Source organism: Bacillus thuringiensis (assembly GCF_001182785.1).
Classification (GTDB): domain Bacteria; phylum Bacillota; class Bacilli; order Bacillales; family Bacillaceae_G; genus Bacillus_A; species Bacillus_A thuringiensis_S.
On sequence record NZ_CP012099.1, the window covers coordinates 302,501 to 740,000 of the forward strand.

Here is a 437,500-nt window from a genome sequence, read left to right on the forward strand (position 1 = left end):
ATCAGCATGCCGCGGTGAATACGTTCCCGGGCCTTGTACACACCGCCCGTCACACCACGAGAGTTTGTAACACCCGAAGTCGGTGGGGTAACCTTTATGGAGCCAGCCGCCTAAGGTGGGACAGATGATTGGGGTGAAGTCGTAACAAGGTAGCCGTATCGGAAGGTGCGGCTGGATCACCTCCTTTCTATGGAGAATTGATGAACGCTGTTCATCAATATAAGTTTCCGTGTTTCGTTTTGTTCAGTTTTGAGAGAACTATCTCTCATATATAAATGTATGTTCTTTGAAAACTAGATAACAGTGTAGCTCATATTTTTTAATTTTTAGTTTGGTTAAGTTAGAAAGGGCGCACGGTGGATGCCTTGACACTAGGAGTCGATGAAGGACGGGACTAACGCCGATATGCTTCGGGGAGCTGTAAGTAAGCTTTGATCCGAAGATTTCCGAATGGGGAAACCCACTATACGTAATGGTATGGTATCCTTACCTGAATACATAGGGTATGGAAGACAGACCCAGGGAACTGAAACATCTAAGTACCTGGAGGAAGAGAAAGCAAATGCGATTTCCTGAGTAGCGGCGAGCGAAACGGAACATAGCCCAAACCAAGAGGCTTGCCTCTTGGGGTTGTAGGACATTCTATACGGAGTTACAAAGGAACGAGGTAGACGAAGCGACCTGGAAAGGTCCGTCGTAGAGGGTAACAACCCCGTAGTCGAAACTTCGTTCTCTCTTGAATGTATCCTGAGTACGGCGGAACACGTGAAATTCCGTCGGAATCTGGGAGGACCATCTCCCAAGGCTAAATACTCCCTAGTGATCGATAGTGAACCAGTACCGTGAGGGAAAGGTGAAAAGCACCCCGGAAGGGGAGTGAAAGAGATCCTGAAACCGTGTGCCTACAAATAGTCAGAGCCCGTTAATGGGTGATGGCGTGCCTTTTGTAGAATGAACCGGCGAGTTACGATCCCGTGCAAGGTTAAGCTGAAGAGGCGGAGCCGCAGCGAAAGCGAGTCTGAATAGGGCGTTTAGTACGTGGTCGTAGACCCGAAACCAGGTGATCTACCCATGTCCAGGGTGAAGTTCAGGTAACACTGAATGGAGGCCCGAACCCACGCACGTTGAAAAGTGCGGGGATGAGGTGTGGGTAGCGGAGAAATTCCAATCGAACCTGGAGATAGCTGGTTCTCCCCGAAATAGCTTTAGGGCTAGCCTTAAGTGTAAGAGTCTTGGAGGTAGAGCACTGATTGAACTAGGGGTCCTCATCGGATTACCGAATTCAGTCAAACTCCGAATGCCAATGACTTATCCTTAGGAGTCAGACTGCGAGTGATAAGATCCGTAGTCAAGAGGGAAACAGCCCAGATCGCCAGCTAAGGTCCCAAAGTGTGTATTAAGTGGAAAAGGATGTGGAGTTGCTTAGACAACTAGGATGTTGGCTTAGAAGCAGCCACCATTTAAAGAGTGCGTAATAGCTCACTAGTCGAGTGACTCTGCGCCGAAAATGTACCGGGGCTAAATACACCACCGAAGCTGCGAATTGATACCAATGGTATCAGTGGTAGGGGAGCGTTCTAAGTGCAGTGAAGTCAGACCGGAAGGACTGGTGGAGCGCTTAGAAGTGAGAATGCCGGTATGAGTAGCGAAAGACGGGTGAGAATCCCGTCCACCGAATGCCTAAGGTTTCCTGAGGAAGGCTCGTCCGCTCAGGGTTAGTCAGGACCTAAGCCGAGGCCGACAGGCGTAGGCGATGGACAACAGGTTGATATTCCTGTACCACCTCTTTATCGTTTGAGCAATGGAGGGACGCAGAAGGATAGAAGAAGCGTGCGATTGGTTGTGCACGTCCAAGCAGTTAGGCTGATAAGTAGGCAAATCCGCTTATCGTGAAGGCTGAGCTGTGATGGGGAAGCTCCTTATGGAGCGAAGTCTTTGATTCCCCGCTGCCAAGAAAAGCTTCTAGCGAGATAAAAGGTGCCTGTACCGCAAACCGACACAGGTAGGCGAGGAGAGAATCCTAAGGTGTGCGAGAGAACTCTGGTTAAGGAACTCGGCAAAATGACCCCGTAACTTCGGGAGAAGGGGTGCTTTCTTAACGGAAAGCCGCAGTGAATAGGCCCAAGCGACTGTTTAGCAAAAACACAGCTCTCTGCGAAGCCGTAAGGCGAAGTATAGGGGGTGACACCTGCCCGGTGCTGGAAGGTTAAGGAGAGGGGTTAGCGTAAGCGAAGCTCTGAACTGAAGCCCCAGTAAACGGCGGCCGTAACTATAACGGTCCTAAGGTAGCGAAATTCCTTGTCGGGTAAGTTCCGACCCGCACGAAAGGTGTAACGATTTGGGCACTGTCTCAACCAGAGACTCGGTGAAATTATAGTACCTGTGAAGATGCAGGTTACCCGCGACAGGACGGAAAGACCCCGTGGAGCTTTACTGTAGCCTGATATTGAATTTTGGTACAGTTTGTACAGGATAGGCGGGAGCCATTGAAACCGGAGCGCTAGCTTCGGTGGAGGCGCTGGTGGGATACCGCCCTGACTGTATTGAAATTCTAACCTACGGGTCTTATCGACCCGGGAGACAGTGTCAGGTGGGCAGTTTGACTGGGGCGGTCGCCTCCTAAAGTGTAACGGAGGCGCCCAAAGGTTCCCTCAGAATGGTTGGAAATCATTCGTAGAGTGCAAAGGCATAAGGGAGCTTGACTGCGAGACCTACAAGTCGAGCAGGGACGAAAGTCGGGCTTAGTGATCCGGTGGTTCCGCATGGAAGGGCCATCGCTCAACGGATAAAAGCTACCCCGGGGATAACAGGCTTATCTCCCCCAAGAGTCCACATCGACGGGGAGGTTTGGCACCTCGATGTCGGCTCATCGCATCCTGGGGCTGTAGTCGGTCCCAAGGGTTGGGCTGTTCGCCCATTAAAGCGGTACGCGAGCTGGGTTCAGAACGTCGTGAGACAGTTCGGTCCCTATCCGTCGTGGGCGTAGGAAATTTGAGAGGAGCTGTCCTTAGTACGAGAGGACCGGGATGGACGCACCGCTGGTGTACCAGTTGTTCTGCCAAGGGCATAGCTGGGTAGCTATGTGCGGAAGGGATAAGTGCTGAAAGCATCTAAGCATGAAGCCCCCCTCAAGATGAGATTTCCCATAGCGTAAGCTAGTAAGATCCCTGAAAGATGATCAGGTTGATAGGTTCGAGGTGGAAGCATGGTGACATGTGGAGCTGACGAATACTAATAGATCGAGGACTTAACCATATAATATGTAGCAATGTTATCTAGTTTTGAAGGAATATGCCTTCATAGTTTGGTGATGATGGCAGAGAGGTCACACCCGTTCCCATACCGAACACGGAAGTTAAGCTCTCTAGCGCCGATGGTAGTTGGGACCTTGTCCCTGTGAGAGTAGGACGTCGCCAAGCAAAAACCTAAGTCGTTTCGACTTAGGTTTTTTTGTGTTTATTTTTATTTACCGAATGTTATAATCCATAAATTTAATAACGCTAAAGACGAAAAAAGAATGAAATAGAGACTGTTTAAAATAATAGCAATGATTTTTTGTGTTCCTGATTTTCCTAATGCCGCTAAAGTAATACTTAAAATAGAACACATTATTTCTATCATAAGTATATATTTTAAATAATGAGATGCTATAAATAAGTATTCAATAATTACAACAATTACTGCGATAGAAAAAATAAATAGGATAATAGCGTAGTTCTTTCTCTCACGTTTATCCTCCTTAGAAATTAAATCGTTATAATAAAAGTTCTATTGATGTGTAGAATACAAGAGTGTACATATTTTGATTTAAAACATACTGAAGTACTATATAAACGATTATAAGTAAATAGATCTCTAGAAATATATATTCTAATTCCCTTTTCTTCTTGCATATAGTTGCAATTCTTCTTTTGAATATAACTAAAACACGAACGTTATTGACTACTAATAAAAAAACATTCGATTATTTATTGACATCGTTTATGAAATATTGTTAATATAGCCATAGAAACAATAATATAAGACCTCATATAATCGCGGGGATATGGCCTGCAAGTCTCTACCTAACGACCGTTATTCGTTAGACTATGAGGGAAAGTCACTCGGTATTTTTCTATTCACAAGGGATACGTATGCCTGAGTAGAGCGCTTTCTCTCATAGTAAAAGAGAAACTGTTCTATTTCAGGCTTTTTTTATTTGAATCGGGGGGATTCTAATATGAAATCACTAGTTGGAGTCATAATGGGAAGTACGTCAGACTGGGAAACAATGAAATATGCTTGTGACATTTTAGATGAATTAAATATACCGTATGAGAAAAAGGTTGTATCCGCTCATCGGACTCCGGATTATATGTTTGAATATGCAGAGACGGCTCGTGAACGTGGATTGAAGGTTATTATTGCTGGAGCTGGTGGAGCAGCACATTTACCAGGAATGGTTGCAGCGAAGACAAATCTTCCTGTAATTGGAGTTCCAGTTCAATCAAAAGCATTAAACGGCTTAGATTCATTATTATCCATCGTCCAAATGCCAGGGGGTGTTCCAGTTGCAACTGTTGCAATTGGTAAAGCCGGTTCAACGAATGCTGGATTACTTGCTGCACAAATACTTGGATCATTCTATGATGATATACATGATGCATTAGAATTGAGACGAGAAGCGATTGAAAAAGATGTGCGTGAAGGTAGTGAGCTAGTATGACGAGAATCATTTTACCTGGAAAAACAATCGGCATTATTGGAGGCGGCCAGCTAGGAAGAATGATGGCATTGGCAGCCAAGGAGATGGGATATAAAATTGCTGTTTTAGATCCTACAAAGCATTCACCATGTGCACAAGTTGCTGATATTGAAATTGTTGCACCGTATGACGATTTAAAGGCAATTCAGCATTTAGCAGAGATAAGTGATGTTGTCACATATGAATTTGAGAATATTGATTATAGATGTTTACAATGGCTTGAAAAACATGCTTACTTGCCACAAGGTAGTCAGTTGTTAAATACAACGCAAAATCGTTTTACAGAAAAGAATGCGATTGAGAAAGCTGGGTTACCAGTAGCAACGTATAGATTAGTTCAAAATCAAGATCAGCTTACAGAAGCAATTGCTGAGTTATCATTCCCTTCCGTCTTAAAAACGACGACAGGTGGATATGATGGGAAAGGGCAAGTTGTTTTAAGAAGTGAGGCTGATGTTGAGACAGCAAGAAATCTTGTGGATAAAGCAGAGTGTATTTTAGAGAAATGGGTGCCTTTTGAAAAAGAAGTATCTGTTATTGTGATTCGTAGTGTAAGTGGTGAAACGAAAGTGTTTCCAGTAGCAGAAAATATTCATGTAAATAACATTTTACATGAATCTATCGTTCCAGCTCGCATTACAGAAGAGCTTTCTCAAAAAGCAATTGCTTATGCAAAGGTACTTGCGGATGAATTAAAACTTGTGGGAACACTAGCAGTAGAGATGTTTGCTACAACTAATGGTGAGATTTACATTAATGAATTAGCACCAAGACCTCACAATTCAGGACACTACACACAGGATGCATGTGAAACGAGTCAATTTGGTCAACATATTCGAGCAATCTGTAATTTACCTCTAGGAGAAACAAATTTGTTAAAACCAGTTGTCATGGTAAACATTTTAGGCGAACATATAGAAGGGGTCCTAAGACAAGTGAATAGACTAACCGGGTGCTATTTACACTTGTATGGAAAAGAAGAAGCAAAAGCACAGCGAAAAATGGGGCATGTTAATATTTTAAATGATAATATTGAAGTTGCTCTAGAAAAAGCGAAGAGTTTGCATATTTGGGACCATCAAGAACAACTGTTGGAGGGAAAAAGATGATTAGTCGTTATACACGCCCTGAAATGGGTGCGATTTGGACGGAAGAGAACAAATTTAAAGCGTGGTTAGAAGTTGAGATTTTAGCTTGTGAAGCATGGGCTGAGCTTGGCGACATTCCAAAAGAAGATGTTAAAAAAATTCGTGAACATGCATCATTTGATATTGATCGTATTTATGAAATTGAAAAAGAAACACGTCATGACGTAGTTGCATTCACTCGTGCTGTATCAGAAACGCCGACATTAGGCGAAGAACGTAAATGGGTTCATTACGGTTTAACATCTACAGACGTAGTAGATACAGCATTATCTTACATCTTAAAACAAGCGAATGAAATCATATTAAAAGACTTAGAGAACTTTGTAAGCATTTTAGCTAACAAAGCGAAAGAGCATAAATACACAATCATGATGGGAAGAACACACGGTGTTCATGCAGAACCAACGACATTTGGTTTAAAACTTGGTCTTTGGTATGAAGAGATGAAACGTAACGTAGAGCGTTTCAAACAAGCTGCTGATACAGTTCGTGTTGGTAAACTATCTGGTGCAGTTGGTACATATGCAAATATCGATCCATTCGTAGAAAAATATGTTTGTGAAAACTTAGGATTAGAAGCAGCACCAATTTCAACACAAACATTGCAACGTGATCGTCACGCACACTACATGTCGACACTTGCATTAATCGCAACATCTATCGAAAAGATGGCAGTTGAGATTCGTGGTTTACAAAAGAGTGAAACACGTGAAGTTGAAGAGGCTTTCGCAAAAGGTCAAAAAGGTTCTTCTGCAATGCCGCATAAACGTAATCCAATTGGTTCTGAAAATATGACTGGTTTAGCTCGTGTTATCCGCGGTTATATGATGACAGCTTATGAGAATGTTCCATTATGGCATGAGCGTGACATTTCTCACTCTTCAGCAGAACGTGTAATTTTACCAGATGCTACAATCGCATTAAATTACATGTTAAATCGCTTTGGTAATATCGTTAAAAACTTAACTGTATACCCAGAGAATATGAAACGCAATATGACAAGAACATACGGCTTAATTTATTCTCAGCGCGTAATGCTTACACTAATCGACAAAGGTATGGTACGTGAAGAAGCTTATGATATCGTACAGCCTAAAGCGATGGAAGCTTGGGAAACACAAGTACAATTTAAAGAGCTTGTTGAAGCTGATGAGCGTATTACAAGTAAGTTAACACAAGAAGAAATTAATGAATGCTTCAACTATGAGCATCATATGCAACATGTTGATACAATCTTTGAACGCCTTGGATTAAACGAAGCGTAAAATTTCATATGGCACAGAATAGAGTCATTCTGTGCCATTCTTTATAAAAACATTATTCACATTTTTCAAACTACAGGGGGCTTGCGAAATGCAAAAGCTAGAATTGCTGTATGAAGGTAAGGCAAAAAGAATTTATCGTACAGAATCAGCAGATATGGTTTGGGTAGAGTACAAAGATAGTGCGACTGCTTTCAATGGGGAGAAAAAAGAGACGATTACAGGAAAAGGTCGTTTGAACAATGAGATTACAACTTTATTGTTCAGAAAGTTACAAGAAGTAGGAATTAAAACACATTTTGTTGAGAAGTTATCTGAAACAGAACAACTTGTTAAAAAAGTGAGTATTATTCCTTTAGAAGTTGTCACAAGAAATGTAATTGCAGGAAGTCTTTCAAAACGATTAGGAATGGAAGAGGGAACTGTACTTGCAGAACCAATCGTAGAATTTTACTTCAAAGATGATGATTTAGGAGATCCACTTGTAACGGAAGATCATATTCGTGTATTAAACGTTGCATCGCCAGAGCAAGTAAGTGTATTACGAAATATGGCTCTACAAATCAATCAAGTGTTGATTGATCATTTCGCAAGCTGTCGCGTAAGATTAGTAGATTTCAAATTAGAGTTTGGTGTAACGGAAGAAGGAGAAATCATTTTAGCGGATGAAATTTCACCAGATACTTGTCGTTTATGGGATGAAACGAGCAATGAAAAGTTTGATAAAGACGTATTCCGTCGCGATCTTGGAAATTTAACAGATGCTTATGAAGAGATTTTAAAACGTTTAGGGGGAATTTCACATGTATAAAGTTAAGGTATATGTAACATTAAGAGAAAGCGTATTAGATCCACAAGGAACAGCGGTAAAAGGAGCACTTCATAGTCTTTCATTCACAGAAGTACAAGACGTTCGAATCGGAAAGTACATGGAATTAACGATTGATAAATCTGTATCTGATTTAGATAGCAAGGTAAAAGAAATGTGTGAAAAACTATTAGCGAACGTTGTAATGGAAGACTTCCGTTATGAAGTTGAGGAGGTTGTCGCACAGTGAAATTTGCCGTAATAGTATTTCCGGGTTCGAACTGTGATGTCGATATGTTCCATGCAATTAAAGATGAGCTTGGCGAAGAAGTAGATTACGTTTGGCACGATACAGAGAATTTAGATGAATATGATGCAATTTTATTACCAGGTGGATTCTCTTACGGTGACTACTTACGCTGCGGTGCTATTTCTCGCTTTGCTAATGCAATGAAAGCAGTGCAAAAAGCTGCTGAGCAAGGAAAGCCGATTTTAGGTGTATGTAATGGATTCCAGATTCTTGTTGAATCAGGATTACTACCAGGAGCGTTAATGAGAAACGAAAACTTAAAGTTTATGTGTCGCACTGTTCAGTTGCGTGTTGAAAATAATGAAACGATGTTTACATCACAATATGAAAAAGATGAAGTAATCAATATTCCAATCGCTCATGGTGAGGGGAATTACTATTGTGACGAAGCGACTCTTAAAAGATTAGAAGAGAATAATCAAATTGCATTCCGTTACATAGAAAACCCTAACGGTAGCGTTTCAGATATTGCTGGTATTGTAAACGAAAAAGGAAATGTACTTGGTATGATGCCACACCCAGAGCGTGCTGTAGATGAATTACTTGGCGGTGCTGAAGGGTTAAAAGTCTTTCAATCTATCTTAAAACAGTGGAGGGAAACATATGTCGTTAATGCTTGAACCAAATCCAACACAAATTAAAGAAGAGCGTATATATGCGGAAATGGGGCTAACAGACGAAGAGTTTGCCATGGTTGAAAAGATTTTAGGTCGTCTGCCAAATTATACAGAAACAGGGTTATTCTCTGTAATGTGGTCTGAACATTGTAGTTATAAAAATTCAAAACCAGTTCTTCGTAAGTTTCCAACGACAGGCGAGCGCGTTCTGCAAGGACCTGGAGAAGGTGCTGGAATTGTAGATATCGGTGATAATCAAGCTGTTGTATTTAAAATGGAAAGTCATAACCATCCTTCAGCTATTGAACCATATCAAGGAGCAGCAACAGGTGTTGGTGGTATTATTCGTGACGTATTCTCTATGGGAGCACGTCCGGTAGCTCTATTAAACTCACTTCGTTTCGGTGAATTACAGTCACCACGTGTGAAATATTTATTCGAAGAAGTAGTAGCGGGAATTGCAGGATACGGTAACTGCATCGGTATTCCGACTGTTGGCGGCGAAGTACAATTTGATCCATGTTATGAAGGAAATCCACTTGTAAATGCAATGTGCGTAGGTTTGATTAACCACGAAGATATTAAAAAAGGGCAAGCGCACGGTGCTGGTAACACAGTAATGTACGTAGGAGCATCAACTGGTCGTGACGGTATTCACGGTGCAACATTCGCGTCGGAAGAACTATCTGAAAGCTCAGAAGCGAAACGTCCAGCGGTTCAAGTAGGGGATCCATTTATGGAAAAACTTCTTATTGAAGCGTGTTTAGAATTGATTCAATCTGATGCACTTGTTGGAATTCAAGATATGGGTGCGGCTGGTTTAACATCATCATCTGCAGAAATGGCAAGTAAAGCAGGAATGGGTATTGAAATGTACTTAGATGATGTACCACAACGTGAAACAGGAATGACACCATATGAAATGATGCTATCTGAATCACAAGAGCGTATGTTAATTGTTGTGAAAAAAGGTAGAGAGCAAGAAATAGTAGATTTATTTGAGAAGTATGGTCTTGCAGCGGTTACGATGGGGAAAGTAACGGAAGATAAAATGCTTCGTTTATTCCATAAAGGTGAAAAGGTAGCTGAAGTTCCAGCAGATGCGTTAGCAGAAGAAGCACCAATTTATCATAAGCCTTCAAAAGAAGCGGCATACTTTGCTGAATTCCAAGCAATGAAAATGGAAACACCAAAAGTAGAAAATTATAAAGAAGCGTTATTCGCTCTATTACAACAACCAACAATTGCAAGTAAAGAGTGGGTATACGATCAATACGATTACCAAGTTCGCACAAGCACAGTGGTTACACCAGGTTCGGATGCAGCAGTTGTACGTGTACGCGGTACAGAAAAAGGATTAGCAATGACGACAGATTGTAACTCTCGCTACATTTATCTAGATCCAGAAATGGGCGGTAAAATTGCAGTAGCAGAGGCAGCGCGTAATATCGTATGTTCTGGCGGGGAGCCACTTGCAATTACAGATTGCTTAAACTTCGGTAACCCAGAAAAACCAGAAATCTTCTGGCAGATTGAGAAATCAGTAGACGGTATGAGTGAAGCTTGTCGCACATTACAAACACCAGTTATCGGCGGAAACGTATCGATGTATAACGAGCGTAGTGGCGAAGCTGTATATCCAACACCAACTGTTGGGATGGTCGGACTTGTACATGACTTAAAACATGTAACAACACAAGAGTTTAAGCAAGCTGGTGATTTAGTTTATGTAATCGGTGAGACGAAAGCTGAGTTTGGCGGAAGTGAATTACAGAAAATGATTCACGGCAAAATTTTCGGTCAATCACCAAGTATTGATTTAGATGTAGAATTAAAACGCCAAAAACAAGTATTAGAAGCAATTCAAGCTGGTCTTGTTCAATCTGCACATGATGTTGCTGAAGGTGGCTTAGCAGTTGCAATTTCAGAAAGTGCGATTGGTGCTAAAGGCTTAGGTGCTACTGTGAAATTAGATGGAGAAGCAACAGCAGCATTATTCGCTGAATCACAGTCTCGCTTCGTGCTAACTGTAAAACGTGAAAATAAAGAGGCGTTTGAGAAAGTGGTAGAAGCAATCCAAGTTGGAGAAGTAACAAGTACAAATGAAGTAACAATTCATAATGAAGAAAATGAAGTATTACTTACAGCAAATGTAGATGAAATGAGAAAGGCTTGGAAAGGGGCAATCCCATGCTTGCTGAAATAAAGGGGTTAAACGAAGAATGTGGCGTTTTCGGAATTTGGGGGCATGAAAATGCGGCACAAGTTTCATACTACGGATTGCACAGTTTACAGCACCGTGGGCAAGAAGGCGCAGGCATTGTCGTAAATAATGGGGAAAAAATCGTCGGTCACAAGGGGTTAGGTTTAATATCAGAAGTGTTTTCAAGAGGTGAGCTAGAAGGATTAAATGGAAAATCAGCAATCGGACATGTACGATATGCAACAGCTGGTGGAAGTGAAGTTGCTAACGTTCAACCATTGTTGTTCCGTTTTTCCGATCATAGTATGGCGTTAGCTCATAACGGAAATTTAATTAATGCAAAAATGCTTCGCCGTGAATTAGAAGCAGAGGGCAGTATTTTTCAAACTAGTTCAGATACAGAAGTACTTTTACATCTTATTAAACGTAGCACGAAAGATTCTTTAATTGAAAGTGTAAAAGAGGCTTTAAATAAAGTGAAAGGTGCGTTTGCGTATCTTTTACTAACTGGAAATGAAATGATCGTTGCATTAGATCCGAATGGGTTCCGTCCGCTTTCAATTGGAAAGATGGGGGATGCTTACGTTGTAGCATCTGAAACATGTGCTTTTGATGTGGTAGGTGCAACATACATTCGTGATGTAGAACCGGGTGAATTACTTATCATTAATGATGAAGGAATTCACGTAGATCGTTTCACAAACGATGTAGAACATGCAATTTGTAGTATGGAATACATTTACTTTGCACGACCAGATTCTAATATTGCAGGCGTTAACGTTCATGCAGCACGTAAAAACATGGGGAAACGTTTAGCGGCAGAAGCTCCTATTGAAGCAGATGTTGTTACTGGTGTACCAGATTCTAGTATTTCAGCTGCGATTGGCTATGCGGAGGCGACAGGTATTCCGTATGAGTTAGGATTAATTAAAAATCGTTACGTTGGACGTACGTTTATCCAACCTTCTCAAGAACTGCGCGAGCAAGGGGTAAAGATGAAGCTTTCCGCAGTAAGAGGTGTGGTTGAGGGGAAACGAGTTGTTATGATTGACGACTCTATCGTAAGAGGAACGACAAGTAAACGAATTGTTCGTATGCTTCGTGAAGCTGGAGCGACAGAAGTTCATGTAAGAATCGCTTCACCACCTCTGAAATATCCATGTTTCTATGGCATTGATATTCAAACGAGAAAAGAATTAATTGCAGCAAATAATACAGTAGAAGAAATCCGTGAAATGATCGGAGCAGATTCTTTAACATTTTTAAGCGAAGATGGATTAGTAGATGCAATTGGACGTCCATATGAAGGGAAATATGGCGGCTTATGTATGGCTTACTTTAATGGGGACTATCCAACAGCTCTTTATGATTATGAGCAAGAGCTTTTAGAAAGTATGAAATAAGAAAAGTGAAAAAAGCTTCTACTTCTTTTGATGTAGAAGCTAGCTTCTTTCTTAAAACGGCCCGCCCTGGATGGGGAGAAATTAAAAGACGAGGTGTAAATAACGATGGCGAATGCATATAAGCAAGCAGGAGTAGATATTGAAGCTGGATATGAAGCGGTATCTCGCATGAAAAAACACGTACAAACAACTATGAGAAAAGAAGTACTAGGCGGTTTAGGCGGTTTTGGAGGTATGTTTGATCTATCAAAATTTGCATTAGAAGAACCTGTATTAGTATCTGGAACAGATGGCGTGGGAACAAAATTGATGCTCGCTTTTATGGCAGATAAACATGACACAATTGGTATTGATGCAGTAGCAATGTGTGTAAATGATATTGTTGTCCAAGGAGCAGAGCCGCTTTTCTTCCTTGATTATATTGCTTGTGGTAAAGCTGAACCTAGTAAAATTGAAAACATCGTCAAAGGTATATCAGAGGGCTGTCGCCAAGCTGGTTGTGCATTAATCGGTGGAGAAACAGCTGAAATGCCAGGAATGTATTCTACGGAAGAATATGATTTAGCTGGTTTTACAGTTGGGATTGTTGATAAAAAGAAAATTGTAACAGGTGAAAAGATTGAAGCTGGTCACGTGCTAATTGGCTTAGCATCTAGCGGTATTCATAGCAATGGTTACTCTTTAGTACGAAAAGTGTTACTAGAAGATGGAGAACTATCTTTAGAGCGTATTTATGGACGCTTAGAACTACCTCTTGGTGAAGAACTATTAAAACCAACGAAAATTTATGTCAAACCTATTTTAGAACTATTGAAGAAGCATGAAGTATACGGTATGGCGCATATTACAGGGGGCGGATTTATTGAAAATATCCCACGTATGTTGCCAGAAGGAATTGGTGCTGAGATTGAACTAGGATCTTGGAAAATTCAGCCGATCTTCCATTTACTTCAAGAAGTTGGAAAGCTGGAAGAGAAAGAAATGTTCAATATTTTTAACATGGGTATTGGTATGGTAGTAGCAGTGAAGGAAGAAGATGCAAAAGATGTTGTTCGTCTTCTTGAAGAGCAAGGAGAAACGGCTCGTATTATTGGACGTACTGTACAAGGAGCTGGCGTTACTTTTAATGGGGGCACAGCACTATGAGTAGATTAGCAGTTTTTGCTTCTGGAAGTGGATCTAACTTTCAATCTCTCGTTAATGCGGTAGAAGAAAAAAGATTGGATGCAGAAATTAGTTTATTAGTATGTGATAAACCAGAAGCACGTGCTGTTGGGCGAGCGCATTATCATCATATTCCGTGTTTCGCTTTTTCAGCGAAAGCATATGAGTCAAAAGAAGCGTTTGAAAAAGAGATATTAAAGAAGCTAGAAGAATATGAAATTGATTATGTTATTTTAGCTGGATATATGCGTTTAATCGGGCCGACGTTACTAGAAACATACGGCGGAAAGATTATTAATATTCATCCATCATTACTACCGAGCTTTCCGGGTAAAGATGCTGTCGGTCAAGCGTTAGAAGCAGGTGTGAAAGTAACTGGAGTAACAATTCATTATGTAGATGCAGGTATGGATACAGGGCCAATTATTGCGCAAGAAGCAGTGGTTGTTTCTGAAGGGGATACGAGAGAAAGCTTACAAAAGAAAATTCAGCAAGTTGAACATAAATTATACGTAAATACAGTGAATCAAATTGTTCAGTCTGTGAAAGAAGCAACTGTTAACTAACATACAACCAGGGGTGAAGGATAAATGAAAAAGCGTGCATTAGTAAGTGTTTCAGATAAAACAGGAGTAGTAGAATTTGTTAAAGGGTTACTAGAGCAAGGGATTGAAGTTATTTCAACAGGTGGTACGAAAAAATTACTAGAAGAAAACGGCTTACAAGTAATTGGTATTTCTGAAGTAACTGGTTTCCCTGAAATTATGGATGGTCGTGTGAAAACTTTACATCCAAATATTCATGGTGGTCTATTAGCAGTTCGTGATAATGAAACACATGTAGCGCAAATGAATGAACTAGGCATTCAAGCAATTGATTTTGTTGTTGTAAACCTATATCCATTTAAAGAAACAATCGCTAAGCCTGATGTAACATTTGCTGATGCAATTGAAAATATTGATATCGGTGGCCCAACAATGATTCGCTCTGCTGCGAAAAATCATAAATTCGTATCTGTAATTGTAGACCCAGTAGATTATGATATTGTGTTAGCAGAACTAAAAGAGAACGGTGAAGTGGCAGAGGAAACAAAACGTAAACTAGCAGCGAAAGTATTCCGTCATACAGCAGCGTATGATGCGTTAATTTCTAACTACTTAACAGAGCAAATGGGTGAAGAAAGTCCAGAAACATTAACTGTGACATTTGAGAAAAAGCAAGACTTACGTTATGGCGAGAACCCACATCAAAAAGCAACTTTCTATAAAGCGCCATTCGCAGCAACTTCTTCTGTTGCATACGCAGAACAATTACACGGTAAAGAATTATCGTATAACAATATTAATGATGCAGACGCAGCGCTTAGCATCGTAAAAGAATTTACAGAACCAGCAGTAGTAGCAGTAAAACATATGAATCCATGTGGTGTTGGAGTAGGAACTGATATTCACGAAGCATATACTCGTGCTTATGAAGCGGATCCAGTATCAATCTTCGGCGGTATTATTGCAGCAAATCGTGAAATTGATAAAGCTACAGCAGAAAAGTTACATGAAATTTTCTTAGAAATTGTTATCGCACCTTCGTTCTCGCAAGAAGCTTTAGAAGTGTTGCAAAGTAAGAAGAACTTACGCTTACTAACTGTAAATATTGAAAAAGCGACAAGTGCAAGTAAAAAACTAACTTCTGTACAAGGTGGACTTCTCGTTCAAGAGGAAGATACGTTATCATTAGATGAAAGTACAATTTCAATTCCAACGAAACGTGAACCTTCAGAGCAAGAATGGAAAGATTTAAAACTAGCTTGGAAAGTTGTAAAACATGTGAAATCAAACGCAATTGTTTTAGCGAAAGATGACATGACAATTGGTGTCGGTGCGGGACAGATGAACCGTGTAGGTTCTGCAAAAATCGCAATTACACAAGCTGGTGAAAAAGCACAAGGTAGCGCGCTTGCATCTGATGCTTTCTTCCCAATGCCAGATACATTAGAAGAAGCAGCAAAAGCAGGAATTACAGCAATCATTCAACCGGGCGGATCAATCCGTGATGAAGATTCTATTAAAGTGGCAGATACGTATGGGATTGCTATGGTGTTCACTGGCGTACGTCATTTCAAACACTAATAGAGGATTTTTAAAAAGTCCGGTCAAGATAACCTTCGCATGTCGTCGTTGCAATGCCAGTGCGGTACTCATGTAGGAAAGCTACACTCCGTGTCCTCCTGGCAAATGCGCCTAGACCTGCTCGGTTCTCTTAATCCTCCTTTTTAAACCTTTATTGATATGGATGTTTAAAAAGTCTGGTCGAGATAACCTTTTATTGATATGAAAAAGCAAACTAGGAGCATAGCTTCTAGTTTGTACTTATTTAATTATTGGGGGATGAAATATGAATGTTTTAGTAATCGGCCGCGGTGGGCGTGAGCACGCTTTAGCTTGGAAGTTTGCACAATCTGCAAAAGTGAAAAAGGTATATGTAGCACCAGGTAATGAAGGTATGCGAGATGTTGCAATACCAGTTGATATTGATGAAAATGATTTTGATGCATTAGTTTTATTTGCCAAAGAGAATAATGTGGAATTAACTTTCGTTGGACCAGAAATTCCACTTATGAATGGAATTGTTGATCGTTTTAAAGAAGAGGGACTTCGCGTATTTGGTCCGAATAAAGCGGCTGCTGTTATTGAAGGTAGTAAAGCTTTTACAAAAGAGCTTATGAAAAAGTATGATATTCCAACTGCGGCGTACGAAACTTTTACAGATTATGAAGAGGCAGTACAGTACATTCAAAAAGTTGGTGCACCAATTGTTATTAAAGCTGACGGATTAGCTGCTGGTAAAGGGGTAACGGTAGCAATGACGCTTGAAGAGGCATTACAAGCTGTGAAAGAAATGCTACAAGATGTGAAGTTCGGCGCGGCAAGTAAGAAGGTTGTTATTGAAGAGTTTTTAGATGGACAAGAATTTTCATTAATGGCATTTGTAAATGGAACAACTGTACATCCGATGGTAATCGCTCAGGACCATAAACGAGCTTTTGATGCTGATAAAGGCCCAAATACAGGCGGAATGGGTGCATATTCTCCAGTACCACAAATTCCAGAATCAGCAGTTCAAGAAGCGATTCAAACCGTATTACATCCAACTGCTCAAGCAATGATCCAAGAAAATCGATTGTTTACAGGGATTTTATATGCAGGGCTTATTTTAACAAATGACGGTCCAAAGGTAATTGAATTTAATGCACGCTTTGGTGATCCTGAAACAGAAGTTGTATTACCTCGCTTAGAAAATGATTTAGTTGATGTATGTAACGCTGTATTAGATGAAAGTGAGTTAGTGTTAGAGTGGTCAGAGGAAGCAGTAATTGGTGTTGTACTTGCTTCAAAAGGATATCCAGAAGTGTATAAAAAAGGTGAAATTATTACAGGATTAGATCGTTTAGAAGATGCTATTGTCTTTCATTCAGGTACAGCGATGAAGCATGGGGATTTTGTAACAAATGGTGGCCGTGTACTATTTATTGCTTATAAAGCGAAAGACTTACAAGAAGCGAAAGATAGAGTGTATAAAGAAATCGCAAAGATTGAAAGCGATGGCTTATTTTATCGTAGTGATATAGGATATCGTGCGATTGGGCATGAGATTACGCGAAGCTAACATATGTTAGCTTCTTTTTTTATAGGAAATAGAGTATAGTACGTTGAATCTTTTCAAGAGATTATAAACTATTTGTATCTATATACACTTTTTCTCTACCTGCTTACATCTTATTTCTCCAATTAATAATAGCAGTATTGAGATAATTAACGTAAGAGCAGCGACAAGGAGTGGGAGGGAAAAACTTTGCATTTGCTCTGCAATAATACCTGTAAAGATTGGACCGATAATTTGGCCAATCCCATAAACACCTGTCGTATAACCAATGATTTTATTACTTTCATTCGGTCTTATTCGTTTTGCTTCTGTAGTTGTTAAAATTGTAATTCCGACGAATGTAGCACCTAGAAGGAATGCACTTAGAAATGCCCCAAAAAGGTTTGGAATAAGGAGTGGAGAAAGTACACTTATAATTTGTAACATATAGGCGGATGTAAGAGCTCGTGTTGGTCCGTACTTCCGAGCAACAGTGGACCAAATGTAACTAGATGGGATGACAGCAATACCGACAATAATCCAGCTACAAGATGCATAGAAGGGTGATAGTGTAATTCTTTCTACAATGGTGACAAGGAAGGTCCCTGTAATGATATAGCCAAACCCTTCGAATCCGTAAGCTAAAATAAGCCAAAATAAATAGTTTTTTCTATGAGATGTAGCTTGTATAGTACTTTTTGGTTGCTGTATAGTACGTCTACTGTCCTCTCTTAACCATTTCCATACAAGGATAGCTAAACTAAAACTAATAAGTCCTAACCCAATCCATGCACCTTGCCAATTCCAAATTGAGTTGAATAAAGGTGCGAAACTTCCAGAGAAAATAATGCCAATTCCAACACCGCTATAAATCATGCCACCTAGCATGACTTTATTACTTTGAAATAAATAATCTAAAACAATACTAGAGGCAAGAACAAATACAATTGCACTTGTGAAACCACCGATAAAGCGAAGGGGAAACCATAAAAAGATATAAGAGGTTAAGCCCATACAAAGAGTTGAAAGAACATTGAAGAATAAGCAGAGGTGTAATATTTTTTCACGATTTTTTATCGTAATGAATCCAATAAAGAATGCCCCAAGTAAATAACCAAGATAATTACTGGATGCTAAATATCCAGCGAGGTCATCTTCTATATGGGCTTGCTTTTCCATAAAAGAAATAATCGGTGTGTAGGCGAACCGACTAATACCCATGACAGCTATTAAAGAACATATCCCAGCTATAATCATTTTCCATGTTTTTGTCTCGTTCATATAATCTCCCTTCTTGAAATATCTTCTAATATATATGATAGAGGAATATATATGGGGCGTAAAATACTGATTTTTTATATGTAATATCAAAATTAATGATATGAACGAAGGGATATGAACGAATGAACTTACAAGATTTTGTAGCTTTTTATATGGTCGCGCAGGAGAAAAGTATTTCAAGAGCAGCTATTCGGTTGAATTTTGTTCAATCAAACATAACAGCAAAAATAAAACGGCTAGAAGCTGAATATGAAACACAATTATTTTATAGGCATCGAGATGGAGTTACATTAACACCAGCCGGAGAAAAGTTGTTAACATACGCTGAAAAAATGATTCAATTATTAAATGAATCAAAAAGGCAAGTGAAACATACAGCGGAGCCTGGAGGAGTATTGAAAATTGGAGCGATGGAAACAGCAGCAGCTGTTAGATTGCCCACGATTTTAGCTAATTATCATATGCGCTATCCAGAAGTGGAAATTATGTTGCAAACGCACAATACGGAAGAATTAACGAAGAAGGTACTTTTATATGAAATAGAGGGGGCATTTGTAGCTGATTGTATAGATGATCCAGCTTTAGAAAAGATAGAAGTATTCCAAGAGGAAATGATGTTACTTTCAAAGCGGAATGTTTTGTGGGATAACGGATGTTCGGAATCGCAGTCTTTTATCGTTTTTCAATCAGGTTGTTTTTATAGAAAAGTTTTAGAAGAATGGTTACTATCTGAAGGGATTGTTCCAAAAAAAATAATGGAATTAAATTCTTTAGACGGTATTATTGGATGCGTAAAAGCTGGACTTGGGGTGTCTATGTTACCACGTGAAGTAGCAGAGCAATTTGATAGCCATAAAGAACTTATTCATACACCGTTAGTACATGAAAACAGGTTTATTCCGACTTATTTTATTTATCGGAAAGATAGTGTGAGAACAGCAGCGTTAAGCAAGTTTATTGATGACTTGCTTTGTATAAAAACAGCCCGCTGAAAATTCAGTGGGCTGTTTGTTCATGCATCTTTATCTTTCTTCAATTTTCCTTTTTGCTTTGCCATTTCTCGAAGTAAATACTCGATGTGTGCATTGACGCTACGAAACTCATCATTCGCCCATTTTTCGATGACTGCGTGTAATTCAGGATCAATACGTAATGGAAAGCTTTTCTTTTTAGCCATAATTACTTATAGCCCTTAGTATAGGCTTCCTGTATTAATAACTGGTTGCGCACCTTTATCTGAAACGATGGCAACTAATAGGTTGTTTACCATATTCGCTTTACGCTCGTCATCTAATTCAAGTACGCCTTCCTCATCTAACATATGGATTGAATCCTTCGCCATCTTCACAGCACCTTCAACAATCTCTTTTCTAGCAGCTAATACCGCTTTTGCTTGTTGACGTTGTAGCATCGCATGGGCAATTTCTGTTGCATAAGCTAAATGTGTTAAACGAGTTTCTAATACTTCTACGCCAGCGATTTCAAGGCGCGCTTCTAACTCACGCTTTAATTCTTCAGAGATTTCTTCAGTATTCCCGCGTAACGTAATGCAAGTTTCATCTTGGAAATTGTCATAAGGATATTTTGTTGCGACGTGGCGGATTGCTGTTTCACTTTGAATTTCTACAAATCGATCGTAATGTTCAACACCGAACATTGCTTTTGCAGAATCAACTACTTTATATACAATAACAGCTGCAATTTCAATTGGATTTCCCTCAACATCGTTTACTTTTAATTTCTTACTATTAAAGTTTTCAACACGTAACGATACAGTTTGACGGAATGCGAATGGAATTGTTAAAAATAAACCGTTTTGACGAATTGTTCCTAAATAATTACCAAAGAACGTAATAACTTTCGCTTGATTCGGTTGAACAATACCGATACCTGTAGCGAGAATTGCCGCTAATATAATAGTTAGTGCTGCTCCTACGAAAATTTCTTGTGCAAGGAAAAATACACCGATAGCAGCTAAAATCAAAATTCCAATAATACCGAGAAAACCATTTACATAAAATACTTGTTTTTCTTTCATATGATCGCCTCCTGATATAAAAATGATATCACTTTTATATCATTTTAAGCAAGAGATATGCACCTGATTTTCTGAAATTTATTGATTGATATCTTTTATGTACATTTTAATTTTAAAAAGGGAATGTACGTTCTGTTTTTATGGTAAAATAAAGAAGACTTAACCGCCCACTGCAGCAGCTAAGTCCCTTTGAGAGCATCTTGCATCGTGACAAATGATTCAAAGCGGTTTTGCCAGGATTATTTCTTCAATCGCTGACTCAATCTCTTTGTCAGAAGCGTCATAACTTCCCTTTGACTTTGGCTTGTCATGAGCGGAAGTTTGATTCACTTCTTCTTTAGCATGTCCTTGTTCAGCAAAATTCATGCCAGGCATTTTAAATGCGCCCATATTCATGTATTTTCCAAATTTCCACGCTTCAACAATAGGGCAGAAGCGAACAATTCCCTCTGCAACTTTCATTGCACCAATCCATAGAAAAATGTTAGCCCAAGTGCACCACGGCTTGCGTACAAGTTTAGTTGCACTACATCCGAAGAGGACAAGCCCAAGTGTAATTCGAATTAGAGCGTTTATTGTCCCGATGTTTTGCTTCATTAGAAAAACACTCCTTTTTATGAAAATTGAAATAGTAAATACTACTTCTCTTATTAGTATCCCGTGTGATTTTTGGGATATGTAATCCAACATTTGACGTTGAAAAAGATGTTGGAATCGGCGTGTGTGTCAGTAGCTTTTTTTGTTATAATGAAAGAATGCATAAAAAGAAGGTGAAATTAAATCCTTCTTTTTGAAAAATATTTAATAGCTATTTTAAAAAAACAAGATAAAAACTAACTGTTATTTTAAACAGAACTATAGATATAACTAGAGAAAAGGAAGGGTGTTTTCATGTACGATATTTCCGGATGGAAACATGTATTTAAGCTTGATCCAAATAAGGAGTTAAGCGATGAATATTTAGAAATGATTTGTGAGTCTGGAACGGATGCTGTTATTGTAGGCGGAAGTGATGGAGTTACAATTGATAACGTATTACACATGCTAGTTAGCATTCGTAGATATGCAGTTCCTTGTGTATTAGAGGTTTCTGATGTAGAAGCAATTACACCAGGATTTGATTTTTATTACATCCCAAGTGTTTTAAATAGCCGAAAAGTAGAATGGGTAACAGGTGTTCATCATGAGGCATTGAAAGAATTTGGGGATATTATGGACTGGGACGAAATTTTTATGGAAGGGTATTGTGTTTTAAATCCCGAAGCGAAAGTAGCCCAGCTTACAGATGCAAAATGTGATTTAACAGAAGATGACGTTATTGCATATGCGCGTTTAGCGGACAAGTTATTACATTTACCGATATTTTATTTAGAATATAGCGGTACGTATGGAGATGTTGAACTTGTTAAAAATGTAAAAGCAGAATTGAAACAAGCCAAGTTATATTATGGCGGTGGTATTTCTAATGCAGAACAGGCGAAAGAAATGGCACAGTATGCTGATACAGTAGTCGTTGGAAATATTATTTATGATGATATAAAATCCGCATTAAAAACAGTTAAAGCAGTAAAAGGAGAGTAGGTGCAGGCGTATATGGGTATGACAGATAAGTTATTAAACGGTTTAAATCCACAGCAACAAAAAGCAGTACAAACAACGAATGGACCACTTCTACTAATGGCAGGTGCAGGTAGTGGTAAGACACGCGTGTTAACACACCGTATTGCGTATTTGCTTGGTGAAAAAGGTGTAGCACCATGGAATGTACTAGCTATTACCTTCACAAATAAAGCAGCTCGTGAAATGCGCGAGCGTATTGATAAACTTGTGGGACCAGAAGCAGAAGATATTTGGATTTCGACGTTCCACTCTATGTGTGTACGTATTTTACGACGCGATATCGATCGTATTGGTATTAATCGTAACTTTACAATCTTAGATTCAGGTGATCAGCTAACTGTAGTCAAAAAAATTATGAAAGAGCGCAATATTGATCCGAAGAAATTTGAGCCGCGCTCTATTTTAGCGGGTATTAGTAATGCGAAAAATGAACTGTTATCTGCGGATAAATATGCAAAAAAAATTACAATGGCTGATCCATATGAAAAATTAACGAGCGATGTATACACAGAGTATCAAAAACGTCTTTTGAAAAATAATTCATTAGACTTTGATGATTTAATTATGACGACGATTCAGCTATTTGAACGTGTTCCAGAAGTATTAGAGTTTTATCAGCGTAAGTTCCAATATATTCATGTTGATGAGTATCAAGATACGAACAAAGCGCAATATCTTCTTGTTAAACATTTGGCAGCACGTTTTAAAAATCTTTGCGTTGTAGGTGACTCTGACCAGTCTATTTATCGCTGGCGTGGTGCAGATATTTCTAACATTTTGTCATTTGAAAAAGACTATGAGAATGCACAGGTAATTTTGTTAGAACAAAACTATCGTTCATCACAAAATATTTTAAATGCAGCGAATGCTGTTATTGAAAAAAATACGAATCGTAAACCGAAGAAATTATGGACAGACAATCAAGTTGGAAGTAAAATCTCGTATTATCGTGCTGCAACTGAAAAGGACGAAGCATATTTTGTTGCGAAAAAAATTCGTGACGATCTTCAAATGGGGAAACGAAAATACACTGATTTTGCAGTGCTATATCGTACGAATGCTCAGTCTCGTATGGTCGAGGAGATTTTCCTTAAATCTAACATTCCGTACAAAATTGTTGGGGGAACTAAGTTCTACGACCGTAAAGAGATTAAAGATATTTTGGCGTACTTACGTTTAATCGGTAATCCAGATGATGAAATTAGTTTTGCACGTATTATTAACATGCCAAAGCGTGGTATTGGTGCGACGTCTATCGATAAAATTATTAATTACGGTGTGCAAAACGGAATTTCATTAACTGCTGTATTTGATGAGATAGAGCATGTTGGAGTAAGTGCAAAAATTACAAAGGCAGTAAAAGAATTCGCAAGTTTATTACACAACTGGGTAAATATGCAAGAGTATTTATCTGTTACAGAATTAGTAGAAGAAGTTATTGAAAAAACAGGCTATCGCGATATGTTGAAAAATGAGCGTTCTTTAGAAGCGGAAGGTCGTTTAGAAAACTTAGACGAGTTCTTATCTGTTACGCAAACATTTGAATCTCAAAGTGAAGATAAGAGCCTTGTTGCATTCTTAACAGATTTAGCACTTGTTGCTGATATTGATCGTGTAGATGAAGACCCAACTGCTGGTGAAGAAGTTATTTTAATGACGATGCACTCAGCGAAAGGATTAGAGTTCCCGGTTGTCTTTATTGTTGGTTTAGAGGAAGGGATATTCCCTCATACTCGTTCTCTAATGGAAGAGGATGAAATGCAAGAAGAACGTCGTCTTGCTTATGTAGGTATTACTCGTGCAGAAGAAGAGCTATATTTATCTAATGCGCAAATGCGTACTTTATTTGGTAGAACAAGTATGAACGCTGCGTCTCGCTTCATTACAGAAATCCCGGCAGAACTAGTGGAATCATTAAATGAAACAGCGCCGAAGCGTGAAAATTCGTTTGGTGCAAAAGGCAGAACAGCAAGTAGTAGTAAAATGACAATGACAACGACAACCGCAACACGCTCTCGTTCAGCTTTCGCGCGTCCTGCAGCTAAGACGACAGGCGGTGAGCAAATTGGCTGGGCAGTAGGCGATAAAGCTTCCCACCAAAAATGGGGAATCGGTACAGTTGTAAGTGTAAAAGGTGAAGGTGATGCAAAAGAATTAGATATTGCGTTCCCAAGCCCGATTGGTGTTAAACGTTTGTTAGCAAAATTTGCACCTGTGACGAAACAATAGAAAGGAATGAGGATATGTCAAAAGAGATAGCAAAAAAACGTATAGAAGAACTGCGTGATTTGTTAAATACATTTAATTATCAATATCACGTATTAGACAATCCTTCTGTTTCTGATGCGGAATATGACCGTGATATGCAGGAGCTTATAAAATTAGAAGCAGAGAACCAAGAGTTTATGAGTGAAGATTCTCCCTCCGTTCGCGTTGGGGGAACTATTCTTGATATATTTGAAAAAGTAACACATAAGTCACCGATGTTAAGTTTAGGAAATGCATTTAACGAAGGTGATTTACGTGATTTCGACAGAAGAGTACGTCAAGGAATTGATGATGCGAATGTAAGATATATATGTGAATTAAAAATTGACGGGCTTGCCGTTTCGCTTCATTATGAAAAAGGACGCTTCATTCAAGGGGCGACACGTGGTGATGGTGTAACGGGTGAAGATATTACTCAAAATTTAAAAACGATTAAAGCTATCCCACTTCGTTTAAATGAAGAAGTAACGTTAGAAGCACGAGGCGAAGCTTATATGCCGAAGCGTTCATTCGTTAAACTAAATGAAGAAAAAGAGCAAAATGGAGAAGATGTATTTGCGAATCCGCGTAATGCAGCAGCAGGTTCAATACGTCAACTTGATCCAAAAATTGCAGCAAAGCGTAACTTATCTATGTTTGTGTATGGTCTTGCGAATGTAGAAGAAAAAACAATTCCATCGCACAGTGAATCGCTTGATTTCTTAGGTGAACTCGGATTTAAGACAAATCCAAATCGCCGTACATGTGAAACAATCGAAGAGGTTATAGCTTATGTAGAAGAATGGCAAGAAAAACGTCCGCATCTTGATTATGAGATTGATGGAATCGTTATAAAAGTAGATGATGTTGCTCTTCAAGAAAGTCTAGGAACTACAGCGAAGAGTCCAAGATGGGCGATTGCTTATAAATTCCCAGCTGAAGAAGTTGTAACGAGATTAACAGGCATTGAATTAAGTGTTGGCCGAACAGGGGTTGTAACACCGACTGCAGAGCTAGAGCCAGTGAGAGTTGCTGGTACGATTGTTCGCCGTGCTTCTCTACATAACGAAGATTTAATTCGTGAAAAAGACATTCGAATTGGTGACTACGTTGTTGTGAAGAAGGCTGGAGATATTATTCCTGAAGTTGTGAACGTTATTTTTGATAAGCGTACTGGTGAAGAAGAAGAATACCGCATGCCAACGCATTGTCCAGCATGTGAGAGTGAACTTGTTCGTTTAGAAGAAGAAGTAGCACTTCGATGTATAAATCCGACTTGTCCGGCTCAAATTCGAGAGGGATTAATCCATTTCGTTTCAAGAAATGCGATGAATATTGATGGACTTGGAGAACGTGTCATTACACAACTCTTTGATGCAGATTATATTCGTACATTTGCTGATTTATATGCATTGACGAAAGAGCAATTATTACAGTTAGAACGTTTTGGTGAAAAATCAGCAACAAACTTAATACAAGCAATTGAAAATTCTAAAGAAAACTCGCTAGAGCGATTATTATTTGGTCTTGGAATTCGCCACGTTGGAGCGAAAGCAGCACGTACATTTGCAGAGCACTTTGAAACGATGGATGAGCTTGTAAAAGCAACAGAAGAAGAACTAAAAGCAATTAATGAAATTGGCGAAAAAATGGCTCAATCTGTTGTGACATATTTTGATAATGAAGATGTATTAGAGTTATTACAGCAGTTTAAAGAGTATGGCGTGAATATGACATACAAAGGTATAAAAATTGCAGATTTACAAAATGTTGAATCTTACTTCGCAGGAAAAACGGTTGTTTTAACAGGTAAGCTAGAAGTTATGGGACGAAGTGAAGCGAAGAAGAAGATTGAGGCATTAGGTGGAAAAGTAACAGGAAGTGTTAGTAAGAGTACGGATTTGGTTGTTGCAGGTGAAGCAGCTGGTTCGAAATTAGCACAAGCGGAGAAACATAATGTTGAGGTTTGGAATGAAGAGAGGTTCTTACAAGAGCTAAATAAGTAAGAGGTGCAAACTTACCATGAAAAAAATAGCATTAGCGATATTAAGCCTGGGCCTACTTGTAAGTGGGTGTAGTGCAGGTGCCGACAAAGATGAAAAAGTGGCTGAGAAATCGGGGAAAGCAAAGGAACAATCAGTTGTTCCAAAATACGCTATTTCGGATGAATATTATAAGACGACTATTCCATTTGATGGTGGAAATGCACGTGGTTTAGTGGTACAAGGGCTAAATAGTCGTCTTGATATAGATGAATTTGAAACAGGATTAATGCGAATTGCAAAAGAATCATTTAATACGAAAGATAATTTTTTAAAAGGCGGAAGTGCTCTAGATACTCAAGTGATACAGATGCTTGTTAAAAGAAAACGTACAGATGCTGAACAAAAGGAACTAGAAGACAAATTAAAAAAAGATGCAGTTAAATTTCCTAATATAGGATTAAACCCTGCATTAGGAACGGGATCCGAATCACTAGAAGTGAAAAATAAAAAAAATCCAATATATATTTCAAATATTTTAGAGCATGATTATTATGTGAAAAAAGGCGATAATGGTGAGGAACGTGTTGGTATGGTAGTTGGATTAGCGATGAATTCTGTTCAATATTTTAACGAAGAGCATGGTTATCCACGTGAAGCTGCAATCCCGGATGAAAAGATGTTAGCTGAAGGGAAAAAAATGGCGCAAGAAATTTTGAAAGTCATACATCAAAAACAACCTGATACAAAAAATATTCCGATAACATTTGCGATTTATCGTCAAACTCCAAAGTCTTCGCTCGTGCCAGGTAATTTTGTTTCTTATGCAAATGTAGAAAAAGGTAGTGAAACGGTTGAAGATTGGAAACAAATTAATGAGAAATATTATTTGTTCCCATCAGAGCAAGCGAAAACAGATAATAAACGTGAAGATCTTGCAAGAGTATCCAACTTTAAGGCAAAACTAAGCGATTATTTCCAAGGTGACTATACAGCTGTTATTGGTACTGGTATGTATAGAGATGATGAATTAAGAGAAATGAAGCTTGATATTCCTGTCCAGTTTAATGGAAAAGCTGAAATAATTGGTTTTACACAATATGTGGCAGGGCTTGTTATGGAATACTTCCCGAATTATATGAAAGTACAAGTAACGATTAAATCTGTAGAACGCCCAGAAGCTATTATTATACGTGAAGCAAAACAAGATGAACCACTTGTGAAAATTTTAGATTAAATATGAAGGCTGTTCCTCTATGGAACAGCTTTTTTTCTTATGTAATTTTGTTATAATTTAAAATGTTGTAAATAATAGGGGTAAGGGGTAAAGTTCATGGAAGAATTAAGTTTTCAAGTCATTATTTTATTAATTGCATTTGGTTTTTTAGCAGCTTTTATTGATTCCGTTGTTGGAGGAGGAGGGTTAATTTCGCTTCCTGCGCTTATGTTTGTTGGCTTATCGCCGGCTTCGGCAATTGCAACGAATAAATTAGCGGCAACAATGGGGACGTTTACGAGTGCGATGTATTTCATTCGATCAGGAAAAGTTGATTTTAAAATTGTAGGAAAGTTAATCCCGTTAACTATTGTTGGAGCTGTTGCAGGTGCTTTAGTAGTAAAATTTATTCCATCGGATATTTTACGCCCATTAGTACTTGTAATGTTGGTATTTATTGCTATTTATATTATTGCAAAAAAGAATTGGGGAAGTGTGTCTACCTATAAGAAGATGACGCAAAGAAAAACATTAATATTTTTCTTTGTTATTTTAATGATAGGATTTTATGATGGATTTTTTGGACCAGGGACAGGGTCATTTTTAATTTTTGCATTTTTATTAATTGGTTTGGATTTTATTCAAGCGGCAGCATCTGGAAAACTTTTGAACTTTGTTAGTAATATTGTATCTTTAATTACTTTTTTATTTTTAGACATAATTCATTTTGAATACGGTATTATCATGGGATTATCAATGATCTTAGGTGCTTATTTGGGATCGAAGTTTGCGGTTCAAAAAGGCGTTGGATATGTAAGGACTTTATTTTTATTAGTTACTATATTATTGATCGGGAAAAATGTTTTGGAATATACTCATATTTTGTAGATTCATACGCATGTATGAATCTCTTTTTTTTATTATATTTTAAAAATTTATTAATTTTTAAAATATAAGTCTAGGAATATTTGAATAAATCTAAATTATCGTGTAGAATAATGTTGTAAAATGTAAACGTTTTTCTAAGGGGAGGCTAAAAAAAATGGTAGTAGCATACAAACATGAGCCATTTACAGATTTTTCAGTGGAGGCTAACAAATTAGCGTTTGAAGAAGGTTTAAAGAAAGTAGAATCTTATCTTGGACAAGACTATCCATTAATTATTGGGGGAGAAAAAATCACTACAGAAGACAAAATTGTTTCTGTAAACCCTGCAAATAAAGAGGAACTTGTTGGTCGTGTTTCAAAAGCAAGCCGTGAGTTAGCTGAAAAAGCAATGCAAGTAGCGGATGAAACATTCCAAACTTGGAGAAAATCAAAGCCAGAAATGCGTGCAGACATTTTATTCCGTGCTGCAGCAATCGTTCGTCGCAGAAAACATGAATTCTCTGCTATTCTTGTAAAAGAAGCAGGTAAGCCATGGAATGAGGCAGATGCTGATACAGCAGAAGCAATCGACTTTATGGAATATTATGGTCGTCAAATGTTAAAATTAAAAGACGGTATTCCAGTAGAAAGCCGTCCAATTGAATATAATCGTTTCTCTTACATTCCATTAGGAGTAGGTGTTATCATTTCTCCTTGGAACTTCCCATTCGCAATTATGGCAGGTATGACAACAGCTGCTTTAGTTTCTGGTAACACAGTATTACTAAAACCAGCTAGTACAACTCCTGTAGTAGCAGCGAAATTTATGGAAGTATTAGAAGAAGCTGGCTTACCAGCTGGCGTAGTAAACTTCGTTCCAGGTAACGGTTCTGAAGTTGGTGACTACTTAGTAGATCATCCTCGTACACGTTTCGTAAGCTTCACGGGATCTCGTGATGTAGGTATCCGTATCTATGAGCGTGCAGCGAAAGTAAACCCAGGCCAAATTTGGTTAAAACGCGTTATCGCTGAAATGGGCGGTAAAGATACAATCGTTGTTGATAAAGAAGCAGATCTTGAATTAGCAGCTAAGTCTATCGTTGCATCAGCATTCGGATTCTCAGGACAAAAATGTTCTGCATGTTCTCGTGCAGTAATCCATGAAGATGTATATGATCATGTATTAAATCGTGCTGTTGAATTAACAAAAGAATTAACAGTTGCTAACCCAGCAGTATTAGGTACAAACATGGGGCCTGTTAATGACCAAGCTGCATTCGATAAAGTAATGAGCTATGTTGCAATTGGTAAAGAAGAAGGTAGAATTCTAGCAGGTGGCGAAGGGGACGATTCTAAAGGCTGGTTCATCCAACCGACAATCGTTGCTGACGTTGCAGAAGATGCTCGCTTAATGAAAGAAGAAATCTTCGGACCAGTAGTAGCATTCTGTAAAGCAAAAGACTTTGATCATGCGCTTGCAATTGCAAACAATACAGAATACGGTTTAACAGGTGCTGTTGTTACTAACAACCGTGACCATATTGAAAAAGCACGTGAAGAATTCCACGTTGGTAACTTATACTTCAACCGTGGATGTACTGGTGCAATCGTAGGTTACCAACCATTCGGTGGCTTTAACATGTCTGGTACAGACTCTAAAGCTGGTGGACCTGACTACTTAGCACTTCACATGCAAGCAAAAACTACTTCTGAAACTTTATAAGAAATAGTAGAGGAGCTCTTCACAAAATGTGAAGAGCTCCTTTTAAAATTGAAATCCCACATATTACCTTCGTTTGAAGGGGATGAGCTAAAACCTATTAATAGCGGGATAAACATGTGAACAGAAATGAAATGATGAGAAAAGTTGACTTATTAGTCATATTTTTTAGTATTCATTTTGAGAATTTCCTGTATAATACAATTTGAAAGAAAATCTATGGTTCGACAAGGAACACTCTTTTCGGTTTTGCTCACTGAAAGGAGTGTTTTTTTATGTAGCTAAAAATTCTTTCGTGCTTATTACATTTGCATATACGCCATTTAAACTAGCTAAAATTGTATTGTGAATATAAACAGCTGGTATAGTAGCGTTCTTAAAAGAAAGGTCTTTTGTAGCACAAGCATCGTGTATAACGGTACATTGAAATCCAAAATCAAATGCAGCCCTTACTGTAGCATCAATACACATATGAGTCATCATCCCGCATACGACGACATGTTCAATGTCTAAACGCTGTAATTGCTCTAGAAGATTAGTTTCTCGGAAGCTATTTGGATAATGTTTGAGTATAACTGTTTCTTCTCTAAGTGGACGTACCTTCTCATGAATATGTACACCTTCTGTATTAGGTAGGAAAAAAGTAGCGTCATCTTTTATAGCTACGTGTTGGATATGAAAAATAGGTTCGCTGTTTGTTCTAAAGTGTTGTAATAACTGATTAGCATATTCGCTTGCTTCTACTGGATTACGCAATTCCATCTTTCCATTTGGAAAATAATCGTTTTGAATATCGACGAGTAAAAGAGCTGTTTTCATATATTTATCTTCCTCCGAGTTTCATATTCAAATAAATTTATTCAATTCGTAGAGAGGATTCTCCTGTTTAAAAATATGAGGAAGAAGAATTTTACATAACTTTGAAAGTTACTATTTTCTTATGAATTTTCATCTGAAAATTTTAATAAAGGAATAATTAATATTTTTCTAAAAAATGTATTGACTCTTATTATTCTGAGTTCTATAATGAGAATTAATTAAACGACAATTAAATCGATACATTCTTATCCAGAGAGGTGGAGGGACTGGCCCTACGATACCTCAGCAACGGGTTTTTTAATACCGTGCTAACTCCAGCAAGCCATATAAAGGCTTGGAAGATGAGAAGATGTGAACGAGTACATATAAGTGCTCTCCTTCTTATCTTTATGGTTGATAAGAAGGAGGGCACTTTTTATTTTACCTCGAAAGCTCTACTTTAAGTTTTTACAGCATATAGGAGGGGGAAAAATGATTTCTTTTAACAATGTAAGTAAAGTGTATGAATCAGCTGGGCAATCTGTTCATGCGGTGGAGGATGTAACATTATCAGTTGAGAAAGGCGAAATTTTTGGCATTATCGGTTTTAGTGGCGCTGGAAAGAGTACATTATTACGCTTAGTAAATATGTTAGAGAGACCAACGGCAGGAACGATTTCAATAGATGATAAAGATATTACATCATTATCGACGAAAGAATTACGCAAACTAAGACAAAGAATCGGAATGATTTTTCAAAGCTTTAATTTATTTAATTCAAGAACAGTGTTTGGGAATATTGCTTATCCATTAAAGTTAGCGAAATTGCCAAAGAACGAGATAAAAGAACGAGTGAATGAACTGCTGAAGTTTGTAGGGTTAGAAGATAAAGCAAACTATTATCCAGAGCAGTTATCAGGGGGACAAAAGCAGCGAGTTGGCATTGCTAGAGCACTTGCGACATCGCCAGATATTCTTATATGTGATGAGGCAACATCAGCTTTAGATCCAGAAACAACGACAGAAATTCTAAACTTATTAAAGAAAGTAAATCGAGAATACAATTTAACGATTCTTCTTATTACACACGAAATGCATGTTGTGAAAGAAATTTGCCACCGTGTAGCTGTAATGGAGAAGGGAAAAGTTATTGAAGAAGGAAAACTGTTTGACGTTTTCACACAACCAAAAACAAAGACGACTCAAAACTTTGTACGTTCTGTTATTAATGATCATTTACCAGAAAGTGTTCTAGCGAAAATTCAAAATGGTGGTCAAATTTATCGTCTAACATTTACTGGTGAGGAGACAGGACAGCCGGTACTATCATATATCGCAAAAAACTATAACGTTGATGTAAATGTACTGTACGGAAATATTATTGAACTTCAAAATGTGCTATTTGGAAATCTGCTTGTAGAATTGCAAGGTGAGCAGAGGGAAATTCAAAAAGCATTACAACATCTAAGACTGCAAGTGCAGCTGAAGGAGGTAGAAGCTCATGCGAGTTGATTGGAGTATATTTTGGCCGCGCATACTAGATGCGACGGGGGATACCCTCTTAATGGTAATTGTAACCCTTATATTCGCTACAATTCTGGGTATACCTCTAGGTTTACTTTTATATGTAACGAGAAAAGGAAACTTTTTAGAAAATAAATGGGTCTTTTCTATTCTTAACATCATAATTAATACAATTCGTCCGGTACCATTCATTATCTTTTTAGTAGCTTTAAGCCCACTAACAAGAAGCGTTATTGGAACGACGATTGGAACAGCAGCAGCAATTTTCCCGATGACGTTAGTCGCATCAATTGGTATTGCTAGAATGGTTGAAACAAATCTTGTTTCCGTTCCGAAAGGAGTAATTGAAGCAGCGCAAGCAATGGGCGCCTCGCCAATTAGAATCGTTTTTGAAATCCTTGTACCAGAAGCGTTAGCACCATTAATCTTAGGTGTCACATTTATGACAGTTGGTTTAATTGAATTTTCTGCAGTTGCTGGGCTTGTCGGTGGTGGCGGTCTTGGTGACTTGGCAATGACATATGGTTATCAACGTTTTGATACATCAGTTATGTTCGTAACGGTTGTTTTACTTATTATTCTCGTGCAGATAGCTCAAAATTTAGGAAACTACTTTGCGAAAGTCTTGTTACGCAGATCATAAAAAGGAAAAGAGGAAAAGAAAATGAAGAAAATTTTAGCATTTGCATTATCAGCAATTGTAGGAGTCTCAGCATTAAGTGGCTGCTCAAGTGGAGACACGGGTGCAGGAGCGAAAGAAAAAGTAATTCGCGTCGGTGTAACTGGAACGGATGGAGACGCTTGGGAAATTTTGAAGAAAAAAGCTGAAAAAGAAGGGATTAAGATTAAACTGGTGGAGTTCTCTGATTATACAACTCCAAATAAAGCTTTAGCTGATGGAGATATTGAATTAAACTCATTTCAGCATATTGCTTTCTTAGAGCAATTTAAAAAAGAGCATAAGTTAGATATTACAGCTGTTGGTACAACGCAAATTGCGCCAATGGGTTTATACTCTGAAAAATATAAGAAGGCAAATGAAATTCCAGATGGTTCAGAAATTGCAATTCCAAACGATCCAACGAACCAAGCACGTGCATTAAAACTTCTTGATGCAGCTGGAGTATTAAAGCTTAAAAAAGATTTTGGCTTATTTGGAGATCCAAGCGGCATTGCTGAAAATCCGAAGAAGTTAAAAATCACGCCGGTTATCGCACAGCAAACACCTCGTGTGTTAAAAGATGTAGCGGCATCAGTTATTAATAACGGTGTTGCTGGTCAAGCTGGATTAGATCCAGCGAAGGATCCTATTTTCTTAGAAGATCCAAAGAATGAAAATGCGAAGCCTTATATTAATATTTTCGCAGCTCGTACGAAAGATAAAGATGATCCAACACTGAAAAAAGTAATTGAATTGTATCATTCAAAAGAAGTAACAGATGCAATTAAGAAAGAAACGAATGATGGTTCAATTTCAGTTGATCTTTCACTTGAGGAGCTTGAAAAAATCGTAAAATAATGATTGGGTTTAATGGACTAACAGAAGGAACCCCTCCGCTGTTAGTTCGTTCAACATATAATCTACTTAACAAACGAACCCTAATTCTGTACCTTCCAATTTTGTATAACGTAGAATCCAATGTTTGTTAAGTAGAGTAATGGACCAGGAGTTTTCCTGGTCTTTTTTTATGAATGAAAGTAGCTAGCGAACAGTAAGGTAATCCAAATTATAATGGGATAAGAAAATAAGCTGAAAAGGAGTGTAATTACGAATTGCTTTTGATGAATTAAGTGTTTTTTTGATAAAACAAAGAAAATAGAAAAGAGAGTAATGAAAAATGCTGATATTACGCCGGGGTTATAGGAGCGATAAATGAAAAACAAAATAATATGTTGAACAGAGTTAAAGAAGATGGCCCCTTGTATAAAAATAATCCAGCATATAGAAGACAAGAAGTTAAGTTGATATAGAAAGACGATAAGTAATACAAAGATTGTTAATACGGAAATGGCAATGAAAAATTGTTGGCTAGTTATAAGGCGGATTGAAAATTGATTAGCAAGGTATTGTGGCATTTGGAAAGCTTCTTCAAGGTTATGAATGAAAAATAATAAGGGAATGATCCAGAGTATAGTAGTGGAATGCTTTTTCATCAACTTACATCACTCCAATAAAGTATAGAAAGCCTAAAAAAGGCCCTCTATACAGATAGTTATTCAATTATGATATTTTTTAAATTATTTTCATGATGCTCTCGTTCTTTCGGATAAGCAGCTAGCTCCTCTTGCAAAATATTTAATATTTGCTTAGCTGATTGCTGGATTGGATTAGGTAGCTCTTCTAATATATGCATCCCGACTTTTACTTTTGTACGAATTACCCTTCGTAGTAGTTCCTCATGCATGCACTACACCTCCAAACCGAATGTTTAGTATATCTTCTTCAAATTTTGCTCCTTGAATAGAAAGGTGTGTTAACGTTTTTGGCAATGTAATATTTCGTTTCACAGAGCCAGCTCGAATAATTAGCTCATCACCTTTTTGATTTAATGAAAGTTCACTTTTGTTTGAGAAGGGAATAGAAAGAATGAAAATATAATCATCGCCATCTTTTCTTACATATTGTGTGCGGCCGTTAAATTTCACTTCAGTAGGACAATGATCAGTTTTAAATAAAGCATCTCCTACACGCTCTAACATGGGTAAACCAACAACTTCTTGTTCAAACATTGGAGCTTCGTAAATAGGAAGTGGATCAAAACTATTTTGAATTAATGTTTTATATTTCTTTTGCGTATCTTTCCATGCTTGAAAATAAGGATCGGTGACGGTGTTAGGGATGACGCGATTAATCATAATGGCATCTACGTTATAATCGTATAAATTTAAATAAGTAAAGCTACGCTGAGCTTCTTTAATGACCATTTTTTCAGGATTTACAACGATGCGGATACTTGTTACTTCTCGGTTTGATAAAATATCTCTCATTTCTCCGAGCTGTTCAAGTGTATTTGTTAATTCGTCCATAATATCGTCGGTTGGAAGAGGGACACCAAGGAGTGGTTGAGCTACAGGACGAACGACTTTTAAAACTTTTCTTTTAATAGGAAACAATTTTTCCATCCACCAGCCGAGCATGTCTGGAAAGCTTAGCATTGCTAATGTTTCTCCTGTTGGAGCACAATCAATAATGATAACATCATATGTGTTTTGTTTATAATAATCGAGTACGCGAAGTAAGCTAATTAAATCTTCCATACCAGGAAACATCGTTAATTCTTCTGTTGTAATATCATCGGCTGCTTTGGAAGTGAAGAGTAGTGTAATATATTTCTGTAATTTTCCCCATCCTTTTTCCATCTCATAAATCGTATTAATTTCTTGTGCCCACAAATTTTCACGAATTTCTAATGGCTCAGAAGATAGCTTTATACCAAATGAATCTCCTAAACTATGAGCAGGATCTGTACTCATGACTAAAGTTTTTAATCCTTGTTTTGCGCTTTGAATTGCTGTTGCTGCTGAAATGCTAGTTTTTCCTACGCCGCCTTTACCTGTATACAAAATAATTCTCATCATTCATATCTCCTTTGTTTCGAATGTCGAATATTACGAGTGTCGAAGTAAATGATTGAATAAAAACCCAGATAGGGTTTTATTCAATCGGAATGTTTTTCATTTTAGGTGTAGAAACTTTTTCTTCTGTTTTTTGCTGTGACGTAGCAATGTGATTCATAATCTTTTGGAAGATTTGTAGTAAGAATGCTTTTTCTTCTTCTGACAATGCTTCTGTCACTAAGCTAAAGTAATGGGCTGCATTTTGTTTTACTTCTTGAACGAGCATTACGCCGTTGTCTGTTAATCGAATTAATACAATACGTCGGTCGTTTTCATCACGGTAGCGCTCAATATATCCCTTTTTTACAAGGCGATTTACAACGCCCGTCGTTGTACTCATCGGTATATCAAGAAGATCAGCAATTTTCGTCATTGTAATATCTGTATTTCGTTCCATCCAAAGTAAACAAAATACTTCTGTTTTAGAAAGTGTTAAATCTAGGCTTACCCATTCTTCAGGATAGAAAAGTTTCTTGGCGTTATCTAGCAGTAAGTCTAAAAAATGTTCATATTGCAACAATTAGTTCCACTCCCGTATATTTCGAGGTTCGTAATATTTGTTTTTATTTTATGTGGAATAGAAATAATTGTCAATATTTTTTGTTTGTTTTTTCAGATTAGACAGAAAACTATCTTTAAAATAGTATTCTTTTATGATAGATTTATAAATATAAAACTAGAATTTACATAAAAATCCATCATGGTAAATATACTTATCTATAATGGGTGTACAGCTAACGAGGAGGAGAACGATGAGAAGACGTAATACGCAAGCGTTCACATTTTTAGCATGGACTTCATTTGTTTGTGCGCTTTCAGGTATGCTAATTGGGATTTATACGTTAGATGAAACGCTTAGTGTAAAAGGATACTATTTAATTGGAACATTATTTTTAACGATGTCTTGTTTTGTGTTGCAAAAAACAATTCGTGATAACGAAGAAGATAACGAGAGATTCCCAAAAAATAAACCGTTAGATAAAGAGTAAATTGTAAAGAAAGGCATTTGCCTTTCTTTTTTTATGTAAAAATGGCGTAAGTACTCTGTGTTGACTTGCTTGAAGTACTGAAAATTTGGTATCATCAATAGTATTGTAGATTGAACGATATATTATGGAGGTGGCCTAGCCGTGTCAAGAATTTCCGTTGAGAATGTAAAGCACGTAGCACATTTAGCACGTCTTGCAATTACTGATCAAGAAGCAGAAAAATTTCAAAAACAACTAGATGCAATTGTTACATTTGCAGAACAGTTAAATGAATTAGATACAACAGATGTAAAACCAACAACTCATGTATTAACGATGAAAAATGTTATGCGTGAAGATGTAGCAGAAAAAGGTTTACCAGTCGAAGAAGTATTAAAAAATGCACCGGATCACAAAGATAATCAAATCCGTGTTCCAGCAGTATTAGAATAGAGGAGGGGAATTTCGATGTCATTATTTGATCATTCGGTATCAGAGTTACATAAGAAATTAAACAACAAAGAAATTTCCGTTACGGATTTAGTAGAAGAATCTTACAAACGTATTGCGGATGTTGAAGATAACGTAAAAGCTTTTCTTACATTAGATGAAGAAAATGCACGCGCGAAAGCGAAAGAATTAGATGCAAAGATTGGTGCTGAAGATAATGGTTTATTATTCGGTATGCCAATTGGTGTAAAAGATAACATTGTAACTAACGGTCTTCGTACAACTTGTGCGAGCAAAATGTTAGCAAACTTCGATCCAATTTATGATGCGACAGTTGTGCAAAAGCTAAAAGCTGCTGACACAATTACAATCGGTAAATTAAACATGGACGAGTTCGCAATGGGTTCTTCAAATGAAAACTCAGGATTCTACGCTACGAAAAATCCATGGAACTTAGATTACGTTCCGGGCGGATCTAGTGGTGGTTCTGCAGCAGCTGTAGCAGCAGGAGAAGTACTATTCTCTCTAGGTTCTGATACGGGTGGTTCTATCCGTCAGCCAGCTGCATATTGCGGTGTTGTAGGTTTAAAACCAACTTACGGACGCGTATCTCGTTACGGATTAGTAGCATTCGCATCTTCACTTGACCAAATCGGACCGATTACACGTACAGTAGAAGACAATGCATACTTATTACAAGCTATTTCAGGTATTGACCGCATGGATGCAACTTCTGCAAATGTTGAAGTTGGAAACTATTTAGCTGGTTTAACAGGCGATGTTAAAGGTTTACGCATTGCTGTACCGAAAGAATACTTAGGCGAAGGTGTTGGCGAAGAAGCTCGTGAGTCAGTACTAGCTGCTTTAAAAGTATTAGAAGGTATGGGCGCAACTTGGGAGGAAGTATCTCTTCCGCACTCTAAATACGCTCTAGCAACGTATTACTTACTATCTTCTTCTGAAGCATCTGCTAACCTTTCACGCTTTGATGGCGTGCGTTACGGTGTTCGTTCTGATAATGTAAATAACTTATTAGATCTTTACAAAAACACACGTAGTGAAGGTTTCGGTGATGAAGTTAAACGTCGTATTATGCTTGGTACATTTGCTCTTAGCTCTGGTTACTATGATGCATATTACAAAAAAGCACAACAAGTACGTACATTAATTAAGAACGACTTTGAAAATGTATTTGCTAACTATGATGTTATTATTGGACCAACAACACCAACTCCGGCATTTAAAGTGGGAGAAAAAGTTGACGATCCAATGACAATGTATGCAAATGACATTTTAACAATCCCAGTAAACTTAGCGGGTGTTCCAGCGATTTCAGTTCCATGTGGATTTGGTGCTAACAACATGCCACTTGGTCTACAAATCATTGGTAAACACTTCGATGAAGCGACAATTTACCGCGTTGCACATGCGTTTGAGCAAGCAACAGACTATCATACAAAAAAAGCAAGTCTGTAAGGAGGCGAGCATAGATGAATTTAGAAACAATTATTGGTTTAGAGGTTCACGTTGAGTTAAAAACAAATTCGAAAATTTTCTCTGCGAGTCCAACAGAATTCGGAGCGGAGCCAAATACACAAACAAGTGTAATTGACTTAGGATACCCAGGGGTGCTTCCTACTTTAAATAAAGAAGCAGTTAACTTTGCAATGAAAGCTGCAATGGCATTAAACTGTGAAATCGCAACGGAAACAAAGTTTGACCGTAAAAACTATTTCTATCCAGATAACCCGAAAGCTTACCAAATCTCTCAATTTGATAAGCCAATTGGTGAAAATGGTTGGATTGAAATCGAAGTAGACGGTAAAAAGAAACGTATCGGTATTACACGTCTTCATTTAGAAGAAGATGCTGGTAAATCAACGCATACAGCTGATGGTTCATTAGTAGACTACAACCGTCAAGGTATGCCTTTAATCGAGATCGTATCTGAGCCAGATATGCGTACGCCAGAAGAAGCATATGCATACTTAGAGAAGTTAAAATCAATCATTCAATACACTGGTGTATCTGATTGTAAGATGGAAGAAGGTTCCTTGCGTTGTGATGCGAACATTTCTCTTCGTCCAGTTGGACAAGAGAAGTTCGGTACAAAAGCGGAACTGAAAAACTTAAACTCATTCACTTACGTACAAAAAGGTCTTGAGCATGAGCAAGTGCGCCAAGAAAAAGAACTGTTATCTGGTGGTATCATCCAACAAGAAACACGTCGTTATGATGAAGCAACGAAGAAAACAATCTTAATGCGTGTGAAAGAAGGATCTGACGATTACCGTTATTTCCCGGAGCCAGACTTAGTTGAACTTTACATCGACGATGAGTGGAAAGAAGCAGTTCGTGCCTCTATTCCAGAACTTCCAGATGCGCGTAAAGCTCGCTACGTTGCAGAAATTGGCTTACCAGCTTATGATGCACACGTATTAACATTAACGAAAGAAATGTCTGATTTCTTTGAAGCAACTGTTGCAGGCGGTGCTGATGCGAAATTAACATCGAACTGGTTAATGGGTGAAGTACTTGCATACTTAAACAAACAACAAAAAGAATTAAAAGACGTTGCATTAACGCCTGCTGGTTTATCTAAAATGGTTCAATTAATTGAAAAAGGTACAATTTCTTCTAAAATCGCGAAGAAAGTATTTAATGAATTAATTGAAAAAGGTGGAGACCCAGAAGAAATCGTTAAAGCGAAAGGTCTTGTTCAAATTTCTGACGAGGGTACACTTCGTAAAGTTGTAACAGAAATTCTTGATAATAATGAGCAATCTATCGAAGACTTTAAAAACGGTAAAGACCGTGCAATTGGCTTCTTAGTTGGTCAAATTATGAAAGCTACAAAAGGACAAGCCAATCCACCGCTTGTTAACAAAATCTTACTTGAAGAGATTAATAAGCGATAATAGTAGTGACTTTTAAAGATTAAGCAGAAAAACACCCGTACATGGGTGTTTTTCTAGGTTAATCAAACGTTTGTTTAAATGAGACAAAATCGTTTAAACAAACGTTTGATTAACTGTCAAAAGTGGAAAAATGTTTGTATAGCAACTATGGTATGATAGTTGCAAAAAGGTGGGAATAATGATAAATCTAAACATAGAGGTTTTTTTCATCTCATGAAATAATAGATAGTTATTATTCGTTATATGTAAATTTTTATGGAAGAATGGATAGAAATAAAGTGAAACTTTAATCAGTAGGAGGTTCATCCAAAGCTGATTATTAGCCCACACCAATCGGGCATTTACTGCCCGCAAATAGCGGGATAAATTTTTTGGTTAAATAAAACAAAACCATTGAAATGAATATTTACTTTTGATGGACTACACGAATCGGGTTCTTACTGCCTGTTTGAGCGGGATAAAAGAAGGATAGCAAGATGAGAGGAGGTAGGCATGGGAATACTGAATAGAAGTTCGGTATGTTCTTTTTCGATACATAAAGAAATTTCCTGTGCTAATAAATGATGAAGCGAGCAAGAATTATTTATAATCCTACTTCTGGGCGTGAGCTATTTAAGAAGAGCTTACCAGAAGTATTACAAAAATTAGAACAAGCTGGCTATGAGACATCTTGTCATGCGACAACGGGCCCTGGAGACGCTACTGTGGCGGCGAGGCAAGCTGCGGATCGTAAGTTTGATGTTGTTATTGCCGCTGGTGGCGACGGTACATTAAATGAAGTAGTAAACGGTTTAGTTGGACATGAATTCCGTCCGAAATTTGGAATTATTCCAGTTGGAACGACAAATGACTTTGCACGTGCGATTGGTGTACCTCGTTCTATTGAAGAGGCAGCAGATATTATTTGCGAAGGAAAAACAGTGCCATTAGACCTTGGTAGAGCGAACGATACATACTTTATTAACATCGCTGGTGGCGGTCGTATTACAGAATTAACATACGAAGTACCGAGTAAGTTAAAGACAGTATTAGGACAACTTGCTTATTACCTAAAAGGTATTGAGATGTTACCATCATTACATCCAACATATGTTGAAATTGAGTATGATGGAAAATTACTACAAGAAGAAATTACGATGTTTTTAATTACGAATACTCGTTCAGTAGGTGGATTTGAAAAGGTAGCACCGTATGCATCTATTAACGATGGGTTATTCGACCTGTTAGTACTGAAAAAAGGTTCTATCGCTGATTTGATTAAAGCAGCAACACAAGCACAACGTGGTGAACATATTAACAACCCAAAAGTGTTATATACACAAGCGAACCGAATTAAAGTACATTCACCAGATAAACTAATGATTAATTTAGATGGTGAGTACGGTGGAGATGCACCGATGGAATTCGAAAATATATATCATTGTTTAGAACTATTTGTTCCTGAACATCAAGAGGATGCCCTGTAAAGGCATCCTTTTTTACTTTGTTAAAACGAATTGTAAATTGGGAGTTAGTTTGATTTTTATGGTATTTTTACAATTCTTTTATTTTACATCCATATTTTATTGATACACTGGAGGAGATAAGAAACGAGAGGTAGGGTGCTATGGAGAAGGTAAAAGCAATACTATTTGATAAAGATGGGACATTAATGGATTTTCATTCAATCTGGATAAAAGTAGCTGAAGAACTTGTAGCTGAATGTATAAGTTTATATCATTTACCAAGTACAATAGGGCAGACCTTATTAGAAGAGATTGGTGTAGAGGGAGCATTTGTTAATCCGAGGAGTGCAATAGCTGCTGGAACAAGCCTTGATGTAGCGAAGGGGCTTTGTAATTATATTGAGTCTGCTAGAGAAGAAGAGATGCATCAGTGGGTAAGTGAGAAGTTATTTTCCCTTATGTATGAGTATCGTTCGCATATGAAAATGACAGCGGATTTACCGAAAGTGTTACAGGCATTAAAAGATAAAGGATTTATATTAGGGGTTGTCACGGCGGACGATTTTGCACCGACAGAATTATTTTTAAAACAATATAAGTTGGAAAACTTTTTTGATTATATTATAGCCTCGGATACATTCCCGGCGCAAAAACCAGATAAAAAGATTATAGAAGTGTTTTGTGAGAAATTTAATTTAGAATCATGTGAGGTTGCGGTTGTTGGAGATACGCCAACTGATTTACATTTAGCCAAAAATGGCGATTGCTATGCAATTGGGGTGCTATCTGGTACGGGAGACCGTCCAACATTAGAACCACTTGCTGATTTAGTGTTAGATTCTGTTGGGGAGTTTATTTCTCAATCGGGTGAGTTTTTCTGGGAGAAAGAAAAGTCTAATGTGTAAGGAAAATAAGTCTATAAAGACTCTTAATGAGTCTTTATAGACTTATTTTTGTGCCTGGATACAAAGAATATAGGATAAATGCTAGAAAAGAAAGTTGGCATACATTTTGCAATAAAAAGAGAAAACAATGTAAAGAAAAGGATGGGGTACGCAATGAACACGAAAAAATTTGCTAAAGTAAATGAACAAATTCCAGGACCGAAAGCGGCATCTTTATTAGAACGCCGTCAAAATATAGTACCAAAAGGAGTAAGTAACGGCATCCCAACGTTTGTACAATCTGCAAATGGTGCTCTTGTAACAGATGTTGATGGCAATCAGTACATTGATTTTGCAGGAGCAATCGGGACAATTAACGTAGGACATTGTCATCCAACGGTTAAAGAAGCGCTCCATAAACAAGTCGATCAATACATTCATACTGGATTTAATGTCATGATGTATGAGCCATATATTGAATTAGCGGAAAAGCTTGCGGCATTGGCACCAGGAAGTTTCGATAAGCAAGTCCTCTTTTTAAATAGTGGTGCAGAAGCAGTTGAGAACGCGGTGAAAATTGCTCGTAAATATACGAAGAGACCTGGTATTATCGCATTTTCTAAGGGTTTCCACGGGCGTACATTAATGACAATGACGATGACAAGTAAAGTGAAGCCATATAAATTTGGGTTTGGTCCCTTTGCTCCAGAAGTATATAAAGCGCCATTCCCATACGAATACCGTCGCCCAGAGGGATTAACGGAAGAGCAGTATGATGATTTTATTATTGAAGAGTTTAAGAACTTCTTCATATCGGAAGTAGCGCCAGAAACAATTGCAGCTGTTGTAATGGAACCTGTTCAAGGGGAAGGTGGATTTATCGTCCCAAGTAAGAAATTTGTTCAAGAAGTACGCCGCATTTGTTCAGAGAATGGCATCTTATTTGTAGCGGATGAAATACAAACAGGCTTTAGTCGTACAGGAAAATATTTTGCAATTGATCATTATGATGTCGTTCCAGATTTAATTACAGTGTCTAAATCATTAGGGGCTGGTGTACCGATAAGTGGTGTCATTGGACGTAAAGAAATTATGAATGAGTCTGCACCCGGTGAACTGGGTGGAACGTATGCAGGAAGTCCATTAGGATGTGCGGCTGCATTAGCTGTTCTCGATGTAATAGAAAATGAGAAATTAAATGATAGAGCGATAGAATTAGGGAAAGTCGTAATGAACCGATTCGAAGAGATGAAAAATAAATATCATTGCATCGGTGATGTGCGTGGGTTAGGAGCAATGTGTGCATTTGAGGTCGTTCAAGATCGTAAGACGAAAGCACCTGACAAAACGTTAACGGCTAATCTATGTGCAGAAGCAAATAAGCGTGGGTTACTTTTATTATCAGCAGGAACATATGGAAATGTTATCCGTGTGTTAATGCCTTTAGTTATTACAGATGAGCAACTTGAAGAAGGTTTAACAATAATTGAAGAATCATTGCAAGCTTGTTATGAGCAAACAAACATCGCTCGCGTTTAAAAACTGAAGTATAAATAGCAAACATTCTAGCTGACTCTATATTAAATGCAGAAAATTCACTTTATAATAAAGGTAGTGAAGTGGATCGATGGATTTGAAGTTAGGGGGGGCTAGGATGGTTGCAGAAAAGGAACGAGTGTTAATGGATTTAAAAGATGTATTTGAATATGCGTTTGACGAAATTTTTGTTACAGATGAGCAAGGGATCGTTGTACGTGTAAATAGTACATGTGAAAGGCACTATCAACTAGCTGCAGAAGAGTTAGTTGGTAAGCATGTAAAAGAACTACAAAAGGATGGAATCTTTTATCCATCAGCGACATTAGAAGTGATTGAAAAAAAGAGGCCAATTGAACTCGTTCAAACTACAAAATCAGGAGAGTATTTACACGTTCGTACAAGGCCTGTTTTTGATGATGAGGGAAATTTAAGAAGAGTGATTAGTTATTCTCGGGACCTTACTGAACTCTATCAATTACGTCAAAAGGTAGAGGAAATGGATAATCAGCTAAAAACATATAAAAAAGAATTAAGAGAAACATATGAGCATGAAGGACTTATTTTTAAAAGTCTAGCTATGCAAAAAATAGTCGATACAATCAAAAAAGTATCTGTAGTGGATAGTACTGTTCTCGTTTTAGGCGAGACTGGAGTAGGAAAAAGTCGATTAGTACGCCATTTACATGAAGTGAGTCACCGTAAGAATGAAAGTTTCTATGAAATTAATTGTGCGGCATTGCCAACTAATTTAATTGAATCGGAGCTTTTTGGATATTCAGGTGGATCTTTTACAGGTGCGAATCGTGAAGGGAAAAAGGGACTATTAGAATCCGCGCATAAAGGAACTCTTTTTTTAGATGAAATCGGTGAAATGCCGATTGAAATTCAAGCGAAGCTTTTGCAAGTATTGCAAGAAAAAACATTTCGTCCTATAGGCGGAAGAGAATTAAAAAAAGTGGATGTTCGAATTGTGGCGGCAACAAATAGAGATTTAAGCGAGATGGTGAAACAAGGAACATTTCGGAAAGATTTATACTATCGTCTGAATGTCATTCCAATTGCAATTCCCCCGCTTAGGGAGAGAACAGAAGATATTTTGCCGCTTATTTATCATTACTTGCAGCACTTTAATAAAAAGTACGGACGTGATGTGAAACTAGCGCCGAGTACGTTACAAATGTTTGTTGGATATCCGTGGGAAGGAAACAATAGAGAAATAGAGAATGTAATTGAGAGAATTGTTATTACTGTCGATGATGTTGTAACGGTACAGGATTTGCCACTCTCTATGCAAGAGGCTGCAGTTGAACAATCGGGGCAAAGCCTTTATAAAATGCTGGAAGAGGTAGAGAGAAATATTATTCTTAAAGCGTATAAAACGTATGGATCAAGTTATAAAGTGGCTGAGTTTTTGCAAATTAGTCAATCTGCTGCTACTAGGAAAATTAAGAAGTTCATAGAGGAGGAAGAAAACATTGGATAAAAAGGCGACTTTCGTAAGTATAGATAAAAAGGCGATGTATATAAATGGTGAGTGGATTACACTACAAGAACAAATTGAAGTAAATAATCCTGCGACGAAGGAAATATTTGCAACTGTACCAAAAGGCGGAGTAACAGAGGCAAAGCAAGCTGTTGATGCTGCACATGAAGCTTTTAAAACGTGGTCTAAGTTAACGGCAGCAGATCGTGCCACGAAGTTAAAAAAGTGGTTTACGCTTATTGATGAAAATAAAGAAGAGATCGCAGCGATTATGACGAAGGAACAAGGAAAGCCGTTTGCAGAAGCGCTTGGTGAAGTAAATTATGCAAACAGTTTTGTTGAATGGTATGCAGAAGAGGGGAAACGCGTATATGGTGAAATGATTCCTGCTTCTCATCCGAATAAGCGCATTTTAGTTATGAAGCAACCAGTTGGCGTTATGGCAGCTATTACACCTTGGAACTTCCCAGCTGCTATGATTACGAGAAAGGTAGCCCCAGCGCTTGCAGCAGGCTGTACAACCGTTGTGAAACCGGCAAGTCAAACGCCATTAACTGCATTGAAATTAGCTGAATTAGCTCATGAAGCAGATATTCCAAAGGGCGTAATCAATATCGTAACAGGTAGTGCAAAAGCAATTGCTGATACATGGATGGAAGATGGTCGCGTTCGAAAAGTGTCCTTTACAGGGTCAACGGAAATCGGGAAAGAGTTAATGGCTAGTGCGGCGCAAACGATGAAAAAAGTTTCGCTTGAGTTAGGGGGACACGCTCCGTTTATCGTAATGAATGATGCAGATTTAGATAAAGCAGTAGAAGCGGTGATTGGTTCGAAATTCCGTAATGCAGGACAAACGTGTATATGTACAAACCGAGTATTCGTTCAAGAAGAAGTATACGAAGTATTTGTAGAGAAGTTCCAAAAGGCAGTAGGGCAGTTGAAAGTAGGAGACGGTTTCGGTGACGGAACGACTGTCGGGCCACTTATTGATGAGAATGCAGTTTCAAAAGTACAAGAACATATTGAAGATGCTATTCAAAAAGGTGGAACAGTTTTATATGGTGGTCAAAAGGTCGCAGAGTTAGAGGGACATTTCATTCAACCGACTGTAATTGGGTTGGCAAATGATACGATGCTTTGTATGAATGAAGAAACATTTGGGCCAGTGGCACCAGTTGCGAAATTTAAAACAGTTGATGAAGTAATTGAACGTGCAAATAATACACCATATGGTTTAGCTGCGTATATTTTCACGAAAGACATTAGCCAAGCATTCCAAATTAGTGAAGCGCTAGAGTACGGTATTATTGGTCTAAACGATGGTCTTCCATCAGTTGCACAAGCACCATTCGGTGGATTTAAAGAAAGTGGTATCGGCCGTGAAGGAGGCCATTTCGGCATCGAGGAATATTTAGAAATTAAATATATTTCATTAGGACTATAAGTAGTATACTAGAATCTCTATAAGGTAACAGAGAAGGAGATTCTAGTATGGTATATTGGCTATTATTACTTGTTACAATTATTTTTGAAGTAGCTGGAACAATCGCAATGAAACTATCAAATGGTTTAACAAAGCTCGTTCCAAGTGTACTTATTTTCGTATTTTATGGAATTTGTTTCAGCGTGTTTGCTATCGTCGTTAAAAAGATTCATTTAAGTATTGCTTATGCCATTTGGTCTGGCGTTGGAACGTTACTTATTACAATCATTAGTGTGTATTTTTTTAAAGAGCATATTAGCTTATTCCAAGCATTTTGTATTCTCTTTATCGTATTAGGAGTAATTGGGCTTAAAGTATCATCAGCATCATAAAAGGCTATCTTCCTGTGTGGAAGATAGCCTTTTACTTTTATCCCGCTATTTTCCGGGCAGTAAGACCCTCACCTCAAAATTCAGCGAAAGCAAAGAAGTTAGGTGGGGGATCGGGCTGCCCGTAAAAGCCCAATTGGTGAGGGCTAATTAAAGTTTCACTTTATTAAAACGCCCAGTTACCTTTACGGAAGATAGGCTCATGTCTGCCGTCAGCTGTAATACCGTCAATATCAAGCTCAGCTGATCCAATCATGAAGTCGTTGTGTGTGATACTAGCGTTTGCGCCGTTTTCAGCAAGTTCTTCTTTAGACATTGTTTTTCCGCCAACTAAGTTAAATGCATAAGCATTTCCGATTGCAAGGTGGCAAGATGCATTTTCGTCAAATAGTGTATTGTAGAATAAAACATTTGTGTTTGAAATTGGTGAGTCATGAGGTACTAAAGCTACTTCTCCTAAGAAGTGAGAACCTTCATCTGTTTCTACTAAATGTTTTAAAGCTTCTTCACCAGCTTCAGCTTTATAGTCTACGATACGTCCGTTTTCAAATGTTAACGTGAAATTATCGATAATATTACCTGCAAATGCTAACGGTTTTGTACTAGAAACTTGGCCGTTTACACCTGTTTTAAGTGGCATTGTAAATACTTCTTCAGTTGGAATATTAGCCATAAATGGTACGTTCTTTTCATTTAAGCTACCAGCACCAGCCCATACATGTTTTTCTGGAAGTTCGATTGTTAAATCTGTTCCAGGACCTGTATAGTGAAGAGCTTTATAATGCTTTTCGTTTAAGTAATCCACTTTTGTATGTAATGTTTCATCATGTTCTTTCCATGCTTCTACAGGATTTTCTAAATCAGCACGAGTAGCTTTGAAAATAGCATCCCATAACTTTGCTTCTTGTTCTTCTGGCGCTACGTCAGGGAATACTTTCGCAGCCCATTCTTTCGTAGGAACAGAAATTACACACCAGCTTACTTTATCGGCTTGTACGTAATCACGGTATACTTTCATCGCTTCTCCAGCTACTTTATGAGCTGTTGCGATACGTGTTGCTTCTACACCTTTTAATAAATCAGGGTTTTCTGCATAGATAGACATAAATGCAGCGCCTTCTTTTGCTAATTCTTCACGAGCATGTGCTTTCCAAGAAGGGAATTCAGAGAAAGCTTCTTCAGGAGCTAGATCGAACTTTAAGCGTGTTAACGTCTCATCATTCCAATCCACATATACGTGTTTTGCACCAGATTTATATGCTTTCTCTGTAACGAGGCGTACAAATTGTACAGCTTCAAGAGGTGCACTAATTGATAAAGTTTGTCCAGGTTGAATATTAACACCAACATTAACTGCAAGAGCAGCATATTTCTCTAACGTTTGTTCAAATGACATATGTATAATCTCCTTTAATTTGAAAGATTTCTTACTATATATAATACAAGAAAATTCTAAAAATATATATAAATATAAAGTAAAAAGAGAGCTCAAAATGTATTGAGCTCTTACATTTACTTAATTGAAGAAGCAAACTGCTCTACAGTCGTTGTATGGTGTATACGAACGCGCTTCATCTTTAACAATTCATCAGGTTCACCCTTCGTAATGAATTGCCCAGGTTTTGTCGTTGTCGCAAATTGATAATACTTCTTCGTTTCTGCAACAACCTTATCATCTACATGACCGAATGGATAAGCAATCGCGATAACAGGCTTACCTGTTATTTTTTCTAGCTTTTCTTTTGAACCTTTTAACTCTTCCTCATAGTTTGTAATTTTCGGTAAGTCTGCATGTGTTGCAGTATGAGATTGTACTGAGAAAATGCCGGAATCAACCATTTCTTTTATTTCAGAAGTAGAAAGGGCACCTTCTACATCAACGTTATCAACAATCATATATTCTGTTGCTGCCGGTTTAAAAGTATCATCTTTTAGCTTTTGTAAAACGCGAAATGCATTCATATTATTTTTCATACCGTCATCAAATGTAACGAAAATCGGTTTATTTACTTTATTTATATCGCCCCAGCGTTCAAACGTTAACAGCGTATAACCATTGTCCTTTAAATGTTTCATTTGTGCTTCAAAGTTAGCTGGTGAGACGAATAAGTCTTTAATACCTTGACCATGATAATCATCAATTGCGTGATACATAAGAACAGGAACCTTTTGTTCGAAAGTAATAGTAGATTTCGTAAGCGGGATTGTTTTCCCATCTTCTTTCATTCCTGTTGCTTCAATTTGGAACTCACCGCGTTTTCCTTCAAATTCCTTTATATCAAAAGGAAGTGTGAATTGTTTCTCTTTTTCTTTAGAAGAAAAAGATTTAGCACGTTCCTTGCCATCAGCTGTGCGCCAAATTTTATATTGTACTTCATTTAAAGAATCTTTTATGTCTGTAATATGAATACTTGTGTTTGTAGATTCGTGTGTAACTGCATTATATGAGATTTTACCTTGTTTTTGCACAGTCTCTTCTTGTTTCTTAATCCCTTGAGCCGTTTTCTCTTTTTTAGGTTCTGGACTTACATTGTTAGTATTACAGCCTGTTAGAATGGCAGACGTACATAAAGCAATTGCTGCGTATTTTCTCATGAAAATCACCTTCTATTGTGTAGTATGTTGCATATTGACATTAAAATCCCCACCGCTATAAGAGTGGTGGGGATATACCCTTGTTCATCATATCATTTGAAGAAAATGAGGGGAATATGATTTTTAGGAGGCTATTAAGGTAATAGATTAGTGATTTTGAATAGATGTATTTTTTTGTTTCTTATTAGAATTAATAATAATATAACCGACTACAAAGATAAGAGGAATAATGAAGACATAGATAGGCATTCCCCATACATAATAGCTTTTCAGCGTTAAGACTAGTAAATGTAAGAAATCGAAAATTGCGTGGGCTTTCATAATATCCTCCAATGGTTTTTTTGAAAATTATAACATTTTAAACTTGTTATTTGTATAATTTGGAAAGTGATTTAAGCTAATTTTAAAGTAAGAAGAAGACTTATTAATATGCAATTTTGCATACAGATATGGATTTTATTAAAATATAAAGATTTTATACTATAATAAAAACCGCTATAAAACTAAGTAAGAATAATGTATGGAGTGGAGAATAGAAATGAAATATAAAAAAATAATATATATCTTTTTCATATCGCTATTTATAGTTGGTTGTCAAAGTGAAGTGAGTAAAGCGAATAGTGTGGAAGAGTATATTCCATCGCATCTTATGAATGCGGAAGTGACGGCGGATATTATGACACTAGAATTTCCTTATGAGATAAAAGAGAAATTAGAGAAAATAGGAAATAAAATGAGCGATAGTATTACAAATAATTTAGATTGGTATTTGAAGTATGCCGAAGAAGAAATTATACCGAAAAAAACGTTTCCTTATCATCAAAACTTAGGTATTACAAAAGAAGAATATGATTTTATGATAGATAAAATGAATAATGCAGAATATGTAAATACCAAAGACGGAAAACTCTTTTTTAAACAGAAAGATCATGAAATTCAAATTCTCTCTGATGAAAATTTGAAGCTAATTAAAAATATTCGAATTGATACAGAGAAGAATATAATTAAAACTCCTTTAGGAGAATGCGAATATGAAGGTGAAATAAAGGCGTCGGATGAACAAAAAGCTACTGGTCCATGGAGTGGGAAGATGTGGACTTTAAAAAGCGATGGATTACTTTATCATTTTTCATTAGGAAAGTTAAAAAACATAAACAAATCTATCATTTACATTTCAATAAAAGGTATATATAAAGATAGGATTATCAATACAGAAGAAGCAGTTGAATTTCACTCGATTTCATAAAGAATCAAAAAAATCACCTTACTCGTTAAAGTAAGGTGATTTTTTATTAAATAAACAATCCAGCGATTGTCGCAGATAAAATAGAAGCAAGTGTTGATGCAAATAGCATTTTCCAACCAAATTTAGAAACAACGCTTCCTTGTTTTTCAGAAAGGGCACGGATTGTACCAACGATTGCACCAATTTGGCTAATACTTGCGAAGCTAATTAAGAATACTGTAACGATTCCAACTGTACGTGGAGCTAATGTTGTAGCTGTGTCTTTTAAATCAAGGATTGCTACAAACTCATTTAAAACAATCTTTGTACCCATAATACCACCGGCTGGGATAATATCTTGAGTTGGAATACCCATTAAGAATGCGAATGGAGAAAGTATATAACCGAAGATTTGTTGTAAAGTAACAGCATGTCCCATTGCGCCTGAAGCTGCACTAATTACGTAGTTTACAACTTCCATTACACCGATAAAGGCGATCATTAATGCGGCAACGATACCAGCTACTTTTAAACCATCAAGCGCACCGTTAATCATTGCGCCGATAAAGCTGTCTCCGAATAGAGTTCTATCAAATTTTTGAATCACTTCATCTTCTTTTTTCGTATCAACTGGTGTTAATAACGAACAAACGATTAAGCTTGAGAATAAGTTTAGCGGAAGAGCTGCTAGTACGTATTTTGCATCTAACATCATTACGTATGATGCTGTAACAGAAGCAGAAACGGAGCTCATCGCAGAACAACAAATGATAAACATACGATTTTTATTGAAATGCTGTAAATCGTTTTTAATAACGATTAACGCTTCACTTGAACCGAAGAATACAGAGTTTACTGCGTGGAATGATTCAACGCGTGGTAAACCAGTAATTTTTGAAATAGCACCGCCGACAACGCGAACGATGAATGGTAAAACACCTAAATAACTAAAGATTGAAAGTAGTGCTGAGAAAAATACGATAATTAATAATACGTTTAAGAAAAAGACAAAATCTCTGTGAATTCCATTAAAGAGAAAATCGACACCTGTCGTACCAAGTTTAATTAGTTTGTTGAAAACTTTACTAATGAAAATAATGATTTGTTGACCAACCTTTGTAGCAAACATAAACCAACCGATTAAAATTTGGAAACCAATCATAATTGCAATTGCACGGAAGTTGATTTTACTTTTGTTGTTTGACAAAGCAAAACATAAACCTAACACGGCAAGAATACCGATAATGCTCATTACATATTGCATGTAGTTGCCCCTTTCAGAAGTTCGTATAAAGTTTGTACATAAAACGCTCGTTATATTACTAAAAATAAAAGAACGAGGTTTTATGTCATACGTAAGATGTCTGACCTTTTAGAAAAATAAAAATAAAAAAAGACCCATATGGATTCACTTTCATCTATGAGAGAAAGCTAATCAATATGAGTCCTTTTTTGCGCATAGGCTAATATTCATTAGTTTTCCCCATAGTCCAGCAATTTAAGGTTGCCGGGTAGAAACTCTCGATCCATATTATCAAGTATATATGAGGTAACATCGTCCGTATTAAATTAGTAGTAGCGTAACATTAACAGAGAAGTATCGTCAATAGCTTTTTTTCTTCCAATAGAAAAAGACCATATAAGTATGATAAAATGTAACGCAGTGTTATGAAAAAGAGAGGTCGGAAAATGAGTACTAAAATGACGCCACCAGTTGAGAAAAACGAGTTTATAGATGTAGTATTTGAAGATTTAACACATGATGGTGCCGGTGTTGCGAAAGTAAAGGGCTATCCTATTTTCGTTAAAAACGGATTACCAGGTGAAGAAGCGCAAATTAAAATTATTAAAGTGAAGAAAAACTTTGCATTTGGTCGTTTAATGAAGCTTCATACAGAAAGTCCATATCGTAAAGATGCTGAATGCCCAGTATATAATCAGTGCGGCGGTTGTCAGCTTCAGCACTTAACTTATGAAGGACAATTACAAGCGAAAGAAAAACAAGTACGTGACGTTATGCAGCGTATCGGAGGACTAGGTGATGTTCCTGTTCATCCTGTACTTGGCATGAAGAACCCGTGGGTATACCGCAATAAAGCACAAGTACCAATCGGAGAACGTGAAGGTGGACTTGTAGCTGGTTTCTATCGCCAAGGAACGCATGACATCATTAATATGGAATCATGCTTAATTCAGGCAGAAGAAAACGATACATTAATCCAAGAAGTAAAACGTATTTGTGAAAAGCACGGTATTACTGCGTACAACGAAGAGCGTAACAAAGGAACACTTCGTCACGTAATGGCTCGTTACGGACAAGTAACAGGGGAAATTATGCTTGTCTTCATTACACGTACAGCAGAATTGCCGAACAAAAAAGCAATCATTGAAGAAATTGCAGCGAAATTCCCAGAAGTAAAATCAATTGTTCAAAACGTAAATACGAAGCGTACAAACGTAATTTTCGGAGACAAAACGACAGTACTGTACGGATCAGAATATATTTATGACTTTATCGGTGACATTAAATTTGCGATTTCAGCACGTTCATTCTATCAAGTAAACCCAGAACAAACGAAAGTGCTATACGATAAAACGTTAGAATACGCAAAATTAAATGGTAACGAAACAGTAATCGATGCCTATTGCGGAATCGGATCAATCTCGTTATTCCTAGCGCAAAAAGCGAAAAAAGTGTACGGCGTTGAAATCGTCCCAGAAGCAATCGAAGACGCAAACCGAAACGCAGCACTAAACAACATGACAAACGCTGAATTTGGCGTAGGAGAAGCAGAAGTAGTCATTCCAAAATGGTACAAAGAAGGCGTAATCGCCGACACAATGGTCGTAGACCCACCGCGTAAAGGCTGTGACGAAGCATTACTAAACACAATCATCGACATGAAGCCAAACCGCGTCGTATACGTATCGTGTAACCCAGCAACATTAGCACGTGATTTAAAAGTACTAGAAGAAGGCGGATATAAAACACAGGAAGTACAACCTGTTGATATGTTCCCGCATACGACGCATGTGGAGTGTGTGGCTTGGCTTAAGTTAGTATAATAGGAAAGCAGTTGATATAGGAAAAATCTATACCACCTGCTTTTTGGTTTACAAAAATACCATTCATAAGCGATTTTAGTTAAAATAAATATTGCTGATTTTCACAAATTATAAATTGAGATTTTGAAATTGTATTCATAGTGAGAGGATTTGAATTTGAAATGATAGATAATTTTTGGCGTGAATTACCACGACCATTTTTCGTACTTGCACCAATGGAAGATGTGACAGACGTTGTTTTCCGTCACGTAGTAAGTGAAGCAGGTCGTCCGGACGTATTCTTCACAGAGTTTACAAACTCGGATAGCTATTGTCATCCAGAAGGTATGAAAAGTGTACGTGGCCGTTTAATTTTTACAGAAGACGAACAACCGATGGTAGCACATATTTGGGGAGATAATCCTGAATACTTCCGTCAAATGAGTATCGGTATGGCAGAGCTAGGATTTAAAGGTATCGATATTAACATGGGTTGCCCAGTTCCGAACGTTGCATCAAGAGGAAAAGGTAGTGGCCTTATTCTACGTCCAGACGTTGCAGCAGAACTTATCCAAGCAGCAAAAGCGGGCGGACTACCTGTCAGCGTAAAAACAAGACTTGGCTTTAAAGAGTTAAGCGAGTGGGAAGATTGGTTAACGCACATTTTCAAACAAGATATTGCAAACCTTTCTATTCATTTACGCACAAGAGAAGAAATGAGCCAAGTAGATGCGCATTGGGAACTAATTCCGGAAATAAAAAAATTACGTGACCGCATTGCACCAAATACGTTAATAACAATCAATGGAGACATCCTTGATCGTAAAATGGGGCTGGAACTTGCTGAAAAATACGGCATTGATGGCGTAATGATCGGACGAGGAATCTTCAAAAATCCATTTGCTTTTGAAAAAGAGCCAAGAGAGCATAGCAGTAAAGAACATCTAGATCTTTTAAGACTACAGCTGGATTTACAAGATCAATATGCAGAAGTACTGCCACGCTCAATCACAGGGCTTCATCGCTTCTTCAAAATTTATGTAAAAGGCTTCCCTGGAGCTGCTGAATTGAGAAATCAATTGATGAGTACGAAATCTACTGATGAGGTGCGTGCTTTGTTGGATAGGTTTGAGGATAGTGTTGGTGTGGCTCAGGATAGTGAGACGGTTTAACTTTTAAGCAGTTAAATCATTTCATATGTAGTGTATGACATGAGTGAGTTGAAAATAAGCGTAGAGCTGGAAAAGAACAGTGTATTTGAGAAATCAAAGCACTGTTTTTTCTTTTAGTTAATGTTAAGAGAGAAATCTTTTTAAAGGCATATAAAAAACACGTAAGAGCTCTGTAGATACAATGATAGAGAAAAGTTCGGGTAAGACTATAAAACATATCTTTAAAATGTTAAAGTATTAATTTAGCGGACAATAACTAAAAGGTTAGATTTAAACATGATAATTTAAAGCACGTTATAGGATAAACTTTAACTGCTGAATAAATAATCAACATTTCAGGAGGAAACCCAATGGCAATGAGCAACAACGATATATTAAAAAGAGTAAGATATGCTTTAGATATAAGAGATATAGATATGGTAGAAATCTTTAAACTAGGTGGCGTAGAAGTAACGAAAGAAGACGTAGTTGATATGCTTACAAAAATAAAGAGAGCTCCTCAGCATGAAGCTGAAGATGCGGATGTAATCGAAGATGAGTACGTAAAAACATGCGATATGATGATGTTAGAGGCATTTTTAAATGGATTTATTACTTTAAAAAGAGGAAAGCAAGATCCGAAACCAGGGCAGCCGGCACCTGTACAGAGTAAGGAGAGTGCCAATAACCTTCTTCTAAAGAAAATGAAAATCGCACTATCTTTAACGAGTGAGGATGTACTTGATATATTAGATAGCGTAGGCGTTACGGTAACAAAAGGAGAGTTAGGCGCTCTATTAAGAAAAAAAGGTCATAAAAATTACAAAGAGTGCGGCGATAGATACGCAAGGAATTTCATTAAGGGATTAGGTGTAAAGTATAGAGGATAATGAGTTCGTTAAAGCAGTAAATGATATAATAGGTAGAGTAGGACGTTCGTATCCTACTCTTTTTTATTTGTAAAAATACTATGCTAGGTGATGAAATGGTACATACATATTTAGGTGAGACAATTAATTTTCATATAACTTATAAGAAGAAAAAGTCCGTGCGTCTTTTTGTGGATTCGTATGGAAATGTGGAAGTGCAGGCTCCGAAAGGGACACCTGTTGAATACTTAGTCCAGTTGCTAGAGGAAAAGTGGGATTGGATTCAGACAACTCGTAAGGAAATGGCGGAGCGAGCGCGTGGACCACAGGAAAAGGATTACGATCAAGGAGAAGGCTTTTTGTATTTAGGGAATACGTATCCGATACAGATTTCCCAAGATGTAAGTATTGAGCAAGACAATGCGATTTTTGAAGGGGATAAGTTACATATTTATGTAAAAGAGCTAAAGGATGAGAAAATACAGCAAGCTTTAAAACGATTTTATTATAAGCAGTGTAAAACTTTAGTAGAGAAGAGTATTAAAGCGCATCAAAGTAACTTTAAAACAAAACCACGTTCTATTCGTATTACAGATAGTAGTCGTACTTGGGGTACTTGCGATTCGAATTTACAACTAACATTCAATTGGAAGCTAGCAATGGCACCACAGCGAGTAATTGACTATGTAGTCGTTCATGAAATGTGTCATATGGTTCATTTAAATCATGATCGATCTTTTTGGCGTCTTGTCGGGAAGATAATGCCTGATTATAAGGAGATGGAGAATTGGTTAGCGTTATCTAGTTGGAAGATGACGGTTTAGGAAGGGATATCGATTTTTGTCTGTAAATCGATATTTCTTGTCGAATCGTTGATATATTGTGAGTTTTGATAGATATATTTTAAAAATCGTTGATATATTGTAAGTTATGATAGATATATTCGAAAAATCGTTGATATAATTTCATTTACCACAGGATTGTTCAACAAATCGAAAAGAGAAGAGGTCATAGCAGACATCTCCTCTTTTCGAGTATATAGATTAGCGTCCAAACATCACAACAAAATCCCCATCCACTTTCTCCATCTCATACCCACGATACCCCTCCGAAAGCAAAGCCTGCTGTCCATTAGCATCATTCATTAGAATACTTTGAACATCCGTCCAATCTCTTTCTTTATCTCCGCGCAATTTCTTCACAAAAACATACCGCATACTCCCGCCATATTTCTCCTTCAATGCAGCAATCTCCATCCCTTGCGCAAACTTATCCTTCAAGCTCGGAATGTTAAAAGGAGCAACAGTGCAGCATACATAATCATATTTGCTATCTTCTTTTTGTAATTCTTCCATGATGACGTTTGCTAATATTTTTTGCATACCATTTCCTCGACAGTTCGGATGAACGTTTGAGATTTCTTGATAGATGACGCGATGTAGTTCGCTTTCTGCTATGCCAATATCAAGCCCTAAATGTTCATCATCGATAGGCGGGACGAGTAGAGCGCGAAATGCGATGAGTTCGTTTTCGATAAAAGCACCGATCATCATGCCGTTTCCTTCTAGAATGTATTGAAATTCTTCTTGTGAGAGTGGTTGTAAACGACTTTTATCTTCTAGTGCTTCAACTACAATGTTTTGTAGTGATAAAATTTGTTCGATGTGCTCTAGTGATAGTAATGTAACGTGAAATGATTCGTTATTTTGTTTTAATGTTCCTTCGTATAGAGCCGTCATATGATAGTCCTCCTTTAGCGTACAACGTCTTGAAAGACGGTTAGTTCTTGTAGTGTATCTTCGTCTATTTCAATGCCGAGTCCGGGCTTTTCGTTTAAGCGAATGAATGGTACATCGTAATGTAAGTTTCCGATGTCTTTTGTGAATTTTAATGGTCCTGTTAGCTCTACGCTCGTAATGATTTTTTTTGAGAAAGCGACATGGAATCCTGCTGAAGAGGCAACAGATGATTCGACCATTGATCCCACTTGGCATTCAATGCCGGCCATTTCAGCTTGATGAGCGAGCTTTACAGCTGGATATATGCCGCCGCATTTCATTAATTTTATATTCACTTTATCAGCAGCTTCTAATTTAATAATTTGGCGCATTTCACGAGAACTTTTTAGTCCTTCATCAATCATAAGCGGGAGGTCTGTCTTAGAACGGATATGAGCCATGGCATCAATATCGTCCGCGATAACAGGTTGTTCAATCCAGTCAATGTTTAAATGTCCTAATGAACGAAGTGCTGTTAATGTGTTTGCGCTATTTTTCCAGCCTTGGTTTACATCAACGCGAATAGCGATGTCATTTCCTACACGTTCTCGTACAGCTTCAATACGTTTTACATCTTCTTTTACATTTGTACCAACTTTCATTTTGAAAGATTGGTAATCTTTTTGAATCATAGAAGCAGCTTCTTCAGCCATGTTTTCTGGATCGGCAATACTTAAAACGTGAGTGACAGGGAATTCTTCATGGTAGCGCCCGCCAATTAATTGATATACAGGTTGATTTAGTTTTTTGCCCATTATATCAAAACAAGCAATATCAATTGCGGCTTTCGCTGTTGGAACACCGTAAATTGTATTGTCCATCATGTCGTGTATTTTTTCGATATTCATTGGATTTTTCCCAATTAGAGCAGGGGCTAGCGTATGTTTTAAAGTATGGAAAGTACTTTCCCATGATTCACCTGTGACGTGATCATCAGCAACGCCTTCACCGTAACCGATAATACCTTCATCTGTTTCCATTTTGACGATAATAGAGGGCATATCAGAATAAGAACCATAACTAATAACAAACGGATTGCGAAGCGGTAAACGAATTGCGTAAAGATGAATAGCTGTAATTTTCATTGAATAGAAACCCCTTCCTGTTTACAATAGTTTTATACATTTGATATAGTTGACGTTAAATAGTCGTTAATTAATGATAAGGAGTTAGAGAAAATGATGATAAAAATTGCAGTTGTCGGTTCAAAGGAGTTTATGGAGAACCTTTTTCCTATTGCTCAAAAATTAGAGGGAATAGAAATTGATCCATATATTTACCTTCATCCGACGGAATCTTCTGAACTATTAAAGTGTCTAAAGCCTTGTGATGTCATCTTTTTCTCAGGTGCTTTACCTTATTATATGGCAAAAGAAATAAGAGAACAATTACGAATTCCAAGTACATACTTACAGCAAGACGAGACAACTGTCGCATCTTCAATTCTTTCTATCATGTATCATCAAAGTATTCAACCACATAACATTTCCATCGATTTAGTAGACCGCTCGTTTATTACAAATGTGTTCCATGATATCGGTATAAAAGAAAGTCCGCAAGTGTTGGATTATGAAAATATGCTGTGGAGTAAAGATGAGATAAATAGAGTTATTGATTTTCATGTAGCTAAATATCAATCTGGAGAGGCTCATTTAGCTTTAACTAGTATTCACGCTGTTTACGATGAGCTTCAAAAAATAGGTGTTCCTTCAGAGCGTATGATTGATCCAACACAGTCCATTATACATGGGCTAAAAGATGCGAAAATAAAAGCTGAGTTAGCAAAAAGCTATTCAGCTACTGTTGGTGCTTGTATTATTTCTTCCTTAGAATTACGAACGAGTTTGCTTGAAAAACTAGATGTCATTTCAAAAGAACTACGTGGTTCATTTAAACAAGTGGATGAAATGACATGCATTTTGTATACAACTCGTGGTGATATCGAATCAATTATTAAAACAAATGCGATAAATAACTTGTTTGCGAGCGTAGAAGGAACGATAGCAATTGGATTTGGTTATGGAAAAAACGTGAAAGAAGCGGAGCAAAATGCAAAAATCGCTCAAAGTTTTGCAAAGAATAATCCAATAGATCGTTGTTTTTATATACTAACAAGTGATAAAGATTTGTTTGGTCCGTTCCCGAAAGAACAGAGAGTACAAAGTTTGAAAAATGATAATCCGGAACTAATGAAAATAGCGAAGGAAACAAAGCTTAGTCCGGCCAACTTGTCAAAAATCATTCAATTTAGTCAATCGCACTCGTCATTGAAGTTTACAGCAGCTGACCTTTCTGAGTACTTACAAGTAACTCGAAGATCGACAGAAAGGTTGTTAAAGAAATTAGTTGATTACGGGTATGCTCATATTTGCGGCGAGGAAATGCCCTATCAACAAGGGCGACCTCGCGCACTATATGAACTGAATTTACCGCTATTTTTAAGCTTCTAGTTGAGCTTTTTGTTTCTTTAGTAGTTCTGCTTTTTCAATGTCTGATAGTTTTACAATTGTGAAGCCTGTTATACCATAAATGATTGAGATAATAGGTACGATGAAATTCAAAATAGCATAAGGAGCATATTCAAATGCACCTACGCCAAGTGTTGCGAGAATAAATACACCGCACGTATTCCAAGGAACGAAGACAGAAGTTAATGTTCCACCATCTTCTAATGCTCTGGATAAGTTTTTTGAATGTAGTCCTTTTTCCGTGTATGCATTTGCGTACATTCTTGAAGGGACAACAATTGAAATATATTGTTCAGAGCAAGTAAGGTTTGTTGCAAAACAAGATGCGATAGTAGAAGCGATAAGCCCTTTTGCTGATTTCGCTAACTTTAAAATTTGATTTACAATTGAGCGAAGAATACCTGTATGTTCTAATACTCCTCCGAAAGTCATAGCGACAATTGTCATAGAGACTGTATTCATCATCGAATCTAAGCCACCGCGGTTAAATAGTTCGTCTACTAGCTTGTTTCCAGTGTCTATAACAAATCCAGCTTGGAGTGCACCGACAGATGCTGAGACAGAACCACCTTGAATAAAGACTTGTGATAAGAATCCTAAAATAATACCGACGAGAATCGCTGGTATAGCAGGGACTTTTTTAGCGACCAATACCATAACGACTACGGGTATAATGAGTAGGAAAGGCGAGATAACAAAATTTTGTTGCAATACTTGTAACGTTTGATCGATGCTTTTCGCATCAATATTGTTAGCGCCGAAGCTTCTTCCTAAGACCGCGTAGACGATAAGAGTAATAATTAAACCTGGAACTGTAGTAAATAACATATGACGAATGTGTGCGAATAAATCTGTATTTGTTAATCCTGCGGCTAAGTTAGTTGTATCTGAAAGCGGTGACATTTTATCGCCAAAATAAGAGCCTGAAATAATGGCACCAGCAACCATTGGAGCTGGAATTCCCATACTTAGGCCAATTCCCATTCCAGCAACACCAATTGTTCCCATTGTAGACCAGGAACTACCAATTGCTAATGCAACGATAGAACAAATGACGGTAATGGAAACTAAAAATAGTGATGGAGTTAAAAGTTTTAAACCGTAATAAATCATCGTTGCGACGATTCCACCGCCAATCCAAGCACCAATTGTTAAGCCAACAAGAATAATAATGACGATAGCAGGTAATGCAAGACGAATCCCTTTATACATTGCTTCTTCAAGATCATTCCATTTGTAACCATAACGCCAAGCGACAATAGAAGCAACGGTTGTACCGATAATAAGTGGAACGTGAGGGGTTTGTTTTAATACAACAATTGTAACCATCATAACTGCAACGGTAATGATAATAGGGATAATCGCTATTCCAAAAGGTATTTCTTTTTTCATAAAGTTCCTCCTTGTTACGTATGTTTGTTTGTATTTTTGGAATTGTCGTAAAATAGACGTTTATTAGGTTATGATAACTAAAAGTTTATGTAAGCGTCAACATAAAAAACAGAAAATAAGGAATGTTCTAGTTGTTTGTTTAGTTTGTAATATAGGTGAGTAGTAAGCTTTTTAAGTATTTAAAAATAAACAATTGACTTTTTTCTTAAAATTCAATATGTTCATAAAAACATCTGTTTTTCATAAGTATAATTAACCCGAATCGTTTGTAATGTGGGAAGGAGACTGGAACGTTGAAAACATTAGAACTACAAGAGCGCTTAACGGAGATTTTTCAGCATTTACACGAAAACCCTGAAGTAAGTTGGAAAGAATATGAAACGACAGCGTATATTACTGACTTTTTAAAAGAAGAAGGAATTTCATATAGAACATTTGATGATTGTCCAGGTGTAATTGCTGAGATTGGAGGCGGGAATCCAGTTATTGCGATTCGTGCTGATATGGATGCACTTTGGCAAGAAGTAGATGGAGAATTTAAAGCGAACCATTCATGTGGTCATGATGCTCATATGACTATTGTAATGGGACTTATTTTACAATTGAAAAATATGAGATGGAAAAATGGTACGGTTAGATTTATTTTTCAGCCGGCAGAAGAGAAGGGTAATGGTGCTTTGAAGATGGTGGAGAAAGGTGCTGTAGATGATGCTGATTTCTTATTTGGTGTCCATCTAAGACCGATTGAAGAACTATCTTTGAAACAAGCAGCCTCATCTATTCGCCATGGAGCAGCAGGATTTTTAGAGGGTATGATTCATGGGGAGGATGCACACGGGGCAAGACCACACCAAGGTGTGAATGCAATTGATGTCATTTCCATGATTAATATCGGTTTGAAAAATATTTGGCTGCCACCGCAAAGTTCTTATTCAGTAAAAATGACGAGATGCCAAGCTGGTGGTGATAATTTAAATATTATTCCGGGAAATGGTCATTTCAGTTTAGATGTAAGAGCAGAGAGTAATATACTATTAGAAGAATTAAAGAAAAAGATTGAGCATGTCATAGAATCAGCAGCATCGATGGGATCAAAAACTTCATACGAATGGATGGATCTTGCACCAGGAGCGGAGGTTTCTGAAGAAGCAGAGCGCTTTATGCGTAAAGGTATTCTCGAAGCGTATGGGGAAGAGAGATGTACGGGACCGCTCTATACGACGGGAAGCGATGATTTCCATTACTATACAGTCAAAAGACCACATTTAAAAGCTGTCATGCTTGGACTAGGAGCAAACCTACAACCTGGATTACACCATCCGTATATGAGGTTTGATCATAGTTGTATTATGGATGGGGTAGAAATATTGAAACAAACTGTATTGAAAGTGTTAGAAGACAGGGGCTAGAGAGCTCCTGTTTTTTTGTCGTGAATTGTCGGCAAATCGATATATTTGAAAAACCGTTGATATATTTTGAGTTATGATAGATATATTGAGAAAATCGTTGATATATTTGAAGTTACGATAGATATATTAAGAAAATCGTTAATATAATTTCACGTACCTGTTAATTTGATAAAAAATGAGCCTCCAGTATATGGTGTATAATAATAAGTACCATTTTTTAATAGGAGAAAACGAATGAACGAACAATATTACGATGCAGTTTTACATATAAAAACAGTCGGTGAGCAAAAAGGATTTAACAAGTCTATGCATTATCACCGTTATGAACCGACGCCATATAGCGGATTAGATGAGTTACTGAATCAATATAAAATACGAAGTAGCGACCGAATTGTAGACTTTGGGTGCGGAAAAGGGCGATTAAACTTTTATATGCACCATAAGTGTGGTGCATCAGCAGTTGGAATTGAAATGAATGAAGAGTTTTATAAAGAAGCAATGGATAATCGAGATCGTTATGCACGAAAGGCACGAAACAGTAAGGGGAAAATTCAATTCCAATGTTGTTTAGCGCAGGAATATGAGATTGATCCGCATGATAATAGGTTTTACTTCTTTAATCCGTTTTCTGTACAAGTGTTTATGAATGTAGTAAATAACATTTTACTTTCGGTAGAAGAATTGGAGAGAGAAGTGGATATTATTTTATATTATCCTTCTGAGGACTATATTTTCTTCTTAGAAAATCAGACTGCGTTTGAGCTGAAGAAAGAAGTTAGATTGCCAGGTGCTTATGAGAAGAATGGGAATGAGAGGTTTTTAGTGTATAGATTGGAGTGTTAATGTATGGGTGCTTGGGGAGTAGCAATATTATCAGACGATATTGCTGAAGATATTAAGTTACTGTATAAGGATTTGTTAGCAAATGAATATTCAAATGAGGAAGCAAGTAGGATTGTAATTGAGGAATACAAGAATGAATTAGATGATGAAGAAACTATTGTTTTTTGGTTAGTATTTGCGTCCATACAATGGAAGTTAGGGAGACTTCAAGAGAATGTTAAGCAGGAGGCATTGCAAATAATAGAGAGTGGTGCAGATTTACCTCGCTGGGAAGAAGAACCTAAATTACAGAAGAAACGTGAAGTAGTTTTAAATAAACTAAGAGAACAGTTACATTCTCCGCAGCCAGAAGCTAAAAAAGTGCCGAAGAGATTTATAGCTAATACTTCTTTAAAAGCAGGTGATGCTGTTAGTTATGAATTAGCATCAGGGAGTTATATTATTCTTAAAGTCATTGAGATTATTGAGGAATGGCACGGAGATCGGTATCCTCTATTTGAAATATGTGACTGGGAAGGCAAAGAAGTTCCTTCAAAGGAACAAATTAACCAATTCGGTTTAAAGAAAAGGATTTATGAAGATGGAAAGCAAGAAATGATGAAACTTGCTATTTATCCTTCAGGAAAAAGAGATCATCCAACTAAGAGAATGCAAGTAGTAGCAGAAAATGTAAAAGTAGTATTGAATGTAGGAACACATTATACAGTAATGAGTTGGAAGGAACTTGATAACTATTTACATGAAATATAATAAAAAAGACGCGCTACCTATTGGTAGCGCGTCTTTTTTATTAGTTACGGATTAAGTAATCAAATGCACCTAAAGCTGCGTTTGCACCTGAACCCATAGAGATGATGATTTGTTTGTACGGATTATTTGTACAGTCACCTGCAGCAAACACTCCTGGTACGTTTGTAGCGCCGTGCTTGTCTGTTACGATTTCACCGCGAGCGCGTTCAACTGTTTCGCCTAACCAGTCTGTGTTTGGCACAAGACCGATTTGTACGAATACACCTTGTAATTCAACGTGATGAACTTCTTCAGTTTCACGATCGATGTAAGAAATACCGTTTACTTTATCAGTACCAGTGATTTCTTTCGTTTGAACGTTTTTCAGAACAGTTACGTTTGGTAAGCTGTTAAGACGCTCTTGTAATACAGCATCAGCTTTTAATTCTGGCATGAATTCAAGAACAGTTACGTGCTTAACGATACCTGCTAAGTCGATAGCTGCTTCAATACCAGAGTTACCTCCGCCGATAACTGCTACATCTTTTCCAATGAATAATGGACCGTCACAGTGTGGGCAGTATGCTACACCTTTATTTTTGAACTCAGCTTCACCTGGTACGCCAACATTACGCCAGCGAGCACCTGTAGAAACGATTACGCTCTTACTTTTCAGAATAGCGCCGTTTTCAAGTTCCACTTCAATAAGTTCTTTTTTCTCTAAACGTTTCGCACGTTGTAGATTCATTACATCGATGTCGTATTCTTTTACGTGCTCTTCAAGGCTTGCTACTAGCTTAGGACCTTCAGTCTTTTTCACGCTGATGAAGTTCTCAATACCCATAGTATCCATTACTTGACCACCGAAGCGCTCAGCAACGATACCAGTGCGGATGCCTTTACGTGCTGCGTAAATTGCTGCACTTGCACCAGCAGGACCGCCACCAACAACAAGAACATCGTATGGATCTTTATCAGAAAGCTCTGATGCATCTGGACCGTTACCCATTTTAGCTAAAATTTCTTCAAGTGTCATACGACCGCTTCCGAAAGATTCGCCGTTTAGGTAAACAGTTGGTACTGCCATGATGTCTTTGCTTTCTACTTCCTCTTTGAATGCAGCGCCATCAATCATAGTATGTGTAATACTAGAGTTAAGAACGCTCATTACATTAAGAGCTTGTACAACATCAGGACAGTTATGACAACTTAGGCTGATATAAGATTCAAAATGATATTCGCCTTGAATGTTTTTAATTTGATCGATTAATTTTTGTTCAACTTTTGGAGCGCGTCCACTAACTTGTAGTAAAGCTAAAACTAATGAAGTAAATTCGTGTCCTAATGGAATACCAGCGAATACGACACCAGTGTCTTCACCAGGGCGATTTACGCTAAAGCTTGGTGTTCTCTCTAATTCAACTTTTTCTACTGTAATCTTAGATGACATAGTAGCTAATTCGTCTACTAGAGCTAACATATCTTTAGATACGTTATCGTCTCCTGCGCTTACTTTAAGTAAAATATCGTTCTCCATTAACTGAAGGTATTGGGATAGTTGTGTTTTTATATCTGCATCTAGTATCATTTTGATCGAACTCCTTAGATTTTGCCTACAAGGTCAAGGCTTGGTTTAAGTGTTGCAGAACCCTCTTGCCATTTAGCTGGGCAAACTTCACCTGGGTTGTTACGTACGTATTGAGCAGCTTTAATTTTGTTAACAAGAATGCTTGCGTCACGGCCGATACCGTCAGCATTGATTTCCATAGATTGGATAACGCCGTCTGGATCGATGATGAATGTACCACGAGCAGCAAGACCTTCTTCTTCCATTAAAACGTTGAAGTTTGTAGTGATTGTGCGAGTTGGGTCACCAATCATGATGTACTCGATTTTGCCGATAGTTTCTGAGCTATCATGCCATGCTTTGTGAGTGAAGTGAGTGTCTGTAGATACAGAGTATACTTCAACGCCTAAGTCTTTTAGAGTTGCATATTGGTTTTGTAAGTCTTCAAGTTCAGTTGGGCAAACGAATGTGAAGTCAGCTGGGTAGAAACAAACTACACTCCATTTTCCTTTTAAACTTTCGTCAGTAACTTGGATAAATTCTCCATTATGGTAAGCATTAGCTTTAAACGGTTTTACTTCTGTGCCGATTAATAACATGTTAAAATTCCTCCTAAATGTTGGTTTTGAGCATCAAAAAATAGTGTGCTCATAAAATATATTTTTTAATTAACTATAATAATTCTAATTCGATATTAATTATCATATAGAAGTGGTTATTTTGTCAAGAGAATAAACCAACTTTATACCAATTTAATTAATATTTATTCTCAATTAAGGATATCAGGGAATGGAAAGGTAATTTTAAGTCTATAAATTTTAGATGAGTGTTTGAAAAGTTTAGTGTGTAAGTTTAATTTCTTAGGAAGGAAATATTTCTTAGAAGTTGTAGTTTTGAAAAGGAACTGCTTACTTCTATTTTACAAAGAATTTTGTGATAAATAAAATAAAATGAATCGGAAATTTTTTGAACAATTTTTGTCATCTCAAATATATAATTAGGAAGTATATTATGATGATAGTTAGAAACATTGACTCAAAGTGCTAACAAGATATAATAAAACCTAGATATACCTTTCAAAAAGAAGAATACATATTTATAGGATGAAAAAATTCAACCTATTATTTTTTATAGCTTTTAGAAAACGCTTACAATTAGTGTGGAGGGGAAACCATGTCTAAGTTCACGAAGTATTTTTTAATGGAAGCTAAAGATGTGATTGCATATGTGAAAGAGAAATTATCTAAGTTTGAACATGCAAAGGGGTTACAGTGTGAAGAAATAGGTGATGGCAATTTAAATTATGTGTTCCGCGTTTGGGATGAAAAAGAGAACATGTCTGTTATCGTAAAGCAAGCTGGGGATACAGCTCGCATTTCAGATGAGTTTAAGTTGTCGACGAATCGTATTCGTATAGAATCAGATGTTTTGCAGTTAGAGGATGAGTTAGCACCTGGACTTGTTCCTAAGGTGTATTTATTTGATAGTGTGATGAATTGTTGCGTAATGGAAGATTTATCGGATCACACAATATTACGTACAGCACTTATAAATCATCAAATATTTCCGAGGCTTGCGGATGATTTAACTACTTTTATGGTAAATACACTTTTATTAACATCGGATGTTGTAATGAATCATAAAGAGAAGAAGGAACTTGTGAAGAATTATATAAATCCTGAATTATGTGAGATTACAGAGGACCTCGTATATTCAGAACCATTTACCAATCATAATAAGCGTAATGAGTTATTTACGTTAAATGAGGGATGGATTAGGGAACATATTTATAGTGATAAAGAGCTTCGTACGGAAGTAGCGAAACGTAAATTTTCTTTTATGACGAATGCACAGGCATTACTTCATGGTGATTTACATACTGGTTCTGTTTTTGTAAGAGATGATTCTACAAAGGTTATTGATCCTGAGTTTGCTTTTTATGGACCTATGGGATATGACGTTGGGAATGTAATGGCGAATTTAATGTTTGCTTGGGTGAATGCGGATGCAACGATGCCACCTGGAGCTGAGAAAGATACGTATATGGATTGGTTACAAGCTACGATGGTAGAGGTAATTGATTTATTTAAGAAGAAGTTTTTAGATGCTTGGGATATTCATGTGACCGAGATTATGGCGAAGGAAGAAGGCTTTAGCGAAGTCTATTTGCAATCTGTATTAGAGGATACGGCTGCAGTGACAGGTCTGGAATTAATTCGCCGTATTGTTGGATTAGCGAAAGTAAAAGATATTACTTGTATTGAGAATGAGGAAGCACGTGCTAGAGCGGAGCGAATTTGTCTTCAAGTAGCGAAGAGTTTTATTTTACGAGCGAATCAATATAGAACGGGTACAAGTTTTGTAGAAACGTTAAAAGAACAGTCAATGCACTACGCGAAGTAAGGGGAGAATATGATGGAAGAGCAATTAGTACCAATTCAGTGGAAAGATGATGCTTTAGTTTTGTTAGATCAAACGTTATTACCAAATGAAATTGTCTATGAATCTTTTAAAACAGCTGAAAGTGTGTGGGATGCGATTCAAGTAATGAAAGTACGAGGTGCACCAGCGATTGGTGTTTCAGCAGCTTATGGTGTGTATTTAGGGATAAAGGAATTTGCTGAAAGTACGGAAGAAGGATTTATGGATGAAGTAAGAAAGGTATGTACATACTTGGCGACATCAAGACCGACTGCAGTAAATTTATTTTGGGCGCTTGAAAGAATGGAAAGTGTAGCGACAGATAATGCTCACTTATCAATCTCACAGTTGAAAAATAGATTATTAGAAGAGGCAAAAGAAATTCATAGAGAAGATGAAGAAATTAACCGTCAAATCGGAGTGCATGCATTAACATTATTCCATGATGAAATGGGAGTATTAACGCATTGTAATGCAGGTGCTTTAGCGACGACTAAGTATGGTACTGCGACGGCTCCAATGTATTTAGCGAAAGAAAAAGGATGGAATTTAAAAATTTATTCGGATGAAACGCGTCCTAGATTACAAGGTTCAACGTTAACAGCATTAGAACTGCAGCGAGCGGGTATTGATGTTACTGTTATTACGGATAATATGGCAGCTATGGTCATGTCACAAGGGAAGATTGATGCAGTAATCGTTGGATGCGACCGTGTGGCAGCAAATGGTGATGTAGCAAATAAAATTGGCACATTAGGCGTATCTATTTTAGCTAAATACTACAACATTCCGTTTTATGTAGCAGCGCCAACACCGACAATTGATTTAAAGACATCGACAGGAAAAGAAATTCCGATTGAAGAAAGAGATGCTTCTGAAGTGATTAATCGCTTCGGACAATATTCAGCTCCGAAAGAAAGTAAAGTATATAATCCAGCATTTGATGTTACTCCACATGAAAATGTAACAGCGATTATTACAGAAAAAGGGATTGTAAAGGCACCGTTTACGGAGAATTTAAAAAAGCTATTTCAATAAGTAGATAAATATAAAAGTCAGTCATCATAAGCTTCATACTTAGGGGGATGTATATGTTATTACAAAAAGAAAGAGAAGAAATTGTAGCGTATGGAAAGAAAATGATTTCTAGTGGTTTAACAAAGGGGACGGGTGGTAATATTAGTATCTTTAATCGTGAACAAGGTCTTGTTGCGATTAGCCCAAGTGGTTTAGAGTATTATGAAACAAAGCCTGAAGATGTAGTTATATTAAACTTAGATGGTGAAGTAGTAGAAGGAGAGAGAAAACCATCAAGTGAATTAGATATGCACCTTATTTACTATAGGAAGCGTGAAGATATAAATGCGCTTGTGCATACACATTCTCCTTACGCGAAGACGATTGCATCATTAGGATGGGAGCTTCCTGCTGTGTCATATTTAATTGCTTTTGCAGGCCCGAATGTCCGTTGTGCGCCGTATGAAACATTTGGTACGAAGCAATTAGCGGATGCTGCTTTTGAAGGCATGATTGATCGTCGTGCTGTGCTACTTGCAAATCATGGTTTAATTGCTGGTGCAAATAATATAAAAATGGCGTTTACTGTTGCAGAAGAGATTGAGTTTTGTGCTCAAATTTATTATCAAACGAAAAGCGTCGGAGAACCGAAGCTTTTGCCAGAAGATGAGATGGAGAATTTGGCGAAGAAGTTTGAAGGGTATGGGCAGCAGTAAAATGAAGCAAAAACACCCTCAAGAAAAGATCTTGAGGGTGTTTGTTACGCTTTTTTTAGTAACAAATACATAAAGTAAGGAGCCCCAATTAAAGCAACGACAATACCTGCTGGGATGCCATTAGGATCAACGATATTTCGTCCAATTGTATCTGCTAGTAGTAATAACCATCCGCCAATTAAAACGGCGATAGGCATGAATATTTGATGCCTTGGACCTACTAAAGATTTTGCGATGTGAGGAGCCATTAATCCAATAAAGCTAATTCCTCCTGTTACGGAAACAGCAGCGGCAGCAAGTGCAACGGCTGCGATTAATAAGTATCTTCGTTCTTTTTCAATTTCAATTCCAACACCGATTGCGACCGGTTCGTTTAATGCTAGAATGTTTAATCGATTTGCTTTATAGAAGACAAATGGGATTAATACAATTAGCCATGGAAGCATTGCTAAAACAAATGTCCAGTCATCTCCCCAAATGTTTCCGGCAATCCATTTTGAGATAAAGTCCACTTTCATACGATCAGCGGATGAAATAAGGACAATCATCGCTCCAGATAGTGCAAATGCAAAACCGATACCGGTTAATGTTAATCGGATTGGTTGAAGTCCAGTTGATTTACTATATGAAAATACGTAAATTAGAACAGCTGTCAGAAATGCTCCGATAAATCCAACTACAGGTAGTAAGTAAAGAAATGAACCTACGTCTATTGGAAAGTATAAAAAGAAAATAGCAACAGCAACACCGGCCCCAGAGTTGATACCAAGAATACCAGGTTCAGCTAAATCATTTCGGGTAATTCCTTGCAGAATAGCCCCTGATAAAGCGAGAGCCATACCAGCTAATAATGTAATGACAATTCTAGGTAGTCTTAAAGAGTATAAAACGAACTCCTCTTTAAAAGTCCCTTGCCCCATTAATGTTGGGAGTAGTCGATCATAAGATAAAGATGCTGAACCAAGTCCCATTCCAACTACAATGGTTGTGATGATTACTATAAGTAAAGCGAGTATAATGAGACGCTGTTTTCTTAAAATAGATTGCATCATGAGAATGTTTTTCCTCCTTTACGTACAATGAATAGGAAGAATGGTAATCCTACAATCGCGACAATTGCCGCAACTGGTGTTTCGTACGGAGCGTTAATAGTACGTCCGATTGTATCTGCAAGTAGCATAAAGGAAGCTCCAGCAATTGCTGACACCGGTATAACAAATCGGTAATCTGGACCGACAATTGGGCGTACCATGTGAGGTACCATTAAACCGATAAATGCCATATTTCCAACAAGCGCTACAGATGCACCTGCAAGTAAGATAATAATGATAAATAAAATAGTTTTAATAACAATAATTTTTTGACCTAGTCCAATAGCCACTTCCTCACTGAAACTAAGAACTGTCAATTTTTTTGCTAGTAAGATAGCGATAAAGATACTAATTGAAATGACTGGAATAATAATTTTTAATTGGCTCCAAGTTGTTCCAATTACGCCCCCAGCAGTCCAAAGTGATACATCTTGTGAAATTTTAAAGTAAATGCCGATTCCTTCTGAAATTGCGAGTAGAAATGCTGAAACTGCAGCGCCCGCTAATACAATTCGAAGAGGAGAAAGGCCGCCTTTTTTCACCATACCAATTCCAAATACCATAATTGCGCCAATTGCAGCACCGATAAAGCAAGCTAATGTTAAGTAAAGATAGCTGATGGAAGGATTGAAAGCAAGTGTTAGTGCAAGCGCAGCATTTGCTCCACCAGAAAGCCCTAACAATCCAGGATCCGCAAGTGGATTCCGTGTTAATCCTTGCATAATTGCTCCGGAAACGGCTAATCCAGCTCCTACAAAAATAGCAGCAACTTCACGTGGTAAACGTATTTCTCGAATAATAGATATTTTGTCTCCTTTAGCGGAGGAAGTGAGTGCTAACCATACATCTTTTATCGAAGTATCTGCAGCACCTAATACCATTGCAACCATAAAAATAAGAAAGAATGCAATTAAGCTTAAAATTAGTTTGTATGTAAAAGCTATAGAACGTGGATTGTCATGATCTTTTGTCATTCGTTTCACATCTTTTCTGTTCATAGAATAAAGGAAGAGGAATTCTTAAATTAAGAATTCCTCATGTTTGTATTATTTACCAAGAAAGCTCTTCTTGAAGAAGTCTAGTTGGAAATCTAATGTAAGTGGGTCATTGAAATAGAATTCCATCATGTTTGCTTCATATACACGATTATTTTTTACTGCTGGGATGTTTTTATATGATTCTGTCTCTTGGAATGAGTTATCAGTATCTTTATTTTTACTTACGATTAAGTAATCACCAGCAAATTCAGGTAATACCTCAGTAGATAATGCGTAGTAACCTTCTTTTAATGCTTTTTCTTTTACTTTTTCAGGCATTTTTAATTTCATTTCTTGGTACAGAATTTCTGTTCCGCGGCCCCAGTTTTCGCCGTATACATAAAGCTGTTTGTTGAAGTTTTCTACAACAGAAACTGTTGCATCTTCACCGATTTTTGCTTTAATTTCTTTACCAGCTTCTTGTGCACGTTTCTTGAAGTCATCAACCCAAGTTTTTGCTTCTTTTTCTTTGTTTAATAACTTACCAATTTCTAAATGCTGTGTTAAGTAATCAACTTTTCCGTAAGTGTATGTTACAGTGGGAGCAATTTTCTTTAACTTATCGACATTTTTAACATTTGATAAACCAATGATTAAATCTGGATTTAGTTCAGCGATTTTTTCAACATTTTCATCTGATACTTCAGCAACATCTTTAAGTTTACTATCAAAACGTGGGTTTTGTTTAGACCATGAATCTACCCCAACAAGATTTACACCTAATGACATTACGTTACCAGCGAATGATGATAATACAACAACGCGTTTTGGATTTGCAGGAACTTCTACTTTACCATTTTCAGATTGGTATGTAATTGTTTCTGATTTACTATCTTTTGCATCGTTCTTTTTGTCTGTAGAGCCATTGCTACAAGCACTCATAACAAGAACGAAAAGAACTGTTAGTGAAATAAATAACTTTTTCATCGTCTTTCTCCTTTAACATAGATGATATGTGTATACAATAATTTGTTTAACTGTAATCTTTTTGAAAGAGTAGTGGTAAAGCAAAATAATTTATTAAAAATCTTGAATATGAGATTTTATAATATAGTATTAACCATATTAATGAAAGAAGATGTAATCTCAAATTTGCTAATTATTAACAAAATGATAATGATTATCACTATTGATTCTTTAAATAATATAATTTTATATAGGTGTATTGTCAATAGTAATTTTGATTGTAAATTTTGCGGAAACAGGTTATATTTTATTGAGAATGATAATCAATGATTAATAGCTGAGGAGTGAGCACGAATGAATCGAGAAGAATTGTTTGATGTAACCGTGATAGGCGGAGGACCTGCAGGGCTTTATTCAGCTTTTTATAGTGGACTCAGAGAAATGAAAACGAAAATAATAGAATTTCAACCACATTTAGGTGGAAAAATACATGTGTATCCGGAAAAAATGATTTGGGATGTAGGAGGACTATTGCCAGTTACAGGTGATAAGTTAATTGAACAACTTGTACAGCAAGGGTTAACATTTAAGCCGGAAGTTGTATTAGATACAAAAGTAGAATCGATTATTCGTAATCAAGATGGTACTTTTACATTAAAAACAAGTACTGGCGAAGAACACTTTTCAAAAACAGTTATCGTCGCAACAGGAAGTGGTATATTGAAACCGCAAAAGTTATCTATTGAAGGTGCTGAGCGATTTGAAGTATCGAATTTAAATTATACAGTTAAATCTTTAAAGCGTTTCAAAGGTAAAACAGTTATTATTTCCGGTGGAGGCAATTCTGCTGTTGATTGGGCAAATGAATTGGAACCAATTGCGAAAAAAGTGTATGTAACCTATAGAAAAGAAGAATTATCTGGTCATGAAGCACAAGTAAAACAACTTATGAACAGCTCAGCGGAGTGTTTCTTTAATACATCGATTACAAAATTAATTGCTGGTGATAATCATGAAGCGATCGAATATGTAGAATTAACAAATCATGAAACAGGTGAGGTTTCTCATTTGCCTATTGATGAAGTTATCATTAATCATGGATATGAACGCGACATTACATTATTAGAAAATAGTGAGTTAGACGTTGCAATTATAGATAATTATTATATTGCAGGTAATGCAAATAGTGAGTCTTCAGTAGATGGATTATATGCTGCTGGAGATATTTTAAAGCATGAAGGGAAACTACACTTAATTGCAGGTGCATTCCAAGATGCTGGAAATGCTGTGAATAAAGCAAAGCAATTTATCCAACCAGATGCAAGTGAGTACGGAATGGTTTCTTCTCATAATGAAGTATTTAAGAAGAGAAATCGCGAACTGATTAAGCAGATGATGAAATAATAAGGAACAAGTATACCCCCACATACTTCTCTATTCAAATGGATGAGAGATGTACGTGGGGGTTTTCCTGTTTACTATATTTTCAATCATTATAATGACACCGGTTTCATCAGTTCATATGATATGAACATTTTTATTGGTAAAGCATCTTAGAAAACAATTTAGCTATGTTTTGCTTACGCAGAACATGGCTAAATTACGCTGTCCCTTTAGCGCGTTCATTAGGAAATGGCATATTTAGTATAGAAGCAATATATTGTTTTCCATGTTTTCGAGCCAATGATTCTAATATTTGACGGACGCGTTTTGTAAGATGGCCTTGTTTTTTGATGGCTTCACAATATGCGTCATAGAAAGCATATTTAGCCCAAAGGAAATCATCTTGTTGGAATAAGAAATGATTTTTGTACCATTCACCAATTGTATGATAACAATTGTTTTCATGTATTGCTGTGCTTTGAGAAAGAAAACGATCAGATAAAGATACATTCAAATGAGAAATTGTGTTTTCTGTTTCAACTTGTAGTGTTTTTTCTAACATTGTAATGATGTGACGAGTAGCCATATGTTAACTCTCCTTTGTGTAAATGGGTAATACCATTCTATATTTAAAAAATTCTTACTATATAATACTATACAATATATGGAATGCATCTACCTGCTTTTTGAACTGCATTTACAAAATCTTTTTTATTTGTTTACAAAAATAAAGTAAAGTAAGATACAGTATAGATGAAAAAATAATAAAGGAATGAACGCATTGTATATAACAGTAGAAGAGACCGCGGAGTATTTGAATTTACCAAAATCGTATATTGAAGAGTTAATTCAGCAAAAGAAAATTCGTGCGCTATTCGATGGAGAGCAATATTTAGTAAATAAAGAACAATTCAATACGCATTTAGAACAAATGGAGAAATATAAGCAGTTAGTGGAAGAAATATTAAACGAACCAATTCCAGAAGATATGGATGTTAAAGACGAAGACTAAACTTTGGGAAATCCCGTATGAAGATATGCAGAAATGTATCTTCATACGGGATTTTTTGTCTAAAGGTATCGAAAGCCTAATGGGCATGCAGAATTCCTTATGTTTTTGATAGGTAGTAGTCTACCATGTTAAAAGCATATTTTTTTCTAGCTAGGACAAACATAGAGAACGTAACCTGTACAGATACATATACTATCAGTGCAAAAGCTTATAAATTAATGGAAGGGGTTTTCTCGTGAGTTTATTTCATTGTGATTTTCTGAAAGACTTAATTGGATCTTTTGTGAGAGTAAACAGGGGTGGTCCAGAATCTCAAAAAGGGACAATAGTCGCAGTATGTTCGGATTACTTTGTATTAAAGAATGAAAAAGGAGAGCTCTATTACTATCAGATTCGTCATCTGAAAAGTGTTACAAAAAATGCGAAAGATTGTAAAGCAGATGATTGCAGATGGTTGGAATGTGAAGATGACTTTGAAAAGTTACTTCAAAGCTTCAAATATTGCTGGGTAAAAATTAATCGTGGTGGCCCAGAGAAAGTTGAAGGTATTTTACAAGATGTTTCTTGTGAATTTGTGACATTGATTGTAAAAGAAGAAGTTATATTAGTTGCAGTATCTCATATTAAGAGTGTCACAGTAGCTTGTAGAGATAGTGAAGAAAGCGACAGTGAAAGCAATAGTGAAAGTGATAATTCGAGTCGAGCTCGCGCACAAAGACAGTCAAGTAGAGGCAGATAATAAGAAAGGAGGATACAAATTTGGAAAGTATATTATGCTGTGAGCAAATTAAATGCTTAGTCGGTGAGACTGTAAAAGTAAATCTTCGTGGACCAGAGAGTCGAGTGGGGGTACTTGTATCGTTAGGGAGAGATTACCTTACATTACAACTTCCTCTTGGTGAATTAGTATATTACCAATTGAAACATGTGAAGAGTCTAGCTAAGAAAGTGAAAGAAAGTAAATGTGGCGATTGCTATGTTTCATGTTTCTGCTCTGATGATGATAATTTCGTCGATGTATTACGTGACTTGAAGTATAAGTGGATAAAGATTAATCGTGGCGGCCCAGAGTGTGTGGAAGGATTATTAAGTGAAGTGCATGAAGAATGTATTACACTAGTAAACGGCGATGAAGTCATTTATATCATTAATTATCATATTAAGAGTGTGAGTCAAGTAGTGAAATGTAAAAAGAATGAAGATGAATAATGTTTAATAAATAAGAGGGGCATTATGAGGGAAAGAGAAGAACAATTCCTTATTTCGATAGTATGAAAAGGAATTACTTACTATTAATACAAAACATTGCCCTGATTATTTTTTTTGAAACGGAAGATAGGAAAGCTGATATTTATAGGAAGGAGGATATAGATGAATGAGTTGAATAAAAGTATTGGAGAAAATATATATGTTAAATTAATCGGTGAAAAAAGATTTAAAGGCGTATTAATTGATGTAGGAAATGATATTGTTGTTCTTTACAATGGACAAGATTACGTATATATATCGTTATATCATGTACAATACTATAAATTTTTAAGACCATATGACGAAGAAATATCAAAACCAGATGTTGATTCTGTAATTAAGAGGGAATCCCCTTCAATTTCTTTGAGAAAAGTATTAAGTACTTCTAAAGGGATTTTTACAGAAGTTTATGTAGCAGGAAATGCTCCAATACATGGTTATGTTACAAGTGTGATGAACGATTATATTGTTTTTTATAGTCCGGTTTATAAAACGGTATATATATCTTTAAAGCATTTAAAATGGTTAATTCCGTATAAAGAGAACCAAGTACCGTATGCCCTCAATAAAAATGAACTCCCCGTAAATCCGTTAAATATTACGTTAGCTAGAACGTTTGAAGAACAGCTTATTAAAATGACAGGGAAAATTATGGTGTTCGATTTAGGTGAGGAGTCCAATAAAATTGGAAAAATGGCGAAAATTGATGAAGGTCATATTGAAATATCAAAAGCACGTGATGCAAAAATGTATGTGAATATTCAACATGTAAAATCCGTCCATTGTCCGTAGATTAGTTGGAAGGGCTGGCTTTTTCTTTTATATGCAGAAGAAAAGGTCGAGCCTATTTATTTAGTTTAATTTGGATATGAGGGGAAAAATGAATTGAATATAAATATATTATAGTGGAATCTTGTTTTGAAGAATTTGCACTAATTTATAAAGAAATGTGTACGAGCTATCTTTTATGTATTCAATTTATTTTTTGAGGAGGAGCTGCTCAATTAATTTATTAAAGGGGTTTTGTTTGTGGAGCAGTTTCCGAATTCGTTATCAATTACATTGCTTGGTAGTGCTGGTGGAGCAGCAAAAGCAGTTTTAGCAATTTTAAATCAAGCGATAGCAAATGAAAAAGATCCAATTTATGAAGTATTAAAGAATGCCAAATTTCATTTGGTGGATATAAAGCAAAAAGATAGGACTTATTATGATGAGTTGTTTTCGAATTTGAAAAGTCAATTATATTTATATGAAATAAACCTTCATAATGTAGTGGAATTTAAACAACATTTAAAAGAAAAAAGAACGAGTGTTGTGATTGATGTTTCAGGGGCAGATACAATTAGAGTATTAAGCTGCTGTAATGAACTAGGAATTTGTTATATTAACTCAGCCTTGGAAAATGAGGCAGTAGATCAGGACGATAGCTTAATCGGCTTTCAGCTTACGGAAAGATATACAAGGTTTGAGAAGGAGAAAGAGAAATTTACAAATACAAAAGCAATTATAGGTTCAGGTATGAATCCAGGTGTTGTTCAATGGATGGTTGTTGAGCTTATGAAGGAACGACCAAATGAAAGGCCAAGAGCATGTTATATTGTAGAACATGACACGTCGTTTTTGAATGATACAGCACTTATAAAGCCACATACACTTTATGCTTCATGGGCAGTAGAGCGATTTTTAGATGAAGCAATCTGGAGTTATCCGATGTATATGAGTCATCATCGTCCTCTTTACTTTTATGAAGATGTATATGCTTCAGAGTATAAAGTGAAGTTAGGAGAAAAAGAATTCTATGGTTGTTTAATGCCACATGAGGAAGTATTAATTTTAGGGAAAAACTTTAATATGGAAGTTGGTTTTCTTTACCGAATTAATGAGTATACAACAAATATAATTAGACAGAACTTAGATCAAGTAGAAGATTTATGGAACTGGAATCGTAAAGTATTTAATCCAGCGGAAGAAGAGGTTGCTGGAGAAGACCTGGTCGGTGTGTTACTCGTTTATGAAAATAGTGAGACATATATGTATAATGTGATGAATAGTAGCCAAGTTTTTCGTAAATATAAAACGAATGCAACGTATTTTCAGGTAGGGTGCGGGATTTATGCAGGCTTGTGCAGTATATTTTTAGATCAATTTGAACAAGGTGCTTATTACGTCGAGGAGTTGTTATTAAATACAGAAAGTAAGTACGGTGAATATTTAAATTTATATATGAGGGATTTTGTAGTAGGGCATAATAATTTTACGGATGGATTGTTACATGATAGGGTAAGGTGGATGTAAGTTGTTACTAAAAGGAAGGAGAGCTCTCCTTCCTTTTAGTATTATAAGGTTAAATATTGCCCTGAAAGCAATTTCATACTTATAATTTAAGGAGATAACATATAAAACGTTATTTTTTGTATTGATCATGAGGAGTATTCATATGAACAAATTGAAAAGCTTAATTTATGAAGAAAGAGAAGCTTTAAAAGTATTTTTATTGTTATTCTATATTATATTTTTTTTATATGACGTTATTTATTACTTTGTGTATCCGGCTATGGACATTAATGGTGCAAGGATAGGATGGCCAGAAGGTGGTATGGGGATAGGGGTTTATATATTAGTAATATCTTTATTTCCTATTTCAGTATATCTTCAAAAAAAAGGTTATGTATATTTTGTGAAATATTTGTTTTTAATTGGGTATATGTTTATTGATATCATAAATAATTTAATGATTTATTTAAACAGTAATCGTGTTTTTGAAAATGGAAATATGGTTGAAATATTGTTAATTTTATTTGCGCCGATATTTGTGAATAGAAAGTATTTTTACTTAGTTTCTTTTAGTGTAATTGGAAAGTATGTATTTTTCACTTTGATATTACAAGATATTAAAGTTGTGATTCCACTTGTTTTATGTATATTCTTTTTTATTATTTCACATTCTTTATTAAAACGATTTCAATCTTATGTAAGAACAGTGGTTGAAATGATGAACAATATGAAAGAGACGGAAAATTTAGCAGTGATTGGGACTATGTCTACAACGATTGCCCATGAAATTCGAAATCCGCTAACAGCGTTAAAAGGGTTTACGCAAATGCAAAAAGAAAGAAACCCAACTGATACGATGAGCTACAACATTATGCTACAAGAAATTGAAAGGATTAATGGATTTGTTAGTGAATTGATGTTGTTAGGAAAGCCAAAGCCAACAAATTATGAAAGATGTAATATACGAGCCATTCTTCTATATGTTGTGCAGCTAATGGAAAGTTATGCAACGCAATATAGAGTTAAATGCCATTTACAAGTAGATGGGAATTTACCGGCTATAAACGGTGATGATAAGCAATTAAAACAAGTGTTATTAAATATCATTAAAAATGGAATAGAATCAATGCCAGAGGGTGGAGAAATTCATATCCGTGCATATCAAAAAACGCAAGGACATTTGTGTATTTCTGTCGAAGACCAAGGATTTGGTATAGAGAATGAGAAATTAGGAAAAATCGGCAAGGCTTTTTACACAACAAAGGAGAATGGTACAGGACTTGGATTAATGATTACATATAAAATTATTAAGGAACATCAAGGAAGTATCACAATTCAAAGTAGTGTAGGAGTAGGAACGAAAGTAGAAATTTTTCTGCCGACCGTTTAATGTATTGGGAGAAAAGATTTTTCAGAAAAGTGTTCTTGTTGTGTAAATATAAACATTTTATAAAATGTTTCAAGAAGGGTTTTTTTTATAAAATACTTCGTTTATAATGGAGGAAAATATCGACATGAGATTGGTTGCTCATGTAACGGTTCAGTAGTGTTACGAAAAGATAAGAAGGGGTGCACGCGCATCCTTTTTTCTATGCAGATATTATGAAAGAGGTGGTATGATGGAATTAACATTAAATTCGACTGTATGTTTACATACAATTCAATTTCGAAAAGAGCAAAAGAATTATATTGTAAAAGATACAATTACAGGAGAAAAATATGAAATGCCGCCACTTTGGATTGATGCACTAGCAATGATGCGTGACGGTTTTTTATTGGGTGAAATTGAGGAGAAATTAAAAGAAGAGTATCCAGCTGAAGAAGTAAATATGTTAGCGTTCACGAGGCAATTGTTAGAGTTGGAACTTGTTGAAATGGTAGATGGTGAAGAGATAGCTTGCACAAAGAAGAAAGAGATTGATTGTTTAGCTTGGGTACGTCCTCGTGTGGAACAATTCTTTCTTAATTTAAATAGAAAATATAGAAGCAAAGGTCAGTAATGACCTTTGCTTTTTTTGTAGCTCCATTTAAAAAATAACAGCAAATGCTCTTGCGAAAGCACCGTCACTATTTTTAATTTTTAAAGGTGCTGCTGAGAAAAAGAAACGTTTTGCTTCGATAGCATCTAGATTTGTTAAGTTTTCAATTAAATAAATATTATTCCCTAATAATATGTGATGAATCGGTGATGTTTCTGTTGTAACTTCATCAGGAGAAATGAAATCTAAACCGATAGATTTTACTTTTAATTGAACTAGTTCTTCAGCTAATTCTTCAGAAAGATAAAATGCTTCTTTCTCATAAGCTTCTGTATTCCATTTAGTGGATAGATTGGAATGAAAAATAACAATATCACCTTCTTTTATGTCAGTATTATGCAATACTGCCTTAGGTAATTTTCGCTCTTGAATATGTGTTACATCTATAAGAACAGCTTCGCCTACAAATTGATCTAGCGGTAATTGATCAATAGTTGTTGCTCCTGAAATAAAATGCGCAGGAGCATCACAATGCGTGCCAACATGAACGACAGAATGAAAATCTGTAACTTGATAGCCTGCTTCTTCAACGCTTGTAACAGCTTCTAGTTGTATTTTAGGTGTTCCAGGAAATTGAGACATATTATTTTCAAATGTTTGCGATAGATCAATTACTTTCATTTTACATACCTCCAATATATGTTTTTCAAATAATAAAAAGCTCATCCTTCAGTATCAAGAAAGATGAGCTTTACATGCTAGTTGAGTTTTATCTTCCAAAATGCAATGCATTTTGCAGGAATTAGCACCTATTCAGTTTGTATAAACTGAGGTTGCTGGGCTTCAAAGGGCCGGTCCCTCTGCCTCTCTTGATAAAGAAGTATTCAGTTTTTAAAATCGGAATTTTCCGATAGTTAAATTGTAATTCATTTCCTTTTTGCGTGCAATATAAAATAGGTATTCACCCAAATAAAGCTGCTCGCATATTGTAGCTTATGTAAATAGAATGCTGCGAAGGAGTGAGTGCAGTGACAGGAAATGTACTGAATTACTATGCTGGTGGTAATACAGCTAGGGGATTTCACAATTTATACGAAGAGAATTTAAAAGGATTAGACAGATTATTTATCTTAAAGGGTGGCCCAGGAACGGGAAAATCTTCTTTAATAAAGGCAATAGGTCGTGAATGGGTTGGAAAAGGATACGATATTGAATTTTTACATTGTTCTTCTGACAATAAATCGGTTGATGGTGTAATTATCCCAAAATTAAAAGCAGGAATTGTTGATGGGACATCGCCGCATGTTATTGAGCCAAAAATGCCAGGAGTTGTTGAAGAGTATATAAATTTAGGAATTGCTTGGGACTCAGATAAGCTAAGGAAGCAGAAGTTAGAAATTGAAAGATTTGTTTCAGAAGCAAGCAAAGCTTTTCAGTCTGCTTACGCACGTTTTAAAGAGGCATTGGTTATACATGATGAGTGGGAGAAGATATATATTGATAATATAGATTTTAATAAAGCAAATGAACTAACCGATCAGCTAATCCAGAAATTATTTGCAGATAAAGGCGGGAGACAATCGCTTGTAAAACATCGTTTTTTAGGAGCTGCTACACCGAAAGGGGCAGTTGATTTTGTTCCTAATTTAACAGAAGGGTTACCACATCGTTATTTTATAAAAGGGCGCCCAGGCTCTGGAAAATCAACGATGCTCAAAAAGTTAGCTAAGGCAGCTGAAGAAAAAGGGTTTGAAGTTGAAGTATATCATTGCGGATTTGACCCGAATAGTCTTGATATGGTTATCGTAAGAGAATTAGGCTTTGCAATTTTTGATAGCACCGCACCACATGAATATTTTCCAAGTCGCGAGGGTGATGAAATTATTGATATGTATGCCCTTATTGTTACGCCAGGGACGGATGAGAAATATGCGAAGGAAATTCGTGATGTTTCCATTCAATATAAAGCAAAAATGAATGAGGCGATGTCTTTCTTAGCGAAAGCAAAATCGGTTCGTGATAAATTAGAACGAATTTATATTGCTGCTATGGATTTTTCAATAGTAGATGCATATAAAGATGAGATTCAAAAAGAGTTTGAACGAATTGCTACTACTGTAATCGAAAAGCAACAATAGATGTTCCGTTTTGCTGTCAGTAATTTCTGACAGTTTTTTTAGTATGTAGTAAAATTAGTAGTGTATTTGTCGAATTTCCAAGGAAATAATCAAAAAATAGAGGTGTTATGAAATGAGAGAGAAAATCGAGTTGGAGTTAGAAAGAATTGAAAAAGAGAATGATGTGAAAATTTTATTTGCGGTAGAATCAGGGAGTCGTGCTTGGGGGTTTCCATCGAAAGATAGCGATTATGATGTTAGGTTTGTTTATATACATCCGGTAGAATGGTATTTATCAATTCATGATAAACGAGATGTAATTGAATATCCAATTAGTGATGATTTAGATATAAGTGGTTGGGATATTAGAAAGGCATTGCAACTATTCGCGAAGTCGAACCCAGCTTTACTTGAGTGGATTCGATCACCAATTTTTTATTCGAAAAACTCTAATTTTCCAGAACTACTTCAACAGATGAGTGAGAAGAATTTTGATCCAAAAGCAACGATATATCATTATTTACATATGGCGTCGAAAAATTATCGTGAATTTTTGCAAGGTGAGAATGTAAAGCTGAAAAAGTACTTTTATGTATTACGTCCCATTTTAGCTTGTAAGTGGCTAGAAGAGAAAGCAACTTTACCTCCTGTAGAATTTGACCGATTGATTACAGAATTATCATTAGAACGTAGTGTATTAGATGAAATTGAAAAGTTGTTAATAAAGAAAAAAGCAGGTACTGAATTAGATGTTGGATTGAAAATTAAGGTGCTAAATCAATTTTTAGAAGAACAAATTCATTACTATCAGCAGTATGTAAAAGGAATTGAAAAGGGATCAGGGATCGATATTGAGAGTTTAAATACATTGTTTCGAGATACGTTGTTTGAAGCATATGAAAAAGAGCACAAGTAAGTTGAACTGCACCCCAATTGTTAGACACAGTCTAACAATTGGAGGTGCAGTTTTTCTATGGCTAAATTTACAGCTGATGAAAAAATACAAATCGTTCTACGTTATTTGAACGGAAATGAAAGTTATCGAGAACTGGGTAGATCGCTCGGTATAAGTGACACAATCATTTTGAATTGGGTAAACCAATATAAACAGAATGGTCTGGAAGCTTTTCTAAAACGATGTACAAATTACACACAACAATTTAAACTAGACGTACTAAACTTTATGATTGAAAACGGTATGTCCTTATTTGAGACGGCAGCTATCTTTAATATTCCTGCCCCTTCAACGATTTCTGTTTGGAAAAAACAGCTCGAAACACAAGGAATTGATGCCCTTCAATCTAAGAAAAAGGGGCGTCCATCCATGAAAAAAGATTCAAATAAACAATTAAAACAACCTTTAGCTGAAGGGTCAGTCGAAGCACTTGAAGCACGCATTAAACAGCTTGAGATGGAAAATGAGTACTTAAAAAAGTTAAATGCCTTAGTTCAAAACAAGGAAAAATCACAAAACAAGACAAAGCGCAAGTAGTCTATGAATTAAGGCATAAATATTCGGTCAAGGCACTCGTGGAGCTAGCTACTATTCCTCGAAGCACGTATTATGATTTAGTAAAGAAAATGAATCGTCCAGATGTAGATGCCGATTTGAAAGCTGAGATTAAAGCGATTTATGAGGAAAATGAAGGTCGTTATGGTTACCGTCGCATTCGTGATGAATTAACGAATCGTGGCCAGAAAGTGAACCACAAGAAGGTTCAGCGCATTATGAAAGAGCTTGGGTTAAAGTGTGTTGTGCGTATGAAGAAATATAAATCCTATAAAGGAAAAGTCGGTAGAATTGCACCTAATATTTTAGAGCGTAATTTTCATACAGATGCACCGAATCAAAAGTGGGTAACAGACATCACAGAGTTTAAATTGTTTGGAGAAAAACTGTATGTATCACCTGTATTAGATTTGTATAATGGTGAAATTATTACCTATACAATTGGTTCTAGACCGACGTATTCGCTTGTTTCAGACATGTTAGAGAAAGCATTGGAACGTTTACCCGAAACCCACCAGCTACTGATGCATTCGGATCAAGGATGGCATTATCAAATGAGACAGTACGTCCGGACACTTGAATCAAGAGCTATCGTCCAGAGTATGTCTCGAAAAGGAAACTGTTACGACAACGCAGTAATAGAAAATTTCTTTGGGATTATGAAGTCGGAGTTCCTCTACATAAAAGAATTTGAAAATGTAGAGCACTTTAAAATAGAATTAGAAAAATATATAGATTATTATAATACGAAACGGATTAAGGCAAAATTAAAAATGAGCCCGGTACAATACCGGACTCACTTTTATCAAGCTGCCTAATGAAATAACCGTGTCTAACTTTTAGGGGTCACTTCAAAGTTTGTGCTCTTTTTATTTTGTAGGAATGAAGAAAACAGATATAGCTGCGATAAGACCTGCAAAGGAGAATAAGTAAAAATTCCATGCTAAGTCATATTGCATTGTCATAATAATACCGACGAGAATAGGGCCAGAAATTGCACCAACTCGGCCAAGTCCCAGTCCCCAGCCTAAGGAGGTAGCTCGGATATGTGATGGGAAGTATTGTGTTACATATGCATTTAATATTTGAGTAATACCGACTGATCCAATACCAGCAAGGCCAATTAAAAGATAAATGATTGTAACAGATGGTTTAATTGTTAATAGTCCGATACATATGGCTGCCATAAGATAAGAGATGCTAATAACAATTTTTGCTCCTATACAATCAGCAATTGCTCCAGCGAATAATGCGCCGATAGCTGCGGTAATATTTAGTATAAGTAGGAATGACAGACTAGATCCAAGAGGATATCCCGCCTGACGCATCATCTGTGGTAACCAAGTGTTTAAACCGTATATTAGAAACATTCCCATTATATAAGTGATCCAAAAAAGTAGCGTTGCTTTTATGTATTCTTTTGAGAATAAAGTGAAAAATCCATTTTCCTTTTGTATAGTAGATGGGGCTTGATGAGTTTTATTTTTTACATGAAATTCAATTTGAAAACGATTAAGAATTTGGTTCACTTCTTCTTGGCGATTACGTGATAATAAAAATTGAATGGACTCAGGTAAATAGCGAATAATGAAAGGAATAAGGAGTAGTGGAATCATTCCGATACCAAACATAATTCTCCATCCGAAATCTTCTAACATAAACATAGACAAAATAGCACCTAACACGATACCTAAAGGATAGCCCGTAAACATAAGAGCATAAATAAAAGATTGCCTTTTTTGGGGGGAATATTCAACAGTGAGTGCTGAAGCCGTAGGGATAACACCGCCTAATCCGATTCCTCCTATAAATCGAGATAATCCAAATAACTCAGGAGAAGGAGCGATAGCCGCTAAACCCATTGTGATAGAAAAAAGTGCTAAACAGCATATAAGCGTCCATTTACGCCCAATTAGATCTGTAATCGTTCCAACTAGAATAGCCCCAATAAACATCCCAAATAAAGCATAGCTTGCAATTGTACCAGCATGCGCTGGTGATAGCGCCCAGCTTTTGTCTTCTAGGAGCTTTGGTAGAACGGCACCGTAAATACCTAAATCATATCCATCAGCTAAAATGGCTAGCCAACAAATAAAAACAACAAGTTTTGTAATAGAGCTTGAAAAGATAGTTTCTGTAGATTCTAGATGAGGTGGAGCTGAAGGTTGCATAATATTCACCCCTTTTAATTTGTAGATGAATATATTATTTTATTTAATGTTAATATTTTCCTTCTTGGTGTCGAAATTTATCTGAAAAAGTTTTATTACAAATAAAGAAGTTCAACAGTAATTCTGTTGAACTTCTTTATTTGTTTACTCATTATCAACTCGTTTTAACGGTTGATCTGCTGGACCTTCAAGAACGTCTCCCTCAATTGAAAAACGAGAACCATGGCAAGGGCAATCCCAAGTACAATCACCATTATTCCATTCAACTTCACAGCCGAGATGTGTACAAGTTGTATCGACGATATGTAATTTACCTTCTTTGTCCTTATAAGCACCTGCTCGTTTACCGTTAACATGTACGACAGATCCTTCACCAACTTCGAGATCTTCTGGCTTACGTAATGCGGTTTCAATCTTTCCTTCAATTAAATGTTTCGCAACATCAATGTTCTGGGAGAGGAACATTTTTATATCTGGATTTGCATGGAAGCGTGATGGTGCATATAGTTCTTCATAGGGACTGTGGACTTTTAGGATGGAGTCCTTCAGTAGGTGAGCGGCAGCAGTTCCAGTTGTCATTCCCCATTTGCGATATCCAGTTGCAACAAATATATTTGGATTTCTTTCGTTAATATGTCCGATATAAGGGAGTTTGTCTAGAGTAATTAAATCTTGTGCTGACCATCTATAAGGAACTTCATCTACTCCAAAAGTTGCTTCAGCAAAAGAGTAGAGTGCTTCATAATGAAGCATCGTATTTATTCCTTGTCCTGTTTTATGACTTTCCCCACCAATCAAAATCAATTTTTCTCCATTATCTGTTATATAGCGTAAGGAGCGTTTTGGATCATCAATACTTAAATACATGCCACCTGGATAATCCGTTTTTGCTTTTATTGCAAGAGCGTAGGAGCGTTCTGCATACATTCTCGTAAAGAAAAAGCTATTCGCATCATAAAAAGGAAAATGTGAACAAGAGACGACATATTCACAAGTGATATGATGGCCATCCTTTGTAATTATTTGTGGATAATCCCCTTTTTCGACATCCATAGCTGTTGTTTGTTCATAAACTTTGCCGCCCATCTCCACAAACTTTTCTAAAAGTGTTTTCAAATAAAGGAGGGGATGGAATTGTGCTTGATTTTTCATGACAAGTGCAGATTGTACTGGAATAGGAATTGATAGAGATTGAACGTAGTCACAAGGTATATTTAATTTTTGATAAGCTTCATATTCTTTCGATAAATTTCTTAATCCATTATCAGTAGTTGTATATAAATATGAATCTTCATTTGAGAAATTACAGTCGATTTTATATGTTTGAACAGTTTCATTTATGAATTGTAGAGCCTGATTATTTGATTCATAGTAAAGCCCGGCCTTTTCTACACCGAAATGAGTTATTAATTCATCATAAATAAGATCATGTTGTGCTGTTACTTTCGCTGTTGTATGTCCAGTCGTCCCGTGTAAAATACGACCAGAATCAATTAAAACAACATCGATGCCTTCTTTTGCAAGTAAATAGGCAGTAGTAATACCTGTAATACCAGCACCGATAATAGCAACTTTCGTCTTTATATTTTCGGATAAACGAGGGAAAGTAGGAAACTGAGTAGATTCAATCCAATAAGATAGCGGCAGTTGTGGAAATGTATCACTTGTCATTGCGGAAACCTCCTGATTTTAGAACAATTTTCCTTTTAATATTTCCATATTATATGAAATTCATGTGTGTTGTTTTAGAAGTAGTCTATTTTTATTAAAAGAGGTTATAAATTATTTTAATATAATTAATTAGGTGGGGCATTATGAAGAAGTAGGATTTATATAAAACTAAATTTAAGTGATTCTGTTTGTTGATTACATAGAGAGTTATTGAATGAGATAGAGTCTATGGCGTTTAAGGAAATGTCTATATATAGTGGGTAAATCCTTATGAAATCTATACATTTTCTTTAGTGAAATAAAGTATGATTATAAAAGTATAACCAACTTTTATTACTAGGTCATAAAAGTTGTTGACAATATAGAAATTCTATTGTTATGATTCATCATGTGGAAAGGTTGATAGAGAGTAAAAAGAGAAATGTTTTTCATTGATAATAAAAGCGAAAAATAAGTGACGATAGAGTGAGTATATTTTCCTTATAATAGATGCTTTTTGGATCATCTAGTAAAATCAATCTGGAAGCAAGAATTGATATATGTAAGTTGCGCAAGGCGCGGCATAAGAAAGGGGCAAAAGGATGAAGGAGCTTCATACGTTTGGGTGGTATGCAGCACGTGTATCACCACATTTGCCGAAAAAAGCATTTAAACCAGTGCCTACTCGTTTATTTGGTGGACTGGCTTATTTGATTGTGGCATTGGCGGGGTTAATATCGATTGGTGTATTTGAATTGAATGTGTGGGCGAATCTAGGAATTGCGATTGTTCTTGGATTATGTTTTGCTTCACTTGGATTTTTAGGGCATGAAATTTTACATGGAACTGTTGTAAGAAAGGCATGGCTTCGTGACTTCTTAGGCGCGATTGCATTTATGCCATTATCAACAGGGCCAAAGCTTTGGAGAAAGTGGCATAATGCAACGCATCATGTTCATACACAGCATGAAGAGAATGATCCGGATGCATGGCCGACACTTGAGAAACTTAAGAAGAGTAAGTTTTTGAGTTGGGTATATCGTATGCCTCTACATGTACGTTCATTCTTTAGTTTTCTGTCACTAACAATTCAATTTACATTGCATTCGACTCGAATGTTCTTTCATTTTATAAAAGAGTTCAAGTCATCCAATCAAAAATCTGTATGGCTTCAACTTCTTTTGCCTTGGACAGTTTGGATTAGTTTATTGTTTATTATGGGACCTGGAAAATGGTTATTTGCATATGTTATTCCGTTGTTGATTGCTAACTTTATTGTAATGGCATATATCGCAACAAATCACCGCTTAAATCCAATTGTTCCAGTAAATGATCCGTTAGCAAACTGTTTATCAGTAACAGTGCCGCGCTGGGTAGACGTTTTACATTTCAATTTCTCATATCATACAGAACACCATCTGTTTCCTGCTATGAGCTCTAAATACTATCCGTTAGTAAAAGAGAAGATTAAAGAAATGTGGCCGGAACGTTATCACGAAATGCCGATGACAAAAGCATTGGCAGCACTTTGGAATACACCACGTGTGTATTATCACGGAAGTGAATTAGTGGATCCGCATAGAGAGCATTTCTATGGTTCTTTAGGAAATGGACTAGATCCTCATAATATTTCATATCGTGAGGAACATATAGAGGAAGACGAGAGTATTAAAAAAGTAAATCAGTAAAAATTAATATATTTTTGCAGTGAAAAAGCAAGCCATCTCAGGCTTGCTTTTTCTTATAAAGAAACTTCCTTTTTGTTCTTTTTATGGACTTGGAAGGAGTTAGTTTCTTTTCGTTGTAATCGTTTTTCTAAAAGATTAACAAAATAAGTAAATAGAAGAACAAGTACGAGATAGTATGCACCAACGATTATGTAAGTATCTAATTGTTGGAAGTTACCTGCTGCAATTGATAAACCTGATCCCCATAATTCGGACAGTCCTACGTAAGCGACAAGTGAAGAGTCTTTTAATCCGATAATAAATTGGTTTCCTAGAGGAGGAAGAGACAGACGAAATGCTTGTGGTAATATAATCCGGCGCATAGCTAAAGGGTAAGGCATACCTAAAGAGCGAGCTGCTTCTAATTGTCCCCGGTCAACGGATTGAATAGATCCACGGAAAATTTCCGTAATATATGCACCGTTATGAATTGCTAAAGCGATTGCTCCTGCCCAAAAAGGGGTAAAAACAACAACGGATGTAATCCCAAAATAGAGAATAGCGATTTGAACAATTAAAGGTGTACCACGAATAATAGCAATATAGATATGAGCAATGCTATTTAAAACTTTGTTATTCGAAATTCGAAAGAAAGCGAATAATAATCCAATTAATGAACCGAGTACTAGGGAAGTTAATGTTAATTGTAATGTGACAATAGTAGCTTTTAAGAGTGTGGGATAGGAAGAGATAAAAATTTCAAACATGCGTTTCACCTCATATTGTATAGATTTTAGTAGAGAATGAAATGCCCCACATAAAATGAACACTTAATCAGTGGGGCACTGTTTATGAATCTTTTGAATGGCTAACTTACTTACTTCGTTTTTTCCTCTTCACCAAGAATATTACGCCCGAACCATTTTTTACTGATCTTTTCATACGTACCATCTTTAATGATTTCATCTAACGCTTTATTTACTTTCTCAACCATTTCTTTATCATCTTTGCGAATAGCAATTCCCATTTCATCAAGATTTAATGGTTTTCCGGCTTCTTTTATATTCGATTTTCCTTCTTTTATCATACGTAGACCAACCATTTGATCCGTAATTACTGCGTCAACACGCCCAGGCTCTAAATCCATAAGAGCAGTAATATCGCTGTCATATTCTGTGATTTGATCTGTATATTTTGCAACAAGATTTTTAAAGGTACTAGCTTTTACAACACCAATTTTCTTACCTTTTAAATCTTCTGGAGAAGAGATAGCGGTATTCTTTTTAGCCACAAAAATTTGGGCGCCAGAGCGATAGTACGGATTTGAGAAACTAACAGCTTTTAAGCGCTCCTCTGTAATTGCCATACTACCCAGTATTACATCATATTTCTTCGCTTGAAGACCTTGAATTAGCGTTTCCCATGGGTTTGTAACTGGCGTAGCCTTCATGTTCATCTTTTTAGCAAGAGCTTCACCGATTTCTACATCAAAGCCGACAAGTTTGCCGTCATTTTCTTTATAGTTAAAAGGTTTGTATAATCCACTCATCGCATAGCGAAATTCTTTTTCACCATTTGATGAAGTAGTAGAGCTTTCTTTGCTACAAGCTCCTAGTATGAAGGATGTACATAGTGTAATGCTCGCAACAATGGTTAATAGTTTTCTTTTCATAAAACCCCTCCTATATATTGATCATACGGATGGTTTTAAGTATGTTATTGAAATATTTTATTTGGATGATTAGTTGTGCACCGTATGAATGTATTCCTTTTCGTTTGAAACAGAAGTTACATTATAAAACGTTGCGTAAAAATTGTTTTGCCCGTTCATGTGATGGAGCTGAAAAGAATTGTGCTGGCGGAGCATCTTCTACAATCTTTCCATCGTCCATAAAGATGACGCGATCAGCTACATCTCTTGCGAAATTCATTTCATGAGTAACAATAACCATTGTCATCCCTTCTCCAGCAAGTTCTTTCATAACTTGCAATACTTCTCCAACAAGTTCAGGGTCTAAAGCTGAGGTAGGCTCATCAAATAGCATAATCTTAGGGCTCATTGCAAGAGCTCGTGCAATGGCAATACGCTGTTTTTGACCACCTGAAAGAAGATGAGGAGTTACATCCGCTTTATCTTGAAGGCCGACTTTTTGGAGAAGTTGATTTCCAATATCTTTTGCATTTGCTTTCTCTAATTTTTTTACGTGAATAGGTGCTTCTATGATGTTTTCTAGTGAGGTCATATGAGGAAAGAGGTTAAAGTGCTGAAAAACCATACCGACATTTTCACGGACTTTATTTAAATTTGAATGCTTTGGATCAATCCGCTCACCTTGTAAGTGAATTTCGCCTTCATCGTACATTTCTAAAAAGTTAAGACAGCGAAGTAATGTACTTTTACCAGAACCACTGGCACCAATTAAAACAACAACTTCTTTTTCTTTTACTTCTAAATCAATTCCTTTTAACACATCAAGTGAACCGAATGATTTTACTAGATTTCGAACTTGAATCATACAAAACCCCCAGTTAAAAATATATTTTACAAATGTTGCCCCTTATTTCTGTTATTAGTCATAAATTGTCAGAATCCTTTATTTTTTCGTGCAATTTGATATTCAAAGAAATAATAATTTTTAAAATCTCTATATCCTTCTATAATGAAAATATGGATAATAATATATAGGTAGTATTTATATTGCTTATAAAAAGGGGGAAAGAGAAGATGGAAAAAGAAAGGAAAACATTTTCTTTTGGATTACGTACACAACTTATGCTATTCACTACAGTTTTAGCTTTCATTACATATTCAACAAGTATATTTTTTATTTACGTGATATACGATTATTTTCAAAGTTATGTAAGTCAAACTGTATATAATATTATCGTTATGCTATTAGGGGTAGTATGGTCTGGAATTTTAGCATATGGAGCAGCTGTATTTTTAATTAAACCGCTTCGAAAGTTAGAGGAGGCGGCAAGAAAAGCAGCTGAGGGTGATATTCGTGAAGATGTTCCATTACCGAAGACAGATGATGAAATTAAATCTTTAAGTGTTGCATTTAATATGATGTTAGGAAACTTAAGGGGCATGGTAAAAAATATTGATACAACATTTTCGTATACAAATAATCAAGTACAGCAGATTAGAAAACAAACAGGCGAAGCAACGAAACAAGCACAGGGTGTATCTGAGACACTTGCAGAGATTTCTTCAGGCGCTGAGCAATCAGCGGCATCAATTCAAGCGATTGTTTCTGCTGTTGATACAACGACGTCTATTGCAAGTGAAGTAGAAGAAAAAGCGAAGCAGTCTGATACGTTGTCTTCAGAAATGGTTCAAGCTTTAGGGCATAGTACTCGTGTCTTTACGTCTTTAATTCACGGTATTCAAACATTGGCAAAAGAAAATGAAGATTCAATGCAAAATGTACAGAAGTTAGAAGAACGAATGAAACAAGTAGAACATATTGTGTCTGTTGTGAGTGCGATTGCTAGCCAAACGAATTTATTAGCACTAAATGCTTCTATTGAGGCAGCTCGCGCAGGAGAGCATGGAAGAGGCTTTGCGGTTGTTGCGGAAGAAGTAAGGAAACTTGCTGATGAAAGTGATCATTCTGCAAGAAACATATCGCAGTTATTACGGAATATGCAAGATGAAGTACAACAAGTTGCAATGAAAATGACAGAACAAGTGAAAATAGCTAAAGAAGAGGCGAAGCGTGGGGAAGCTACGGAATTAATTTTAAAAGAAATGTCATCAAGTGTTATGGAAGTAGCCGATGCAACTCAGCAAATTAGTAGTTATATGAATGAACAAGTGAGCCACATTCATCAAACAGGAGCACAAACAAAAGCTGTAGCAGCAATTGCTGAAGAAACTTCAGCTGGTTCACAAGAAGTGGCGCGTGTGACGCTACAACAGTCTAAAAATATGATAGTAATCGATCAATTATTAAAGGATTTAGAGAAGCAAGCAACCGATTTGAAACAAACAATTGAACGATTTTCAATGTAAAAGGAAGAACAAAATGCTGTTCTTCTCTTTTTTATTTAGTTTGATTTAATATTTACAGTTAAACTATGAACGTTTCCGCAACATTCTTTTCTCTCCCTTTCGGATGAAAATTATAGCGAGCTATAATATTAAAAGGGGTGTCTTTTATGAAAAAAGAAAAAAGACAACGGTTAATTAAACAATTTGTAAAGGAGTATGAAATAGATAAGCAAGAAAGATTAGTAGAATTGTTAGCAAAAAAAGATGTATTAGTAACACAAGCTACGGTTTCTCGCGATATTCGTGAGTTAAACTTAACGAAGGTACCTTCTCAAGAAGGATTAATGATATATAAAGTTTTCTCAGAAGAGCATTTACAAACTGATATAAAGTTAAAGAAAAAATTACGAGAGGTTGTTGTAAAAATTGATTGTGTAGATCAATTAATGGTTATTAAAACATTACCTGGTAATGCACATGTTATTGGTGTTTTATTTGATGAATTAGATTGGAAAGAAAAAATAGGATGTATATGTGGAAATGATACATGCCTTATAATTTCACAGTCGAAATCAGATAGGGAGATTATAGAAGAAAGGTTAAATTTAATTATTTAGATGCAAAAATCCTGTTTTTAATTTTATTAAAAACAGGATTTTTGTTTAAATACGGAAGTTAAATATTCAACATATATGCGTAATATATGTATTTTTTATTGAAAAATCGAGATAGTTTGTTATAAAAATACATATTCGTATGATTTTAAAAAAATAACTTGTTTAATATTTCACAATGATAATGTGGATGATTTCACAAAGATGAAAGTGCAGAGCATTTATTATGTACTTGTAAGACATCAAACATATTTAAAAGGAGGTACAACAAATGAAACATCCGATACATGTTACTTCAGAAATTGGGGAATTACAAACGGTTTTATTAAAACGACCGGGTAAAGAAGTGGAAAACTTGACGCCAGATTATTTGCAGCAATTATTATTTGACGATATTCCATACTTACCAATTATTCAAAAAGAGCATGATTATTTTGCACAAACGTTACGCAATCGGGGTGTTGAAGTTCTTTATTTAGAAAAACTAGCCGCTGAGGCGTTAGTAGACAAAAAACTTCGAGAAGAATTTGTTGATCGTATTTTAAAAGAAGGACAGGCCGACGTAAATGTTGCACATCAAACTTTAAAAGAATATTTACTTTCCTTTTCAAATGAAGAATTAATTCAAAAAATTATGGGCGGTGTACGGAAAAGCGAAATTGAAACAAGTAAGAAGACACATTTATATGAATTAATGGAAGATCATTATCCGTTTTACTTAGATCCAATGCCTAATTTATATTTTACTCGTGATCCAGCAGCTAGCGTGGGCGATGGCTTAACGATAAATAAGATGAGAGAACCAGCGCGTAGACGTGAATCATTATTCATGGAGTACATCATTAAATATCATCCAAGATTTGCAAAACATAATGTACCAATCTGGTTAGATCGTGATTATAAATTTCCAATTGAAGGTGGCGACGAGCTAATTTTAAATGAAGAAACAATTGCAATTGGAGTATCTGCTCGTACTTCAGCTAAAGCAATTGAACGTTTGGCTAAAAATCTCTTTAGCCGACAAAATAAAATTAAGAAAGTGTTAGCAATAGAAATTCCAAAATGCCGAGCATTTATGCATTTAGATACAGTATTTACAATGGTTGATTATGACAAGTTTACAATTCACCCAGCCATTCAAGGGCCAAAAGGGAATATGAATATTTATATTTTAGAAAAAGGATCAGATGAGGAGACTCTTAAAATTACACATCGTACTTCTTTAATGGAAGCATTAAAAGAGGTATTAGGCTTAAGTGAATTAGTTCTTATTCCATGTGGAGGAGGAGATGTAATTGCTTCTGCTCGTGAACAATGGAATGATGGCTCGAACACATTAGCAATCGCACCAGGTGTAGTTGTTACATATGATCGCAACTATGTATCCAATACGTTATTACGGGAACACGGTATAGAAGTGATTGAGGTGCTAAGTTCAGAATTATCTCGTGGTCGTGGGGGTCCACGTTGCATGAGTATGCCAATTGTTCGTAAAGATATTTAGTATAAATAACGGAGAAAGTAGGGATGAAGCATGTTAATGACTAGACCAAATTTAAAAGGAAGAAGCTTTCTAGCAGAAAAAGATTTTACACAAGAAGAATTGTTATATTTTCTAGATTTAGCAGCAGAATTAAAAGAGAAAAAGAAAAATGGTATCCCGCATCATTATTTAGAACATAAGAATGTAGCGCTCTTATTTGAAAAAACCTCCACTCGTACGCGCTGTGCATTTACGGTAGCATGTACAGATTTAGGGGCGAATCCTGAATATTTAGGGAAAGGTGATATTCAGCTTGGGAAAAAAGAATCCGTAGAGGATACTGCAAAAGTGTTAGGGCGTATGTTTGACGGAATTGAGTTTCGTGGATTTAATCATGAGACTGTAGAATCTTTAGCACAAAATTCTGGTGTGCCAGTTTGGAATGGATTAACAGACATGTGGCATCCAACACAAACACTAGCAGATTTATTAACAATTAGAGAACATGTAGGGAAATTGAAAAATGTGAAGCTCGTTTACGTTGGAGATGGACGAAATAATGTTGCTAATAGCTTACTAGTTGGTGGAGCAATCGTTGGAATGGATGTACGTATTTGTACACCGGAATCTTTATGGCCTGCACAAGAAGTAATTGATTTAGCAAAAAAATATAATGAACAGGTAATGATAACAAGTAATGTGGAAGAAGCTGTTGCGAATGCAGATGTAATTTATACAGATGTATGGGTGTCTATGGGAGAAGAAGAAAAATTTGCTGAACGTGTCGAGTTATTGAAACCTTATCAAGTAAATATGAAAATGATTAAAGAAACAGGGAATGAAAACGTGATTTTCTTACATTGTTTACCTGCATTTCATGATGTTGAAACGATGTATGGCGAAGAAGTTTATGAGAAATATGGGTTGAAAGAAATGGAGGTAACTGACGAAGTATTCCGCAGTAAACATTCAAAAGTATTTGATCAAGCTGAAAATAGAATGCATACAATTAAAGCGGTTATGGCAGCTACTTTAGGAAACATGGAGTAAAGAAGAAAGGGAGTCTTCCTTTCTTCTTTCTCCTCCTTTAGACACTATCATTCACTATTGCTTTTGTATTGTTATTGCAATTAAAGAGAGGTGAGTGGAATGGGTGAAGATAAGAAATTAGGGTTGTTTACACTAACGGCTCTTGTAGTTGGGTCTATGATTGGCGGTGGAGCCTTTAATTTAGCGAGTGATATGGCAAAAGGTGCTGGTGCTGGAGCCATTATTATTGGCTGGGTTATAACAGGAATTGGGATGATTGCACTTGGATTATCTTTTCAAAATCTAACTGTAAAACGGCCAGATTTAGATGGTGGTATTTTTAGCTATGCAAAAGCAGGGTTTGGTAATTTTATGGGATTTAATAGTGCGTGGGGATACTGGCTATCTGCTTGGCTTGGGAATGTAGCTTACGGTACATTATTATTTTCTTCATTAGGATATTTCTTCCCGATCTTTGAAGGCGGTCAAAATGTAGAATCCATTATTGGTGCAAGCGTATTATTGTGGTGTGTTCACATGTTAATTTTACGTGGAGTTCAATCAGCAGCACTTGTGAATTTAGTAACTACAATCGCAAAATTAGTACCTGTATTTGTATTTATTGTCATAGGAATCTTTGCGTTTCATATTGATACGTTCTTAGATGGATTTTGGGGGCAAACTGGTTCTTTTTCATGGGGAGCAGTTGGCAGCCAAGTTAAAAGTACAATGCTTGTAACTCTATGGGTATTTATTGGGGTAGAAGGGGCTGTTGTTTTATCCAGTCGAGCAAAAAATAGAAGTGATGTAGGGAAAGCAACGGTTATTGGCTTAATTGGTACACTTATCATTTACATTTTAATCACATTATTGTCTCTTGGACTTATGCAGCAAGCAGATATTGCTGGTTTGAAAAATCCAGCTATGGCTTATTTATTTGAAAGTGTTGTTGGAAAATGGGGTGCTATTTTTATTAATCTAGGTTTGGTTATCTCTGTATTAGGTGCTTGGTTAGGTTGGACTTTGCTCGCTTCTGAAATTCCATATTTAGCGGCTAAAGATGGAGTATTTCCAAAATGGTTCGCAAAAGAAAATAAAAATAAGGCTCCAGTAAATTCATTATGGATAACAAATGGTTTAATTCAAATATTCTTGTTAACATTCGTCGTTTCTGATCAGGCGTATAACTTTGCATTCTCTTTAGCATCTTCAGCCATTTTAATCCCATATGCTTTTTCAGCATTTTATCAACTGAAGCATAGCTTAAAATCTGAAGAAGTAGATCGAAATAAAAATATAATAATTGGTTTGATAGCAAGTATTTATGGCGTGTGGTTAGTTTATGCAGCTGGTTTAGAGTATTTATTATTAACAATGACTTTATATGCGCCAGGTATTTTTATTTTTTACAATGTTCAAAAGCAAAAGAGTTCGAAGCAAATATTTACTCGAGTGGAATTAGCATCATCCGTAGCAATTGGTGCTTTAGCATTCTTTGCGATTTATGGATTAATTACAGGCAGTATTACTTTATAAAGCGCTGTGAAAGCGAAATCAATTGGAGGGCTGGAATATGGCACGAAGAAAAATTGTAGTGGCACTAGGAGGAAATGCGATACAGTCTGGAGAAGCTACTGCGGGAGCGCAGCAAGAAGCGTTGGAAAAAACGGCAGAACAACTTGTGAAAATAATGGAAAATGATGTGGATATAGTAATTGCGCATGGAAATGGCCCACAAGTGGGGAATATTTTATTACAGCAAAAAGCTGCAGAAACGGAAAAGACACCTGCAATGCCATTAGATACTTGTGGGGCAATGAGCCAAGGGATGATTGGATATTGGATGGAAAATGCGATTGAAAAGGCATTGAAAAAACGGAATATACAAAAAGATGTAGCAACGGTTATAACACGCGTTGTTGTGGATAAAAAAGATGAGGCATTTAAAAATCCAACTAAACCAATTGGTCCTTTTTATACAGAAGAAGAGGCCAGAAGATTAATGGATGAAACGAAAGCAGTGTTTAAAGAAGATGCTGGTAGAGGATGGAGACGTGTTGTTCCATCACCGAAGCCTGTAAGTATTCATGAACATAAAGTTATTAATTCTTTGGTCGAAGATGGAAACATAGTGATAGCTGTTGGCGGAGGGGGAATTCCAGTAATTGATTCCGAAGAAGGGTTAAAAGGAACTGAAGCGGTTATCGATAAAGATTTCGCTGCACAGAAATTAGCAGAATTAGTAGATGCCGATACGCTCGTTATTTTAACTGCAGTTGATCATGTGTATGTAAATTATAATCAACCGAATCAAAAAAAATTAGAGCATGTCAGAGTGAATCAACTAGAAGAATATATGGAAGAACAACAATTTGCCGCGGGAAGCATGCTTCCAAAAATTGAAGCTGCGATTAATTTTGTTAATACAAATCCAAAAAGAAAAACAATTATTACGTCTTTAGAAAAAGTATATGAAGCACTAGAAGAAAAAGCTGGTACTATTATTTCAAAACAGAATGTATGCATGTATGTTTAAATTATTATGTACGCTACTTAGTAGTAAAAAAAGAATGAGGTTAATAACTTCATTCTTTTTATTTATTAATATTTTTTGTACTCATTGTTCATAAAGTTTTCATGATGAAATCTGAATATATAAGTTAATTATGATAAAATTCAAATTGAATACGCTTTCTTGATTTTTCGCTCCAACATACAGCAAGAGAGAGGGAATTTTATGAATAGACGGAACGTAGTGAAAGACTTAAAGCAGTTCGAATTATTTGCTCATTTAACAGAAAAAAAATTGAAAGGCTTAACAGAGTTTGTTTATTGGCGAACTTATAAGAAAGGTCAATTTTTATTTTTAGAAGGGGATTCAAGGGAAAGAATCTACTTCATGTTAGATGGTTTTGTAAAGTTAGAGCGGGTTAATCAAAATGGGAACTTATTATACGATGACTATGTAAAGCGGTATTCTATTTTTCCTTATGGTGGTATGTTTACAGACAGAGGATATAACTATACAGCAGAAGCAATGACGGATGTGGAAGTATATTATATTCCAACGGTAATCTTTGAAGATATGGTGAAATCCAGCAGAACGCAATTGATGTACGTTGTTCAGCAATTATCATCTATATTAAAATTGAACGAAAATCGGGTGCAAAATATTACAATTCCTAATGCACAAGATCGTGTTATCCAAACGTTAAATTATTTAATGCAGGATTTAGGAGAACAGAGTGGGGAAAAGATTGTAATTTCATGTCCACTTACAACAATTGAAATATCCAAAATATCTGGAACATCTCGAGAGACAGTTAGCAGCGTATTAAAACAATTAAAAAATGATAGCATTGTTACAATTTTAGATAAAAAAATTACAATACATGATCCAACATATTTTGAAGAAATCTCTATGTGAAAATGGTATATTGATTTTTTAATTCATAATGTATATTAATAAGGTTCTTTATATATTTATAAGGAACTTTTTTACGTTATCCTCTATAAAAAGATTGTATAGTATGGTAATAATAGCTAAAATCGATAATAAAAAACAAAGTGAAGGGGAGAAAGAATGATTCGTATTGAGTATGATCGATTAGTAGCTATTTGTTACAGTATAGGGGTTTTGTTATTATTAAAAATTCCAAATGATAATGAATTAATTGGGGAAAAATTATTCAATGTCTATAAGGTTCCGATACATACGTATGTTTATATGGATTATAAAGTCTCAAATATATTGATTGTTTCTTTCACACTACATGTAATTGCATTTATATTATTTTTAAAATGGCTAGGAAAAAAGGAGTCTAGTACATTTAGAAAAATGAATAAGATAAAAGTAGTAGGCATTAGTATATTGATTTTAATGATGCCGTTTATTTTAAATAACATCATCCAAACATTGAATAAAACATGGTACTACGCAGGAAAAACAGGGGTAGAAGCAATAGAATATAAAAAAGAAGATAGCCAGTGTAGGATGGAGAAAAATGGAGAGGGTATCGAACCAAAGTGCATTGTTACTTTAAAAAATTATCGTAATCATTCACAAGCATTAAAAGTTGTTTTATATGATAATGCAAACGAGAATTCAAAAAGTTATTCAGTACCGAAACCAGTCTATTTACAAAAACACGAGACAAAGCAATTCGAATTTCAAGTTCCTGTTTCTTATAATAGAGGTATTGAAAAAGATACAGTACCAAATATTAAATTACATTCATTGCATGAAAATGATACGAAGTACAATTAATCTGTAAGTAAAAGTTTATGAGTAGGAGCAATAATTTGAAACGATATAGAAAATCAACTTGAATCATCCAACATACTGCAAGGTAACGGTATATTGGATGATTTTTTTATGTTATCCCCTTGTTTCACGTATGAAAAGGAGGAATACTTTGTTGGAAATGAAAAATATCACAAGGATCATACATAGTTTTCACCTTACGCAATCTGTGAAAGTTAGAGCCATAATAACTAGTTTGCCAATTTTTAATGTCGATATCGGGCCAGTTCACATAGTCACCTAATGTATAAGGATCTAAGCTTTCTCGTAAATCTTTAACCCAGCGTATATTTCGATTTTCTTCATCATCGCATTTCCAAGAGGTAATGTATTCTTGAGCAATAATTGCTTTACGATGAAAATAAGCCGTTTCATTCGGCGAAATATTTTCAACAGCACCTATGAGTGATTGATGCCAAATACTAGCATCTTTATTTGGGGCATGAGAAAGAAAGTATTGCATGAGTTGAATGCCTTTAAGGGGAATAGGTTTATAGACATAGGAACCAGAGCGCTTGAAATTTTCAGGGATGTTACCGCCATTAAAAAATTCAACAGCCTTTATATAAGGAACTTCTTCTATAAAGAGAGAGGGGCTACCAGTTTCAAGAAGAGGGGATAATAAGGAATGGAGTTCAGAGGGAGAACCGACAAACTCGCCTTGTGCTTCGATTTTATTTTGTTGCTTGGCGAATAATTCGATCGATGAAGTGAGACGTTCATCTATATAAGGTGCCCAGTTTTGCCACGCTTGAAATGCAGCAATAAAGTCTTCCCATTCCCATGTAATTGAGAAAATTGATACATTTTTTATCGGGTGGACTCGAAAAGTTAAGGAAGTGACAATTCCGAAGTTTCCACCACCGCCACCACGGCATGCCCAAAAAAGGTTAGAATTTTCTTGTTCATTTGCACGAATGAGTTTTGCACCAAATTTTCCACACGCTTGTACCATTTCCACTTCCATTAGTTGATCACATGTTAATCCAAATAAGCGCGAAAGCATACCAATACCACCGCCAAGTGCTAATCCAACAATTCCGACGCTTGCACTTGTACCAGCAGGAATTGTAACACCGTAATTCCAAAGCTCTTTATAAACAGTGCCAAGATTTGCACCAGCCTCAATTGTTGCTGTTAATTTATCTGTATTAACAGTAATGCGATGCATTTCACTCACATCAATAATAAGTCCTCTATTTAAAAGAGAAAAATTTTCATAGCTATGACGTCCGCTTCTTAACCGAAATGGTATATGACGTTCACGTGCCCATTTTAAGGCGTTACAGACATCCTTGTTATTTTGACAAAAAACAATAATACAAGGGAGTTTTGGAATACTTAAATTTAAATTCATTCGGGCTACGTCGTAGTCAGGATCTGTGGGAACAACGATACGACCTGTTAATTTTGTTTGCTTCAATTTATTACTCCTTTCTAAAATAATCAGAGCTTTTTATTAATATATGAAAAATATCTGTAATACGCGTGGACAAGGAGAGGTGAAGAATGAGATTTACCTTTGTGAGAAATAAATAAAGCATAAGAATAAAGAATCTACATAGAGTTCAATGAAAACAGTTGCAAACTGTTCATATTTTGTTATGATAGTGTTACGAAAACGTTTGCATAAAATTTCCGATGGGATGCAAAAGGAGAGAAGGACTATGAATAAGACATGGTGGAAAGAAGCGGTTGCTTATCAAATTTATCCACGAAGCTTTATGGATTCAAATGGTGATGGTATTGGAGATTTACAAGGTATTATTGCAAAACTGGATTATTTAAAAGATTTAGGTATAGATGTAATTTGGATTTGTCCAATGTATAAGTCACCTAATGATGATAATGGTTATGATATTAGTGATTATCAAGATATTATGGATGAGTTTGGTACAATGGCAGACTTTGATGCTTTACTAGATGAAGTTCATAAGCGTGATATGAAGCTTATTATTGATTTAGTTATTAATCATACGAGTGATGAACATCCATGGTTTATTGAATCACGTTCATCTAAAGATAATCCGAAGCGTGATTGGTATATTTGGCATGATGGTAAAGATGGTGCGGAGCCAAACAACTGGGAAAGTATTTTTAATGGTTCGGCATGGGAATATGATGAAGAAACAGAACAATATTATTTACATTTATTCTCACGTAAACAACCAGATTTGAACTGGGAGAATAAAGAAGTTCGCGAAGTACTATATGATACGGTTAATTGGTGGCTTGATAAAGGTATTGATGGTTTCCGCGTTGATGCGATCAGTCATATTAAAAAAGAAGAAGGCCTCAAGGATATGCCAAATCCAAAAGAGTTAAAATATGTGCCATCTTTTGATAAACATATGAATGTGAAAGGTATTCAACCTTTATTAGAAGAGCTAAAAGAAAGTACATTCTCTAAGTACGATATTATGACTGTTGGTGAAGCAAATGGCGTTAAGATTGAAGATGCTGAGCTTTGGGTTGGAGAAGAGCAAGGTAAGTTCAATATGGTATTCCAGTTTGAACATTTAAGTTTATGGGATGCAGAGAAGAAGAAAGACCTTGATGTTGTAGGATTGAAAAAAGTATTAACGAAATGGCAAAAAGGATTAGAGAATAAAGGATGGAACGCTTTATATATTGAAAATCACGATAAACCACGTATCGTTTCAACATGGGGAGATGATAAACAATATTGGCGTGAAAGTGCAACAGCTCTAGGAGCGATGTATTTCTTTATGCACGGTACACCGTTTATTTATCAAGGACAAGAAATTGGTATGACAAATGTTCAGTTACCAAATATTGAAGATTACGATGATGTAGCAATTAAAAATTTATATCGCGAGAAAATTGCAGAGGGCGTACCACATCAAGATATGATGGAGATTATATGGGCTTCTTGCCGCGATAATTCACGTACACCTATGCAATGGAATGATGAGGTGAATGCTGGTTTCACAACAAGTACACCTTGGTTTAGCATGAATCCAAATTACAAAGAAATTAATGTTGAAAAGCAAAAAAATGAAGAAAAGTCTATTTTCAATTTCTATAAGAAAATGATTGCCCTGAAAAAAGAGCACGATGTACTGAACTATGGTACGTACGATTTACTTTTAGAAGACGACCCACAAATTTATGCATATACACGTACATTACAGGATGAAAAAGTCATTGTAATTAGTAATATCTCAAAAGAGGAAGCTGTGTATAATGAGGGTTCATTTGCACTAGAACGCAAACGTTTGCTTTTAAATAACTATGAAGTTGCGGAACATGAAGAAGTAACAACAATTGCTTTAAAACCTTATGAAACAAGGGTTTATCGCATTTCATAATAAAAAAGGATGCTCTTTGAGCATCTTTTTTTATGAAAAAAAATAAATTTCTATTGCAAAGTGAAAACGCTTTTATTAAAATAGATTTATGAAAACGGTTGCGTAAAGATAAAAATAAAGTAACATAAGGAATCGTTTTCATAAAGGGAACAGAAATTATAATTTAAATCATTATGTTGTTATAAATAAAGGGGAGGAAGAACAGATGAAAATTACGTCTTTTGATTTTTGGCAAAAGTTCGGGAAAGCGTTATTAGTTGTTGTAGCCGTAATGCCAGCAGCTGGTTTAATGATTTCCATCGGTAAGTTAATTGGTATGTCTGCTGGGGATATTAACGCAGTTCACACAATCGCTCGCGTAATGGAAGACATCGGTTGGGCAATCATTACAAATCTACACATTTTATTCGCAGTAGCAATTGGGGGATCTTGGGCGAAGGATCGTGCAGGTGGTGCATTTGCAGCACTATTAGCATTCGTCTTAACAAACCGAATTACAGGAGCTATATTTGGCGTAAACGCTCAAATGTTAGCGGATTCAAAAGCGACAGTTTCTTCAGTAATAGCAGGAGATTTACTTGTAAAAGATTACTTTACTTCTGTACTTGGTGCACCAGCATTAAACATGGGAGTTTTCGTGGGGATTATCACAGGTTTCTTAGGAGCTAATCTATATAACAAATATTATAACTATAATAAACTGCCACAGGCATTAGCATTCTTTAATGGAAAACGATTTGTACCATTCGTTGTAATTCTTTGGTCTACAGTTACTGCGATTGTATTATCACTTCTATGGCCATTCATCCAAAGTGGGTTAAATGAATTTGGTCGCTGGATTGCAGCTTCAAAAGATAGTGCACCAGTTGTTGCACCGTTTGTATATGGAACGTTAGAGCGTTTATTATTACCATTTGGTTTACACCATATGTTAACGATTCCGATGAACTATACAGAGCTAGGCGGAACATATACGATGCTAACTGGTTCAAAAGTTGGACAAGTTGTAGCAGGACAAGATCCATTATGGCTTGCATGGATTACAGATTTAAATAATTTATTAGCAAATGGAGATACGAAGGCATATAACGATTTATTAAATAACGTTGTACCAGCTCGTTTCAAAGCTGGACAAGTTATCGGCTCAACAGCAGCGTTAATGGGGATTGCATTTGCGATGTTCCGTAACGTTGATAAAGAAAAGCGTGCAAAATATAAACCAATGTTTTTATCAGCAGCATTAGCAGTATTCTTAACAGGTGTAACAGAACCAATTGAATTCATGTTCATGTTTATTGCTCCAGTATTATATGTTGTATATGCTATTACAACAGGACTTGCATTCGCGCTAGCTGATTTAATTAACTTACGTGTTCATGCATTTGGATTTATTGAGTTAATTACTCGTACACCAATGATGGTTAACGCAGGTTTAACAAGAGACTTAATCAACTTTGTTATTGTTTCATTAGTGTTCTTCGGTCTTAACTTTACACTATTTAATTTCTTAATTAAAAAATTCAATTTACCAACACCAGGGCGTGCAGGTAACTATATTGATAATGAAGATGAGGCATCAGAAGGAACAGGAAATGTACAAGACGGTTCATTAGCAACAAAAGTTATCGATTTATTAGGTGGAAAAGAAAATATTGCTGACGTAGATGCTTGTATGACACGCTTACGTGTAACAGTAAAAGACTTAGATGTTGTTGCACCAGAAGCACAGTGGAAACAAAATGGTGCTTTAGGGCTTATTGTAAAAGATAAAGGTGTACAAGCGGTATATGGTCCGAAAGCTGACGTATTAAAGTCAGACATTCAAGATATGTTAGGTGCGTAATAATATGAAATTGCTAACTTTAAACTGTCATTCTTGGCAAGAAGAGAATCAAATAGAAAAGATACAATACCTTGCTAAAGTAATTCAAGAAGAAGAGTACGATGTCATCGCATTGCAAGAAGTAAGTCAGTCCATACAAGCTGAAAATGTATGCGGTAACAAGAAAGAAGATAATTTTGGACTTTTACTATTAGAAGAGTTAAAAGCGCTACATGTAAAAGATTACAATATTACTTGGGATTTCTCTCATATTGGTTATGACGTGTATGAAGAAGGATTAGCGATTATAACGAAGCATAATATTATAAAAGAAGATACGTTCTTCATTTCAGAAAACGAGGATACAACGTATTGGAAAACGCGTAAAATTGTAAGTACAACAATTGCTTATAATGGTAAGAATATAACGTTTTACTCTTGCCATCTCGGTTGGTGGAATGATGAAGAAGAGTCATTCGAAGGTCAAGTCGATCGTTTGATGGAGCGTGTAGATAGCAATAAGCTCGCCTTCTTAATGGGGGATTTTAATAACAATGCTCGCTTGGAAGGCGAAGGTTATGAGTATATGATGCAAAAAGGGTTGTATGACACATATGAATTAGCAATAGAGAAGGATGAAGGAACGACTGTCCAAGGCGAGATTGCTGGTTGGGATGAAAATAAACATAATTTGCGAATCGATCTAATATTGTGTAACCAAAGTAAAAAAGTTCATTCTTCAAAAGTTATTTTTAATGGTACAAACAGAAATGTAATTTCAGATCATTTCGGTGTAGAGGTTCAATTGGATATATAATAGAAGAAATCCTCACAGAGAATAAAAGCTGTGAGGATTTTTTTTAGGAATACAAGTATTTCCAAGAGAAAATACTTGTATTTTTTATGACATTTCATATATATTTGTTATTATTGAATGTAAAACCGATTTGGTCATTTTGTATTCATACTTTGACTCACTTCGTTATATAATAAAGTAAGTGAAAGTTAATGGGAAAAAATAGTACGTTTTTGGTTAATACACGATGTAGAAAGTGATATAATTGCAAAATGCATGTATCATTTTCTAAAGAAGGAAAAATATATAATTAGGTGATAACTTCTATGAAACAGATTTGGCGTATTTATAAGACAGATTTACGGAATGTAGCCAAACATTGGGCTGCAATTGTTATTGTTTTAGGATTAATGATTTTACCATCGTTATATGCATGGTTTAACATTAAAGCTTCTTGGGATCCGTATGGAAATACAAAAGAGGTTCCCATTGCAGTTTCTAACCAAGATGCAGGTTCTAATTTAAGAGGGAAAGATATTAATATCGGGAAAGAGATTGTAGACTCCCTTAAGAAAAACAAAAATCTTGGCTGGAAATTTGTAGATGAAAAACAAGCAATTTACGGAGTTGAGCGTGGGGATTATTATGCAAGTATTACGATTCCAAAAGACTTCTCTGAAAAAATTGCAACTGTTCTGGATGAAAATCCTAAAAAACCAGAACTGGATTACTATGTGAATGAAAAAGTAAACGCGATTGCACCGAAGATTACAGCAAAAGGTGCATCAGGTATTACAGAAGAAATTAGTAAAAACTTTGTAAAAACAGCAAACGGTGAGATTTTTAAAATTTTCAATGACCTTGGAATCGATTTAGAAACAAACTTACCAAGTATCGAAAAAGTAAAAGATCTTGTATTTAAGTTAGAAGCGCAGTTCCCAGAAATGAATACACTTATGGATAAGGCATTAGATGATGCAACTCGAGCAGAAGATGTTGTGAAAGTAGCGCAAAAAGAGTTGCCGGTTGTAGAAAGTGTTATGAATGATGGGCAAGAAGCGTTAGGGAATTTAGATAAATTCTTTGCGAGAAATGATGAAACATTGCAACGTGCCCCAGGAACTATTAAGAATAATTTAATGGTAATGCAAAAAGGTTTAGATGGTGCGGCGGCAATTACGGATTTCTTAAAAAATCCATCATTTGATTCTAATCTGACACTTCCAGATCCAGCTAAATTCCCAGTGTTGCCTAATATAACTATTCCGCAAGTACCACAAATCCCAGAAATTCCAGCTTTACCGCAAGTGAATGGTGAGGGGTATAAAAATATTGCTAAAAATATTAATCAAACTGTAAATAATGTTTTTAGTTCGATACGTGTCGGAACAACTTATGCACAAGGTGTTATAAACGGGTTGCAAAATGGTAATTTTGATCCAGAAAAAGCGAAGCAAGATCTTAATAAGGTTTCTGAGACGCTGCAAGGTCGTGCAGATAGTGTTTCATATTTAATTGATGTCTTTACTAAATTTAAAGAGTCTGCATCAACTGATTTTGGAAAAGAATTCTTCCAAAAGAGAATAGAAAAATTAACAAACCTTAAATCAGCTATTGAAAATGCAAATGGTGGCGTTAAAGATATTGCCAATATTATTGGTACAGGACAAGAAGTGAAACAAGATGTAAGAGACGCTGCTAATAAAAAGTTAGATGCAATAAATAACTTGGTAAATCAAGCAGAAGCAGATTATAACGCTACGTTTGTAGCAGATTTCGAAAAAGCAGTAAGCACAGCTGAGCAATTGAAAAACACAGCTGAAAATGTAAAAGAAGATGCTCAGCAACTAAGAGGTAATTTAAATCAAGATATCAAAAAAGCAAATGAGTTAGTAAACCAAACAAATGAAGCATTAGACAGTGGTAGAGAAAAATATGATAAAGCTGTAAATGATTACAGTAGATTAAAAACGGAGCTTGAAAAAGCAAGAGAAGACTTAAGTAACAAAGGTGTTAATGGATTAGATTCTACAAAAGTAGCCTTAAATGATGTGAATGGACAGTTCAAAGCAGGATGGAATTTAGTTAATGACATGATTCCAGTTCTGGAAAGTACAAATAAAGTGTTAGCTGATGTGAATAGTGATAAAAATCTTAATGGCACAATCGCTAAGTTAAATAAAGTAAAAGATGGTTTCCAAAAAGGAATCGATTTAACTGATAAAGGAATTGACGCTATTAATAAAGGTCAAAAACCAGCAGCAGATGTTATTGAAAGTATTAATCAAGTGTCTAAAAGTGTTTCGGGCCAAATTGGTGACATTTTAGCTAAATATGACTCAGAAATCACTCCAAATTTCAATGCAGCAATTGCTCGCACAAAAGAGATGTCTAAAAACACATCTCAAATTTTAAAAGAGGCAGACAAAAAGCTTCCAGATGTTAAAAAATTACTAGAAGATTCATCAAAAGGTTTAGTAGATGGTAAAAAGAAATTAGCAGACATTAAAGCTGAAATGCCAGCTACTGAGAAAAAGATTAAAGAATTAGCAGATAAAATTCGTGATTTTGAATCTGAAGAGGATTTAAAAGACATCATACGCTTATTGAAAAACGATGTTGAGAAGCAAAGTGATTACTTTGCGAATCCAGTCAATTTAAAAGAGAATAAATTATTTGCGATGCCAAACTACGGTTCAGCGATGTCACCATTCTATACAGTGCTTGCATTATGGGTAGGCGCATTATTAATGGTTTCATTATTAACGGTAGAAGTACACGAAGAGGGCGCAAATTATAAGAGCCATGAAATTTACTTCGGACGTTTATTAACATTCTTAACGATAGGTCTTTCACAAGCGTTTATCGTATCGATGGGAGATATATTCTTACTCGGTACGTACGTAGTCGATAAGTTCTGGTTTGTATTATTTAGTTTATTTATTGGTGGAGTCTTCGTTTGCATCGTATACTCACTCGTTTCTATTTTCGGAAACGTTGGGAAATCGATGGCGATCATTTTACTTGTATTGCAAGTAGCAGGGTCGGGCGGAACATTCCCAATTCAAATGACACCGAAATTCTTCCAAGCAATTTATCCGTTCTTACCGTTCACATACGCAATTAGTGCAATTCGTGAAACGGTTGGCGGAATGCTTTGGGATATCGTAATAAGAGATTTACTTGTGTTAAGTGTTTTCGTAGTAGTTATGATCGTTGCTGCGTTATTACTGAAAACACCAATTAACAAATCAAGTGAAAAATTTGTTGAGAATGCAAAAGGAAGTAAAATTATTCATTAAGAAAAAGGTTCCTACCGAGAGCGGTAGGAACCTTTTTGTTTAATCGAACTTTAATTTTTTTAATGCGTCTGCGAACGGGTTGTTTAATGGTTCTTCTTCTTTTTTCTGTTGTTTCATATATTTTTGAACGTCACGTTTATCAGCTTTGTTTCCAGATTCTTTTTTACGTCGCTCTTGGAATGTTGATAATTTCTCGCGATAGCCACATTTACATGCAAAGATTTGACCTGCACCTTCACCACGTAATTCTAATTTCTTCTTACATTGCGGACAGCGAGCGTTTGTTGTACGAGATACATTTTTACGATGACCACATTCACGATCTTGGCATACGAGCATTTTTCCCTTTTTGCCGTTTACTTCTAGCATTGGTTTGCCGCAGTCTGGACAAGACTTCGTTGAAATGTTGTCATGTTTATATTTTTTATCACTCGATTTAATTTCAGAAACAATTTCTTTCGTATAGTTCTTCATTTCCGAAATGAATACTTCTTTCTTGAGTTTTCCTTTTGCAATTGCCTCAAGTTTTTGTTCCCACTCACCAGTTAGTGTAGGTGATTTTAATTCTTCTGGTACTAAATCAAGTAATTGACGACCTTTTGATGTAATGTGAATATCTTTACCACGTTTTTCAATTAAGAAAGAGTTGAAAAGTTTGTCGATAATATCTGCACGTGTCGCTACAGTACCTAATCCACCAGTTGACTTTAACGTATCAGCAAGTTGTTTATTTTGAGTATCCATATATTTTGTAGGATTCTCCATTGCTGAAAGTAAAGTTGCTTCATTAAAGCGTGCAGGTGCTTTCGTTTGACCTGATGTTTGCATAATTAACTTTACAGTTAATGTATCGCCTTTTTCAATGCGAGGTAGAAGCTGCTCCTTTACGTCATCAGTTACATCATCGTCTTCAAATCGATTTTCGTATACTTCCTTCCAACCAGCATGTAAAATTGTTTTTCCGCGTGCAATGAACGTTTCACTACCAACTTTAGTACGTAATGTTAGTTGCTCGTATTCGAATGCTGGGAATAAAACAGCTAAGAAACGTTTTACAACTAAATCATAAATTTTGCGTTCTTTATCTGTGAATGCTGAGAAGTTAACGTATCCTTCTGTTGGAATAATCGCATGATGATCGCTTACTTTACTATCATCAACAAATGATTTGTTAGGTTTGATAGGCTTTTGTAATACTTTATGTGCGAAGGGACGGTATTCTCCAACACCACATGCTTTTAGACGTTCTGGAAGTGTTCCAACGATATCAGATGAAATGTAGCGTGAATCTGTACGAGGGTACGTTAGCACTTTATGCTGTTCATACAATTTCTGCATAATATTTAATGTTTCTTTGGCAGAGTAACCGAACTTTTTATTTGCATCACGTTGCAATTCAGTTAAATCGTAAAGACCAGGAGAGAATGATTTCTTCTGTTTCTTATCAATTTCCACAACAGTAGCATTTTGTTTATCTAAACTTTTTACAATACCATCAATTTTTTCTTTATTAAAACTACGGCTATTGCCATTTGTATCTTGCCAAGTAAGTTTGAGTTTCTCCATTGTTTGAGCTTCGATGCCGTAGTAAGTTTGTGCTTTGAAGTTTTTTATTTCATCCTCACGACTAGCGATCATAGCAACAGTAGGAGTTTGCACACGGCCGCAATTTAACTGGGCATTAAAGCGAGTTGTTAAAGCGCGAGTTGCATTAAGACCGATATACCAGTCAGCTTCTGAACGTGCAACTGCTGAAGCGTATAAATTGTCATAGGCTTTACCTGGTTTTAAATTTGCAAAACCATCTTTAATTGCTTTATCGGTTACAGAAGAAATCCATAAACGTTTGATTGGTTTATTTAGCTTAACTTTATCGATAATCCAGCGTGCGACTAATTCCCCTTCACGTCCAGCGTCTGTTGCTACAATAATTTCATTTACATCTTTTCTAAGTAGCTGACTTTTTACAGCATTAAATTGTTTACCAGTTTGTTTAATAACCGTTAATTTCAAACGCTCCGGTAGCATCGGTAAATCTTCTAAATTCCACTGTTTATATTTCACATCATAGCTTTCTGGATCTGCTAATGTAACGAGATGACCTAAAGCCCAAGTTACAATATATTTACTACCCTCAAGATAGCCGTTTCCTTTTTTATCACACTTCAGTACACGAGCAATATCTCGTGCAACGGAAGGTTTTTCAGCGATTACAACGCTTTTTGACATATTAAAAACATCCTTTCAAATTTCCATAAGTTAAATATAGCATACATCTTCTTGAGATTCAGTTTCGCTCCATATTTGAGCTGTTTTTAATGGAATGAACAAAACCCCCACTGATTAAAGTTTCACTTTATCCCGCATTAACGGGCAGTAAGATCCCCACCTCAAAATTCAACGAAAGCAAATAAGTTAGGTGGGGGAACAACTGCCCGTAAAAGCCTTCACTTTATCAGTTGCTCCTATATTAAATAGAAAAGTAAAGAACTTGTTATTTTACTAGAATAAGAGTAGACTTTGAAGTAGATGAATAAGAAACACATGGGAGTTTGTGGATACAAACTGAGAGGATGACTACTAGTCCGTCATTGACCATTTGAACCTGTTGGATAATGCCAGCGTAGGGAGAGTGTAAAAGCACATGTTCAGGCACTTTGCGTACGCGCAAAGTGTCTTTTTGTGTATCTCCCATCATTATAGTTAGGAGATGAAAAGGATGAATATGAAAGAAATTAGTAAAGTAGTGGATTTGGTGAGAGAATCTAATCCGTTAGTTCATAATATTACAAATGTTGTTGTAACAAATTTTACTGCTAACGGTTTGTTGGCACTTGGGGCATCGCCTGTAATGGCGTATGCAAAAGAGGAAGTAGCAGAAATGGCTAGCATTGCTGGAGCGTTAGTATTAAATATGGGGACACTTCGTCCTGAGGAAGTAGAAGCGATGTTACTCGCTGGTAAATCAGCAAATGTGAACAATGTGCCAGTACTATTTGATCCAGTTGGTGCAGGAGCAACTTCGTATCGAACAGAAGTTGCGAGACATATTCCGGCTGAAATTGATTTAGCAATTATCCGCGGAAATGCGGCTGAAATAGCAAACGTTATTAATGAGAAATGGGAAATTAAAGGGGTAGACGCTGGTACTGGAAATGGAAATGTTGTAAGTATTGCAAGGCAGGCAGCAGATGAACTAAATACAGTTGCGGTCATTACTGGAAAAGAAGATGTTGTTACAGATGGAGAGCGAACTGTTCTTATTCGAAATGGTCATCCTATTTTAACAAAAGTTACGGGAACAGGGTGTTTACTAACTTCGGTAATAGGAGCATTTGTAGCAGTTGAAAAAGATTATGTAAAAGCAGCAGTAGCCGCATTAACGTTTTATGGTGTAGCTGCAGAACTGGCAGCTGCTAAAACAGTAGAAAAAGGGCCAGGTAGTTTCCAAATTGAATTTTTAAATCAATTAGCGAATACAACTTCAGCTGATATGGAGAAGTATGGGAAGATTGAGGAGTTAGAGTAAGGGGGATGAAACACATGATGCGCATTGAAACAAAGAAAATGTCTAACCTATTACAAGTGTATTTTATTATGGGAAGCAATAACTGCACGAAGGATCCTTTAACTGTATTGAAAGAAGCGTTAGATGGTGGAGTGACACTTTTTCAATTTCGTGAAAAGGGGGAAGGTTCTTTAATTGGAGAGGATAGAGTGCGTTTTGCAAAAGAATTGCAGACTCTTTGTAAGGAATATAGTGTTCCTTTCATTGTAAATGATGATGTAGAATTAGCCATTGAATTAGATGCAGATGGTGTTCATGTAGGACAAGATGATGAAGGAATTACATCTGTTCGTGAAAAAATGGGAGATAAAATTATCGGTGTATCTGCTCATACAATTGAAGAAGCACGCTTTGCAATCGAACATGGAGCAGATTATTTAGGCGTTGGACCTATTTTCCCAACGAGTACGAAAAAAGATACGAAAGCGGTTCAAGGAACGAAAGGATTAGCTTATTTTAGAGAACAAGGAATTACAGTGCCAATCGTTGGTATTGGCGGGATTACAATTGAAAATACAGCGGCAGTTATAGAGGCGGGTGCGGAAGGTGTTTCAGTTATTTCAGCAATTAGTTTAGCTGAATCGGCGTATGAAAGTACGAGAAAATTAGCTGAAGAAGTAAAGAGAAGTTTGTAAGGAAGGACGTGTAGTATTTTAAGTGCTACATGGAGAAATGGACTGCCCAAAATTTTAAACAAACGTTTGATTAAAAAAGCACAAACCTTTTAAAATAAAGGTTTGTGCTTTTTCTTTAAAACATAATAGAAATTAAAAGCATTCCAATGCCGATAGAAGTAAATGTTGCGATTAAACCTGGAATCATAAAGCTATGATTTAATACGTATTTACCGATACCTGTTGTACCAGTACGGTCAAAGTTAATGGCAGCAACGATTGTTCCATAGTTTGGAATGAAGAAATATCCATTTACTGCAGGGAACATCGCAATCAGTAGTGCTGGTGGAATACCAAGGGATAGTCCAAGTGGCATTAAGGCACGTACTGTTGCTGCTTGGCTGTACAGTAAAATAGATAGAATGAATAGCGCGATGGCAAATAGCCAAGGTGCACTTGTTACTAAATGCTGAATGGATCCTTGAATCATATTTAAGTTTCCATTAAAGAAAGTATCTCCCATCCAAGCGATACCGAAAATAGCAACAACTGCTGTTGCTCCTGCTTTAAAGACGTTACCAGATACAATGCTTTCTACATTTGGTTTACAGAAAATAATAATAAGAGCCGCGATAGTTAACATAACCATCTCAATTGTGTTCGGCATGGAAAGACGAGCTAACTTCCCATCAACTATCCATCCTGGACGAAGTGCTTCAAATGAACCAAGAAGTACAACAAGGAAGGTTCCAACTAGGAAAAGGATAACTGATAATTTGGCGCCTTTTACACCTACAAATTCTTTTTTCTCTTCAAGTTTAGGAATCATTCCTTCGTTTAATCGTTTTAAGTATTCAGGGTCTTCATTTAATTCTTTTCCCATCTTACTAGCAACGAATGCTGCTAACATACAAGCAATGAAAGTAGAAGGGATACTTACTTTTAAAATATCTAATAAGGTAATTTTATAGTCAGCGAACATTGCTAAAAGAGCAACTGTGGCAGCTGAAATCGGACTAGCTGTAATTGCTTGCTGAGAAGCGATTACGGCAATCGACATTGGGCGTTCTGGTCTAATCCCTGATTCACGAGAGACTTCTGCAATAACAGGAAGTACAGAATAGGCAACGTGACCAGTACCTGCACATAGTGTGAATAAATAAGTAACAATTGGAGCAAAAAAAGTAATACGCTTTGGATTTTTTCGCAATGCTTTTTCAGCTAGATGAACAAGATAGTCCATTCCTCCAGCAGCTTGCAAAGCACCAGCAGCTGTAATTACTGCCAAAATCATGAGCATTACATCAATAGGAGGCGCGGTCGGTTGTAAGTGGAAGACAAAAACGAGTATTGCCATACCAACTCCACCCATTACTCCTAAACCAACTCCGCCTAGGCGTGCACCAATAAAAATACAGAGTAACAAGGTAAGAAATTGTAGCCAAAACATGATAAACTACCTCCGAAATTCATTAATTAAGATATATTCGAATAGTTTAATTTGAATGAAAATTAAATGAATACCCGAAGAAATCCTTGTTATTTATACATTTTTTATTATATAACACAAAAAAAGTAACATTCACGTACTTTTTGAAATTATTTCGAAAAAGCAATGCATTAAAAATTTGTATTTATATCTCTAAATAAGTAGACATTTTGATTTATATGTTGTAATCTTTGAAAGAGAATAAATTAATTCTCATAGAACTCCCATATCGTTCAACTCGTTCAGCGAGAAAGGCAAACTGATGGAAACATGAGGACGCAAAACTACAGGAGCTAAGGTCGAAAGGCTATGCTAGCCAGTTACCGGACGGATAGGGTTGGTCTTGGCCAATGCTTTTACATTGGCTTTTTTTTATTCTCGAATATATTGAGAAACATTTTCAAACAAAATATTCGTATATTTTGTTTTTTTGTTATGTTAATTAAGGAAGGTGGATATTAATGAAAAAGTATTGGCATAAGTTAACGTTTCTTCAAAAGAACGTCTTATTAACCGTACTAGTTATTTTGACGCTTGTTGGAAGTATGGGCGCGTTAAGTTTCAACATGTTTCAAAATAGTATGATGTCTTTATTTGAAAGACAGTCTATTGAAACAGGAGATACTGTAATAAATCAATTAGACGCAGAATTAGTGAAAGATCTTGCGAAAGATCCTACAGCCCAAAAGGAGAAGAAGGAAAAGTTAAAAGAGCAATTAGATGAAGTGACAAAAGATTTAAAAAGTGTTGGACAAACGTATATTACGGGAGCAAAACCCAATGACAAACGAGAATTACAAATCGTTGGTTTGACTACAGAGTTAACAAATGCAGTACCTGTAAAGCCGGGTGACTATTATGAACAACCAGCTCATTGGATGAAGGCATACGATAAAGTGATAGATACGAAAAAGGCACAAATGACAGAAGTATATGAAGATGAACTAGGCTCATGGGTGACAATATTAGAGCCCATTACGGATGGAGAAAAAAATATTGTCGCAATTGTTGCGGCAGATGTAGATGCTTCTGTTATTCCAGATACAAAGAAGAAATTTATGATGCAAGGTTTACTATTCATTTGTATTTCATTAGCTATTGCGACTGTTATTCAATTCTTTATTGTTCGTAATTCGTTAGCCCCATTAAAAGACCTAAGAGAGGGATTACGTAAAGTTGGTGAGGGTGATTTAAGTATTAAATTAAAAGAAAGACCAGATGACATTGGTATTATTAATACTTATTTCAATGCAACGATTGAGAAATTTAAAGGAATTATAGATAAAGTAAAACAAACTGCAGAGCAAGTTTCTTCTTCATCACAAGAATTATCGGCAAGTACTGAGGAAAACAGTATGGCAGTTCAAGAAATTGCAGGTTCCATGGAAGGTTTAAGAGTAGGAGCACAGTCTCAAGAAACTTCAGTACAACAATGCTTAGGAATTGTGCACGGAATGGAAAATAAGGTGGAAGAGATAACTGGGGCTGCGAAACTGGTTGCGGTTGCCTCAGAAGGTATGGAGCAACATTCAATTGAAGGTAATGAAGTAATTGGACAAATTATTAATCAAATGAATTTAATCCAAAATGCAGTAAAAGATTTATCTTCGATTATTTATTCATTGGAAACAAGATCGAAGGAAATTAGTGATATCGTAACCGTAATTACAGGTATTTCAAATCAAACCAATTTACTTGCGTTAAATGCTTCTATTGAAGCTTCACGTGCTGGAGCTGCTGGAAGAGGATTTGCAGTGGTCGCTGATGAAGTACGTAAATTAGCTGAGCAAACTGAAACGTCAGCGAAAGATATAGCTAAATTAATTGGGGAAACACAAGCTGAAGCAGAAGAGGCTGTAGTTTCAATGCAAAAAGGTTCAAAAGAAGTAGAATCTGGAATTACTCTTGTTCAAAGTAGTGGTGCGTTCTTCGAGAAAATTTCAAAATCAGCACATTCTGTTACGGACCAAGTTAAGGCGGTTTCTAGCAACTCAGGTGATATTTTGCAAAATAGCCAAAATATCGTTCAAGTTGTAAATGAACTATCACATATTGCAAATACGTATGCGAATAGTAGTGGTAATATTGAAGAGAGTATGAAAGAACAGGAAATGTCAGTACAAGATATTGCAGAATTAGCTACTTCTTTAAGCTGGCTTGCACAGGAGCTGCAAGAGTTAATTGGGGAATTTAAAAGTTAATAGAATAATATAAGGTGTAGATTTAATCTACACCTTAATCTTTTTTTAAAATGAATAATTATATATTTATATCTAATGGTATACGGTTGTGATTTTAATCATTGGTGGAACATGTCCTCCAATGATCAAAGTTTCATTTTTATATTATGGAGAGTGAGAGGATTCAGTATGAGTATTTTCTTAAAACGTTCATATGTGGAGAGATATGAACAATTTTCGCAACAAAATTATGAACCGTTTATGATACCAAAGGATATTCAAGTAAATGAATATACTCAAATGAAAATTAAGGATATACAAGCGTTTGAACGAAATAAATTAGATTTAATCGCAGCTACTTTTGTATGGCTATATCATGTTAGTAATGAAAAACGTATAGTGATACCTTATTACATGAGACAGAGTAGTTATCCGTTATGTATTACAATTGAACAAGAACTTTCTTATGAAGAGCTAAGGATAGAAATTAATGATCAAATCATGCAGTTAGAAAGTATGGAAGAAGAACGGAAGATATTGTTACAATATGATGAAGAAAAATGGGGGAAACCTGCAGTTACAGTAGGAAAAGAAAATAGAAATAGTCAATTAAACTTTATTGAATTAAAGGATAGTTGTTTTGAAGTTTCTTATAATGAAAAGCAATTGAAAGAAGAAACAGCACTTCGCTATATAAAGCAAATTCAGTATGTAATTCAGCAAGGTATAAAAAAAGAGACGCAATGTGTTGTAGATATGAATATTATTACAGAAGAAGAATTAGTGATATATAAAGAAATAAATGACACAGAAGTGCTATACCCGAATAAAAGTATTGCGGATATGTTTTGTGAAACAGTAAGGAAATTTTCAAAGCGTATAGCTTTATCTTCGGTGGAGGGAACATTAACATATGAACAACTAAATAAAAAAAGTAATAAAATTGCTCACATGTTATTACATCATGGGGTGAAACAAGGTGATTATGTCGGTATCTTTATGAAGCGAAGTATTGATACGGTAGTCAGTATATTAGCAGTTTTAAAAACAGGTGCAGCTTATATTCCGATTGACCCAGATTATCCAGCAAATCGAGTGCAATATATTATCGAGGATAGCCAATCAAAATTAGTTTTAACGAAAGAAGCGAAAGTACCGTTTGAGGATATTCGAGAATTATCTCTTTACGATATTGAACAATTTTCAGAAATAGATGTGAACGTGGCAATTGATCTTGATGATATCGCATATATGATCTATACATCCGGTTCTACGGGAAATCCGAAAGGAACAATGCTTGCGCACCGCGGAGTAGTGAATTTATGTACATGGATGCAAAGGCATTATGAATTAAGTGAAGAAGATATTTTCGCGCAGTTCCCTTCATTTAGTTTTGACGCATCTATTTGGGAGTTATTCGCGTCATTATTCTGCGGTGGAAATATATATGTGTTATTGGATGAACAAAGGCTTTCGGTAGAAGCTTTTGCAAATGCAATTTATAAAGCAAAGGCAACATCTATTTTAGGCTTAGCTACAATTTTCCTACAACAAGTAGCAACATATCTTCCAGATGAAAGTAAGTATAAGCTCGATTCATTAAAGAGGATTGCAGTTGGTGGAGAAATGCTTACTGCTGAAGTAGTAAAACTATGGCGAGAGAGAATTGGTACTCACGTTCAGTTAAATAACGCGTATGGCCCGACAGAATGTACAATTACAACAACGACATATCCAATTCCAGCGGAGTTAAACGATCAACTTGCTAGTATCCCAATCGGGAAGCCAGCGGATAATTATAAAGTTTGGATATTAAATGACAATATGAAAGTTTGTCCAATTGGTATTCCAGGAGAATTATATATAGAGTCAGTAGGTTTAGCAAAAGGTTACTTTAATAAGCCGGAAAAAACAGAGGAAGTATTTATTCCACATCATGAAAAACATGATAGTAAGATATATAAAACAGGTGATATTGTTAAAATATTGGAAGACGGAAATATTGAGTTTTTACATCGTAAAGACAATCAAGTGAAAATTAGAGGACATCGAATTGAATTGGGTGAAATCCAAAACACAATTGCAAAATATGAAATGGTAAAAGATGCAGCTGTATTTACGAAGAAAGGTGAAGAAGGTAGTCATTACTTAGTTGCTTTCTATACAACTAGTAATGAAGTTGCTATGGAAACTTTAATACATGATTTAAGAGAACGATTACCAGATTATATGGTACCGTCTAAATTAATTTATATTAATGAACTGCCACTTACACCGAATAAAAAGGTTGATTTGAAGCGATTAGCACAACTAGAAGCAGACTATGAACCACTTCGTTTACAAGAATATATTGCACCATCTACCGAAGCGGAAGAAAAAATAGCGAAAGCTTGGATTGATGTATTAGGAATCTCAAAAATTGGTGTTCATGATGATTTCTTTACAATCGGTGGGCATTCATTGAAAGTATTGCGAGTTTTAACTTTGTTGAAAGAAGACTTTCCGTATTTAACAATTCAAGACTTCTTCCAGGAACGAACGATATATGGGTTAGCACAAATTCAAAGAGAATTAAAAGTTGAGGAAGAAGAAGTATTCCATGAATATAAAGTTATACATGAGCCAGATCCAATTTCCCGTATAAATGAAGTGACAGACAGCAAAGTTTCAAATATCTTTTTAACGGGAGCTACAGGTTATTTAGGTTCACATATATTGTATGAATTATTAAAAGATACAACAGCACATATTTATTGCTTAGTAAGACCGACGCAAGATATACAACAAAGAATTGTTAATACATTAACAAATTACTTTAAAGATATAAGTCAAGAATGGTTGCAACGCATAACAGCAGTACCTGGTGATCTTGGGGCAGAGTATCTTGGTATGGATGAGGATAAATTTATTCACTCCAAAGTTGATACGGTGATTCATTGCGGTGCAGATGTAAGACATTTTGGAGATGTAGCCCAGTTTGAAAATGTGAATGTGCAAGGAACGAGTCGTATGTTAGCCCTAGCGGAAGAAGGAGCATCATTCCACTTTATTTCAACAATTGGTATTCCGATAGAATTAGCAATAGAGCAATGGGACACATATGTGGAAACAGGTGATTTTAATTACGATGTAGAGTTAGAGAATGTGTATTCTGATAGCAAATTACAGGCAGAAAACCTTGTTCGTAAAGCGATACAAGAGGGTGTCCGTGGAAATATTTATCGTGCAGGTAACTTAGCGTGTCATTCAGAGACAGGTGTATTCCAACAAAATATCGAAGGAAACGCATTCTATCGTCTTATTAAAGCGATGCTACTTATTGGACAAGCTCCTAATGTGAAATGGGGAATCGATTTCACACCAATTGATTTTGCTAGTAAATCAATTGTAACGTATGTACAAGATTCACAAATAGATGGAGAAACGTTGCACATCTGTCATCCACATCAAATTGAGTTTGAACAATTTATACAGCTAATTGGAGAGTGTGGATACAATCTTGAAATGGTTCCACTTTCAGAATATGTAAATACCGGACTTGAATTAGCGAAGGGAAATGAAGTAGTAGCTGAGTTAATTGCTTCTCAAGTTGCAGGAGATGGAGCGCAGCAATCTGAAATTGTAATGGGTACACGTAGAACGAATGAATGGATTAAGAAAAAAGAATTGATAGTACCAGCAATCAATAAAGAATTTATACAGCAGTTATTAGCTCATGGTGAAAAAGTTGGATATTTTCCAAAAATAATGAAATGATTATGCATGCTTTTGTTTGTTCAATAAAATAAATCATGCTACAATGAAAACGAATTAAGGACCGGGGAGCCAATTGGCTGAGAGGATGTAAGTAAACATCGACCCTCAACCTGATCTGGATAATGCCAGCGTAGGGAGTTACTTAAAGTGATGTAGCATATGTTATTCTATAATAACTTGCATACAAGGCTTTCCTACGCAGTAGGAAAGCCTTTTCTTATTTTTGAAATTTAATTTTATAAGGGGGATTTTATTATGTCACAACAAGTTACAATGTCATTTTCAGTAGTACCACAAGCGAAAACGAAAGATGTATATTCTGTTGTCGATAAAGCAATTGAAGTTGTGCAACAATCGGGAGTTCGTTATGAAGTAGGGGCAATGGAAACAACTTTGGAAGGAGAATTAGATGTACTTCTTGATGTCGTTAAACGTGCGCAACAAGCTTGCGTCGATGCTGGAGCAGAAGAAGTGATTACTTCTATTAAAATCCATTATCGTCCAAGCACTGGTGTAACAATAGATGAAAAGGTTTGGAAGTACCGTGATGAATATGAAAAACCAGAAGCAATCTAAACTTATTACAACTATTTGGCTTATCCTTCTCATTGCAATATGGGAAGGATCTGTTTCATTATTTAAAATCGAACCGTGGATTTTACCAAAGCCTTCTGCCATTGTTCAAGAATTAATTGGGATGAAAGATTTACTATTACCAAATACGATGCAAACACTGCAGGAAGTTATAATTGGACTATTCTTTGCAATTTTATTGGGGACGAGCATCGCAATTATTATGGACGTTATACCGTTATTTCGTATTTTAATAAATCCATTGCTCGTTATTTCGCAAACAATTCCAATCGTTGTACTTGCACCGCTATTTATTATTTGGTTTGGATATGGGATGTTGCCAAAAGTAATGGTCGTAATACTCGTTTGTTTCTTCCCAATTGCGCTTAGTATTTTAGAAGGTTTTCAAACAGTAGATAAAAACATGTTGAAGCTGTTACAAACAATGAAGGCGACAAAGTGGCAAGTTTACCAGAAAGTAAAATTTCCAGCAGTGCTCCCATACTTTTTCTCAGGTTTAAAAATTGCAGTTACATATAGCGTAATGGGGGCAATTATCGGAGAATGGCTCGGTGCAAGTGAAGGATTAGGGGTTATGCTTACGAGGGCTACAAAATCCTTTTTGACTGCCCGAGTATTTGGTGTTGCAGCAATCATCGTTATGGTGACATTATGCCTGTATTTTATCGTAGAGTTTATGGCAAGAATAACAGCACCATGGATATATAGAAAGGACGGCAGAAAATGAAAAAAGGTTTAAAAGTTATGTTAGCTGCCTTATTAGCAGTAGGTGTGGCTGGATGTAATCCGGCGAAGAAAGAAGAAAGCGCAAGTAAAGATCAAAAAGTAAAAGTAGTATTAGATTGGTTTCCAAATACGAATCATACTGGCTTATATGTAGCGCAAGCGAAAGATTATTACAAAAAGCAAGGATTAGATGTAGAAATTATTCAACCAGGTGACAATGTAACAGCAGAGCAAATGATAGCATCAGGAAAAGCTGACTTCGCAATAAGCGCACAAGAAAATGTAACGTTAGCTCGTGTGGAAGGGATCCCTGTTGTGTCTGTAGGCGCGATTATTCAGCATAACACTTCAGCTTTTGCATCGCTTAAGAAAGATAATATGACGTCACCGAAAGCTTTTGAAGGTAAACGTTATGGCGGCTGGGGAGGACCAGCGGAAGAAGCGACATTAAAGACGATTATGGATAAGCATCAAGCTGATTTTAATAAAGTTGAAAAAATTATCTTAGGACAAACAGATTTCTTTAAATCAATCGGCCGTGATGCAGATTTCGAATGGATTTATTACGGTTGGGATGGTATTGAAGCGAAGCGTCAAGGAAAAGAGTTAAATACGATTATGGTGAAGGACTTAGATCCAGCGCTTGATTTCTATAGTCCTGTTATTATTACGAGTGAAAAACATACGAAGCAAGATAAAGACTTTGTGAAAAAGTTTATGAGTGCAACGACAGAAGGTTATAATTTTGCAATTAAGGAACCGAAAGAAGCTGCTGATCTTCTAATTAAAGCTGTTCCAGATGTAAATAAAGATTTAGTTCAAGAAAGCCAGAAATGGTTAAGTACGAAGTATCAAGATGATGCTAAAGCATGGGGAGTACAGAAGGAAGAAATTTGGACGAATTACATGAATTTCTTATATGATAACAAAGTTATTAAAAAGAAAATCGATGTAAAAGATGCTTTTACAAATGAATTCCTTCCAAGTGAAAAATGAGCGGATTACAAATAAAAAATATAGTGAAATCTTTCGATGGAAAGAATGTATTAGAGAATATTAGTGCCTCTATACAAGAGGGAGAGTTTGTTTCTTTTGTAGGCCCGAGTGGTTGCGGGAAAAGCACATTATTAAATATGATTGCAAATGTTGAAAATCCAACAAGTGGGAACGTAACATATAACGATAAGCAAGTACAAGAGCAAGATGTTGTTAGTTATATGCCACAACAAGATTTATTACTACCGTGGAGATCGGCTTTGCAAAATATCGTTCTACCATTGGAAATCGAAGGGAAACCGAAAAAACAAAGACTAACAGAAGGAATGGAAGCATTAAAGCAGTTTGAGTTAGATGAATATGCAAATCATTATCCAGACGAATTGTCTGGTGGTATGCGCCAAAGAATTAGTTTTCTTCGCACATATTTATGTGAAAAGCCAATTATGCTACTTGATGAGCCTTTTGGAAAGTTAGATGCATTTACAAAAATGGAAGTACACAGTTGGCTTTTAAACTCTTGGCACCAAGAGAAGCAAACAATCGTTATGGTTACACATGACTTGGATGAGGCAATCTTGCTTTCGGATCGCGTATTTATTTTATCTCAAAGACCAGCATCAATAGTTGGCGAGGTACAAGTGAAATTACCTAGGCCGAGAACGATGGATATGTTAACATCACTCGAGTTAAAAAAGGATAAGGAAGAGATTTTAAGTGTGTTAGCTCCTTATATGAAAAAATAGAAAAAGCCTTTTAACAGTTTTTGATATAATTACTGTTAAGGGGCTTTTTTTTAGAATATGAAAAAATGGAGAAGGAACAAAAGGAAAAATAGAGAATAGAATATAACAGAGTAGTTTATACTCTTAATATAACAAATGTTAAAGGAGTGAAAGGATAAAATGACTTTATCAACTGTTCTTCAAATGGTTTTAGCTTGATATGGGAGAAGTCTGCCTATTTTTTAAGATTAAGCTAAATTGAAGACAGCAGGTAAAGAACCTTAATCCTTTTTTACGATAATATGTAATGGGTAAGGTGTATTCACCTTACCCATTTTTATATGCATAATTAAATAAGGCTTCATACTGTTGGTCTCTCTATTTAGCTTATGGACGATAAGTAAAGGAGAGAAAAAATGAGTATATTAACAGTAGAAAATTTAAATCATTCGTATGGTGAGAAAACCATCTTATATAATGCATGCTTTCGATTATTAAAGGGGGAGCATGTTGGGTTAGTAGGGAAAAATGGGATTGGAAAATCAACACTGTTAAGAATTTTAACAGGAGAACTTATACATGATGATGGGAACATTGAATGGTTTCCACATGTGAAGGTTGGATTTTTGCAGCAGCATATAGATTTACAAGAAGGGACAACAATTGAAGGATACTTTCAAAGTGCATTTTCTAACTTGTATGCGATTGAATACGAAATGTTAAAAATTGCAGAAGAGATGGCTGGAGCAGTAGAAGTAGAAGTAGAAAAATTGTTAGTAAGGTATGGAGAGTTACAAACTATATTGGAAAACTCTAATTTCTATCAAATTCATACAGAAATTGAAGAAGTAGCAATTGGTTTAGGATTGTTTGAAATAGGATTGGAAAAGGATGTTTCAAAGTTAAGTGGAGGACAGCGGACAAAGCTATTACTAGGAAAGCTTCTTCTAGAAAAAGCTGATGTTTTATTGCTAGATGAACCAACAAACTATTTAGATACAGCACATATAGAATGGTTGCAATCGTACTTGAAACTGTACGAAAAAGCTTATATTATCATTTCGCATGACGAAGTATTTTTGAACAATATTACGAATGTCATTTACCATCTAGAAGAACGAAAAGTTAAGCGGTATGTAGGGGATTATGAAAAGTTTTTACAAAGTTATCAATTGCAAAGGAAACAATTACAATCGGCGTATGTGAAACAACAAAAAGAAATTGCTCAGTTAGAAACATTTATTCAAAAAAATAAAATTCGAAAAGCAAAACAGGCAAAAAGTCGAGAGAAAGTATTAGAGAAAATGCAAAGGGTTGAAAAGGTAAATAATGTGCCTCAGTCCCGTTTTGCTTTTACTGTTTATAATGAACCAGTAAGTCGTATATTACAGGCTGAGAAACTAAGAGTGGGTTATAGTGAGCCGTTATTTCCAGACTTGAATTTACAAGTGAAGAAAGGAGACAAGATAGCTATTGTTGGTCATAATGGTATTGGAAAAACGACAATATTAAAAACGTTATTAGGTCAAATAAAGCCGCTAAGCGGCTCAATTTTTGTTGGGGACCGAGTGAGTCCAGCTTATTTTGCACAGGAAGAGTTTGCTTCAGAAATAACACCATTAGAGAAAGTTTGGGCAGAACGACCAGATATGACAAAGAAAGAAGTGCGCCAAGCATTAGCGAAGTGTGGATTGAAAGAAGAACACGTATTAAAACCTATTCGTTTATTAAGCGGTGGAGAGCAAACGAAAGTGCGTTTATGTGAACTTATCGTAACGAAAAGCAATGTTTTAATTTTAGACGAACCGACTAATCATTTGGATGTAGAAACTAAGATGGCTTTACAGGAAGCGTTACAACAATACACAGGAACAGTTTTAATTGTCTCACATGAACCTTCTTTCTATGAATCGTGGATAACAAAAGTATGGAATATAGAAGATTGGAATGCTGAACAATATGAATAAAGAAAAGGCATTAGCTTTTATGAGCTAATGCCTTTTCTTTGTGATTAACATGATTTTCGAGAACTCTTACATGAGAATTGTATGAAGAAGCACTCTTATGGTGCGCTTATAAGCGTGCTTTTTCTTTTGTTATATTTATAATAATACGAAAGCCTTTCCCTAACAGGTGACTATCTTTCTTTGTATATATAGATAGCTCGAAATAGAATGAAAATAATTCCTATATGTAAAGGATAATGTGGATATTATAGGAAGACAATAGAAATTAAAGGAAATTCATGTAAAATTCAAATGAACTTCATATAAACTTCATATTAGAAACTAGATATAATTATAATAGGTTAATATGATATTTTGATTTTTCATAAAATTAAAAGTTTGAATTTAGGAGGTATTGCTCAAACCTAAATTCAAACTTTAGTGAAATAATTAATGGATATTACGTCTAGTTTTCGCTAATGACGGCATTTAAAAGTTCGGCAGGATTACCCGTTCCTGCACCACCAATTGTAATAGATCCACCAGGAGGAATTTCGCCATTCCATCCTGCGTTCGTAATTACATAATGATTATTTGTTTTACTACTAATTTTAGAATCCCAAACTTGTGTTAAATTGCCGCTATAATCAAATTCTAATTTCCAATTTTTAATAGGAGTCGTTCCGTTATTTTTAATTATAATCGAGAAGTTATAACCGCTTCCCCAATTCGAAGTGACTGAAAATGTAGCAGTGCCATTTCCATCAGGAGGTGTTGTATTAGCTTCATCCGTTTTGACGGTAAGAGTGGTAGGGTGTGATTTATTTCCAGCAGCATCTTTAGCAATTACTGAAAATGCGTATTCAGTATTAGGTTTTAAGTTTTTAATTGTAATGCTATTGGTTGTTGTACTCCATTTCTCTTCTCCAGCAGTAATTTCATATTCCGTAACTGCTACGTTATCAGTAGATGCAGTCCAGTTTAATTGAACTGAGTTTGAATTTTTATTCGTAACTACAATGTTTTTAACATTCGTTGGTGGCTCAGTATCTTTTTGACTAATAGGTCCACCAAGTAATTCTTTTACTAGCGTATCAAGTAATTTTGGACCACTACAACTATATTTTGGACTTGTACGGCAATCCCCGCTTAGTTCCCAAAACATTGCTCCACTTAAACCTTTCGTCTTTATATAGTCTGTTTTATATTTCATAGATTCATTGTCATCGTAGCTAATAAATGTGCCTGTAGTCGCATTATATAAGTAAGGGACTTTAGCTGTGTCATTCCAGTAGCGTACAAAACCATTTTTATTAACGTAATTGGCTGCTAAATCACCGTAATCATACACACCTGTGTCACCGGTAGAATAATCATCCCAAGTACCTTTAGAAGCAAGTTTCCCATCACTACCTGGTTTGCAAGGTTGATATTGTCCGTTATTTTCTTTTCCACAACTTTTCCAGCCACGTCCGTAAAAGGGTACGCCTAATACTAGTTTATCGACTGGAACACCTTCATTTGTATAAACATTTATAGCACCATCTACGTAAAAATTCGTATTTGCTGCTGGGTCATTTGGATCCTTATATAGAGCTGCATTATGATTAGAAGTAGCTTCCCATCCGCCGTGGAAATCATATGTCATAATATTAATCCAATCGAGTATTTGAGAAATTTTCTTTAGCTCTGTATGATCAGCGTAGCGTTGGCTTGCACCTGAAGCGATTGTTAGTAAATATTGTTTGCCATCTTCAGTACCTGCTTTATTCAAAGCATTTCGGACGTCTTGAAGAAGAAGAGTGAAATTTTGTTTATCTTCAGGACGATAACTACCACCAGGAATCGTTTCAACGCCCGGATATTCCCAGTCTAAATCTACGCCATCAAACCCATATGCGCGAAGAAAAGCTACTGTAGATTCAGCAAATACTTTTCTTGTTTTTTCATCAGCGGCCATATCAGAAAAGCGGTTAGACCAAGTCCAGCCACCAACGGAAATAATTGTTTTTAAGTGAGGATATTTAGCTTTTAATCGTTTTAGTTCTCCGAAATTTCCGCAACGGGCATATTTATCGCAATCTTCCCAAGTTGTCCCTGAGCCAGGATACGATTTGGTAACATCAGCCCATGGTTCCCCGAGTACGAGAGTACCATTAGGAACCTCTTTATTTTGCAATGGTACACCAGATTCTTTACAGTTCCACGTTTGTTTATTTGGATTATCAGGATGAGTAGAAGGGTTTCCATGTTTTCCATTCCAACAAATATCCGCGAAAGCATAGTTAAGGTGAGTAAGTTTTGATGCATCAATATCAGCAACTTGATAATTACGTCCGTAAACGCCCCACGAAGGAAAGTACCCAACAATTTTTTGACTTTGCTTTGGTGAATCTGCTAATGCGAGATTTGGAGTAATAAAATTTGTGAGAAAAAGAGGTAAGAAAAGTAGTAGAGATAGTAATAGCAGTGTAAATTTTTGAGACCTCATAGCCATTTCTCCTTTCAAAATAAAAGATATATTTAAAGGCATACGCCAATAAATCAAAATGAATCTAGACGTATGAAACGTCTAGATAAAATGATCAGACATCACGAAGTCTATACAAGGGAACTGGGGGTGATTAAATCGTAACAAATGTAAGATTTAGTGTAAACGCTTTATTCAGTTGTAAAAGACTTTCTCAATACAAAAAGGCTTGAATACAAACTATATATGAAAACGAAAGATTGGTATGGGAGGAAATAGCTCATTATAAATAAATTTGAGAAAAAATTGTATGGAGCCAATTATTAAAGACGTAGAAAGATAAGGAAATATCATGTAAAATAATAGTAAAAATATGTAAAGGAGGGAATGGTGTGGATGTGTTTTTGAACATTGCTGAAGAAAAAATTCGAAAAGCAATACGGAATGGTGATCTTGATTATCTTCCGGGAAAAGGAAAACCACTACAATTAGAAGATTTTTCAATGGTACCTCCAGAACTTAGAATGAGCTATAAAATTTTAAAAAATGCGGGAATGATTCCACCAGAAATGGAACTACAAAAAGATATATTAAAAATAGAGGATCTAATTGCTTGCTGTTATGATGAAGAAGAGAGAAAGAAATTAAGAGAAGAGTTAACAGTAAAAACGCTTCGTTTTCAGCAGGTAATGGAAAAGAGAAAGATTAAAGATAGTTCAGCTTTTCGTATGTATCAAGACAAAGTATTTCGTAAATTACGCTAAGAGGGATAAGATGACTACATTTAAAACGATAGAAGAATTAGCGACCTATATCGAAGAACAACAATTGGTACTTCTGTTTATTAAAACGGAAAATTGTGGTGTTTGTGATGTTATGGTAAGAAAAGTAAATTGCGTATTAGAGAATTATGATTACGTAGAGAAAATAGAGATATTACTACAAGACATGCAAGAGATTGCGGGGCGATATGCCGTATTTACAGGACCGACAATTTTATTATTTTATAATGGAAAAGAGATCCTTCGAGAATCGCGCTTCATTTCACTTGAAAATCTAGAGAGAACCATTCAATTATTCGAGGAATAAGGGAGGCTTTTATATGGAATTTATTATTGTCATACTATTATTTGTTGTAGTTGGAATAATCGTAACAGCAGTTCGATCGAACAAAAAGAAGGTAAATCTTACAAAACAAAATAACATTCATAATTCATCTAACAGCTCATCACCATTATTTTTCTTTGCTGGATCTGATAATGATAGCTCGCATGATGGTGGTTCACATGATTGTGGAGGGTCTTTTGGGGGAGATAGCGGAGGAAGCTGCGGTGGCGGCGGTGGTGATTGATGAAAATGCGCCTTATATAGGCGTATTTCTTTTTAAACAAACGTTTGATTAGTCGGCTTACATATGCATAAACACAGTTAAACAAACGTTTGATTAATATTTTTAACATACTAAGGGGAATGGAAATGAAAAGGGAACCGAAAGTGAAAAATAAGGGGAAAGTAGTGTTGTTTTTATTAGCTGCGGGAGGTGTAATTCTTGTTAAATTAGCATTTAAATTTGGAACAATACATATGATTCGAACTTGGTTTGAAAGTACGTTTTCTTAAATAAGGAATATAGCCTCTTGCGATAGAGGTTTTTGATTTGTTATCATTAGACTGAACGGTCGGTTTAAAGAGGTGTGAATATGAGAAGAAGCGCAGAAGAGATAAAGAAAGAAATTGCATATAAAGCAGAAAGTCTATTTTCACAGAAGGGCTATGCAGCTACATCTATGGAAGAGATTTGTGAAATTACAGAGCGAAGTAAAGGAAGCATTTATTATCACTTTAAAAGTAAAGAAGAATTATTTTTATTTGTAGTGAAACAGCATACGTATGATTGGGTTGAAAAATGGAATGAAAAAGAGAAGTTGTATAGCACTAGTACTGAAAAACTATATGGTATCGCGGAATATCATGTAGAGGACATACAGCAACCAATTTCAAATGCAATAGAGGAATTCTCTATGAGCCAAGTTGTAAGTAAAGAGATTCTGGATGAACTGTTAGCTTTAACTAGAGAATCATATGTTATGTTTGAGAAATTAATTGAAGCAGGTATACAGTCTGGAGAGTTCCGTGAAGATAATGCTCGTGATCTTATGTATATTGTGAACGGATTATTATCAGGGCTTGGAGTACTTTACTACGAGTTAGATTATAAAGAGCTGAAACGTATTTATAAAAAGGCAATAGATGTATTGTTAAAAGGAATGGCAGCTGAATAATAAGTCAGTTGCTTTTCTTACAAAATAAATTAGACCGAACGGTCGGTTTATGGAAGGAGAATGAAAGTGAAAGCTTTATTTAAAAACCGAGCATTTATGCTCGTTATGGCATCTGATATTTTACAACAATTTGCAATTTGGATTAGAAATATGGCTCTTTTATATTTCATAATGGAGCGGACAAATAATGATCCAGTTTCAGTGTCTCTATTATCTGTCATGGAGTATGCACCTATCTTTATTTTCTCGTTCATTGGTGGTGCATTAGCAGATCGTTGGAATCCGAAAAGAACAATGGTTGCTGGAGATGTGTTAAGTGTACTGTCTATTATAGGAATTGTCGTATTGTTAAAATTTGATTATTGGCAGGCTATATTTTTTGCAACACTCATTTCCGCGATTGTAGGGCAGTTTTCTCAGCCGTCATCGTCGCGTATATTTAAGCGCTATGTAAAGGAAGAAGAGGTAGCAAATGCGATTGCATTTAATCAAACATTACAGTCCTTATTTATGATTTTTGGGCCAGTTGTAGGATCAATTGTGTATACACAACTTGGCTTATTTACATCACTATATAGCTTAATCATTCTATTTTTGTTATCGGCTATCATCCTTTCATTTTTACCAAAATGGGTTGAACAAGAGCAAGTGGCAAGAGATTCATTAAAAAATGATATAAAAGAAGGATGGAAATACGTTCTTCACACGAAAAATTTACGTATGATTACGATCACTTTTACAATTATGGGTTTAGCTGTTGGATTAACGAATCCATTAGAAGTATTCCTTGTAATTGAACGTTTAGGCATGGAAAAAGAAGCTGTTCAATATTTAGCGGCAGCTGACGGAATAGGTATGTTAATCGGTGGTATTGTTGCTGCAGTTTTCGCTTCAAAAGTGAATCCGAAAAAGATGTTTGTATTCGGTATGAGTATATTAGCGATGTCATTTTTAGTAGAAGGGCTATCTACATCATTTTGGATTACTAGTTTCATGAGATTTGGAACAGGTATTTGTTTAGCTTGTGTTAATATCGTTGTCGGTACGCTTATGATTCAACTTGTACCAGAAAATATGGTTGGAAGAGTAAATGGGACGATTTTACCACTGTTTATGGGGGCAATGTTAATTGGAACTTCACTAGCTGGAGGATTAAAGGAACTAACTTCACTAGTTACTGTGTTTTGTATAGCGATGGCACTTATTTTATTAGCGATAGGGCCAGTTCTACGTATGCAAATAAAGAAAGAAGCTGTCGCTAATAAAGAGGAACTAACAAATTCGTTAGCTTCGAAATAACTATTTTAAGGGAGCAAAATTGCTCTTTTTTTTTTGAGGAACTTTTGACAACTATATGAGCCAATTATATACTGATGTTGTAAAAACGATTTTACAAGTTAGGAGCAATGGTGTGAAAAATCAAATCTATGAATTACGCACTGGAAATAATATTTCACAAGGCGCATTAGCTGATAAATGCAAGGTTTCTAGACAAACGATAAATGCAATTGAGAATAATAAATATGATCCAAGCTTAGCGTTAGCATTCCGTTTAGCTGAAGTATTAGGAACAACTGTTGATAAATTATTTTTGTACAAGCAGTAGAGTCGTTCATTATAAGGCGCACCGTTAAAAATAAAAAAGATCCTCTTCTTATGAGAAGAGGATCTTTTCTTATAGCGTTTTAGTCTTTGGACTAGGTGGTGTAACGGATGTATTATTTTCTGGAACTCTAGTGAGTAAGAATCCACCGATAATAAACAATACAATAATACTAAGAACACCAGCGTTTGTTTTTCCTGTTAATTGCGTTGTAACACCGACTAATACCGGGCCCATAATTGCGGCGAACTTACCAAAGATATTATAAAATCCGAAGAACTCATTAGCAGATTCTTTTGGTACTAGTTTTGCAAAGTATGAACGACTTAGTGCTTGAATACCACCTTGAGATGTAGCAACTAACATTGCTAAAATCCAAAAATCAAGTGTCGTTTTTAAGAAATAAGCATATGTGCAAATAATGATATAAATAATGATACCGACATATAACATTTTTTTACCAGTAAATGTTTCAGATAGTTTTCCATATAGTAACGCAAATGGACAAGCGACAATTTGTGTTACAAATAATATGATTAATAGATTCGTTGCACTAATACCGAGATCGGTTCCGTAAGCTGTAGACATAGTAATAATTGTATCGACTCCGTCAATATAGAAAAAGTAAGCAATTAGAAACATAAATACAGTTTTATATTCTTTAATATTTTTAAAAGTATCAGCAAGACGTTTGAAGCTCATTTTAATAGGTCTTGGATGACGCTCAATATAGTGTGTTTGCTCTACGTTTTTAAGCATTGGAATTGTAAATAACCCCCACCAAAGAGCAGTTATCGCGAATGAAATTTGACTAGCAATGCCAACTGATAAAGGGATAGTTCCTTTTTGAGCAAGAATAATAAGAGCGATACAACCGATAAAAGGAATAGTACTCCCAATATAGCCTAAAGCGAAACCTCTTGTAGAAATTCGATCCATTCTATCTTCAGAAGTGACATCTACTAAAAATGCATCATAAAAAATGTTTGCCCCAGCAAAACCAACTAATGCGAGCATATAGCATCCTAATAATAAGTACCATTGAGATGTTGGAACGACTGCTAACATACTTGTAAATACGATACCAAGTCCAAAGAAGAATGTGAAAAATCGTTTTTTAAATCCTTTATAATCAGCAACTGTGCCGAGAATAGGAGCAAGTATAGAAATTAAAAGTGTAGCGAACGAGTTTGCATATCCCCAATATGCTGTTGAAGTTGCACCAGATAGCCCGGCTTCTTTTGCAGCTGCTTTAAAGTAAATTGGAAATAATGCAGTTGTAATGACGAGCGAATATACCGAGTTCGCCCAATCGTATAATATCCAGCTTTTTTCTTGTCTGGACATTTTTTTCATATAGTGTTCCCCCTTAAATTTGTTCTACTAACAGTGTACAAAAATAAAAATTATAAAAAGAGAAACAGTGATGATTTTTACAGAACTTTTACATATATACACAGTTCTTTACAATTGGAGTAAATCCTCTACAATTGATCCGTCTGTTTCGCCTAAGTGTAAACCGAGTAGTCTAGCGATAGTTGGACCTTCATCAATAAGTCTCATATACGGGACGGTAACGCCGGTTTTTATTCCTTTTCCAGCAGCGATAAAAATTGTTTCATAGTTAGGTTTTGTTGGAGAATATCCATGCGTACCAAATGTATATTTTTTACTAGGCGTAACATCTTTTTCAGTAATTTCTTTTATAAAATCTCCTGTATAGTTTTCAGTGAAATAATACCCCTCTTGCGCTTCTAACATAAATAAACAATTACCATCTGCACCGCAGTCTTTCGCAGCTTCATCATGAAGTATAAATTCAATTCCATTCTGTTTATTTTGCAGCAGTTCTTCAAGGAGTAGTTGTACTTCTCGAATTGTATCCGTATCATTTTTGTCTTTCACATATACATAGGCAGACCCGTCGCAACTTTGACAATAGGCCTTCCAATCTACTAATAGCCCTTTTTTATTTATAGATACGAGGCCTTTTTGTTGGAATAGCACATTTAATTGAATTGCTTTGTTTTCACTTAAAGCGCTATGGTCACCAAGAGCGATAATTGTACTCTCTTCGTATAGGTCACTGTCTTTTAAAGTTTGAATAATTTTCCCTAGCCGCTCATCATGTCTATGAATTGCAGCTATTGTTTCGTTAGATTCAAAGCCATGATAATGTCTTTGCGTGTCTAAATCAGTGAAATGTACGAACATAACATTAGGCTTTTTCGTCTGAATGGTGTGTACAGCAGAGGCGAGGACGAAATCATCCAGCTCTGGTTGTGATAAACCATTTCTTATATGGCCGAAACGACGATTTAAATCTAATTGGTATAGTGGGCTACCGCTAAATAAGGAAACTAACACTTGATTTTGCCACGGTCTATTGGGGAAAATTTCTGGTAAATTGTAATCAATGTTTGCTCTCCCAGTAACAGGCCATAGAAGGGCAGCTGTCGTTAAATTTGCTTTACGCGCTTCATCATACAATGTTGTTCCTTTTATCGATTTTCGGTACCAATGCCAATCAGGTGATTCACGTCCTGGTTGAAGTAACGTATTACTAACAACACCGTGCTTGTTAGGGTAATTACCGGTTACGATTGTTGAGTGGCTTGGATATGTTACAGAAGGATAAATTGGTTCTACTTTTTCGACAACCGTGCCCTTTTTTATTAGAGATTGGAAATGAGGTAGTTTTTGTAGTATAGGAAAATCTAAAGCTGATAAACAGTCGAATGATAAAATAATGACACGATTCGTTAATGCTTTATCCATAAAGTAATCCTCCTAATTATATAAAACCTATTCTTATATATTACTATTAATACCTAGTAATAAAAATATGTTTTCGAATAAAATTTATTGTTTATTTTCAGAAAAATTAAACATATAATAAGTATAAGGGAATCTACGGACGGAGGGAATAGTATGGACTGGTTAGATGGATTCGGTATATTTTACATCATTGGTGGCATCACAATTCTCCTTGTATTTGCTATTTCATATTTACTAAAGAAACGTTTTCCAGACAAACAGTTTGATATTATATTTGCACTGATTGTAATACTTCTTTGCTTAGCATCATTTCCTGTTACCATGATGGTTATTGGTGGGTGGGAAGGAATGGGATATGGATTTATTGGTTTCTTCGTTCTACTAGGTACACTTATTGGTATGATTGCACATCAACTTGTAAAAATCTCTCGAAAAAGCTACGTATAAAACTGTAAAAAATGAAAAGAATATATAATAATAAGAAAATTAGCTATTGTTTTAAAAAAGAATTTGTATTATGATAATCAACAAATTTATTTCGTTATAACGATGAAAAAGGACTAGTACATATTCAACCTTTTTAGTAGAGAGAGAATCCGCCAGGCTGAAAGATTCTTAAAAAGGCAATATAGAACCTGCCTTTGAGTTCTGCATATGCAGCGGGAATTTCCCGTTATCAAAAAGAGAGCATGCGCAATTTTTGTGCATGAATCAGGGTGGTAACGCCGGCAAAGCTCGGTCCCTATTTAGGGACGCGGGCTTTTTTGTATTTTCTAGAAGGAGGAAGACTGACTATGGCAAAAGAACAAGTGCAAGCCATTACGAAGATGGAAGAGGACTTTGCGCAGTGGTATACCGATATTGTAAAAAAAGCCGAACTTGTTGATTATTCAAGTGTAAAAGGGTGCATGATTTTACGTCCGTATGGTTATGCCTTATGGGAGAATATGCAGAAGGTGATGGATGAGAAGTTAAAAGAAACTGGCCATGAAAATGTATATATGCCAATGTTTATCCCAGAGAGTTTATTGCAAAAAGAGAAGGATCATGTTGAAGGATTTGCTCCTGAAGTAGCATGGGTTACGCATGGCGGGGATGAAAAGTTAGCGGAAAGACTTTGTGTACGTCCTACATCTGAAACTTTATTCTGTGAGCACTTTTCAAAAATTGTGCAATCCTATAATGATTTGCCAAAGTTATATAATCAGTGGTGTTCAGTAGTTCGTTGGGAGAAGACAACTAGACCATTCCTTCGTACGACTGAATTTTTATGGCAAGAGGGTCATACAATCCATGAAACGGCAGAAGAATCGCAGGCTGAAACATTAAATATTTTAAACTTATATGCTTCTTTCTGTGAGGATTATTTAGCGATACCAGTTATTAAAGGACAAAAAACAGAAAAAGAGAAGTTTGCTGGAGCAAAGGAAACTTATACAATTGAAAGTTTAATGCATGATGGAAAAGCGCTTCAAACAGGAACCTCTCATAACTTTGGGACGAATTTCTCAGAAGCATTTGATATTAAGTTTTTAGATCGTAACGGTAAATGGCAATATGTGCACCAAACATCTTGGGGTGTATCAACAAGAATGATAGGCGGGCTAATAATGGTTCATAGCGATAATAATGGACTTGTAATGCCACCAAAAGTCGCTCCAGTGCAAGTTGTTATTGTACCAATTGCTCAGCATAAAGAAGGAGTTTTAGCAAAAGCAACAGAGTTACAAGGACATATTCAAAAGGTTGCACGAGTAAAAATAGATGCTAGTAATAAAACGCCTGGTTGGAAATTTAATGAGTATGAAATGAAGGGTATTCCAATTCGATTAGAAGTTGGCCCTAAAGATATTGAAAAGAATCAAGTTGTACTTGTAAGAAGAGATACGAAGGAAAAAGAGTTTGTACCGATGGATCAATTAGAAGAACGTATTCCAGCATTACTTGAAGAAATTCATAGTTCTTTATTTAATAAAGCAAAAGCATTTCGCGATGAGAATACGTATGCTGTGACAAATTTCGAAGAGATGAAAAAAGTAGCTGACGAAAAGCAAGGCTTTATTAAAGCAATGTGGTGCGGGGAATTGGCTTGTGAAGAGAAACTAAAAGAAGAAGTGGGAGTATCATCACGTTGTATGCCTTTTGAGCAAGAGCATTTAGCTGAAGAATGTATTTGTTGTGGTAAAGAAGCTAAACAAATGGTGTATTGGGGAAAAGCGTATTAATACTCTTTTGATAGGTGATAAAAAGGACTTTAGGCTGCATAATAAAATGCAATCCAAAGCCCTTTTTAGTTTTATACAGTATTTCATGTATTCTTTAGATGGAAGGATGTTGTTCTTATTTTACGTTTTTACGACGAATAAACAGTAACATACCAATTAGGAATGTTGAAAGACCCATTAAAATAGATATAGGGTAATGCGTTGCAGTATTAGGTAATTTATCACCTTGTTTTTTTGTATTATCTTTTACATTACCACCTTGAGAACCGTTGTCCTTCTGAGAATTGCTATCGCCTTTAACACGATTGCCACCTTGAGAGCCGTTGCCACCTTGAGAGCCGTTGCCACCTTGAGAGCCGTTGCCACCTTGAGAGCCGTTGCCACCTTGAGAGCCGTTGCCACCTTGAGAGCCGTTGCCACCTTGAGAGCCGTTGCCACCTTGAGAGCCGTTGCCACCTTGAGAGCCGTTGCCACCTTGAGAGCCGTTGCCACCTTGAGAGCCGTTGCCACCTTGAGAGCCGTTGCCACCTTGAGAGCCGTTGCCACCTTGAGAGCCGTTGCCACCTTGAGAGCCGTTGCCACCAGAGCCACTGCCACCAGAGCCATTGCCACCTTGAGAGCCGTTGCCACCAGAGCCACTGCCACCAGAGCCATTGCCACCTTGAGAGCCGTTGCCACCAGAGCCACTGCCACCAGAGCCATTGCCACCTTGAGAGCCGTTGCCACCAGAGCCACTGCCACCAGAGCCATTGCCACCAGAGCCGCTGCCACCAGAACCGTTGCCACCGGAACCACTGCCACCAGAGCCGTTGCCACCAGAGCCGTTGCCACCAGAACCACTGCCACCAGAACCGTTGCCACCGGAACCACTGCCGTCAGAGCCATTGCCGCCAGAGCCATTACCGCCGGAACCACTGCCACCAGAGCCGTTGCCACCGGAACCACTGCCACCAGAGCCGTTGCCACCGGAACCACTGCCGTCAGAGCCATTGCCGCCAGAGCCATTACCGCCGGAACCACTGCCACCAGAGCCGTTGCCACCAGAGCCGTTGCCACCGGAACCACTGCCGTCAGAGCCATTGCCGCCAGAGCCATTACCGCCGGAACCACTGCCACCAGAGCCGTTGCCACCAGAGCCGTTGCCACCGGAACCACTGCCGTCAGAGCCATTGCCGCCAGAGCCATTACCGCCGGAACCACTGCCACCAGAACCGTTACCGCCGGAACCGTTACCACCAGAGCCATTACCGCCGGAACCACTGCCGTCAGAGCCACTGCCACCAGAACCACTATCGTCCTGAGAACCGTTATTTCCTGGAGGTTTATTATTATCCTTTAAATTTCCTTCTGCAAAATGATCGCTATTTTGTACAATAGCGTTTGTTAATGGTTGGAAGTTTTCAGTTGCAGCATTACCGATATTTAAACCGCTAAAAAAAGATAAAGAGAGTGTTGATGCTAAAATGAAGATTTTCGTCATGGTTTTCCTCCTAAGAAATTAATATTCCATCTAAAATACATCCCTTTGTAATATTTCTTAGGAAAAAGAGTTTTATGCAAAAAAAACTATATATAGAAAAAGGTGGTGTATTTGTCAAAGCAGAAAAGAGTTAATGTAGATTTCCTACAAATAGTAGAGGCGGAGAATTTACATTCATAACGGTAGAGGAAGTGGCAGTAGATGAAAGAGTACATAGCGTTTGATATTGGCGGTACGCAAATTAAGTATGGCATTGTTTCAGAAATAGGGAGAGTATTAAAGTGTAAAACAGTTGCAACAGAAATTCATTTAGGCGGAGAACAAATTATTCAAAAACTTATATATGTATCCAAAAAAATAATGAATGAACATACTATTGCAGGAATTGGTATTAGCACTGCGGGAATTGTTGATATTAATAAAGGAATTGTGACGGGAGGTGCGGATCATATTCCGGGATATAGTACTATTCCTATTATTGATAGGTTGCAAGAGATATTAAAAGTTCCAGTATCGATTGACAATGATGTGAATTGTGCAGCGTTTGGAGAAAAGTGGAATGGTAGTGGAAGAGAGAAAGCGAACTTTATTATGCTCACCCTTGGAACAGGGATTGGGGGAGCGATTTTTATAGATGGAGAATTGTACCGAGGCCATTCATTTAGTGCTGGTGAATGGGGGAATATGTTAATAGAAGGAAAACCGTTTGAAGAGGTTTCCTCGATTTCAGGATTAATTCGTCTTGTCAGAAAATATAAAGGCAAAGGCGAGTGGAATGGGAAAAGAATTTTCGAGTTGTATGATAAAGGAGATCGGGAAGTTGCTCAAGCAGTTGGGATCTTCTTTAAACATTTGGCAATCGGAATTAGTAATCTTGCTTATATTTTCAATCCAGAAACGATTATTATTGGTGGAGGAATTACTGATAGAGGAAATGAGTTTTTAAAAGAAGTAAAAGAAGAGATCAGTAAATACTTAAATCAAGAGATTTATAATAATTGTGAGATTGAACTTGCACAAAACGGTAATTGTGCAGGAATGATTGGTGCTATTTACCACTTCTTACATCATCATAAGTAAATTATATGAATGTTTTCATATAACTGAGAATTTATCCTTTTTATCGCTAGGTAAATAATGCTACAATATAAGAGAAGAATACAATATTTTCCGATTTGGAAAATGCTTTGTAGAAAGGGAGAAACTTCATGCCTATTATTTTAGAAAAAGGTCAAAAGATCGATTTAACGAAAGGACAACCAAAAGTAGCAAAACTACAGGTTGGCTTAGGCTGGGATCCAATTGGGCAATCAGGTGGATTTCTGTCTTCATTATTTGGAAGTAAACCAAATGTAGATTGTGATGCATCTGTTGTTATGTTAGAAGGAGATCGTTTTTTAAACAAAAATGATTTAGTTTACTTCGGAAATAAACTTTCTACTTGTGGTAGTATTATTCATTCAGGAGATAATTTAACAGGCGAAGGCGCTGGTGATGACGAAACAATTTTCGTAGAATTACATAAAGTTCCAAGCCGTATTAATCGTTTAGTATTCGTTGTAAATATTTATGACTGTGTAAATCGTCGTCAAGATTTCGGGATGATTCGTAATGCATATATTCGTATTCAAAACCCGCAAACTGGTGAAGAATTAGCACGCTATAATTTATCGGATAATTATGCTGGCAAAACGACTCTAATTGCAGGTGAAATGTATCGTTACGGAAGTGAATGGAAGTTTTCAGCAGTTGGAGAAGGAACACAAGATAAAAACTTAAGTGAGATTGTATCACGTTATCAATAAAATAACCGAGGAGGAATTGTATATGGCATCAATTTCATTGAAAAAAGGACAAAAGGTAGACTTAACAAAAACGAATCCAGGTCTTTCGAAAGTTCTTGTAGGACTTGGTTGGGATACGAATCGTTATGACGGACAAAACGATTTCGACTTAGATGTTAGTATTTTCTTAGTAGGTGCGAATGGTAAAGTTTCAGGAGCTGAAGATTTCGTCTTCTATAATAATCCAAAAGGTGCGAATGGTTCTGTAGAGCATTTAGGAGATAACCGCACTGGCGAAGGTGAAGGCGATGACGAAGCGATTAAAGTAGATTTGAAAAATGTTCCTGCTCACATCGAACGTATTTGTTTTACAATTACAATTTATGATGGAGAAGGCCGTAGCCAAAACTTCGGACAAGTTTCTAATTCTTTCGTACGTATTCTTGATGAAGAAAAGAATGCAGAATTAATTCGTTACGATTTAGGAGAAGATTTCTCTATTGAAACAGCCGTAGTAGTAGGTGAATTATACCGTCATGCAGGTGACTGGAAATTCAATGCAATCGGAAGTGGATTCCAAGGTGGATTAGCGTCTCTATGTAATAACTTTGGTTTAGATGTAGAGTAATAGATTTGATTTATATATCCATCGGTGAAATGCGTGTTTACCGATGGATATATTTTTAAAGATAAAAATATAGAGGTGAATATAGATGGTTATTCAATTACAAAAAGGACAGAAAATCGATTTAGGCAAGACAAGCCCTGGTTTAACAAAAGCAGTAATTGGTCTTGGATGGGATATTAAATCTTATGACGGTGGATCAGATTTCGATTTAGATGCATCTGCCTTTTTATTAGATGCAAACGGAAAATGTACGAAGGAAACTGATTTTATTTTCTATAATAATTTACAGTCTCCTTGTGGATCTGTTTTACATACAGGAGATAACCGTACAGGCGAAGGCGAAGGCGACGATGAGCAACTTGTTGTAGATTTGAAGAAGGTTCCAGCAGACGTTCATAAAATTGCTATTACAGTTACGATTTATGATGCAGAAGGCCGTAGTCAAAACTTTGGGCAAGTAGGAAATGCATTTGTTCGTTTAGCAAATGAAGAGACGAATGAAGAAGTTCTTCGTTTTGATTTAGGGGAAGATTTCTCCATCGAAACAGCAGTTGTCTTTTGTGAATTATACCGTCATAATGGACAGTGGAAGTTTAATGCAGTAGGAAGTGGATTCCAAGGTGGTTTAGGTGCGCTTGTAAGAGCGTATGGCTTGGATGCATAGAAAGGAAACGATATTCGTTTCCTTTTTTTGACCTTTCTATAAATCTAGCAAAGAATAGGGGATAAAGGTAAGATGAGTATTTTGCAAGGAATCCTTGATACGTATGCTCAGTTTTTCGACTTGGACATGTGGATTAAAGTGTTGCAAGATCCAGTATCTTGGGGATTAATAGGTACACTTGTTGTACTTGAAGGGTTGTTATCTGCTGATAACGCACTTGTGTTAGCGGTAATGGTAAAACACCTTCCGGAAGAAAAACGTAAAAAAGCATTATTCTATGGACTTATTGGAGCTTATGTGTTCCGCTTTATTGCGATTGGAATCGGGATGTTCTTAATTAAATTAGCATGGGTAAAAGTGTTAGGTGCACTTTACTTAGCGTGGCTTTCAGTTAAATACTTCATTGATAAAAGAAAAGGTAATGCAGAAGAAGAGGAATCTCATGGTATGAACCAAAATAGTATTCTCTTCAGAATGTTCGGTGTCTTCTGGGGAACAGTTGCGATGGTTGAATTAATGGATATCGCATTCTCTGTAGATAGCGTACTTGCTGCATTTGGTGTATCTAATGAAGTTTGGATTTTACTATTAGGCGGAATGCTAGGTATTTTAATGATGCGTGGTATCGCTGGTGTATTCTTAAAATTGTTAGAGCGTATTCCAGAACTTGAAACGACAGCATATATTTTAATTTTAATTATTGCAGCAAAAATGTTATTGTCTGTTATTCATATTGAAATAAGCCATACAGTGTTCTTCATTATTTTAGTTGTAGCATTTGGAGCAACATTTATACTTCACTACATGAAGAATTCTGGACAAGCTAAAGAAGAAGTTGCAGTTACTAAAGAAGACAATAAATAATTGAAATGGGTTTGCTCGTTTTGCGAGCGCCCATTTTTTATAACCAAAAATAGTTTATAATAGAAGAAGGACTTAGAAAAAACGTAAATGTTTTTGGAGGTGAACTGTTGTGTTTTCACGTTTTACACTTCAACCATATGCATTAAAAGATGAATCAGATTTAAAGCAATTTGAAGCGCTTTTAGAAAAACGCCCACAATATGAGCTGACAGAGAATGAGATGAAATTTAGTTATATAGCATGTCGAATCCTTGGCGTTCCTAATGATGTAGATGAATATTTTAATGAACTGTTTGATTATAGTGAAGCGAAAGGAATCGAAGTTTTACACGAACAAAATTTAAACAAAGTGATTGATTCAGAAAAGCTTCGTCATATTCAAGAAGTGTTCGTATTACATCAAGAAGCACCAAATGGTCTGACAGTAAATAGGTTAGTTGCACACTTATCTGGGAAACAACTTTTACCGAAAGTAGACAATCCTGATTTACAGCATTACATACATACGACGTTTATTTCAGTATTGAAATTATATGAGAAACAACATAATCAGTCGTTAAAGACAGAAGGCTTCCGTCGTTTCTTAATCGACATAATTAAACTAAGCGAAAATTACGTAGCGAAGTGGTTTTCTACGATTAATTATAAGAAACAGATGCCGCGTATCGTTTGGTATGGTGATGCACAGGAAAGCCGTATATATTTCTTATATTTTCTTATTATGCTCGGTTGTGATGTGCTTTATTATCACCCCGAAGGAAAAGATGGATTTGAAAATATTGATGAAGAGGGAAGAACTTTTATTGTGTCTCATCCGGGTCGCATTTCTCTTGAACCATTCCCTGATCGCCGCCGCGAGCGTGTTGCAACAGTAGCGTATCAAGCTTCGAAAGAAATTGAACAAGTACTTCACCACGATAATTCACTATTATATAAACCGTGGCAATTCCGTTCGTATACACCTGTAGCACGTACGTTAAAAACGACATATGATGAACTCTTTTTAATTACGAAAGAAAAGGCATTTGTACGTCCAACATTCTTTGTTGAAAATAAACATATTTATATTCCTTCTTTATTTGCGAAAATATCAGGCGTTTCAAAGAATGATAAAGAATATTTTCAACGATTAAAGGCTGTTACATCATTTGATAATAGTTTATTAATTAATACATTCCCGTTTACGAAAGAGCAGAAAGCAAATTTCCAATATCATTATCGAGATGCATTGGACCGAGCTGGGAAATTACATCCTGATCTAATTATGAATAGCCATTGGTGGCCGCATAAGCGTTTACCGGAAGGTTTACAACATGGGATTGCAGAGGCGATTATCCATACGTGCGAAAGTGAAATGTGCAAACCAATTGCGAAAGAAACGAAACAAGAGGTAGCGCTGTATGTTTTTGCACAACTTTCTCAAATACCACCCAATATTTTAGAACAGCTTGAGAAATTTGATTATTCACAAGATGTACCGAAAATTGTTATATTTAATAATGAGAAGAGCGGAGAATTAACTCGTTCTGACGCTGTTTTATTACTATTTTTGAATCAAATTGGAGTAGATGTATTCCATTTCAATCCTACGGGCAGAAACGATATTGAACCGTATGTTGAAGCAGGAGCATTTGATTCCCATTGGCTTGAAGAAGTTAATTTCGATCTTGAGTTTCATGGTTCATCAGCCTATAAAAATTTATCACAAACAATAAAAGGACTATTTCGTCCATTTTTATAAGGAAAGGGAGAATATCATATGAATAACCCAGTCGTACTAGATTCGAAAACTGAATTGAATGAGCAAACCGCACAAGATGTTCGCTTGCAACTTAGACAAGATGCAGATGTGCAACGTATTTATAACGCAGTAGATATTAAAGATCAACTGGAATTAATTGAACTTGGAAAAGAACCTTCTATGGAAATTTCACGTTTCGCTGATCAAATTTTACATACAATGTCTCTATCAAAGATAGAAGATTCTGGTGAATTGTTAAAGCAACTTGGTAAAATTATGGACAGATTTGATAGTAAAGACTTTGCGGAAGAGAAAAGTGGTTTCTTCTCGCGCATGTTCAAAAAAGCGGATAAAATGATAGAACAAATCTTTAGTAAATATCAAACGATGGGCCGCGAAATTGATAAAGTTTATGTGGAAATTACGAAGTACCAAGATGAGATGAAAAAATCAATTGGTACGTTAGATGGCTTATATGAGCAAAACTTAAAATATTATTTAGACTTAGAGAAGTACGTAGTAGCAGGAGAAATGTTATTAGAGCGTTTAAATACAGAATTAGTTCCGATGTATGAAGAACGCGTGCGTAATAATGATCAATTAGCAGGTATTGAATTAGAGTCGCTTAAAAACTCGGTTGAAATTTTAGAGCAACGTATTGATGATTTAGAAAAAGCACGTATGGTTGCGCTACTTACAGCGCCGCAAATTCGCATGATTCAACGTGGAAATAATAAATTAATTGGTAAAATCAATACAGCATTTATTACGACGATTCCTATCTTTAAAAATGGTATCATTCAAGCAGTAAATGCGAAACGTCAAAAGCTTGTTGCAGATTCTATGGCTGAACTTGATCGCCGTACAAATGAATTACTTAAGAAAAATGCACAAAATATCGCAACGCAAAGTGTAGAAGTAGCGAGATTATCAGGTTCTTCTAGTATTAAAATGGAAACACTTGAGGAAACTTGGAACATTATTTCAAGAGGTATGCAAGAAACACAACAAATTGAAGAACAAAATAAACGTGAGCGTGAAGAAAGCCGCAAGCGTATGGCTACATTAACAGAGAATATCAAAAAAGAATTACAAGGATAAATGAAAAGGCAATGAGGAATAGTCCTCATTGCCTTTTAGTTTCTCTTCACTAATTTAATAATCTCATTCACAACAAGTGGAATGATACTTAATAAGAGAACGAATCCCCAATCTCGCATTGTTAATGCATGTACACCGAATATATTTGCAAGGGGCGGGATGGAGATGATACAAACTTGCATAAGAACACCGATAAGAAGGGAGAAGACTAAATATTTATTTGTAAAGATCCCAATTGAAAAAATCGATTTCGTTCTTGAACGCAAGTTAAATGAATGAACGAGCTGAGAAAAACTAAGAACGACAAATGCCATCGTTTGGGCATGTAATAGAGCATCGTCATCAATTCGTTCAGGGAAAAGAGGGAATAAATTTGTATCTCCAGTATAGAATTTTGCTCCGGCGATAAAAGCTATTAGCGTTAAAAGTCCAATGACAAGTCCATTGAAAACAAGAAAAGGAACGCTACCACTAAATAAGCTTTCTTTCGCATGTCGTGGTTTTTCCTTCATCACATCTGGATCTTCAGGATCAACCCCAAGTGATAATGCAGGCAGTGTATCTGTAATTAAATTCACCCACAAAATATGAATAGGTCGTAGTGGTGTTGCCCAGCCGAGTAAAATGGCTAAAAATAAAGCGATAATTTCTCCGAAGTTACAAGAGAGTAGGAAGAGAATTGATTTTTTTATGTTACGATAAATATTTCTACCTTCCTCAACAGCTTTCACGATAGATGAGAAATTATCATCTGTTAACACAACATCTGCTGCCCCTTTTGCAACGTCTGTTCCTGTAATGCCCATCGCTACGCCGACATCGGCTTGCTTTAAAGATGGTGCATCATTGACGCCATCACCAGTCATAGAAACGATATTTCCTTTCGCGCGTAATGCCTTTACAATTTTCACTTTATGCTCTGGAGAGACTCTAGCGAATACATTTAAATGATTAATTTTGCTAGCTAGTTCTGTATCAGCAATGTTATCTAATTCAGTTCCAATCATAATTTCAGATATTTCTTCAGCAATGCCGAGTTCTTTAGCAATTGCAAAGGCGGTATCTTTATGGTCACCAGTAATCATAACTGTGCGAATGCCGGCTTTTTTACATTCTGTAATTGAATCTTTCACTTCAGTTCTTGGCGGATCAATCATACCGACAAGACCGATAAAGATGAGATTTTCTTCAAGATGATTTATATCCACATCGTTTGAATTGAATTGTTTAAAGGCGAATGAAAGTACTCTTAAAGCTTCTTGAGACATTGCCCTGGCAGCTTCTAATATTTGATTTTTATCAACCTCTGTTAGACCCTCGATTTTACCGTTTTTAAATATGTGGGTACATCGAGGTAAGAGCTTATCAATAGCGCCTTTCGTCATGCTATAGTAGTTTTCATCGTATGTATGCACGGTTGACATCATTTTACGATCTGAGTCGAAAGGCAGCTCGTTAACACGTTCATGTATCGTTTCTAAATGATCTTTTTGCATATTAAAAGTGCTTCCGGCCACGAGAAGAGCAATTTCAGTCGGGTCTCCGGTTTGTGATTCGTTATTGTAAGACGCATCATTACATAGCACCATATTTTCTAACAATAGACGTTGTGCATCATTATTTACATTTAAATTTTCTAAGTGATCGTATGTGTTATCACTATAAAAGTGAGTAACAGTCATTTTATTTTGCGTTAACGTACCTGTTTTATCTGAACAAATAATTGTGACAGAACCGAGAGCTTCAACAGCTGGTAGTTTTCGAATGATAACGTTTTGTTTAATCATACGTTGTACACCAATTGCAAGAACGATGGAAACGATAGCTGGCAAGCCTTCTGGAATAGCTGCAACAGCTAAACTAATAGCAGTCATAAACATTTCTAACGTATCCCGGCCTTGTAAAAATCCGATGAGGAACATAACGATACAAATAGCTACAGCGACAAAGCCTAAATATTTTCCGACTTGTGCTAAGCTTTTTTGAAGTGGTGTCATATCATCGTCTGCTTCATGTAAAAGGGTAGCAATCTTACCAATTTGTGAGTTCATTCCAGTTTCAACAGCAACACCGACGCCTCTTCCATATGTCACAAGAGTAGACATAAAGGCCATGTTTTTTTGATCGCCAAGTGGTACTTGCTCATCACTTTGCATAGAAGCGTGGTAGATTGCATCTTTATCAACAGGGACAGATTCACCAGTTAGAGCAGATTCTTCAACTTTTAAATTTGCGGTTTCGATAAGGCGTAAATCGCATGGGATATATCGTCCGGCGTCGAGCATAACAATATCCCCTGGAACGACGTGCTCAGATGGAATTTCTTTTAGTTCACCATTTCTCTTGACGATAGCTTTTGGTGTTGCCATTTTTTTCAATGCCTCTAAAGCTTGTTCTGCTTTCGATTCTTGAACAACACCGATAACAGCATTTAAAACTACAACGAGCGCGATAATACTGGCATCCGCCCATTCACCTACAAAGGCAGAAATAAGGGCAGCTATAATAAGGACATATACGAGGACGTCATTAATTTGGGCGAAAATACGCTGCCATAAAGTGCGTTTTTGTTTTGTAGCTAATTCATTAGAACCGTATTGCTTTAAACGTTCACTTACAATCTCATCTGTTAAACCGTGTTGTTCGTTTGTTTCTAGGTCAATTAATGTTTGATCTTTCGTCTTACTGTACCAATTGCTCATAAGTAAGCACCTCCAGTAAAAACAGTTAGCAATGGTAGTGTTGCTATTATTTGTGAGTAGTATGTATGGAGAAAAAATCTAGGGTGAGGTTCTACTTCTATTGTACAATATTTTACAGTTGGTTGAGGGAAAGAGAAGAGTTGTCATGAATTTGTTGGAAATAAAAAAGAGCCTCATATAAGTGAGGCTTTTTTACTTTTTAATTAATGTACCTAATTCTTCTGTAATAGCTTGCATTTCACTAATGCTGAATGTTTCACGTTTCATAACATGATCATAAATGTCACGTAAATCTTCGTACATTTCTTCGTTAAAACTAGCAGCTCTCATCGCTCCAGCATTAACCATACGTAATTTTTCTTTAATAGCTTCGACCATGTATTCAACGTTTTCTTCTGACTTTACGGATAAATCCACCGAAGTGTCCCCCTTTAAAATAACATAAGGCTATCTTAACATTTTTTATCATTTTCGTTAATGAATCTTTTCAATCCTATTAAATTAGTAGGGATTTCCTTTATATTTCATAATTGGTTGTTTATACTATAAGTATATATGAAGAAATGCACCAAGAAGGGAAGAAACAAAGACATGGTTCAAGTATTGTTTGTTTGTCTTGGGAACATTTGCCGTTCTCCGATGGCAGAAGCAATTTTTCGAAATCTTGTCGTAAAAGAGGGACTTGAAGAGAAAATTGTCATTGATTCTGCAGGAACAGGAGATTGGCATGTTGGTCATCCGCCACATAAAGGAACACAAAAAATTTTAAAAGAAAATGCAGTCACTTTTGAAGGAATTAAAGCAAGGCAAGTAGAAAAAGAAGACTTAACAAAGTTTGATTATATTATTGCCATGGACAACAAGAATATAGCAGATTTAAAAAGTTTAGGTAAAACTGGAGGCTATATTGGTAGGCTGTCCGACTTTGTTCCAGACGGTGGCTGGACAGACGTTCCTGACCCTTACTATACAGGGAATTTCCAAGAAGTATATGACCTTGTAACAGAAGGGTGTGCAAAGCTATTAGCTTTCATTCGAAATGAACAAGGAATATGAGGAAGCTTAGAAAGAAATACTTTCTAACATAAGAAATGAAAGGGTGAAGGAATATGGCAAAGAAAAATAATATTGCTCGAAACATTGCGATTGGTGTAGCTGCAGGTGTAGCGGTATCCATGTTAAAGAAAGAAAACCGTGAAAAAGTAAAAAATACAGCAGAAAAAGCAAAAACAAAGATGATTGAAATTGGTGAAAATGCAAAGATCAAAGAAAAAGTGCAAACTGTTACAGATAAAGGACGCGAACTTGCTGATTTCAATGTGGTAAAAGCGAAAGTAGCAGAAATTAAAAAATTAACGCCATCTGTTGTAGAGACGTTAAAAGAAACGAAAGAAATTTTTAGTAAGAAAAAAGTTGAGCCAGAAGAAAAGCCAGAAACGATTGAAATTCAAGCTGTATCTCCAAAGGTAGATGAGCTGAAAGCAGAAGAAGAGCCAGTAGTTGCTGAAGATGGTGGTATGAAAGAAGCGCGTGAATTATTTATGAAAGACTCAAATGCAGTGGAAAAAAAAACTGAAGCGTACATTGAGTTAAAGCAAGATAAAGAAGAGAAGAAAAGCGTTTAAACATATATGAAAAAAATTTTAGAAAAGGTGAGAAGAAATCGTACTTATTCGTTTGGTAAAGATTTATATGACCGGACGATGCGCGATGATGTAGCGGGCTTGGCAGCACAGCTCGCTTATTTCTTCTTGCTTGCAATTTTTCCTGGGCTCGTTTTCTTAATTACGCTTCTTGGATTTATTCCCATTCAAACAGAGGATGTGCTTAGTTTATTAGAGGTTTATGTACCAGATGATGCAATGAACTTAATTGAGGTAAATGTAGATAAAGTTGTAAACCAGCAAAATGGTGGTTTATTATCATTTGGTTTATTATCCATGTTATGGTTTGCCTCAAATGGTGTTAATGCGGTTATGAATGCTTTTAACCGCGCTTATGACGTGAAGGAAACACGTTCTTTTATTACAACAAGAGCGTTATCAATTGTGTTTACATTAGCTATTATTTTTATGATTGTCTTTGCGTTAATTGTTCCGGTATTCGGACAAGTTATTGGAGCAGCAGTGTTTAAAGCACTCGGTTTATCAGATAGTTTTTCTTTCGTATGGAGCATTACACGATTAGTAGCGAGTTTCTTCGTACTATTTGCTTTGTTTAGTTTCTTATATACATTTGCACCAGATCGAAAGTTAAAAAGAAGAGAAGTTATTTCAGGGGCGTTATTTGCTACTGTAGGATGGATTGTGGTATCTTACTCATTTGCTTATTATGTAGATAAGTTTGCGAATTACGCCAATACATATGGTGGTCTCGGTGGTATCATTATTTTAATGTTATGGTTTTATTTAACTGGATGGGTAATTTTACTTGGCGGTGAAATTAATGGTTTACTCCACCATTATAGAACCGGTGACAATAATTCCCGTAATGAATAATGAGCTCTTGTTCCATAATAAAAAGGAACAGGGGGGATATTTCATGAGTAATAATAAAAAGAACCATAATAATAAAAGTAATAATAAACAAAAGAGCAGTTCGCATCCAAAGCATAAAACGAGTAGCAGTGCGAACGGTCATAATAGCTATCATTAAAAAAAACGGGTCCTCTATGAGGGACCCGTTTTATTTGCTTCCTTTTAATAATCGTAAGCCATTTAAAATGACAAGAATCGTACTTCCTTCGTGGCCAATAACACCGAATGGAAGAGCTAAAAATTGCAAGAAGTTTGAACAAATTAGCATCGCAATAACAGCTAGCGAAAAGATTACGTTTTGCTTCACAATACGGTTCATTCGTTTTGATAGACGGATCGCTTGAGAAAGACGAGATAGTTCGTTCTTCATCAGTACAACATCCGCCGTTTCTAAAGCTACATCTGTTCCTTCTCCCATTGCGACACCAATGCTAGCAGTAGCGAGTGCAGGTGCATCATTTATGCCGTCTCCGACCATTGCTACTGTACCGTATTTTTCTTTTAACTTTTTAATCGTTTCAACTTTTGTTTCTGGTAAACATGATGCGTAATATTCCTTTATATTACTTTCAGAGGCAATTGCTTTTGCCGTTTCTTCATTATCTCCAGTAATCATAATTGCTTCGACACCAATGTTTTGTAAATCGCGAATGGCAGCTATTGTTTCTTGGCGAAGCGTATCTTTTAAAGCGATAAGTCCAAGAATGCCTCCTTCATCACTAATATAAACGACAGTTTTACCTTCCTTTTCAAGTGAGGCAGAAATACCATTATGAAATGTCTTTGTTTCTTCACCGATAAAATCAGCTTTACCTATTTTATAAGCGTTGTTTTCGAATACTCCTTTTAGCCCAAAACCAGTTACATCTTCAACCTTTTCTGGTTTTATTAATGTAATGTCGTACGCATGTTGTGCATATTTAACAATGGATTCAGCTAAAGGATGTGTAGAGTGACTTTCAATTGATGCTGTAATGGAAAGCACTTCTTTTTCTGTCATATTTTCTCGAACATATACATCTGTTACGGTAGGTTTTCCTTCTGTTAATGTTCCTGTTTTATCAAAGGCGATTGCTTTTACTGAAGCGAGGCGTTCTAAATGAATGCCACCTTTAAAGAGAATTCCATTTCTCGCTCCGTTAGAAATTGCAGATAACGTTGCTGGTGTAATGGCAGCAACGAGTGCACAAGGAGATGCGACTACAAGTAAGATCATAGCGCGATAAAACGTTTCATTCCAGCTCCAGTCAAGTAAGAAATGAGGAACGAACATCATAAGCGCAACAACGAGTAGTACACCTTTTACGTATGTTCCTTCAAACTTTTCGATGAATAGTTGTGATGGTGATTTTTCACTTTGTGCACTTTGGACGAGACGGATAATCTTTTGGAATAAGGTTTGATCGCTCGGCTTCGTAATTTTAACTTCGATAGCACCACGTAAATTTACAGTACCTGCAAATACTTCATCGCCATGTCTTTTCTCATTTGGAATAGGTTCTCCTGTGATTGCTGCCTCATCGATATTTGTTTCACCGTTATGAATCGTACCGTCAGCAGGAACACGTTCACCTGGTTTAATTAAAATAATGTCGTTAATTTGTAACTCTCCAACAGGAACACGTTCCTCAGTTCCGGTGGAAATACGTAATGCTTCTTCAGGTTGTAAGTCCAGAAGAGCAGAAATTTCTTTTTGGCTCTTACTTAACGTATAAGATTCCATAGCACCGCTGAGTGCAAAGATGAAGATTAAAATAGCCCCTTCTGCCCAGTAGCCAATAATTGCAGCACCAATAGCTGCAAAGAGCATTAGCATTTCAACATTTAGCTCTTTTTCTTCAATCGTATCTTCAATTCCTTCTTTTGCTTTTGCATATCCACCAACTATATAAGCAAGGATATAGCAAGTAATACCTACATTCATTGCATCGTTCTTTGTGAATAACCAACCAACTAAAATAAAAATACCAGATGCTACTGCAAATACAAGTTCATAATGTTTTTTTAATGTGTCCCATAGAGAGGGATGAGAAATTGTTTCTTTTGCGTGTAACGTTTTTACTTCTGAGTTCATTACTACTCGCTCCTTCCGAATTCTTATTGAGAAAAATAATCAAAATCGAAACCCCTATAAAACGACGAAAGCTGCCATCCATAATGGATAGCAGCATTTCTGTTGAATCTGTTTTTAATAGTTATTATGTTGTAATTATTCTATAGTATATCATAGGTTTTTATGAGATGGTACGGTTTTGTTTTAAGTATAAACGGAAAACTTGTGTTTTCGCAATTCCTCTGGTATATATGAATATTGTTCATAAAAAGGTCGGAAAGGAAGACAACAAGTGAAGACAGAGAAATTTTTTACCCATCCGATTGGCGTATTTATTGCTGCAATAGTAGCAACTTTTTTATGGGGAAGCGCATTTCCTTTTATTAAATTAAGTTATGTTGAACTTGGAATTCAACCACAAGAAGTTGGAGAGCAAATATTATTTGCTGGTTATCGTTTCTTGTTATCTGGGGTAATGCTTGTATTCTTTTTTAAAGTGTTAGGGAAAGATATGAGTTTCAAAAAAGGAACGGGGAAACAGTTAATACAAATTGGTTTATTCCAAACGTTTCTTCAATATATCTGTTTTTATATTGGAATGAGTTATAGTTCAGGAATTGAAGGAGCTATCATTTCAGGGACATCATCATTCTTTCAAATTTTACTCGCCCATTTTTTATATAAAGATGATGCTCTCAATATGAGAAAAATAATTGGGGTATTGATTGGTTTTTGTGGTGTCATTTTAGTGAATGTGCCGAGTGATGGTAGCTTATCATTTCATTTTGGAATCGGAAGTTTATTACTTCTTAGTGCAGCAATGCTGTATTCATATGGAAACATATTAGCGAAAGAAGGTAGTAAAATATTAGATGTTGGTTATATGACAGCATACCAAATGATTTTTGGTTCTATAGGATTATTATTTATAGGGGCTTTGCAAGTTGGAGTAATGCCATTTACATTTAGTCTAGATGCACTACTTATGCTGATTTATTTATCTTTCTTATCTGCAGCTGGTTTTTGCATTTGGAATACAATTATGAAGTACAATAAGGTTGGAAAAGTATCTATGTATATGTTCTTTATACCCGTATTTGGTGTGTTATTATCAAGCATGATTTTAGGTGAAGCAATTCATTCATTTGTGTTACTCGGTTTAGCATGTGTAGCCGCAGGAATTATTGTGGTAAATCGGACGCCAGCTAAGCAAAAAATAGAGCAAGAAAAACAAGTAGCATAGAATGCAGAAAAGCGATTACAATGGAAGAACAGTACTGTTCTTCTTTTTTTATAGAAAAAGGATAATAGACTAAGTGTAACGAAAAAAGATACAAAAAGCATTTATTGAGGAGAACATATTATGAATCTACTTTATGTGGTGTTAATTGGGCAAATACTTCTTTTTTTTATTGGTGCAATTTATGCAATGCGACAGACAAAAAGAACGAAAGATAATATGCCGTTACCTTTAGCAATCCGTCTTATTCTTAGTTTTTCTTTAACAGGTAGTGCAATTTGGATATGGTTACAAGATCCATCTGTAGAGTATAGTACGTGGGTTGCACTTGGTATGACTTTATCGACTGTGGGAGATTTGTTTATGGCTGGGCTGATTCCAATTGGTCATCGATTAATTGGTGGGATGGTTACTTTCGCCCTTGCTCATTGTTTTTATGTAAAAGCATTTTTGCAAACAGGAATTTCATGGAATGGTTTTTGGATTGGCTTACTCGTATATGGGCTCTTTCTAATTGTAGGATGGTTCTTCTTTATCCGAAATGATAAACAGGATAAATTGTTTACGATAGGAGCTCTAATTTATGGATTGTGGGTTGGAGGAATGGCTTGCTTTGCATTCGCCTTATATTATGAAAATACAGGAATATGGTGGATACCAGCGTTTGGTGGCTTACTGTTTGTAATTTCTGATTTCATTATTGGCGTGACAGATATCGGAGGGCGTAAATTGAAGTATGAGCCACTTTGGATTTGGTTTACATATGTAGCCGCTCAAATGTGTATTGTATATGTGGGATTATAAAAAGATACTCTCAAAAATAGTGGATAGACTATTTTGAGAGTATCTTTTTTGCTTGTTTAATTTAATCAGTATTTCTATTTTGGAATTTCTAATATTATAATTTTATAATTCAGAATTTTGTAGAAAAATATCAGTCGTATTATTTATAATAAAAGTAAAAAGATGATGAGATGGTGAAATGATGCAAAAGAAAAAACGTTGGCGTGAATTCTTTGGAACTATTGCAATTGCATGTTTATTGGTGTTTTTGGCGAAAATTTTTGTGTTCTTTCCTACGACTGTAAAAGGAGCATCCATGAGACCAACGTTGCAAGATGGAGATAAGGTGATTGTTAACAAGTTAGCAAAACAATTTGAAAGCTATGGGAGAGAAGACATTATTGTTGTGAAAACAGATAATTTTTATGTCAAAAGAGTGATTGGATTGCCAGGGGATATTATTGAGATGAGAAATGATCAACTATATGTGAATTCTGAAGAGAAAGATGAAGAGTATTTGGATAGTAATAAAAAACAAGCAGAAAAAAAACTTCTGAATTTAACAGAGGACTTTGGACCGATTACAGTTCCTAAAAATAAGATTTTTGTTATGGGAGATAATCGCTTAATAAGTAAAGATAGTAGAAATGGTTTAGGTTTTATTGATAGAGAAGATGTGTTAGGAAAGTTAGCAGGCATTTATTATCCGTTTGAACATATGAAAATAATAAAGTGAAAAAACCAAGCAAATTTTAGTTTGCTTGGTTTTTTTGTTAAACAGTAGGAGATTCGTTAGATACAAAGATATCTTCATGTTTCTTTGTAGTACTTAAAACGAATTTATGTTGTAGCAATTGTAGTTTAAATAACGCTAAAGGATCATGATATGTTTCTGGATTGCTTCTTAGCGTTGCTAATGTTTGTTCATCTTCCTGTATCTCAAGTTGAGCTGCATCCACATTTTGTTTCAATATGCTAAGTGGATCTTTAAAGAACATCATGATATCACGTTCTAATGCCCCTTCAAATACTTCAAATTGTAGGAAGAATTGTTTTGAAATTGTGTGAGCAATTTCTGTATAGTCTTCTGTTTCAATGTATTGTTTATATTTGTTGGCGAGCATAGATTGGTTTTTTTGCATATTACCAAATAATTTCCCGGCACTTTTTAAGAAAAACTGTGTCGGTGTAAAGCGCAATAAAATATTGATGTTCGTTACTGTAATTCGATTTGTCATTCGTACAACATCTCGATTCCAATCATCTAATAATTTGAAATCGCAAGGAAGTTTCATACGTTCTTCTTTATATAATTTATTAAATGTTTCACTCATTTCATCTAAATAAGCTTGAGCTTGAATAAATTCATTATGTGCTGTTTCAATCCATTCTTGAATAGACCCAGTAAATTTAGGAAGAAGTACCTGTTGTACATGCTTTTGAACTCGTTCATTCATTGCAGCATTTAATTCTTCATGAACTAGTTTGAAATCACTATCTTCTTGAACAAGATCAGAGCAACTCTGTAATAATTCAGGAATTTGAGAATGTATATCTCGTGTAATTTCTTCTTTCGTTAAAAGATAGGATTCGGTAATAGAGCGAATTTTATCTTTTTCAAGAGCAGTAAGGTTATTAATAAATCCAGTAAGTTTCACTGAGATGTGTTTATTCCAGCGTACGGATTTTACTAATGTATTTTCTAATTCCACACGTTCATTTATTAGATAAGCAATTGTTTTTTGCGTAAACCATATTAGCTTTTCTATACGTTCTTTTTCTATGTCGCGTTTTGCAAGATTAGAGAGAATAGATTCTGTTACATCTCCAAGTTGCTGGCTACTCTCTTGCGAAGGAGAGTATGGGAAGAATTGTGCATCTGGAAAATGTACTTTAAGCTTACTAATTAGTTTTTCATTAGTAGTCGTATTATTTGTATGTAATACGAAGTGAATTTGTAAGTTTGGTACTTGTTCACGTAAATAAATTAACGTATCAATTTCTTCACTATGCAATGGTGAAGAAGAATTTAATACGTAAACAAGGCTATCTGCTGTTTGTAAGTATTCAAAGTATGCATTGTTTTTATCCAATTGTCCTTGAATGGCTGGTGTAATAAGAAATGTAAACTTATTTTTTCTTAAAAATCTACTTGGTAGCTTAATTTCTATACATTTTTTCTCAAGTTCTGACTGAGCAGATGTAGCCGTTATTTGATGGGATTCATCAAGGTTAGGGATATTACGTATATCTAACTCGGTAAATTCTGTTATTTCAGTTTGACTAGCGTCTTTAAATAGAATAGGAGTTGTTAAAGTTTCAGTTAAGATGTTCTCTCCTAATATTGAATTGACAAATGACGTTTTATCATAGTCACTAGTTCCAGCTATTAGTAGTGGTGTGACATTTAAATCACATAGTTCATGGACGAGTAGCGTAAATTGATGACTTAAATCTACATCATTTTTCTCAGCCCACACAGCGATTGTTTCGAATAAATGAGAAACTGTTTCCATATTTACATCTGCTTCAGCTGATGTATTAGAAAGTAAGGATCCAGCACTTTTTACGAGTAATGATTCTAAAGTTGTAGGTGAGACTTCATTCCATGCTAACACTGCTGCAGAGACAACTAGAGAATCTTTTGCTTTCGTTAAACTGAACCAATTTGTTAATAGATTTGGTACAAGTCCGTTTAATTCATGCATAAAATGATTTCCGGTAATTAATGCAAAGTATGTTTCTTGATAGCGAGTAGAAATTTCATTCCAATCGTCATTATTGTCTGTTTCAATATGCAAGAATAAATGATTAATACTTTGAATCCAAGGAAGGTATAAGGATTCATGTTGGTAGCTATTCCAAAGAGCAATAACAAGTTCTTTAAACTGAGCTTGATCAACAGCATATAGAGCTTTTAAAGACTCATAGAAATATTCAGGCTTAATATTTCTAGTAAATCCTTTGTTTATGTAATTTATTAACGTATCAAACCAGTGTAAAGATTGTGTTCGAATACCTTCTTGAACAGCTAGTTCGATAGCATTGTTCCAATCTTCTTGTTTTTCATAGAAAGAACGTGCAATTGCAGTAATATTTGGGTAATCCGGTTGGAATGCAACAGCTTCACTAATCGTCTTAAAAGCAAGTCCTAAACGATCTTGTTCGATATAAAGAGAAAGAAGTTGTAATGAAACCTCCATCGTAAGAGTTGTATCTTCTGTTTGAATAGATTGATAAATTTCTTCTGCCTTTGGTAAGAATCCTAGTTCAAAATAAGCATCTGCAATATTTTTTGTTGCCCAAAGTGCAAGAGCATTATTAACTTTTTCCCATTTAAATATAGCTGCTTCAAAATCTTTATTTTGATAATAAAATTCACCTTGAGCAAATCGAATATTAGAAATGTTGGAGAATTCATTTTTAGATTCATTTATATATGCTTCACCGAGTACTTCCGATGCAGGAGTAGAAGTTTCTTCTGTTAAAAATGTTTTATAGTAAACTTTTTGAATAAATTGATTTTCAATGGTCATGTTCGTTCCCCCCTGTATAATTTAGAAAAATGATGTTGTATGTAAAAGGGTTCATGTTCTTTTAATAGGTAGAAGTTGTATTATATAGACCAAACTATGTTTTTGCTAGATATATCATTTTTCTTGAGAGTTAAACCGTTGCGAAAAGTAACTTTCCTTTATTGTAACAAAAAAACACGCATGTGAATTTTTATTTTTTATCAGGACATTTGCAGGCAGTAAGAATCTAATCTCAAAATTAGTGAATGTAAGTGAATTATGTTGGAGGCGAGATACCTGTAGAAGCCTGATTGAAGTAAGCTAATAATCAGTAGAGGATGAAGAAAACCCACGCGGATTGAAGTTTAATTTTATCTCTGTTAAAGGAACGAATAGAAGTAGAGTTCATTATAAAAACAATGTATAGTGAATATGTATACCATGTTTGCCTTAAAGATAGAACGGGTACAATGTGGAATAACGATCGTGCATAGGATGTGTCTTCCGAATGGAACAACATATTGGCGAGTTAATCGCGCATTATGGGTATTTTGGAATTGTTATAGCCTTGGCTGGTGGGATTGTCGGATTACCGATACCAGACGAGTTTTTATTGACCTTTGTTGGTTATAATGTTTCAAAAGGAGTTATGTCAGGAACCGCTGCTTTTTTAAGTGGGATGGCTGGTGCGATGTTAGGGATTACGTTAAGCTACATATTAGGTTTAAAACTTGGGCTCCCTGTTTTAAAGAAATATGGGCCGAAAATTAGAATTAAAGAACATCACATTGAAAAAACACATATTTTATTTGAAAAATATGGGCCATTTCTTTTAATGATTGGTTATTTTATACCGGGAGTACGTCATTTAACAGCATATTTTGCTGGGGTATCAAATTTGACACTTTGGCGTTTTTGTTTGTACGCTTACGGTGGTGCGCTCATTTGGATAAGTGTTTTTATTGGGCTTGGCTGGAAGTTAGGCGAGAAGTGGCGCTTCGTTGAGTATAGTTTACATCATTATGGAATATGGATTTTATTAATTTCAGCAGTTGTTACATGTGTTGTATGGTTTTATATAAAGAAAAAGAAAAACCGCTAATAGCGGTTTTTTTAGCTGAAAGCAATAAATAATACACCAGCTGTAATAAAGACTACACCAACGCCGGTCATAAAGTTTAACTTTTCACCGAGTATAATCATAGCGAGAATGATAGAAAATACGACGCTTAATTTATCGACAGGAGCTACTTGTGAAACCTTTCCTGTTTTGAGGGCAAGAAAATAAAATAGCCATGACGAAGCACCTGCAATCCCACTTAATGTGATAAATAGCAGTGCTTTTTTATTTAGCAGTACGTCGCCGATATTTTGAAATTTACCTTGTATGATAATAACGCCTATCATAAATAATGCCATAATAATAGATCGAATTGTTGTTGCAACGTTTGCATCGATTCCGTCTAAACCAAACTTTCCAAAAATCGATACAAGGGCAGCAGCAATTGCTGATAATAGTGCAAATAAGAGCCACGAACTCATAGTAAAATTCCTCCAATCTTACAGTATTATACATGAAAATGATTCTCATGTATAAAGTTGAAGCAATTGAGATTTATAGGAAGCACGACTTCAACTTAACTTCTTGCTCCACCTGAATTTTAAGGTGGGAGTTTTAACGTCCGCAAATAGTGGGCTAAATAACGAAATAATCCCCACCTTATATTTTTTATAAGGTGGGGATTATTATACTACTCTGCAATTTCCTCATATAAAAAGTACGTTACATTATAAATATGTTCTACTTCATCGTCTGTCATAAACAGTAATTCGTCACGCTCAATCCCTTTTTTCTTTTCAATAAACTCAATCATGTTTTTGCGTTCTTCTCTCTTCATCAATTTTATTTCTCCTCTCAATCTGTTTTAATACAGTTTATTTAAGTTACTGCTATTATATAACAGAATCTTTAGAAAGTTCCACCTATTTTATTGTTTTTTTCAAAAGAACTTTTCGACAAAACAAGCCCACCTAAAGGGGGGCTTGTTTTATTTTATAGTCGTAAAAACTCAGGCTCCGTCGTACCGGCACCATCGATGTAATAAATTGTGTCGGGATTGATTTTTATCAATACGTAATTAGGGTCTTCAGGACCGAGTAACCAACGTTTTAAGCTATTATTCCAAAACTTATTTTTTAATGTCGAGTCTTCCTCGATTGAAGCTAACCCTTCAACTTCAATATAATCTTCATCTAATTTTTTACCTTCTCGTCCGAGTAATACATGGACATTAGGATTGTTTTCAATATCTGTTATCTTTTTTGATTTCCGATCTGTTGCAATATATAACACAAAATCTTCGTGGAAAAACATCATAAAGGCACTATGAGGTTTGTTTTCACGTACAGTAGATAATACACCAGTTCGTTGACCGCATATAATAGTTTCAATTTTTTCTTTTAAATGCATGCTTTTAGCCTCTTTTCATACTTTGTAGTTTTCTTCGTCTAAATAAGAATGAAGTATCTTTCATACTCTTTTCATCAACATGATTTTTTAAACGTAATTGTGATGAAATCGGACAAGTTAGGAGAAGAATAATAATAATATTGAGGAGAAATACATACGATGGAAGGATGAAAAGCATGTTTAATAAAATATTTCTTATAGTAGCGCTTATAGGTGTACCACTGTCTGTACTTGGAAAAACACTTCATTGGCCAGAAACAATTATGTTCGCTGTGTATTGTATTACGATTATCGCATTGGCTGGTTTTATGGGGAGAGCAACAGAGAGTTTAGCAATTGTTTCTGGTCCTAGAATAGGTGGATTATTAAATGCTACTTTCGGTAATGCTGTTGAACTTATCATTTCAATTTTTGCACTTCAAGCAGGGTTAATTGAAGTGGTGTTAGCTTCTTTAACGGGTTCGGTACTTGGAAATTTATTATTAGTAGGAGGACTATCCTTCTTTGTAGGAGGACTTAAATATAAAAGGCAAAGCTTTAACGTTTACGATGCAAGGCATAATTCAGCTTTATTAATATTTGCTGTTGTCGTGGCCTTTGTTATTCCAGAGATTTTTTCAATGAAGATGGACGCTGGCAAGACGTATCAATTAAGTATAGGTGTTTCTATTATTATGATTATCATGTACATTGCTGCATTACTATTTAAGTTAGTTACACACCGTGGTGTATATCAACACAAAAGTGACGAAGTAGCGCATGAAGAAGAGCCAGAGTGGTCGAAAGGGAAGGCACTCCTTATTTTAGCGATAGCAACACTGGCGGTAGCTTATGTATCAGAGGCGCTCGTGCATACTTTTGAAACTGTTGCAAAATCATTTGGTTGGTCAGAGTTATTTATAGGGGTTATTATCGTTGCAATTGTTGGAAATGCAGCGGAACATGCATCTGCAATTATTATGGCTTATAAAAATAAAGTAAATATTGCAGTCGAAATTGCAATAGGGTCTACATTACAAATCGCCATGTTTGTTGCTCCTGTATTAGTATTGCTATCTATGTTCTTCGCGCAGAGGATGCCTTTAGTATTTACCATACCAGAACTTGTGTCTATGATTACAGCCGTTTTCTTAACGATTGCGATTTCCAATGATGGAGATACAAACTGGTTTGAAGGCGGCACTTTACTAGCGGCGTATGTCATTATGGGAATTGGTTTTTATTTATTATGAAAAATAGGCATAACAATTGTGCTCAGAGAAAACAATAAATGAAGTAGTATATATACCTTTACATAGGAAGGAGCCAGACAGGTGAAACGAGTATACAGCATATGTCTTTCAACTATGGTCTCGTTTATTTTATTATTTCCTAACATGAGTTTTGCAAAGACAACAGTAGGAACAAAAATGCCTTCATCTGTTTTAAATATTTCAAAAGACAATACATTCCCAAATGATGCGCAAGATTTGCCACGTTTACAGCCGAGTAAGTTTGCTCAAGAACTATTGAAAACAGCTAATATTAAAATTGAAAATCCAGACTTAATTCGGATGTTTAATGAAACGACAATTTCAAATGCGCCGCTTGCAGTAGGGTATCGGGCAAAAATTTATTTAGGTCAATGGGCTTTACATTATGAATCAGTAGACACATCGATTAATTGGGAATATAAACAAGTGAATCGAAATGTGTATGATAATCGCGGAGGAGACCGTTTGTATCCACTTCGCTATAAGCAAGAAACACAAAAGACGGTTGAAGGCGATTTAACAGCAGATATGAAAGATGCTGCAGATGTGAAAAAAATGATGCTTCTCAAAGCGCTTGAAAAAGTACAATTGCCCCTTTCGTTTAAAACAACTATTGGTTATGGTACTGGACATGAGCGTGTGTATAATATTAGTCCGAGTCAACTCGGATATTTATACGCTTATACACCAGCAGTAAATGAAAAGGGAAAAGTAACATTTGGAGAAGTGTATCTTGTATTAAAGGGAAATCAAAAAAGACTTGTTGTGAAAAATATTACTTCTCAAGGAATTGGAGCGGCGATTCCAATTCATGATCATTTATTTTTTAAATTCATTTCTTCTTCCCACTCGCAATAACATAAAAAAACGTCAGCTTATAAGCTGACGTTTTTTTATAATGTAATGTTTGCTGTTTTTGATAAGAAATCTTCTGTCGGATAGTAGCTGTTTTTTACAAGAACATTTGGTCCAAGACATTTTACTGCAGGACAGTGACAGCTTAATGATTTTGCTGTTTTTGAAGCACTCCATTTGTCATATGCTTCTTGTAATGTGTTTGTTTGTATGTTTCCTAGAAGTGGAACATCACCAAAGTCCGTCACAATAATATTTCCATCGAAAATATTTACATTTAAACGAGAACGGCCATCTGGATCATTACGAACAGTGACATTTTTGCTCTCTTGTAATTTTTTAAATGTGGCAATGTCTCGCTCGTCATCGCTACAAGCATAGAAAGGTAACGTTCCAAATAACATCCATACATTTTCATCGCGAATTTCTAGTAAATGCTCAATTGCATTACGAATTTCAGCTTTTGTTAAAATCTCTAGATTACTCGCGAAGTCACTTGGATACATTGGGTGAACTTCATGACGTTTACAGCCCATCTCTTCGACGATTTGACGGTGAATATGTTCAATATGTGGTAGAGTTCTTTTGTTTAACATTGTTTCGGCCGATACAAGTACACCTGCATCTGATAGAGCCTTACTATTTGTAATCATTCTTTCGAATAATTTTGCACGTTGTTCGTAAGTAGGTTTACGCTCCATCATTGCAAATCCGCCTTCAACGAAGTCATCAATTGTTCCCCAGTTATGAGAGATATGCAACACGTCTAAATAAGGAATAATTTGTTCGTAACGTGCTAAATCTATAGTTAAGTTAGAGTTGATTTGAGTGCGAACGCCTCGTTCATGGGCGTATTTTAAGAGTGGTGTTACATAGTTGTCGACGGATTTCTTTGAAAGCATAGGTTCTCCGCCAGTAATACTTAAAGAACGTAAATGAGGAATCTCATCTAATCGTTTTAATAAAAGATCCATCGGAAGCGGATTTGGGTCTTTCGGCTGTAACGTGTAACCAACAGCGCAATGCTCACAGCGCATATTGCATAACGTCGTCGTTGTAAATTCAACATTTGTTAATAGTAGTTTGCCGTACTCTTCAAGGTCCATATACGCTTCCCATGGATCGTAAGAAGGAGTAATCGGCTTCATTTTTTGTGATATCGTCATATGAAATACTCCTTTGACTATTGAAATAACAATTTGTCCATTCTCTATAATAGAAGAATATGTGCTTTTTATAAAGTGAAACTTTTTAGCGTGAAAAGAGAGAGGGCTTACATTATAGTGGAGGACTGTGACAAAATTGATGAAATTTCATGCCCATAGCAATCATTTTTGCGGTATAATAAAAGCAACTCGAATTAAAAGGAGAGTGCCTTCATGGGAAAAGCAATTCAAGATAAAGATACACAATTAGTATATTTAAAAGAGCGTTTAAATATGTTCATTGAAGTAATTGATACAATTGAACCTGAAGAAGTAGAATTAGAAGATGTAGATCGTCTTCTTGCAATGTTAGATGAATTAGAATTAAAATGTGAGCAATTTAAAAAAGACGAATAATATATTAAAAAGGCTGCCAATTCCAATTTGGTAGCCTTTTTCTGTGCGGATAATAGAAGGACGATAGAAAAAGAGGTATAATCAAGTTGTGAAAAATTTCATTTATGCTTTAATAGCGTGAAACAAATAAAAAGCTAAAGAGCATAACAATGGAATTTTCAGCTCATAACGTTTTGGTAGCGTTCACAATTGAGGGGGAAGTAACAATGGAAAAGCTTCAAGAAAGCATGTATCAACTAATTGTTGAAACGTCAACGAACTTACCGAAAGATGTTCGTCGTGCGATTCAACAAGCGAAAGAGCGAGAAAATGCAGGGACTCGTTCTGCGATGGCACTTGGCACAATTACAAATAATATTAAAATGGCTGATGATAACATCTCACCGATTTGCCAAGATACAGGGATGCCAACGTTTAAAATTTATACACCAGTTGGTGTGAATCAATTAAAGTTGAAGGAAGCTATCTATAATGCGCTTGAGCGGGCGACAAAAGATGGTAAACTTCGTCCAAATTCTGTTGACTCTCTTTTTGGAGACAATAGTGGAAATAATTTAGGACCAGGTACACCGGTTATTAAGTTTGAACAATGGGAAAAAGATTATATTGATGCACGTTTAATCCTAAAAGGTGGTGGCTGTGAGAATAAAAATATTCAATATAGCTTACCGTGTGAACTAGAAGGACTTGGACGAGCTGGCCGTGATTTAGAAGGAATTCGTAAATGCCTTCTTCATGCAGTATACCAAGCACAAGGTCAAGGATGTAGTGCTGGTGTAATTGGTGTTGGTATCGGGGGAGACCGCACATCAGGTTATGAATTAGCCAAAAATCAATTATTCCGTACATTAGATGATGTCAATCCAGTACCAGAGTTACAACAACTTGAAGAGTACGTATTAGAAAATGCGAATAAGCTTGGCATTGGTACAATGGGATTTGGTGGAGAAACAACTTTACTGGGCTGTAAAATTGGCGTGTATAACCGCCTGCCGGCTAGCTTCTACGTATCTGTGGCGTATAATTGCTGGGCATATCGCCGCCTAGGTGTAACAATCCATCCTGAAACAGGTGAAATTATGGATTGGTTATATCAAGAAGGTGAAGATACACTTCAGCATGAAGCACAAGAAAAAACAGAGCAACGTGAGATTGTATTACAAGCACCAATTACAGAAGAGCAAATTCGTGGACTTCGCGTTGGTGATGTTGTAACAATTAATGGCATGATGTATACAGGTCGTGACGCAATCCATAAGCATTTAATGGATAATGATTGTCCAGTAGATTTAAATGGACAAATTATTTACCACTGTGGTCCAGTTGTTGTGAAAGATGACAATGACAATTGGCAAATTAAAGCGGCAGGTCCAACGACAAGTATTCGTGAAGAACCGTACCAAGGCGATATTATGAAGAAATTTGGTATTCGCGCTGTTATTGGAAAAGGCGGTATGGGTGCGAAAACATTAGCGGCTTTAGAAGAACACGGCGGCGTGTACTTAAACGCAATTGGCGGTGCGGCGCAATATTATGCTGAATGTATTAAAGAAGTGAAAGATGTTGATTTCTTACAATTTGGTATTCCAGAAGCAATGTGGCATTTACGCATTGAAGGTTTTAAAGCAGTTGTAACGATGGACTCTCATGGTAATAGTTTACATGCAGATGTTGATAAAACATCACTTGAAAAATTAGCGAGCTTTAAAGAGCCGGTATTTAAATAAACAAAAATGCATCTCGAATCTTTCGAGATGCATTTTTTGGTATATATAGAAAAACATGCACAGCATGAAAGTAAGTAAGTAAACAGAAACTACAGGTACGATTATATATGGAAAGGAGACTATTTATGAAATATAAATGGTTGTATATCGGTCTCATTTTTTCAATTATGATGGCACTTGTTCCAGTTTCGGCATTGGCTTATACAAATACTCCACATAACTGGGGAATCCCGCGTCCTAAAAATGAAACAGTACCAGATGCAGGAAAGTTATATACGGATTTACTGCAAAAAAATGGTGGGTTTTATTTAGGAGATACGAAGAAAAAAGATATTTATTTAACATTTGATAATGGATATGAGAATGGATACACAGGCAAAATCTTAGATGTATTAAAAGAGAAAAAAGTACCAGCAACTTTCTTTGTAACGGGGCATTACATTAAAACACAAAAAGATTTATTGTTAAGAATGAAGGATGAAGGACACATTATTGGAAATCATTCTTGGAGTCATCCTGATTTTACAGCGGTAAATGATGAGAAGCTTCGTGAAGAATTAACGAGTGTAACGGAAGAAATTAAAAAAGTAACTGGGCAAAAAGAAGTGAAATATGTACGTCCTCCGCGCGGCGTATTTAGTGAAAGAACGTTAGCTCTTACGAAAGAAATGGGCTACTATAATGTATTTTGGTCACTTGCATTTTTGGATTGGAAAGTGGATCAGCAAAGAGGATGGCAATATGCACATAATAATGTTATGACGATGATTCATCCAGGATCTGTTTTATTACTTCATGCAATATCAAAAGATAATGCAGAAGCACTTGCGAAAATCATTGATGATTTGCGCGAGAAAGGGTATCATTTTAAAAGTCTAGATGACTTAGTAAAAAGCAATCAACCGTAAGCATGTATGCTTACGGTTTTCTCATGCTATAATGATGTGTAAAAAGGATGGGGAAACGTATGTGGAGCGAACATGTTACGTTAGAGTATCCGTATCATTTTGAAGAAGTATTAAAACGTTTATCTTTTGATCCTCTTAACGTCATTCAATTAGATGAGAAAGTCATTTATATCCCGCTTTGTATAGACGAGGAACAGGTTATTGTTCGCTTACAAGGGATTGGTACTGTTCAAAATCCACAGTTTTGGATTTCTAGTCAGACAGGAAATCCGGAGAAAGTCATGAAACGAATGAGGGACATTTTTCATTGGAATGAACCGTTTCAAGATATACAAAATCATTTTTTAAACACATCATTACGTCCACTATTTGAAACATATGCTTATACTCCAATTATTTTAGAATTTGATTATTTTGCTTGTCTTCTTCGCTGTATCATTCATCAACAAATAAATTTGAAATTTGCTACTGTGTTAACAGAACAATTTGTGAAACGGTATGGAACAGAAAAGAACGGTGTATTCTTTTTCCCGACTCCGGAAATAGTAGCAAATATTTCAATTGAAGAATTGAGAGAGCAGAAGTTTAGTCAGCGAAAGGCTGAATATATAGTAGGATTAGGTCGAAGTATTGTCAGTGGTACATTAAATTTAGCGAGTATAGAAAATGGGACGGAAGAAGAGGTTGGGGCACAATTGTTGCCAATTAGGGGAATTGGTGCATGGACAGTGCAAAACTTTTTAATGTTTGGGCTTGGACGGAAAAATATGTTCCCGAAAGTGGATATTGGGATTCAGCGTGCAGTGCAAGGTATATTTCAATTAGATGATAAACCTGATGATGCATTTTTAGAAAAAGTGAAACAAGAGTGTGAACCATACTGCAGTTATGCAGCGTTATATTTATGGAAAAGTATAGAGTAGAGGTGTAATAATGATACAAAAGCAACACGAGAGTAAGTTGGAAGTTGGTCAAACGTTTCCTGTGACAATTAAACGTCTTGGGATTAACGGAGAAGGCGTTGGTTATTTTAAGAGACAAGTTGTTTTCATTCCAGGGGCATTACCAGGAGAAGAAGTTGTTGCAGAAACAACGAAAATTCAGCGTGGCTTCGCTGAAGCGAAAGTGAAAAAAGTTCGTAAAGCTTCACCGCATCGTGTGAAAGCACCGTGTCCAGTATATGAGGAGTGTGGCGGTTGTCAGCTGCAACATTTAGATTATAAAGAACAATTGAATCAAAAGCGTGATATCGTTGTACAAGCATTTGAGAAGTACATGAAAAACAGTATGGAAGAGAAAATTCGTCCAACGCTTGGCATGGAAAATCCATGGCATTATCGTAATAAGAGTCAATTACAAGTGGGGCGTAAAGACGAAAAGGTTATTACAGGGCTATATAAACAAAACTCACATCAGTTAATTGATATTGCTCACTGTATGATTCAACATAAAGCAACGAATGAAGCGACAAAAGTTGTAAGACGTATTTTAGAAAAATTAAATGTTTCTATTTACAATGAGAAAAAACAAAAAGGTTTAGTACGCACAATTGTAACACGTACTGCAGTTCAAACAGGGGAAGTACAAGTTACACTTATTACAACAAAAGAAGAATTACCAAATAAAGAACAATTTATTGCAGAAGTACAAAAACAGATGCCAGCGGTTAAATCAATTATGCAAAATGTAAACTGGCGTAAAACATCTGTTATTTTTGGCGACAAAACATTTAAATTAGCTGGAAAAGAAGTAATTCAAGAAACACTTGGTGATTTATCATTCGAATTATCAGCACGTGCATTCTTCCAGTTGAATCCAGAACAAACTGTTGTTTTATATGATGAAGCGAAAAAAGCAGCTGCGTTAACAGGAAACGAGAAGATTGTGGATGCGTACTGTGGTGTTGGTACAATCGGTCTTTGGCTTGCAAATGATGCAGCGGAAGTACGTGGTATGGATGTAATTCCAGAAGCGATTGCAGATGCAAGAAAAAATGCGAAGCGTCACGGATTTACAAATACGAAATATGAAGCAGGTAAAGCTGAACAATGGTTACCGAAATGGGTAAAAGAAGGATGGCGTCCAGATGTAATTGTTGTCGATCCACCACGTACAGGTTGCGATGATAAATTACTGGAAACAATTTTAAAGGTGAAGCCGAAACAAGTTGTGTATGTGTCTTGTAATCCTTCTTCATTAGCACGTGATGTACAAGCATTAATGAAGAGCTATGAAGTGGAGTATGTGCAACCAGTTGATATGTTCCCGCATACTGCGCATGTTGAGAATGTAGTTAGATTAAAGTTGAAATAAGAAGGATTAGAAATGTTGATGTAGTTAACTACATCAACATTTTTTTGTTATGTTAGCAGCTAAATCACCTTACGTAATCAACATACACACTTTCTGTATGGAGTATATGAAATGTCTTTCTGCATTCGAAAAGAATTTGTAAAAATATACAGTATTCAGATTGTATAGACCACTTTGTATTAATAAATTACAATATGGATGTAACATAGCAATTTTGCTATAGAAAATAAGCTAAAAGGGAGAAGATGTATGAAAAAATGGTTGGCATTATTTGTTTTTGGGATGGTTTCTTTATTTGCAACTTCTGCACATGCGGAATCATATGAAATAACAAAAACATTAAAAGTATATGAAAGCCGCAGTTTTAATTCGCCTGTGAAAAAAGAACTGCAGCCAGGAGAAAGGGTTTATGTTACAAATCAACATCCTAGTGGATGGTGGAAGATAAGTGGCGGATTTATTGCACCAGAGGGCGCGAAAGTAGAAATTAATCGAAATTTTGAAGCTTTTGATTGGATTAATATGGACAGTGCGAAGTACGTATTTGGTCCTCAAACTGTTATTGCACGTGATGGTACACTAAGAGGTGAAATTTTGATTGATACATATTTGGGGCAGAAGTGGACAAGTGTAAATGGAATGCCACAAATAATGAAGCAGAATTTTGCAGCATACAGTAGCCCTGAAGCTAAAAATCCAGATGCTTGGTTCGCTCCACAAACGGTTAATATTTTGCAGACAAAAGAAAACGGTTGGTCTTTAATTAACACGTATTTAGGGCCAAAGTGGATTGTTCGTTATCCACACGTGGAACATATTAATCGTGATTTTTATGCATACAATGAACCTAAGTACATGCATCACGGTGTGAAATTCTCAGCCCAATCTGTAAGAGTACTTCAACAAGGAGAAAATGGTTGGAAGAAAATTAAGGCTGGAGTTGGAGAAAAATGGATTGCGCCACAAGGATCTTATTACCATGTCCCAAATGTATTTACGGCATTTGATCAACCTTTCGGTAGAGCAATCGGCACTTTTGCACCACAAACGGTATTTGTAGTTGAAGAATCTACAACGTCATTTGGTTGGTTGAAAATTAGAACATACTTAGGAGATTCCTGGATTCGAACGAATCGTAATTAGTAAATAGATTACTTTATTCCTTTTAGAATGAAGTAACAATATGTTATAGTTCCCTCATATGGAAAAGCTGTATGAGGGATTATATTTTTAGTCCATTAAGACAAGGAGAATACGATGAATAATTATAAATTAACGATTCAGTACGACGGCGCACGTTTTAAAGGATGGCAACGTCTCGGTAATAACGATAATACGATTCAAGGAAAAATCGAAAGTGTCATATCTGAAATGGTCGGAAAAGAAATTGAAATTATCGGTTGTAGTAGAACAGACGCTGGTGTACATGCTTTGAATCAAGTTGCTAACTTTCAAAGTGATGAGAAGTTAGTGGAACATAAAGTGAAAAAATATTTAAATCAATATTTACCCAATGATATTAGCATTACGGATGTGGAAGAAGTACATGATCGCTTCCATGCTCGTTACAACTCTAAAGCAAAAACATATCTGTATAAAATTTGGAATGAAGAGCATACAAATCCATTTATGCGTAAATACAGCATGCATGTGAATAAAAAATTAAATGTGAAAAGCATGAAAGCAGCTGCAAAACATTTAGTTGGTTCACATGACTTTACTGCTTTTTCAAATGCGAAATCAAAGAAAAAATCTATGGTTCGAGAAGTATATACACTTGATGTGATGGAAGAGGCAGGGTTTGTACAAATTAGAGTAAGTGGTAACGGCTTCCTTCATAATATGGTAAGAAAAATTGTTGGGGCATTAATTGAAGTTGGATTAGGACAATTAGATGCTGAAGCAATTCCAAACATTTTAGAAGAAAAGCAGCGCAATCAAATTAATTGTCTTGCTGAGGCAAGTGGATTGTATTTAGAGAATGTTGAGTTTTAATGGCAAATAAAAAAATCGGGCTAAGTAGCTCGATTTTTTTAGTATTACGAAGATTTATCGTTTTTTATACGTAGCTTCAAATTCCAAAAAGCAGCAAGCATAATAGCTGCAAAGGAGCCAAAAATTGTTCCTAATAGCTTTGCATAAGGAGAGCTGCTTACATCGGCATTAATGAATAACATCATACAGAGCATGGCAGGGAAAAAGTATAAGTATTGTAATAACTTTAATTTTTTATCATTACCCATATATATAGCCCCTTTCTAGCATGTTATATGTTTATTATAACATATTTTACCAAGTTGTTTTTATACTTGGAGACATGTTTATTTCATATGTGTAAATGCAGTTTTTTAATTCGATATTGTAAGTTTTGCCTACTTAATCCTAAAAATTTTGCAGCTTGTGAGATGTTGCCATGATTCTCTTTAAGAATTTGGTTAATGTAGTTCTTTTCCATTTTTTCTATTGTGTGTTTTAAAGTTTTAGGTGCATCAGTATTGTGATTAGTTAGTGCATGTTGCATATTGAATTCTGTTTTTATTCGTTCACGAAAGCGAGTAGGCATATGAAACGCTGTAATGATGGTTTCATCTTCTATCAAGTTCATGGAACCTTCAATTATATGTTCCAACTCCCGTACGTTTCCAGGCCAATCGTATGCATAGAAAAATTCTCTTACATTTACATCTACATCGGTTACGTTGAGCCCGAATTGAGTATTATATTTTTCAATAAAGTGCTGAACAAGAGCTGGAATATCTTCTTTTCTTTCACGTAAAGGCGGAAGACATAAAGTAACGACGCTTAATCGGTAATATAAGTCTTCTCTTAATCGATTATGTGCGATGGCTTCGAAAGGATCTTCATTGATAGTTGCTATAATACGAACATCAATTTCTTTTTCGTGTGTGCCTCCGATTCTTCGTATTGTTTTTTCTTGTATAGCTCGTAGTAACTTCGCTTGAAGTGCTGGACTTAATGAGTTGATTTCATCTAATAACAAAGTTCCTCCGTTCGCTTCTTCAAATAAACCAGCTTTATCGATAGCTCCTGTAAATGCACCTCGGTTTGTACCGAATAATAAGCTTTCCATGAGTGTATCAGGTATAGCGGCACAGTTCTGTGAAATAAAGGGTTTTGTTGAACGCTGACTTTCATTATGGATGCTTTGTGCAAATAGCTCTTTCCCAGTTCCTGTTTCTCCTACTAGAAGTATGGAGGAAGATGTACGAATTACTCTTTTTCCTTCAGTAATGATTGATTGAATAGCTTCAGAATCACCAATTATGTGATCAAAGGTAAATTTAGTGCTTTGTTTTCGAGAAGGGCCCATTCTTATTGTTTGCTTTAAGTTACTAATTTCTTTTGATATTTCAATAGCGCCTTTAATTTTTCCATTTTCTATTATAGGGAAAGTATCGTTAATCGTTGTAATTTCTTGTCCTTTATTGTTAAAATACGTTTGTTTTATATTTTTGTTTGTTTTTCCTAATTTTAATGCCTCTATAAGAGTACTATTTTTATTTTCTTCAAATGCAAATATTTCTAAAGGACTTTTATATAATACATCTGAGCGTTCCATTGATTCAATTTCCATCATTTTGCGGTTATAGATAATCGTTTTACTTTCCTCATTAATAATATGAATCCCGATATCGAGTTCATTGAGTAAAGTTTCATATAGCATATTCATTTCAATGATCTGTTTAAAATTAATGTCTTCTGTACGCATAGATTATCTTCTCCTCATTTCACCCTATGAAGACTGACTTTTTATAATTTTATTAAAATTCTTATAAAATCGCAAAATTTTTTTGCTATTTTCCTTTTAAAACTTTTCAAATGATAGAAAAATTTTGCGGTTGTGCACGCTTTTTTGTGTAAAACGCTCATTTAATATATGAATTAGAGACTTGGTACGCATTTTGCATAAATAATATTCGAAATCTCTAGAGGGGAGAATATGAATTTTTATAGGATATACAACGTTTCAGTGTCAATTAATAAGAGGGAGGAATTTATAAAGTGAAGACAGTTATAGAAGGTGTGTATAGTCCTTGTTATGGAAAAGTAGAGAAGTTATTTGTTACGGAAAGTTCTTACGTATACGAGTGGGAGAAATTAGCGTTAATTGAAACGATAGATAAACAGAAAGTAGAAATTAAGATAGGAATCAGTGGTTATATTGAATCATTAGAAGTAGTAGAAGGACAAGCTATTGCTGATCAAAAGTTATTAATAACAGTAAGGGATGATCTTTTAGTAACAGGCAGTGATTAATGTAAGTGATGTGTATTTTTGCTCTTTTAAATCATTATTTTTACGGTGAATAATTTTAAAAGCGCTTACATTAAATGGATTGGCAAAGTGAAAAGGGGGGATTTATATGATGGATCAAAACCAAGGATTAAAAAGAGAATTGAAAAGCAGGCACATATTTATGATTGCACTCGGTGGAGTTATTGGTACAGGACTTTTTTTAGGATCAGGTTATACGATTCATGAAGCTGGACCTGGAGGAGCAATTGTAGCGTATCTTGTCGGTGGATTTGTAATGTATTTAACGATGCTCTGTCTGGGAGAGTTAGCGGTTGCGATGCCTGACGCAGGGTCTTATCAAACGTATGCGACAAAGCATATTTCTCCTGCAGCAGGTTATGTAGTGGGATGGATGTCTTGGTTAAACTGGTCTGCTACGATAGGTATTGAATTAATTGCAGTTAGTATTTTGATGAAACGTTGGTTTCCTGATGTACCGTCATGGATTTGGTGTGTAGTTTTCGCGGTACTGCTCTTTGCTATTAATGCGTTATCTTCAAGAAGTTTTGCGGAAGTGGAATTTTGGTTTGCAAGTATTAAAGTAATTACAATTATTGCATTTATTATTTTGGGCGGGGCAGCAATGTTTGGTTTTCTAGATATGAAAGGAAATGAACCAGCGCCAATGTTCTCTAGCTTTACTGATTATGGTGGATTGTTTCCAAATGGATTATCAGCCATTTTAATTACAATGATTGCAGTTAATTTTTCTTTCCAAGGAACAGAATTAGTTGGTATTGCAGCAGGTGAGAGTGAAAATCCAGAGAAAACGATCCCGAAGGCAATTAACAATACAGTTTGGCGTATACTTGTTTTCTTTGTACTATCTATTTTTATTCTTGCTGGACTATTCCCTTGGCAGCAAGCGGGAGTAATAGAAAGTCCATTCGTAGTTGTATTTGATAAAATTGGTATTCCTTATGCAGCAGATATTATAAATTTCGTTATTATTACAGCAGTACTATCCGTTGCGAATTCAGGATTATATGCAACTTCGCGTATGCTATGGTCTATGTCTAATCAAGGAATGATTAGTCCGATTTTTGGCAAGTTATCTAAAAACGGTGTTCCCATTTATGCATTGATTGTAAGCACAATTGTAGGTTGTCTCTCACTACTATCAGGTATTTATGCGGAAGATACAGTTTATTTATGGCTGCTTTCTATCGCTGGATTCGGAGCGATACTAGTTTGGGCATCTATTGCTTTATCAAATTTATTAGCTAGAAGGTCATACATGAAGCGGGGCGGGGATGTTAAGGACTTGAAATTTAAAACACCGCTGTATCCATTTGTACCACTTCTTGCGTTAGTATTAAATTTAACAGTAATCGTTGGCATGGCCTTTATTCCAGAACAAAGAATGGCATTGTATTGTGGTATTCCATTTATGATTGTTTGTTTACTGTTTTATCGTGCTACAAGAAATAAGGGAAATAATGTGGAGCATATTGAAAAGACAAATACAACGGAAGTAGAGAGTTTATAATAGTGATTAATTAGGAGACTGTAAAATTGTAAACAGTCTCTTTTTTTGTGAAAATAAAGCTGGAAACATACTATGTATGCAAAGGGGAGTTAGCGATGAAGCCAGAAGTTTCGCAGTTGTTAAAACAAATAGATTCAAGGAAAGAGGAATTGTTGGAACTTACAAAAACATTAATTCGTTTTGAAACACCAGCACCGCCAGCGAGAAATACAAATGAAGCGCAAGAATTTGTTGCAGAGTTTTTAAGCAAACGAAATTTTAGTATTGATAAATGGGATGTATATCCGAATGATCCGAATGTTGTTGGGGTAAAAAAAGGGATAAAAAGTGACTCATATAAAAGTCTTATTATTAATGGACATATGGATGTAGCCGAAGTGTCATCAGATGAGGCGTGGGAAACAAATCCATTTGATCCATTTATAAAAGATGGCTGGTTAGTTGGACGTGGCGCAGCAGATATGAAAGGTGGGCTGGCTGGAGCGCTATTTGCCATTCAACTTTTACAAGAAGCTGGTATTGAATTACCTGGAGATTTAACTTTTCAATCGGTAATTGGAGAAGAAGTTGGAGAAGCAGGTACACTTCAATGCTGCAAAAGGGGTTACGATGCTGATTTTGCAGTAGTAGTGGATACGAGCGATTTACATATGCAAGGACAAGGCGGTGTCATTACTGGATGGATTACAGTGAAAAGTCCGCAAACGTTTCATGATGCAACGCGCAGACAAATGATCCATGCTGGAGGACGTCTATTTGGAGCGAGTGCGATTGAAAAAATGATGAAAATTGTACAAAGCTTACAAGAATTAGAGCGCCACTGGGCAGTTATGAAAACATATGAAGGCTATCCATCTGGAACAACAACAATTAATCCAGCTGTTATTGAGGGAGGAAGGCATGCGGCGTTTATTGCGGATGAGTGCCGATTGTGGATAACAGTGCACTTCTATCCGAATGAAACACATGAACAAATAATAAACGAAATTGAAGAGTATATTGGAAAGGTGGCAGCTGCCGATCCATGGTTAAGTGAAAATCCGCCACAATTTAAGTGGGGCGGAGAATCAATGATTGTAGATCGTGGTGAAATTTTCCCTTCATTAGAAGTAGATAGTGAACATAAAGCTGTAAAAAAACTTAGCTCAGTACACGAGTCTATTCTATCAAAAAATGCAATTTTAGATATGTCTGCAACGGTAACTGATGGCGGTTGGTTTAGTGAGTTTCATATTCCAGCGATTATATATGGACCAGGTACATTAGAAGAAGCACATTCTGTAAATGAGAAAGTTGAAGTTGAACAGTTAATTGAATTTACAAAAGTGATAACAGCATTTATATATGAATGGTGCCACACGAAAAAATAGAGTTGTATAGTAAAATCGTACGAGTATGTATACTTGTACGATTTTCTAGTGAACTATTTCAGAGTTGAATACAAACAACTGAAATAGTTCTTTATTTTGCTATGTCTTTCGTTTCATTTCAAGTAATTTCTCTTTTGCTAATTCAACGGCAATCGCATCATCTAAATAGCCAATTGGAAAGAGATAGTCGGGAATAATATCTGTCGATAAAATGAAATAAAGTAATGCGCTCCCAAGAACTGCACGTTCTTCCTTTGAAATGGTTTCATTGCAAAATTGTTGATACATATCTGTTAATTGTTCAATAAAAGGACCAGCACTATCAATTTGCTCTAATTTGCTTGCGAAACTGTCACGAATACGTTTTTCGCCTTCTGTTGTCTGGGCATAGCGTTCGTAATTTTCGAGTTCTTGTTTTACGCGAGTTGTAGTGTAATCGAAATCGAATAAGTTAGAGGATTGTAAAGTTTGCTGAATGGTATCAAGAGATGTGTACATATCCGTTTTTTCTTTATTTATGTGAGGAGAATCAGGGTACATTTCATCAAATAACAATTGGGGTGGAACTTGAAGACATTCTGCAAATTTTTGTAGATGTTTTTGTTTTGGCGGTTGTTTGCCATTAATAATTCTTGAGACTGTTGCAGGATCAATATTTGTAAGTATTCCTAGTTGGCGCATAGATAGGGCGCGTTCTTTTAAAAGTTTTTTTATTAATTTACCAAGCCGATCATTCGGGTTTTCATTAGCCATAGTGTAGGCACTCCTTTTTTCGTGTTGAAAAAATGTTGAGCATTTATTACAAGTATATGAAACAGACAGGCACAGTTGCTCAACATTTTCATAATATGCATTGAAAAGTGAGAAAAAGGGGTGACTATTTATGAGTACGGCAGGCTTATTTTCAATTTTTTTAATCGGGATCGCTTCTAATTTAGATAATGCAGGTGTTGGAATTGCGTATGGCATTCGTAAAATTCGTATTTCGTGGTTTAACAATTTTATCATCGCATTCTTTGGGTTTTTATTTACTTTACTAGCTGGATTTTTTGGGAACTGGATTGCGTTATTTATTTCAGAGTTTACAGCAAACCTGATTGGAGCAATCGTTTTAGGGATAATCGGGGTGTTTATTTTATGTCAGCCTTTTTTGAGTCAAAAAAATACTGCAGGTTCTAAAGATGATAATGTACTTATGGGAATTTTACGTGATCCAGAAAAAGCAGATTTTGATGGCTCTAAAACAATTAGTTTTTCTGAAGCACTTGTTTTAGGAGTTGCATTATCTATTAATAATATTGCAGGTGGGTTTGATGCAGGGGTAACAAATTTAAATCTTTGGCTTACAGCGACTATTTCTGGGGTGTTTAGTTTTATTTGCATAAGCGGTTTTGCGTATGTAGGAAAACGATATTTAGCAGCATACTTAGGGAAATGGGCTACGGTTATTGCAGGAGTGTTATTAATACTTATTGGGATTGATCAGTTGTTGTGAAAATAGAAAAGCAATGTTCGAGCATTTCCTCGGAAATACTTGAATAAGTTGCATATATCGACATCGGATATTTACTTCTTAATAAATAAAAAGCACCTACATACTACATAGGTGCTTTTTAGCGTATGTCTTCAATTAATTGTTCTGATTCTTCATGCATACTGTATTCACTTAACACTTGGATGCAAAGCCACTTTAATTCCTCAATCGTGTGCTCAAGTTCTTCAGGAAGCACATGATGAATGTCTTCAAGTCCCATCCCGAAATGAATAAGTTCAAGTACTTGATCATCGATGTTCCGATCCATTAATAATTCAAGTACTTCTAAATTGAATATGTATCGGTGAGCTTCGTCGAGTGAAACAACTTTTAACTTCAAGCTTTCTACAATACTCAATATAAAAAGAAGGATTGTTTTTTCAAGAACAGGTTGTTTTCCCATTTGAAATATTAGTTTCATCTTTCACACCTCCACATATAGCGCTAGGTTGTACTATATTATTCAGGAGGGGGGAACAAATATGCATGATATAGAGAAACTTTCAGCACTGTTTTTGTAAGAGGATTGATAACTGACAAAAGTGAGGTTTTGGTGAAATAAAAAATCCTGCTAGTATAGCAGGATAACTCGCGATTAAAAAATACTCCAGCCTTCTTGAGCAGAAAGAAGTTCAAGAATTTTAAAACCAGCAATACTATTTCCGTTTGCATCTAAAGCCGGTCCGAAAATGCCGATTCCCATATCGCCTTTTACGCAGCCGAAAATACCACCCGCTACACCACTTTTTGCAGGGATACCAACACGGATTGCAAATTCACCAGATTCGTTATACATACCACATGTGACCATAAATGTTTTGCAAATTTTTGTAATATGTTTAGGGATAATTTGTTTTTTCTTATATGGATCATATCCATCCATTGCAAAAATTAAGCCGATACGTGCTAAATCGATGCAGTTTATTTCAACTGCGCATTGACGAGTATATAAATCCATAAGTTCTTCAATATCACAATCGATAATACCGTTTTGTTTCATATAATAGCAAAGCGAACGATTTAGATAAGCTGTCTCTAATTCTGAATCGGCAACTTTAGAGGAATAATTAATAGTAGGGTTATCTGTTATTTCACGTACAAAATGAAGAATACGTTCCATTTTTTCCTCGTTATCTTTTCCTGCTAACATGCTTGTAATAGCTAATGCTCCTGCATTAATCATTGGATTAAGGGGTTTGGACGGACTTGTCGTTTCTAATTTAATAATAGAATTAAATGGGTCACCCGTTGGTTCCATTCCAACTTTAGAAAATACATATTCTTCACCACGGTCTAAAAGAGCAAGGGCAAGTGTAATTACTTTAGAAATACTTTGAAGAGTAAATAGTGTTTGTGAGTTGCCAGCATGGATATATTCTGTTTCTTTATGGAAAATGGCAATCCCTAAATCGTCTGGATTTGCATTTCCTAGTTCGGGGATATAAGTAGCAAGTTTTCCTTTTTTCGTATATGGTTTTACTTGTTCTAACAACTGTTGTAAGTTGTTTGTTTCAATGCACTGCATAGTACCAACGCTCCTATTTTGAATTAACTAAGTTTACTTTTCCCGATATGCTCGGAAATAAATAATAACATGAAAAAGTGGAATGATAAAACGAAAGTTCAATGTGCTATAATAGGTCTTTCGTTTCGAGTATTCTGTATTTTAAAAAGGAGAATTTTCCTTTTATATAACAGTTTGGAAATAGGAGATTTATCCATAAAAAATTCAAAAATAAAAACTACACATCTATACAACTATATGTTATTATGGTTATGTAAATAGAAAGCGTTTTCTAAGGCGTACTTATAATGATAACGATTTCATAAATTTGATAGGGGGAATTAAAATGTTGCAGTTTTTACAACGTATTGGTAAAGCGTTAATGCTTCCAATCGCCGTACTACCAGCAGCAGGATTATTGCTTCGTTTAGGGCAACCAGATGTATTTGATATTCCTGTTATGGCACAGGCCGGTGCAGCAGTTTTTGATAATTTAGCACTCATTTTTGCAATTGGTATTGCAATCGGTCTTTCAGTTGATGGTAGTGGTGCAGCAGGTCTTGCAGGTGCAATTGGTTATCTAGTTATGAAAAACAGTATTGATGCACTTAGTAAGGGATATTCTACTGTAGAATTACAAGATAAATTAGGCAAAGTCCAAGATTTAATAGGTAATAGCGCTAATGTAGATCCATCTAAGCTTGCAGATACAATGACACAAGTATCTAAGGCAGCCGAATTATCGACTAAAGTGGATATGAAAGTTTTAGGTGGTATCATTGTCGGTGTTATAGCGGGACTTCTTTATAATAAATTCCATAAGATTAAACTTCCAGAATGGTTAGGGTTCTTTGCTGGAAAACGTTTCGTCCCAATTGTTACATCGGTTGTGATGTTACTATTAGGAATTCTATTCGCACAAATTTGGCCAGCAATTCAAAATGCTATCGATGCATTAGCTCATGGAATTGTTAATCTAGGGGCAGTTGGTTCAGGTCTATTTGGTTTATTAAACCGTCTATTAATTCCAATCGGTTTACATCACGTAATGAACACATACTTCTGGTTCGTACTTGGTGACTTTACAAATGCAGCAGGTAATGTTGTAAATGGTGATATTGCTCGCTTCCTTGCAGGAGATAAAACAGCGGGTATGTTTATGACTGGTTTCTTCCCAGTTATGATGTTCGGTTTACCAGCAGCATGTTTCGCAATGATTGCGGCTGCTAAACCAGAAAAACGTAAAATGGTTACAGGTATGTTAGGTGGTCTAGCATTAACTTCATTCTTAACTGGTATTACAGAACCAATTGAATTCTCATTCATGTTCTTATCACCAGTATTATATGGTATTCATGCTGTATTAACAGGTCTGTCTCTATTCATTACAACAACACTTGGCATTCACGATGGTTTCACATTTAGTGCCGGTGCAATCGATTACTTCTTAAACTTCGGTATTGCAACAAAACCAGTATTACTTGCGGGAGTCGGTTTAATTTACGCAGTAATTTATTTCGTTGTATTCTACTTCTTAATTAAGAAGTTCGATTTAAAAACTCCTGGTCGTGAAGACGAAGAGGAAGTAGCTGAAGGTGAAGAAGCTCCAGTTGCAGGTTCAATTGGTGAAACTTACGTAGCGGCTTTAGGTGGAAAAGAAAACTTAACAGTTATTGATAACTGTGCAACACGTCTACGCTTACAAGTAAAAGATGCTGGTCAAGTAAATGAAGCAGCATTAAAACGTGCTGGTGCAAAAGGTGTTATGAAATTAAGTAATACAAGTGTACAAGTTATCGTAGGTACAAATGTTGAATCTGTTGCCGATGATATGAAAAAACACGTATAAATAATGAGATAAGAGGATGTCCAAAAAGATTGATAACATCAATTTTTTAGAGGATATCCTCTTTTTTTTGTTAACAATTTAACGGGAATCTTACTTTTGTAAATTTTCTTTTTCTTTTTTGTATATATAGGTTGGTAATATGTGCAGTGCGTGATAAAGTAGGGATGATATAGAATGGTTTATCCATAATCTACTAAAAAAAATCTTTAGTAGAGGAATTAAATTATTGGTGAGTAAGGGGAAAAAAGCAATTATGGATCAGGAAAAAAATAATGCGAATGGGAAAGCACGTCGGCCGATTGTATACATAAAAAGAACAATCATTCTCGTCTTACTATTATCACTTGTATATTTCATGTATACAAAAATTGTTGCGCATAATAAGAAAGAAGAAACTTTAAAAGCGGCAGCAGAAATGAAGAAACAAGAAGAGCTAAAAAAGAAAGAAGAAAAAAAGAAACAAGAAGTACAGAAGCAAAAACAAAAAGAGCAGGAAGAACAAGTGAAGCAAGCGCAAGCTGCGGAACAGCCTGCTGAAGGACCACCTCAAGAAATTAATGAAAACGCTCAATTGGACCAGTATTTACAAAACACAGGATTTAGCGGGACAGCTGTTATTGTGAAGAACGGAAAAGTTCTTCTGAATAAAGGGTACGGTATGGCAAATAAAGAGCAGCAAGTACCGAATAATTCAGAGACGACTTTTTATATTGGTTCTATTTCAAAGGCGTTTGTAGCAACTGCTATTATGCAATTGAAAGATCAAAATAAATTACAAGTAGAAGATACTGTTGCAAAGTATATTCCAGATTTTCCACAAGGTAATAGTATTCAGCTAAAACATCTATTAACACATACATCAGGGATTCCAGAATATGAGCAAGGAAAAGAAGATATTTCTCATGAAGAACTGATCAAAAGGATAGGAAATCAAAAGCGTATTGGTGGTCCAGGAGAGAAGTGGAAGTATTCCGATTCGAACTACTCTATACTTGCATACATTGCCGAGAAGGTAAGTGGACAGTCGCTTGAAGAATATATTAAACAACATATTTTTGCTACTGCCGGTATGAAACATTCTGGTTTTGGCACAGCGTTAGAACAAACAAGATTCCCATCAACGGGTTATAAAATAGTAAATAATAATATGACAACACCTAATATTCCGAGCATGTCACAACTATATGGTTGTGGTGATATATATACGAGTGCACATGATTTATATTTATTTAACGAAGCGTTATACTCTGGAAAGTTAATTTCAAAAGCGAGTTACGATCAAATGTTTACAGCTGTGAAAAAGGATTACGGATTTGGCTGGTACGTAGACCCAGGAAGCTATTCGAATCACGGTGTAATGCCAGGTTGGAATTGTTTAAATGGATTTAGTAAAAATGGTAGTGTGTATGTTGTTTTATTATCTAACATTCAAAACAACATTAAATCATTTGGTAAAGTGAATAATGACATTTATACGATGTTGCGAAATATTGAAGTGTAAAAAACTATCCTTTTGGATAGTTTTTTTTTGCCCTGAAACAAATATTTCTTTTAGAAAATGTATGCCTTACCTATCACAAAAATATCTATTTTGTATACATTAAGATGTATGGATGTAAAATTTTATAATCTAAAAATAATAGGAGGAGAAGTGTATGTGTCTGTTCAGAAAATATTGGCATAAATTATCAAGATTGTTTAATAGACAATTAGGCTATTTTTTAGATGATAAATTATTGCCCGCTGTGGAACGACTTTTATTTTCGCAAAACTTTGCAAGGTTTATTCAAAGAAACTCTAAGCAAGCTACGGAAGAATTTATAAAATCAAGTCAATTTCAATCTATTATTTGTAACATTTTAAAAGAATGCAATACATCACCTTTTAAAGAAATTGCAAAGCAGTATTTAGGTAAAAACGTAGAAATTACGGTGACTGTTGGACAATTAACAGGCGTTATTGTAGCAGTCGGTGATGATTTCTTAACATTGCAAGAAGGAATAGGAACTGAAGTTTTATTACCATTTACAAGCATTATATCAATTAAAGAAGTGTAAGAAAGGAGAGTTATATATGTTATTTACTGATGAATTACGTAACCATGTTGGTGAATTAGTGCAAGTTGTGACAGCTGTAGAAATTGTTACAGGCATTCTTTTATCTGTGACAGATGGGGCGGTAAGTGTTCGTACTTCTCCTTCTTATGGACCACCGGAAGATGTAATTGTGCGTACTCCTATTATTGCTTATGTTCGCTTGGAAGGGTAAGCGTGATACAAGTATGAGAGTATCAGTTGTTATTCCAGCGCACAATGAAGCGAGTACTTTATCACAAGTTTTAGTAGAAGTGGAGAAGCTCAAGCCTTACGAAATTATTGTAGTAGATAATGGCTCGACAGATGGAACGAAAGACATAGCGTTACAACATCATTGTCACGTGATTTATTATAAACATTCTCTTGGCAATGATGTTGGACGGGCTATTGGAGCTAGAGAAGCAAAAGGTGAAATTGTTTTGTTTTTAGATGGTGATATTGTTATTGATAGTAAAGAGTTACAACGTTTCGTGAAAGGAATTCGACAAGGGCATCAAATTGTTGTGAATAATTTAACATGGTCGGTTTATTTAAAGATGAGACCACATTATACGACAGTTGGAAAGTTCATGTTGAATCGCTATTTGAATAAAAAAGAGCTTGTTGTTGGATCTTTAATCGCAATTCCACACGCAATGAGTAGGGAAGTTATTCAGAAATTTGGTTGGTGGAATTTAGCAGATCCAGCACTATTTCAAGCGATAGCGATGTCTAGAGGAGTAGATATTGTTGATACGGCTTCGGTCGATGTAATTCACACAAATAAGGTTCGTCCTGTGCATACAGGAACATCACCTGGTTCTCCTTATCCGAAAGCGACTAGCCGTATTATGGGTGATCATTTACGTGCTTTGCAATATGTAATCGAAACATATGGTAAACGCGGCGGTTTTTCGGAGGGAAACAGGGATAGGGAGTTTATAGGGAACTATAAACCAGTTGTATTAAAGAAGGAAAAAGCGAAATATAGTGCGATTATACCAGTGTCAGAAGAAAAAATGACGATAAGATCTGTTATACAAGAAGTGAAAAAAGCAGGGGTAGATGAAATTATTGTTGTCGCGAATGGAGCAGATTTTGAGACTGTTAAACAGGCAAAGCTAGAGAATGTTATTGTTGTTGAATTCGGGGAGGCGCTTGGACATAATGTAGCACGAGCGATAGGTGCCATGCATGCTACGGCAGATATTTGTTTATTCGTTGATGGTGATTTTGTTATTCCAGCAAAAAAACTCACTCCATTTTTGCAAGCTGTTGAAGATGGAAGTGACGTGGTTTTAAATGATTTACAATGCTTATTAGATATGTTTCATCCTGCAGATCCAATTAGTATGGGGAAATATTTTGTGAATTTAGTAGCGAAAAGACCGGATTTATGGAATAACTCATTAACGGCAGTACCACATGCTATGCATAAAAGGGTAATAGAGAAAATAGGATATGACTCGCTTGTTATTCCGCCATTAGCTCAAATGAAAGCTATTTTGGAGGTTTTTTCTATTACAGCAGTAGAATTTGTAGATGTTATAAAAACCAATCGGGTACGCCCGGAGCAACATGGATTTGTAAATGGACGTATTCCGGCATTTGACCGTATTTTCGGTGATCAACTTGAGGCGATTGCTTATCTATTACAATATACAGACGAACGTGGGAGTTTTACAGATGGAGATCGCGATAGAGACACTATTCAACAATTGAGAAAGGAAGAAAAGAATACAGATGAATGCTAGTAGTAAAGTAGCTATTATTGGATTAGGGTATGTTGGTCTTCCTTTAGCAGTCCATTTTGCAGAAAGAGGACATACCGTACTTGGATTAGATAAAGATACTAGAAAAATAGAATCGATTAAAAAAGGAGAAAGTTATATTCCAGATGTTTCTTCTAAAGTGTTGCAAAGTTTATTGACTAAAAATAAATTAATAGTAAATACACCAGATAAAGGTATTACTGATTTCCAAAATAATGATTATGTTATTGTTACTGTTCCAACTCCAATTAATGAACGAAGAGAACCAGATTTAAGTGCCCTCATTTCAGCTTCGCATTATATACAACAAAATCTCCAAAAAGGACAAACCTTCATTTTTGAAAGTTCCACATATCCAGGCACACTTGAGGAAGTTATTATTCCTATTATTTCTCAAGCTGGCCAAAAGGTAGGAGAAGATTTCTATATCGGATATTCTCCTGAGAGAATTGATCCAGCAAATAGCCAATATTCAGTTCAATCTATTCCAAAAGTTATTAGTGGACAAACAGAAAAGTGTAAACAAAAAGTACAGGATTTATATAGTACCATTTTTGACGTAGTTGTACCTGTTAGTTCGCCGAAAGTAGCAGAGATGTGTAAGCTATTTGAAAATATTCAGCGCTTAGTTAACATCTCTTTAGTAAATGAGTTAAACACATTATGTGAAAGTTTAGGGATTGATTTTTATGAGGCCATTGAAGCGGCATCTACAAAACCGTTTGGATTTACTCCGTATTGGCCAGGACCAGGGATAGGGGGGCACTGTATTCCCGTAGACCCTTTATATTTTCAATGGAGAATAAAAAAGAATGGGGCAATTAGTCAATTAATTGAGGCGGCACATGTAATTAATGAAGAAATGCCAGAGAAAATAGTCCGGAAAGTAAAGGGCATGGTACAATCACCCGGACTAGTTTTAATTGTAGGAATCGCATATAAGAAAGATGTAAATGATTTGAGAGAATCACCGGCTTTGCCAATTATTCAATTACTAATAAAAGAAGGATACGAGATAAAATACCATGATTCATATATTTCTTCCGCGGAAATTGGAGATAAGGTGTATCAATCTGTTGCTTTGGATGAACAAACATTTAAAGAGGCAGGTTGTATTTTAATTTTAACTGACCACTCTAATATCGATTGGAAGCTTTTTAAAGGAATGAACCGAGTAATAGATACACGGGGAATTATAAAGAAGGTGAGTGTATGAGTAAGAAATGTTTAATTACAGGTGGGGCCGGATTTATTGGATCTCATTTAGCTGAAGAGTTGGTGAGAAGGGGTTATGAAGTCACGATTGTGGATAACTTCTATAAAGGGAAAAATAAGTATCATAATGAGCTAATGAAAGAGATTCGGGTTATTCCAATAAGTGTTTTAGACAAAAACTCTATTTATGAATTAGTAAATCAACATGATGTAGTGTTTCATTTAGCAGCAATTTTAGGTGTTAAAACGACAATGGAAAAAAGTATAGAGCTCATTGAAACGAATTTTGATGGAACGAGAAACATTTTACAAGCAGCATTAAAAGGAAAGAAGAAAGTAGTTTTTGCATCTACTTCAGAAGTATATGGTAAAGGCAAACCGCCTTTCTCTGAAGAAGGAGATCGATTGTACGGGGCAACTTCTAAAATTCGCTGGAGTTATGCAGTTTGTAAAACGTTAGAAGAAACATTATGTTTAGGATACGCATTAGAAGGCTTACCTGTAACGATTGTTCGTTATTTTAATATTTATGGTCCAAGAGCGAAAGATGGTCCATATGCAGGGGTAATCCCACGATTTATCCGTGCAGCTTTGCAAGGAGAAGACATTCTCGTATATGGAGATGGAAAGCAGACACGTTGCTTTACGTATGTGAGTGATGCGGTAGAAGCAACAATTCGGGCAATGGATGAGAAGGTAAATGGTGAGATTATTAATATAGGTTCTGAGAATGAACAGAGTATAAAAGAAGTAGCAGAAACAATTAAAAAACTAACGAAATCTTCTTCGAAAATTGTACAAGTTCCTTTTGAGGAAGTATATCCACATGGCTTTGAAGAAATTCCAAATAGAAGGCCGAACGTAACGAAGTTAAGAGAACTTGTTCAATTTCAAGCGACAGTAACGTGGGAACAAGGATTGAAAGAAACTATTAAATGGTTTCGTGAAGAAAACAATGGCTAAGTCGCTATCAGTTATTATTCCTGCAAGTAATGAAGTAGATACGATTTCAGACGTTATTCAATCGATAAAACCGTTAAATCCAGTAGAGATTATTGTAATAGCAAATGGTTGTAACGATGGTACAGAAGAGGTTGCTGATCGGTTAGGATGTAAAATAATTAGGCATAAAGAACTATTAGGAAACGATGTTGGGCGTGCAGTTGGCGCAAAAGATGCAATAGGTGATGTATTACTATTTATAGATGGGGACTTTGCTATTCCAACTTCAAAATTACAATTATTTCTTAATCCAATTTTACATGATCAGACTGACATCGTTTTAAATAATTTGGACGCATTATTTTTAAAGAATCAAAAACCACATTCTATTACAGTATGGCGCCAAATATTAAATGCAATGTTAGAGCGCGAAGAATTAAAAATAGATTCTTTATTATCTGTACCTCATGCGTTGACGAAAGAAGTCGTCCAAAGTATTGGATATGAATGTTTAGTTAATCCTATTGTAGCTCATTTACGTATAGCACAAAGTAAATGGAGAATTAGCCGTCATTGTGCTATTGATGTTATCACGCCAAATAAATTTCGACCGATTGAACATGCTGCATATGGCACGAGCCTTTCTCAATCTGAAAAACGAATGATAGGTGATCATATAGAAGCAGTTGCAGAACGAATAGTAAGTAGTGATACACGCGGGGGATATTATGATGGAAATAGGAAAAGGAATAGCGTCTATCATACTTTAAGTTTTGAAGATTTTTATCAAGGCTGGGGCGTTACATCCAATTTGTATAAAGGAAAGCAACTATCGGTTGTTATTCCTGTACAAAATGAAGAGAAAACAATTGGAAACGTTATAGAAGAGCTTCGTAAAATTGAACCTTTTGAAATCATCGTAGTCGTAAATGGTTCGTCAGATAAAACAGCAACGATTGCAAAAGACAAAGGCGCAACAACAATTATATATAAAGAAGCCCTTGGAAACGATGTAGGGCGTTCACTTGGAACTTATTTTGCAAAAGGAGAAATTGTGTTATTTATAGATGGTGATTTTGTTATTCCAGCTAGTGAGTTATATCCTTTTACAAAAGCTATAGCAGATGGAAAGGACGTCGCATTAAATGATTTAAATCATTATTTAGATTTAAGAGTACCACTTCATCTTGTAACTGCATTTAAGTATGCACTAAATTTAGCTTGTGATAGAAAGGATTTAGGGGTAGGCTCACTTATTGCGGTACCTAATGCATTTAGCCACAAGTGTTTGAAAGCAATTGGATATAAATCTTTATTGTCACCTTGTGTAGCACAAGTGAAGGCTCTTCTTTCTGGATTTGAAATTGCATGTGTATGTCGTGTTGAGGTTGATAAGATGAACCGTATTCGTCCCAGTGAACATTTTGCAAAAATAGGTCATCCTCCAGCTGTACTTCGAATTATAGGTGATCATATAGAAGGACTAGAGCAAATAATTGCATTAACAGACAATCGTGGCGGATTCTATGATGGCAATAGAAAAAGAGATGTTTTATAGAAGTAACAAAAAAAGTGTACAACATGTGTACACTTTTTTGTTCTGTTATAAAAACTATAACAGATTAGGAGATAAGAGTATTACAGCTCTACAATGGGTATTGTTCTTATATTACAAAATAGGACTCGTATATAAGGATACCAAAAAAATACAATTAAGGAAAGGGTTAATTTTAAAGACTTTTAAATGAAGTTAACACTATATATATAGTAGTTTGCTCAACATTTCACAAACATGTCACAACTAATTCGTTCACTTTCGTAAAAAAGTAGTATTCTAAGTGTGTAAGCTGTTATATAAAAAATCTTAGTCCTGTACTAATCAAAAATGGAGGAGATTAGGATGACTCAAGTATTAGAAAATGTTAAAAACGCATGGGAAAACTTTAAAGGTGAAAAATGGAAAGCAGAGATTGATGTTCGCGATTTCATTTTAAATAATGTAAACGTTTTCGAAGGAGACGAATCTTTCTTAGCAGAAGCAACTGAAGCAACGAAACAACTTTGGGATCAAGTAATGGATTTAACAACAAAAGAACGTGAAAACGGTGGCGTTCTTGATATGGATACAAAAATTGTTTCTTCTATTACATCACATGACCCAGGATACTTAAATAAAGATATTGAAAAAGTAGTCGGTTTCCAGACTGATAAACCATTTAAACGTTCTTTACAACCATATGGTGGTATTCGTATGGCAGAACAAGCTTGTGAATCTTATGGATACGAAATGGATAAAGAACTTAGTCGTATTTTTAGAGATTGGAGAAAAACTCATAACCAAGGTGTATTTGATGCTTATACACCAGAAATGAGAAATGCACGTAAATCAGGTGTTATTACTGGTCTTCCAGATGCATACGGTCGTGGACGCATTATCGGTGACTATCGACGCGTAGCATTATATGGTATTGATCATTTAATTGAAGCGAAAAAAGCTGATTTGAATTTAACTGGTGGTGTAATGAGCGAAGATACAATGCGTTTACGCGAAGAGTTATCTGAGCAAATGCGTGCACTTCAAGAACTAAAACAAATGGCTGCTTCTCATGGTTTCGATATTTCTAAACCAGCAACAAATGCAAAAGAAGCATTCCAGTGGTTATACTTCGCATATCTTGCAGCGATTAAAGAGCAAAACGGAGCTGCAATGAGTCTTGGACGTACTTCTACATTCTTAGATATTTACATTGAAAGAGATTTAGCAAATGGTACTTTAACAGAAGAAGAAGTACAAGAAATTGTAGATCACTTCATTATGAAATTACGTCTTGTGAAATTCGCAAGAACACCTGATTATAATGAATTATTCTCTGGTGACCCAACTTGGGTAACTGAATCTATCGGTGGTATGGCATTAGATGGTCGTCCATTAGTAACAAAGAACTCATTCCGTTTCTTGCATACATTAGATAATTTAGGACCAGCTCCAGAACCGAATTTAACAGTTCTTTGGTCTAAACAATTACCAGAGAACTTTAAAAACTACTGTGCGAAAATGTCCATCAAAACATCAGCAATTCAATATGAAAATGATGACATTATGCGTGCTGATTACGGCGATGATTACGGAATTGCTTGTTGTGTATCTGCAATGAGAATCGGTAAACAAATGCAGTTCTTTGGAGCTCGTGCAAACTTAGCGAAAGCATTATTATATGCGATTAACGGTGGTAAAGATGAAAAATCAAAAGCACAAGTTGGTCCTGAGTACGCACCAATTACTTCTGAAGTATTAAATTATGAAGAAGTTATGCATAAGTTTGATATGACAATGGAATGGTTAGCGGGTCTATATTTAAATACATTAAATGTTATCCATTACATGCATGATAAATATAGCTATGAACGTATTGAAATGGCACTTCATGATACAAATGTTCTTCGTACAATGGCAACAGGTATCGCGGGTCTATCTGTAGTAGCAGACTCATTAAGTGCAATTAAATACGCACAAGTAAAACCAATCCGTGATGAAAATGGTATTGCGGTGGACTTCGAAATTGAAGGAGACTTCCCTAAATACGGTAACAATGATGATCGTGTAGATGAGATCGCTGTAAATCTCGTGAAAACATTTATGAATAAACTTCGTAAACATAAAACATATCGTAATTCCGTTCATACAATGTCAATTTTAACTATTACATCTAACGTTGTATATGGTAAGAAAACAGGTAACACTCCAGATGGACGCCGTACTGGAGAACCATTTGCACCAGGTGCAAATCCAATGCATGGACGTGATACAAAAGGTGCATTAGCTTCATTATTATCTGTAGCTAAATTACCATATGAAGATGCACAAGATGGTATTTCTAATACATTCTCTATCATTCCAAAAGCACTTGGTAAAGAAGATGATGTACAAGTACGTAACTTAGTATCTATGCTTGATGGCTATGCAGTAAAAGAAGGCCATCACTTAAATATTAACGTATTTAATCGTGAAACATTAATGGATGCAATGGAACATCCTGAGAAATATCCACAATTAACAATTCGCGTATCTGGTTACGCTGTAAACTTTATTAAATTAACTCGTGAACAACAAATTGATGTAATTAACCGTACAATGCATGAAAGCATGTAAATGAAAAAAGTATCCCTTCGCTTTTAATATATAGCGAAGGGAGGCTGTTTCAATAAAGGAGGAAGTAACATGGTAAAAGGAAGAATACATTCTGTAGAGTCTTGTGGTACTGTTGATGGCCCAGGGATTCGTTATGTCATATTTACACAAGGGTGTTTATTACGTTGTCAATATTGTCATAATGCGGATACGTGGGAAATCGGTAAAGGTAAAGAAATAACAGTTGAAGAAGTGATGCAGGATGTGACATGTTACCTTCCATTTATTGAAGCCTCCGGAGGCGGTATAACAGTTAGCGGTGGAGAACCATTATTACAGCTAGACTTTTTAATTGAGTTGTTTAAAAAGTGTAAAGAGGCTGGTATCCATACAACAATCGACTCTTCTGGTGGTTGTTATTCTGAGGAACCAGAATTCCAAAATAAGCTAGATATTTTAATGGATTATACAGATTTAGTTTTATTGGATTTGAAACATATTGATTCCAAAAAGCATCGTAAATTAACAGGGAAACCAAATGAACATATTTTACAATTTGCTCGTTATTTATCGGATAAGAATAAACCGATTTGGGTACGACACGTATTAGTTCCCGGTGTTACGGATAATGAAGAGGATCTACAAAAACTATCTAGCTTTATTCAAAGTCTGTCTAATGTTCAAAAAGTTGAAGTGTTACCATATCATAAGCTTGGTGTATATAAATGGGAGGCGCTTGGACACAAGTACCCACTCGCAAATGTAGAACCACCTACTGAGAAAAATGTAGAACATGCTAAACATATTTTACAAGCGGTCTAATCCAAATATTGGATTAGGCTTTTTGCTTTCTTTACAATAAAATCTAGAGTATATATTGATAAAAGAGTATACTGAAAGTAGAATATCCATAATTTTGTACGGAATAAGTGGAGAAATTTACATAATTGTAAAGGGAAATCAAAATAGTAAAAAGAATTAAGAAGTAAAAGAGTGAGTATCATGGAATAGAGAACATTTGTAAGTTATTGCGAAAGCTCTTATAGGAAAGTATAATGTAAAGATATGAGCACAGATAGGATTAAGGGGTCAATCTTATATGCTTTGCATATCCACGACAGGTACATAGCTGAAAAGGGAATTATTAGAATCTGTTTATGTAATTTTTAAGGAAAATGTTTTTCCTATTGTCGTATATGCAATATGGAGAAACAAAAAGCTAGGAGTGGATTTGTTTGATAAAAAACCCCAAGGTTTTAATATTAACTGCACATTACGGTAATGGTCATGTGCAAGTAGCAAAAACATTAGAACAAACATTTCGCCAAAAAGGAATTGAAGATGTTATTGTATGCGACTTGTTTGGAGAATCACATCCATTTATAACTGACATTACAAAATATCTATATTTAAAAAGTTATACAATAGGAAAAGAATTATATCGTTTGTTTTATTACGGGGTAGAAAAAATTTATGATAAGAAAATAGCATCTTGGTATGCGAACTTTGGAAGAAAACGTTTGAAAACACTGTTACAGGTGGAGAAACCAGATATTGTAATTAATACATTTCCAATTATCGCGGTACCAGAATTGAAGAAACAAACAGGGATTTCAATTCCTGTCTATAACGTATTAACGGATTTTTGCGTGCACAAAATATGGATTCATCGAGAAGTAGATCGTTATTTTGTTGCAACGGATCACGTGAAAGAATTGATGGTTGATATCGGTGTACCTGCGGAACAAATTGTTGAAACAGGAATTCCAATTCGGAGTAGTTTTGAGTTAAAGGTAAATTCAGACATCATATATAATAAATATCAGTTATGTAAGAATAAAAAGATTTTACTAATTGTAGCAGGTGCTCATGGGGTATTAGGAAATGTAAAAGAACTATGCCAATCATTTATGTCAGTGCCCAATTTACAAGTAGTTGTCGTTTGTGGAAAAAATGAAGCTTTAAAACAGGATTTATTAAGTTTACAGAAGCAAAATTCCGATGCATTAAAAGTGTTTGGGTATGTTGAAAATATTGATGAATTATTCCGTGTTACTTCTTGTATGATTACGAAGCCAGGCGGAATAACATTAAGTGAAGCAGCAGCGTTGCAAGTACCTGTCATTTTATATAAGCCTGTTCCAGGACAAGAAAATGAAAATGCGATGTACTTTGAAAAAAAAGGAGCAGCAGTTGTCATTCGCGATGATAGTGAGGTTTTTGCAAAAACAGAGGCATTATTACAAGATGATGTGAAGCTTCTTCAAATGAAAGAAGCAATGAAAAGCATCTATCTTCCAGAGCCAGCTGGTCATATTGTAGATGCAATTTTGGCAGAAAATCATGCAGAACCGCGCCATATACCAATTAAATCACCTGCTCTTGCACAATCTTTTACTTAATATGAAACCCTCTTTGTATATATAAAGAGGGTTCTTTATTATTTTCAAAGAAAATTTAGCCACTTATCCACAAAAGGATTGCGCTTTCATTAAACAGTAAAGTCGGAATATTAACAACTATATCCACATTGTCCACAATTTTTAGAAAAATATCCACAATTAAAACAGTCGATATATGCTTGAATATAGAAAGATATTAAATGTTTTCGAAAATTATTAACAATTCCATCAGTTTTGTGGATAAAGTTGTCCACAGCAAAAAGTACCCTAATGCATAAGGGTACTTTTTGCTTACTTCTATCAGTCGAGAAAATTATGTAATGAAAATGAATAATTAGGGGGGAAACTTCAAATTATTCATTTTCACTTTAAATGCTTTTCGAGCGATATCCTGCTGCACGATCAGCTTTTTGAAATTCGCGTTGATAGAGAACTTCTTGTGTACTAGATAATGTATTTTTTGCTTTATCACGTTTCTTTTTATCCATTACAAATCACCTCGTGTCTTAAAGTTACTATTTATCGTTTCCAAAGACATGAGGGGATATACGCATATGGAAAAATGTTAATGATTGATTATCATTTCAGAAAATTTAGATTACGCTTCTTTTAATTGATGAGCATCTTGGAAGGTTGTATCTCGCATTGTAGCAAGTGTGTATTGATCTTTTGGAATTTCATATAAGTTATAGACTTCTTCGTTTGCGTTAATTTCATCATATACGGCTTTTCTTGTTTCATTTGCTAGATTTACATATTGCAGTTTTTCTGCAGCTTTAATAGAACGAATATTTATTTTACGAATACGCATGAAGATTGTTTCAATATCTAATTCATAGAAAAGTTCACTAAAAAATGAATCTTTCGCTAATTTATTATAGCCTTTTCCATGATATGGTTTGCCAAGCCATGTCCCGAGAAATCCAGCTTTTTCTTGCACATCAAATAAAGTAATTGTTCCGATAGGGTTACCCCATTCATCTAAAATTGTGCGTGAAATTAATTCACCACGCTCTTCAGCTTCAATCGTTTGTTTCGTTAAGAATAAATATTCTTCATAAGAATAAGCCTTTTGACGCACAAAAGGGAAGACAGCTGGGTCCACCATTAACTCGTATAGAACGTGGCTGTCGTGTAAGTCGCGTTTTTTCAACATACTAACTCCTCCTCACACGAGGGTAGCATGACGAAAAAACACCCCACCCTCGAAATTTTTATATCAATCTTTAAAAAATTTCGGGGTGGGAATCGAACCCACTAGAACCAGTTTCTAACGCTGGTGGCGCACCATTTGCCTTCCCCATTCATCAATTTGAAAATGATAATCACGACACAAATTGATTATGGTTTCATTCAGTTTATAATCGTATAATACTTTATCTAGTCAAAAAAATAAACTAGTTTTTTTTATTTTTTTTGTAAATTATTTTTCCATCAATCATAGTTAGTACAGGCTTGGCTAAATAATGGAAAGGATGATGAGTCCATAACACGAGATCGGCGTCTTTTCCAACCTCGATGCTTCCAATTCTATCCTCTAAACGCAAATTTCGCGCTGGGAATATGGTGATTCCTTCTAGTGCTGTTTTCTCGTCTAACCCTTCTCTTACTGCGACAGCAGCACAAATATTTAAATATTGAATGGGTGTATAAGGATGGTCTGTTGTTATAGAAACTTCCACACCATTTTTGGATAATATATGATAAGTATCCCATGTCTTGTTTTTTAGTTCGATTTTAGAACGGCGTGTCAGAGTGGGACCAACTGAAACCTTCAAATTGTGTTTCGAAAGCTCTTCAACAAGAAAGTGTCCTTCTGTACAATGTTCAATACGTAGATCGAGGTTGAATTCCGTTGCAAAGCGTAGCGCAGAACTAATATCATCTGCTCTGTGAGCGTGGATACGTACGGGTATTTCACGACGTAATGCTTTTAAAATAGGAAGCATTCGAAAATCAGCTTCGTGCCCGTAGTGTTGTGCTTCATAGAATGATTCCCGAAGTAACCCCATAATCCCCATACGTGTTATGGATTCTTTTGTTCCATTACTATGGACTTTTTTAGGGTTTTCTCCAAAGGCAATCTTTAAACCAGCAGGTTCTTGAATAATCATATGATCAATACAAGTTCCAGCTGTTTTTATTACACAAGTAGTACCCCCGATAATATTTTGACTGCCAGGCATAACGTGAACGGTTGTAATTCCATTTTGTACAGCGTCTTGAAAGGCGATATCGAGAGGATGGATTCCATCTAAAGAACGAATATGTGGTGTTGAAACTTCAGATGTTTCATTGGCATCATTTCCAGCCCAACCAGTACCTTCATCATAGAGACCAAGGTGAGTATGGACATCAATAAAGCCAGGTAAGAGATGGAGTGCTCGTGCATCTATAACGGTCATATCTTGAGTAGGTTGAATAAAAGGTTTGACCTCGGTAATTCGCTCTCCTGTAACGAGTACATCGCCTTGAAACTTTGGAGATGTAATAGGGTATACAATGGCTTGTTTGAGCAATATTTTCATAGGTACCTCATTTCTGTTACTTTATAATGCTAATGGAAGTTAAGGGAAAGTAACTGAAAGGTTATTTGTATGGTAATGCTTCGGATCCTAGAAAATGAAAGTTTTAAAAGGGCCCATGTAAAATTGTGTTTTAGAAGTACTACATTGTATGCGAAAGTATATTTTGTAATGCATGGTCTATTGCCGGAAATGTGTATTGGTATCCATGTTTAATTGCTTTACTAGGTAATACGTGTTGCCCTTCTAGTACAAGTATGCTCATCTCACCTAATAAGGCGTGAAGCATAAATGAAGGGACAGGTAGCCAATGTGGTTTTCTCGTTGCAGTAGCGATGTTTTTCCCAAATTCCTTCATTCTTATAGGTGTTGGTGCTGTCATATTAAGAGGGCCATCAATTTCTTTTTTGTGTATGATGAAATCCATCATACGAACGACATCGTCTATATGAATCCATGATAACCATTGCTTCCCAGAACCAATGGTGCCGCCGATATAGAATTGATAGGGAAGTAACATTTTTGGCAAGGCTCCGCCATCTGCACCTAATACAACGCCAAATCTTGTGTAAATTGTTCTTATTCCGAGAGAAAATGCTTTAGCTGCTTCTTGCTCCCATAAAAATACTGTTTCTGCTAAAAAGTCATTTCCGGGAGTTTCTTGTTGCTCAGTAAAAGACTCTATTTCAGATGTTCCGTAGTATCCAATAGCACTTGCATTAATAAATGTATGTGGTTTTGTATGGAGTGCCTGTAATTGTTTAATGATTCCTTTTGTTGTTTGAATTCTACTGTTTAAAATGGCTTTCTTTTGTTTCTTTGTCCATCTACTATTAATAGACTCTCCGGCTAGATTAATAACGACATCAATAGAAGAGAGGGGGAAGGTTTGTAAATCTGGTGTCCATTGAACATACTGAAGGTTAGGGGCGGAAGTTTTAGTAGTTTTTTTTCGTGTGAGGATGTAAACAGTATATCCTTTTTGAACAAAAAAAGTAGAAAGATATTTACCGATAAAGCCTGTACCACCAGAAATTGCGATTTTCACAAGTATTTCCTCCTCATTATATATATTCTTGAAAAGAAAAAATGTTCCTCGACTATGTTAAAATAATAGTGAGGTGAGAGTATGGCTGTCATTACAAAAATAGAAGTACAAAAACGATCGAAAGAACGATTTAATATTTATATTGATAAAGGTCAAGGCGAAGAGTACGGGTTTAGTGTGGATCAAGTAATCTTAATGAAACATGGATTACAAAAAGGCTTAGAAATTGATGAAATAGAGTTAGGAAATATTTTGTACAATGAAGAGGTACAAAAAGCATATTTACAAGCAATCTCCTATTTATCCTATCAAATGAGAACAAAACAAGAAATAGAAGATTTTTTACGAAAAAAAGAAGTGGGACAGGCCATCATCTCTGAAGTCGTTTCGAAATTATTACATGACCGATATATTAATGATAAAGAGTACGCTGTTTTATATACGCGAACGCAAAGTAATGTGAATCGAAAAGGTCCAACTGTTATTAAAAGAGAGTTGTTAAATAAAGGTGTTCAAGATTTAATTATTATGCACAGTTTACAAGAATATCCGAAGGAAAAGCAAATTGAGAATGCCTTGTTTCTCATAGAAAAGAAGAAAAAATCTTATCAAAAGCATTCTTTTTTACAAATGAAGCTAAAGTTAGATGAGATGCTTGTTCGAAAAGGATATTCTAGAGAAGTAATTCAAATTTGTTTGGAAGAATTGAAAGACGAAAGAGATGACGAAAAGCAACAAGAAGCGTTACACTATCATGGGAATAAATATTATGAGAAATATAAGAAGCATGATGGCTGGACATTTGAAAACAAGATGAAACAAGCGTTATATCGAAAAGGATTCTCTATTGATGAGATAGAGGTATTTTTACAAATGAAACGTGAAGAGGGATGAGGGGAATAATGAGATGAATATGCCAAAACGCTATAGTGAAATGACACCACATGAGCTTAGAGAAGAAATTGGAGATTTGAAGGAGCAAGCAATAAAGGCTGAGCAGCTTGGAATTGTAAATGAGTTCGATGTATTAATGAGAAAGATGGCAATGGCTCGCGCCTATATGACGGATATAAACAAATTTCATATTGGTGAAACATATGAATTAATAGAAGAACCTGGTGTATTATTTAAAATTACGTACTTCAATGGGGTATTTGCTTGGGGTTATAAGCAAAATGATAATGAAGAGATTGGCATACCAATTTCCTTATTGCAAGAAAAATAAAAACCAGAGAGTAAATATCTCTCTGGTTTTCATCTTTGGTAGGCGTTAAAGGAGATAGGAGATTCTAAAATTGGCGTTTTTTACATTCGTTGGCCAATATAATGAGAGACTGGGTTTGTTGCGTCTGTCCGTTAACTTGCGCTTTCGCATGTTTCGGACGAGTCCACGTATGGTTAAATAATTCAGAACGACTATCTAAACGATCACGGTAGCTCATCTTTATCACCTCGTGTAGGAAGTTAATTTTTTAGGTTGTATCTGTATTACTCTTCCTGCTGATTTGCAGCACGCATACGTTCTTGTGGGTGCGTGTTAATTGTGCCGTTAGGTCGCTTCGAAGCGAAGCGTGATTTCGCTTTCGGCTGACCGTCGATTTTGCTGTTGTTTATTGACTCAGACCAAAATTCGGCTTGTTTACCCATTGCGAACGCCCTCCTCCTCATCAGTTGATACCTCTTTAAGAACCTCTTTAAGAAGTATCACTTATAGAATGTGCAAAACAGAAGAAACTATCCTTTAGAAATGAAGGGATAAATAGGTAAAAGGAGATTAGAACATGAATGATATTTATGAAGCATTAACGAAAGAATTATTAGACAAGAATGACAAGCTCTCTTACGGACAAGCTCGTGCGTGGGTTGAATTACTTTGGGAAGATTTTCAAACAACTTATGCAAAATCAGGGCGTTATCACGGTGAGGAAATGACTGAGCAAGTGGTACGATCATGGATTAATAATCATGGTGTACGCCTTCATGAAATGCGTACAAACAATCCGAAGTATAGCCATTTAATTAATCAAGAAGATCATTTGAAACATTAAAAAAAGCGACTTAAGTCGCTTTTTTTAATGTGGAAGTAATTCCAGTTTTTTTCGAAGTTTTTCTTCACTAAAAATCCATCCTGTATAGGAATTAATAATATTTAAATTATGGTCGAGCTGAACAATCGCGACAAATGGATAATAATCTTTACTTCGATACCGTAAATCAATGAATCGTACTTCGTAATAATGATCATGATCAAAAATATCCCAGCGATATACAGGAGAGAAAGATAGGAAGGCCGAGATGTTTTCATCTTGTTTAGCTGCTCGCATAATATCATTGTCTGGGAACGGTACCCGATCGAACTTGTCATATATCATGATATTACCACGGTGCCATCTCGCAACGTAGTAATAATCAGCTGTAACGACTGCTAAATGATAATGATAAAATCGGTAAGAAGGAGAAATGATAATCTTTTCGACATTTTTGAAACGTTTGTGTACAACGCTTCTTATATTTCTGTGCATCATAATTCGTCCGATATAGTAAACAATCATTAATATATATGCTGCTAAGGCAGTGTATCCTTTATGAGAACCGACGAGCATGCAAGCAATTGCAAGTATATGGATAAAGAAAATTACGGTATCGAATGTATTTATCACGCCGAGTGCGACCCATTTTTTTGTGAAAGGCCGTAATGCTTGTGTACCATAGGCGTTGAAAATATCTACAAAGACGTGAAGGAAGACTGCAATAAATGACCAAAGTAGTAGATGAAGATATGGAGCGTCTGAAAAGAAGGCGAAAGAGATGCCACTTATAAGGAATGACCAAAGAATTACCGCGGGAATGGAATGAGTAACTCCGCGATGATTTCTTATATATTTAGCGTTATTACGCAATTTTAAAACTGTGTCAATGTCAGGAATGTTGGAACCAGCAATTGTAGCAAGCATAACAGCTTGTGGGCCAATATCACTTTGTGCTATGGCTGGATCTAATGTTGCTAAGCTACCTAAAGTGATACCCATAACAAGGTGAGTGGCTGTGTCCATAGAAATCCACCTCCGTTTTTTATTAATGTAACTCTTTTTATTAGATACCTCAAGTCCTTTGCCTTCAATTTCCTATGTCATCTTACTTAAATTTTTTCCTAAAATCTTTATAATAGTACTTATATGCAAAAAAATGAGGGGGATCAAGTTTGACACTTGAAATACTAAAAAATTTTAATATAGAGCAGTTTCAAAATGATTTAATTGGTTGGTTTGAAGAGGAGCAGCGCGACTTACCATGGAGAAAAAATAAAGATCCATACCGCGTTTGGGTTTCTGAGATTATGTTACAGCAAACAAGAGTAGAAGCTGTAAAACCATATTACGCAAATTTTATGGGGAAGTTTCCTACACTTGAAGCGTTAGCGAACGCAGATGATGAAGAAGTATTAAAAGCATGGGAAGGTTTAGGATATTATTCTAGAGCGCGTAATTTACATGCGGCAGTAAAAGAGGTAAAAGAAGTATACGGCGGGGTTGTACCGAGTGATGTAAAGAAAATTGAAAAGTTAAAAGGTGTCGGACCATATACAAAAGGCGCTATTTTAAGTATCGCATATGGTATACCAGAGCCGGCAGTTGATGGAAATGTTATGCGTGTATTATCTCGCATTTTATCAGTATGGGATGATATTGCAAAACCAAAGACTCGAAAAGTTTTTGAAGAGATTGTGCGTGAAATTATTTCAGTAGAAAACCCATCTTATTTTAATCAAGGATTGATGGAATTAGGTGCACTGATTTGCATTCCTAAAAATCCATCTTGCTTACTTTGTCCTGTACGTGAGCATTGCAGGGGATATGCTGAAGGTGTTCAAAAAGAACTACCAGTAAAAAGTAAAGCGAAAGCTCCTACAATGGTACCGCTTGTTGCAGGAGTACTTCAAACTGAAGATGGTCGTTACGTTATTAATAAACGTCCAAGTAGCGGATTATTAGCTAATATGTGGGAGTTTCCGAATATTGAACTTGGCGAAGGGATTCGAAGTCAGAAAGAACAGCTTATAGATTATATGAAGGAAAAGTTTGAGCTTTCGATTTCTATTGATGAGTACGCAATGAATGTACAACATACATTTACTCATCGTACTTGGGATATATTTGTATTTTACGGAAAAGTAACCGGTGATATTGTTGAAACAGATACATTGAAACTTGTATCGAAAGAAGCATTTGAGCAGTTACCTTTCTCTAAATCGCATCGTACGATTTATGAGAGTTGTGTTGAGAAAATTACAATGCAATAAACAAAAAAGTGTTCCCTAAATTGGGAACACTTTTTTAATCGTAAGAAATTTTTGTCCCATGAGTCCAACTGGCATCACCTTCTTGTAAGCCGCCCCTTGATTCGATCTCTATTACAATTTCTTTATAAATACTTTGCCCTTCCGCATTTAAATAGGGCAAAATCTGTTGTAATGAATGATGAAAATAAGCTAATTCATCTTCTTTCCATTCGTTTTTTGAAATCATCGTTAGTTCAGTCATATCGCGTCCTATATACATATTTCCACCTCCATTTTCTATAGTTTGAATGAGTAACAAGAGATATATGCGGAATTTTTTCAAAAGAAAATTACGGATAGCTTCTAGTTGAATTGGTTACATTATTGATTGTGGAGGTGAGAAAGATGAGTAAAAAACAACAAGGTTATAACAAGGCAACTTCTGGTGCTAGTATTCAAAGTACAAATGCTAGTTATGGTACAGAGTTTGCAACTGAAACAAATGTACAAGCAGTAAAACAAGCAAACGCACAATCAGAAGCAAAGAAAGCACAAGCTTCTGGTGCACAAAGTGCAAACGCTAGTTATGGTACAGAATTTGCAACTGAAACAGACGTGCATGCTGTGAAAAAACAAAATGCTAAGTCAGCTGCAAAACAATCACAATCTTCTAGCTCAAACGAGTAATGAAAGAAAAACACTTCTCCAATTCGAGAGAAGTGTTTTCTTTGTGTGCGGGTCATTGTAATGAAAAGAAAGTGAACGACATAACTTCTAATAAGTCAACAAATGTTGTCAAAGGAGAAGGAAGTTAAAGATTAGAAATATGTAATTAGGAATAATAACTGATGAAGAAATCCAAAAGGGGGTAAGTAATGAACGATTTTGATAAGTTGGTGGGAGAACAATTGGAAACGATGGATGAGCTGTTAAAATTGCAATCACACTTAGAGAAGTATCAGCAAATTGAAATGAGTGAAAAGGATACGTGCGATAAAAAAGACTTACATTTTATTCGCCAAGAAATATATAGAACAGAAGTAGCGTTGAAGCTATTACATGAAAAATTCGAAAAGCAAACGAATAGTGTGATAAAATCTTTTGAAACTGAAAAAATGATTTCAAATTTAGGATAAGATATATTATTGCCTTCAGGTGAAAAGTCCTTCAAATAGAGAGGGGCTTTTTCTATTACATGTCCTCGTTTATAAATAATACAGTACAATCCTTGTTTTCTGAGAAGATTGGGTATTATTGTATTCAACGATAAACCTCCTGCATATTCAGTGTGGAAAATAGAGTCTTATCCCTTTAGTTTTAAAATTTTGACAAAAAAGTTATAATAGAAGAAAAGTGAATGCCGTTCAAAGGGCATTTGCAGTTGAAAGAAGGGAGCATATATGGGATTTCCCAAAGAAGGAGAAAAAGTACAAATACATAGTTATAAACATAATGGCTCCATTCATAGAATGTGGGAAGAAACAACAATTTTAAAAGGGACACAGAGTCTTGTGATCGGAGCGAATGATCGTACAGTAGTTACAGAATCGGATGGCCGAACATGGATTACGCGTGAACCAGCAATTTGTTATTTTCATGCCAACTATTGGTTTAATGTGATTGGGATGCTTAGGGAAGAGGGCGTATATTATTATTGTAATTTAAGCTCCCCTTTTGCGTATGATTCTGAAGCATTAAAGTATATTGATTATGATTTAGATATTAAAGTGTATCCAGATATGACATATACGCTTCTAGATGAAGATGAGTATGAAAAACATAGTCAAATTATGCAGTATCCACCTGTTATCGATACAATTTTAAAACGAAATGTAGCACATTTAACACAGTGGATTCATCAAAGAAAAGGTCCGTTCGCACCAGACTTCGTAGATATGTGGTATGAACGATATTTAATGTACAGAAATTAAAACAAACCTGCAGGGGGCTTCCCGGCAGGTTTGTCCTATTAGAGGGGGGATTATGTGCAGGGCATAAAAAGATATTTACAATTTGTTAAACCATATCGATGGCTTATCGCTATTACAATTATTATTGGACTAGTTAAGTTCGGTATCCCACTTATTATGCCGTGGTTATTAAAGTATATTATCGATGATGTAATTCAAGGCGGAGGTTCACTTCAAGATAAAACATCTCAATTAATAACAGCGATTGGAATTGCTTTTTTTATTTTTGCAATCTTAAGGCCACCGATTGAATATTATCGTCAATATTTCGCGCAGCGTATCGCAAATACAATACTGTATGATTTACGGAAGTATATTTTCGGTCACTTACAAAAGTTAAGTTTACGTTATTACTCCAATACAAAAACAGGAGAGGTTATTTCGCGCGTCATCCATGATGTAGAACAAACGAAAGATTTTGTAATTACTGGTTTGATGAACGTCTGGTTAGATACTGCAACAATTGCTATTGCCATCATTGTTATGTTTTCTATGAATATAAAATTAACATTTGTTGCGTTATTGATTTTACCTATTTATGTAATTGCAGTGAAATATTTTTTCGGACGTCTTCGGAAATTGACGAAAGAGCGTTCACAAGCGTTAGCGACGATGCAAGGGTATTTGCATGAACGTATTCAAGGGATGCAAGTGACACGTAGCTTTGCGTTAGAAGAGTATGAGGGGAAGCAGTTTGAAAAAAGAAATAATGAATTTTTAACGAAAGCATTAACCCATACAAGTTGGACGGCGAGAACATTTTCGGCAGTAAATACGTTAACAGATTTAGGTCCGTTACTTGTGATTGGTTTTGCAGCATATGAAGTAATTCAGGGGCAGTTAACGCTAGGAACGATGGTAGCTTTTGTTGGATATATGGATAGTTTATATAGTCCGCTTCGCCGCCTTGTTAATTCATCTACAACATTAACACAATCTTTTGCATCGATGGACCGAGTGTTTGAACTGTTAGATGAAAAATACGATATTGTTAATGTGCCAAATGCGGTACAAACGAAAAAATTAAATGGAGAAATTGTATTTGATAATGTTTCTTTTCGTTATAATGCAGATGAAAAAGAGATATTACACAACCTGTCATTAACTATGCAGCCTGGGGAGAAAGTAGCGCTCGTAGGAGCGAGTGGGGGAGGAAAGTCATCTCTTGCTAGTTTGATCCCGCGTTTCTATGATGTTTCTGAAGGTGCGGTTTATGTAGATGGGATAGATGTAAGAAAGTATAATATGAGAAATTTACGTAGTAATATTGGAATTGTACTGCAAGATAATTTATTGTTTAGCGATACAATTGGAGCTAATATTTTATATGGAAATCCGAAAGCTACAGAGCAAGAAGTGATTGCAGCTGCCAAAGCTGCGCAAATTCATGATTTTATTATAGACTTACCAGATGGTTATAATACTGTTGTTGGAGAACGTGGTGTGAAGCTATCGGGCGGGCAAAGACAACGCGTGGCAATTGCACGAGTGTTTCTAAAGAATCCGTCGGTCCTTATATTAGATGAAGCAACTTCGGCATTAGATTTAGAAAATGAAAGGTATATTCAAGAGGCGCTTCAGACGTTAGCTGCTGACCGGACGACGATTATAATCGCACATCGATTAGCGACGATTACGCATGTTGATACGATTATTTACATTGAAGACGGTGAGATTAAAGAGACTGGTTCTCATGCAGAGTTAATGCGAAAAAGAGGATTTTATTACAATTTATATCAACTTCAACATATAACAGAAACAGCTCCTTTAGCATAAAAGGAGCTGTTTTTTATTCGTCTTCTTTTTTATCATCGATTTGGAGTTCTTTTTCTGGTTTATGGTATGTGTAGAAGCTATCTACAAGTAAATCTAAATGCTCTACTTCTTCACTATAGTTAATGATAGAAGAAATAAGAGGGAAGAGATGTAACCATGTTTTATATGCTTCTTCATCGTCCTTATTTTGATATTCCATAAAGATATCAATTAATTCTTGTTTACCTGTTTCAACTTCATCAAGCATTTCAACTGATTGTTGTTTTTTTGCTTTACCAATAAATTTTAATAAAACTTGTTCATGATAATGCGTTAATGAGTCAAGTTCGTTTTGGATAGATTCCTGAAACTCTTCCGGCATATAGCGCAGTTCATTTTCAGTACGGTGTAATGATTTTAACGTACTTAAAGCACGGCTTGTTGTCGCTAACATTTGTCTGAATAAAACGAGCTTACGAATTTTTGCGAACTTTACTTTTTTCGTGTAGCTTCTTTCTTCTTTATACAGCAAATAGTAATGGTTTAGTTTGATCATTTTTTCTTTCATACGATCAATATCAGTTTTTAGCGTTGTAAAATCAGAAGCTTGCCTGCTATTCATTCGAATCCATTTTACAATTTCTTCTGTATTATCAACGATACGATGATAAAGTTTTGTTTCATATTTGGGCGGCATAAATACTAAATTTACAAGTGAAGCCGCAACAATACCAATCATAATCGTTGCAAAGCGAAGTAAGGCAAAACTAAAGAAATCTTCGCCTTGATACTCCATAATGGCGATAACTGTTACTAAAGCAATTGATATTGTGTTTTCTAATCGTAATTGCAGTGTAAGAGCAATTACTAATATACATGTTAATCCAATAATAAAAGGATTATGTCCAAAAGCAGTAGCAAATGCGATAGCAAATATCGCACCAATTACATTTGCTTGAATTTGTTCAAGTGCTGTTAAATAAGAACGGTATACAGACGGTTGAACAGCAAAGATAGCTGAAATTCCCGCAAATACCGGACTCGGTAATTGAAGTAAAATACAAGCAAATAAAGCTAACGTGATGGCAATACCCGTTTTTAAAATGCGAGCACCAAGTTTCATACCCTAAATAAGATCCTTTCTCTTGTCATAATGAATGTACAACATGATACTATACATTCATTACAATATGTTAGCAAGTGATATTTTAGTGACGTTAAAAGAAATTAGTATTTATTTTATCGCGCTAATTGTGAACAGTAAGATTCCCGCCTCTAAATTCAGTAGCTGGATGCCGGTAAACGTTCAATTGCTGTAGGCTAATTAAAGTTTCACTTTATAATTTTTCCTAATTTCTTTTAAACATCAGTTTTTAGTAAAAAGACCTGCTGAATTTCAGCAGGTCTCAAATTGTTACTATAGATTACTATGAGAAGTGTACTTCGTCAATTTTTTCTTAATAATGAAAATTACTCATGTTACTCTGTTGAGATAGATGGATCTGCCTGTTCTTTTTTCGGGATAATTTCAAAAAACTGGTTTTGTATATCATCTAATAACGGGGTTAACAAAGCAACTTCCTCATATTGCTCATGCTCGTTTAGTACACGAATATAGTCTAGCAATAATTCAGTTACATCTTTCGAACCATTTTTACTAATTGGTTGTAATGTAACATTTGCCCCTTTTGCGATTCTTCTTTTTAAGGCCTGTTCTGTTAAGCCTAAGTTTGAATCATGACGCAAATAAACAACACCGCCAGTCATGCCGGCGCAAATCCATGGACCAGGGTCACCTAAAACAAGCGCTCGCCCATTTGTCATATATTCAAAAGCAAACCCTTTAATATTGGAGTATGCCCCTATATTTCCGTGCTCTTTTTCACGGAGTGGTTTTGTTATTCTACCTCCAATTATCATGTCTGCCCCAGAAAGGCGAATGCCAGCGCGAGCATCAGCGTTACCTTGCACGTATAGTGCCCCTTTTTGTGCACCATATCCAAATCCTTTTCCGACAGAACCGTTATAATATACTCCGTCTTTTCCTTTTGATTTCGTGATATAAATACCACCACCAAAGGAAGTTTTACCAATGCCATCTTGTGCGCCGCCATTTACGTGTATAAATAAATTTTCACTATTGTAAGCACCTAACCCATTTCCGGGAATAGAACCATTCGTATACTTTAATGTAAGTGGTTCAAGTTGAGTAGCTTCATATAGTTTACTGCGAACGCGATAACATGATTCTAGACCACCCATAACGCGTTGCTCTACACCAACGCCTACTAATTCTTTTGAGTCAGCGGAATGAACGGTTTTAAATTGTTTTTCCGGTACGTCTTCTGTTGTTGTAACAGATGGATGTTCTATTATTTGTAGTAAATTACATAAGTTTAATAAATTTTCGCCTCGAACTTGCTCTAATAAATCAGAACGCCCGACAATTGCTTGTAAATTTGTATATCCAAGCTGTCCTGTTAATCGTTTTAGTTCTACACCGAAAGAGGTGAATAAATTTAACAGGCCGGCAACTGCGCTTTCTAATTCGCGCGGGACGAAGCGGCGTAATCCATGTTCTTTTGCTTGTGCTTCAGACTCAATTTGTGTCGCAATTCCAACATGGCAAGTATCTAGATGGCACCCACGGCAAGTAGTACAACCAATTGCAATCATTGATAGTGTGCCAAATCCAATACGGTTTGCTCCGAGGAGCATGATTTTCAAGGCATCATTTACACTTCGAATACCACCATCTGCCCAAATCTCTACTTTATGTCTCATACTTGCTTCTAATAAAGCGTTGTGAGCGGCTTTAACACCAATTTCTACAGGAAGACCTACATGCTGCAATGCGTGAATACGTGCAGCACCTGTTCCGCCATCGAATCCGCTAATGTTAATAAAATCAGCACCAGCTTTGGCGATACCGACAGCAATTGTTCCGATATTAGGAACGACAGGGACTTTCACGGCTACTTTGGCAAGTTGATTAGCTGTTTTAATTTCTGTAATCATTTGAGCTAAATCTTCAATTGAATAAATATCATGGTTATTAGAAGGTGAAATTAAATCTGAGCCGATTGTCGCATTACGTGCTTCAGCTATTTTGGCTGTCACTTTTGAACCAGGTAAATGTCCACCTTCCCCAGGCTTTGCGCCTTGACCGATCTTGATTTCAATTAAGTTTGATGAGTTTAGTAGTTCGGCATTTACTCCAAATCGTCCAGATGCCACTTGTTGTCCACGTGTATGTGGGTATTTCCCAATCATATCTTTAATTTCGCCGCCTTCACCGTTCAAGCTAATCATATTTAGCTGATCGGCCGCTTCTGCATATGCGCGAAAGGCGATTTCGTTTTGAGAACCAAATGACATAGAACTAATAATAAATGGTAAATTATGATTTTGAATGCCGATAGATACTTCTTCAGTTGGAACGACATGTTTTGTTTGTTTCGTTTGAACAAGGTGTCTGATTGCGATTGGATTATTCTCTTCTAGTTCACTTAACTTGTCACGGTAATCATCATAAGAATTTCCTTTTGCAACATCGCCAATTGCTTTCCAAATTCGCGGGAATATATGAAATGATTTTCGCATTCTAATTTTAGGATTGTTATAATCCTCTGCTCGTATTTTTGCATCTTCAGCAAGTGATTCAAGTGAAAAAGCTAAATCATTTGAACCGAAGAAATTTGTAATTTGTAATATATTTGCGATTTCCTCATGTAACCCAATAGATGAATAGAGACGTCCGTAACCACGTAACTCATGAATTCCAATTGTTGAAATGACTTTTTCTAATCCTTTATTAAGTGCATTATACAGATTCGTAATTGGTGTTTTTGTTCCATCATTTACAGTCGCGAATAATAAATATGGATTAATACTATCTGCTCCTAATCCATATAGCGTGACAATGTCATGTAAGGAGCGAAGGGCACCAGAACGTATAACGAGAGAACAATTGCGGCGTAATTTATTTTCACTTAATGCTTGATGTACTTTAGCGGTAACTAAATGTGGATCAATCCACAAGCGTTCATTTAGATGGGCTTTTGCGTCATCTAATACTAGTAGAGAAGCACCATTGTTAACAGCAGCTATCGCTTCAGAACTAATGCGGCTTAATGCACATTGCAGGGTTTCTGACAAACTGAATGTAGCAGAGATTGTGGCGATAGAGTTATGAGTCATAAATAGCTCTATGAGTTGTTCGTACGTAATTGTGTGTAATTCCTCTGCAATAGGTTGTGCCACACTGCCTTCTAAAATAATCGGTGAAAGCATTTCAACTACAAATGGCCGTTTTGCACCGATTAATAAACTTGGACGCTCTCCAAGTACAGTACGTGTAGAGAAGTGTTCAATTTCACGGTCGCGGTCAATTGCAGGGTTTGTAACAACAGCTACACTTTCTTTAATAAAGTCAGCGATATTTCGTCTATCAGTATCAAGTGCGGCAAGTGGTGAGTCATGCCCAAGTGAGCGTATTGGCTCAACGCCTTTTGTTGCCATCTGTTCAAGGAGCTGAATATGTTCTCGGTCCCATCCGAAAGCGACGTATTGTTTCGTTTCAACTTGAACAGAATCACATAGCCCTTGGATTTTTTTCGTTTCAGGGATAGATAAATTTAAATGGTAATTGGTAGTATCAATTCGCTTTTTAAAACGGTTATATACTTGGATTTGATATTTGTCATATTCATAAAGAACAAGTTCATCTTGTTCATTCCATTTTAATCCGACTTTTTCTCCAGGAGCGAGTGGTTTTGGTTCTGCTACATATTTAGTTGGTGATACAACTCCAGGTTCAGAAGAGAAAATAAAAGAGCTCTCTGTCTCTACTTTCCATACGGGGCGTAATCCAAGGGAATCAACACTGAAAACAGCTTCATCTTTAAAACGGGAAATGATTCCAGCTGGTCCTTGTGCAAAATGTCCCCATGCTTCACGTATATACGTATATAAATCTTGTAAAGGTGTTTCATAAAGTTTAATTTCATTAATAATTGGTGGGAATAGAATTTCCATTGCTTCAAATAAGCTGTAGTCGTATTGAACAAGTAGGGTTTCTAAGGTGCGGTTTAAATCTTGAGAGTCACTGCCTCCAGCAGTAAGTGGTACATCAATCATTTCAGCCTGATCGCGTAATTTTGCAATTGTGTTAATTTCACCATTATGTCCGAGAATGCTAAATGGTTGTACACGAAAAAAATTAGATAATGTATTAGTAGAGTAGCGGTTATGTCCTAATGTCATAGTTGAAGCGATAAGTGGATGTTGTAAATCATTATAGTAGGCAACAAGTGTATCACCAGCACCTAGAACTTTATATACAACATGATCACGACTTAATGAAGCAACATGAATTGCTTCGTTTTCCTCTATTTTTATTGTGACAGCAAATAATGTTTGCTCAATATTTGTAATTTCGTTTTCTGCGATAAGGGCAACTTGCCAAAATAAAGGTTCTTCTTGTTTACCAAGTGGACCGAGTGCATCCGAGTTTGTTACATCATCACTTTCGAAAATGATTGTAAAGTTTTTGTTGTTTAATTGCGTACGAATATAATCTTTTAAGATAGTAATGTTTTCTTTTTTATTTAGAAAAAAATGTCCAACGATAAAGTGGGGATGATCCACAATCGTTGGATTATATCCGCTACTTTTTAGTTTTTCATTCCAAAGCGCTTTTGGTATATCAATGTGAATGCCGATCCCATCGCCCTCGCCATTAATGAAACCAGCTCTATGATTCATTTTGACGAGTGATTGTATACAAAGGTCAATGTTTTCTTTTGTAGCAATTTTTCGTTTCTCCATAACGGAAACGATTCCACACGCATCGTGTTCTGCATTTCTATAATCTCGAAATAAAGACGGTGTCCATGTATTTTTTGTATTGAGCATCCGTCAATCCCCCCTCTTGTAAAAGTTAGAATAATCTTACTATTTAAGGTGCAAATCACCTTGTACACAGAGATAGTAATGCTGTAAAAGAATATAAAACAGATAATTATGAATAATTATACTATTAATACGGAATTTATGAAATAGAAAAAAGGAAAAAAGAAAGGTGAGCTTTCTTTTTTCCTTTTAATGACGGGATTATTTATTGTCTGCTAGGGCAGCAAATGCTCTGCCGACAGCTTCGATTGTATATTCAATATCTTCTTTTGTATGTTCTGTCGTTAAGAACCATGCCTCGTATTTAGAAGGTGCTAAGTTAACTCCTTCTTGAAGCATAAGCTTGAAGAATTTACCGAACATTTCACCGTCTGTATCTTGTGCGGCATCGTAATCTTCAATTGTATTTGTTGTGAAGTATACAGTTAAAGCTCCTTTTAGACGGTTTAATGTAATGTCGATATTATGTTTCGTTGCTTGCTCTAAAATTCCTTTTTCAAGCATTGCACCAAGTTCATCTAATTTCTCGTAAAGTCCTTCTTGTTGAAGCACTTCTAGACAAGCGATACCTGACGCCATAGAAGCAGGATTTCCTGCCATTGTACCAGCTTGGTATGCAGGTCCTAGCGGAGCAACTTGTTCCATAATTTCTTTCTTACCACCGTAAGCACCGATCGGTAAACCGCCGCCAATAACTTTACCAAGCGCTGTTAAGTCAGGTGTCACACCAAGTAAGTCTTGAGCACCACCGTACATAAAGCGGAAAGCAGTAATAACTTCATCGTAAATTACTAGTGCGCCAGCTTCGTGAACAAGTTCATTCACTTTTTCAAGGAATCCTGGTTTAGGCTCTACAATACCGAAGTTTCCAACGATTGGTTCTACAAGGATAGCTGCTACTTCATGACCCCATTTATCTAACGCTTCTTTTAAAGTTTCTACATTATTAAATGGAACGGTAATAACTTCTTGTGCGATACTTTGTGGTACGCCAGCTGAGTCAGGAGTTCCTAAAGTAGAAGGACCAGATCCAGCTGCCACAAGTACTAAATCAGAATGACCGTGGTAACAACCAGCAAATTTCATGATTTTTGTGCGACCTGTATAAGCACGAGCAACACGAATCGTTGTCATCACTGCTTCTGTACCAGAGTTTACAAAACGGACTTTATCTAATGCAGGCATTGCTTCTTTTAACATTTTTGCGAATTTTACCTCTAGCGCTGTTGGTGTTCCATAAAGTACCCCATTTTCAGCAGCTGTTGTAATTGCTTTTGTTATATGCGGATGAGCATGTCCAGTAATAATAGGACCGTATGCTGCTAAATAATCGATATATTTATTTCCGTCTACATCCCAGAAATAAGCGCCTTTCCCGCGTTCCATAGCAACAGGAGCGCCGCCGCCAACTGCTTTAAAAGAACGAGAAGGACTGTTAACACCGCCAACGATATGCTCTAAAGCTTCTTTATGTAATGCTTCTGACTTTGTGAATTTCACTACAATTCATCTCCTTACAAAAATCTATGTATTATTCTAACATGTTTTTCGAAAAGACGTATTGTTTGTGATAGCGAAGGCAGTTGGGTAAACTATTCGTTGTGACATTTAGGAGGGGGGTCCGATTATGAAATCGGTAATTGAGGTACAAGGGTTACGTAAAGAGTTTACAGCCTATTCAAGTCGTCCGGGCTTAAAGGGTGCATTTCGCGATTTATTAAATCGTAATTATAAAATAGTACCAGCAGTAAATGATGTATCTTTTACTGTAAAGCAAGGTGAAATGGTTGGTTATATCGGTGAGAACGGTGCTGGTAAATCAACAACAATTAAAATGCTTACGGGGATTTTGACTCCGACATCAGGGCAAATCATAGTAAATGGAATGAATCCACATAAACAAAGAGAAGAATTTGTAAGAACAATTGGTGTTGTCTTTGGACAGCGCTCGCAACTTTGGTGGGATATTGCAGTCCAAGAATCGTTTCGTTTATTAAAGAAGGTGTATGGTGTATCAGACGCTCAGTATAAGGAGCATATGGAGCACGTAATTGAAACGTTAGATATAGGACCTTTATTAGATAAACCAGTTCGAAAATTATCTCTTGGTCAAAGGATGCGTTGTGAATTAGCAGCAGCCTTAATTCATAATCCACCGTTATTATTTTTAGATGAGCCAACAATTGGGTTAGATGTACTTGTGAAATTGAAAATACGTGAATTTTTAAAAGAAATGAATGAACGTTATAAAACAACAATTTTATTAACAACACACGATATTACTGATATTGAAGCTTTATGTGAGCGTGTTATCATGCTGGATGAAGGAAATATTATGTATGACGGTTCTTTAAATAATCTTCGTACGCAGTGGGGAGCAGAGAAGGAAATACACTTTCAGTTTGTTGCACCAGTTTCCTATCAGGCTTTATCAATGGTTATGCCAGATAATCATGTCGTTTGGTCGAAAGCGAAAGAGGAAAACGCGTGGGTTGCAAAAATTCCGAATGAAGAAGTTATTATTTCAATGCTTATTTCTAAAGTAGTACAAGCGTTTCAAATTAAAGATTTAAAAATTAACGAAGTGTCTACAGAGGAAATTATTCGTAACATTTATGAAGAAGGTATTACGCATGGGTAAGTATATTGAAATGATTCGAATTCGCTTTTTAATGATGCTTGCGTATCGTACAAATTACTATAGCGGGATTTTAATTTATACAATTAATATCGGTGCTTACTATTTCTTATGGCAAGCAATTTATAGCGGAAAAGAGAATATTGAAAGTTTATCTATTTCGCAAATGACCACGTATATCGCAATCGCTTGGATGGCACGTGCCTTCTATTTTAATAATATAGATAGGGAAATTGCGATGGAGATTCAAGAAGGACGTGTGGCTGTAGAATTAATTCGTCCGTATAACTATTTGGGAATGAAAGTTATGCAAGGTCTTGGCGAGGGAATATTCCGTTTTGCCTTCTTTTCTATTCCAGGCATGGTTATCGTTACGTTATTATTTTCGTTGCAAATTACAACGAATTTTCAAACTTGGTTATATTTCTTCTTATCTTTAATATTTAGTTTTATTATTAATACACAAATTAATTTAATGACGGGAATGCTTACGTTTTTCCTATTTAATAATAGTGGAATTATGTATGCAAAACGCGTTGTTATTGATTTATTTTCAGGTCTATTATTACCAATTAGTTTTTATCCGTTATGGGCCCAAAAAGCAATGATGTTTTTACCGTTTCAGGCGATTAGTTATATTCCAAGTATGATTTTTTCTGAAGGTATACAGGGGAGTAAGTTGTATGAGGCTTTAGTATTTCAAGTGATTTGGGCAATTGTACTTATTATTCCAATTGTACTCATGTGGAGAACGGCGAGAAAACGTCTAATTGTACAAGGGGGATGATGAGATGCTATATATAAACTTATTTTTACAATATGCAAGTCAATATATAAAAACGAAATTGGAGTATCGAGGCGATTTTATCGTTGGTTTACTTTCTGATTTATCGCTTCAAGCAGTTAATTTAATATTTATTCTCGTTGTATTTGGGCATACACAAGCATTGAAGGGATGGAGTCGAGAAGAGGTAATCTTTATTTATGGGTTCTTTTTAGTACCATTTGCCATCTTTTCAGCTTTCTTTAATATATGGGATTTTAATGATCGATACATTATTAAAGGGGAGATGGATCGTGTATTAACGCGACCGATTCATAGCTTATTTCAAATTATATTAGAAAGAATGGAACTTGAATCTTTAATTGGAGCCGTTACAGGGATTGTTGTAATGGGATATGCAGCTGTGGAGTTACAATTATCTTTTTACTGGTATGATTTCTTCTTATTTATATTGATGGTAGGAGGAGGAGCGCTTGTATATGGAGGGATATTTGTTACGCTTGCGAGCCTTGGTTTTTGGTCGGATGCGAAAAGTTCAATTATGCCCCTTATGTATAACATAGGTAATTACGGGCGCTATCCTGTTAATATTTATAATCGTGTAATTCGTTTCATTTTAACGTTTGTTTTACCGTTTGCGTTTGTTGGAGTATATCCAGCAGCATACTTTTTAAGAAAAACAGAATGGAATAGTTATGCATTCGCGACGCCAATTGTTGGTGTTATCTGTTTTACGATTGCAATCAACCTCTGGAACCAAGGAGTAAAAAGGTACCGTGGCGCGGGTAATTAATTATAGAAGCTTGTTCGTTTCTAAGGGATAAATCAGTCCTCCACCTCATACATATAAAATGAGGTGGAGGACATGTTATGGGGATTTATTCTATTAATTGCAGCAATCGCTATTTTGAAAAGTATCCAATTATTATGGAGTTCATATTCAGATTCAACGCGTTTTTTTTCGCTGTATAATTTGGCCACATTATTTTTGATCTATACAACAGTACTGATCGCGTTTGGATTAAGTTACGTTGTATTAGAGGAAATGGGTTTCTCAGTTTTGAAAGAGGACGGAGAAAGTTTGAATGCTCATTCTTTTCAACTCGTTGAAGTTTGTTTATATTTTAGCGCAGTTACTTTATTGTCTGTTGGATATGGTGACATATCTCCGATTGGAATTGGGCGATGGATTGCAATCGCAGAAGCGCTAATTGGATATACACTCCCTTTCGCTTTTGTGATGAGGTCTGTAATAGGCAATGAAAAATAAGGAAGCATTTGTTATAGTAAAGGAAAAGAGTAGGAGTGATAACTATGATTACAGTAGGAGAAATGGCACCAGAATTCACATTAGAGGGAAGTAACGGAGAAGAAGTTAGCCTAGCTGATTTCCGCGGTAAAAATGTAGTTCTCTATTTTTACCCGAAAGATATGACGCCAGGATGTACAACTGAAGCATGTGATTTTCGTGATGCGTATGGAGTATTTCAAGAGAAGGATACGGTTATTCTTGGAGTAAGTCCTGATTCAGCGAATAGACATTTGAAATTCATTGAGAAACATGAATTGCCATTTACACTTTTAGTAGATGAAGATCATAAAGTAGCAGAGTTGTATGATGTTTGGAAGTTGAAAAAGAACTTTGGGAAAGAGTATATGGGAATCGAGCGTTCTACATTCCTTATTAATAAAGACGGTGAACTTGTAAAAGAGTGGCGTAAAGTGAAAGTGAAAGGACATATTGAGGATGTTCTTTCTTATATAAGATAAATCTATAGTGGAGATAAAATATGCAGAAACAAGGCAAGTGTCTATACATATTTTACTGCCTTACATAAAGTGGAAGTGTAGGGCATACCTCCTCAGATGATAGTATTCCAAGTGCGATTATGTCGCACTTTTTTCTATGTAATATTATGAGGGAAAAGGGAAAGATACATAAAAACAAGCCCTGAATATAAAAATAAACCACATACTTATAGTAGAAATATTGACGATTTATAAGAAAAGGAGTACACTCTTTATAAGAATTATAAAATAATAATCCGTATAGAATCGGGGTGCATGACGGTGGTCAAAGAAGAATTAAAAGAAGCGCTAGAAATGCTGAAAAATACGGGTGTACGCATTACTCCACAGCGTCATGCTATTTTAGAGTACCTTGTGGAATCAATGACGCACCCAACAGCGGATGATATTTATAAAGCATTAGAAGGTAAGTTTCCAAATATGAGTGTTGCAACTGTCTATAATAACTTACGTGTGTTTAAAGAGGTTGGACTTGTAAAGGAATTAACTTATGGAGACGCTTCAAGTAGATTTGATTATGTTACAAGTCAACATTATCATGTAATTTGCGAAAAATGTGGTAAGATTGTTGATTTTCCTTATGGAGGCTTGGAAAAGCTGGAAGAGGAAGCTGCGAAAACGACAGGCTTCGTTATCAATAGTCATCGCTTAGAAATTTATGGCGTTTGTCCAGAGTGTCATAAGGCGTAATATATAATAAAGAAAGAGGCTGACGGCTATACGTCAGCCTCTTTCTTTATTATATAAGGATTAGCGTGAGGTTAATCAGGATTTACAGTGCTAAGTTAGTAAGAAGGGATAGATAAAAGTTTGTCGAATTTACTTTGTATTGGTGGAAATGAATTCTTGGAGGGGACATTTTGAAGAAATATGAGATTAAAAGTGACATTCCAACATTGGAAGAATATAAATATTTATGTGATTCTGTGGGATGGACTAATTATATGAACTTTGAGGTGGCGGAAATATCACTTCAAAATTCGATTTACTGTATAACAGTCAAGGATAATAATCAAATCATCGGCATGGGGAGAATTGTTGGTGATGGGGCTATCTATTTCTATATTCAAGATATAGTGGTTCATCCAGAGTATCAAAAGAATGGTATTGGAAAGAAAATAATGAATACTTTAGTAGAATACTTAAATCAGAATGCTCCAGATAAAGCATTCATTGGTTTGTTTGCGTCGCAAGGTAAAACGTCATTCTACGAAAAATATGATTTTAAAGATTATTCGCCTAACATGACAGGGATGTTTACTGTTATCTCGAAAAAATAGGTGTAATAAATTTAATAAAACAATTAAAAAGTTGATTTCTTAATAAATCAACTTTTTAATGAGTTGAAACGTTTGTAGTGTTGCAAACTCGTATTTCCCTTGATACTTATGATTTATAACTCTTCTTATTATACTTTTCATCAAATTCTTTTCCTTCTAGATCTCGATCTAGTGTTAAAGGTTGATTGCAGTGCATACATGCATCGACACGGCCGAGCATTTTTGTTGGCTTATCACAGCTTGGACAAATAATTTGGATAGTCTTAGTAGATAACATACCAATCCAAAAGTAAACGACAGTGCTAGCGATAACAGCTAAAAAGCCAACCATCATAAACGTTGTCATAACAATAATGTTTTCGCGGAAAAAGACACCTAAGTATGCAATGAAGAGGCCGATAAATACTAAACTTAATGCAAAGGTCCGGATTTTATTGATTTTGTTTGAATACTTAATGCTCATTCTCACCACACTCCTATAATAATAATATAACATAAAATTTAGAATTTTCACTCTCGTGTAAATTGATAAAGGGATAAGATATGAAATGGATAGGAGGGGAGCCATGAAGAATGAATGGGTGCTATAATGATTTTTACAGCGATTTTTAAGTTTTTAACGGGATGTGAAATTTTTTTGTAAAAAGTATTGACCCTGTATATACTGCATGATATATTAATAACCGTCGCTGATGCGGAAACGCAGAAAACGACAAAAAAGAAATTAAAAAACTTAGTTGACATTGAAAAATGAAGATGTTAACATAAGGAAGTCGCAAATGAGCGACCAAGTAGTTCTTTGAAAACTGAACGAAACAAACAACGTGAAACGTCAATTTTTATTTTTAGATGCTAGACAAACTAACTTTATTGGAGAGTTTGATCCTGGCTCAGGATGAACGCTGGCGGCGTGCCTAATACATGCAAGTCGAGCGAATGGATTGAGAGCTTGCTCTCAAGAAGTTAGCGGCGGACGGGTGAGTAACACGTGGGTAACCTGCCCATAAGACTGGGATAACTCCGGGAAACCGGGGCTAATACCGGATAACATTTTGAACTGCATGGTTCGAAATTGAAAGGCGGCTTCGGCTGTCACTTATGGATGGACCCGCGTCGCATTAGCTAGTTGGTGAGGTAACGGCTCACCAAGGCAACGATGCGTAGCCGACCTGAGAGGGTGATCGGCCACACTGGGACTGAGACACGGCCCAGACTCCTACGGGAGGCAGCAGTAGGGAATCTTCCGCAATGGACGAAAGTCTGACGGAGCAACGCCGCGTGAGTGATGAAGGCTTTCGGGTCGTAAAACTCTGTTGTTAGGGAAGAACAAGTGCTAGTTGAATAAGCTGGCACCTTGACGGTACCTAACCAGAAAGCCACGGCTAACTACGTGCCAGCAGCCGCGGTAATACGTAGGTGGCAAGCGTTATCCGGAATTATTGGGCGTAAAGCGCGCGCAGGTGGTTTCTTAAGTCTGATGTGAAAGCCCACGGCTCAACCGTGGAGGGTCATTGGAAACTGGGAGACTTGAGTGCAGAAGAGGAAAGTGGAATTCCATGTGTAGCGGTGAAATGCGTAGAGATATGGAGGAACACCAGTGGCGAAGGCGACTTTCTGGTCTGTAACTGACACTGAGGCGCGAAAGCGTGGGGAGCAAACAGGATTAGATACCCTGGTAGTCCACGCCGTAAACGATGAGTGCTAAGTGTTAGAGGGTTTCCGCCCTTTAGTGCTGAAGTTAACGCATTAAGCACTCCGCCTGGGGAGTACGGCCGCAAGGCTGAAACTCAAAGGAATTGACGGGGGCCCGCACAAGCGGTGGAGCATGTGGTTTAATTCGAAGCAACGCGAAGAACCTTACCAGGTCTTGACATCCTCTGAAAACCCTAGAGATAGGGCTTCTCCTTCGGGAGCAGAGTGACAGGTGGTGCATGGTTGTCGTCAGCTCGTGTCGTGAGATGTTGGGTTAAGTCCCGCAACGAGCGCAACCCTTGATCTTAGTTGCCATCATTAAGTTGGGCACTCTAAGGTGACTGCCGGTGACAAACCGGAGGAAGGTGGGGATGACGTCAAATCATCATGCCCCTTATGACCTGGGCTACACACGTGCTACAATGGACGGTACAAAGAGCTGCAAGACCGCGAGGTGGAGCTAATCTCATAAAACCGTTCTCAGTTCGGATTGTAGGCTGCAACTCGCCTACATGAAGCTGGAATCGCTAGTAATCGCGGATCAGCATGCCGCGGTGAATACGTTCCCGGGCCTTGTACACACCGCCCGTCACACCACGAGAGTTTGTAACACCCGAAGTCGGTGGGGTAACCTTTATGGAGCCAGCCGCCTAAGGTGGGACAGATGATTGGGGTGAAGTCGTAACAAGGTAGCCGTATCGGAAGGTGCGGCTGGATCACCTCCTTTCTATGGAGAATTGATGAACGCTGTTCATCAATATAAGTTTCCGTGTTTCGTTTTGTTCAGTTTTGAGAGAACTATCTCTCATATATAAATGTATGTTCTTTGAAAACTAGATAACAGTGTAGCTCATATTTTTTTAATTTTAGTTTGGTTAAGTTAGAAAGGGCGCACGGTGGATGCCTTGACACTAGGAGTCGATGAAGGACGGGACTAACGCCGATATGCTTCGGGGAGCTGTAAGTAAGCTTTGATCCGAAGATTTCCGAATGGGGAAACCCACTATACGTAATGGTATGGTATCCTTACCTGAATACATAGGGTATGGAAGACAGACCCAGGGAACTGAAACATCTAAGTACCTGGAGGAAGAGAAAGCAAATGCGATTTCCTGAGTAGCGGCGAGCGAAACGGAACATAGCCCAAACCAAGAGGCTTGCCTCTTGGGGTTGTAGGACATTCTATACGGAGTTACAAAGGAACGAGGTAGACGAAGCGACCTGGAAAGGTCCGTCGTAGAGGGTAACAACCCCGTAGTCGAAACTTCGTTCTCTCTTGAATGTATCCTGAGTACGGCGGAACACGTGAAATTCCGTCGGAATCTGGGAGGACCATCTCCCAAGGCTAAATACTCCCTAGTGATCGATAGTGAACCAGTACCGTGAGGGAAAGGTGAAAAGCACCCCGGAAGGGGAGTGAAAGAGATCCTGAAACCGTGTGCCTACAAATAGTCAGAGCCCGTTAATGGGTGATGGCGTGCCTTTTGTAGAATGAACCGGCGAGTTACGATCCCGTGCGAGGTTAAGCTGAAGAGGCGGAGCCGCAGCGAAAGCGAGTCTGAATAGGGCGTTTAGTACGTGGTCGTAGACCCGAAACCAGGTGATCTACCCATGTCCAGGGTGAAGTTCAGGTAACACTGAATGGAGGCCCGAACCCACGCACGTTGAAAAGTGCGGGGATGAGGTGTGGGTAGCGGAGAAATTCCAATCGAACCTGGAGATAGCTGGTTCTCCCCGAAATAGCTTTAGGGCTAGCCTTAAGTGTAAGAGTCTTGGAAGTAGAGCACTGATTGAACTAGGGGTCCTCATCGGATTACCGAATTCAGTCAAACTCCGAATGCCAATGACTTATCCTTAGGAGTCAGACTGCGAGTGATAAGATCCGTAGTCAAGAGGGAAACAGCCCAGATCGCCAGCTAAGGTCCCAAAGTGTGTATTAAGTGGAAAAGGATGTGGAGTTGCTTAGACAACTAGGATGTTGGCTTAGAAGCAGCCACCATTTAAAGAGTGCGTAATAGCTCACTAGTCGAGTGACTCTGCGCCGAAAATGTACCGGGGCTAAATACACCACCGAAGCTGCGAATTGATACCAATGGTATCAGTGGTAGGGGAGCGTTCTAAGTGCAGTGAAGTCAGACCGGAAGGACTGGTGGAGCGCTTAGAAGTGAGAATGCCGGTATGAGTAGCGAAAGACGGGTGAGAATCCCGTCCACCGAATGCCTAAGGTTTCCTGAGGAAGGCTCGTCCGCTCAGGGTTAGTCAGGACCTAAGCCGAGGCCGACAGGCGTAGGCGATGGACAACAGGTTGATATTCCTGTACCACCTCTTTATCGTTTGAGCAATGGAGGGACGCAGAAGGATAGAAGAAGCGTGCGATTGGTTGTGCACGTCCAAGCAGTTAGGCTGATAAGTAGGCAAATCCGCTTATCGTGAAGGCTGAGCTGTGATGGGGAAGCTCCTTATGGAGCGAAGTCTTTGATTCCCCGCTGCCAAGAAAAGCTTCTAGCGAGATAAAAGGTGCCTGTACCGCAAACCGACACAGGTAGGCGAGGAGAGAATCCTAAGGTGTGCGAGAGAACTCTGGTTAAGGAACTCGGCAAAATGACCCCGTAACTTCGGGAGAAGGGGTGCTTTCTTAACGGAAAGCCGCAGTGAATAGGCCCAAGCGACTGTTTAGCAAAAACACAGCTCTCTGCGAAGCCGTAAGGCGAAGTATAGGGGGTGACACCTGCCCGGTGCTGGAAGGTTAAGGAGAGGGGTTAGCGTAAGCGAAGCTCTGAACTGAAGCCCCAGTAAACGGCGGCCGTAACTATAACGGTCCTAAGGTAGCGAAATTCCTTGTCGGGTAAGTTCCGACCCGCACGAAAGGTGTAACGATTTGGGCACTGTCTCAACCAGAGACTCGGTGAAATTATAGTACCTGTGAAGATGCAGGTTACCCGCGACAGGACGGAAAGACCCCGTGGAGCTTTACTGTAGCCTGATATTGAATTTTGGTACAGTTTGTACAGGATAGGCGGGAGCCATTGAAACCGGAGCGCTAGCTTCGGTGGAGGCGCTGGTGGGATACCGCCCTGACTGTATTGAAATTCTAACCTACGGGTCTTATCGACCCGGGAGACAGTGTCAGGTGGGCAGTTTGACTGGGGCGGTCGCCTCCTAAAGTGTAACGGAGGCGCCCAAAGGTTCCCTCAGAATGGTTGGAAATCATTCGTAGAGTGCAAAGGCATAAGGGAGCTTGACTGCGAGACCTACAAGTCGAGCAGGGACGAAAGTCGGGCTTAGTGATCCGGTGGTTCCGCATGGAAGGGCCATCGCTCAACGGATAAAAGCTACCCCGGGGATAACAGGCTTATCTCCCCCAAGAGTCCACATCGACGGGGAGGTTTGGCACCTCGATGTCGGCTCATCGCATCCTGGGGCTGTAGTCGGTCCCAAGGGTTGGGCTGTTCGCCCATTAAAGCGGTACGCGAGCTGGGTTCAGAACGTCGTGAGACAGTTCGGTCCCTATCCGTCGTGGGCGTAGGAAATTTGAGAGGAGCTGTCCTTAGTACGAGAGGACCGGGATGGACGCACCGCTGGTGTACCAGTTGTTCTGCCAAGGGCATAGCTGGGTAGCTATGTGCGGAAGGGATAAGTGCTGAAAGCATCTAAGCATGAAGCCCCCCTCAAGATGAGATTTCCCATAGCGTAAGCTAGTAAGATCCCTGAAAGATGATCAGGTTGATAGGTTCGAGGTGGAAGCATGGTGACATGTGGAGCTGACGAATACTAATAGATCGAGGACTTAACCATATAATATGAAGCAAATGTTATCTAGTTTTGAGAGAACATAAAAAACTTGTTGACTTTTAAAGTAAATAAGTTATAATAATGATTGTCTCAAAAGAATAATGTCTGGTAATGATGGCAGAGAGGTCACACCCGTTCCCATACCGAACACGGAAGTTAAGCTCTCTAGCGCCGATGGTAGTTGGGACCTTGTCCCTGTGAGAGTAGGACGTTGCCAGGCAATATTATTCCGCAGTAGCTCAGCGGTAGAGCTATCGGCTGTTAACCGATCGGTCGTAGGTTCGATTCCTACCTGCGGAGCCATTGGAGAGCTGTCCGAGTTGGCCGAAGGAGCACGATTGGAAATCGTGTATACGTCACAAGCGTATCAAGGGTTCGAATCCCTTGCTCTCCGCCATAGGATTTATAATATTTGGCCCGTTGGTCAAGTGGTTAAGACACCGCCCTTTCACGGCGGTAACACGGGTTCGAATCCCGTACGGGTCACCACTTTGGAGGATTAGCTCAGCTGGGAGAGCACCTGCCTTACAAGCAGGGGGTCGGCGGTTCGATCCCGTCATCCTCCACCATATAAATTTTATATGAATAGTATTATCGCGGGGTGGAGCAGCACGGTAGCTCGTCGGGCTCATAACCCGAAGGTCGCAGGTTCAAATCCTGTCCCCGCAACCAAATGGTCCCGTGGTGTAGTGGTTAACATGCCTGCCTGTCACGCAGGAGATCGCCGGTTCGACCCCGGTCGGGACCGCCATTTTAATAAGGCTCGGTAGCTCAGTCGGTAGAGCAGAGGACTGAAAATCCTCGTGTCGGCGGTTCGATTCCGTCCCGAGCCACCATTTATTTTAATAAAATACGCCGGCTTAGCTCAATTGGTAGAGCAACTGACTTGTAATCAGTAGGTTGGGGGTTCAAGTCCTCTAGCCGGCACCATGTAAGTTTCGGAGGGGTAGCGAAGTGGCTAAACGCGGCGGACTGTAAATCCGCTCCTTCGGGTTCGGCAGTTCGAATCTGCCCCCCTCCACCATTTACATAGGGGCATAGTTTAAAGGTAGAACTGAGGTCTCCAAAACCTCCAGTGTGGGTTCGATTCCTACTGCCCCTGCCAAATATATTTACACAACATGGCGGTTGTGGCGAAGTGGTTAACGCACCGGATTGTGGCTCCGGCATTCGTGGGTTCGATTCCCATCAGTCGCCCCATTTTTATTTTAAAAATTACAAATAATTTAATTGATACTTACATATAATTAAGTAAGAATTCGATGGGCTATAGCCAAGCGGTAAGGCAACGGACTTTGACTCCGTCATGCGCTGGTTCGAATCCAGCTAGCCCAGCCATTTTTGCGGAAGTAGTTCAGTGGTAGAATACAACCTTGCCAAGGTTGGGGTCGCGGGTTCGAATCCCGTCTTCCGCTCCAATAAAATTTAATATGGCGGCATAGCCAAGTGGTAAGGCAGAGGTCTGCAAAACCTTTATCACCGGTTCAAATCCGGTTGCCGCCTTTTCTTTTGTGCCGATGTGGCGGAATTGGCAGACGCGCACGACTCAAAATCGTGTTCCTTCGGGAGTGTCGGTTCGACCCCGACCATCGGTATCATGAACGTCGTAAAAAAACTCTATACAATTAGTATAGAGTTTTTTTGTGTTTTCTTTTCATTACATGACAAAATAAGCGCAAAAAGTGTACGGTGAGTAAACTGTGAAACATTAAAAGGATAAAAACAAACATTCAATTTTATCTTTTTAATTGCGGTATTCTAAAATATTCCCTTCGAGCACTCTAGAGAGAATTTCTCCACCCCGGTGACATGAAGTTAAATCCGACACCACCAGTAGATATTAGTACATTATCAACGGTTAAGTTTGTAATTTCTAAAAACTTCTTTTTAAACTCTTCTCTGTTGTACTTATACATTGTTGAGTGGCACGCCCACATTTGCATTGAAGTACTTAACCAATCCCCTAATTCCTTCAATTCAGGAAACGCCTCAAATTGGATTGGTTCATCTAATTTCATGAATCTTACTTGATAGATAGTTGGGTTTAACTTTTCTCCTATTCCTTTAAGAGTATGTGTGTTTTTTTCGTTTGAATGTGTCATAATTCTCCCCCATTTCCCCTTCGAATTTTTTCCTATTTTAATTATACAACAATAGAAAGTAATTGTAGGGGTATTATGGAAATTGTTATCAGCAATATAAAAAGACTCTAACAGAAATGTTAGAGTCTTTTTTGTTAAATTATATTATGTGATGCTAAAATTCGTAATAAACTTAGGAATTCATGTATAATATAACTTGTCGAAAGAACAAAATGATAGTGATTTATATTATGTCTGTAATATGAATCAAAAATGAACTTTTTATATTTCTTTTAAAAATGTGTTGAACACACATTATATTTCATATTAATATTTTTATGTAGATTTAAAACGAGAAAGAGAGTGGAAAGTATGGGCCGTAAATGGAACAATATTAAAGACAAAAAAGCATCAAAAGATGCAAATACAAGCCGTATATACGCGAAATTTGGACGTGAAATTTATGTGGCGGCAAAACAAGGCGAGCCAGATCCAGAATCAAACCAAGCGCTTAGAGTCGTATTAGAACGTGCGAAAACATACAATGTACCAAGAACAATTATTGATCGTGCAGTTGAAAAAGCAAAAGGCGGTTCAGAGGAAAATTATGACGAGCTTCGTTATGAAGGATTTGGACCAAATGGAGCTATGGTTATTGTAGATACACTTACAAATAACGTAAACCGTACTGCAGCAGATGTACGAGCTGCATTTAGCAAAAACAGTGGTAACATGGGTGTAAACGGTTCTGTAGCTTACATGTTTGATGCGACAGCTGTTATCGGCCTTGAAGGTAAAACATCAGATGAAGTTCTTGAAATTTTAATGGAGGCAGATGTAGATGCACGTGACATTCTAGAAGAAGAAGATGCTGTTATCGTGTATGCTGAACCAGATCAATTCCATTCAGTACAATCTGCACTTAAAGGTGCTGGCGTTGAAGAATTTACAGTTGCAGAATTAACAATGCTTGCACAAAGTGATGTTACACTTCCTGAAGATGCTCAAGTACAATTTGAGAAAATGGTTGATGCATTAGAAGATTTAGAAGATGTACAACAAGTTTACCACAACGTAGACTTAGGAGAGTAATACGATGAAAGCCCCTATTCGTTTAACGAATAGGGGCTTTTTTTATGAAGTTAATTAAGGTGATGAATTATTAAAGGTATTTTGTTGTAGATAGGGAATATGCTTATAGGGATATATGAAATAACCATTATTTCTAGGAGGCTTAGTATGGAACATAAGACACCAAAGCATATAGTTGCCGTAGCAGGTTATTTAACAAATGAAAAAAATGAAGTGTTATTAACAAAGGTACACTGGCGAGCTGATACGTGGGAAATGCCAGGAGGACAGGTAGAAGAAGGAGAAGCACTCGATCAAGCTGTCTGTAGGGAAATAAAAGAGGAAACAGGGTTAACGGTGAAGCCTATCGGAATTACCGGGGTTTATTATAATGCCTCTATGCACATTCTGGCTGTTGTTTTCAAAGTAGCATATGTGAGTGGCGAAATAACAATTCAACCTGAAGAAATACAAGAGGCTAAATTTGTTGCTTTAAATGAAGAGAACATAGATGAGTATATAACGCGTCCTCATATGAAATCTAGAACACTTGATGCAATGAGAGCAACACATTGTATTCCATATGAAACGTGGGAAGTGCAGCCATATAATTTAATAGGAAGATTGTAAAGAAAAGAGTGGCTGATTTGAGATACATTCAAATCACTACTCTTTTTTGTATATTGTTTAAGAAAAAGGTCAAAATAATAATAGTGTTAGTATTGATTTCAAGAACGTTTGTTCTGTATAATGTATATGTTATATACATTAAGATTACTAGATACTCAAAAGTACATATATTTGTAGATGATATAATTAAAGTATAAAGTGAAAATATAATAGCCTTAAGGCTTACTCTGTGATTGGTTATTCGTGCATTAACATAATCTATATTCAATATTTCAGATGAATAGTAGATAAAAAAGGACTGTGATACAATACTTTTTTACCCCGCTATTTGCCGGGAACGTGATTGGTGAGGGCTGAGTAAAGTTTCACTTTATACCTTACAATGATGTAAGGTACGTGTAAGAGAAATCGATGGGATATTTTTTTACAACAAGGTATTCTTAAAGTAAGAGTTATACGCTGTGTGGAAAAGAGGTGTTCAAGATGAAAGAACGAGTATTATCTAGGGTGAACTATCATCAAAAAGTTGCATTAAATCCAATGACTAAACTTTTTTATAAAGCCATTATATTATTATTATTGTTAAGTTGTACGTTATTATTCATTGGAAATGTAATGATCGAGCAAAGTGATATTAGTAAATTACATGTACCGGCTAAGTTAGAGGTGCCAGAATCATTAACACATGCATTTATTGCGACAGAAGATAAAAGATTTTATCATCATAACGGTTTAGATTATATAGCAATTATTAGGGCCTCTGTTGAGAATATAAAGGCTGGTGGTGTCGTGCAAGGAGGAAGCACGATTACACAACAGCTATCTAAAAATGCTTTTTTAACGAATGAACGTACATTTTCTCGTAAGTGGAAAGAGATTTTTTATACGAAAAAAATTGAACGCACATTTACGAAGGATGAAATTTTAAAATTATATGTAAGTAACATTTATTATGGTGAAGGAGCATGGGGAATTGAAAAAGCAGCAAACCTTTACTTCGGTAAAAAGGTGAACCAATTAACGTTGGCTGAAAGTGCGATGATGGCTGCTGTAGTAAAAGCACCTGCTTATTACTCACCTGCCCAAAATTATGATAAAGCAGTAGAGAGACGAAATGTCGTTTTGAGATTAATGGAGAAAGAAGGCTATATAAGCCATGATGAGTATGTTCAAGCAGTTAGTGAGAAATTAGTAATTCGTCATGATATAAAAATAGAGCAGTCGATGTTAAATAGTGCGCGTAAAAAAGCAGTAAGTTAAGAGAAGTTCCTACAGAGGAGCTTCTTTTTTTGAATAATTTGTGACAATTTGTGACACAATATCGTCACAAATATTGTATTTTTGTAATTTATGTGAGCGTGTTCATTGCGTGACGTATATAAGTGTTGATATTATGTGTATTGTGTACAATGCTGTATACAGAATATGAATTTAAAGAGGAATGTATATGAAATCAAATAAACTCATGGCTCTTGGGGTAGTTTTTTCTATCGCAGTATTGATTGTAATCGGAACAATTGCGTATAGCATCATAAATGACAAAAAAGATAAAGGAAATGAGATGTTTGCTTATTCTACGCAACAATCTTTAGGGAAAGATGATGCTCCGGTTAAGGTAGTTGAATTTGGAGATTTCAAATGTCCTGCTTGCCGTACTTGGGATGTAACCGTATTACCTCGATTAAAGGAAGAGTATATTGATAAAGGTAAAGTGCAGTTATATTTTATTAACTTCCCATTTATCGGAAAAGACTCGGATTTAGGTGCAGCAGCTGGTGAAGCAATTTACAAACAAGATAAAGATTCATTCTGGATCTTCTATGATGAGATTTATCAAAATCAAAAGAAAGATACGGAAGAATGGATTACAGAAGATTTGCTTCTTAGCATTGTGAAAGAGAAACTTCCAAAAGTTGATGTAGCGCAATTTAAGAAAGATTTACACAGTAAAGAAATTACAGAAAAAGTACGTAAAGACTCAGATCGTGCTCAAAAATTAAAAGTTCAAGGTGCTCCTTCAGTATATGTAAACGGAAATCTTGCAAACCCTGATTTCGATAGTATGAAGAAGGCAATTGATAAGGAATTGAAAAAGTGATGAGGTCTCTCATCACTTTTTCGACTTTTTTCGATAAAATTCTTGCCTCTATTTTTTTAACATGCTATACTACTTTACATAAGTTATTCTAATATCTTATATATAATTCATATTTGCGGGTGTAGTTTAGTGGTAAAACAAGAGCCTTCCAAGCTCTGGTCGAGAGTTCGATTCTCTTCACCCGCTCCAAATTTTATTAAATGTTTTTCTATAAATTGTGATCAACGCAGTGTTTCGTTTCCGAGATAAACGAGGCATTGCGTTTTTTAATGTTTGAAAAATATAATTACATGCGAAAATAGAAGTAAATAATAGTATTCCAAAATTGAATTACTAACCAATAGAGTCGTTACATAAGGGATGGATTCATCTGAGGAGGCGATTAAGAGTGGATTTTGAACAATTAAAGCAAGATGTAATTGCGTATAGTAAAACAATTGGTATAGATAAAATAGGCTTTGCAAGTGCTTCTCCTTTTGAGGAATTAAAGCAGCGCTTAATCCAGCAACAACAATTAAATTATCAATCTGGATTTGAAGAGCCTGATATAGAGAAGAGAACGAATCCGCAACTTTTATTACCGGGTGCTAAATCAATTATTGCGATTGCTTTAGCATATCCTTCAAAATTAAAAAATGCACCATTAAGTAAGCGTGGAGAACGCCGTGGAATTTTTTGCCGTGCTTCTTGGGGACAAGATTATCATCTTGTTTTACGAGATCGTTTGCAAAAATTAGAAGCATATTTAATTGAAAAGCTTCCAGATATAGAAGTGAAGTCCATGGTTGATACAGGTGAATTAAGTGATCGAGCTGTCTCAGAGCGTGCAGGCATTGGCTGGAGTGGGAAAAACTGTGCTATTATTACACCTGAATTTGGTTCTTACGTATACTTAGGGGAAATGATTACAAATGTTCCATTCCCGCCAGATAAGCCGATAGAAGATCAATGCGGGGGCTGTACGAAATGTATCGATATTTGTCCTACAGGTGCTTTAATACAGGGGGGACAGTTAGATTCGAAGAAGTGCATTGCGTTTTTAACACAGACGAAAGGATTCCTACCTGAAGAATATCGCGATAAAATAGGAAATCGTATATATGGATGTGATACGTGTCAGACTGTTTGTCCGAAAAATAAAGGAATGGATTTTCATAATCATCCTGAGATGGAGCCGGATCCTGAGCTAGTTAAACCATTATTAACGCCACTTTTAACAATTAGTAATCGTGATTTTAAAGAGAAATATGGGATTATGTCAGGGTCATGGAGAGGGAAAAAGCCACTGCAAAGAAATGCGATTTTAGCATTAGCACATTTTAAAGAAGCATCGGCAATTCCTGATTTAATTGGTGTTATGAAAGATGACCCAAGACCGGTATTGCGTGGAACGGCAGCATGGGCACTTGGGAAAATTGGCGGAGATGGAGTAGGCGAAGCGATTGAGAAAGCGATGGAACGTGAGAAAGATGAAGAAGTGCTTCATGAAATGGATCGCGGGCTTGAATTGTTAGCACAGAAAAAAGAGTAGATAATATTTCCCTTTTTCATATTGTAATATGGGAGGGAAACGAAATGGCTGTAAAAATGAATATTGAAAAGCAAGTACAACAGTTTTTAGCATATATCACAGAGAAACGAACAGACGTGGATGGTATTGCTGAGGATTTACTACAAATGGCACAGAGAAAGAAACAATTGTTTCAAAGGCGTAGTGCACATATAGTGAAAGCAACTGCGGATGTTTCTTTCATTAGGCAATTAAATAGTAATGACCATCAAGAAATTGATTATCAAATACATTTTAAATATTTAATTAAGCATAAAGAATTATTTTATATTGAAGAGGAACAATTAAAACGAAGAGTTTGTTTAAATAATAGTCGGATTATAGGCGATTATGATATTGAAGTGTCAGAAGAAATTAGAATGGTTGAGACATTAGAAAGGGAAATTACGAAAGAGAAGTACGGTTCTTATCAATATAATCGTTTAGAGGCAGTGAAATATGCAGAGCGTTGGTGGGATGACCGAAATCCTATGTATCGTAATTTCCCTGATAATTGCACGAATTTCATTTCTCAATGTCTTCATACTGGAGAAGTACCTATGAACGGATATCCTAATATTCGTAAAGGATGGTGGCAAAGGGAGAATCGGTGGAGTTGGAGCTGGGCTGTTGCACATTCTTTTTATTGGTATTTGTCAGGTGCTACAACAGGACTTCGAGCAGAGGCGGTAGAGAGGCCAGAAGAACTTATTCTTGGAGATGTTATTGCTTATGATTTCGAGGATGACGGAAGATGGAATCATACGACGATTGTAGTAGCAAAAGATGCAGAAGGTATGCCGCTTGTAAATGCACATTCAGCGAATAGCCGTCGACGTTATTGGAACTATGAAGACTCTAGTAAATATACACCACAAATGAAATATAAATTCTTTCATATTATTAATGGGTAGAGATTTTTCGCTCAAGTGGTATAATACGTAGTAGACAAAAAACAGAGGTGAATATCGCGTGGGAGTACATGTTGTTTTATATCAGCCAGAAATTCCAGCAAATACAGGGAATATTGCTCGTACTTGTGCAGCAACTGGAACAGAATTACATTTGATTAGACCGCTTGGATTTTCAACGGATGATAAAATGTTAAAGCGTGCCGGATTAGATTATTGGCAGCACGTGAAAATTACGTATTATGATTCAATTGAAGAATTTTATGAAAAAAATAAAGATGGTGAATTCTTCTATTTAACGAAGTATGGCGAGAAAGCTCATACAGCGTTTGACTATAGCAAGCGCGAGAAGGATTACTATTTTGTATTTGGAAGAGAAACAAACGGCTTACCAGCTAATGTAATCGAAGAAAACTTTGATCATTGTTTACGTATTCCAATGACAGATAAAGTACGTTCATTAAATTTATCTAATACAGCAGCAATTTTAATTTATGAAGCATTCCGTCAACAAAATTACCCTGGATTAGATTTAGAAATCGTTTATTAAAAGTCGCCATATGGCGACTTTTTTTTATAAAATAAAAATAATATGTAATCATACATTTAAAAGAGAGGACATAATCATATAGAATGGGATATATGATTAAAAATAGATAAGACGGGTTGAGATAAGTATGAAGGAAGAATATAGTAATCAAAATACCTTTTTAAGTATGATAGATATGGATTTAATTAGACAAGGGTTATTACATGCTATTCAAGATTTAGTATTTATATTGAAAGTTATTGATGATGAAACGTTTAAATATATGTATGTGAATAAAATAGGAATGGATTATGCTAGGTTAAGCGAAGAGTGCTATGGAAAAACTTTTGCAGAAGTATTACCAAAAGATATAGCGGGGATATTGCAAAGGCAATATGAAAAAGTAGTGAGAGAAACGAAAGCACACACCTTTTGTGATGTAGTCAAATTACCAAAAGGTGAGATACATTATGAATCTTCACTTAATCCTGTCTGCGATGAAGAAGGAATATGTCAATTTGTTATTTGTATTACAAGAGATATTACAGCTCAAATTGAGGAGAAGAAAGAGATAGAGGAAAAACAAATGTTATTTAAGTCGTTACTGGAATATAATAATGACTCAATTATATCTATAGATTCTATAGGGAGAGTTACATATGCAAATCCGGCAACGTATGAAATATTTGGATACCGGTATGAGGAATTAAATAATAAATTTATTTTTGAATTTATTAATAAAGAATATGAAAAAGATTTTCAAATTATATTTAAGGGATCGATGCAAGGAAAAGCAAAACAAATTGTTTCAAAGAAATATATTCATAAAGAAGGGTACGAGCTATATATTTCTTTGAGAACTATCCCGATTATTGTGAACGGTGAAATTGTTGGAGTTTATATTGTTACGAGAGATGTTACAAGGCAAGTATTAAACGAAATGCGAACAGAATATTTAGCTTACTATGACCAGTTAACGGGATTAATGAATAGAATTTCATGTGCAAATAAGTTAAATACTTTTTTAAATGAGAGTATAAATTTTGCGCTTGTATTTATAGATTTAGATGAGTTTCATCGTATTAATGATACATTTGGTCATAAAGAGGGAGATAAAGTATTACAAAAAGTTACAGAATGTTTAAGCAATCTAAAAATAGAAGGTATGCACTTATTTAGAGAACACGATGATCAATTTGTTATGTTAATAGAAAATATAACGAAAGAATGTGTAGAGGAAGTTGCAAAAAGCATACTGAAAAATATTAGTGAATATTTTGTAATCGAAGAAGATGATGTATATTTAAGTGCGTCAATTGGAATTGTAATGGCTCCAGCAGATGGAGAAGATGAAAAAATACTATTTCAGAGGGTCGATGCTGCTTTAGAAAAAGCAAAAGAAAAAGGAAAAGGACATTATCATTTTTATTGTAGTGGATTAGACTGTGAGCGTGAACAAAGGTTTATAATAGAAAACCAGTTACATCGTGCTATAGAAAAAAATGAGTTTTTCTTATATTATCAGCCACAAATTAATATTGAAACGAAAAAAATAGCTAGTATGGAAGCTTTAATAAGGTGGGAGAATAAGGAATTAGGATTTGTTTCTCCAAACCAATTTATTCCGTTGGCAGAAAGAACAGGATTTATTATTAAGCTCGATGAATGGGTAGTAAATCAAGTGTGTCAGCAACTGCGCGAATGGTTAAATAAAGGATATGAAGTGGTCCCAATTGCAGTTAATATTTCAGCTAGACACTTTCGCTCTATTACATTAATAGAGATGATTACACGGGCTTTAAATAAGTACAATGTACCAGCTCATTTATTAGCGATAGAGGTTACAGAAGGAGCTCTTATACATAAAGATATATCGAAGAGAGTGTTACTACAATTAAAAGAACAAAATTTAAAGATTCATTTAGATGATTTTGGAACAGGCTATTCATCTTTAAGTTACTTAAAAACATATCCAATTGATACTTTAAAAATTGATCGTTCTTTTATGGAAGGTATACATATAGATGAACGTGATACGAATATTACAGCTGCAATTATTCATTTAGCTCATACTTTAGAATTGAATGTAATTGCAGAGGGAGTAGAAAAAAAGGAGCAAATACAGTTTTTGAAAGAAAAGAATGTGAAGCTTGTACAAGGTTATTATTATAGCCGACCACTATCCAAATATGATATAGAAAATATGTATTATAAATAATGCATAAAAAAATGATGTGCTAAAAGCACATCATTTTTTATGTGTACCTGGTTTGTCATTGTAACCGGATGTAAAAATAGCGGTAAGAAATGTGAGTGATACACCTAAAATTAATAATAATTTCATACTAATATCCTCCTTACTTTTTCGGTTCACGAGTTTTATTTATTACCCAAAATGTATGTAAGGTTCTTAGAAGAAAAGAATTTATTTATAATGAATAGCAGTGTAAAAACGTTAATACCTATATTATACAGAATTTTCTTTGAATTTTGGAGAGAATTTTAGCGTGCTATTATATATTTCGTTTTGATTTAAAGAATGTTTAAGGACATCCTAGCATACCTTTTATAATAATCCGATTGAACAAGGAGATGGGGGAGGAGCTATAATGGATATTCTAAAAAAGATTGAACAGCATCGAGCAGCAGAAGAACGTTTACAATGGGAAGGTACGTTTGCGGAGTATTTGGAGCTTGTGAAAGAAAGACCATGGGTGGCTCAAACAGCACACTCTCGCATTTACAATATGATAAAAGATGCCGGAATTGAAGAAGTTGATGGTAGAAGAAAGTATAACTTCTTTAGTAATCAGCTCTTTGGATTAGAGGATGCTCTAGAACGTCTTGTAGAAGAATATTTTCATCCATCTGCAAAACGATTAGATGTTAGAAAAAGAATTTTATTATTAATGGGTCCTGTTAGTGGAGGGAAATCAACGTTAGTTACGATGTTGAAACGAGGATTAGAAACATATTCAAGAACAGATCGCGGAGCAATTTTTGCAATTAAAGGATGCCCAATGCATGAGGATCCACTGCATTTAATTCCACATCATTTACGAGATGATTTCTTTGATGAGTATGGAGTTAGAATTGAAGGGAATTTATCACCACTAAATGTCATGCGTTTAGAGCAAGAATACGGATCAAGAATTGAGGATGTAGTTGTAGAGCGTATTTTCTTCTCTGAAGATCGCCGTACAGGGATTGGTACATTTAGCCCGTCTGATCCAAAATCACAGGATATTGCAGATTTAACAGGTAGTCTGGACTTTTCTACGATTGCAGAATATGGTTCAGAATCAGATCCGCGTGCGTATCGATTTGATGGAGAATTAAATAAGGCAAACCGAGGAATGATGGAGTTCCAAGAGATGTTAAAATGCGATGAGAAGTTTTTATGGCACTTATTATCGCTTACGCAAGAAGGGAATTTCAAAGCGGGAAGATTTGCGCTTATTTCAGCAGATGAATTAATTGTAGCGCATACAAATGAAACAGAGTATCGCTCATTTATAGCAAATAAGAAAAATGAAGCATTGCACTCAAGAATTATTGTAATGCCAGTTCCTTATAATTTACGAGTAAGTGAAGAAGAACATATTTATGAAAAAATGATTCGTGAAAGTGATGTGTCGAATGTTCACATTGCACCACACACACTTCGCGTTGCAGCAATGTTCACTATTTTAACTCGTTTAAAAGATCCGAAGCGTCCGGATATTGATTTAATTAAAAAGATGCGTTTGTATGATGGAGAAACTGTAGAAGGTTATAATGCGATTGATGTAGAAGAATTACAACGCGAATATCAAGATGAAGGTATGAAGGGTATTGATCCTCGTTATGTCATTAACCGAATTTCGTCTACAATCATTCGAAAAGAGGTACCATCTATTAACGCTTTAGATGTACTGAGATCTTTAAAAGATGGGCTGGATCAGCATCCGTCGATTAGTAATGAAGACCGTGAACGTTATATGAATTTCATCTCATTAGCGAGAAAAGAATACGATGAAATTGCGAAGAAAGAAGTACAAAAAGCGTTTGTTTATTCATATGAAGAATCAGCTAAGACGCTTATGGATAATTACTTAGATAACGTCGAGGCGTACTGCAATAAATCGAAATTACGTGATCCGTTAACAGGGGAAGAAATGAGTCCAGATGAAAAATTAATGCGCTCAATTGAAGAGCAAATTGGAATTTCAGAAAATGCTAAGAAAGCATTCCGTGAAGAGATTTTAATTCGCATTTCTGCTTATGCCCGTAAAGGAAAACGCTTTGATTATAATTCACATGAACGTCTTCGTGAAGCGATTCAGAAAAAACTATTTGCTGATTTAAAAGATATAGTAAAAATTACAACATCAACGAAAACACCGGACGAAAATCAGCTTAAGAAAATCAATGATGTTGTTGCGCGTTTAATTGATGAGCATGGCTATAATTCTTCTTCAGCAAATGAATTACTACGCTATGTAGGTAGCTTGTTAAACCGATAGTTTGATAACAAAACGCTGTCTCTTGTATTTTGCGGGACAGCGTTTTATTATCCGTTCATATGTGTGTGTAAAGTGTCATACCTTGTCCAAATGTAATAAATTAAGATGCAATTTCATGAATTTATTGTCAATTATTTTTACAATATGCATATGATAGAGTAACCAACCATTCATACGAAAAAAGCCAACACAATACAATATGTTGCAAAGTAAAAATGTGTGCAACAATGCATTGTGTTTCTTTCTTATCAGTGGCTGAATATTTCTTTCTATTATGTGAGTGGCAAAATTTTGTTTAGGATGCTCGGGGTATTGTATGAAAAACGTTATAAATGTTTATGGGATGATTTTCTATGGGCAGTTACCTTTCAAATATTCTAGCTTGCACATTACAGAACAAAATTTGTAGCTTGCTGTTCATACAGGAAGACAATTACAGTAAGGAGGGAAAGGAATGGGCGAAGAAAATCAACCAAATTATACGATTTCACAGGAAAACTGGTCCCTCCATCGCAAAGGATATGACGACCAACAGCGCCATCAAGAAAAAGTACAAGAGGCAATTAAGAATAATTTACCCGATCTTGTAACAGAAGAAAGTATAGTTATGTCTAATGGCAAGGATGTTGTAAAAATACCAATTCGTTCTCTAGATGAATATAAGATTAGATACAATTATGATAAAAATAAACATGTTGGGCAAGGAAACGGTGACAGCAAAGTTGGTGATGTCGTTGCGAGAGATGGATCAGGTGGTCAAAAACAAAAAGGGCCAGGAAAAGGGCAAGGAGCAGGAGATGCAGCTGGGGAAGATTACTATGAAGCTGAAGTCTCTATTTTAGAATTAGAGCAGGCGTTTTTCAGAGAGTTAGAGCTGCCTAATTTAAAGAGAAAAGAAATAGATGAAAACCGGATTGAACATGTTGAATTTAATGACATTAGAAAAACAGGATTGTGGGGAAATATCGATAAGAAACGAACAATGATATCTGCATATAAACGAAATGCGATGCGTGGTAAAGCATCTTTCCATCCAATTCATCAAGAAGATTTAAAGTTCCGCACTTGGAATGAAGTATTAAAGCCAGATTCAAAGGCTGTTGTGTTAGCGATGATGGATACGAGTGGATCGATGGGAATGTGGGAGAAGTATATGGCACGTAGCTTCTTTTTCTGGATGACAAGATTTTTACGCACAAAGTATGAAACAGTTGATATTGAATTTATTGCTCATCATACAGAAGCGAAAGTCGTTACAGAAGAAGAATTCTTTTCAAAAGGAGAAAGTGGTGGAACAATCTGCTCCTCCGTATACAAAAAAGCACTCGAGCTAATCGATAATAAATATTCACCAGACCGCTATAATATTTATCCATTCCATTTTTCAGATGGTGATAATTTAACATCAGATAATGCTAGATGTGTAAAGCTTGTGGAAGAATTAATGAAGAAGTGTAATATGTTTGGGTATGGGGAAGTGAACCAGTATAATCGCCATAGTACACTTATGTCAGCCTATAAAAATATTAAAGATGAAAACTTTAGATACTATATTTTAAAGCAAAAAGCAGACGTATTTCATGCGATGAAAAGCTTTTTTAGAGAAGAATCAGGTGAGAAAATGGCATAACCTCTTTTAAAGAGGTTCTTTTTTTGTAAACTTTTTATTTTTTTAGTTGACAATGATAATGAAAATCATTATCATTTATTCGAGAAATGATTACATTTCGAATTATATATTTCAGAGGAGATGTAAAGTTGAAACAAAATAAAAGAAAACGTATAAATGCAATGATTATAGTGGCGACGTTATCACTTCCGTTTGCTGTTTATTCAACACCTGCGTTAGCGGCAGTAGCAATTGAGACGAATAAAACGGGACAAGGTTTAGAAGATGGTACATATGACGCTGTTATTAAAGCGTATAAAGATAAAACCAATGAAGAGTCTATGGCAGCTGTTTATATAAAGGATCCGAAATTAACAATTGAGAATGGAAAGAAAATTGTAACAGCAACATTAAGTGATAGTGATTTCTTTCAATACTTGAAAACAGAGGATATTCATACTCCAGGTGTGTTTCATGATTTGAAAGTAATATCAGAAGATAAAAAGAAAAATGGAACGAAAGTGATTCAGTTTGAAGTAGGGGAATTAGGAAAAAGGTATAATATGCGAATGCATATTTATATTCCAACAATGGCCTATGACAATAAGTACCAAGTACAGTTTGAAGTAAATACATTGAATTTAGAGAATAATGTTCCTGAAAAACAAAAGGAAAATAAAGAGGAGAAACAAGATGAAAACGGAAATGTAATATTAGATAAGCAATTACAAAAATATATTAATAAATACAACTTAGATAGAGATAATGTAGATGCGCCAATCACAAAGAAAGATTTATTACAAATTAAAACATTATCCATTTATTCAGGTAAAGGAATAAATGAAATAACTGGTTTAGAGTATATGACAAATTTAGAGAAGTTGACGTTACGAGAGTCTAATGTAAAAGACATATCAGCCATCTCGAAATTGAGAGGTTTGAAGTACGTTGATTTAACGTCTAATTCAATTGAAAGTATTCACCCAATTGAGCAGTTAGAGAATATTAATATGCTTTTTTTAAGAGATAATAAAATTTCTGATCTTACACCATTAAGTAAAATGAAAAAAATTAAAACATTAGATTTAATCGGTAATAACATTAAAGATATCCAGCCATTATTTACATTATCAACTATGAAACAATTATACTTAGCAAATAATCAAATCAGTGATCTTACGGGAATTGATCGATTAAATAATGTGGAACTATTATGGATAGGGAACAATAAAATTAATAATGTTGAATCTATTAGTAAAATGAGTAATCTTATTGAACTAGAAATTTCTGATAGTGAAATAAAAGATATATCATCACTATCTCAATTAGGAAATTTACAAGTGCTGAATTTAGAAGAGAATTATATCTCTGATATATCGCCGTTGAGCACTTTAACAAATTTACATGAGATAAATCTTGGAGCAAATGAAATTTCTGACGTAAGGCCTGTTGAGGAATTAGGTAAGCGAATTTCAATTGACATTCAAAGACAAAAAATCTTTTTAAATGAAGCAAGCTTAGATGAAGAAATAAAAATCCCAGTATACAACCTTAAAGGAGAGCCACTTCAAAATATTAATTTACAAAGTGAGGGGGCTACTCTGAATAACGGATTTATAAAATGGAATAGTCCTGGAGAAAAAATATATGAATTTAAACTAGATACTAATTCTACTGAAAGTAAAATAAGATTTAATGGTACGGTTATACAGAATATAGTTGAAAAACAAAAAGAAAGTCAAAATGTAATTCTCGATAAAACTTTACAACAGCATATTAATAAAGAGAATTTAGGTAGAGAGAATGTAAACGCTCCTATCACAAAAGAAGATTTATTACAGATTAAAAAATTAGAGATACTTAAAGAAAAAGGAAAAGAGATAAAAGATATAACAGGTTTACAGTACATGACTAACTTAGAAGACCTCACTTTAGAAGGCGTAGGCTTGAAAAATATTGAGTTCATCTCAAACTTGAAACAATTGAATAATGTGAATGTATCTCATAATCAAATTGAAGATATAACACCACTATCTTCATTGGAAAATTTACAGTGGTTAAATCTTGCGGACAATCATATTAAAGATGTAACGGTTATTGGTTCCATGCTAAACTTATTTAGCTTAAATTTAGCTGGAAATGAGATTCGTGATGTAAGGCCGTTAATACAATTAGGTCAGTGGTTTACAATTGACGTGGGAAGACAAAATATCATTTTAAATGATGTAAAAATAAACGAAGAAATTCAAGTTCCTGTATATGATTTAGAGGGAGAAAGTATTGAAAATATTCAATTGGCAAGTGAGGGAGGGACGTTTAATAACGGAGTAATAAAATGGAGTACCCCAGGTGAAAAGGTGTATAAATTTGATTTAGATTCTGATGAAATTAGCATAAGGTTTAACGGAACAGTTATACAGAATATAGTGGAAAAAGAAGAAGAAAAAGAGCCGGTAAAAGAAATTGAAGAAACAAAAGAAGAAGTGAAAGAGCCGGTAAAAGAAGTTGAAGAAACAAAAGAAGAAGTGAAAGAGCCAGTAAAAGAAGTTGAAGAAACAAAAGAAGAAGAAAAAGAACCAACAAAAGAAGTTGAAGAAACAAAAGAAGAAGTGAAAGAACCAACAAAAGAAGTTGAAGAAATAAAAGAAGAAGTGAAAGAACCGGTAAAAGAAGTTGAAGAAACAAAAGAAGAAGTGAAAGAACCGGTAAAAGAAGTGAAAGAGGAAGTAAAAGAGCCAACGAAAGAAGTTGAAGAAGCGAAAGAGGAAGTGGACGAGCCAACAACAGGAGTTGAAGGATTGAAAGCGGAGGTAAAAGAAACAGGAAAAGAAATTGAAGGTTCAAAAGACGCGGTAAATCAATCAGCAGTAGTCCAAGAACAAAACGTGAATAATCAAGTTGTGAAAGAAAATAAACCAGCTGTTAATAAGCAAGAAGAAAGTAAGAAATCATTAGGAGCAACAGGTGGACAAGAGAATACATCAACATTACTTTCAGGCATAGCGTTAGTTCTTTCAGCACTGAGTATGTTTGTATTTAGAAAGAGATTATTTAAGAAATAAAAAAACGTTTTATCTTATTATAACGTAAGATGATTATACGAGTTTTTGAGAAGACATTATCATGGCGATTTCATTTTGAAATATGCTTATGGTGATGTCTTTTTTAGAAGGAGATAAATGTAAAAGGTGTGAATATATTAGTGAAGGAGGAGAGGTTATGTATGTCAGTTCTATTTTGAAAATTGAAGAGGTGGCAGCATTTATTGCGAATATGAATAAAGATGCTACTCATCATGTTGGCTATTGTGGAGATGAGAAAGAGGAGTTGTTACAGACAATTATTCATGATTTTTCAGATATAGGCTGGGAACAATCTTTTGTTGCTACTTATGAGAATAATAATTTAATAGGTTTATTAGGATTTGATGTGGATGAAGTAAAGAAATGTGCAGAGATATGGGGACCGTTTATTATCGCAGAGAATTGGGAAGAAGTTGCTTTACATATGTGGAAGGAACTTATAGAAAAGGTGCCTTTTCATATTGAGAGATTTTATGGTTTTTATCATGTGGAAAATAATAATTGTGCCCGTTTAATGAGGAATTTACATGCAAAAGAACAAGGTCGACATAGTATTCTCGTTTTAAATAATATTGTGGAGCACCGTATTATATGTAATGTAGAAGAGGCTTTACCACAAGTGTTTGAGCAGTTTATCGCTTTACACAATCATGTGTTTTCTAATACGTATTATGACGGAAACGAAATTATTGAACGTTTAAGTAAGACGAATAAATTATTTGTAAGTATGAAGAATGATAAGTTAGAAGGTTATGTATATGTGGAAGTAAATCCAGAGTTTCAAGAAGCGAATATCGAATTTATTGCAACCGCTGAAAATAGTAGAAGAAAAGGTGTCGGAGAGCGGTTATTACAAAAGGCAATTCAGTATATTATTTCCTTCCAAGGAATGAAGGAGATAGAATTATGTTTGAATACGAATAATGATCGTGCGATGAAATTGTACAAGAAAGTAGGATTTGAGGAGAAGGCATGTTTACAACACTATATAATAGAGTGAAAACCCATTCGTATGAAAATTATATTTCATACGAATGGGTTTTATTAATCTACTTTTCCCTCAGTTGTTACGGATTCAGAAGTAATTTGAGGTGCTAATCGTTACATAACTTTTTTTATTTTTTGAGATACTTCTTTCGTTTGCGAATTAACATCTTCTTTTCGCAGCTCTTTAAAGAGCGAAGTAACCATAAGAACGACTACGATAGAAAATGGTAGTGCTGCGATTATAGCTGCAATTTGTAGTGCATTTAATCCTCCAGCTTGTAATAAAAGAGCTGCAATGATTGCGATTGTTAATCCCCATATAAGTTTTAAACTATTTTTCGGTGATAAGCTTCCGTTACTCGTTTGCATGGAAACAACAAATGTTGCTGAATCAGCAGAAGTAACGAAAAATGTGGCTACTAAAATTAACCCGATAATCGTTAAAAATGTAGAGAATGGTAGATGTGAAATAACAGCAAATAATCCAATCTCTGTACCATTTTTTGCAATTTCATCAGCTATTCCAAGCGATTGGAACATTTCCATATGAATTGCGGTACCACCAAATACTGCAAACCAAAATGTACAGATAAGAGTTGGGACTAATACAACTCCAAAAATAAATTCTTTTATTGTACGCCCTTTAGAAATACGTGCGATAAATGTGCCGACGAATGGAGACCAAGAGATCCACCATCCCCAATAGAAAATAGTCCAGTTTTCAATCCAAGAAGAAGATTTTTCACTAAATGCTCCTAAATTTAATCCCATACTAGGTAAACCGCCGATATAAGAACCGAGTGTAGATGTGAAATATTTCATAATAAATACAGTTGGTCCTAAAAGTAAGAAAGAGATGAGTAAAATACCTGCAAGAGAGAAATTCAAGTTACTCAAATATTTAATCCCACGATCTAAGCCAGTTTGTGCACTTGTTAAATATAAAACAGCGAAGATAGCTATAAGTACGAGCTGGGTAAGTAAAGTGTTATGAATGGAAGGGAATAAATAGCTTAATCCTCCAGCAATTTGTTGAGCACCAATCCCAACAGATGGTACAATGCCAAACACTGTGGCTAAAACAGCTAAAATATCAACTGTTTTTCCGATACGAGAATTTTTCGATCGATTAAATAATGGAGTAACTGTAGCCCCGATAGTGCTACCTTTTTGTTTGCGGAATGTGAAATATGCAATTGTTAAAGCGACCATTGCGTATAGTGACCACGGAAAGAGTCCCCAGTGGAAAAATGAATATTGCATAGCGAGTTTGGCGCTTTCTTCTGTACCTGCTTTTCCTGTTAATGGATCTGTAAAATGTGAAATCGGTTCAGCGATTCCATAAAAGAGGAGTCCAATTCCCATTCCTGCCCCAAACAACATGGATAGCCAAGATGGATAATTATATTTTGGCTTTTCTCCATCTTTACCAAGACGAATAGAACCGTACTTAGAAAATGCTAAATAAGCAGCCAAAATAATCATTGTAGTCATAAGTAGAGAGTAAAACCACCCAAATTTATTGAGGATAAATGAGTTTAAAGAAGATGTAACACTTTGTAAATCGTAGCCTTGTATCCAACTTGCTGGGGTAATTCCCCATATAATGAATAATGTTGTTAGCAAGAAGGAGATATAAAATACACTGTTTTCTTTTTTTATCATAGAATCCCACCCTTATTTAATAAAGTTAACAATTATAATAATCATAACAATTAAGTTTTTAATTGTCAAAAAATTCCCTTTTTATAACGTGAAAGGATGTAATTTGTTTTAGGGAGGTAAAGAGCAATGCGTTCACGATATGTACAAATTATAGGAAGAAATAATATGAAATATTGCATTTTATATTGTTACATCCAGATTTTATGTTAAATTCTTGAATGGAATATTAAAATAGGGGGCAAGGATATGAACAAGAAATCAAAGATCAATAAAGTGATGCTTAGCATTAGTACAATGGCTTTATCGTTAGGGGCACTTCAAACTCATGCAGCAGCGGAAGAAAAAGTACCATATAACGTGTTGAAAACGAAACCGGTTGGAATTGAAAAGCCGGTAGATGAAGTTGGACATATTTCAAAAGTGGATGAAACTTTATCATTTCAAGAACGTTTAAAAGTAGGAGATTTTTCACAGCGACCAGCATCTATTACGAAGAAAGCTGCAGTAAAGCAAGTTAAAGACAGCTATTCAATGGCTGATTTAAACAAAATGAATGATCAAGAATTAGTTGAAACGTTAGGCAGTATTAAGTGGCACCAAATTACAGACTTATTCCAGTTTAATGAAGATGCAAAGGCTTTTTATAAAGATAAAGGAAAAATGCAAGTCATTATAGATGAATTAGCTCATAGAGGTAATTCATTTACGAAAGATGATTCAAAAGGAATTCAAACGTTTACTGAAGTGTTGCGTTCAGCTTTTTATCTTGCATTTTATAATAGTGAATTAAGCGACTTAAATGAAAGAAGCTTCCAGGATAAATGTTTACCTGCTTTAAAAGCAATCGCAAAAAATCCAAACTTTAAGCTTGGTACAGTTGAACAAGATACAGTCGTATCTGCATACGGTAAATTAATTAGTAATGCTTCAAGCGATGTTGAAACGGTTCAATACGCATCGAATATTTTAAAGCAATACAATGATAATTATACTACTTATGTAAATGATCGAATGAAGGGACAAGCAATATACGATATTATGCAAGGTATTGACTATGATATACAGTCGTACTTAACTGAGGCTCGTAAAGAAGCGAATGAAACGATGTGGTATGGAAAAGTAGATGGGTTTATTAATGAAATAAATCGTATTGCTCTTCTAAATGAAGTAACGCCAGAAAATAAATGGCTCGTTAATAATGGCATTTATTTTGCTAGCCGTTTAGGGAAATTTCATAGCAATCCGAATAAAGGATTAGAGGTTGTTACACAAGCAATGCATATGTACCCGCGCTTAAGTGAACCGTATTTTGTTGCGGTAGAACAAATTACAACAAATTATAATGGCAAAGATTATAGCGGGAATACAGTAGATTTAGAGAAAATACGTAAAGAAGGAAAAGAGCAATACTTACCAAAAACGTACACATTCGACGATGGATCAATTGTGTTCAAAACAGGAGATAAAGTATCAGAAGAAAAAATTAAGAGACTATATTGGGCTGCGAAGGAAGTAAAGGCGCAGTATCACCGCGTAATTGGAAATGACAAAGCGTTAGAGCCAGGAAATGCGGATGATGTATTAACGATCGTAATTTATAATAGTCCAGATGAATATCAGTTAAATAGACAATTGTATGGATATGAAACAAACAACGGTGGAATTTATATAGAAGAAACAGGAACATTCTTTACATATGAGCGTACACCAGAGCAAAGTATTTATAGTTTAGAAGAGTTATTCCGTCATGAATTTACTCATTATCTGCAAGGGAGATATGAAGTTCCTGGTTTATTTGGAAGAGGAGATATGTATCAAAATGAAAGGCTAACTTGGTTCCAAGAAGGAAATGCAGAGTTTTTCGCAGGATCTACTCGTACGAATAACGTTGTACCAAGAAAGAGTATAATTAGCGGATTATCATCTGATCCTGCAAGCCGTTATACAGCAGAGCGTACACTATTTGCTAAATACGGTTCTTGGGATTTCTATAATTACTCGTTCGCATTGCAGTCTTACTTATATACGCATCAGTTTGAAACATTTGATAAAATTCAAGATTTGATTCGTGCGAATGACGTGAAAAATTATGATGCATATCGTGAAAATCTAAGTAAAGATCCTAAGTTAAATAAAGAGTATCAAGAGTATATGCAGCAGTTAATTGATAATCAAGATACATACACTGTACCAGAAGTAGCTGATGATTATTTAGCTGAACATGCAACGAAGTCATTAGCAGCGGTGAAGAAAGAAATTAGTGATACGTTGCCTATGAAAGATACAAAAATGACAAAACATAATTCTCAATTCTTTAATACATTTACATTAGAAGGTACGTATACAGGAAGTGTCACAAAAGGTGAATCAGAAGATTGGAAAGCGATGAGTAAAAGAGTAAATGAATCTTTAGAACAATTGGCGCAAAAAGAATGGAGTGGCTACAAAACTGTTACAGCTTACTTCGTTAATTATCGTGTGAATAGTTCAAATGAATTTGAATATGATGTAGTCTTCCATGGAATTGCGAAAGATGATGGAGAAAATAAAGCTCCAACAGTTAATATAAATGGCCCTTATAATGGGCTTGTAAAAGAGGGAATTCAATTTAACAGTGATGGTTCAAACGATGAAGATGGAAAAATTGTTTCTTATTTATGGGAATTTGGAGATGGAAGCACAAGTGCAGAAGTGAATCCAGTACATGTATATGAAAGAGAAGGTTCTTATAAAGTATCGTTAAGAGTAAAAGATGATAAGGGAAAAGAGAGCAGAAGCGAAACAACTGTTACGATTAAAGATGGAAGTTTAACAGAATCAGAACCAAATAATCGTCCAGAGGAAGCAAATCGTATCGGGCTAAATAGTACTATAAAAGGTAGTCTTATTGGCGGGGACCACACTGATGTTTATACATTTAATGTAGCATCAGCGAAAGATATCGACATTTCTGTTTTAAATGAGTATGGAATTGGGATGACATGGGTACTTCACCATGAATCGGATATGCAAAATTATGCGGCTTACGGTCAAGCTAATGGGAACCATATAGAAGCAAAATTTAATGCAAAACCAGGTAAGTATTACTTGTATGTATATAAATATGATAATGGCGATGGAACATACGAATTGTCGGTAAAATAAGTTCTTTTCCAATGTATGTTTAACTTTACTTTTTGTGGAAAATAGTATATTATATAGATATATAATATATCGGTTATTTTCTAGGAGGAGCCTGTCACAATAGGTTTCTCCTGTTCTTTTTTAGAGGCCTGTCTTACAGGCTTTTCTTTAAAGGGTAAATAACTGAAAATTAAGAACGATGATCTTTGAAAGAGGTGGGGCATACACATAACAAAAAAGGGATTGTTTAAGAAAGGGGGATAAGAAATGGTCTTGTTTGGTTATCCACTTGAAACAATTTATTTATATGGATTTATTATTGCTACTATACTCACTGTTATTTATATCTTCTTTGGAGATATATTTGAATCGATATTTAGTTTTGGGGGCGGATCTGTATCCGTTGTTACTTTATTACTTAGTTTTTTCGCCATGTTATGTGGACTTAGTTATATAGGAGAATATTTATTTTCCTTTAATAGCATTCTTATTTTCGGGGCTGCATGTGCTATATCCTTTATTGGTGTATTTATAATGAAAATATTAATTTTAAAGCCGATTGCAGAAGCAGAACAAAATACCGTACAACGTATGGATGAATTTATCGGTTGCAAAGGAGAAGTCATTACGACAATTCCTACAGAAGGATTTGGTGAAGTATTAATTTCATCCCAATTTGGAAGTAATGCAATCCCAGCTAAAACAGTTGGAAAAAAAGACATTTCGCAAGGAACAGAGGTTATTATCGAGGGAGTCCAAGATGGTGTTTTACTTGTACAAAACATCGCTTATTCTTTAAAGAAACCAAAATTATAAGGGGGAATTTACATGACGATTCCATTAATTATCGGTGGAGTTTTACTCGCAATTTTAATTCTACTCATTTTAGTATTTATTACGAAGTATCGTACGGTTGGTCCGGATGAAGCGTTAATTGTTACAGGGAACTGGCTTGGTGGAGGAAAGAATGTAGTTACCACTGATGATGGAAAGAAGATTAAGATTATTCGTGGGGGCGGTACTTTCGTAGTTCCAATTATGCAAAGAGCAGAGCCTTTAAGCTTATTAAACTATAAATTAGAAGTTGGTACACGTGATACGTATACGAAACAAGGTGTACCGATCACAGTAAACGGTGTTTCTATTATTAAAGTGGGATCAACAATTGAAGAAGTTTCCACGGCAGCTGAACAATATTTAGGAAAAGAAACAGAAGAGTTAAAAATAGAAGCAAAAGAAGTTTTAGAAGGGCATCTCCGTGCTATCTTATCTTCTATGACAGTAGAAGATGCGTATAGTAATAGAGAGCAATTTGCTCAAAAGGTACATGAAGTAGCTTCTACAGATTTAAAGAAGATGGGACTTCGCATTGTTTCCTTCACAATTAAAGAAATAATGGATAAAAACGGATACTTGGATGCGCTTGGTCAGCCACAAATTGCGACAGTTAAGCGTGATGCAACAATTGCGAACGCAGAGCGTGAAAAAGAAGCACGTATTGAAAAAGCACGTGCAGAAAAAGAAGCAAAAGAAGCAGAATATCAACGTGATGCACAGATCGCTGAAGCTGAAAAACATAAAGAATTAAAAGTACAGTCCTATAAGAGGGAACAAGAGCAAGCACGTGCAGATGCGGATCTTTCTTACGAATTACAACAAGCGAAAGCACAACAAGGTGTTACAGAAGAGCAAATGCGCGTTAAAATCATTGAGCGTGAGAAACAAATTGAATTAGAAGAAAAAGAGATTGCGCGTCGTGAAAAGCAATATGATGCAGAAGTTAAGAAAAAAGCCGATGCAGATCGCTATGCTGTTGAGCAATCAGCGGAAGCAGAGAAAGTAAAACAAATTAAAAAAGCCGATGCGGATCAATATAAGATTGAAGCAGAAGCGAGAGCACGTGCAGAAGAAGTACGTGTAGAAGGTTTAGCGAAGGCGGAAATTGAAAAAGCACAAGGTCAAGCGAAAGCGGAAGTACAAAAAGCGCAAGGTACAGCAGAGGCTGATGTTATTAGGTTAAAAGGTTTAGCAGAGGCAGAAGCGAAACAAAAAATCGCAGAAGCATTTGAATTATATGGTCAAGCGGCAATTATGGATATGGTTCTTAAAATGCTTCCAAGTTATGCGAAGGAACTTGCAAGTCCGCTTAGTAATATTGATAAAATCACAGTTGTCGATACAGGCGGCGGTGGTAAAAATAGCGGGGCCGGAAAAGTTGCGGGTTATGCGACTGATTTAATGGCAACGATGCAAGAAACGTTAAAAGCTTCTTCTGGCATTGACTTAAAAGAGCTATTAGAAGGATTTGCAGGAAAAGGAGCGGTACAACAATTATCAAGCGATAAACCTGTTGTATCTGTAGTAGAAGATGGGAAAAAAGAAGTAGAAAAAGATAAAGATAAAGAATAATAAGGTGGAAAGAACCTCTAGTAATTGAAATACTAGAGGTTCTCCTATGAATTATAATATTTCGAATAATATACATTTTTATACATTGTTTTAATTATTTAATTTATATAGAATGAAAAAGATATGTATCAATTCTTTAGATCTATAAAAAGATAGAGAGTCTCATCGATACATTTAAATCGTATTATTTTTATAGAAAGATTAAATGTTAATTAATTACATTTAAAACGGTATGGAGGGGTAGAAGTATGTTTCAAGGGAAATTAAGGAGTAGTAGTTTAAAAACAAAGTTACTTGTATCATTTATTATTATTTTAATTCTTCCAAGTATTGTAATTGGTTGGACGTCTTATCAACAAGCGAAGAAGAATTTTAATGAAACAATTTTAAACTCGGCGAAAGATAATATAAAAATTTTGGATAATGTAATTAATAAGGAATTGGATAGTAAAAAAATAGATGCAACTTATTTTACGAAATTATTCACACAATCAAGTTACCAAGCAGATCAAATTCAAAACATACAAAATAAACTAGAAGAATACAACAAACTACATCCAGAAATGGAAGCAATCTATACAGGATCTAGTAATGGACAGTTCATTCAATCACCAGCTATTCAGATGCCAGATGGATATAATCCTACAGAAAGAGATTGGTATAAAGAGGCAGTGAAGAAAAGCGGAGAAGTAATTGTAACTGCTCCATATAAGTCAAAAACGACAGGGAATATTGTTATTACACTAGCAAAACAAAACGAGGATAAAAGTGGAGTTCTTGGGATTGACTTAATCATTAATGATATTGTTACTACTTCCAAGATGGTTAATATCGGTAAGGAAGGATATGTAGCGATATTTGATCAAGATAAAAATGTAGTAGCGCACCCGAAAATGAAGCCAGGAGAGAAATTAGAAGAGAAACTTAGTAAAGAATTGTATAAACAGGAAGCTGGGGATTTTCATTATTCATTAGATGGTGAAGATCGCAATATCACTTTTAAAACGAATAAGAAAACTGGATGGAAAATAGCAGGAATTATGCCTTCCAAAGAAATTATCGAAGCGGCTGAACCTATTTTCTATAAAACAATAACTGTTCTTGGAATTTCACTAATAATCGGTGGGATTGTAATTTACTTCATAATTGCGTCTATTATTAAACCGTTAAAACAACTTGTCATATCATCGAAGAAGATTAGTGAAGGTGATTTAACAGAATCAATTACAGTTCATTCTAAAGATGAAATTGGACAGCTAGGAGAAAGTTTTAACGAGATGGCTGCATCGTTACAAAGTGTCATTTCCAATATAAACACTTCAGCAAGTCATGTAGCGGCATCTTCAGAAGAATTAACAGCTAGTATGAAGCAGACAAGCGAAGCAACGGAACAAATTACACAGGCTATAGAGCAAGTATCAAGTGGTGCAGAAATACAAACGAAAGAAGTTGAAGAAGGAGCAACATTGTTAGAAGAAGTTACAGAAGGAATTCAGCGTGTTGCAGATAGTTCTTCATTAGTATCTACAGCCTCTATGTATACGAAGAAAAAAGCTGAAAATGGTGGGAAGTTAGTTGAACAAACTGTGAATCAAATGCAATTAATTCATGAGTCTGTTTCACAGTCAGACAAAATCATTGGTTTGTTAGATGATAAGTCGAAACAAATTGGAGCAATCCTTGAAGTAATTCAACATATTGCAGAACAGACAAATTTATTAGCGTTAAATGCGGCAATTGAGGCTGCAAGAGCTGGAGAGCAAGGTAGAGGATTTGCAATTGTAGCAGATGAAGTGCGAAAGCTAGCAGAACAATCAGGACAGTCTTCTACGGAAATTGGGAAACTAGTGAAAGAGATTCAATTTGATATAAAAGAAACAGTAAGCTCTATGAATCAAGTTGGAGCAGAAGTACAATCAGGACTTGTAGTTGCAAATGAAACGAAGCAAAGCTTTGTCGAAATATTGAAGTCTACAAATGATACAGTTGTACAAATTGATAGCATGGTAGATGTAGCAAAACAAATGACGGTAGATGCAAAACAAGTAAGTGCATCTATTAATGAAATTGCAGCTACGATTGAAGAAAATGCCGCAAGTGTTCAAAATATTGCTGGTTCCTCTGAGGAACAATTAGCTTCAGTAGATGAAATAAATGCAGCAGCAGTCCATTTATCACAAATGGCAGAAGAATTACAAGAGATGATTGGTAAGTTTAAAATATAATAATAAACTGTTAAGAAACGAAGTAGTACTTATGCTTCGTTTCTTTTTTTATGAAGATAAAAAAGAAAGAAATATATAGTAACCGTGTTATGATAATAAAAAACTGTATTTTCTTTAAATTCTATCTTTAATCATGTTAGGGGAATGGTTTTGAAATTTAAAAAATTAAAACTCCAACCGAGAATTACATTAACTATTAGTACACTTATTTTAGTTGTACTTATGCTAACGAGTTATTTATTTTATTACATATTATCTGAAACGGTAGAAGAGCAAATTGGTAAACGGGCCTTGCATGTTGCGAAAACAGTTGCCGCGATACCAGAAATTCAGGAAGCTTTTCAAAAAGAAAATCCAGCTTCTATTATTCAGCCAATCGCAGAAAAAATTCGAATTGATACAGAGGCTGACTTTATTGTAGTTGGAAATAAAGAGGGGATTCGATATGCACATCCTGAGCGAGATAAAATAGGAGAAGCGATGATTGGTGGAGATAACAAAGGCGTTTTATTAGAAGGAAAATCATATGTTTCGAAAGCAACTGGATCATTAGGCCCTTCATTACGCGGAAAAGTTCCAATCCGTAATCAGGAAAATGAAATCATTGGTGTGGTGTCTGTTGGATTTTCAATGGCTGATATTCATGGAGCAGTAGAAGTGTATGGAAAGCGGGTATTTTGGATTACAATAATAGGTCTTTTAATTGGGATAATCGGCTCTATATATTTAGCGGCAAGTATAAAAAGAATGATGTTCGGGATGGAACCAGAAGAAATTTCATCTTTATATGAAGAGCATAGTACAGTGATTCAATCTGTACGTGAAGGGATTATTGTAATCGATAAAAATGGCAGGATTAGTTTAGTAAATCAAGCAGCTTATGATATTCTTTCGCTAGATAAACAACAAAATATTATTGGGGAATTTATTTTAAATGTAATTCCTAATTCAACGATATTAGATGTACTTCAAACTGGTGAAGAACAGTTTGATCGCCAATTAAATATAAAAGGACAGGCTGTTATTGCGAACCGTCTACCTATTAAAGTAAAGAATAAAGTAACTGGCGTTGTATCGAGCTTACGTTTGAAATCTGAAATGGATCAGTTAACAGCAGAATTATCTCAGACGAAGCAATATACAGAGGCATTACGAGCGCAAACGCACGAATATAACAATTTAATGTATACGCTTTCAGGTCTTATCCAATTAGAATCATACGAAGATGCTTTAGAGCTTATTCATAAGGAAACAGCGGTATATCAAGATTTTGTTCAATTTATTATGAAGCGGATTCAAAATCCATGGCTAGGTGGAATTTTAATTGGATTTTATAATAGAGCACGAGAGTTGAAGATTGATTTTATGCTAGATAGAGAAAGTGGTTTAGACAAATTAAGTCCACATATTGAGAGTAATTATGTCGTTTCTATTTTAGGAAATTTAATTACGAATGCATTTGAAGCAATTGAAAAAAATGAAGAGAATGATAAGAAAGTAAGGATGTTTGTAACTGATATTGGAGAAGAAATATTAATTGAAGTGGAAGATTCAGGGCAAGGGATTCATGATGAAATAATTACTAGCATATTCTATAAAGGCTTTTCGACGAAAGAAGGAGGAGAGCGAGGATATGGATTAGCAAAAGTGAAAGAGTTAGTAGAAGATTTAAATGGAAGTATTGCAATTGAAAAAGGGGATTTAGGTGGTGCGTTATTTATTATTGCACTACCGAAAGAGAGAGGCGAATAGTAATGGGTGAGGAGATTGAAGTATTAATTGTAGAAGATGATATTCGGATTGCTGACATTCATCGTCGTTTTACTGAAAAAATTGAGGGATTTAAAGTAATTGGAACGGCAACGACTGGAGAACAAGCGAAAGAATGGCTAGAGCTTGTGAAGCCACAGCTTGTTTTATTAGATGTGTACTTACCTGATATGCAAGGAACGGAACTTGTCACATATATTAGGCATCATTTGCACGATACAGATATTATTATGATTACAGCGGCATCGGAAACAGATGTAGTGAGGCACGCCCTGCGGGGCGGAGTAACAGATTATATCGTAAAGCCACTAATGTTTGATCGATTTAAAGCAAGTCTAGAAGGCTATCAAAAAAAGATTATACAGTTAAAGAAGAACAATCAATTATCTACGGAACAAATTGAATATTTATGGTCTCAAAGAGGTGTGAAGGGAGATCAAATAGAATATGCCCCGAAAGGGATAGATCCTTATACTTTAGCGAAAGTAAAAAAGCATATGTTAACAGTTAATAAAGAAGGGATTACAGCAGAAATGTTAAGCTCAATGATTGGAGTAAGCCGATCAACGGCAAGGCGCTATTTAGAGTATTTGATATCTGGGAAGAAAGTCCACGCAGAGCTAATATATGGAAGTGTTGGGAGACCGGAGAGACGTTATTTTCTTGCTTCTTCATAATAAAAAACAGTAGAGGATTTTATTTCTTCTACTGTTTTTTTGCATCTTATATTGGAATAATCCCAATTACAATTCCGGTAATTAACATAACCATTGTCGTTCCAACGGCCCACAATAAAGTGAAGCGTTGATGTTCACCGAAATCAACTTTGGCCATTCCAACCAATAAATAAGTGGAAGCGACAAGCGGACTTAATAAGTGAACGGGTTGCCCAAGTAAGGAAGCGCGTCCCATTTCAGCTGCACTAATTCCGTAAGTAGCAGCAGCTTTCGTCAAGATAGGTAATACCCCGAAGTAAAATGCATCATTAGACATGAAAAATGTGAATGGCATACTGAGAAGTGCTGTAATAATTGGTAGTTGTGGTCCAAGTGCATCTGGTATAAGAGTTACTACACTGTTAGCCATTGCATCTACCATTTTTGTTCCAGATAAAATACCAGTGAAAATACCGGCAGCAAATACGAGAGAAACAACTGCTAATACATTCCCTGCATGAGAAGCAATACGTTCTTTCTGTTGCTCTAAGTTTGGATAGTTAATCATAACAGCAATAGCAAAAGCGACTGTAAATAAAACAGGTAACGGCATAACTTCTAGTATGAGACAGACAAGTAATGTAGCAGTTAATAAAAAGTTAATCCATAGAAGTTTAGGACGTTTATGCGCTGCGGCTTCGACAGTTGCAGCTTGCTCATCCATTGTTTGCATTTGTTTTAAATACTGTACATCCATAATACCTAAACGTTTTCTTTCTTTTTTTCCAAGATAGTAGGCAACGAGAATAACCCAAATTGCACCAGCAATCATTCCTGGAATAAGAGGTGTAAATAATTCGGAAGCCTCAAGTCCAAGTGCGCTCATAACACGAGCTGTGGGTCCACCCCAAGGTGTAAGGTTTGTTACTCCTGCCCCTAACATAACAACTCCAGCTAATATGAGGGGGTTCATTCCAAGGCGCTTATATAGTGGATACATTGCGGAAACTGTAATCATGTATGTTGTTGTACCATCACCATCTAGAGAAACGATAATAGTCAATATAGCCGTTCCGACAACGATTTTTAAAGGATCTCCTTTTACAAATTTTAAAATCTTACTAATGACAGGATCGAATAAACCGCTATCAATCATAATTCCAAAATATAAAATAGCGAACATAAGCATAATACCAGTAGGTGCTAATTTTTGAATCCCCTCTAACATCATAGGCCCCATATTGGCATAGAATCCGCCAATTACTGCAAAAACACTCGGAATTAATATTAAGGCTACTAGTGCTGACATACGTTTCGTCATAATTAAAAACATAAAGACAAATACCATCGCAAATCCAAGTAGTGCTAACATGTAATTTCCCCCTCAAAAGAATGATTGCGCTTTCAAAATAGAATAAAAATTCAGAAAAAGGTTTTTTATTTATAATAAAAGCATCTATTCAAATGGTAAATAATTTGAAAAATAACATCATTAGAAGCATAATTTTTATTTTGTTCATTTTGTTCACGGTAGTTAATTTGAATTTTTAAAAAGTAAGCCGCTCCTCGTAAGAATGGTAGAATAAGATGAAAATAGTGAAGTGTGAAATAGGGAGTAGATGTTATATGAAAACGAGAATAGAAGAGATTTATAGCTCTTATGAAGGAAAAGTAGAGGAGATTTTTATTAATGAATCTTCTTACGTATATGAATGGGAAAAATTACTGATGATCCGAAAAAATGACGGTGAGCTAAAAAAAATTGCAGTCGGGATTAGTGGAAATATAAGATTGGTAAATGTAGAAGTTGGACAGGAAATTAGTGCGGATACATTATTAGTTAAATTAGAAGATGATTTATTAATTACAGGTTGTGAGTGATGAGAGATGTGTAGAAATAACTACACATCTTTTTTTATTTCCTATATTACAAAAAGCACATTGTTTTTTCACAAATCTCACACAACCTTTTGGTATTCTTTTCATGGAGTATACGGTTTCTAGGGAGGAATATTGATGAAAGTAAAATATGTCGTACTTGCTATATGTTTATGTTTCATATTTACAGTAGTCGGGTGTGGGAAAAAGGAAACAGCAGCTGTTGCCATTGATGAGAAACATGATAAATGTGATATTTGCCAAATTGGGGTAACAGATAATCAATTTGCAACAGAAATTATTTTAGAAAATGGAAAAGCGTTAAAGTTTGATGATATTGGTTGTATGTATAAATGGATGGAGATCAACTCAGATGAAAAGACGAAAGAGAAATTTGTCCGAGATTATGATTCGAAAGATTGGATTTCGTTAGAAGACGCTACTTACGTATATGATAAAACAATAACGACACCGATGGCTTATAATGTCATTTCATTCAAAAATAAAAAAGATGCAGAGAGCTTTGTATCTAACTATAAGGGGAAAATTCTTTCGTATAAAGAGTTAGCAGAGCACAAATGGGAAATGAATAAAGAGATGATGGGGAAACCGAAAGCAGGAAATCATGGTGGACATCATTAATAATAGAAAAAGACAACTATATAGTTGTCTTTTTCTATTATTACTCAGGTGCAAATATAGAAAAGGTGTAAAATTTTTAGAAGAACGGTTACAATGGAATATAGTAACCTAAAGCAATCATTTATCCCGCATTAACGGGCAGTAAGACCCCCACCTCAAAATTCAGCGGAAGCAAAGAAGTTAGGTGGGGGATCAACTGCCAGTAAACGCCCGAGTGGTTCAACTAATAATCAGTGGTGGATGAACAAAACCCCCACTGATTAAAGTTTCACTTTATGTACTTTTTAGAAATGTATACAAATGCGGTAAAAACGTGCTAAACTAATTGCTTCATAATGTTAATGATGGGGCCATCAGGCGTATCATTCCAATAGGTTGAGAAACATAGTATAAGCTTAAGATAATCCGATTAAAGAAGGAATCTAAAGGGCTTATGGATAAATGTACTCAAGAAGAGTTATTGTATGTGATGGAGGAATGGTTAAGAAAACATTATCTTTCATAGGAGCTGTAGTTGTGAGAAAACAAAAAATTTTATTATGTATTTTATTAGGACTTTTAATGACGGTAGTGGCTTGTGATAAGCAAGAAGAACCAGAATCGAAACCGGTTCATGTGAAAAATGAAAAGAAAAAAGAGAAGCATAAAGAACAGGAAGAATCTAAAGAAGAGAAAAGTATAAATTTAATGGACAAACAGTTGTTACTTTCAGCTACTCTTGGAGACACAGAGACAGCTATGAAGTTGATTCAGGATGGAGCGAATATAAACGTAGAAGGTGACAACGGAGAAACGCCTGTCCTTGCAGCGACGTACCAAAATCATGTAGAGACAGTTAAAGCATTAATTGGTGCAGGTGCTAATATTGAAATTAAAGATGAGAAACAAAGTAATCCACTTCTTTATGCAAGTAGAGAAGGATATACGGATATTGTAAAAGTATTAATTAATGCAGGAGTTAATACGAAAGAAACGACTAAGTCAGGTGGAACAGCACTTATTTCTGCATCTGAGCGTGGACATGTAGAGGTTGTTAAAGAATTATTAGAGCATACAGATATTGATGTGAATTATAAAAATGAACGTGGTGGAACAGCGCTATTAGAAGCAATTGTATTAGGAAATGGTAGTGAAAACCATAAGAAAGTAATTCAATTGCTTATTGATCACGGTGCAGATGTAAATATGGCTAACAAGGAACATCTGACGCCACTGCAATACGCTGAAAAAAGAGGTTTTAAAGATATTGTAAATATGTTGAGGGTAGCTGGAGCAAATGAAGTAGTACAGCCACAACAACCAGTAGAGTAAAAAACGAAAAATAATCCCATTTAGATAGACAGAATGAAGAAATCAGTTAGTATGATGGATTCAGTAATGTGTATTTGAATGGGATTTTTGTTTTGAACATGAAAAATAGATTATGAATAGATGGTATATGGAGTAAATAAGGAGGGTATAAATGAGTCTCTCAGAACTTGATTTAATAGTAATTCAGGTAGAGGTTTTATTTGTTCATAATCAAGTAGGAAAAATGAAATATGTAAATGAACAAGGAAATCCGAAAGCACCACGTTTTTTTCTTGGCAGAACTCGTGAAGGGAGTATAACGAGATATCATTGTAATGTGGATGATGAAACGGTAAGTAATATTGAGAAGTTAATTCGAGAACCTTCAAAGTATATAGAGATAGCAAAGATCATTAATGTATTAAATGAAGACAGAACAGTGGAAAATATTTGGATGGGTCCTGCTTTCATGTTCCCTAATACTTTACATAAGCCGACTAGAACAATACAAATAACTGAGAAGAATAAAGAGCTTTTGCGAGAAAATTTTCCTAATCTAATAGAACAGATGGAATGGAGGCAACCTTATTTTGCAATTGTAAAAAATGAAAAGGTAGTTTCCGTTTGTTGCAGTGCCAGAAGTACGCCCGTAGCTGCTGAGGCAAGTGTGGAAACTTTAGCGGAATTTCAAGGGAATGGATATGGTACTGATGTTGTTACAGCCTGGGCCATATCAATACAAGAGGAAAAGCGCATTCCACTTTACAGTACTGCTTGGGATAACTTTCCTTCGCAAGCAGTGGCAAGCAAACTAAAACTCATTAACTATGGAATGAATTTACATATTGATTGAATTTTAAGCATTGTTTCGTTCTATTATTTTATATTTTAATATCCAGATTAATGTAAATGATGATGTGGTGAATATTAACATTCGATTAACACCTAATTAACAATCTATCAAAACTGACTTAATAAATGCGTAATATAGTAAAGGTAACAAAATAACTAGGGTAGAGAACATTTGAGAACACCCACTTACATATAATGTGCCACTTTCTTAGGTGTGCTCTATTCCCTAGAGTTCAAATAAGGAGAAAGGCGTTCTATGTAAGTAGGTGTTTTTAGTTTTGATAAAAATAGAACAGTTAGGTGGAATGAATGTTTAAAGAACCTTATATTGCGATGATAAAAGATTGGAAAGGATACAAAGCATACAAAAAATTGCCGAAAACAGTTTTTCTTATGACTGGTTCAATGCTGGAATTACCAGAGCGTGTATATGAATTGCAGAAACATGGACATGATGTATTTCTTCATTGTGATTTTATACAAGGCTTAAATACGAATACAGAGGAAGCGCTTTTGTATATTCAAGATGTTATCGGGGCACAAGGTATTATTTCAACAAAGGGTTCGACAATTCGAAATGCTAATAAAATTGGATTGAAAACAATTCAACGTATTTTTATTGTAGATACTTTATCCCTTACTAAATCAATTGAAAATTGTAAAACGACTAAACCAAATGCAGTAGAGATTATGCCAGGGATTATGCCTTCTATAATTAAACAGCTAGCAGAGGAAATAGAATTTCCTATTATTGCAGGCGGGCTGGTTCAAACGCGAGAAGATGCGGAAATTGCAATTCGTGCAGGAGCAAGTGCGATTTCAACAAGTCATTATGAAGTATGGATACATAAAGAAAAAAGGAGTGCAACCTTGTGATTGAATTGAAAAATGTTTCAAAGGTATATAAAAATGCAGAAGAGACAGCGGTTAAAGGCGTATCGGTTCATATTAAGAAGGGCGAATTTTTTGTTTTAGTTGGACCTTCGGGATGCGGGAAAAGCACATTATTACGCATGATCGCTGGCTTAGAAGAGATTTCTTCGGGAGATTTGATTATTAATGAACGTGTTGCAAATGATCTAGAGCCGAAAGACCGTAATCTATCAATGGTATTTCAAAATTATGCATTATATCCACACTTATCTGTAGAAGAAAATATTTTATTTGGACTTAAGGTAAGAAAAGTACAAAAAGAAGAGCGACAAAAGCGATTAATGGAAGCGATTGAAATGGTAGGACTGAAAGAGTATGTGAAAATGAAACCAGGTCAATTATCAGGCGGACAAAGACAGCGTGTTGCGCTTGCTAGAGCGATCGTAAGTCAAGCACCAATCTGTTTAATGGATGAACCACTTTCGAATTTAGATGCGAAATTACGTGCGCAAATGAGGATTGAAATTAGAGAAATTCAGCAGCGATTAGGAATTACGATGATTTACGTTACCCACGATCAAATAGAAGCGATGACTATGGGAGATCGTATCATGGTTTTAAATAAAGGAAGTATACAGCAAGTTGGAACACCACTTGACATATATAACGAACCAGCAAACGAATTTGTTGCAAGTTTTATAGGTTCTCCTTCTATGAATATAAATGATGGAGAAGTGGATAAAGAAAAAGGTGTATTACATATAGGGCAATTGCAAATTCCATTATCTATTGGACAGTTAAAGCAATTACCAGAAGGAATAATTCGTATAGGCATGCGTCCTGAGCATATTGAACTGTCTGAGGAAGGACAAGCAGTGACGCTGCAATCTGTAGAAGTATTAGGGAATGAATCTATATTAAACTTTGCGGTAAATGGAACAACTTGGAGTGCGAAAGTCATCGGACAGTTACTCTTGAACAAAGGTGATAAAGTAAAATTATTATTCTCGCAAGAAAAGTTATGCTTCTTTAACGAAAACACGAATGAACGCTTAAAAGTGGTAGCTGAAGAAGAGTTGAAAGTGGTGGCGAAATAATGATCGAAGTAAGTAAGTTACCAGTTCAAACAAAGGTGTCAAAAAAGAAAAAATTATGGGGGAGAACGAAAGATTTAAGAATAGGATTATTGTTTTTGGCGCCATCTATTTTGCTATTTTCGATTTTTTTGTTCTATCCATTGTTTAGGACGATTTACTATAGTTTTTATTTAACCGATATACATGGAGAAGCTAATCTTTTCGTTGGCTTAGAAAATTATCAATATTTATTCTCTGATCCAGCTTTCTACAAAAGTATAAAATCAACTTTACTATTTGTTTTATATACAGTGCCTACGAGTATTATATTTGCTTTGTTTCTTGCATTGATTGCAAATGGAAAGGTAAGAGGTATTGGGTTATTCCGAGTTCTGTTTTCTTCGACGATGGGAATATCAGTAGCTGCTAGTGCAGTGATTTGGCTATTTTTATTTCATCCAAGTGTAGGATTATTTAATAATATATTAGCCTCTATGAATCTTCCTGCAATCGCGTGGTTAACGAGTCCGGACTGGGCACTATTCTCTGTATCAGTTACAACAGTTTGGGTGAATACAGGATTTGCATTTTTAGTTATATTAGGTGGTTTACAAAATATCGATACGTCTTTATATGAGAGTGCATCTATAGATGGTGCTAGTTATTTATATAAGCTTCGCCGTGTTATATTACCGATGCTATCGCCAACTTTATTCTTTATTGTAACAGTAACGTTAATTAGTGCGTTCCAAAGCTTTGGACAAATTGATATTTTAACGCACGGTGGACCGAATGATGCAACGAATTTAATTGTGTACTCGATTTACAAAGAGGCGTTTGTGAATCATCAATTTGGAACAGCAAGCGCACAAGCGATGGTATTATTTGTTTTCATTTTCATTGCTACATTACTTCAATTTAAGTTTGCTGAGAGAAAGGTGCATTATAAATGATTGTTAAACAGTGGAAGCAAAATTTCCTATTATACATGCTGCTCATAATTAGTGCAGTAATGGTGTTTTTTCCTGTACTGTATGCGTTTTTAATAAGCTTTATGACACCAGACGATATTCAAATGAGAAGGTTATTTCCAACTCAATTTACTTTTGATAATTTCATTAATATTTTTCAAAAAGTACCGCTTTTTACATACTTATATAACAGTTTAATTGTATCGACAGTCGTTATGATTGGACAACTTATCGTATCAAGCTTAGCGGCGTATGCTTTTGTTTTTCTTCAGTTTAAAGGGAGAAATTTAATTTTCTTCCTGTTTATTTCAACGATGCTTATTCCGTGGGAAGCAACGATGGTGCCTAACTTTTTAACGATTCAAAACTTTGGCTGGATCAATAGTTTCGCTGGGATGACAGTGCCGTTTTTTGCAACAGCTTTCGGTATTTTCTTACTACGTCAACATTTTATGACACTTCCGAATGAACTGAAAGAAGCTGCTTTTATTGAAGGGATTGGAAATGTAAGGTTTTTATTCAGCGTTGTAATTCCGTATTGTAAAACGAGTTTTATTACGCTTGGAGTATATAGCTTTTTAACAACATGGAATATGTATTTATGGCCACTTTTAGTGACCACTGATGAAAAAGTAAGAACAGTGCAAATTGGTGTGAAGCAGCTTCAGTCACAAGAAGTTGCAACTGATTGGGGAAGCGTAATGGCCGGTGTGACGGTTATCGTTATTCCAACATTGATTTTACTATTTTTAGGACAAAAACAATTACAACAAGGATTAACAAAAGGTGCAATTAAATAACTAAGAGAAGGTGAGCTTAAAATGAGTTTAGTAAAAAAAGGTGCTGCTCTATTAATGGCAGCAACAATGGCATTATCTAGTGCCGCTTGTTCAAATAGTAAAACAGAGGGAAAACCTGAAGCGCAGGCAAAAGTAGCACCAGTTGAAAAAAATAGTGATAAAACTGTAATTCGCTTCTGGCATGCGATGGGTGGAAAAACACAAGGTGTACTAGATGGTCTTGTTGCAGACTATAATAAGTCACAAAATAAATACGAGATAAAGGCAGAGTTCCAAGGGACATATGAAGAGTCTTTAACAAAATTTAGAACGATGTCTGCAACGAAAGAAGCGCCAGCTCTTGTTCAATCGAGTGAAATTACAACGAAATATATGATTGATAGCAAAAAAATCACACCAATTGATAGTTGGATAAAAAAAGATAAGTACGATACGTCAAAATTAGAAAAAGCAATTACAAATTATTATTCAGTTGATGGAAAAATGTATTCTATGCCATTTAATTCATCTACACCAGTATTAATTTATAATAAAGATGCTTTTGCAAAGGCGGGCTTAGATCCAGAGAAAGCTCCGAAAACATATGCGGAATTACAAGAAGCAGCGAAGAAGTTAACGATTAAAGAAGGTGGAAATGTAAAACAATATGGATTCTCCATGCTTAACTATGGTTGGTTCTTTGAAGAATTGTTAGCGACACAAGGTGCTTTATATGTAGATAACGAAAACGGCCGTAAAGATGCTGCAAAGAAGGCGGTATTTAACGGTAAAGAAGGACAGAAAGTATTTGGAATGTTAGATGATTTAAATAAAGCTGGCGCACTTGGAAAGTATGGAGCAAGTTGGGATGATATTCGTGCTGCGTTCCAGTCTGGACAAGTTGCTATGTATTTAGATTCTTCAGCAGGTGTTCGTGATTTAATTGATGCATCTAAGTTTAATGTAGGAGTTTCATATATTCCATATCCAGAGGATTCGAAACAAAATGGTGTTGTTATTGGTGGAGCATCATTATGGATGACGAATATGGTTTCAGAAGAAACGCAACAAGGTGCTTGGGACTTTATGAAATATTTAACGAAGCCAGACGTACAAGCAAAATGGCATACTGCAACAGGCTATTTCTCAATTAATCCAGATGCATATAATGAACCTTTAGTAAAAGAGCAATATGAAAAATATCCACAGTTGAAAGTAACAGTAGAGCAACTGCAAGCGACGAAGCAATCTTCAGCAACACAAGGCGCTTTAATTAGTGTATTCCCAGAATCACGAGATGCAGTTGTAAAAGCATTAGAAGCGATGTATGACGGGAAGAATAGTAAAGAAGCTTTAGATGAAGCTGCCAAAGCAACAGATAGAGCAATTAGTATTTCAGCTCGTACGAGTCAAAAATAAGAGAAAGCCGTATCCTTAAAAGGGATACGGCTTTCTTTATAGGGAGATAAGGGATCAAAGAAATAATGAAGTTTTATCTCTTTTATATGAGTAAAGGGTCTAGAATGAATGTTGTCTTTTTCATTATTTATTTAACTCCATTGCGACTTGTTTACCATTTATGAAAACCTCTACTACCGCTACTATAACTTCTATTACTTTTTTCATCTCTCATCTCTCCTTGTTTTTGTTTCATTTCTTACTTTCAGTATAAGGAAATACAGTAATTACAACCATCGAATTGGATGACAAGAGACTTACAGTGTTGTAAGGATAATAGTTTAGTTTGTAATAAAGTGAAACTTTAATCAGTGGGGATTCTTCATCTCCCACTGATTATCAGCCCTCGCCAATCGGGCTTTTACGGCCCATTAATGTGGGATAAATATGATTCGGGATTGCGATTCTGAACTTTCTGTCGTTTTGAACTATAATTAGAAAGAGGGGGGATAATATGAAAAGAATTCTTGTTATTAGTGATATTCATGGAGAGATAGAAAAGTTCGAACAGTTATTGGAAGAAGCTCAATATGATGCGAAACAGGATCAATTAATCTTACTGGGAGATTATGTAGATCGTGGTCCAAATGCGCGTGCTGTAATTGAAAAGGTAAGAGAATTGAAAGAAGAGGGAGCACTCATTTTAAAAGGAAATCATGAAGATATGATGATTAAAGCGTTAACGACAAATGAGGAACGTTCATGGAACCATTGGGTAAAAAGAAATGGTGGAGATAAGACATTATATAGCTATGGATTTGTAGAAGAAGATATTGCGGTTAATGAGAAAGACTTCTCAAAACCGATTTTACAATCTCGTGTATTAGAGGAACATATAAAGTTTATTCAAGAATTAGATCATTACATTGAAACAGAAGAGTATATATTTGTACATGCTGGGGTTGAGCCGATGAAACGAGTTTCTGAATCTGAACCATATACGTTAATGTGGATCCGTAATGAATTTCATAATGGATATAGCGGTGAAAAGGTTGTTATATTTGGGCATACGGAAACAAAAACGCTTCATGGTAGTGAGGATTGCGGAGTGTATTTTGGTAGTAATCGTATTATTGGAATTGATGGCGGGGCTGTGTATGGTGGTCAGCTAAATTGTTTGGAGTTGCCGAGTAAAAAGGTATATGTAATAAAAAATTGAAAGAGATAAGAGGAATCTTATTTCTTTCAATTTTTTATTAAGGTAAATTTAAGACAAAGCTTTTATAATAAAACTTCAAAATTTTATATAAAGCAAAACTTCAGAAGAAAATAGTTGAAAATGAAATTACGTAATGTAACTACATTCTTTTGTTACGAAGAGAAGAAACGTAATAATAAATAGAATTGAACTATATGATGGAAGGTGACAGTATGCGCTTACTTGTAGTAGAAGATAATGCTTCGTTACTAGAGTCTATCGTACAAATTTTGCGTGATGAATTTGAAGTAGATACAGCAATAAATGGAGAAGATGGATTGTTTTTAGCGCTTCAAAATATATATGATGCAATTTTGCTGGATGTGATGATGCCAGGGATGGACGGATTTGAAGTAATTCAAAAAATACGTGATGAAAAGATTGAAACACCAGTCCTGTTTTTGACAGCGAGAGATTCTTTAGAAGATCGGGTGAAGGGATTGGACTTTGGTGGAGATGACTATATCGTTAAGCCATTTCAGGCTCCCGAATTAAAAGCGAGAATTCGCGCTTTACTACGCAGAAGTGGTAGTTTAACAACGCAGCAAACGATTCGTTATAAAGGGATTGAATTGTTCGGAAAAGATAAAGACGTTCAAGTAGATGGAAAAAGTATTAAGTTGACATTGAAACAATATGAGCTACTAGAGTACCTCATTCAAAATAGCGGGAAGATTTTAATGCGTGAACAAATTTTTGATCGTGTTTGGGGATTTGATTCAGATACGACAGTAGCGATTGTAGAAGTGTATGTGCATCATTTACGTAAAAAATTAGAACCATTCGGTTATCAGAAAGATATTCAAACCGTTCGAGGTATTGGATATATATTAAAAGAACAATGAAAAAGGGAAGTATGTTTCAAAAGACACGCATTCGTTTGACTATAGTGAATTCATTAGTATTTATCCTATTAATAGGTATATTAGGTAGTATTATTTATTCATATACATATAAGCGTATTTATAATGAAGTGGATCAATCTATAAAAATGTTGGCTCAGTATAGAGAAAAATTAGATGTTAAAATACCACCAAGAAAACGCATGGAGAATATCCAAATTGGAGATCCGCGAGTAACTAGAATAACTTGGAATGGAAAAATAGTGAAAATAGAGGGCGATAACCGTAAATTCCGTTCTATTTTTGAAGAGAATTTGGAAAAGTTTTCTCCAAAAAATTTAGAGGAGTTACAAGATATTGAAGTACAAGGACGATATTTTAGAGTATTTTCGCTTCAAAAAGATGGAGAAATAGTTCAAATCGTGCGAGATATAACAGCGGAAGAAAGAATGTTAAATACTTTATTTTTAATCCTTGTTATAGGTTGTAGCATAGGAAGCCTCTGTGCGATAGGTATCGGCTTTTTCCTAGCTGGTAGAGCACTCGTACCTATTCAAAATTCATGGGAGAAACAGCAGCAATTCGTTTCTGATGCATCACATGAACTCAGGACACCACTTGCAGTTATTCAATCAAAAACGGATGTTTTATTCCAGTCACCATCCGCTACGATAGAAGAAAAAGCGATGGATATTTCTACAATTTCAAAAGAATGTAGGCGGTTATCGAAACTCGTTAGTAATTTATTATTGCTAGCACGTTCTGATTCTAATCAAATTGAGATGGATAAGAAAACATTTGAACTTGATAAATTGTTAGAAGAAATAGTAGCCCCATATAAAGAGATTGCTTCTTATCAAGAAAAAGAGATGTTACTAAAAGTAGAAAGTGACGTATCTTTTATGGGGGATAGAGAGCGGATTCATCAAATGATGGTCATACTGTTAGATAATGCGATGAAGTATACAAACGAAGGCGGGCATATTCAAATTGATTGCACGCAAACGAGTAGTGCAATTCGTATACAGGTGAAGGATAACGGGATAGGAGTGAAAGAAGAAGATATTCCGAAATTATTTGATCGTTTTTATCAAGGGGATAAAGCAAGAAGTACGTCAGAAGGAGCTGGATTAGGTCTTTCAATCGCAAATTGGATTGTAGAAAAGCATTATGGAAAAATATCAGTAGAGAGCAAATGGGGAGATGGCACTTGCTTTGAAGTGATATTCCCTAAAAATCAAAGAATATAAGTAAGAAGACGATCTTGTTTTTACAAGGTCGTCTTTTTTTAAGATAAAGTTAAGAAACTATTTATATTATGTATGGCATAAAGAAAATTCATTACGTGAAGAAGAGATTATAGAGGTGTACGTGAGTGAATTTTATCGATCATAATGTTATTTCAAGCAGCGATGAGATGTATGTATAGTATTAAAAAAATTATGGGAATGATGGAAAAGAAAGTGTAAGAGGGAGGAATTAATTTTGAAAAAGAAAATGATGACGGTATTCACTATTGGAGTAATGAGTTTAAGCATATTAGGGGGTGCCTCTCCTTCTGAAACATCAAAAGGAAAGACAGATTACACACAGCGCAGTAAAGAACAATTAAACAATGGAAAGATACATGCGGTGAATACAGAAGAAAAAGCGGAGAAACTAGGTATTGAAACGGAAGGAAAAGAACAAATTACGCTAGAAAAAGAAATTCATGAAACAGAAGTAGGAAGAGAAGCAGAGCAGTTAGGCATCTCGATTGAAGGAAAAGATGTTGGAACTCTGTCTGAAGAAATCTATGAAACAAAAGTGAAGCAAGAAGCGTTAAAGCTAGGCATATCGATAGAGAATACATCAATTGTAGATTTAATTACTCAAATTAATACGATTAAAATTAAAGATGAAGCAGATAAATTAGGTATTGCAACAAATGGAAAAGAAATTGAAGACATCGCGGAAGAAATTTATGGGACTAAAGTAAGAGAAGCAGCAGGGAAGTTAGACATCTCTCAAAAAGGAAAAGAAATTGAAGAGTTAGCACAAGAAGTGTACGAACAAAAAGTACAGGAAGAAGCAAAAAAATATCATATTGATTTGTACGGTAAAGATATATATCAAGTGTTAAGAGAAATTAATGAACAAAAGGTGCTACAATTGGCAGATGAGCTTAATATGGACAAAGCGAACATGAATATTCAAGAGCTAACAGAAAAAATAAAAAAAAATCAACCTGAGAGAGAAAAAGAACTAAATTTTGTACCAGTGATTCGAACGGATGCTGACGCATTTTATTCTTATTTAACGAACTAAAAAGGGCGTGAGAGTGATACGGAGGTTTAAGTGGTATATATGTATATCATTACTAGCTATAGCGGTATGGAGTGTATATACAAATGGAATTACAAAGTATGTGGAGAAGTTGACATTCTTCAATATACAAAACGGAAAAGAATCGGAATTTAGTAACAATGATGAAAAGGTCATTTTATCAAGTGTACCATTAATTCAGCAATTACCAGAGCTAGATAGAGGTTGTGAAGTGACAAGCTTAGCGATGATGTTACAATACGCTGGTGTTTCAGTAGATAAGATGACGTTAGCAAATGAAATAAAAAAAGTTAATTTTATAGAAGATGGTGTGCGCGGGAATCCGAATGAAGGATTTGTAGGTAATATTTATACATTCTCTGAATCAGGATACGGTGTATATCATGGGCCACTTTTTCAGTTAGCGGAAAAATATTTACCTAATAAAGCTGTAGACTTAACAGGGAAGAATATAGAAGAAATTTATAAGAGTGTAAAAGCAGGGCAACCTGTAGTCATGATCACAAATGCAACATTTGCACCATTAGATGAAGATGAATTTACTACATGGGAAACAAATAGTGGAGATGTTTCTATTACGTATAATGAACATTGTGTTGTACTTATTGGGTATGATCAGGAATCTGTATATATTCGAGATCCACTTGAGGATAGCTTAGATGTAAAAGTACCGAGAGAAACCTTTGAACAGGCATGGGTACAAATGGGAAGTCAGGCAATTAGTTATGTAAAGAGCGCTAAATAAATTAGGACGAAGATTTTTAGTAATATGACTATAAGGTGAAGGATAAACATTTGAGGATTATAAGAGAAGTTCTATAGAGTAGACGCTGTTAAGAAATAAGAGAACTTTAGCATATATAATGCTAAAGTTCTCTTATTTTTATGATTAAAATACGTATAAGGAATGAATATGCAAAAATGCATAATTGAAGAAAAAAATACATTTTATCATTATATATTGTTTTATACATGTTAATTGTATAAAATGACACAAGTATCCACATTACATAAAGGAGGCTTATTATGCAAAAAATATTTAACTGGGTTAAATGTATGAGTATCAAGAAAAAATTAATCATTTCATTTTTTATTATTTTAACTATACCAGGAATTATTATCGGTGGTGTTTCATATCAAACTGCCAAAACAAATTTTGAACATCAAATGACAGATAAAGCAAAGGAGAATATTTCAGTTTTAAATACTGTTATTTCTCAAAATATAGAAGAGAAATTTGTTGATGCGACGTACTTTGCAGACATCTTAACAGAGGATACATATCCAAATGGACAAGAAGAAATAGTAAGAACGAAGTTAGCACAATATATAAAGCTTCATCCAGAAGTAGAAGGTATTTATATTGGAACAGAGACGGGAAAGTTTATAAGAGAACCATTTATTCAAATGGCTGATGGGTATAATCCAACAGATAGATCTTGGTATAAAGAAGCACATGAAAATAAAGGGAAAGTAATTGTTACTGCGCCATATCAGTCAGCATCTACAAAAAATATGGTAGTGACGATTGCGAAAGAAGTAAAAGATGGTAAAGGTGTTATAGGAATTAATTTAAACTTAGATAACATCTTAAAAATTTCCAAAATGATTAACATTGGTGAAAAAGGTTATGCAGTTATTTTAGATCAAAATAAGCAAATTGTTAGTCATCCATCTAGAAAACCAGGTGCAAAAGTTACTGATCCTTGGATTAAACCAATTTATGAAGATAAACAAGGAAATGTGTCTTATACAGAACAAGATGATAAAAAGAATTTAATCTTTGCAACAAATGAGAAAACAGGCTGGAAAGTAGTTGGAGTTATGTTCGATGAAGAAATTACCCAAGCTGCCAATCCAGTGTTTTATAAGACTTTGATTGTCATTGCGATTGCTATTGCATTTGGTAGTGTATTAATTTATTTCATTACAAAGTCTATTACAAGGCCATTACGAAAAATAGCTGAATCGGCATATAAAATTAGTAAGGGAGATTTAACAGAGAAAATTACAATCCATTCCAAAGATGACATAGGGAAATTAGGGGATTCATTTAATGAAATGTCTACGTCTTTACAAGATGTTATTACCCAAATTAGCTTTTCAGCAGAACATGTTGCAGCATCGGCAGAAGAGTTAACAGCGAGTGTACAGCAAGCAAATGATGCGACAGACCAAATTACAATTGCAATGGAACAAGTATCAGGTGGCGCTGAATCACAAAGTCAAGGTGTTGAAGAAGGGGCGGCTACATTACAACAAGTAAATACAGCAATTCAAGATGTAACTGGCAGCGCAGAGTCAATTTCTATTTCCTCATTACATGCGCGAGAAAGAGCTGAAGAGGGAGAAGATTTAGTTGAACAAACCGCAAAACAAATGCAATCTATTTCTAAATCGGTATCCGAGTCAGATGCTATTATTAAACTTCTTGATGAGAAATCAAAGCAGGTAGGAGCTATTTCTGAAGCAATTCAAAACATCGCTACTCAAACGAACTTATTAGCTTTGAATGCGGCTATTGAAGCAGCAAGAGCAGGTGAACAGGGACGAGGATTTGCTATTGTAGCAGATGAGGTTAGAAAATTAGCAGAGCAATCAGGAGAGTCATCTGGAGAGATTGCAAATTTAATTGCAGAAATTAAGGCGGATATTGAACATACTGTTAAGGCAATGGATAATGTGAATGGAGAAGTCCAAGAAGGCCTTGATGTTGTAACAAAAACGAAAGTAAGTTTTACGGAAATTTTAAGTTCTACTACACATATTGTTTCTCAAGTTAATCAAATGGTAGAAACAACGAAGAGAATTGCTGGAGATGCAAATGAAGTGACAAATGCTATTGATGAAATTGCAGCTGCTGCAGAAGAAAATACAGCTAGTATGCAAAGTGTTGCAGCTTCAACAGAAGAACAGGTTAATTCCATGGAAGAAATTAGTTCAGCTTCGCAAAACTTAGCTGAGATGGCAGAAGAACTACAAGCGATGACTAGTAAATTTAAAGTATAATAACAGCAGATAAGTAAGGTGAAAATAATATCACCTTACTTATTTTTCTATTCAGCAATTAGGGGAGTCATTAATGGGATGAAAAAAAGAAAAAGACTATGGAATTTATGGAAAACGATTACATTGTTAGTTTGTACAGTTGTAATTTTTTCTTTACTTGTGACAGATATATTAATTAGTCATAATGTGGAACGGACGACGGAGGATAGCCAAGCAGAGAAAGCAAAAACAATTGCACACATTGTGGCGAATGATTCGATTGTAATAGATGGTCTGGTTGGGAAAGCAGATACCTCTGCAATCCAAACGTATACAAATAGGATATTAAAAAACACAGGTGTTCAATTTATTGTAGTTATGGACATGGATGGAATAAGAAAATCTCATCCCGATCCTCAAAAAATAGGTCATCATTTTATTGGCGGGGATGAAGGGCCTGTATTGAAAGGAAAAGAACATGTATCGTTAGCAGAAGGAACTTTAGGTATTTCCATGCGCGTGTTTGTACCAATATTTTCTGAAACAGGTGAACAACTTGGAGCAGTGGCCGTTGGTATTTCAGCAGATAATGTAAAAGAGAGAGTTAGGGAAAGTAGATATATCATTTATATTGGTGTCGGAGTTGGCGTGTTAGTCGGGATTGTAGGAGCAATATTACTAGCTAGACATATAAAGAAAAGTTTATTCGGTCTTGAGCCGCACAGGATAGCAAAAATTCTTGAAGAAAGAAATACGATGCTACAATCTGTAAAGGAAGGTATCATTGCTGTCGATAAAGAGGCTAGAGTAACGCTAATTAATAATGAAGCGAAACGTCTATTTAAAAAAAGCGGACTTGAAGAAGATTTTATCGGTAAAGATGTTGAGTTATATATGCCAAATTCACGTATAAAAGAAGTATTGCAAACGGGAGAAGTACAATTAAACGAAGAACAAAATATTTACGGAATTACGATTGTGACGAATCGAGTTCCTTTATATGTAAAAGGAGAAATAGTTGGTGCAATTGCAACATTTCGTGATAAAACAGAGATTAGAAAACTAGCAGAGGAACTAACTGGTATTAGACTATATGCAGAAGCATTACGGGCACAATCTCATGAGTTTATGAATAAGATGCATGTCGTATTAGGGCTTACACATATGAAACAGTATGAAGAATTACAGAAGTATATAAGCGGCATGGTATCAGAGCATCAATATGAAATTGGTGGAGTTATGAAAAGAATAAAAAGTCCAGTATTTGCTGGTTTTTTACTCGGTAAGCTCAGCTATGCTAGAGAGAAAAATATAAAATTAATTATAAGTGAAGATTCTTATATGCCGGAAATAGATGATGAAAGTATTACTCATGAACTTATTACGATTGTCGGAAATTTAATTGATAATGCATTAGAGGCAGTGACGAATTGTGAAAAGAAGCGAGTTGAAGTTGAGATACAACATGGGGATATATTAACTATTACAGTACAAGATACGGGAAAAGGTATACAAGAAAAAGAAATAGAGGAATTATTTACGAAAGGGTATTCCACAAAGGGAGATAACCGCGGTTATGGTCTGTATCTTGTAAAAGAAAGTATACAGCGAATAAATGGGGAAATTCATATGCATTCATTAGTAGGAAAGGGAACAACGATAACGATTGAAATACCTAAAGGTAGGGATGAGAGGCAAATATGATTAAAGTTTTAATTGTAGAAGATGACCCGATGGTAGCAATGTTAAATACGCATTATTTAGAGCAAGTAGGAGGGTTTGAACTTGTTCAAGCAGTTAACTCAGTAAAGTCAGCGATAGAAGTATTAGAGAAATCACGAGTAGATTTAGTATTACTTGATATTTTTATGCCTGAAGAGACTGGCTTTGAGCTTTTAATGTATATTCGGAACCAAGAAAAAGAAATCGATATTATGATGATTTCAGCTGTACATGATATGGGGAGTATTAAAAAAGCATTACAATATGGCGTAGTAGATTATTTAATTAAACCATTTACATTTGAACGATTTAAAGAGGCATTAACTATATATCGAGAAAAACTTACTTTCATGAAAGAACAACAAAAAATTAGTCAATCAGAATTAGATTCGTTAATTTTACAAAAAGAAAAAAGGGAGCCTATTGTCACGAAAGAGCTTCCGAAAGGGTTAACGAAGCAAACGTTGCAATTAATTTGGCAGAAGATCGAGTCGCTGAATGGAAGAGTGTTTACAACAGATGAAATGGCACAATTAGTTGGAATTTCAAGAGTTTCTATTCGAAAATATGTAATGTTTTTGACTGACATTGGGGTGTTAGAAAACGAAATGATGTACCAACATGTGGGAAGACCTGTAAGTAAATTAAGATGTGTTGATCAAAAGAAAATAGAGTTTTACGTATAAGCGACTTAGTATAAGTCGCTTATACTTTTTTTAATTACAAAATCAATTACAAAACTTACAAAAACTATTTTTACTATTGAAAGCGTTTTAATATTGTTATTAAGAAAACGAGGGGGTGCCATATGGGAATTCAAAAGAATGTGGAAGCGGTATCATTTTCTGAAGGAAATGAAGTACAAAGAGAATCTTTCGCTTCTAAAATTATGAATGTAAAAATCGGTGTTATACCTTTACCGTTATATGTAGTATTGGCTGCTATTATTTATGGGGCATCTGTATATAATAAATTGCCAGCAGATATGATTGGTGGATTTGCAGTTATTATGATTATGGGGATTTTCTTAGGAGATATTGGGATGAGAATTCCAATTTTAAAAAATATCGGCGGTCCAGCAATACTTTCGTTATTTATTCCATCATTACTTGTATTTTTTAACTGGATGAATCCAGCTTCAATGGAAGCTGCGACTATGTTAATGAAAAAATCGAACTTTTTATATTTATATATTTCTTGTTTAGTAGTCGGAAGTATTTTAGGAATGAACCGTAAAGTGTTAGTACAAGGTTTCGTTCGTATGTTTATTCCTTTAGTAGTAGGGACGTTAGCTTCTGTAGCAGTAGGATTATTGGTCGGTTCATTATTTGGATTTGAAATGAAGCAGACATTCTTCTTTATCATCGTACCAATTGTGAGTGGTGGTATCGGGGAAGGGATTTTACCATTGTCGCTAGCTTATAGTGATATTTTAAATGAATCATCAGCAACGTTTGTATCACAGCTTATTCCAGCAGCTATTATTGGAAATATGTTCGCAATTGTAAGTGCAGGGTATATGAAGCGTTTAGGTGAGAAGAAACCGGAGCTTAGTGGTAACGGTGTATTAGTGAAAACAGACAATCAAGCAGAATTATTAAAAGAACAAAATACAGAGCAGCCAATTGACTTCTCATTAATGGGAGCAGGTTTATTAATTGCGTGTACGTTCTTCATCTTCGGAGGATTTGCTTCTAAGTTCATCGGTATTCCTGGGGCAATCATTATGATTTTCTCAGCAGCACTTGTGAAATATTTTAAATTAATGCCAGCAAAAATGGAGCAAGGAGCATTCCATTTATATAAATTTATTTCGAAGAATTTAACTTGGCCTTTAATGGTTGGATTAGGATTGCTATATATTCCGTTAAAAGACGTAGCAGCAGTTCTTTCAGTAGGATATGTTGTTGTGTGCGCATCGGTTGTTCTTACGATGGTAGCATCAGGTTTTCTTGTAGGGAAAGTGATGAAAATGTATCCAGTTGAATCGGCGATTGTAACTGGATGTCATAGCGGTTTAGGTGGAACTGGAGATGTTGCTATTTTATCAGCTTCAAATCGTATGGAATTAATGCCGTTCGCGCAAATTTCGACTCGTTTAGGCGGGGCAGCAATGGTTGTAACAGCGACAATATTATTAAAAATGTTTTCATGATCAAACAAGCTAGCTATATTCATATAGCTAGCTTGTCAAATTAAGGGGCGATTATAAGTATGTTAGAAAATGAAATTAATGAAAGATCATTGTTATTGCATAAAGAATTAGTAGGGAAAATTGAAATTACAAGTAAAGTAGAAGTAAATTCAGCGGATGATTTAAGCCTGACGTATACACCAGGTGTAGCGGAGTCTTGTAAGGCAATTGCGGCAGATGAAGAAACAGTGTATGACTATACAGCACGTGGCAATATGGTGGCAGTTGTTTCAGATGGAACAGCGGTACTCGGCTTAGGAAACATTGGACCGAAAGCGGCAATGCCTGTTATGGAAGGAAAAAGTATTTTATTTAAGAAATTTGCGAATGTAGATGCTTTCCCATTATGTTTAGGCACAACGGATGTAGATGAAATCGTTACCCTTGTAAAAAATTTAGAGCCTACATTTGCAGGGATTAATTTAGAAGATATTGCAGCACCGCGTTGTTTTGAAATTGAAAAACGATTAAAAGAAGAAACGAATATTCCTGTATTCCATGATGATCAACATGGAACAGCTATTGTCGTTTTAGCAGCTGTTATTAATGCATTAAAAGTTGTTAGCAAACAAATGGATAATGTGAAAATCGTTATTAACGGTGCGGGTTCGGCAGGAATTGCAATTGGAAAATTATTATTAAAGGCTGGTGCAAAGCACATTACGTTAGTTAGCTTAGAAGGTATTGTTTGTGAAGGTGAAACATGGATGAACGAAGCGCAAATTGAAGTTTCAAAAAAGACAAATCGTGAACATGTGCGTGGAACGTTAAAAGAAGCGATTCACCAAGCTGATATTTTTATTGGCGTATCTGCTCCTAACGTATTAACGAAAGAACTTGTACAGACGATGAGTGAGAAAGCAATTGTATTTGCAATGGCGAATCCAATTCCAGAAATCTTCCCGGAGGATGCATTAGAGGCTGGGGCAGCTGTAGTAGGAACTGGGCGCTCGGATTATGCGAATCAAGTAAATAATGTATTGGCGTTTCCCGGAATATTCCGCGGTGCGTTAGATGTGCGCGCGACTGATATTACAGAAGAGATGAAATTAGCGGCAGCATATGGGATCGCTAACATTATTACGGACGAAGAACGTAATGCGAATTATGTAATCCCGAATCCATTAGATAAAAGAGTTGTTCCAAGTGTTGCAGAAGCAGTAGCGAAAGCAGCTATTGATTCAGGCGTGGCGCAAATTACGAAAATACCAAGTTATTAATAGCTAAAAGCAGTGCCTAAAAAGGCACTGCTTTTTTGAGATAAGAAATCAAAATAATGAAGAAGTGTAGAATTATTTATGTTTCTTCACTATTTACTTAATTCCATTGCAACTTGTTTACCATTCACTAAAACCTCAGTTACTGCTACGATCACTTCTATCATTTTTTTCATCTCTCATCTCTCCTCGTTTCATTTCTTACTTTAAGTATAAGAGAAGAGAGATAATTCAACTATCAAAGTACATGACGTAGAAATTACATTGTTGTAAGAAAGTGGTTTATTTTTGTCACTTTACTCAGCGGTGATTACAAACTGATCATAATATTTTTCATTCACGTATATATTTAATAGCCATAATCCAGATGAAGGTAGTGACATAGTGAGAGGGAGTTCGTTTGTAGTAGAATCGATTGTATTTGAAGTAGTCCACGTTTGCTTGGAAATTTCTTTTTGAAAGAGTATTGGTATTGGAGTTACAGATCCTTGTTTTAGCGCAATAATAGACAATTTTCCAGTTGGTATTTCAGAATCTAGAAAGTACCACATTATTTCATTTTGTTCATTTGCGATAATAGGACTATCAGCCATTGCGATTTTTCCTTCGATGCCTTTTAAAGGTATTTTTCCGTCTATGAATGAGGGTGCTTCTTCCCAATTTACATCTTTTAAAACACTAAGGTGAAAGAAGGAAGGTGCGTTCACTTGAGTGGATGACGTTGTGACAGCTTCTGTTTTAGGTGCTTTTGAATCAGGTTGTGCTTGTGCGCATCCAGTGATGAGGAAGGAGAGAAGTAGCATAGTTCCGATTTTTTTCATGGTGCCACACTCCTAGTTTTTATTGTTAGTGTAATTGTATTTGCTAGAAGGCGGGACAATTCCTTTAAAGTATAAAAAGAGGTCGTAAGTTTTGTACGACCTCTTTTGACATTTTTTATCTCGTAAAAGCCCGATTGGTGTAGGTTAATAATCAGTGGGAGATAGCATCCCCCACTGATTAAAGTTTTACTTTATACTTGTTCCGTTGTATAGGTTGGTTCGTTTTCTTTTTGAGGCATCGTCAAAAAAATAACGGACAGAACGATACATACGCCGCCTAATAATTGATATGTTCCAAAAGATTCATTTAGCCAAGTGATTGAAACGATGGCAGCTACAAGGGGTTCAATGCTAGATAAAATGCTTGTTTCTGTTGCTGCTAAATATTTAAGACTACCGATATATAGAAGGAAAGAAAGGGTACCACTAATAATGATAAGAATAAGCATAGAAAAAGTTTTTAGTGTAAGGGTTTGTGAAAATTGATTCCACCCGAATGAACGATTATAAATAAGTAGTGCAATTCCTCCGATTAACATCCCCCAACCAATTACTACAGTTGTCCCGCATTCTTTAATGAGAGAAGCCGGATGAAGGGTATAAAATGCAAATCCGATTGCTGTTAATAGTCCAAAAATAATAGCCTCTTTAGATAAAACAATATTTTCAATTGAGCCATTTGTAATAATAAAGTATGTTCCTATTAGCGCGGCTATAATTGCGAATAGTTGCATGGAAGCAGGGAATTTTCTTTGTTCAAATGCAACGTACACGGTAATAAGAACAGGACCTAGAAATTGAAATAGCGTTGCTGTGACGGCGTTACTAATATGAACCGTTTCGATAAAGGCGTATTGCGCACCAAGCATGCCGAGAATAGAGAAAATAATAAGTTGTATAGAATATCTAGGGTGTTTCCAAATTTGAAATATGTTTTGTTTCTTTATAAGTAAGAAAGACAAAATAAATATTCCTGCAAGCAACAATCGAATTGTTAAAAAATCAATTGAGGATACATTAGTATGCTGAAATAGCCACTGAATCATTGGACCAAATAATCCCCATAATGTAGCTCCTGTAATAATCATAATGAGTCCGATACGTCTATTATTGTTCATGATCATGTTTCTCCTCTCAGGTATTTAATTTTTTATGTGTGACATGATAAAAGGAATTATATATAAAATCTGGTACTGTAAAAAGTATCAGATTTTAGTTTTATTAAGGGGTCAGATATTATGTTAGAATTAACGCCTAATTTAAATATGAATAGTAAAAAGGCATTGTATGTGCAATTGTATGAGTATATAAAAAAAGAGATTAAAGATGGATCGATTGTCCCTTTTACGAAATTACCGGCTAAGCGAAAGTTAGCGATACATTTACAAGTAAGTAAAAATACAGTAGAGGCAGCGTACGAACAATTACTTGCAGAAGGTTATATTGAGTCGGTGTCGAGAAGAGGTTATTTTGTTTGCGAGATTGAGCAAATTGTTCATGTAGAAGATAGAGGAGAGAGAATAGGAGAAGTATCGTTTCAGGAGAAGAGTTACAAATTTGATTTTACACAAACAGGAATTGATACAAATGCTTTTCCATTCAATATGTATCGGAAAATTGTAAATGAAGTATGGCAGCCGCATAATAATAACCTTCTCTTTCTGGGACACCCCCAAGGGGAATTGAGTGTAAGGGAAGAGATTACGAAATATTTGTATGAATCTAGAGGAGTGCGTTGCTCAGCTAGTCAAATTGTATTAGGAGCGGGGACACAAATATTAGTGAAACTACTTTTTCAATTGTTAAAGGGAAGCAATTATGCAGTTGAAAATCCAGGGTATCATAGGAAAATGGTCGTTTTTGAACAGGGAGAAACAAGGGTCCAAATGTTATCTTTAGATAGAGATGGAATTTGTATTGCAGATTTAGAAAATAGCGATGCGAATGTTGTATTTGTTACACCTTCTCACCAGTTTCCTTATGGAATGATAATGCCTATTACGAGAAGGATGCAGCTTTTACAATGGGCAAAGAAAGAAGAGGGTAGGTATATTATTGAAGATGATTACGATAGTGAATTTCGCTATTCGGGAAAGCCTATACCAGCGCTGCAAGGGTTAGATACAGAGGGGAAAGTTATTTATATGGGTACGCTATCTAAAGCATTATTACCATCGTTACGGATGAGCTATATGGTGTTGCCGAAGAAATTAATTAAAAGGTATCAACAGCAATATTTATTTTATACACAAAGTGTTTCAAGAATGGATCAAGAAGTGATTAGAAGATTTTTAAATGAAGGATATTGGGAAAAACATATTCATAAAATGCGTGTCGTCTACCGAAAAAAGAGAGATCGACTTGTTTTTGAAATAGAAAAGTATTTTTCAAATCGTGTTGAAGTGATAGGAGAGGATTCGGGATTACACATTTTATTAAAGGTGCATAATGGAATGCGGGAAGAAGAATTAATTAAAGAAGCTGCAAAACATAGTATTAAAATATATCCTGTTTCTACGTACTATAAAGATGGTACTGCACCTGAAAATGTAGTTTTACTTGGGTTTGCGATTTTATCAGAAGAAGAAATTGCGAAAGCGATTCAATTATTAAATACAGCGTGGTCTAGAAAAAAGTAAAAAACATCCTCATATAGGAGAGGATGTTTTTTGTTATTTATTTTCATCTAAGAATAAGACCATATGCTCTTCGTCCCAATATTGTCCATTATATTTTAATGAACGTTCTTGTACACCGAATGTTTTAAAACCTAATGATTCATAAAGTTTTTTTGCTCCATCGTTGCCAACAACAACATCAAGCATAACTTGTTCTACTTCTAAAGATTTAGCAAGTTCAAGACATTCTTTAATAAGTGCTTTTCCTGCTCCAAGTCCGCGTGCTTTTGGAGACACATATACAGAACCGATTTTAGCTTTATGTTCCTGTTTTACATATGGTTTCGTTTCCAGCGTTGCAACTCCGATTAATTGTCCATCTTTAAATGCACCTAGCGTATAGTTTTCATCTTGTGCTAATTTTTGTGCTTTATATTCAATCGCACACTCTTTATTAATAATATCTTCATAAGAAGAGCTGAAAGCTTCAGGGTTTTGCTTTAATCCTTCTACACGAAGTTCTAAGTAAATTTCCGCTTCGTCTTTTGTTAATACATGGATATCCAATTATATCACCCTCCAAATCTTTGCAAATGTACCTTTATTTTATATTGAAATAAGAATAATTTCAAAAGCTTAGCTTATATGAGCTGATTTTATGAACAAAATAACACCAGTAGTGTTTACTACTACTGGTGTTTTCACACACATATTATTCAAAAGGTAGCTCAATTATAAAGTTTGTTCCTACACTTAATTTGCTTGTTACTAGAATGGAACCGTTATGCAATTCCACAATTTCTTTTGCAACAGCTAGCCCGATGCCTTTTCCACCTGTAGCTCGTGTTCTAGATTTATCGACACGATAAAAACGGTCAAAAATATGCGGGATATCTTCTTCAGGAATACCTTCACCTTCATCTTGTACACTTATTGTAAAAGAATCTGTTTCCGTGAGTACACGTATCATAATAGACGTGTTTTCTGGCGAATGTTGATAAGCGTTGTGTAATAAATTTAACATAACTTGTTCCATACGCCTTTCATCTATGCAAACTTCTAAATCATCTTTGCAATATACATCAAGTTGCATTTGCTTATTTGTTAATGTTGTTTTTGTTTTTTCTACCATTCGTTCTAAAAATGGCTGAAGAAGTACTTTTTGTTTTTTTATAACAAATTGGTGTTGTTCTAATTGTACAAGCATAAATAAATCTTGGACGAGATCGGTTACACTATCCGTTTCATCCTCAATGATTTGTAAGTATTCTTCTCGCTCCTCTTTTGTTAAAGAGTCTCTCTTTGCTACCTTCGCATAACCTTTCATATAGGTCAATGGAGTTAATAGTTCATGAGCGACACTAGCGAGAAATTCATTGCGCTCTTTTTTCATATACGTAAGTTCACTCGATAAATCTTCAATTGTTTTTGCTAAGCTTCCAAGTTCATCATTCCGTTTAATACCTAATTGAATTGGCCTATTTAATTTTGACATTTTTTCTGTTGCCTTCTTCATTTTTATAAGCGGTTCAGTAATAACACGAGAAAAAACAAAGACAGAAATAGTCGTTAAAATAATCGTCAAAATACTAATGATAAGAAATTGATGCAGTAGTTTAAGTAACATCTTTTCTAAGAAAGACGTCTTTAATAACATATATAAATTACCTTGAAATCCTTGAATTTCAAGTGGACTTACTGTTGAAATGAATTTTGATTTTTTCCAGTTTCTTTCTACAATTAACCCGCTATTTGGGATAAGTTCTGTTTTACAAGTAAGTTGTTTTTTCATTTCTTTCGTTACGGGTTCGGAGTTAGAAATAATTTTGCCGTTATTGTCAGTTATAACGATTGTTATATCAGTATTAGCAATTAATTCGGAACCGATTAAATCTTCAGCCGCATGTTCGATAGTGAAATCCTGATACCGAGGATGTTTAGGACGTTCTGTGTATTGCTGTTGTTTAGAATATTCATTCCATCTTGCACGGTTTACAATCTTATCACGATACCGATTACCTTTCTCTAATAGAGCATCGGTTTCTTCTTTCACACGCATTGTTGATATGCTTTTATAAAAAGATACGAAAGCAATTGTTTCAATACATAAAGCTAATATTAAAAAGTATGTCCCAATTTTAAGGGAAAGTTTACTCATTTTCTCACCATACCTTATTCATAATAAAGAGTCAGTGGTATACGATTTCCCACTGACCGAAGTAATTATTCACTTTTCCATTTATATCCGACTTTATAGACCGTTTCTAAGTAATCTTCAATTGGAAATCCTTTTTTGCGTAGTTTATCACGGATATTACGAATGTGTGAATCAATGGTTCTATATTCGATATCTGTTTCATAACCCCAAATTTTCTCGATTAAATCATCTCGGCTATAAGCACGGTTTGTATTTTGCAAAAATAGCCCGAGTAACGAAAATTCGATAGGTGTCAATGAGATTTTTTCATCATAAACTGTGACAGTATGTTTCGTTTTATCCCACTCAATACCATTGAAACTAACAAAGCCATCTTTTTTTGTACGGCGTAATATAGCCTCGATTCGTGCGACTAATACATGCTCATCAAATGGTTTTGTAATATAGTCATCTGCCCCCATAGTAAGGCCTTTCACCATATCGTAGTTTTGGTTGCGAGCTGTTAACATAATGATAGGAACGTTGGAAATTTGACGAATTTGATAGCAAGTATCCCATCCATCCATATTAGGCATCATAACATCTAATAAAATAATATCGAATTCTTTTTGTTCGATTAATTTTAGTGCTTCAAGGCCAGAGGTAGCTTTCATACAAAAATAGCCGCGAGGGCTTAAGAACAGATCTAATAATCGCAACATACGTTCTTCATCGTCTACTAATAAAATTTTTACCATAATCTTGTGCACCCCAAACTGTTCATTCTACTTGTATAGTTTACATGAAAATAATAAAAAACTCTTTTTATGTGATTGAATGGAGGGCTGATTTTTTCGCTCAGAGTAATTGACATAAAAAATGCACTAGTTTTGCACAACTATTTTTTATAATAGAAAACGTAGCGACACAAAATACCCTATGTTGCGACATAACGTCATGTCATTTTATTTATAAAATGACAATTCCATTCTATTGTGTATGTGAGATAGAGAGGGTTTTCGTATTCACCTCGCATCGGATAAGAAAAATTTCCTATCTCACACTTTTTTTAAAAGGAGATCATACACATGAATTCAAAAGAAGAAATTTCAAAAAAAGAAAAGCAAGATCGTAATACGGTTGTAATGTGTGTTGCCGTATCTATGGTTATTATTATAAGTTGCGTAAATAAAATTTTGGGGATTTTATAATATAAAAAAAGCTGATTGCTTCTTAAGAAGCAATCAGCTTTTTTCGTTGTTAGGGGGAGTGTTCATATAATAAACCAAGGTAAAATTGCTAATCCAGAAGTTATAATTGCTGTAGTAAATATTAAAAGCATAGCTCGTTTGTTTTGTTTCATGTCACATTCTCCTCTACATATCAAGTACATGCGATCAGTGTGAGAGGGGGTTCCACACTGAGTAAAGTTTCATTTTATATTTTTAGTATAATGAATGGTAAGGATTGGTACGATCGATAAAGGTGACATGAAGATTACATTGTTGTAATGAAAAAAAGCACCTTTCTTATTAAGAAAGATGCTTTTTGAAAACTACCCCGCTATTTGTGGGCAGTAACTCCCACCTTAAAATTCGGCGAATACGAGGGAGTTAGGTGGGGGATAACTGCCCGTAAAAGTCCGATTGGTTCAACTAATACTCAGCGAGGGGTGGAAAAATCTTCCGCTTAGTAAAGTTTCACTTTATATTGAAGTATTAATCATTTAAGAACAGAACCATATGTTCCTCGTCCCAATATTGACCGTTATGTTTTAATGAACGCTCTTGTACGCCGTAAGTTTGGAAACCTAATGACTCATATAGTTTTTTGGCACCAACGTTACCAACTACAACATCGAGCATGAGTTGTTCTACATGTAATTTATTGGCATTTTCAATAATTGCTTTAATTAGAGCTCGTCCTGCTCCGAGACCACGTGCTTTTGGAGAAACAAAAACGGAGCCAATTTTTGCTTTATGTTCTTGTTTAATAAATGGTTTTGTTTCTAAAGTAGCGATACCAATTAAATCATTATCTTTGAAGACACCTAGAGTATACTTATCCGGATTGCTTAATCGTTTAGCCATAGCAGCCACAGGATCTTCATGTTTAAGAACATCTTCATAAGAAGAGCTAAAAGCTTCCGGATTCTTCGTTAAACCTTCCATACAAACTTTTAAATATATTTCTGCGTCCTCTGTTGTTAATAAGCGAATTTCCATAGTTGTAACCTCCCTGGTGGATTTCAAATAAATCCATTACTTTTTATAAGATTGAGTATGTGTTTTTTGTTAGTATTCTCTTTTAATTTGTAAAAGAATGAAAAGATATATGCTACAATGTTTTGTTTTAATTGTGTAATGAAATTATATATTAACTTTATTAACTATTCAAGTGTTTAATATATTACATTTTTATAACTAAAATAACTCCTCAATTGAGGAGTTATTTTTTAAACATTGGATTGATAGCCATCAATTCGTATTGGATGTGTGTAAATATTACAAGATTCATTTCTAATAAACCCTACAACTGTAATGCCTAAATCATGTGCAAGCTGCAATGCCAGTTTTGTTGGAGCGGATTTAGATAGAACAATTTCACATCCGATTTTTGAAACTTTGAGTAAAATTTCAGATGAAATACGTCCGCTAAATGCGATGATTTTTCCTTTAATGGATATATCGTTACGCAAACAATGACCATATATTTTATCTAATGCATTATGTCTTCCAATATCCATTCTTGATAGGAGGATATTGTCTCGATCACATAGCGCGGTATTGTGAACACCGCCAGTTTGGCGAAATGTAGTAGAAGATTGTTGCAAGGTATTCATTAAGTGAAAGCATTCTTCAGGAGTAATTTTTACATGTATATCATGTAAGTCTTTTGCTTTTGCTGCGTCGTTTACGAAAATAAAACCTTGTCTACCTTTTCCGCAGCAAGAAGTGATGTATCGTTTATTATATAAAGTTTGATAGAGCGGATTCACTTTTGATGATTTTACATGGACAATTCCGTTATCCTTTTGAACCCATAGTTCTTCGACATCTTTATAGGAAGAAATAATCCCCTCAGAAATTAAAAAACCAATTACCATATCTTCAATATAATTTGGTGTGCATACGACTGTTACATATTCTTCACCATTCAATTTAATAGTAATAGGAGATTCTGTAACAATCTCATCAAGTTGTTTTGAAAATGTACCAGATTGATAGCGTACAACTGTATAAGTCTCTTGCGTAGGCCCCATATTTAATTCCCCTTTTATATGTATTTCTCTCCCACATTTATCATAAAACAATGGGAAAAATAAAAACACCTATTAGCAAGAAGATCACAGATTATTTTGGTTATTATTGTATATGTACGATATAATAGAACTGTAGAATAGTGATATTTTCAAGCTTTCGTAGTTATACCTTATAACATCTAGAATCGACTTCATAAGAAAGTATTTGGGTAGAGCGTTTCAAAAATATGTACAGTAATGCGATTTTGAAAACGGATTCATAATTGTGTTGTACAGTTGGTTGTAAGGAGAGGGGAAACTATGGCAGAACAGACAGTCCGTGTAACCGTCGATGGTAAAGAATTTTCTGCATCAGGTGAAAAGACGATACTACAATTATTTAACGAGAGTAATTTGGAACATCCTCAAATTTGTCATGTACCAGAAGTAGATCCAATTCAAACTTGTGATACGTGTATTGTAGAAGTAAATGGAAAGTTATTGCGTGCTTGTTCAACAAAATTAGAGAACGGTATGCATATCGAAAGACAGTCCCGGCGTGCAAAAGAGGCACAGACTGAGGCAATGGATCGAATATTAGAGAATCATTTATTGTATTGTACCGTTTGTGATAACAATAATGGTAACTGTAAAGTCCACAATACAGTACATATGATGGGGATTGAGGAACAGAAATATCCGTATGAGCCGAAAGTAAGTGCGTGTGAAGTGGATATGTCACATCCATTTTATCGATATGATCCAAATCAATGTATTGCTTGTGGGCAGTGTGTAGAAGTATGTCAAAACTTACAAGTGAATGAAACTATATCGATTGATTGGAGCTTAGACCGTCCACGTGTTATTTGGGACAATGGTGTAAGTATAAATGACTCGTCTTGTGTAAGTTGTGGACAGTGTGTAACAGTATGTCCATGTAATGCGTTAATGGAAAAAACAATGTTGGGTGAAGCTGGATTCATGACTGGATTGAAACCGGATGTGTTAGATCCGATGATTGATTTTGTAAAGGATGTAGAGCCTGGATATAGTAGTATTTTAGCAGTTTCAGAAGTAGAGGCTGCGATGCGTAAGACGAAAGTGAATAAAACAAAAACAGTTTGTACATTTTGTGGTGTAGGTTGTTCATTTGAAGTATGGACGAAAGACCGCCACATTTTGAAAGTACAGCCTGTTTCAGATGCGCCGGTTAACGGTATTTCCACATGTGTAAAAGGCAAATTTGGATGGGATTTTGTAAACAGTGAAGATCGAATTACAAAGCCATTAATTCGCCAAGGAGATATGTTTGTTGAAGCTTCATGGGAAGAGGCTCTTGAAGTTGTTGCATCCAATATGCAGCATATTAAATCAGAATATGGCAGTGATGCATTTGGGTTTATTTCCTCTTCGAAAGTAACGAATGAAGAAAATTATCTTATGCAAAAACTAGCCCGTCAAATATATGGAACGAATAATGTAGACAACTGTTCCCGTTATTGTCAATCTCCAGCAACAGATGGTTTATTTAAAACTGTCGGTATGGGCGGGGACGCTGGAACAGTGAAAGATATTGCGGAAGCCGGCCTTGTCATTATCGTTGGAGCAAATCCAACAGAAGGACATCCTGTACTTGCAACTCGTGTAAAACGTGCTCATAAATTACATGACCAAAAATTAATTGTGGCGGACCTTCGTAAACATGAAATGGCAGAGCGTGCGGATTTATTCATTCATCCGCGCCAAGGAACTGATTACGTATGGCTCGCTGGTATTACGAAATATATTATTGATCAAGATTGGCACGATAAAAAGTTCATAGCTGAAAATGTGAAGAATTTTGATGAATATAGCAAAATGGTAGAAAAGTATACGCTTGATTATACAGAAGAAATTACGGGGATTTCGAAAGAAAATCTGAAAGAAATGGCTCGTATGGTATATGAAGCAGATGGTACTTGTGTACTTTGGGGAATGGGTGTAACTCAAAATACTGGAGGAAGTACAACTTCAGCAGCAATTTCAAATCTATTGCTTGTTACGGGTAACTATCGTCGTCCTGGTGCAGGAGCATACCCATTACGCGGACATAATAACGTACAAGGTGCTTGTGATATGGCAACATTACCAAACTGGCTTCCAGGTTACCAAGCAGTTTCAGATGATGCGCTCCGTGCGAAATTTGAAACTGCATACGGTACTACAATTCCGAAAGCACCAGGGTTAAATAATATTGCAATGTTACTTGCGGCAGATGAAGGAAAACTGCGTGGTATGTATGTTATGGGTGAAGAAATGGCTTTAGTAGATTCGAATGCCAACCATGTACAACATATTTTAGCGAATTTAGATTTCCTTGTTGTTCAAGATATGTTCTTGTCGAAAACAGCTCGTTTTGCTGATGTTATTTTACCGGCAGCACCAAGCTTAGAAAAAGAGGGAACATTTACGAATACAGAGCGCCGTATTCAAAGATTATATGAAGTATTGAAGCCGCTTGGTGATTCAAAGCCAGACTGGTGGATTTTACAAAAAGTAGCTCGTGCACTTGGCGGGGACTGGAATTATGAAAGTCCAAGTGAAATCATGGATGAAATTGCATCGCTTGCACCTTTATATTCTCAGGCGACATACGATCGTTTAGAAGGATGGAATAGTTTATGTTGGGGTAGCCATGATGGTAGCGATACACCACTATTATATGTGGACGGATTTAACTTCCCAGATAAACTAGCTCGTCTATCATTAGATGAATGGGTACCACCAGTTGTAGCGCCAGATGAGTATGATTTACTTTTAAATAATGGTCGTATGTTAGAACATTTCCATGAAGGGAATATGACGAATAAATCGGCTGGTATTTTATCTAAAGTATCTGAAGTGTTCGTTGAAATCTCGCCTGAACTCGCCCTAGAGCGCAATGTGAAAGATGGTGGTCTTGTAGAATTAGCATCACCATTTGGGAAAATTAAAGTACAGGCACTTGTTACAGATCGTGTAACGGGGAAAGAGCTATATTTACCGATGCATGCAACGGTAAATGAAGAGGCAATCAATATTTTAACTGGAACGGCGACAGATCTTTATACGTGTACACCAGCGTACAAACAAACGATGGTAAAGATGCGTGTACTACGTGAAAAAGGGAATCGTCCGTTACCATCTTCAAACCCGAGAGATAAAAAGCGTAATCCGCAAAACGGTGTTGAAATCCAGCAAAAATGGCAAAGAAAACAATACGTATCACTTGTGGACTAGGGGGCGGAGATAGTGGCGAAAGAAATTACTGTAATTAAAAAGAAAGTTGTAACAGAGGAAGAACAGAAACAGCAAGTAGCAGATGAACTTCTAAATGAGCTATCTAATAATCGTGAAGCAGTAGAAGAAACGATGCAGCTTTTAGCACAGTTGCAGAAGGCTGGTATATTAGATGCGGTAATTAGTTTACTTGCTGCGAAGGAAGATGTTTCAAAAATCGCTGTGGAGCAATTAAATCGTGAACCCGTTAAAAATGCGTTAAACAATATGATGGGGGCAGGAGAAGCGTTATCTTCAGTTGACCCAGAAATAACGAAGCAAATTACGTCAAGTTTAGTTACAGGATTGCAATTTGCAACAGACGAATTAAATAGTGGTAAAAAAACAAAAGTGATGGATTTCTTTAAAGTATTAAAAGATCCAGATATCAATAGAGCTATTACATTCGGTTTTAGCTTCTTGAAAGCATTTGGACAAGGGTTAGAGAAAAAATAGAATAAATGAAAAAGTGATGGGAAGTAGCCATCACTTTTTTCATTATATGTATAAGAGTGTTCATGTTAAGCGGAATATATTATTATTAAAAAGATGGATTAGAACTGGAAATGTGGAATCCATCTCAAATACCGTTTTAGAATTTGGAGGAATATATGCAACACCGTAAAAAACTATCTATACCAGGAGTAATGAGACATTCCTTTCAAACAGTTAAATTTGCTTTTTGGAATGTATTAACTTTTCAACTTGCTTATAAATTATTAGCAGCGATTGTGTTTGTTCCACTATTTGGAATCATTTTTAATAAGTTATTGTATTTTGGTGGTTATGCAAATGCGACAAATGATGAATTATTAGCGTTTTTAAAGACGCCTTATGGCATCTTAGCAATCGTAATTTTGTCATTGTTAGCACTGTTTCTTATCTTTACAGAATTTGCGGTGCTTATTATTATTTCGTATTTCGCTCATAAAAGACAGAAGGTGAAATTACGTCCGATTTTATATAAAACGGTAACGTATTTACCTACTCTTTTCACATATTGCTTACCAGGATTTATTTTATATGCTGTCGTATTGTTGCCTCTTTTAAATATGGGATATGAAACGGCATTAATCCCGCAAATTCAAATTCCTAACTTTATTACAGGAGAACTGTTTAAGACAACGATGGGGCAAGTTGGTTATTACACGTTCTTTGCTGTAGTCGCGTATTTGAATCTTCGATGGATTTTCGTTCTACCTATTGTTGTTTTAGAGCAAAAATCATTTCGCGTGGCAGCACGTAAAAGTGCAAATTTAGTAAAGGAAAGCTTTTTTAAAGTACTACTCTTTTTAGTAGGATTTTTTATTTCAATTGGAATTGTATATGTCGTATTTTTGGGAATATATTTATTGTGCCTATGGGGTGTTTATGAATTTACAAACCCGAAAGGAACATTTGCATTATTAGCTGAATCAACGATTTCTGTATTTTTAACGAGTACGTTGTATTTATTTAGTTTTATCGTGACGCCATTTTATATTATGGCGATTACGCGATTATACTTACAAAAGGTACCGGTTGAAGATGTTTTATTAGAAGAAGGATTAGATTATTCGAAAACGAAAGCAGATAAATGTTTCTTCCAAAAACATCGCTGGAAATTTATTGGCGTATATATTGTGGGGATTATTACTGCCGGAATGGTTGTTGCCTTCATTGTAACGTTTATTTCAAATTCGTATAAAGAACCAATTATTATGGCGCACCGTGGGTATATATCAAAAGGCGTAGAAAATACGAAAGAAGCTGTGCAAGGTGCTATTGATGCAAAAGCAGACTACGCTGAAATAGATGTATTACAAACGAAAGACGGTGAACTAGCGGTTATACATGATTTGAAGCTGAAACGTCTCGCAAATGCAAATGTGCATGTGTCAGATTTAACGATGGCTGAGTTAAGGCAGCTTACCCTTAGTCAAGATGGACTTTCAGGACAAATAAGTACACTTGATGAAATCATTAAGCTAGCAAATGGCAAAATCAAACTTAATATAGAAGTGAAGCTTCATGGGGGCGAAAAAGACTTTGTAAACAAAGTCTTAAAAACGATTAAAGATAATGAATTTGAGAAGCAATGTGTAATTCAAACGTTACACTATCCGCTTATTAAAGAGTTTAAGCGTGCAAATCCAGATATAAAAGTAGGGTATATATTGTATGCAAGTAGAGCTAACTTAAAGAATGTGAAGGCTGACTTTTACGTAGCAGAAGAATATATGTTAAATAAGAAATTAGTAAAAGAAGCAAGGAAGTTAAACAAACCAATTTACGTATGGACAGTAAATGATATGGAAAATTTAAAGGCATATTATAAGTTAAACGTAGATGGTATCATAACTGATTACCCTGAAGATGCACGTGAAACAATTAAGATGTTAAAAGAGCAAGAAGCGGAAGAAAGTGATCTGTTTGATAAAATTACTGAAACGACAGATGATTTGTTTTTAAAATTATTTATAAGTTACCCAGCTGCTAGCTAAATGCTAGCAGCTGTTTTTTTGTGAAAAGAATATATCTCTAAAGTATTAAGTAAAGTAATAACTGTATATGTATACGTTATCACTTAGTTTTTTACATTGTTACATTATTGTCAAATAATAAATGATTACTGTTTATTTTGAAGAAGTATAATAAAAATTGAGTGAAAGATAATGGAATGTCACGAAACCCCTAATAGAATCAATGTTTTATATATTTACACTATTCTAAATATATAAACTTTAGAAAAATGATATGTTAGCGTTTTCATAACTTTTAAGTTATGCTAGAATAAGGACATAAGTTATTAATTATTACAAAAAGAAAAAAGAATCTCTTTTTTCTGTTAATTATAAGGGGGCATTTCATTATGCGTATTGGGGTACCAGCAGAAATTAAAAACAACGAAAACCGTGTGGCAATGACACCAGCAGGTGTTGTACATTTAATTCGTAACAATCACGAAGTATTCATTCAAAAGGGTGCAGGTTTAGGATCTGGTTTCACAGACGCTCAGTATGTTGAAGCGGGAGCAAAAATTGTTGATACAGCTGAAGAAGCTTGGAACATGGAAATGGTTATGAAAGTTAAAGAACCAATTGAAAGCGAATACAAACACTTCAGTGAAGGCTTAATCTTATTCACATACTTACACTTAGCTCCAGAGCCAGAATTAACAAAAGCGTTAATTGAGAAGAAAGTTGTTGCGATTGCATACGAAACAGTACAATTAGAAAACCGTTCTCTACCATTACTTGCACCTATGAGTGAAGTAGCTGGTCGTATGGCTGCACAAATTGGTGCGCAATTCCTTGAGAAAAACAAAGGCGGTAAAGGTATCTTACTTGCAGGTGTTCCAGGAGTTAAACGTGGTAAAGTAACAATCATCGGTGGTGGACAAGCTGGTACAAATGCTGCTAAAATTGCAGTTGGACTAGGTGCGGATGTAACAATCATCGACTTAAGTGCAGAACGTCTTCGTCAATTAGATGACATTTTCGGAAACCAAGTAAAAACTTTAATGTCTAATCCTTACAATATTGCAGAAGCTGTAAAAGAGTCTGATCTTGTAATCGGTGCAGTATTAATCCCAGGTGCAAAAGCGCCAAAACTTGTAACAGAAGAAATGATTAAATCAATGGAACCAGGTTCTGTTGTTGTAGATATCGCGATTGACCAAGGTGGTATTTTCGAAACAACTGACCGTATTACAACTCATGATAACCCAACTTACGAAAAACACGGCGTTGTTCATTATGCAGTTGCAAACATGCCAGGTGCGGTTCCACGTACATCAACTCTTGCATTAACAAACGTAACAGTACCATATGCAGTACAAATTGCTAACAAAGGCTACAAAGAAGCTTGCCTAGGCAACTCTGCATTACTAAAAGGTATTAACACATTAGATGGCTATGTAACATTTGAAGCAGTTGCAGAAGCTCACGGTGTAGAGTACAAAGGTGCTAAAGAATTATTAGAAGCAGAAACAGTATCTTGCTAATAGAAGCATTATACAAAACAAAATCGAACAATATATAATACAACATGATAAGAGCTAAGAGATAATACCTCTTAGCTCTTCTTAGTAAAAGGGGGCATACATCGTGGCCAACCTATTTAAAAAGAAATCCGTTACGCAATTGTTAGGGGAAAGTAAAAGTAAAACTTTGACGAAAACGCTAGGGGCATTTGACCTAACAATGCTAGGGATTGGTGCGATAATTGGTACAGGAGTTCTAGTATTAACTGGATTAGTAGCAGCAAGAGATGCTGGTCCAGCAGTTATTTTTTCATTTATGATTGCAGCAATTGTTTGTGGATTTGCAGCATTATGTTATGCAGAAGTTGCATCTACACTTCCTGTTTCAGGTAGTGTGTACACATATTCGTATGCAACAATTGGTGAGTTTGTTGCTCATTTAATGGGATGGACATTACTATCCGTATATGTCGTAACGACTGCCGCAGTAGCTGGCGGATGGACTGGTTATTTCAATAATTTAGTGAGTGGACTGGGACTTGAAATTCCGAAAGCGTTGCTAACAATTCCAGCGCAAGGTGGTATGGTAAACTTACCAGCAGTTATCGTTACGTTAGTGATAACTTGGTTATTATCACGAGGTACGAAAGAAAGTAAGCGTGTGAATAACATAATGGTATTAATTAAAATTGGTATTGTTGTTTTATTCATTGCAGTTGGTGTATTCTACGTGAAACCAGAAAACTGGATACCATTTGCACCTTACGGTTTAAGTGGAGTGTTCGCAGGGGGAGCAGCAGTATTCTTTGCTTTCTTAGGATTTGATGCATTAGCAACTTCTGCTGAAGAAGTAAAAAATCCGCAACGTGATCTACCAATTGGTATTATTGCTTCGTTAGTTATTTGTACAATCATTTATGTTGTAGTTTGTCTCGTTATGACAGGCATGGTTTCTTATAAGGAATTAGATGTACCTGAAGCTATGGCATATGTGTTAGAAGTTGTAGGACAAGATAAAGTGGCTGGTGTAATTGCTATTGGAGCTGTAATCGGTATTATGGCTGTAATTTTCGCTTACATTTATGCGACAACACGTGTATTCTTCGCAATGAGTCGTGACGGTTTATTACCAAAATCTTTTGCGAAAATTAACAAGAAGACTGAAGCGCCAACATTTTCAGTTTGGTTAACAGGAATTGGTAGTGCTTTAATTGCTGGATTTATCGATTTAAAAGAATTGTCGAATTTAGCGAATATTGGAGCGTTATTAACATTCGCCATGGTTGGTGTAACTGTTATCATTCTTCGTAAAACGCATCCGAAATTACAACGTGGATTTATGGTACCACTTGTACCGATCTTACCGATTATTTCAATTGCATGTTGTCTATTCTTAATGGTAAATTTACCGTTAACAACATGGATATACTTTGGTATTTGGTTAGCGATTGGAGTAGTTGTATACTTTGTTTATTCGAAAAAACATAGTCATTTAAAAGACGATGGAAGTTCGCAGGATAATTTAGATCAAGCTAATTAAAGGGATATAAAATAGTAAGCCTTGTGCGTCTAGGGAGCGCGCAAGGTTTTTCTTTTGGATAAAAAAGGAAAGAAAGGTAACTTTATCGAATTTTTATGTCGGAATATGAAAAAAGGGGGGGAGCAAAATGCGAGAAACGAAAGTTGTTGTTGGAGCAGAGGGGTATAATAATAATCCTGGTTGGTTACATACGAATGAAGAAGAATTAAATTTATTGCGAAGAGAAACTTGGCTTGATAAAGTGAAACCCAATTCTTTATCAGCAATTTTAGCGGAACATGTATGGGAGCATTTATCGTACGAAGAAGGAATTGAAGCTGCAAAAATTTGTTATGAGTTTTTAATGGAGAATGGATATATTCGTTGTGCAGTACCAGATGGATTTTTTCCAGATGAAGAATATCAGCAGGGTGTACAAATAGGTGGACCTGGTCCATTAGAGCATCCAGCAGCAAGCCATAAAATTGTTCATAACTATAAAACAATCACGTCCATGTTTGAATCAGCAGGTTTTCAAGTGAGGCTCTTAGAATACTGTGATGAGAATGGTAAGTTTCACTATAATGATTGGAATGAGAAAGATGGATTTATTTATCGATCGAAACGTTTTGACCATAGAAATCGGGATAATCAGTTAGGATTTGTTTCTTTAATTGTGGATGCGGTGAAAAATAAAAAGTAAGTAAAAAGGGGTGTGCGAATTGTACATCCTTTTTTGTATGAGAATATAGAGGATGCGGAAAATATGTATATGCCTTACTAAAATGTGAACGGAATGTTCATAAAAAAATTCAGATTTCATTGACACATATGAGTAGGCGCTCATATAATAAGAGTATAAGATATATGAATGATTGTTCATATGTTCAATTAAAGAGGTGAGCTATAATGGCTGGAAATAAAGTGGAAACACCACAAGAGACATGTTCTCAAACAATAATTCATGAAGAAGTTGTTGAGCAAGTAAAACAAACAATTCCAACTGATGAAAGTTTAAGTAAAGTAGCAGAACTATTTAAAGTATTAGGTGACCGTACACGTACGAGAATATTACATGCGCTATTTGAAGCTGAAATGTGCGTTTGTGATTTAGCTTATTTATTAGGAATGACACAATCATCTATTTCGCATCAGCTTCGTGTGTTAAAGCAAGCGAAACTTGTAAAGAATCGTAAAGAAGGAAAGGTTGTTTATTATTCGTTAGCTGACCAGCACGTAATTCATATCTTCGAGCAAGCGTTTGAGCACGTAAACGAAGAAGAATAAAAAGAACGCGAGGAGGGAGAACGATGGCTGAAGCATTAGTGAAAAAGAAACTGATGTTAGAAGGTTTAGATTGTGCGAACTGTGCAATGAAAATTGAAAAAGGTGTTGGGAATATAGAAGGAGTAAATTCTTGCTCTGTAAACTTCGCAACAAAGACAATGATCTTAGAAACAGCACAAAATAAAGAAAACGAAGTTGTTACGGAAGCAAAACAACTCGTTACAAAATTAGAACCGCATATTAAAGTGCAAGAAGAACAAAAAAATAAAATTGCTAAAGAAGTATTTATATTAGAAGGTTTAGATTGCGCGAACTGTGCAATGAAAATTGAAAATAAAGTTAAGGAAATGCCAGCTGTCTCAGAAGCAACTGTTGATTTCGTATCGAAGAAACTACGAGTAGAAATTGCGAATAAAAGAGAACTAGAAGCGACTGTAGTAAATATAACAAATGTCGTTCAAAAGTTAGAGCCAGATGTGAAAGTTGTTCGTGAAGAGAAGAACGGTCATGAACACGGACATAGTCACGATCATGGTGAAGCAAACGTGAAAAAGATGGTAGGGAGATTAGTGGTCGGCGGAATTTTGACAGCAATTGCTGCATTAGCGGGCTTACCACAAATGGTAACAATTCCGTTATTCGTCCTTGCTTATTTATTAATAGGTGGAGATATCGTTTGGAGAGCGGTAAGAAACATAACTCGTGGCCAAGTATTTGATGAAAACTTCTTAATGGCAATTGCAACTGTAGGAGCTTTTGCAATTCAGCAATATTCAGAAGCTGTAGCAGTAATGCTATTTTATCAAGTAGGAGAACTATTCCAAAGCATTGCGGTAAACCGCTCTCGAAAATCAATTACTTCATTAATGGATATTCGTCCTGATTATGCGAATGTAAAGGTTGGGAATGAAACGAAACAAGTATCGCCAGAAGATGTACAAATTGGCGATTATATTATCGTTAAGCCAGGTGAGAAAGTACCATTAGACGGAAAAGTAATTGAAGGAACATCAATGGTAGATACTTCAGCATTAACTGGTGAATCTGTACCACGTGAAGTTGAATTTGGAAATGATGTATTAAGTGGCTTTGTGAACCAAAACGGTGTATTAACAATTGAAGTTACAAAAGAATTCGGTGAATCAACTGTATCGAAAATTTTAGATTTAGTTCAAAATGCAACCAGTAAAAAAGCACCAACAGAAAACTTTATTACGAAGTTTGCGCGTTACTACACTCCAGTTGTAGTTATTACAGCGGCGATCATGGCGTTTATTCCACCGCTTATTTTAGAAGGAGCTACATTCTCTGAGTGGATTTATAGAGCTTTAGTGTTCTTAGTAATCTCTTGTCCATGTGCGTTAGTTGTATCCATTCCTCTTGGATTCTTTGGAGGTATCGGTGGTGCATCTAAAAGTGGTGTGTTAGTAAAAGGTAGTAACTATTTAGAAGCTTTAAATGATGTGAAATATATTGTTTTTGACAAAACAGGAACATTAACAAAAGGTGTTTTCAAAGTTACAAAAATGGAACCGAGCGAAGGTACTACAAGTGAAGAGCTATTAGAGTATGCGGCATTTGCTGAAGTGTATTCTAACCATCCGATTGCCCAATCTATTCGAAAGGCATATGGAAAATCAATCGATGAAAAAATAATCGATGATTATAACGAAATTTCTGGTCACGGTACAGTCGTGAAAGTAAAAGGAAAAGAAATTTTTGCAGGTAATGCAAAATTAATGAGAAAAGAAAATATTGAATTTAAACAACCAGAAACAGTAGGTACATTAGTTCACGTTGCTGTAGATGGAAAATATGCAGGTTATATTGTTATCTCTGATGAGGTAAAAGAGGATTCAAAACAAGCGATTCAACAGTTAAAAGAACTAGGTATTAAAAAGACAGTAATGTTAACTGGTGATGCAAAAACAGTTGGTGAAGCTGTCGGTAAAGAATTGGGCTTAGATGAAGTTCATGCGGAATTACTACCGCAACAAAAAGTAGAAGAGATTGAAAAAATTGATGCAGCGAAGCACGGAAAAGAAAAAATTGCCTTCGTTGGTGACGGTATTAACGATACACCAGTATTAGCCCGTGCAGACGTTGGTATTGCGATGGGTGGTTTAGGGTCAGATGCAGCAATTGAAGCGGCAGACATCGTTATTATGACTGATGAGCCTTCAAAAATTGCGACAGCTGTAAAAATTGCAAAACGCACAAGAAGTATAGTGTGGCAAAATATCATCTTTGCTTTAGGTGTAAAAGGGATTGTTCTATTACTTGGTGCCTTTGGTATTGCAACAATGTGGGAAGCTGTTTTCTCAGATGTTGGTGTGACACTACTTGCAGTGTTAAATGCAATGCGTGTATTACGAGTGAAAGATTTATAAAAAAGAGGACGCAACCTGCGTCCTCTTTTTTATTAGTGATTTTGTTGAAATTGATTTAATAAAATAATATCAAATATTATTTTACTTTTAAATAGTGTAATATTAAAATTTACAAATAAAACACATTCGTCTTATTATTTTAATATATTTTTTACAAATATCCATATAGTATTGAAAAAACAGAGAAGGAGAAACTTCTCTGTTTACTTTTGTATGTTTTTTTCAACTTGTTCTCGAACAGTTTGGATGTAATTCATTTTATGATCCCAACATTCTTGGCTTAAATCGACAGGATATTCTTCGGGATTTAAAGTTCGCATGTATTCTTCCCAAAATAGAGCGAGACTCTGTGCACTATATTGTTGAATATCTAATATACTTGGTAGTTCATATGTTCTTTCACCGTTAACGAAAATGTCTTTATGCAGTTCACGGGCTTCAAAGTTTGTTACGAATTTACTTATATATGTGTGAACTGGATGGAACATTTTTAAGCGCTCTTCTTTTCCAGGTTCTTCAGAATCTAACGCAATATAATCACCTTCTGCATGATCGTTAACACGATTGATAATACGATAAATTCGTTTCAGTCCTGGAGTGGTAATTTTTTCAGGGTTAGATGAAATTTTAATCGTATCATTTAATTTTCCGTCAGTATCTTCAATCGCAACTAGTTTGTAAACAGCTCCTAATGCAGGTTGCTCAAAGGACGTAATTAATTTTGTCCCAACGCCCCATACGTCAATTTTTGCCCCTTGAGATTTAAGGTGCATAATTGTGTATTCATCTAAATCGCTAGAAGCGATAATTTTTGTATTTGTAAATCCTGCTTCATCTAGTAGTTTTCTTGCCTTTTTAGATAAATAAGCCATATCACCACTATCAAGACGAATGCCATAGAAATCAATACGATCTCCAAATTCTTTTGCGACGCGAATCGCATTTGGAACACCAGATTTTAATGTGTCATATGTATCAACGAGAAAGACGCACTTTCTATGAGTTTCAGCGTATTTCTTAAATGCGACGTATTCATCGCGATATGCTTGAACGAAAGAGTGCGCATGTGTGCCAGCTACAGGGATCCCGAAGCGTTTTCCGGCACGAACGTTGCTTGTAGAGGAGAAACCACCAATAAAGGCAGCGCGTGTCCCCCAAAGGGCAGCATCGAACTCATGGGCACGTCTTGTGCCGAACTCTAAAAGCTCATCATTACTTGCAGCATGTTTCATACGAGCAGCTTTTGTTGCAATTAATGTTTGGTAATTCACAATATTTAAGAGGGCGGTTTCAATAATTTGTGCTTCACCGAGTGGTGCATCAACACGTAATAAAGGCTCGTTATTAAATACAACTTCACCTTCTTGCATACTGCGAATCGTCCCAGTGAATTTCATATTTTGTAAATAATGAAGGAATTCTTCTTCAAATTGTAATTCTGCTAAATAAGCGATATCGCTTTCAGTAAAACTGAAATTTTCTATGTACTCTACAATTTTCTCAAGGCCAGCAAAAACAGCGTAGCCATTCTCAAATGGAAGCTTTCGAAAATATAAATCAAAAACAGAACGGCGATTATGAATACCATCTTTCCAATATGTATAAGCCATGTTGATTTGATATAGGTCTGTATGTAAGGCATAACTATCGTCTTTATAATGAGTCATCGCGAGAACACCTCCATAATTTGGTTATAGTATACCAATTTTTCATCATTCGTAGCAAAGAAGAGATATTGATGTGAAGTCAAGAGAGAAAAAAATGAAATTATGCATATTTTTTAGAAAATTAACATTTATCAATTTATATTTCTCTCGATTTTATGTATTATTAGAGTAATGGGGTAATGAGAATGGAGGAGGACAATGCAACAAACATTAGAAAAAATAGGCAAACAAGTCTTTTACAAACGGCTCCAGCAAAAAATGACACAAGAAGAACTATGTCAGGGCATTTGTTCTGTCTCATACTTAAGTAAGATCGAAAATGGAAAGATCGAAGCATCAGAAGAAATTCTACAATTGCTCTGCACAAGACTGGAAATTGCCGTGACGGATTTGAGAGATGTAGAAGAAGATGTGAAGGGGAAGCTGGATGAATGGTTGAATGCACTAGTTCATTTGGACAAGCAACAAGTAGAACGTATATATGAAGAGTTGCAAGGTGAAATGAAGCATGTGTTGGATTTTGAAATTATAAATTATTATAAACTACTGTATACACGTTATTTAATTATGAAAAGGGATTTTCCTGCTGTCGAAGAAGAGTTAGAGAGCTTAAAGAAGATGTACAAAAAGTATTCACCATTCCAAAAATTATTATATACGTATAGCAAAGGGTTATATTATTTTTTACAACATAAATATAAGAAGGCATTGGAGTATTTGACTCGAACAGAAGTAATGGCAAAGGAACAAGGTTATCATGAAAATGGAATATATTTCAATTTAGCTCTTGTTTATAATGAATTGGAAGTTGAGCATATGACTTTACATTTTGCTAATGTAGCAATGGAAGGATTTAAGAATGAATATAAATTCCGTTATGTGATAAACTGCCAGTTACTTATTGCGTTGAGTTATATACAAAAAAAACAATATAATGAAGCGCTATCTATTTATAATAATATTTTGAGGGAAGCAAATTCTTTTGCCGATAAAGAAAGCATAACAGCTATTGCTTTAAATAATTTAGGCTTCTTGTACTATAACTTAAAAGATTATGCAAAAGCTAAAGATTATTATTTACAATGCCTAAAGTACAAAAAGGAAGAGGATTTAAATTATATTGATGCAGTATATGAGATTGCTTTGCAGTGTATTGAATTAAAAGAATTTGAAGAAGCGAAAGATTGGATTGATAAAGGGATAGATGTCGCCAAGAGGGATGAAAAGTATAAAAGTATGCTATATATACTTTCAATGCTTAAGAATAAATACTTTGAAACAAAAGATGTTTATAAAAAGTTTTTAGAAGTTGAGGCAATCCCGTTTTTTAGAGGCGAAGAAAATAAAAAGGAATTAAAAATGGTGTATTTAGAACTAGCAGGATATCACGAGGAATTATTAGAATTTAAGGAAAGTAATAACTACTATAAATTAGCAATTAATTTATTAGAAGAAAAGGGAGGAAAATAATATGAAAAAAATAATTATTGGTGCTTTGGCTTTGGTGGCTGTATTAGTGGTATTGGAACCGCAATATGCTTGGACATCGGATATCTATGGTCAAGGAGAAAAAGTAGTAGAATTAATAAATTCTTAACAGAAACCCCTTTCCAATCGGAAAGGGTTTTTTTTCAATATTTGTTCCTCAAAATTCTACAAAACTTGAGAAAATAATTATTTGAATTTTTAGTATATTAATAGTGGAAACATAATGCTAATATGAAACTACTCTTTTTCAAAAAATTTTTTATTAGGGGGAAGGTTATATGAAAAAGAAGAGTTTAGCATTAGTGTTAGCGACAGGAATGGCAGTTACAACTTTTGGAGGGACAGGCTCTGCGTTTGCGGATTCTAAAAATGTGCTCTCTACGAAGAAGTACAATGAGACGGTGCAGTCACCTGAGTTTATTTCTGGTGATCTAACTGAAGCAACTGGTAAGAAAGCAGAATCTGTTGTGTTTGATTACTTAAACGCAGCAAAAGGTGATTACAAGCTAGGGGAAAAGAGTGCGCAAGATTCTTTCAAAGTGAAACAAGTGAAGAAAGATGCTGTAACTGATTCAACAGTAGTACGTATGCAACAAGTTTACGAAGGAGTACCTGTATGGGGTTCTACTCAAGTAGCTCACGTAAGTAAAGACGGTTCTTTAAAAGTTTTGTCTGGAACAGTTGCACCTGATTTAGACAAAAAGGAAAAGTTGAAAAATAAAAATAAAATTGAAGGCGCAAAAGCAATTGAAATCGCGCAGCAAGATTTAGGTGTGACACCGAAATATGAGGTAGAGCCAAAAGCGGACTTATATGTATATCAAAATGGTGAAGAAACAACATATGCATACGTTGTAAATCTAAACTTCTTAGATCCAAGTCCAGGAAACTACTACTATTTCATTGAAGCAGACAGCGGTAAAGTATTAAATAAGTTTAATACAATTGATCATGTGACAAATGATGATAAGTCACCAGTTAAGCAAGAGGCTCCTAAACAGGATGCGAAAGCGGTAGTAAAACCTGTAACAGGAACAAATAAAGTAGGAACTGGTAAAGGTGTATTAGGAGATACGAAATCACTTAATACAACATTATCTGGTTCATCTTACTACTTACAAGATAATACGCGCGGGGCAACGATTTTCACATATGATGCGAAAAACCGCTCAACATTACCAGGAACATTATGGGCAGATGCGGATAATGTTTTCAATGCAGCGTATGATGCAGCGGCAGTAGATGCTCATTACTATGCAGGTAGAACATATGATTATTATAAAGCTACATTTAACAGAAACTCTATTAATGATGCAGGAGCACCATTAAAATCAACAGTTCATTACGGAAGTAAGTATAATAATGCATTCTGGAATGGTTCACAAATGGTATACGGAGATGGTGATGGTGTAACATTCACTTCATTATCTGGTGGGATTGATGTAATTGGTCACGAATTAACGCATGCTGTTACGGAAAATAGCTCGAATTTAATTTATCAAAATGAATCAGGCGCATTAAATGAAGCAATTTCTGATATCTTTGGTACTTTAGTAGAATTCTATGATAACCGTAACCCAGATTGGGAGATTGGTGAAGATATTTACACGCCTGGTAAAGCAGGAGATGCGCTTCGCTCTATGAGTGATCCAGCGAAATATGGTGATCCAGACCATTATTCTAAGCGTTACACAGGTTCAAGTGATAACGGTGGCGTTCATACAAACAGCGGCATTATTAATAAACAAGCTTATTTATTAGCAAATGGCGGTACGCATTTTGGTGTAACTGTAACTGGTATCGGTAAAGATAAATTAGGTGCGATTTACTACCGTGCAAATACACAGTATTTCACGCAATCTACTACATTTAGCCAAGCTCGTGCTGGTGCAGTACAAGCTGCTGCAGACTTATATGGTGCAAATTCTGCTGAAGTAGCAGCGGTTAAGCAATCATTTAGTGCTGTTGGTATTAACTAAGGATTTAAAGGATAGCTATTAATAAAATACCTCAAAAATAAAGAAGGAGCCTATGCTCCTTCTTTATTTTTTTCTCCATTTTTTCCACAAATAATATAATCCGATACAACCTGCGATTGTCACAATCCACTTCGCTTCATTTGTTCCGTTCATGACTTGGTATGCCGAATATACTTCAATCAATAAGGCCGGTATTTTACCTATTGTACTGGCAATACTGAAGGAGAGTAATGACATTTTCCCTAGAGCTGCAAATAAAGTCACGATACTGGATGGGATGAAAGGTATCAATCGAAACGATAGAACGAGTAGAAAGGCCTCTCTACCTTCTACATAAAGAAGACGCTCTACCTTTGGGTACTTATTTACTTTATCGTGAGTGAACTTTTGAAGGCCCATGCGGTAAATATAAAACGAGATAATAGCCCCTAAGGCCTCACCTGCGATCGAGATGATTGTGCCATTTGTTACACCGAAGAGCTGTATATTAATGGCGGTTAAAAAGATGCTAGGAATAACACCTAAAAGACTAATGATGATGTTAATTAAGATACTAAGTGGAATTGCGATTGAATAGTATTCTGTTAAGAAATTTTGAATCGTTTCAGCCATTGTTTAAAATCCTTTATCTTTTTTTGCATTACACCACATTTCGATTGTATAGGCAAGGGTAAATTTACATAATGTAGAAAATGTTGATAAGAAGGTATTTATATACCTTATATGGGTATTAGGTATATAAAAATAGGGGTATTTTAAGTTATTTTCAAAAAAGTTTAATAACCCTTTGTTTAAAAGGGTTATATGGTTTTATTATCGGTATTTTCATTTGGGAAATAATCATAAAATTTAGGGGGTATATATTAAGAGGGGCGGAAAATAGGGTGTTGGTGAAAGTGTGTAGGAAAATAGATGAAAAAAGTGAAAACTGATAGGTTTTTTCGTTGTGAAATTGACTTTTAGTGAAGTTACGATAATAATCATGGAAGAGGTGATATGATGAAACGAATAAGCAGTCTTTTCTTGAGTAGTTTATTGGCACTAATGCTGATCTTAAGTGGATGTGCAGGAAAAGAACAAAAAACAGAGAAACAAACAGGGAATCAATCGACATCAGTAGAAAAAATTAGTGATAATATTTTAGATGAAATGGAAGGACCACCTAAAAATGGTCATACGATTGAAAGACATGTAGGCAAATCAGAAGAAGATTTGAAGAATCGCTTGAAGACAGATAAAGTATCAGCAGCAAGTACATACTATGACAAGGAAACAGCAACGAAAGCTGTAAAAGATAGTTTGAAGCAGCATGATAAGGAAATTCAAGACTGGTTAAAAAATTCTAAAGAGGCTCGTCTCGTATTAAATACAACACATTCATTCCCGGTTGGAAAAACGGTAATAAAGAAAAATATGAGTGTAAAAGACAAGTTGGTAAAAACTGTTACTGTTTTAGCGAGAGATAAGTCAGGAGAATTAGGGTTTAAGATTATTACTTCTTATCCATCTGATAAATAAGAAGGGGGAGTACATTATGTATACGACATTACAATACTTTCTTAAATCGTACTGTACGTTAAGTATTCATGAGGATGAAATAGTAAGCGTGATGGAAGAGTTTATTGAACAAGAAGACGAAGAAATTGTTTTGAAATTACGTGATGAATTAATAAATATGAAGAAAAAGAACGCGTGGGAAGAGGCGTGTGTATTAGCTGCGAAGCAAGGCAATCGTATGTGGTCTTTAGAAGAAACGAAAGACCATCTTGAAACTTTTTTACTATTACTGCAAAAGAAAAAGGCGTGATATAATCACGCCTTTTTCTTTATGCTATTCGGTGGATATTATCTATTCTTTTGGAGCGCTTTTATATACGCTTTTTGAAATTTGTCCATTTGATATTACTTCCCCGTTTTGTGTTACTTTTTTATACGTAACTGCTGTTATTTTATCACTACTTCTACTAATTACTTGAGAAGAGACTTCAACATTTTTACCAGTATTTGTACCGAAAATGCGTGTAGTAATACTACCCCCATTTGAAAATGCTTGAATATAAATATGATTGCCCGTATTATTTTTAAATTTAAAATCTGGACCATAATCTGCTACTGCTGCATCTTGCCCAAGTGGTAAATAATTTACCGGCATAGAATGATTACTTCGAGAAACAATACCTAAATCTGCCCTTAAAGCTGCGCTGTATAATGTACTACTGACTTGGCAAACTCCTCCGCCTGCACTTTGTATTACTTTACCTTGTGAATATACTGCTGCAGATTTGTAACCATGTGCAGCATCAGTTACGCCAACGCGGCCGTTAAAACTAAATGTTTCATCAGGTGCGACAATAACCCCACTTAAAGTATTAGCTGACTTATTTACGTTAAATGATTGATTTCCGTTACGGCCAGCCATTGGAGTAGAATATTCAGCGATGACTTCTTTAATACCCATTTTCTGTATGTCTTCTGTAGAACGTTCGGGTTTTATGAATGTAACTGGCAATGTAACATCTGATTTACCAGTAGTAATCGCTTCGTTTGTTAAACCGTTTAGCTTCCCTTTATCAATTTTTTCTCCGTTTTGACTTTGACTAATATTTACTGTTGGGCCTTCAATACTTAATTCCGCATTAACAGGATTTTTTAATGTTTCATTATATTTATCTTTTATAAAGGTTTCATAAGCTGTTGCATTTAATTGTGGTGTTAATTTATAGTCACGTTTTAATTCACCGTTTTCAGCTTGCTTCCGCATTTTGTAACGATTCATTACGTTTCCTTCTTGTTCTTTAAAGATTTTGTCAATAATATCTTTCTCTTTATAATTTATCCCTAAATCTTTCCATGTGTAAGTTTGTTTATCGTTTTGGAATATGTAGGTAAGGGATTTTTGATCTAATTCAGTTACCTTTTGATTAATAATTGCTTGAATATCGTTCTTATTTTTTCCATCGAGAGAAATACCTTCAAATGTAGTATTTGGTAATGCAGTAGTATTTAATTGATTATTTAATTTGGATACATATTGATATCCCCCAACACCGCCTACACAAAGTAATATGCCCCCAGCAATTGCAGAACCGATCAGTATTTTACTTAGCTTCATTTATTTCCCCCCAGAAATTTATGTATAAATATATGTATTACATTTTTTGTATAAAAATGATGAAAATAACATTATGTACGTACTAGTATACTATTATTTTCACTGTGTGTGTAATGTTTTCATAAAAAATGTTACATCGCTGTAATAATTGTCACTTCTTGTCACAATGTGTATGAAAAATATGTTGAAAAATAAAATAAAAAGGCTGTCTAGAAAGATCTAGCAGCCTTTTTATTATAATTTTTTATGTTCATTTTTATTCGTAACACCGAGATGTTTTTGAAGGGTAGTTGAAATAGTATCGACGCTTTTTTCATTTGGAACGTAATAATAAATACCACCTATATATTTATCTGTACCTTCTACTTGCATTTTTTCCATTTTTAAATTTGAATCCATTGAATTTTTTGTAATTGTCATCATATCATCAAACGTTAAATTGGTTTTTAAATCTTTATCGACAGCGTCTAGTAGGCCACCGATTTTATTAATGGAATTAAGAGATAGTGCCTTTTCAGCAATGGCCTCTAATACAAGCTGTTGTCGTTGGCCACGCATATAATCACTATCGATATGACGAGTTCTAGCTAGCGCCAATGCCTCTTCTCCATTTAAATGTTGACGTCCTTTTTTAAGATGAATTGCATCTGCTTCATCTTTACTATTTTGCTCTGTGAACTCAACTGGAACGTCCACAGTAATACCACCAAGAGAATCAACAATTTTGATAAAGGATTTAAAGTTGAATTTTACATAGTAATCAACTGGAACATCTAAAAAGTTCTCTACCGTATCAATTGTGCTGTCTACACCACCGAATACGTGAGCATGTGTGATTTTATCGTATTTATCACGTGACTTAATGTAGACGCGTGAGTCACGTGGAATGCTTACAAGTTTAACGGATTTATCGTTTTTATTAATTGTTGCAAGTAATAACGCATCTGTTCGAGTTGCTTTTCCGTAGCCTTTTTCCCTAATATCACTTTCATCAACACCCATAATTAGTACGGAAATGTTGTCGGTCATAGGTTTAACAGCTTTTTCACGTTTACTGGACTTATCTCCTCGACCTAGTTCAGCATAAGCATTATTTAAGACGGACTTTGCTTTACTGTATATATGGAAGGAGTAGCCTCCTGCTCCAAGTGCTACAATTAGTAATGGAATAAGAAGGAACCAAAGTAAGCGTTTTTTCTTTGAGCGTCCTTTTTTGGCTCGCGTATTGTTGTTCGTGTCGGATTTCATCATTTTTTCTCCTTTAAAACTATCAAAGTGTATACATTTAGAAGTGTATTCAAACACATAAAAAATATTTTACGCTAAATAAAAGCGATTGTACATGTATAAAAAATAGATGTCTTGATTATTTATCCCGCATTAACGGGCAGTAAAACTCCCACCTCAAAGTCCAGCGAATGCAAGGAAGTTAGGTGGGAGTTAACTGCCCGTAAAAGCCCGATTGGTGAAGGCTAATACTCAGAGGGGGCTATCCCCCTCTGAGTAAAGTTTCACTTTATAAGACATCTATTCGTTATTGTGCACAAAAGATAGGGATAAGAAAATGATAAAATTTTACCTAATTACAACATAATGCTTACGATAATTGCAGATAAAATGCTAACGAGAGTAGCTCCATATAGTAATTTAAGGCCAAACCTTGCAACAACGTTTCCTTGTTCCTCGTTTAGTCCTTTTACCGCACCTGAAATAATACCAATGGAAGAAAAATTGGCAAAAGACACGAGGAAAACAGAAATAATACCAACTGTACGGGGAGAAAGGTTATTAGAAATTTTACTAAGATCCATCATTGCGACAAATTCATTCGTTACAAGCTTCGTTGCCATAATGCTGCCAGCTGCGACAATTTCAGAACTTGGTACACCGATAAGGAATGCGATAGGTGCAAATACGTAGCCGATTAATTGTTGGAACGTAATACCGAATATAATGAGGAACAGGTCATTAATACAACTAATTAATGCAACGAATCCAATGAGCATAGCGCCGACAACAATGGCTACACGAAAACCATCAAGAATGTATTCTCCAAGCATTTCAAAAAAGCTTTGTTTTTCACCTTTGATCTCTAAAATATCTTCGTCATCTTTAACGTCGTAAGGGTTAATGATGAGTACGATAATAAAACCGCTAAATAAATTAAGAACGAGTGCGGTTACTACATATTTAGGCTCAATCATTGTCATATAGGCACCTACGATAGACATAGATACGGTTGACATAGCAGAGGCACAAAGTGTATAAAGACGGTGTTTTGGAATTTGAGCTAATTGCTTTTTCACTGTAATAAAAACTTCTGATTGGCCGACAATGGCAGAGGCGATAGCGTTGTAAGATTCTAATTTCCCAAGACCATTTATTTTACTAAGAAAGTACCCAATCCAATGAATGAAAAACGGTAGTATTTTGAAATGTTGTAATATACCAATTAAAACAGAAATAAAGACGATTGGTAATAATACAGTAAGGAAAAATGGCATTTCACCTTTATTTGCAAGACCACCAAATACGAAATTTATTCCATCAGCAGCATACTCGAGTAGCTTGGTAAACAAACTAGAAATGATTCTAATAAGTATGAGGCCGATTTCTGTATTTAATAGTAAATAGGTTAAAATTAACTGTATAATAAGCATGATAAAAATTGGTTTAAATTTAATATGCTTCTTATTATTGCTAGCAATATAAGCGAGCAAGAAAACAACAATTAGTCCGATGAAAAAAGTAATGAATTTCATGGTAAGCCCCCTAAAAGAGATATTCTGCTATATATGTTTTTCATTTCAAGGGAGAATATGCATCTTTGGTAAAGAAAGGAATAGAGAGAGTATGAATATATGTAGAGTGCATCACGTTGCAATTATTTGTTCGAATTATGAGACGTCAAAAGATTTTTATACTAGAATATTGAGATTTAAAGAAATAAATGAAGTATATAGAAAGGAACGAGATTCTTATAAATTAGATTTATGTGTAGGAGAAGAGTATCAAATCGAATTATTTTCATTTCCAAATCCGCCTGAGCGCAAAAGTTTTCCAGAAGCAGCAGGTCTTAGACATTTAGCATTTGCTGTTACAAATATAGAAGAAGCTGTGAAGCATTTAAATCAATGTGGTGTTGAGACAGAATCGATCCGTATTGATGAAATAACGGGGAAGAAATTCGTCTTTTTCCAAGATCCCGATGGTTTACCTTTAGAATTGTATGAGGTTTGAAAATTGGTTGATTTTATATAGAGTTGCTTTCAAATAATTGAAGAAACTAAAGTGAAACTTCTTTTTAAAAGGAGGTGTAACTTTAGCTAAGAAAGCTAAAGGACATATGTGGATATTTTAAAATTATTGATGGTAGTCATTCTTATTGGGTTAACAGCATTTTTTGTGGCTGTTGAATTTGCAATTATTAAGGTACGTAGCAGTCGTATTGATCAACTCGTTAGCGAAAAAAGACGAGGTGCACTGGCAGCTAAAAAGGTAACTTCAAATTTAGATGAATATTTATCGGCCTGTCAGCTAGGTATTACAATTACTGCTTTAGGGCTCGGGTGGTTAGGGGAACCAACCATTAAACATTTACTCGAGCCGTTGTTTTTAAAATTAAAATTCTCACCTGCGATTTCTAGTACAGTTTCATTTATTATTGCCTTTGCAGTAATTACATTTTTACATGTTGTCATTGGGGAGCTTGCTCCAAAGACATTTGCTATACAAAAAGCAGAACAAGTTAGCTTATTGTTATCGAAACCACTTATTTATTTTTACCGAGTTATGTATCCGTTTATTTGGGCTTTGAATGGTTCAGCGAGGGTTGTAACTGGCTTATTCGGATTACATCCAGCTTCTGAACATGAAGTAGCTCATTCAGAAGAAGAATTAAGGTTAATCTTATCTGAGAGCTATGAGAGCGGAGAGATTAACCAAAGGGAATTTAAATATGTAAATAATATTTTTGAATTTGATAATAGAGTAGCAAAAGAAATTATGGTACCTCGTACGGAAGTTGTAGGCTTATATGAGGACGAACCATTTGAAACACATATTAAAGTAATCGCACAAGAAAAGTACACGAGATATCCTGTATTTGGTGAAGATAAAGATGAAATTATTGGGATGGTTAATGTAAAAGATTTATTTATTCGTTATATGGATGGTAATCGGGACGAAGAGTGCTCGATTATGCCATATACAAGGCCAGTTATTGAAGTGCTAGAAAATATTCCAATTCATGATTTACTATTACAAATGCAAAGAAAACACATTCCATTAGCTGTATTGTATGATGAATATGGTGGTACAGCAGGGATTGTTACACTAGAGGATATTTTAGAAGAAATTGTTGGAGAAATTCGAGATGAATACGATGAAGATGAACACCCGCCTATAGAGCATGTAAGTGAAGGGTATAAAATTGTAGAGGGAAAAGTGCTTATTAGTGAAGTAAATGATTTGCTTGGCATACATTTAATTGCTGATGATGTAGATACAATTGGTGGCTGGATTATGGTACAAAAACAAATCGTTGCTGAAGGAGATGTTATTGAGAAACACGGTTTTTATTTTAAAGTCCTTGAAAAGGATATGCATCAAATTAAACGAGTGGAAATAAGGAAAGTAGAAGAATGATTTTCTATAAACTTTAATAAAAAGGATATGCAGAAAAATAAATGTTTGCGCTTTCAAAAAAGGTGCTATATAGTGAAGGTGGATACTGAAAAATTCTTCTGAATGATACTCGTGTTTTTAGAGGGCGGATTTTTTGGATAAGGATTTAGAATGAAAAAGTATAGGTGATAAAAATGATAGCAACGAAGGATATACGTATAGAAAAAGATTTTTTAGGTGAAAAAGAAGTACCAGGTGCAGCTTATTATGGTGTACAAACATTACGTGCCGTAGAAAACTTCCCAATTACAGGATACCGCATTCATCCATCACTCATTACAGCAATGGCAATTGTGAAAAAAGCGGCGGCACTTGCGAATATAGATACTGGTTATTTAGCTAAGGACATTGGACATGAAATTGCAGAAGCAGCGCAAGAAATTGTTGATGGAAAGTTTCATGATCAATTTATTGTGGATCCTATTCAAGGCGGAGCCGGAACTTCTATTAATATGAATACAAATGAAGTAATTGCGAATAGAGCGTTAGAACGTATTGGATATGAAAAAGGGGAATATGCGAAAATTAGCCCAAATACTCATGTGAACATGGCCCAATCAACGAACGATGCGTTTCCAACAGGGATTCATATTGCAACTCTTATGATGTTAGAAGAGCTTCTTATTACAATGGAAGAACTTCATTCTGCTTTTCGTAAAAAAGCAAAAGAGTTTGATCACGTTATTAAAATGGGACGCACACATTTACAAGATGCAGTTCCAATTCGCCTTGGACAAGAATTTGAAGCGTATAGCCGAGTGCTTGAACGTGATATAAAAAGAATTAAACAGTCTCGTCAACATTTATATGAAGTGAATATGGGGGCGACAGCTGTTGGTACAGGATTAAATGCAAATCCTACGTATATTGAACAAGTAGTAAAACATTTAAGAACGTTTAGTGGATTCCCACTTGTTGGTGCAGAGCATTTAGTTGATGCAACGCAAAATACAGATGCATACACAGAAGTATCTGCAGCACTTAAAGTATGTATGATGAATATGTCTAAAATTGCAAACGATCTTCGTATTATGGCTTCTGGACCACGTGTTGGGTTAGCTGAAATTCAATTGCCAGCACGTCAGCCAGGTTCATCTATTATGCCAGGTAAAGTAAATCCAGTTATGGCAGAAGTAATTAACCAAGTCGCATTCCAAGTAATCGGAAACGATCATACAATTTGCTTAGCATCAGAAGCAGGGCAATTAGAGTTAAATGTAATGGAGCCTGTGCTTGTATTTAATTTAATTCAATCTATCAGTATTATGAATAACGGATTCCGTGTATTCCGTGAATATTGTATTGAAGGAATTACAGCAAATGAAGAATTGCTGAAGCAATATGTTGAGAAAAGTGTTGGAATTATTACAGCAGTTAATCCTCATATTGGTTATGAAGCAGCATCTCGCATTGCACGTGAAGCAATTGAAACAGGAAAATCTGTTAGGGAGTTATGTTTAGAGCATGGTGTACTGACAGAAGAGGAATTGGATATTATTTTAGATCCATTTGAAATGACACATCCTGAAATTGCTGGAGCTTCTTTATTAAAAAATAAAAAAATGTAATGTGAAAAACACCGATCCATTTTGAAGTGAACCCTGAAAACGGGACACCTATCAAAACACCTAAACCACTTGTTCCCTAAATTCTTTAGGGGATAGGTGGTTTAATTTTTCTTGAATTCGCACACAATTGTAGTAATGAATGTATTCTAGCACAATCTTTCGCACAGTTGTGTTGGATACTTTTGTTATCTCTTGTGAATAGAAGGCTTCACTTTTCAAATGACCAAAGAAGCTTTCCATGACGGCATTATCATGGCAATTTCCTCTCCGGGACATGCTGGTGATAATGCCATTTTCTTTGGCATATGCTTGAAATTCCTTCGCTGTATAAATACTTCCTTGATCTGAGTGAAGAAGGACATCTTTTACTTTTCGCCCTCTCATTGCTTGTTTTAATGTCTTCATTGCTAATGGCAGTGCTTGGGACTCGCTGATGACATAACTAATAATTTCACGATTAAAGGCATCCATAATCGTTGATAAATACAAGGTACGCTCTCCAAATAATAGATACGTCACATCCGTAAACCACTTTTCATTTGGTGCGGATGCATCGAATTGGCGTTCCAATCGATGAGGGGCTATTACTGGCTCCGCACCACTGATATATTTCTTTTTCTTTCGACGAACTTTTGAGAGAATCTGATTTTGTCTCATGATTCGTAATACTTTTTTATGATTCACACACAGTCCCATTTTCCGAAGAGTTGCGGTCACTCTTCGATATCCATATCGTAATTTATGCCGAAGACAAACATCCTTTATTTTCTCTTCTATCTCATCTCTTAGGTCCACTGTTCGTTGTAACCAACGATAAAATGTAGACCGGGGTAATTCTAATACATTACACAATTCTTTTACCGTTAGTTTTGTTTTGAAATCGGTCCATAAAGTAACTACAGTTTCCAGGTTCAACTCCTTTCGATTTCCGGATACTTTCCCCATATCAGTAATTTTGTTTTTAACTGTTTATTTTCTAACCGTAGCTGTTCCAATTCATTTAACTCTTTTGGCCCTTTTCCATAAGAATATTGCTTTCCTACAGGTTGTTGAAAACGGTACGTTTGACCGGTACGATACCACTTCATCCATGTCTTAATTTGGGAAACATTTTTAATTCCAAACTTCTCCATAATGGTCCGATTGGAATATCCATCCTTTTTCATTTCAATCACTTTCCACTTTATTTCTTCTGGGTAATGAACTCTTGTCTTCAAACCAAAAACACCTCCATTGAATTTGCATACTTAGTATGCGAATTCAGGAGGTGTTTTTTTCATGTACCACTATTCGGGTTCACTTCAATTTGGATCGGTGTTTTATTTTTAAAAGATATTAAATACAGCGTTTAATTGAAGTAAGCTAATAACAGCTAAGAAGATTAAACTGTATTTCATTGCTGTTTTAAATAGAGCAGATTCTTTACCAACTAGTCCAACTGCGGCACAAGCAACTGCTACAGATTGTGGTGAAACCATTTTTGCCATTGTACCACCTACTACGTTTAAGGCAACGAGTGTAGAAGGAACGATGTTTAACTGGTCTGCTGTTACTGCTTGAAGTGGTGCGAATAAAGAACCACTTGAAACTACTGAACCTGTAATGAATACGCCAATCCATCCTAAGATTGGAGAAAGAACTGGGAATGCATTACCAGTAGAAGAGAATGCAAGTCCAAGTGTAGATGACATACCAGAGTAGTTCTCTACGTAAGCTAAAGCGATAACGCTACAAATTGTATATACTGGAGCTTTTAATTCTTTCATTGTTTCAATCATTAATTCTTTAACCATTTTACCTTTTACGCGGTAAACGATAAGTGAAACGATAATTGCTAGTACAATCGCAGTAGTTGTAGAAGAGAATACATCAAATTTGAAAACAGCTGCGAAAGGTGTATCAGCTTTTGTAATTGGTGTAGTTTTCATAACAGCATTATGAAGACCAGGGAACTGAATGTTAAATACTAAGTTTGCTAAAGCACCATCTGGAGCAAATAAAGCTTTAATCGGTTTTAAGTTAAAGATTGTTACAAATGCAGTTAAGAATACGAATGGAGACCAAGCATATAAAATTTGATTGAATGTATGTGATACTTTAGTTTCTTGTTTTTCTTCTTTAGTAGAAGATTTTGGTTGCCAAACACGTAAGAATAATGCAAGAGCAATCATACTTACAACGGCTGCGAAAATGTTAGTAAGTTCTGCACCTAAGAAGTAAGTTACAAGGAACTGAGTAATTGCGAAAGAAACACCACTTACAAGAATACCTTGCCAAGTTTCTTTAATACCTTTAATTCCATCGACCATTGAAACAAGTAAGAAAGGTAAGATAATACTAATGAAAGGTAAAATAAGAACAGTTTGACGACCAATAGTTAATGCGTCAAGTTCAGTTAATTGTGCTGGTACTGTAACTGGAATACCCATAGCACCCATAGCACCACCAGCAATATTAGCTACTAAACAAATACCTGCTGCTTTTAATGGATTAAAGCCCATACCGACAAGTAGTGCAGCTGTAATAGCAACTGGAACCCCTAGACCAGCTGCGCCTTCTAAGAAAGCACCGAAAGAATAAGCGATTAATAATACTTGTAAACGTTGATCATTTGTAATGCTTGAAATACTATCGCGAATAATATTGAATTGCTCTGTTTTAACAGTTAATTTGTAAAGGAAAATTGCGGCAATAACGATAGTACAAATTGGATAAAATCCAGATAAAACACCGAATCCGGCAGATGCTACAGCTACTGTTGCTGGCATTTTATAAACAAATATTGCAAGGATAATAGCGACAATCACACTATAAAGACCAGCCATGTAGCTTTTCATTTTGAATCCCATTAAACAAATGATGAAACAAAAGATTGGAAGTGCTGCGATTAGTGCAGATAACCAAATATTGTTTAATGGGTCATAAATTTGTGTCCAAGTACTCATAATAATGACAACTCCTATCTATTATATGTGAAGAAATTCACATTATTTGTGAAACTATTCACAATCAACTTACATGCTTAGTATATTCTCCTTCAACACTATTGTCAACGTAAAAAAGTATAATTATTCCATAATAGTGTTAAAAGAAAAGCTTTGTTCATAAAGTAGACAAAAAGCACACTTAAATGAATTTAAGTGTGCTGTATAAATTATTTGCATATTATTTTGCTTATTCAGATGGCATGTTTCCTATAGGTGTATATTAGATGCCGTATTTTATATAGAGTATAAAGTTTGATATATGCCACTTATCTGTCCTGTTTGATCTAGTGAGGGAGGAACGGTGAGTGGATTTAATAGGAAGTCTTTCACAACAATCCAACCGCTTGCAATACGAATAAAAAATAAGAAACAAATTTTTAATACCATATCATCTCTTTTTACTGAAAATTCCTTTTAGCGTAACAAAGAGGTTAAGTATAGTTCAACTACATTACGAAAGGTTATCAATTATAGACGATATTTTACAATACCGTTACTGTGCATTTCAATGAGGTGAAAATATAACAAAAAGCCTGATAAAACAACGTTTGCAAGCAAAGTATTCGTAGGCCATTATTTTGCTTTTTCGTTATATCATATAGTATAATATTCAAAATCAGCAAGGATTTTTTCCTGAATTTTTGCTGATGAAGATGGAAAAATTTTTCGGCTTTATAGGTTGATAAAGTTATGTCGTAACAGGAAATATAAGAACAGATATATAAATAAATAAAAAGAACATAAAAACGCAAATAAAAACGCAAATAAAAACGAAAATGAGGGGAACTTTATGAGCCAAAATCAATTCGAATGTCGTATTTCAGAAGAAGATGTACAAATGTTAAGAGCGTTAGCTCACCCACTTCGTCTACGTCTAGTAATGGAACTTATGCAAAGAGGAACATGTAATGTAACACAACTACAGGAAGTATTAGAAATTCCGCAATCAACGGTTTCACAACATTTAACGAAGTTAAAGCAAAATAAAGTAGTGCGCTTTGAAAGACGAGGCTTAGAAGTGTATTACCAAATCCATAATGATAAAGTAAGTGCGGTAGTAAAAACATTATTTTCTTAAAATTTGAATATTATGGAAAAAGACGTGTGGAATATACGTCTTTTTTTATTTGTCAGAAAGGTAGCGAGAGAGTAAATATTAGCATGTGAGGAAGAAATGACTATCAATCAACATGCTGCTTTACGGAATATATTCTAAAAGGAAAAGAAAAAATAGAAAGGAGTGTAGTAAGCAAAAGGAGGGATATTAGTATGGATGTGAAACGTGTGAAACAAATCTTATCTTCTTCAAGTAGAATTGACGTTACATATGAGGGCGTACCAGTATGGATTGAGAGCTGTGATGAGCAGAAGGGGAGTGCTCAAGTGTATGATATATCTAATCCTGGTGAGAGCGTTCATGTGGACGTGACAGCTTTAGAGGAGAAATAATAAAAAAGACGCTTCTAATTTTAGAAGCGTCTTTTTGTGTGTTATTCCATCATACTCGCAACTTTTTTAGAGAAGAGAAGGAGTACAAGTCCTAAGACGATAACGATAATACCGATACTTGCAAATACTTCAAGGTATCCTAATGATTGTGTAAAGGAAGCAAGTTTACCTGCTAACCAGTTAGCCATACCCGTACCAGCTAACCATACCCCCATTAGTAATGATGCTAATTTTACAGGAGCGATTGCACTTACCATTGATAGACCGATTGGTGATAAGAATAACTCACCAATTGTATGGAAGAGATAAGTGATAACGATGAATAATAAATTCGCTTTTACAGTTATATCTGCTTCACTACTTCCAGTTTTTAGAACTGCTAATGTTAAAACAAGATAACCTATACCTAGTAAAATCATACCAAATGCCATTTTTGTTGGCACGTTTAAATCACCGCGTTTTGTTTTAGAAAGTTTTAACCATAGCATAGATACAAATGGTGCAAGTAGTACGATGAATGCTGGATTAACGGATTGGAACCAAGATGTTGGAACTTCCCAACCGAAAATTGTACGATCTACAAATTTATTTGTATAAAGTGTTAAAGAACTACCAGCTTGTTCAAATCCTGCCCAGAAGAATACTACGAAACAAGTTAAAATTACAATTGCCCAAGTACGGTTTTTCTCTTGTTTTGTTAAAGGTTTCTTTTCGATTACAGGTTGATCTTTTGATTTTTTACCAACAACTGTTGTTCCTGCTTTACCAAGGTAACGAGGAGCTAATAAGTTGAAAACAATTTGTCCAATAATCATACCGATACAAGCTGCTAAGAATCCGTATTTATATCCCATTACAATAACGCCATTAGCGCTTGTTTTAAAGAAATCTTCTGCTAAAAATCCACAAATAAGTGGAGCAAAGAAAGCACCTACGTTAATACCCATATAGAAGATAGTAAATGCACTGTCACGACGTGAATCATTTTCGCCATACAATTCACCTAACAGTGTAGAAATATTTGGTTTGAAGAATCCATTACCAATAACTAATAGTATTAATCCAAGGAATAGTCCTGTTTTTGTATTCATTGAGAATAGTACAAAATTGCCGATTGCCATAATGATTCCGCCGAGAGTAATGGCATGACGTCTTGTGATATAATGATCCGTTAGCCATCCGCCTATAATTGGCATGAAATATACTGCCGCTGTAAAAGTACCATATAATTGCACTGCGACTGCCTTATCAAATCCTAACCCGCCACTAACAGCAGCAGTTGTTAAATAAAGAACTAAAAGGCCACGCATTCCATAATAACTAAATCTTTCCCACATTTCTGTTAAGAACAACAAGTACAACCCTGGTGGATGTTTTTTTTGTGATTGTTGCTCTCCAGCTTTGTCTAATTTTAAAGCTGCATCCATTTTTGTTTCCCCCTAATCCTGTATAACGGATATTTATGTAATCATTTTAATTTACAAAATATTTAGAAGTCAATAGAATTATATGGAAATAGAAAGAAAATTTCTAAAAAAGTTCTATTTTTCTTCAACCGTTACTGTATTTTGCCCTGAAAACGAGATGATAAGCGTTTTCAAATGTAATAATTGAATTCTAAAATAAAATAAAATAGTGATTAATCAGAAAATTTAGATTAAAACATCTATTCTGATATAGAGAAAATATATTCTATTTACTTTTATAATATAACATATTGGGAATAAAAATACAAAATGAAATAATGTGACACTTCAGTGAAATAGAAAATAGCCAGCACCATAGGAGGGTGCTGGCTAGAGATGTATTATTTAACAAAGCGCTTTTCGATGTCATCTAGTAATAGGTTAGCAGCCATTACACCGCCAGCTGTATTCCAAATAACATCGTCGACTTTGTATGCTTTACCATTTTTTACGGCATTTAAATTTTTAAATAGAGGATCGTTTATATATTCTTTTTCTAGTTCAGATCCTTTTTTCTCATTTCCTTTATCGAATGTGAAGTAGAATAATACGTCACCATCCATAGCAGAAATACGCTCTTTAGATACGTTACGCTCTGCAAAATCATCTTTGTTTTGATCTCCAGGACGTTTAAATCCAAGTTCTTTTAAAATAACACCAGAGAATGTATCGCCATGATAAATACGAACATCACCAGGCATGAAACGAACCATAGAGATTTCTTGATTTACTTTATCGCCAAGTTTGCCTTTTAAATCTTTCATACGTGATTCGTAATCAGCTACAACTTTTTGACCTTCTTTTTCTTTATTTAATGCTTTTGCATAAAATTTGAAGTTATCTTTCCATTCCCCACGTAATGTTTCTGAGAACACAGTAGGTGCAATTGCTTTTAGTTGTTCGTACACTTTTTCGTGACGCATTTTGTTACCGATAATTAAGTCTGGTTTTAAAGAAGCAATTGTTTCAACGTTAACTTGTCCTTCATCACCAACAACTTTTACATCTTTCATTTTATCCTTAATATGTGGATACCATGGGTCACCAGTCCAAGACTTTACAGCACCAACTGGTTTCACACCTAATTCAAGTAAAGCTTCAGTTCCTTCATTTGTTAAGATAACTACACGTTTTGGATTAGCAGGAACTTCTGTTTTACCCATTGCATGTTCTACAGTAACCACTTCTTTTTTATTATCTTCTTTTGTAGATTCTTCTTTGTTATTTGCTTTTCCACAAGCGCTTAAAAGCATTGAAAATGCTAGTAAAAATACAAATACTGTAAACGATTTTTTCCGCATGAAATTCATTATGTACCCCCTACATGTTGAGAATATTTTTCAATAGCAAGCATGATATTAAGCCTTTATCTTTTGATTGTCAATACATATGGTTGAAAATAATTCTCATTTCCGTTGACAATAAGAATTAAGTTGAAATACACTTACAACGTATCATTATACATTGAAGGGGAAACGCTGCATGTTATTAAAAACAAATCAAGCAAAATGGATTGGATTATTTGTTGGAATCATTGCAGTCGTTATTTGTATTTGGGGAAGTATTATTTTCGGATATACAAATACGAGCTGGAAATTAGCGCTAGATGCTTTTTTCCATTTTAATGGTTCTAATGAACATATTATTATTCAAAATGTGCGCCTTCCAAGGGCACTTATAGCAGCAAGTGTTGGTGCTAGTTTAGCCATCGCGGGTTGTCTTATGCAAACTTTAACTAAGAATCCACTTGCTTCTCCAGATTTTATTGGATTAAATTCAGGTGCTGCGTTCTTCATAGTTGTAGCAATTGTAATCTTTTCAGTAACATCATTATCAGCTTTCACATGGATTGCCTTTTTAGGAGCTGCGGTTGCAGCTGTACTTGTATTTGCTTCTAGTTCTTTAGGAAAAGAAGGGACTACTCCTCTTAAGTTAACGTTAGCAGGGGTCGCAATTAGTGCGTTATTTTCATCATTAACACAAGGATTACTTGTGTTAAATGAAAAAGCACTTGAAGAGGTATTATTTTGGCTTGCTGGATCTGTGCAAGGGAGAAAGTTAGAAATTTTACAATCTGTATTCCCATATTTATTAATAGGATGGATTGCATCTCTTATGATGGCAGGGAAAGTAAATACATTGATGATGGGAGAAGACGTCGCGAAAGGACTTGGACAACGAACAATTTTAATGAAATCATTCGTGTTACTTATTATTGTACTGTTGTCTGGTGGTTCAGTTGCGGTTGCTGGTCCAATTGGATTTATTGGAATTATTACTCCGCATTTTGCTAGATTTCTTGTTGGAGTTGACCACAGATGGAGAGTACCTTATAGCGGATTGTTAGGGGCAATACTACTAATATTGGCTGATATAGCAGCAAGATATGTCATTATGCCACAAGAAGTACCAGTAGGAGTTATGACAGCATTTATTGGAGCACCGTTCTTTATTTATATTGCACGTAAGAGAGGGCTTAGCAAATGAAGAAATATATTCCGTTTCGTATAGGAAAAGGCGAGCTCTCGTTTTTAATGTATAAACGAGCTTGTCTCGTCTTGTTAAGTTTACTAGTTGTTTTAATAGGATTATTCTTTGCGAGCGCAGGTATGGGAGACATGAAAATTGCTCCTTATGACGTATGGCAAGCAATTACCGGAAATGGCGATGCAATGTCAAATATGGTTGTAAATAAGTTTCGTATGCCACGTATTTTAATTGCTATCCTCGTAGGAATTGCGCTTGCGGTAGCGGGCTGTATTTTACAAGGGCTCGTTCGAAATCCGCTTGCTTCTCCTGATATCATCGGGATTACGGGCGGGGCAAGTGTCGCAGTTGTATTATTTTTAGCGTTATTTAGTGATAAAAATAATGCACTAACGGTAAGTATTCATTATATGCCGCTCGCAGCTTTTGCAGGAGCAACGATTGTAGCGGTTTTTGTATACTTATTTGCATGGCAAAATGATGGATTATCACCAATTAGTCTCGTTTTAATTGGTGTTGGATTTTGGGCATTAACGAAGGCGGCGACAACATTATTTATGTTGCTAGCACCAATTTATCAAGCGAGCCAAGCGAATGTATGGATTACGGGTACCGTTTACGGCTCTTCTTGGCAAAATGTTATGGTACTTGCGCCTTGGGTTCTCATTTTAACAGTAATATCATTTATCGCAGCTAGGCATTTAAATGCACAAGAGCTAGGGGATGATATAGCGGTAGGACTTGGGGTTCCTTTAACGAAGTCGCGTGTATTTATGTTATTACTTAGTACAGCTTTAATTGGTGGTGCGGTAGCTTTTGCCGGAGGGATTGGATTTGTCGGTTTAATGGCACCTCATATTTCACGAAGATTAGTTGGTTCTTTATACGGTGCATTACTCCCAGTTGCAGCTATTGTCGGTGCAATTCTAGTACTTGCTGCAGATTTAATAGGGCGTACAATTTTCACACCACTTGAAATTCCAGCAGGGGTATTTACATCAGCAATTGGTGCACCTTATTTCATTTATTTACTTTATAAAAGTCGGAATTCATAAAGGGAGATGAATATGCAAAAAGCATTGGAGACGAAACGCTTGACGTTGTCTTATGGTGAAACAATTATTATTGATGAGCTGAACTTAGAAATTCCAAAAGGAGAAATTACAATTTTTATCGGTTCTAACGGTTGCGGGAAATCAACTTTATTACGTTCACTAGCCAGATTATTAAAGCCAACAAATGGTGATATTTTGTTAGATAATCAAGCAATTCAAAGTATGCAAACGAAGCAAATTGCTCGTCAAATGGCGATTTTACCGCAAGGACCACAAGCACCAGAAGGACTTACAGTATTACAACTTGTAAAGCAAGGACGCTATCCATATCAAACATGGCTGAAGCAATGGTCAGAAAAAGACGAGGAAATGGTACAGAAGGCACTTGCAGCAACAGGTATGACAGAATTTGCTGAGCGTGATGTGCATGCTCTTTCAGGTGGGCAGCGTCAACGTGCTTGGATCGCAATGACACTTGCACAAGATACAGATATCATTTTACTGGATGAGCCAACTACATACTTAGATATGACTCACCAAATTGAAGTGCTAGATTTATTATTCGAATTAAATGAAACAGAACAAAGAACAATTGTTATGGTATTACATGATCTGAATTTAGCATGCCGCTATGCAGATAACATTGTAGCAATTCAAGATAAACAAATATATGCACAAGGTAAACCTGAAGAAGTGGTAGATGAGAAACTAGTACGTGATGTATTCCGAATGGAGTGTCAAATTAGTACGGATCCGTTGTTTGGAACACCGCTTTGTATCCCGCACGGAAGAGGAAGACGTGTAGTTAAAGAAGTTGCTCAGGCAATGAGATAAAAAAACGATGAGTGATTCATCGTTTTTTTATTTGGTACAAGAAAATAAGAGGAAGAGAGGAATTCGTAAGCGACGTTTATACTCTTCTTTATTTTGAAAATAGGTTGGATTTGGTGTAGCTTCTTTTAATGATGTAATGGTAAATCCGGCTTGCTGTAATAATGTGAAATACTCTTCCGTTGTACGATGATATTTAATAACTTCTTGGTCAATCCATGGTTCAACCCGTTTGCCTAGTTTAAAATAATCATCGACGAGCCAACTCGTTCTTTTACCACTTGTTTGTAAGCCTTCAAATGAAGAAGTAATAACGGGATGTTGAACGCTAAAGGTAAAGGTGCCATTTGTTTTTAAAGTTTGAAACACATTTTGAAAAATGATATCAAGATGTTCAATATAATGTAAGGCGAGTCTAGAGGTTACTAAATCAAAAGTGGAAGAGGGATAGGTATAATCTTTGAGGTTTAAAAAATGAACAGATCCATTTTTATTTTCTAGTTGTTTTTTAGCTTTTCCATACATAAGCTCGGAGCCTTCAATGCCGGTGTAAGAGTAGCATCCCTTTTCTAATAATTCCGCACCAAACTTAGCATCACCACAGCCTAAATCGAGAATTTGTTTTCCTTGCACATGACCAATGAGCTGAAAGAATACTGGTTTTTCAATGGATTCATTTGGGCTATTTTCTCGGTATCTTCGTTTCATATATTGTTCGAAAAATGCTGTGTTATTGTATACATCAGATTCTGTAAATGCCATGTTTGAAGCCTCCCTAAATATTTTTTTAATTCTATCAAATATGAAAAGTAAATGATAGATTTATTGTAATGAATCATATATAATCTAGAATTGTAAGCGGTTACTTTAAACTATTTTTCTATAATAAATTCTGAAAACGTGTTAAGCTAGTAGAGGGATTATTAGAACTATTAAGACAATAATCCGCTTACATGAACGATGGGAGGCTTCACAATGTCTAGTAAAACACTTGCGAAATTTTTAGAAGAAAATTTAGAGGATTTAAAATCAAAGGGGCTTTATAACGTAATTGATCCGCTTGAGAGTTCGAATGGACCAATCATTACAATTGGCGGAAAAGAATATATTAACTTATCTTCAAACAACTATCTTGGATTAGCAACAGATAGCCGTTTGCAAGAAGCAGCAATTGGTGCTATTCATAAGTACGGTGTTGGAGCAGGGGCTGTTCGTACAATTAACGGTACTTTAGATTTGCATATTAAGTTAGAAGAAACAATTGCAAAGTTTAAACATACAGAAGCAGCGATTGCTTATCAATCAGGATTTAACTGTAATATGGCAGCGATTTCAGCTGTTATGGATAAAAATGATGCGATTCTTTCAGACGAATTAAATCATGCATCTATTATTGACGGTAGTCGTCTATCAAAAGCAAAAATTATTGTTTATAAACATTCTGATATGGAAGATTTACGCCAAAAAGCAATCGCGGCGAAAGAATCAGGTCTTTATAATAAATTAATGGTAATTACAGACGGTGTTTTCTCAATGGATGGAGATGTTGCAAAACTACCAGAAATTGTTGAGATTGCAGAAGAGTTAGATTTAATGACATACGTAGATGATGCACACGGTTCAGGTGTACTTGGAAAAGGTGCAGGAACTGTAAAGCACTTCGGTCTTTCTGATAAAGTTGATTTCCAAATTGGTACATTATCAAAAGCAATTGGGGTAATTGGTGGATATGTAGCAGGGAAACAAAACTTAATTGACTGGTTAAAAGTTCGTTCACGTCCATTCTTATTCTCTACAGCATTAACACCAGCTGATGCGGCAGCTTGCATGAGATCAATTGAAATCTTAATGGAAAGCACAGAGTTACATGATCGTCTATGGGAAAACGGTCGCTATTTAAAACAAGGGTTAAAAGAACTTGGCTTTAACATTGGGGAAAGTGAAACGCCAATTACACCTTGTATTATTGGGGACGAAGTATTAACACAAGAATTTAGTAAACGTCTAAATGAAGAAGGCGTATACGCAAAATCTATCGTGTTCCCAACTGTAGCAAAAGGAACAGGTCGTGTTCGTAATATGCCTACAGCAGCTCATACGAAAGAAATGTTAGATGAAGCAATTCGTAAGTATGAAAAAGTAGGGAAAGAAATGGGCATCATTTAAGTAACGACATCTTTTGAATAGCTTGCAAATGAGGAGTGGGGAAAATGAAAAAAATTCTAGTAACCGGTTCTTTAGGGCAAATTGGTTCTGAACTAGTAATGAAACTTCGTGATGTATACGGCGCATCAAATGTTATTGCAACAGATATTCGTGAAACAGATAGTGAAGTAGTAACGTCTGGTCCATTTGAAACATTAGATGTAACAGATGGACAAAAATTACATGATATCGCAAAGCGTAATGAAGTAGATACAATTATTCATTTAGCAGCTTTACTTTCAGCAACAGCAGAAAAAAATCCGTTATTTGCATGGAATTTAAATATGGGTGGACTTGTAAATGCTCTAGAAGCAGCTCGTGAATTAAACTGTAAGTTCTTCACGCCAAGTTCTATCGGTGCATTCGGTCCATCGACGCCAAAAGATAATACACCGCAAGATACAATTCAGCGTCCTACTACGATGTATGGGGTAAACAAAGTAGCAGGAGAATTACTATGTGATTATTATTATCAAAAGTTTGGTGTAGATACGCGCGGTGTCCGTTTCCCAGGTTTAATTTCTTATGTAGCTCCTCCAGGAGGCGGAACGACTGATTATGCCGTTGAAATTTACTATGAGGCGATTAAAAAAGGTGTATACACCTCATACATTGCAGAAGGAACATATATGGACATGATGTATATGCCTGATGCTTTACAAGCGATCATTTCATTAATGGAAGCTGATCCAAGTAAGCTAGTGCATAGAAATGCATTTAACATTACAGCAATGAGCTTCGAGCCAGAGCAAATTGCAGCGTCAATTCGTAAACACATTCCGACGTTTACAATGGATTATGCAGTAGATCCAGCTCGTCAAACAATCGCTGATAGCTGGCCAAACTCTATTGACGCAACAGCAGCAATGAAAGAGTGGGGCTTCAAAGCAGAATACGATTTAGATAAAATGACAACTGACATGCTGGCTAAGTTAAAAAAAAAGCTTGCAGCTGAGTTAGTGATGAATTAATAGGAAGGGTCGATTCTTAGGAATCGACTCTTTTTATTTGTATTTTTGGAATATGCAAATAATTACAAATGTGATAGAATGAGTTAATTTGTGTGTAAAGGGGAGACAAGGAATGGAGAAATGGGAGTTAGCAAAGGAAATTTACAATACGTCACGTTTAACGGGAACATTTAAACTTCGATCAGGACAAGTATCAAATCAATACTTTGATAAGTACTTATTTGAATCTAATCCAGTACTGTTATTAGAAATTACTAAACAGTTGAAAGAGCTCATTCCTCCTGATACAGAAGCACTCGCTGGTTTAGAGATGGGAGGAATTCCAGTAGCAACGGCATTATCTTTACAAACAGGTATACCAGTCGTATTTGTAAGAAAAGAAGCGAAGAAGTACGGCACATGTAAGTTGGCAGAGGGTGTTGATATTGCTGGGAAAAATGTTTGTGTTGTTGAAGATGTCATTACGACAGGCGGTCAAATATTATTAAGCACGAAAGATTTAAGAGAACTAGGTGCGAAAGTTAATCATGTTCTAGGTGTGATTGAACGAACAAAAGAAGGAAGAGATAACTTATTAGAAGATGGATTGCAGTTGCACTCCTTATTTACAATGGATGAGTTAATTGAAGGGGAAATGCAACATGCAAAGAGTTGATGTCGTATATGCACTAATACATGACGAAGAAACAGATAAAATATTAATGGTACATAATGTAGAACAAAACGTTTGGTCATTGCCAGGCGGGGCTGTGGAAAAAGGTGAAATATTAGAGGAAGCACTAATAAGAGAAGTGAAAGAAGAGACAGGTTTAACTGCTGCGTTAGGTGGACTTGTTGCTATCAATGAAAAATTCTTTGAAGAATCAGGGAATCATGCGCTATTTTTTACATTCCGAGCAAATGTGGTAAAAGGTGAACTTATTGCGGAAGATGAAGGTGAAATTTCTGCAATAGAGTGGGTGAATCGAACAATTGCGAATGAGCGCTTCCCATACTATGACGGAGGATTTGAATCTTTATTAGAAGTAGCCATTCCATACAAGTTTCAACCAGAAATAAAGTAATTGAACGAAAAAATAGGAGCCACAAGGCTCCTATTTTCTATTCAATCGTCTTCAGTAATAGTTTTTTCAGCAATGGTTTAATCTTCAATCGTAAATCTTCAGCATGATTTGCAACTAAGAAGTGATGGTTATAAATGTTTTTCATCAATTGATAAGTTGCTTCTTTCGCTTCGCCTTCTTCGATGAAGATACCGATTACTTCTATACCACTTTTACGCGCGAGTTTAACAGCTTCATGCGTATCTAAAATTCCATCTTGTTGATAGTCGAGCGCAGAAGGCTCACCGTCTGTGAAGACTAGTAAGAATTTGTGTTTCTCAGGTCTTTTGGCAAGCTTTTCAGAAACGATACGAATAATATATCCGTCGCGGTTATCTTCTTCTTCACGAAGTTGCATAATTTCTGGACCAACGTTTGGTAACGTTGAGTTTTTATAATTTACAACTTCATGGATAACGTTCGGCTTATCTTCAGGTTTAGCGCTAGAGGCATCTTCCCAAAATCCGCTAATAGCGTGCGGGATTTTTAAAGATTTTAAAGCTTCATGGAATAGTACAACACTCTTCTTCGTCTCTTCCATTTTGTTATACATAGAACCAGAACAGTCAACTAACAGTTGGAATGCAACATCGAGTTCTTGTGACTCTTGTCCTTTTTTATAAAACATCCGCGGTTGTTTTTCGGTATAAATACGAAGGAATTTCTTACGAAGTCTTCCGTAATATTTATCACTATTCGCATTCGTTTTATTTTCAATCGTTTTTTCGATAATTTTCTTTAATTCTTTTACATCTTTATTGACGACTGATTTGATAGCTTGGTAATCTTTTTTCTCATCAATATTTACTTTGCGAGCTTCTTTAAATGTATGAGAAGCACCTACATTATACTTCCCATATGCACCGTCGTGCTGGCTAGAAGCGTGTGAAGCCCTTGCTTCTTCTGTATCAGCGCCATCAAAGTTGGATTGTGTACTTTTTTGAGAAGTACCTTGTACAGAACCAAGTGCCTGGTCGCCATCTTCTGATTCACGAGCAGTATCGCCCATCATGTTTGTTTTTGTTCCGCTTTCTAATTCAAAGCGTAAAAAGTTTTCGTTTTCGTTATTTTTATTTTCACGATGCCATGTGGAGAAACTTTCATCCATTTTGTTTTTATTTTCATCGTCATCTATAAGCTGCGTATCATCATTTGCTAAATCTTCGACGCGACAGTTCTTTTCGTCTGCAAGAACAGATAAGTAAAGTGGAGCATGTCCGAAATAGTTGTTAAGCATATCACTTTCAAGAAGCGCCTCTAAGCGATAGCGAATTTTCTCAACGATATACATAATATCTTCTGTATTACGTGCTTGGAATGTTTCATGTAAAATCGCTTCAATTTGCTCAAAATATTCATTATTAAACATTTCATATTTATCGCTCGTTAATGAAAGATAGCATAGGCAAAATAGACGATCACCGTGATAATTACGAACGCGGTTTATTTCATTTTGAGAGCCGAAATAATTGCGGTACATTTCTTTTCGGCGTTTAAAAATATGTTTCGTGCCAGGACGTAAGTTCTTTACGATTTCCTCAACGCGTAAATCTTCTAATAGAACAAATAATTGTGTTAAAAACTTTTTTAGGGGCGATTCTTGCAATTCAATCGCATACGAACGAATTAAAGTCATGTCCGAGTAATGTTTATTACCAAGTGCTTTTAAGAACACTTCGCTTTTTAATCCGATTACTGTATCTTCTTCTTTTCGATCATCCCAAAAGTGACTAATGACAACTTTCTTTTCAATTTCGTCGTAGTATGCTTTATAGCCGTATTCAAGATAGGCATCGTCTTCTTTTAGAAGGGCATACATTAAGTTTTCCATTTGTAGAAACAGCGACGCATCAATTTTTTTGTCACTAAAAATTTGTCTCATAAATTATCCCTCAAAGAAATAACTTTCTGCTAATTCACGGACAGTCATTTGTTCTGTTTCATCATTAAGTTTTGCAATTATGCTTCGTTCAATAGCGCGCATAACAGGAATATATACACCTAAATCACATGCGTCGATAATACCACGAATACTTGCTGCTTCTTCACTTACACGTCCATCGCGAGCTAAAGGCATAAGGTCGCTTGCAAATGCAACAAACTTTTCAATTGTTGCAACATCATTTAATTTTGATTCTGCTAATAATAGTTCTTTTAATGTGTCACCTTGAATGTAAGGAACTTCAATAATAACGAAACGGTTTTTTAATGCTTCATTTAGTTCACTTGTTCCAACGTAACCTTCGTTAATCGCAGCAATTACACGGTATTCGTCATCACCGTATACAACCTCTTGTGTAAATGGGTTTGTGATCATTTTACGGTAATCTAATGCGCCGTGAAGTAGCGGTAAAGTTTCAGGTTTTGCCATATTGATTTCGTCAATATATAGGAAGTGACCGTTCTTCATTGCTTTCATAAGAGGACCGTTAACGAATGAAACTTCAGATGCACCATCTTTCGTTTGTAGTGTGTTGTATCCTAAAATACCTTCTACATCTAAGTCGACAGAGCAGTTAATGCTATGCATTGGTTTTTGGAATAAAGAAGAAAGTGTTTCCGCTAGTACTGTTTTACCACTACCAGTCGGTCCTTTTAATAGAATGTTCTTGCCAAGAAGAAGTGCTGTAATCGCATCTTCGATAATGCTATTATCAGATGCTTTATATATTTTAGTACCGATTAAATGAGCATTTTCACCAGCTTCTTGTTTATTCTTTTCATGAATCGTAGAAAGCTGTTGTTTTAAATCAGCATGTATATGAAATTGTTCTAACATGTATTTCCCACCTAACATTATTTTCATAAAGTAATACATCTTATGATAACTTGTTTTAATATGGTATGCAAAGAAAAGGAAGGAGGATAAAGGGAAAAGAAAAAGCAATCAAGATGAAGTTGATTGCCTACAGTAAAGGAGAAATGAGCCTCATGAAAGACTCCAATATGCGTTTTTTTATACTTCTTTTTTGGAAAGAGTTCCATTTAATTTCAGTTGAGTGTTTAAAATCTTCTTCAAAATCACGTTTAATATCGTGAACTGTTTTTGATTCATAAAGTACGCTAATAATTTCGTAATTCAATTCAAAGCTACGTACATCCATGTTCGCTGTTCCAATAGTTGCAATTGTATCATCAACGAGTACAATTTTTGCATGCATAAAACCATCTTTATAACTGTAAATAGAAGCACCAGCTTTTAAAAGCGGAGTGAAATAGGATTGAGATGCTTGATCACTAATGATGCTATCACTTTTACCTGGATATAAAATCCGTACATCTATTCCGGCAATTGCACTTAAGCGTAATAATGTTAAAGTTTCTTGGTCTGGAATAAAGTAGGGTGTAGCGATCCAAATGGATTTTTTTGCAGAGCCCATAACAGCTAATAATGTATTACGAATACTTTTATCATCGGAGCTTGGTCCGCTTGCTACGATTTGAACAGCACCTTCTGCATTTGAAATCTCTTTACCTGGGAAGTATTGTCTATTCATGAATTGATCCCAGGAATAAGTATTTAAACCACTAGAGGCATAGAGCCAGTCTTCTAGAAAGATTGCTTGTAATTTATATAATGCTTTTCCTTCTATTTTTAAATGACTGTCACGCCAAACGGGAAATTTCTTTGAACGGCCAAGATATTCATCACCGACATTGAGTCCTCCGGTAAAACCAATTTCTCCATCTACAATAACGATTTTTCGATGATTACGATAATTGACAGTTTCAAGTAACCAAGCTGAAAAAATAGGGTCAAATTCTACAATTTCAATCCCAGCTTCTTTCATAGGTTGCAAAAATCGTCTTCTTAACGTGTTACTTCCAAGACCATCATAAAGGAAGCGTATAATAACACCATCTTTTGCTTTTTGTATTAAAGCATCTCGAACTTTTGTACCAATTTCATCAGATTTATAAATGTAGTATTGAATATGTATATGATGTTTTGCCTGCTCTATAGCTCGCAAAATTTCTGAAAATGTTTGATCTCCGTTTGTTAAAAGTTTTGTAGTTGTTTTATCTGCGGCAGGACCGCCTCCAAATTTTTGTATGACTTCTGTTAAATGTAGGGAACGTTCATTTAGTGGGACTGTGAGTAATAACTCTAGTCTTCTTCCTTCTAATATTTCACGGAATAATTTTCTTTGTTCTTCTGAACGATGGAGATGTTTTTTTCTTCTCCAGCGGCTGCGCCCGAAAATAGCGTATAAAAGCACACCTATAATAGGAAGAAGTGCTAATACTAAAAACCATGCCAATGTGCTTTGTGGAGATCTATTTTCTATAAAGATAACGAATGAAATTCCTACGATTGTGATGGACCATAGAGCACCGACAAATGTATATAACGAAATATACGATGTATTTAATAGGAACAGAACGATAGATACAATTGTAAATATTAATAGTAACTGAACGATAGGCTTCTTCATTTCTATATAATTCCCCTAATCTTTTTTCAATATAGACTTCCTAAATAGAAGATGTAATATGACATCTTTATTATAAGGTGTTTTGCTTTTTTTACAAAATATAGACATTTCACCTATACTTTCCGCATTTGTCCTACATACAGTGTACTATCACATTTTTATCCCACTCTTAATGCATATGAAAATGAAAAAATCGAAAAGGAGCGGAGAAACATGAATTATATAGAAAATAATGGATTGTACTATCGGAATCATCACCATGGAGGACACAATCATGGTGGGCACAATCATAACGGCGGACAGCATCACCATGGAGGACACAATCACTATGATCATCATCATCATCACGGAGGCGGCTGGGGCTGGGGTGGTAGTTCATGGGGAGGCGGATTTTTCCCTGGAAGCTTTGCAGGAGGAGTGTTAGGCGGACTGACAGCTGGTGCATTAACAGGTACAACAAGTGGAGGGTATTATCCAGCTCCATATCCAGTAACTTATCCGTCACCATACCCTGTAGCGTATCCAATGCCATACCCAGGTTATCAGCAAATACCCTATTCATATTAAACTAAAAAAGAGGCTATCCTCTTTTTTAGTTTAATATGGTATTTATTTATAAAATACTTCCAAAATTAAGGTGAAAATATGTTAATATTTTGTTATTGTAATTCAAAAACATATACATTAATGTAGGTTTTCATATTATTATTCGTGAATAGTTATTTAGTATGGTCTAATTTCTATTTCGTTATTAAAAAACAAAGAAACCAGACATGAGTGGACTTATTTGGAAATAAGGCTTGGATAGAGCCACTTAAAGGGATTGCAGTATAATAAGGCACGAGATAATTAGGGAGATGAGAAGCTACTAGTTATAATTGAAACAGTATAATATTGCTTTTTATTACAAATAATATTATGTTATTTTAATCGGTCTATTTAAAAAGATAATTTATGTAATGGGCTAGTATTAGAAAATGAAATATCTCTATTTCTATGAAGAGAAACAGGTTGTGTTTTAGTCAGATAGGAAGCAAGGAGAGATGCGCATGCTAGAACAGAGAGGTCATGCATTATATGACTCTTCATTGCGAGATTTAAAGTTAGCATTAGATGAGTCTTCAATTGTTGCAATTACAGATCGAAAAGGTCTTATTACATATGTAAATGATAAATTTTGTGAAATCTCTAAATATAAAAGAGAAGAATTAATTGGAAAAGATCACCGTATTTTAAATTCAGGACATCATCCGAAAACCTTTTTTCAAAACTTATGGAAACGTATTTTGAATGGGAAAGTATGGACAGGTGAGATTCGGAATCGAGCAAAAGATGGTACATATTATTGGGTCAAAACAACAATTGTTCCATTTTTAAATGAAAAAGGAGAGCCATACCAGTTTATCGCAATTCGAAATGATATTAGTAGTAGAAAAGAAGCGGAACATAGATTGCGGCTAAGTGAAAGTCGTTATAGGGAACTTGCCTATCATGATGCTTTAACGAGTTTGCCTAACCGTTTACAATTAATAACGACCGTTAATAAATTGATTGCAGATAAAAAAGAATTTGGTATGATTTACTTTGATTTGGACCGTTTTAAATTAGTAAATGATACGTTAGGTCATATGATAGGGGATTTACTTTTAAGCGAAGTTGCTTCACGGTTGCATTATGTACTAGGAGAGAAAGATGTTCTGGCTAGGCTAGGTGGCGACGAATTTGTGCTGTTAACAAAAAATCATAGACAAGATGATATGAGGCAGTTAGCGACATCTGTGTTGTCATGTTTCCAGGCACCATTTATGCTTGAAGGCCATGAAGTATACATTTCAGCTAGTCTAGGACTTTGTTCTTATCCACAAGACGGACAAGATGTGGAAACGTTATTGAAAAACTCTGACTTAGCTATGTATAGTGCAAAAGAACAGGGGAGAAATGCTGCATGTTTCTTTACAGATGAGCTACGCGCGAAAATAAATCGCAGAATGAAAGTTGAGTTTGCTTTGCAAAAGGCAATTCGTGATGAAGAGTTAGATGTAGCATTGCAGCCTATTATTGATTTGAAAACGAAGAGATATTCTGGTATAGAAGCTTTAGTACGATGTATGACAGAAGATGGACCTATTTCACCAAGCGAATTTATCCCCGTAGCTGAAGAGTCTGGACTTATTATAAAGCTAGGAGACTGGGTATTAGAAAAATCATGCCGATTGTTTAAAACATTGCCAAATTATCAAGAAGGACTAAAGTTATCTGTGAATTTATCTATACAACAATTAATGCAGAAACGTTTTATTTTGTCTGTACGTAGCATTTTAAAGAGAACTGGTTTTCCTCCGAACCGTTTAATATTAGAAATAACGGAAAGCATTGCAGTTCGCCATTTTGATTATATTATTGCTACATTACAAGAATTAAGAAATATGGGTGTTTTAATTGCTTTGGATGATTTCGGAACTGGCTATTCTTCCTTATATTATTTAAAACAACTACCACTGGATATTGTGAAAATTGATCGTAATTTTATTCGTGAATTTCATTATGATCACGCACAGCCAGAACGAACGATTGTAAAATCTGTTATTGAAATTGCTCATAGTTTAAATTTAGCAGTAGTTGCTGAAGGGGTAGAAACAGTAGAACAAGAGAGTTTATTACAATCAATGAGCTGTGATTATGTACAGGGATTTTATTATGCGAAACCTTTATCTGTAGGAGAGCTAAAAGAAAAGTTAATTACAGATTTTTAATAAAAAAGAGAAGCCAGCAGTGAACTGCACCCCAATTGTTAGACACAGTCTAACAATTGGAGGTGCAGTTTTTCTATGGCTAAATTTACAGCTGATGAAAAAATACAAATCGTTCTACGTTATTTGAACGGAAATGAAAGTTATCGAGAACTGGGTAGATCGCTCGGTATAAGTGACACAATCATTTTGAATTGGGTAAACCAATATAAACAGAATGGTCTGGAAGCTTTTCTAAAACGATGTACAAATTACACACAACAATTTAAACTAGACGTACTAAACTTTATGATTGAAAACGGTATGTCCTTATTTGAGACGGCAGCTATCTTTAATATTCCTGCCCCTTCAACGATTTCTGTTTGGAAAAAACAGCTCGAAACACAAGGAATTGATGCCCTTCAATCTAAGAAAAAGGGGCGTCCATCCATGAAAAAAGATTCAAATAAACAATTGAAACAACCTTTAGCTGAAGGATCAGTCGAAGCACTTGAAGCACGCATTAAACAGCTTGAGATGGAAAATGAGTACTTAAAAAAGTTAAATGCCTTAGTTCAAAACAAGGAAAAATCACAAAACAAGACAAAGCGCAAGTAGTCTATGAATTAAGGCATAAATATTCGGTCAAGGCACTCGTGGAGCTAGCTACTATTCCTCGAAGCACGTATTATGATTTAGTAAAGAAAATGAATCGTCCAGATGTAGATGCCGATTTGAAAGCTGAGATTAAAGCGATTTATGAGGAAAATGAAGGTCGTTATGGTTACCGTCGCATTCGTGATGAATTAACGAATCGTGGCCAGAAAGTGAACCACAAGAAGGTTCAGCGCATTATGAAAGAGCTTGGGTTAAAGTGTGTTGTGCGTATGAAGAAATATAAATCCTATAAAGGAAAAGTCGGTAGAATTGCACCTAATATTTTAGAGCGTAATTTTCATACAGATGCACCGAATCAAAAGTGGATAACAGACATCACAGAGTTTAAATTGTTTGGAGAAAAACTGTATGTATCACCTGTATTAGATTTGTATAATGGTGAAATTATTACCTATACAATTGGTTCTAGACCGACGTATTCGCTTGTTTCAGACATGTTAGAGAAAGCATTGGAACGTTTACCCGAAACCCACCAGCTACTGATGCATTCGGATCAAGGATGGCATTATCAAATGAGACAGTACGTCCGGACACTTGAATCAAGAGCTATCGTCCAGAGTATGTCTCGAAAAGGAAACTGTTACGACAACGCAGTAATAGAAAATTTCTTTGGGATTATGAAGTCGGAGTTCCTCTACATAAAAGAATTTGAAAATGTAGAGCACTTTAAAATAGAATTAGAAAAATATATAGATTATTATAATACGAAACGGATTAAGGCAAAATTAAAAATGAGCCCGGTACAATACCGGACTCACTTTTATCAAGCTGCCTAATGAAATAACCGTGTCTAACTTTTAGGGGTCACTTCACAGCTTCTCTTTCTTTAATTCGTTTTTTGTGAGTCTTTCATTAGTACGGGATAAAGAATAAGACCTAATACGAACAATCCAATTCCTAAGAAGAACGTTTTTAAATCAGCAGTTCCCGTTTTGATAACCCAAATTGAGTATACAAATGCCAATGTAGTAATGATCCCGTCCTTTATTCGAGAACCAGGCATTATATCATACGTTTCTCCTGTAATAACCAGTTTGAATTGGTACAGAGTAGAAACAAGGTATGGAATTAAATAGGCTAATGTTGCTACGACGATAGCGAAACTATACGCTTCTGAAACAGTACCAGAAATCGTTGAAAATAAGAAGATTTGCGTCATTACATTTGTAATCAATAATGATTTTGAAGGACTACCTTTTTTATTTGTTTTCCCGAAAAACTTAGGGAAAAGTCCATTCTTTGCTGCCTGGTAAGGTACTTCTGAACTAACAACAATCCAGCCAACTGTAGATCCAAATAAAGATATAAGAGCGAGTAAAGCCATTATATATGCACCTTTATTTCCAATTGCTAAATTTAATGCGTCTACTAATGGTTTTTGAGACTCTTTTAAAGCATCTTGCGGAAGAGCTCCCATTGTAAGTAAAGTAATTGACATGTAAATAAGAAGAGCGATAATTAATCCGAAAATCGTAGCTTTTTTTACATCGCGCTGTGATTTTGCACGATTAGAAAGCATAACTGCTGATTCAATACCGATAAATGCCCAGAGGGTTGCAATAGCAGCTGAATTGATTTGTCCACCTAACGAGATGGATTGTCCAGCTTCATTCATAAAGGTTTGACCGTCTCCGAAATTAGAGGCATTGAAAATGAATAATGTAATTACAATAAACATTGTAAATCCGATAATTTTTGCAATGGTAGCAAGTAGATTCATATTTCCAGCTCGATCAATATTTTGAGAAAGAATATATTGAATTCCCCACAGCATAAGGCTACATATGAGGAAAGTTAACCCTTTTCCGAGTTCTAGTGAAAATCCGTTTATTGAAAAAAGAATTTGCTTACTTTGTAAAACTGGAAAGAACGTTGATAAATATCCAGCAAAGGAAATAATAACAGATGCTGTTGCAGCCCAGTTAGCAGCCCAATATCCCCATGCCATACTATATCCTGCAACTTTACCAGCTTTTTTTGAAGGAAACATCGCTTGAGCATAGCTTTGTGGTCCAGCTTTTAATTCTGGTTTCCGAATCGCTAAATTTCCAAATACAAGTGCAATCATAAATACGCCAAGGCCTGTAATACTCCATGCGAGTGTAGAACCCATTGGACCTGATACTTGTGCTAAATTTGCTGGAAGCATAAATACGCCGCCGCCAACCATATTCCCGATAACAAATGCTGTTAAAACCCATAATCCCCATTTTTTCGTTTCCATTTTTGTTAACTCCTTTGTAGTAAGTTTTGCTTAAACATCATTTTTTACTAGCCTTTTTGACAATAAAAAAAGAGCCATGTAGATAAAAAATACCTACATGGCTCTTCGCCTGACGTAGGTACAACGGGAATAACCCTTGTACCTACGCGTAATTTTCCGCTAGGTTTCAAGGGTTAAGTATGATGATGATGTTTTTGTGCAAATGTAACTACAATTGTTGTATAAGTAAGCATAGTTCTTTGCTCCCTCTCTCCTCTGATTTTGAAGTTAGTATACTACATGTTTTTTTGAATGAAAAGAAAAATATAAAAATTTTTATAAAAATCCGTTTTAGAGATTAAAAATTCACCTGTATTTTTCCTATACTGGAAAATAAGTGAGAGATTGGCAGAAGAGTGTAGCATGGTATAATACATATAGAATTAGAAGGTGACAAGGGGCTAGTGTAGATGATGAGTAAGTATGAACAAATTTATACAGAAATCAGTAAGTCTATTGATAATAAGCAATTAAAAGAAGGATGCAAAATCCCATCAGAAACAGAATTAATGAAGCAGTATGAGGCAAGCCGAGGTACGGTAAGAAAAGCAGTAGATTTACTGCAAGAGCGTGGATATGTGCAAAAAATTCATGGAAAAGGTGTTTTTGTTTTAAAGCGAAAAAACATTGAGTTTAATTTCGGTGGTATTGTAAGCTTTCAAGAAGAAAATGAACGTTTAGGGCGTCATTGTATTACAGATGTCGTAGAAATGGAGAAAATCGAAGCGACGAAAGACGTAGCAAAGTTATTAAACGTGAAAGAAAAAACAGAAATTGACCATATTAAACGTGTACGAAATATTGATGGAGAAAAAGTAATTTTAGATATAAATCATTTTGTATCTGAGTTTATTCCAGGGTTAACGAAAGAAATTGCAACGGCGTCAATTTATAAATACATCGAGAAAGAATTAGGGCTACATATTAGCTATTCACAGAGGGTAATCGAAGTACAGCCATGTACAGAGGATGATCGAAAGTATTTAGATTTAAATGGAACGGACTATGTTGTCGTTGTGAAAAACTTTACACATTTGTATGATGGAAGTCAATTTGAATATACAGAATCACGCCACCGTTTAGATATTTTTCACTTTTCGGATGTGGCACGTAGGAAGTAAAGGGGTGGAACAAAATATTGTTTCATCTCTTTTTTTATAAAAAAAAACACGAACTCGTATATACGAGTGTTGACTAACTTATATATACGAGTTAATATGTAATTGTAAACGGTATCAAAAAAAGAAAAGAGGGACGGGAATATGGGGAAAGACTATCGTAAAACAGCAGAGGAAGTGTTGCAGTATATTGGTGGGAAAGACAATATTGAACAAGCAGCACATTGTGTGACGAGGCTCCGTATCGCTTTAAAAGATGAAAGTAAAATAGATAATGATAAATTGCAGTCTGTTTCATTAGTGAAAGGAGCGTTTCATAACGCTGGGATATTTCAAATTGTAATTGGTCCAGGGGATGTAGATCGTGTTTACGCTGAATTGATAACGCTTGCAGGTATGGAAGAATCGACTGTAGCTGACGTAAAAGATTCTGGAAATCAGAAGTTAAATCCAGCTCAAAAGTTTGTGAAAATATTTTCGGATGTATTTATGCCTATATTACCAGCGATCGTAACAGCTGGTTTACTAATGGGTATTAACAATCTATTAGGCGCAAAGGACTTATTTTTTGATGGGAAAAATTTATTAGATGTTTATCCGAACTTAGGTGGGCTTTGGGATTTAATTAATATGATGGCCAATACAGCATTCGTATTCTTACCGGCACTTGTAGGGTGGTCAGCAACGAAGCGTTTTGGTGGTAGTCCAATACTAGGGATTGTTATGGGATTAATGCTTGTGCATCCGGCCTTATTAAACGCTTGGGACTATGGAAAAGCAGCGACTGGTTTAGAGGGTCAAAAGATTGAGTACTTCAATATTTTAGGACTGTTCCAAATTGAGAAGGTAGGATATCAAGGACAAATTTTACCTGTTTTAGTAGCTGCATTTGTGTTAAGTAAAGTAGAAATCTTTTTAAAGAAACATGTACCAAATGCAATTCAATTATTAGTTGTACCAATTACAACAATCGTTGTGACAGGTGTGTTAGCATTAGGAATTATCGGTCCGGTTACACGTCATATCGGAGATTTATTAACAGTAGGATTAGTAGGTGTATATGAAACAGTACCAGTAGTTGGAGCAGTATTATTTGGAGCATTATATGCACCGCTCGTAATTACCGGTATGCATCATATGTTTATTGCAATTGATTTACAATTAATTGCACAACATGGTGGTACATTTATTTGGCCGATGATCGCTCTTTCTAACATTGCGCAAGGTAGTGCGGCACTTGCGATGTTCTGGATTTCTAAAAATCAAAATGATAAAAGTATGGCATCGACATCAGCCATTTCAGCATACTTCGGTATTACAGAACCAGCGATGTTTGGTGTGAATTTACGAAATAAGTTCCCGTTTTATGCAGCGATTATAGGGTCTGCTGTGGCAGCGATATTCATTACATTAAATGGTGTATTAGCACCTGCTATCGGAATTGGCGGATTGCCAGCATTTATTTCTATCATTCCGAAATCGATTCCAATTTTTATTGTAGGAATGATTATTGCAGTTGTAATCCCATTTACTTTAACATGGTTATTTGCAAAAAGAGTCAAACAGAAGTAGGAGGAAGTTAAACATGAAGGATTGGCATAAAAGTGTAGTCTATCAAATTTATCCGAAGAGCTTTAATAGTTATTACAATAGAGAAACCGGTGATATAAAAGGGGTTACAGAGAAACTAGATTATTTAAAAGAACTCGGAGTGGATTATATATGGTTAACACCGATATACCAATCACCACAAAATGATAATGGATATGATGTAAGTGATTACTACAGCATTGATCCATCTTACGGAACGATGGAAGAGTTTGAAGAACTTTTAGCAAAAGCGAAAGTACGTAACATTGAGATTATGCTTGATATTGTTGTAAATCATAGTTCGACTGAACATAAGTGGTTTAAAGAAGCGAAGGAAGATAAAAATAGTCCATATCGTAATTACTATATTTGGCGTGATGAAAAAAATAATTGGCAGTCTAAGTTTGGTGGATCTGCTTGGAAATATGATGAGAAGACGGAGCAATATTATTTACATTTATTTGATGAAACACAAGCTGATTTAAATTGGGAAAATGAAAAACTTCGTGAAGAAGTATATGATATGATGCGTTTTTGGCTGGATAAAGGAGTAACAGGATTCCGATTAGATGTCATTAACTTAATTTCAAAAGACCAATGCTTCTTAAACGATGAAGGTAGTACTGCGACAAGTGATGGGCGCAAGTATTATACAGATGGTCCGCGTGTTCATGAATATTTACAAGAGATGAACCGAAATGTTTTTGAAGGAAAAGATGTAATTACAGTTGGAGAAATGTCATCTACGACAATTGATAATTGTATTAAATATTCTAACCCTGAGCGCAATGAACTAAGCATGACGTTTAGTTTCCATCATTTAAAAGTAGATTATCCGAATGGTGATAAGTGGACGAAAGCAGAGTTTGATTTTATTAAATTAAAAGAGATTATGTCTAACTGGCAAATTGAAATGCAAAAGGGCGAAGGATGGAATGCTTTATTTTGGTGTAATCATGACCAGCCTCGCATCGTGTCACGCTTTGGTGATGATGGAAAGTACCGAAACGAATCTGCAAAAATGTTAGCGACAGCCATGCACATGCTGCAAGGAACGCCTTATATTTATCAAGGGGAAGAAATCGGTATGACGAATCCTAAATTTGAGTCCATCGAGCAATATCGTGATGTGGAATCGTTAAATATATACGATATAAAGCTAAAAGAAGGGCTATCAAAAGAAGAGATTATAGGGATTTTAAAGCAGAAATCTCGTGACAACTCTCGCACTCCAATGCAGTGGAATGAAGAGATGAACAGTGGTTTTACAACAAGTACACCTTGGATTTCGGTCGCTGAAAACTTTAAAGAAATAAACGTAGAGAAGGCATTAGAAGATAATGAGTCTGTATTTTATCATTATCAAAAACTAATTGAACTAAGAAAAACATATGATGTTATTACAGAAGGAGAGTATGCTATTTTAGATGAAAATCATCCTAAGATTTGGGCATATACACGTACTGTAGAGAATGAAGTACTACTTGTTATAAATAACTTTTATGGAGAAGACATCACATATTCCGTACCAGTTCATGTTCAAGTAGATGGTATGAAACAAGAAGTAGTAGTATCAAATTATAAAGATTCAAGTGTGGACATTAATAATTTAAATTTAAGACCATATGAATCAATTGTATATCGATATACGAAATAAAAGGTTGTATGCCGAGGAGGCATACAACCTTTTATTTTAAGACACCACTATACAAAATATTTACTTCTACTTCAGGCTTAAATTTTACTTTTGCATAATCTTTATTCCAATTTTTTTTCTTCCATAAATCAGGATGATAAGCGATAAGGTGTCTGCCGATACCGAAAGCATCACAGTTTGCTTTTTGTAGCTTTTTTGTTATCTTTTTAGCTTCTTTCGTAAGTTGTTTAGACAATTCTTTATTTAGTTTTTTTCTTTCATCCATTTTGTAAAGATTATCTCTCGGAGCTTCAAGCGCTATAACTTTTAGTTGGAGCTTAATGTGAGCATAAACATTTCCTTTTTTATCTGTTGTTATTTTTAAGTCTCGTTTTAACTTTCGATTACTTACTTCAATTGTAAGATAGTCAGATGTACTAGATGAATCGTTATTTGTAAGTTTTTGGGTTATGCGAGCGCTTTTCCCCATTTTATCAGTTAGTAATACGAAGAGTACCGATTGGCGTAAAGGTAAAAGTCCAGTTAATTTATCTTTGTTAAATAGAGCTATCCCATTGGTTACAACTTCTTTTCCTTTTAGCTTTATAGATGGGAGGGTGAAATCTTTTCCGGGATCTAACATTTTTGTAGCGGCCGTTTCTAAAGTTTCATCTGGAAATATACTCATGTCTTCTAAGCTCTGTACTTTTTTCTTTAAAAAGTCTCCAATTAATAAATTTCCTACCTTCTTTTGGGCAAGTATTTTATCCGTTTCCCCATCTACTGATATAAGTTTTACTAATGCGGTTGGATTTGTTGGATCTCTAAATCCAACGTCTAAATAAGGGAGTATGCCTTTCTTTTGGATTTTTGTTCCTAATAGTTCTACTCCATATTTGAAATAACGAATATTACCAGTAACGTTTTTTCTTAAAGAATCACTTGTATCACGTATGTTATAGCCAGTTGCTGAATGTACTTCATTTTTAAATGAAGATTGATCCCCACTCGAACTCTTTACGAGTTCAATGGTTTGCTGCAGTTTATTTTCTTCTGTAATATCAAAGCCAATACTATAAGCTAATCTCGCATCTCTTAAAGGTTCTTGATCCCAACAACCAGAAAGAAGTGAGCTAGCGCACAATATGCTACATAATTTAATTGTTTTTTTGTGCATATGGAGCTCCTTTCTTATTTCTGAATAAGGAATAGAGAAGAAATAAAAAAGGTAGAATTACTATAAAAATATAGGTGAATTTATCAGTAAATGTAGCAAGTACTTTAAGCTCCTCAGGTGTATCTATAAATAAGGCTACACTAAAAGCAATAATACCAACGATTGGAACAGCTTTTTTATGATTAGCAAGATTGAATATATGTCCAATTCCTATTGAAGCAGCACAGTAATAACTAGCGATGGAGGCTACAACAGTTATCATCCAAATTGGAATGAAAATTAGGTCTGTTCGGTCTATAATCCCAATATGGAGAGAGCGTAATAAGTAAGCAACTGGTTCTGGAATAAGCTCAACTTGTTTTGGACTAAATACAATAAAGCAAATCCAAACGGTAAAAGTGTAAAAAAGAGTTACAAATCCATTAGCGATAGAAATGGCCTTTAGCCGTGCAACAGGATTCCCATTTACTTTTGGAAAAGCGATCAGAATAATTTCAAAACCATACATAGCTGTAATGGTTTCCTTTGAAGCTTGAATAATATTCCACCATCCGGCTTCTGTAATTGGAAAAATATAAGAAAAATCAGCTCGTGAAAAACCTAGTGCAATTAAAAGAGCCATGGGCAAAATGAGAATAGAAGCCATGACATAAAATCTTACAATTACTTTAAATGTATTATAGGCTACATAGCAGCAAGCTATTGTAAATAGTATGAGAATTGCAGACCAAGGGGTTGCTTGCAAAACCCATACTTTAATGACATTACAAGCATTTAACATAACGGTCATACCGATAAGTGTAAAATAAAGAACATATGAAAATCCTAATAGTTTTCCGAATTTATTCCCAAACATTATAGAAGAAATTTCATACATAGTTGCATCAGGAAATCTTCTTAACAAAAACCACATAAGTAAAATAATAAGTTGAATTGCAAGACCAGCGATGAGAGCAGAAATCCATCCGCCACCTTTCGCTATTGGGTGAAGACGGTTTGGTAAAGAAAGTATACCAACTCCGATTTGGCACTGAATAACGAAAAAGGTAAATTGAACAAGTGAAATTTTACTTTGCGTGTTTGTCACCATTCTCATCCTCTCTCGTTACATGCTGTCGTTGCATTTTTTTCGGCTTTGGATCATGAGGCCGTTCCCAAAACGACCAAATTGGAAGTCTTACAAAAGAATCTTTCATATCTTTGATCCGCATCGGGGCAACAGGAGACAGATATGGTGTATGAAATGAGTGTAGCTGACATAAATGAACGAAAGTTATAATTAGACCAAATGATATTCCGACATATCCGAATATAGCAGCAAGGAGCATTAACGGAAAACGAAGAATACGAACTGCTGAACTCATATCGTTTGATGGAACGAGAAAAGATGCAATTGCAGTTAAAGCTACAACGATAATCATCGTATAAGAAACGAGTCCAGCTTTTACAATCGCATCACCAATTACTAAACCGCCTACAATACCGATTGTTTGTCCAACTCGGCTTGGCAAGCGAATACCAGCTTCCCGTAATAATTCGAAAATCAATTCCATTAAGAGAGCCTCAAAAATGGGAGGGAGAGGTACTTTTTCTAATGAAGCTTTAATTGTATAAACGAGCTCGAGTGGCAACACATCAGGATGAAAAGCGACGGTTGCGATATATATAGCTGGTAAGAGAAAGGCAATCAAGAAGCTCACTAGGCGAATCATTCGGACGAAAGAACCAACAATCCAGCGATTATTATAGTCATCTGGTGATTGATAGAAAGCGAATAACGTAACAGGAACGATAAGAGCTGTTGGATCTCCATCGGATAAAATAGCAACTCGGCCTTCCATTAAATTAGCGACAGTTCTATCTGGCCGCTCTGTATTTAATTGTTGTGGAAATGGCGAGAAAGAATTATCTTCTATAAATTCTTGTATATAACCTGGTGCCATAAGGGAATCGGTTTTAATAGTTTCTAGCCTTCTTTTTACTTCGGTAACGAGATCATCATTAGCTATATTTTGAATATAAGCAATAGCTACTTTCGTGTGCATTTCTTCACCGAGTGTAAAATATTTAACAACTACATTTGGACTCTTAATGAGTTTACGAATAGAAGCTAAATTCGTTGCTAAATCTTCTACAAAACCAGTATGCGGTCCACGTACAATACCTTCATTATCAGGCTCTGTTATATCTCTTTTTAAAGATAGAGCTGTTTCAAAAATACAAAAGCTTTCGACTTGCTCATGGAAATATAATGATTTACCTTGTAATAAAAGCTGCACACCATAATTTAAATTCGTTTCTTTTGTCATATTCAATGTAGAAAAAGCTTTATCTAAAGCTAAGTCTGACCGTGTCAATAAAGGCTCAAGGGCTAACTGATGAATTAGATTTGGATCTGCTAAAGATTCGATATATAAGATTGTTCCTTTTCCGTTTTGAAAAGGGAGATCTAATTTTTTTATATCATCAGAATGAGAAAGTTTATTTTCAATGTAATTAATGTTCTCCGGAAGTGATGGAAACATATGCTTTTGTTTTTTACTCTCTTGTTGTTCTTGTTTCTCTGTCATAATTTCCACCTCTTTTAAAGTGCAATTGTTTCTGTTAATTTTTGTCGTTTGTGAGAAATTTATGCTTGAATTATTTTTAAAAAAAGAGGATTGAAAGTTACGTTACATTGTCTTTTGTGCACTATTCAATTTCATAGCAGTACTTCTCACATTTGTGTCGAATTAAGAAGATATATAGGAGGGATACATATGGAAATAGCTGTAGAACGTGTTTTTACAAAGGAAATTTTAGCAAGAGCGGCAAGAGAATTTCATGTAACAGTGGAAGAAAAGCCACTTGGAGATTTTGAAAATTATATTTTTAAGGCGAAGGGTGATAATGATGAAGATTACGTATTACGTTTAACGCATTCTTCTCATCGCTCTAAACAAGAGGTAGAGGCGGAACTAGATTTTTTACGATATGTTGCGGAGAATGGGGCAAAGGTAGCAGGACCTCTTTATTCAACGTCTCAGAATCTTGTAGAAGAAATTGTAGCAGAGGATGGAACGTTCTTTTTCGCGTCTTTATTTACATATGCAAAAGGCGAGCAAGTAAAAGGAGAGGAATCGCCTTATTGGGGAAATACTTACTTTGAAGCGTGGGGAAAAGCGATTGGACAACTGCATCGCCTTACAATGGATTATCCTAAAACAGATTACCGTGATACGTGGGAAGAGGACGAGAGTAGCATTGTTAATGAATTAGAAGATGAGAAAGTGAAAGAGATTGCTGCTGTATTAATGGAGGAAATAAAGACTCTTCCAATTGGCAGAGAAACGTTCGGTCTTATGCATGGCGATATTCATCCAGGTAATTTCCATTATGATGGAAAAGAGCTAACAATCTTTGATTTTGATGATGCTGCCTATAATTACTTCATTCATGATTTGGCAATGGTTCTTTATTACTCGGTCCTTTTTGCACCGTGGACAGTGGAGGAGAAGACGACATTCGCTCGTAAACAGTTACAAGTGTTAAGAAAAGGATACGAATATGAGCACAGGCTGGCGGATAGTTGGTATGAATCGTTACCACTATTTTTACGCTTACGTGATATAGGTTTATATGGAACGCTTCAAAAGAAGTTTAAAGGGAAAGATATGCCTGATAATTTCTTGAAATTATCGGAAGAGCTATACGGAAGAATTATCAAAAAAGAAGCAATTGTGAATATATAATACATTTAGTTCAAAACAAAGTATATAAAACAAATATATACTTTGTTTTTTTATACAAAAATATGTTTACTTTATTAAAATAATATTGTCCTAGATTCGGTATACACTTATAATTTTATATATATTCTGAATATTCTTTATAAAAAGAGGAGGGGGAATGTTGGAAGCTATCGTAAGTTGGATCAATAATATTGTTTGGAGTCCAGCACTTGTTTATTTATGTTTAGGAGCAGGTTTATATTTTTCCATTCGAACGAGGTTTTTACAAGTAAGGCATGTAGGAGAAATGGTGAAGCTTACATTTCAAGGAGAAAAATCGGATGCTGGTGTTTCTTCGTTCCAGGCGTTAGCACTTTCTTTATCAGGGCGCGTTGGAACAGGAAATATTGCGGGTGTTGCAACGGCTGTTGCATTTGGTGGTCCAGGAGCTGTCTTTTGGATGTGGGCGGTCGCGTTTCTAGGAGCAGGTTCTGCTTATGTAGAATCGACACTTGCACAAATATATAAGACGAAGCATCAAGGGCAATTCCGTGGTGGTCCAGCTTATTACATTGAAAAAGGGTTAGGGGTTAAATGGTATGCATTAGTATTCGTTGCAGCAACAATTCTTGCAACGGGGATGCTGTTACCGGGTGTTCAGGCAAATAGTATTGCTGTAAGTTTGGAAACAGCTTTCGGTATTAATACTTCTGTATCCGGAGCGGTATTAGTAGCGGCATTAGCGCTTATTATTTTTGGTGGAGTTAAGCGAATTGTTAATGTAGCGCAAGTTGTAGTGCCATTTATGGCGCTTGGTTATATTTTAGTAGCTTGCGTGATTGTTGCTATGAATATTGAAAAATTACCAGATGCTTTCATGTTAATTTTAAAAAGTGCCTTTGCATTAGAAGCAGCTTTTGGTGGAATTATTGGTTTAGCAATCTCTTGGGGAGTAAAACGTGGTATTTATTCCAATGAAGCAGGGCAAGGAACTGGGGCCCATGCGGCGGCAGCTGCTGAAGTATCACATCCAGCTAAACAAGGGTTAGTACAAGCATTTTCCGTTTACATTGATACATTATTTGTTTGTTCAGCAACAGCATTTATGATGATTATTACAGGCATGTATAACGTATTTGATGCAAGCGGAAAAAACTTTATCGTTAATAAATTAAATGGTGCGCAGCCGGGTCCTGGTTATACACAGGCAGCAGTAGAATCTGTTTTCCCTGGATTTGGAAACGGTTTCGTTGCAATTTCTTTACTATTCTTCGCGTTTACAACAATTATGGCGTATTACTACATTGCAGAAACGAATATTGCATACTTAAATCGTGATAAAGACCGTCCTTGGATGTCCATCGTACTAAAATTTGTATTCTTAGGAGTCGTATTCTATGGTTGTGTAAAAACAGCTGCAACGGCTTGGGCTTTAGGTGATATTGGTGTAGGGATTATGGCATGGGTTAACATTATCGCGATTTTACTACTACAAAAACCAGCATTGATCGCATTAAAAGATTATGAAAAGCAGAAAAAAGAAGGGAAAGATCCAGTATTTGATCCGCAGGAATTAGGAATTAAAAATGCTGATTTTTGGGAGCATGAATACGGGAAAGATAAGAAAGAAGAAGTATCTTAATAGAATAGAAATGAAAAAAGCAAAGGGGAAACCCTTTGCTTTTTTTATGGACAAATTGAAGCTGAAAGTTATTTTTGGGACTATTTTTGAATATAAAAAGAATGTACATGCGTTGTTAGGGGAAGGGGGAGTATGTTGATAGAATTTCGTAATGTAAATAAATATTATGGTAACTTTCAAGTTTTGAAAAATATTAATGTGCAAGTGAAAAAAGGCGAAGTGGTAGTAGTTGTCGGGCCTTCAGGATCAGGAAAAAGTACATTGCTTCGATGTATAAATCAATTAGAGGCAATTACAGATGGAGAATTAATTGTACAAAATACAGAGGTACACAATAAAAAAACGGACATGAATGAATTGCGGCGAAATATTGGGATGGTCTTTCAACATTTTTATTTATATCCACATAAAACAGTTCTGCAAAATATTACACTAGCACCGATTAAAGTAAATAAAGTTTCCAAAGAAGAAGCAGAGAAAACAGCAATGTTTTATTTAGAGAAAGTAGGAATCCCGGAGAAGGCTAATGTATATCCGCATCAATTATCCGGAGGACAACAGCAAAGGGTAGCAATTGCTAGAGGACTTGCGATGCAACCGGAAATTATGCTGTTCGATGAGCCTACGTCTGCTCTTGATCCGGAGATGATCGGGGAAGTACTTGATGTTATGAAAACGCTAGCTAAAGAAGGGATGACAATGGTCGTTGTCACGCATGAAATGGGATTTGCGCGAGAAGTAGCAGATCGGATTTTATTTATGGATGATGGTCAAATTATTGAAGATACAACACCGGCGCAATTTTTTGCAAATCCTGAACAAGAAAGAGCTCGTTTATTTTTAAGTCGGGTGCTAAATCATTAGAGGAGGAATTTCATGCTTAAAATGAAAAAGTTATTTACTTTAATCGTATTTTCATGTTTATTCGTGCTTGTTGTTGCTGGATGCGGAAGTAAGAAAGATGAGGCAAAGGAAACAAATACGAAGCAAGGCGGGGCTGTTGAGCAAATTAAGAAACGAGGGAAATTAGTAGTTGGGGTGAAGAATGATACGAATTTATTTGGATTGAAAAATCCTTCAACAGGGCAGGTAGAAGGATTCGATGTTGATATCGCGAAGGCACTTGCGAAAAAGATTCTTGGAGATGAAAAGAAGCTAGAGTTGAAAGAAGTAACGTCTAAAACACGTATTCCAATGCTGAAAAATGGTGATATTGATGCAATTATTGCGACAATGACAATTACGGAAGAACGCAAAAAAGAAGTGGATTTTTCAGATGTATATTTTAAAGCAGGACAATCGTTACTTGTGAAAAAAGGAAGCAATATTAAGAGCGTCGATGATATAAAACAAGGCGTTAAAGTATTAGCTGTAAAAGGATCAACATCTACAAATAACATTCGTCAAAAGTCACCAGAAGCGACTGTATTAGAATTTGAAAATTATAGTGAGGCATTTACAGCGTTAAAGGCAGGTAAAGGTGATGTGTTAACGACAGATAATGCGATTCTTTATGGAATGGCAAAACAAGATGCTAATTATGAAGTAGTAGGAAAAATTTTCACAGATGAACCGTACGGAATTGCAGTGCAAAAAGGTGCAGACGATTTAACGAAAGAGATTAATAACTTACTAAAAGATATGAAGGCGAGCGGGGAATACGATAAATTGTATGAAAAATGGATCGGTCAAAAACAAGAGAAGTAAAGTGAAACTTTATTTTTCTTGATAAATAGTAAGAGTGAGAGGATGAGAGTACTCATCCTCTTCTTGTAAAGAAAGAGGGGAGAATATGTGCCTGATTTTTCTATATTAACGAATAACATTGATATGTATTTAGAAGGGTTTAAATATACAGTTATGTCTAGTGTAATTGCATTAATAGGCAGTTTTATTTTAGGCGTAATTTTGGCAGTAATGCGTATTGCACCTATTCGTATTTTAAATTGGATGGGATCCGCTTTTGTAGAGTTTGTAAGAAATATTCCACTCGTATTAATTGCATTTATATTCTATTTCGCTTTACCTGTAATAGGAATTACGTTAAATGGTTTTGTAGCAGGAACAGTTACGCTTACGATATATACTGCAGCATTTATTGCAGAAGTAATTCGCGCTGGTATTTTATCAGTTGCGAAAGGGCAAATGGAAGCTGCGCGTTCCTCAGGATTAACGTATGTGCAAGGAATGTATTATGTTGTCTTACCTCAAGCTATGAAAATTGTAATCCCCCCTTTAGGAAATCAATTTCTCAATTTAGTTAAAAACTCCTCAATACTCGGAATTATTGCTGGTACTGATTTAATGTATCAAGGAGATTTAATTTCCACGAAGACGTTTGTTACGTTTGATGTTTATATATTTGTCGGGATGTTTTATTTAATATTAACAATTCCGCTCAGTATGCTAGTGCGTTATTTAGAAAAACGCTTAGCAAAGGAGGCGGTGTAAATGGATTTTAAGGGAGCAATTACAGGAGATCATATTCTGTTTTTATTAAAAGGATTACTCATAACACTAGAGGTAGCGTTCGTAGCAATTGTACTTAGCTTTATTATTGGTAGTGTAATAGGGATATTGCGCTACATGAAAATACCAGTCGTCTCACAAATATTAGGAATTATCGTTGAAGTGATTCGAAATTTACCGCTTCTTTTAATTATATTTTTTACGTATTTTGCACTTCCAGAAGCAGGCTTGAAATTAGAAATTATAACAGCTGCAATTGTTGCTTTAACAATATTTGAAGCTGCAATGATATCTGAAATCGTTCGAAGTGGTCTGTTATCTATTGAAAAAGGGCAGGTTGAGGCTGCAAGATCTTCAGGATTAACGTATGTTCAAGCACTTTGGTATATTATTTTGCCGCAAGCATTAAGGAGAATGGTTCCGCCACTTGTTAGTCAATTTATTTCATTGCTGAAGGATACGTCGCTAGCGGTTGTTATATCACTACCTGAACTTATGCATAATGCTCAAATTATTAGCGGACAAAATGTGAATTACATGATCCCGACGTTTATATTAGTGGCTTGTATGTACTTTATCGTAAATTATAGTTTGTCAATTTTATCCAGAAGATTAGAACTCCGTTAACCCTTACAATATATGTGAGGGTTTTTTCCTTGTTTATCCTTATTTTCCTCTAAATAGAATCTAAATCTTGCAATAATTAGATTTTTTATATTATTTTATCAGAAAAGTTTTAATTTTATATAGAAAATGTAATCGCTTTCGTGTATATTTTTATTATCAGAAAATTTTAACAAGATATAGGGGTATGGTAGGGGGAGGATTTAGATGCAGCAACCAACGAATGAGAAATTACATCGTACGATGAAGAGTAGACATTTATTTATGATCGCACTTGGTGGTGTAATCGGAACTGGTTTTTTCTTAGGTTCAGGTTACACTATTAATCAGGCTGGACCAGGGGGAGCCATCCTTTCATATTTAGTAGGCGGATTTATTATGTATTTAACAATGCTTTGTCTTGGAGAGTTAACGGTAGCAATGCCAGTTTCAGGTTCTTTCCAAAAGTATGCGACGAAGTTTATTGGACCAGGAACGGGCTTTATGATCGGCTGGCTATACTGGCTCGGCTGGGCAGTAACGGTAGGTTTAGAATTAACTTCAATCGGTTTAATGATGAAAAGATGGTTTCCAAATGTTGATGTTTGGGTATGGTGCCTTGTATTCGGCGTTATTCTATATGCGTCAAATGCTATCTCAGCGAAAAGCTACGCTGAATTAGAATTTTGGTTTTCTAGTATTAAAGTAATTACAATCCTTGCATTTGTTGTTCTTGGTGGTAGTGCATTATTAGGATTTATATCATATGACGGAAAAGAAGCAGCACCTCTTTTCTCTAACTTTGTAAGCGATGGTGGACTTTTCCCAAATGGACTAGCTGCCGTATTACTTACAATGATTACAGTTAACTTCTCGTTCCAAGGAACAGAGTTAATCGGGATTGCAGCGGGAGAAAGTGAAAATCCAGAAAAAACAATTCCACGTGCGATCCGTAATACAGTATGGCGCATTATGTTATTCTTCATTTTAACAATGACAATTTTAGTAGGATTAATTTCTTGGAAGGAAGCAGGCGTAATTGAAAGTCCATTCGTAGTTGTATTTGATAAAATCGGTATTCCATATGCAGCTGATATTATGAACTTTGTTATTATTACTGCGTTATTATCTGTAGCGAACTCTGGATTATATGCAGCGACGCGTATATTATGGTCACTTGCAAATGAAGGAATGGCACCAACTTCTTTCAAGACAGTAAATAAACGTGGTATTCCAATTACAGCGCTAGTCGTAACGATTGCGGTAGCTGGATTATCCCTATTCACAAGTTTCCTTGCAGAAGATACAGTATACATGTACTTATTATCGATAGCTGGTTTATCGGCTGTTTCAAGTTGGATCATTATTGCTCTATCGCAACTTCGCTTTAGAAGTCAGTATATAAAAGGCGGAGGAAAGTTAGAGGACTTAAAGTATAGAACACCACTATACCCGATTGTTCCAATTTTAGCTTTAATTACAAATAGCATCGTTGTTATTAGTTTAGCGTTTATTCCTGAACAAAGAATGGCGTTATACTGTGGTATTCCATTTATCATTTTCTGCTATATATATTATTATTATATGAGTAAGAAACGGCAGAAACCGATGAAAGTGGAGATGGACAAAACAAATGAAACTAACAATCAAACACGATGATATAAAGGCAGATTTATCGTACGGTCAATTAGCGATTGGAAAAGAAAACGGGTATTCACCGTTACAATTACTCGTTTCTTCTATCGCAGGATGTAGTGCAATTGTCTTTCGAACAATTTTAGAAAAGAAACGTATTACATACGATACGTTTACAATTGAAACTGAAATTGGTAGAAGTGAAGCTTTATCAAAACCAGTTGAAAGTGTTCATTTGCACTATAAAATTAAAGCGGAAAACATTACAGAAGAGCAGTTGGACAAAGCATTGCAGCTTGCAGTGAAAAATTGCACGATTGTTCAATCTGTAAAAGATAGTATAAAAGTTACGGAAACAATTGAATTAATAAAGTGAAATATAAAAGCGTGAGAGCCGTATTCTCACGTTTTTATGTTTTAGAAAGAGGGGAAAGTGTAATGGACTGTTTAGGTTGTAAATTAGTAAACGAAGAGGAAAAAATATATAAAGTATATGAAGATGATTATGTAACTTGCTTTTTAGATCATGCGCCTTTCTACCCAGGGCATACTTTAATTGTGCCAAAGCAGCATGTTGTAGAAGTAGACGAATTAGATGATGTTGTAGCAAAATCCATTATGGATGCTTCTAAGCTGATTGCAAAAGCGATTAAGGCATTATATAAACCAGATGGAATTACAGTTTGTCAAAATGGTGGAGTATTTAACGAGTTAACACATTACCATATGCATGTCGTACCAAGATATAAAGAGCGTTCGTTTGCTGAGTTTTATACGGTGCAACCAGAGGAAAAGAAGAATCATAACTTTGAAGAGACAAAGAATTTGTTAAAAGAAGCGATAGAGCAAATACTACTTACTGAAAAGGCATAAGAGGGATGTTCTTAATGGAACAGTCAGGGGAATTCTAATATAAAAAAGCCCAATTTCTCAGTTACAATAGAGAAATTGGGCTTTTTTCATTCTATTATTCGGTTTTATCTATTAAAGAATACTGCAGTGTCACAAAGTATATCGCTCATTCGTTATATAGAGTGAGAGGAGGAATTATATGAAAGTTACAAATAACAATTATGAAAAGATGGAAGAGCTATACGAGTTGTACGAACAAAAAATTTATTATGTAGCGTATTCTATTTTAAATAATATTCAGCAGGCTGAAGATGCGGTTCAAGAGACGTTTATTACTCTTTATAAGAACTTGGAAAAACTTCATAGCTTGAACACGCAAGAGCTTAAACGCTATATTTTGAGGGTCGCGAAAAACAAGGCGATTGATAGTTACCGGAAAAATAAACGACATGAAACATTTTTAGAAGAATATGAAAGAGAATCAATAGAAGCAGTAGATGAAAATATTGAAGAGTGGGAAAAACGTAAAATGTCTGAGGTTCAAATTGATACATTGCTAAAAGAGTTAAATGAATCTAACAGACAGGTGTTTAAGTACAAAGTCTTCTATAACTTAACGTATCAAGAAATTTCAAGTGTAATGGGGATTACGGAGGCTAATGTCCGCAAGCAGTTTGAGCGTGCTCGGAAACGAGTACAAAACATTATAGGAGGTATACAAAATGACGAATTCAAAGAACTCCAAAGAAATGTATGACCTTGCCGAAAAGATTGCTTTAGATGATTTTGATAAACTCGAAGAACAACATGAATTTTCACATACATATACGCGCAAAAAGAAATTGTTTATGGAGGAAATGAAGTTGAAAGATGGACAACCTCAGAAAAAGCGTAAAAGATATCGTATGTTAATCGCTGCTGCCTGTTTATTAATTGGTATGCCGACAACTGTTTTTGGTGCAGTAAAAGTTTATAATATGATTGTTAAAAAACAAAATTATGAAGTAAATGTTTCGGTAACAAACAAGGACTCGAAAAAGAGTAATAAGTGGTATAAGTTGAAGATTGGTAAATTGCCAGAAAATATGGAAGCAATTGATGATAGTGCTATGAAATATTCATTTAAAGATAACTACGCAATGGGAGGATTTTCATTCGCTCTTCGGAGGGTAGGGGAAAATACAGATTTTCAAACTCTGTATTCGAAAAGTTACGAAGAAAAAGAGATAAATGGTAGGAAAGCAGTAATTGTCCATAAAGAAACAGGAAACAACAATGTAATGTTCGATAGAAAGGTATTTCTCTTTTTTGAGAAAGAAGGGATTATGTTAGAAAGTTATATTGGATCCGATATAAACGAAGAACAAATGATGGATGTGTTAGGGAACATTTCACTTGAGCCCACGTCAAAAGAAAAGGCATCACATATAGTAGATTATGATGAAAATCGTTTTAGCAAAGCAGAGGAACCTAAAAAAACTAAGGTTATTCCTTTGAAAAAAGATAGTAAACGACTATTTCATGTAGGGCAAAAGGTTCCAGTAACGATAACGATGGATGATAGCCAAGTTGAATATGTGATAGAAAAAGTTGAAGTATTTGATTCAATCAAAGATTTTAAACAAGAGAACTTTTATGAACTTGGCTTAGGAATACTAAGCAGGAATCAGGCTTTGGATCAAGGGGGACAATTAATACCATATAGACGGGACAAATATAAAATTGGAAATGGTAAAGATTCAATTGATCAATTAGTAGAATCAAAATTAATTCATCCTAAATTTGTCTACCTAACAACAACAGTGAAAAATATAGGTAAACAGGCGACAGAAGAAATCTATATGCATCCATCTATAAAGCTGCTTAAATCTGAAGGTAATGCATGGAACTATGCTAAAGAAGAAGGAATTGCCGAGAAAAATATTATGACGGGCGAAGTTGATTACTTAGAACCTCACGGAGATGGAAAAAGCTTTTACAATATTGGCAGTATCACACCAGGACAAACTGTAAAGGTTAATCTAGGTTATTTTGTAGATGAGGATAAACTAGACTCAATCTTCCTTGATGCTTTCCATTATAGAGGGAATGGTGGCACTGAAAATATGAATGCGGAATATCGTTGGTGGATTGATATTCGTCAATAGTAAAACAATAGGAACAACAGGACGAAGAAGCTGCTTATATTTAGCAGCTTTTTCAGCCTTCATACATATGTAAAACTTCTTTCGCACGTATACGTAAACCATCTATTAATTCTTTCGGTTTTAAAACTTTTGCATCTTTTCCAAGTCTATAAAACAGAGGGGTAATAAAGTTAATTTCACCTTTATCAATTGTTGAATGTATATATCCTGTCCCGTCTTCGTTTACTACTACGAATTCTTCAAGGTAAGGAACGCTTTTACATTGGCGTACGCCTTCTGTCGTTAATAAAACATGTAATTGGATAGGAATTTTTATGACGTTAGAGTTAGAGTCGAACCATTCTTCTAAATTCATGAACGTATCTTTATTTTCTTCTGTTGATAATATGGAAAGAATACGATCAACGCGATACAGTAATACCTTTTTTCTGCTGAAGTCATAGGATGGTAAGTACCATAGCCCATCGTGAGCGTATACACCGATAGGATGAACATGTTTTGTTTTTATCCCTGATTTAGATTCGTATTGAAAGTGTAAATTTTTATTTTCGATAGCCGCGGTTAACACTTCGTTTAATAGAGGGGTATCAATTGTTCTCTTCGGATTCCAAAAAGCGATATAAGAACGTATTTTATCAACTTTCGCTTGTGCATCATGTTGTAGAGAGTTATACAGTTTATGCGTAACGGAGTTGATTTCTGTGTTAAAAGGCAAGTCCCTGTAGTAGCTTAAAGACTGAAAAGCAAAAAAGATGGATACTGCTTCTTCTTCGGTAAATAAAATAGGGGGAATGACTTTATTCGTTAATACTTTATATCCCCCGTTACGACCTTGTTCTGCATAAATAGGTAATCCCATATCGCTTAAATCTAAAATGTATCTATGGACAGTACGAACGGAAATATTAAATTCATCAGCTATTTCCCGAGCTGTAAATGTTCTTTTTGTAGAAGCGAATATAAGAATATCTAATAAGCGTTTAGCTTTTGACAAATGTATCACCTTTTTCTTTTTAAACATGACATAAATTGTCGTGTTTTATTGATAGTATATTGATTACATCATAATGTAATCAAGATGAGATGCAAGGAGGAAAAGAGATGTCACGTGAAGTTGTTTTATTTATAGCCGCTAGTTTGGATGGATATATTGCGAAAGAGAATGATGATTTAGAGTGGTTAATGGAAACCGAAGGAGAGGGAGATAACGGTTATACAGAAATGTATGAAACGATTAATACAATAATTATGGGGAAACGAACGTACGATTATGTAGTAGAGCATACGGAAACATTCCCTTACTTAGATAAAGCATGTTATGTTTTTTCTCGTTCAGAAAAAGGCTCAGACGGAAACGTGGAGTTTGTAAATGAAGATGTAGTGGAGTTTACTAAAAGGTTAAAAGCACAAGAAGGATCTAAAATATGGATGGTTGGTGGAGGAAGTTTACTGAGTGAGTTCTTTAAAAATAATCTAATTGATGAATATATCGTTACGATTACACCGCATATATTAGGTTCTGGAGTTCCATTATTTCAAGACAAGAATCCAGAAATTAATTTAACTTTAACCGATACGAAACGTTTTGGGCAATTTGTAAATTTATATTATAAAGTAAAATGATACAAAAACACGACTACCATCAATAGTCGTGTTTTTGTATAGAGGGTAATGAAATGATAAAGCAAGACCCGTGATCAACTTCGCTCGTTACAGCAATATTCCCGCCGTGTAGTTCTACAATTTCTTTTACGATAGATAGTCCTAAACCAGTTCCACCTGTAGCTCGTGATCTTGCTTTATCAACTCGATAAAAGCGGTCGAAGATGTGAGGGAGGTCTTCAGGAGGAATGCCTTCGCCTTCATCTTCAATTGTAATAGAGATATTTTTATGTTCTTCTGTAACAGAAATGTTTATATGAGAATGTTCTTTTGAATGTCTATAAGCGTTATTTAAAATGTTTATTATAACTTGTTCAAATCGCTGGTCATCTAAATTTACTAGCAGTGTAGGAGGACAAGAGAAAGAAACTTTAATGTATCTTTCTTTATACATGGCGTTTACTTTTTCAGCTATGCGAGTAAGGAAGGTGTGTAAATGCACTTCCTTTACTTGAATAGAAAAGTTATGTTGTTCCATTTGTGCAAGTGAAAATAAATCTTGAACTAAGTTTGTAATGTAATCAGACTCATCTTTTATAATTGATAAATATTGCAAACGTTGCTTAGGAGGGGTGCTTTCTTTTAAAGCAATGTCAGCATAACCTCTTACGTATGTTAATGGTGTTCGTAATTCGTGAGCAACACTTGCTAGAAATTCACTTCGCTCTGTTTTCATATAATGTAAATCATTTGCGAGCGTTTGAATAGATGATGCTAGTTCGCCAATTTCATCATTTCGAGTAGTCGTTAACGAAACGGACAAATCGCCTTTACTCATTTTTTCAGTGGCATGTTTCATGTGTAACAATGGTTTTGTTAATAAACGTGATAATAGGAAAATTGTGATGACTGTGAGTAGAAACGTGATGACACCAGCAATAATGAATTGTTTCGTTAATCCATTAACTAACTTTTCAATTGATTCTGTTCCAAGAAACATGTACACATAGCCTTCATGTTTTCCATCTACTACAATGGGGCTAACTGTACATATATAATTAGATGTTTTCCAATGATTTTCTATAATCGCTCCATTATGGTCTGTTCGAGTTTGCATTTTACTAATATGATCGTTTATAGTCGTGTTTATTTCGTTAGATTTAGCTAGTATTTCTTTATTTGCATTTGTAATAACGACAGTTGTTTCAGCTTCAGATTCCATTAATGCTACGTGAGAGATGGTTTGCGCATCGTAATATTTTTCAAGTACATCCCGGTGACTATTTCCTCGCTTTAATAAAGCCGTCATTTCTTCATTTACTCTAGTATTTACAAGACTATAATAGAGCAAAATAAAGAGAACACTTTCAATTAAAAGTGTAACAATTAAAAAATAAAATCCGAATTGAATTGAAATTCGTTTCATCGTTTTGCCCCTTACTGTTCAGTATCAATCCATCGATAACCTATTCCATACACGGTTTTTAAATGATGATCAATAGGGAAATGTGCTTTTCGTAATTTATCACGTAAATTACGAATATGTGAATCGACTGTGCGATCTTCTGTATTTGTGTTTAACCCCCAAATTCGTTCGATGAGCTGATCACGGCTTAATACGTAGTTCACATGGCGTAAAAATAATCCGAGTAAAGAAAATTCAATTGGTGTGAGAAGGAGTTCTTCATTATGGACAGAAACGAAGTGTTTTGTTTCATCCCATACAATACCGTGATATTGGATTTGTTTATGTTCATTTGTACGTCTTAAAACGGCTGCAATTCTTGCGAAAAGTTCTTCTTCATGGAAAGGTTTCGTTACGTAATCATCGGCTCCAAGTTTTAATCCTTGAACGACATCTACTGTTTGATCACGAGCTGTAACCATAATAATAGGAATGTTACTAAAAGATCGGATTTTTTTGCACGTTTCCCATCCGTCCATCTTTGGCATCATAATATCGAGTAAAACAAATTTAAAGTTTCGATTTTCTATATGTAAAATAGCTTCTTCTCCTGAAGTCGCACATACGCAGTTATATCCAATTGGGGTAAGATAAAGCGTTAATAATTCAAGCATTCTCGGTTCATCGTCTACGAGCAGTATATCAATCATAGAGAGCCCTCCATATTTATAATCGTTACTTAAAGTGTAATGCAAAATCATGAAGAAATGGTGCAGATTATGATGTGTCTGCATAATTTCTTCAGAATTGCTTGTTATTGTGGAGTTGAAATTACATTTTAGGTAATCATATTGGCTCAAAAATGATTAATACGGAGGCGGTATAATGAAAAAAATGACCCGAATTTTTGGGATAACAATAATTACAGCAGTTGGTCTTGCTGCATGCGGACAAACGAATACAGACCATAAAAACCATGAATCTACAAAAGAGAAAAAAATAGAGCAAAAGGAAATGAAAATGAATCAGGAGGTAACGGCGCCAAAAGAAATGAACGAAGGGGCATCGTATGATTTATTAACGACAAGTTTAAAAAATGTGACGAGGTTAAATACAAATGATCCCCTGCAAATGGCAGTGTTAACTTCGCAAACGATATGGCCAGCAACTCATAAAGAGAACCAGCCGGGTGCTGTTATTTTAGTACCAGCAAGCGAGTGGCAATTAGGTATTGCGAGTGCAGACCTTATTCATCATCCGAATAACGGACCGATTTTATTTATAGAAAAAGAAAAGATACCGGAAATGACGTTAAAAGAAATAAAACGATTAAATCCAATCGGAACGAAAGATGGAACACAAATTATGGTGATGGGGGATGTAGGTACTAGCGCGCTTGAACAATTAAAAGGTTATAAAGTAAAACAAATAAAAGAAACGGACCCAGCTATATTTGCGAAAGACGTTGATAAGGAGTATGCCGATATAACAGGAAGCTACCCAAATAGTGTTATTATCGGTTCATCTGCAGAAGAAGGACGCTTATATACAACACCCGCTGTAAACTGGATTTCTCATATGCCGGAACCATTACTCTATACAGAAAAGGATAAAGTGCCAGAAGCGACAATAGAGGCATTAAAAATGAGAAAAGATAAAGCAAATATATATGTACTAGGACCAGAAAAAATCGTTTCAAAAGAAGTAGAAAAAGAGTTAAGCAAATACGGGAAAGTAACGCGTATTAGCGGTGAGACTCCAACAGAAAATTCTATCGCATTTGCGAAGTTTAAAGATGAAAAAACAAAATTTGGCTGGGGATTCACAAAACCTGGTCACGGTTTATCATTTGTTTCAAGCAAAACACCAGATTTAGCAGTTGCTGGGGCACCTTTTTCACATATGGGTAAACACGCACCTGTTGTCTTGTTAGAAGAAGGGAAAGCTTCACAACCAGTGTATGACTTCCTTGCTAATATTCAGCCGAAGTTTAAAGATGATCCAACACTTGGACCATATAATCATGGCTTCTTATTAGGAAGTACGAGTGATATTTCATTTGAAACACAAGGAATACTAGATGAGAGGTTAGAAATTGTTCAAGAAAGTGGTCAAGGACACGGTGGACATTAATGAAATGAGAAAAGATGCTACTAAGGTAGCGTCTTTTTCTTTAGGAAACTTTTACATAGCAAAAAATCTTCTACTCGTTATATAATTGCTTTCGTGCAGTCGGCTAGATTTTCTTATGGAGAAAATCAAATTATAAAGGAGTAGAGGAGTGGTATTTTGTTTCAAACGATAAAAAATGACTGGTTTTCTAATGTGAGAGGGGACGTGTTATCAGGAATTGTCGTTGCTTTAGCATTAATCCCTGAAGCGATAGCCTTCGCTGTTATTGCAGGCGTGGATCCGACAGTTGGACTATACGCAGCCTTTTGTATTGCGGTTACCATTTCATTTGTTGGCGGAAGGACTGGAATGATTTCAGCTGCAACAGGTGCAATGGCATTATTAATGGTAACGCTTGTTAAAGATCATGGTTTGCAATATTTATTTGCTACAACAATATTAACAGGTATCGTCCAAATTATTTTTGGCGTGTTCAAACTGAGCTCATTTATGAAGTTTGTGCCGAAATCTGTTATGAGTGGTTTTTTAAATTCACTTGGAATTTTAGTTTTTACAGCGCAATTACCGCATTTTAAAAATGCAACTTGGCAAATGTATGCACTCGTTGTATTAGGACTTGCAATTATATATTTATTTCCACGTATTACAACGGTTGTACCTTCTACGCTTATTTCAATTATTATTGTGACGAGCATTGCACTTATGAGCGGATTACAGTTGAAAACAGTAGGGGATATGGGAAGCCTGCCGAAAGAATTACCGTTCTTTAGTATTCCTGATGTGCCATTTACATTAGAAACATTAGGGATTATTTTACCTTATGCAGTTATGCTTGCAATCATTGGTTTACTAGAGTCTTTATTAACAGCTTCAGTTTTAGATGATATGACGCATACAGAAAGTAATAAGCATAAAGAGGCACGCGGACAAGGGATCGCAAACATCGTTGCTGGATTTTTCGGAGGAATGGCAGGATGTGCAATGATCGGTCAATCTGTTATTAATATTAAATCAGGTGGACGAGGTCGCCTATCAACATTTGTAGCGGGCGGATTTTTAATCGTATTACTATTCGTTTTAGGAGATTATGTCGTTCATATTCCGATGGCAGCTTTAGTTGCGGTTATGATTATGGTTTCAATCGGAACGTTTGATTGGAACTCTGTAACAACGATTCATAAAGTACCAAAAGGAAACGCATTTGTTATGATCGTAACAGTTGTGATTGTCCTAATTACACATAACTTAGCAGTAGGTGTAATTATCGGAACAGTAATTAGTGCGGTGTTATTTGCATTCAATATGGCAAAGATTCACGTGAAACATTTATATATTGAAAATAAGAAAATATACGAAATTCACGGTCAACTTTTCTTTGCATCCACAGCCGATTTCATAAATAATTTTTCATTTAATGAAGATGTAAAAGAAATTGAAATGAATTTTACTCATGCGCACGTATGGGATGATTCAGCGGTGGCATCAATTGATAAAGTTATCATAAAGTATGAGCAAAGTGGTGTGAAAGTAAGTATAACAGGATTAAATGAACGTAGCTCAAAACTTGTTGCAAATTTAGCTACTTATAATAACAGAATTGCTAGTTAAAAGCCTCCTTTTTAGGGGGCTTTATTATATAATACGAGTAGGATAACGAAAAGGGGATTCAGCATATGTACAAACAAATTATATTAGCATGTGACGGTTCTGAACATGCACTTCGAGCAGCGGAACATGCAACATATATTGCGAAATGTAGCGAAGAAACAAATGTTGAAGTTGTGTACGTAGTAGATAATAGAACGGCAAAATCAGATATTATACAAGGTCAAACAGATTTAGAAACAATATCGGCTAGTCGAAAAGATAAATTAAAAGAGATTGAAGTTTTATTAAAGAAAGAGAACATATCTTATACAATTACGATATTACATGGTGATCCTGGAGATACAATTGTTCAATATGTAAATACAGGAGATATAGATCTTGTTATCGCTGGAAGCAGAGGGCTAAACACACTGCAAGAAATGGTGCTTGGTAGTGTCAGTCATAAAATAGCAAAACGAGTGAAATGTCCGGTGATGATTATAAAATGAAATAGAATGTAACTAAAGACCTTAGTATAACTGAGGTCTTTTTTATGTATAAATGACTCTTATTTGTGGAAATACTAGATATATAAGTTGAGAAGATGTTAACTTACAAATTTGTAAGTTAGTTGTTAGAGAAATCGATGTTATGAAATTTTTCCCATTGGTAAAATAAAAGTATCAAAGGGGAGATAGGGAGGATGGAAGCAATGAAATCATTTCAAAATTTGTCATATAGTCAAGGGGTAAGCTTAATTTGTCTAGGAGGATTTGCTGCATCTGTTACGTTAGCTGTTTTAATAAAGGTGTTTCATCAAATTTTTTGATTTTATAGTAGGGAAGGAATTGGTTGTTATAAATAGTAAGAAAAGGATTATAAATAAAAAATAGCTCTTAGCATGTATGTAAATGCTAAGAGCTATTTTTGTTTACTTAGCTACTTCCGCTTTTTCGCTTGTTACAGTAACGTCTTTCCATGTTAATTTAGAACCTGGTGCAACGTCATAATCTTTAACACGGTTATTTACACCTGTTAATTCAAACTTGTAATGAAGTGGAATTAATGGTACTTCATCGTGGATAAGTTTTTGCCATTTATCGTATACATCTTTACGATATTTATCGTCCATTGCCGCTGGAGAGATACCATCTTCTAATAGTTTAGTATTCTGTTCGTTTACCCAGCGACCATTGTTAAATTTAGCATTCTTACCCCAAACACCAGAAGGATCTGGATCAGAACCAACGCCCCATGCAGCTGAGAATAAGTCTACTTTTGGATCGTCCTCCTCAACCATTTTATAGAAGGAGTTTAGTTCGTGTAAGCGTCCATCAACAAGCTCTACTTTCACACCAATATCTTTCCAAGATTGGATAAATAATTTTGCAAGAGGTTCACTCGTGTCACTTCCGCTCATTGCTAGAAGGTTAAGTTTAAATTCATTTCCGTTTGGATCTTCACGGAATCCGTCACTATTTTTATCTTTATATCCAGCTTCATCTAATAATTTTTTAGCCTTCTCAACGTCTTTATCATATGCCCCGACATTATTATTATGGAACTTCGGTAAAGATGGTGGAACAGGTGAATTAGCAGGATAGCGTAGTCCATGATATAATTTGTCACCGATTTCTTTGCGGTCAATAGCATAAGCCATTGCTTGGCGTAAGCGTACATCTTTAAACTTATTATTCTCATTTGTTACATTTTCTTTTTTGTCTTTATCCCAAGTTCCAAACTTAAAGCCGATGTAGCTATAGTATAAATCTGTTTTTCCGATAAGTTGTGCATTTTTCAATTTACTTACATTTGGATATTGATCTGCGCTAACTTCAGCGATATCAATATCACCATTTTTTAATGAGGCGTTTACAACAGACGGATTAACAACTTTTAATGTTAAATTTTTCAGTTTAGGTTTTCCAGCCCAGTAATCATCATTGCGTTCAAATTCAATTGCTTCACCTGGAACGATTTTTTTTACTTTAAATGGACCGAAACCGATTGGATTTTTACGAACTTTATCAGATTCTGCTAGTTTCTCAATTGGTACGTCGCCTAAATATTTTTTATTAAGTGGTAAAGTCCAAACACCAGTAATCATTGATGGATTTGGTTGTTTATATGTAATGGAAATAGTTTTTTGGTCAATTACTTTTACGCCAGAAATTTTGTCAGCCTTGCCAGCGTGATAATCTTCCATACCTTCAATAAGTGGCATTTGTTTTGAATAGCGAGCACCTTCGTATTTTGGATGACCGATTGCAAGGTATGCATATTCTAAGTCTTCAGCTGTAACAGGGTTACCATCGTGCCATTTTACATTATCTTTGATTTTTATTGTAATTGTTTTTTTATCTTCAGAAATCTCAAAAGTAGCTGGGCCATTATTTGTAATTTCATAGTTCTTATCTGTCCATAATAGTGAGTCATCAAAGAATGTGATAATATCCCAGTCAGTAGCATTCTCATACACAACAGGATTTAAAATACCAGCAAATGGTGTACCAGATACAAGTCCATAAGTAAGAGATCCATCTTTCACTTCTTTTTTATCATTTTTTACTTGTGAACTAAATTTATTTGTTTCAACGTTTTTCTGGCTACTCGATTTCTTATCACTGCTACCGTTTCCTCCGCATGCAGAGAGTAATAATGTTGAAACTGCAAGTGTACTTAGAACTTTAATAAATTTTGGTTTATTCATAAATTCTCCACCCCTTAACCTTTTCTTTGTCTTGCATCAGCTGCACGTTGGAGCGCTTGGCCGATAAAATTTATACTCAACATCAACACTAAAATCATGATTGATGCAGGTAACCAAATCCACCATTTCTCTTGTAATACATCTGGGTTTGTTGCATAACTAACAAGTGTCCCGAGACTCGGTGTACTTTCTGGGAGACCAAAGCCTAAAAATGTTAGTCCAGATTCGATACCGATATTCCCCGCAAGGTTTAATGTGACACTTACGATAATAATAGAACTTAAATTAGGTAATACTTGCGAAGTTATAATTTTCCAATTAGGTGTTCCTAATGTTTTGGAAGCTAATACATAATCTAACTCTTTTTCCGCTAGTACTTTTGAGCGGATTAAACGTGCTTTCCCAGTCCATAAAAACATGCTCATAATCAAAATAAATGTAAGGACATTGAATTTTGGGACAATTGTGATGAAAACAATTACGATCATTAAGAACGGTAAAACAATAATAAAGTCAATAATACGCATAATCATATTGTCAATTTTTCCGCCAAAGTAACCTGCGATGAGGCCGATAGTCATACCGATAAAGCAAGTGATAGCGGTAATAACTAAACCAATTGTAAATGAGTTACGTGTACCGATTATAAGTTGTCCAAAAATATCGCGTCCTCCATAGTCTGTACCTAACAAATGTTCAGCAGAAGGTGGTGAATATATTGCAAATAAGTCTACTCGTACAATATCTTCTTGTTTCATAATAAATGAGGTTATATAAACACCTAGTAGTAGAAGAGTAAGAAAGACAAGTGAAAACATTGCTAATTTATCTTTACGAAATTCTCTCCACATAATAGAGAAACCTGATGGGCTTTTCTCATATTGAATTATTTCTGTTTGTTTTTCAGGATTGGCCAACATAACGTCTGCTCCTTTCTATTAATCAATTCGAATTCGTGGGTCAACGATGCTTAGAATAATGTCAGAAAGGAGTGTTCCAAGTAACGTTGCAAAACCAGTAAGCATTACTAAAGAAGTAATAACGCTAAAGTCACGCTGCGTGATAGATTGCATAAAGAGTTGACCGAGTCCAGGGTAACTAAATATGCTTTCTAAGAAGATTGATCCACCAATTAAACCAGTAATTTCATAACCTAAGAAAGCTGCAATTGGTAAGAAAGAGTTACGTAAAATATGTTTAGAATAAATTCGTGACTCTGGTACACCTTTTGCTCTAGCTGTACGTACAAAATCTTTAATTTTTGTATCAATAATTTCACTTCTTAAATATTGGACTGTACTAACAGTTCCAATAAGTGCACCACATATTGCAGGTAACAGGAGGTGATTTAATTTGCTCATATAATAAGCGAAGGTACCATCAACTACTTGAGGATCGACACTGCCTCCAGTCGGGAAAAGAGCAAGTTGAAATCCGAATACAAAGAGCATAATTAGTGCGAAAATAAATAGCGGTGTTGCATAACCAAGATAGTTATATAGTGTAATAATCCGATCCATCCAAGAGTTATTCCAGCGACCGCTAATAACCCCTAGTGGGATGGCAATTAAATAGGTAAGAATTAAAATAGCAAGCGATAATGTAATTGTGTTTCCAAGGCGTTCACCTAATAAATCTGTTACTTGAATTTTATGTATAGTAGAGACACCAAAATCACCTTGAGCAACGTTTGTAATCCAACGTACATATTGTGTTGTAATAGGATCATTTAATCCGAGTCTTTCTCTTTGCTCTTCAATTACTTTTGGGTCGGCACTTGGATCCATCGCTCTACCGGTTAAAGCATCACCAGGCATCGCTTTCGCAAGTGCGAAGACGAGAATACTTAATACGAATAATTGCGGTATCATAACTAATAATCGACGTAGTATAAATTTCCACATGTTTTATCACTCCCTTATGGTAATGCCACCCGGTGCGTTGGCGAGATTGGCTTTAAATCATAAGCCCGACCGTTTTCATTGAAATAATTTTCGTATGATTTCTCGTATTCAGAGCTTACTTGTTGACGGAGCTTACGCTGTCTCTCTCTATTCTCAGGACGAATATCAGGAATTGCTGATATTAGGCGTTTCGTATAAATATGTTGTGGATTATTATAAATTTCTGTACTAGTTGCTTCTTCGACGATGCGTCCGCGGTACATAACACCGATACGGTCACACATATGACGAATTACACCTAAATCATGACTAATGAATAAGTATGTTAGTCCGAGCTCAGCTTGTAAATCTTGTAAAAAGTTTAATACTTGTGCCTGTACAGAGACGTCAAGCGCAGATACTGGTTCATCCGCAATAATAAGCTTCGGCTTTAAAGTAAGAGCGCGTGCAATACCAATCCGCTGTCTTTGTCCACCGGAAAATTCATGTGGGTATTTATAAATAGACTCCGGATTTAAGCCAACTTTATCGAGATAATCTTGAACAGCTCTACGTTCTTCATCAGGTGAGAGCCTTTCAAAATTTCGAATAGGTTCAGCAATAATATCGAGAACACGTTTTTTCGGATTTAATGATGAATAGGGATCTTGGAAAATCATTTGAATATCTTTTCGTTGTTCACGTAGCTCAGAGCGACTTAATTTTGTTAAATCTCTATTATTGAAATGGATGCTACCATTTGTCGCTTTCGTTAAATGCATAATTGCTTTACCTGTTGTTGACTTTCCACTACCTGATTCACCAACGATTCCGTACGTTTCACCAGGCTGTAATTCGAAACTTACGCCATCAACAGCTCGTACATAATCTAACGTACGTCCAAAGAAACCACCTTTAATTGGGAAGTGTACCTTTAAATCTTCTACTTTAAGCAGTGCCATGAGTTACGTCATCTCCTTTCTTATGTTGGAAGTTGAAGTGTTTGTAGCAAGTACAACGTACCCAATGGTCTGGTTTTGCTTCGTGTAGGATTGGGTTCTCTTCATGTTGATCGGGCCTAATCCATGGAATTCGTGCTTGGAAGCGACAACCTGTGCGCGGTAACTTAGCTAATGTAGGTACAACGCCTTGAATAACATGTAATTTTTCTTTTTCAGCATATGCGGATGGAATTGAGTTTAATAGGGAACGAGTATATGGATGAAGAGGATTATTAAAAATCTCTTCTACTTTACCCGTTTCTACAATTTGTCCTGCATACATAACGATAACGCGATCGGCTGTTTCAGCGACAACACTTAGGTCGTGGGTGATTAAAATGACACCCATTTTTGTTTGTTCTTGAATAGATTTTAGTAGTTCTAGAATTTGTGCTTGAATTGTTACGTCAAGTGCAGTTGTTGGCTCATCTGCAATAATGAGCCCTGGCTTACAAGCAATTGCAATTGCGATAACAATTCTTTGTCTCATTCCGCCAGATAATTCGTGTGGGTATTGTTTATATGTAAGTTCTGGTTTTGGAATACCAACTTGATGGAGTAGTTCTATGGTGCGTTCTTTTTTTTCTGTTTTTGAAAGGTTTGTGTGGTAATTTAAATTTTCTTCGATTTGTTTGCCGACCGTCATAAGAGGGTTGAGTGCTGTAAGGGGTTCTTGGAAAATCATTCCCATATTTGATCCGCGCACTTTATTCATCTCTGAGGCTGACATAGTCAGTAAGTCCTTATCTCTATAGTAAAGCTGCCCTTGTAATTTTGTATTTGCTTCATTATGCAATCGCATAATGGAAAGGGCAAGTGCACTTTTTCCGCATCCTGACTCACCAACGATAGCAACAATTTCATTTTCATGAACAGTTAAGGATACATCATCAACTGCTGCATGATACTGATCTTGTATACGAAAGGAAGTTTGCAAGTTTTCAATACGAAGAAGTGGATTCTTCATGGCTATCCCTCCATCTTTTCTGAAAAAACTAAATATTTTGTATGTTGTTGTTATTTTAATATAAATTGACAATGTTTGACAAGGGTAAGTTGAAAAAATATTCAAAAATCTTTTTATATAAAATTTGAATGCAGTTGTATTAGGTGTTGAAGTTGTTTGGAAGCGCTAACATATATATGAGAGGAAAATAAATCTTTTGTAAGAAAAAAGATTTATATGTAGAAAAAAGAGAGGCATTCTGGAAAGAATGGTCTCTCTTTTTTTGATAAGTATAATATTTGTACTTAAGCTTGCTTTTGTTTTGTTGACCCTGTATTTAAAGTAAGGGCAAGGAAGAACATTGCAAGTATGCAAGATGCAAGTAATAAGATGAATCCGCCATCCCATCCGAATGCATCTACGATAAAGCCCATAGCGGCACTAGCGAAAGCAGCTCCGCCTAAGTAACCGAAGAATCCAGTTAAGCCTGCTGCAGTTCCAGCAGCTTTCTTTGGTGCTAAATCTAGAGCGTGTAGACCAATTAGCATAACCGGTCCGTAAATTAAAAATCCAATTGCGACAAGTGCGATACTATCAACCATTGGATTACCAGGAGGGTTTAACCAGTAAACAAGAACTGCGATAAATACACCAACCATAAATAAAATACCAGCAGGTGCACGACGTCCTTTAAATAGTTTATCACTCATCCATCCGCAAAGAAGTGTACCTGGAATACCAGCCCATTCATATAGAGCGTAAGCAGTACGTGAGCTACTATGAGTAAAGCTTTTTTCTTCTACTAAATAAGTAGGAGCCCAGTCTACAACGCCGTAACGTACGAAATATACGAAAACGTTCGCAATAGCGATGTACCATAAAAACTTATTGTTTAGTACGTATTTAAATAAAATTTCTTTTGCCGAAAGTTCGCGTTCGCGATCTTTTATTTTCTCATCTGGTGGATATTCTCCAGTATGCTCTTCAATAGAAGGTAGTCCACAAGATTGAGGCGTATCTTTCATCGTAATTAATACATAAATACCAACTAAAATTGAAAGAATACCTGGGAAGTAAAAAATACTTTTCCAGTCATCTGCGAAGAAGTATAAGCCTAATGTTACAAGAGAAGGCATAAGCGCGCCGCCGACATTATGAGCGACATTCCAAATAGACATTTTTGTACCACGTTCGCTAATAGAGAACCAGTGAACCATCGTACGACCACAAGGAGGCCATCCCATACCTTGTACCCATCCATTTAAAAACTGAAGTACAAACATAAGTATAATGCTCGTTGTAATGAAAGAAAATGAGCCGAAAATAATATTAATGATACCTGATAAAAATAGCCCAGCTGCTAAAAAGTAGCGAGGATTACAACGATCGGATACGATACCCATCAAGAATTTACTTAATCCGTAAGCGATAGATACTGCTGAAAGGATAACCCCAAGTTCCCCTTTACTAAAGCCTTGTTCGATTAAGTATGGCATTGCTAGTGAAAAGTTTTTTCGAACAAAGTAGTAACCTGCATAACCGATGAAGATACCTAAGAATACTTGTAAACGTAATTTACGGTATTCGCTATCAACGCGATCAGCTGGTAAGCGTTCCGCGTGGGGCGCAGGTTTAAATAATTGTGTGAAAAACATAAAATGAAAATCCTCCCCTAATTAATTCGAAGCGTTTTAAGACAGAGAATATAAAAAGGCCATGAAATATAAAAAAGTTTCCTTTTTTATGATTCATAGCCGTGTACTCCGTTTCTCCGTGACTGTCAATATTAACTTCGTCGAAAATTATACAACTTTGTGACAAAAATGTAAACGTTTTTATGAATAAAAGTATTGACGGATTTTATTCGTGGGATTAATATTTAAATACGTTAAATATTTTATTATTTAAATAAGAGGTGGATAACATGCCAAATGATATGAAGCATATCGATAAAATTCAAGCTCTTGCCTTTTCGATTGGAAAGAAAATGCAGACGGAGTTATTAGAACAAATGCAAGCAACAGGACTTACACCACCGCAGTTTTATATTTTAAAGATTTTAGATCATTATGGGGCTTCAAGAGCGACAACATTAGCAAAAAAGATGTATGTGAAGCCTAGCGCGATTACAGTGATGATTGATCGTCTAATCGATCAAGAACTTGTAGAACGCTATCACGACAAAGATGATCGTCGTGTTGTCATCATCGAGTTAACGAAAAAGGGGAAAGCTAGAGTAGAAGAGGCAATGACAGCTCGCAACGAGCATATTGCAAAATACTTTTCACATTTAGAGTTGCAAGAAAGAGAAGATTTATTACGTCTCTTTGAGAAGTTAGAAACAATTATTTGCGGGACACAAGAGAAAAAAGAGAATAACTAAGAGGAATTGAGGAGATTACATGGAGCAACAAGAAAATCAAAATAGAAAGTTGTTGTTAATCGGTTTAGTAATCGCGATGCTATTTGCTGCATTAGATGGAACAATTGTTGGTACAGCAATGCCACGTATCGTCGGTGACCTAGGCGGATTAAGTTTAATGACATGGTTAACGACAGCTTATATGTTAACATCAACGACAGTTGTACCAATTGCAGGTAAATTAGCGGATTTACTTGGTCGTCGTAACGTATATATAACAGGGCTAGTTATTTTCATGATTGGTTCGGCGTTATGTGGTATGGCGAATGGTATGACAGAATTAATTATTTTCCGTGGTATTCAAGGTCTTGGTGGCGGTATTATGATGCCAATGGCTATGATTATTATTGGAGATATGTTCACGGGAAAAGAACGTGCGAAATGGCAAGGTATTTTTGGTGCGTTATACGGTCTTGCTTCTGTAATTGGACCACAAGTTGGTGGTTGGATTGTAGATGCAGTGAACTGGAGATGGGTATTCTACATTAACTTACCGGTTGGTATTTTAGCAACAATCTTTATTGCAATGGGATTAAAATCACATAAACAAACAGGACCAATTAAAATTGATATCGCTGGAATCTTTACGATGATTCTAGGTGTTGTAAGTTTATTACTTGCGCTAACGTTTGGCGGAAAAGATTATGCATGGGATTCTTGGCAAATTATCGGTTTATTCGCACTAGCTGTAATTGGTATCGTTAGCTTTGTTATTGTTGAAACGAAAGCTGAAGAGCCGATTTTACCAATGCATTTCTTTAAAAATCGCACATTTACAATACTGAATGCGATTGGATTCTTTATGAGTATTGGAATGTTCGGCGCGATTATGTTCGTACCATTCTTCATGCAAGGTATTGTAGGAGTAAGTGCTGCTGAATCAGGAACAATTATGACTCCAATGATGATTACAATGATTGTAATGAGTATTATCGGTGGGCAACTTGTATTAAAAGTTGGTGTAAAACCACAAATTATCGCAGGTATGCTTATTATGGCCGGTGGTTTCTGGTTATTAACAACGATGGATATGCACACAACGAAGCTTACAGCTACTTCTTATATGATGGTTATCGGTTTAGGAATGGGTCTTGTAATGCCGACATTAACATTAGCGTTACAAGAAAGCTTCCCGAAAAAAGACCTTGGTGTCGTAACGTCATCAAGTCAGTTCTTCCGTCAAATTGGTGGAACATTTGGTATTACAATTTTAGGATCAATTATGAATAACACTTCAGGTACAACGTTAACAAATAAATTAGTACCTGTATTAGATACATTCCCGAAAGAAGCGGGACAAATGGTAACGAAATTTAAAGATATGATTCACACAGATCCACAAGGTTTATATTCGATGCTATTTAGCCCAGAGGCATTAAAACAAATGCCAGAAGCGTTTGCTAACAGCATTGTACCTATTTTGAAAAACTCTTTAGTAGACTCGCTTCATACTGTATTCTTAACAGGATTAGTATTTATCGTAGTAGGTGCCATCTTTACGATTTTCTTACAAAAAATTAAACTATCAGATCGTAAAAAAGATGCTGAAGAGCCTGCTGTAGAAGAAAAAGAAAAAACTGTATCATACTCGTAATGAAGAAGCATCGCCTTATGGCGGTGCTTTTTTGAGTATAACCTTAAAAGCTTTTTAGTGAGAAATGATTGACGTATTTTTAGAAATACGTTATATTATTTTCTGTAAACGGTTACATGAAATGAGGAGAAAAGAGAATGAGTACGATTAAAGACGTTGCGAAATTAGCGGGAGTATCTGTTGCGACCGTTTCCAGAGTTTTAAATAAAAATGGATATGTTCACGAAGATACATTAAAAAAGGTAGAGCGTGCAATTGAGATGTTAGATTATAAGCCTAGTACAGTAGCGCGTTCACTGTATAATAAAAAGTCTCGTTTAATTGGCTTAGTTGTTCCAAATATCGTGAATCCGTTCTTTCCAGAAGTTGCACGTGCCGTAGAAGATGTAGCACATAAACAAGGTTACACAGTTGTCCTTTGTAACTCTGATGAAAGTTTAGAAAAAGAGAAACAATACATTGATGTACTTAGACAAAATAATGTAGATGGATTTATTGTAGCAACAAATCCACAAAATAGTGTTAATTACATGAATTTATCTGTCCCGGTTGTTGCGATTGACCGTATGTTTAATGAGCGTATTCCTACTGTATATGCAGATAACTATGCAGGAAGTCAGGCTGCGACAAAGTTGTTACTAGATAAAGGATGTAAACATATTGCACATATTCGCGGTCCACGTGATGTGAGTACTGCAAATGAACGTTTTGAAGGTTTTGTAGACGTTATTACGCAAAATAACCTTTCGTATATGATTGCGGAGAGTACGTTTGAGCCAGCAAATAGTGAGCGTGTAGCGATGGAATTATTAGAAGAATACCCGCATATTGATGGTATTGTTGCTGGGAATGATTTAATTGCGATTGGTATTGTAAAGGCTGCACTTCAAAAGGGGATTGCCATTCCAGATGATTTACAAATTATCGGATTTGATGGAATTTCTTTAACAGAAATGATGTATCCATCTATTACAACAGTTGCACAACCGATATATGAAATGGGGAAAATTGCAACAGAGTTGTTGTTAGAGCAAATGGAAGGAAATACATTAGAAGAGAAACACTATCGTTTGCCGATTGAAATTATAGAACGAAATACAACGAAGTAAGGAGATGAAACAGATGCCAAATATTGCAGTAGTAGGAAGCATTTCAATGGACTTAGTGGCTGTTTCAAAAAAACGGCCGAAAGCAGGAGAAACAGTAATTGGTGAAGCGTTTCATACAATCCCAGGAGGGAAAGGGGCAAACCAAGCAGTTGCTGCAGCTAGGTTAGGAGCAAATGTAGCAATGGTTGGAGCGGTAGGAAATGATGATTATGGAACAGTAGTTAGAAAAAATTTAGAGAACGAACGCATTTTTATCGATTATGTGGTACCGGTTACAGATAGAACGACAGGAATTGCTCATATCGTTTTAGCAGAAGAAGATAACAGTATTGTTGTCGTACAAGGGGCAAATGCTCTTGTAAATAAGTCAGTTGTAGATCGCTCCAAAGACCTTCTTGTAAAAGCGGATATGGTTGTTCTTCAACTAGAAATTCCACTTGAAACAGTAAAATATGTATTGGCTATTTGTGAGGAACATAATATTCCTGTTATGTTGAATCCAGCGCCAGCACAAGTTTTATCAGAAGAAATTTTAGAAAAAGCAACTTATATTACGCCAAATGAACATGAGTGCCGCATTGTATTAGATGATTTTACATCACCAATTGAAGATTTATTGGCGAAGTATCCAAATAAATTATTGATGACAGAAGGTTCTAACGGTGTTCGTTTCCATAATGGCACGGAGATTGTACATGTTCCTAGCATTGCTGTTGATGTAGTGGATACAACTGGAGCTGGTGATACATTTAATGGTGCGTTAGCAGTTGCACTTTCTGAAGGAGAGACACTTCAAAAAGCAATTCGTTTCGCGAATATTGCCGGTGGTCTTTCTGTAACGAAACTTGGAGCACAGGGTGGTATGCCAACGAGAGATCGAGTACGTGAAGTGCAGGTGATTGTTGGATGAAAAAGCACGGTGTATTAAACAGTGAAATAGCGGCAGTCCTTGCTTCACTTGGGCATACAGATACGGTTGTAATTGCTGATTGCGGGTTACCGATTCCGGATGGAGTAAAACGAATTGATTTAGCTGTTGAGATTGGAAAACCGAGTTTTTTAGAGGTGTTACAAGTTGTAGCTGATGATATGGCAATCGAAAAAGTGACGTTAGCAGAAGAAGTCATTATAAATAATGCGGAAGTAAATAAAGAGATCGAGCAGAAATTAATAGAGCCAGCATTTGAGTATGTATCTCATGAACAATTTAAAGAGCATACAAAGAAAGCGAAGGCAATTATTCGTACAGGCGAGGCTACGCCTTATGCAAATGTAATTTTACATGCAGGCGTGATTTTTTAATAAAGGGAAGTGATGGGAATGCATATTGAAATGAAAAACATTTCAAAGGCGTTCAATGGTAATCCTGTTTTGAAGAATGCACAGTTTATGATTGAAACAGGAAAAGTCCATGCATTGATGGGGGAAAATGGAGCGGGTAAATCAACGCTCATGAAGATTTTAACAGGTGTATACAAAAAAGATGGTGGGACAATCACGATTGATGGGCAAGAGCGTACCTTTAAAAATGCGAAAGAAGCTGAAGAGTACGGCATAGCATTTATACATCAAGAACTAAACATATTGCCGAATTTAACAGTAGCTGAAAATATGTTTCTCGGTAAAGAGTTAATGTATGGGAAAACAGGTATTTTACGCACTCGACAAATGAACGCGATTGCGCAGCAGCAACTAGCAGAGCTAGGATTGCATGTAAGAGGCGCTATGTTAGCAGAGGAACTATCGGTTGGACAACAGCAAATTATCGAAATTGCGAAAGCATTAATGACAAACGCGAGCGTTATTATTATGGATGAACCTACTGCGGCACTGACGGATCGTGAAATCGAAACGCTCTTTATAGTAATCAATAAGTTACGTAAAGAAGGTGTTTCATTCGTGTACATTTCGCATCGTATGGAAGAGATTTTCTCAATATGTGATGCCATTACGATTTTGCGTGATGGAGAATACGTCGGAAAGAGATTAATTCCAGAAACATCATTTGATGAAGTAGTGAGTATGATGGTGGGGCGCAGCATTGGTGAACGTTACCCAGAGCGAAATAGTCAAATTGGTGATGTCATTTTTGAAATGCGTAACGGAACGAAGAAAGGGAAATTTGAAAATGTTTCGTTTCAAGTAAGAAAAGGTGAAATCCTTGGTGTTGCTGGTTTGATGGGAGCTGGACGCACTGATATTATGAAAGCGATATTTGGTTATGAACCTTTAGATTCTGGACAAATTTTTATAAATGGACAAGAAGTAAAAATTGATAGTCCAATAGATGCAATTAGACAAAGAATTGCTTTCATTACAGAAGATAGAAAATCTGAAGGGTTAGTGTTAGATTTCTCAATTCGAGAAAATTTATCGCTACCGAATTTAGAAAGTCTTTCAAAAGGAAGTGTTCTAAGCAACGAGCTAGAACAGCAGTTTACAGAAGATATGATGAAGCTTCTTAATGTGAAAGCATCTAGCGGGGAGCAGGCAGTGAAATCTCTTTCTGGTGGAAATCAGCAAAAGATTGTAATCGCAAAATGGCTAGGCATTCATCCGCAATTACTTATTTTAGATGAGCCAACAAGAGGTGTAGATGTTGGAGCGAAAAAAGAAATTTACTCTATCATGAATAAGCTTACAGAGCAAGGCGATGCCGTTATTATGGTATCATCTGAGCTTCCGGAAGTTTTAGGGATGAGTGATCGAATTCTTGTCATTCATGAAGGAAAAGTCGGCGGCATTTTAGGGAAAGATGAGGCATCACAAGAGTCTATTATGGCACTAGCTACAGGGGGAGAGTAAGGATGGCTAAGAAGGGGAATGTATTACAACAACTCGGTTCTTTAATCGGTTTAGTATTAATTATCGTCGTAATTACAGCTTTAAATCCAGCGTTCATTGAAATTCCAAATTTATTTAATATACTGCGTCAAGTATCGATTAATGCGCTTATTGCATTCGGAATGACCTTCGTAATTTTAACAGGGGGTATTGACTTATCGGTAGGTTCTATTTTAGCATTATCAAGTGCACTTGTTGCTGGAATGATGGCAAGTGGCATGGATCCGTTCCTTGCAATGGCAGTTGGACTATTAGCAGGTCTTGTAATGGGAATTGTAAACGGTATCATCATTGCGAAAGGAAAAGTAGCTCCATTTATTGCAACTTTAGCAACAATGACTATTTTTCGTGGGTTGACGCTTGTTTATATGGACGGACGTCCGATCACTGGTCTTGGTGATCATTTAATGTTCCAAATGTTTGGCCGCGGTTATTTTCTTGGTATTCCGGTACCAGCTGTTACAATGATGATCGCTTTCGCAGTACTGTACTTCATTTTGAAGAAAACGACATTTGGCCGTCGTACATTTGCAATTGGTGGAAATGAAGAAGCAGCAGCACTATCAGGTATTAATGTTACGAGAATTAAAGTAATGATTTACGGTCTTTCCGGAATTTTGGCAGCGCTTGCAGGTATTGTCTTAACATCACGACTAGATTCTGCACAGCCGACTGCAGGTACTTCTTACGAATTAGATGCAATTGCAGCAGTTGTATTAGGTGGAACAAGTCTTTCTGGGGGAAGAGGATGGATTGTTGGTACATTCATCGGTGTACTAATTATCGGTGTACTAAATAACGGTTTAAATTTATTAGGTGTATCTTCTTTCTTCCAACAAGTTGTAAAAGGACTTGTAATCTTACTAGCTGTATTAATTGATCGCCGAAAAGAAGCATAATGGAGGGACAGTTCATGAAGAAATGGTTACTTATACTCGTTGCATGTATTATGGTCATTACTGCTGGTTGTTCAATGGAACCACCAGAATGGGCAAAGGATTCTAGCGATAAAGGTCGAAATAAAACTATTAAAGTTGGATTCTCTGTTTCAACTTTAAATAATCCCTTCTTTGTAACTTTGAAAAAGGGTGCAGAAAAGAAAGCGAAAGATAGCGGCATCGAATTGATTGCTGTTGATGCGCAAAATGATGCAGCCAAGCAAACGAACGATGTTGAAGATTTAATTCAAAAGGGTGTCGATGTAGTTGTTATTAATCCGACCGATTCAGATGCTGTTGCGTCAGCGGTAAGTGCGGCAAATGCAGCAAATGTTCCTGTTATTACAGTAGACCGCGTTGCGAATTCAGGTAAGGTTGTTTCTCACATTGCTTCTAACAATATCGAAGGTGGTCAAATGGCTAGTGATTACATTCGTGAATTAGTCGGCGAAGGAGCAAACGTTGCTGAGTTAGAAGGAATCCCTGGATCGTCTGCTGCTCGTGAACGTGGGAAAGGATTCCATAACGTAGCCGATAAGTCTTTAAAAGTAGTTGCCAAACAAGCGGCTGATTTTGATAGAGCGAAAGGATTATCTGTTATGGAAAACATTTTGCAAGCAAATAGCGATATTAAAGCCGTGTTTGCGCATAACGACGAGATGGCATTAGGTGCACTTGAAGCATTGAAGTCTGCTGGAAAAACAGATGTAGTAGTTGTTGGATTTGATGCAACTGAAGATGCTGTGAAAGCGGTTAACGATGGGCGTATGGCTGCAACAGTCGCTCAAAAACCGGAATTAATCGGAGAGAAGGCGATGCAAACAGCAAAAGAGATAACACAAGGTAAAAAAGTGGACAAATCTATTCCGATTGAATTAGAGCTTATTAAGAAAAATAAATAAATATAAAATGAAAATTAGGAAGGAAGAATAACAAATGAAATTCTTTATTGATACAGCAAACATTAACGAAATTAAAGAGGCAAATGCATTAGGCGTAGTAGCTGGAGTAACGACAAACCCATCACTTGTAGCAAAAGAAGGCGTAGATTTCCATGAGCGTATTCGTGAAATTTGCAGCTTTATAGAAGGACCTGTAAGTGCAGAAGTAATTAGCTTAGAAGCTGATAAAATGATTGAAGAAGGAAAAGAATTAGCGAAGATTGCTCCAAACGTTGTTGTAAAAGTTCCAATGACAACAGAAGGTTTAAAAGCAGTAAAAGCGTTCTCTGATTTAGGAATTCGTACAAACGTTACATTAGTATTCTCAGCAGTTCAAGCATTACTTGCAGCTCGCGCTGGTGCAACATATGTTTCACCATTCTTAGGTCGTTTAGATGATATCGGTCATAACGGTATGGATTTAATTCGTCAAATCGCAGAAATCTTTGCAATTCATGGCATCGAAACAGAAATCATTGCAGCATCTGTACGTCACAGCGTTCACGTAACTGATGCAGCATTAAACGGTGCACATATTGCAACAATCCCAGCAAACGTAATTGCTTCATTAGTGAAGCACCCATTAACAGATCAAGGAATTGAGAAATTCTTAGCTGATTGGGAAAAAACACAAGAGAAATAATAGAAAATCAAGAATCCTAGTTTAATTGACTAGGATTCTTTTTTATTTAAAAGAATTTTCATGCAATTTTGCATATTGTCTTTTAAATTTGTTATATAAGATATTTAATATATATCACATAACTCTTTATTTTTCATATTTCGATATAAAGTGAAACTTTAATCAGTGGGGGCTTTGTTCATCAGCACACTGATTATTAGTTGAACCAAGGGATAAACAGATAGAGGGTCTGACCAGAAAACTGGAGGGCATGATTCTATAACAGAAAGTTCAATGTTTATAGAATTATGTCTTTTTATATAGGGAGGGTAGTAAACAGAGATTTCGACAAAAACGCACCGATTTATCTGAATTTTAAGTTTTATAAAAGGAGAGAAATGGAATGAGAAGAAAAGCCCCATTTAAAGTGTTGTCATCATTAGCAATTGCAGCAATTATCGGATGCACATCTGTAATGAGTGCGCCGTTAGCATATGCAGAAACGCCAGCAAAAGAGAAAGAGAATGTGTCTACAACGCCAATTGATTACAATTTAATTCAAGAAGATCGTTTAGCGGAAGCTTTGAAAGAAAGAGGAACAATTAATCCAGCATCTTCTAAAGAAGAGACGAAAAAGGCTGTCGAGCAATATATTGAAAAGAAACAAGGAGATCAGGCGAACAAAGAAATTCTTCCAGATGCTCACTCACAAGAAACGTCTGATTTCACAAAAAAAGTAAAAGAGAAAAAGATGGAAGAAAAGGAAAATGTAAAAAAGACTGAAAAAAATATTAATCTTGAGCAAAAGCCAGAACCAAATAAAAAGCAATTGAATGGGCAAGTTCCAACTTCAAAAGCAAAGCAAGCTCCATATAAAGGATCTGTTCGATCAGATAAAGTATTAGTGCTACTCGTTGAATTTAGTGATTATAAACATAATAATATTGATCAAACACCAGGTTATATGTATTCGAAAGACTTTAGTAGAGAACATTATCAAAAGATGTTGTTCGGTAAGGAGCCTTATACATTATTTGATGGTTCAAAAGTAAAAACGTTTAAACAATACTATGAAGAGCAGTCTGGTGGTAGTTATACGACAGACGGATATGTAACGGAGTGGCTAACAGTTCCAGGAAAAGCATCTGATTATGGAGCTGATGGTAGCAGTGGTCACGATAATAAAGGTCCGAAAGGTGCACGTGATTTAGTGAAAGAAGCTTTGCATGCAGCTGCTGAGAAAGGACTAGATTTATCTCAGTTTGATCAATTTGATAGATATGATACAAACGGGGATGGGAATCAAAATGAACCTGACGGTGTAATTGATCATTTAATGGTAATCCATGCTGGTGTTGGTCAAGAAGCAGGTGGTGGTAAATTAGGTGATGATGCGATCTGGTCACATCGTTCAAAATTAGCAGTAGATCCAGTAGCGATTGAAGGTACAAAATCAAAGGTAGATTACTTTGGTGGAAAAGTAGCAGCACATGATTACACAATTGAACCAGAAGATGGAGCTGTAGGTGTGTTTGCGCATGAATTTGGACATGATCTTGGATTACCAGATGAATATGACACGAAATATACTGGAAATGGTTCACCTGTCGAAGCTTGGTCATTAATGAGTGGAGGTAGTTGGACAGGAAAAGTCGCAGGAACGGAGCCGACAAGTTTTTCACCACAAAATAAAGACTTCTTACAAAAGAATATGGGTGGCAACTGGGCAAGAATATTAGAAGTAGATTACGATAAAATTAAGAGTGGTGTGGGAGTTCCTACCTATATTGATCAAAGTGTTACGAAATCAAATCGTCCAGGCGTTGTACGTGTTAACTTACCAGGTAAAAGTGTTGAAACGATTAAACCGGAGTTTGGAAAGCATGCATATTATAGTACAAGAGGCGATGATATGCATACAACGTTAGAGACACCATTCTTTGATTTAACAAAAGGAACAAATGCAACATTCAATTATAAAGCAAATTATGAGTTAGAAGCAGAGTGCGATTTCGTCGAAGTACATGCAGTAACAGAAGATGGAACGAAAACATTAATTGATAGGCTTGGAGAAAAAGTAGTCCAAGGAGATAAAGATACAACAGATGGGAAATGGATTGATAAATCATATGATTTAAGTCAATTTAAAGGGAAAAAAGTGAAACTACAATTCGACTATATTACAGATCCGGCTGTAACATATAAAGGTTTTGCGATGGATAATGTGAATGCAACTGTTGATGGACAAGTTGTATTTTCTGATGATGCAGAAGGACAGTCTAAAATGAATTTAAATGGTTTTGTTGTTTCTGATGGGACAGAGAAGAAAGCTCATTATTACTACTTAGAATGGAGAAACTATGCGGGATCAGATAATGGATTAAAAGCAGGAAAAGGTCCAGTGTATAATACAGGTCTTGTCGTTTGGTATGCAGATGATAGCTTTAAAGATAACTGGGTTGGGGTGCATCCAGGTGAAGGATTCCTTGGGGTTGTAGATTCTCATCCAGAAGCACTTGTTGGTAATTTGAACGGGAAACCAGCGTACGGTAATACGGGCATGCAAATTGCAGACGCTGCATTTTCATTTGATCAAACACCAGCATGGAGTGTAAATTCGTTAACACGTGGACAATTTAATTATAATGGATTACAAGGTGTTACAACATTTGATGATTCAAAAGTATATAGTAATAAACAAATTGCAGACGCAGGAAGAAAAGTTCCGAATCTTGGACTTAAATTCCAAGTTGTTGGACAGGCAGAGGATAAATCAGCAGGCGCTGTTTGGATTAAACGTTAATAACAGAAAAGCACATTCTTCATATGAAGAATGTGCTTTTGAATTTGTACATTAAGTTATTATTTTAGCTTATGTAATACAAGTGTCTGTTCATATGTAGTGTATCAAATTATGTAGGGAAAGGAAATATTTCCGAGGAAATTGTCGAAGTATCGTTGGTATTGATACACTTTTTTTGTAAAAGAAGAAATGTAGTATTGTCTTTACAGTTTAATTTATTTACATTGTTACTTGGCTATACACAAAAGTAATATATTCGGCAATAAAAGAGCGCTATTGGATAGTGCTCTTTTTTATGAATAGAAAGGAGTGAGTTAAATGAAAGAAGTAATTGAATGTCCACAGTGTGAAGGGAATATTACTGCGCAACATATTATGGATCTCCCGCATCCTTTTTCATTCAGGTGTCCACATTGTAAGGTGAAATTAAAAGAAATGAGGATCACACCATGTTTAATATTAGTGGCAATTTGTATCATTCCACTATTTATTATGATTGGAGAGAGTATTAAGGAATTACTAGTAAAATATTTTTCTATTATAGACGGTGTACCAACTGTACTTATTTTCTTCTTATTTTGTTATCCATTGTATTATCTCTATGAAAAATATAATGCCATATTGTTTATTAAATACGGCTTGTTGAAAGTTAAAAGTTGAATTGAATAGGAGATTGTCATTATGCTTTGGAAAATATATTTAGTTATTGTAGCAATGTTAGCTATTATTTCGTTAGTAAGGGGTATGTTTCAAACACCAATTCAAAAGTTTGACTTTGTAGTATCTATTATTACGTGGATAGGGCTCTTTGGTTTTGTATTTGATATACAAATATTAACCCCAATCGTTTGGAAATGTATCTTCGTGTTTAGTATTATTTGGACTTTAACTGCAGTTTTTGTTTTTCGTTTATATGAAGAGCGAGATGAGCCGTTACCTTTTATATTTAAAGTAATTGGAATTATTCCAACGCTTCCATTATATTATGGATTATATCAATATGCATTTTAAAAAAGACAACGATGGATTATCCCATCATTGTCTTTTTTACTTTGCTTCTTACATAAATCATCCCAGCAAATGTTAATAAAAATGCTGTCCCGATAATGAAGCTAGCGCTAGGTGATGCTCCGATTGCGCCGACTGTAAAGGAGCCAGCAACAACTCCTAATGAGAAGAAGGCATAAAATAATCCGAATGCCTTTCCGCGATTATCGTCTGTAGTATTTTCAACGAGTAAAGCGTTAATAGACGGGAAGAGGATCGCGAATCCAATTCCATAAATCATCATTACGATAAAGAGCATACCTTTTGTAGCAAATAATCCGAGTAAAGATAATGCGAATGCCATAACTGCAATTCCGATTAGCATTAGTTTCGAACGATTAAATCGATCGTAAATACGATTTGTTGGAAGCAAGAAGAAGAGGATAGCAGTTATACCGAATACACTTAACATCATGCCTGTTGTAGATGCTTTAAGCGCTAATGCCTCAACTTTTACTGGTAACATATAAGTGACAATTCCTTGTGAAAACATTAATGTGAAAGCACCAATATATGCTTGTAATAACGGTTCTGATTTTAAAAGTTCAACCATATCTTCTTTGTTCATCATTTGCGTTCTTGATGTATCTTTTCTTGATACGTTATTTGGTAAGAAGAATAGAGATACGATTGTACCAAGAGCCATTAAAATAGAAATAGTAATGAAGACCCATTCTACGCCAGCTGTTGCTTTCATAATACCGCTGAAAGCAGGTCCGACGATTGCCGCTGTTCCAACAGCAGCACCAGATAGAGCCATTGCTTTTCCTTGTTTTTTTGCATTTGTTTGTTTTGATAAAAATGTAAAGGCAGCAGGAATTAAAAAGCCATCACTAAATCCATGCATAAAGCGAACAACTAATAGTTGTTCACCACTTTGAACAACGGTGTATAACAAGACTATGAAACTCGTAATTCCCATGCTTATATAAAGGATTTTTTTTGCACCAAATTTATCGACAGCGGCTCCAGCAATAATATTACCGATCATATTAGCGAATGAGTACATACCGACAACTAGCCCGATAATAAGAGGAGTTCCTCCAAGGCTTTGAGCGAAAGTACTCATAATAGGTAATTGTGAAAATGTATCTAAAAATGCCACGATAACGATAAAGTAAATAAAATATTTCAAGCGATATTCACCTCTCCTATGCTATTATGGCACAATGCTAATTTCACCTGCAATGAAATTGAATTAACAGATGTGGAAAAAAGTACAAAGTGACAAAATATTGAACGTTATTTGTAAAAAATTAGTGGGAATGTGATTGTTTTTTTGAAATATATGGATAGAAGTATTATAATAGAATTGTAAACTTCACCAGGTTAAGTATATACATAGAGAGGGATGTATAAAATGAAAGCACTACTTTGGCATAATCAACGTGATGTACGAGTAGAAGAAGTACCAGAACCAACAGTAAAACCAGGAACAGTGAAAATCAAAGTTAAATGGTGTGGTATTTGTGGGACAGACTTGCATGAATATTTAGCAGGGCCTATTTTTATTCCAACAGAAGAACATCCATTAACACATGTGAAAGCACCTGTTATTTTAGGTCATGAGTTTAGTGGTGAGGTAATAGAGATTGGTGAAGGAGTTACATCTCATAAAGTGGGAGACCGCGTTGTTGTAGAACCAATTTATTCTTGTGGTAAATGTGAAGCTTGTAAACATGGACATTACAATGTTTGTGAACAACTTGTTTTCCACGGTCTTGGCGGAGAAGGCGGCGGTTTCTCTGAATATACAGTAGTACCAGAAGATATGGTTCATCACATTCCTGATGAAATGACGTATGAACAAGGTGCGCTTGTAGAACCAGCAGCAGTAGCAGTTCATGCAGTACGTCAAAGTAAATTAAAAGAAGGGGAAGCTGTAGCGGTATTTGGTTGCGGTCCAATTGGACTTCTTGTTATCCAAGCAGCTAAAGCAGCAGGAGCAACTCCTGTTATTGCAGTTGAACTTTCTAAAGAACGTCAAGAGTTAGCGAAATTAGCAGGTGCGGATTATGTATTAAATCCAGCAACTCAAGATGTGTTAGCTGAGATTCGTAACTTAACAAATGGTTTAGGTGTAAATGTTAGCTTTGAAGTAACAGGTGTTGAAGTTGTACTACGTCAAGCGATTGAAAGTACAAGCTTCGAAGGACAAACTGTAATTGTTAGTGTATGGGAAAAAGACGCAACAATTACTCCAAATAACTTAGTATTAAAAGAAAAAGAAGTTATTGGTATTTTAGGATACCGTCACATTTTCCCAGCTGTTATTAAATTGATTAGCTCTGGTCAAATTCAAGCAGAGAAATTAATTACGAAAAAAATTACAGTGGATCAAGTTGTTGAAGAAGGATTTGAAGCACTTGTAAAAGATAAAACACAAGTGAAAATTCTTGTTTCACCTAAATAAGATAGAATCGAAAAGAGTAGCCCTTTTCTAGAAATAGAAGAGGGCTACTTTTTTTCTATACTGAAAGGTGATAGACTTTCCTTTGACTAAATGTATTTTTGTTTGGAAGGGAGAATCTAATGCTTTCATTTTTGTTAACTTTAAAGCGAATGTTAAGAGCTTGTTTACGAGCGTGGAAAGATAAAGAATTTCAAGTATTATTCATATTAACAATTTTGACTTTAATATCGGGTACGATTTTTTATAGTACAGTTGAAGGGTTACGTCCTATTGACGCTTTATATTTTAGTGTGGTCACGTTGACGACTGTCGGTGATGGGAATTTTAGTCCGCAAACTGATTTCGGAAAGATATTTACAATCTTATACATATTTATTGGGATTGGATTAGTGTTTGGATTTATTCATAAGTTAGCAGTTAATGTACAATTGCCAAGTATATTATCGAATAGAAAAAAAGAGTAAAGCATGTGGGTGCTTTACTCTTTTTTTACATTAGTTTAGACAAGCCTTAATAATAGTTTATTAAAATGAAAGTGTATTCATTCATTATATTCACTGTGTATAAAGTTATAATGATATGAACATTTGCATATTTTAATTTAGTGATAGAAATTTCGTGAAAGGTGGGATATTCTAGTCATAGGTTAACCGGACGACATCATAGGATCCTAACAAAATGTTTACAATAATTCAATTATAAAATGGAGGATTTTATATGAAAAAGAAAGTACTTGCTTTAGCGGCAGCTATTACATTAGTTGCTCCATTACAAAGTGTTGCATTTGCTCATGAAAATGATGGGGGACAGAGATTTGGAGTTATTCCGCGCTGGTCTGCTGAAGATAAACATAAAGAAGGCGTGAATTCTCATTTATGGATTGTAAACCGTGCAGTTGATATTATGTCTCGTAATACAACACTTGTAAAACAAGAGCGAGTTGCACTATTAAATGAATGGCGTACTGAGTTAGAGAACGGTATTTATGCTGCTGACTATGAAAATCCTTATTATGATAATAGCACATTTGCTTCACATTTCTATGATCCTGACAATGGGAAAACTTATATTCCGTATGCAAAGCAGGCAAAGGAAACTGGAGCTAAATATTTTAAATTAGCTGGTGAGTCTTACAAAAATAAAGATATGAAACAAGCATTCTTCTATTTAGGATTATCTCTTCATTATTTAGGGGATGTAAACCAACCGATGCATGCGGCAAACTTTACGAACCTTTCGTATCCACAAGGATTCCATTCTAAATATGAAAACTTTGTAGATACGATAAAAGATAATTATAAAGTAACGGATGGAAATGGATATTGGAACTGGAAAGGTACGAATCCAGAAGATTGGATTCATGGAGCGGCAGTAGTTGCGAAACAAGATTACGCTGGCATTGTAAATGATAATACGAAAGATTGGTTCGTGAGAGCTGCTGTATCACAAGAATATGCAGATAAATGGCGCGCTGAAGTTACACCAATGACAGGTAAGCGTTTAATGGATGCACAACGTGTTACTGCTGGATACATTCAGCTTTGGTTTGATACGTACGGAAATCGTTAAGTATTTGAAAAAGGTCAAATCTCAGAATAGAGTATTTGGCCTTTTTATCACTATACAATACATGGAGGTATGAAACGTGAAAGGTAAATTGCTAAAAGGTGTACTTAGCTTAGGGGTTGGTTTAGGAGCTTTATATAGCGGAACGTCAGCTCAAGCAGAAGCATCTACAAATCAAAATGATACATTAAAAGTGATGACGCATAATGTATATATGCTATCAACAAACTTATATCCGAACTGGGGACAAAATGAGCGTGCTGATTTAATCGGGGCGGCAGATTATATAAAGAATCAAGATGTTGTTATATTAAATGAAGTGTTTGATAATAGTGCTTCAGATCGTTTATTAGGGAATTTGAAGAAAGAATATCCAAATCAAACAGCAGTATTAGGTCGTAGTAGTGGAAGCGAATGGGATAAAACGTTAGGAAACTATTCATCTTCAACTCCTGAAGATGGTGGCGTTGCGATTGTGAGCAAATGGCCAATCGCTGAAAAGATTCAATATGTATTTGCAAAAGGATGCGGGCCAGATAATTTATCGAATAAAGGATTTGTATACACGAAAATTAAGAAAAATGATCGTTTCGTTCACGTGATTGGGACGCATTTGCAGGCTGAAGATAGTATGTGCGGAAAAACTTCACCAGCATCTGTACGTACGAACCAATTAAAAGAAATTCAAGATTTTATTAAAAATAAAAATATACCAAATAATGAGTATGTGTTAATTGGTGGTGATATGAACGTAAATAAAATAAATGCAGAGAACAATAATGATTCAGAGTATGCATCTATGTTTAAAACATTGAACGCTTCTGTACCATCTTATACTGGACATACAGCGACTTGGGATGCAACGACAAACAGTATTGCAAAATATAATTTCCCTGATAGCCCTGCCGAATATTTAGATTATATTATTGCAAGCAAAGACCATGCGAACCCATCGTATATAGCGAATAAGGTGTTACAGCCGAAATCTCCACAATGGACTGTTACATCGTGGTTCCAAAAATATACGTATAATGATTACTCTGATCATTATCCAGTAGAGGCGACTATTTCTATGAAGTAGTTTCAAAAAGTTTCTTCGTAAAGAAGAAACTTTTTTTATTTGCAAACAGGAAAATCATACTTTCTTTCCAATATGTATAAGACATATTGAGAAGAGGAGAGAAAAATGTGGATCGAGGAATTTTTAAAGAAGTTCCATTACCGTGTGCATTTTTGGATGAAGTGGCTTTAGATAGAAACATTCAATCGATTATAGAGTTAAGTGGAAATAAGAAGATTCGTATAGCGAGTAAATCGTTACGTTCTGTTCCAATTATGCAAAAGATTTTAGCTGCAAATGATCGATTTCAAGGTATTATGTGCTTTTCACCTAGAGAGATTTTATTTTTAATAGAACAAGGATTTAATGATTTATTGCTCGGATATCCTGCTTATGATGAAAGAGCTTTGTATGAAATTAGTTTGCTAACAAAGAAAGGTTTCATTATAACTTGTATGGTGGATTGTGAAGAGCATATTGTGTATTTAGAAAAAATTGCTGAGAAATCTAAAGGATGTTTTCGTGTTTGTTTGGATATTGATATGAGTAGTCGTTTTTTTCAATTTCATTTTGGTGTACAAAGATCCCCGGTAAAAAATGTGCAGGATGCGTTGAAAGTAGTAGAAAAGGTGAGAAGGTCATCATATTTAATGTTAGATGGTGTGATGGGTTATGAAGCTCAAATTGCTGGGGTGGGCGATCATATACCGAATCAATGGCTGAAAAGTAAAGTGATTTCGTATTTAAAGAAGAAATCAGTGTTAGAAGTTAAAGAAAGAAGAGAACATATTGTAAAAGCAATACAAAACCTTGGTATTGAGCTAAGGTTTGTAAATGGAGGGGGAACAGGAAGCATAAAAACAACCGAGAAAGATAATTCAGTTTCAGAGATTACAGTAGGTTCTGCTTTTTATTCTCCGAAGCTGTTTGATTATTATAAAGAGGTGAAATTTCATCCAGCGGTCGGATTTGCCTTACCAGTTGTGCGTAAACCAGCCCCGTTTATTTACACTTGCCTAGGTGGTGGATATATTGCTTCAGGAGCAGTTGGAAAAGATAAAGAGCCTGAAGTTTGGAGACCGAAGGGTGCAAAACTATTAGCTTTAGAAGGTGCTGGCGAGGTACAAACGCCAATTTTTTATAACGGCGAGGAACGAGTGGATATAGGAGAGTCCATTTTGTTTCGTCATAGTAAGGCTGGCGAGTTATGTGAACGCTTTCCTTTTTTGTATCGTGTTAAAAAAGGAGAGATTGTTGGGGAGTATTCAACATATCGGGGGGATGGCCAATGCTTTCTATAAAGGGGAAAAAGTGGAGGAATTGGACAGGGAATGTAGAAGGAACGCCGCATTATACGATGTATCCAGAAAGTATACAAGATGTAGTAGAAGTTGTGGATCTTGCACGAAAAAAGGGGAAGAAAATTCGTGTTGTCGGTTCAGGACACTCGTTTACCCCCCTTGTGCAAACGGAAGAAGTTTTAGTTTCTTTAGATGAATTGAAGGGCATTGTGAATATTGATGCAGAGAAGATGGTTGCTGAAGTATGGGCAGGAACAAAGTTACATGATTTAGGGAAGTTACTTGAGGAAAAAGGTTATGCGCAAGAAAATTTAGGGGATATTGATTCACAATCTATTGCAGGAGCGATTAGTACGGGGACTCATGGAACGGGTATTACCTTTGGGAGTTTATCAACACAAGTTATAGAGATTACGGCAGTTTTGTCTAATGGTGAGAGTATAGTTTGTTCGGAAGCTGAGAACGTAGAATATTGGAGAGCGTTTCAGTTGTCACTTGGAATGTTAGGTATCATTGTAAAGATAAAATTGAAGGTTATTCCAGCGTATGCACTCGTTTATGAAAGTGAAAAACAGTCATTATCTACTGTAATGAACAAACTAGAAGAATATAAGAAGAATCGTCATTTTGAATTTTTCGTTTTTCCTTATTCTGATGAAGTACAAGTGAAATTTACGAACGAAACAACGAATACAGGCAGTGATTTGAAATGGCATAAACTAAAGGTTGAGTTACTTGAAAATAGGATGTTCTCTTTGCTATCTCAAGGGTGTAAATGGTTTCCTTCTATAAGTAAAGGAGTGAGTCGATTATCAGCTAAGGCTGTACCAAACACAAAAATAATTGGCCCGAGCTATGAAGTATTTGCTACATCACGTACGGTACCATTTTATGAAATGGAGTATAGTATTCCCTCAAAGTATATGAGGGCGGTTGTAGAAGAAATCTCAAATCTTATTGAAAAGAAAAAGTATAAGGTGCACTTCCCAATCGAATGCCGCTATGTGAAAGGTGATGATATATGGCTTAGTCCAGCCTATGGAAGAGATTCAGCGTATATCGCTGTTCATATGTATAAAGGTATGAAATATGCTGCTTACTTTGGCGAAGTGGAAAAAATTTTTCTGAAGTATGAAGGGCGTCCGCATTGGGGGAAAATGCATACATTATCATATGAGCAATTACAAGATATATATCCAGAGTTTCATTCGTTTTTACAGGTGAGGAAATCTCTAGATGAACTTGGAATGTTTTTTAATCCTTATGCAGAAAATTTATTTATCCCGCTATTTGCCGGGCAGTAAGACCCCCACTGATTAAAGTTTCACATTATGTATATGAAAAAGCTGACAAATAATTATTTGTCAGCTTTTTTTAGTGTAATTGCATTTCTTGTATGACTAATATGTTCATAAAATAGTAGTTTATCACGGCTAAATACATGTAGTAAAACATGAATAATGAATAGGCCGTTAATGATAAATAGGAATAACAATGTAACGAGTAATACTAAAGGTTCTGTATGATTTAACATAGAGCTACTAGAAAGAATGTAATTGATTCCGCCTAACGCAAAATAAAATATACCGTAGCGAATAAATAGTTCTTTTAATGTAATACGATCTGATTTTCCTTTCAGGTGAATGCGAAGCAATGCTTTCCCAATTGTTTTTCCATTCGTAAAGTATGGAATAATAATAAAGTAAATAAGGATTGAACACGTAATGAAAATGAGTTCATACATATTGGTGTAAGATTGCATATTAGAAACGAAGAAAGAATTTCCTTTGTTTTTAATGACAGGTACAACGATAGATAAGAAAATCCAATCAATTTGCATTGCGATAAGGCGACGAATGAATCCGACTGGTTTCGTTTCCAAATCAATATAACTATCTAACTCATTTGTCTTCGGAAGGAAGTACGTAAATATTGGTGCAATGATAAAACCAATTACGCCACCTAATGTATTTAAAAACAAATCATCGATATCAAATAATCGGTATGCACAATTGTATATACCGTATAATCCAGTCACTTGTGTTAGCTCGAAAAATAGTGAAAGGAAAAAGGAAATGCAAATTGTTTGTAAGAAACTACGTCGGAAATAATAACGTAAGTAAATACCGAATGGAACAGTCAATAGAACATTAAATGCAACTTGTAAAAACGCAGACTCTTTTAATAAGTAGAAATAAGTAGCTGGTTTCGTTAAAACTGCCGATGTATGACTACTAATCTCTTGTATGAAATAAAATGGTGAGAGTTGCATGTGTTGTGTATTAGCCGGTTGTAGGCTACAAGTATCAAACGTTTGTGGTAACGGCAAAATAACAAGAAAATAGGCATTTAATAAGTAAAGTAATAATGAGTATAAAATAAATGAGCGCCATTTATTTAAATAACCGTATTTTCGATAATTAAATATTAAAAAAGGGATTAAAAGAAACATTGCTAAAAAGGGAAATAAAATAAATGCTGTTTTTACTGGAAATAAATATGCAGTCAAAGTAAAACTCCTTTCAATGAAAATTCGTTTATCATTATAGCGCTAAAAATATTTAAATACAAAGTTAAAATCTTTCGAAATAGAAATAATTACTAATTTTATAGGAATTAAGTTATAATAAATTTAATATGAGGATATTATGATTATATAAGTTGAGAGAGGGTACAAGAGATGCGATATGAACTTTTTTCTGTAAGTGGGGATCATATTACGACTTTTGAAAGTGCATGGCGTTTTCAGGAGGGAGAACAGATTTTTGTTCATGATGATCAAACAAAAAGAAACTTTATTATTATTCGTCTGACGCATGATGTATTTCAACAAAATAAACATGTTATTCGTTTGTATTGTCAAGAAAAGAAGGTGTATGCATAAGAGAAGCCCTCTTACAGTATGAAAAGTAAGAGGGCTCTTTATCCCGCTATTTGTGGGAAGCACGATTGGTGAGGATTAAAGTTTCGCTTTATCATTTTGCCCTTCGTAAGGAATAAAAAGAGAAGGGTTAATGTACATAGGTAGCATTTGATTTGGAAGAAAGGATATAGCCTTGTATTTTGCGCTTCAAAGTTACATTTCTTTCTCTTTGAGAAAGCCATGTACGGTAATCTTGTTGTGTTTTCCATAACATACGAATCATATATTCTGCCTTATCATTTGTACGATGAACATGTGAAAACTCTATGTTAATACAACCGTTCGTTCCGGGAGAAGGATAATATTGTTTAAGCCCATAAAGTAGCTCACTTTCATATCCGTACTTAATGTGAATGAGTTTAGTAACAATAAACATATAAACACCTCTTTTACGATAATAGTAGGAAAGATAGCTTTACTATAATAGTGAATTTAAATATTATTATACTATTCAGAAAATTCAAAGTAAATGATAGATTTTAACTTAATAAAGGTATAAAAAAGCGAGTCATCTAGTGTAATAGAATGACTCGCTTTCAATTTGTAAGTTTCATTTTATAAGAAAATAAGAGTAAGTACACCTACGATAATACAATAGAAAGAGAAATATTTTAAATTTCCTTTTGCCATAATGTTCATAAACCATTTTAGTGAAATATACGTCATGATAAATGTTGCGATGAATGCAACAACATATGGCACGAATAATGTGTCTAGATTTGGATCATTTGCAATGTCTGTAATGCTTAACAATAAGCCACCTAAGCTAACAGGAATGTATAGTAAGAATGAAAAGCGAAGAGCTGTTTCTTGCTTCATACCAAGTAACATTGCTGCTACGATTGTGGCACCAGATCGGCTTATTCCGGGAATCAGTGCGCAAGCTTGTGCTAATCCGACGATGATTGCATCTTTCATAGAAAGGTCGCCATCATTTTTACGACCGCGTAAATTTCTAATAATCCAAAGGCCGACAGCAGTAATAAGAAGGGAAATCCCAACCATCTTCACACCTTTTAAGTACTGATCAATGTAATCTTTAAATAAAACACCAATAACACCTGCTGGAATGGTTGCAATAACAAGATAAATAATAAAGAAGAAATCTGATTTTGCGTCTTCTGCTCTTGTAAATATATAAGAGAGACCATTCTTCGTTAGACGAATTAAATCATTTCTATAAATAAGTAATACAGCTAATAATGAAGCTGAATTAACAAGTAGTTCGAAGCTAAACCCTTCTATTTTTAGTCCTAGCAAATGTTGTGCTAAAACGAGGTGACCACTTGAAGAAATCGGAATTGGTTCTGTTAGTCCTTGGAACAGACCGAGAATTAAATATTTTAAAACGTAGTAAAATTGTTCCATAATAACCTCCTTGTTTATTAGTTGAAAGAAACAACTTTTCCATTATAACAAAGATATGGATGAATATTGAAAAGAAATAAATATTCGAAATAAAATAAAAATCCCTTATAGCAGTATAAGGGATTTTTATTTTTAATCAAGAATTTACTGTTCCTTGAAGACTTTTAGACAATTGAACATCGACTTTTTCAGCATCATGAATATGATTCATAATAGTAGTATTTAATTTTTGGAACATGTGTTGTGTGTTAGCGAATTCTCGTAATATGTCATCATTACAAGATTTTTGGTTTTCAATAGCCTTAATAACATTTGTAGCACCATTTTGTAACGTTTGAATCATAACTAAAATATTTTCAATTCTAGCGTTTGTATCGGCGCTCATTTCTACACCTTCATCGACTAAATGTAAATTATCTTTTGTGTTATCGTATGCTTTTTCAATTTCTTCTTGAATTTTTTTCGTTAAGTTGCCGATGTTTTTTGTACTTTCTGCTGTACTTTCTGCTAGTTTTCTTACTTCATTGGCAACGACAGCGAATCCTTTACCGTGCTCTCCAGCACGCGCGGCTTCAATACTCGCATTTAAAGCAAGTAAATTTGTTTGTGCTGCAATGTTTTGAATGACTTCTACAATTTGCTCGATTTCCTTTGAGCGTTCGCTTAGATGATTCATACTATTAGACGTGCGTTGGGATTGTTCACCTAATTTATTAATTACAATAAGTAAGCGGTGAACGGATTCTTTTCCTTCATTAGAGCAGTCAATAATTTCTGCAATAGACTGAATTAAGCTTTGTTCCTTTTGTAACATTTCATTATTTAACTCGTTGGAATGTGTCGTACGTGTTGAAACATTCTCGAAACATGAGCTTAATTGTTGAACTAAATTTTGGAGTGTATTGTGTTGGTTATTTACAAGTTGATGCTCTTGGACAACGCTTTGTACACGATCGTGGATAGTAGAAATAGTCTCTTGTTTTTCAATATCTTTTTGTTTTAATTCTGCTTCTAATTCTTGTATACGCTCTTCTAATTGAGCAATTGTATGTTGGAGTGATTTCTTTTGAGTAAACATGTATTTATTTCAACCGCCTTCGAAAGTTATATTTTCTCTATATTTGGATTTTAGCATCTTTTGTATTTTTTAAATATAGGAATTGTTAAATATTTAAGAATCTATTACATTTTATTCATAATTCTCTTTTTTTCGTCACGAAAAATAAACTGTATTTAATCGTTTTGTAAACAAACTGTAAAATAAATCATGTATAACTGTATAAGAAGGGAGTCGGATTATGAACTATTTTAAGCGAATCAGTAGTCTAGTATTAGCAGGAATTATCGGTCTTTCTAGTACAGTCGCTGTAAAAGCAGAGTCAAACGACGAGAAACTTAACAACATGCAACAGCAATTGCAACAAAACGATGCAGAAATGCAAAAGAAAGAGCAAGAGAAGCAAGCTGTTAGTAAAGAAATTAAAGGTATCGAAAACGAACTACATAATTTAAATAATACAATTGCAAAAAATAAAGAGGATCAAGCTGCTATTCAACGTAAAATTGATGAAACACATAAGCAGATTGAACAAAAAAAGGAAGAAATTATCGTTTTAGAGGATAAAGTCCTTGCTCGTAAAGATATTATGAGAAAACGTATGGTTTCTGTTCAAAACAGTTCAAATACAAGTTTAGTAGTAGAAGTTGTAGTAGAGTCAAAAAACTTTGCAGACTTCTTACAACGTATGAACGCAGTTTCTACTATTCTAGAAGCTGATAAAGAAATTTTACGTCTACAAGAACAAGATCTTCGTCAAATTGAAGAGGACAAGAAAACAATTGACGAAAAAGAAGCATCTTTAGTAGTAGACAAACAAAAATTAGCAAAAGCGCAAGCTGAACTGCAAGATAACTTGAAGAAACGTCAAGATAACTTACAAACAGTTCAAGCTAAATATAATGAGGTTGCAAGTCAACTTAATTTAGCAGCGGAAGAGAAAGCTAAAATTGAATCAAATATGAAGGCAGTACAAGAAACGATTGCTCGTGAGCAAGAAGCAGCAAGAATCGCAGCGGAAGAGCGTGCAAAAGCAGAAGCGGCTGCAAAAGCAGAGCAAGAAGCCTTAGCGAAAGCACAAGCAGAAATTGCTGAAAAGCAAAAGCAAGAAAAAGCTAGTAAACCGGCAGAACCAGTTGCTAATAATAATTCGAAGGTAGAACCTGCACAACCTTCTAAGCCAACTGCTGGTGGGAAAGAAATTTATGTAGAAGCTACAGCTTATACAGCTGATCCAGCGGAAAATGGTTATGCGTCAGGTCAACAAGTATTTTCTGCATGGGGACCAGGTGGTAAAGGTTATAATCTAACTGCAAACCCAGGAATGAAATTAATTGCTGTAGATCCAAGTGTTATTCCATTAGGCAAAACTGTAAATGTTGAAGGTTATGGAGTCGCAATTGCAGCAGATACTGGTGGAGCGATTAAAGGTAACAGAATTGATGTGTTAATGCCTGATAAAGGGTCTTCTAGTCAATGGGGAAGAAAAATCGTTAAAGTTACAATTTTAAACTAAAACGTAATCCAACTTTACAATACGTAGAGTTGGATTTTTTTATAATAATAATGTTAAGTTGAGTTTACATTTTGTTAAGGATAGCATACAATAATGGTGAGAGGTGGTAAATTTGACCATTTTAAACAGGGTAAAAGAATTAAGAGCTCGTTTTAATTTTTCACAAAGTGTATTAGCAGAAAAGGTTGGAGTGACGAGACAAACAATTGCTGCAATTGAAAAAGGGGATTACGTTCCTTCATTGTTACTAGCATTGACGATTTGTGATGTATTCCAGTTAAAGATGGAAGACGTGTTTGTTTTAAATAAGGAGGGGGAAGAGGATGAATAGAATTGGTTTTTCTTATATTATAAATGTACTCTATACTGCACTAGCATGCTGGACATTTGTTGAATTTTATAGTGTTATTACAGAGTTAGCAGATATATTTAAAAACGAGAATTTCCCGTTTGAAGTAGCGGTTAATGGAGTACCATTTATTTTATTATTTATTGGAGCTATTATAGTTACAATTTTTTATAGAATTCAAAAGAAAAAATATAAGAATTTATCTTTTTGGATGTATCCATTATTATTTCCACTAGAAGATGAACGTGAAAAAGCGATTACGGATAAAGCTTGTCGAACAACATTTGTATCGTTATGGTTTGTGTTACCTTGTGCAGTTGGATTTTTAACTTTTTCGCCTATTATTAATGAATATCTTCCTGGATACCCATTATATATTCTATTTTCTATTTTCTTTATTCAAATGACAGTATTTCACGTATCACTATACAGAAATAAATTAGCTTAAAAAGAAACCTTCTTGCACCGGCAAAAAGGTTTCTTTTCAGCTAATACTTGTACATATAGCGATATTATTTTATCATTTTATATAGAGTAAGATTTTGTAAGGGAAAGGAATTGTATATGAATAAGCAAAGAATTTATAGTATAGTAGCAATCCTTCTATTTGTTGTAGGTGGCGTGTTAATTGGAAAGCCATTTTATGATGGATATCAGGCTGAAAAGAAACAGACTGAAAATGTGCAGGCTGTTCAAAAGATGGATTATGAAAAGCATGAGACGGAATTTGTAGATGCTTCCAAAATTAATCAACCAGACTTGGCGGAAGTAGCGAATGCATCATTAGATAAGAAACAAGTAATCGGTCGTATTTCGATTCCAAGTGTTTCAGTAGAACTGCCTGTTTTAAAAGCTTCTACTGAAAAAAACTTATTATCAGGTGCAGCGACAGTAAAAGAGAATCAAGTTATGGGAAAAGGAAATTACGCACTAGCAGGACATAACATGTCTAAAAAAGGTGTTTTATTTAGTGATATAGCTTCTTTGAAAAAAGGCGATAAAATTTATTTGTATGACAATGAAAATGAATATGAGTATGCGGTTACTGGTGTATCTGAAGTAACTCCTGATAAGTGGGAAGTTGTAGAGGATCATGGGAAAGATGAGATAACGCTTATTACATGTGTATCTGTAAAGGATAATTCTAAGCGTTATGTTGTTGCTGGTGATTTAGTAGGAACGAAGGCGAAGAAGTAAAAAAGAAGGTGAACTCTTTAAAGAGTTCACCTTCTTTTTTACTAATGTTGAGAAATAATAGATTATTTTGGTTGGTATTTAAGCATTCTTCTATTTATGTATAATAAAGTTGGAATTCTATATTTTGGGAGGAACAAGAGTGAGACAACAGGTGAAGAAACTTCTTTTAACAACGAGTATAGCGTTATTGGTAGCTCCGATTTCAGCTTATGCGCATCCAGGGCGTACAGATGCTAATGGCGGACATACGTGTCGTACAAATTGTGAGAAATGGGGATTACAGTACGGGGAATATCATTATCACAATAAACCAGCCTCTAGTAGTGGTGCAACGAGCCCAGCTCCTAGCCAGAATAATAATAGTGCTGTAGAAGCTGAGAGACAAGCAGAAGCACAGCGCAATACTGAGGCTGAAAAACACCGTGCTGCAGAAGCACAGCGTAACGCTGAGGCTGAAAAACAACGTAATGCAGAAGCACAGCGTAAAGCTGAAGAAGAGAGACAACGTGTAGCCGAGGAACAAAGAAAAGCTGAAGAGGCACGTAAACAAGAGGAAGCGCAGCGCCAAGCTGATATGGAAAAAGGTCAACTTGAAGGTCAAAAGAATGGAGAAACTGATTTTAAAGCAGGAAAAAATGATGCAGAAGTGCATGTAGCTGGAAAATCTGATGCATATAAACAAGCGTTTAAAGCGACTTATGCAGCCGCATGGTCTTTAGAAGAGCAGAAGAAAACGCATTTTGAAAAAGGAAAAGAACAAGGTTTAGCACAAGAGACGATGGACGATAGTCAAGTTGCTGCAGAGTTTAAGGTAAACTTTGTAGACGGGTTCAAAGTAGGGAATAAAGAAAGAACAGAAAAAATTGAAAAAGAGCAAGCTGAATTAGGAGAAAAGACAGGGAAAGAACTAGCCGAAAAGAATCCTGGAAATAGAGAGAAAGAAGTATACGTGAAGGCATATGAAACAGCGTATGAAAAAGGCTATAAGTCTACAAAAAAGGCAGTAGAAAAAGCTGGCTATAAGTATGCATTTGAAAACTATGATTTAAAAGTTCCTGCTAAGTATGAAAGAAATGAATTGTTAAAGAAATGGTTTACTGAAGGATTTAAATCGAATAAAAAAGCAGCGGAAATTCGAGAAGAAGGGTATAAAAAGGGAGACAGCTGGTTCTCATTCTTCTATAAGAGTTTCGTACCAAGTGAATATAAAGAACATAAAGAGCTGTACGAACAAGCAATAGAAAAAGGTAAAACAGCATAAAAAAAGATGAGGAGAAATTCCTCATCTTTTTTAATCCATCCATTTCACTAATTTCTTAGAAATTAATAATAAAACACAACCTAATACAATTGCCACAGCGCCAATAACTGTGAATACTTCAGCGTATCCAAGTGAAGTTGTGAAGCTTGCAAGTTGTCCGCCTAAAATGTTGGCGATACCTGAACTTGCTAGCCATACACCCATTAGTAAAGATGCTAATTTTACCGGAGCAAGCGCACTAACCATTGATAGTCCGACAGGTGATAAGAATAGCTCACCTAACGTATGGAAAAGATACGTAAAGACGATAAATAGTAAGTTTGCTTTTTCTGTAATGTTATGTTCATCACTACCTGTTTTTAATGTAGCGATAACGAGAATGATATAACCGATACCGAGCAAGATCATCCCAAGTCCCATTTTAGTTGGGATTTTTAAATCACCGCGCTTGCGAGTTGCAAGTTTTGCCCATAATGCAGAAATGACTGGAGCAAGCAAAATAATAAATAATGGATTGACCGATTGGAACCAAGATGTTGGAACTTCCCATCCGAACACAGAGCGGTCTACAAATTTGTTTGTATATAATGTTAATGAGCTACCAGCTTGTTCAAAGCCAGCCCAGAAGAAGACAACGAAGCATGTTAAAATGACGATAACTGCGGTACGTTGTTTTTCTTTTTTTGTTAATGGTGTATCTCCTACTGATGGTTGTCCAGCAGCTGTTTGTAAATCGCGAGTTGGTTTTTTACCGATATTACCAAGGAAGCGATTTGATAGTGTTGTAAATAAAATTTGTCCAATAATCATTCCGATTGAAGCGGCTAAGAAACCGTAACGGAATCCGTAATGTACAACGCCATCAACTGTTGTTTTGAATAAATTTTCTGATAAAAATCCGCAAACGAGTGGAGCTAAAAATGACCCGACGTTAATACCCATATAGAAAATGGTAAATGCACTATCACGTTTTGGATCGTTCTCTTCGTATAATTCCCCAACCAGTGTAGAGATGTTCGGTTTGAAGAATCCGTTACCGATAATAATAAGCGCTAATCCGAGGTATAGGCCTAATTGGTTTTGCAAGGCAAATAGTGTAAGGTTACCGATTGCCATTGTTATACCACCAATTGTGATCGCTTTTCGTCTACCTAGAAAACGATCTGTTAAGTATCCACCAATCATTGGTGTGAAATAACAGGCTCCAGTGTAAAATCCGTAAATAGAGAGTGCCCATGCGGGACTAAACCCAAGACCACCGCTTACTAAAGCTGTCGTTAAATATAATGTTAATAATCCTCGTAATCCATAGTAACTAAATCTTTCCCACATTTCTGTAAAGAAGAGTAAGTATAAACCTGGAGGATGTTTCTTTTTTCTTTGTTGTTCTTTTTCTAGTTGTATCGTTGATTCCATTTTATTTTCCTCCTGACACAAACAAAAACAAAGTTAATAATTTTGTACATTTAATATTTTACCTTATTAACTATTATAAGTCAATAAAGGTTGATTTTTCAGAAGAAATTGGAAAAGGGGGATATCTATAGAAGGGGTGTTTCTTTTGTGATAGACTATGGACTATGTTTTCTTTGTAAGGAAGCGGGTTATTGTGCTTTTTTTATATGTGGAATTGATTTCATAAGAGATGAAATTAAAGAAGGAGAAAGAAATGAAATTGTTACAGAAAAAAGAAATTTTACTTATTAGTCTTATGTTATTTTCGATGTTCTTTGGAGCAGGGAATCTTATATTCCCACCTTTTCTTGGATATGAAGCAGGAGAACATGTGTGGATTTCATTAGTAGGATTTATTATATCAGCAACAGGTCTTCCTATATTAGGTGTTATTTCTATTGCGAAAGCAGGAAGTTTTCAAACGTTAGCGGGTAGAGTTCATTCTTCATTTGCAATTATTTTTCCATGTATCGTGTATGTATTTATTGGACCTGGGCTTGGTATACCACGTGCGGGAAGTTTAGCTTTTGAAATGGGGCCAGGTCAGTTATTCCCTGAAGCAGGAAGCGGAGTATTATTGTTTTACACAGTTATTTTCTTTAGTATTGTTTACTGGTTAAGTTTATCACCATCTAAGTTAATGGGTTTGTTTGGGAAAGTTTTAACACCATTATTATTATGTATGATTGCCATTATTTTTATAAAAAGTATGTTTACATCAGTAGGTGGCGTGAAAGAGGCTGCGGGGAATTATGGACAAGCTCCTATGTTTCAAGGATTTTTAGATGGATATTTAACAATGGACGCGTTAGCTGCTTTAATTTTTGGAATTGTGATTGCAAATGCATTACGTGCAAAAGGTATTGAAGATGATAAAGGTTTAGCGAAATATATGAGTATTGCTGGAATCGGGGCGGGCCTATTATTATCGATTATTTATGTCATCCTTGGATATGTGGGGTCAATTAGTGGTTCATTAGGAACATTTGATAACGGTGCGAAAGTGTTAGCACAAGTGATGACCACATTATTTGGACAGGGCGGAGTCGTTTTATTGGGTCTTATTTTTACTATCGCGTGTTTATGTGTTTCAATTGGACTTGTTACGTCTTGTAGTCAATTTTTTGCAAGTGCATTTCCGAAAGTATCTTATAAAGTTTGGGCATTTATAGTAAGCGTTGTTAGTATGATCTTAGCTAATTTAGGATTAACGCAAATTTTAAAAGTGTCAGTACCAATTCTTGGATTTATTTATCCGATTGCATTAACACTTATTATTCTAGGTTTATTCCATAAGTATATGGGAAAGTATGCATACGTATATGCAGTGACCGTTGGGGTTGTAGCGATATTTAGTGCAATTGATATTTTAAATAAAAATGTAATGATGAATCAGTGGACGTCAGTATTAAAATATATTCCGTTTTATACAGAAGGTGTTGGGTGGATAGTTCCAGCTATTATAGGCGTGTGTGTTGGTGTCATCGTTAGCATTGCTTTAAATAAGAATAAATGAGTAAAAAGGTGTTTTCCTATTTTGGGAAGGCACCTTTCTTTTTTTGGAAAAAATACTATTGAAAATGAATAGACTAAGAGTATGATAAAGATAATTGGTAATATATAGGTTCAATGAAAAGTTACGAATGAGGGGGAGCGTATGAAGAAGGATTTGGATAAGAAAATAGAAGCACTCGAAACGGCAATTGAAACGATTCAAGAAGCACTTGCTGAATTAAAAGTGAAGCAAAGGGAAATAGAAGTAGAGAACGCTCAGCAACATGTTAGTAAGGAAAAGAAAGAATATATTGAAACGGTAATGGAGGAAAAGCCAAAAGAAGAAATAGTTACGATAAAAGAGCCTGTGCAAGAACATGAGGTAAAACAAGTAGATATATCAGCTTTTAAACCAGAGCCATTTAATATTATTAAGTTTTGTCAAACGTGGTTACCGCGTGTATTTGTCGGTATTATGTTGCTTGGAGTGATCTGGTTATTTAAAGCAGGGGTAGATGCTGGTTTATTAACACCAGCGATACGAATTGTGTTTGGTATCGCATTATCTATCGGGTTGTATTATATAGGAGATATTCAAATTAAAAGAGAGAGACAGGCGTTAGGATTAGTATTGGCTGGAGGAAGTATTACCGGGATTGTTCTAACAACGTTTGCAGCACATTATTTATACGGATTTATTCCGGCGAGTGTTGCGTTTCTCTGTAATATTGCATGGGTTATTTTAGGAATTTATTTAGCGAAAAGATATCAATCGGAATATCTCACTATTTTCGTAGCGGTCGGAGCGTTCTTCGTACCATTCTTGTTAAATAGTACGACTCCTAATCCTTATATTTTCTTTGGATATGAGACAGTGTTAACACTTAGTTTATTATGGTATGCGTTGAAAAATCGTTATAAATACTTATATATGATTTCTTACGCTGTTGCGGCCATTGTTCTTTTTGTCTTCTTTGCTGTTATGTCAATATTAGTAGAGAACTTGCAAATACAGTTAACGATTGTATATGGTTTGATTCATTTACTATTATTTTGGCATATGTTTACGGAGAGAAGTTTTATACTAGAACCACGTTTGGCGATATTTAGTGCGAATGCAGTTTTCTTTATACTAGCTATTGCCAAAATACCTGATTTTACAACATGGGGATTGATTATTAGTGCAATTGTGCATGCTGCTATGTTTGTGCTTGAGTATAGGAAGAATAGACATTCTACATTTACAAATCTCTTATTTGGTTTCTCGATGGGAGCATTTAGTTTAGCGATTTTATATGAGTATAGTTTAGTGAATGCAGCGATCGTACTATTATTACAAGGTTTCCTTGGAATGGTTACTTCTATTAAAGGAAAACAACAGATAAAGTTGTATGTTAGTGCAACGATTTACGCAATTGGAATGATACAGACGATTTTTAGCCCGTTTGATCAATTTATTTCGGCAGGTTTTGTTGCTCATATTATTTTAATAGGAACATTCTATTATTGCATGAGACAAGCGAAAGAAGTGTTAGCGAGTATGGGTAAGTATGTGTACTCTATAGCGCTCTACTGGTTAATGGTCATTGTATTTATTACAATCACTAGAATTGGTGAAGTTCTTTCTACAGATGGAAGTATAATTAGCGTATCTGTATCGTTATTATGGATGATATATGCGTTATTTGCAGTTTGGTTTGGCCGTTATAGACAGATGAATGAAATATTATATGCTGGATTAATCGTATTAGTAGTAACGGTAGGGAAGTTATTCCTACTTGACTTACCAGAGGTATCGATGATGATTAGGGCAGTGTTATTCCTAATCGTCGGTAGTATAGGTATCGTTATTTCAAGAATGTTTTTCTCGAAGGAAGAGAAGTGAGAAGAAGGCAATCCATGTATGGATTGCCTTCTTCATTATTTTTTATTAATCGTTACAGTTTCATTATATTTCGCTGTTGTATTTTGACGTAGACGAAGCGTTGCTTGTCCAGTTGTATTTGAATCAATCTGTACATTTACAACTTTTTCAGCAGAGCCTAAGCTGTTTGTTGTGAAAGAGAATGCACTACTATATCCGAAAGCAGATGGCCAAGTGCCGTTTGTATTTTGAACTTTTGCTACTTGTGTTCCACCAGTAGTGAATATACCTAAAGAATAGTTGTTATAAGTTGTATTAGGTAGTAAGTTATTTACTTGAATCTTCATTTGGAAAATTTCATTGTTTGGTAGAATGCTAGGGTGTGTAACGACGTAGTCGCTTGTTGTTACCGCACCGTTATAACCGTATGAACCTGGTTTAAAAGTATTTGTATTAAACCATTGATAACCTGCATTTGGTGCACTCCAAGGTTCAGGTTGTGGTTCTGTTGATAAGCTTGGCTGTTCAAATGTTTGTAGAGCTGTAGGTGAATCAAGCTGTAAACCATTTACTTGATCTAAACTTGTAAATGTCTCTTTATTCGATAACCAATTTACGATGTTTTCTAATAAAATCGCATCGTTTTCTTCTTTATAACCATCGTAAGTTTTCTTTGTTTGGCCAGAATCTTCACGAACGTACTTTGGTGTAGCATCTTCAACAGGAGAAGAGTCACCAATAAAGGCAGCTTTTCCAAGTCCTACTTTTGCAATTGCAGCATATGGGCCTTCTGCAATACCACCGCCATTATAAACGCCACTATCAACAGCGTTATTCCATTTTGATGGATTTTCTGGAAGGTAAACAAGTCCTTTTGCTAGTTTTGGGTTTGTAATTGCTAGAGTAGAACCAGCATGCATTGCTACAGAAGAGACACCTTTTGTAATTCCGAAAGATTGTTCAGGCGATACAATTGTTTTCGCTGAAACATCACCAAGTGCATTGTAGCGGAAGCGAATACCGAAGTTGTCAGATAGCCAATCAGAGCTTTCTACTCCTTGCATAGCTTGTGAATTTGCTTCTTCATTAGACATTCCTTTTGCTGGATTATCCCAAGCACCGCGTCTATATCCATTAAATACTTCAGAAGAGTCCCAGCGATTTTTATTACGATCCGCATTGTAATGATCGGCAATAAAGAAGATACTACCACCATTTTTTACATATTGTAACATAGCGTCCTGCTCAGATTTTTTGTAAGGAATATTAGCTTCTGGAACGATAAATACATTGTAACCATTTAAGTCTTCGTACGTAATAGGTGTTGATTTACGAAGTTCTTTTACGTGATATCCGTTTTTTGCAATGCCGTTTCCGAAGTCAGAAAAGCCGCCGTCAATAACCCAGTCAGCTGTCCCAGCAGTTTGACCGTGTGTATTATCGAATAATACTTTCTTCCCATTGTTTTGATTTACAACTTTTGCAGCAATTTCAGGAGCTGGGTCTACAGAGCTTTCGGCATAAGTAGACGGTATGAACGAGGTCCCTATACTTAGTGTAATTGCTGTTGCTAAAGAAAATGTAATCCATTTTTTATTCTTCATAGAAGAATCCCCCTAATAATAAATATATGTGCTTTAATAATGTAATTTATTTTTCTGTAAAAATAAAGACGGAAAACATAAAAAATATTAAAAGATTGTAAAAATACCGTGAATTTTGTTGAGAAATATTTATATAGATATAAAAGCACCCCTTCCAAGTAATAAGGAAGGGGTATTTTGCTTAACTAATTTTTGAGTTAGGTGTTTCATCAATCTTATGAAACCCTTTCATGTAATATACGATTGCTAAGCCGATAAGCCAAATTGGGCCGACAATCAATGCAATTCGTGTATCTTCTGAATACGCCATTATACCTAGTACTAATACAAGGAAAACAAGTGAGAAATATGAGCTTAATGGGTATAAAGGCATTTTATACGATAACTTTTGTTTATTTTGAGTAGGTAAGCTTTTACGGAATTTAATTTGAGCAACTAATATAATTCCCCAAGTCCAAATTGCGCCGAAAGTTGAAATGCTAGTAAGCCATGTAAATACCTTTGCAGGTACGAGATAGTTTAATATAACACCAATGAGTAAAACGATAGCGGTTGCTACAATTCCTTGGCTTGGAATGCCGTTTTTATTTAAACGACCAAATCTTTCAGGAGCTTTTTTCTGCTGAGCTAATGTAAATAGCATACGGCCTGTACTAAATAAACCACCGTTACAAGAAGAAAGAGCTGCTGTTAATACGACAAAGTTAATAATACCTGCTGCTTTTGCGATACCAATTTGCTGGAATGTTAATACGAATGGGCTTCCTTTCTCACCAAGTTCGTTCCATGGATAAATTGCCATCATAACGAATAGAGCTCCTACGTAGAACAGTAATATTCTCCAAAACACGTTATCAATTGCTTTTGCGAGTGTTTTCTTCGGATTTTGAGCTTCACCAGCTGTAACACCGATTAATTCAACGCCTAAATAAGCGAATAGTACCATCTGCATGGAGAGTAGTAACCCAGAAAAACCATTTGGGAACCAGCCACCATGTGACCAAAGGTTTGAAATACCAGTAGCGATACCACCGTTTCCGAATCCGAATAAAATAATACCAGCGCCGACTACTATCATACAGATAATTGTGACAATTTTAATGAGAGCAAACCAAAACTCAAGTTCTCCAAATACTTTTACCGATAAGAAGTTAAAAGCGCTCATTAACAATAGAGCAAGTAACGCCCAAGTCCAGCGCGGGATATCTGGAAACCAGTACTGCATGTAAATACCAGCTGCTGTAATTTCAGCCATACAAGTAACAACCCATAAGAACCAGTAATTCCAACCAGTAATATAACCAGCGAGTGGGCTGATATAATCATATGCATATTTACTAAAAGAACCGGCAACAGGTTGTTCAATTGCCATTTCCCCGAGAGCTCGCATAATGAAAAAAATAACGAGTCCGGCAATCATATAGCCTAGTAAAATAGAAGGACCGGCTAGTTTAATAGCGGAAGCGGATCCTAAAAATAGCCCAACACCAATAGCTGAGCCAAGTGACATTAAAGTAATATGTCGTTCTTTTAAACCACGATTTAAAGTTCCAGATTTGTTTGTGTGCTGCATAAGAAGAATCCCCCTTGTAGAGTGAACGATATTTGAATGCGTTTACTGAATATTTAACTATTTCAAATTATAAAACATTTCCATCTGTTATGCTACAAAAATAATCATAATGAACTGTACTACATCTGTATTTGTCAGACTTAAACTTAAAATTCGAACTATTAGGGAATATATTGACTCTTCTTTTTATTGATTGTTAAGATTAAGTATTATATTTTCTCACATACTAGTAAGAAAAGAATGTGTGATAATAATTCAGGTGTAGGAAGGGTACATAAGCATGTTTCAATTACAAAAATATAACACTTCTGTGAAGCAAGAGTTTTTAGCTGGCATCACAACTTTTTTTACATTTGCGTATATTCTTGTCATCAATCCAAAAATATTATCTGATGCAGGTATACCATTTGACCAAGCGTTTACAGCAACAATTATTGCAACCGTTGTTGGAACAGTAGGTATGGCGATTTTCGCGAATTACCCGATTGTTATTGCTCCAGCTATGGGAATGAATGCATATTTTGCTTATTCTGTTGTACAGAAGGCAGAAGGGATTACATATGTAGTTGCCTTTTCAGCTGTATTTGTAACGGGGATTATTTTTCTTTTATTATCTTTTACTTCGTTTAGGCAAAAGTTAATTTTAGCAATTCCTGATAGTTTAAAGCATGCAATTGCAGGTGGAATTGGACTATTTATTGCTTTTATTGGATTGCGCCTTTCTGGAATTATCGTGGATCATCCGTCTAATTTAGTTACGATTGGTGATTTTCATTCTCCAGCCGTTATTTTAACTTTAATTGGTTTAATATTAGCGGCGGTATTAATGGCATTACGTGTGAGTGGTGCATTATTTATTAGTATGATTGTGACAGGAGTTATCGCCTTCTTTACAGGGCAATTGAAGTTTGCTGATAAAATTGTGGCGATGCCTCATTTGCCAGAGGGTATTATCGTTTCAAACCCAATCAATGCATTTTCAGATGTAATTGAATACGGATTATATGGTGTTGTATTTTCATTTTTACTTGTACTTTTATTCGATACAACAGGTGCATTACTTGGTTTAATTAAACAAGCAGGTTTAATTACAGACAATACAGAGAAGCGTTTTGGTAAAGCGTTTATTGCAGATGCAATTGGCGGGACTACAGGTTCTATCTTTGGAACAAGCCCAACAGCAGCGACGATTGAATCGTCAGCAGGTATTGCTGCAGGTGGGAAAACTGGATTAACAGGGATTGTAGTTGTTGGTCTAACAATTATAACGGCATTTTTCAGTCCTGTTATTGCTTCTTTATCAAGTGTAGCTGCTATTACAGCTCCTTCATTAATTATAGTAGGTAGTTTAATGGCACAAAGCATTCGAGATATTAATTGGAATGAATTTGAAGATGCGTTACCAGCATTTTTGATTTTTATAGGTATTCCGTTAACATCTAGTATTGCAAATGGAATCGCAATTGGATTTTTAGTATATCCGGTTTTGAAAATTGTGAAGGGTAAAGGAAAGGAAGTACATCCATTACTATACTTATTTACAATTTTATTTGGATGTCATTTATTTTTATAATATAGATATAGGAGAGGGAGCTTCTTATGAGAGGCTCCTTTTTTGTGTATAATAAAGTGAAACTATAGGCAGTAGTGGGGATTTATCCCCACTGTGTATTAGCCCGCATCAATCGGGATAATGTGGAAATTAAATTGATTTCGCAAAATATAAATTACCTAATGGAATATATATGTTACAATAAAGGTAGAGGAGGAACATGAATGGCTGTAAGTAAAATAAAAGTCGCGCGTGTTCAGTTAGATTTAACACAGCAAAAATTAGCAGAAAAAGTAGGCGTTACAAGGCAAACGATTAGTTTAATTGAGAAGGGGAAATACAACCCATCTTTAGATTTATGTTTGAAAATTTGTTATGCAGTAGATAAAACGTTGAATGATTTGTTTTGGGAGGAAAAGGAGTGATAGGATGAAAATCGTGAAAGATGAACGTTTAATGATTGAAGGGTTAAAACATATTAGATTAGTTTTCATCTTACAAAATATCGTCATACTAGCTATCGTCTTTTACCGCTATGTCTTGCAAGGGGCAGGATATGAAAATGTTTCGGATCTATTAATGGTATTTATGGGCGGGATCGTAGCCATTAACTTCTTAAATTTAAAACATTCTGTAGAGGCATATGAGCATACAGGTGGGGTATCACGTAGCTATTTCATGAAACTATTATTCATTCCGGTAGGTATTGTTATTGGACTGTTAGCTATTTGTATTATTGTAACACCGGATATTTCGATAAAAGAAATCAGTATAACAGCACTTATTATGTTTGCTTGTTTTTTAGGTCCTAGTTTATTTATCTACATGTATATGAAAAAGATAAAAAGTGAAGATTGAAATATAAGAAAAGCTTTCCCGTATTGAGGAAAGCTTTTCTTATATTTTTTTATACAGTACTTTATGAAGGCCAATCGGTTCAATTTCAAAGATTTCACCATGCTCCTGAAAGTCTAATCGCTTGTAATAGTCAGTTACAGTAATACGGCCATTACACCATAGGATGTTTGCTTTCCGTTCTTTTAAAATTTGTTCTGCCTTCTGAATTAAGGAGCTTCCAGCTCTTTTGTTCCGAAAGTTAGGTAATGTTGCCATTCCTCTTAGTCTATAATGGATACCATTTTGCAAATCAGGATATATTTCTTTTGAGAAGGAAGCAATGCTAATCAACTCATCGTTTATAAAGGCACCTAAGTGGAATGTGTCTTTTTCGTAGTCAGAAGAGTATTTACAGTTTGCTAGGGACTGATTAGGACGCAACACCGCTTGGCGTAATAAGTGTGTCTCGGATGCATCAATATACTGCACAGTGATCATATTATCATCCTTTCTTATAAACCTTTTTCTATAAGTTGTATAAAGAAGTATGCAGGTGCAGCGAGAAGACCGAGTATACTAGCGGTTCCGAGAAGGAGTGAAAGAAAAAGGCATGAGTATTTAACTCCATTTGATTTTTTCCAACCATAGCTGCAAATTTCAATGCTAACACCGATGAGAATAATGGCGACGAGTACTTCCGCTAATAATAAGAGAGCTAAAGTTACAATAGACATAATGTAATCCATCCTCATAATATGTGATAGTAACATTTTACCATATGAAATTAAAAAAATGCCCCTCAATTATGTGAGGGGCATTTTTTTACTCTAATATGTTTTTTAGTGTATCGATATGCTCTTTTGAACCTGTTACAAGTAATGTATCACCGTGTTGTAGTCTTGTATCACCATGTGGTATTAATGCTTTATTACCGCGGTAGATTTGAATCACAAGTACATCACCTAAAAACGGAAGGCGGCGAAGTGCAACGCCGTTATATTTATTGCTGCGTAGTTCAACTTCGCGTACTGTTTCGTTTGCAGTTGTAATTAAGCGAACGAGACTAGGTTTATCAATAAGTGCACGTAATAAAATACGTGTAGAGTTAATTGTTGAGAATACAGCGATATGTTCTTGCGTTGCTTTTTCTTGTAGAAGTGGATCTTCTACACTTGCAATAACATGTTCAACACCTAGCTCTTTTGCATGTTCTGCTAATAATAAGTTTTGTTCATCATCGCTTGTTGCAACAACGACGCGATCTGCATCAAATGCTGTTTGTTCAGTTAATGATGCGATTGTGATGTCATCTAATTTCACGATAGGGAAGTCATGCGATTTCGCTTCCTCATCATTTATTTTGTTTTGACGCATCATATATAGCGTTACGTCATAATCTTCTCGTTTTAAATCTAGTGATAACGGAAGGGTAATTCTGCTCGCGCCAATAATAGCTACTTTTGGTTTTGGTGTTTCTACTTTTGGGAACATTTTTTTAAACAATACAGGTGCAAAAATACAAGTAATAACTGCGCTTAAAATAAGAGAGGCAGATAAACTTGGACTGATGATCCCTAGTTTTTCACCAATTTGTGCAGCCGCAATAACTAAAGAAAGTGTCGATGTTAATAAGATTGCACTTCCAAGTACGATATTACGTGGATACCATTTTCGTAAGACGAGTGATGGTAAGAGTTTTGAAATAAAGAGTCCTACAATTAAGATTGGGATCATTAGCATGCTAGAAGGCTCTTTAAAAATAGACCATACCTCTAGATTTACACCAACCATTACGAAGAAAATAGGGATGAAGAAACCATAGCCGATGGAATCAAGTTTTTCCACCATATCTTCATTGGGTGATAATAACGATACAAGTACACCTGCTAAGAAGGCACCTAAAATATTTTCTGCTCCAACAGATTCCGATAACCCAACTAAGATTAAAATGAGTGCAAAAACAGCCCGTGTATCAATTTGTACACTACCAGCTTTTAAACTATCTAAGTATGGAATGTTTTTAAAGCGTTTTGCAATAAAGTAAATGACAATACCGGCACCGAATAGAAGAAGTAAGAGCCACATACTTTGGCCGCTTTCGGAATTTAATCCGACGAAAACAGCGAGTAAAATCATTGTAACTAAGTCTGCAATAACAGCAACTAATAAAATGATTTGTCCGATCGCAGTTTTTCCTAGGTTGTTTTCTTTTAATGTTGGTACAACAACCCCTAAAGAAATAGTTGAAATAATTAAAGTCATGAACATTGCATTATCTACAAATCCTAGCCATACGAATAGTAATGATAAGGCATAAGATAAGATGAAAATAAATAAGAAGATAATGCTTGCTGCTTGAAATGTATTTGGTTCGTTTGTCGTATTTTTTTTCCCTTTTTGTTTAAAGATAGAAAAGTCAATTTCTAAACCGCTTAAGAACATGAGGAAGATAAATCCTAATGTTGATAAAACTTGAAGCCATATATCTGGCTCAATAATATTAAACCCACTTTTACCTACAAAGATTCCTGCGATAATTTCTGCAACGACAACAGGAAGTGCTTTTAATTTAAAGCGTTGTAACAAAAGGGGAACGAAAAACGCGATTGCAACGACAACCATAAGTGATAGAACAGAAGTATGATGTTCCATTGCGTTCTCTCCCTTCAAATAAATATAGTACCTATTTAGCCATATAATAGGTAGAAAAGCAACGCATATGGATTCGATTTCATAAAGAAAGACTTTTCTTAAGATTTGTCATAATAAGTATATTTTTCATGATTCTGTTGTTAATTCCGTAATGTGGATGTAATAGGGGAGGAGAATAAAAAAAGACTGCTGAGATTCCTCAGCAGTCTTTTTCATGTACATTACATTGAGAAGAAGATCCATACAGTTAAACCGACTGTTGCAGTTGCAACGAAGAAACTGTATATCATTGTAAGAATTTGAACTCTTCCTTCTCCTTCTTTTAAATGCATGAACATAATTAATTGTAATAACGCTTGCGCAACAGCCATTATGATAATAGTTGTTAAGACTGTTGAAAGTGGCAATGTTGTGTAAAGTGCCACGTATAGCGCTAGGAACGTTAGTGCAAGCGATAAAATAAATCCGAAAACGTGTGACCAAGGGAATCCGCTATGCGCATGCCCGTTTGCTTGGTTATTATTTTGACCCATTTACGCCACCATCCCGTTCAAGTAAACTAGTGTGTAAATAAAGACCCAAACTAGATCAAGGAAATGCCAGTATAAGCTGATAATGAATACTTTACGAGCTGTAACTGGTGTTAAACCTCGTTTTAAAATTTGGATAATAACACAAGTTGCCCAAATGATACCGCCTGTTACGTGGGCTCCGTGCGTTCCAAGAAGAACGAAGAATGCAGATAGGAAAGCACTTGTTTGAATTGTTGCGCCTTCACCGATGTACATAATGAACTCTTCGATTTCAAAGAATAGGAAACCTGCACCTAAAAGTAATGTAAGGATGAACCATCCAAGCATTGCTTTTTGATTGTGCTTACGCATTTCGTGAATTACGATACCACATGTGAAACTACTTGTTAAAAGTAGTAATGTTTGAATTAAAAGCGTTTTAAGTTCAAACAGTTGCGCTGGAGTTGGGCCATCTGCCGTACGACCAGCAAGGACTAGATAAGAGGCGAAAAGTGTTGCGAACAGCATAATTTCAGCCCCAAGAAAAATCCAGAATCCTAGGATATTCAATCTGCTTTGTTCGGATTGATATTCCAAAGGTAAGCTTTTATCTAAAGCCGCCATGTCATTTCACCTCTCATGCTATATGTTCTGTTTCTTTAATTTCATCAACACTTACGTAGTAACCATCGTCATAATCGAATGAACGATAGATTAAGCAAGCTAAAATACCAATACCACCGATTGCTGCAAGCCAGAACCAGCTAAATACTAATGCGAAACCTGCAAGACCGAAGAATCCAGACGCAATAATAGGCACACCAGAGTTACTTGGCATGTGAATTGGTTTGATATCTTCTGCAGCTGGTGTAACTGTTTCTCCGCGTTTTTTCATGTACCAGAAAGCATCAGCTTCTTTGATTTCAGGAAGTTTCGCGAAGTTGTAATGTTGTACAGGAGATTGAGTTGCCCATTCAAGTGTACGGCCATCCCATGGATCTCCAGTTGTGTCACGTTCACCGTGACGTGCACTCCAAATTACGTTGTAGCAAAGAAGTAGGAAGCCGATACCCATCATTACCGCACCAACTGATGCGATTTGGTTTAGCCATCCCCATCCAAGACTTTCAGAGTAAGTGTACATACGACGAGTCATACCGTCTAAACCTAAGAAGTACATTGGGAAGAAACAGATGTTGAATCCGCTCATAAAGATCCAGAATGTCCATTTACCTAGGCGTTCATTTAACATATGACCAGTCATTTTTGGATACCAGAATGTGAATCCAGCAAGCATAGCGAATACTGTACCTGCGATTAATACGTAGTGGAAGTGAGCAATTAGGAAGTAGCTGTTATGGTATTGATAATCAGCTGCTGCCATTCCAAGCATAACCCCTGTAACCCCACCGACTACGAAGTTTGGAATAAATGCCAATGACCAAAGCATTGGAACTGTAAAACGGATACGTCCTTTATACAGTGTAAACAACCAGTTAAAGATCTTAACACCGGTTGGAATCGAAATCGCCATTGTCGAAATCGAGAAGAATGAGTTAACCGCTGGACCTGCACCCATCGTGAAGAAGTGGTGAAGCCATACGACGAAACTTAGTAAAGAAATTGCAACCATTGAGTATACCATCGCACTGTAACCGAATAGACGTTTACGTGAGAATGTACTAATGATTTCAGAGAAAATACCGAATGCCGGTAAAATAACGATATATACTTCAGGGTGACCCCATACCCAGAACAGGTTGGCCCATAACATCGGCATACCGCCGCTCGCCATCGTAAAGAAGTGAGCATCGAATAGACGGTCAAATGTCATTAATGCAAGAGCAACTGTTAATACTGGGAAAGCGAAAATAATAATAATTGTTGTAATTAAGATTGACCAAGTAAACATTGGCATTCTCATTAAAGTCATACCAGGTGTACGCATTTTTAAGATAGTAACAAGGAAGTTAATACCGGTCATTAGCGTACCGAGACCTGAAATCTGTAATGCAATTGCGTAGTAGTTATTTCCTACGCCTGAAGTAAACTCTGTACCTGCCATTGGGAAGTAAGAAGTCCACCCAGCGTCTGGAGAACCACCGATTACGAAAGCGATGTTGAATAACATTGCTCCGACAAAGAATAACCAGAAACTTAAAGCATTTAAGAACGGATATGCAACGTCACGAGCACCAATTTGTAATGGTACTACAAGGTTCATTAATCCCATAACGAATGGCATTGCCATGAAAAGAATCATTACTGTACCATGTGTTGTAAAGATTCCGTTATAGTGTTCAGCGTTTAAATAAGTTGTTTCTGGGAATGTTAACTGTGCACGGATCATTAAACCATCCATACCACCACGGAATAACATGATAACCGCAGAAATAATATACATGGCTCCGATTTTTTTATGGTCAACAGTTGTCAACCATTCGTCCCAAAGCCATTTCCATTTTTTATACTTTGTTAGTACGAAAATGATTGCTAATGTCACAAGAACGATAGAAGCGTCTGCACCGTAAATAATCGGGTCACCTGTGACAAAGAATTCATCAAGCTTCACTGTGTTCACTCCAATCTGTTGGAATAATAGCTATTATTTTTTGTTTTTGTAGTAGTTGTAATCACAATATTCAAGTGATTTTGGATCTACATAACTTAAGTGGTGACTAGAGAACGTCATGCGTCCAACTACACCAGGTTTAATAATTTCGTTGTATTTCTGTTCTGTTAACTTATCAGCGGTTTGTTGTACTTCTTTAACCCACTTGTCATATTTCTCTTTAGTTTTCGCTTCAACTTCGAACTCCATGTGAGTGAATCCTTCACCAGAGAAGTTCGCACTACGACCTAGGTAAGAACCTGGCTTATCAGCTTGTAAATAAAGATCCATAATCATGCCATCCATTGTGTACTTCATACCACCAAGTTCTGGTACCCAGAAAGCATTCATTGGGCCGACAGAAGTCAGTTTGAATTGAATTGGTACACCAGCTGGGATGTTTAAATAGTTAACGGTTTCAATTTTTTCCTCTGGGTAACTGAATAACCATTTCCAGTTTGCAGATGTAACATAAATTTCAACTGGTTTAATATGTTTGGACTCTTTCGGAACCTCTTCCGAAGCATAAGTTGCTTTTACTGTTGGAATCGATAATGCGATAACGATAATAACAGGAACAAGCGTCCAAATAATTTCTAGTAATGTGTTACCGTGTTGTTCAGGTGGCTCATAGTCCATATTCTCTGGTTTTTCACGATAACGAATCAAGATGACTGTAAACAGAATGAATACAATTGCGATAATTAATGACATAAGCAAGAATGACCAAACAATTAAATCATACTGTGCTTTTGCAACAGGTCCTTGCGGATTTAATACTGCGAGTTTTTTATCACAGCCACCGAGGAACAGAAGTAATGATAACGGAAGAAGCGAAGCCAACTTCCAAAACGCTTTCTTTAGTTGCACGATTGAAAATCTCCTTTCTCCTTGGATTGAAACTATGCCAATAAAACAATATAAACCTATTAATTTATAGAAGGCAATAGTTTTTGATATATTGTTAAAAAATAGACACAAATGCACACTTTTTAAGGTGAATATCATTTGTAACTTGATTACATTGTAAACTATTTTCCAGAGAAAAACGTGATTGTGAAAATTTTAAGATAAATAAAGTTATACCAGGATATCCAAGAAATAGAAAAAAGCTATCTTATCATAAGAAAGATAGCTGAATATTTTGTATATTTAGTTTATTTCTCGTGTGACAGTTCGTGGCTGTTCAAGTGTGACAACTTTTTTATATTTAACTTGGTATAAAATGTAACAAATAATCATAAATGGAATGCCACAATAAAGAGCAATTCTTTGATCTGGAATGAAAGCCAAACTAACAAATGTAATGAAATTAAGTGAGAACGCTACGATTGGAACTAGCGGATAGAGCGGTGTACGATATTTTAAATCATTTATGTCGCCACCATTTTTCACGAAATTTCTACGGAAGAAAAACTGTGAAGCGGCGATTGACATCCACACGACAACAGCAGCCATTGCTGCAATAGATGTTAAAACTAGAAAGACAGTATCTGCCGCAAATACACTTGTTAATAAAGAAAGGCTAGCGAAAATTAGGCTGAAAATTAGTGCATTTAGCGGTACACCTTTTTTAGTTAATTTCGTAAATGCTGGACTTGCCATTCCTTGTTTTGCCATCGCCCAAAGCATACGAGAATTTGCGTATAGACCAGAGTTAGCAACGGATAATACAGCTGTAATAATAACGAAGTTCATAATGTCTGCTGCATATGGTACACCGGCTACATCAAAAACAAGTACAAAGGGACTTTCGACTAGATTAGCCTCTTGCCATGGGAGTAAACCTACAACAACTGATATCGCTAAGACGAAGAAGAAGAGAGTTCGCCAAATTGTGTTTTTGATTGCTTTTGGAATTGTTTTTTCAGGGTTTTCACTTTCTCCTGAAGCGATTCCGATTAATTCTGTTCCTTGGAAAGAGTAATTTACTGTAATCATCGTAAGAAGAACAGCTAATGCGCCGTTTGGAAATAGCCCGCCATTTTCAGTGAAATTATGAAGCATTGGAGCTGGCTTTCCATTAAAGTCTAGTAGACCGAACATAACAGCGCCACCAAGTACGATAAAAATAACAATTGTCGCGACTTTTACACTTGCGAACCAAAACTCTGCTTCTGCATATGCTTTTGCTGATAAAGCGTTTACGAGGAAGAGTGCTGCTGCAAATGTAACGCACCAAATCCATGAAGAAACGTCTGGAAACCAGCGTTTCATTAAAATACTTACAGTTGTTAACTCTACTCCCACCGTAACAGCCCAATTTAGCCAATACATCCAACCGACAACAAATCCAAAACCAGGTGAAATAAATTTGCTTGCATAGCTTTGGAATGAACCTGCTTCTGGCATAGCAACGGATAATTCACCAAGACATAACATCGTTAAATACATAACAAATCCACCGACTAAAAATGCAAGAATAGCACCACCAGGTCCGGCATTATGGACGATTTGACCAGATCCCATAAATAGACCGGTTCCGATAACGCCGCCGAGTGCAATCATAAATAGGTGTCTACTTTTCATTGTTCGTTTTAAATCTGTTTGTTCAATTTGTTGATTCATATGCCCCTCACCCCGTATTTTCTTGAATGTGTGAACTTCGTTTTATTCTGAGTTTTTAATCATTAGTGGGGGATGCAACACACACTCGGTTTATTTGCTATGAAATGAATGGAGTATGTAAAAAAACGAACTATGACTAAATACTCTAAGAATGTTTGTTAACATGGTGATATCTTCACTATGTTAACAATTTTGATTTTAGCAAAATATTCTGGAAATGTATATTTATTTTTCTTTTTATTAAAAATAATTAGAATTTTTATAATTAATTCTATGAGCGATAATTCACATGATCTTTCTAGCAAACTAGTAAGAAGAAGGGTACAATGATAAGAGTTGTGTCTGTAAAATAATAATTAATGGAGTTTTGTTTATAATGAAAAAGTTAAAATATCTTTTTGTTTTTGGGATTATACTTGCTGCTGCATTTTTTATAGGAAAAGATAAAATCATGCAAAAGGCGCAAGTTCTACGCTTAGAGTTTCTATCTGAAATGAAAGAAGCAGCTATGATTGAAGATGTTCCGTTTATTAAACAATTACCAGAATTACCTCGAGGATGTGAAGTGACAAGTTTAGCTATGTTGCTGCAATATAAAGGTGTACAAGTAGATAAGATGCAACTTGCTAGCGAAATTCATCGCGTTCCATTTGAACAAAATGGCGTACGGGGAAATCCTTACGAAGGGTTTGTTGGAAATATTTACACAAAGGCAGAGCCTGGATATGGTGTATATAATCAACCGATTTTTAATTTAGCAGAAAAATATGTTCCTGAAAAAGTAATTAATTTAACAGGTAGAGACATGCAAGATATATATAAAGTAATTAGTTCTGGTTCACCGGTATGGGTCATTATCAATACGACGTTTAAGCCGCTAGCTGAAAGTAGTTTTGAAACATGGAATACGAGTTCGGGCGAAGTGAAAATTACATATTATGAGCATAGTGCAGTAGTAATTGGATATGATCAAAACTTTGTATATGTAAATGATCCTCTTAAAAATAATCCGCGTTTGGCTGTTCCACGAGCAGAATTTGAGAAAGCTTGGGAGCAAATGGGAAAACAAGCAATTACTATTTTATGATAATGAAAAAGTCATCTTTTGGATGGCTTTTTCTTTTTAGTTTATCATCGCTTAAAATTCAGAATATTCTTTTAAAAGTTAACAATTCACGTTATAATAACATTTAACTTGGTGAAGAAGGAGTGAAGGGGTATGGATGTTGCAAAGGAACTTGTTTTGTCAAAAAATCAGTTAGTTGAGTGGAGAAGGCATTTTCATAAGTATCCAGAGTTATCTTTTCAAGAAGAAAAAACATCGCAGTTTGTGTTCGACATACTTCGAAAATCCCCGTATTTAGAAGTGTCACGGCCGACTAAATATAGTGTGATGGCAAAGTTAGTAGGTAAACAGCCGGGCAAAACAGTTGCGGTTCGAGCCGATATGGATGCTCTTCCTATTCATGAAGAAAATGAGTTTGATTTTATTTCTACATATAAAGGTGTGATGCATGCATGCGGTCATGATGGACATATAGCGATATTACTTGGAGTCGTACATAAGTTAGTGGAAGAAAGAGAGAAGATTAAAGGGGAGATTCGTTTTCTATTCCAACATGCTGAAGAGAATTTCCCTGGTGGTGCAGAGGAGATGGTTGCTGCAGGTGTAATGGAAGGTGTGGATTATATTATTGGTGCTCACCTTTGGGCGTCGTTAGAGGTTGGGAAAATAGGCGTTATTTATGGTCCTGCAATGGCTGCACCGGATGTTTTTAAAATTAAGATAGAGGGAAAAGGTGGACATGCTGGAATCCCTCATGAAACGGTGGATAGTATCGCAATCGGAACACAAGTCGTTTCGCAACTTCAGCAAATTGTATCTCGCCTCACGAATCCATTAGATTCTCTCGTAATATCTGTTACACAATTTCATGCGGGGACAACTCATAATGTAATACCAGAGCAAGCGGAGATTGAAGGGACAGTGAGAAGTTTAAGACATGAATTACGAGGTGAAACAGAGAAGAAGATTGAGCGGATTGTGAAGTATATTACGGAATCTTACGGAGCGAAATATACATTTTCATATGAATATGGATATCGACCAGTTGTAAATGACTATGAAGCTACAGATCTTATTGAACAAACGGCATTACAACTTTATGGAAGGGATAGAGTTGTTCGTTTACAGCCGACGATGGCTGGAGAAGATTTTTCAGCGTTTTTACAAAAGGCACCGGGGACATTCTTTTTTATCGGAGCAGGAAATAAAGAGAAAGGTATTATATATCCTCACCATCACCCTCGTTTTACAATTGACGAAGATGCATTACCGATTGGAGTCGAAGTCTTTGTATCAGCCATTATGAATTTTATAAGTAAAGGAGAATGAGATGAAGAAAATATACATCCTAGCGCTTATTCCAGTTCTTTGTTTAGTAGTTGGGCCAATATTTGCGAATTCAGTTACTCCTTACGTATTAGGGATGCCATTTTTATTATTTTGGGTATTATTATCAGTGTTTATTACATCTCTTTGTATGGGGCTTGTGTACGTGTTTGATCCTGCTAATAAGGAGGATGTAAAATGACTGCATTACTTATCATTATTTTATTTTTGTTTCTCGCATTATTTTTAGGGATTCGGGCACAACATGGAAAAGATATGGATTTAGAGCAATGGTCAGTTGGGGGAAGCGGATTTGGCACTATTTTTGTTTTTCTCCTTATGGCAGGTGAAATTTATACGACGTTTACATTTTTAGGGGGAAGCGGTTGGGCGTATAGTAAAGGCGCGCCTACCTTTTATATTTTAGGTTATGGCGCTTTAGCTTATCTTTTATCGTATTTTTTATTGCCACCGATTTGGAAGTATGCGAAAGAGCATAACCTTGTTTCACAGTCGGATTTTTTTGCGAAGAAATATAGAAGTAAAGCGCTTGGACTTATTGTCTCAATTGTTGGTGTTGTTTCCATCATCCCATATCTTGTTTTACAGTTAAAAGGACTGGGAATTATCGTTTCAGAAGCGTCTTACGGAAGGGTGTCACCTGTTGTTGCGGTTTGGATTGGTGCCATTGTTATAACTATATATGTAATGGTTTCAGGTATACACGGTTCAGCTTGGACGGCTGCTTTGAAGGATATTATGATACTGTTTATCGTTATGTTTTTAGGTATATATTTACCGTATCATTATTATGGAGGATTTCAGCCGATGTTTGAAGCTGTAGAAGCAGCGAAACCGGGGTTTTTATCTTTACCTGAAGAAGGAATGAGTATTTCTTGGTTTGTTTCTACTATTATATTAACGGCCCTCGGCTTCTATATGTGGCCTCATACATTTGCTTCTGCTTTTTCTGCAAAAAATGAAAAAGTATTTCGTAAAAATGCAGCAATTATGCCATTGTATTCTTTAGTGTTACTTTTCGTATTTTTTGCAGGGTTTGCTGCTATATTGCAAGTTCCTGGGTTAAAGGGAGCGGATGTAGATCTTTCGTTAGTCCGTCTTGCTTTACAAACTTTTGATCCTTGGTTTATTGGGATTATTGGTAGTGCGGGAGTATTAACGGCATTGGTTCCAGGCTCTATGCTTGTTATGGCGGCTTCTACACTGTTAGCGAAAAATATTTACCGAACGATCGTTCCGTCAGCTTCAGATAGACAAGTTGCTAAAGCCGCAAAGTTATTTGTACCTGCAGTAACGCTCGTAGCAGTTTTATTTACATTTAAAGGAGGAGAAACAATAGGAGCCCTTCTTTTAATGGGATACAGTATCGTTACGCAACTTTTCCCTGCACTTGTATGTAGCTTGTTTCCACGCCAAATTATTACGAAGCAAGGAGCGATTGCAGGAATGGGAGTTGGGCTGTTAGTGGTCGCATATATTACCTTATCTGGTTCAACTATAGCCACGATGTTTCCGAGTTTTCCGCAGTATATAAAAGATTTGAATGTAGGTATAGTCGCATTGTTAATTAATATGATTGTGATGTTTGTAGTTAGTGGATTTACAAAAGGTGTATCTATAAAGAAAAACAGTATAATAGTAGAAAAGTAATTCGTTTATTGGAGCTATCTTTGTAAAGAGATAGCTCTTTTTTGTATATATTTCCTTCTATTAGCGGAATCTAACTAAAAACTTGTTGAAAAGGAAGTTAGGTGGGGAAATTGTTAGAGCTTGAAGGTAACTTATTTGAAGTTATGAAAGAAATTAGGGATGAGTTAGGTTCACCTAATGATTTAACAATTAGAGAAGTTGCTCTTGCTGGGAGTTTTACACGTTGTGCGGTTGTGTTTTTATGCGGATTAACAGATAAGGATAATGTTTATAAATATGTCATTCGCACACTGCAATACGAAGAAATTCAAAATGAGGAAGCTGTTGTTCAAACGTTATTGGATCGTTTTATTTCTATCGCAGAAGTGGGTGTAAAGACGAAGTTTCCAGATATTATGAATGCGATTTTAGCGGGAGATACAGTTATATTAATTGATAATATTCAAACTGCTATCGTTATTAATAGTAGGGCTTGGGAGAAGCGAAGTTTAGAGCCACCAGTGACAGAAGATTTAATACGCGGACCGAGAGTTGGATTAAATGAAGATATTAATGTGAATAAAATGTTAATCCGACGCAGTTTACGCGATCCAAAGTTGAGGTTCCAATCTTATATTATGGGGAAGCGATCGCAGAAAGAAGTAACCCTAGTATATATAGAAGATATTATTAATCCTCACATTGTAAAAGAGTTAGATCGCCGTCTTCAATCAATAGTGACAGATGTCGTTTTGGAAACAGGTACGATTGAACAATTAATTCAGGATAATAATTTATCCCCATTTCCACAATTTTTGAATACGGAGAGGCCTGATAATATTATAGCCTCATTAGCGAAAGGGAAGGCGGCCATTTTAGTAGATGGATCCCCATTTGCTCTTATCGCGCCACTCGTATTTGTTGATATTTTTCAATCTGTAGAAGATCATTACGAGCGCTGGGTGATTGGAACGTTATTAAGATTTTTACGTATGGGATCAGGTATAATTGCGGTTTTGTTACCAGCTATGTATGTAGCACTTGTATCTTATCATCAAGGACTTATTCCTTCTAAACTGGCTTATTCAATTGCGGGTGCGAGGGAAGGTGTTCCGTTTCCAGCATATATTGAAACGTTAATGATGGCCTTGACTATGGAATTAATACGAGAAGCTGGAATCCGATTGCCGAAACCGATGGGACAAACGATAGGGATTGTAGGAGGTCTTGTAATTGGAGAAGCTGCGGTAAATGCAGGAATTGTAAATCCGTTTTTAGTTATTATTATTGCGGTTACTGCGATTGCTACGTTCTCGCTTCCTGTATATAGTATTACAATTACGTTCCGAATTTTACTTTTTGTCTTTGTATTAGCTGCAACGGCTTTTGGGTTGTATGGGATCATTCTAGCTCTGATCGCACTTGCTATTCATATTACAAATTTAACGAGTGTTGGTATACCGTATACAACTCCAATTGCTCCTGCATTTTATAAAGATTGGAAAGAAGAATTTATTCGCATGCCAAAATCGATGTTGAAAGATAGACCAGAGTACTTACAAACAAAAGATTCTACAATACGTCCAAAGGAGCGAAAATAATTGAAACCATTTGAGTATGGCGATGAAGAGATTGGATCTCGGGAAATTGGATTTGCGGTATCGTCAACAATTATTGGTATAGGGGCATTGTCTATGCCAAGAGATATCGCTAGCCAAACTTTATTTTCGGACGGTTGGGTTATTTTGCTTTTGGGTGGATTGGTCTGTGCAGTTTTAGGCTGGTTTGTGACGAGAGTGGCTATCTTATTCCCAAAACAAAACTTTGTTCAATATACGAGTGCGCATTTGACGAAGCCTGTTGCATACACAATTAGTAGCATTTTAGTATTAACGTTTGCTGCTTTGACAGCATATGAATCGCGAATGATTTCAGTTATTTCTCAAACGTATTTATTTAGTGATACACCGATACAACTACTGTCTTTCTTTTTCTTATTAGTTGTTATTTACGGAATAGCAGGATCAAGAGCGGCCTTATTAAGGTTAAATGTTTTATTCTTACCTATTGTTTTAATTGCGATAGTGCTTCTTTCTTTATTGAATATAAATTTAATGGAAATAAATAATTTACTACCAGCTTTTCAAACTAAAGTAAGTCAATATGCTGTTGGAGTTAAAAATTCTATTTTTACGTTTATTGGATTTGAAGTAGCTCTGTTTTATGCGGTGTTGCTAAATGATAAGGCAGCGAAAAAAGCGCCAATGGCAGTTGCGAAAGCGGTGATGGTAAACGTGTTGTCGTACATTTTAATTTATGTAACTTGTATTAGTGTTTTTACGTATATGACAACACGTGGATTGACATATCCAACAATTGAATTAGGGAAAGAAATTGAAATTGGTGGAGGATTTTTAGAAAGGTTTGATGCGATTTTTTTTACGACTTGGATTATTACTATTTATAACACTACGGCAATGTATTATGACGTCGCATCTTTATTGTTTTGTGCTATGTTTCCGAAAGTGAAGAAACATATTTTTATTTTCGTAAGTGCCCCGATTATTTTTATGGTGAATATGATACCTAGTAGTTTGAATACTTTATCAAGTTATGGGACTTATTTAGCTTGGATAGATATGGGAGTTGTTGTGTTAGCGCCTTTGCTCGTTTTAATTGTATATAAAATAAAAAGAAGGAATGGTGGAAATGAAACACCTTCTTAAAATTATAATGGTTATGGCTTTAACTGGATGTATGAGTGGGTGTTCTGAGTTAGAAGAGATAGAAGAAAGAGGATTTGTAGTAGGAGCGGCTTACGATATTGTGAAGGAGAAGAAAGCGAATCCAATTATGAAAGGGACCTATCAGATGGTACTCCCCAGTAAATTGTCTCAACAGGGCGGACAAGGGGGTGGGGGGGATAGCGAAAATTATATTAATGTTAGTGCGAAAGCAGATAGTGTGTTTGAACAAATAAGAATAATCGCTAAAAAAATTAGTCGAACATTATTTTTCCCTCATATACAGGTGATTATTTTCTCTGAAGAATTACTTTCACATCCATACATTTTACAAAATACGTTAGATGTATATATTCGCGATCATGAGATGAGAAGAAATATTCGTTTGTTCGTTTCTAATAAAAATGCCGAAGCTATTTTAAAACAAAGTGCCAAGCCTGAAAATTTACCGGCGCAGTATATTGATATGTTAGCTGAACACCCTCCGAAAAATGCCCAAATGATTGAGGCTGCAAGAATTGGTGAGGTGCAGGAAAAGATGATCTCTAACCGAAGTTTCGTATTGCCTATTCTGGAACTAACAAAGCAAGGAGTACAAATGAACGGTGCAGCATTGTTTCGTGGAAAGGATAATAAGTGTGTAGGCAATTTGAGTGGGGAAGAAACATTAGGGATGAATTATATAATAGGTAAAAAAATTGGAGGTTTTTTTACCATCCGTAAAAAGAATCAACTTATTACATATGAAATTCATAAGTTACGTCGAAAAATTAAAGTATCCACAACGAATGCTACAAAACCGAAATTTAATATTCATTTATTTTTGGAAGGTACAATAGCTGAGTTGCACTTTAGTGATCATAAAAAGGTTTTGAATGAAAAGCGTTTAGAGAGGGATATATCGGAAGAAATGGAGGAGCGTATTCAAAAATCGATTAAGCTTGTTCAAAAAAAATATAAGGTAGATGTATTAGAGTTAGGGGAAGTGTATAAACGACATAATTATAAAGAATGGACAAAAATAAGTAAGAATTGGGATCAAGGCGAAAATTACTTTAGTAATGCTGAAATTACTGTTCATGTTCATCCAACAATTGAACATTCAGGTTCAGCTTTACCGAAAAGAGTGAAATAAGGTGATATAAGTTGTTTACTGGATTGGGAATTAGTTGCACGATATTAATGGCGGTGCTGCCAGGGGCTATATATTTCATTCATAAAAAACTCACAACGTATGGAGCGCAGCCGTGGAATACTGATGTGCAAAAAAAGAAACCTGAATGATCTTCAGGTTTCTTTCGGGCAAAGCATATGTGAAGGGGGATGCCTTCTATGTATGCTTTGTTTTATACAAGCCCTAACCAATGTACCAATTGTGTAGAGAGGAATGTAACAACAATGGCGATAACGGTAGGGATTGCAAACGATAAGAATGTCCATTTTGCACTTTTTGTTTCTTTGTATATGTTAACCAGTGTTGTTCCGCACGGGAAATGAAGAAGTGAGAACAACATTGTGTTTAACGCTGTTAACCAAGTCCAGCCATTTTCTAGGAATAGATTTTTAATTTGATTAAAATCATCTATTTCAGTTAAAGCCCCAGTTGATAAGTAAGACATTAATAAAATTGGGATTACAATTTCATTAGCGGGTAGTCCAAGAATGAATGCAGCTAGAATAAACCCGTCAAGTCCTAACATTTTAGCAAATGGATCTAGGAAATTTACAAAATACATAAGTAAGCTTGTGTCACCGATAAAAATGTTAGCAAGTAACCAAGTTAATGCAGCCGCAGGGGCAGCAACAACTATAGCTCGTTTTAAAACGTAGATTGATTTATCGAGTGTTGCCCGAACAATTGTATTCCAAACTTTTGGCTTGCGGTACGGAGGTAACTCAAGTGTGTAGTGAGTTGGAACCCCTTTTAAAGCTGTTTTTGATAGTACCCAAGAAACAGTTAATGTCATAATAACACCAATTACAACCATTCCAACTACAACGCCAGCAGTAACCAATGTTTGCATACTGCCTGTATAACCAGCAGCCATAAATAGTGAAGCCATTAAAATTAACATAGGCCAGCGACCGTTACAAGGAACGAAGTTGTTCGTTAAAATTGCTAGCATACGTTCACGTGGTGATTCAATGATACGTGTTGACATAATGGCTGCTGCATTACAACCAAATCCCATTGCCATTGTTAAAGATTGTTTCCCGTGTGCACCAGATCGTTTGAATAAGCGGTCCATATTAAACGCGACACGTGGTAAGTATCCGTAGTTTTCTAATAGCGCGAACATAGGAAAAAAGATTGCCATAGGGGGTAACATAACACTAATAACAGCACCGATACCACGGAATAAACCAAGTATTAAAATGCCATGTAACCATTCAGGTGCATGAGCAGCTTGGAACCAAGATGTTAAATATCCTTCAGCCCATCCGAAGAATTCGGCAATCATATCAGATGGTACGTTAGCACCTGCAATTGTAAGATAAAAAATAATAGATAAAATACCGAGCATAATTGGGAATCCCCAGATTGGAGATGTGAAAACTTTATCTAGTTTTTCGGAACGATATAATTTATCAGTATTTGTATATTGAACGGATTCTTTACATATGCTTGCAGATGTTCGGTAAATATCTCCGACTATATCATCTCGTATATCTTCTTTTGAAAGTGTTTGTGCGTGTTGAATAATATAGTCTAATGGAAGAGCTTTACTGGCTGAGTGAGATTCCATTAATTACGACCTCCCTTACAAGCGGTTCATTATGGTGTTTTTGAAGTGTAGTTAAGAAATTTTTATCTCCATCTAATATACGTAACGCAATCCAACGTGCTGGATACGTATCACCGAACACTTTATAAATTTGTGGTTCTAATTCTTGAATCATATTTTCGATTTTTTCGCTGTAAGTAATTTTAATTGGTGTTGGAATTAGTTTTTTATTTGCTACTTTCGCAATAACATTTAGCAAATGACCAATACCCACTCGATTACGTGCTGAAATTTTAACGACAGGTACACCAAGTGATTTTGCTAATTTCTTTTCATCAATAACAATGCCTTTTTTCTCTGCTTCATCAATTAAGTTAATGCAAATGACTACATTATTTGTCATCTCCATCACCTGTAGTGCTAAATTTAAATTTCTTTCCATAGCAGTTGCGTCTATGACAACTACAGTTACTTCTGGTTTTTCAAATATAATATAATCCCTCGCTACTTCTTCGTCTGCGGAATTTGAGTATAGCGAGTAAGTTCCGGGTAAATCTATTAATGTATAATTACTTCCGTTATGTTCATATTCTCCTTCAGCTTTTAAAACAGTTTTCCCCGTCCAGTTTCCAGTATGTTGTTTTAAGCCTGTTAAAGTATTAAATAATGTACTTTTCCCGGTATTCGGGTTACCAGCTAAAGCGATACGATGTTTGCTCATCTGAAATCATCTCCTATTAATACCCCGAAAATAAGGGAGCTTTCTTCTTTGCGTAGTGCAATAGTTGTGTTGCTCACTTGATAAGCGACCGGATCTCCAAGTGGACTGCGTTGCAATACTTTAATCGTTGCCCCAGGGATAAATCCCAAATCTAATAAACGTCGTTTCATAGTTCCTTCTAATTGTATCTTCTCAATTTGTACAAATTCCCCTGTTTTAAACTCGGAAAGGGGTTTAGTATTAGCCGATACCATAAAAGTTACCTCTTCTCTATATTGTTAGTGTTAGTTTAAAAAGTTTCCTTAGGTAAACTTTTTGTTAGTAATATAGTAGACTACATTGGATGATGCTGTCAATTAGTACTTTAAAAATATTCATTTAATTTTAGAATTGTTCCAATTTATTTAGTTGTACTAAAAAATATTACTGAAATTCTTTTTAATGTGCATAAATTAGGCGTGAAAAAGTTACAAAATACAGCGGAATTGTAAATGTAACTTTAACTAAAAGGGAAAAAGATAGAAAAACATTTACATTGAATTTACATTGTTAAGAATAAATTTACATTACAGCATAGTTAGTGTGGTTTTTGTTTGCTTCTTTAACTACAAATGTTGGGATTCCTAGCTTTTAAGGATTATTATCGTCATTTACTTAAAATTAAAAATTGCTTAACACTCACATAATATTGTTGTCCTACAATGAATTTGTGTTCGAAAGAAAATGAATTCGAAAAGCGATAATCCAAATGGGGGTACAAGACATGGTTATGAAAAAAGGTATTAAATTTTCTTTAGCAGCTTTAGTGGTAGCAGGAGCATTAGTTGGGTGTGGGAAAGCAGAAGATACAACTAGTAAAGAAACTGCTAAAGGAAGCGATAATACAAAACAAGAATTATCAGGTACGATTGCAGCAGCTGGTTCTACAGCTCTTCTACCTCTTGCGGAGGAAGCTGGAAAGAAATTCATGGAGAAAAATTCAAAAGTTTCTATTCAAGTCCAAGGTGGCGGTAGTGGAACTGGGATTAACCAAGTAGCATCTGGTGCAGTACAAATTGGTAATTCAGATGTTCCGGCCGGAGATAAAATAAAAGATGCTGAAAAGGCGAAAGAATTAGTAGATAACAAGGTAGCGGGTATTGCATTCGCTCTTGTCGTAAATAAAGATGTAAAAGTTGATAACTTAACGGTGCAACAAGTACAAGATATCTTCACTGGAAAAGTAACAAACTGGAAAGAAGTAGGCGGAAAAGATGAAAAAATCAACGTAATTAATCGTCCGGCTTCATCTGGTACACGTGCTACATTTGAAAAAACGATTATGAAAGACGCGAAAATTAATGATGGAACTGGTACAACACAAGATTCTAACGGTGCAGTAGAGCAAGCTATCAATTCTACTCCAGGTTCAGTAAGTTATTTAGCAATGTCTTATATGGTTGGAGATAAAAAAGGTGCACTACAAACAGTGAAAATTGATGGTGCTGAACCGAAAGTTGAAAACATTGCGTCTGGTAAATATCCATTCTGGTCTTACGAGTATATGGTAACAAAAGGTGAAGCGAAAGAAGCAACAAAAGCTTACATCGATTATGTAAAAGGTAAAGACTTTGAAAAGCAAGTAGAAGATATGGGCTACATTCCAATGTCTAAATTAAATAAGTAATAAAGTTTTATGGGGCTGGCTGCAAGGTCAGTCCTGTTCATTTCAATCTGCGAAGTGGGGTCTGTCCTGTGATGAAGGGGAAAAAACAAATTAATTACGTGAAAAGTGAATATATAGGAAGATCACTTGTTACGTTTTGCGGTATTTTTATTGTTTTAATTACATTAGCTATTATTGCATTTATTTGTGGTAAAGGTATTCAATCTTTTACACAAAGTGGTATCTCGTTTACTGAGATGTTAACATCGACAAAATGGAATCCAAATGCTGATCAAGGATCCTTTGGGGCTTTGATTTTCATTGTAGGTTCAACGGTGGTTTCGTTAGGTGCGGTCATTATTAGTGCACCAATTGCTATAGCTCTTGCTATATTCATGAATTTAATTTCGCCGAAGTTTGGAAATAAAGTATTGAAGCCTGTTCTAGAATTGTTAGTTGGTATTCCTTCGGTTGTATACGGATTATTAGGGGTTACGATTTTAGTACCACTATTACGTGATTCGTTTGGGGGAGTGGGCTTTAGTTTAATTGCAGGTATTGTTGTATTAAGTATTATGATTTTACCTACTATTGCTAGTATCGCTTCTGATGCAATACGTTCTGTTCCATTTGATTATTTAGAAGCTTCTTATGGTCTAGGATCAACGAAATGGCAAGCGATTAGCCGAGTGATTGTTCCTGCTGCGAAAAAAGGGATTTTAACAGGTGTTGTTTTAGGCTTAGCGCGTGCTTTCGGTGAAGCGCTAGCGGTTCAAATGGTAATCGGGAATACGATTAAATTACCAGAAGGAATATATAGTCCAACAGCGACGTTAACTGGTATTTTAACAATGGACATGACGAATACATTGAACGGAACTGCTTGGAACAATGCGCTATGGACTTTAGCGATGATTTTACTTGTTATTTCATTCCTGTTTATTTTAGTAATTCGAGCGATTGGACAAAGAGGTGAGCGATAATAATGAATGCAAGAACGGTAAATAAAGTTTGGACAGGTATCTTTTATGCGGTTGCGGCTTTGGTCGTAGCTATGCTAGTGTTCTTAGTGTTTGAAATTTTACAAAAGGGATGGGGATTTTGGGATCCTAATTTCTTGTTTGGAGAACCAAGTAATACAAGAGCTGGTGGTGGGATTGGTCCACAGTTATTCAATTCCTTCTACATGCTTGTTATAACGCTTATTATATCTATTCCTCTTGGGTTAGGTGCTGGAATATATTTAGCGGAGTATGCAAAACAAGGGCGCTTTTTAAATTTCGTTCGTTTATGCATTGAGACAATGGCGTCTTTACCTTCTATTGTTGTTGGTTTATTCGGTTTGTTGGTGTTCGTTACAATGACAGGCTGGGGATACACAGTAATGGGTGGTGCTCTTGCTTTAACTATTTTAAACTTACCAGGTTTAACGCGTGTTTGTGAAAATGCGATTTCAGAAGTGCCTCATAATGTAAAAGAAGCAAGTCTTGGATTAGGTGCAACGAAGTGGCAAACAATCGCTCGTATTATTATCCCATCTTCATTACCGCAAATTATTACAGGTATTATTTTAGCGGCGGGTCGTATATTTGGAGAAGCGGCAGCATTAATTTATACAGCGGGTTTAACATCCCCGATTTTAAATTCAGCAGCGGATTTCTCGAGCCCTGCGCATCCTTTAAATCCGTTTAGACCAGCTGAAACATTAGCGGTTCACATTTGGAAATTAAATTCTGAAGGAGTTATTCCAGATGCGAAGTTGATTGCGACAAAATCTGCAGCTGTATTAATTATTATGGTATTACTATTCAATGTTATTTCACGCTTGATAGCGTCTATATTACACAAGCGCTTTACAGGAACGAAAAGAAAAAGTAAAACAACGAAAAAGGTAAAAGCGGCATAAATTATAAAGGAGAACTCTCTATTTATAGATAGGGGGTTCTTTTGTATTTTAATATAGAAGGAAAGGATGTAATGATTGTTGAATTTGTGATTAATTATAAAGAAGAACAGATGTAATTTAGAGAGGAGTTTTAATTTGTTTTTTCTGCAAATGTCAGGTTTTCCTGGGTCAGGAAAATCGACAGTTTCTAAGTATATAGCGAAATTAACAGGTGCTGTAATTATAGATCATGATGTTTTGAAATCCGCGTTGTTAAAATCATTAAAAGTAAAAGGAATTGAATCAACGATTGTTGGTGGGCTTGCGTATGATGCCGAATGGGTATTGATCGATTCTTATTTAGAACAAGGGCATAGTGTTATATTGGATAGTCCGTGTTTATATGAGGGAATGGTTGAAAAAGGGATTGAATTATCAAATAAACATGGTGTGAAATATAAATATATTGAGTGTTATCTTAATGATATGGAAGAGATTAATAGGAGACTGCAAACGCGTAAGCGTATGATCAGTCAAATTGAAAAGGTGGAGTCGGAAGTAGGTTTTAAAAAGTGGTTAAATGGTAGTAAAAGACCTTCAAATAATGAATACCTTATTGTGGATTCTAGTAAACCTATAGAGCAATATGTGGAAAAAATGATGGATTATATGACTAAGTAGAGAGAAGGCGTTATCTTCATTTGTGAAGATAACGCCTTTTGTTTTTAAATATCAGGTGTTTCTGTAGAAGTGCTTATTTTCCTACGGGAGCGTCTTTTTCTCCCGATTTTATCTAATAGTTCATACATAACTGGAACGACTACTAATGTAAGAACAGTTGAGACTGCCAAACCGCCGATGACAACGACGGCTAAACTTTTTGATACCATACTTCCTGCTTGGGATTGGCCAAATAGGAGTGGGAGCATAGCAACGATTGTTGTAATAGCTGTCATAATAATTGGGCGTAGTCTAGTAGAACCTGCTTCAAGTAAGGCTTCTCTAGTTTCCATGCCGTGTTCCCGATTTTGTTGGACTCTTTCTATTAATACAATAGCGTTTGTAACAACAATCCCGATTAACATTAATGCGCCAATCAAGGAATTTACATCAACAGGTGTTCGTGAAATGATTAATCCTAAAATACCACCGACAGCAGCTAACGGTAAGGAGAATAGGATTGCAAAAGGAGCGCGTGCTTGCCCGAAGGTGATAACCATAATTAAATATACAATCCCGATTGCGATCCCCATAATTTTGAATAAATCTGTAAAATTCTCTTGCATAGATTCAGTAGCTCCTGCGATATTTACTTTTGAACCGCTAGGTAAATCTAAGTCAGTTATCGCTTTATTTACTGCTGTGTTTACTTTACTCAAGTCTTCATTTGAAGCTTCGGCGGTAATTTGAATTGTTTCTTTTCCGTCTTTATGGAAAATTTCTGTTTGCGTTTGTTTTTCTGAAATAGTTGCGATGTCTTTTAAAGGAATTGGTCCATTAATAGGTGATAGTATGTTTGTATTTAAAATATCTTCTTGTTTAGTAATGTTTTCCTTTTTATGTTCTATCATAATAGTAGTTTTTTCATTATTAATTGTAATTTCGCCAATAGGTGACTTCTTCATAAGGAATGCTACTTGTTGCGCAACTATTTCTGGTGTTAAACCTAGTTGTTCAGCCTTTGTTTGATCAATATGAATTTGCCATTCTTTCTTAGAGTCTTCTAAATTCGTTTTTACTTTAGAAAGATCATCCATGCTTTTTAGTTTTGTTTCGACGATAGTAGCCGCCTCTTTTAAATCTGCTTCGTTAGTAGCTGTTACGTTAAATTGTAAGTTGTTGCCGCCACCAGAGCTTGAATAACTTGTTTTTATATAATCAAGTTCAGCAGGTTCAAAAGTTTTATTTTCCTTTTTTAACTCTTTAATATATTGATCAATATCAGAACCTTTTTTAAAGACTACAAATATACTAGTAAGGTTATTTTTAGTTGTTTGCCCCCATTGTGCATCTTCTGCGCTAGATCCCATTCGTAAAATAACGTCTGTTACATCTGAATTAGAAAGTAATTTCTTTTCGAAATCGAATGCTTTTTGTTTTTGAGCTTCAGCATTATAATCGGCTGGAAATGTCATGTTAATAGATAACATTGTGTCGTCCTCAGATTTTATGTTTGCTTTCGGTAGTAATATATAGGCTGCAATTGATCCTGCAAATAATAAAAATGCAGTAAGTAGAATAATGAATTTATGAGAAAGAGACCACTTTAACGTAGCAACATATCGTGATGAAGAACTTGGCTTTCGATGCTTTGTTTTTTTGAGTAGTAAAAAAGCCATAAGTGGAACAACTGTTAGTGCAACGATTAAGGATGATAGAATAGAATATACAACTGCTAATACCATAGGTAACATTAATTTTCCGATTGCTCCTGATACGAGGCCGATAGGTAAAAAAACAGCGACGGTTGTTAAAGTAGAAGAAGTAATTGCGACGGCGACTTCTTTCGTTGCATCAAGAATAATATTTTTAGAGAAAGAATCTTTTTGTAAACGGCGGAAAATATTCTCGATGACAACGATACTATCATCGACGAGACGTCCAACCGCAACAGCTAAACCACCAAGGGTTAAAATGTTAAGTGTGATGTTAGATTGATGTAGTAAAAAGAGTGTTAATAAAATAGATAATGGAATACTGACAACAGCGATGAGTGTTGTTCGGAAGTTACGTAAAAAGATTAAGATAATTAGAGTTGCAGCGATTGCTCCAAGTATTACTTCTTTTCCCATGCTAGTAACAGCATTTTCAACTTGTTCATGGGTTGAAGCCAAAAGTTTAATAGAAAATTGATCTTTATATTCCTTATTTATCTCTTTAACTTTTTTATCAATCTCTTTTCCGATGGCAACTGCATTTTTACTCGGTTCTTTCATGATGATTAATCCTGTTCCTTCTTCGCCGTTTATATGTGAGATTGTATCGTAGTGTTGTTTGATTTCGATTTGAGCAATGTCTTGTAATTTCACTTGGGGTGCCACAGTGATGTTTTTAATGTCATTTACATTTTTTATGTCCCCGATGACGCGGAGATTGTATTCTTCTTGATTAACAGTAATTGCCCCAGCTGGAGTAGAAGTTTCTTTTCCTTGTAAAACAGTTAGTACCTGCTGTGATGTTACGTTTTTGTTTTTTAATTGGTTCGGATCAAGTACGATAGATAATTCAGAGGTGGATTTTCCGAAAAACATAACATTAGCAACACCATCAATGTTTTCGAGTTGTGGTACGATTTCTTTTTCAATTTGTTTTTCATCTGCTTTTGAA

Annotated in this window: 384 protein-coding genes, 16 tRNA genes, 6 rRNA genes, 7 pseudogenes, 7 riboswitches and 1 other annotated feature (2 of these 421 cut by a window edge); of the genes and pseudogenes, 295 read left to right on the plus strand and 118 right to left on the minus strand. The window is 35.7% G+C overall.

All coding sequences use genetic code 11. The annotated features are described in order from the left end of the window. From AC241_RS01685 to rrf (AC241_RS01695), 3 genes are all read left to right on the plus strand, one after another. A 16S ribosomal RNA gene (locus AC241_RS01685) occupies nt 1-187 on the plus strand; it begins 1,365 nt to the left of the window's first position. Nucleotides 188-333: 146 nt separating this feature from the next. Then, nucleotides 334-3,255: ribosomal RNA gene (locus tag AC241_RS01690) — 23S ribosomal RNA — on the plus strand. Nucleotides 3,256-3,303: 48 nt separating this feature from the next. Next, nucleotides 3,304-3,419 (plus strand): 5S ribosomal RNA (gene rrf / locus AC241_RS01695). Together the 16S, 23S and 5S rRNA genes form the textbook arrangement of a ribosomal RNA operon. Before the next feature lie 43 nt (nt 3,420-3,462). Here rrf (AC241_RS01695) and AC241_RS35830 read toward each other — a convergent pair. After that, nucleotides 3,463-3,728, minus strand: a pseudogene (locus AC241_RS35830) (hypothetical protein). 279 nt (nt 3,729-4,007) lie between these two features. Next, a riboswitch (purine riboswitch) is annotated at nt 4,008-4,109 on the plus strand. A gap of 110 nt (nt 4,110-4,219) precedes the next feature. On the opposite strand from AC241_RS35830, the gene purE reads away from it, so the two are divergent. The 12 genes from purE to purD all read left to right on the plus strand — a co-directional run bounded on the left by purE (nt 4,220) and on the right by purD (nt 17,322). Next, nucleotides 4,220-4,705, plus strand: coding sequence for a 5-(carboxyamino)imidazole ribonucleotide mutase (purE, locus tag AC241_RS01700; RefSeq protein WP_043937814.1), 486 nt, complete (start codon nt 4,220-4,222; stop codon nt 4,703-4,705). Further along, on the plus strand, nt 4,702-5,853 hold the full coding sequence (purK, locus tag AC241_RS01705) for a 5-(carboxyamino)imidazole ribonucleotide synthase (protein ID WP_048564830.1): 1,152 nt from the start codon (nt 4,702-4,704) through the stop codon (nt 5,851-5,853). The genes purE and purK overlap by 4 nt, the downstream gene beginning before the upstream one ends. Continuing rightward, on the plus strand, nt 5,850-7,157 hold the full coding sequence (gene purB, locus AC241_RS01710; RefSeq protein ID WP_000625687.1) for an adenylosuccinate lyase: 1,308 nt from the start codon (nt 5,850-5,852) through the stop codon (nt 7,155-7,157). Before purK ends, purB begins: the two co-directional genes overlap by 4 nt. Before the next feature lie 88 nt (nt 7,158-7,245). Then, nucleotides 7,246-7,965 (plus strand): phosphoribosylaminoimidazolesuccinocarboxamide synthase, encoded by a 720-nt coding sequence (purC, locus tag AC241_RS01715; RefSeq protein ID WP_029441464.1) that lies wholly within the window; start codon nt 7,246-7,248, stop codon nt 7,963-7,965. Beyond that, the gene (gene purS / locus AC241_RS01720; RefSeq protein WP_000278823.1) at nt 7,958-8,212 is read left to right on the plus strand and encodes a phosphoribosylformylglycinamidine synthase subunit PurS; all 255 of its coding nucleotides are present in this window, start codon (nt 7,958-7,960) and stop codon (nt 8,210-8,212) included. Before purC ends, purS begins: the two co-directional genes overlap by 8 nt. Next, nucleotides 8,209-8,892, plus strand: a complete 684-nt coding sequence (purQ, locus tag AC241_RS01725; protein WP_029441465.1) for a phosphoribosylformylglycinamidine synthase subunit PurQ — start codon at nt 8,209-8,211, stop codon at nt 8,890-8,892. The genes purS and purQ overlap by 4 nt, the downstream gene beginning before the upstream one ends. Further along, complete coding sequence (gene purL, locus AC241_RS01730; protein WP_016083739.1) at nt 8,876-11,095, plus strand: phosphoribosylformylglycinamidine synthase II; 2,220 nt, start codon at nt 8,876-8,878, stop codon at nt 11,093-11,095. Before purQ ends, purL begins: the two co-directional genes overlap by 17 nt. Continuing rightward, entirely contained in the window at nt 11,080-12,495 is a 1,416-nt protein-coding gene (purF, locus tag AC241_RS01735) for an amidophosphoribosyltransferase (protein WP_000879026.1), read from the plus strand. Before purL ends, purF begins: the two co-directional genes overlap by 16 nt. Nucleotides 12,496-12,600: 105 nt before the next feature. After that, on the plus strand, nt 12,601-13,641 hold the full coding sequence (gene purM, locus AC241_RS01740; RefSeq protein WP_016083737.1) for a phosphoribosylformylglycinamidine cyclo-ligase: 1,041 nt from the start codon (nt 12,601-12,603) through the stop codon (nt 13,639-13,641). Beyond that, nucleotides 13,638-14,225 carry a phosphoribosylglycinamide formyltransferase gene (gene purN, locus AC241_RS01745; protein ID WP_016083736.1) on the plus strand — a complete coding sequence of 196 codons (588 nt, stop codon included), beginning with the start codon at nt 13,638-13,640 and terminating at the stop codon, nt 14,223-14,225. The genes purM and purN overlap by 4 nt, the downstream gene beginning before the upstream one ends. A gap of 24 nt (nt 14,226-14,249) precedes the next feature. Continuing rightward, nucleotides 14,250-15,785 (plus strand): bifunctional phosphoribosylaminoimidazolecarboxamide formyltransferase/IMP cyclohydrolase, encoded by a 1,536-nt coding sequence (gene purH, locus AC241_RS01750; protein ID WP_016083735.1) that lies wholly within the window; start codon nt 14,250-14,252, stop codon nt 15,783-15,785. Between the two features lie 265 nt (nt 15,786-16,050). Beyond that, entirely contained in the window at nt 16,051-17,322 is a 1,272-nt protein-coding gene (gene purD, locus AC241_RS01755) for a phosphoribosylamine--glycine ligase (RefSeq protein WP_029441467.1), read from the plus strand. 78 nt (nt 17,323-17,400) lie between these two features. On the opposite strand, the gene AC241_RS01760 is transcribed toward purD, so the two are convergent. Then, entirely contained in the window at nt 17,401-18,579 is a 1,179-nt protein-coding gene (locus AC241_RS01760; RefSeq protein ID WP_029441468.1) for a YbfB/YjiJ family MFS transporter, read from the minus strand. Nucleotides 18,580-18,701: 122 nt separating this feature from the next. On the opposite strand from AC241_RS01760, the gene AC241_RS01765 reads away from it, so the two are divergent. Beyond that, nucleotides 18,702-19,571 (plus strand): LysR family transcriptional regulator, encoded by an 870-nt coding sequence (locus AC241_RS01765; RefSeq protein ID WP_029441469.1) that lies wholly within the window; start codon nt 18,702-18,704, stop codon nt 19,569-19,571. Between the two features lie 20 nt (nt 19,572-19,591). On the opposite strand, the gene AC241_RS01770 is transcribed toward AC241_RS01765, so the two are convergent. From AC241_RS01770 to AC241_RS01780, 3 genes are all read right to left on the minus strand, one after another. After that, nucleotides 19,592-19,756, minus strand: coding sequence for a type II toxin-antitoxin system antitoxin (locus AC241_RS01770; protein WP_001085171.1), 165 nt, complete (start codon nt 19,754-19,756; stop codon nt 19,592-19,594). Nucleotides 19,757-19,771: 15 nt separating this feature from the next. Beyond that, nucleotides 19,772-20,617: an SPFH domain-containing protein gene (locus AC241_RS01775; RefSeq protein ID WP_000660675.1), complete on the minus strand. Its 846-nt coding sequence runs from the start codon at nt 20,615-20,617 to the stop codon at nt 19,772-19,774. Between the two features lie 219 nt (nt 20,618-20,836). Beyond that, nucleotides 20,837-21,214, minus strand: coding sequence for a YgaP family membrane protein (locus AC241_RS01780; RefSeq protein ID WP_016083731.1), 378 nt, complete (start codon nt 21,212-21,214; stop codon nt 20,837-20,839). A 294-nt stretch (nt 21,215-21,508) separates the two neighbouring features. Between AC241_RS01780 and pcrB the strand changes: the two genes are divergently transcribed. The 6 genes from pcrB to pruA all read left to right on the plus strand — a co-directional run bounded on the left by pcrB (nt 21,509) and on the right by pruA (nt 30,272). Beyond that, nucleotides 21,509-22,198, plus strand: coding sequence for a heptaprenylglyceryl phosphate synthase (pcrB, locus tag AC241_RS01785; protein WP_000272109.1), 690 nt, complete (start codon nt 21,509-21,511; stop codon nt 22,196-22,198). Nucleotides 22,199-22,210: 12 nt separating this feature from the next. Then, nucleotides 22,211-24,466, plus strand: a complete 2,256-nt coding sequence (pcrA, locus tag AC241_RS01790; RefSeq protein WP_050844800.1) for a DNA helicase PcrA — start codon at nt 22,211-22,213, stop codon at nt 24,464-24,466. Between the two features lie 14 nt (nt 24,467-24,480). Then, nucleotides 24,481-26,490 carry an NAD-dependent DNA ligase LigA gene (gene ligA, locus AC241_RS01795; protein WP_016083729.1) on the plus strand — a complete coding sequence of 670 codons (2,010 nt, stop codon included), beginning with the start codon at nt 24,481-24,483 and terminating at the stop codon, nt 26,488-26,490. A 16-nt stretch (nt 26,491-26,506) separates the two neighbouring features. Beyond that, nucleotides 26,507-27,703 carry a CamS family sex pheromone protein gene (locus AC241_RS01800; RefSeq protein ID WP_016083728.1) on the plus strand — a complete coding sequence of 399 codons (1,197 nt, stop codon included), beginning with the start codon at nt 26,507-26,509 and terminating at the stop codon, nt 27,701-27,703. Between the two features lie 96 nt (nt 27,704-27,799). Beyond that, a complete protein-coding gene (locus tag AC241_RS01805) occupies nt 27,800-28,570 on the plus strand; it encodes a TSUP family transporter (protein WP_000391979.1) in 771 nt (256 codons plus the stop codon). A 154-nt stretch (nt 28,571-28,724) separates the two neighbouring features. Then, the gene (gene pruA, locus AC241_RS01810) at nt 28,725-30,272 is read left to right on the plus strand and encodes an L-glutamate gamma-semialdehyde dehydrogenase (RefSeq protein ID WP_000259556.1); all 1,548 of its coding nucleotides are present in this window, start codon (nt 28,725-28,727) and stop codon (nt 30,270-30,272) included. Between the two features lie 270 nt (nt 30,273-30,542). On the opposite strand, the gene AC241_RS01815 is transcribed toward pruA, so the two are convergent. Further along, nucleotides 30,543-31,088 carry a cysteine hydrolase family protein gene (locus AC241_RS01815; RefSeq protein WP_016083727.1) on the minus strand — a complete coding sequence of 182 codons (546 nt, stop codon included), beginning with the start codon at nt 31,086-31,088 and terminating at the stop codon, nt 30,543-30,545. Between the two features lie 242 nt (nt 31,089-31,330). Next, nucleotides 31,331-31,436: riboswitch (SAM riboswitch) on the plus strand. A gap of 123 nt (nt 31,437-31,559) precedes the next feature. On the opposite strand from AC241_RS01815, the gene AC241_RS01820 reads away from it, so the two are divergent. From AC241_RS01820 to AC241_RS01830, 3 genes are read left to right on the plus strand one after another with little or no spacing between them, the layout of a single operon-like run. After that, nucleotides 31,560-32,579 carry a methionine ABC transporter ATP-binding protein gene (locus tag AC241_RS01820; protein ID WP_029441471.1) on the plus strand — a complete coding sequence of 340 codons (1,020 nt, stop codon included), beginning with the start codon at nt 31,560-31,562 and terminating at the stop codon, nt 32,577-32,579. Beyond that, nucleotides 32,569-33,234, plus strand: a complete 666-nt coding sequence (locus tag AC241_RS01825) for a methionine ABC transporter permease (protein WP_001261865.1) — start codon at nt 32,569-32,571, stop codon at nt 33,232-33,234. Before AC241_RS01820 ends, AC241_RS01825 begins: the two co-directional genes overlap by 11 nt. Nucleotides 33,235-33,255: 21 nt before the next feature. Next, nucleotides 33,256-34,110, plus strand: a complete 855-nt coding sequence (locus AC241_RS01830; protein WP_029441472.1) for a MetQ/NlpA family ABC transporter substrate-binding protein — start codon at nt 33,256-33,258, stop codon at nt 34,108-34,110. Between the two features lie 167 nt (nt 34,111-34,277). Here the strand turns inward: AC241_RS01830 and AC241_RS01835 are convergent, their stop codons facing one another. The 4 genes from AC241_RS01835 to AC241_RS01850 all read right to left on the minus strand — a co-directional run bounded on the left by AC241_RS01835 (nt 34,278) and on the right by AC241_RS01850 (nt 36,729). Continuing rightward, entirely contained in the window at nt 34,278-34,745 is a 468-nt protein-coding gene (locus AC241_RS01835; RefSeq protein WP_016083724.1) for an HXXEE domain-containing protein, read from the minus strand. A gap of 59 nt (nt 34,746-34,804) precedes the next feature. Beyond that, on the minus strand, nt 34,805-34,996 hold the full coding sequence (locus AC241_RS01840; RefSeq protein WP_000544108.1) for a DUF3926 domain-containing protein: 192 nt from the start codon (nt 34,994-34,996) through the stop codon (nt 34,805-34,807). Continuing rightward, a complete protein-coding gene (locus tag AC241_RS01845) occupies nt 34,989-36,170 on the minus strand; it encodes an ArsA family ATPase (RefSeq protein ID WP_002182396.1) in 1,182 nt (393 codons plus the stop codon). The genes AC241_RS01840 and AC241_RS01845 overlap by 8 nt, the downstream gene beginning before the upstream one ends. A 76-nt stretch (nt 36,171-36,246) precedes the next feature. Next, nucleotides 36,247-36,729, minus strand: coding sequence for a MarR family winged helix-turn-helix transcriptional regulator (locus tag AC241_RS01850; RefSeq protein WP_029441474.1), 483 nt, complete (start codon nt 36,727-36,729; stop codon nt 36,247-36,249). A 232-nt stretch (nt 36,730-36,961) separates the two neighbouring features. Between AC241_RS01850 and AC241_RS01855 the strand changes: the two genes are divergently transcribed. From AC241_RS01855 to AC241_RS01900, 10 genes are all read left to right on the plus strand, one after another. Further along, nucleotides 36,962-37,198, plus strand: coding sequence for a YiaA/YiaB family inner membrane protein (locus AC241_RS01855; protein WP_001254393.1), 237 nt, complete (start codon nt 36,962-36,964; stop codon nt 37,196-37,198). Between the two features lie 141 nt (nt 37,199-37,339). Further along, on the plus strand, nt 37,340-37,630 hold the full coding sequence (gene gatC, locus AC241_RS01860) for an Asp-tRNA(Asn)/Glu-tRNA(Gln) amidotransferase subunit GatC (RefSeq protein ID WP_016083721.1): 291 nt from the start codon (nt 37,340-37,342) through the stop codon (nt 37,628-37,630). Between the two features lie 15 nt (nt 37,631-37,645). Continuing rightward, nucleotides 37,646-39,103, plus strand: coding sequence for an Asp-tRNA(Asn)/Glu-tRNA(Gln) amidotransferase subunit GatA (gatA, locus tag AC241_RS01865; protein WP_000051441.1), 1,458 nt, complete (start codon nt 37,646-37,648; stop codon nt 39,101-39,103). A gap of 14 nt (nt 39,104-39,117) precedes the next feature. After that, nucleotides 39,118-40,545 (plus strand): Asp-tRNA(Asn)/Glu-tRNA(Gln) amidotransferase subunit GatB, encoded by a 1,428-nt coding sequence (gatB, locus tag AC241_RS01870; RefSeq protein ID WP_016083720.1) that lies wholly within the window; start codon nt 39,118-39,120, stop codon nt 40,543-40,545. A 560-nt stretch (nt 40,546-41,105) separates the two neighbouring features. Beyond that, nucleotides 41,106-42,011, plus strand: a complete 906-nt coding sequence (locus AC241_RS01875; RefSeq protein ID WP_000977679.1) for a diacylglycerol kinase — start codon at nt 41,106-41,108, stop codon at nt 42,009-42,011. 140 nt (nt 42,012-42,151) lie between these two features. Further along, on the plus strand, nt 42,152-42,895 hold the full coding sequence (locus tag AC241_RS01880; protein ID WP_050842435.1) for an HAD family hydrolase: 744 nt from the start codon (nt 42,152-42,154) through the stop codon (nt 42,893-42,895). Between the two features lie 153 nt (nt 42,896-43,048). Then, nucleotides 43,049-44,413 (plus strand): 4-aminobutyrate--2-oxoglutarate transaminase, encoded by a 1,365-nt coding sequence (gabT, locus tag AC241_RS01885; protein ID WP_001093019.1) that lies wholly within the window; start codon nt 43,049-43,051, stop codon nt 44,411-44,413. Between the two features lie 115 nt (nt 44,414-44,528). Continuing rightward, nucleotides 44,529-45,896, plus strand: coding sequence for a sigma-54 interaction domain-containing protein (locus AC241_RS01890; protein ID WP_050842437.1), 1,368 nt, complete (start codon nt 44,529-44,531; stop codon nt 45,894-45,896). Continuing rightward, on the plus strand, nt 45,889-47,340 hold the full coding sequence (gene gabD / locus AC241_RS01895) for an NADP-dependent succinate-semialdehyde dehydrogenase (RefSeq protein ID WP_029441477.1): 1,452 nt from the start codon (nt 45,889-45,891) through the stop codon (nt 47,338-47,340). The genes AC241_RS01890 and gabD overlap by 8 nt, the downstream gene beginning before the upstream one ends. A 47-nt stretch (nt 47,341-47,387) precedes the next feature. Beyond that, the gene (locus AC241_RS01900; protein ID WP_000263262.1) at nt 47,388-47,711 is read left to right on the plus strand and encodes a DMT family transporter; all 324 of its coding nucleotides are present in this window, start codon (nt 47,388-47,390) and stop codon (nt 47,709-47,711) included. Nucleotides 47,712-47,874: 163 nt separating this feature from the next. Here the strand turns inward: AC241_RS01900 and AC241_RS01905 are convergent, their stop codons facing one another. The 3 genes from AC241_RS01905 to AC241_RS34590 all read right to left on the minus strand — a co-directional run bounded on the left by AC241_RS01905 (nt 47,875) and on the right by AC241_RS34590 (nt 50,624). Continuing rightward, nucleotides 47,875-49,104, minus strand: a complete 1,230-nt coding sequence (locus AC241_RS01905) for an aminopeptidase (protein ID WP_050842439.1) — start codon at nt 49,102-49,104, stop codon at nt 47,875-47,877. A gap of 116 nt (nt 49,105-49,220) precedes the next feature. Continuing rightward, nucleotides 49,221-50,303 carry a polysaccharide deacetylase family protein gene (locus AC241_RS01910; RefSeq protein WP_050842441.1) on the minus strand — a complete coding sequence of 361 codons (1,083 nt, stop codon included), beginning with the start codon at nt 50,301-50,303 and terminating at the stop codon, nt 49,221-49,223. Between the two features lie 147 nt (nt 50,304-50,450). Further along, nucleotides 50,451-50,624, minus strand: coding sequence for a hypothetical protein (locus AC241_RS34590; protein WP_196303426.1), 174 nt, complete (start codon nt 50,622-50,624; stop codon nt 50,451-50,453). Between the two features lie 217 nt (nt 50,625-50,841). Between AC241_RS34590 and AC241_RS01915 the strand changes: the two genes are divergently transcribed. Beyond that, nucleotides 50,842-51,549, plus strand: a complete 708-nt coding sequence (locus tag AC241_RS01915; RefSeq protein WP_043937493.1) for a hypothetical protein — start codon at nt 50,842-50,844, stop codon at nt 51,547-51,549. Nucleotides 51,550-51,595: 46 nt separating this feature from the next. Here AC241_RS01915 and AC241_RS01920 read toward each other — a convergent pair whose 3' ends face one another. Beyond that, nucleotides 51,596-52,792: a NupC/NupG family nucleoside CNT transporter gene (locus AC241_RS01920; RefSeq protein ID WP_016083714.1), complete on the minus strand. Its 1,197-nt coding sequence runs from the start codon at nt 52,790-52,792 to the stop codon at nt 51,596-51,598. Between the two features lie 202 nt (nt 52,793-52,994). Continuing rightward, nucleotides 52,995-53,096, minus strand: a riboswitch (purine riboswitch). A 121-nt stretch (nt 53,097-53,217) separates the two neighbouring features. Here AC241_RS01920 and rlmD (AC241_RS01925) point away from each other — a divergent pair. The 4 genes from rlmD (AC241_RS01925) (at nt 53,218) to AC241_RS01940 (ending at nt 57,417) form a co-directional block, all read left to right on the plus strand. Beyond that, nucleotides 53,218-54,594 (plus strand): 23S rRNA (uracil(1939)-C(5))-methyltransferase RlmD, encoded by a 1,377-nt coding sequence (rlmD, locus tag AC241_RS01925; protein WP_000105032.1) that lies wholly within the window; start codon nt 53,218-53,220, stop codon nt 54,592-54,594. A 161-nt stretch (nt 54,595-54,755) separates the two neighbouring features. Continuing rightward, nucleotides 54,756-55,745, plus strand: a complete 990-nt coding sequence (locus tag AC241_RS01930; protein WP_016083712.1) for a tRNA dihydrouridine synthase — start codon at nt 54,756-54,758, stop codon at nt 55,743-55,745. Between the two features lie 350 nt (nt 55,746-56,095). Further along, entirely contained in the window at nt 56,096-56,614 is a 519-nt protein-coding gene (locus AC241_RS01935; protein WP_029441480.1) for a YehS family protein, read from the plus strand. A gap of 95 nt (nt 56,615-56,709) precedes the next feature. After that, entirely contained in the window at nt 56,710-57,417 is a 708-nt protein-coding gene (locus AC241_RS01940; protein ID WP_016083710.1) for a M48 family metallopeptidase, read from the plus strand. Between the two features lie 219 nt (nt 57,418-57,636). Here the strand turns inward: AC241_RS01940 and AC241_RS01945 are convergent, their stop codons facing one another. Beyond that, nucleotides 57,637-58,332 (minus strand): hypothetical protein, encoded by a 696-nt coding sequence (locus tag AC241_RS01945; RefSeq protein ID WP_050842443.1) that lies wholly within the window; start codon nt 58,330-58,332, stop codon nt 57,637-57,639. Between the two features lie 14 nt (nt 58,333-58,346). Next, entirely contained in the window at nt 58,347-59,456 is a 1,110-nt protein-coding gene (locus tag AC241_RS01950) for a mandelate racemase/muconate lactonizing enzyme family protein (RefSeq protein WP_029441482.1), read from the minus strand. A gap of 93 nt (nt 59,457-59,549) precedes the next feature. Here AC241_RS01950 and AC241_RS01955 point away from each other — a divergent pair, with 93 nt between their 5' ends. Then, nucleotides 59,550-60,821, plus strand: a complete 1,272-nt coding sequence (locus tag AC241_RS01955; RefSeq protein ID WP_043937487.1) for a hypothetical protein — start codon at nt 59,550-59,552, stop codon at nt 60,819-60,821. On the opposite strand, the gene nhaC is transcribed toward AC241_RS01955, so the two are convergent. Beyond that, nucleotides 60,810-62,231, minus strand: a complete 1,422-nt coding sequence (gene nhaC / locus AC241_RS01960; RefSeq protein ID WP_000711525.1) for a Na+/H+ antiporter NhaC — start codon at nt 62,229-62,231, stop codon at nt 60,810-60,812. The genes AC241_RS01955 and nhaC overlap by 12 nt on opposite strands. 293 nt (nt 62,232-62,524) lie before the next feature. Here nhaC and AC241_RS01965 point away from each other — a divergent pair, with 293 nt between their 5' ends. From AC241_RS01965 to AC241_RS01975, 3 genes are all read left to right on the plus strand, one after another. Beyond that, nucleotides 62,525-63,640 (plus strand): M20 peptidase aminoacylase family protein, encoded by a 1,116-nt coding sequence (locus AC241_RS01965; protein WP_016083706.1) that lies wholly within the window; start codon nt 62,525-62,527, stop codon nt 63,638-63,640. A 234-nt stretch (nt 63,641-63,874) separates the two neighbouring features. Continuing rightward, complete coding sequence (locus AC241_RS01970; protein ID WP_050842445.1) at nt 63,875-64,483, plus strand: SAM-dependent methyltransferase; 609 nt, start codon at nt 63,875-63,877, stop codon at nt 64,481-64,483. Nucleotides 64,484-64,486: 3 nt separating this feature from the next. Continuing rightward, nucleotides 64,487-65,233 (plus strand): hypothetical protein, encoded by a 747-nt coding sequence (locus tag AC241_RS01975; RefSeq protein ID WP_050842448.1) that lies wholly within the window; start codon nt 64,487-64,489, stop codon nt 65,231-65,233. Between the two features lie 40 nt (nt 65,234-65,273). On the opposite strand, the gene ahpF is transcribed toward AC241_RS01975, so the two are convergent. Both ahpF and ahpC read right to left on the minus strand, forming a co-directional pair. Then, a complete protein-coding gene (gene ahpF, locus AC241_RS01980; RefSeq protein WP_050842450.1) occupies nt 65,274-66,800 on the minus strand; it encodes an alkyl hydroperoxide reductase subunit F in 1,527 nt (508 codons plus the stop codon). Nucleotides 66,801-66,814: 14 nt separating this feature from the next. Continuing rightward, on the minus strand, nt 66,815-67,378 hold the full coding sequence (gene ahpC, locus AC241_RS01985) for an alkyl hydroperoxide reductase subunit C (RefSeq protein WP_000924420.1): 564 nt from the start codon (nt 67,376-67,378) through the stop codon (nt 66,815-66,817). A gap of 574 nt (nt 67,379-67,952) precedes the next feature. On the opposite strand from ahpC, the gene mtnK reads away from it, so the two are divergent. Genes mtnK through AC241_RS02000 form a run of 3 tightly spaced genes read left to right on the plus strand, consistent with a single transcriptional unit; the run spans nt 67,953 to nt 70,933 of the window. Then, entirely contained in the window at nt 67,953-69,182 is a 1,230-nt protein-coding gene (mtnK, locus tag AC241_RS01990; RefSeq protein WP_048564813.1) for an S-methyl-5-thioribose kinase, read from the plus strand. A gap of 9 nt (nt 69,183-69,191) precedes the next feature. After that, the gene (mtnA, locus tag AC241_RS01995; RefSeq protein WP_043937481.1) at nt 69,192-70,238 is read left to right on the plus strand and encodes an S-methyl-5-thioribose-1-phosphate isomerase; all 1,047 of its coding nucleotides are present in this window, start codon (nt 69,192-69,194) and stop codon (nt 70,236-70,238) included. Between the two features lie 53 nt (nt 70,239-70,291). Then, entirely contained in the window at nt 70,292-70,933 is a 642-nt protein-coding gene (locus AC241_RS02000; RefSeq protein ID WP_000926555.1) for an L-fuculose-phosphate aldolase, read from the plus strand. A gap of 44 nt (nt 70,934-70,977) precedes the next feature. Here AC241_RS02000 and AC241_RS02005 read toward each other — a convergent pair whose 3' ends face one another. From AC241_RS02005 to AC241_RS02015, 3 genes are read right to left on the minus strand one after another with little or no spacing between them, the layout of a single operon-like run. Continuing rightward, nucleotides 70,978-71,985, minus strand: a complete 1,008-nt coding sequence (locus tag AC241_RS02005) for a FecCD family ABC transporter permease (RefSeq protein ID WP_016083701.1) — start codon at nt 71,983-71,985, stop codon at nt 70,978-70,980. Further along, on the minus strand, nt 71,982-73,022 hold the full coding sequence (locus AC241_RS02010; RefSeq protein WP_050842452.1) for a FecCD family ABC transporter permease: 1,041 nt from the start codon (nt 73,020-73,022) through the stop codon (nt 71,982-71,984). Before AC241_RS02010 ends, AC241_RS02005 begins: the two co-directional genes overlap by 4 nt. 48 nt (nt 73,023-73,070) lie before the next feature. Then, nucleotides 73,071-73,988 (minus strand): iron-hydroxamate ABC transporter substrate-binding protein, encoded by a 918-nt coding sequence (locus AC241_RS02015; RefSeq protein ID WP_016083700.1) that lies wholly within the window; start codon nt 73,986-73,988, stop codon nt 73,071-73,073. A gap of 333 nt (nt 73,989-74,321) precedes the next feature. On the opposite strand from AC241_RS02015, the gene AC241_RS02025 reads away from it, so the two are divergent. Further along, the gene (locus tag AC241_RS02025) at nt 74,322-75,371 is read left to right on the plus strand and encodes an NAD(P)/FAD-dependent oxidoreductase (protein WP_001078268.1); all 1,050 of its coding nucleotides are present in this window, start codon (nt 74,322-74,324) and stop codon (nt 75,369-75,371) included. Between the two features lie 196 nt (nt 75,372-75,567). Here AC241_RS02025 and AC241_RS02035 read toward each other — a convergent pair whose 3' ends face one another. After that, nucleotides 75,568-75,936, minus strand: coding sequence for a hypothetical protein (locus AC241_RS02035; protein WP_000235474.1), 369 nt, complete (start codon nt 75,934-75,936; stop codon nt 75,568-75,570). A gap of 186 nt (nt 75,937-76,122) precedes the next feature. Here AC241_RS02035 and AC241_RS02040 point away from each other — a divergent pair, with 186 nt between their 5' ends. The 7 genes from AC241_RS02040 to AC241_RS02070 all read left to right on the plus strand — a co-directional run bounded on the left by AC241_RS02040 (nt 76,123) and on the right by AC241_RS02070 (nt 81,884). Continuing rightward, complete coding sequence (locus AC241_RS02040) at nt 76,123-76,362, plus strand: helix-turn-helix domain-containing protein (protein WP_001998970.1); 240 nt, start codon at nt 76,123-76,125, stop codon at nt 76,360-76,362. Nucleotides 76,363-76,597: 235 nt separating this feature from the next. Beyond that, nucleotides 76,598-77,101: a hypothetical protein gene (locus tag AC241_RS02045; RefSeq protein WP_050842455.1), complete on the plus strand. Its 504-nt coding sequence runs from the start codon at nt 76,598-76,600 to the stop codon at nt 77,099-77,101. A gap of 20 nt (nt 77,102-77,121) precedes the next feature. After that, complete coding sequence (locus AC241_RS02050) at nt 77,122-77,571, plus strand: hypothetical protein (protein WP_050842457.1); 450 nt, start codon at nt 77,122-77,124, stop codon at nt 77,569-77,571. 162 nt (nt 77,572-77,733) lie between these two features. Continuing rightward, complete coding sequence (locus tag AC241_RS02055) at nt 77,734-78,402, plus strand: LSm family protein (RefSeq protein ID WP_001004281.1); 669 nt, start codon at nt 77,734-77,736, stop codon at nt 78,400-78,402. Between the two features lie 237 nt (nt 78,403-78,639). Continuing rightward, complete coding sequence (locus tag AC241_RS02060) at nt 78,640-79,905, plus strand: S-adenosylmethionine decarboxylase related protein (RefSeq protein ID WP_050842459.1); 1,266 nt, start codon at nt 78,640-78,642, stop codon at nt 79,903-79,905. A 142-nt stretch (nt 79,906-80,047) separates the two neighbouring features. After that, on the plus strand, nt 80,048-81,274 hold the full coding sequence (locus AC241_RS02065) for an ATP-binding protein (RefSeq protein WP_016083695.1): 1,227 nt from the start codon (nt 80,048-80,050) through the stop codon (nt 81,272-81,274). 229 nt (nt 81,275-81,503) lie between these two features. After that, nucleotides 81,504-81,884 (plus strand): hypothetical protein, encoded by a 381-nt coding sequence (locus tag AC241_RS02070; protein WP_016083694.1) that lies wholly within the window; start codon nt 81,504-81,506, stop codon nt 81,882-81,884. Between the two features lie 27 nt (nt 81,885-81,911). On the opposite strand, the gene AC241_RS02075 is transcribed toward AC241_RS02070, so the two are convergent. Then, nucleotides 81,912-82,544 carry a cyclase family protein gene (locus AC241_RS02075; RefSeq protein WP_016083693.1) on the minus strand — a complete coding sequence of 211 codons (633 nt, stop codon included), beginning with the start codon at nt 82,542-82,544 and terminating at the stop codon, nt 81,912-81,914. Between the two features lie 85 nt (nt 82,545-82,629). Next, nucleotides 82,630-82,742: riboswitch (SAM riboswitch) on the minus strand. A 149-nt stretch (nt 82,743-82,891) separates the two neighbouring features. Here AC241_RS02075 and AC241_RS02080 point away from each other — a divergent pair. The 3 genes from AC241_RS02080 to AC241_RS32460 all read left to right on the plus strand — a co-directional run bounded on the left by AC241_RS02080 (nt 82,892) and on the right by AC241_RS32460 (nt 86,308). Continuing rightward, nucleotides 82,892-84,001, plus strand: a complete 1,110-nt coding sequence (locus tag AC241_RS02080) for a PRK06851 family protein (RefSeq protein ID WP_050842461.1) — start codon at nt 82,892-82,894, stop codon at nt 83,999-84,001. A gap of 112 nt (nt 84,002-84,113) precedes the next feature. Next, on the plus strand, nt 84,114-84,896 hold the full coding sequence (locus AC241_RS02085) for a nucleotidyltransferase domain-containing protein (protein WP_043937475.1): 783 nt from the start codon (nt 84,114-84,116) through the stop codon (nt 84,894-84,896). A 57-nt stretch (nt 84,897-84,953) separates the two neighbouring features. After that, nucleotides 84,954-86,308, plus strand: a protein-coding gene (locus tag AC241_RS32460; RefSeq protein WP_098630116.1) for an IS3 family transposase whose coding sequence is annotated in 2 segments (ribosomal slippage) — nt 84,954-85,407 and nt 85,407-86,308 — 1,356 coding nt in all. Because the reading frame shifts where the segments join, the coding sequence is not laid out codon by codon here. Nucleotides 86,309-86,359: 51 nt separating this feature from the next. On the opposite strand, the gene AC241_RS02100 is transcribed toward AC241_RS32460, so the two are convergent. After that, nucleotides 86,360-87,661 carry an MFS transporter gene (locus AC241_RS02100; RefSeq protein ID WP_050842463.1) on the minus strand — a complete coding sequence of 434 codons (1,302 nt, stop codon included), beginning with the start codon at nt 87,659-87,661 and terminating at the stop codon, nt 86,360-86,362. Between the two features lie 144 nt (nt 87,662-87,805). Then, a complete protein-coding gene (locus tag AC241_RS02105) occupies nt 87,806-89,332 on the minus strand; it encodes an FAD-dependent oxidoreductase (RefSeq protein ID WP_050842465.1) in 1,527 nt (508 codons plus the stop codon). Between the two features lie 581 nt (nt 89,333-89,913). On the opposite strand from AC241_RS02105, the gene desB reads away from it, so the two are divergent. Beyond that, nucleotides 89,914-90,999, plus strand: coding sequence for a Delta(10) desaturase DesB (gene desB, locus AC241_RS02110; RefSeq protein ID WP_050842467.1), 1,086 nt, complete (start codon nt 89,914-89,916; stop codon nt 90,997-90,999). A 53-nt stretch (nt 91,000-91,052) separates the two neighbouring features. Here desB and AC241_RS02115 read toward each other — a convergent pair whose 3' ends face one another. The 3 genes from AC241_RS02115 to AC241_RS02125 form a co-directional block, all read right to left on the minus strand. Next, a complete protein-coding gene (locus tag AC241_RS02115) occupies nt 91,053-91,808 on the minus strand; it encodes an amino acid ABC transporter permease (RefSeq protein ID WP_140163721.1) in 756 nt (251 codons plus the stop codon). A 47-nt stretch (nt 91,809-91,855) separates the two neighbouring features. Next, on the minus strand, nt 91,856-92,650 hold the full coding sequence (locus tag AC241_RS02120; protein ID WP_000823754.1) for an ABC transporter substrate-binding protein: 795 nt from the start codon (nt 92,648-92,650) through the stop codon (nt 91,856-91,858). A gap of 121 nt (nt 92,651-92,771) precedes the next feature. Beyond that, on the minus strand, nt 92,772-93,494 hold the full coding sequence (locus AC241_RS02125) for an amino acid ABC transporter ATP-binding protein (RefSeq protein WP_050842468.1): 723 nt from the start codon (nt 93,492-93,494) through the stop codon (nt 92,772-92,774). A 374-nt stretch (nt 93,495-93,868) separates the two neighbouring features. Here AC241_RS02125 and AC241_RS35975 point away from each other — a divergent pair. From AC241_RS35975 to AC241_RS02165, 9 genes and pseudogenes are all read left to right on the plus strand, one after another. Continuing rightward, nucleotides 93,869-94,054, plus strand: a pseudogene (locus AC241_RS35975) (HAMP domain-containing protein); the annotation flags it as partial. Nucleotides 94,055-94,423: 369 nt separating this feature from the next. Next, a pseudogene (locus AC241_RS35980) lies at nt 94,424-94,996 on the plus strand (methyl-accepting chemotaxis protein); the annotation flags it as partial. A gap of 146 nt (nt 94,997-95,142) precedes the next feature. Next, a complete protein-coding gene (gene argR, locus AC241_RS02135) occupies nt 95,143-95,592 on the plus strand; it encodes an arginine repressor (RefSeq protein WP_000711826.1) in 450 nt (149 codons plus the stop codon). A 268-nt stretch (nt 95,593-95,860) separates the two neighbouring features. After that, nucleotides 95,861-97,093 (plus strand): arginine deiminase, encoded by a 1,233-nt coding sequence (gene arcA, locus AC241_RS02140; RefSeq protein WP_000682344.1) that lies wholly within the window; start codon nt 95,861-95,863, stop codon nt 97,091-97,093. A 30-nt stretch (nt 97,094-97,123) separates the two neighbouring features. After that, entirely contained in the window at nt 97,124-98,122 is a 999-nt protein-coding gene (argF, locus tag AC241_RS02145) for an ornithine carbamoyltransferase (protein WP_050842471.1), read from the plus strand. A gap of 99 nt (nt 98,123-98,221) precedes the next feature. Further along, nucleotides 98,222-99,637: an arginine-ornithine antiporter gene (gene arcD / locus AC241_RS02150; RefSeq protein ID WP_000503413.1), complete on the plus strand. Its 1,416-nt coding sequence runs from the start codon at nt 98,222-98,224 to the stop codon at nt 99,635-99,637. A 37-nt stretch (nt 99,638-99,674) separates the two neighbouring features. Next, nucleotides 99,675-100,637, plus strand: a complete 963-nt coding sequence (gene arcC / locus AC241_RS02155) for a carbamate kinase (RefSeq protein WP_050842473.1) — start codon at nt 99,675-99,677, stop codon at nt 100,635-100,637. 201 nt (nt 100,638-100,838) lie between these two features. Further along, nucleotides 100,839-101,528 (plus strand): Crp/Fnr family transcriptional regulator, encoded by a 690-nt coding sequence (locus AC241_RS02160; RefSeq protein WP_001081905.1) that lies wholly within the window; start codon nt 100,839-100,841, stop codon nt 101,526-101,528. Nucleotides 101,529-101,684: 156 nt separating this feature from the next. Beyond that, nucleotides 101,685-102,368, plus strand: coding sequence for a hypothetical protein (locus AC241_RS02165; RefSeq protein WP_050842475.1), 684 nt, complete (start codon nt 101,685-101,687; stop codon nt 102,366-102,368). A gap of 124 nt (nt 102,369-102,492) precedes the next feature. On the opposite strand, the gene AC241_RS02170 is transcribed toward AC241_RS02165, so the two are convergent. Beyond that, complete coding sequence (locus tag AC241_RS02170; protein WP_050842477.1) at nt 102,493-103,827, minus strand: FAD-binding oxidoreductase; 1,335 nt, start codon at nt 103,825-103,827, stop codon at nt 102,493-102,495. Between the two features lie 244 nt (nt 103,828-104,071). On the opposite strand from AC241_RS02170, the gene AC241_RS02175 reads away from it, so the two are divergent. From AC241_RS02175 to AC241_RS02190, 4 genes are all read left to right on the plus strand, one after another. Beyond that, nucleotides 104,072-105,736 carry a glycoside hydrolase family 13 protein gene (locus AC241_RS02175; protein ID WP_050842479.1) on the plus strand — a complete coding sequence of 555 codons (1,665 nt, stop codon included), beginning with the start codon at nt 104,072-104,074 and terminating at the stop codon, nt 105,734-105,736. 205 nt (nt 105,737-105,941) lie between these two features. Continuing rightward, a complete protein-coding gene (locus AC241_RS02180) occupies nt 105,942-107,579 on the plus strand; it encodes a PTS transporter subunit IIBC (RefSeq protein WP_016117098.1) in 1,638 nt (545 codons plus the stop codon). A gap of 4 nt (nt 107,580-107,583) precedes the next feature. Further along, the gene (locus tag AC241_RS02185; protein WP_029441504.1) at nt 107,584-108,375 is read left to right on the plus strand and encodes an endonuclease/exonuclease/phosphatase family protein; all 792 of its coding nucleotides are present in this window, start codon (nt 107,584-107,586) and stop codon (nt 108,373-108,375) included. A gap of 305 nt (nt 108,376-108,680) precedes the next feature. Continuing rightward, nucleotides 108,681-111,656, plus strand: coding sequence for a YhgE/Pip domain-containing protein (locus AC241_RS02190; RefSeq protein ID WP_029441505.1), 2,976 nt, complete (start codon nt 108,681-108,683; stop codon nt 111,654-111,656). Nucleotides 111,657-111,695: 39 nt separating this feature from the next. Here AC241_RS02190 and topB read toward each other — a convergent pair whose 3' ends face one another. Further along, nucleotides 111,696-113,885, minus strand: coding sequence for a DNA topoisomerase III (gene topB / locus AC241_RS02195; protein WP_029441506.1), 2,190 nt, complete (start codon nt 113,883-113,885; stop codon nt 111,696-111,698). Nucleotides 113,886-114,190: 305 nt separating this feature from the next. After that, nucleotides 114,191-114,303: riboswitch (TPP riboswitch) on the plus strand. Between the two features lie 72 nt (nt 114,304-114,375). On the opposite strand from topB, the gene thiM reads away from it, so the two are divergent. Together thiM and thiE are read left to right on the plus strand one after the other, a co-directional pair. Next, complete coding sequence (gene thiM / locus AC241_RS02200; RefSeq protein ID WP_029441507.1) at nt 114,376-115,185, plus strand: hydroxyethylthiazole kinase; 810 nt, start codon at nt 114,376-114,378, stop codon at nt 115,183-115,185. 14 nt (nt 115,186-115,199) lie between these two features. Further along, the gene (gene thiE, locus AC241_RS02205; protein WP_016083676.1) at nt 115,200-115,859 is read left to right on the plus strand and encodes a thiamine phosphate synthase; all 660 of its coding nucleotides are present in this window, start codon (nt 115,200-115,202) and stop codon (nt 115,857-115,859) included. A 115-nt stretch (nt 115,860-115,974) separates the two neighbouring features. On the opposite strand, the gene AC241_RS02210 is transcribed toward thiE, so the two are convergent. Continuing rightward, complete coding sequence (locus tag AC241_RS02210; RefSeq protein ID WP_043937733.1) at nt 115,975-117,288, minus strand: anaerobic C4-dicarboxylate transporter family protein; 1,314 nt, start codon at nt 117,286-117,288, stop codon at nt 115,975-115,977. A gap of 282 nt (nt 117,289-117,570) precedes the next feature. Next, a riboswitch (cyclic di-GMP riboswitch) is annotated at nt 117,571-117,655 on the plus strand. A gap of 133 nt (nt 117,656-117,788) precedes the next feature. Between AC241_RS02210 and AC241_RS02215 the strand changes: the two genes are divergently transcribed. The 7 genes from AC241_RS02215 to AC241_RS02245 all read left to right on the plus strand — a co-directional run bounded on the left by AC241_RS02215 (nt 117,789) and on the right by AC241_RS02245 (nt 128,271). Next, nucleotides 117,789-119,528: a methyl-accepting chemotaxis protein gene (locus tag AC241_RS02215; RefSeq protein WP_016083674.1), complete on the plus strand. Its 1,740-nt coding sequence runs from the start codon at nt 117,789-117,791 to the stop codon at nt 119,526-119,528. Between the two features lie 174 nt (nt 119,529-119,702). Further along, the gene (locus AC241_RS02220) at nt 119,703-123,263 is read left to right on the plus strand and encodes a non-ribosomal peptide synthetase (protein WP_413541762.1); all 3,561 of its coding nucleotides are present in this window, start codon (nt 119,703-119,705) and stop codon (nt 123,261-123,263) included. A 52-nt stretch (nt 123,264-123,315) separates the two neighbouring features. Next, nucleotides 123,316-123,417: riboswitch (TPP riboswitch) on the plus strand. 101 nt (nt 123,418-123,518) lie between these two features. Then, a complete protein-coding gene (locus tag AC241_RS02225) occupies nt 123,519-123,839 on the plus strand; it encodes an MTH1187 family thiamine-binding protein (RefSeq protein WP_016083672.1) in 321 nt (106 codons plus the stop codon). Then, nucleotides 123,811-124,584, plus strand: coding sequence for an ABC transporter permease (locus AC241_RS02230; RefSeq protein ID WP_016083671.1), 774 nt, complete (start codon nt 123,811-123,813; stop codon nt 124,582-124,584). The genes AC241_RS02225 and AC241_RS02230 overlap by 29 nt, the downstream gene beginning before the upstream one ends. Then, nucleotides 124,581-125,579: an ABC transporter substrate-binding protein gene (locus AC241_RS02235; RefSeq protein WP_016083670.1), complete on the plus strand. Its 999-nt coding sequence runs from the start codon at nt 124,581-124,583 to the stop codon at nt 125,577-125,579. Before AC241_RS02230 ends, AC241_RS02235 begins: the two co-directional genes overlap by 4 nt. Continuing rightward, on the plus strand, nt 125,576-126,325 hold the full coding sequence (locus AC241_RS02240; RefSeq protein ID WP_016083669.1) for an ABC transporter ATP-binding protein: 750 nt from the start codon (nt 125,576-125,578) through the stop codon (nt 126,323-126,325). The genes AC241_RS02235 and AC241_RS02240 overlap by 4 nt, the downstream gene beginning before the upstream one ends. A gap of 395 nt (nt 126,326-126,720) precedes the next feature. Further along, nucleotides 126,721-128,271: an ABC-F family ATP-binding cassette domain-containing protein gene (locus AC241_RS02245; RefSeq protein ID WP_016083668.1), complete on the plus strand. Its 1,551-nt coding sequence runs from the start codon at nt 126,721-126,723 to the stop codon at nt 128,269-128,271. Nucleotides 128,272-128,716: 445 nt separating this feature from the next. On the opposite strand, the gene AC241_RS02250 is transcribed toward AC241_RS02245, so the two are convergent. Continuing rightward, nucleotides 128,717-130,741, minus strand: a complete 2,025-nt coding sequence (locus AC241_RS02250) for a glycosyl hydrolase family 18 protein (protein ID WP_048564641.1) — start codon at nt 130,739-130,741, stop codon at nt 128,717-128,719. A 371-nt stretch (nt 130,742-131,112) separates the two neighbouring features. Between AC241_RS02250 and AC241_RS02255 the strand changes: the two genes are divergently transcribed. The 7 genes from AC241_RS02255 to AC241_RS02285 all read left to right on the plus strand — a co-directional run bounded on the left by AC241_RS02255 (nt 131,113) and on the right by AC241_RS02285 (nt 134,608). Beyond that, nucleotides 131,113-131,484 carry a DnaJ family domain-containing protein gene (locus AC241_RS02255; protein WP_029441510.1) on the plus strand — a complete coding sequence of 124 codons (372 nt, stop codon included), beginning with the start codon at nt 131,113-131,115 and terminating at the stop codon, nt 131,482-131,484. A gap of 10 nt (nt 131,485-131,494) precedes the next feature. Next, complete coding sequence (locus tag AC241_RS02260) at nt 131,495-131,809, plus strand: thioredoxin family protein (RefSeq protein WP_029441511.1); 315 nt, start codon at nt 131,495-131,497, stop codon at nt 131,807-131,809. 13 nt (nt 131,810-131,822) lie between these two features. Then, nucleotides 131,823-132,071 (plus strand): hypothetical protein, encoded by a 249-nt coding sequence (locus AC241_RS02265; protein ID WP_016083664.1) that lies wholly within the window; start codon nt 131,823-131,825, stop codon nt 132,069-132,071. Nucleotides 132,072-132,196: 125 nt separating this feature from the next. Beyond that, nucleotides 132,197-132,340 (plus strand): hypothetical protein, encoded by a 144-nt coding sequence (locus AC241_RS02270; protein WP_000817985.1) that lies wholly within the window; start codon nt 132,197-132,199, stop codon nt 132,338-132,340. 80 nt (nt 132,341-132,420) lie between these two features. After that, nucleotides 132,421-133,002: a TetR/AcrR family transcriptional regulator gene (locus tag AC241_RS02275; RefSeq protein ID WP_050842483.1), complete on the plus strand. Its 582-nt coding sequence runs from the start codon at nt 132,421-132,423 to the stop codon at nt 133,000-133,002. Between the two features lie 66 nt (nt 133,003-133,068). Next, nucleotides 133,069-134,301: an MFS transporter gene (locus AC241_RS02280; protein WP_048564644.1), complete on the plus strand. Its 1,233-nt coding sequence runs from the start codon at nt 133,069-133,071 to the stop codon at nt 134,299-134,301. 55 nt (nt 134,302-134,356) lie between these two features. Next, nucleotides 134,357-134,608 carry a helix-turn-helix transcriptional regulator gene (locus tag AC241_RS02285; RefSeq protein ID WP_080990732.1) on the plus strand — a complete coding sequence of 84 codons (252 nt, stop codon included), beginning with the start codon at nt 134,357-134,359 and terminating at the stop codon, nt 134,606-134,608. A gap of 69 nt (nt 134,609-134,677) precedes the next feature. On the opposite strand, the gene AC241_RS02290 is transcribed toward AC241_RS02285, so the two are convergent. After that, complete coding sequence (locus AC241_RS02290) at nt 134,678-135,961, minus strand: MFS transporter (protein WP_000738820.1); 1,284 nt, start codon at nt 135,959-135,961, stop codon at nt 134,678-134,680. A gap of 108 nt (nt 135,962-136,069) precedes the next feature. Next, a complete protein-coding gene (locus AC241_RS02295) occupies nt 136,070-137,383 on the minus strand; it encodes an alkaline phosphatase family protein (RefSeq protein ID WP_000356442.1) in 1,314 nt (437 codons plus the stop codon). A gap of 153 nt (nt 137,384-137,536) precedes the next feature. Between AC241_RS02295 and AC241_RS02300 the strand changes: the two genes are divergently transcribed. Together AC241_RS02300 and proS are read left to right on the plus strand one after the other, a co-directional pair. After that, nucleotides 137,537-137,830: a YesK-like family protein gene (locus tag AC241_RS02300; protein ID WP_000383860.1), complete on the plus strand. Its 294-nt coding sequence runs from the start codon at nt 137,537-137,539 to the stop codon at nt 137,828-137,830. A 93-nt stretch (nt 137,831-137,923) separates the two neighbouring features. Beyond that, nucleotides 137,924-138,130, plus strand: a binding site (T-box leader). Nucleotides 138,131-138,177: 47 nt separating this feature from the next. Next, the gene (gene proS, locus AC241_RS02305; protein ID WP_016083661.1) at nt 138,178-139,608 is read left to right on the plus strand and encodes a proline--tRNA ligase; all 1,431 of its coding nucleotides are present in this window, start codon (nt 138,178-138,180) and stop codon (nt 139,606-139,608) included. A 115-nt stretch (nt 139,609-139,723) separates the two neighbouring features. On the opposite strand, the gene AC241_RS02310 is transcribed toward proS, so the two are convergent. Then, nucleotides 139,724-141,088: a hypothetical protein gene (locus tag AC241_RS02310; protein WP_050842486.1), complete on the minus strand. Its 1,365-nt coding sequence runs from the start codon at nt 141,086-141,088 to the stop codon at nt 139,724-139,726. Nucleotides 141,089-141,289: 201 nt separating this feature from the next. Here AC241_RS02310 and AC241_RS02315 point away from each other — a divergent pair, with 201 nt between their 5' ends. The 7 genes from AC241_RS02315 to AC241_RS02345 all read left to right on the plus strand — a co-directional run bounded on the left by AC241_RS02315 (nt 141,290) and on the right by AC241_RS02345 (nt 147,870). Beyond that, nucleotides 141,290-142,168 carry an ROK family protein gene (locus tag AC241_RS02315; RefSeq protein ID WP_016083658.1) on the plus strand — a complete coding sequence of 293 codons (879 nt, stop codon included), beginning with the start codon at nt 141,290-141,292 and terminating at the stop codon, nt 142,166-142,168. Nucleotides 142,169-142,296: 128 nt separating this feature from the next. Further along, entirely contained in the window at nt 142,297-142,893 is a 597-nt protein-coding gene (locus tag AC241_RS02320; RefSeq protein ID WP_001121587.1) for a TerD family protein, read from the plus strand. A 22-nt stretch (nt 142,894-142,915) separates the two neighbouring features. Further along, nucleotides 142,916-143,500 (plus strand): TerD family protein, encoded by a 585-nt coding sequence (locus AC241_RS02325; RefSeq protein ID WP_016083657.1) that lies wholly within the window; start codon nt 142,916-142,918, stop codon nt 143,498-143,500. Nucleotides 143,501-143,585: 85 nt separating this feature from the next. Continuing rightward, on the plus strand, nt 143,586-144,164 hold the full coding sequence (locus AC241_RS02330; RefSeq protein ID WP_000236649.1) for a TerD family protein: 579 nt from the start codon (nt 143,586-143,588) through the stop codon (nt 144,162-144,164). 72 nt (nt 144,165-144,236) lie between these two features. After that, nucleotides 144,237-145,028 carry a TerC family protein gene (locus AC241_RS02335; RefSeq protein WP_016083656.1) on the plus strand — a complete coding sequence of 264 codons (792 nt, stop codon included), beginning with the start codon at nt 144,237-144,239 and terminating at the stop codon, nt 145,026-145,028. Between the two features lie 109 nt (nt 145,029-145,137). After that, entirely contained in the window at nt 145,138-146,769 is a 1,632-nt protein-coding gene (locus AC241_RS02340) for a YceG family protein (RefSeq protein ID WP_048564001.1), read from the plus strand. Nucleotides 146,770-146,787: 18 nt separating this feature from the next. After that, nucleotides 146,788-147,870 carry a toxic anion resistance protein gene (locus AC241_RS02345; protein WP_001064413.1) on the plus strand — a complete coding sequence of 361 codons (1,083 nt, stop codon included), beginning with the start codon at nt 146,788-146,790 and terminating at the stop codon, nt 147,868-147,870. A 35-nt stretch (nt 147,871-147,905) separates the two neighbouring features. Here AC241_RS02345 and AC241_RS02350 read toward each other — a convergent pair whose 3' ends face one another. Together AC241_RS02350 and AC241_RS02355 are read right to left on the minus strand one after the other, a co-directional pair. Beyond that, nucleotides 147,906-150,572 carry a cation-translocating P-type ATPase gene (locus AC241_RS02350; RefSeq protein WP_016083654.1) on the minus strand — a complete coding sequence of 889 codons (2,667 nt, stop codon included), beginning with the start codon at nt 150,570-150,572 and terminating at the stop codon, nt 147,906-147,908. Nucleotides 150,573-150,764: 192 nt separating this feature from the next. Next, nucleotides 150,765-150,989, minus strand: coding sequence for a DUF1128 domain-containing protein (locus tag AC241_RS02355; protein WP_000366196.1), 225 nt, complete (start codon nt 150,987-150,989; stop codon nt 150,765-150,767). Nucleotides 150,990-151,163: 174 nt separating this feature from the next. On the opposite strand from AC241_RS02355, the gene AC241_RS02360 reads away from it, so the two are divergent. The 3 genes from AC241_RS02360 to AC241_RS02370 are packed head-to-tail and all read left to right on the plus strand — an operon-like array spanning nt 151,164 to nt 153,070. Beyond that, complete coding sequence (locus AC241_RS02360; RefSeq protein WP_000250916.1) at nt 151,164-151,628, plus strand: low molecular weight protein-tyrosine-phosphatase; 465 nt, start codon at nt 151,164-151,166, stop codon at nt 151,626-151,628. A gap of 53 nt (nt 151,629-151,681) precedes the next feature. Beyond that, nucleotides 151,682-152,197, plus strand: a complete 516-nt coding sequence (locus AC241_RS02365; protein WP_001085388.1) for a DUF4075 domain-containing protein — start codon at nt 151,682-151,684, stop codon at nt 152,195-152,197. 6 nt (nt 152,198-152,203) lie between these two features. Beyond that, nucleotides 152,204-153,070, plus strand: coding sequence for a YihY/virulence factor BrkB family protein (locus AC241_RS02370; RefSeq protein WP_016083653.1), 867 nt, complete (start codon nt 152,204-152,206; stop codon nt 153,068-153,070). Between the two features lie 187 nt (nt 153,071-153,257). Here AC241_RS02370 and AC241_RS02375 read toward each other — a convergent pair whose 3' ends face one another. Continuing rightward, nucleotides 153,258-155,183: a heavy metal translocating P-type ATPase gene (locus AC241_RS02375; protein ID WP_048564000.1), complete on the minus strand. Its 1,926-nt coding sequence runs from the start codon at nt 155,181-155,183 to the stop codon at nt 153,258-153,260. A gap of 271 nt (nt 155,184-155,454) precedes the next feature. On the opposite strand from AC241_RS02375, the gene AC241_RS02380 reads away from it, so the two are divergent. From AC241_RS02380 to lepB, 3 genes are all read left to right on the plus strand, one after another. After that, the gene (locus AC241_RS02380; protein ID WP_050842488.1) at nt 155,455-156,405 is read left to right on the plus strand and encodes a DMT family transporter; all 951 of its coding nucleotides are present in this window, start codon (nt 155,455-155,457) and stop codon (nt 156,403-156,405) included. A gap of 120 nt (nt 156,406-156,525) precedes the next feature. Continuing rightward, nucleotides 156,526-157,206, plus strand: a complete 681-nt coding sequence (locus AC241_RS02385; RefSeq protein ID WP_016083650.1) for a lysoplasmalogenase — start codon at nt 156,526-156,528, stop codon at nt 157,204-157,206. Nucleotides 157,207-157,384: 178 nt separating this feature from the next. Next, nucleotides 157,385-157,921, plus strand: a complete 537-nt coding sequence (lepB, locus tag AC241_RS02390) for a signal peptidase I (protein ID WP_050842490.1) — start codon at nt 157,385-157,387, stop codon at nt 157,919-157,921. 37 nt (nt 157,922-157,958) lie between these two features. On the opposite strand, the gene AC241_RS02395 is transcribed toward lepB, so the two are convergent. Beyond that, on the minus strand, nt 157,959-160,721 hold the full coding sequence (locus tag AC241_RS02395) for a tetratricopeptide repeat protein (protein ID WP_050842492.1): 2,763 nt from the start codon (nt 160,719-160,721) through the stop codon (nt 157,959-157,961). A gap of 487 nt (nt 160,722-161,208) precedes the next feature. On the opposite strand from AC241_RS02395, the gene AC241_RS02400 reads away from it, so the two are divergent. Then, nucleotides 161,209-161,802, plus strand: coding sequence for a DedA family protein (locus AC241_RS02400; protein WP_000434876.1), 594 nt, complete (start codon nt 161,209-161,211; stop codon nt 161,800-161,802). Nucleotides 161,803-161,813: 11 nt separating this feature from the next. Here the strand turns inward: AC241_RS02400 and AC241_RS02405 are convergent, their stop codons facing one another. The 3 genes from AC241_RS02405 to AC241_RS02415 all read right to left on the minus strand — a co-directional run bounded on the left by AC241_RS02405 (nt 161,814) and on the right by AC241_RS02415 (nt 163,170). Continuing rightward, nucleotides 161,814-162,242, minus strand: a complete 429-nt coding sequence (locus AC241_RS02405) for an EamA family transporter (RefSeq protein WP_000100295.1) — start codon at nt 162,240-162,242, stop codon at nt 161,814-161,816. A 209-nt stretch (nt 162,243-162,451) separates the two neighbouring features. Further along, on the minus strand, nt 162,452-162,598 hold the full coding sequence (locus tag AC241_RS02410; protein WP_000817786.1) for a BH0509 family protein: 147 nt from the start codon (nt 162,596-162,598) through the stop codon (nt 162,452-162,454). 155 nt (nt 162,599-162,753) lie between these two features. Further along, on the minus strand, nt 162,754-163,170 hold the full coding sequence (locus tag AC241_RS02415; RefSeq protein ID WP_016083647.1) for a pyridoxamine 5'-phosphate oxidase family protein: 417 nt from the start codon (nt 163,168-163,170) through the stop codon (nt 162,754-162,756). 176 nt (nt 163,171-163,346) lie between these two features. Here AC241_RS02415 and cax point away from each other — a divergent pair, with 176 nt between their 5' ends. Together cax and AC241_RS02425 are read left to right on the plus strand one after the other, a co-directional pair. After that, nucleotides 163,347-164,402, plus strand: a complete 1,056-nt coding sequence (cax, locus tag AC241_RS02420; protein WP_000482131.1) for a calcium/proton exchanger — start codon at nt 163,347-163,349, stop codon at nt 164,400-164,402. Nucleotides 164,403-164,483: 81 nt separating this feature from the next. Next, nucleotides 164,484-165,281 (plus strand): YfkD famly protein, encoded by a 798-nt coding sequence (locus tag AC241_RS02425; RefSeq protein ID WP_002083605.1) that lies wholly within the window; start codon nt 164,484-164,486, stop codon nt 165,279-165,281. Between the two features lie 35 nt (nt 165,282-165,316). On the opposite strand, the gene yfkAB is transcribed toward AC241_RS02425, so the two are convergent. Further along, nucleotides 165,317-166,444 (minus strand): radical SAM/CxCxxxxC motif protein YfkAB, encoded by a 1,128-nt coding sequence (gene yfkAB, locus AC241_RS02430; protein WP_000156025.1) that lies wholly within the window; start codon nt 166,442-166,444, stop codon nt 165,317-165,319. A gap of 213 nt (nt 166,445-166,657) precedes the next feature. Between yfkAB and AC241_RS02435 the strand changes: the two genes are divergently transcribed. The 7 genes from AC241_RS02435 to truA all read left to right on the plus strand — a co-directional run bounded on the left by AC241_RS02435 (nt 166,658) and on the right by truA (nt 173,783). Then, nucleotides 166,658-166,840 carry an SE1561 family protein gene (locus tag AC241_RS02435; protein WP_000513558.1) on the plus strand — a complete coding sequence of 61 codons (183 nt, stop codon included), beginning with the start codon at nt 166,658-166,660 and terminating at the stop codon, nt 166,838-166,840. 206 nt (nt 166,841-167,046) lie between these two features. Then, nucleotides 167,047-168,567: a class I fumarate hydratase gene (gene fumA, locus AC241_RS02440; RefSeq protein WP_000413530.1), complete on the plus strand. Its 1,521-nt coding sequence runs from the start codon at nt 167,047-167,049 to the stop codon at nt 168,565-168,567. Between the two features lie 125 nt (nt 168,568-168,692). After that, nucleotides 168,693-169,475: a delta-lactam-biosynthetic de-N-acetylase gene (gene pdaA, locus AC241_RS02445; protein WP_016083645.1), complete on the plus strand. Its 783-nt coding sequence runs from the start codon at nt 168,693-168,695 to the stop codon at nt 169,473-169,475. A 59-nt stretch (nt 169,476-169,534) separates the two neighbouring features. Further along, nucleotides 169,535-170,398, plus strand: a complete 864-nt coding sequence (locus AC241_RS02450; RefSeq protein WP_016083644.1) for a DNA-3-methyladenine glycosylase family protein — start codon at nt 169,535-169,537, stop codon at nt 170,396-170,398. Nucleotides 170,399-170,408: 10 nt separating this feature from the next. Further along, a complete protein-coding gene (gene rlmD / locus AC241_RS02455) occupies nt 170,409-171,788 on the plus strand; it encodes a 23S rRNA (uracil(1939)-C(5))-methyltransferase RlmD (RefSeq protein ID WP_016083643.1) in 1,380 nt (459 codons plus the stop codon). Between the two features lie 249 nt (nt 171,789-172,037). Beyond that, a complete protein-coding gene (locus tag AC241_RS02460; protein ID WP_016083642.1) occupies nt 172,038-172,931 on the plus strand; it encodes a hypothetical protein in 894 nt (297 codons plus the stop codon). A gap of 114 nt (nt 172,932-173,045) precedes the next feature. Continuing rightward, a complete protein-coding gene (gene truA, locus AC241_RS02465; protein ID WP_016083641.1) occupies nt 173,046-173,783 on the plus strand; it encodes a tRNA pseudouridine(38-40) synthase TruA in 738 nt (245 codons plus the stop codon). 44 nt (nt 173,784-173,827) lie between these two features. Here the strand turns inward: truA and AC241_RS02470 are convergent, their stop codons facing one another. Beyond that, complete coding sequence (locus tag AC241_RS02470) at nt 173,828-174,031, minus strand: hypothetical protein (RefSeq protein WP_016083640.1); 204 nt, start codon at nt 174,029-174,031, stop codon at nt 173,828-173,830. Between the two features lie 83 nt (nt 174,032-174,114). Further along, nucleotides 174,115-175,518: a sigma-54 interaction domain-containing protein gene (locus tag AC241_RS02475; protein ID WP_016083639.1), complete on the minus strand. Its 1,404-nt coding sequence runs from the start codon at nt 175,516-175,518 to the stop codon at nt 174,115-174,117. 293 nt (nt 175,519-175,811) lie between these two features. Here AC241_RS02475 and AC241_RS02480 point away from each other — a divergent pair, with 293 nt between their 5' ends. The 3 genes from AC241_RS02480 to AC241_RS02490 all read left to right on the plus strand — a co-directional run bounded on the left by AC241_RS02480 (nt 175,812) and on the right by AC241_RS02490 (nt 178,964). After that, nucleotides 175,812-176,066, plus strand: coding sequence for a biotin/lipoyl attachment domain-containing protein (locus AC241_RS02480; protein WP_000859489.1), 255 nt, complete (start codon nt 175,812-175,814; stop codon nt 176,064-176,066). 106 nt (nt 176,067-176,172) lie between these two features. After that, nucleotides 176,173-177,594: an amino acid permease gene (locus AC241_RS02485; RefSeq protein WP_016083638.1), complete on the plus strand. Its 1,422-nt coding sequence runs from the start codon at nt 176,173-176,175 to the stop codon at nt 177,592-177,594. 95 nt (nt 177,595-177,689) lie between these two features. Next, nucleotides 177,690-178,964, plus strand: coding sequence for an acetylornithine deacetylase (locus tag AC241_RS02490; RefSeq protein ID WP_050842494.1), 1,275 nt, complete (start codon nt 177,690-177,692; stop codon nt 178,962-178,964). 99 nt (nt 178,965-179,063) lie between these two features. On the opposite strand, the gene AC241_RS02495 is transcribed toward AC241_RS02490, so the two are convergent. After that, nucleotides 179,064-179,717: a DUF1232 domain-containing protein gene (locus AC241_RS02495; protein WP_016083636.1), complete on the minus strand. Its 654-nt coding sequence runs from the start codon at nt 179,715-179,717 to the stop codon at nt 179,064-179,066. A 130-nt stretch (nt 179,718-179,847) separates the two neighbouring features. Between AC241_RS02495 and ytaF the strand changes: the two genes are divergently transcribed. Beyond that, nucleotides 179,848-180,459: a sporulation membrane protein YtaF gene (gene ytaF / locus AC241_RS02500; RefSeq protein WP_016083635.1), complete on the plus strand. Its 612-nt coding sequence runs from the start codon at nt 179,848-179,850 to the stop codon at nt 180,457-180,459. Nucleotides 180,460-180,577: 118 nt separating this feature from the next. Here ytaF and AC241_RS02505 read toward each other — a convergent pair whose 3' ends face one another. Further along, on the minus strand, nt 180,578-180,919 hold the full coding sequence (locus AC241_RS02505; protein WP_000766603.1) for a DUF3969 family protein: 342 nt from the start codon (nt 180,917-180,919) through the stop codon (nt 180,578-180,580). A 174-nt stretch (nt 180,920-181,093) separates the two neighbouring features. After that, entirely contained in the window at nt 181,094-182,023 is a 930-nt protein-coding gene (gene glsA, locus AC241_RS02515) for a glutaminase A (protein WP_016083634.1), read from the minus strand. 69 nt (nt 182,024-182,092) lie between these two features. Here glsA and AC241_RS35835 point away from each other — a divergent pair. The 13 genes and pseudogenes from AC241_RS35835 (at nt 182,093) to AC241_RS02575 (ending at nt 196,386) form a co-directional block, all read left to right on the plus strand. After that, nucleotides 182,093-182,207 (plus strand): annotated as a pseudogene (locus AC241_RS35835) (transcriptional regulator). 141 nt (nt 182,208-182,348) lie between these two features. Then, nucleotides 182,349-183,851: an N-acetylglucosamine-specific PTS transporter subunit IIBC gene (gene nagE, locus AC241_RS02520; protein ID WP_043935353.1), complete on the plus strand. Its 1,503-nt coding sequence runs from the start codon at nt 182,349-182,351 to the stop codon at nt 183,849-183,851. A 253-nt stretch (nt 183,852-184,104) separates the two neighbouring features. Next, nucleotides 184,105-185,352 (plus strand): serine hydrolase domain-containing protein, encoded by a 1,248-nt coding sequence (locus AC241_RS02525; RefSeq protein WP_043315048.1) that lies wholly within the window; start codon nt 184,105-184,107, stop codon nt 185,350-185,352. Nucleotides 185,353-185,506: 154 nt separating this feature from the next. Then, a complete protein-coding gene (locus AC241_RS02530) occupies nt 185,507-185,908 on the plus strand; it encodes an LSm family protein (protein WP_000335538.1) in 402 nt (133 codons plus the stop codon). A gap of 16 nt (nt 185,909-185,924) precedes the next feature. After that, nucleotides 185,925-186,119 carry an LSm family protein gene (locus AC241_RS02535; protein ID WP_000899476.1) on the plus strand — a complete coding sequence of 65 codons (195 nt, stop codon included), beginning with the start codon at nt 185,925-185,927 and terminating at the stop codon, nt 186,117-186,119. Nucleotides 186,120-186,132: 13 nt separating this feature from the next. Further along, nucleotides 186,133-187,680, plus strand: coding sequence for a glycosyltransferase family 2 protein (locus tag AC241_RS02540; protein WP_050844802.1), 1,548 nt, complete (start codon nt 186,133-186,135; stop codon nt 187,678-187,680). Then, nucleotides 187,670-188,914 (plus strand): nucleotide sugar dehydrogenase, encoded by a 1,245-nt coding sequence (locus AC241_RS02545; RefSeq protein ID WP_016083630.1) that lies wholly within the window; start codon nt 187,670-187,672, stop codon nt 188,912-188,914. Before AC241_RS02540 ends, AC241_RS02545 begins: the two co-directional genes overlap by 11 nt. Beyond that, nucleotides 188,911-189,876, plus strand: coding sequence for a UDP-N-acetyl-alpha-D-glucosaminuronate decarboxylase (locus AC241_RS02550; RefSeq protein ID WP_048563989.1), 966 nt, complete (start codon nt 188,911-188,913; stop codon nt 189,874-189,876). The genes AC241_RS02545 and AC241_RS02550 overlap by 4 nt, the downstream gene beginning before the upstream one ends. Next, the gene (locus AC241_RS02555; RefSeq protein ID WP_050842496.1) at nt 189,869-191,413 is read left to right on the plus strand and encodes a glycosyltransferase family 2 protein; all 1,545 of its coding nucleotides are present in this window, start codon (nt 189,869-189,871) and stop codon (nt 191,411-191,413) included. Before AC241_RS02550 ends, AC241_RS02555 begins: the two co-directional genes overlap by 8 nt. Further along, entirely contained in the window at nt 191,382-191,603 is a 222-nt protein-coding gene (locus tag AC241_RS02560; RefSeq protein ID WP_002094217.1) for a hypothetical protein, read from the plus strand. Before AC241_RS02555 ends, AC241_RS02560 begins: the two co-directional genes overlap by 32 nt. Before the next feature lie 152 nt (nt 191,604-191,755). Beyond that, the gene (pflB, locus tag AC241_RS02565; RefSeq protein WP_043935360.1) at nt 191,756-194,005 is read left to right on the plus strand and encodes a formate C-acetyltransferase; all 2,250 of its coding nucleotides are present in this window, start codon (nt 191,756-191,758) and stop codon (nt 194,003-194,005) included. A gap of 69 nt (nt 194,006-194,074) precedes the next feature. Further along, nucleotides 194,075-194,806, plus strand: coding sequence for a pyruvate formate-lyase-activating protein (gene pflA, locus AC241_RS02570; protein WP_000238466.1), 732 nt, complete (start codon nt 194,075-194,077; stop codon nt 194,804-194,806). 413 nt (nt 194,807-195,219) lie between these two features. Beyond that, a complete protein-coding gene (locus AC241_RS02575) occupies nt 195,220-196,386 on the plus strand; it encodes a diglucosyl diacylglycerol synthase (protein WP_016083627.1) in 1,167 nt (388 codons plus the stop codon). Nucleotides 196,387-196,754: 368 nt separating this feature from the next. On the opposite strand, the gene AC241_RS02580 is transcribed toward AC241_RS02575, so the two are convergent. The 4 genes from AC241_RS02580 to AC241_RS02595 form a co-directional block, all read right to left on the minus strand. Then, nucleotides 196,755-196,874 (minus strand): YfhE family protein, encoded by a 120-nt coding sequence (locus AC241_RS02580; RefSeq protein WP_000358482.1) that lies wholly within the window; start codon nt 196,872-196,874, stop codon nt 196,755-196,757. Nucleotides 196,875-196,984: 110 nt separating this feature from the next. Further along, nucleotides 196,985-197,542 (minus strand): GNAT family N-acetyltransferase, encoded by a 558-nt coding sequence (locus AC241_RS02585; protein WP_000914737.1) that lies wholly within the window; start codon nt 197,540-197,542, stop codon nt 196,985-196,987. 241 nt (nt 197,543-197,783) lie between these two features. Beyond that, nucleotides 197,784-198,914, minus strand: a complete 1,131-nt coding sequence (locus tag AC241_RS02590; protein WP_000698297.1) for an amidohydrolase — start codon at nt 198,912-198,914, stop codon at nt 197,784-197,786. A 139-nt stretch (nt 198,915-199,053) separates the two neighbouring features. Beyond that, nucleotides 199,054-199,959, minus strand: coding sequence for a TIGR01777 family oxidoreductase (locus AC241_RS02595; protein WP_050842498.1), 906 nt, complete (start codon nt 199,957-199,959; stop codon nt 199,054-199,056). An 81-nt stretch (nt 199,960-200,040) separates the two neighbouring features. Here AC241_RS02595 and recX point away from each other — a divergent pair, with 81 nt between their 5' ends. Next, complete coding sequence (gene recX, locus AC241_RS02600) at nt 200,041-200,853, plus strand: recombination regulator RecX (RefSeq protein ID WP_050842500.1); 813 nt, start codon at nt 200,041-200,043, stop codon at nt 200,851-200,853. A 13-nt stretch (nt 200,854-200,866) separates the two neighbouring features. Further along, entirely contained in the window at nt 200,867-201,184 is a 318-nt protein-coding gene (locus AC241_RS02605; RefSeq protein WP_016083624.1) for a YfhH family protein, read from the plus strand. Nucleotides 201,185-201,248: 64 nt separating this feature from the next. Here the strand turns inward: AC241_RS02605 and AC241_RS02610 are convergent, their stop codons facing one another. Together AC241_RS02610 and AC241_RS02615 are read right to left on the minus strand one after the other, a co-directional pair. After that, nucleotides 201,249-201,401 (minus strand): YpzG family protein, encoded by a 153-nt coding sequence (locus AC241_RS02610; RefSeq protein ID WP_000122093.1) that lies wholly within the window; start codon nt 201,399-201,401, stop codon nt 201,249-201,251. Nucleotides 201,402-201,447: 46 nt separating this feature from the next. Then, complete coding sequence (locus tag AC241_RS02615) at nt 201,448-201,606, minus strand: small, acid-soluble spore protein K (protein ID WP_050842502.1); 159 nt, start codon at nt 201,604-201,606, stop codon at nt 201,448-201,450. A gap of 134 nt (nt 201,607-201,740) precedes the next feature. Here AC241_RS02615 and AC241_RS02620 point away from each other — a divergent pair, with 134 nt between their 5' ends. After that, on the plus strand, nt 201,741-202,007 hold the full coding sequence (locus AC241_RS02620; protein WP_016083623.1) for a YfhJ family protein: 267 nt from the start codon (nt 201,741-201,743) through the stop codon (nt 202,005-202,007). 24 nt (nt 202,008-202,031) lie between these two features. On the opposite strand, the gene AC241_RS02625 is transcribed toward AC241_RS02620, so the two are convergent. Next, nucleotides 202,032-203,012 carry a metal-dependent hydrolase gene (locus AC241_RS02625; protein WP_016083622.1) on the minus strand — a complete coding sequence of 327 codons (981 nt, stop codon included), beginning with the start codon at nt 203,010-203,012 and terminating at the stop codon, nt 202,032-202,034. Nucleotides 203,013-203,161: 149 nt separating this feature from the next. On the opposite strand from AC241_RS02625, the gene mutY reads away from it, so the two are divergent. Beyond that, nucleotides 203,162-204,259 carry an A/G-specific adenine glycosylase gene (gene mutY / locus AC241_RS02630; RefSeq protein WP_050842503.1) on the plus strand — a complete coding sequence of 366 codons (1,098 nt, stop codon included), beginning with the start codon at nt 203,162-203,164 and terminating at the stop codon, nt 204,257-204,259. A 34-nt stretch (nt 204,260-204,293) separates the two neighbouring features. On the opposite strand, the gene AC241_RS02635 is transcribed toward mutY, so the two are convergent. After that, nucleotides 204,294-204,518: a hypothetical protein gene (locus AC241_RS02635; RefSeq protein ID WP_000275431.1), complete on the minus strand. Its 225-nt coding sequence runs from the start codon at nt 204,516-204,518 to the stop codon at nt 204,294-204,296. Between the two features lie 125 nt (nt 204,519-204,643). Between AC241_RS02635 and AC241_RS02640 the strand changes: the two genes are divergently transcribed. The 4 genes from AC241_RS02640 to AC241_RS02655 all read left to right on the plus strand — a co-directional run bounded on the left by AC241_RS02640 (nt 204,644) and on the right by AC241_RS02655 (nt 207,984). Continuing rightward, nucleotides 204,644-204,925, plus strand: a complete 282-nt coding sequence (locus AC241_RS02640) for a gamma-type small acid-soluble spore protein (RefSeq protein ID WP_000039034.1) — start codon at nt 204,644-204,646, stop codon at nt 204,923-204,925. Nucleotides 204,926-205,113: 188 nt separating this feature from the next. Beyond that, entirely contained in the window at nt 205,114-205,374 is a 261-nt protein-coding gene (locus AC241_RS02645; RefSeq protein WP_000997587.1) for a YgaB family protein, read from the plus strand. Between the two features lie 264 nt (nt 205,375-205,638). Further along, nucleotides 205,639-206,169 carry a nucleoside tri-diphosphate phosphatase gene (ntdP, locus tag AC241_RS02650; RefSeq protein WP_000506627.1) on the plus strand — a complete coding sequence of 177 codons (531 nt, stop codon included), beginning with the start codon at nt 205,639-205,641 and terminating at the stop codon, nt 206,167-206,169. A 54-nt stretch (nt 206,170-206,223) separates the two neighbouring features. Continuing rightward, complete coding sequence (locus AC241_RS02655; protein ID WP_050842505.1) at nt 206,224-207,984, plus strand: ABC transporter ATP-binding protein; 1,761 nt, start codon at nt 206,224-206,226, stop codon at nt 207,982-207,984. 13 nt (nt 207,985-207,997) lie between these two features. Here the strand turns inward: AC241_RS02655 and AC241_RS02660 are convergent, their stop codons facing one another. Further along, on the minus strand, nt 207,998-209,086 hold the full coding sequence (locus AC241_RS02660) for an aromatic acid exporter family protein (RefSeq protein WP_050842508.1): 1,089 nt from the start codon (nt 209,084-209,086) through the stop codon (nt 207,998-208,000). A gap of 43 nt (nt 209,087-209,129) precedes the next feature. Between AC241_RS02660 and AC241_RS34595 the strand changes: the two genes are divergently transcribed. Beyond that, a complete protein-coding gene (locus AC241_RS34595) occupies nt 209,130-209,282 on the plus strand; it encodes a hypothetical protein (RefSeq protein WP_162200711.1) in 153 nt (50 codons plus the stop codon). Between the two features lie 160 nt (nt 209,283-209,442). Here AC241_RS34595 and AC241_RS02665 read toward each other — a convergent pair whose 3' ends face one another. Continuing rightward, entirely contained in the window at nt 209,443-213,879 is a 4,437-nt protein-coding gene (locus AC241_RS02665) for a glutamate synthase-related protein (protein WP_050842510.1), read from the minus strand. A 198-nt stretch (nt 213,880-214,077) separates the two neighbouring features. Further along, nucleotides 214,078-215,376, minus strand: a complete 1,299-nt coding sequence (gene hemL / locus AC241_RS02670) for a glutamate-1-semialdehyde-2,1-aminomutase (RefSeq protein WP_000673245.1) — start codon at nt 215,374-215,376, stop codon at nt 214,078-214,080. 127 nt (nt 215,377-215,503) lie between these two features. On the opposite strand from hemL, the gene AC241_RS02675 reads away from it, so the two are divergent. The 7 genes from AC241_RS02675 to AC241_RS02705 all read left to right on the plus strand — a co-directional run bounded on the left by AC241_RS02675 (nt 215,504) and on the right by AC241_RS02705 (nt 220,387). Continuing rightward, nucleotides 215,504-216,517, plus strand: coding sequence for an ABC transporter ATP-binding protein (locus AC241_RS02675; protein ID WP_016083617.1), 1,014 nt, complete (start codon nt 215,504-215,506; stop codon nt 216,515-216,517). Beyond that, on the plus strand, nt 216,510-217,301 hold the full coding sequence (locus AC241_RS02680) for an ABC transporter permease (RefSeq protein WP_000521519.1): 792 nt from the start codon (nt 216,510-216,512) through the stop codon (nt 217,299-217,301). The genes AC241_RS02675 and AC241_RS02680 overlap by 8 nt, the downstream gene beginning before the upstream one ends. Nucleotides 217,302-217,305: 4 nt before the next feature. Continuing rightward, on the plus strand, nt 217,306-218,091 hold the full coding sequence (locus tag AC241_RS02685) for an ABC transporter permease (RefSeq protein ID WP_050842511.1): 786 nt from the start codon (nt 217,306-217,308) through the stop codon (nt 218,089-218,091). 72 nt (nt 218,092-218,163) lie between these two features. Beyond that, nucleotides 218,164-218,568, plus strand: coding sequence for a potassium channel family protein (locus tag AC241_RS02690; protein WP_050842514.1), 405 nt, complete (start codon nt 218,164-218,166; stop codon nt 218,566-218,568). A 44-nt stretch (nt 218,569-218,612) separates the two neighbouring features. After that, nucleotides 218,613-219,068 carry a thioredoxin-dependent thiol peroxidase gene (gene bcp / locus AC241_RS02695; RefSeq protein WP_050842516.1) on the plus strand — a complete coding sequence of 152 codons (456 nt, stop codon included), beginning with the start codon at nt 218,613-218,615 and terminating at the stop codon, nt 219,066-219,068. Between the two features lie 300 nt (nt 219,069-219,368). Next, the gene (perR, locus tag AC241_RS02700) at nt 219,369-219,797 is read left to right on the plus strand and encodes a peroxide-responsive transcriptional repressor PerR (RefSeq protein ID WP_000237829.1); all 429 of its coding nucleotides are present in this window, start codon (nt 219,369-219,371) and stop codon (nt 219,795-219,797) included. 170 nt (nt 219,798-219,967) lie between these two features. Next, complete coding sequence (locus AC241_RS02705; protein WP_000759743.1) at nt 219,968-220,387, plus strand: GNAT family N-acetyltransferase; 420 nt, start codon at nt 219,968-219,970, stop codon at nt 220,385-220,387. 106 nt (nt 220,388-220,493) lie between these two features. Here the strand turns inward: AC241_RS02705 and AC241_RS02710 are convergent, their stop codons facing one another. Beyond that, nucleotides 220,494-220,850, minus strand: a complete 357-nt coding sequence (locus AC241_RS02710; RefSeq protein WP_000025067.1) for a YgzB family protein — start codon at nt 220,848-220,850, stop codon at nt 220,494-220,496. A gap of 404 nt (nt 220,851-221,254) precedes the next feature. Between AC241_RS02710 and AC241_RS02715 the strand changes: the two genes are divergently transcribed. From AC241_RS02715 to AC241_RS02800, 18 genes are all read left to right on the plus strand, one after another. Then, nucleotides 221,255-222,806 (plus strand): 16S ribosomal RNA (locus tag AC241_RS02715). Between the two features lie 146 nt (nt 222,807-222,952). Next, nucleotides 222,953-225,874 (plus strand): 23S ribosomal RNA (locus AC241_RS02720). 101 nt (nt 225,875-225,975) lie between these two features. Next, nucleotides 225,976-226,091, plus strand: a 5S ribosomal RNA gene (gene rrf, locus AC241_RS02725). A gap of 8 nt (nt 226,092-226,099) precedes the next feature. Then, nucleotides 226,100-226,174: transfer RNA gene (locus AC241_RS02730), tRNA-Asn, on the plus strand. Nucleotides 226,175-226,176: 2 nt separating this feature from the next. Further along, nucleotides 226,177-226,268 (plus strand) — tRNA-Ser (locus AC241_RS02735). A gap of 17 nt (nt 226,269-226,285) precedes the next feature. Then, a tRNA-Glu gene (locus tag AC241_RS02740) sits at nt 226,286-226,360 on the plus strand. Between the two features lie 4 nt (nt 226,361-226,364). Next, nucleotides 226,365-226,440 (plus strand) — tRNA-Val (locus tag AC241_RS02745). A 26-nt stretch (nt 226,441-226,466) separates the two neighbouring features. Beyond that, nucleotides 226,467-226,543 (plus strand) — tRNA-Met (locus tag AC241_RS02750). Nucleotides 226,544-226,546: 3 nt separating this feature from the next. Continuing rightward, a tRNA-Asp gene (locus AC241_RS02755) sits at nt 226,547-226,622 on the plus strand. Between the two features lie 9 nt (nt 226,623-226,631). After that, nucleotides 226,632-226,707: transfer RNA gene (locus AC241_RS02760), tRNA-Phe, on the plus strand. 18 nt (nt 226,708-226,725) lie between these two features. Continuing rightward, nucleotides 226,726-226,801 (plus strand) — tRNA-Thr (locus AC241_RS02765). A gap of 10 nt (nt 226,802-226,811) precedes the next feature. Then, a tRNA-Tyr gene (locus AC241_RS02770) sits at nt 226,812-226,895 on the plus strand. A gap of 7 nt (nt 226,896-226,902) precedes the next feature. Then, nucleotides 226,903-226,976: transfer RNA gene (locus AC241_RS02775), tRNA-Trp, on the plus strand. A 19-nt stretch (nt 226,977-226,995) separates the two neighbouring features. Then, nucleotides 226,996-227,071, plus strand: a tRNA-His gene (locus tag AC241_RS02780). Between the two features lie 63 nt (nt 227,072-227,134). Then, nucleotides 227,135-227,209 (plus strand) — tRNA-Gln (locus AC241_RS02785). A gap of 5 nt (nt 227,210-227,214) precedes the next feature. Next, nucleotides 227,215-227,289, plus strand: a tRNA-Gly gene (locus AC241_RS02790). 14 nt (nt 227,290-227,303) lie between these two features. Continuing rightward, nucleotides 227,304-227,374 (plus strand) — tRNA-Cys (locus tag AC241_RS02795). Between the two features lie 10 nt (nt 227,375-227,384). Next, nucleotides 227,385-227,466, plus strand: a tRNA-Leu gene (locus AC241_RS02800). Nucleotides 227,467-227,652: 186 nt separating this feature from the next. On the opposite strand, the gene AC241_RS02805 is transcribed toward AC241_RS02800, so the two are convergent. Then, a complete protein-coding gene (locus tag AC241_RS02805) occupies nt 227,653-227,973 on the minus strand; it encodes a DUF3884 family protein (RefSeq protein WP_043935559.1) in 321 nt (106 codons plus the stop codon). Between the two features lie 351 nt (nt 227,974-228,324). Here AC241_RS02805 and AC241_RS02810 point away from each other — a divergent pair, with 351 nt between their 5' ends. The 13 genes from AC241_RS02810 (at nt 228,325) to AC241_RS02880 (ending at nt 244,937) form a co-directional block, all read left to right on the plus strand. Then, nucleotides 228,325-229,044, plus strand: a complete 720-nt coding sequence (locus tag AC241_RS02810) for a YebC/PmpR family DNA-binding transcriptional regulator (RefSeq protein WP_000532949.1) — start codon at nt 228,325-228,327, stop codon at nt 229,042-229,044. A gap of 147 nt (nt 229,045-229,191) precedes the next feature. After that, the gene (locus AC241_RS02815; protein WP_029441516.1) at nt 229,192-229,653 is read left to right on the plus strand and encodes an NUDIX hydrolase; all 462 of its coding nucleotides are present in this window, start codon (nt 229,192-229,194) and stop codon (nt 229,651-229,653) included. Between the two features lie 483 nt (nt 229,654-230,136). Beyond that, complete coding sequence (locus AC241_RS02820; protein ID WP_000664718.1) at nt 230,137-230,913, plus strand: transglycosylase domain-containing protein; 777 nt, start codon at nt 230,137-230,139, stop codon at nt 230,911-230,913. Nucleotides 230,914-231,100: 187 nt separating this feature from the next. Then, complete coding sequence (locus AC241_RS02825; protein WP_016083611.1) at nt 231,101-231,751, plus strand: DsbA family protein; 651 nt, start codon at nt 231,101-231,103, stop codon at nt 231,749-231,751. Between the two features lie 115 nt (nt 231,752-231,866). Next, nucleotides 231,867-231,940, plus strand: a tRNA-Gly gene (locus AC241_RS02830). Between the two features lie 199 nt (nt 231,941-232,139). Further along, a complete protein-coding gene (queG, locus tag AC241_RS02835) occupies nt 232,140-233,282 on the plus strand; it encodes a tRNA epoxyqueuosine(34) reductase QueG (protein WP_050842518.1) in 1,143 nt (380 codons plus the stop codon). A gap of 44 nt (nt 233,283-233,326) precedes the next feature. Further along, nucleotides 233,327-234,214, plus strand: a complete 888-nt coding sequence (locus tag AC241_RS02840) for an amidase domain-containing protein (protein WP_050842520.1) — start codon at nt 233,327-233,329, stop codon at nt 234,212-234,214. A gap of 58 nt (nt 234,215-234,272) precedes the next feature. Continuing rightward, on the plus strand, nt 234,273-234,761 hold the full coding sequence (gene trmL / locus AC241_RS02845; protein ID WP_000538147.1) for a tRNA (uridine(34)/cytosine(34)/5-carboxymethylaminomethyluridine(34)-2'-O)-methyltransferase TrmL: 489 nt from the start codon (nt 234,273-234,275) through the stop codon (nt 234,759-234,761). 127 nt (nt 234,762-234,888) lie between these two features. Continuing rightward, entirely contained in the window at nt 234,889-236,958 is a 2,070-nt protein-coding gene (locus AC241_RS02850) for a sensor domain-containing protein (protein WP_050842522.1), read from the plus strand. A gap of 391 nt (nt 236,959-237,349) precedes the next feature. Next, the gene (locus AC241_RS02860; RefSeq protein WP_000353273.1) at nt 237,350-239,245 is read left to right on the plus strand and encodes a PrkA family serine protein kinase; all 1,896 of its coding nucleotides are present in this window, start codon (nt 237,350-237,352) and stop codon (nt 239,243-239,245) included. A gap of 454 nt (nt 239,246-239,699) precedes the next feature. Beyond that, nucleotides 239,700-240,875 carry a sporulation protein YhbH gene (gene yhbH / locus AC241_RS02870; RefSeq protein WP_000503516.1) on the plus strand — a complete coding sequence of 392 codons (1,176 nt, stop codon included), beginning with the start codon at nt 239,700-239,702 and terminating at the stop codon, nt 240,873-240,875. Nucleotides 240,876-241,003: 128 nt separating this feature from the next. Continuing rightward, complete coding sequence (locus AC241_RS02875; protein ID WP_050842524.1) at nt 241,004-243,916, plus strand: leucine-rich repeat domain-containing protein; 2,913 nt, start codon at nt 241,004-241,006, stop codon at nt 243,914-243,916. A gap of 157 nt (nt 243,917-244,073) precedes the next feature. Beyond that, nucleotides 244,074-244,937: a GNAT family N-acetyltransferase gene (locus AC241_RS02880; RefSeq protein WP_048565109.1), complete on the plus strand. Its 864-nt coding sequence runs from the start codon at nt 244,074-244,076 to the stop codon at nt 244,935-244,937. Nucleotides 244,938-245,038: 101 nt separating this feature from the next. Here AC241_RS02880 and opuD read toward each other — a convergent pair whose 3' ends face one another. After that, nucleotides 245,039-246,589 carry a glycine betaine transporter OpuD gene (gene opuD / locus AC241_RS02885; protein WP_050842526.1) on the minus strand — a complete coding sequence of 517 codons (1,551 nt, stop codon included), beginning with the start codon at nt 246,587-246,589 and terminating at the stop codon, nt 245,039-245,041. Nucleotides 246,590-246,835: 246 nt separating this feature from the next. Here opuD and colA point away from each other — a divergent pair, with 246 nt between their 5' ends. From colA to AC241_RS02915, 7 genes and pseudogenes are all read left to right on the plus strand, one after another. Beyond that, nucleotides 246,836-249,733, plus strand: a complete 2,898-nt coding sequence (colA, locus tag AC241_RS02890; RefSeq protein ID WP_050842527.1) for a collagenase ColA — start codon at nt 246,836-246,838, stop codon at nt 249,731-249,733. A 246-nt stretch (nt 249,734-249,979) separates the two neighbouring features. Beyond that, nucleotides 249,980-250,528, plus strand: coding sequence for an NfeD family protein (locus tag AC241_RS02895; protein WP_016083604.1), 549 nt, complete (start codon nt 249,980-249,982; stop codon nt 250,526-250,528). Nucleotides 250,529-250,540: 12 nt separating this feature from the next. Beyond that, on the plus strand, nt 250,541-252,121 hold the full coding sequence (locus AC241_RS02900) for a flotillin lipid rafts scaffold protein FloT (RefSeq protein WP_016083603.1): 1,581 nt from the start codon (nt 250,541-250,543) through the stop codon (nt 252,119-252,121). 248 nt (nt 252,122-252,369) lie between these two features. Further along, nucleotides 252,370-253,404 (plus strand): annotated as a pseudogene (locus AC241_RS35985) (HAMP domain-containing protein); the annotation flags it as partial. An 81-nt stretch (nt 253,405-253,485) separates the two neighbouring features. Next, entirely contained in the window at nt 253,486-254,346 is an 861-nt protein-coding gene (locus AC241_RS35990; RefSeq protein ID WP_369812832.1) for a methyl-accepting chemotaxis protein, read from the plus strand. A 144-nt stretch (nt 254,347-254,490) separates the two neighbouring features. Beyond that, nucleotides 254,491-256,098, plus strand: coding sequence for an ATP-binding protein (locus AC241_RS02910; RefSeq protein WP_043935549.1), 1,608 nt, complete (start codon nt 254,491-254,493; stop codon nt 256,096-256,098). A 2-nt stretch (nt 256,099-256,100) separates the two neighbouring features. Next, entirely contained in the window at nt 256,101-256,793 is a 693-nt protein-coding gene (locus AC241_RS02915; protein ID WP_050842529.1) for a response regulator, read from the plus strand. 46 nt (nt 256,794-256,839) lie between these two features. Here AC241_RS02915 and AC241_RS02920 read toward each other — a convergent pair whose 3' ends face one another. Continuing rightward, nucleotides 256,840-258,144, minus strand: coding sequence for a CitMHS family transporter (locus AC241_RS02920; RefSeq protein ID WP_016083599.1), 1,305 nt, complete (start codon nt 258,142-258,144; stop codon nt 256,840-256,842). Nucleotides 258,145-258,398: 254 nt separating this feature from the next. Between AC241_RS02920 and AC241_RS02925 the strand changes: the two genes are divergently transcribed. The 20 genes and pseudogenes from AC241_RS02925 to AC241_RS03015 all read left to right on the plus strand — a co-directional run bounded on the left by AC241_RS02925 (nt 258,399) and on the right by AC241_RS03015 (nt 279,080). Further along, nucleotides 258,399-258,653: a hypothetical protein gene (locus AC241_RS02925; protein WP_000857376.1), complete on the plus strand. Its 255-nt coding sequence runs from the start codon at nt 258,399-258,401 to the stop codon at nt 258,651-258,653. A gap of 135 nt (nt 258,654-258,788) precedes the next feature. Next, nucleotides 258,789-259,292, plus strand: coding sequence for a nitrous oxide reductase accessory protein NosL (locus tag AC241_RS02930; RefSeq protein WP_050842531.1), 504 nt, complete (start codon nt 258,789-258,791; stop codon nt 259,290-259,292). Between the two features lie 441 nt (nt 259,293-259,733). After that, nucleotides 259,734-260,603 carry an ankyrin repeat domain-containing protein gene (locus AC241_RS02935; RefSeq protein WP_016083597.1) on the plus strand — a complete coding sequence of 290 codons (870 nt, stop codon included), beginning with the start codon at nt 259,734-259,736 and terminating at the stop codon, nt 260,601-260,603. Nucleotides 260,604-260,754: 151 nt separating this feature from the next. After that, on the plus strand, nt 260,755-261,435 hold the full coding sequence (locus AC241_RS02940; protein WP_043935548.1) for a GNAT family N-acetyltransferase: 681 nt from the start codon (nt 260,755-260,757) through the stop codon (nt 261,433-261,435). A gap of 308 nt (nt 261,436-261,743) precedes the next feature. Further along, nucleotides 261,744-262,310, plus strand: coding sequence for a glycerol-3-phosphate responsive antiterminator (locus AC241_RS02945; protein WP_050842533.1), 567 nt, complete (start codon nt 261,744-261,746; stop codon nt 262,308-262,310). Continuing rightward, nucleotides 262,307-263,404, plus strand: coding sequence for an ABC transporter ATP-binding protein (locus AC241_RS02950; RefSeq protein WP_043935546.1), 1,098 nt, complete (start codon nt 262,307-262,309; stop codon nt 263,402-263,404). Before AC241_RS02945 ends, AC241_RS02950 begins: the two co-directional genes overlap by 4 nt. Continuing rightward, nucleotides 263,404-264,336 carry a carbohydrate ABC transporter permease gene (locus AC241_RS02955; protein WP_043935544.1) on the plus strand — a complete coding sequence of 311 codons (933 nt, stop codon included), beginning with the start codon at nt 263,404-263,406 and terminating at the stop codon, nt 264,334-264,336. Before AC241_RS02950 ends, AC241_RS02955 begins: the two co-directional genes overlap by 1 nt. Then, the gene (locus AC241_RS02960; protein WP_000635948.1) at nt 264,333-265,154 is read left to right on the plus strand and encodes a carbohydrate ABC transporter permease; all 822 of its coding nucleotides are present in this window, start codon (nt 264,333-264,335) and stop codon (nt 265,152-265,154) included. The genes AC241_RS02955 and AC241_RS02960 overlap by 4 nt, the downstream gene beginning before the upstream one ends. 21 nt (nt 265,155-265,175) lie before the next feature. Then, entirely contained in the window at nt 265,176-266,552 is a 1,377-nt protein-coding gene (locus tag AC241_RS02965; RefSeq protein ID WP_016083592.1) for an ABC transporter substrate-binding protein, read from the plus strand. Between the two features lie 493 nt (nt 266,553-267,045). Next, entirely contained in the window at nt 267,046-267,750 is a 705-nt protein-coding gene (locus AC241_RS02970; RefSeq protein WP_016083591.1) for a metallophosphoesterase family protein, read from the plus strand. Between the two features lie 212 nt (nt 267,751-267,962). Then, a complete protein-coding gene (locus AC241_RS02975; RefSeq protein ID WP_016083590.1) occupies nt 267,963-268,634 on the plus strand; it encodes a response regulator transcription factor in 672 nt (223 codons plus the stop codon). Between the two features lie 11 nt (nt 268,635-268,645). Next, nucleotides 268,646-269,881, plus strand: coding sequence for a sensor histidine kinase (locus tag AC241_RS02980; protein ID WP_016083589.1), 1,236 nt, complete (start codon nt 268,646-268,648; stop codon nt 269,879-269,881). A gap of 235 nt (nt 269,882-270,116) precedes the next feature. Beyond that, nucleotides 270,117-270,938, plus strand: coding sequence for a hypothetical protein (locus tag AC241_RS02985; protein ID WP_016083588.1), 822 nt, complete (start codon nt 270,117-270,119; stop codon nt 270,936-270,938). Nucleotides 270,939-270,951: 13 nt separating this feature from the next. Further along, nucleotides 270,952-271,701 carry a C39 family peptidase gene (locus AC241_RS02990; RefSeq protein WP_016083587.1) on the plus strand — a complete coding sequence of 250 codons (750 nt, stop codon included), beginning with the start codon at nt 270,952-270,954 and terminating at the stop codon, nt 271,699-271,701. Between the two features lie 422 nt (nt 271,702-272,123). After that, a pseudogene (locus AC241_RS36110) lies at nt 272,124-273,026 on the plus strand (HAMP domain-containing protein); the annotation flags it as partial. Between the two features lie 120 nt (nt 273,027-273,146). Further along, a complete protein-coding gene (locus AC241_RS36115) occupies nt 273,147-273,965 on the plus strand; it encodes a methyl-accepting chemotaxis protein (RefSeq protein WP_434180230.1) in 819 nt (272 codons plus the stop codon). Nucleotides 273,966-274,043: 78 nt separating this feature from the next. Next, on the plus strand, nt 274,044-275,648 hold the full coding sequence (locus AC241_RS03000; RefSeq protein ID WP_016083585.1) for a sensor histidine kinase: 1,605 nt from the start codon (nt 274,044-274,046) through the stop codon (nt 275,646-275,648). Then, nucleotides 275,645-276,352 carry a response regulator gene (locus AC241_RS03005; protein ID WP_016083584.1) on the plus strand — a complete coding sequence of 236 codons (708 nt, stop codon included), beginning with the start codon at nt 275,645-275,647 and terminating at the stop codon, nt 276,350-276,352. Before AC241_RS03000 ends, AC241_RS03005 begins: the two co-directional genes overlap by 4 nt. Nucleotides 276,353-276,474: 122 nt before the next feature. Continuing rightward, on the plus strand, nt 276,475-277,821 hold the full coding sequence (locus AC241_RS03010; protein WP_029441529.1) for a 2-hydroxycarboxylate transporter family protein: 1,347 nt from the start codon (nt 276,475-276,477) through the stop codon (nt 277,819-277,821). A gap of 59 nt (nt 277,822-277,880) precedes the next feature. Next, complete coding sequence (locus AC241_RS03015) at nt 277,881-279,080, plus strand: NAD(P)-dependent malic enzyme (protein WP_029441530.1); 1,200 nt, start codon at nt 277,881-277,883, stop codon at nt 279,078-279,080. A 293-nt stretch (nt 279,081-279,373) separates the two neighbouring features. On the opposite strand, the gene AC241_RS03020 is transcribed toward AC241_RS03015, so the two are convergent. Together AC241_RS03020 and AC241_RS03025 are read right to left on the minus strand one after the other, a co-directional pair. Next, nucleotides 279,374-279,898, minus strand: a complete 525-nt coding sequence (locus AC241_RS03020; RefSeq protein WP_029441531.1) for a DUF4871 domain-containing protein — start codon at nt 279,896-279,898, stop codon at nt 279,374-279,376. A gap of 191 nt (nt 279,899-280,089) precedes the next feature. Next, complete coding sequence (locus AC241_RS03025; protein ID WP_050842535.1) at nt 280,090-281,016, minus strand: DMT family transporter; 927 nt, start codon at nt 281,014-281,016, stop codon at nt 280,090-280,092. Between the two features lie 120 nt (nt 281,017-281,136). On the opposite strand from AC241_RS03025, the gene pdxR reads away from it, so the two are divergent. Next, a complete protein-coding gene (gene pdxR, locus AC241_RS03030; protein WP_029441533.1) occupies nt 281,137-282,537 on the plus strand; it encodes a MocR-like pyridoxine biosynthesis transcription factor PdxR in 1,401 nt (466 codons plus the stop codon). A gap of 33 nt (nt 282,538-282,570) precedes the next feature. Here pdxR and AC241_RS03035 read toward each other — a convergent pair whose 3' ends face one another. The 3 genes from AC241_RS03035 to AC241_RS03045 form a co-directional block, all read right to left on the minus strand. Beyond that, nucleotides 282,571-283,083: a GNAT family N-acetyltransferase gene (locus tag AC241_RS03035; RefSeq protein ID WP_000351216.1), complete on the minus strand. Its 513-nt coding sequence runs from the start codon at nt 283,081-283,083 to the stop codon at nt 282,571-282,573. A gap of 145 nt (nt 283,084-283,228) precedes the next feature. After that, nucleotides 283,229-284,674, minus strand: a complete 1,446-nt coding sequence (locus AC241_RS03040; protein ID WP_016083578.1) for a HAMP domain-containing sensor histidine kinase — start codon at nt 284,672-284,674, stop codon at nt 283,229-283,231. Nucleotides 284,675-284,739: 65 nt separating this feature from the next. Then, nucleotides 284,740-285,411, minus strand: coding sequence for a response regulator transcription factor (locus AC241_RS03045; protein WP_000238956.1), 672 nt, complete (start codon nt 285,409-285,411; stop codon nt 284,740-284,742). A 330-nt stretch (nt 285,412-285,741) separates the two neighbouring features. On the opposite strand from AC241_RS03045, the gene AC241_RS35650 reads away from it, so the two are divergent. Further along, nucleotides 285,742-285,864, plus strand: a complete 123-nt coding sequence (locus AC241_RS35650) for a hypothetical protein (RefSeq protein ID WP_001085006.1) — start codon at nt 285,742-285,744, stop codon at nt 285,862-285,864. 507 nt (nt 285,865-286,371) lie between these two features. On the opposite strand, the gene AC241_RS03055 is transcribed toward AC241_RS35650, so the two are convergent. Together AC241_RS03055 and fdhD are read right to left on the minus strand one after the other, a co-directional pair. Beyond that, a complete protein-coding gene (locus AC241_RS03055) occupies nt 286,372-286,878 on the minus strand; it encodes a GNAT family N-acetyltransferase (protein WP_016083577.1) in 507 nt (168 codons plus the stop codon). A gap of 230 nt (nt 286,879-287,108) precedes the next feature. After that, nucleotides 287,109-287,915: a formate dehydrogenase accessory sulfurtransferase FdhD gene (gene fdhD / locus AC241_RS03060; protein WP_029441534.1), complete on the minus strand. Its 807-nt coding sequence runs from the start codon at nt 287,913-287,915 to the stop codon at nt 287,109-287,111. A gap of 300 nt (nt 287,916-288,215) precedes the next feature. Here fdhD and fdhF point away from each other — a divergent pair, with 300 nt between their 5' ends. From fdhF to AC241_RS03100, 8 genes are all read left to right on the plus strand, one after another. Then, the gene (gene fdhF / locus AC241_RS03065; RefSeq protein WP_043935534.1) at nt 288,216-291,152 is read left to right on the plus strand and encodes a formate dehydrogenase subunit alpha; all 2,937 of its coding nucleotides are present in this window, start codon (nt 288,216-288,218) and stop codon (nt 291,150-291,152) included. A 12-nt stretch (nt 291,153-291,164) separates the two neighbouring features. Further along, on the plus strand, nt 291,165-291,647 hold the full coding sequence (locus AC241_RS03070; protein WP_050842536.1) for a helical membrane plugin domain-containing protein: 483 nt from the start codon (nt 291,165-291,167) through the stop codon (nt 291,645-291,647). Nucleotides 291,648-291,802: 155 nt separating this feature from the next. Next, a complete protein-coding gene (locus AC241_RS03075) occupies nt 291,803-293,674 on the plus strand; it encodes a glycerophosphodiester phosphodiesterase (protein ID WP_001164720.1) in 1,872 nt (623 codons plus the stop codon). 368 nt (nt 293,675-294,042) lie between these two features. Beyond that, nucleotides 294,043-295,176, plus strand: coding sequence for an alanine dehydrogenase (gene ald / locus AC241_RS03080; protein ID WP_001219741.1), 1,134 nt, complete (start codon nt 294,043-294,045; stop codon nt 295,174-295,176). A 103-nt stretch (nt 295,177-295,279) separates the two neighbouring features. Further along, nucleotides 295,280-296,695 carry an amino acid permease gene (locus tag AC241_RS03085; RefSeq protein ID WP_001284896.1) on the plus strand — a complete coding sequence of 472 codons (1,416 nt, stop codon included), beginning with the start codon at nt 295,280-295,282 and terminating at the stop codon, nt 296,693-296,695. A 127-nt stretch (nt 296,696-296,822) separates the two neighbouring features. Further along, complete coding sequence (locus AC241_RS03090) at nt 296,823-297,377, plus strand: class I SAM-dependent methyltransferase (protein WP_043935532.1); 555 nt, start codon at nt 296,823-296,825, stop codon at nt 297,375-297,377. 206 nt (nt 297,378-297,583) lie between these two features. After that, complete coding sequence (locus AC241_RS03095) at nt 297,584-297,961, plus strand: ArsR/SmtB family transcription factor (RefSeq protein ID WP_000918378.1); 378 nt, start codon at nt 297,584-297,586, stop codon at nt 297,959-297,961. 23 nt (nt 297,962-297,984) lie between these two features. Beyond that, the gene (locus tag AC241_RS03100) at nt 297,985-300,351 is read left to right on the plus strand and encodes a heavy metal translocating P-type ATPase (RefSeq protein WP_050842538.1); all 2,367 of its coding nucleotides are present in this window, start codon (nt 297,985-297,987) and stop codon (nt 300,349-300,351) included. A 203-nt stretch (nt 300,352-300,554) separates the two neighbouring features. Here AC241_RS03100 and AC241_RS03105 read toward each other — a convergent pair whose 3' ends face one another. After that, complete coding sequence (locus AC241_RS03105) at nt 300,555-302,018, minus strand: nicotinate phosphoribosyltransferase (protein WP_029441537.1); 1,464 nt, start codon at nt 302,016-302,018, stop codon at nt 300,555-300,557. Between the two features lie 198 nt (nt 302,019-302,216). Between AC241_RS03105 and AC241_RS03110 the strand changes: the two genes are divergently transcribed. The 3 genes from AC241_RS03110 to AC241_RS03115 all read left to right on the plus strand — a co-directional run bounded on the left by AC241_RS03110 (nt 302,217) and on the right by AC241_RS03115 (nt 305,485). Beyond that, on the plus strand, nt 302,217-303,488 hold the full coding sequence (locus AC241_RS03110) for a helix-turn-helix domain-containing protein (protein WP_029441538.1): 1,272 nt from the start codon (nt 302,217-302,219) through the stop codon (nt 303,486-303,488). Between the two features lies 1 nt (nt 303,489). After that, a complete protein-coding gene (locus AC241_RS34235; protein ID WP_000720172.1) occupies nt 303,490-303,615 on the plus strand; it encodes an NprX family peptide pheromone in 126 nt (41 codons plus the stop codon). Nucleotides 303,616-303,784: 169 nt separating this feature from the next. Continuing rightward, nucleotides 303,785-305,485: a M4 family metallopeptidase gene (locus tag AC241_RS03115; protein ID WP_029441539.1), complete on the plus strand. Its 1,701-nt coding sequence runs from the start codon at nt 303,785-303,787 to the stop codon at nt 305,483-305,485. Between the two features lie 63 nt (nt 305,486-305,548). On the opposite strand, the gene AC241_RS03120 is transcribed toward AC241_RS03115, so the two are convergent. After that, entirely contained in the window at nt 305,549-306,097 is a 549-nt protein-coding gene (locus AC241_RS03120) for a TVP38/TMEM64 family protein (RefSeq protein WP_016083570.1), read from the minus strand. Nucleotides 306,098-306,484: 387 nt separating this feature from the next. On the opposite strand from AC241_RS03120, the gene AC241_RS03125 reads away from it, so the two are divergent. Together AC241_RS03125 and AC241_RS03130 are read left to right on the plus strand one after the other, a co-directional pair. Further along, a complete protein-coding gene (locus tag AC241_RS03125; RefSeq protein ID WP_029441540.1) occupies nt 306,485-307,003 on the plus strand; it encodes an RNase A-like domain-containing lipoprotein in 519 nt (172 codons plus the stop codon). A gap of 16 nt (nt 307,004-307,019) precedes the next feature. After that, nucleotides 307,020-307,292 carry a hypothetical protein gene (locus AC241_RS03130; RefSeq protein ID WP_000288803.1) on the plus strand — a complete coding sequence of 91 codons (273 nt, stop codon included), beginning with the start codon at nt 307,020-307,022 and terminating at the stop codon, nt 307,290-307,292. Between the two features lie 42 nt (nt 307,293-307,334). Here AC241_RS03130 and AC241_RS03135 read toward each other — a convergent pair whose 3' ends face one another. From AC241_RS03135 to AC241_RS03145, 3 genes are all read right to left on the minus strand, one after another. Beyond that, the gene (locus AC241_RS03135) at nt 307,335-308,597 is read right to left on the minus strand and encodes a VanW family protein (protein WP_050842540.1); all 1,263 of its coding nucleotides are present in this window, start codon (nt 308,595-308,597) and stop codon (nt 307,335-307,337) included. Nucleotides 308,598-308,831: 234 nt separating this feature from the next. Continuing rightward, entirely contained in the window at nt 308,832-309,848 is a 1,017-nt protein-coding gene (locus AC241_RS03140; RefSeq protein WP_002163841.1) for an LCP family protein, read from the minus strand. A gap of 332 nt (nt 309,849-310,180) precedes the next feature. Continuing rightward, complete coding sequence (locus AC241_RS03145) at nt 310,181-311,359, minus strand: NupC/NupG family nucleoside CNT transporter (protein ID WP_016083566.1); 1,179 nt, start codon at nt 311,357-311,359, stop codon at nt 310,181-310,183. A gap of 91 nt (nt 311,360-311,450) precedes the next feature. Between AC241_RS03145 and gloA2 the strand changes: the two genes are divergently transcribed. The 3 genes from gloA2 to aspA all read left to right on the plus strand — a co-directional run bounded on the left by gloA2 (nt 311,451) and on the right by aspA (nt 314,851). After that, complete coding sequence (gloA2, locus tag AC241_RS03150; protein WP_029441542.1) at nt 311,451-311,837, plus strand: SMU1112c/YaeR family gloxylase I-like metalloprotein; 387 nt, start codon at nt 311,451-311,453, stop codon at nt 311,835-311,837. A gap of 108 nt (nt 311,838-311,945) precedes the next feature. Continuing rightward, nucleotides 311,946-313,244, plus strand: coding sequence for a hemolysin family protein (locus AC241_RS03155; RefSeq protein WP_016083564.1), 1,299 nt, complete (start codon nt 311,946-311,948; stop codon nt 313,242-313,244). Between the two features lie 173 nt (nt 313,245-313,417). After that, nucleotides 313,418-314,851 carry an aspartate ammonia-lyase gene (gene aspA / locus AC241_RS03160; protein WP_043935524.1) on the plus strand — a complete coding sequence of 478 codons (1,434 nt, stop codon included), beginning with the start codon at nt 313,418-313,420 and terminating at the stop codon, nt 314,849-314,851. A gap of 60 nt (nt 314,852-314,911) precedes the next feature. Here aspA and AC241_RS03165 read toward each other — a convergent pair. The 3 genes from AC241_RS03165 to AC241_RS34240 all read right to left on the minus strand — a co-directional run bounded on the left by AC241_RS03165 (nt 314,912) and on the right by AC241_RS34240 (nt 318,225). Then, nucleotides 314,912-316,068, minus strand: a protein-coding gene (locus AC241_RS03165; RefSeq protein WP_155417042.1) for an IS3 family transposase whose coding sequence is annotated in 2 segments (ribosomal slippage) — nt 314,912-315,819 and nt 315,819-316,068 — 1,158 coding nt in all. Because the reading frame shifts where the segments join, the coding sequence is not laid out codon by codon here. Between the two features lie 108 nt (nt 316,069-316,176). Then, entirely contained in the window at nt 316,177-317,796 is a 1,620-nt protein-coding gene (locus tag AC241_RS03175; RefSeq protein ID WP_016083562.1) for an L-lactate permease, read from the minus strand. A gap of 276 nt (nt 317,797-318,072) precedes the next feature. Further along, a complete protein-coding gene (locus tag AC241_RS34240; RefSeq protein ID WP_155417043.1) occupies nt 318,073-318,225 on the minus strand; it encodes a hypothetical protein in 153 nt (50 codons plus the stop codon). Between the two features lie 403 nt (nt 318,226-318,628). Between AC241_RS34240 and AC241_RS03180 the strand changes: the two genes are divergently transcribed. Then, entirely contained in the window at nt 318,629-318,916 is a 288-nt protein-coding gene (locus AC241_RS03180) for an ArsR/SmtB family transcription factor (protein WP_000081428.1), read from the plus strand. 191 nt (nt 318,917-319,107) lie between these two features. Next, nucleotides 319,108-319,287 carry an acid-soluble spore protein H gene (locus tag AC241_RS03185; protein WP_043936520.1) on the plus strand — a complete coding sequence of 60 codons (180 nt, stop codon included), beginning with the start codon at nt 319,108-319,110 and terminating at the stop codon, nt 319,285-319,287. A 41-nt stretch (nt 319,288-319,328) separates the two neighbouring features. On the opposite strand, the gene AC241_RS03190 is transcribed toward AC241_RS03185, so the two are convergent. After that, nucleotides 319,329-320,714, minus strand: a complete 1,386-nt coding sequence (locus AC241_RS03190) for a peptide MFS transporter (protein ID WP_043936519.1) — start codon at nt 320,712-320,714, stop codon at nt 319,329-319,331. 380 nt (nt 320,715-321,094) lie between these two features. Continuing rightward, nucleotides 321,095-322,063 (minus strand): ABC transporter substrate-binding protein, encoded by a 969-nt coding sequence (locus AC241_RS03195; RefSeq protein WP_043936518.1) that lies wholly within the window; start codon nt 322,061-322,063, stop codon nt 321,095-321,097. 172 nt (nt 322,064-322,235) lie between these two features. Here AC241_RS03195 and AC241_RS03200 point away from each other — a divergent pair, with 172 nt between their 5' ends. Genes AC241_RS03200 through AC241_RS03210 form a run of 3 tightly spaced genes read left to right on the plus strand, consistent with a single transcriptional unit; the run spans nt 322,236 to nt 325,129 of the window. Continuing rightward, entirely contained in the window at nt 322,236-323,240 is a 1,005-nt protein-coding gene (locus tag AC241_RS03200; protein WP_000925211.1) for a FecCD family ABC transporter permease, read from the plus strand. Further along, entirely contained in the window at nt 323,237-324,295 is a 1,059-nt protein-coding gene (locus AC241_RS03205; RefSeq protein ID WP_000760059.1) for a FecCD family ABC transporter permease, read from the plus strand. The genes AC241_RS03200 and AC241_RS03205 overlap by 4 nt, the downstream gene beginning before the upstream one ends. Nucleotides 324,296-324,307: 12 nt before the next feature. Continuing rightward, a complete protein-coding gene (locus AC241_RS03210; protein WP_001167953.1) occupies nt 324,308-325,129 on the plus strand; it encodes an ABC transporter ATP-binding protein in 822 nt (273 codons plus the stop codon). 27 nt (nt 325,130-325,156) lie between these two features. Here AC241_RS03210 and AC241_RS03215 read toward each other — a convergent pair whose 3' ends face one another. Continuing rightward, entirely contained in the window at nt 325,157-325,888 is a 732-nt protein-coding gene (locus AC241_RS03215; protein WP_050842545.1) for a class I SAM-dependent DNA methyltransferase, read from the minus strand. Between the two features lie 213 nt (nt 325,889-326,101). Between AC241_RS03215 and AC241_RS03220 the strand changes: the two genes are divergently transcribed. The 4 genes from AC241_RS03220 to AC241_RS03235 all read left to right on the plus strand — a co-directional run bounded on the left by AC241_RS03220 (nt 326,102) and on the right by AC241_RS03235 (nt 329,366). Beyond that, the gene (locus AC241_RS03220; RefSeq protein WP_000095906.1) at nt 326,102-327,292 is read left to right on the plus strand and encodes a glycine C-acetyltransferase; all 1,191 of its coding nucleotides are present in this window, start codon (nt 326,102-326,104) and stop codon (nt 327,290-327,292) included. A 44-nt stretch (nt 327,293-327,336) separates the two neighbouring features. Beyond that, on the plus strand, nt 327,337-328,302 hold the full coding sequence (locus tag AC241_RS03225; protein ID WP_029441548.1) for an L-threonine 3-dehydrogenase: 966 nt from the start codon (nt 327,337-327,339) through the stop codon (nt 328,300-328,302). 112 nt (nt 328,303-328,414) lie between these two features. Then, nucleotides 328,415-328,957, plus strand: a complete 543-nt coding sequence (gene pyrE / locus AC241_RS03230) for an orotate phosphoribosyltransferase (protein ID WP_000417032.1) — start codon at nt 328,415-328,417, stop codon at nt 328,955-328,957. Continuing rightward, a complete protein-coding gene (locus tag AC241_RS03235; RefSeq protein ID WP_050842547.1) occupies nt 328,944-329,366 on the plus strand; it encodes an NUDIX hydrolase in 423 nt (140 codons plus the stop codon). Before pyrE ends, AC241_RS03235 begins: the two co-directional genes overlap by 14 nt. Nucleotides 329,367-329,403: 37 nt before the next feature. Here AC241_RS03235 and AC241_RS03240 read toward each other — a convergent pair whose 3' ends face one another. From AC241_RS03240 to AC241_RS03250, 3 genes are all read right to left on the minus strand, one after another. Further along, nucleotides 329,404-331,287: a vWA domain-containing protein gene (locus AC241_RS03240; protein ID WP_050842549.1), complete on the minus strand. Its 1,884-nt coding sequence runs from the start codon at nt 331,285-331,287 to the stop codon at nt 329,404-329,406. Between the two features lie 3 nt (nt 331,288-331,290). Next, entirely contained in the window at nt 331,291-332,184 is an 894-nt protein-coding gene (locus AC241_RS03245; protein WP_000892973.1) for an ATP-binding protein, read from the minus strand. A 127-nt stretch (nt 332,185-332,311) separates the two neighbouring features. Then, nucleotides 332,312-333,841, minus strand: a complete 1,530-nt coding sequence (locus AC241_RS03250) for a cardiolipin synthase (protein WP_050842550.1) — start codon at nt 333,839-333,841, stop codon at nt 332,312-332,314. A 213-nt stretch (nt 333,842-334,054) separates the two neighbouring features. On the opposite strand from AC241_RS03250, the gene AC241_RS03255 reads away from it, so the two are divergent. From AC241_RS03255 to AC241_RS32490, 3 genes are all read left to right on the plus strand, one after another. Then, nucleotides 334,055-334,408, plus strand: coding sequence for a hypothetical protein (locus tag AC241_RS03255; RefSeq protein WP_043936510.1), 354 nt, complete (start codon nt 334,055-334,057; stop codon nt 334,406-334,408). Nucleotides 334,409-334,890: 482 nt separating this feature from the next. Next, the gene (locus tag AC241_RS03260) at nt 334,891-336,594 is read left to right on the plus strand and encodes a putative bifunctional diguanylate cyclase/phosphodiesterase (RefSeq protein ID WP_029441552.1); all 1,704 of its coding nucleotides are present in this window, start codon (nt 334,891-334,893) and stop codon (nt 336,592-336,594) included. A gap of 75 nt (nt 336,595-336,669) precedes the next feature. Beyond that, nucleotides 336,670-338,024, plus strand: a protein-coding gene (locus tag AC241_RS32490; protein ID WP_155417044.1) for an IS3 family transposase whose coding sequence is annotated in 2 segments (ribosomal slippage) — nt 336,670-337,123 and nt 337,123-338,024 — 1,356 coding nt in all. Because the reading frame shifts where the segments join, the coding sequence is not laid out codon by codon here. A 50-nt stretch (nt 338,025-338,074) separates the two neighbouring features. Here the strand turns inward: AC241_RS32490 and AC241_RS03275 are convergent. Next, nucleotides 338,075-339,472, minus strand: coding sequence for an amino acid permease (locus AC241_RS03275; RefSeq protein ID WP_043936509.1), 1,398 nt, complete (start codon nt 339,470-339,472; stop codon nt 338,075-338,077). 449 nt (nt 339,473-339,921) lie between these two features. Here AC241_RS03275 and treR point away from each other — a divergent pair, with 449 nt between their 5' ends. The 3 genes from treR (at nt 339,922) to treC (ending at nt 343,876) form a co-directional block, all read left to right on the plus strand. Further along, nucleotides 339,922-340,632: a trehalose operon repressor gene (gene treR, locus AC241_RS03280; RefSeq protein WP_016083550.1), complete on the plus strand. Its 711-nt coding sequence runs from the start codon at nt 339,922-339,924 to the stop codon at nt 340,630-340,632. Between the two features lie 141 nt (nt 340,633-340,773). After that, nucleotides 340,774-342,201 carry a PTS system trehalose-specific EIIBC component gene (gene treP / locus AC241_RS03285; RefSeq protein WP_016083549.1) on the plus strand — a complete coding sequence of 476 codons (1,428 nt, stop codon included), beginning with the start codon at nt 340,774-340,776 and terminating at the stop codon, nt 342,199-342,201. Between the two features lie 13 nt (nt 342,202-342,214). Continuing rightward, a complete protein-coding gene (gene treC / locus AC241_RS03290; RefSeq protein WP_029441554.1) occupies nt 342,215-343,876 on the plus strand; it encodes an alpha,alpha-phosphotrehalase in 1,662 nt (553 codons plus the stop codon). A 31-nt stretch (nt 343,877-343,907) separates the two neighbouring features. Here treC and AC241_RS03295 read toward each other — a convergent pair whose 3' ends face one another. The 3 genes from AC241_RS03295 to gerKA are packed head-to-tail and all read right to left on the minus strand — an operon-like array spanning nt 343,908 to nt 347,602. Beyond that, nucleotides 343,908-345,032, minus strand: a complete 1,125-nt coding sequence (locus AC241_RS03295) for a Ger(x)C family spore germination protein (RefSeq protein WP_029441555.1) — start codon at nt 345,030-345,032, stop codon at nt 343,908-343,910. Beyond that, nucleotides 345,013-346,119: a GerAB/ArcD/ProY family transporter gene (locus AC241_RS03300; RefSeq protein WP_029441556.1), complete on the minus strand. Its 1,107-nt coding sequence runs from the start codon at nt 346,117-346,119 to the stop codon at nt 345,013-345,015. Before AC241_RS03300 ends, AC241_RS03295 begins: the two co-directional genes overlap by 20 nt. Further along, nucleotides 346,100-347,602, minus strand: coding sequence for a spore germination protein GerKA (gene gerKA, locus AC241_RS03305; RefSeq protein WP_050842554.1), 1,503 nt, complete (start codon nt 347,600-347,602; stop codon nt 346,100-346,102). Before gerKA ends, AC241_RS03300 begins: the two co-directional genes overlap by 20 nt. Before the next feature lie 189 nt (nt 347,603-347,791). Between gerKA and AC241_RS03310 the strand changes: the two genes are divergently transcribed. The 12 genes from AC241_RS03310 (at nt 347,792) to AC241_RS03365 (ending at nt 358,090) form a co-directional block, all read left to right on the plus strand. Further along, nucleotides 347,792-348,763, plus strand: coding sequence for a phosphotransferase enzyme family protein (locus AC241_RS03310; RefSeq protein ID WP_016083544.1), 972 nt, complete (start codon nt 347,792-347,794; stop codon nt 348,761-348,763). 160 nt (nt 348,764-348,923) lie between these two features. Further along, on the plus strand, nt 348,924-350,384 hold the full coding sequence (locus AC241_RS03315; protein ID WP_000387486.1) for an alanine/glycine:cation symporter family protein: 1,461 nt from the start codon (nt 348,924-348,926) through the stop codon (nt 350,382-350,384). Nucleotides 350,385-350,394: 10 nt separating this feature from the next. After that, the gene (locus AC241_RS32495; protein ID WP_080990869.1) at nt 350,395-350,523 is read left to right on the plus strand and encodes an amino acid ABC transporter ATP-binding protein; all 129 of its coding nucleotides are present in this window, start codon (nt 350,395-350,397) and stop codon (nt 350,521-350,523) included. Next, on the plus strand, nt 350,520-351,248 hold the full coding sequence (locus AC241_RS03325; protein WP_002162934.1) for an amino acid ABC transporter ATP-binding protein: 729 nt from the start codon (nt 350,520-350,522) through the stop codon (nt 351,246-351,248). Before AC241_RS32495 ends, AC241_RS03325 begins: the two co-directional genes overlap by 4 nt. 12 nt (nt 351,249-351,260) lie before the next feature. After that, nucleotides 351,261-352,091: a glutamine ABC transporter substrate-binding protein GlnH gene (gene glnH / locus AC241_RS03330; RefSeq protein WP_048564166.1), complete on the plus strand. Its 831-nt coding sequence runs from the start codon at nt 351,261-351,263 to the stop codon at nt 352,089-352,091. An 87-nt stretch (nt 352,092-352,178) separates the two neighbouring features. Then, on the plus strand, nt 352,179-352,835 hold the full coding sequence (locus AC241_RS03335; RefSeq protein WP_016083541.1) for an amino acid ABC transporter permease: 657 nt from the start codon (nt 352,179-352,181) through the stop codon (nt 352,833-352,835). Continuing rightward, entirely contained in the window at nt 352,836-353,480 is a 645-nt protein-coding gene (locus tag AC241_RS03340) for an amino acid ABC transporter permease (protein WP_050842556.1), read from the plus strand. It begins immediately after the preceding gene. A gap of 204 nt (nt 353,481-353,684) precedes the next feature. Then, nucleotides 353,685-355,115 carry an amino acid permease gene (locus AC241_RS03345; protein ID WP_050842558.1) on the plus strand — a complete coding sequence of 477 codons (1,431 nt, stop codon included), beginning with the start codon at nt 353,685-353,687 and terminating at the stop codon, nt 355,113-355,115. Then, nucleotides 355,090-355,467 carry an OsmC family protein gene (locus AC241_RS03350; protein ID WP_050842560.1) on the plus strand — a complete coding sequence of 126 codons (378 nt, stop codon included), beginning with the start codon at nt 355,090-355,092 and terminating at the stop codon, nt 355,465-355,467. Before AC241_RS03345 ends, AC241_RS03350 begins: the two co-directional genes overlap by 26 nt. A 62-nt stretch (nt 355,468-355,529) precedes the next feature. Then, the gene (locus AC241_RS03355) at nt 355,530-355,964 is read left to right on the plus strand and encodes an HIT family protein (RefSeq protein WP_050842562.1); all 435 of its coding nucleotides are present in this window, start codon (nt 355,530-355,532) and stop codon (nt 355,962-355,964) included. 178 nt (nt 355,965-356,142) lie between these two features. Continuing rightward, nucleotides 356,143-356,700: an RNA polymerase sigma factor gene (locus tag AC241_RS03360; protein WP_050842564.1), complete on the plus strand. Its 558-nt coding sequence runs from the start codon at nt 356,143-356,145 to the stop codon at nt 356,698-356,700. Then, the gene (locus AC241_RS03365) at nt 356,666-358,090 is read left to right on the plus strand and encodes a DUF4367 domain-containing protein (protein ID WP_050842565.1); all 1,425 of its coding nucleotides are present in this window, start codon (nt 356,666-356,668) and stop codon (nt 358,088-358,090) included. The genes AC241_RS03360 and AC241_RS03365 overlap by 35 nt, the downstream gene beginning before the upstream one ends. Nucleotides 358,091-358,142: 52 nt before the next feature. Here AC241_RS03365 and AC241_RS03370 read toward each other — a convergent pair whose 3' ends face one another. After that, a complete protein-coding gene (locus tag AC241_RS03370) occupies nt 358,143-359,111 on the minus strand; it encodes a helix-turn-helix transcriptional regulator (RefSeq protein ID WP_155417045.1) in 969 nt (322 codons plus the stop codon). Between the two features lie 80 nt (nt 359,112-359,191). On the opposite strand from AC241_RS03370, the gene AC241_RS03375 reads away from it, so the two are divergent. Continuing rightward, nucleotides 359,192-359,713: a dihydrofolate reductase family protein gene (locus AC241_RS03375; protein ID WP_050842569.1), complete on the plus strand. Its 522-nt coding sequence runs from the start codon at nt 359,192-359,194 to the stop codon at nt 359,711-359,713. 19 nt (nt 359,714-359,732) lie between these two features. Here AC241_RS03375 and AC241_RS03380 read toward each other — a convergent pair whose 3' ends face one another. Both AC241_RS03380 and AC241_RS03385 read right to left on the minus strand, forming a co-directional pair. Next, nucleotides 359,733-361,118, minus strand: a complete 1,386-nt coding sequence (locus tag AC241_RS03380) for a sensor histidine kinase (RefSeq protein ID WP_050842571.1) — start codon at nt 361,116-361,118, stop codon at nt 359,733-359,735. Nucleotides 361,119-361,129: 11 nt separating this feature from the next. Next, the gene (locus AC241_RS03385; protein ID WP_050842573.1) at nt 361,130-361,807 is read right to left on the minus strand and encodes a response regulator transcription factor; all 678 of its coding nucleotides are present in this window, start codon (nt 361,805-361,807) and stop codon (nt 361,130-361,132) included. A 175-nt stretch (nt 361,808-361,982) separates the two neighbouring features. Here AC241_RS03385 and AC241_RS03390 point away from each other — a divergent pair, with 175 nt between their 5' ends. The 4 genes from AC241_RS03390 to AC241_RS03405 all read left to right on the plus strand — a co-directional run bounded on the left by AC241_RS03390 (nt 361,983) and on the right by AC241_RS03405 (nt 365,646). After that, nucleotides 361,983-363,230: an ArsR family transcriptional regulator gene (locus tag AC241_RS03390; RefSeq protein WP_050842575.1), complete on the plus strand. Its 1,248-nt coding sequence runs from the start codon at nt 361,983-361,985 to the stop codon at nt 363,228-363,230. A gap of 156 nt (nt 363,231-363,386) precedes the next feature. Further along, entirely contained in the window at nt 363,387-364,838 is a 1,452-nt protein-coding gene (locus AC241_RS03395; RefSeq protein WP_050842577.1) for a SulP family inorganic anion transporter, read from the plus strand. Between the two features lie 65 nt (nt 364,839-364,903). Further along, a complete protein-coding gene (locus tag AC241_RS03400; protein ID WP_000278001.1) occupies nt 364,904-365,326 on the plus strand; it encodes a universal stress protein in 423 nt (140 codons plus the stop codon). A gap of 203 nt (nt 365,327-365,529) precedes the next feature. Then, nucleotides 365,530-365,646: a DUF4027 family protein gene (locus AC241_RS03405; RefSeq protein WP_000834733.1), complete on the plus strand. Its 117-nt coding sequence runs from the start codon at nt 365,530-365,532 to the stop codon at nt 365,644-365,646. Nucleotides 365,647-365,748: 102 nt separating this feature from the next. On the opposite strand, the gene opp4A is transcribed toward AC241_RS03405, so the two are convergent. The 6 genes from opp4A to glpT all read right to left on the minus strand — a co-directional run bounded on the left by opp4A (nt 365,749) and on the right by glpT (nt 373,012). After that, complete coding sequence (gene opp4A / locus AC241_RS03410; protein WP_050842579.1) at nt 365,749-367,527, minus strand: oligopeptide ABC transporter substrate-binding protein; 1,779 nt, start codon at nt 367,525-367,527, stop codon at nt 365,749-365,751. Nucleotides 367,528-367,541: 14 nt separating this feature from the next. Further along, on the minus strand, nt 367,542-368,447 hold the full coding sequence (locus tag AC241_RS03415) for an ABC transporter permease (protein ID WP_050842581.1): 906 nt from the start codon (nt 368,445-368,447) through the stop codon (nt 367,542-367,544). 18 nt (nt 368,448-368,465) lie between these two features. Continuing rightward, nucleotides 368,466-369,431, minus strand: a complete 966-nt coding sequence (opp4B, locus tag AC241_RS03420) for an oligopeptide ABC transporter permease (protein WP_016083525.1) — start codon at nt 369,429-369,431, stop codon at nt 368,466-368,468. A 14-nt stretch (nt 369,432-369,445) separates the two neighbouring features. Continuing rightward, nucleotides 369,446-370,372: an ABC transporter ATP-binding protein gene (locus AC241_RS03425; protein WP_001196375.1), complete on the minus strand. Its 927-nt coding sequence runs from the start codon at nt 370,370-370,372 to the stop codon at nt 369,446-369,448. Then, nucleotides 370,359-371,378: an ABC transporter ATP-binding protein gene (locus tag AC241_RS03430; protein WP_050842583.1), complete on the minus strand. Its 1,020-nt coding sequence runs from the start codon at nt 371,376-371,378 to the stop codon at nt 370,359-370,361. The genes AC241_RS03425 and AC241_RS03430 overlap by 14 nt, the downstream gene beginning before the upstream one ends. Nucleotides 371,379-371,662: 284 nt before the next feature. Next, complete coding sequence (glpT, locus tag AC241_RS03435) at nt 371,663-373,012, minus strand: glycerol-3-phosphate transporter (RefSeq protein ID WP_000466382.1); 1,350 nt, start codon at nt 373,010-373,012, stop codon at nt 371,663-371,665. Between the two features lie 269 nt (nt 373,013-373,281). On the opposite strand from glpT, the gene AC241_RS03440 reads away from it, so the two are divergent. From AC241_RS03440 to AC241_RS03495, 12 genes are all read left to right on the plus strand, one after another. Then, the gene (locus tag AC241_RS03440) at nt 373,282-373,740 is read left to right on the plus strand and encodes a MarR family winged helix-turn-helix transcriptional regulator (protein ID WP_050842585.1); all 459 of its coding nucleotides are present in this window, start codon (nt 373,282-373,284) and stop codon (nt 373,738-373,740) included. 19 nt (nt 373,741-373,759) lie between these two features. Then, nucleotides 373,760-375,373, plus strand: coding sequence for an MDR family MFS transporter (locus tag AC241_RS03445; protein ID WP_000437647.1), 1,614 nt, complete (start codon nt 373,760-373,762; stop codon nt 375,371-375,373). 137 nt (nt 375,374-375,510) lie between these two features. Beyond that, nucleotides 375,511-376,482: a ribose operon transcriptional repressor RbsR gene (gene rbsR / locus AC241_RS03450; protein ID WP_000104051.1), complete on the plus strand. Its 972-nt coding sequence runs from the start codon at nt 375,511-375,513 to the stop codon at nt 376,480-376,482. A 13-nt stretch (nt 376,483-376,495) separates the two neighbouring features. Next, complete coding sequence (gene rbsK / locus AC241_RS03455; protein ID WP_001132865.1) at nt 376,496-377,392, plus strand: ribokinase; 897 nt, start codon at nt 376,496-376,498, stop codon at nt 377,390-377,392. Continuing rightward, nucleotides 377,389-377,784, plus strand: coding sequence for a D-ribose pyranase (gene rbsD / locus AC241_RS03460; RefSeq protein WP_000716151.1), 396 nt, complete (start codon nt 377,389-377,391; stop codon nt 377,782-377,784). The genes rbsK and rbsD overlap by 4 nt, the downstream gene beginning before the upstream one ends. A gap of 18 nt (nt 377,785-377,802) precedes the next feature. Then, nucleotides 377,803-379,287: a ribose ABC transporter ATP-binding protein RbsA gene (rbsA, locus tag AC241_RS03465; RefSeq protein WP_050844804.1), complete on the plus strand. Its 1,485-nt coding sequence runs from the start codon at nt 377,803-377,805 to the stop codon at nt 379,285-379,287. Nucleotides 379,288-379,289: 2 nt separating this feature from the next. Further along, complete coding sequence (locus AC241_RS03470; protein ID WP_001074641.1) at nt 379,290-380,225, plus strand: ABC transporter permease subunit; 936 nt, start codon at nt 379,290-379,292, stop codon at nt 380,223-380,225. Nucleotides 380,226-380,239: 14 nt separating this feature from the next. Then, a complete protein-coding gene (rbsB, locus tag AC241_RS03475; protein WP_000758976.1) occupies nt 380,240-381,166 on the plus strand; it encodes a ribose ABC transporter substrate-binding protein RbsB in 927 nt (308 codons plus the stop codon). A 34-nt stretch (nt 381,167-381,200) separates the two neighbouring features. Further along, nucleotides 381,201-381,848, plus strand: a complete 648-nt coding sequence (gene fsa, locus AC241_RS03480; protein ID WP_000667666.1) for a fructose-6-phosphate aldolase — start codon at nt 381,201-381,203, stop codon at nt 381,846-381,848. Nucleotides 381,849-382,230: 382 nt separating this feature from the next. Next, nucleotides 382,231-384,630: a M6 family metalloprotease immune inhibitor InhA2 gene (gene inhA2, locus AC241_RS03485; protein WP_029441574.1), complete on the plus strand. Its 2,400-nt coding sequence runs from the start codon at nt 382,231-382,233 to the stop codon at nt 384,628-384,630. Nucleotides 384,631-384,948: 318 nt separating this feature from the next. Beyond that, nucleotides 384,949-385,290 (plus strand): hypothetical protein, encoded by a 342-nt coding sequence (locus AC241_RS03490; RefSeq protein WP_029441631.1) that lies wholly within the window; start codon nt 384,949-384,951, stop codon nt 385,288-385,290. 21 nt (nt 385,291-385,311) lie between these two features. After that, on the plus strand, nt 385,312-385,641 hold the full coding sequence (locus AC241_RS03495) for a hypothetical protein (protein WP_050842587.1): 330 nt from the start codon (nt 385,312-385,314) through the stop codon (nt 385,639-385,641). A gap of 16 nt (nt 385,642-385,657) precedes the next feature. Here the strand turns inward: AC241_RS03495 and AC241_RS03500 are convergent, their stop codons facing one another. After that, complete coding sequence (locus AC241_RS03500; RefSeq protein ID WP_043935145.1) at nt 385,658-386,812, minus strand: MFS transporter; 1,155 nt, start codon at nt 386,810-386,812, stop codon at nt 385,658-385,660. 225 nt (nt 386,813-387,037) lie between these two features. On the opposite strand from AC241_RS03500, the gene bdhA reads away from it, so the two are divergent. The 6 genes from bdhA (at nt 387,038) to AC241_RS03530 (ending at nt 393,321) form a co-directional block, all read left to right on the plus strand. After that, entirely contained in the window at nt 387,038-388,090 is a 1,053-nt protein-coding gene (bdhA, locus tag AC241_RS03505) for a (R,R)-butanediol dehydrogenase (RefSeq protein ID WP_000645827.1), read from the plus strand. 119 nt (nt 388,091-388,209) lie between these two features. Then, on the plus strand, nt 388,210-388,554 hold the full coding sequence (locus tag AC241_RS03510) for a potassium channel family protein (RefSeq protein WP_000948207.1): 345 nt from the start codon (nt 388,210-388,212) through the stop codon (nt 388,552-388,554). A gap of 253 nt (nt 388,555-388,807) precedes the next feature. Further along, nucleotides 388,808-389,659, plus strand: a complete 852-nt coding sequence (gene cerA, locus AC241_RS03515; RefSeq protein ID WP_043935143.1) for a phospholipase CerA — start codon at nt 388,808-388,810, stop codon at nt 389,657-389,659. A 76-nt stretch (nt 389,660-389,735) separates the two neighbouring features. Next, nucleotides 389,736-390,737, plus strand: a complete 1,002-nt coding sequence (sph, locus tag AC241_RS03520; RefSeq protein ID WP_043935142.1) for a sphingomyelinase C — start codon at nt 389,736-389,738, stop codon at nt 390,735-390,737. A 107-nt stretch (nt 390,738-390,844) separates the two neighbouring features. After that, on the plus strand, nt 390,845-392,017 hold the full coding sequence (locus AC241_RS03525; RefSeq protein WP_043935141.1) for an amino acid deaminase/aldolase: 1,173 nt from the start codon (nt 390,845-390,847) through the stop codon (nt 392,015-392,017). After that, the gene (locus AC241_RS03530; protein WP_043935140.1) at nt 392,005-393,321 is read left to right on the plus strand and encodes a D-arabinono-1,4-lactone oxidase; all 1,317 of its coding nucleotides are present in this window, start codon (nt 392,005-392,007) and stop codon (nt 393,319-393,321) included. The genes AC241_RS03525 and AC241_RS03530 overlap by 13 nt, the downstream gene beginning before the upstream one ends. A 53-nt stretch (nt 393,322-393,374) precedes the next feature. Here the strand turns inward: AC241_RS03530 and AC241_RS03535 are convergent, their stop codons facing one another. Next, the gene (locus AC241_RS03535; protein WP_043935139.1) at nt 393,375-394,526 is read right to left on the minus strand and encodes a VanZ family protein; all 1,152 of its coding nucleotides are present in this window, start codon (nt 394,524-394,526) and stop codon (nt 393,375-393,377) included. A 171-nt stretch (nt 394,527-394,697) separates the two neighbouring features. Here AC241_RS03535 and AC241_RS03540 point away from each other — a divergent pair, with 171 nt between their 5' ends. Then, on the plus strand, nt 394,698-394,901 hold the full coding sequence (locus AC241_RS03540) for a hypothetical protein (protein WP_001268332.1): 204 nt from the start codon (nt 394,698-394,700) through the stop codon (nt 394,899-394,901). A gap of 127 nt (nt 394,902-395,028) precedes the next feature. On the opposite strand, the gene AC241_RS03545 is transcribed toward AC241_RS03540, so the two are convergent. The 3 genes and pseudogenes from AC241_RS03545 to AC241_RS35995 form a co-directional block, all read right to left on the minus strand. Continuing rightward, nucleotides 395,029-395,316: an antibiotic biosynthesis monooxygenase gene (locus AC241_RS03545; RefSeq protein ID WP_016083512.1), complete on the minus strand. Its 288-nt coding sequence runs from the start codon at nt 395,314-395,316 to the stop codon at nt 395,029-395,031. Nucleotides 395,317-395,495: 179 nt separating this feature from the next. Continuing rightward, the gene (locus AC241_RS03550) at nt 395,496-396,308 is read right to left on the minus strand and encodes an undecaprenyl-diphosphate phosphatase (protein WP_000434794.1); all 813 of its coding nucleotides are present in this window, start codon (nt 396,306-396,308) and stop codon (nt 395,496-395,498) included. 136 nt (nt 396,309-396,444) lie between these two features. Next, nucleotides 396,445-396,975, minus strand: a pseudogene (locus AC241_RS35995) (methyl-accepting chemotaxis protein); the annotation flags it as partial. A 631-nt stretch (nt 396,976-397,606) separates the two neighbouring features. Between AC241_RS35995 and AC241_RS03560 the strand changes: the two are divergent. The 5 genes from AC241_RS03560 (at nt 397,607) to AC241_RS03580 (ending at nt 401,688) form a co-directional block, all read left to right on the plus strand. After that, on the plus strand, nt 397,607-398,881 hold the full coding sequence (locus AC241_RS03560; RefSeq protein ID WP_029441638.1) for a 3D domain-containing protein: 1,275 nt from the start codon (nt 397,607-397,609) through the stop codon (nt 398,879-398,881). Nucleotides 398,882-398,993: 112 nt separating this feature from the next. Next, the gene (locus tag AC241_RS03565; protein WP_000154011.1) at nt 398,994-399,212 is read left to right on the plus strand and encodes a helix-turn-helix transcriptional regulator; all 219 of its coding nucleotides are present in this window, start codon (nt 398,994-398,996) and stop codon (nt 399,210-399,212) included. Further along, nucleotides 399,205-399,678: a DUF2178 domain-containing protein gene (locus AC241_RS03570; protein WP_029441639.1), complete on the plus strand. Its 474-nt coding sequence runs from the start codon at nt 399,205-399,207 to the stop codon at nt 399,676-399,678. The genes AC241_RS03565 and AC241_RS03570 overlap by 8 nt, the downstream gene beginning before the upstream one ends. A 116-nt stretch (nt 399,679-399,794) precedes the next feature. Next, complete coding sequence (locus AC241_RS03575; protein WP_001041724.1) at nt 399,795-400,427, plus strand: class A sortase; 633 nt, start codon at nt 399,795-399,797, stop codon at nt 400,425-400,427. A gap of 139 nt (nt 400,428-400,566) precedes the next feature. Beyond that, nucleotides 400,567-401,688, plus strand: coding sequence for a YHYH domain-containing protein (locus AC241_RS03580; RefSeq protein ID WP_050842589.1), 1,122 nt, complete (start codon nt 400,567-400,569; stop codon nt 401,686-401,688). Nucleotides 401,689-401,718: 30 nt separating this feature from the next. Here AC241_RS03580 and AC241_RS03585 read toward each other — a convergent pair whose 3' ends face one another. Then, nucleotides 401,719-403,104 carry a peptide MFS transporter gene (locus AC241_RS03585; RefSeq protein ID WP_029441641.1) on the minus strand — a complete coding sequence of 462 codons (1,386 nt, stop codon included), beginning with the start codon at nt 403,102-403,104 and terminating at the stop codon, nt 401,719-401,721. A 253-nt stretch (nt 403,105-403,357) separates the two neighbouring features. Between AC241_RS03585 and brnQ1 the strand changes: the two genes are divergently transcribed. After that, the gene (brnQ1, locus tag AC241_RS03590; protein WP_016083506.1) at nt 403,358-404,659 is read left to right on the plus strand and encodes a branched-chain amino acid transport system II carrier protein BrnQ1; all 1,302 of its coding nucleotides are present in this window, start codon (nt 403,358-403,360) and stop codon (nt 404,657-404,659) included. Nucleotides 404,660-404,800: 141 nt separating this feature from the next. Then, the gene (locus tag AC241_RS03595; RefSeq protein ID WP_050842591.1) at nt 404,801-406,522 is read left to right on the plus strand and encodes a DUF2339 domain-containing protein; all 1,722 of its coding nucleotides are present in this window, start codon (nt 404,801-404,803) and stop codon (nt 406,520-406,522) included. Between the two features lie 35 nt (nt 406,523-406,557). Here AC241_RS03595 and AC241_RS03600 read toward each other — a convergent pair whose 3' ends face one another. Together AC241_RS03600 and AC241_RS03605 are read right to left on the minus strand one after the other, a co-directional pair. Continuing rightward, nucleotides 406,558-408,105, minus strand: a complete 1,548-nt coding sequence (locus tag AC241_RS03600) for a DNA-binding protein (protein WP_029441643.1) — start codon at nt 408,103-408,105, stop codon at nt 406,558-406,560. Nucleotides 408,106-408,286: 181 nt separating this feature from the next. Beyond that, nucleotides 408,287-409,678, minus strand: a complete 1,392-nt coding sequence (locus tag AC241_RS03605; protein WP_001164901.1) for an amino acid permease — start codon at nt 409,676-409,678, stop codon at nt 408,287-408,289. Nucleotides 409,679-409,958: 280 nt separating this feature from the next. Between AC241_RS03605 and AC241_RS03610 the strand changes: the two genes are divergently transcribed. The 3 genes from AC241_RS03610 to AC241_RS03620 all read left to right on the plus strand — a co-directional run bounded on the left by AC241_RS03610 (nt 409,959) and on the right by AC241_RS03620 (nt 412,088). Beyond that, entirely contained in the window at nt 409,959-411,251 is a 1,293-nt protein-coding gene (locus AC241_RS03610; RefSeq protein WP_016083503.1) for an NCS2 family permease, read from the plus strand. A gap of 203 nt (nt 411,252-411,454) precedes the next feature. Continuing rightward, nucleotides 411,455-411,655 (plus strand): helix-turn-helix transcriptional regulator, encoded by a 201-nt coding sequence (locus AC241_RS03615; protein WP_000301177.1) that lies wholly within the window; start codon nt 411,455-411,457, stop codon nt 411,653-411,655. A 4-nt stretch (nt 411,656-411,659) separates the two neighbouring features. Next, nucleotides 411,660-412,088, plus strand: a complete 429-nt coding sequence (locus AC241_RS03620) for a hypothetical protein (protein WP_016083502.1) — start codon at nt 411,660-411,662, stop codon at nt 412,086-412,088. 39 nt (nt 412,089-412,127) lie between these two features. On the opposite strand, the gene AC241_RS03625 is transcribed toward AC241_RS03620, so the two are convergent. The 8 genes from AC241_RS03625 to AC241_RS03660 form a co-directional block, all read right to left on the minus strand. After that, nucleotides 412,128-412,565, minus strand: coding sequence for a GNAT family N-acetyltransferase (locus tag AC241_RS03625; protein WP_016083501.1), 438 nt, complete (start codon nt 412,563-412,565; stop codon nt 412,128-412,130). 14 nt (nt 412,566-412,579) lie between these two features. Continuing rightward, the gene (locus tag AC241_RS03630) at nt 412,580-412,837 is read right to left on the minus strand and encodes a DUF4022 family protein (protein ID WP_003260542.1); all 258 of its coding nucleotides are present in this window, start codon (nt 412,835-412,837) and stop codon (nt 412,580-412,582) included. A 52-nt stretch (nt 412,838-412,889) separates the two neighbouring features. Further along, nucleotides 412,890-414,719: a monovalent cation:proton antiporter family protein gene (locus AC241_RS03635; protein WP_043937922.1), complete on the minus strand. Its 1,830-nt coding sequence runs from the start codon at nt 414,717-414,719 to the stop codon at nt 412,890-412,892. A 221-nt stretch (nt 414,720-414,940) separates the two neighbouring features. Further along, on the minus strand, nt 414,941-415,252 hold the full coding sequence (gene qoxD / locus AC241_RS03640) for a cytochrome aa3 quinol oxidase subunit IV (protein WP_000531386.1): 312 nt from the start codon (nt 415,250-415,252) through the stop codon (nt 414,941-414,943). Further along, nucleotides 415,253-415,855, minus strand: a complete 603-nt coding sequence (qoxC, locus tag AC241_RS03645) for a cytochrome aa3 quinol oxidase subunit III (RefSeq protein WP_000729314.1) — start codon at nt 415,853-415,855, stop codon at nt 415,253-415,255. 13 nt (nt 415,856-415,868) lie between these two features. Continuing rightward, nucleotides 415,869-417,803 (minus strand): cytochrome aa3 quinol oxidase subunit I, encoded by a 1,935-nt coding sequence (qoxB, locus tag AC241_RS03650; protein WP_016083499.1) that lies wholly within the window; start codon nt 417,801-417,803, stop codon nt 415,869-415,871. 33 nt (nt 417,804-417,836) lie between these two features. Next, nucleotides 417,837-418,712, minus strand: a complete 876-nt coding sequence (locus tag AC241_RS03655) for a cytochrome aa3 quinol oxidase subunit II (RefSeq protein ID WP_001176166.1) — start codon at nt 418,710-418,712, stop codon at nt 417,837-417,839. A 282-nt stretch (nt 418,713-418,994) separates the two neighbouring features. Continuing rightward, nucleotides 418,995-420,410 carry an amino acid permease gene (locus tag AC241_RS03660; protein WP_016083498.1) on the minus strand — a complete coding sequence of 472 codons (1,416 nt, stop codon included), beginning with the start codon at nt 420,408-420,410 and terminating at the stop codon, nt 418,995-418,997. Nucleotides 420,411-420,786: 376 nt separating this feature from the next. Here AC241_RS03660 and AC241_RS03665 point away from each other — a divergent pair, with 376 nt between their 5' ends. The 8 genes from AC241_RS03665 to AC241_RS34600 all read left to right on the plus strand — a co-directional run bounded on the left by AC241_RS03665 (nt 420,787) and on the right by AC241_RS34600 (nt 428,480). Then, nucleotides 420,787-421,497: a C39 family peptidase gene (locus tag AC241_RS03665; protein WP_000734491.1), complete on the plus strand. Its 711-nt coding sequence runs from the start codon at nt 420,787-420,789 to the stop codon at nt 421,495-421,497. 132 nt (nt 421,498-421,629) lie between these two features. After that, complete coding sequence (locus AC241_RS03670) at nt 421,630-422,805, plus strand: amidohydrolase (protein ID WP_016083497.1); 1,176 nt, start codon at nt 421,630-421,632, stop codon at nt 422,803-422,805. 1 nt (nt 422,806) lies between these two features. Then, a complete protein-coding gene (locus AC241_RS03675; protein ID WP_000725525.1) occupies nt 422,807-423,004 on the plus strand; it encodes a DUF3311 domain-containing protein in 198 nt (65 codons plus the stop codon). After that, a complete protein-coding gene (locus AC241_RS03680) occupies nt 423,001-424,473 on the plus strand; it encodes a sodium:solute symporter family protein (protein WP_050842593.1) in 1,473 nt (490 codons plus the stop codon). The genes AC241_RS03675 and AC241_RS03680 overlap by 4 nt, the downstream gene beginning before the upstream one ends. A 101-nt stretch (nt 424,474-424,574) precedes the next feature. Next, entirely contained in the window at nt 424,575-426,053 is a 1,479-nt protein-coding gene (gene gerLA / locus AC241_RS03685) for a spore germination protein GerLA (protein WP_103574563.1), read from the plus strand. Then, a complete protein-coding gene (gene gerLB, locus AC241_RS03690; RefSeq protein ID WP_016083494.1) occupies nt 426,054-427,178 on the plus strand; it encodes a spore germination protein GerLB in 1,125 nt (374 codons plus the stop codon). Then, entirely contained in the window at nt 427,162-428,331 is a 1,170-nt protein-coding gene (gene gerLC / locus AC241_RS03695) for a spore germination protein GerLC (protein WP_016083493.1), read from the plus strand. The genes gerLB and gerLC overlap by 17 nt, the downstream gene beginning before the upstream one ends. Before the next feature lie 11 nt (nt 428,332-428,342). Then, complete coding sequence (locus tag AC241_RS34600; protein ID WP_000493991.1) at nt 428,343-428,480, plus strand: hypothetical protein; 138 nt, start codon at nt 428,343-428,345, stop codon at nt 428,478-428,480. A gap of 62 nt (nt 428,481-428,542) precedes the next feature. Here the strand turns inward: AC241_RS34600 and AC241_RS03705 are convergent, their stop codons facing one another. Genes AC241_RS03705 through AC241_RS03715 form a run of 3 tightly spaced genes read right to left on the minus strand, consistent with a single transcriptional unit; the run spans nt 428,543 to nt 430,897 of the window. Next, nucleotides 428,543-429,943 (minus strand): nucleoside recognition domain-containing protein, encoded by a 1,401-nt coding sequence (locus AC241_RS03705; RefSeq protein ID WP_000443618.1) that lies wholly within the window; start codon nt 429,941-429,943, stop codon nt 428,543-428,545. Continuing rightward, the gene (locus AC241_RS03710) at nt 429,921-430,643 is read right to left on the minus strand and encodes a FeoB small GTPase domain-containing protein (protein ID WP_000033865.1); all 723 of its coding nucleotides are present in this window, start codon (nt 430,641-430,643) and stop codon (nt 429,921-429,923) included. The genes AC241_RS03705 and AC241_RS03710 overlap by 23 nt, the downstream gene beginning before the upstream one ends. After that, a complete protein-coding gene (locus AC241_RS03715; RefSeq protein ID WP_000252989.1) occupies nt 430,640-430,897 on the minus strand; it encodes a FeoA family protein in 258 nt (85 codons plus the stop codon). The genes AC241_RS03710 and AC241_RS03715 overlap by 4 nt, the downstream gene beginning before the upstream one ends. A 509-nt stretch (nt 430,898-431,406) precedes the next feature. On the opposite strand from AC241_RS03715, the gene AC241_RS03720 reads away from it, so the two are divergent. From AC241_RS03720 to AC241_RS03735, 4 genes are all read left to right on the plus strand, one after another. Further along, nucleotides 431,407-432,309: a phosphate ABC transporter substrate-binding protein PstS family protein gene (locus AC241_RS03720; protein WP_029441648.1), complete on the plus strand. Its 903-nt coding sequence runs from the start codon at nt 431,407-431,409 to the stop codon at nt 432,307-432,309. 71 nt (nt 432,310-432,380) lie between these two features. Then, nucleotides 432,381-433,271 carry a phosphate ABC transporter permease subunit PstC gene (pstC, locus tag AC241_RS03725; RefSeq protein WP_000676676.1) on the plus strand — a complete coding sequence of 297 codons (891 nt, stop codon included), beginning with the start codon at nt 432,381-432,383 and terminating at the stop codon, nt 433,269-433,271. Between the two features lie 2 nt (nt 433,272-433,273). After that, complete coding sequence (gene pstA, locus AC241_RS03730) at nt 433,274-434,194, plus strand: phosphate ABC transporter permease PstA (RefSeq protein WP_016083491.1); 921 nt, start codon at nt 433,274-433,276, stop codon at nt 434,192-434,194. A 135-nt stretch (nt 434,195-434,329) separates the two neighbouring features. Continuing rightward, nucleotides 434,330-434,854: a P-loop nucleotide/nucleoside kinase family protein gene (locus AC241_RS03735; RefSeq protein ID WP_000465755.1), complete on the plus strand. Its 525-nt coding sequence runs from the start codon at nt 434,330-434,332 to the stop codon at nt 434,852-434,854. Between the two features lie 44 nt (nt 434,855-434,898). On the opposite strand, the gene AC241_RS03740 is transcribed toward AC241_RS03735, so the two are convergent. After that, on the minus strand, nt 434,899-437,500 hold the 3' portion of the coding sequence (locus tag AC241_RS03740; RefSeq protein WP_050842595.1) for an efflux RND transporter permease subunit. Its footprint extends 443 nt past the window's final position; 2,602 of the gene's 3,045 nt are visible here — the last part of the coding sequence; its start codon lies off the right edge, out of view — the gene reads right to left on this strand; it ends in the stop codon at nt 434,899-434,901.

Excerpts from the sequence above, each read along its gene's own strand:
- AC241_RS01770 (WP_001085171.1), bottom strand. The coding sequence starts at position 19,756 with ATGGCTAAAAAGAAAAGCTTTCCATTACGTATTGATCCTGAATTACAC.
- fdhF (WP_043935534.1), top strand. The coding sequence starts at position 288,216 with ATGGCAGAACAGACAGTCCGTGTAACCGTCGATGGTAAAGAATTTTCT.
- AC241_RS02075 (WP_016083693.1), bottom strand. The coding sequence starts at position 82,544 with ATGAAAGTAATTGATCTATCGCAAACATTTGAAAATAATATGTCTCAA.
- AC241_RS03125 (WP_029441540.1), top strand. The coding sequence starts at position 306,485 with ATGAAACGAATAAGCAGTCTTTTCTTGAGTAGTTTATTGGCACTAATG.
- AC241_RS02235 (WP_016083670.1), top strand. The coding sequence starts at position 124,581 with ATGAAAAAAGGTTTAAAAGTTATGTTAGCTGCCTTATTAGCAGTAGGT.
- AC241_RS02675 (WP_016083617.1), top strand. The coding sequence starts at position 215,504 with ATGAAATCGGTAATTGAGGTACAAGGGTTACGTAAAGAGTTTACAGCC.
- AC241_RS02475 (WP_016083639.1), bottom strand. The coding sequence starts at position 175,518 with ATGCGTACAGAAGACATTAATTTTAAACAGATCATTGAAATGAATATG.
- AC241_RS03605 (WP_001164901.1), bottom strand. The coding sequence starts at position 409,678 with ATGCAGCACACAAACAAATCTGGAACTTTAAATCGTGGTTTAAAAGAA.
- AC241_RS01800 (WP_016083728.1), top strand. The coding sequence starts at position 26,507 with ATGAAAAAAATAGCATTAGCGATATTAAGCCTGGGCCTACTTGTAAGT.
- AC241_RS03180 (WP_000081428.1), top strand. The coding sequence starts at position 318,629 with ATGAGCCAAAATCAATTCGAATGTCGTATTTCAGAAGAAGATGTACAA.
- AC241_RS02955 (WP_043935544.1), top strand. The coding sequence starts at position 263,404 with ATGATCGAAGTAAGTAAGTTACCAGTTCAAACAAAGGTGTCAAAAAAG.
- AC241_RS02375 (WP_048564000.1), bottom strand. The coding sequence starts at position 155,183 with ATGAACTCAGAAGTAAAAACGTTACACGCAAAAGAAACAATTTCTCAT.
- AC241_RS02395 (WP_050842492.1), bottom strand. The coding sequence starts at position 160,721 with ATGACCATTGAAAATCAATTTATTCAAAAAGTTTACTATAAAACATTT.
- AC241_RS02265 (WP_016083664.1), top strand. The coding sequence starts at position 131,823 with ATGGAATTTATTATTGTCATACTATTATTTGTTGTAGTTGGAATAATC.
- AC241_RS03075 (WP_001164720.1), top strand. The coding sequence starts at position 291,803 with ATGCAACACCGTAAAAAACTATCTATACCAGGAGTAATGAGACATTCC.
- glpT (WP_000466382.1), bottom strand. The coding sequence starts at position 373,012 with ATGTTTTTCACACAATTATTTAAACCTGCGCCCCACGCGGAACGCTTA.
- AC241_RS03675 (WP_000725525.1), top strand. The coding sequence starts at position 422,807 with ATGAAGAAAATATACATCCTAGCGCTTATTCCAGTTCTTTGTTTAGTA.
- glsA (WP_016083634.1), bottom strand. The coding sequence starts at position 182,023 with ATGCAGTGCATTGAAACAAACAACTTACAACAGTTGTTAGAACAAGTA.
- AC241_RS02895 (WP_016083604.1), top strand. The coding sequence starts at position 249,980 with ATGGTCTTGTTTGGTTATCCACTTGAAACAATTTATTTATATGGATTT.
- AC241_RS02105 (WP_050842465.1), bottom strand. The coding sequence starts at position 89,332 with ATGACAAGTGATACATTTCCACAACTGCCGCTATCTTATTGGATTGAA.
- AC241_RS02610 (WP_000122093.1), bottom strand. The coding sequence starts at position 201,401 with ATGAGCTACCGTGATCGTTTAGATAGTCGTTCTGAATTATTTAACCAT.
- gabT (WP_001093019.1), top strand. The coding sequence starts at position 43,049 with ATGAACACGAAAAAATTTGCTAAAGTAAATGAACAAATTCCAGGACCG.
- AC241_RS01950 (WP_029441482.1), bottom strand. The coding sequence starts at position 59,456 with ATGAAAATTACAGCTATTCATCTTTACGCAATTCGTTTACCGCTTCGC.
- AC241_RS02450 (WP_016083644.1), top strand. The coding sequence starts at position 169,535 with ATGTGGAGCGAACATGTTACGTTAGAGTATCCGTATCATTTTGAAGAA.
- ligA (WP_016083729.1), top strand. The coding sequence starts at position 24,481 with ATGTCAAAAGAGATAGCAAAAAAACGTATAGAAGAACTGCGTGATTTG.
- AC241_RS03275 (WP_043936509.1), bottom strand. The coding sequence starts at position 339,472 with ATGGAAACGAAAAAATGGGGATTATGGGTTTTAACAGCATTTGTTATC.
- AC241_RS02850 (WP_050842522.1), top strand. The coding sequence starts at position 234,889 with ATGAAGGAAGAATATAGTAATCAAAATACCTTTTTAAGTATGATAGAT.
- opp4B (WP_016083525.1), bottom strand. The coding sequence starts at position 369,431 with ATGTGGAAATTTATACTACGTCGATTATTAGTTATGATACCGCAATTA.
- AC241_RS03585 (WP_029441641.1), bottom strand. The coding sequence starts at position 403,104 with ATGGAATCAACGATACAACTAGAAAAAGAACAACAAAGAAAAAAGAAA.
- purH (WP_016083735.1), top strand. The coding sequence starts at position 14,250 with ATGAAAAAGCGTGCATTAGTAAGTGTTTCAGATAAAACAGGAGTAGTA.
- AC241_RS01945 (WP_050842443.1), bottom strand. The coding sequence starts at position 58,332 with ATGACGGCTCTATACGAAGGAACATTAAAACAAAATAACGAATCATTT.
- AC241_RS03610 (WP_016083503.1), top strand. The coding sequence starts at position 409,959 with ATGTTTCAATTACAAAAATATAACACTTCTGTGAAGCAAGAGTTTTTA.
- AC241_RS01915 (WP_043937493.1), top strand. The coding sequence starts at position 50,842 with ATGAAATATAAAAAAATAATATATATCTTTTTCATATCGCTATTTATA.
- AC241_RS03250 (WP_050842550.1), bottom strand. The coding sequence starts at position 333,841 with ATGAAGAAGCCTATCGTTCAGTTACTATTAATATTTACAATTGTATCT.
- AC241_RS03365 (WP_050842565.1), top strand. The coding sequence starts at position 356,666 with ATGACGAATTCAAAGAACTCCAAAGAAATGTATGACCTTGCCGAAAAG.
- inhA2 (WP_029441574.1), top strand. The coding sequence starts at position 382,231 with ATGAGAAGAAAAGCCCCATTTAAAGTGTTGTCATCATTAGCAATTGCA.
- AC241_RS02025 (WP_001078268.1), top strand. The coding sequence starts at position 74,322 with ATGAATCGAGAAGAATTGTTTGATGTAACCGTGATAGGCGGAGGACCT.
- AC241_RS02055 (WP_001004281.1), top strand. The coding sequence starts at position 77,734 with ATGAATGAGTTGAATAAAAGTATTGGAGAAAATATATATGTTAAATTA.
- AC241_RS03625 (WP_016083501.1), bottom strand. The coding sequence starts at position 412,565 with ATGATCACTGTGCAGTATATTGATGCATCCGAGACACACTTATTACGC.
- AC241_RS03445 (WP_000437647.1), top strand. The coding sequence starts at position 373,760 with ATGGAGCAACAAGAAAATCAAAATAGAAAGTTGTTGTTAATCGGTTTA.
- AC241_RS02970 (WP_016083591.1), top strand. The coding sequence starts at position 267,046 with ATGAAAAGAATTCTTGTTATTAGTGATATTCATGGAGAGATAGAAAAG.
- AC241_RS03110 (WP_029441538.1), top strand. The coding sequence starts at position 302,217 with ATGCAACAAACATTAGAAAAAATAGGCAAACAAGTCTTTTACAAACGG.
- AC241_RS02285 (WP_080990732.1), top strand. The coding sequence starts at position 134,357 with ATGAGCCAATTATATACTGATGTTGTAAAAACGATTTTACAAGTTAGG.
- rbsD (WP_000716151.1), top strand. The coding sequence starts at position 377,389 with ATGAAAAAGCACGGTGTATTAAACAGTGAAATAGCGGCAGTCCTTGCT.
- AC241_RS03570 (WP_029441639.1), top strand. The coding sequence starts at position 399,205 with ATGAATAGAATTGGTTTTTCTTATATTATAAATGTACTCTATACTGCA.
- AC241_RS02100 (WP_050842463.1), bottom strand. The coding sequence starts at position 87,661 with ATGCAACCTTCAGCTCCACCTCATCTAGAATCTACAGAAACTATCTTT.
- AC241_RS02485 (WP_016083638.1), top strand. The coding sequence starts at position 176,173 with ATGATGGATCAAAACCAAGGATTAAAAAGAGAATTGAAAAGCAGGCAC.
- AC241_RS02260 (WP_029441511.1), top strand. The coding sequence starts at position 131,495 with ATGACTACATTTAAAACGATAGAAGAATTAGCGACCTATATCGAAGAA.
- AC241_RS01775 (WP_000660675.1), bottom strand. The coding sequence starts at position 20,617 with ATGAAAGAAAAACAAGTATTTTATGTAAATGGTTTTCTCGGTATTATT.
- AC241_RS03245 (WP_000892973.1), bottom strand. The coding sequence starts at position 332,184 with ATGTTAGAACAATTTCATATACATGCTGATTTAAAACAACAGCTTTCT.
- AC241_RS03105 (WP_029441537.1), bottom strand. The coding sequence starts at position 302,018 with ATGACTCATTATAAAGACGATAGTTATGCCTTACATACAGACCTATAT.
- AC241_RS02245 (WP_016083668.1), top strand. The coding sequence starts at position 126,721 with ATGAGTATATTAACAGTAGAAAATTTAAATCATTCGTATGGTGAGAAA.
- AC241_RS03255 (WP_043936510.1), top strand. The coding sequence starts at position 334,055 with ATGAATTATATAGAAAATAATGGATTGTACTATCGGAATCATCACCAT.
- AC241_RS01760 (WP_029441468.1), bottom strand. The coding sequence starts at position 18,579 with ATGAACGAGACAAAAACATGGAAAATGATTATAGCTGGGATATGTTCT.
- AC241_RS03670 (WP_016083497.1), top strand. The coding sequence starts at position 421,630 with ATGGATGTTGCAAAGGAACTTGTTTTGTCAAAAAATCAGTTAGTTGAG.
- AC241_RS02965 (WP_016083592.1), top strand. The coding sequence starts at position 265,176 with ATGAGTTTAGTAAAAAAAGGTGCTGCTCTATTAATGGCAGCAACAATG.
- rbsA (WP_050844804.1), top strand. The coding sequence starts at position 377,803 with ATGCATATTGAAATGAAAAACATTTCAAAGGCGTTCAATGGTAATCCT.
- purE (WP_043937814.1), top strand. The coding sequence starts at position 4,220 with ATGAAATCACTAGTTGGAGTCATAATGGGAAGTACGTCAGACTGGGAA.
- AC241_RS01975 (WP_050842448.1), top strand. The coding sequence starts at position 64,487 with ATGGGTGCTTGGGGAGTAGCAATATTATCAGACGATATTGCTGAAGAT.
- AC241_RS03385 (WP_050842573.1), bottom strand. The coding sequence starts at position 361,807 with ATGATTGATATACTGCTCGTAGACGATGAACCGAGAATGCTTGAATTA.
- AC241_RS02320 (WP_001121587.1), top strand. The coding sequence starts at position 142,297 with ATGCCTATTATTTTAGAAAAAGGTCAAAAGATCGATTTAACGAAAGGA.
- AC241_RS03345 (WP_050842558.1), top strand. The coding sequence starts at position 353,685 with ATGCAGCAACCAACGAATGAGAAATTACATCGTACGATGAAGAGTAGA.
- AC241_RS02010 (WP_050842452.1), bottom strand. The coding sequence starts at position 73,022 with ATGAACAGAAAAGATGTGAAACGAATGACAAAAGATCATGACAATCCA.
- mtnA (WP_043937481.1), top strand. The coding sequence starts at position 69,192 with ATGATGGAAGAGCAATTAGTACCAATTCAGTGGAAAGATGATGCTTTA.
- AC241_RS02685 (WP_050842511.1), top strand. The coding sequence starts at position 217,306 with ATGCTATATATAAACTTATTTTTACAATATGCAAGTCAATATATAAAA.
- AC241_RS03400 (WP_000278001.1), top strand. The coding sequence starts at position 364,904 with ATGTACAAACAAATTATATTAGCATGTGACGGTTCTGAACATGCACTT.
- AC241_RS01855 (WP_001254393.1), top strand. The coding sequence starts at position 36,962 with ATGAGAAGACGTAATACGCAAGCGTTCACATTTTTAGCATGGACTTCA.
- AC241_RS03660 (WP_016083498.1), bottom strand. The coding sequence starts at position 420,410 with ATGAATCAACAAATTGAACAAACAGATTTAAAACGAACAATGAAAAGT.
- AC241_RS02295 (WP_000356442.1), bottom strand. The coding sequence starts at position 137,383 with ATGGATAAAGCATTAACGAATCGTGTCATTATTTTATCATTCGACTGT.
- AC241_RS34235 (WP_000720172.1), top strand. The coding sequence starts at position 303,490 with ATGAAAAAAATAATTATTGGTGCTTTGGCTTTGGTGGCTGTATTAGTG.
- AC241_RS02015 (WP_016083700.1), bottom strand. The coding sequence starts at position 73,988 with ATGAAAAAGTTATTTATTTCACTAACAGTTCTTTTCGTTCTTGTTATG.
- AC241_RS35650 (WP_001085006.1), top strand. The coding sequence starts at position 285,742 with ATGAATTCAAAAGAAGAAATTTCAAAAAAAGAAAAGCAAGATCGTAAT.
- AC241_RS02945 (WP_050842533.1), top strand. The coding sequence starts at position 261,744 with ATGTTTAAAGAACCTTATATTGCGATGATAAAAGATTGGAAAGGATAC.
- AC241_RS01935 (WP_029441480.1), top strand. The coding sequence starts at position 56,096 with ATGGCAATGAGCAACAACGATATATTAAAAAGAGTAAGATATGCTTTA.
- AC241_RS02635 (WP_000275431.1), bottom strand. The coding sequence starts at position 204,518 with ATGTATATAGGACGCGATATGACTGAACTAACGATGATTTCAAAAAAC.
- AC241_RS02230 (WP_016083671.1), top strand. The coding sequence starts at position 123,811 with ATGAATATGAAAAACCAGAAGCAATCTAAACTTATTACAACTATTTGG.
- treP (WP_016083549.1), top strand. The coding sequence starts at position 340,774 with ATGGGGAAAGACTATCGTAAAACAGCAGAGGAAGTGTTGCAGTATATT.
- fumA (WP_000413530.1), top strand. The coding sequence starts at position 167,047 with ATGGAAAAGCTTCAAGAAAGCATGTATCAACTAATTGTTGAAACGTCA.
- AC241_RS03220 (WP_000095906.1), top strand. The coding sequence starts at position 326,102 with ATGTCTAGTAAAACACTTGCGAAATTTTTAGAAGAAAATTTAGAGGAT.
- AC241_RS02625 (WP_016083622.1), bottom strand. The coding sequence starts at position 203,012 with ATGGACACAGCCACTCACCTTGTTATGGGTATCACTTTAGGTAGCTTA.
- argR (WP_000711826.1), top strand. The coding sequence starts at position 95,143 with ATGAAAAAAGAAAAAAGACAACGGTTAATTAAACAATTTGTAAAGGAG.
- AC241_RS03045 (WP_000238956.1), bottom strand. The coding sequence starts at position 285,411 with ATGGTAAAAATTTTATTAGTAGACGATGAAGAACGTATGTTGCGATTA.
- AC241_RS03635 (WP_043937922.1), bottom strand. The coding sequence starts at position 414,719 with ATGGAACATCATACTTCTGTTCTATCACTTATGGTTGTCGTTGCAATC.
- gerKA (WP_050842554.1), bottom strand. The coding sequence starts at position 347,602 with ATGACAGAGAAACAAGAACAACAAGAGAGTAAAAAACAAAAGCATATG.
- AC241_RS03090 (WP_043935532.1), top strand. The coding sequence starts at position 296,823 with ATGCGAGAAACGAAAGTTGTTGTTGGAGCAGAGGGGTATAATAATAAT.
- AC241_RS02125 (WP_050842468.1), bottom strand. The coding sequence starts at position 93,494 with ATGATTCAAGTTCGAAATCTAGTAAAATCATTCGGTTCACTTGATGTG.
- AC241_RS02590 (WP_000698297.1), bottom strand. The coding sequence starts at position 198,914 with ATGAAAATATTGCTCAAACAAGCCATTGTATACCCTATTACATCTCCA.
- pdxR (WP_029441533.1), top strand. The coding sequence starts at position 281,137 with ATGTTAGAATTAACGCCTAATTTAAATATGAATAGTAAAAAGGCATTG.
- AC241_RS01830 (WP_029441472.1), top strand. The coding sequence starts at position 33,256 with ATGAAGAAAATTTTAGCATTTGCATTATCAGCAATTGTAGGAGTCTCA.
- AC241_RS02550 (WP_048563989.1), top strand. The coding sequence starts at position 188,911 with ATGAGTAAGAAATGTTTAATTACAGGTGGGGCCGGATTTATTGGATCT.
- truA (WP_016083641.1), top strand. The coding sequence starts at position 173,046 with ATGAATAATTATAAATTAACGATTCAGTACGACGGCGCACGTTTTAAA.
- pcrB (WP_000272109.1), top strand. The coding sequence starts at position 21,509 with ATGTACGATATTTCCGGATGGAAACATGTATTTAAGCTTGATCCAAAT.
- AC241_RS02185 (WP_029441504.1), top strand. The coding sequence starts at position 107,584 with ATGAAATTGCTAACTTTAAACTGTCATTCTTGGCAAGAAGAGAATCAA.
- argF (WP_050842471.1), top strand. The coding sequence starts at position 97,124 with ATGTTAATGACTAGACCAAATTTAAAAGGAAGAAGCTTTCTAGCAGAA.
- gatB (WP_016083720.1), top strand. The coding sequence starts at position 39,118 with ATGAATTTAGAAACAATTATTGGTTTAGAGGTTCACGTTGAGTTAAAA.
- AC241_RS02805 (WP_043935559.1), bottom strand. The coding sequence starts at position 227,973 with ATGACACATTCAAACGAAAAAAACACACATACTCTTAAAGGAATAGGA.
- AC241_RS02365 (WP_001085388.1), top strand. The coding sequence starts at position 151,682 with ATGGCAAAGAAAAATAATATTGCTCGAAACATTGCGATTGGTGTAGCT.
- AC241_RS03015 (WP_029441530.1), top strand. The coding sequence starts at position 277,881 with ATGTTAGAAAATGAAATTAATGAAAGATCATTGTTATTGCATAAAGAA.
- AC241_RS03370 (WP_155417045.1), bottom strand. The coding sequence starts at position 359,111 with ATGTTTAAAAAGAAAAAGGTGATACATTTGTCAAAAGCTAAACGCTTA.
- recX (WP_050842500.1), top strand. The coding sequence starts at position 200,041 with ATGGCTGTCATTACAAAAATAGAAGTACAAAAACGATCGAAAGAACGA.
- AC241_RS03665 (WP_000734491.1), top strand. The coding sequence starts at position 420,787 with ATGAAAAAGTTAAAATATCTTTTTGTTTTTGGGATTATACTTGCTGCT.
- purK (WP_048564830.1), top strand. The coding sequence starts at position 4,702 with ATGACGAGAATCATTTTACCTGGAAAAACAATCGGCATTATTGGAGGC.
- AC241_RS02840 (WP_050842520.1), top strand. The coding sequence starts at position 233,327 with ATGGCTGTAAAAATGAATATTGAAAAGCAAGTACAACAGTTTTTAGCA.
- AC241_RS02160 (WP_001081905.1), top strand. The coding sequence starts at position 100,839 with ATGAATAGACGGAACGTAGTGAAAGACTTAAAGCAGTTCGAATTATTT.
- AC241_RS03425 (WP_001196375.1), bottom strand. The coding sequence starts at position 370,372 with ATGGCACTGCTTAAAGTAGAAGATTTAAAGGTACACTTCCCAATTAAA.
- AC241_RS01880 (WP_050842435.1), top strand. The coding sequence starts at position 42,152 with ATGGAGAAGGTAAAAGCAATACTATTTGATAAAGATGGGACATTAATG.
- AC241_RS03040 (WP_016083578.1), bottom strand. The coding sequence starts at position 284,674 with ATGAGTAAACTTTCCCTTAAAATTGGGACATACTTTTTAATATTAGCT.
- bdhA (WP_000645827.1), top strand. The coding sequence starts at position 387,038 with ATGAAAGCACTACTTTGGCATAATCAACGTGATGTACGAGTAGAAGAA.
- AC241_RS03095 (WP_000918378.1), top strand. The coding sequence starts at position 297,584 with ATGGCTGGAAATAAAGTGGAAACACCACAAGAGACATGTTCTCAAACA.
- AC241_RS02405 (WP_000100295.1), bottom strand. The coding sequence starts at position 162,242 with ATGAGTTCGTGGCTCTTATTTGCACTATTATCAGCAATTGCTGCTGCC.
- AC241_RS02930 (WP_050842531.1), top strand. The coding sequence starts at position 258,789 with ATGAAAGTAAAATATGTCGTACTTGCTATATGTTTATGTTTCATATTT.
- AC241_RS03005 (WP_016083584.1), top strand. The coding sequence starts at position 275,645 with ATGATTAAAGTTTTAATTGTAGAAGATGACCCGATGGTAGCAATGTTA.
- AC241_RS03560 (WP_029441638.1), top strand. The coding sequence starts at position 397,607 with ATGAACTATTTTAAGCGAATCAGTAGTCTAGTATTAGCAGGAATTATC.
- AC241_RS02920 (WP_016083599.1), bottom strand. The coding sequence starts at position 258,144 with ATGTTAGCACTACTTGGATTTGCGATGGTATTTGTCTTTATGTTTTTA.
- gloA2 (WP_029441542.1), top strand. The coding sequence starts at position 311,451 with ATGAATATATGTAGAGTGCATCACGTTGCAATTATTTGTTCGAATTAT.
- AC241_RS03495 (WP_050842587.1), top strand. The coding sequence starts at position 385,312 with ATGCTTTGGAAAATATATTTAGTTATTGTAGCAATGTTAGCTATTATT.
- AC241_RS02240 (WP_016083669.1), top strand. The coding sequence starts at position 125,576 with ATGAGCGGATTACAAATAAAAAATATAGTGAAATCTTTCGATGGAAAG.
- AC241_RS02525 (WP_043315048.1), top strand. The coding sequence starts at position 184,105 with ATGGATCAGGAAAAAAATAATGCGAATGGGAAAGCACGTCGGCCGATT.
- AC241_RS02860 (WP_000353273.1), top strand. The coding sequence starts at position 237,350 with ATGGATATTCTAAAAAAGATTGAACAGCATCGAGCAGCAGAAGAACGT.
- AC241_RS02540 (WP_050844802.1), top strand. The coding sequence starts at position 186,133 with ATGAGAGTATCAGTTGTTATTCCAGCGCACAATGAAGCGAGTACTTTA.
- AC241_RS02710 (WP_000025067.1), bottom strand. The coding sequence starts at position 220,850 with ATGAGCATTAAGTATTCAAACAAAATCAATAAAATCCGGACCTTTGCA.
- AC241_RS02690 (WP_050842514.1), top strand. The coding sequence starts at position 218,164 with ATGTTATGGGGATTTATTCTATTAATTGCAGCAATCGCTATTTTGAAA.
- AC241_RS02940 (WP_043935548.1), top strand. The coding sequence starts at position 260,755 with ATGAGTCTCTCAGAACTTGATTTAATAGTAATTCAGGTAGAGGTTTTA.
- AC241_RS03615 (WP_000301177.1), top strand. The coding sequence starts at position 411,455 with ATGGCTGTAAGTAAAATAAAAGTCGCGCGTGTTCAGTTAGATTTAACA.
- AC241_RS03340 (WP_050842556.1), top strand. The coding sequence starts at position 352,836 with ATGGATTTTAAGGGAGCAATTACAGGAGATCATATTCTGTTTTTATTA.
- AC241_RS03405 (WP_000834733.1), top strand. The coding sequence starts at position 365,530 with ATGAAATCATTTCAAAATTTGTCATATAGTCAAGGGGTAAGCTTAATT.
- fdhD (WP_029441534.1), bottom strand. The coding sequence starts at position 287,915 with ATGGGGCCTACGCAAGAGACTTATACAGTTGTACGCTATCAATCTGGT.
- pflB (WP_043935360.1), top strand. The coding sequence starts at position 191,756 with ATGACTCAAGTATTAGAAAATGTTAAAAACGCATGGGAAAACTTTAAA.
- qoxC (WP_000729314.1), bottom strand. The coding sequence starts at position 415,855 with ATGGCGGCTTTAGATAAAAGCTTACCTTTGGAATATCAATCCGAACAA.
- AC241_RS02035 (WP_000235474.1), bottom strand. The coding sequence starts at position 75,936 with ATGGCTACTCGTCACATCATTACAATGTTAGAAAAAACACTACAAGTT.
- AC241_RS02345 (WP_001064413.1), top strand. The coding sequence starts at position 146,788 with ATGAATAACCCAGTCGTACTAGATTCGAAAACTGAATTGAATGAGCAA.
- AC241_RS03225 (WP_029441548.1), top strand. The coding sequence starts at position 327,337 with ATGAAAAAAATTCTAGTAACCGGTTCTTTAGGGCAAATTGGTTCTGAA.
- AC241_RS02210 (WP_043937733.1), bottom strand. The coding sequence starts at position 117,288 with ATGTTTTGGCTACAATTTCTTACCTTGTTACTCTGTATTTTTATTGGT.
- AC241_RS02335 (WP_016083656.1), top strand. The coding sequence starts at position 144,237 with ATGAGTATTTTGCAAGGAATCCTTGATACGTATGCTCAGTTTTTCGAC.
- AC241_RS02460 (WP_016083642.1), top strand. The coding sequence starts at position 172,038 with ATGAAAAAATGGTTGGCATTATTTGTTTTTGGGATGGTTTCTTTATTT.
- ytaF (WP_016083635.1), top strand. The coding sequence starts at position 179,848 with ATGAGTACGGCAGGCTTATTTTCAATTTTTTTAATCGGGATCGCTTCT.
- AC241_RS03510 (WP_000948207.1), top strand. The coding sequence starts at position 388,210 with ATGCTTTCATTTTTGTTAACTTTAAAGCGAATGTTAAGAGCTTGTTTA.
- AC241_RS02275 (WP_050842483.1), top strand. The coding sequence starts at position 132,421 with ATGAGAAGAAGCGCAGAAGAGATAAAGAAAGAAATTGCATATAAAGCA.
- arcA (WP_000682344.1), top strand. The coding sequence starts at position 95,861 with ATGAAACATCCGATACATGTTACTTCAGAAATTGGGGAATTACAAACG.
- AC241_RS03020 (WP_029441531.1), bottom strand. The coding sequence starts at position 279,898 with ATGAAAAAAATCGGAACTATGCTACTTCTCTCCTTCCTCATCACTGGA.
- AC241_RS03145 (WP_016083566.1), bottom strand. The coding sequence starts at position 311,359 with ATGAAATTCATTACTTTTTTCATCGGACTAATTGTTGTTTTCTTGCTC.
- rbsR (WP_000104051.1), top strand. The coding sequence starts at position 375,511 with ATGAGTACGATTAAAGACGTTGCGAAATTAGCGGGAGTATCTGTTGCG.
- pstA (WP_016083491.1), top strand. The coding sequence starts at position 433,274 with ATGAATGCAAGAACGGTAAATAAAGTTTGGACAGGTATCTTTTATGCG.
- AC241_RS02975 (WP_016083590.1), top strand. The coding sequence starts at position 267,963 with ATGCGCTTACTTGTAGTAGAAGATAATGCTTCGTTACTAGAGTCTATC.
- topB (WP_029441506.1), bottom strand. The coding sequence starts at position 113,885 with ATGTCAAAAAGCGTTGTAATCGCTGAAAAACCTTCCGTTGCACGAGAT.
- AC241_RS02960 (WP_000635948.1), top strand. The coding sequence starts at position 264,333 with ATGATTGTTAAACAGTGGAAGCAAAATTTCCTATTATACATGCTGCTC.
- AC241_RS02165 (WP_050842475.1), top strand. The coding sequence starts at position 101,685 with ATGATTCGTATTGAGTATGATCGATTAGTAGCTATTTGTTACAGTATA.
- AC241_RS02825 (WP_016083611.1), top strand. The coding sequence starts at position 231,101 with ATGAAATCAAATAAACTCATGGCTCTTGGGGTAGTTTTTTCTATCGCA.
- AC241_RS02615 (WP_050842502.1), bottom strand. The coding sequence starts at position 201,606 with ATGGGTAAACAAGCCGAATTTTGGTCTGAGTCAATAAACAACAGCAAA.
- brnQ1 (WP_016083506.1), top strand. The coding sequence starts at position 403,358 with ATGAAATTGTTACAGAAAAAAGAAATTTTACTTATTAGTCTTATGTTA.
- opuD (WP_050842526.1), bottom strand. The coding sequence starts at position 246,589 with ATGATAAAAAAAGAAAACAGTGTATTTTATATCTCCTTCTTGCTAACA.
- AC241_RS03055 (WP_016083577.1), bottom strand. The coding sequence starts at position 286,878 with ATGGAAATTCGCTTATTAACAACAGAGGACGCAGAAATATATTTAAAA.
- AC241_RS03135 (WP_050842540.1), bottom strand. The coding sequence starts at position 308,597 with ATGAAGCTAAGTAAAATACTGATCGGTTCTGCAATTGCTGGGGGCATA.
- cerA (WP_043935143.1), top strand. The coding sequence starts at position 388,808 with ATGAAAAAGAAAGTACTTGCTTTAGCGGCAGCTATTACATTAGTTGCT.
- AC241_RS03430 (WP_050842583.1), bottom strand. The coding sequence starts at position 371,378 with ATGAAGAATCCACTTCTTCGTATTGAAAACTTGCAAACTTCCTTTCGT.
- AC241_RS36115 (WP_434180230.1), top strand. The coding sequence starts at position 273,147 with ATGGAACAAGTATCAGGTGGCGCTGAATCACAAAGTCAAGGTGTTGAA.
- AC241_RS02880 (WP_048565109.1), top strand. The coding sequence starts at position 244,074 with ATGTATGTCAGTTCTATTTTGAAAATTGAAGAGGTGGCAGCATTTATT.
- treR (WP_016083550.1), top strand. The coding sequence starts at position 339,922 with ATGATGAGTAAGTATGAACAAATTTATACAGAAATCAGTAAGTCTATT.
- AC241_RS03100 (WP_050842538.1), top strand. The coding sequence starts at position 297,985 with ATGGCTGAAGCATTAGTGAAAAAGAAACTGATGTTAGAAGGTTTAGAT.
- AC241_RS03620 (WP_016083502.1), top strand. The coding sequence starts at position 411,660 with ATGAAAATCGTGAAAGATGAACGTTTAATGATTGAAGGGTTAAAACAT.
- AC241_RS01805 (WP_000391979.1), top strand. The coding sequence starts at position 27,800 with ATGGAAGAATTAAGTTTTCAAGTCATTATTTTATTAATTGCATTTGGT.
- AC241_RS01890 (WP_050842437.1), top strand. The coding sequence starts at position 44,529 with ATGGTTGCAGAAAAGGAACGAGTGTTAATGGATTTAAAAGATGTATTT.
- mtnK (WP_048564813.1), top strand. The coding sequence starts at position 67,953 with ATGTCTAAGTTCACGAAGTATTTTTTAATGGAAGCTAAAGATGTGATT.
- yfkAB (WP_000156025.1), bottom strand. The coding sequence starts at position 166,444 with ATGACGATATCACAAAAAATGAAGCCGATTACTCCTTCTTACGATCCA.
- AC241_RS02350 (WP_016083654.1), bottom strand. The coding sequence starts at position 150,572 with ATGAGCAATTGGTACAGTAAGACGAAAGATCAAACATTAATTGACCTA.
- purF (WP_000879026.1), top strand. The coding sequence starts at position 11,080 with ATGCTTGCTGAAATAAAGGGGTTAAACGAAGAATGTGGCGTTTTCGGA.
- glnH (WP_048564166.1), top strand. The coding sequence starts at position 351,261 with ATGCTTAAAATGAAAAAGTTATTTACTTTAATCGTATTTTCATGTTTA.
- AC241_RS02120 (WP_000823754.1), bottom strand. The coding sequence starts at position 92,650 with ATGAAAAGAAAACTATTAACCATTGTTGCGAGCATTACACTATGTACA.
- AC241_RS03190 (WP_043936519.1), bottom strand. The coding sequence starts at position 320,714 with ATGGATGCAGCTTTAAAATTAGACAAAGCTGGAGAGCAACAATCACAA.
- AC241_RS02820 (WP_000664718.1), top strand. The coding sequence starts at position 230,137 with ATGAAAGAACGAGTATTATCTAGGGTGAACTATCATCAAAAAGTTGCA.
- AC241_RS02250 (WP_048564641.1), bottom strand. The coding sequence starts at position 130,741 with ATGAGGTCTCAAAAATTTACACTGCTATTACTATCTCTACTACTTTTC.
- AC241_RS03260 (WP_029441552.1), top strand. The coding sequence starts at position 334,891 with ATGCTAGAACAGAGAGGTCATGCATTATATGACTCTTCATTGCGAGAT.
- AC241_RS02915 (WP_050842529.1), top strand. The coding sequence starts at position 256,101 with ATGGGTGAGGAGATTGAAGTATTAATTGTAGAAGATGATATTCGGATT.
- AC241_RS03390 (WP_050842575.1), top strand. The coding sequence starts at position 361,983 with ATGAAAAAAATGACCCGAATTTTTGGGATAACAATAATTACAGCAGTT.
- AC241_RS03140 (WP_002163841.1), bottom strand. The coding sequence starts at position 309,848 with ATGATGAAATCCGACACGAACAACAATACGCGAGCCAAAAAAGGACGC.
- AC241_RS02175 (WP_050842479.1), top strand. The coding sequence starts at position 104,072 with ATGAATAAGACATGGTGGAAAGAAGCGGTTGCTTATCAAATTTATCCA.
- AC241_RS03360 (WP_050842564.1), top strand. The coding sequence starts at position 356,143 with ATGAAAGTTACAAATAACAATTATGAAAAGATGGAAGAGCTATACGAG.
- AC241_RS03235 (WP_050842547.1), top strand. The coding sequence starts at position 328,944 with ATGCAAAGAGTTGATGTCGTATATGCACTAATACATGACGAAGAAACA.
- AC241_RS03530 (WP_043935140.1), top strand. The coding sequence starts at position 392,005 with ATGCTTTCTATAAAGGGGAAAAAGTGGAGGAATTGGACAGGGAATGTA.
- AC241_RS03470 (WP_001074641.1), top strand. The coding sequence starts at position 379,290 with ATGGCTAAGAAGGGGAATGTATTACAACAACTCGGTTCTTTAATCGGT.
- AC241_RS03710 (WP_000033865.1), bottom strand. The coding sequence starts at position 430,643 with ATGAGCAAACATCGTATCGCTTTAGCTGGTAACCCGAATACCGGGAAA.
- purL (WP_016083739.1), top strand. The coding sequence starts at position 8,876 with ATGTCGTTAATGCTTGAACCAAATCCAACACAAATTAAAGAAGAGCGT.
- AC241_RS03310 (WP_016083544.1), top strand. The coding sequence starts at position 347,792 with ATGGAAATAGCTGTAGAACGTGTTTTTACAAAGGAAATTTTAGCAAGA.
- rbsK (WP_001132865.1), top strand. The coding sequence starts at position 376,496 with ATGCCAAATATTGCAGTAGTAGGAAGCATTTCAATGGACTTAGTGGCT.
- thiM (WP_029441507.1), top strand. The coding sequence starts at position 114,376 with ATGAATATGAAAGAAATTAGTAAAGTAGTGGATTTGGTGAGAGAATCT.
- AC241_RS01970 (WP_050842445.1), top strand. The coding sequence starts at position 63,875 with ATGAACGAACAATATTACGATGCAGTTTTACATATAAAAACAGTCGGT.
- arcC (WP_050842473.1), top strand. The coding sequence starts at position 99,675 with ATGGCACGAAGAAAAATTGTAGTGGCACTAGGAGGAAATGCGATACAG.
- aspA (WP_043935524.1), top strand. The coding sequence starts at position 313,418 with ATGATAGCAACGAAGGATATACGTATAGAAAAAGATTTTTTAGGTGAA.
- AC241_RS02605 (WP_016083624.1), top strand. The coding sequence starts at position 200,867 with ATGAATATGCCAAAACGCTATAGTGAAATGACACCACATGAGCTTAGA.
- rlmD (WP_016083643.1), top strand. The coding sequence starts at position 170,409 with ATGATACAAAAGCAACACGAGAGTAAGTTGGAAGTTGGTCAAACGTTT.
- AC241_RS03720 (WP_029441648.1), top strand. The coding sequence starts at position 431,407 with ATGGTTATGAAAAAAGGTATTAAATTTTCTTTAGCAGCTTTAGTGGTA.
- purN (WP_016083736.1), top strand. The coding sequence starts at position 13,638 with ATGAGTAGATTAGCAGTTTTTGCTTCTGGAAGTGGATCTAACTTTCAA.
- AC241_RS01905 (WP_050842439.1), bottom strand. The coding sequence starts at position 49,104 with ATGTCATTTGAACAAACGTTAGAGAAATATGCTGCTCTTGCAGTTAAT.
- AC241_RS02505 (WP_000766603.1), bottom strand. The coding sequence starts at position 180,919 with ATGAAACTAATATTTCAAATGGGAAAACAACCTGTTCTTGAAAAAACA.
- AC241_RS03440 (WP_050842585.1), top strand. The coding sequence starts at position 373,282 with ATGCCAAATGATATGAAGCATATCGATAAAATTCAAGCTCTTGCCTTT.
- AC241_RS03200 (WP_000925211.1), top strand. The coding sequence starts at position 322,236 with ATGTTATTAAAAACAAATCAAGCAAAATGGATTGGATTATTTGTTGGA.
- AC241_RS02410 (WP_000817786.1), bottom strand. The coding sequence starts at position 162,598 with ATGAAGAGAGAAGAACGCAAAAACATGATTGAGTTTATTGAAAAGAAA.
- ald (WP_001219741.1), top strand. The coding sequence starts at position 294,043 with ATGCGTATTGGGGTACCAGCAGAAATTAAAAACAACGAAAACCGTGTG.
- AC241_RS02385 (WP_016083650.1), top strand. The coding sequence starts at position 156,526 with ATGAATCTACTTTATGTGGTGTTAATTGGGCAAATACTTCTTTTTTTT.
- AC241_RS01900 (WP_000263262.1), top strand. The coding sequence starts at position 47,388 with ATGGTATATTGGCTATTATTACTTGTTACAATTATTTTTGAAGTAGCT.
- AC241_RS02400 (WP_000434876.1), top strand. The coding sequence starts at position 161,209 with ATGGAACAACATATTGGCGAGTTAATCGCGCATTATGGGTATTTTGGA.
- AC241_RS02545 (WP_016083630.1), top strand. The coding sequence starts at position 187,670 with ATGAATGCTAGTAGTAAAGTAGCTATTATTGGATTAGGGTATGTTGGT.
- AC241_RS01815 (WP_016083727.1), bottom strand. The coding sequence starts at position 31,088 with ATGAAAACAGCTCTTTTACTCGTCGATATTCAAAACGATTATTTTCCA.
- AC241_RS02555 (WP_050842496.1), top strand. The coding sequence starts at position 189,869 with ATGGCTAAGTCGCTATCAGTTATTATTCCTGCAAGTAATGAAGTAGAT.
- pruA (WP_000259556.1), top strand. The coding sequence starts at position 28,725 with ATGGTAGTAGCATACAAACATGAGCCATTTACAGATTTTTCAGTGGAG.
- rbsB (WP_000758976.1), top strand. The coding sequence starts at position 380,240 with ATGAAGAAATGGTTACTTATACTCGTTGCATGTATTATGGTCATTACT.
- AC241_RS03540 (WP_001268332.1), top strand. The coding sequence starts at position 394,698 with ATGCGATATGAACTTTTTTCTGTAAGTGGGGATCATATTACGACTTTT.
- AC241_RS03550 (WP_000434794.1), bottom strand. The coding sequence starts at position 396,308 with ATGGAACAATTTTACTACGTTTTAAAATATTTAATTCTCGGTCTGTTC.
- AC241_RS03010 (WP_029441529.1), top strand. The coding sequence starts at position 276,475 with ATGGGAATTCAAAAGAATGTGGAAGCGGTATCATTTTCTGAAGGAAAT.
- AC241_RS03000 (WP_016083585.1), top strand. The coding sequence starts at position 274,044 with ATGAAAAAAAGAAAAAGACTATGGAATTTATGGAAAACGATTACATTG.
- AC241_RS02310 (WP_050842486.1), bottom strand. The coding sequence starts at position 141,088 with ATGACGAAAATCTTCATTTTAGCATCAACACTCTCTTTATCTTTTTTT.
- AC241_RS03490 (WP_029441631.1), top strand. The coding sequence starts at position 384,949 with ATGAAAGAAGTAATTGAATGTCCACAGTGTGAAGGGAATATTACTGCG.
- AC241_RS02560 (WP_002094217.1), top strand. The coding sequence starts at position 191,382 with ATGATGGCAATAGAAAAAGAGATGTTTTATAGAAGTAACAAAAAAAGT.
- AC241_RS03680 (WP_050842593.1), top strand. The coding sequence starts at position 423,001 with ATGACTGCATTACTTATCATTATTTTATTTTTGTTTCTCGCATTATTT.
- AC241_RS03630 (WP_003260542.1), bottom strand. The coding sequence starts at position 412,837 with ATGTTACTATCACATATTATGAGGATGGATTACATTATGTCTATTGTA.
- AC241_RS02910 (WP_043935549.1), top strand. The coding sequence starts at position 254,491 with ATGGTTTTGAAATTTAAAAAATTAAAACTCCAACCGAGAATTACATTA.
- AC241_RS02190 (WP_029441505.1), top strand. The coding sequence starts at position 108,681 with ATGAAACAGATTTGGCGTATTTATAAGACAGATTTACGGAATGTAGCC.
- AC241_RS02580 (WP_000358482.1), bottom strand. The coding sequence starts at position 196,874 with ATGGATAAAAAGAAACGTGATAAAGCAAAAAATACATTATCTAGTACA.
- AC241_RS03375 (WP_050842569.1), top strand. The coding sequence starts at position 359,192 with ATGTCACGTGAAGTTGTTTTATTTATAGCCGCTAGTTTGGATGGATAT.
- treC (WP_029441554.1), top strand. The coding sequence starts at position 342,215 with ATGAAGGATTGGCATAAAAGTGTAGTCTATCAAATTTATCCGAAGAGC.
- AC241_RS02215 (WP_016083674.1), top strand. The coding sequence starts at position 117,789 with ATGAAAAAGTATTGGCATAAGTTAACGTTTCTTCAAAAGAACGTCTTA.
- AC241_RS02665 (WP_050842510.1), bottom strand. The coding sequence starts at position 213,879 with ATGCTCAATACAAAAAATACATGGACACCGTCTTTATTTCGAGATTAT.
- AC241_RS03595 (WP_050842591.1), top strand. The coding sequence starts at position 404,801 with ATGAAGAAGGATTTGGATAAGAAAATAGAAGCACTCGAAACGGCAATT.
- purM (WP_016083737.1), top strand. The coding sequence starts at position 12,601 with ATGGCGAATGCATATAAGCAAGCAGGAGTAGATATTGAAGCTGGATAT.
- AC241_RS02535 (WP_000899476.1), top strand. The coding sequence starts at position 185,925 with ATGTTATTTACTGATGAATTACGTAACCATGTTGGTGAATTAGTGCAA.
- AC241_RS03600 (WP_029441643.1), bottom strand. The coding sequence starts at position 408,105 with ATGAAGAATAAAAAATGGATTACATTTTCTTTAGCAACAGCAATTACA.
- AC241_RS03295 (WP_029441555.1), bottom strand. The coding sequence starts at position 345,032 with ATGCACAAAAAAACAATTAAATTATGTAGCATATTGTGCGCTAGCTCA.
- fsa (WP_000667666.1), top strand. The coding sequence starts at position 381,201 with ATGAAATTCTTTATTGATACAGCAAACATTAACGAAATTAAAGAGGCA.
- pstC (WP_000676676.1), top strand. The coding sequence starts at position 432,381 with ATGAAGGGGAAAAAACAAATTAATTACGTGAAAAGTGAATATATAGGA.
- AC241_RS03240 (WP_050842549.1), bottom strand. The coding sequence starts at position 331,287 with ATGAGACAAATTTTTAGTGACAAAAAAATTGATGCGTCGCTGTTTCTA.
- AC241_RS03130 (WP_000288803.1), top strand. The coding sequence starts at position 307,020 with ATGTATACGACATTACAATACTTTCTTAAATCGTACTGTACGTTAAGT.
- AC241_RS03205 (WP_000760059.1), top strand. The coding sequence starts at position 323,237 with ATGAAGAAATATATTCCGTTTCGTATAGGAAAAGGCGAGCTCTCGTTT.
- AC241_RS02815 (WP_029441516.1), top strand. The coding sequence starts at position 229,192 with ATGGAACATAAGACACCAAAGCATATAGTTGCCGTAGCAGGTTATTTA.
- purS (WP_000278823.1), top strand. The coding sequence starts at position 7,958 with ATGTATAAAGTTAAGGTATATGTAACATTAAGAGAAAGCGTATTAGAT.
- AC241_RS02040 (WP_001998970.1), top strand. The coding sequence starts at position 76,123 with ATGAACGCATTGTATATAACAGTAGAAGAGACCGCGGAGTATTTGAAT.
- rlmD (WP_000105032.1), top strand. The coding sequence starts at position 53,218 with ATGAGTACTAAAATGACGCCACCAGTTGAGAAAAACGAGTTTATAGAT.
- AC241_RS01765 (WP_029441469.1), top strand. The coding sequence starts at position 18,702 with ATGAACTTACAAGATTTTGTAGCTTTTTATATGGTCGCGCAGGAGAAA.
- AC241_RS03380 (WP_050842571.1), bottom strand. The coding sequence starts at position 361,118 with ATGAAACGAATTTCAATTCAATTCGGATTTTATTTTTTAATTGTTACA.
- AC241_RS02470 (WP_016083640.1), bottom strand. The coding sequence starts at position 174,031 with ATGGGTAATGATAAAAAATTAAAGTTATTACAATACTTATACTTTTTC.
- AC241_RS01910 (WP_050842441.1), bottom strand. The coding sequence starts at position 50,303 with ATGAGAAAATACGCAGCAATTGCTTTATGTACGTCTGCCATTCTAACA.
- cax (WP_000482131.1), top strand. The coding sequence starts at position 163,347 with ATGTTTAATAAAATATTTCTTATAGTAGCGCTTATAGGTGTACCACTG.
- AC241_RS02360 (WP_000250916.1), top strand. The coding sequence starts at position 151,164 with ATGGTTCAAGTATTGTTTGTTTGTCTTGGGAACATTTGCCGTTCTCCG.
- AC241_RS02935 (WP_016083597.1), top strand. The coding sequence starts at position 259,734 with ATGTACTCAAGAAGAGTTATTGTATGTGATGGAGGAATGGTTAAGAAA.
- purB (WP_000625687.1), top strand. The coding sequence starts at position 5,850 with ATGATTAGTCGTTATACACGCCCTGAAATGGGTGCGATTTGGACGGAA.
- AC241_RS02495 (WP_016083636.1), bottom strand. The coding sequence starts at position 179,717 with ATGGCTAATGAAAACCCGAATGATCGGCTTGGTAAATTAATAAAAAAA.
- AC241_RS02680 (WP_000521519.1), top strand. The coding sequence starts at position 216,510 with ATGGGTAAGTATATTGAAATGATTCGAATTCGCTTTTTAATGATGCTT.
- AC241_RS01840 (WP_000544108.1), bottom strand. The coding sequence starts at position 34,996 with ATGCATGAGGAACTACTACGAAGGGTAATTCGTACAAAAGTAAAAGTC.
- pyrE (WP_000417032.1), top strand. The coding sequence starts at position 328,415 with ATGGAGAAATGGGAGTTAGCAAAGGAAATTTACAATACGTCACGTTTA.
- AC241_RS02640 (WP_000039034.1), top strand. The coding sequence starts at position 204,644 with ATGAGTAAAAAACAACAAGGTTATAACAAGGCAACTTCTGGTGCTAGT.
- arcD (WP_000503413.1), top strand. The coding sequence starts at position 98,222 with ATGGGTGAAGATAAGAAATTAGGGTTGTTTACACTAACGGCTCTTGTA.
- AC241_RS34590 (WP_196303426.1), bottom strand. The coding sequence starts at position 50,624 with ATGAAAGCCCACGCAATTTTCGATTTCTTACATTTACTAGTCTTAACG.
- qoxD (WP_000531386.1), bottom strand. The coding sequence starts at position 415,252 with ATGGGTCAAAATAATAACCAAGCAAACGGGCATGCGCATAGCGGATTC.
- AC241_RS02645 (WP_000997587.1), top strand. The coding sequence starts at position 205,114 with ATGAACGATTTTGATAAGTTGGTGGGAGAACAATTGGAAACGATGGAT.
- AC241_RS03025 (WP_050842535.1), bottom strand. The coding sequence starts at position 281,016 with ATGAACAATAATAGACGTATCGGACTCATTATGATTATTACAGGAGCT.
- AC241_RS02180 (WP_016117098.1), top strand. The coding sequence starts at position 105,942 with ATGAAAATTACGTCTTTTGATTTTTGGCAAAAGTTCGGGAAAGCGTTA.
- AC241_RS03705 (WP_000443618.1), bottom strand. The coding sequence starts at position 429,943 with ATGGAATCTCACTCAGCCAGTAAAGCTCTTCCATTAGACTATATTATT.
- AC241_RS02000 (WP_000926555.1), top strand. The coding sequence starts at position 70,292 with ATGTTATTACAAAAAGAAAGAGAAGAAATTGTAGCGTATGGAAAGAAA.
- opp4A (WP_050842579.1), bottom strand. The coding sequence starts at position 367,527 with ATGAATAAACCAAAATTTATTAAAGTTCTAAGTACACTTGCAGTTTCA.
- yhbH (WP_000503516.1), top strand. The coding sequence starts at position 239,700 with ATGGGCGAAGAAAATCAACCAAATTATACGATTTCACAGGAAAACTGG.
- pflA (WP_000238466.1), top strand. The coding sequence starts at position 194,075 with ATGGTAAAAGGAAGAATACATTCTGTAGAGTCTTGTGGTACTGTTGAT.
- AC241_RS03115 (WP_029441539.1), top strand. The coding sequence starts at position 303,785 with ATGAAAAAGAAGAGTTTAGCATTAGTGTTAGCGACAGGAATGGCAGTT.
- AC241_RS02490 (WP_050842494.1), top strand. The coding sequence starts at position 177,690 with ATGAAGCCAGAAGTTTCGCAGTTGTTAAAACAAATAGATTCAAGGAAA.
- ahpF (WP_050842450.1), bottom strand. The coding sequence starts at position 66,800 with ATGATACTAGATGCAGATATAAAAACACAACTATCCCAATACCTTCAG.
- bcp (WP_050842516.1), top strand. The coding sequence starts at position 218,613 with ATGATTACAGTAGGAGAAATGGCACCAGAATTCACATTAGAGGGAAGT.
- pcrA (WP_050844800.1), top strand. The coding sequence starts at position 22,211 with ATGGGTATGACAGATAAGTTATTAAACGGTTTAAATCCACAGCAACAA.
- ahpC (WP_000924420.1), bottom strand. The coding sequence starts at position 67,378 with ATGTTATTAATCGGCACAGAAGTAAAACCGTTTAAAGCTAATGCTTAC.
- AC241_RS03210 (WP_001167953.1), top strand. The coding sequence starts at position 324,308 with ATGCAAAAAGCATTGGAGACGAAACGCTTGACGTTGTCTTATGGTGAA.
- AC241_RS03195 (WP_043936518.1), bottom strand. The coding sequence starts at position 322,063 with ATGAATTTCATGCGGAAAAAATCGTTTACAGTATTTGTATTTTTACTA.
- AC241_RS03175 (WP_016083562.1), bottom strand. The coding sequence starts at position 317,796 with ATGAGTACTTGGACACAAATTTATGACCCATTAAACAATATTTGGTTA.
- AC241_RS02900 (WP_016083603.1), top strand. The coding sequence starts at position 250,541 with ATGACGATTCCATTAATTATCGGTGGAGTTTTACTCGCAATTTTAATT.
- AC241_RS02270 (WP_000817985.1), top strand. The coding sequence starts at position 132,197 with ATGAAAAGGGAACCGAAAGTGAAAAATAAGGGGAAAGTAGTGTTGTTT.
- AC241_RS01920 (WP_016083714.1), bottom strand. The coding sequence starts at position 52,792 with ATGCAATATGTAATGAGCATTATCGGTATTCTTGCCGTGTTAGGTTTA.
- AC241_RS02585 (WP_000914737.1), bottom strand. The coding sequence starts at position 197,542 with ATGTTGAAAAAACGCGACTTACACGACAGCCACGTTCTATACGAGTTA.
- AC241_RS34240 (WP_155417043.1), bottom strand. The coding sequence starts at position 318,225 with ATGGTATTAAAAATTTGTTTCTTATTTTTTATTCGTATTGCAAGCGGT.
- AC241_RS02660 (WP_050842508.1), bottom strand. The coding sequence starts at position 209,086 with ATGAAACTTGGTGCTCGCATTTTAAAAACGGGTATTGCCATCACGTTA.
- thiE (WP_016083676.1), top strand. The coding sequence starts at position 115,200 with ATGATGCGCATTGAAACAAAGAAAATGTCTAACCTATTACAAGTGTAT.
- AC241_RS02370 (WP_016083653.1), top strand. The coding sequence starts at position 152,204 with ATGAAAAAAATTTTAGAAAAGGTGAGAAGAAATCGTACTTATTCGTTT.
- proS (WP_016083661.1), top strand. The coding sequence starts at position 138,178 with ATGGCAAAAGAACAAGTGCAAGCCATTACGAAGATGGAAGAGGACTTT.
- AC241_RS02810 (WP_000532949.1), top strand. The coding sequence starts at position 228,325 with ATGGGCCGTAAATGGAACAATATTAAAGACAAAAAAGCATCAAAAGAT.
- AC241_RS01835 (WP_016083724.1), bottom strand. The coding sequence starts at position 34,745 with ATGAAAAAGCATTCCACTACTATACTCTGGATCATTCCCTTATTATTT.
- AC241_RS01955 (WP_043937487.1), top strand. The coding sequence starts at position 59,550 with ATGATGATAAAAATTGCAGTTGTCGGTTCAAAGGAGTTTATGGAGAAC.
- AC241_RS34595 (WP_162200711.1), top strand. The coding sequence starts at position 209,130 with ATGATACTATACATTCATTACAATATGTTAGCAAGTGATATTTTAGTG.
- AC241_RS01780 (WP_016083731.1), bottom strand. The coding sequence starts at position 21,214 with ATGAAGCAAAACATCGGGACAATAAACGCTCTAATTCGAATTACACTT.
- nhaC (WP_000711525.1), bottom strand. The coding sequence starts at position 62,231 with ATGAAAAAAGAAATACCTTTTGGAATAGCGATTATCCCTATTATCATT.
- AC241_RS02225 (WP_016083672.1), top strand. The coding sequence starts at position 123,519 with ATGTCACAACAAGTTACAATGTCATTTTCAGTAGTACCACAAGCGAAA.
- AC241_RS01825 (WP_001261865.1), top strand. The coding sequence starts at position 32,569 with ATGCGAGTTGATTGGAGTATATTTTGGCCGCGCATACTAGATGCGACG.
- AC241_RS02435 (WP_000513558.1), top strand. The coding sequence starts at position 166,658 with ATGGGAAAAGCAATTCAAGATAAAGATACACAATTAGTATATTTAAAA.
- purC (WP_029441464.1), top strand. The coding sequence starts at position 7,246 with ATGCAAAAGCTAGAATTGCTGTATGAAGGTAAGGCAAAAAGAATTTAT.
- nagE (WP_043935353.1), top strand. The coding sequence starts at position 182,349 with ATGTTGCAGTTTTTACAACGTATTGGTAAAGCGTTAATGCTTCCAATC.
- AC241_RS03215 (WP_050842545.1), bottom strand. The coding sequence starts at position 325,888 with ATGGCATTTACAGAATCTGATGTATACAATAACACAGCATTTTTCGAA.
- AC241_RS01820 (WP_029441471.1), top strand. The coding sequence starts at position 31,560 with ATGATTTCTTTTAACAATGTAAGTAAAGTGTATGAATCAGCTGGGCAA.
- AC241_RS01845 (WP_002182396.1), bottom strand. The coding sequence starts at position 36,170 with ATGATGAGAATTATTTTGTATACAGGTAAAGGCGGCGTAGGAAAAACT.
- AC241_RS02330 (WP_000236649.1), top strand. The coding sequence starts at position 143,586 with ATGGTTATTCAATTACAAAAAGGACAGAAAATCGATTTAGGCAAGACA.
- AC241_RS02530 (WP_000335538.1), top strand. The coding sequence starts at position 185,507 with ATGTGTCTGTTCAGAAAATATTGGCATAAATTATCAAGATTGTTTAAT.
- purD (WP_029441467.1), top strand. The coding sequence starts at position 16,051 with ATGAATGTTTTAGTAATCGGCCGCGGTGGGCGTGAGCACGCTTTAGCT.
- pdaA (WP_016083645.1), top strand. The coding sequence starts at position 168,693 with ATGAAATATAAATGGTTGTATATCGGTCTCATTTTTTCAATTATGATG.
- AC241_RS02290 (WP_000738820.1), bottom strand. The coding sequence starts at position 135,961 with ATGAAAAAAATGTCCAGACAAGAAAAAAGCTGGATATTATACGATTGG.
- AC241_RS03185 (WP_043936520.1), top strand. The coding sequence starts at position 319,108 with ATGGATGTGAAACGTGTGAAACAAATCTTATCTTCTTCAAGTAGAATT.
- AC241_RS02980 (WP_016083589.1), top strand. The coding sequence starts at position 268,646 with ATGTTTCAAAAGACACGCATTCGTTTGACTATAGTGAATTCATTAGTA.
- AC241_RS02415 (WP_016083647.1), bottom strand. The coding sequence starts at position 163,170 with ATGCATTTAAAAGAAAAAATTGAAACTATTATATGCGGTCAACGAACT.
- AC241_RS03350 (WP_050842560.1), top strand. The coding sequence starts at position 355,090 with ATGAAACTAACAATCAAACACGATGATATAAAGGCAGATTTATCGTAC.
- AC241_RS02315 (WP_016083658.1), top strand. The coding sequence starts at position 141,290 with ATGAAAGAGTACATAGCGTTTGATATTGGCGGTACGCAAATTAAGTAT.
- AC241_RS02070 (WP_016083694.1), top strand. The coding sequence starts at position 81,504 with ATGGAATTAACATTAAATTCGACTGTATGTTTACATACAATTCAATTT.
- AC241_RS35990 (WP_369812832.1), top strand. The coding sequence starts at position 253,486 with ATGAAGCAGACAAGCGAAGCAACGGAACAAATTACACAGGCTATAGAG.
- ntdP (WP_000506627.1), top strand. The coding sequence starts at position 205,639 with ATGGGATTTCCCAAAGAAGGAGAAAAAGTACAAATACATAGTTATAAA.
- gatA (WP_000051441.1), top strand. The coding sequence starts at position 37,646 with ATGTCATTATTTGATCATTCGGTATCAGAGTTACATAAGAAATTAAAC.
- AC241_RS02085 (WP_043937475.1), top strand. The coding sequence starts at position 84,114 with ATGAGAGAGAAAATCGAGTTGGAGTTAGAAAGAATTGAAAAAGAGAAT.
- AC241_RS03575 (WP_001041724.1), top strand. The coding sequence starts at position 399,795 with ATGAATAAGCAAAGAATTTATAGTATAGTAGCAATCCTTCTATTTGTT.
- AC241_RS03715 (WP_000252989.1), bottom strand. The coding sequence starts at position 430,897 with ATGGTATCGGCTAATACTAAACCCCTTTCCGAGTTTAAAACAGGGGAA.
- lepB (WP_050842490.1), top strand. The coding sequence starts at position 157,385 with ATGATGCAAAAGAAAAAACGTTGGCGTGAATTCTTTGGAACTATTGCA.
- AC241_RS02300 (WP_000383860.1), top strand. The coding sequence starts at position 137,537 with ATGGACTGGTTAGATGGATTCGGTATATTTTACATCATTGGTGGCATC.
- AC241_RS03120 (WP_016083570.1), bottom strand. The coding sequence starts at position 306,097 with ATGGCTGAAACGATTCAAAATTTCTTAACAGAATACTATTCAATCGCA.
- AC241_RS01875 (WP_000977679.1), top strand. The coding sequence starts at position 41,106 with ATGATGAAGCGAGCAAGAATTATTTATAATCCTACTTCTGGGCGTGAG.
- AC241_RS02065 (WP_016083695.1), top strand. The coding sequence starts at position 80,048 with ATGAACAAATTGAAAAGCTTAATTTATGAAGAAAGAGAAGCTTTAAAA.
- AC241_RS03545 (WP_016083512.1), bottom strand. The coding sequence starts at position 395,316 with ATGTTTATTGTTACTAAACTCATTCACATTAAGTACGGATATGAAAGT.
- desB (WP_050842467.1), top strand. The coding sequence starts at position 89,914 with ATGAAGGAGCTTCATACGTTTGGGTGGTATGCAGCACGTGTATCACCA.
- colA (WP_050842527.1), top strand. The coding sequence starts at position 246,836 with ATGAACAAGAAATCAAAGATCAATAAAGTGATGCTTAGCATTAGTACA.
- AC241_RS03355 (WP_050842562.1), top strand. The coding sequence starts at position 355,530 with ATGGACTGTTTAGGTTGTAAATTAGTAAACGAAGAGGAAAAAATATAT.
- AC241_RS02925 (WP_000857376.1), top strand. The coding sequence starts at position 258,399 with ATGAAAACGAGAATAGAAGAGATTTATAGCTCTTATGAAGGAAAAGTA.
- AC241_RS03415 (WP_050842581.1), bottom strand. The coding sequence starts at position 368,447 with ATGTTGGCCAATCCTGAAAAACAAACAGAAATAATTCAATATGAGAAA.
- gerLC (WP_016083493.1), top strand. The coding sequence starts at position 427,162 with ATGAAACACCTTCTTAAAATTATAATGGTTATGGCTTTAACTGGATGT.
- AC241_RS32495 (WP_080990869.1), top strand. The coding sequence starts at position 350,395 with ATGAAAAAAGCAAAGGGGAAACCCTTTGCTTTTTTTATGGACAAATTG.
- AC241_RS01940 (WP_016083710.1), top strand. The coding sequence starts at position 56,710 with ATGGTACATACATATTTAGGTGAGACAATTAATTTTCATATAACTTAT.
- AC241_RS02620 (WP_016083623.1), top strand. The coding sequence starts at position 201,741 with ATGAATGATATTTATGAAGCATTAACGAAAGAATTATTAGACAAGAAT.
- AC241_RS02005 (WP_016083701.1), bottom strand. The coding sequence starts at position 71,985 with ATGATGCAATCTATTTTAAGAAAACAGCGTCTCATTATACTCGCTTTA.
- AC241_RS02325 (WP_016083657.1), top strand. The coding sequence starts at position 142,916 with ATGGCATCAATTTCATTGAAAAAAGGACAAAAGGTAGACTTAACAAAA.
- AC241_RS01930 (WP_016083712.1), top strand. The coding sequence starts at position 54,756 with ATGATAGATAATTTTTGGCGTGAATTACCACGACCATTTTTCGTACTT.